This window comes from Amnibacterium flavum, assembly GCF_003097495.1.
Lineage (GTDB): Bacteria > Actinomycetota > Actinomycetes > Actinomycetales > Microbacteriaceae > Naasia > Naasia flava.
On sequence record NZ_QEOP01000002.1, the window covers coordinates 57,344 to 510,821 of the forward strand.

Below are 453,478 nucleotides of genomic sequence, written 5' to 3' on the forward strand. Positions count from 1 at the left end.
CTCGGCGATACGCTCCCGCTGATCGACCCGAGCGAGCACGACGGCGAGGTGGTCGTCAGCATCCGACCCGAGGACCTGCTGCTCGGGTCGGAGGGACTCGACGCCTCGATCGCGGCATCGAGCTTCCTCGGGTCGTCACGGCGGACGACTCTGCTCATCGCAGACGGCACCGAGCTGGTCGTGCAGCACGACATCGCCACCGCGCCCGTGGTCGGCGACACCGTCAGAGTCCGGCTGCGCGGCACCGCGGTGTCGGTCCGCCGGGCCTGACGGGGCCGGCCGACAGCGGCGGGTTCTGTCACGCGTCCCTTCGCAGCTCGGCGGGCCGGGTCGAGGCATGCGCGGCGCGCGTCGAGGCCCGCGACCTGGGGGTTCTCCGCAGCCTCCACCGGCGCGCCGCGCTCGTAGACTGAGCCGATGACAGGTCAGGAGCCGGGCCGCGACGAGTCCGCAGCCGCAGTGCCGGTGGACGCCGTGCCGGTCGATGGCGCGCCCGTCCCGACGGGACCTGCCGACGCGGAGCCCACGGGCGACGTCGTTCCGAACGGCGTGCGGATCGCAGGAGCCTGGTCGTGGCGGATCCTCGCCGTGGCCGGCGTCCTCGCGCTCGTCATCTTCCTCATCGTCCAGCTGCGGATCATCGTCATCCCGCTGCTCATCGCCATGCTCATTGCGGCGCTCCTCGTTCCGCTCGTCAACTTCCTCCGGCGGCACCACTGGCCGAAGTGGCTCGCCATCGCGGTCGCCGAGCTCGGCACGATCGCCGCGGTCGGCGCTCTCGTGTGGCTCGTCGTCACGCAGGTGATCCGCGGCTTCGACGACCTGCGGAAGCAGACCATCGCCTCCTACGACCAGCTGAAGCAGTACCTGCTCGACTCGCCCCTCCACCTCACCAGCGCTCAGATCAACGACTGGGTGGCGGGCATCGGGCAGGCGCTGCAGCAGGACAGCCAGGTCCTCGTCTCCGGCGCCCTGTCCGTGGGGTCGACTCTCGGGCACGTCGCCACGGGAGTTCTGCTCGTCCTCTTCAGCACCCTCTTCCTCCTCATCGACGGACGGGGCATCTGGGCGTGGGTCGTGCGGGTCTTCCCGAAACGCGCCCGGCAGGCCGTCGACGGGGCGGGGCAGGCCGGCTGGCTGACCCTCGGCAACTTCGTGCGCGTGCAGATCCTCGTCGCGTTCATCGACGCCGTCGGCATCGGGCTCGGCGCGTTCATCCTCCAGGTCCCGCTCGCGATCCCGATCGCCGTCCTCGTCTTCCTCGGCTCGTTCGTTCCCGTGCTCGGGGCCGTCGTGACGGGCACCCTCGCGGTCTTCATCGCCCTCGTCTACAACGGGGTCGGACCCGCGGTCATCATGCTCATCATCGTGCTCGCCGTTCAGCAGCTCGAGGGTCACGTGCTCCAGCCGCTCATCATGGGCACCGCCGTCAAGGTGCATCCGCTCGCGGTTGTGCTGGCCGTCGGCGCCGGTGCGATACTGGCGGGCATCCCCGGAACGCTGTTCGCCGTCCCGACCGTCGCGGTCGCGAACGTGATGATCAAATACGTCGCCTCCGGGCGATGGCGCACCAACCCGCATCCCACCCTCAAGGACGTTGTCTCGCATGACTGACACCGCTGCAGGACAGACCGCTCTCTCCTTCGCCGGACCCGCACTCGCCGACTTCGTCGCGGCGCGCGAGGTCGTGGCGAACGTCGCCGAGATCACTCCGCTCGAGAGCTCGCGTTTCCTCGCCGAGGTCGTGGGCACACCCGTCTACCTCAAGTGCGAGAACCTCCAGCGCACCGGCTCCTACAAGATCCGCGGCGCCTACAACCGACTGTCCCGCCTGACCCCCGAGGAGCGCGCCAAGGGCGTCGTCGCCGCATCCGCCGGCAACCACGCCCAGGGTGTCGCCTTCGCCGCGCGCGAGCTCGGCATCAAGGCCACGATCTTCATGCCGGTCGGCGTCCCGCTCCCCAAGCTGCAGGCGACCCGCAACTACGGTGCCGAGGTTCGCCTGCAAGGCCTGACCGTCGACGAGCCCCTGCGCGCGGCGGCCGAGTTCGCGGCCGAGACCGGTGCGATCCTCATCCCGCCGTTCGACCACGTCGACGTGATCACCGGGCAGGGCACGCTCGGCCTCGAGATCTTCGACCAGCTGCCCACCGTCGACACCGTTGTGGTGCCGATCGGCGGCGGCGGACTCATCTCCGGGCTCTCGAGCGCGATCCGTCAGCAGGCGGCGACCATCGGCCGTGCGGTCCGCATCATCGGGGTGCAGGCGGAGAACGCCGCCGCCTACCCGCTGTCGCTCAGCATGGGCGAGCCGACCTATGTCGAGATCCGCGCCACCATCGCCGACGGCATCGCCGTCTCCAAGCCGGGCATCCTCAACTTCGACATCATCCGCGACACCGTCGACGAGGTCGTCACCGTGACCGACGACGAGACGGCCCAAGCCCTCGTGGTGCTGCTCGAGCGGGCGAAACTCGTCGTCGAGCCCGCGGGAGCCGTCGGCGTCGCCGCCCTGCTCGCCGGCAAGCTGCCCGCCGATCTCGGCGAGACGGTCGTCGTGCTCTCCGGAGGCAACATCGATCCGCTCATGATGGAGCGCGTCATCAGCCGCGGTCTCGCCGCCGGCGACCGCTACCTCAGCCTCCGCATCGGTCTGCCCGACCGACCGGGGCAGCTCGCGGTCATCTCGACCCTCATCGCCGATGCCGGCGCGAACGTCGTCGAGGTCCTGCACACCCGACACGGTCGCGGTCTGCAGATCAGCGAGGTCGAGATCGAGATCAGCGTCGAGACCCGCGGGCACGAGCACGCCCAGTACGTCATCGAGCGCCTCCGGGCCGAGGGCTACGACCCCCGCGCCGTCGCCGAATAGGCGACCCTGCCCGGAAGGTTCTGGGAGTTCGCGTTGCGATCGCCGCGAGGCGACTGATCGTCCGCGGACTGTCAGCTGCGCCCTCGTAGCCTGACACCGTCGAGCCGACGCACCACCCGGGTGCGGGCTCACGAGTGAAGCGAGGTCGACATCATGCTCAACCAATCTCCCGTCGGAGTGGTTCTCCTCTCCCAGGATCTGACCGCGTCGAAGGCCTTCTACGCCGGCCAGCTCGGTCTCGAGGTGCTCGAGGAGAGCGAGGAGGCCATTGCCTACGCATCCGGGCAGACGCGCCTGACCGTCACCGCCAGCACCACCGGCTCGAAGGACGAGCAGACCAAGGCGGCCTGGCGGGTCTCCGATCTCCGAGCCGAACTCGACGAACTCGCGAAGGCGGGCGTGACGCCCGAGGAGTACGACACCGACGACATCACCACCGTCGACGGCATCGCCGATCGCGGCACGGTCTGGGCGTCGTGGATCCTCGACCCCGACGGCAACGCACTCGGCATCGAGCAGCCCAAATGATCTGCGCCATCGCGAATCTCACCTCCCTCACTGAGGAGATGGAACACCGTGCCCGCTGATCAGTACGCCTACGGAGACCCGACAACCCGGTACCCCGTCATCTCCCCGCCCGTCCAGCAGCAGCCCGAGCCGGGAATCCAGTCGGATATGACGCCGGTCCCCGACCTCGGCGAGGACTCCTACCGGGGGACCGGCCGGCTGACCGGACGCAAGGCGCTCATCACGGGCGCGGACTCGGGCATCGGTGCCGCGGTCGCCATCGCGTTCGCGCGCGAGGGCGCCGACGTCGCCCTGTCCTACCTGCCCGAGGAGCAGTCCGATGCCGACCACGTGATCGAGCAGATCGAAGCCGCGGGTCGCACCGCGGTGGCGGTGCCCGGCGACATCACCGATGCCGAGCACTGCCGTGCGCTGGTGGATGCGGCGGTGGAGGGCCTCGGCGGTCTCGACGCCATCGTGAACGTGGCAGGCAAGCAGGTCTGGCAGCAGAGTATCGAGGACATCTCCGACGAGCAGTTCGAGGCCACGTTCAAGACGAATGTGTTCGCGCCGTTCTGGATCATCAAGGCGGCGCTGCCGCATCTGAAGCCCGGCTCGACCATCGTCAACACCGCGTCGCTCGAGGCTTACGTCCCGGCTCCCGATCGACTCGACTACGCCTCCACGAAGGGGGCGATCAACAACTTCTCGAAGGGTCTCGCGCAGCAGCTGATCTCGAAGGGCATCCGCGTCAACATCGTCGCCCCGGGCCCGACCTGGTCGGTGCTGCAGGTGACAGCGGGCGTCGATCCCGAGACCCTCCCCGAGTTCGGCAAGAGCGAGTCGCCCATCGGACGGGCCGGCCAGCCCGCCGAGCTGGCGCCCGCCTACGTGTTCCTCACCTCGGCGGAGTCGAGCTTCGTCGCCGGTGAGACGCTCAACGTGAACGGCGGCATGCTCACGCCCTGACCGCGGAGACGCGAACTGCCCGCTTCGGGCAGTGTTGAGAGCTCAACACTGCCCGAAACGGGCAGTTCGTCGCACTGACTACTGGGTGATGGCGCCCGCGGAGCCGCCCTTGAGCAGAGCGAGGCGCGCCTCGACCTCGGTCGTCTCACCGATGTCCTCGAGGCTCTCGAACTGGGCGTCGAGGCTCGATGCTGCAAGCTCCTGCTGGCCCAGGACCTTGGCCTCCTCGCGACGGATCTTGTCCTCGAAGCGGCTCACCTCGCTCGTCGGGTCCATCAGATCGATGCTCTTGAGCGCGTCGTGCACCTGTGACTGAGCCTGCGCCGTCTTCTGCCGCGCCACCAGCTCATTGCGCTTTGCCGTCAGCTCGTTGAGCTTCTCGCGCATCTTCTCGAGCCCTGACTTCAGCTTGTCGACGACCTCGGTCTGCGCGGCGATCGTCGGCTCCGCGCCCTTCGCCTCGTTCTCGGACTGCAGCTGACGGGTCAGGGCCACGCGGGCGAGTGCGTCGAACTTGTCGGCGTCGGCAGCGTTGCCGCCCGCACGCAGCTCGTCGGCCTTCCTGCTCGCGGCGAGCGCCTTCTGGCCCCACTCCTGCGCGTTCTGGACGTCCTCGCGGTGGTCCTCCTCGATGAGCCGGAGGTTGCCGATCGTCTGCGCGATGGCGTTCTCGGCATCGGCGATGCTGTTCGAGTAGTCGCGGACCAGCTGGTCGAGCATGAGCTGGGGGTCCTCGGCCTGATCGATGAGCGAGTTGATGTTCGCGCGCGCGAGCTGGGCGATGCGGCCGAAGATCGATTGCTTGGTCATGATTCCTGCGCCTTCTGTGTCGGATGGGTGTTCTGCGGGTGGTTCGGGAGGTGATCGTCGTCTCGGGGCGGGGGAGTCGTCAGCGTGGACGGCGTCGCGGGAGAGAGGCAGGGTGAGAGGTCAGAATCTGCCCCCTCCGCCGCGTCGGCCGCCGCCCGATCCGCCGAAGCCGCGGCTTCCGCCGCCGAACGAGCCGCCGCCTCCTCGACGTCCGCCACCGACGCCGAAACCACCGCCGCCGAAACCACCGCCGAATCCGCCGGAGGAGCGTCCGCCGCCGCCGAAGCCGCCGAATCCGCCGGAGGAGCGTCCGCCGCCGAGCATGCCGCCGATGATGCCGCCGAGGATCGCACCGGTGAGGTCGGAGCCGCCCGAGCCGCCGGAGGTGCCTCCGCCCCGGTAACCGCCGCCGCCCCTGCTGTCGTCGTCCCAGAAGCCCCCGACGTCGCTTCGCGCGAAGTTGAGCGCGCTCACCGCGAGCGAACTCGCGGCGTTCGCGTCGGCCAGTGCGGCCTCGGGATCGCGCTCGGCGAGAGCCTGCGCCTGATCGAGGTGCCGTCGCGCCTCGGACAGACGGGATCGCGCCCCGTCGCCGACCCCGCCTCGCCGCGTGGTGATGTAGGCGTCGGCGGAGTCGATCTGGCTGCGGGCACCTGCGATCGAGCGTTCGAGAGTCGCCCTCGCACGCCGCACCCGCTCCTCCCGCTCCCGGGCGGGCGCGAGGGCGGTGTCGAGTCGCTGTTCGGTGCTCGCGAGAGTGGTCAGCGCGGCGATCGGGTCCTTGCTGCGGGGACCTCCGGGCTCCACCTCGGTGAGCAGGCGTTCGGCCTCCGAGGTCATCGTCGCCAGATCGGCGGTCGCCACGGCGCGCAGTTCGGCGGGGAGAGCTCTCGCCTCCTCGACATCGGAGCGCAGTTCCGTCGCCGCCTGACCGATGCGGGCCGCCGCATCGTCGAGGGCGGGACCGGCAGCATCGATGGCGTCGAGGAGGGTGCCCGCCTGGCCGACCGCCTGCTGAGCGCCGCGGACGGCGACGGCGGCGTCGGCTCCGCGCCCGGCATCGATCGCCGCACGCGCCGTCGTGCCCTGCTCCCGCGCGAAGCCGAGCAGCTTGCGCGCCTGATCGAGGTTTCCCGTGACGCTCGCCAGGGCGTCGTCCGAGTACCGCGCACGCAGGCTTTCGAGGGTGTGCGCACCCTGCTCGAGTCGGGCGTCGAGAGCCTCCTTCTGAGGCGTGAGCGCCTGGAGTGCGGCGGGGGCTGTTCGGCTCAGTTCACGGAGTTCGTCGAAGGCGTCGGCCTGGGCGTCGAGTTCGGCATCGGCCGCCTCGCACAGCTCGATGATGCGTCTCGTCCACTCGTCGCGCTGCTCGGGGGAGTCGGGCACCGTGTCGTCCAGTTGCTGCCGCAGGCGGAACGCGTCCCGGATCTTGGCCTGCGCCGAGTCGAGGGTGGTGCGGAAGGAGCCGACCTGAGCCTCCCCGAACTCGGCCAGGGCGAAGCCCAGTTCCTGCTCGCTGGTCTTCAGAGCATCGTCGAGCTCGACGAGCAGCGATCCGGCTCGCAGCTCGAGAGCCTTGCGCTGCTCCTCGCTGGTGCGACGGCGAGCGCGGATGTTGCGCCCGCGGACGATGACGATCACCAGCACGATGACGACGATGAGTCCGCCGAAGATCAGCAGGGTCGGCACGAAGTTGAATCCGCCCGCCGCCGAGCCGGACGAATCCGACCCGGAGCCCGATCCCTCGATGGGGGAGCCCAGCGCGTCGGCGAGCCCGCCGGCGGCACCGACGGCAGCAGCGGCCCAGTCATCTCGGCCCAGAGCCGGCACGATGTCCTCGCTCTGGATGTCGTCGAGCTGGCTGTCGGTGACATCGACCGAACCATCGACGTCGAAGCGGTACTCGCGGTCGTCGACGGCGACGATCATCAGGGCGTTGCCGGTTCCGAGACCGTTCTGCTCGACGACCTCTCCCGCCCAGTCGCTGAGCGAGGCGGGGTCGGTCGGGGTGTCGATGAACGCGACGAGGAGGGTCACCCCGGTGCTCTGCTGCAGCTCGTCGATCGCCGACTGCACTTCGGCCCGGTCGCTGCCGAGCGCTCCGACCGTGTCGACGATGTCGGTGCCCGCGAAGTCGACCGGGGCCTCCGCCCATGCCGGCGAGGCCGTGCCGCCGAGGAGTGCGCCGGCCAACAGAGCGAGTGCACCCGCGCCGACGGCGACGAGTCGGGAAACCCTTCGATGGGCGCGCTGAGGAACCTGCACACAGCCACCGTATCGAGGGTGGCCATGAGTCGCATGAGCGTCAGCAGGGAGCGACGCCTATCACGCCGTCAACTCCCGGTGTAGGGGGCGACCTTCACGACCTCGACGGTGATCTCGCGGCCGTTGGGTGCGGTGTAGCTCGTGGTCGAGCCGACGGCCGCGCCGAGGATGGCCTGCCCGAGCGGGCTCTGCTCGCTGTAGACGTCGAGGTCGCTGTCGCCGGCGATCTCGCGGTTGCCGACGAGGAACACGCTCTCGTCGCCGGCGATGACCGCGGTGACGACGGTTCCGAGCGCAACCACGTCGCTCGCGGTGGGCTGTCCCACCTCGGCGTTGCGGAGCAGGACGGTCAGCTGGCGGATGCGGGCCTCGATCTTGCCCTGCTCCTCCTTGGCGGCGTGGTAGCCGCCGTTCTCCTTGAGGTCGCCCTCTTCGCGAGCGGTCTCGATTTTCTTCGCGATGTCGAGACGGCCCTCGCCGGACAGGTGCTCGAGTTCGGCCGTCAGGCGGTCGAAGGCCTCCTGGGTCAACCAGGTGCTCTGCATCTCCTGAGACATGGGCTGCTCCTTAGCTAGCTGGACGGGCGCGAACGGAGCCTGCCCGTGACGTACGACTTCCGGACGACGCTCTCGGCGGGGGAACGCCGAGGAAGGGTCATCGTGGCGATGAACGGCGTGCTCCGTCGAGCGGGACGCCTGGCGAATATCCCAGGTTACGGGAGCCAGCAGCGGTAGATCAACCCGGTGTCGGGCTGCATGGTGGTGCGGACCGTCTCGGCGAACGCCCTCGTCCGTTCGTCGGACGGGGGGATGTCGACGACCTTCCAGCCGATGATCTCGTACTCCGCATTGAGAGCCTGGACCGCGCATCGGACCGGGGTGCCGGGATCGACGGTCAGCTCGAACCGCGCCGTCGCCGTGTCCTGTCCGGTGTAGTAGCCGGTATCGCGCACCTCCAGGGAGGGACCTGTGCCGTCGAGCCCGGCCCAGACGACCCAGGCGGCGAACACGACGGCCACCGCCACCGCGGCGATCCAGGCGATGGTCCGGTTGCGGAGGCGCGACCTTCGGGTACGGCCGTAGCGGGCGTCGAGGTCGGACGGCGCTCCGGGGTGTCTCACGGTCGTCCCGCTCATATCCCTCGCACCTCCCTCTGCAGTCGCGGCTCTATCCTGGACCCAACGCTACCGATCTGCGCTGTGCGCGGAGACAAGGACCCTGCGACCGGTGCTTCATGCCGCGCTCTACCTCGCCGCTCTGGCGCCGACCCCGTCGCCGACGCCCGAACTCGACGAGAACCTCATCACCCCGGGCCCGATCGGGTTCCTCTTCATCTTCCTCATCGCGGTCGCCGCGGTGCTCCTCATCGTCGACATGACCCGCCGGGTCCGCCGAGTCCGCTACCGTGCCGAGGTGCGCGAGGAGATCGAGCGCGAGCAGGCCGCGAAGTCAGGCGACGACACCCCGCGCTGACCCGCGATCAGGCGTTGTACGCCGGGGCAAGCACGATGATGAGCGTCGCCGTCCAGTGGCAGGCGAAGGCGAGCACCGTGCAGGTGTGGAAGATCTCGTGGAAGCCGAACCGCCCGGGGAACGGGTTGGGCCGCTTCAACGCGTAGACGATCGCGCCGCCCGTGTAGAGCAGCCCGCCGACGACGATGAGGACCATCATCGTCACGCTCACGGCGAGGAGGTCGCCGAGGTACATGACGGCCGCCCAGCCGAGGGCCACGTAGATGGGCGTGTAGAGCCACCGCGGTGCGTCGACCCAGAAGACTCGGAAGCCGATCCCGAGGAGGGCGCCTCCCCAGACCAGCCAGAGCAGCAGGATGCCCTTGTCGGGCGGCAGCGCGAGGAGGGCGAGCGGGGTGTACGTCCCCGCGATGAGCAGGAAGATGTTGGCGTGGTCGATCCGCTTGAGGATCCGCTTCATGCGCGGCTTCCAGTCGAACCGGTGGTACAGAGCCGAGTTGCCGAACAGCAGGAGCGACGTGGCGAGGAAGATGCCGCTCGCCGTCTTGGCGACAGCACCGTGGGCGACGGTGATGAGCACGATTCCGGACACCAGCGCGAGCGGGAAGGTTCCCGCGTGGATCCAGCCCCGCCAGGTCGGTCGCACCTCCGCGGGGTGCTCGATCGCGTCGTCGAGCAGCGGGATGTTGGGCAGATCGGGGCCCGGATCGGCGTGGTCCTCGTGCGCCGGATCCGCGATCTCAGCACGTTCGATCGCGTCGGCGGAACGCCGTGATCCATCGTCGGGAGTGCTCACGTCGGCCACATTACGGCAGGCCGCGCGAGGGCGGTCTGACAGTTCCGGTCGAGTTGAAGGACTAACGTGTGAGCGTGCTCTCCGGCGGCAAGCGCGTTCGGCGCAACCCGATCTACGCGTTCTACCAACGCGGTCTTCGGCGCAGCCTCACCGCCGAATCGCTGCCGAAGCACGTCGGCATGATCTTCGACGGCAACCGTCGCTGGGCACGTCAGCTCGGCCTCGAGACCGCCGCGCACGGACACCGGGCCGGAGCGGCGAAGATCCGGGAGTTCCTGATCTGGTGCGACGAGCTCGGCATCGAGGTCGTCACCCTCTACCTGCTGTCGACCGACAACCTGTCCGGCAGGGAATCCTCCGAGCTGTCGGCGCTGATCGAGATCATCGCCGAGCTCGCCGACGACCTGTCGCGCTTCCGCAACTGGCGGATCATGCACGTCGGATCGAACGACGGGCTCCCCGAGGGGCTCGTGCAGGCGCTCGACGCGGCGCAGACCCGCACCGCGGGCAACACCGGTCTGCACGTGAACCTCGCGGTCGGGTACGGCGGTCGGCACGAGATCGCGGACGCCATGCGCAGCATCGTCGCGTCCCACCATCTGCAGGGCGGAACCATCGAGGATCTCGCCGCGGTGCTCACTCCCGAGCTGATCTCCGAGCATCTCTACACGGTGGGTCAGCCCGACCCCGACCTCGTCATCCGCACATCGGGGGAGCAGCGGATGTCCGACTTCCTGCTCTGGCAGAGCGCGCACAGCGAGCTCTACTTCGTCGAGGCGCTCGGGCCCGATCTCCGAGAGGTCGACTTCCTCCGCGCCCTCCGCGACTACAGCAATCGCAACCGCCGCTACGGCACCTGACCGACGCGGCCGAGCGCGCTCGGGCGGCAGACCCTAGTGTTGGTCCTGCTATGGAACCGCTCGACTCTTTCATCTCCGGCTTCGTCGAGGAACCCGGGTTCCTGAACTACGCCTCGTTCGGCCCGATCTCCGAGGGTGTGGCCGCCGAGAGCGACGCCTGGACGGGCAGCGTCTCGCGCGCCCGCTTCGGCTCGATCGACGCTCTTCTGCAGCAGGAGACCCGCGCGCGTGAGGCGGTCGGCGAACTCCTCGGCTTCGACGCCGGGAACGTCGTCCTGCAGCCCAACACGAGCATGGGACTTATGCACGCGCTGTTCGGGCTCACCGGTCCGGTGCTCGTGTCGCCCGCCGACTTCCCGAGTCTCCCGTTCGCCGCGGTCCGCGCGGAGCAGGCCCTCGGCGCGACCGGACCCATCTGGCTCGAGACCGAGCACGGCACCGTGACGCCCGGCCAGATCCGCGACCAGATCACCTCGACCACCGCGGCCGTGGCCGTCAGCCTCGTCGACCCTCGCACCGGATACCTCGCCGACATCGAGGGCATCCGCCAGGTGATCGGCGACCGTCTCCTCATCGTCGACGCGATCCAGGGGGCCGGCGTGGTCGACGCTCCCTTCGAGGTCGCCGACGTCGTCGCGGGCGGCGGCCAGAAGTGGCTCCGCGCGGGCTGGGGTACCGGCTATCTCGCCCTGAGCGACCGTGCGGTCGAGCAGCTCACCCCGGTCGTGTCCGGATTCCCCGGCGCCACCGGTTACGACGACGAGATGGTCTGGGACGAGGTGCCCCTGCCGATCCGCGGAGCCGGCGCCTTCCGGGTGTCCAACCCCGACTGGATCGCCGCGGCCCGCCTCGCGACCGCCGCCGAGGACGTCGCGGAAGCGGGCGTCGCCGGGATCAGCGCTCAGGTCGCCGTGCAGGTCAGCCGCATCATCGACATCGCCGACGAATTCGCCGTCCCCGTCATCTCGCCGCGCAACGAGACCGAGCGGGCGGGCATCGTGGTCGTCGAACCGCCGACCGAGCAGCTGTCGGCTCTCACGGCATCGCTGTACAACCACGGCGTCTCGACCACGACCCGGCAGGGGCGGGTGCGCATCGCGGCCCACGCGGGCACGACAGTCGAGACTCTCGAGATGCTGCGCGCCGCATTCACCAGCTACGCGAGCACCGTCCGCATCTTCTGATCGGCTTCTCGTCGAGCCGAGCCCGCGCAGGCGGGTCCCGCGGCGCGCCGTGACGAAACTGTTAACCTCCCCGTAACCGGCGGACGTGTGTCCGGTCGTCTGGTGTCGCACGGGGGACGTAGCGTGTGCGCATCAGGTAGAGAACCTGATCGAGACGGCCACATAAGTACGTTTCGTTGACGTCCCACCGTGGCCGATTCGCTGATTCGAGCGAGAGCTTCTCTTGCTCGGGTGGGAGACACTCGTGGCTGCAGCTGCCCGTCCGACGTCCGGTACTCACACCTCGGCCCCCGCGCCGACGAGTCAGCAGACAGGGGAGAGGACCTACGTCCTCGATACCTCGGTCCTGCTCTCGGATCCCGGTGCCATCCATCGTTTCGCCGAACACGCCGTGGTGCTCCCGGTCATCGTGGTGACCGAGCTCGAGTCGAAGCGCAACGACCCCGAGATCGGCTACTTCGCGCGTCAAGCGCTGCGCAAACTCGACGACCTGCGGGTGGAGCACGAACGGCTCGACTTCCCCATCGCCATCGGCGACGGCGGCAGCATCCGTGTCGAGCTGAACCACTCCAACATGTCGGTGCTGCCGTCGGGCCTGCAGTTGGGCGACAACGACTCGCGCATCCTCGCCGTCGCGATGAACCTCAAGAACGACGGGCTCGACGTCGTCGTCGTCTCGAAAGACCTTCCGATGCGCGTCAAGGCCGCGTCCATCGGCCTCGCCGCCGAGGAGTACCGCGCGGAGCTCGCCGTCGACTCCGGGTACACGGGCATCGCCGAGGTCTCGCTGAGCGGCGCCGCGGTCAACGACCTGTACGACAACGAGCGCATCCGGGCGTCCGAAGTCGAGGGTCTGCCGGTCAACACCGGCCTTGTCATCTCGTCGGAGCGCGGCTCGGCGCTCGGGCGCGTGACCGGCAAGGGGCAGCTGCGCCTGGTGCGCGGTGACCGCGAGCTGTTCGGGCTGCACGGTCGCTCGGCCGAGCAGCGGCTCGCGATCGACATGCTGCTCGATCAGGAGATCGGGATCGTCTCGCTCGGCGGGCGCGCCGGCACCGGCAAGTCGGCGCTCGCCCTGTGCGCGGCCCTCGAGTCGGTGCTCGAGAAGCAGCAGCACCGCAAGATCATGGTGTTCCGGCCGTTGTACGCGGTCGGCGGTCAGGAGCTCGGCTTCCTCCCCGGCGACGCGAACGAGAAGATGACCCCCTGGGGTCAGGCGGTGTTCGACACGCTCGGCGCACTCGTCTCGCAGAACGTGCTCGACGAGGTGGTGGAGCGGGGGATCCTCGAGGTGCTGCCGCTCACTCACATCCGCGGTCGTTCGCTGCACGACGCCTTCGTGATCGTGGATGAGGCTCAGTCCCTGGAGCGCAACGTGCTCCTCACGGTCCTGTCGCGCATCGGCCAGAACTCGCGGGTGGTGCTGACCCACGATGTGGCGCAGCGCGACAACCTCCGGGTCGGTCGCCATGACGGTGTCGCGAGTGTCATCGAGACGCTCAAGGGTCACCCGCTGTTCGGTCACATCACGCTGACCCGCTCCGAGCGCTCCGCGATCGCCGCCCTGGTCACCGAGATGCTGGAGTCGAACGAACTGATGTAGCGGAGCGAGGGGCGGCCACAGGGCCGCCCCTCACTCGGCGGGAATGCGGCGCGAGTTCATGGCCGCGACTCATCCCGCGTTCAGTCCGATCGCGCATCCTGAGTGGATGCGTAGTCGCCATCCCCAGCCCGATCCCGTGCGCCCTGGACAGGAGTCCGTCTGGGACTACCCACGTCCGCCCCGGGTCGAGGCGTCGTCCGAGGGGATCGAGATCACCTTGGGTGGTCAGGTCGTCGCCCGGACGAACCGGGCGCTTCGGGTGCTCGAGACCAGCCACCCGCCGGTGTACTACGTGCCGGCCGACGACTTCGTGCCGGGCTCGCTGCGCCCGGCCCCCGGCGCATCCTGGTGCGAGTACAAAGGCGAGGCCGGATACCTCGACGTGGTCGCGGGTGACACCGTCGCCGCGGGCGCCGGATGGACGTATCCCGACCCGAGCCGCGGCTTCGAGCAGCTGCGGGGAATGATCGCCGTCTACCCCGGCCGCATGGGCCGCGTCACGGTAGCCGGCGAAACCGTCAGGCCCCAGGCGGGCGGTTTCTATGGCGGTTGGATCACCGATCGGGTCGTCGGACCCTTCAAGGGCGAACCGGGCACGATGGGCTGGTAGCCGCTGGCGTGCGACCTGGCGCGCAGCCGAGATCGCGGGTGCGGCTCAGCCGGGGCGGGTCATGGAGAGGACGTCGAGGGTCTTGTCCAGCTGCTCCTCGGTGACCTCACCGCGCTCCACGTAGCCCAGGGCGATGACGGCCTCGCGGACGGTCTGCTTGTTCGCCACGGCGTGCTTCGCGACCTTGGCGGCGGCTTCGTAGCCGATGACCTTGTTGAGCGGCGTCACGATCGACGGGGACGATTCGGCGAGTGCGCGAGCGTGCTCGGCGTTGAGGACCAGTCCGTCGACGGTCTTGTCGGCCAGGAGGCGCGACGCGCTCGACAGCAGACGGATCGACTCGAGCAGCGCCGTGCCCATGACGGGGATCGCGACGTTCAGCTCGAAGAGACCCGAAGCACCCGACCACGCGATCGTCGCGTCGTTGCCGATGACCCGGGCCCCGACCATGAGGACGGCCTCGGGGATGACGGGGTTGACCTTGCCGGGCATGATCGACGACCCCGGCTGGAGGTCGGGGATGTGCAGCTCACCCAGGCCGGTGTTCGGACCGGAGCCCATCCAGCGGATGTCGTTGCAGATCTTGGTGAGGCTCACGGCGAGTACGCGCAGCGCACCGGATGCCTCGACGAGACCGTCGCGGGCGCCTTGAGCTTCGAAGTGGTCGGCCGCCTCCGTGATGGGCAGGCCGGTCTCGTCGGCGAGTAGGGCGATCACGCGCTCCGAGAACCCGGCGGGTGTGTTGATTCCGGTGCCCGTGGCGGTGCCGCCCAGCGGTACCTCGGCCACCCGCGGGATGGTCGACTGGATGCGCTCGATACCGAGGCGGATCTGCCGCGCGTAGCCGCCGAACTCCTGCCCGAAGGTGACGGGAGTGGCGTCCATGAGGTGGGTGCGACCCGACTTCACCGCGGTCGACCACTCGGCTGACTTCTTCTCGAGGGACTCGGCGAGGTGCTCGAGCGACGGGACGAGGTCGCGCAGCAGGGCATCGGTCACGGCGATGTGGACCGATGTGGGGAACACGTCGTTCGACGACTGCGACGCGTTGACGTGGTCGTTCGGGTGGACCGTCGACCCGAGCCCGGAGGTGGCGAGAGTTCCGAGCACCTCGTTCATGTTCATGTTCGACGACGTGCCGCTGCCGGTCTGGTAGACGTCGATGGGGAACTCGTCGAAGTACTCGCCGGCGATCACCTTGTCGGCCGCCGCGACGATCGCCTGGGCCTTGTCGGCCGGGAGGACGCCGAGCTCGGCGTTCGCCATGGCCGCGGCACGCTTGATGCGAGCGAGCGCCACGATCTGCGCGTCCTCGAGGCGGTCGCCCGAGATGGGGAAGTTCTCGACCGCCCGTTGAGTCTGCGCGGCGTAGAGCGCACGCGCGGGAACGCGGACCTCGCCCATCGTGTCGTGCTCGATGCGGTACTCGCTGTCCACCACGGCGTGGCCTTTCTTTGTGAGACTGACTTCTGGAGTCGGGGCTATTCGATGTCGCCGAGCGCGACGTCGGGCGTGACCCGGCCGTCGGCCAGGTGATAGTCGGCGCCGACGATGGCAAGGCTACCGGCCGCGACCGCGTCGGAGATCAGCTCGGACTGCGTCAGGAGCGCCGCGACGGTGTCGCGGAGATGGGCTCGCCCGACGGCGTCGGCATCGATCGTGTGCAGGTCGACGGTGCCGTCGTCGGAAGTCGCGCCGACGGCCCGGACGGCGGGAACGATGTGGGAGACGAGCCTGCCGATGTGGGCGGGCAGCTCGGGCGCGTCGGGGCCCTGCGAGTCGATGGCGGCGCGCACGGCGCCGCAGGCGTCGTGCCGCAGGACGACGATCAGCGGCACCTCGAGCACCGCGACCGCGTATTCGAGCGAGCCGATGACGGAGTCGGAGATGACCTGACCCGCGTTGCGGACGACGAAGAGGTCGCCGAGGCCCTTGTCGAAGATGATCTCGGCGGCGAGGCGCGAGTCGCTGCAGCCGAACAGGGCGGCCATCGGGGTCTGCTGATTCGCGATCTCGGCCCGGCGCTCGACGTCCTGCCGGGGATGGGCCGGGACGCCGCGGACGAAACGCTCGTTGCCTCGCGCCATCTGGGTCCAGGCGTCGGCGGGAGTGGGATGTGCGCTCATTCTGTCGCTCCGATCTGGGTGGTGATCGCCGCGGCGAGCGTCTCTGCATCGGTCTGGTCGGCGGTGCCGTAGACCAGGAAGAACGTGTCGTCGACCGTCGTCGCGAGCGAGTACTCGAGGTTTCCGCGATCGTTCGCCTCGCGGTAGTCGTACACGGTCCATTCGAGGCCGTCGATGTCGGTCGTGCCCGTTGCGTTCGAGCCCTTGAGCTCGGTGGACAGCCAGCTGGGGTTGGCCTTCAGGCCCTGCTTCATGCCGACGAAGTCGTTCGACGGCGTGACGAAGCCGATGTACCAGGTGATCACGCCATCGGTGGCTCCTGTTCGGAGCTCGGCGGCGTTGGACACCCAGTCGGCGGGGACGTCGGGGACGATGATCGTCGCCTCGAGGCTCGGCTGGGCGTCGGCGGCGATGGCCCGGTAGTCGACGGGCGGCACGATCGACGTGTCGCTGCGCGGCACGATCAGCACGATGAGGGCGACGAGGCCGAGACACGCGATGAGCGCGTAGAGCAGGTTGCGCGTGGTCTGCCGATCGCGGTGATTGCGGCTGTTCTGCGCCTTGCGCGCGGCGGTTTCCTCGGGGGTCTCGGGTCTTCCGAGCTCGGCGACGACCGCGGGCGGCTTCTCCCGGCTCATGGGCGGTCGCCCCCGTCGGCGGCGGCACGAGCTGCGTCGAGGCGTGCGCGAGCACCGATGAGCCACTCCTCGCAGCGCCGCGCGAGTGCCTCGCCGCGTTCCCAGAGTTCGAGCGAGCGCTCGAGGGTCTCGGCGCCCTGCTCGAGTTCGCCGACGACGTGGACGAGCTCGTCGCGGGCCTGCTCGTAGCTCAGTTCGCTGATGGGAACCGGGGGAGTGGCGGGCATGGCCTCCATCTTATTTGCCGCTGCTGACAGCGGCGTCGGGCGCCGGCGCGACGGGCAGGGGTCCCTCGCTCGTCGCGCCGATGGAGCCGTCGGCCACGCGGATGTGCAGGGCGCCGCCCGCGGGCGCCTCCGTGGTGCTGCGGACGACAGATCCGTCGGCGCTCTGCACGACGGCGTATCCACGGGCGAGCGTGCTCTGCGGCGAGAGAGCGGTGAGGCGGCCGTGCAGTTCGCGGGTGCGGTCCCTCGCGCGTTCGATGACCCGGTCGGCGAGCTCGGTGCCCCGCGCCACCCACCGGGTGAGCTCGTCGGCGCGGACATCGACGATCCAGGTCGACCGGGCGAGCGCCGGTCGGGATCGGAGCCCGGCGATGCGGTCGACCTCGATCGACACGGTGTGGGTCACCCGGCTGCGGATGCGCGCCCGCGCCTGCTCGACGCGGGCGAGCTCCTCGGACACGTCCGGGATCACCCGCTTGGCCGCGTCGGTAGGCGTCGATGCGCGCAGGTCGGCGACGTCGTCGAGCAGCGGGCGGTCGGCCTCGTGCCCGATCGCGCTGACGATCGGTGTGGTCGCGGCCGCCGCAGCGCGCACGACGACCTCGTCGCTGAACGGAAGCAGGTTCTGGAAGTCGCCCCCGCCGCGCGCGACGATGATGACATCGACCTGCGGGTCGGCGTCGAGCACCCCGATCGCCCGCGCGATGTCGCGGGCCGCCCGGTCGCCCTGCACCATCGCGTGGACAACGCGGAACTCGACCGCGGGCCAGCGCAGGTGGGCGTTGCGGAGCACGTCCTTCTCCGCGTCGGAGTCCTTGCCCGTGATCAGCCCGACGACCGAGGGGAGGAACGGGAGTCGGCGTTTGCGCTCGAGCGCGAACAGCCCCTCAGCCGCGAGGGACGCCCGGAGCCGCTCGAGCCGTTCGAGCAGGTCGCCGAGGCCCACATGCCGCATCTCGAACACCTGCATCGTCAGCGACCCGGCCTTCAGCCAGTAGTTCGGCTTGACGAGGGCGATGACGCGGTCGCCCTGCTTGAGGTCGGAGGGGATGCGCGCCTTCACCGACGACCAGATGGTGAAGCCGATCGTGATGTCGGCGTCGGGGTCCTTGAGCTTGCCGTAGACGTTGCCGCCCGACACTCCCCATTGGGTGATCTCGCCCTCGACCCACGCGGTGCCGAGACGATCGAGGTAGCCCTTGATCTTGTTCGACAGCACGCCGACGGGCCACGGCGCCTCGGCGGTGGAGGGGGCGTCGGTCATGGCACTGCTCTCCGAACTCTTCATCGATCGCGGTCGGCGGATGCGCACGGCGCGACGCGTCCAGGCTCGCGCGCTGCCCAGCGCCTACAATCGTCGGGTGAGCAGCGTCAATATCGGACTCGGGATGCCGCGCGTCACCGCGCCCCGTCCGTCGAGTCCTGGCGTGCGGAACAGGCTAGTCGACACCCCCGTCAACGGGACGAAGCGGGTGCTCCTCGCTGCACCGCGCGGATACTGCGCCGGTGTCGACCGCGCCGTCATCGCCGTCGAGAAGGCACTCGAGCACTACGGCTCGCCCGTTTACGTCCGCAAGCAGATCGTCCACAACATCCACGTGGTGACCGAGCTCGAGAAGAAGGGCGCCATCTTCGTCGACGAGGTCGACGAAGTGCCCGAGGGCGCGCACATCGTGTTCAGCGCCCACGGGGTTTCGCCCGCCGTCGTCCAGGGGGCCGCCGATCGCGGTCTCCTCGCCATCGACGCGACCTGCCCGCTCGTCACCAAGGTCCACCGCGAGGCCGTCCGGTTCGCCAAGGGCGACTACGAGATCCTCCTCGTCGGCCACGAGGGCCACGAAGAGGTGGAAGGCACCGCGGGCGAGGCGCCCGACCACGTCACCCTCGTCGGCTCGCCCGATGCCGTCGACACGATCACGGTCAAGAATCCCGACAAGGTCGTCTGGCTCTCGCAGACCACGCTGTCGGTCGACGAGACCATGGAGACCGTCCGTCGACTCCGCGAGCGGTTCCCGAACCTTCAGGATCCGCCGAGCGACGACATCTGCTACGCCACCCAGAACCGTCAGGTGGCCATCAAGAAGGTGGCGCGCGACGCCGATCTCGTGATCGTCGTCGGCTCCGCGAACTCCTCGAACTCGGTCCGGCTCGTCGAGGTCGCCCTCGAGTACGGCGCCAAGGCCGCCTACCGTGTCGACTACGCGAGCGAGGTCCGCCAGGAGTGGCTCGACGGCGTCGAGACCGTCGGCGTCACCAGCGGGGCCTCGGTTCCCGAGGAGCTCGTGCAGGAGCTGCTCGACGAGCTCGCCCACGCCGGCTACGGCGATGTCGAGCAGGTCAAGACGGCCGAGGAGGACCTGATCTTCTCGCTTCCCAAGGAGCTGCGGAAGGACATCAGCGGCAAGCAGGACGAGCGCGCTCTCGGCGGTCGCCGCACGGAGACCGCATGAGCGACCGCCCGACGTCCGGTCCCGCCCCTCGATGGGGCGAGTACGCGCCGGTGCCCGAGCAGCCGCCCGTTCCCCCTATCGCCGAGAAGCAGGCCGCCCCGGCCGAACGCGACTTCACGCAGTTCGCACCGCCGCCAGCCGATGCGAAGCCCGGTGCGCCCGCCGAGACTGACGCCGCCAAGGGCCCCAAGCCTGTGCGGTTGTGGGATCGCTCGCTGACGTTCGGTCTGATCGCGCTCGCCGTGCTGAACGTGCTGTTCTCGATCCCGTCGAACCTCGATCTCGCCAGCACCCTCGACGCGTTCATCCGAACGGCCGGTTTCGGTGCCTACACATCCGATTCGCTGGCGACGGGAATTGGCATCGCCAACAACGTCATCAACGTGTCGCTGCTCATTCTCGCTGTGCTGCTCTCGACCGCGAGCCTGCGCGCCGGTCGACTCACGTTCTGGATCCCGCTCACCATCGGCGCGGTCGCCACGATCGCCGTCGGCGTCCTCGTCGCTGTGGCGATGCTGAGCGATCCCGCCTTCGTGGCCTATCTCGATCAGCAGCGCTCCGCGGGAGCGACGCCCGCACCCTGATCGCCGGCGTTCGCGCTGAGACGGCGGGGCTGACGACCGAGGCCGACCACCCTCGCGGGCGGCCGGCCTCGGTTCCGTCGGATGGGACTCAGCTCTGCGAGTGACCGAAGGAGCCGAGCTCCTTGGTCGCCTCGGTGACGCGTGCGGCCATCGCCGTCTCGGCGAGCTTGCCCCAGCTGCGGGGGTCGTACACCTTCTTGTTGCCGACCTCGCCGTCGACCTTGAGCACGCCGTCGTAGTTGCGGAACATGGTGTCGGCGATCGAGCGGGTGAACGCGTACTGGGTGTCGGTGTCGATGTTCATCTTCACCACTCCGTTGGCGACGGCGGTCGCGATCTCCTCCTGAGTGGAGCCCGATCCGCCGTGGAAGACCAGGTCGAGCGGCTTGGGTCCGTTGCCGTACTTCTCGGCCAGTCCCGCCTGGATCTCGCCGAGCAGCTCGGGACGGAGGCGCACGTTGCCGGGCTTGTAGACGCCGTGCACGTTGCCGAAGGTGAGGGCGGCCATGTAGCGGCCCTTCTCGCCCCAGCCCAGCGCCTCGACGGTCTTGATCGCGTCGTCGAGGGTCGTGTAGAGGTGCTCGTTGATCTCGTGGCTGACGCCGTCCTCCTCGCCGCCGACGACGCCGATCTCGACCTCGAGGATCGCTCCGATCGCCTTGGTACGAGCGATCATGTCCTGCGCGATGTCGAGGTTCTCATCGAGTGGCACCGCCGAGCCGTCCCACATGTGGGACTGGAAGATGGGGTTGCGGCCGGCCTTGACCTCGTCCGCCGATGCGGCAATGAGGGGGAGCACGAAGCCCTCCAGCGCGTCCTTGGGGCAGTGGTCGGTGTGCAGAGCGACGGTGACGGGGTAGTTCTTGGCGACCTCGGTCGCGAACTTCGCGAATGCGAGCGCACCAGCGGCACGGTTCTTGACCGTCTGGCCGGCGAAGTAGTCGGCGCCGCCGGTGGTGACCTGGATGATGCCGTCGGAGCCGGCCTCGGTGAGCCCCTGCAGCACGGCGTTGATGGTCTGCGAGGACGACACGTTGATGGCGGGGTAGGCGAAGCCGCCGCTCTTGGCGCGGTCGAGCATCTCGGCGTACTGATCGGGTGTGGCGATGGGCATTGCAGATCTCCTGAGCGCTTCGTTGGCCGTTTCAGGCCGAGTCTACTGAGCGTGTCTCGGCGACACGGAGCAGGGTGTCGAGCACGTGCCGAACCTGCCGTCGAGGCGTCCAGGGCGTGGCGATAGGCTCGGAGTCACGGCGACCGACGATGGTTGCACCCGGCTGGAGGACGCAGATGGCCCACCACGACACGCTCGTCTACTCGCAGCCCGACCGGAACCTGGCCATGGAGCTGGTCCGGGCCACCGAGGCGGCGGCCATCCGCGCGGTGCCGTTCATCGGCCGCGGCGACAAGAACGCGGCCGACAAAGCCGCGGTCGACGCGATGCGCAAGTTCCTCGGAACCGTCAACTTCGACGGGGTCATCGTCATCGGCGAAGGCGAGAAGGACAAGGCGCCGATGCTCTACAACGGCGAGCATGTCGGCAACGGGCGAGGCCCCTCGTGCGACATCGCCGTGGATCCGATCGACGGAACGTCCCTCACCGCCGCCGGCCGGCAGAACGCCATCTCGATGATCGCCGTCTCCGACCGTGGGTCGATGCTCGACGCCTCCACCGTCTTCTACATGGACAAGATCGTCTGCGGCGCCGAGGGCATCGGGGTCGTCGACATCCGCAAGCCCATCGGCGAGAACATCCGGGCGCTCGCCAAGGCGAAGGGCAAAGACGTGCACGACATCGTCGTCGCCGTTCTCGACCGCCCCCGGCACGCACAGCTCATCGAGGACATCCGCGCCGCGGGCGCCGGCACGAGGCTGCTCCTCGACGGCGATGTCGCCGGCGGCATCAACGCCGCCCGCTACGAGACCCGCCTCGACCTCTGCGTCGGCATCGGCGGCAGCCCCGAGGGTGTGGCAACCGCCTGCGCCATCAAGGCCATGGGCGGGCTCATCCAAGGGGTGCTCGCCCCGAAGGACGACGCCGAGCGCCAGCGCGGCATCGACGCCGGGCTCAAGATGGATTACGTCTACAGCAACGACGAACTCGTCAAAGGCGAGAACACCTTCTTCGTCGCCACCGGTGTCACCGACGGCCAGCTCGTCGACGGAGTCCGCCGCAAAGGCCCCATCATCCGTACCGAGTCGATCGTGCTGCGCTCACGCTCCGGCACCGTCCGGCGTGTGATCGCCGACCATCTCGCCGAGAAGTGGCTCGGCGATATCGACGACGTCGAGGCCTGACACCCGCGTCTGCACGGATCAGGTTGCGTTGCACCGATCAGGACGGATCGTCGATCCGGTCCTGATCCGTGCCGAAATCGTCCTGATCCGCGCCGATGTCCTGATCCGTGCAGGTCAGGCGGTCTTGCTGTCGCGCGCGACGCCCGGGAGCACAGCGCCGAGGTCGATGAGCTCGGGCTGGTGCGGCGCGACGGCGTCGAGCTCGTGCTCGACGGTCGTCAACTCGAACGCGGTGAGCTCGCGCGGCGCCTCCTCGATGCCGTCAAGCGTCGGAAGGACCTTCGACTCGTCGAGCGCGTTGAGCTTGCGTGCCGAGGGCAGCACCTGGCGCTCGAGCGAGCCGACGAACGAGTTGTAGGCCTTGACGCTGCTCTCGATGGAGCGGCCCATCTTCGCGACGTGGTTGCCCATGGTCGCCAGGCGCGAGTACAGCTCGCGGCTGAGGTCGAACAACTGCTTGGCCTCCTGCGTGACGACGTCCTGCTGCCAGCTGAACGCAACGGTCTTGAGCACCGACCAGAGGGTGACCGGCGAGGAGAGCGCGACGCGGCGGCTGAACGCGAACTCCATGATCGACGGGTCGGCCTCAAGTGCCGAGGAGACGAGCGACTCGCTGGGGATGAAGGCGATGACCATCTCGGGGCTGGCGTCGAGGCCGTCCCAGTAGGTCTTGCTGCCGAGGGCCGTGATGTGGTCGCGGACCGCCTTCACATGCGCCTTCATCAGCACGGCCTTGCGGGCGAGCTCGGCCTCGGAGGCGTCGGCGCCGATGGCGGCGGCCTCGAGGTAGGAGTTGAACGGCACCTTCGCATCGACGGCGATGTTCTTGCCGCCGGGCAGGTGGACGACCATGTCGGGGCGGCCGTGGCCGGAGTCGGAGGTGATGCTCGCCTGCACGTCGAAGTCGACGCGGTGGAGGAGGCCGGCGGACTCGACGACGCTGCGGAGCTGCGTCTCGCCCCAGACCCCGCGCGTGCTGTTCGAGCGGAGGGCGGAGGCGAGGGACTCGGCCGTGCTGCGCAGACGCTCCTCGGACTCGGCGGCGGTGCGCAGCTGCTGCGCGAGCTCGCCGTGCTGCAGGGAGCGCTGGGTCTCGATCTCGTGGACCTTGGCCTGCATCGTGCGCAGGGATTCCTGGACGGGGGTGAGCGCCTGAAGCACCTGGCTCTCGGCCAGGTCGCGCTGCTTCTGGGCGTTGGCCTCGGCCTGATGGCGTGCGACGAGTTCGCGGTAGCGCTGCTCGCGGCTGACCACCTCGCCCTGCAGGCCCTCGAGACGCGCGGTGAGACCGGAGATCTCGGACTGGAGTCGGCTGTGCACGCCGGCGGCTTCCATCGCCTCCGTGCTGCGCCGCTCGAGGTGGCTCGCCTCGAGCGCGGCCCTGGCCGCGGCCTCGTCAGCACGGAGCGCCATGATCTCGGCCTGGTGACGGGCCTCGACCAGCTGCGGGTCTTCGCCGGCTTCGACGATAGGCGTCGCACGCTTCGCGAGCAGCCAGCCGACCAGACCGCCGAGGGCGATTCCGACGAGCAGGCTGATGATGAGAGTGACGACGATCTCCATGCAGGAAGTGTCTCCCGACCCTCCGACATCGGCGGGCGGGGCACGCCACCGCCCGCGAACCCCGCGCGAATAGAGTGTCGGCATGACTCTCATCGAGCATTGGATCGACGGTCGGGCCCACGCGAGCGCCAGCGGGCGTACGGGACGGGTGTTCGACCCGGCGAAGGGGGTCGTGCAGCACGAGGTCGTGCTCGCCGACCCGGCCGAGATCGAGGCGGCCGTCGCTGCCGCGTCGCGGGCCTATCCGGCCTGGCGCGACACCTCCATCGCCAAGCGTTCGCAGATCCTGTTCGCCTTCCGCGAGCTGCTCAACGCCCGCAAGGGCGAGCTCGCCGAGATCCTCACCTCGGAGCACGGAAAGGTCCTCTCCGACGCCGCCGGCGAGATCGCCCGAGGCCTCGAAGTCGTCGAGTTCGCCCTGTCGTTCCCGCACCTTCTGAAGGGCGAGTACTCCGAGAACGTGTCGACGGGGGTGGATGTCTACTCGCTGCGTCAGCCGCTCGGGGTGGTCGGCATCATCTCCCCGTTCAACTTCCCGGCCATGGTGCCGATGTGGTTCTTCCCGATCGCGCTCGCCGCGGGCAACACGGTCGTGCTGAAGCCGAGTGAGAAGGACCCGTCCGCGGCGAACTGGATGGCGTCCCTCCTCACCGAGGCGGGCCTGCCCGACGGCGTCTTCAATGTTCTGCACGGCGACAAGCTCGCGGTCGACGGCCTGCTCGAGCATCCCGACGTGAAGTCGATCTCCTTCGTCGGGTCGACTCCGATCGCGAAGTACATCTACGAGACCGCAGCCAGGAACGGCAAGCGGGTGCAGGCGCTGGGCGGTGCGAAGAACCACATGCTCGTCCTGCCCGACGCCGACCTCGACCTCGCGGCCGACGCTGCGATCAACGCCGGTTTCGGCTCTGCGGGGGAGCGCTGCATGGCGATCTCGGTCCTCGTGATCGTCGATGGGCCCCTGCCCGCCGGTTCCCGGGCGTCTCGCAGCGACGGGGCGGCCGAGCCGGTAGGGACCGTGGGGGATGCGCTGATCGCGAAGATCACCGAGCGGATGGCCACCCTGAAGGTCGGCGACGGCCGCCGCTCCTGCGACATGGGTCCGCTCATCACGGGCGAGCACCGCGACAAGGTCGCGTCCTACCTCGACCTCGCGGTCGAGGACGGAGCCGACCTCGTCGTGGACGGTCGCGGTGTGCAGCCCGATGGCGAGGCCGACGGATTCTGGCTTGGACCCACCCTCGTCGACAAGGTGCCGACCACGTCGCGCGTCTACACGGACGAGATCTTCGGTCCCGTCCTCTTGATCGTGCGCGTCGCCACCTACGCCGACGGGGTCGAGCTGATCAACTCGTCCGAGTTCGGCAACGGAACCGCGATCTTCACCAACGACGGGGGAGCCGCGCGCCGATTCCAGAACGAGGTCGAGGTGGGCATGATCGGCATCAACGTGCCCATCCCCGTCCCGGTCTCCTACTACTCGTTCGGCGGCTGGAAGAACTCGCTCTTCGGCGACACGAAGGCGTACGGCCCCGATGCGTTCCACTTCTTCACCCGCCAGAAGGCCGTCACCTCGCGCTGGCTCGACCCCAGCCACGGCGGCATCAACTTGGGCTTCCCCCAGAACTCCTGACGCTCGGTCCTCTCGCTCAGCAGGCGGAAGCGCCGTCAGCAGGCGGAATCCGTCCGATTCGACCTGCTGAGCGCATTTCCGCCTGCTGAGCGACAGGGCGGGACCTGACGTGGTCGGGCGAGCCGGCCGTTCAGGCGCCGGTGGTGGCCAGGGTGTGCTCGCGGCTGCGGCCGGGCATGAATGCGGCGGCCAGCGCCGCCGCCGCGGCGATCGCCGTGATGGTGATGAACACGACGTGCATGCCCGAAACCAGTTCGGTGGGCGTCGGCGTTCCCGCTCCGGAATCGGTGGAGGCGTTGATGATCGCCCCGAAGACGGCGACCCCGACCGCGCTGCCGATCGACCGGGCGAACAGGTTCGCTCCGGTGACCACCCCGCGCTCGCCCCAGTCGACGCTCGTCTGGGCCGCGATCAGAGACGGCGCGACGAGCAGACCCATCCCGAGCCCGATGACGAGGCAGCAGAGGGCGACGAACCAGATCTCGGAGGCTCCACCCAGCGTGAGGGTCAGAGCGGTGCCGCCGAGCACGAACCCGGCGCCGATCAGACAGGTCGCCCGGAACCCGAGCGGGAGGTACAGCCGACCCGCGAGGGACGCGGCGATCGGCCAGCCGATCGTCAGCAGCGCGAGGGTGAAACCGGCGATCAGGGCGGTCGCCCCGAGCACCTCCTGCGCGTAGGTGGGGATGTAGGACGACAGCCCGAGAACGATGGCGCCGGTCGCGACCGAGACGAGGCTGCTCGCGAGCAGAACCCGTCGCCGGAATACCCACAGCGGCAGGATCGGGTGCTCCGTCCGGCGCTCGACGAGGACGAAGACGACGAGGAGGGCCACCGCCCCGGCGAAGATCGCGATGCTCCAGAACGAGTTCCAGGCCCATGCCTCGCCGCCTTCGAGGAGGCCGAGGATCAGCAGGGTCGTGCCGGAGGCGAGGAGCGCCGCGCCGAGGTAGTCGATGCGCTGCGTGCCGCGTTCGACCTTCTCCTTGTAGTTGCGGGCGATGATGAACGCCGCGATCAAGGCGAGTGGGACGTTGACGAAGAAGATCCACCTCCACGACAGGAAGTCGGAGAAGATGCCGCCGATGGCGGGGCCGATCACCGAGGAGATGCCCCACACACTGGCGAGGTAGCCCTGGGCCACGGCCCGTTCGCGGAGTGTGTAGATGTCGCCGGCGATGGTGATGGCGGTCGGCTGGATGGCGCCGGCACCGAGCCCCTGCACGACGCGGAAGAGGATGAGGGCGGGCATGCTCCACGCGAATCCGCAGAGGATCGAGCCGACGAGGAACAGTCCGATGCCGATGAGGATCACGGGCTTGCGGCCCAGAACATCGGAGAGGCGTCCGTAGATCGGCGTCGACACCGCCTGGGCGAGCAGGTACACGGAGAACAGCCACGGGAACTGGCTGAAGCCGCCGAGGTCGTCGACGATCGAGGGAACCGCGGTGGCGAGGATGGTCGCGTCGAGAGCGACGAGCCCGGTGCTGAGCATGAGGGAGAGCAGGATGGGCCCGCGCTCGGAGCGCAGGCCGACGCTCGCCCTCGTGGGGGCTGCGGTGGTGTCGGTAGGCGACTCGCCGCCGCTCACCGTCGGTGATTCATGGCGGGGGAGCACGGGCGGTCGACAGTCACCCCAGGTGCAGCGTCGTCTGCGAGCGGCCTATTCCCGGTTCGGCGGTGTCGAGGCATGCTCAGGTCGAGAGGATCCGCGTCTCGATATCCCACGGCTCGATCGGGCCTCCGCCGGGGTCAGGCGACAGCCACCTCGACCGGCGCGAGAGCCATGCCGATGCGGCCGACGCGGCTGCGGGTGATCTCGGCGAGGTCGAGGATCGACTCCACGCCGTGTCGCCGTCCGGCGTGCACCATGATCGCGGCGCAGGCCTCGGCGTCTGCGAGAGCGTCGTGGTGACGGAACCCCTCGAATCCGGCCGCCATCGCGGCGACCGGCAGTTTGTACGAGTCGAGGCTGTAGGTGCGGCGGGCGACGCTGAGGCTGCAGACGTAGGAGTGCTCGGGCACGACGAGGTCGGAGGCGGAGCAGGCGGACGTGATGACGCCCATGTCGAAGCCCGCGTTGTGGGCGACGAAGACATCGCCGTCGACGAAGTCGATCAGGTCGTCGAACTGCTCGGCCCAGCCGAGCGCACCCTCGACGTGGTGCGCTTCGATGCCGTGGATGCGGGTGTTCCACTCCGAGAACCAGTCGTGCGGCGAAGGGGGGACGATGAGCCAGGATGCCGTGTCGACGACCCGCCCGTCGCGCACTTTGACCATGCCGACCGAGCACGCGGAGGCGCTGGAGCGGTTGGCGGTTTCGAAATCGATCGCGGTGAAATCCATCGGCACGTCGGCGAGCCTGGCACGCGCCTCCGACTTCGCCGGACCGCCCCGCCGGGCGCCGGGAAGCGCCCGGGCGTGTCGGGCGCGGGTGACAGGATGGACCGGTGACCGTGTTTGACGTGACCTCGCGATGACCACCGATCCGCACGAATGGGACGCGCTGTCGGCTGATGAACTGCGCGGACGGGGCAGCGTCAAGTGGGACCCATCCGCCCATCCCGAGGTGCTCGGTGCGTGGGTCGCCGAGATGGATTTCGGCACCGCACCGGCGGTCCTCGAGGCGTGGCAGGAATCCGCCCGCCTGCTCGAGTTCGGCTATCCGGCCCCCTCGCTGGTCTCCGCGATGAGCGAGGCCACGGCGCTCTGGCACGCCGAGCAGTACGGCTGGAGTGTCGATCCCGCCGACGTCGCGCCCCTCGCCGACGTGATCAAGGGGCTCGAGCTCGCCATCACGGAGTTCTCGGCCCCGGGCGCACCCGTCATCGTTCCGACTCCGGCGTACATGCCGTTCCTCTTCGTGCCCGAGGGTCTCGGTCGCGAGGTGATCCAGGTTCCGATGCTCCGCGACGACCACGGAGGGTTCGCGCTCGACCTCCAACGCATCGACGCAGAGCTGTCGGCGGGGGCGGGCCTGGTGATCCTCGCCAATCCCGGCAACCCCACCGGCAAGGTCTACCGCCGCGACGAACTCGTGGCGCTCGCCGACCTCGTCGATTCGCATGGCGCCCGGGTGTTCTCGGACGAGATCCATGCCCCGCTGACGCTGTTCGGCAACCGTCATGTTCCGCTCGCGAGCGTGTCCGCTGCGGGGGCGCGGGTCGCGATCACGGCCACGTCGGCGTCGAAGGCGTGGAACCTGCCGGGTCTGAAGTGCGCGCAGCTGATCCTGAGCGCCGACCGCGATCGGGTCATCTGGCAGAGCATCGGACCCATGGCGAGCCACGGCGCGAGCACACCGGGAATCCGCGCGAACACCGCGGCCTACTCGGCTGGTGGCGACTGGCTCCGGCAGGTGCGCGATTACCTCGAGAACAATTACGCCGTCCTCCTCGAGGAGCTCGCCGAGGCGCTTCCGATGGCCCGCGTCGCACCCCTCGAAGCCACCTATCTGTGCTGGATCGACCTCTCCGCCTACCGCGGCGACGGCCCCGCCGATGTGGACTTCGCCGACCTCCTGCTCGAAGAGGCGGGGGTCCGCGTCAACTCGGGCGCGGCTTTCGGCGAGGTGGGTGTCGGGCATATCCGGCTGAACATCGCGACGTCGAGGCCGATCCTTCGCGAGATCGTGCAGCGCATGGCAGGGGTTCTGGTGCCGACCGGTGCAGCCCGAGGCGGCGAGTGATCACGGTCTGGGTGGATCGCGATTCCGTCGCGATGGGCGACGACGTCGAGTCGCACGAGGTCGCGTGGGAATTCGAGGATCACGCCTGCGCGGGAGACGTGCTCGACCGGGTGCTCAGCTCGCACTACCTGGCCTCGGTCTCGGGCGATGTGTCGTGGTCGCTGAACCTCGGCCGGTTCGATGTGATGCCGCGCGAGGACTACACCTCGATCCGCGCGGTGGAGACTCGGGTCGCGGCCGTCGTGCACGTGCCGCTGCACGGCTCCTCCGATGTGATCACGCTGTCCTCCCGGCTGCTCTTCCAGCCGTTGGTCCGGATGCCCCAGTGGGCGGTGTCCGAGGGGGTCTACGCCGTCGACTTCACCTATTCGTCCGAGGGTGCGCTCCTGTCGGAGTCCCGTTTCCGCTCCTGGTTGCGCAACGACGAACCCCGCCGCAGAGCAATCGCCTCCCCCTGACCACCTCCCTCGCGCTCAGCAGGAAACTCCCCGCCTCAGCAGGAGGATTTCCGGCATCCGCACCTGCTGAGGCGTCGTCCTGCCTGCTGAGCGCGAGGGCGGGAGCGGCGGGCGGGTAACCTTGACCCCCGTGGCTCTTACCATCGGCATCGTCGGCCTGCCCAACGTCGGCAAGTCCACCCTTTTCAACGCACTGACGAAGAACCAGGTTCTCGCGGCGAACTACCCGTTCGCGACGATCGAGCCCAACGTCGGAGTCGTGAACCTGCCCGATCCCCGCCTCGAGGTGCTGGCGGGCATCTTCTCGAGCGAGCGGATCCTTCCGGCCGCCGTGTCGTTCGTCGACATCGCCGGCATCGTGCGCGGCGCGAGCGTGGGTGAGGGGCTCGGCAACCAGTTCCTCGCGAACATCCGCGAGGCCGACGCCATCGCCGAGGTCGTGCGCGGATTCGCGGACCCCGACATCGTGCACGTTGAGGACGCCGTCAACCCCGCGAGCGATCTCGAGACGATCAATACCGAGCTGATCCTCGCCGACCTGCAGACCATCGAGAAGGCTCTGCCCCGGTACGAGAAGGAGGTCAAGGGCAAGCGCCTCGACCCCGAAGTGCTCGAGGCGGCGCTCGCCGCCCAGAAGCTGCTCAATGACGGCAAGGTTCTCTCGACGGTCGGGTTCGATGTGACACCGATCCGCGAGCTGGGCCTGCTGACGGCCAAGCCGTTCATCTACGTCTTCAACGTCGACGAGGCGATCCTCACCGACGACGCCCGAAAGGCCGAGCTGGCGGCGCTCGTCGCACCGGCCGAGGCGGTGTTCCTCGACGCGAAGATCGAGTCCGAACTGATCGACCTCGACCCCGAGGATGCCGCCGAGCTGCTCGCGAGCACCGGCCAGGACGAGAGCGGTCTCGACCAGCTCGCCCGCATCGGTTTCGAGACGCTCGGCCTGCAGACCTACCTGACCGCGGGTCCGAAGGAGTCGCGCGCGTGGACGATCGGCAAGGGATGGACCGCCCCGCAGGCGGCGGGCGTCATCCACACCGACTTCCAGAAGGGCTTCATCAAGGCGGAGGTCATCTCGTTCGACGACCTCGTCGAGACCGGCTCGGTCGCCGAGGCCCGCGCCAAGGGCAAGGCCCGTATGGAGGGCAAGGACTACGTCATGCACGACGGCGACGTCGTCGAGTTCCGCTTCAACGTCTGACGGCGAAGCCTCTTCGACCCGGCAGGTCAATCCTCCTGTAGAGGCCACACCTCGACCACGCCGTCGGCGACAGCACAGGGCGTCTTCGACACCATCGCCACGGCGTCTTCGAGTGATTCCGCCTCGATGAGCGAGAATCCGGCCACTGGCAGGTCCGCCCGCATGAATGGTCCCGGGGTGGTCGTAACTCCTCGGTCATGCTTGTTCGTGACAGAAACGGGCGCGCCGAGCACGGAGGTGATCGCGCCCTCCCGCGTGAGTCGAGCGTCGTGTGCGTGTGCGGCGTCCCGCACCGCTGCAGGAGTGGCGTTATATCCGGCTTCATCGCCGTAGCCGATAGTGAGAAAGCGGGGCATGTTCGAATCCTCTCCTTGCCAGACCATCCAGCAGAGCCCAGGATTACGCACGACGGAGTACCGCGGAAGGGGTCGACACATGACGACAACCGGGTCGAGTCCCGCTTCACCGTCTGACCCTCGCTCCAGAGCCTTGGTGCACGCATGACCGGACCGCAGGTCTTCGTCCTGATCTGGGGTGTGCTGGCGGTTGCGCTCGGCTTTGTCTTCGCGCGCTACCCCGAGATGATGCTCGACGCGGCGCGGCGGCAGATCGGGATGGCTCGTTCCGGCAGCGCCTCGCGGGCGCCGCTCCTGTTTCGGGTTGCCGGAGTGCTGTTCATGCTGCTGGGCGTCGCGGCCGTGATCGTGGCATCTCTCGGGGTCGTCCAGTAGTCAGCCCAGGTGGTGTGGGGCGCGGGAGTTTGCAGGGAGCCCGAGCTGAGGCGAGGGGGACGAACTACGATCGGAGCGTGCCTACCGCCGGAGATGGAACACCGACCTGGCGCAGCATCGGGCGCGAGACTCGGGGAGAGGTGCTCCGCCTCGCGAAAGCGGGAAAGATCCATCCGGATCCCGCCATTGCAGCTCTGGCGTACCACTGGTCGCACCGCCCGTCGGAGGATCGCTTCGCGAATCAGATCTCCGGCGCGATCCTGCTGGTCGGCACGGTTCTCGCTCTTCTCGGATTCGTCGCTTCGAGCAACGCCGTCGTTCTCGTCGTCGGTGTCGGGGTCACACTCATCGTCGTCGTCGCGATGCGGCGACAGGAAGCCGGCGTCGCGGCGTCCATCCGGTCGGCCTATCCCGACACCTACCTTCTGCAGGGCGGGCGCGACGAATTCGACGGCGGCCAGCTTCCCCCGCCCGTCGGGGCCGAGCTGGCTGAGCGGCAACGACTCGTCCTCGACTTGGCGGAAGCCGCCTGGCAGCAGGTGCGCGAGCACGCATCGGTCGACTTCCTGACCGACGACGGGCGACCGGTCGTATCGGTGGAGCCGCACAAAGCCGACGCAGCAGGGTTCTGGATGGTCGCGGATCACGCTTTGAACATCCAGATCGGACAATCCCGGGCGCGCTGGTCGCTTCGCGTCTCTCCCGAGTCCGAAGCACTGTCGGCTGCGATGCTCCAGGCCGTGATCGCCGGCCGCGTCGACGAGACCCGCGCACTGGGCCGGGTCGCGGTCACCGTGCACCTCGCCGACGGCCGAGAACTGTCGGCGCTCGCCGACGAATCGACGGTCGGGTTCCTCAAGGTGCCGGGATGGCGTCGCTGGGGTCGAACGCGCGAGTTCGCGCCCTACTCGTGAGCTGACTGCCGATGAAACCCGCCACCTGGGATTGCGCGTGGAACGGGGATGTCGGATGAGCGCAGAGGCGCTAGCTGTACGCACGTTGCAGGCGCCGGAACGTGCGTATGTGCTCGGAATATCCGAGTGGGATTGGGTGTCCGACGTGGGCAGCGGTGAATTCTTGACGACTGGATCGGGGGTCCCCAGAGGTTTCTCGGGTGGGGGATGCCAAGATCCTGGTCGTGTCTTTCGTGTTGCCCGCTGAATCCGTCTCGGCCACTCTCGCGTACGTGCGGATGTTGATCATGGGCCTCGAGCGCAGAGACCCTCGCCGGGCGGCGCGTCTTCTGCTGGACTTCCTCGACGTCCGTACCGACCATCAGGCCGGACGCCTCAACGACGAGGAGTTGCGCACCGAGCTTCAGCGGATCGGTGCCGAGACCGAGGTAGTGGGCTGACGGGTTTGCCGCTTCTCTGACACCGAGTCTCGCTTCGACGGGCTCAGCGGGCGGGGTGCGGAGATCGCTTCGCTCAGCGGGCGGGCGCTTCGACGGGCTCAGCGGGCGGGGACGCGGGATCGCTTCGCTTCGCTCAGCGGGCGGGCGCTTCGGCGGGATCAGCGGGCAGGGTGTCCGCTGTAGTGAGGTGCTGGCAGGTCCCATCCATCGCTCAAGGTGAGGTGCCAGGGTAGTGGGGTGTCCGCTTTCCCCATGTTTCCGCTCGGCACCGTGCTGTTCCCCTCGATGCCGGCAGTACTCCGCATCTTCGAGGAGCGCTACCTCGTGATGCTCGCCCGGGTGCTCGAAGATGAGACCTCCGAGTTCGGCATCGTCCTCATCGAACGCGGTACCGAGGTCGGAGGCGGCGAGCATCGATTCGACGTCGGCTCCGTCGCCAAGATCACGCAACTCCTCGAAGGCGAAGGGTTCGTCGGTGTCGTCGCGGAAGGCACCCGACGCTTCGAGGTCGAGGAATGGCTCGACGACGACCCCTACCCCCGCGCCCGCGTCCGATTCCTCCCCGAACTCGTTTGGGATGACGCCTACCAGCCGCTTTTCGACGAGACCGAGAAGGTGGTCCGCCGCTCACTCGCCCAGGCCAGCGAGTTCGAGGAACAGCGCTGGAGCTCCGACGTCGAACTCGTCGACGACCCCGTCTCCGCCGCATGGCAGCTCGCGGGAGTCGCACCGATCGGCGAGCTCGACCAGATCTCGCTGCTCCGCGCCGAAACCCTCGACGTGCTCCTCACCGAGGTGCAGCGCCTCACCCTCGGAGCGCTCGAAGCGATCACCAGTTCCCTCGGCGACGATGACGACGACCTCGACGACGAACTGCGCGAACTCTGATGCTGCCCAAGACGCGGTACCGGCCGCTCAACCCCACCGAACGCGCGCTCATCGAGCACATGCTGCGGGCCGACCTGCCCGGATACGCGACCTTGCGCGCGCAGCTGCCCTCCGCACTTCACGTCGCCCATTGGTTCCCCGGATCGCCGAGCTTCGACATCCAGGTCGCCGACGACGCCCCGCTCTACCACGACGAGAGCACGAAGTCGGGCGACATCGGCAACATCGTCGGCGCCCACGGCGTCTACCGCGACGGCAGCCACCCCGTCGACTCCGAGCAGATCGGAGACATCTTCCTCTGGGTCAAGGGAGGGCGGCTCGCGGCACTCGAGTACGCCTGGGCCTCCGAACGGATGCCGTTGACTCTGCCCGCCATCAGTCAGCTGTCGGCGGACTGAGGCTTCGTTCTCGGTGGGTCTGCGCTTCGCTGCGCTCAGCGGGCGGGGTGCCAGTGGGGTCTCGCTTCGACGGGCTCAGCGGGCGGAGGTTCCTGCCGGGTGGGTCTGCGCTTCGCTGCGCTCAGCGGGCGGGTGCCTGTGGGGTCTCGCTTCGACGGGCTCAGCGGGCGGAGGTTCCTGCGGGGTGGGTCTGCGCTCAGCGGGCGGGGTGCCGGTGGGGTTCGCTTCGACGGGCTCAGCGGGCGGGGTGCAGTGGCGGGGGTGCGGTGATGGGTCAGGGGGTGGTGAGGCGGGCGGCCAGGGCTGCGCGGTCGGGGACGAACCAGACCTGCGTGCCGCGGTTCGACTCCCAGATCCAGTCGCGCAGGGCCGAACTCCTCGCTTCGTAGACCGAGGTGTCGCCGACCACCACCAGCCGCAGCCGGTAGTTGACGACCTTCTGCGCGATCTCGCCCGCGAGCCCCGACCGCAGCTCGAAGAACGCCGGATCCAGGCGCTCCACCGGAACGGCGATGACGGTCGCCTCCGAACCCCAGGCATCTCCGATCAGGTCGTTCGCCTGCCCGCCCGTCGAGATGAGCGGTCCGTCCGGGTCGACGAAGACGACTCTCAGATCGCCGTAGTCCTCGGTATGCATGCCACAACTCTAGGAACAGCGCCGCCGGAGTGAGCAGGCCGCACCTCCGGATGGCAGCGCCCCGGGCGATAAACTCGATCCCCGGAGTCGGAGGGAGACCGCTCATGAGGGTCGCCGACCTGCTCGCGCGTGAGTCGCTCGGGCTCTCCGAAGTCTGGGCGACGCCGTCCATGCTCGAACGCGACGTGCACGGCTCGTACATCATCGACCTGCCGAACCCCGGCAAGTTCCTCTCACCCGGCGACCTCGTTCTCAGCGGCGCCCTCTGGCACACCGGGGTCGACAGCACCCGCACCTTCGTCTCCGCCCTCGCCGACAAAGGCGTCGCCGTCCTGGTCATCGGACGCATCGTCCTCGGAGCGATCCCCGACTACTTCGCCGACATCTGCCGCGAGTACGGGATCGTCCTCCTCACCCTCCGGGAGGACGTCTCGTTCAAGTCGGTCACCCAGTACATCGACTCGACGCTCGCCGACCCCGAAGGACAGGCGTCGTCGCGGAGCCTCGTCGTCGGGCGTCGCCTCCTCGACTCACTCGGATCAGGTGCCGGGGTGCAGGCCGCGCTCCGCCTCATGTTCGACGAGTTCGGCGTCGAGAGCTGCGTCCTCGAGTCGAGTGGAGTCGTCACCGCGCTCGCCGGCACGTCGCCGTCCTCCGAACGCGTCGCGCGCGTGTGGAACCGCATGCTCCCCGAACGCGGCAGCGTCGCCGTCGTCGAGGACGCCGGCTCGGGTGCCTCGACCGCGTGGCCGATCCTCACCGACGGGGCCCAGCCCATCGGCTATCTCGTCTGCGCCGGCGACCACCGGTCCTGGTCGGCCGACCTGTCCCGCGTCGTCGGCACCCTGCTCGTCGTCGTCCGGGTCGAACTCGAACTCGCCTCCAGTCGGCGTCGCGCCGAGGACGCGCAGGCGGCCGACCTGGTGGACCTCCTCGTCGCCGACTCGCTCTCGCCCGGCGAAGCATCCGCCCGTCTGCGCCTCCTCGGATCGGATCCGCTCGAGCCGGTCACCGTCGTCGCCGCAGCCGTCGACGACGACCTGTACCCGCCGCGCGCCGTCCTCGAGGCGGTCAGCTCGATGCTCGCCGGTATCGGCACCAGCGTCGTCGGATCCGAGTACGGCAACGAGGCGGTGCTGTTCGTCAGCGGCTCCGAGGTCACCCCTGAAGCCCTCATCGAGACGGCCGGCCGATCAGCCGGCCGGCATGAGGCGATGCTGGGCTCCCGGCAGATGCGCATCGGCGTGAGCGAGCGGACCCTCAGCATCAGTCAGCTCGGGGGAGCGGTCGCCTCGGCGCGCACCCGCATGCGTGCCGCATCCGGCGATGGACCCATGGTGTGGGCGATGCGGTCCACCCCGGTGTCGTACGACGCGCTGCTCGACCTGCTCCCCGAGCAGGTGCGAACCCGGTTCGCGACCGGGCTGCTCGCCCCGCTCATCGACTACGACGCGCGGCACGGATCCGACCTCGTCGAGACGCTGCGCGTGTTCCTGGATGCCGGGGCCTCCTGGCAGAACGCCGCCGCGACCCTGCATGTGCACGTCAACACGCTGCGCTACCGGGTCGGCCGGATCGAGGCGCTCACCGCTCGGGACCTCGGCCGGATGGCGGACCGGGTCGACCTGTTCCTCGCGGTCGCCAGCCTCCCGCAATAGCGCCCGCGCTCGGTCATTGAGCCCGTCGAAATGAAGGGCATCGCTTCGACGGGCTCAGCGGGCGGGGGCTTGCTCATGGAGTTCGTCGAAATGGAGAGTGGCGTCGGCGAGGGGGCCCTTCGCTTCGCTTCGCTGCGCTCAGCGGGCGGGGTGGGGTGGCCGATCGCTTCGACGGGCTCAGCGGGCGGGGGGTGCTCATTGAGCTCGTCGAAATGGAGAAACCTTGGTGGATGGGCCTTCGCTTCGCTGCGCTCAGCGGGCGGGGTGGGGGAGCGTTCGCTTCGACGGGCTCAGCGGGCGGGGCTCGCTCATTGAGCTCGTCGAAATGGAGAGCGGCGTCGGCGAGGGGGCCCTTCGCTTCGCTGCGCTCAGCGGGCGGGGTGGGGGAGCGTGCGCTTCGACGGGCTCAGCGGGCGGGGCGGGCTCGGCCGCTCGCGGTGGATGTGCGGGTGGTGGCGCTTGCCCGCCCGCTGAGCGGAGCGATGCGAAGGGCCGCGGGGTCAGTCGGCGATGGCGATGTTCGCCAGGCCGCGGGCTGCGGGGTCGGCACGCTTCGTGAGCCGCGGGCTCAGGACCTCTTCGACGACGATCTCCGTCACGTACTGCACCGTCGCGGCCAGCAGATGACCGGCGTACGCGGCCGCCCGATCGCCCTTCTCGCCCAGCGCGACATGGATGTGCGGCACGGGGAGATCGTCGACGGTCACGATCGTGCCCGAGCCGACCCCTTCGAGGTTCCGGAACGTCACACTCTTCGGCAGCGGAGCGTCCTCGTCCTCGATCGGGTCGGCAGTTCCGATGAGTGTGGCCGTCGTATACGCGCCGAGGAATGAAGAGAGGTAGGCCTGCCCGACCTGGTGCTGACGGCAGAACTCGCGGACGCCCTCGAGCACCTCGTCCCCGGGCTGGAGCACCACCAGGAAGCGGCGGCCGATGGAGAGCTCAGCTGCGAACATCGGCGGTCTCCGCGATCTCGGCGATGAACGCCGCCTTCTCCGCGTCGGTCAGGAACGCGGACTCGAACGAGTTGCGGGCCAGCTCGGCGAGCTGGCCGGAGTCGAATGACAGCGACCGGCGGATCGCGTCGAAGTTGTCGTCGACGTACCCGCCGAAATACGCGGGGTCATCGCTGTTGATCGACACGAGCAGTCCCTCCGCCAGCATCGCGGGCAGGATGTGATCGGCCAGGTCGGCCGGTCCGGTCTTGAGGGCGACATTCGACAGAGGGCAGACCGTGATGGGCACCTGCGCGTCGCGTAGCCGTGAGACGAGGGCCGGGTCCTCCATGGCGCGGTTGCCGTGATCGATCCGTTCGACGCCGAGCACATCGAGCGCCTCCCAGACGTAGTCGGGCCCGCCCTCCTCGCCGGCGTGCGCGACCCGGTGCAACCCCTCCGCGGCGGCGCGGCGGTAGACGGCCTCGAACAGCGAGGGCGGGTAGCCGACCTCCGCCGAGTCGAGTCCGACGCCGATGAACGAGTCGCGGAACGGCAGCGCGGCCGACAGCGTGCTCGCCGCGGCCTCGGGGCCGAGGTCGCGGAGGAAGCTGAGGATCAGCGCCGATGAGATCCCCGTGTCCGCGCGGGAATCCCGGATCGCGGCGCCCAGCCCCTCGAACACGGCGGCCGGAGCGATCCCTCGCGCGGTGTGCGACTGCAGGTCGACGAACATCTCCGCGTGACGCACACCCGCGGCCGAGGCGCGGGTGAGGTAGGCGCGGCCCAGGTCGTAGAAGTCCTCAGCCGTGCGCACGACGGCGATGTGCTCGTAGTAGATGTCGAGGAACGACTGCAGGTCGTCGAAGACGTACCGGGCCCGGAGCACGTCGGGGTCGTAGCTCGGCAGCGCGATCCCGTTGCGCCGGGCGAGCGTGACGAGGGTCTCCGCTTCGAGGGATCCCTCGATGTGCATGTGCAGTTCTGCGACGGGGAGCACGGCGTCCTTTCGAGCTCGCGCGAGGCGGTTGGACGCCCTGGCGGAATCGACTTAACCACACGCGGATGGCGGGGTATTCGTCGGATCCGCCAAGGTCTACCGGGTCACCGCGGTCTTCGTTCGGTGCGGATCGACGAACGGAAACCTCGCCGGAACATGACGTAACCACAGTGAAACGTGATTGGTCGATCAGCCAAGGTGGACGGGTGCACGAGGCCTCCTTTTTTGGAGGCGTCGTCATGGCGTCCGGCTTCGACCGCTTGATTGACTGGCGGTGCGCTCCTGCCGCGACCGAGGCTTACGGATCGCCGCATCGGCAGCACAGCGCGACGACGGAGGAGAACCACCGTGATCACCACGCAGGATTCGGTCCGCATCGGCGGCATCGCGATCTGGGACGGGCGCACCGCGCTCGGCACCCGGACGCTGGCCTGGGAGGGCGACCGGATCACCGCGGTCGATGATTCCGCCGGCGACACCTCGCTGAGCGAGTACAGCATCATCCCGGGCCTCGTCGACACCCACGTGCACCTCGGCGCCTACGCGGGCAGCGCCCGCGCCGACTTCGCCTCCTGGCCGCTCATCACGCCTCCCGAGGAGCGTTCCCTGCACGTCGCGGCCAACGCCCGCCGTGCCGCCGCCGCCGGCATCACGACCCTCCGCGACCTCGCGGGCGACGAGATCCAGCTCGCCGCGGCTCGCGCGTTCGACGCCGGGCTGCTCCCCGGACCCCGCCTGCTCGTGCACGGACAGGTCGGCATGACGGCAGGGCACGGCGACCTCTTCATCCCGCCGCACTACAAGATTCGCGGACCCGTCGCCGACAGCCCCGACGAGTGCCGCAAGCTCGTCCGGCACTGGGCGCGCGAGGGCGCCACCGGAGTCAAGATCTACACCAGCGGGGGAGTCCTCTCCATCGGAGACAAGGTCGGCTGGCGCAACCAGACACTCGACGAGATCCGCACCACGATCGACGAGGCCCACGCGCTCGGCATGCTCGTCGCCGCGCACACCCACTCCACCGAGGGTGTGCAGATCGCCCTCGACGAGGGCGTCGACTCCATCGAGCACGGCACCGGCATCGTGCCCTCGCAGTGGGAGGCGCTCCTCGCGCGCAACATCTCGATCGCCCCGACGCTCCTGATCAACGACCTCATCGCAGAAGGCAAACTGCCCGTCTCGGTCGAGGCGCAGGAGAAGGCGAAGACGGTCGTCGCCGAACGCGACGCCGAGTTCACCGAGGCAGGCCGCGCGGGCGTGCGCTTCGTGCTCGGAACCGACGCGAACGGATCGATGGTGCGCTTCGGCGATCAGCACCAGGAGATCCGGATGATGGCCGAGAAGTTCGACTGGACTCCCGAACGCGCGCTCATCGCCGCGACCTCCGACGCGGCCGCCGCTGTCGGGATGGAGAAGAAGGTCGGAACCCTTGCCGAGGGGTTCGGAGCCGACTTCATCGTCATCAAGGGCCGTCCCTGGGAGGACATCGAGTCGCTCCGCGTGGAGAACCTCGTCGCCGTCGTCTCCCGTGGTGTGCTCGCCGCCGGGTCGCTGCCCGACTGATCCGGCGCCCCCTCGCTCACGTCCCCTCGTCCCACCTCCGCACCAACAGCATCCATTCCGCATTCCTGAAAGGAACCCCCTGCACATGACGAACTCCCCACGTCGCTTCCGACGGGCGCTCGCGCCCCTCGGAGCTGTGGCTGTCATCAGCCTGCTCGCCGCGTGCTCTTCCGGCGGCGACACCACCGAGCCCGCGGCCGAGGACCTCACCTCGGCGCGCGACACCCTGATCTTCGCGATCAAGGAGGACCCCACCTGCATCGACCCGCAGCAGACGACCCTCACGACGTCGCTCAACATCGGCCGCCAGGTCGTCGACTCGCTGGTCGATCAGGACCCCGAGACCGGCGAGATCGTTCCGTGGCTCGCCACCGAGTTCGAGGCGAACGACGACCTCACGAGCTTCGACTTCACGCTGCGTGACGACGTCACCTTCAGCGACGACACCGCGCTCACCTCCGACGTCGTCAAGGCCAACTTCGACGCCCTCTTCGCGCTGGGCCGCACCGCCTCGCTGGCATCGCAGTACCTCGCCGGCTACACCGACACCACGGTGACCGACGACACGCACTTCACCGTCAACTTCAGCGCCCCGAATGTCGTGTTCCTCCAGGGCGCGTCGACCATGACGCTCGGCCTGGTCGCCGAGGCGAGCACCGCCGCCACCGCCGAGGAGCGCTGCACCACCGGCGTCATCGGGTCCGGTCCGTTCGTCTTCGACTCGTACACGCCGAACGACTCGGTCGTCATCACCGCGCGTTCGGGCTACGACTGGCCGTCGGGTCTGCGCGAGCACACGGGTGACGCGCTCGTCTCGACGATCGAGTTCCCGATCATCACAGAGAACGGCAACCGCACCGGCGGACTCGAGTCGGGTGAGTACGACATCATCCAGGACGTCCCCTACATCGACGCGGCCCGCTTCGACAGCGACGACTACGAGCTGTTCTCGAAGGCCAACACGGGTGTCCCGAACGGTCTGATCCCGAACATCAACCACAGCGCCGTCGTCGCCGACTCGGCCGTGCGTCACGCGATCCTGCTCGGCACCGACCGCGATGAGATCAACGACCTCACCGGTGCGCCCGGTGCCGCGGCGGCATCCAGCTCGCTGACCAGCTCCACGACCGGCTTCGTCAGCCAGGGCGACGCCCTCGCCTACGACCCCGACGCGGCCGAAGAGCTCCTCGACGACGCGGGCTGGGAGGTCGGCTCCGACGGCATCCGCGAGAAGGACGGCCAGAAGCTGAGCTTCGTCGTCACCGCCTTCTACGCTCAGGATGTGCTCGAGGTCGCGCAGATGCAGCTGAAGAAGATCGGCATCGACATGCAGATCAACATCACGGACGCCGGCGGCTTCTTCGGTGCGATCGCATCCGGCGACTACGACTTCCTCGCCGCCGGCCTGACCCGCACCGACCCGGATGCCCTCCGCACGGTGTTCTCGCAGGCCGCCGCGTCGAAGTGGGCCATCATCGACGACGCCGACCTCGAGAGCGTGCTCACCGAGCAGGCGACCCTGAACGACGTCGACGCCCGCATGGACCTCATCGCTCAGGCTCAGGAGCTCATCACCGAGAACGCCGACTTCATCCCGCTGCTCGAGACCGTGCAGCTGCACGGCGCGAGCTCGACGATCGAAGGCTTCGAGTTCGACTCGGCGTCGCGCATCCAGCTCTACGACGTGCGCGCCACGTCCTAGCAGCGACATCGGGTTCGCGGGTCGGACACCTCTCGGGGTGCCGACCCGCGGACCTGTTCCACGTCCCCGGTTCGCACGGGAGACGCCACCGGCACACAGAGAGAACGAGAGTGAAGCAGACAGGCGACAGCAGAGCGAGACGGGCGCTGCGCTTCATCGCGCCGCGGCTCTTCCAGTTCGTCTTCGTCGTCTGGGCGGCGTACACGGTGACGTTCCTCCTCCTCCACCTCCTTCCCGGGGACCCGCTGATCGCGGCGCTCTCGGTGAAGGGCGGCGACGCCACCCCGACCGACCCAGCCGAGCTAAGTGAGCTGCGAGCTCGGTACGGTCTGGACGGGTCCGTCTGGGACCAGTACGTGACCAATGGGCTCGCGGCCCTGCGCGGCGACCTCGGGGTCTCGATCGCGACGGGGCAGAACGTGGGCGACATGATCGCCCGGGCGCTGCCCAACACGGCGATCGTCGCGGTGCTGGCGCTGCTCATCGGAGTGGTCGTCTCGCTGCTGATCACCTACTGGGCATTCGTCACCCGGGCCGGCTGGCTGCGCAACACCCTCCTGCAGATCCCGCCCCTCGGGGTCGCGATCCCCGCGTTCTTCAGCGGGCTCGTGCTGGTCAGCATCTTCGCCTACGGTCTCGGCATCCTGCCCTCATCCGGCACCCGCAACCCGCTGAGCCCGATCCTCCCCGCCATCACCCTCGCGATGCCGGTCGGCGCCATCTTCTTCCAGGTGTTCTCCGCCGCCGTGCTCGAGGCACGCGCCAGCTCCTACGTCTTCACCGCGATCGCCAAGGGCGTCTCGCTCCCCACCCTCTTCTTCCGCCATGTGCTCCGCAACGCGCTGCTCCCGTCGATCACGATCCTCGGTCTGCTGATCGGGTACCTGGCAGGCGGAACGGCGGTCGTCGAGAGCGTCTTCTCCCGCGACGGCATCGGCCGGCTCACCGTCGACGCGGTGCTCGCCCGCGACAGCAACGTCGTCCAGGGAGTCGTCATCGTGGTCGCGGTCGTCTACTCGGTGGTCAACCTGCTCGTCGACTTCTCCTACGGCCTGACCGACCCGCGCACCCGGCCCGCCGCACTGCGCCGCCGCGTGCAGGACGCGCGCAACCAGGCGGTGGTCGAGCGATGAAGACCCTGCTCACCCGTCCCGGCATGATCGTGTCGGCGCTCATCGTCATCGCGGCGCTCGCGCTCACGTTCGCGCCCCAGCTGTTCGCAACGCACGATCCGTACGAGGGCATCCCCGCCGACCAGTTGCAGCCGCCGAGCGCCGCGCACTGGTTCGGCACCGATGCGCTCGGCCGCGACCTCTACTCGCGCGTCGTCTACGGCGCGTTCCTCTCCCTCGCCACCGCCGGGCTCGCGGTCGTCGTCGGCGTCGCGATCGGGGCGGTCGTCGGACTGGTCTCCGGCTTCATCGGCGGCCGTGTCGACTTCGTGCTGATGCGCATCGTCGACGTCGTGATCGCCGTGCCGAGCATCCTGCTCTCGCTCATCGTCGTCGCGGGACTCGGCTTCGGAGCCGTTCCCGTGGCCATCGGCGTCGGTATCGGCGCCGCCGGTTCGTTCGCTCGTGTCACCCGGTCCCAGGTGGTCCGGGTGCGCACAGCCGAGTACGTGGAGGCCGCGCGCAGCATGGGGGTCCGCTGGCCCGCCATCCTCGTCCGGCACGTGTTCCCCAACTCGGCCCGACCGGTGATCGCGCTCGCGGCACTCGAGGTCGGAACCGCGATCCTGGCTGTCTCGGCCCTGAGCTTCCTCGGCTTCGGCGCCGCACCACCTGCGCCCGAGTGGGGTGCGCTGGTCTCCTACGGCCGCGACTTCCTCGCCACCGCCTGGTGGCTGAGTGTCCTGCCCGGCGCCGTCATCCTCGTCGTCGTCCTCGCCGTCAACCGACTGGCCCGCGCGATCGGAGGAGAGCGATGACTGAACTGCTTCAGGTGCGCGGACTCGAGGTCGAATACACGACCCGGTCCGGAACGACTCCGGCGGTGCGCGGCGTCGACTTCGACGTCGAACGCGGCGCGGTGGTCGCGATCGTCGGCGAATCGGGATCCGGCAAGAGCACGATCTCGCAGGCGCTCATCCGCCAGGTCGCCGAGGGTGGTCGCATCACCGGCGGCAGCGTCGTCTTCGACGGTCGCGACCTGCTGCAGCTGCCCGAGAAATCGCTCCGGTCCCTTCGCGGCGCACGGATCGGCTTCGTGCCGCAGGACCCGAGCAGTTCGCTCAACCCGCTGATCAAGGTGGGGGAGCAGATCGCGGAGTCGCTCCGGCTGCACACGGGGCTGAGCCGCAAGGATGCCGCGAAGCGGGCGGTCGAGATCCTCGCCGAGGTGGGCATCTCCGAGCCGGCCGCGCGGGCGGACCAGTACCCGCACGAGCTGTCGGGCGGCATGCGCCAGCGCGTCCTCATCGGCATCGCCTGGGCGTGCGAGCCGGCCCTCGTGATCGCCGACGAGCCGACGAGTGCGCTCGACGTGACCGTCCAGCGGCATGTGCTCGACCGCATGGAGCTGCTCGCGGCCCAGCACGACACCGCCGTTCTCCTCGTCACTCACGATCTCGCCGTCGCGGCGGACCGCGCCAGCCGGATGCTGGTCATGAACCAGGGGCGGATCGTCGAACAGGGCACCGCGGCCGATGTGCTCGGCGATCCGCAGCACGAGTACACGCGGCGGCTCGTCGCCGCCGCTCCCGGCCTGTCCAGCGGACGGATGCATCCCCGACCGGTGGAGGTGCACGGAGAGGACACCCGGCGGGCACTCACGCTGGGGTTCGCCGAACGGCGCGACGCGGATCGGGTGCCGAACATCCTCGAAGTCGAGGACCTCGTGAAGACCTACTCGCTGCGCGGCGGGCTCGGCGACAAGAGCACTCTCGTCGCCGTCGACCACGTCTCGTTCTCGGTCCCGCGGGGCACGACGTACTCGTTGGTCGGCGAGTCGGGGTCGGGCAAGACGACGACGGCCCGCATCGCCGCCCGCCTCGTGCAGGCCGACTCGGGGGTCGTCCGTTTCGACGGGCAGGACATCGGCGAGCTGCGCGGGGAGAGCCTGCGGCAACTGCGTCGGCGAGTGCAGGTCGTGTATCAAAACCCGTTCGGGTCGCTCGACCCGACGATGACGGTCGAGGCGATCGTCTCCGAACCCCTGACGGCGTTCCGGATCGGGTCGCGTGCAGAGCGTCGTGAGACGGCCCGCGCCCTGCTCGACGCGGTCCGACTCGATCCCGAGTTCGCCTCGCGCAAGCCGGCCCAGCTCTCCGGCGGTCAGCGGCAGAGGGTCGCGATCGCGCGTGCTCTCGCGCTCGGTCCCGAGCTGCTAGTGCTCGATGAGCCCGTCTCGGCCCTCGACGTGTCGGTGCAGGAGCAGATCCTTCAGCTGCTCGTCGACCTGCAGCGCGAGTTCGCCCTCAGCTACCTGTTCATCTCGCACGACCTCGGTGTGATCCGACAGATCTCCGACTCCGTCGCGGTGATGCAGCACGGCAGAGTCGTGGAGTCGGGCTCAGCGGAGACCGTCATGTCGACCCCGCAGGACGCGTACACCCGCGAACTCCTAGCCGCGATCCCCGGCGCGCACTCCGGCCCCTGACCCCGTCCCGCCCACCTGGTGTGGGCGTTCCGGGCGAGCGCGCACGTTCCGGCCGGCCCCACCTGCCGCAATGTGCGCGCAGCGCCCCGCGCAGGTCGCAGAGTCGGGTGTTCCGGGCACGAACGCACGTTCCGGACCGCGGATCCGTCCGGAACGGACGTATCAGCACGCCGGAGAGGCTAGGAGGTGGGCGTCAGGCGCAGAACAGGGATGAGTCGGTCGACGGCCTTCTCCTGATACTTCGCGAATGCGGGTCCCGAAGCAGTGAACTTCGACCAGGCGGAGTCGCGGTCCGCCCCCTTCAAGTCGGTCACCCGCACCGGGACGGAGACCACTTCGCCGTCCTGGCCGACCTCGACCACCGTCTCGGGGGAGGCGACGAGGTTGTGGTACCACCCCGGGTGCTTGGGCTGCCCGGCGGCCGAGGCGGCGATCAGCCAGTCCCCGCCGTCACGGAGAGCCATCAGCGGATGGATCCTCCGAGTCCCCGACTTGGCGCCGACACTGTGGACCAGCAGAAGACTGTCGCCGAATCCGTAGGTCTGGACCCGTCCGCCGTTCGAGCGGAACTCGTCGATGATCGCGTCGTTGAAGTCGGCCATGATCTCCAAGCTAGCGGGCGGAGTCCAGGTCGGGAGGAATAGCGTCGGAGTCATGGAATTCCGCTATCTCGGCAACTCAGGCTTCAAGATCTCAGAGATCACCTACGGCAATTGGCTCACCCACGGCTCGCAGGTCGAGAACGACACCGCGACCGCGTGCGTCCGGGCTGCACTCGATGCAGGCATCACCACATTCGACACCGCCGACGTCTACGCCAACACGGCGGCCGAGACGGTCCTCGGCGAGGCGCTCAAGGGGGAACGCCGCCAGTCCCTCGAGATCTTCACCAAGGTGTTCGGGCCGACGGGGCCCAAGGGGCACAACGACGTCGGCCTGTCGCGCAAGCACATCATGGAGTCGGTCGACGGCTCGCTCGAGCGCCTTCAGACCGACTACATCGACCTCTACCAGGCCCACCGCTTCGACTACTTCACGCCGCTCGAGGAGACGATGCAGGCGTTCGCCGACCTCGTCCGTCAAGGCAAGGTGCTCTATGTGGGAGTCAGTGAGTGGACGGCCGACCAGCTGCGTGCCGGATCCGCCCTCGCGAAAGAGCTCGGCTTCCAGCTGATCTCGAACCAGCCCCAGTACTCCGCTCTGTGGCGGGTCATCGAGGAGGAGGTCGTCCCCACCTCGAAGGAGCTCGGCATCTCGCAGATCGTCTGGTCGCCCATCGCGCAGGGCGTGCTGACCGGCAAGTACAAGCCGGGTGCAGAACTCCCCGCCGGCAGCCGCGCGACCGATGAGAAGGGCGGTGCGAACATGATCAAGCGATTCATGAACGATGACGTCCTCACCCGGGTGCAGAACCTCCAGCCCGTCGCCGACGAGCTCGGACTGTCGCTCGCGCAGCTCGCCGTCGCCTGGGTCCTCCAGAACGACAACGTCGCTGCCGCCATCATCGGTGCATCCCGCCCCGAGCAGGTCGCCGAGAACGTCGCCGCATCCGGTGTCGTGATCCCGCCCGAGCTGCTCGGCCGTATCGATGAGGCGCTCGGCGACATCGTCGAGCGCGACCCCGCCAAGACGCACGAGAGCTCTCCGAAGGAGCGCCAGGCCTGACCCGGTTTGGATGCCGGTCGCCGAGGTCCTACCGCTTCGCCGCCCATTGAGCCCGTCGAAATGAGCGGCGGAGGGTTCGGCAGTGCGGGTGGCCCGCCCATTGAGCGCAGCGAAGTGAGCGCCCGCAGTCGAGGGTCCCTGCGCTTCGACGGGCTCAGCGGGCGGTGCGGGTCGTCGGAGGTTCCTGCGCTTCGCTGTGCTCAGCGGGCGGGCGCTTCGCCGCCCATTGAGCTCGTCGAAATGAGCGGCGGAGGGTTCGGCAGTGCGGGTGGCCTCGCCCATCGAGCGCAGCGAAATGAGCGTCCGGAACCGAGGCCGGTGCGCTTCGACGGGCTCGGCGAGCGGTGCTGGTCGTCGAGGTTGCTGCGCTTCGCTGTGCTCAGCGGGCGGGCACCGCGCCGCCCATTGAGCTCGTCGAAATGAGCGGCGGGAGGTTCGGCAGTGCGGGTGGCCCGCCCGTTGAGCGCAGCGAAATGAGCGCCCGGAGCCGAGGCCGGTGCGCTTCGACGGGCTCAGCGGGCGGTGCGGGTCGCCGCGGTGGCTGCGCGCGCTTCGCGGCTCATTGAGCCCGTCGAAATAAGCGCACGGAGCTGGGGCCCCTGCGCTTCGACGGGCTCGGCGGGCGGTGCTGGTCGCCGCAGCCCGCTGCGCTTCGCTGTGCTCAGCGGGCGGCACCGCGCCGCCCATTGAGCTCGTCGAAATGAGCGGCGGGAGGTTCGGCAGTGCGGGTGGCCCGCCCATTGAGCGCAGCGAAATGAGCGTCCGGAGCCGTGGCCGGTGCGCTTCGACGGGCTCAGCGGGCGGTGCGGGTCGCCGGAGGTTCCTGCGCTTCGCTGCGCTCAGCGGGCGGGCGCTTCGCCGCCCATTGAGCTCGTCGAAATGAGCGGCGGGAGGTTCGGCAGTGCGGGTGGCCCGCCCATTGAGCGCAGCGAAATGAGCGTCCGGAGCCGAGGCCGGTGCGCTTCGACGGGCTCAGCGGACGGTGCGGGTCGCCGCAGCCCCCTGCGCTTCGCTGCGCTTCGCTGCGCTTCGCTGCGCTCAGCGGGCGGGGGCGACGCATCCTCACATCCGGGTCGCCATAGGCTGGCGGGGACCCGGAAGGATGGCGATGTCACTGCGTTCCCGCCTCGCACCCGCACTCGTCGTGCTCGGATTCGGCACGTTGCTCGCGCTCGGTGCGCCGCTCGCCGCCAGCGCCCACGACCAGCTCGAGTCGACCGATCCCGCCGAGGGCGCGACCGTCGAGAGTCTCGACGCCATCACCCTCACCTTCAGCGGCACCCTGCTGAGCATCGGCGAGGATCAGCGATCCGCCGCCATCCAGGTGACCAGCGGCGACAGGTTCTACGAGGCGGGCTGTCCGGTCCTCGTCGACAACACGGCCACGACCGATGTCGCGCTCGGCGGCGCCGGCACCTACGACGTGCTGTGGCAGGTGGTGTCCTCCGACGGGCACACGATCTCGGGCGAGTACTCCTTCGACTACGCCCCGGCCGACGGCACGGAGCAGAGCGAGGGCAGCGCCACACCGCTCTGCGGAGATTCGACCGCAGCGGCCGACCAACCGAGTGACGACGCGGTCCTCATCGGGGCGGCGTTCACGATCGGCGCGCTCGCGATCATCGGCGTCGTCGTGGCCATCATCTTCGGGCGTCGGCGCAACGCCGGTGGATTCGGTCCGCCCGGGCAGGACTGACCGGGCCGCAGGCGGCAAGAACAGGTCGATCCGCCACCCATCGGGCGGCGGATCGACCGGTGGTCACCGGGGCGGACGCCCTCGGATCACGCGTTCGGTTCGACGATGACCTTCAGAGCCTGCGGATCGGTCGCGGCGGCCAGCGCCTCCTCGACGTCGTCGAGACCGAAGCGCGCGGTGACCAGCGCGTCGAGGTCGACCTTCCCGGATGCGACGAGCTCGATCGCGAGCGGCCAGGTGTTCGCGTAACGGAACACCCCCGTCACCTCGAGCTCGCGCGCCTGGATGCGCGAGACGGGAAGCGGGTACTCGTCGGCTCCCATCCCGACCAGCACCGCACGTCCTCCGGGCTTCAGGGCGAGGATGCCGGCACGCACCGCCGGCTGCGCGCCCGACGCGTCGATGAAGACGTCGACGTCGAGCTCGAGCGAGGCGATGTCCTCCGCGCGCGGATCGATCACACGCGTCGCGCCGAAGCGCGTGGCGACCTCGAGCCGGTTGGCGGCGATGTCGCTGATGATGACCTCGCTCGCGCCGAAGGCCAGCGCGACCTGCAGGATCACGATGCCGATGGGTCCGGCACCCGAGATCAGGACGCGGCTCCCCGGACGGGTCCCCGCCTTCTGATTGCTCCAGATGCCGACCGACAGCGGCTCGCAGAGGGCCGCGGCGTCGAGGCTCATCGAGTCGGGGATCGCGTAGGCGTAGTCCGACTGGATCACCGCGTACTGGGCGAAGGCGCCGTCGATCGGCGGGGTCGCGTAGAACTCCATGAACGGGCAGAGGTTGTAGGCGCCGCGCTTGCACTGCTCGCACACCCGGCAGGCCCGCTGCGGTTCGATCGAGACCCGCTCGCCGACACGGTCGGGGGAGACCCCCGAGCCGACTGCGACGATCGTCCCCGACGCCTCGTGGCCGAGGATCATCGGCTCCTCGACGATGAAGTCGCCGATCCGTCCCTCGTGGAAGTAGTGCACGTCCGACCCGCAGACGCCGACGGCGGCGATCTGGATCAGGACCTGATCGGCGTCGAGGGGCGGGGTGGGAACGTCCTCGAGACGCACGACACCCTTCTCGATGAGCACGCTGGCACGCATTTGTTCGGTGGTCATGTCTGGTTCTCCATGGTCCTGTCGGGTTTGCCGTTCGACACGGCGGATCAGCCCTGCTCGAGCTGGGTGACGAGTGATTCGCGGACGTCGCAGTTCTCGAACGCGAACGAATCGGCGAGGGCGTCGAGTTCGCTGTCGTCGAGGCCGCGCAGCAGGTTCGCGTACTCCTCGGCGAGCGGCTCGGCGACGATGACGTTGAGCAGCAGGCGGCGCACGAAGTGGTAGCGACCGAACGGGTACGGCTCGAAGTCGGGGAACTCGCGCTCGATGAGCTCCTGCACCGGCACGGTGACGTCGGCGGGGCCGACCTCGTCGCTGCCCCACGCGTCGGCGGCCAGACGGTTCTTCTTGGCGACGAACGGGTCGAAGCGCTGCCGGTAGGGCGTGTCCGGGCGGACGCCGACCATGCCCTGCCGCCCGAGGTCCTTGTACATCCAGGACGCCCAGCTCACGTTGTGGCGCTTGTAGATCTCGAGCTGGTCGGCGAGGATCTGCCGCCGCTGCACGTCGACCGATTCGTCGTTGAAGTAGATGGGCGAGAACTCGCTGACCATGATCGGGGTGCCGGTGCGGCGGACGTACTCGGTGCGCTTGAGGAAGGTCTCCTCGACGACATCGCGGTCGATGTACTTGCCGTCGGTGATGCCCGGGTAGGGGCCGCCTCGTCCGAAGCCCGACGGCACGTAATCGTGCAGCGCGTAGACGACCCCGTCCTGCGGTTCGCCGAAGATGCCCCACTCGGTCGAGTAGGTGTTGCCGTCGAGGAAGATCAGGTGGTCGGGGTCGACGGCCTTGACCGCGGCGACGGCCCGGTCGTAGAACGGTCCGACCCTCTTGCTGGTCGAATCGGCCGGCTCGTTCATGATGTTGTAGCCGCTGACCCAGGGGTTGCCCTTGTACCGGTCGGCGATGACCTCCCACAGGTGGATCACGCGATCCTGGAAGTGCGGGTGGTCCCAGAACGTGTCGACGTGCGTCGGGTTGTCCGCGTGCCAGTCCTGGTTGTGGTAGCCGGGCAGGGCGTGCAGATCGATCATCGTGTAGACGCCGTGGCGTCCCGCCTGCTCGACGGCGCGGTCGAGGTGACGGAAACCGCCGTCGATGATCTCGAAGGGACGCGCGTCGCTCTCGAGGTGACGGTAGTTGACGTTGACGCGGATCGAGTTGAACCCGCGTGAGCCGAGGAATTCGGCGTCCTTCTCGTTGAAGAAGGCCGTGAGGAGCCTCTCGAAGAATCGCTCGTACTTGTCGTCGCCGATCGCTTTGCGCACCTGCTGCCGCATGAAGGATTCGTTCGCCGCGTACCCCGTGATGAAGTTCTCCATGAGGAGCCACCCGCCGATGTTGGGACCGCGCAGACGGATGGCGTCTCCCGCCGCATCGATGAATTCATCACCTTTGATGGCAATGTTGCGGGTGGGGGTTCCAGGCGCCACGTGTCCTTCTCTCAACCTCGTCGTCGGGGAGTATGTCGCGGGAGGGACACACGTGGCGAGCCTACGGCCGCCCCGGGCAGGTGGTCAAGATTGAGCGCGAATGCGGTCTACAAGAGAGACTTAATGCGGCGCGGGTCCGTCGAGAACCGCGAGAGCGAGGCTCCGGTCGAGGATCAGAGTCTGGAAGAGACCCGCCGCGGCGGCGGCACGGGTCGCCGAGGCCCGCTGCGCTCCGTAGCTGCTCGCGATCACATGGGGCACGCGCGCCAGCTGGGGGAGGGTGATGGCGATCACCCGTTCGTCGAGGACCTGCGGGACGAGGGTGCCGGTGGCGTCGAAGAGGCGCCCGCTGATCTCGCCGACGACGCCGGCGGCGACTCCCCGGGCGCGCTCCTGCTCACTCGCCGCATCGTAGATCGACGACATCCCCTCGCCCCACGAGCCGATCGAGATCACGGCGAGCGTCAGACGGTCGTAGAAGTCGAATGCCATCGCGACGTCCGGCTGCTGGGAGAGCGCATGGGCGACGTAGCCGTCGGGGGCGAGCAGCGGTGCGTAGATCGGATAGGCGGTTCCGCCGCTGATCTCCGCGGCCCGACGGATCGCCTCGACGCTTCCGGGAGAGGTGACCTCGTCGGTGAGATGCCCGGCCAGCTGCACGAGGGTGCAGGGTTCGAGGTGCTTCAGGTTGCGGGTGGTCTCGACGAGCGTGCGGCTCCAGGTGAGCCCGACGATGTCGCCGGACTGCACGGCCCCCGACACCACATCGGCCAGGGCCATGCCGACCTCGTGACGGGGTGCGGCGCTCGCTCCCGAGAGCACGATCGCCTTCGTGAGGCCGAGCTCGCTGCGGACGGCGGCGCTCAGTTCCTCGTCGACCACACCGGGGCGATGGATCTCGATCGTCACGATCCCGCTCTGCCGCGCGAGCTGGAGGAGGCGCGCCACCTGGAAACGGGTGATGCTGTGCCGCTCGGCGATCTGGACCATCGGGCTGTGGTCGAGGTAGTAGGCCTCCGCGACGCGGGCGGCCAGGGTCAGCTCCTGCTCCTCGGTGAGCCGCGTCGCGGCCTGACCGTCGATGGCGGGGCCGAGCGGGGGGCGTCCGCGACGTGCCATGGTGTCCTCGATCCGTTGTCCCGCGCCCCTCGGCGCGCACATCCACCGGGCCGGCAAGTGCGCCCGTAGCTGGTTATTATCCACAACTGGAAGCAATTCGGCACTCGTCTGTGGTCGTTTGTCGCGAGCGCCTGAGCTGGCGGGTTCTCTGCGATGCCTCCGGCGCCTGGGAAAAGGGGCCGATGTCATCCGCAGGAAACACGTGCGCGGCTAGGCTGATCGCACAATCGAATATCGGCCGCAACACGATGCGGGAGAGTCGGTCAGAGCCTTCACGAGGGCGAGCCGGCACCGAAGGAGCAAGCTCCCCGCCAATCTCTCAGGTCATCAGTACCGCATCGACTGGCCACTCTGAAAAGTCAGGTCGACCCCGGGTTCACGCCCTCGGCTGCGATCTCGCCCACGGTGAAAGCCCGAGCCACGGCTCGAGCGAAACTCTCAGGCACCATGACAGAGGGGGAGTTTCACCACCGCCATCACCTGCGCCCTGGAGAACTCCGAGATGACCGATACCGATGCCTCCGCACCCGCCGACGCGGGCGAGGAACTGCTGAGCCCGCTGCACGAGGCGCACGTCGCCCTCGGGGCGAGCTTCACCGATTTCGCCGGCTGGCAGATGCCGGTCCGCTACTCGAGCGACCTGGCCGAGCATCATGCGGTGCGAACGGCGGCCGGACTCTTCGACCTCTCGCACATGGGGGAGATCCTCGTGCTCGGCCCCGATGCCGCCGCGGCACTCGACTACGCGCTCGCGGGTCGGATGTCGGCGCTCGATGAGGGACGCGCGAAGTACACGCTGATCCTCACCGAGGCGGGAGGGGTCATCGACGACCTCATCGTCTACCGCACGGGTCCCGACCGGTTCCTGGTCGTCGCGAACGCGTCCAACCGCGAGGTCGTCGCCGAGACGCTCCGCGCACGCGCGGACGGTTTCGACGCGCTCGTCGAGGACGAGAGCGGGGATATCGCGCTCATCGCGATCCAGGGCCCGAAGTCCGCCGAGATCCTGGCGAACGTCGAGGACCTCCTCGCCGACGACGGCGCGATCGGCGATGCGCTCGACTCGCTCGGGTACTACCGGGTGCTCCGCGGCTCCTACCTCGCCCTGCCCGTGCTCATCGCGCGCACCGGCTACACCGGTGAGGACGGCTTCGAGATCTACATCGCGCCCGATCGGGTCCGCTCGCTCTGGGATGCGATCCTCGAGACCGGAGCGGGTGCCGGCATCGTGCCCGCCGGCCTCGCGAGCCGCGACACCCTCCGCCTCGAAGCGGGCATGCCGCTCTACGGACACGAACTGGGCGTCGACGTGCTTCCCGCTCAGGCGGGCCTCGGCCGCGCCGTGGCCCTCGGCGACGACCGCGACTTCGTCGGTCGCGCGGCCGTCGAGTCCGGTGCCGCGCCCGAACCCGACTCGCTCCTCGCGGGCCGTGTGCTCGTCGGACTCGCGTCCGAGGGGCGTCGAGCGGGCCGGGCCGGTTACCGCGTCTTCCGCGACGACGGGAGCGATGCCGTCGGCCTCGTCACGAGCGGTGCGCTGTCGCCCACCCTCGGCTATCCGATCGCGATGGCCTATGTCGACCCTTCCGAGAGCGTGGCCGGCACCGTCCTGTCCATCGACGTCCGCGGCAGCCGGATCGCCGCCACCGTCGTCACCCTTCCCTTCTACAAGCGAGAAAGCTGAGCCGATGTCCCGCGAGAACGAACTGAAGTACACCTCCGAGCACGAGTGGGTCGATGCCGGTGACGGCGTCGCGACGGTCGGTGTGACCGCCTACGCGGCGGGCCAGCTGGGCGACGTCGTCTACGTCGACCTGCCCGCCGTCGGCACCGAGGTCGAGGCCGGGAGCTCGATCGGCGAGATCGAGTCGACCAAATCGGTCGGCGAGCTCTACTCCCCGGTCACCGGAACCGTCGTCGAGGTGAACGACGCGGTCGCAGCGACCCCCGAGCTCGTCAACAGCGACCCTCTCGGCGAGGGGTGGCTCGTGAAGGTCTCGTTCGAGGCGCTCCCCGATCTGCTCGACCTCGACGAGTACACCTCGCTCACCACGGAGGCCTGACGATGACGGACACCCTTCCCGCGGTCCCGGTCACGACGCTCGCGGGCGGGTCCTTCGTGCGCCGTCACATCGGCACCGACGCGTCCGCGCAGCAGCGCATGCTCGACGCTGTCGGCTACGGCTCCGTCGACGAGCTGATGGACGCCGCCGTCCCGCGCGGCATCCGGCTCGACGAGACGCTGCCGAGCAGCATCCCCGTCGCGGCCACCGAGGCCGAGACGATCGCCGAGCTCCGCAGCCTCGCCGCCCGCAACACCGTGCGCCGATCGATGATCGGTCTCGGGTACTACGACACCCTCACGCCCGCGGTCATCACCCGCAACGTGCTCGAGAATCCGAGCTGGTACACGGCGTACACGCCCTACCAGCCCGAGATCTCCCAGGGCCGGCTCGAGGCGCTCATCAACTTCCAGACCATGGTCGCCGAGCTGACCGGGCTCGCGACCGCCAACTCGTCGATGCTCGACGAGGCGACCGCCGTCGTCGAGGGCATGCTGCTCGCGCGCCGCGCATCCAAGTCGAAGTCGGTGCGGTTCCTCGTCGACACGGACGCCCTCCCGCAGTCCATCGCGCTGCTCGAGCACCGCGCTCAGGCCGTCGGGATCGAGCTCGTCCTGGTCGACTTCGCTGCGGGGGAGACCCCCGAGGGCGACTACTTCGGTCTGCTCGTGCAGTACCCGGGCGCATCCGGCCGGGTGTGGGATCCGTCTGCCGTTTTCGCCGCAGGCTCCGCCGCCGGTGCGATCGGCGTGGTCGCCGCCGACCTGCTGGCCCTGACCCTGATCACGTCGCCCGGCGAGCTCGGTGCGGACGTCGCCGTCGGAACCAGCCAGCGATTCGGTGTCCCGATGGGCTTCGGCGGGCCGCACGCCGGCTACATGGCGGTGCGCGCGGGGCTCGAGCGCCAGCTCCCGGGTCGCCTGGTCGGCGTGAGCCAGGATGCCGCGGGCCAGCCGGCCTACCGGCTCAGCCTGCAGGCGCGCGAGCAGCACATCCGTCGTGAGAAGGCCACGAGCAACATCTGCACCGCCCAGGTCCTGCTCGCCGTGATGGCGAGCATGTACGCGGTCTACCACGGCCCCGACGGACTGCGGCACATCGCCCGTTCGGTGCATGCCGCTGCCGCGGCGACGGCGCGCGAGCTCCGCGCAGCCGGTCTCGACGTCCGCTCCGACGGGTTCTTCGATACCATCCAGGTCGCGGTCGCCGATGCCGACGCGACCCTGGCGAGAGGCCGCGATCGCGGCGTGCTCCTGCGCCGGGTGGACGAGAAGACCGTCGCGCTGAGCTTCGACGAGGTCTCCGCCGGCGAGGTCTCCGCCGGTGCACTCGATCTGCTGTCGATCTTCGACGGCGACGCCGACTCGGCTCCCGCCCTCGACGGCGGTCTCTTCGCCGAACGCGACGCGTTCGCGCTCGGGGCTCTGCCCGAGTCGCTGCGCCGCACGAGCGACTTCCTCACGCACTCGGTGTTCCGCACGCACCACTCCGAGACGTCGATGATGCGGTACCTGCACTACCTCGCGAGCCTCGACTACGCGCTCGACCGCGGCATGATCCCACTCGGGTCCTGCACGATGAAGCTCAACGCGGCGACCGAGATGCAGGCGGTCACCTGGCCCGAGTTCGCCGGGATCCACCCGTTCGCCCCCGCCGAGGATGTCGCAGGCTACCTGCAGCTCATCGGCGAGCTCGAGGGGTGGCTGGCCGAGGTCACGGGGTACGACGAGGTCTCGCTGCAGCCCAACGCGGGCAGTCAGGGCGAGCTCGCCGGACTGCTCGCGATCCGCGGGTACCACCTCTCCCGTGGCGATGCCACCCGCACGGTCTGCCTCATCCCGTCGAGCGCGCACGGCACCAACGCCGCCTCCGCCGTTCTCGCGGGCATGAAGGTCGTCGTCGTGGCCTGCGACAGCCTCGGCAACGTCGACCTCGACGACCTGCGGGCCAAGATCGCCGCGCACGCCGACGATCTCGCCGCGCTGATGATCACCTACCCGTCGACGCACGGCGTGTACGAGCACGAGGTCCGCGCGATCACGGATGCGGTGCACGAGGCGGGCGGCCAGGTCTACGTCGACGGCGCCAACCTCAACGCGCTGCTCGGCTACTCGCGCTTCGGCGACTTCGGCGGAGACGTCTCGCACCTGAACCTGCACAAGACGTTCTGCATCCCGCACGGCGGTGGAGGACCCGGCGTCGGACCGGTCGCTGCGAAGGTGCATCTCGCCCCGTTCCTGCCCGGTCATCCGTTCTCCCAGCGCGGCGCCGCCGAGTTCCGCGGGGGACCGGTCTCGGCGGCACCGTTCGGCTCGCCGTCGATCCTGCCGATCAGCTGGGCCTACGTCAGGATGATGGGCGCCGACGGCCTGCGGGACGCGACCGGTGCCGCCGTGCTGTCGGCGAACTACATCGCCTCGCGCCTGGCCGAGCACTACCCGGTGCTCTACAAGGGCGACAACGGCCTCGTCGCGCACGAGTGCATCCTCGACCTCCGCCCGCTGACCGCGGCCACCGGGGTCACCGTCGACGACGTGGCCAAGCGCCTCATCGACTACGGCTTCCACGCCCCGACGATGTCGTTCCCGGTCCCGGGCACGCTCATGGTCGAGCCCACCGAGAGCGAGGACCTCGCCGAGCTCGATCGCTTCGTCGACGCGATGATCGCGATCAAGGGCGAGGCCGAGCGCGTCGGCGCAGGGGACTGGCCCGTCGACGACAACCCGCTCCGCGGCGCCCCGCACACGGCTCAGTCGATCGCGGTCGCCGACTGGTCGCACCCGTACTCGCGGGAGGATGCGGTGTATCCATTCGTGGGCGCATCCGATGTCGACGCGGCGACCGAGACGGCACGGGTGCGCGGGAAGTACTGGCCTCCCGTCCGCCGCATCGACCAGGCCTACGGCGACCGCAACCTGGTCTGCGCCTGCCCGCCCCCGGAAGCCTTCGCCTGATCCGCTGACTTGCCCGGTTCAGGCAGTGTTCTCGCGCGAACACTGCCTGAACTGGGCAACTCGGTCAGTGGGAGGTCGCCTTCTCCGCGCCGTGTCCCGTCAGGGAGCGGACCTCCATCTCGGCGGCGACCCGCGGATCCTCGGGGCGCGAGGTGAGCGTCCCGATCCAGCCGAGCAGGAAGCCGACGGGGATCGACACGATGCCGGGGTTGCTGAGTGGGAACCAGGCGAAGTCCGCGCCCGGGAACATCGAGGTCTCCGCGCCCGAAACGACCGGCGAGAACACGATGAGCACGAGCGCCGTGCCGAGCCCGCCGTACATCGACAGCACCGCGCCCCGGGTCGTGAACCGGCGCCAGTAGAGCGAGTAGAGGATCGTCGGAAGGTTCGCGCTCGCGGCGACGGCGAAGGCGAGAGCGACCAGGAACGCGACGTTCTGCCCGTTCGCGCCGATGCCCGCCGCGATCGAGATGATCCCGATGACCACCACCGTGATCCGGGCGACCCTGACCTCGCCGTTCGGCGACACCTTCCCCTTCTTGATGACGCTCGCGTAGACGTCGTGCGCGAAGGATGCCGCGGCGGTGATGGTGAGGCCCGCGACGACGGCGAGGATCGTCGCGAACGCCACGGCGGCGATGATGCCGAGCAGCACCGGCCCGCCGAGCTCGAACGCGAGCAGGGGGGCCGCCGAGTTCACCGCCCCCGGAGCGGCGAGGATACGGTCGGCTCCGACGAGGGCGGCGGCGCCGTAGCCGAGGACGAGCGTGAACAGGTAGAAGATGCCGATCAGCCAGATCGCCCACACCACGCTCTTGCGGGCCTCGCGCGCGGTCGGCACCGTGTAGAACCGCATCAGCACGTGTGGCAGGCCCGCCGTGCCGAGCACGAGGGCCAGTGCGAGCGACACGAAGTCGAGTCGTGATACCCCGGTCGCCCCGTACTGGTTGCCGGGCTCCAGCACGGGCTTCGCCGAGGCGTCCGCGGCCGCACCGAGCAGGGCGGAGAAGTCGAAGCCGTTGATCGCGAGCACCCACACCGTCATCACCGCTGCGCCCACGATCAGGAGGGCCGCCTTGATGATCTGCACCCAGGTGGTGCCCTTCATGCCGCCAACGAGCACGTAGACGATCATCAGCGCGCCGACCACGGCGATCACGAGCGACTGGCCGAGCTTGTCGCTGATCCCGAGGAGCAGCGACACGAGTCCGCCCGCGCCCGCCATCTGCGCCAGGAGGTAGAAGAAGCAGACGGCCAGCGTGGTCGTCGCGGCCGCCAGCCGCACCGGACGCTGCTTCAGCCGGAAGGAGAGAACATCGGCCATCGTGAACTTGCCGGTGTTGCGCATGAGTTCGGCGACGAGGAGCAGAGCGACGAGCCAGGCGACGAGGAATCCGATCGAGTACAGGAATCCGTCGTAGCCGTTCACCGCGATGGCGCCGCAGATGCCGAGGAACGACGCGGCCGAGAGGTAGTCCCCGGCGATCGCGAGGCCGTTCTGTCCTCCGGTGAAGGACCGGCCGGCCGCGTAGTAGTCGGATGCCGTCTTGTTGTTGCGGCTCGCCCGCAGCACGATCACCAGCGTGATGACGACGAAGCCGCCGAAGATGCTGATGTTCAGCCAGGGGTTGCCGAAGTCGTCGCTCACGAGCGTCCTCCTCGTGCCGCGGCATCCCGGCCGATCGCGTCCTCGGCCTCGAGTTGGGCCCTGAGGTCGGCGGCGAGGGGGTCGAAGCGTTTGTTCGCGTGGCTCACGTACCAGGTGGTGATCGCGAACGTCGTGACGAACTGGGCGAGGCCGAGGATGATGCCGACGTTCACGTTGCCCCAGACCGGCGTCGCCATGAACTCGTGCGCGTAGTCGGCGAGGAGCACGTAGGCGAAGTACCAGACGAGGAATGCGACGGCCAACGGGAACACGAAGCTCCGATGCCGGTGTCTCAGCTCGACGAACTCGGGGGAGTGCTCGATGGCGACGTAATCGATCGGATCGTCGCCGCCGTGGGCGGCGGGCCCCGGGTCGGGCTCGCGGTGGGTGCCCGCCTGGGGCTCTCCGGGTGTTCGAGCGTCGTTGCTCACGGTTGCTGCCTCCCTGTCGGGGTGCGCCGTGCGACCAGATGCACGACGTCGTGCATCAATCAGCCTCGTTCACCCGAATCGGGGGCGCAAGGCCCTCCTTTCCGTGAATCAGGCGTGAGTCGGCGATCCGCGGATCAGCCGCCGGAGATGAAGACCGTCGGGAACCAGAGCACCGCCAGCGGATAGCCGACGAACGACACGATGTCGAGTATGAAATGGCAGACGATCAGCGGGGCCGTGCGCCCCCAGCGGTTGTAGGCCCACCCGAACAGGATCCCCATCGCGAGGTTGCCGACGAAGCCGCCCCAGCCCTGGTACAGGTGATAGCTGCCGCGCAGGATCGCGCTGCCGATGATGATCGACCAGGGGCGCCAGCCGAGCTCGCGCAGCCGGGTGAAGAGATAGCCGACCACGATGATCTCCTCCGTGAGCGCCGCGCGCAGCGCCGACAGGATCAGGATCGGGATCGTCCACCAGTAGTCGTCGAGGCCCGAGGTGCGCACGTCGACGGAGAAGCCCAGGGTGCGGCTGAGCAGGTAGAGGCCGAGGCCCGGGATGCCGACGACGGCGGCCAGGAGGAATCCCGAACCGATGTCGCGCCCGGGGCGGGTGGCGTCGAAGCCGATCCTGCGGAACGCGGACTGCGCGGGGCGCCAGAGGAGCCAGAGCACGAGGGCGACGGGCGCGAGATCGAAGGCGATGCCGAGGAGCTGGTAGACGAGGTCGAAGAGCGGGCGGTCGCTCGCGCTCTGGTTGATCGTGGCGCTCTGCTGCGCGAGGGGGATGTCGCGGGTGGAGCGATCGATGATCCGCACGATCGAGTAGACGGCCGACGCACCCAGCGAGAGGCTGAGCACGATACCGATCTCCCACCAGGTGCGGGAGCGGGAGTTCTGGGCGACGTAGCCGTTGGCCCTGGGTGCGCTCATCGGCGGCAGGCGGGAGTCCCGCCGGGGAGGATGTGGCGAAGTGGGGAGACGACGGCGTACCCCGCATCGGCGAGCCAGGAGAGCGGCGGTGTCTGGAGCAGCCAGCCGACGAAGCGCAGCGCGGGCTCGGGCTGGTGGCGCAGGAGCGCGGATACGGCGCCCGCGCCGCTGTAGTGGCGGTCGGGGGTGACGAGCCAGACGCGGGCTTCGGCTTCGGCCTCGCTGATGCCGTACCCCGAAAGATCCGCTCGCTGGTACGGCACCGCCGCCGGCATGGCCGGGAGGTTGTCGGCGAGGAAGTCGACGCAGGAGGTGCAGAAGCTGCAGTCGCCGTCGAAAATCAGGACGATCGGCTGATGGACAGCGATATCCGTCACTTGAGCACGCTCCTCAGCAAGATTCTTGCGCCGACGCAAGCATCGTGAAAACAGGTTTCCAAGAGGTAACGATATTCCCAGTCGATTTGGGTCTGCCCTGTACCCCACTTAGGGTACTGGGTATCCGACGCCGGCCGGTCCAACAGGATCGGTCCTGGCGTCTTCTCTCTGCACACAGGAGGCATTCTCAGTGAAACTCAGCAAGCTCGGCCTGGGGGCCATCGCCCTCGTGTCGGCCACCGCGCTCACCCTCGCCGGGTGCGCCAGCGACAGCGGCGGCGACACATCGACAGGCGACTCGGCATCGATCATCACCGCGAACGGTTCGGAGCCTGAGAACCCGCTCATCCCGACGAACACCACCGAGGTCGGCGGCGGCAAGCTGCTCGACGCGATGTTCGCCGGCCTCGTCTCGTACCAGGCCGACGGTTCGCCGGTCAACGAGATGGCCGAGTCCATCGAGACCGACGACAACCAGACCTTCACGGTCACGGTCGCCGAGGGACACGAGTTCACCAACGGAGAGCCCGTCAACGCGGAGTCCTTCGTGAATGCGTGGCAGTACGGCGCCCTGCTGAGCAACGAGCAGCAGAACAGCTACTTCTTCGAGGACATCGAGGGCTTCAGCTACGAGGAGGACAGCGAGCTGACCGGTCTCGAGGTGACCGGTGACTACACCTTCACCATCACCCTGACCGCCCCGCGCGCGGACTTCCCGCTGCGACTCGGCTACTCCGCCTTCTACCCGCTGCCCGCTGCCGCGTTCGAGGACATGGACGCGTTCGGCGAGGCACCCATCGGAAACGGCCCGTACATGCTGGCCGGCGACGACGCGTGGCAGCACGACGTGCAGATCGAGCTCGTCACGAACCCCGACTACTCGGGCCCGCGCGAGCCGAAGAACGGTGGCCTGACGGTCATCTTCTACGCGACGCAGGACGCCGCGTACGCCGACCTGCTCGGTGGCAACCTCGACGTGCTCGACGCCATCCCGGACAGCAACTTCGCGACCTTCGAGGACGACCTCGGCGACCGGGCCATCAACCAGCCCGCCGCCGTCTTCCAGTCCTTCACGATCCCCTCCGACCTGACGAACTTCACCAACCCGGCGAACTTCGAGCACTTCCAGGGCGAAGAGGGCGCGCTGCGCCGCGCGGCGATCTCCAAGGCGATCGACCGCCAGCAGATCACCGACGTGATCTTCGAGGGCACCCGCACCCCGGCCAGCGACTTCACCTCGCCGACCATCGACGGCTTCAGCGACTCGCTCGAAGGCGCCGACGTGCTCGAGTTCGACGCCGACGCCGCCAAGGACCTGTGGGCTCAGGCCGACGCCATCTCGCCGTGGTCCGGCACCTTCCAGATCGCGTACAACGCGGATGGCGGGCACCAGGGATGGGTCGACGCCGTCGCCAACCAGCTGAAGAACAACCTGGGGATCGACGCATCGGGCAACCCTTACCCGACCTTCGCCGAGCAGCGCACGCTGATCTCGCCGAACGACTCGGGCAAGCGCGACATCGCCACTCCCTTCCGCTCCGGATGGCAGGCCGACTACCCGGGTCTGTTCAACTTCCTCGGGCCGCTGTACGCGACCGGTGCGTCGTCGAACGACGGTGACTACTCGAACCCCGAGGTCGACGACCTCCTCGACCAGGGTTCCTCGGCCGGCTCAGTGGATGAGGCGAACGAGTACTTCCAGCAGGCTCAGGAGATCCTCCTCAAGGACCTCCCCGCCATCCCGCTGTGGTACTCGAACGTGACCGGTGGCTTCGGCGAGAGCGTGCAGAACGTCCAGTTCGACTGGCACTCCGTCCCGCTGTACTACGAGATCACCAAGGGCTGATCCGGCCTAACCCGGTTCCACCTGAGATGTGGGGCGGCAGCGACGCTGTCGCCCCACATCCATGGGCGGACAACCATGCGAACAGGGGTACTTTTCATTCATGTCGCGTAACGGTTCGAGACGAAGCTGACGATGGCCTACTACGTAATCCGACGCCTACTGCAGGCGATCCCCGTGCTCCTCGGCACGACCTTCCTCATCTACTTCATGGTCTTCGCCATGCCGGGCAACCCGATCCTCGCCCTCTTCGGCGACCGGTCCCCGAACCCCGCGCTGCTCGAGAGACTCGAGGCGCAGTACAAGTTCAACGAGCCGTTCATCGTCCAGTACCTGAACTATCTCGGCAACATCGTCCGCGGTGACTTCGGCATCTCGTTCTCGGGCCAGTCGGTCAACGACATCCTCGCCCGCACGTTCCCCGTCACCCTCAAGCTCGCGGTCATCGCGATCGTCATCGAGATGATCATCGCCCTGTCCGTCGGCCTGGTGAGCGGCCTGCGCAAGGGCGGCATCTTCGACGCCAGCGCGCTCATCGTGAGCCTGCTGCTCATCTCGGTGCCGATCTTCGTGCTCTGCTTCGTGGCCCAGTTCTTCGTCGCGGTCCAACTCGGCTGGGCGAGTCCGACCGTCGGGGCCGACACCTCGCTGCCGAGGCTGTTCCTCCCCGCCATCGTGCTCGCCCTGTTCGTCGTTGCGACGGCCATCCGCCTCACGCGGTCGTCGGTCATCGAGACGGCCAGTGCCGACTTCGTGCGCACCGCGTTCAGCAAGGGACTCTCGCGTCGCCGCGTCATCCCCGTGCACATCCTGCGCAACTCGCTGATCCCCGTGACGACGCAGCTCGGAGCAGACTTCGGTCTGCTCATCGTCGGCGCGACCGTCACGGAGGGCATCTTCAACGTTCCCGGTGTCGGCAACACGCTGTATCAGGCCATCATCCGCGGCGAGCGGCCGACCGTGGTCTCGTTCGTCACGGTCATGGTGCTCTTCTACCTCGTGGTGAACATCCTGATCGACCTGCTCTACGCCGTACTCGACCCGAGGATCCGCTATGTCAAGTGAGACTCCCGGAGCCGGCACGACCCGCTCCGCCAACCATTACGTCGCCGACGTCGAGGAGACCCCGATCGCGTCGATCGATGCGGTCGACCTCGACGAGAAGCCGAGCAACCTCTGGATCGACGCCTGGCGCGACCTGCGTCACCGCCCCATGTTCTGGATCTCGAGCATCCTGATCCTGTTCATCGTCTTCGTGGCGATCTTCCCGACCGTGTTCACCCAGGTGGACCCTCGGGCCTGCGATCTGGCGTTCAGCAACGCGGGTCCGGCCGCCGGTCACCCCCTCGGGTACACGAAGCAGGGCTGCGACATCTACTCCCGCATCGTCCACGGGGCATCGACGTCGCTCTCCGTCGGCATCATCGTCATCCTCCTCACGACGATCGCCGGTGTGGTCTTCGGGGCTCTCGCCGGCTTCTTCGGCGGATTCGTCGACACGGTGCTCTCCCGCGCCGGCGACATCTTCTTCTCGATCCCCTACATCCTCGCGGCCGTCGTCATCATGTCGGTCTTCTCCGAGAACCGGAACATCCTGGTGATCGCCCTCGCGATCGGTGCGTTCGCATGGCCGTCCACGGCGCGAGTGCTGAGGTCCGAGGTCCTCCGCGTCAAGAACGCGGACTTCGTGATGGCCGCTCAGGCGACCGGGCTTTCACGGATGGGCATCCTGTTCAAGCACGTGCTCCCCAACTCGATCGCTCCCGTCATCGTCGTCACGACCCTGTCGCTCGGTGCGGCGATCACCGCGGAGGCGACCCTGTCGTTCCTCGGCGTCGGTCTGCCCGGGCAGACGATGTCCTGGGGCAACGACATCAGCCAGGCGCAGCGCGACCTGCGGACCGATCCGCAGGTGCTGATCTACCCGTCGATCGCCCTGACGACGACGGTGCTCAGCTTCATCCTCCTCGGCGAATCGCTCCGCGACGCGCTCGACCCGAAGGCGAGGGCCCTGCGATGAGCGCGGCGAATCCGGCGAACACCAGCGGGCACCTGCTCGAGATCAAGGACCTCGAGGTCGGCTTCCGCACCTCCCGCGGCGAGGTCAAAGCGCTGAACGGCATCAACTTCACGATGGACGCGGGCGAGACCGTCGCTATCGTGGGCGAGTCCGGTTCGGGCAAGTCGACGACGGCCGCGGCGATCATCAACCTGCTCCCCGGTACGGGACGCATCTCGGGCGGCAGCGTCCTCTTCGAGGGGCGCGACCTCGCGAAGGCGACCCGCAGCGAGATGGAGGAGATCCGCGGCAAGCACATCGGCTACGTCCCGCAGGATCCGATGTCGAACCTCAACCCTGTGTGGAGCATCGGCTTCCAGGTGGAGGAGACCATCAAGGCCAACGGCCTGGCCAGCGGCCGCAAGGAGGTGCGGGCGAAGGCGATCGAGGTGCTCCAGCAGGCCGGTCTCGCCGATGCCGAGAAGCGCCTCCGTCAGTTCCCGCACCAGTTCTCCGGCGGGATGCGGCAGCGCGTGCTCATCGGAATCGGTCTGGCCGCGAAACCCCGGCTGCTCATCGCCGACGAGCCGACCTCGGCCCTCGACGTGACGGTCCAGCGCCGCATCCTCGACCACCTGGCCTCGCTCACCGAGACCGACCGCACGGCGCTTCTCTTCATCACGCACGACCTCGGCCTCGCCGCGGAGCGCGCGGAGAAGCTCATCGTCATGTACAAGGGGAAGATCGTCGAGGCGGGCCCCTCGCTCGAGATCCTGCAGAACCCCGCGCATCCCTACACTCAGCGGCTCATCGCAGCGGCCCCGAGCCTGGCCTCGCGCCGCATCCAGAGCGCCGGTGTGAGCCTCGGCGGGATCGAGCACGATGTCGCCTCGTCCGCTGAGGGCGTCGACCTGATCGCCGCGGCCGAGACCCGGGTCGAGCAGCTCGGCGCTGCGGCCGGTGCGCGCCCGGCCATCGAGGTCGACAATCTGACGAAGGTCTTCAAGATCCGCACCGGCGGCCTCCGCAGCGAGAACTTCACCGCCGTCGACGACGTGTCGTTCGCCATCCCCAAGGGCACGACCATGGCGCTCGTGGGGGAGTCGGGCTCGGGCAAGTCCACGGTCGCGAAGCTGCTCCTCGGCCTCGAGCAGGCGACGTCGGGCACGATCACGATCGAGGGCCGCCGCACCGAGAAGCTCAAGGGGCGCGAACTCCTCGCCCTTCGCCGGGCGATGCAGCCGGTGTTCCAGGACCCGTACGGTTCCCTCGACCCGCTGCACAACATCGGCAACACGATCGCCGAGCCGCTGCGCATCCACGGCGTGGGCGACCGGGCGTCGAGGCGCGACCGCGTGACCGAGCTGCTCGACCAGGTCTCGCTGCCGCGCGTCATCGCCGGCCGGTACCCGAACGAGCTGTCCGGTGGTCAGCGGCAGCGCGTCGCGATCGCGCGCGCTCTCGCGCTCAAGCCCGACATCGTCGTTCTGGACGAGGCGGTCTCGGCCCTCGACGTTCTCGTGCAGGCCCAGATCCTGCGTCTCCTCGCCGACCTGCAGGCCGAGCTCAAGCTCACCTACCTGTTCATCACCCACGACCTCGCGGTCGTGCGGGTGATCGCCGACAACGTGGCGGTCATGCAGCGGGGCAAGATCGTCGAGGCGGCGACGACCGACGAGGTCTTCGACAACCCGCGGGAGAAGTACACCCGCGATCTGCTCGACGCGATCCCCGGCTCCGGCATCAAGATGGGCATCTGAGCCGCCGTTCCCACCTGGCCGCCGAGCGCAGCGGAGCGAAGGTCCCGCCCGGGACGCTCCGCTCCGCTCGGCGTCCGGACCTTCGCTTCGCTACCGGAGTAACCCCCTTATCACCCGAATCACGGGTGCGCCTGTAAGATGGGGGGAGGTTGCGGCATCGCCGCGCCGTTCTCCGGCCGTGACGTTGCAGCTCCGGCCCCCTCTCTTCCCAAGGATGTTTTCTCATGGCACTTGCCGCGCGCTCAGATCTGCGCAACGTCGCGATCGTCGCCCACGTCGACCACGGCAAGACCACGCTGGTCGACGCCATGCTCAAGCAGACGAACTCGTTCGACGCCCACTTCGAGGGCGAGGACCGGATGATGGACTCGAACGACCTGGAGCGTGAGAAGGGCATCACGATCCTCGCCAAGAACACGGCGATCCTGTACAACGGCAAGCACGCGGTCGAGCACGGCGCGGGCGGACCGATCACCATCAACGTCATCGACACCCCCGGTCACGCCGACTTCGGCGGCGAGGTCGAGCGCGGTCTGTCGATGGTCGACGGCGTCGTCCTCCTCGTCGACGCATCCGAGGGGCCCCTGCCCCAGACGCGCTTCGTGCTGCGCAAGGCTCTCGAGTCCAAGCTGCCCGTCATCCTGCTGGTGAACAAGACCGACCGCCCCGACGCGCGCATCGACGAGGTCGTCGCCGAGAGCCAGGACCTGCTCCTCGGCCTCGCCAGCGACATGGCCGACGAGCACCCCGACCTCGACCTCGACGCCATCCTCGACGTGCCCGTCGTCTACGCATCGGGCCGCAACGGTGCCGCGAGCGACAACAAGCCCGAGAACGGCAGCCTTCCCGACAACGACGACCTCGAGCCGCTGTTCGACGCGATCCTCAAGCACGTCCCCGCACCGACCTACGACGACGAGCACCCCCTCCAGGCGCACGTCACGAACCTCGACTCCTCGCCGTTCCTCGGTCGCCTCGCGCTGCTGCGCGTCTTCCAGGGCAACATCAAGAAGGGCCAGCAGGTCGCGTGGGTCAAGCACGACGGCTCCGTCCAGAACGTCAAGCTCACCGAGCTGCTGATGACGCGCGCTCTCACCCGCTTCCCGGTCGAGACCGCCGGCCCCGGTGACATCGTCGCCATCGCGGGCATCCCCGAGATCACCATCGGTGAGACCATCGCCGACCCCGAGGACGTGCGCCCGCTGCCGACCATCACGGTCGACGACCCGGCCATCTCGATGACGATCGGCACGAACACCTCGCCGCTCATCGGCAAGGTCAAGGGCCACAAGCTGACCGCTCGCATGGTCCGCGACCGTCTCGACCGCGAACTCGTCGGAAACGTGTCGATCAAGCTCGTCGACATCGGACGCCCCGACGCGTGGGAGATCCAGGGTCGCGGCGAGCTCGCGCTCGCCATCCTCGTCGAGCAGATGCGCCGCGAGGGCTACGAGCTCACCGTCGGCAAGCCGCAGGTCGTCACCAAGCGCATCGACGGCAAGCTGTACGAGCCGTACGAGCACCTCACGATCGACGCCCCCGAGGAATTCCTCGGCGCCATCACGCAGCTGCTCGCCGCCCGCAAGGGCCGCATGGACGGCATGAGCAACCACGGCACCGGCTGGGTGCGCATGGAATTCGTCGTTCCCTCGCGCGGCCTCATCGGCTTCCGCACCGAGTTCCTCACCATCACGCGCGGCACCGGTATCGCGAACGCCATCTCGCACGGCTACGAGCCCTGGGCGGGCGAGATCACGACCCGCATCAACGGCTCGATCGTCGCCGACCGCTCCGGTGTCGTCACGCCGTTCGCGATCGTCAACCTGCAGGAGCGCATGTCGTTCTTCGTGGAGCCGACGCAGGAGGTCTACGAGGGCATGGTCGTCGGCGAGAACTCGCGTGCCGACGACATGGACGTCAACATCACGAAGGAGAAGCAGCTGACCAACATGCGTCAGTCCACTGCCGACAACTTCGAGCGCATGACGCCCTCGCGCAAGCTGACGCTGGAAGAGGCCCTCGAGTTCGCCCGCGACGACGAGTGCGTCGAGGTCACTCCCGAGTTCGTCCGCATCCGCAAGGTCGAGCTCGACCAGAACGCCCGCGCTCGCGCCACCTCGCGTCTGAAGAAGCAGAACGCCTGACGCGTCGCCGTCGCAGTACCCCGATCGAGCGGGGAGCCTCACCTATCCTGGGTGGCATGGCTCCCCGCTCGTTCCGTTTCCTGGCCGCCGCGGCCCTGTCCATCGCGCTGCTGACGAGCGTGTCGGCGTGCAGCGGCAACCCGCTCGAGAACATCGTGGGCGGTGCCGTCGACAAGGCGATCGAGGAAGCCGTCGGCGGAGACGTCGACATCTCGACCGACGGGCAGATCTCGGAGGGGTTCCCCGACTCGATTCCGCTCGTCGAGGGCACCGTCGTCGGCGGCGCCGCCGGGGGAGGAGCCGGGTGGACCGTCATCATCCAGCCGGGCTCGGCCGACGCCTACAACGACGCGAAGGCCGCGCTAGAGGGCGCGGGATTCACCGCCGACGTCAGCAACGCTGACGGCAACAGCGCTTTCGGCTCGTTCAGCGGCACGGAGTACAACGTGCAGCTGACCTTCGCGACGGACACGGACGGCGTCGTGACCGCCGTCTACGTCGTCACCAGCGTCTGAGGCCGGCCGGTCTCGGTACGGCCCACGGCCTACTCGACCGGTCTCGGTACGCGCTTCGCGCCGTCCGCCTACGGCGGACCAGGACGCGGTATCGAGACCGGCGGCGTCAGGCGAAGAGGCCCTCGCCGATCCAGCCGCCGTTCTCGATGCCGGGCGGGATCGCGAAGATGCCCGAGCCGACGTGCTTGATGTACTCGTTCAGGGCATCCCGCGACAGACTGCGTTGAACGGTGATGAACTGCTCGGGGTCGCGCTGGTAGCTCATGAAGAACAAGCCCGCGTCCAGGCGGCCGAGGGAGTCGTTGCCGTTGACGTAGTTGTAGCCGCGGCGCAGCAGTTGGGCGCCGCCGTTGGCGCTCGGATGCGCGAGACGCACGTGCGCGGCCTCGTCGATGAGCGGCTGGCCGGCAGCACCGGTGGCGTCGAAGTCCATCTCGGTGAACTCGGTGCCGCCGGACAGCGGAGCGCCTTCGCGTTTGCTGCGGCCGATGACCCGCTCCTGCTCGAGCAGCTGCTGACGGTCCCAGCTCTCGATGATCATGCGGATCTTGCGGGCGACGAGATAGCTGCCGCCCGTCATCCAATCGACGTCGTCGCCGCGCTGGACCCAGACCTGGGTGTCGACGGTCTCGGTCTGCTCGGCCTTCACGTTCGCCGTGCCGTCCTTGAAGCCGAACAGGTTGCGTGCGGTCACCTGGCTCGTCGACGTCGACGAGGTGCGGCCGAAGCCGAGCTGCGACCACCGGATCGACGCCCGGCCGAAGGCGATCCGGCTGAGGTTGCGGATCGCGTGCACCGCCACCTGGGGGTCGTCGGCGCAGGCCTGGATGCACAGATCGCCGCCGGTGGCTCCGGGTTCGAGCGCGTCGCCGGCGAATCGGGGGAGCGGTTGAAGCGATGACGGCTGCTTCGCGGCGAGTCCGAAGCGGTCTGTGCCGTCCGACGTCGTGAACAGGCTCGGGCCGAAGCCGAAGGTGATGGTGAGTCCGCTGGCGGGCAGGTCGAGCGCCTCGCCGGTGTCGTCGGGCGGCGCGTAATCCGATCCGCCCGTCGCGCCGGACTCGGAGACCTCGAGACCGCGAGTCATGCGCGCTGCGGCATACGACCAGTCCTTGAAGAGCTCGATCAGATCGTCGCGGGTGACGGAGGCGTCGAGGTCGTAGACCGCGAAGTGCAGGCGGTCCTGGGCGGGCGTGACGATTCCGGCCTGATGCAGGCCCTCGAAAGGGTAGACGCGGGCCGTATCGACGCCATTGCTGGTCGCGACGGCGGCGGTGATGCCGACCCCGCCGGCCCCGCCGACGGCGACCCCGGCAGCTCCGACGCCGATGAGTCCGAACAGGCCGCGGCGCGAGATGCCGGTCGGCCGCTCAGCCGAGTCGGTGACCTGCTCCGACGGCAGCTCCGAGACGCGTTCCGAGGGTGTCCCGGGTGCGGAGAACGACTCGGCCGCGGGGTTCGCGGCCGAGTCGTCTCGGCGATCCTGTTCGGCCATCCTGCGAATGCTAGCCCGTGATCCGGACCCTCTAGCCTGCGGCTCCCAGCACGGTCGCGGTGAGCTGCGACAGCGGTTCGGCGAGCGCGTTGACGCGGTCCGAGAGTTCGGCTCGCTGCTCGTCGGTCACGGTGTCGTAGGAGACGAAGCCCCCGTCGAGCGAACCGTATTCGGCGAGGAGCGCTTCGAGCGCGGCGAACTCGTCGGAGATCTGGGCCACGAGCGCGGTGCCGTCGTCGCCTGTCCCGGCGGCGATGTCCTCGACGTTGCCGAAGGCCACCTCGGCGCCCTGCACGTTCGCGGCGAAGTCGTAGAGGTCGGTGTGCGACCACCAGTCCTCCTCGCCGCTGATCTTGCCGACGGCCACCTCGTCGAGCAGGCCGATGGCTCCGTTGCTGATGTCGTCGAGCGAGACCTGGAAGTCGTCGGCGTAGACGAGGTCGTAGAGGCTCTGGACGTCGTCCACGAGCTTCTGGCCGAATTCGGCGCGCTGCTCGGGAGTCGAGGGCGTCCAGTCGAGGAGTGCGCTCGTCCCGTCGGAGTTGAGCGCGTCGGCGGCCGGGGGCCAGAGGTCCTTCTCGATCCGGTGGAAGCCGGTCCAGTCGAGGCCCTCCGCCACGGCGTCGACCTCGCGGTAGTCGATCATCGGGTCGAGATCCCCGAAGGCCTCGGCGGTCGGCTCGATGCGCTCGTACGGCACGCGCGCGGTCGCGAAGAGCCCACGCGCCTTCTCGTCGTCGCCCGCGACGTAGGCGTCGACGAACTCCTGGACAGCGGGCACAAGTTCGCCGGTCTGCGACTTGATGTAGGAGATGTAGTTGGCCGTCGCCTCGTCGATCAGCTGCTGCTCGTCCTCCGATGCGGCGATGCTCTCGCCGGTGACGGTGAACTCGGCGAGCCCGACCGGTGCCCCGATGAGCTGGAACTTGCAGGCCGTGTAGTAGGTGCCCGGGCCCAGCTGAGCCGTATAGGTCACGGTCTGGCCGGGGGTCACGTTCTCCTTCTCGCCGACGATGCGGAGCTTGTCCTCGGCGAGGATCTCGAACTCGTTGACGTCGCTGCCGCTGTTGGTCAGCGAGAAGGTGACCGCGCCGGCCGCCGTCTCGGCGGCGGACACATCGCACGCGTCATCGGCGATCGCGACATCGATCGACGTCGCGGACCCGGCGTTGTTCGGCACGCAGCCGGCGAGGGTCAGGGCCAGCGCAGTCGCTGCGGCAGCGCTGAGGAGGAGGCGGCGGGACATGGGGCTCCTGTCGTAGGGATAGTGCTGTGTGCTGTGTGAGGGGAGTCGGTTCGCACTGCGGCCGCCACGCTGCGGCCGGGGCGGCTCAGACGCTGCGCGGTTGCGGCACGCCGGATGCGGTGGCGCGCTCGGCCGGGCGTCGGCGCAGGCGGTGGATGAAGATCGGCAGCACCACCACGACGTAGAGCAGCCAGGCGACGACCTGCGCCCAGGTCGGCTCGGGCGTGAAGTTGAAGACTCCGCCGAGGACCGTGCCGTACCAGCTCGACGGCGGGATCAGTGCCGCGAGGCTGAAGGCGGGCTGGCCCCAGCCGGGGATGAGGCCCGCCTCCTGCAGGTCGCCGACCCCGTAGAGCAGCACCCCTGCCGCGACGACGATCAGGAATCCGCCGGTCCAGGTGAAGAAGCTGCCGAGATTGATGCGGACGAAGCCGCGGTAGATGAGCCACGAGATGACGACGGCGGTGAGGATTCCGAGCACGGCGCCGAGCGTGCTGGCGAGAGTCGACCCGCCGGGGCCGACGGTCGCCCAGACGAAGAGAGCGGTCTCGATGCCTTCGCGTCCGACGCTCACGATGCCGAGGATCACCAGGCCGACGCCCGATCCCGCCAGAGCGGCATCCAGCTTGGTCTGCAGCTCGCCCTTGAGGCCGCGGGCGTGCTCGCTCATCCAGAAGGTCATCCACGTGACGAGGCCGACAGCGAGGATCGACAGGGCGCCGCCGAGGATCTCCTGCGCTTGGAAGCTCAGGCCGTAGGGACCGAAGGTCAGGATGGCTCCGGTCGCGAGCGAGGCGGCGACCGCGAGGCCGATGCCGACCCAGAGTCGGGGGAGGAGATCGGTGCGCGACAGCTTGTGCAGATAGGCCACGAGGATGCCGACCACGAGGCCGGCCTCGAGGCCTTCGCGCAGGCCGATCAGATAAGTCGAGAACACAGGAACTAAGGATCCGCTCGGTCAGGATTGGTTAGGATTGCCTACCCTTGGATGACTGTAGGACCACGGTCGGTCGGTTGTCCAGCCGATCACGGGGTATGGCGACGGGGCGCCGGATACAATCCAGCGTGCCCAGACCTGCGAGTGATCTCGGACCCGGCAGCCAGCTCCACGGCGGTCAGGCGGGGGTTTCCCGCGAAACCGGCGACGCTCCGGTGGCGGGCATCGGTTCGAAGATCGCAGAGGCTGTCGCCGCGCTGGTGCTCGGCGGGGTGGTGGGGGGAATCGGGACTTTTGCGCACCAGCTGAGCTGGACGGAGCTCGGCCTGCCGCTTCCCGTGGGACTCGTCGCAGGACTCGCGGCGGTGGCGCTGCTCCTGGCCGGCATCCGGATCGCGCTCGAATCGCGGTGGCTCGCGGGACTCGCCGCGTTCGGGGTCGTCCTCGTCGTCGGACTGCTCTCGCTGCCCGGGGCCAACGGCTCCGTGCTCATCCAGGACGACCTCGGCGGCCTCGTCTGGGCGCTCGGTCCGACCATCGTGGCCGTCATCATCCTCGCCTGGCCGGGAGCCCGCGCGCTCGCGGTTCGCGGCTCCTCGTCAGGTAACTCCTCCGGACAGTGAAATACTGGCTGACTGGAAAGGATCTCCACTCGTGACCTATGTGATCGCTCTGCCCTGTGTCGATGTTAAAGACCGGGCCTGCATCGACGAATGCCCCGTCGACTGCATCTACGAGGGCGACCGCATGCTCTACATCCACCCCGACGAGTGCGTCGACTGCGGTGCGTGCGAGCCGGTCTGCCCGGTCGAGGCGATCTACTACGAGGACGACCTTCCCGACAAGTGGGCCGACTACTACAAGGCCAACGTGGAGTTCTTCGACGACCTCGGCTCCCCAGGCGGCGCCGCGAAGGTGGGTGTGATCCACAAGGACCACGCCGTCATCACCGCCCTGCCGCCGCAGGTCGAGGCCTGATCGAGCACAGATCGGTCCGCTGTGGATTCCACTAACGGATCCGCCCGAGTGTTGCTCGATGTCACGATTGCCCTGGCGACGTTCTAGGCTGTAGTCACCTCGCCCGCGTGCCACCAGCCCGCAGCGAGACCACTCGAGCAGATCCCCGAGGAGGCACCCGTGGGCGATGTCGGCCACACGACAGGTGAGACCGAGAGCGTCAAGCTGATCCACCCAGGTGGCACAGCCGAGTTCGCCATCGCGCGAAGCGTCGACGGCCCGTCGAGCATCGACATGTCGTCGCTCACGAAGCAGACGGGTCTGACCTCGCTCGACCCGGGCTTCGTCAACACGGCGTCGACCCGCTCCGCGATCACCTACATCGACGGCGAGAACGGCATCCTGCGCTACCGCGGGTATCCGATCGAGGAGCTGGCGAAGCAGTCCACCTATCTCGAGGTCGCCTGGCTCCTGATCTACGGCGAGCTGCCCAGCGAGAGCGAACTGCTCGAGTTCGACGAGAAGATCCGCCGCCACACGCTCCTCCACGAAGACCTGAAGCGGTTCTTCACCGCCCTGCCGCACAACGCGCACCCCATGTCGGTGCTGTCGTCGGCGGTGTCGGCGCTGTCGACCTACTACGAGGACTCGCTCAGCCCGCACGATCCCGAGCAGGTCGAGATCTCGACCATCCGTCTCCTCGCGAAGCTGCCGGTCATCGCCGCGTACGCGCACAAGAAGGCGCTCGGCCAGGCGTTCCTCTACCCCGACAACTCGCTGAGCTTCGTCGACAACTTCCTGCGGCTCAACTTCGGCAACATGGCCGAGCCGTACGAGGTGAACCCCGTGCTTTCCAAGGCTCTCGACCGTCTGCTGATCCTCCACGAGGACCACGAGCAGAACGCGTCGACGTCGACCGTTCGACTGGTCGGGTCCACGGAGGCGAACATCTTCTCCTCGATCTCCGCGGGCATCAACGCCCTCTACGGCCCGCTGCACGGCGGTGCCAACGAGGCCGTCCTCAAGATGCTGGCCCAGATCCGCGACTCCGGCGAAGGCGTCGGCAAGTTCGTGGAACGGGTCAAGAAGAAGGAGGAGGGCGTCCGCCTGATGGGCTTCGGCCACCGGGTGTACAAGAGCTACGACCCCCGCGCCAAGCTCGTCAAGGAGAGCGCCGACGAGGTGCTCGACGCCCTCGGCGTGAGCGACGAACTGCTCGACCTGGCTCGTGAGCTCGAGCAGATCGCGCTCGCCGACGACTACTTCATCGAGCGCAAGCTCTACCCGAACGTCGACTTCTACACCGGGGTCATCTACAAGGCGATGGGCTTCCCGCCGCGTATGTTCACCGTGCTGTTCGCCATCGGGCGTCTCCCGGGGTGGATCGCGCACTGGCGCGAGATGAACAGCGACCCCGCAACGAAGATCGGCCGCCCCCAGCAGCTCTACGTGGGCCCCCCGGAACGCCACCTGAACCGCTGACCTCGGATGGGCCCTACGGCGCACGCTTGCGCCGGGGGATTGCGGACTTGCACGCGCGTTCCAGCGTGCGCGCATGTCCGGATCGTGCGTGTCCGGAGGGTTGGTCGCGTGCCCGCTACGAGTGGGCTGTGAGCTGCGACAAGCCGAGGGGCTCAGCCCGCAGCGATGCCTTGCCGCGAATCCGGTCGTAGCCGGCGCCGACGAGTCCGAGCAGCAGCCGCAGCGATAGCCCACGCCGCAACGTGCGGATGCACCCGGAATATCCGGTCTAGGCGTGGAGGGCGGAGTTGAGTTCGATGCCCACGCCCTTGCGGGCCACGGCTTCGACGGCTCCGGTGAGGGAGTTGCGGCGGAAGAGCAGCCCGGGGCGTCCCGACAGCTCACCCGCCTTGACGACCTGCGGGCCGCCATCCGGGCGGGGAGCGGCGCCCACGAGGGCGACCTTCGTCCCGGCCGTGATGTAGAGCCCCGCTTCGACGACCGAATCGTCGCCCAGCGAGATCCCGATGCCGGCGTTCGCGCCGAGCAGGGCGCGCTCGCCGATCGTCACGCGCTCCTTGCCGCCGCCCGACAGCGTGCCCATGATCGAGGCGCCGCCGCCGATGTCGGACCCGTCGCCCACGACGACGCCCTGCGAGATGCGACCCTCGACCATCGAGGCGCCCAGGGTGCCCGCGTTGAAGTTGACGAAGCCCTCGTGCATGACGACGGTGCCCGGCGCGAGATGCGCGCCGAGGCGCACGCGGGAGGCGTCGGCGATGCGCACACGCGGGGGAGTGACGTAGTCGGTCAGGCGCGGGAATTTGTCGATGCCCTGCACCTGGATTCCGTGTCGGCGCAGCGACGGAACCGAGACCGCCGCGACGTCGGGATGCATCGGGCCGGCCGTCGTCCACGCGACATTGGGCAGCTGAGCGAAGATGCCGTCGAGATTGATCTCGTTCGGCCTCACGAGCGTGTGCGAGAGGAGGTGCAGACGCAGGTAGGCGTCGGAGGTCGACGTCGGCGGCTTGTCGATGTCGATCTCGACCGTGACGGCGTCGACGCGCACGTCACGGCGGGGATCGGACCCGGCGTGCAGCGAGATCTCGGCGGGCACGATCCACGGCTCACGGCCCGCGGGGAGCTCGCCGAGCTGCGGGTCGGGGTACCAGGTGTCGAGGACGGTGCCGTCGGAGGCGACCGTGGCGAGGCCGTAGCCCCACGCCGCGCGAGCTGTCTTGGTCATGCCCCAAGGGTAGTAGGGCGGGACCTTCCGAACGGGTGTGCGGACCTGCGGTAGCCCCCGGGTGACCGTAGGGTTGAGAGGTGAGCTCCGACGTCCTCGACCTGTCCGCATCCTCGATCGAGCTGACGCGGGTCATCTGCGACATCGACTCCGTCAGCGACAACGAGGGCCCCCTCGCCGACCTGATCGAGAACACGGTCCGCGCCCTGCCGCACCTGCGGGTCGACCGCTTCGGCGACACCATCGTGGCGCGAACCTCCCTCGGCCGCGACCAGCGGGTCGTCATCGCCGGACACATCGACACGGTGCCGCTGAACAAGAACCTGCCGACCCGTTTCGAGACCATCGACGGCGTCGACTACCTGTGGGGTCGCGGAACGGTCGACATGAAGGCGGGCGTCGCCGTCCAGCTCAAGCTCGCCGCCGAACTGACCGACCCCGTCGTCGACATCACCTGGATCTGGTACGACCACGAAGAGGTCTCCGAGTCGAAGAACGGCCTCAACCGGCTCTCCCAGACGAACCCCGAACTGCTCCAGGGCGACTTCGCGATCCTGTCCGAGCCGACTCGGTCCGAGATCGAGGGCGGCTGCAACGGCAACCTCCGCGCCGAGATCCGCACCCGCGGACTCCGTTCGCACTCCGCCCGGTCGTGGGTCGGCGACAACGCGATCCACAAGGCGGCTCCGATCCTCGACATCCTCGCCGCCTACACGGCCCGGCAGGTCGAGGTCGACGGTCTCGTCTACCGCGAAGGTCTCAATGCGGTCGGTATCAGCGGGGGGATCGCCGGCAACGTCATCCCCGACGAGTGCATGGTGCACATCAACTACCGCTTCGCTCCGAGCCGTTCGGGTGAAGAGGCGATCGCGCACATCGAGGAGCTCTTCGGCGAGTGGGAGGTCGAGATCGTCGACCTGGCCGTCGGAGCACGTCCCGGCCTGGACGCCCCGATCGCGCAGCAGTTCGTGGCGGCTGTGGGTGGCGTACCGATGCCCAAGTACGGCTGGACCGACGTCGCCCGCTTCTCGGGTCTCGGCATCCCCGCCGTCAACTACGGCCCGGGCGACCCTCTCAAGGCCCACGCCGACGACGAGCGGGTGCCGCTCCAGCAGATCACCGACTGCGAGCGAGGATTGCGGGCGTGGCTGACCGGCGCGACCCGCTGACCGAAACGCGCAGCACGGCCGTCCCGCAACCCGGGCCGGCCGGTCCGGCAGCTCGCATCGTCGGTGCGCTGCGGGCGCGCCCCTGGCTCCAGGTAGTACTGATCTACGCTGCGGCGCGGATCCTGACTAGCATCATGATCGTGCTGGTCGGCTCTCAGACCGGGTCGGGTTCGCGTGCCGGCGGGTATGCGGGATTCTTCGACTACTCGGCGATCTGGGACGGCCAGTGGTACTGGCGGATCTCGCTGCTCGGCTACCCGAACGAGCTGCCGGTCGATGCGTCCGGCTACGTCGGCGAGAACGAGTGGGCGTTCATGCCGCTCTATCCGGCCGTCGTCCGCGTCGTGACGCTGGTCACCGGCCTGGGCTGGCCGCCCGCCGCGTTCATCGTCTCCATGGGATTCGGTTTCGGCGCGGCGATCATGGTCTACCGGTTGCTGCGTGATCGGCTGGACCACTCCGCGGCGCTCTTCTCGGTCGTCCTGTTCTCGGTCTCGCCCCTCTCGTTCATGCTGCAGATGGCCTACGCCGAGTCGATGCAGCTGTTCTTCCTCGCGCTCGCTCTGCATCTGCTCCTCCGCCGCCGGTGGGTGCCGCTGCTGCCGGTCATCGCCGCCGTCGCGCTGACCCGACCGACAGGTCTCGCCTTCGCGCTCACTCTCGGCCTGTACTGGCTGGTCCGCTTCTTCACGAGGTCGCGTGAGCCGTTCCCTCCGCGGGACCGCATCTGGGTCGCTGTCCTGACCGCCTTCAGCGGCTTCATGGGCTTCGCCTGGGTCCTCATCGCCTGGCTCGTCACCGGGTCGCCCGCGGCGTACACGGACACCGAGCTGGCCTGGCGGTCGTCGTGGATCGGGCACCAGCATCTCCTGCCGTTCGCCCCCTGGTTCCAGGCGGCGCCCTTCTGGTTCGGCAGCACGATCGGCCCGATCATGGTCGTGCTCATCGTGGTCGGGTTCGCCGCTCTGCTGTTCCTCCCCGCGGTCCGTCGACTGGGCGTCGAGATCCGACTCTGGGCGGCCTCGTACGGGCTTTACCTGTTCGCCGTCTTCTTCCCCCAGTCGAGCCTGCTCAGGCTGCTGATGCCGATGTTCCCGCTGCTCGGTGCAGTGGGCGTCGTGCGATCGATTCCGCTCCGGGTCGGGCTCGTCGTGGTCAGTCTCATCGCCCAGGCGCTCTGGCTGTGGGCGACCTGGGGGCCGACGGTCAATTGGTGGTCGATTCCCTGATCCGCCCCGGATACCGGCTCGAAAAGGACTTTCGAGCGTGGTTTTGGTGGATGTCGGCGGGGTACGGGATAATAGAGCGATTCCTGAGAAAGGGGAACTCAATGGCCGCAATGAAGCCGAGGACAGGCGACGGGCCGATGGAGGCTGTCAAAGAAGGTCGCCTCATCATCGTGCGCGTACCGCTCGAAGGTGGCGGTCGTCTCGTCGTGTCGGTGAACGACGCCGAGGCCAAGGAGCTGCACGACGCTCTCGGTGCTGTCGTAGGCGCTTAGTGCTGTCCTAGGCGCTCAGCGCCGAGTACCGCAGTGAGCGCCGGGTGCTGTAGCAAGCGCCTCGCCGCCGACTGGCTCTACCCGATGAACGCCCCGGGCACCGATGTGCTCGGGGCGTTCGGCGTCCCCGGACGATGACCGCCCGGCCCGGCGAGCCAGGGGCACCGGGCCACGAGCGGAGGAGTCAGCGACGGACGAGCTGGAGCAGACCGTCGCCGGCGGGGGACAAAGCGCTGAAGACCGCGCTCGAATCGGACACCTCGTCGAGAAGGGTGCGCAGGCCGGTGGCGACCGCTCCGCGCTTCGCGGGATTGGCGACATCGCCGCCCGCCAGTGCGCCGGCGACCAGGACGAGTCCTCCGCGACGCACGAGCCGGAGGCCGTGCTCGAGGTACTCGATCGCGTTCTCGGGGTCGGCGTCGAGCAGGACGAGGTCGTAAGACTCCTCGTTCATGCGCGGGAGCACGTCGAGCGCGCGACCGGCGATGAGTCGGATGCGACCCATGCCGTATCCCGCCTCGGCGAACGCGGCGCGTGCGGCGAGGTGATGATCGGGTTCGCTGTCGATCGAGGTGAGCGTCGCCTTGGGCGCCCCCCTGAGCATCCAGAGACCGGAGACGCCTGCACCCGTGCCGATCTCGATGATCGAGGTCGCCTTCGCCGTCGCAGCGAGCAGCGCGAGCTGTGCGCCCACGGCCGGGGAGACCGGGTCGATGCCGAGTTCGAGCGAGTGCTGACGCGCGACCGCGATCGATTCGGGCTCGACGACGATGTCGTCGGCGTACTTCCAGTTGACTTCCTTCTCTGACATAGCCAGGCCAGCCTATTGGTCGGTACCTGCGCTGACGGTGAGGATACGGGGTTACTCTTGTCGCATGTTCGGCCTGACGTTCGAGAAGCTCCTGCTGATCGCCGTGCTCGCTGTGCTGATCGTCGGACCTGACCGTCTGCCGCAATTCGCTGCCACGCTCGGACGCGCCGTCCGCTGGGTGAAGGACTTCGCCGACGGGGCGAAGACGCGGGTGCGCGAGGAGATGGGTCCCGAGTTCGACGAGGTCGACTGGAAGAAGCTCGACCCGCGGCAGTACGACCCGCGCCGCATCATCCGTGAGGCACTCGCCGACGAGCCCGCTGTGAAACCGGTGTCGACATCGATGCGCCCGGTGCCCAAGTCCTCCAGCGCGCCCAAGAGTCCCGCGGCGCCGTCCTCCGGGCCGGTCTTCGACTCCGAGGCCACCTGACCCGTCGTTGCCCGGCCCGCCTTCGGGCTGTCAGTACACTGCGGCAATGACCGCGGATGTTCAGCCCGTCGCCTCGACCCGTCTTCGGACCGGGACGGTGGCGCGATACGCCATCGGCTCGCTCGCCACCGGAGGCTTCAGCACCCTTCCGGGTCTCGTCCTCGTCTACTACCTGACCGACACGCTCGGAGTCGCGGCTCTCGTCGCAGGTATCGTCGTCGCGGCCGCGAAAGTGTGGGACGTGGTCATCGATCCGGTGATCGGGGGCGCGAGCGACGCGGATCTGGCCCGCACCGGGTCGCGTCGTCGTTTCATGCTGCTCGGGGCCGCAACGATCCCGCTGCTGTTCATCGCGACCTTCGCCGTGCCGGCGGGGCTCCCTATCGCGGGCGCCGCCGTCTGGGTGCTGATCGCGTTCGTCCTCACCGCGACGGCGTTCAGCGTCTTCCAGGTGCCCTACATCGCGCTTCCCGCCGAGCTGTCGAGCGACTACGACGAGCGCACCCGCCTCCTCACCTGGCGGGTCGTCGTCCTCACCTTCGCCATCCTGCTGTTCGGGGCGGGAGGCCCGCTGCTCCGCGGCGCCGCGTCCGACGACAGGCTCGGCTATCTGATCATGGCCGTCGTCGCGGGGCTCGTCCTCTGCGTGGGGATGCTCGTCGCCGCAGGGGTGGCCCCGAGATCGGCTCCCGCCCGTGCCGCGACCCGCGGACGGGTCGCCGACGGGTACCGGCGCAGTCTCGCGGTTCTCCGTCGGAGTCAGCCGTTCCGCGCGCTGCTCGCGACTTTCGGTCTCCAGGCGCTCGCGACGGGGATGATGCTCGCGGGTGCGCAGTACGTCGCGACCTGGGTGCTCCGCAGCGAGGACGCTGTCACGCTGCTCTTCCTCGCCCTCATCGCCCCCGCGCTGGTCTTCGCACCCGTCTGGGGACGTATCGCACGCCGCATCGGCAAGGAGCGGGGATTCGCGATCGCCAGCGTCGTCTTCGGCCTCGCCGCGCTGTCCCTCCTCGGTCTGCTCTGGGCACCGGGACCGTGGGTGTACCTGCCCGTCGCCGTCGCGGGGGCCGCCTACGCGGGGATGCAGTCACTGCCGATGGCGATGCTGCCCGACGTCATCGGCGACGACGCCCGGCGTGCCGGCCCGGGATCCGCGGGCACCTTCGGCGGTGTCTGGACCGCCGGCGAGACCACGGGCATGGCGCTCGGCTCCACAGCCCTCACGGTCGTGCTCACCCTCACCGGGTATGTCGAGCGCGTCGCCGGTGAGACCGTCAGCCAGGCACCGGAGGCGATCGCCGGAATCGCCATCAGCTTCAGCGTGGTGCCCGCGCTGCTCATCGCCCTCAGTTTCCTTCCCCTGCGTCGCTACCGGTTGCGCCGCGAATCGTTCACGGAGGTGGGTGCATGATCGCCCGACGCGCGACCAGCGAGAGCATCCTCGCCCGACTCGACGAGCTTCGCGCCGGTGATGCCCCGACTCATGGCGGGCACGTCCTCAGCTACGTGTACGACCCCGGTATCGCAGAGCTCGACGAGCTCGCGGCCCGGGCGGTCCGCGCCATGCAGCCGGTCAACGGCCTCGACCCGACCACGTTCACGTCGGTCGCCGTCCTCGAAGGGGAGGTCGTCGGCTTCGTCCGCGACCTTCTCGGAGGCGACGACGAGGTCGCCGGATCGGTGACGAGCGGCGGTACCGAGAGCTGCCTCCTCGCCGTCAAGACGGCCCGCGACGAGTGGCGAGCACGGGGCGGGCAGGGTGTGCCGCGCATCCTCGCCCCTACGACCGTCCATGCCGCGTTCCACAAGGCCGCCCACTACTTCGGACTCGATCTCGACCTCGTTCCCGTGTCACCCGAGACCGGAACGATCGACGTCGCCGATCTCGTCGGACGGCTCGGCCCCGACGTGGCGCTCGCCGTCGTGTCCGCCCCGTCGTACCCGTATGCGGCCCTCGACCCCGTGGCCGAGGTCGCTTCCGCCTGCGCCGACGCCGGGATCTCCTGCCATGTGGACGCGTGCATCGGCGGCCTGGTCCTGCCGTTCGAATCCGATCTCCCGCCCTGGGATCTGCGGGTTCCCGGCGTCACGAGCATCTCCGCCGACCTGCACAAGTACGGTTTCGCGCCGAAGGGGGTGAGCGTGTTGCTGCACCGGGACTCCGCCCGTCACCGCAGGCAGTTCTTCGCGACGACGCGCTGGCCCGGATACCCCGTCGTCAATCCGACGATGCTCGGATCCAAGTCGGCGGGCGCCCTCGCGGCGGCATGGGCGATCATCAGCGCCCTCGGCGAAGACGGTTTCGCCGACCTCGCGCTGCGCTCGCGGCGAGCGACCCACTCGCTCCTCGCCACGATCGGCGGCATCGAGGGCCTCCGGGTGGTGGGCGACCCGGTCGGGCCCCTTTTCGCCGTGGCCGTCGACGAGTCGGTTCCGACCGACCGTCGTGTCGATCCGCACCACTGGGCCGACGCGGCTCGCCAGCTCGGCTGGCTGCTGCAGCTGCAGCCGGGTTTCGCCCAGCCGGGGGCAGCGACGCTCCCGCACACGACGCACCTCACGGTGACCCCGGTCACCGAGGATGTCCTGCCCGAGCTGACGAGCGCGCTCATCGAGGCGGCCGACACCGTCCGCGGAGTTCCGCGGGTCGCGCCCGAGGAGGTGCTGGCGTCCCTCGGCGGCGATGTCGCCTCCATCGTCAGCGGCCCGCTGCCCGACCGGATGGCGCCACTGCTGTCTCTCGTCGAGGGACTCCCGCCCGAGGCCGTCGAAGGGCTGCTCATCCAACTGCTCGCGGGGGTCTCCCGAGCGCGATGACAGCGGCTCCGGAGTCCTTGCGGCCGCGATCGTCGCGCGGTCAGGCGGTGTTGGCGCCCATGATGGCCTCGGCTTCTGCGCGCAGAGCGTCGAGGATGAGCCTGACGGAGGGCCGTTCCGCCCGGTCGGGCCTCGACAGGGCGGAGATGTGCCGTTCGGCGCTGACCCCCTCGAGCGGCCGCAGGGTGATCTCGGACGCGGTCGAACCCGCCGTGAAGCGGGGGAGGATCGCCACTCCGTGCCCGGTCTGCACGAGCGACTCGACGATGCGGGTGTCGCTGAAACGCTGCCGCACGTTGGGGGCCTCGCCCGTGACTTTCTCGATCTCGAGCAGCACCTGCTGGAACGGGAAATCGAGCGGAACCCCGATCCACGGCTCTCCGGCGAGGTCCGATGGCCGCAGAACGGTCTTCGACGCCAGTCGGTGGTCCGGTGGCAGCGCCACGTCGAGCGGTTCGGTCATGAGGTCCACGATGTGCAGCTCACTCGTGCGCCAGGCTCGCGGACCGTCGGGGGAGTGCGCCAGGACGATGTCGTGATCGTGGGCCAGCTCGGCGAAGCCGTCGAGGCTCGGGTCGTGGTCGGTCGCGATGAGGCGGATGCCGGGGTGCTCCTCCAACCGGGTGAGCAATCCCGGCAGGAACATCTGGCCGGCGGTCGGGAACGTCGCCAGGGTCACCTCGCCGCTCGGGGTCCCGAGGTACTCGGTCCAGAGGGCTTCGGCCCGCTCCATGGCGACGGCGATGTCGGTGGCGGTGCGCGCGAGGGCTTTGCCCGCGTCGGTCAGGATGACCCCGCGACCGTGCCGTTCGGTCAGCGCGGTACCGATCTCCCGCTCGAGCACCTTGAGCTGCTGCGACACCGCGGACGGCGTGCGGTGGGTCGCCTGCGCGACTGCGCTCACACTGCCGCGTTCCGCTAGTTCGCGCAGAAGTTCGAGTCGACGGACGTCCATCGTCCTAGCGTACAATAATGAAGCGCGGCTTACGTTATATGGCTAAACCATTCGCTTGTGCTAACAGGTCGGGAGCGGTCTACTGGGTACAGACGGGCAGACCCGTCTGTACAGTCATCTGAAAGGCACATCCAGTGTTCGCGTCAATTGCTCTCGTCGTCCTCATCGTCGCAGGGTCGCTCGGTCTCGTCTCGAGCTCGATCGTCGTGGCCCGAGACGGATACCGCCGCATCCCCACCCGCCGCGCCTGACCCGACCCCCACGCGGAACAGGTGGCCCTGCGCAGCAGGCAGGCCTACCGCGTGCGGTCCCTCCGACCGCGCGAGCCAGGATCTCGCGGGACCCCGCTCCCGTCGGACTCCGCGCTCAGCGGGGGACGACGGGAAGGCCGCGGCCCACGAGGCTCCGCGCCCGGATGGACAGCCGGTCGGCGATCCGACCGATCTCGATCGCTGCCGGGTCCTGCGGGTCGCTGAGCACGATCGGCACGCCGATGTCGCCGCCCTCCCGCAAAGCGGGGCTGAGCGGGACCGAGCCCAGCAGCGGCACCTCCTCCGTCTCGGACGACAGTCGGCGCGCAGCCTCGGCGCCTCCGCCCGAGCCGAAGATGTCGAGCACGGATCCATCGGGCTGAACGAAGCCCGCCATGTTCTCGATCACGCCCACCACGTGCTGTCCGGTCTGGCGAGCCAGGATCCCGGACCTCTCGGCGACCTCGGCCGCGGCGGATTGAGGGGTCGTCACGACGATGACCTCGGCGCCCGGAAGTAGCTGGCCGACGGAGATCGCGACATCTCCCGTGCCCGGCGGCAGATCGAGCAGGAGAACGTCGAGATCGCCGAAGAAGACGTCGGTCACGAACTGCGCGACCGTCCGGTGCAGCATGGGGCCGCGCCAGGCGACGGCCTGACCGCGCTGCTCCGCCGTCAGGAACATGCCGATCGAGATCGCCTTCACGCCGTACGCGACCGGCGGCAGCATGAGCTCACCGACCTTCGTGGGCGTCACGTCGTGATCGATGCCGAGGATCCCGGGGATCGAGAAGCCGTGGACGTCGGCGTCGATCAGGCCGACCGAGAGCCCGCGCGACGCGAGCGCGACGGCCAGGTTGGCGGTCAAACTCGACTTGCCGACGCCGCCCTTACCACTCGTCACCGCGATGACCCGGGTCAGGGACTCGGGTCCGAAGCGCGATCCGCGGGGTCGTGTGCCGCGCAGCCTGCCGGTCATCTCCGTCCGCTGCTGAGGCGACATGACCGAGACATCGATCGTGGTCGACGTCACTCCGGGCACGACGCTGACGGCATCGCGGACATCCCGCTCGATCCGGTCGGCGGCCGGGCAGCCGACGATGGTGAGCTTGACCTCGACCCGGGCGGCTCCGTTCTCGTCGACGGTGATGTCGCCGACCATGCCGAGGTCGACGATGGGTTTGCGGATCTCGGGGTCGATCACGGTTGCCAGGCCCGCGCGAATGGCCTCGGCGAGCTCATCGGGCCGATCCATGGTCTCGGTGCTGGGGTCAGTCACGACGCGATGCCCTCTCCGCGAGAGGGGCGCCCGACTCGGCGTCCGCCGGGTCGTCGGCGAGTCCCAGCTGGGCGGCGTCGCGCTTGTCGAGCTCCTCGAGCAGCGAGCGCAGCTCGGCGCGGATGAAGTCCTTCGACGCCATGTCCTTCACCAGCAGTCTCAGGGCGACCACCTCGCGCGCCAGGTACTCGGTGTCGGCGAGGTTGCGCTCGGCGCGCTGTCGATCCTGCTCGATCTGCACGCGGTCGCGGTCGTCCTGTCGGTTCTGCGCGAGCAGGATCAGGGGGGCGGCGTACGACGCCTGAAGCGACAGGATGAGCGTGAGCGCGGTGAAGCCGATGGCGGCGTCGTCGAAACGCAGAGGCGTGGGCGCGGTGACGTTGTAGATCATCCAGGCGATCACGAAGACGCTCAGTGCGAAGAGGAACCACGGGGTTCCCATCGCGCGGGCGATGAACTCGGTGAAGCGGCCGAAGCGGTCGCGGCTCGGCCGGTTGCTGCGCAGCACGGACGTGCGCAGGCCCTTAGGGGCGTCGAGGCGGTCGCCACGCGACGAGCGCGCGGAAGAATCAAGGCGTGCCACTGCTGTCCCTCCTCGCTGCGATGGTCGGTACTCTACGGGCGCCCGCACTGCGGGACCGGGTCTGGCGCGACGATCTGCCGCCGCGCCAGTCGTCGGGCAGCAGATGGTCGAGGACGTCGTCGATGGTGACCACGCCGAGCAGACGGTTGTTCGCGTCGACGACGGGCACGCTGACGAGGTTGTAGCTCGCCAGGATCCGAGTCACCTCGGATGCCGGGGTGTCGGGTGTCACGGGGTCGAGAGTCTGGTCGACGAGTGTGCCGAGACGCTCGTGCGGCGGGTAGCGCAGCATCCGCTGGAAGTGCACCATGCCGAGGAACCGCCCGGTCGGCGGCTCGTACGGGGGCAGCGTCACGCAGACGGCCGCGCCGAGAGCAGGGGCCAGCTCGTGCCGGCGGATCATCGCGAGTCCCTCCGCGACCGTCGCGTCGGCACTGAGGATGATCGGCTCGGGGGTCATCAGACCACCGGCTGTGTCGGGCTCGTACTCGAGGAGGCGTCGGACGTCGTCGGCCTCCTCGGGCTGCATCAGCTCGAGCAGGGTCTCGCCGCGGCCCTCGGGCAGCTGGGCGATGAGGTCCGCGGCGTCGTCGGGCTGCATCGCATCGAGCACGTCGGCGGCGCGTTCGTCGCCGAGCCGAGCGAGGATGCGGACCTGATCGGACTCGGGCATCTCCTCGAGGACGTCGGCGAGACGCTCGTCGGGGAGCTCATGTGCGACCTCGAGCATGCGCTTGTCGGGCAGGTCGAGCAGGGTGCTCGCGAGGTCGGCGGGCTTCAGGTCCGAGTAGCTGGCGATGAGCTGCGCCGCCGACTGGTTCTCACCCTTCGCAGGACGCTCGCGCACTTCGCTCCAGGACACGAAGGCCGTCGCACCCTTGCCGAATGGGCTCGGGGTGGTCCTCGGGCGGCGCACGAAGAGCTGCGCGACCTCCCACTCGGACGGTGCCACCTCCTCGATGGCGACATCCTCGATCGTGGCCTCGCCGCCGCCGTCGGTCAGCAGGACGCGCCGCCCCAGCATCTCGGCGATGATCCGCGTCTCGCTCGTTCGCTGCTCGAAGCGGCGCACATTGATGAGGCCCGTGGAGATGATCTGGCCGGAACTGATGCTCGTGACCCGACCGATCGACAGGAAGACGCGGCGGCGACCCGGGATCTCGACGACGAGGCCGACCACCTGAGGCGGATCGGTGCGCCGATAGACGACCACGATGTCCCGGACCTTGCCGAGCCGATCGCCCTGAGGGTCGAAGACGGTGCGGCCGACCAGCCGGGCGACGAAGATCCTGACCGCACTCATATTCCAAATCTACTCCGGCAACCGGTCGGGCCCCTCCGAACAGCCCAGCCCGTCCATAGAGTTCACCAAGCAGGTTCGGCCAGAATGAGGGCATGTCGACTTCGCGTTCGCCTCTCGGATCCCGCCCGCTGCTCCAGCCGACCCTCCCCAAGGGAGAGGTAGTGGCGAGTTACGAGACCTACGTCGAGGCGCAGCAGGCCGTCGACCAGCTCGTGAAGGTCGACTTCGCGGTGCAGGACGTCTCGATCGTCGGCAACGACCTCAAGAGCGTCGAGCGGGTGACGGGCAAGCTGACCTGGGGCCGCGCCGCAGGTGCCGGTGCACTCTCCGGGCTGTGGCTGGGCGTGTTCATCGGCCTCGTGCTTCTGCTGTTCTCGCCCGAGGCGGCGAACATCTTCTCCGTCGCCCTCGGCGCGGCGCTGCTCGGGGCGGCGTTCGGCATGTTCTTCAGCCTCGCGAGCTACGCGCTCACGCGCCGCATCCGCGATTACACGTCGACGCAGGCGGTCATCGCGACGAGCTACACGCTCGTCGTGAAGCCCGAGAGCGCGGCGAAGGCCCGCAACCTGCTGGGCACGGCCCCGCAGCTCTGAGCCTGCGGAGGTCAGACGACTGACCCTCCGGCGATCCACCTCTCCACGTCGTCCGCGGTGCGCGGGATGCCGGCCGACAGGTTCTCGGCGCCGTTTTCGGTGACGACGATGTCGTCCTCGATGCGCACTCCGATGCCGCGGTACTCCTCGGGCACGGTGAGATCGTCGGGCTGGAAGTACAGTCCCGGCTCGATCGTGAAGACCATGCCCGGTTCGAGGATGCCCTCCCGGTAGAGCTCGCGCCGCGCCTTGGCGCAGTCGTGGACATCGATGCCGAGGTGGTGGCTGGTGCCGTGCACCATGTAGCGGCGGTGGCGCTGGTCGTCGGATGCGAGCAGCGTCTCGGCGTCGGCGTCGACGAACCCCCACTCGGCGATCTTCGCGGCGATGACCTTCATGGCCTCGTCGTGCACGTCGGCGAATCGGATCCCGGGGCGCACGATCGCGAACGCCGCATCGGCCGCCTCCCGGACCGCCTCGTAGACCCGGCGCTGAACCTCGGTGAAGCGACCGTCGACGGGGATGGTGCGGGTGATGTCGGCCGTGTACAGGCTGTCGAGCTCGACGCCGGCGTCGATCAGGATCAGGTCGCCCGCGAGTACGGGACCGTCGTTGCGGGTCCAGTGCAGGATGCAGGCATGCGCCCCGGAGGCCGCGATGGTGTCGTAGCCGACCGCGTTGCCGTCCACACGGGCGCGGGTGTTGAAGACGCCCTCGACGACCCGCTCGCCGCGTGCCTCGCGCTGGACGGTGGGCAGTTCGGCGACGACATCGTCGAAACCGCGGGCCGTCGCCGCGACCGCGAGTCGCATCTGCTCGATCTCGTACTCGTCCTTGACGAGGCGGAACTCGTCGAGTGTGCGATCGAGACCGCTGTCGGCGCCGGCGACGAGGTCGTCATCGGTGCGGTCGAGCGTCGCGAGGTCCGCGGTCGCAAGACCGAGATCGGTGGCGACCTCCTCGAGCGTCGGGCGGGGGCCGATCCAGAACTCGCCGATGGCGGGGTTGGCGTAGAACTCGTCGGTGTCGCGGCCCGCCGACGGGGCGAAGTACAGCGTGGCGATGTGACCGTCGCCCGCGGGATCGAGCACGAGAACCGCGCCCGGCTCGCTGTCGGACGCCCAGCCGGTCAGCCAGGAGAAAGCGGAAGCCGCGCGGAACGGGTAGTCGGTGTCGTTCGAGCGGACCTTCAGCTCCCCGGCCGCGACGACGATGCGCTTTCCCGGGTAGGTCTCGGACAGGCGGCGACGACGGGCCGCGGCGAACGCCGACTGGTGCCGCTCCGGCGGGAAGGCGGCGGCGCGCTCTGCCCATCCGCTGCCGATGTACTGCGCGAACGACGCGGGCCACGGGGCCGCCCGGTTCGCGTTCGCCGGCACCGTCGACGCGGGACCGGTGGTCTCGGGAGTCTCGGCGTCCGCCGTCGGGGCGGTGATCTCGGTGCTGACGCTGACGGCCGTGTCGCTGGTGTCCTGGCTCATGCCGTCTATTCTCGCCCCGGAACCGGGGCGAGCGACCGCGTTGTCAGACCGCGGGCGTGAGCTGGGCGAGAACGGGTCGGTGGTCGCTGCCGGCGCCGTCGCGGTCGCCGACGACCCTGAACCCGCTGACCCGCCAGTTCGTCGACGCGAGCACGTGGTCGATCGGAGTGCCCAGGATGGCGGGAATCGCGGTGGGCCATGTGCCGACCGCCGCGGACCCGGTCTGTTCCGCCGCGTCCCTGCACGAGCCCAGATCGGTGCTCACGATCCGGCCGTCGGGCAGGGTGACGGTGCCGCCGAGTCCGGCGAACGCATCGAGGGTCGAGTTGAAGTCGCCCGCGAGGATGACGTTCGGGTTCTGGCAGAGGGACTGGAGGGTGAAGAGGTCGGAGCGCCAGTTCATGATCTCCGACGGGATGGGGGCGACCGCGTGCACGGCGACGAGGGTGGGACCGCCGGTCGTCGACGTCGCGACGACGCTGGGCAGAACGGAGGTCGTGGCGTCGCCGGTGAATACGTACGGTCCGAGATCCTCGCTGATGAGGATCGAGGTCGACCTGGCTTTCGCGACCTGGTCGTATGCGACCGTGTGCGCGCTGAGGGGGAGGCCCTGACGCCTCGCAGCGGCCGCCACGTCGTCGGCGAGCTGCTCCGTCGTCTCGGGGAGGGCGACGACATCGGCTCCCGTCTCGACCGCGAGCTGGGCGATCGCATCGGTGCTCACTGCGTCACCGAGCGTGTTCCAGGACAGGACGGTGATGTCGGCGTCGGTGGCCGTCTCGAATCCGGGACTGCCGAACCCGCGGTCGGTCAGCACGGCGACGTTCGCGACGGTGAAGGCGAGCAGCAGCAGCGCCAGCGAACCGAGGAAGCGCCGGGCCGGCGCCGCCAGCAGTGCGACCACCGTGAGGATCAGGGCGGTCACGAGCGCGACGGCGGCACCGGCGCCGCGCAGGGAGACGGCCTGCGCGAACACGGGGGCGCGCTGGAGCCCGAGGAGCTGCGGCCAGAAGACCGCGAGGAGGAGCGCGCCCGTGGCCAGCACGATGAGCGCTGCGAAGAACCTGGCCACGCGATCACAGTACGACTCCGCATGCCGGCGGGCGGCGGCGGGGTGCGCGCGTCGCGCGTCTAGCATGAGGGGATGCGCGCGCTCGGACCTGCCGATCTGCACGCGCACTCCGCGATCTCCGACGGCACCGAGACTCCCGCCGAGCTCGTCGCCGCAGCCTCCGGGGCCGGCCTCGCCACGGTGGCGCTGACCGATCACGACTCCACCGCCGGTTGGGCCGAGGCGGCGCATGCGGCGCGCGCCAACGACATCGTCCTGATCCCGGGCATGGAGCTGAGCACCCGCCGCGCCTGGTCGAGTGTCCACCTCCTCGCCTACCTGTTCGACCCCGACGACGAGGGTCTGCGGGCCGAGACGGACCGGATCCGCGTCGACCGGTTGAGTCGGGCCGAGCGGATGGTCGAGCGGATCGGTCACGACTACGCGCTCACCTGGGATGACGTGCTCGCGCAGACCTCGCCCGGCTCGACGATCGGGCGGCCTCACATCGCCGACGCACTCGTCGCCCGTGGTCACGTCCGCGACAGGGGCGAGGCGTTCCAGAGCATCCTGCACTGGCGTGCGGGGTACTTCCAGCCGCACTACGCGCCCGACCCGCTCGAGGGCGTCCGTCTCGTGCGGGCGGCCGGGGGAGTGCCAGTGCTCGCTCATCCGGCGGTGTCATCGGAGCGGGTGATGCCCGACGGTGAGATGCGGGAGCTGGTCGACGCGGGGCTGTTCGGTCTCGAAGTCCGGCATCGCGACAACAGCGAGGCGGGCAAGCGCCTGCTCCTGGCCTATGCGGACCGCTACGGACTCGAGATCACGGGCTCGAGCGACTACCACGGCACCGGCAAGCCGAACCGCCTGGGCGAGAACACGACCTCGGCCGAGGTGGTCGAGCGCCTGATCGGGTCGGCGACGGGCAGCGCCCCGATCATCCCCTGAGCGGGGCCGCACCAACCGCGGACGCCACGCCTCGCTCGGATATTCCGGGCGCATACGTCCGTTGCGGCGTAGGCGGATGTCCGGAACGAACGTTCTCCACCGAGTGCGGGCGTTCCGCGTGAACACGCACGGGGTCTCTCCGGGCACGCATGTCGAGGCGACGCGGCCGGCTCCCGTTGTCCGGAACGTGCGCAGCGGTCGCGGCTAGAGGAGGTGGGAGAGTCCGGCTCCGGCGAAGGCGGCGGCGAACTCGTCGCGCCCTTCGGTGAAATGCGCCCAACTGTCGACGTGCGCCGGCACGACGCGGCGGGCATCCAGGATGCGAGCTGCGAGCGCGGCACCTGTCCCGTCGAGCGTGAGCAGCGCGCCGTCGAGTACTCGACGGCGGACGGCGCCCGCGAACAGGATGGCGGTGTCGACGGATCCGACCCGGTCGGAGATCTCGCGGACGACGTCGAGGGACGCGTTGTCGCCGCTGACGTAGACCGTCGGCAGTCCGTCGCTGCTCAACAGGAAGCCGATGACGTCGCCGACCACGGCATCCGCGCCGATCGGACCGTGCAGCGCCGGGGTCGCCGTCACCGTCACGATGCGACCGGTGGGATCGGTGAAGGCGACCGACTGCCACGGCGCGAGACCCTGGGCGTTGCCGCCGAGCCTGCCCGCCCCCGAGACGGTGGTGAGTGCCACGGGCACCGACGGCAGCAGCGCGCGTCCCGACAGGTCGAGGTTGTCGACGTGCTCGTCGTGCGACAGCAGGACGGCGTCGATCATCCCGAGGTCGCCCGGCTCGCGGACAGGAGGAGCGGTCTTGCTGAATTCGCCGGGGTAGTCCTGCGGCTGGTCGAATGTCGGGTCCGTCAGGAACCGAAGACCGCCGTACTCGATGAGAACGGTCGGACCGCCGATGACCTGGATCTGAACCGGACCATCCACGTGATCGATGACCTCGGACACGGTTCGCGCGGCGGCTAGGCGGACGGAGTTGTGGTGCCCGGACCGCGGCGACGGCGGCGACGCGGGCGGGGTGCTCCGGCGCCATCGTGCGCGCCCGAACCCGGGGCGTGCTCGGCGTGCGCCTGCTGCGCCTGAGGGGCGGGTGCGTGACCCGTCTCAGCGCCTGTCGAGACGGGGCTTCCCCCGGTGCGACGACGGTTGCGGTTGCGGTCGCCGCCGGAGCGCGAACCGGATGCCGACGAGGACGAACCCGAACCTTCGCCCTCACGACGGGGAGGCCGAGCGGCCGGGGCGCCCGCCGAGGCGAGTCGACCCTTCGCGCCTGCCGGGATGTTGAGGTCCTCGTAGAGGTGCGGCGACGACGAGTAGGTCTCCGTCGGCTCGGGCTGACCGAAATCGAGCCCCCGGTTGATGAGCGCCCACTTGTGCAGGTCGTCCCAGTCCACGAAGGTGACCGCGATGCCGGTCTTTCCCGCGCGACCCGTGCGACCGGCACGGTGCAGGTAGGTGTCGGGGTCGTCGGGGATCGTGTGGTTGATCACGTGCGTGACGTCGTCGACGTCGATGCCGCGAGCGGCGACATCGGTGGCGATGAGCACGTCCTTCTTGCCCGCCTTGAACGCCGCCATGGCGCGCTCGCGCTGCTCCTGGCTCAGATCGCCGTGAACGGCCGCGGTGTTGAAGCCGCGGTCGGTGAGCTCCTCGACGAGCTTGGCGGCGGCGCGCTTCGTCCGCGTGAAGATGACGGTCTTGCCGCGCCCCTCGGCCTGCAGGATGCGGGCGACGACCTCGTCCTTGTCGAGCGAGTGGGCGCGGTAGATGAGGTGCTTGATGTTCGCCTGCGTCAGCCCCTCGTCGGGGTCCGTCGCGCGGATGTGCACGGGACGGTTCATGAACCGGCGTGCGAGGGCCACGATCGGGCCCGGCATGGTCGCCGAGAAGAGCATCGTGTGACGGGTGGCGGGAGTCTGCGCGAACAGCTTCTCGATGTCGGACAGGAAGCCGAGGTCGAGCATCTTGTCGGCCTCGTCGAGAACCATCTCGCGCACGTTGGAGAGGTTCAGGAGCCGCTGGCCCGCGAGGTCGAGCAGACGACCGGGGGTTCCGACGGCGATCTGCGCTCCGGCCTTGATCTGCTCGATCTGGCCCTCGTACGCCTTGCCGCCGTAGATCGAGACGATCTTCGTCGCGCGGTTCGAGGTCGCGATCTCGAGGTCTTCGGAGACCTGCACGGCGAGCTCGCGGGTCGGCACGACGACGAGCGCCTGCACTCCGGGGCCCGGCTCGAGGCCGAGACGCTGGATCAGCGGCAGGCCGAACCCGAAGGTCTTGCCGGTTCCGGTCTTGGCCTGGCCGATGATGTCCTGGCCGGCGAGGGCCATGGGGATGGTCTGGGTCTGGATGGGGAAGGGTTCGAGGATGCCCTTGCTTGCGAGAGCGTCGGCCATGTCGGCCTCGACTCCGAGATCACGGAAAGTCACGTAGGAAATGCGCCTGTCTTGATGCGCGCGTATGCGCGGGATGAGTTCGCTGCGCCAGTTCTTATCCAGGCGCGGACACCTCCCGCTGAATCCGGGAGTCGTCCGACAGTCTACCGGGCGGTCCCGTTTACCGGCGGATTCCTCGTCCAGCGCAAAATCGCTGCGTCAGCAGGACAAACGCGGCCGCGGTTCCCGACGGGTCGGTGGCCTGCGCCTGGACGGTCGGACAGGGGCGGCCTCGTAAGCTAAGCGACGTGAAATGGTTCGGCAGGTACGGCAGCGGCGCCGAGTCCCCGCGATCACGTTCGCGCAGTCGCGAACTCCGCATCGACCGGGTGGCGCTCACCGATGTCGCACTCGACCCCGTGCGGGTAATCGCCCAAGCGGCTTATCTGCAGCTCGGCGAGTTCGCCGCTCTGTCCCGGGCCGCCGCGGAAGCGCCCGATCTCGAGAGCAAGAGTGCACTCGCGACGGCGGCGGGACGCCTGCTCGCCAAGCACCGCTCGCTCGTCGGTGCGCTCGAGCGTCGCGGCGTCGATGCATCGGCCGCGATGGAGCCCTTCGCCGCCCCGACCGACCGGTTCTTCGCCATGGCCGCCGGTGCCAACTGGTACGAGTCGCTGACCGCCAGCTATCTCGTCGGCGGGTTGCTCGACGACTTCTTCGCCCGCCTGGTCGGAGGTCTCGAACCCGACGGTCCCGAGCTGGCCCGCCTCCTGCTCGGTCCGAGCGGGGCGGAGGAGATCGTGTCGATCCTCTCGGCCGCGACGGCCGGGGACCCGCGACTCGGATCCCGTCTCGCGGTCTGGGGACGTCGCCTCGTGGGCGACACGCTGCTCATCGCCCGTTCGGCGCTGCCCGAAACGGTGCGGACACCGACAGGCGAGGCCCGCGTCGAGCCGATCCTGACCGAGCTCATGGCCGATCACACGCGTCGAATGGACCGCCTGGGCCTTACCGCCTGACCGGCCCGTCTGCCGTCATGCCGCTGCGATGCGGCCCAGTCGACGCGATCAAACGCGAGCGAGTCAGACGGCGACGCGACCGCGCGAGAGCTCGCTCAGTCGTGCCGCGTCGTGGCGTTCGCGCGCGCGGCCGATGAGCAGAGCGGCAGCCGCGACCGTCGCGGCCGCCAGTGCGAGCGTGATCCACCAGATGAGGCCCTGATCCCAGGCGAGCCCCAGCCAGGTGAGGGCGACCCAGATCACGCCCGCCGCCGCGGCGCCGATGGCCGGGACCAGGACGACGCCGTTGGTCTGCCGTCGCGGGAGCGTGTAGCGAGCGAGCAGACCGAGCAGCGCACCGCCCAGGGACACGAAGAGCAGTTCCATCAGCAGAGCCGTTCTGTCAGCGGAAGTGGGATCAGGCGACGAAGCCGACGCGTCGGGTCTTCTCGGTGCCGATCTCGATGTAGGCGAGACCCGCGGTGGGGACGATGTAGAGCTTGCCCGCGTCGTCGACGAGCTTGATGTACTTCTCATCGTTCGCGAGAGCCGAAGCGACGGCCGCCTCGATCTCGGCGGACGGCTGCGACGACTCGAAGCTCAGTTCCCGCGGGCTGTTGACGATGCCGATACGAATGTCCAACGGCCGACCTTCCCAAGTTCTGCGATGCGCGATCCGGAGGGATCGCGCGTTCGTCGTCAACACTATGGCAGGCCCGGGACCTGCTTCCGCGAGTTCACTCAGGGCGCACGCGGACGTGTCCGTGTCGTCCCCTTCCGTGTCGGGGGGTCCGGTTAACGTTGCCGGGTGCACGCTTCCGCCGATCCCACGACGACGGCGCTCCAGGTCGAGCTCGACCCCTCGCAGCGCGCTGTTCTGGCTCTGCGCGATGACGAGAGCGCCGTGGTGATCGGTGCCCCGGGCACCGGCAAGACCGCCACCCTGCTCGAGCTGCTCGCCGAGAGAGTGCTGTCCGGCAGGGTCGCGCCGTCCGATGCGCTGGTCCTCGCCTCGAGCCGTGTGTCGGCGACACGTCTGCGCGACACCATCGCGCTCCGACTCGGGATCGCCCTTCCCGGCCCTCTGGCCCGCACCGCCGCGTCCGTCGCATCCGAGATCGCCAGGGCCGACGCCGTCGCGCGAGGACTCGAGGCGCCCCGGCTGCTGACCGGTGCGGAACAGGACCTCATCTTCGCCGACCTGCTCTCGGGCTACGACGAAGAAGGCGGCGGTCCCGCGTGGCCCGCCACCCTCCCGGCAGAGGTGCGACGGCTCGGCCCGTTCCGCACCGAGCTGCGCGAGCTGCTGGCCCGCGTCGAGGAGGCCAATCTCGGCACCGACGGTCTCCGCGACCTTGGGGCCGAGACGGGGCACCCCGAGTGGCTCGCGGCCGCCGACTTCTTCGACGACTACCACGCGGTGCTCGACTCCTACCGCAGCGGATCCCGCGACTCGACCGAGCTGCTCGCCGAGGCGGCGGCCATCGTCAACTCGGGCACGGCCTCGCGCATGCCGCGTCTCGTCCTGGTCGACGACGCGCAGGAGCTGACCCTCGGCGCCATCGAGCTGCTGTCGGCCTGGGCGAGAGCGGGGGCGACCGTCATCGCGTTCGGCGACCCCGACATCGGGGTCGCCGGGTTCCGCGGCGGTCGCGCAGACCTGCTGGGCTCGCTCGACCAGCACCTGGGCGTGCCGATGCGGATGCTGTTGCTCGACCAGGGTTACCGCTCGGCGGGGCCGATCGCGGCACTCGTCGCCGAGGTCACCAGCCGAGTGGGAGCCGCCCGGACCGTGCTGCACCGTTCACCGCCGGCGGCGATCGATGCGCCGATCGGCGAAGTCGTGCGCATCGAGGCCCCGACGAGAGCCGAGGAGATCGCCCGACTGGCGCGACGACTGCGCGAGCTGCACGTGCTCGGCGGGGTCGCATGGAACTCGATGGCCGTCGTGCTCCGGTCGGGCAGGCACGTGCCCTCGTTCGCCCGTGGCCTCTCGGCCGCGGGAGTCGCGACCCGGATGAACGCGGCAGCGCGCTCGCTCCGCGAGGAGTGGGCCGCCGACCATCTGGTGCGCGCGGTCGCGGTCGCGATCGAGGCCGACATCGAAGCGGACACGGTCGCCGATCTTCTGCTCGGCCCCTTCGGCGGGCTCGACCCCCTGGCGCTGAGGCGACTGCGGCTGGCGCTCCGGCACGAGGAGGTCGCGGGAGGCGGCAACCGTCCGGGCGACGCGTTGCTGGTCGAGGCGATGGCGCAGCCCGGTCGTTTCGCGACCATCGACTCGCCGCCCGCCCGACGTGCCGGTCGGCTGGCCGAGACCCTCGCGACCGTGCGTGCCCTCCACGAGTCGGGCGCGACCATCGAGGAGATGCTCTGGGCGGTCTGGGAGCGGAGCGGTCTCGCCGCGCAATGGGCAGGCCAGGCCGATGGTGTCGGCGTCCTCGCCGACGAGGCGAATCGGCACCTCGACTCCGTCGTGTCGCTGTTCGCCTCCGCGCAGCGCTACGTCGAGCGCACCCCCGATCGACCCCCGATCGAGTTCATCGCCGAGTTCCGGGCCGCCGAACTGCCCGAGGACTCGCTCGTCGCCCTGTCCCGGCCCGATGCCGTGCTCGTCTGCGCCCCCTCCGCCGTGGTCGGAGCCGAGTTCGACGTGGTCGCCGTCTCCGCACTGCAGGACGGCATCTGGCCCAACCTTCGTCTGCGCAGCTCGCTGCTGCACGCCGACCGGCTCGGCCCCGCCGTCGAGGGGGTGCCGCTGGCGGTGCTCGACGATCGCCGTCAGGTGCTTCACGACGAGCTGCGCATGTTCGCACTCTCGGCCTCGCGCGCGCGTCGGACGCTCATCATCAGCAACGTCTCGAGCGCCGACGAGCAGCCGTCACCCCTCGTGCGCCTGGTGCCCGACGACGCCCCGCAGGCGACGATCTCCGATCCGCTCACCCTCCGTGGCATGGTTGGCGCCTTGCGGCGCGAGCTGGCCGGACGCGCGGGGGAGTCGGCCTCGCCCGCGGCCTCCGCGCTGTCTCGACTCGCGCACGAGTCCGTCCCCGGCGCCGATCCCGCGTCCTGGTACGGCCTCGCCGCTCCCAGCACCGACGCCCCTCTCGTCGACCTCGACGACGCCGAGGCGCGCGTCAGCGTGTCTCCGTCGCGGCTCGGTGCTGTCGAGAAGTCTCCGCTGGGCTGGTTCATCGACACGATGTCCGCGGCGCCGTCCGGGTTCCACGCCGACCTCGGCACCCTCCTGCACTCGGCGATGGAGACCCTCTCGACGACGCCCGGGGCCGCTCTCGATACCGATGCGGTCATGGAAGTCGTCGACGCGCGCTGGCACGAGTTCCGGTTCGACTCCGAATGGGAGAGCGAGTACCAGCGGTCGCGGGCTCGGATCCGTGCCGCGGGGCTGGCGGACTACCTGAGCTCCTTCGAGAGGGACGGGCACCGCCTCGCCGGCGCGGAGACGGCGTTCACCTTCGAGCTGGGGCAGGCGGTCGTCGTGGGCAAGATCGACAGGATCGAGCACACCGCCGCAGGGTCCGTGGTCATCGTCGATCTGAAGACGGGAACGACCTTTCCGCGCGACGACGAGCTGCCGACCCACGCCCAGCTGGGGCTCTATCAGCTGGCTGCGGTCCACGGCGGCATCGAGGGAATGCCCGAGGGTGCGGAGTTCGGCGGCGCGAAGCTCCTCTTCGTGTCGTCCGGGGTGCGCGGCAAGCTCTATCGGGAGAAGGAGCAGCCCGCTCTCGGTCCCGAGCAACTCGAGGAGTTCCGCGCTCGTGTCCGCTCCGCGGCGGAGACGATGGCGGGAACCCTGTTCCCGGGCGTCGACGGATTGGCCGAGCGCGATCCTCTCGCCGGGTACCCGTATCGGGTGCATCTCATCCCGGCGGTGTCGTCGTGACCGAGCGCATCGACGCGGCCACGATCGCCCGAACGCTCGGGCTGCCGACCCCCACCCCGCAGCAGACCGCCGTCATCGAGGCACCGCTCGCTCCCAGCCTCGTCGTCGCGGGTGCGGGCAGCGGAAAGACCGAGACGATGGCGGCCCGGGTGGTCTGGCTTCTCGCCAACGGGCTCGCGAACCCCGCCGACGTCCTCGGGCTCACCTTCACCCGCAAGGCGGCGGGCGAACTGTCCGAGCGGGTCAACAGACGAGTTCGGGCGCTGTCGGCCAGCGGACTGATCGAGCAGCCGTTCGACGCCTTCGAAGCTCCCACGATCGCAACCTACAACTCGTTCGCGAGCACCATCTTCCGCGAGCACGCCACCGGCATCGGGCGTGAACCCGACGCGTCGGTCCTGGGCGAGGCCGCCGCCTGGCAGCTCGCGCGCCGGGTCGTGTCCGCCAGCGAGGATCCCGCTCTCGTCGGCATGGAGAAGTCCGTCGACCGGGTCACCGAGGGCGTGCTCGCGCTGAGCGGCGCGATGGCCGAGAACGTCGTCGACGCCGACGAGCTGCTCCGCATGGTCGCGCGCTTCACCACGCTCGACAACCTGCCCATCGGCAATGCGCGCAAGAAGACCGCCTACGCGTCGGTCACCGAGGCCATCGACGCCGTCGGATCCCTCCCGGTGCTCGTCCGCCTCGTCCTCGCGTATTCCGAGGAGAAGGTGCGCCGCGGGGTGCTGGAGTTCTCCGACCAGGTGGCGCTCGCGCTCGAGGTGTCGAGGCGCATGCCGCACGTGCGCGCCGACTACCGCACCCGCTTCCCGATCGTGCTGCTCGACGAATACCAGGACACCAGCGTCGTCCAGACCCGCCTCCTGTCCGAGCTGTTCGGCGAGGGAGCCGTCATGGCGGTGGGCGACCCGCATCAGTCGATCTACGGCTGGCGCGGCGCGAGCGCGAGCAACCTCGGCCGGTTCGCGCGCGACTTCGGACTCCGCTCACCCGACCCCGACGTCCGGGAGCGGTCGGCGCTGTCGTTCGCGCTGTCCACGAGCTGGCGCAACCCGCCACGCGTCCTCGCCGCGGCCAACACCATCGTGTCGCCGCTCACCGGGGCATCGGCTGTGCCGGTCGCGGCCCTCGATCCGCGCCCGGGAGCGGGGGAGGGCGAGCTCGAGGTGGCGTTCCTCGAAACGGTCGTCGACGAAGCGGCTCAGGTCGCCGACTGGCTGGGGCGCCGGATCGAGAGCAACCCCACCGAACCGCCGTCCGCGGCGATCCTGTGCCGCTCGTTGAAGAAGGTGGCCGTCTTCACCAAGGCGCTGGCGGCGCGCGGCGTCCGGTTCACGGTGCTCGGCATCGGCGGCCTGCTCGAGGAGCCCGCGGTCGCCGACCTCGTCAGCGTGCTGCACACCCTCTCCGACCCGACATCGGGCAAGTACCTGATCCGCCTGCTCGCCGGGGCGCGCAACCGGATCGGCGTGCGCGACATCAAGGCGCTGCGCGAACTCGCCGGTTGGCTCGCGCGACGCGACGCCGCCCAGCAGCCTCTCTCCGACGAGGTCCGCGATGCGCTGCGCGCGTCGCTCGGAGGCGAGGAGGGAGCCTCGCTCGTCGATGCGCTCGACTTCGTCGCGATCGCGCGTCCCGATCACGGCGCGCTTCGGGATTTCAGCGAGGACGGCCTGCACCGGATGCGGGTGCTCGGCACCGAGCTCGCGGATCTCCGACGTCGGTCAGGGCTGGGGCTCGTCGACCTCGTCGCCCTCGTGATCGAGCAGACCGGGCTCGACATCGAGTCCAGCGCGAACGAGTCGTCCGCGCTGGGACGCGGGGCGCTCGACTCGTTCATCGAGGTCGTCGACGACTTCGTCAGCACGGATCCCGGAGCGGGTCTCCGGTCGTTCCTCGCCTGGCTCGAGCTCGCCGAGCAGCGCGAGAACCTGGGAGCGCGGCCCACCGATCCTCAGCCGGGCACCGTCCAGCTGCTGACCATCCACGGTGCGAAGGGCCTCGAATGGGATCTCGTCGTCGTGCCCCGCATGGTCGAGGGCGAGCTACCCGGCACCATGCGCAGCAAAAGGGGATGGCTGGCCTTCGCCGAGCTGCCCTACGACTTCCGCGGTGACAGATTCGACCTTCCGCAGCTCGGCTGGGCGGGCTGCGAGACGCAGAAGGACTTCGATGACGCCTACAAGAGCTACTGCGAGAGCATCGAGGCACGCGATGCCGAGGAGCAGCGCCGCCTCGCCTACGTGGCGGTCACGCGCGCGAAGCACGCGTTGCTGCTGACGGGTTCGTTCTGGAACACGCAGCGCAAACCACGAGGGCCGAGCAGCTACCTGCTCGAGCTCGCCCAGGCAGGCGCGATCGATCCCGGCCTGCTTCCCGAATCGCCGGTCAATGAGGAGAACCCGCTCGACGCGCTCGTCAGCCACATTCCGTGGCCGTCCGACCCGCTCGGCACGAGACGCGACCGCGTCGAGGCCGCCGCCCGCGCCGTCGCGGCTGCGGATCCGACCGCGCGCACCCCGTGGGATCGCGAGCTCGACCTGCTCCTCGCCGAACGGGCCGAAGCGGCGGCCGGCGGCGGCCTCGACGTGTCGGTGCGCGTCTCGGCGTCGGCGTTCAAGGACCACATCTCCGACCCGGTCGCCATCGCCCGGTCGCTTCGCAGGCCGCTTCCACAGCGCCCGTACCGGCAGACCCGCCTCGGCACCCTCTTCCACAGCTGGGTCGAGCACCGCTCGGGTGTTCCATCGACGGCCGACCTCGTCGACGCCCTGCCCGGGGAGAGCGACCTCGACCTCGTCGAAGGCGAGCCCGATGCCGAGGAGCTGGCCCGCCTCCAGTCGATCTTCGAGCGCTCGCCCTGGGCTACGCGGCTGCCCGAGGCCGTCGAACTCGAGATCCACGTGCCGTTCGACGATCGCGTGATCGTGTGCAAGCTCGACGCCGTCTACCGGGTCGGCGACCGCTGGGAGGTCGTGGACTGGAAGACCGGTGCGCCGCCGAAGTCCGACGCCTCGCTCGCCGAGCGCACCTATCAGCTCGCGCTCTACCGGCTCGCGTTCGCGCGCTGGAAGGGCGTCGACCTCGACCAGGTCGACGCGGCCTTCTACTACGTCGGCGACGACCTGATCATCCGGCCCGCGGTCTTCCCCGACGAAGACGAGCTGAGGGCGCTCTGGCGTGCCTCCCGAGAGGTGCTCGCCGGCGCGAGGTGACGAGTCGCTCCGGGTCTCCGCTCAGCGCGCGGTCATCGGGCGGGCGCCGGGTCTACTCGGTGAGAGCGCCCCGGCCGCCGCCCTGTGCGACGTGAGGGCGCTCCGACAGCATCTGGCGCACTTCGTCGACGTCGAGGATGGGTCCGGTCTCGTGGGCGAGGGAGCCCTGCTGGTCGCCGCGAACGCTCTCGACGAGCACGTCGAGCATCTGCACGGCGTCATCGACGATCGACTGGTCGCGGGCCTCGAGCCCGAACAGCAGCCAGCGCGCGAGTTCCAGCTCGGCGTACAGCATCGCGCGGCGGCGGATCTCGCGATCGGCGGCACCGTGGCGGCCCGCGGAGTAGGAGCCGAAGATCTGCTCGACGGAGTCGGGGCTGGGCGCCGACAGGGCCCAGGACAGGTCGCGGGCCGGGTCGCCGACCCGCAGATCCGACCATCCGATGATCCCCGCGATCTGACCGTCGGCATCGTAGAGGAGCACATCGGCGCTCATGGCGCCGTGCACGACTGTGGTCTGGAACTGCCACAGCGAGGTGTCGTCCGTTGCGCTCTCCCAGCGCGAGAGGAGGCTCGCCGGCACCATCGAGGTCGCGGCGGCGCGATCCATGATCCCGACGACGGAGCGCAGGTTGTCGATGGCCGAGACAACCGGAAGGCCTGCGTCGACGACGACGCTGGTCGGAAGCGAGTGCATGGCGGCCAGAGCACGGCCGACCGATTCGGGCAGCGGGCTGTCGGGCGTCAGCAGATCGAGGGTCAGGCGACGGCCGTAGACGAACTCGGAGACGACGGCCCGTCCGCCGCGCTCACCCGGCTTCGGCTTGATGACCGTCTGGCCGACGAAGGTCGACAGTGCGAAGGGCAGGCGGGTGCGCACTCCCGAGCTGAGCGCTCCCAGGGCGCTGAGCTCCGCCGTCTGCGCCTTCGCGGCGCTCTCGGAGTTCGCCACGCGCACCAGATAGTGCTTGCCGTCGCGCGCGGTGAGGAGCGCGCTGTCGAACTCGCCCTGGCGGTGCGAGGTGAACGGCTGAGCCGCGGCGACGTCGAGTCCCGGCACGGCCGACGTCGCGAGCGCGGCTAGAGTGAGATGGGATCTGGCCATACGGTCCAGGGTAGGCGGGGCATTCCGCTGGGACACGGCCGCCACGCGGGTATGGGCCCGCGAATTGCTCGGCCTCTATCCCCAGATGAGGCCGCACAATCGGGGTTCCTCCGGTTGTTCCTCGTCGGTGCGCAAGATGTTCGGGAGGCATGCGTGTCAGGTTCAGGTGGCTCCGACTTCTCCGATCGGCTCCCGCTCTCGCGGTCGATGATCGACAGGGACTACCTGACTCGCGCCCGCCCCGGCGTGCTCGCCGAACTCCGAGCCGATCCGTCGGCCCTCACGATGTTCCTGGCCCGCGGACGCGCACTTCTGGCCGAAGGCGGCGACGGGCCCCGCCTCGAGCTGCGGCCGGCGGCCACCGTCGCCGAGTCGGCCACCCTCATCTACCTCGGACGAGTCACCGAAGGCGACCTGGAAGGCCGCCCTGTCCTGGTGGCCATCCTCGACGCCGACGAGGCCGACGCCGTCTCCACCGACGCCGATCGATGGGGTGACCTGCGCGCCATCGCCACCGAGCTCGAGCCGCTCGACTCGGGCCTGTTCACCCAGGCCCTCGCCATCGCGAACTGGCACTCGACTCACGGTTTCTCCCCGCGCACGGGCGAACCGACGGAGCCGGGCCTCGGCGGCTGGGTGCGACACCCCTCCGGCCAGCACGACGAGGAGTCGGGCACGCACATCTTCCCGCGCACCGACCCGGCCGTCATCGTCGGCATCATCGACGACGAGGACCGGCTGCTGCTCGGCGCCAATGCGCGCTGGGGCGGCGACCGATACTCGGTGCTCGCCGGATTCGTCGAACCCGGGGAATCGTTCGAGGCGGCCGTCGTGCGCGAGATGTACGAGGAGGCGGGGCTGCGCGTCGCGAACCCCACCTACCTCGGTTCCCAGCCGTGGCCGTTCCCCGCGTCGATCATGATCGGCTTCGAAGCGCGACTCGCCCCCGACTCGGTCCGCGTGCCCGTCCCCGACGGGGTCGAGATCATCGACCTGCGCTGGTTCACGCGCGAGGAGCTGAGCGACGGCGTCCGCACGATCGGCATCCCACCCCGCGCCTCGATCGCCCGCGCCATCATCGAGAGGTGGTTCGGCGCGCCCCTGGACGCTCCGTGAATCCGGACGGGCTGCTCGAGGGGCTCGACGACGACCAGCGGCAGGCGGCGCAGGCGCTGCTGGGTCCCGTCTGCCTGCTCGCCGGGGCCGGGACGGGCAAGACTCGCGCGATCACCCACCGCATCGCTTACGGGGTCGCATCCGGCGTCTACCCGCCGGGCCGGGTGATGGCGCTCACCTTCACCACCCGTGCCGCCGGGGAGCTGCGCAGCCGACTCCGCTCGCTGGGGGCATCGGGCGTCAGCGCGCGGACCTTCCACTCGGCCGCTCTGGCGCAGCTGAGCTTCTTCTGGCCGCAGACGATCGGGGGCACGCTGCCGCGGGTTCTCGACAGCAAGGCCCGCCTTCTGGCTCAGGCCGCCGAGGCGGTGCGCGTCCCCGTCGACACCGCCGTGCTGCGCGACCTCGCCGCCGAGATCGAATGGCGCAAGGTCGCCGGGCTCTCGATCGACGCGTACGAGGCCGCCGCCGAGACCCGGATGCTCCCCGGCAATCTCGACGCCCACAGCGTCACCGCCGTCCACCGGTCGTACGAGGAGATCAAGGACTCGCGTCGTCAGCTCGACTTCGAGGATGTGCTGCTTGCCACGATCGGGATGATCGAGGAGGAGGAGCGGGTCGCTCAGCAGGTGCGGGAGCAGTACCGCTTCTTCGTGGTCGACGAGTACCAGGACGTCTCGCCCCTGCAGCAGCAGCTGCTCGACTCCTGGCTGGGGGACCGGCAGGACGTGTGCGTCGTCGGTGACGCCAGCCAGACCATCTACACGTTCGCCGGTGCGAAATCCGATTACCTCCTCGACTTCGGCGCGACCTACACCGACGCCCAGGTCATCAGACTCGAACGCAACTACCGTTCGGATCCCGGAGTCCTCGCGGTCGCGAACAAGCTCATGCGCGACCGCCCAGGCGCCCTGACCCTGGCACCGACCCGGCCGACCGATGCCGCCGAGCGGGTCGTCGAGCTGCACACCTACCCCGACGAGCTGGCCGAGGCCCGGTCCGTGGCCGATGACATCGCCGCCCGTGTCGGCTCGGGCGTGGCCCCGAGCGAGATCGCGGTGCTCTTCCGGATCAACTCGCAATCCGCGGCACTCGAGACGGCCCTCGACGAGCGCGGCATCTCGGCCACCGTCCGCGGCACCGGGCGCTTCTTCGACCAGCGCGAGGTCAAGGAAGCCATGATGATGCTGCGCGCCGCCGCCCTCACCATGTCGGACGAGCCCCTCTTCAAGACCGTCAGCGACATCCTCCGCTCGCTGGGCTGGACCCAGCAGGCCCCTGAGACCCGTGGGGCACTGCGCGACAGGTGGGAGTCGCTCGACACGATCATGACGATGGCCGAGCAGTGCCCTCCGGGCACCACGACGGGGCAGTTTGTCGAGGATCTGGGGGAGCGGCAGGCCGCCCAGAACGAGCCCACCCGTGACGCGGTGACTCTCGCGACCCTGCATTCGGCGAAGGGTCTCGAATGGGATCACGTGTACCTCGTCGGCCTGTCCGAGGGGTACCTGCCCATCAGCTACGCGAAGACCCCGCAGGCCGTCGAGGAGGAGCGCCGTCTCCTCTACGTCGGCATCACCCGCGCACGGTCGACGCTGCGACTCTCCTGGGCGAAGGTCGGCCCTCACCGGGCGGCAGAGCGGCCACGCTCGCGTTTCCTGGAAGAGCTCGGCACGAGCATCGAGGATGCAGCCGCCACTCGCGTCGGCTGATCGTCCCGTCCGTCCCGTTCATCGTCAGGCTCGCACCGTCGAGGGCGGTGGCCCTGCCGAGCGTGAGATCGGACACGGCACGGGTGACGACGGCGGTCGCCTCGGCGGCGGCCGCCGGGTGCACCCGGAGCGGGGCGATGAGGGCGGGAGCCAGCAGCTGCGCGGCGATGACGGGCCAGTCGGGATCGTCGTCGGTCCGGCTGACGGCGACGCAGTGCAGGCAGGCGCTGCGTCCCGGGTCAACGAGAGGGCCGACGGTCACGCCTTCGTCGCCGAGCAGCACGGGGATGACGGGGATGTCACGGCTGAGCCAGTAGGCGGCGACCGCGGGCGCCACGAGGTGCGCCGTCATGACGACGGCGAGGTCGACGGGGTCGTCGCGGCCGACCAGGCGGACGCCGAGCCCGAGGAGCGATGCGGCGACCGCGGCGTCGATACGGGCCGACCGCTCGGGCCACGGCAGGACGCGTTCCAGCACGATGCGGACCGGGGTGGTCTCGGGCTCGTCGAGCAGCACAGGGGCGAGCTGTTCCAGCAGGACGTCGATGCGCGCCTCCGATGAGGGCAGGCCGGACGTGAACGCAGCGAGCGCGTCGCGGTGCGCACCGATCCGGAGGGCATGGATGACGAGTTCGTCCTCACGGGTGAGGTCGCGGAGCACGAGCCGCGGCCGGTCCGCCCCGAACCGGAGGGTGTCGGTGCCGATCCACACCGGGATGACGGACGGATCGATGCGCAACACCACGCGCCCATGCTCCGCCGCCCCCGAACCGCCCCGCAGAACTTATGCACATGAGAAAGGAAGCACAGAGCACCGCACCGCCCGCTGAGCTCGTCGAAGCGAAGGACTTCGGCAGGCGGCGACCCACTCATTTCGACGGGCTCAATGGGCGGGCGGGTGTCCCGCCCGCTGAGCGGAGCGATGCGTAGGGACCTTCGGGCCGTGGTGCGCTCATTTCGCTGCGCTCAATGGGCGGGGGTGTCCCGCTCGCTGAGCGCGGCGATGCGTAGGGACCTACGGGCCTTGCTGCGCTCATTTCGCTTCGCTCAATGGGCGGTTCGCCCGCTGAGCTCGTCGAGGCGTTGGGGGTCCGCTACCTCCGGCGGGCTCGATCGTGCGGGTTAGGACTCGTGGGGGCGGTCCTGGTCGTCGCGGAGGAGATCCTCGATGGCCTGATCGATGTCGTCGTGGGCGACATCGGGGGAGGACAGGCGGGCGACGAGGGCCTGCGGGTCGTCGATGTCGGCCGCGCTCGGCAGCAGATCGGGGTGGGACCAGAGAGCGTCGCGTTGTCCGCCGCCGAGGCTGTCGCCGACGATCTGCCACATCGTGGCCGCTTCGCGGAGGCGTCGTGGCCGCAGCTCGAGGCCGATGAGCGAGGCGAAGGCGGATTCGGCGGGCCCGCCGGAGGCGCGACGGCGTCGGACCGTCTCGGCGATCGCGTCGCTCTTCGGCAGTCGGGCGGTGGCGGCGGCGGTCACGACGTCGACCCAGCCCTCGACGAGGGCGAGAAGCGTCTCGATGCGTGCGAGCGCCGCCTTCTGGGCGTCCGACTGCGGCGGGATGAACTTGCCGGAGGTGAGCGCGTCGCGCAGCTGCTCGGGATCGCTCGGATCGAGGTCGGTGAGGATGTCCTCGAAATTGCTCATGTCGATCGAGATGCCGTGCGCGAAGTCGGTGACGGCACTGATGAGGCCCTGACGGAGCCAGCGTGCGTGCCGGAACAGACGCGCGTGGGCGATCTCGCGGACCGCGAGGTAGAGCGCGATCTGATCCTCGGGGATGTCGAGTCCCTCGGAGAAGGCCTTGATGTTCTGAGGGAGGAGTGCGGCGCGCTCCTCCAGCAGCGGGATGCCGATGTCTCCGCCGGAGACCACCTCGCTCGAGAGGGCGGCGACCACCTGGCCGAGCTGGACGGCGAACAGGGTGCCGCCGATGCCGCGGAGCAGTCCGCTCGCCCCGCCGAGCATGCCGGCCAGCTCCTCGGGCAGCTGCTGCTTCGTGACCTCGGTGAGGGCGTCGGTGATGCTGGTCGCGACCGGTTCGGCGAGCTGGCTCCAGAACGGCATGGTCTGCTCGACCCATTCGCTGCGTGTCATCAGGCGTGCGGTGGTGGTCAGTTCCGAGATCTCGGTGACCTCGTCGAGCCAGAGGGCTGCGACACCGAGCGCGGCGTCGAAATCGGACCGCTCACGGTCGGTCGGGGTGAGGCTCGTGGTGCGGGTCAGCTGCAGCGCCTGGTCGGTCGCAAGCTGCCAGTTGATCCCATCGGTCGAACTCGACACGGCGGCCTGCAGCTGCGACATGAGGTTGGCCATGCTCGCCGGGTCGGAGGGCAGACCTGCGGCACTGGCCAGGGCGGCCGGATCGATCTCGCCGCCTCCGGAGAGGAGCTTGCGGATCATCTCGCGCATCTCGTCGTCGGGACCGAGGCCGGATCCGTCGGAGGGCTCTGCCATGCGGGATTCCTCTCACGCTGTTCGGGTGAGGGATCGCTCCCGCCCTCACCGCACGATCTACGCTAGTGCGCGACTATGCGGCCCAGGCTGGATAGGGGCCCGCCGGGCTTCTGCCCGCCGCGAACACCGATCGGCGGTTCGGCCCACCGATCCGCCGGCATCCCCGGCGCAGGAAGAGCTCCCGTGACTTTCTTCAGAGCACAGCGCGACGACGACTCGTTCGACGACGTCGATCTCGGCCGATCGGCTCGCAGCCCGATGACCGACCGTGAACGTCGCACCTGGCTGGGCTGGCTGCTGATCGGCGTCGCCCTCGTGATCGTGATCGCACTGGCGTTCGCGCCGTCGCCGTACGTGATCGAGACCCCGGGTCCCGTCTACAACACCCTGGGCACGGTGGGGGAGGATGACGCCCCGCTCATCTCGATCCCCGATGAGGAGACGTACGAAACCGACGGCAGTCTCGATCTGCTCACAGTCTCGGTGCTCGGTTCGCCGTCGGGCCCTGCGAACTTCTTCGAGGTCGCGATGTCGTGGTTCGACCCGAGCCGGTCGGTCCAACCGCTCGAGTCGGTCTTCCCGGCGGGCACGACCACCGACGATCAGCGCGAGCAGAGCGCGATCCAGATGACGAACTCGCAGCAGGAGGCGATCGCCGCGGCGCTGACCGAGCTCGGCTACGAGTTCAGCACCACCGTCTCGATCGGGGCGCTCCTCGACGACTCGCCCGCCCAGGGGATCCTCGAGGAGGGCGACGTGATCACGAGCGTCGACGGCGTCGCCGTCACCGGTCTCACGGATCTGCGCGAGAAGCTCGCCGCCCACGGTGCGGACTCGCCGGCCCAGCTCGGCATCGAGCGTGACGGCTCGCCGCTCGAGGTAGAGGTGACCCCGACGGAACGCGACGGTGCGGTCGTCCTGGGCGTGGGTGTCGAGGTCTCCTACGACTTCCCATTCGACGTCTCGATCGAGCTCCCGAATGTCGGCGGACCGAGCGCGGGCATGATGTTCGCCCTCGGCATCTACGACAAGCTCACACCCGATGCGCTGACCGGGGGGCTGACCGTCGCCGGCACCGGCACGATCGACGCGGCGGGCACCGTCGGCCCCATTGGCGGGATCCGCCAGAAGCTCTACGGCGCGCAGCAGGCGGGCGCCACCCTGTTCCTCGCCCCCGCGTCGAACTGCGACGAGGTCGTCGGCCACGTCCCCGGTGATCTGCAGGTGGTGGCGGTCGAGACGCTCGAGGATGCGATCACCGCCATCGAGACCGTCTCGGCGGGGGATGACACCTCCGACCTGCCGACCTGCGAGGCGGCTGCGGCGGCCTCCGCCCGGTAATCCGGTCGGGTGGGGCGACAGAAGGTGCCGAGGCCCGCTCAGCTTCGTGTCTCGGGCCGAAGGTAGGATTCACCCCGTGACGACCACAGCCGCCGCACCGCGCCGCAGAAACAGATCCACCCTCGCCATCACTGCAGCGATCGTTGCTGCCCTCCTCATCGGATTCTTCATCTTCGCCGGCCTCTACGCCGACGTGTTGTGGTTCGATCAGCTCGGCTTCCAGCAGGTCCTGTTCACCCAGTGGGGTGCCGGAGTCGCGCTGTTCGCCGCCGGCTTCTTCGGCATGGCGATCCCCGTCTTCGTCAGCATCTACCTCGCCTACCGGTTCCGGCCGGTCTACGCGCGCCCCGCCGCCCAGCTCGACCGCTACCAGCAGGTCATCGAGCCCCTCCGCCGCCTCGCGGCCATCGGCATCCCGATCGTGGTCGGCCTGTTCGCGGGCGTCTCGGCAGCGACCCGATGGCAGACCGCCCTTCTCTACTTCAACAGCACCCCCACGGGTGAGACGGACCCGCAGTTCGGTCTCGACATCTCCTTCTACCTGTTCGATCTGCCCTTCATCCACGGCGTCGTCGGTTTCGCGTCGGCGATCGTCCTGCTGGCGGGCCTCATCGGACTCGCCACCACCTACCTCTACGGGGCCATCCGGGTCGCGGGCCGCGAGGTGCGGTTCGCGAAGGCCGCCCGCGTGCAGCTCGGCATCACCGCCGCGGTCTACGTCGCGCTGCAGGCCGTCAGCATCTGGCTCGACCAGTACGTGACTCTTTCCACCGCCGGCACCCTGATCACGGGTGCGAGCTACACCGATGTCTTCGCCGTCATCCCGGGCCGGCAGATCGTGGCCGGGGTCGCCGTGATCGTCGCGCTGCTCTTCCTCTTCGCCGCGATCACGGGCCGCTGGCGCTTCCCGGTCATCGGCACCGCGCTCCTCATCGTCGTGAGTCTCCTCATCGGCTCGGTCGCTCCCTGGGTCGTCCAGCGCTTCACCGTCGCCCCGAGCGAGCTGAGCGTCGAGCGGCCGTACATCCAGCGCAACATCGACATGACGCGCGAGGCGTACGGCGTCGCGGACATCGAAGAGGTCCCGTACGAGGCGACGAGCGAGACAACCCCGGGAGCGCTCCGTCAGGACGCCGAGACGACCGCCAACATCCGCATTCTCGACCCCGCGGTCGTCTCGCCGACGTTCGGCCAACTGCAGCGGTTCAAGCAGTACTACACGTTCAACGACACGCTCGACGTCGACCGGTACGAGGTCGACGGCCAGACGACCGACACGGTGGTCGCGGTTCGCGAGCTGAACCAGGCAGGCCTCGGAGACTCGCAGACCTGGTACAACCGCACGGTTGTCTACACGCACGGTTACGGTCTGGTCGCGGCCTACGGAAATCAACGGTCCGCTGACGGACAGCCGAAGTTCGTCGAGTCGGATATCCCGACCACCGGTGCCCTCGGCGAATTCGAGCCCCGCGTCTACTTCGGCGAGAACTCGCCCGGGTATTCGATCGTCGGTGCTCCCGCCGGAACGGACCCCATCGAACTCGACTATCCGTCGAACGGCGGCGAGGGGGACTCCGGCATCTACACGACTTTCTCCGGAGATGCCGGTCCGTCGCTCGGCAACTGGTTCAACAAGCTGATCTACGCCTTGAAGTTCCAGTCCGAGCAGATCTTCCTCTCGGACGCCGTCAACTCCGAGTCTCAGATCCTCTACGACCGCGATCCTCGTGAGCGGGTTCAGAAGGTCGCTCCCTACCTGACCCTCGACTCCGACGCCTATCCGACCGTGGTGGACGGGCGGCTCAAATGGGTGGTCGACGGGTTCACCACATCGTCGTCGTACCCGTACTCCAAGGTTCAGAGCCTCGGTGACGCGATCGCGGACAGCTATACGCCGTCGCCGAATTTCGCGATCGACGATGTGAACTACATCCGCAACTCGGTCAAGGCTACGGTCGATGCCTACGACGGCTCGGTCGAGCTGTACGTCTGGGATGAGAACGACCCGGTCATCCTGTCGTGGGAGAAGGTGTTCCCGACGAGCCTCAAGCCGATGAGCGAGATGTCGGGTGAGCTGATGAGCCACGTCCGGTACCCGCAGGACCTGTTCAAGGTGCAGCGTGCGATCCTCGGCACGTACCACGTGACCGATGCCGGCTCCTGGTACCAGGCGGACGACGCGTGGCGCACACCCGCCGACCCGACGGCCCCGGCGACGTCCGACGTGCTGCAGCCGCCGTACTACCTGACCATGCAGGTCCCGGGTTCGGATGCGCCGACCTATTCGCTGTACTCGACGTACATTCCGCGACAGAACAATGCGGGCGGCCAGTCGGTGCTCACGGGGTATCTCGCCGTCGATTCGGATGCGGGGGCCACGGCGGGCGAACGGGCTGAGGGGTACGGCAAGCTGCGGTTGCTGGAACTGCCGAAGGACGACACCGTCCCGGGCCCAGGTCAGGTCCAGAACACGTTCAACTCGAATGCGCAGGTCGCGACCGAGCTGAACATCCTGGAGCGCGGTGGATCCGAGGTCGTCCGAGGCAACCTGCTGACCCTGCCGGTCGGTGGCGGTCTGCTCTACGTCCAGCCGGTGTACGTTCAGTCGAGCGGTGAGACGAAGCTTCCGCTGCTGCGCCGTGTACTCGTGTCGTTCGGTGATCGGGTGGCGTTCGAGGACACCCTCGACTCGGCTCTCGATGAGCTGTTCGGCGGCGACTCCGGTGCGGACGCTGGTGATACCGCCGTTCCGAACGAGGGTGCGGAACCCGGTACGGGCACCGATACGGGCACGGATACAGGCACCGACGGTGGCACGGAAACAGGTGGTGACGGAACGGCTGTCTCGGCAGATCTGCGTCAGGCACTCGCGGATGCGAACCAGGCTCTGCAGGATCGCGCCGCCGCATACGCGGAGAACGATCTGGTGGCGGCGGCTGAGGCCGATGCGCGCCTGCAGGCAGCGCTCGAGAAGGCGATCGCAGCGGGCGGTTGATCGGAGGGCGGACTTCGAAGCCTCAGCGGCGTGGTAAAGTTATCTACGTAGCGCGGGGTGGAGCAGTTCGGTAGCTCGCTGGGCTCATAACCCAGAGGTCGCAGGTTCAAATCCTGTCCCCGCAACTAAATGCAGAAGGCCCCCGCCGTCAGGCGGGGGCCTTCTGCATTTCCGTGAGGAGTCGGGTGGGCCCACGTCCGCGAGGGGCCCCAAGTGCCGCGGAGCGGTAGTTGGGGTAGCGGATGGGGTGCCCCGCAACTAAATGCAGAGGGCCCCCGCCGCCAGGCGGGGGCCTTCTGTCTTTCCGTGAGGAGTCGGGTGGGCCCACGTCCGCGAGGGGCCCCAAGTGCCGCGGAGCGGTAGTTGGGGTAGCGGATGGGGTGCCCCGCAACTAGATGCAGAAGGCCCCCGCCGTCAGGCGGGGGCCTTCTGCATCTCCGTGAGGAGTCAGGCGGGCCCACTTCCGCGAGGCCCGCTGAGCTCAGCTGAGAGTAGAGAGCGCCTGCTCCAGGTCGGCGATCAGGTCCTCGACGTTCTCGATTCCGACCGAGAGTCGCAGCAGGTCGGTGGGCACGGGGCTGCCGGCCCCTTCGACACTCGACCGGTGCTCGATGAGGCTCTCGACGCCGCCGAGCGAGGTGGCCCGCTTCCACAGCTTCACGTTCGCGGCGACGGCGATCGCAGCGGCCTCGCCGCCGGCGACCCGGATCGACAGCATGCCGCCGAACCCGCCGCTCATCTGCGCCTTCGCGATCTCGTGACCCGCGCTGCCGGGCAGCCCGGGGTAGAGCACCTCGACGACGCTGCCGTGCCCGTCGAAGTGCTCCGCGATGCGCTGCGCCGACGAACTCGCCGCACGCACCCGGAGGTAGAGCGTGCGCATGCCGCGGAGCAGCAGCCACGACTCCACCGAGCCGAGAGTGCCGCCGATCTGTGCGCGTACGCTCCGCAGGCGCCGCCAGTGCTCGTTGTCCGACCGTGTGGTGACGCTCCCCGCGGTGAGGTCGGAGTGGCCGTTCAGGTACTTCGTCGCGGAATGCATCACCAGGTCGGCGCCGAGATCGATCGGCTGGGTCAGGACCGGGGTCGCCGAGGTCGAGTCGACGGCGAGGAGCGCGCCGGCCCGGTGCGCGATGTCGGCCGTGGCCGCGATGTCGGTGATGGTCCACAGCGGGTTCGCGGGCGTCTCGATCCAGACGAGCTTCGTCGAGCCCGGGCGCATCGCCGCCTCGACGGCCGCCGGGTCGGTCATGTCGATCAGCTCGACGTCGAGCCCCCACGAGGTGGCGAAGTTCATCAGCCAGTTGCGCAGGCTCCAGTACATGACCTGAGGAGCCAGGACATGGTCGCCGGGGTGAAGCGCCTGGAACACAGCGGTGGCCGCCGCCATCCCGCTCGCGAACAGCAGGGTCTGATGGCCGTGCTCGAGCTCGGTGATGAGCGTCTCGGGCTGGTCGAACGCCGGGTTCTGATCGCGCATGTAGACACGGCCCGAACGGTAGGCGTTGTCCGCGTCGCGCACGTACGTGCTCGACATGGGGATCGACGGGTTGATGGCCCGGGTGGTCTCATCCACCCACCCCAGTCCTTGTGCGGTCAGGCTCTCGGGATGGATGTTGTCGGCGACCATGTGGCAATGCTAACGGGGGTGGATCGGGCGGACAGCTCGCGGATCCGTGGCCGCCGCCCAGGCTGGGAGGGCTCCGAGACGGCCCCGGCTAGGGTGACCGCAGCGCCCGCCGCATCGGCGGTGCGCGCCGCAGAACTGATTGGACTCCCCAGCATGAAGGTCGTCGTCACCGGATCACGCGGCAAGGTCGGTCGTGCCGCCACGCAGGCGCTCGTCGACGCGGGGCACGACGTGCTCGGCGTCGACCGTGTGAGCCCCGTCTTCGATGCGGGCGTCGTCGTTCCGGGGCGCTACCAGATGGCCGACCTGACCGACGCCGGCGCCGCCTTCGCCGTCACGGCCGGCGCGGACGCTGTCGTGCACGTCGCCGCCATCCCGCAGCCCACCGGCAACCCCGCGCACGTCGTGCTGCAGACGAACGTGATGTCCACGTTCAACATGGTCGAGGCGGCCGTCCGCTTCGGGGTGAGGCGCTTCGTCAACATCTCGAGCGAGAGCATCGTGGGCAATTTCTTCCCCGAGCGCCCCTTCCTGCCCGACTACGCTCCCGTCGACGAGCAGCACCCTCTGCACCCTCAGGACCCGTACGCGCTGTCGAAGCTGTTCGGCGAGCAGATGATGGACGCGGCGGTGCGCAGGTCGGATATCAAGGCGATCTCGATCCGGCCCAGCACCGTGCACAACGAGGACAACTACGAAGTGAATCTCGGCCCGCAGGTGCGCGACCCCTCGAACCTCAGCGCGAACCTGTGGAGCTACATCGACGTCTACGACCTGGCTGACGCCATCGTGCTCGCGACCGAGTCGGATCTGCCCGGCCATGAGGTGTTCTACATCGCCTCCCCGGACAACGCCGGCGGACACGACTTCGCGGAGATCCTGAAGCGCTACTACGGCGATCGGATCGAGCTCCGCGATCTCGCGCGGGTCGATGCGTCGGGAATCTCCATCGAGAAGGCCCGCCGCCTGCTGGGCTTCAACCCCACGCGCTCCTGGTCCGACTACCTCGACCCGTCAGGCCGCTCACTGGTCGTCTGATCACCACCCCAGCAGGCTGGTCACCCCGAGCGCCGCTGCGGCGACGAGGCCGGTCCACAGCACGATCGCGATGACCTGCCAGAGGATGACCCAGTGCTTCGGGGTGCCGGATGCCACGAGGAACGCGGCGGTCAGATGGGTCGGGAGAGCGAGAGGGGCGAGGATGCTCGCCCCGGGGACGCCGAACCGGACCAGCCAGCGACTGAGCCGCTCCCGGCCCTTGCTCCGCTTGGCGGGTTTGGTGCCGGTTTCCTGGCCGGCGCCGACCGCTGCCTCGTCGACGAGAGTCGACCCGCCGGCGGTCGACGTCGCACCGACCGACACGGTGGTCGGGGCTGTGCGGCGCGCGCGGCGTGCGACTACCGATTCGCGGACCCGTGAGCTGAGCAGCACGACCGCGATCACCGCGAGGATGTTGCCGGCCGCTCCGGCGAGAGCGGCGACGATCGGGTTGATACCGACGAGGATGCCGAGAGCCGCGGAGCCCTCGCCTTCGACGTACGGGATCATCCCCATACCTGCGACCACCAGCGGCTGCACGAATTCGGGCAGCTGGTCGACCAGGTTCTGAAGTCCTTCGTAGGGACTGGACATGTGCGTTCTCCTTCTTGGGGCCACGGTCGGACGACCGTGCGGGAAGGAGTAAAGACCGTGTTCCCGGAACAGGGTCAAGCGGTCGGATCCGCCGTCGGCGAACCCGTCGCCTCCACCATCTCCCGGGCGATCGCACTGGCCCGGACGATCACGTCGAGTTGCGCGGGGGTGTACAGCGCGGCGACGGATTCGAGGAAGGTGTTCTGCGTGACGCCGGGCGCTTTGATGAGGTGCGCCGTCGGGTCGCTCAACCACGGGTAGGCGCTGAGATGGCGGGCCAGCAGTGGTGCGTATCGCTCTGCGAGCTGCTGGCGCTCGGTGTCGTCGGCATCGGGTCGGAGATCCTCGAACGCGGTGGTCACCTCAACCGGGTCATCCGCGATCATCTGCCGCAGATCGCCCATCGCTTCGTCGTCGTAGAGCTGGGCGTAGATGAGCATGAGCGACTGCTCGGGTTTCGAGAGACGGGCGGCGACGTTCTCGAACCCTGCGGGTACGCCGGCGACGGAGGAGCCCTCGAGGATGGCGCGGATCTCGGCCCGAGCGCGTTGCAGTCTCTCGATGCTCGCGCCGAGGTCGGCGTCGATGGCTCGAAGCGCATCTGCCGAGGCGTCGCCGCTGGCGCCGACCTGTTCGATCTGCTCGAGAGGCACGCCCAGCTCCCTCAGGCGGCGGATCTGCAGGAGTCGGACGAGGTGTCGGACCTGGTACTGCTTGTAGCCGTTCGACATGCGGTCCGGCTCGGCGAGGAGACCGGTCCGGTGGTAGTGGCGCACCGTGTTCACCGTCGTACCCGCCAGATCCGCGAGCTCGCGTGTGCTCCAAGGCATTCGTGCCGCCTTTCCTGTCTCGGCACGGCTATTCAAGACCGTGTTCCCGCAACACGGTCAAGCATCACGTCCGTCAGCCGAGTGCGGCGCGAACGTGCTCCGTCAGGAGCGGCACCGTCGTGTCCTGGAACCAGGGGTTGCGGGTCCGCCAGCCGCGAGCCAGGGGAGAGGGGTGCACGATGGGGAAGAACGGGAGGTAGGTCTCGGCCACGCGGACGGTCTCGGTGAGAGTCTTCGGGGCGCCGGACCCGAGGTAGTGGCGCTGCGCGTACGACCCGATGAGGACCGTCAGCCGGACCCCGGTGAGCTGCTCGAGGACGGGTGGGTGCCATCTGTCGGCGAAATCGCGGCGTGGTGGCACGTCTCCGCTCGCCGCCTTGCCGGGGTAGTAGAAGTCCATCGGGACGATCGCGACGTTGCGCGGATCGTAGAACTCGGTGCGGGTGACGCCGAGCCAGGATCGGAGCAGATCGCCGCTGCGATCGTTCCAGGGGATGCCGCTGTCCTGAGCGACCCGACCGGGCGCCTGGCTGATGATCAGTACGCGCGCTTCGGGGTGCGCCACGAAGAGCGGCTCGTATCCGCGTTCTCGCGCCCAGGCGTTGCTGGGGTGATCGGTGATCTCGGCGCGCAGGCGGTCGAGTTCATCCACCCGTCCAGTGTCGCCGATCGGCCAGGGCACCCGCCGGGAGGGGGATCGTCACCCGTCGACCGAGCGTTCCGCGGGGTGATCGGTCGATTCGCGCGCGACGATGGTGAAGTCGGTCGTGAACCGCTGGGGCGGCTGCCGGTCGTTCTTCTCCTCGATCCGGTGGAGGAGTCGCTCGACGGCGAGCCGAGCGATCTGCGATCGGCCCGGGTCGACGCTCGAGAGGGAGGGGATGGAGAATCGGGTCGCCTCGATATCGTCGAATCCGATGATCGCGATGTCCTCCGGCACCCGGAACCGCGCCTCGGCCAGGGCCCTCAGCGCCCCGACCGCAAGGGTGTCGTTCATCGCGAACACGGCGTCGAACGGTGCGCCCGAGCGGATGAGAGCTCGCGTCGCCTCGGCCGCGTCGTCGTGATCCCAGTGCGCGGGCCCGACGACCAGGGCGGGGTCGTAAGCGATGCCCGCCTGCTGCAGAGCCAACTGATAGCCGGCCGCGCGCAGGTTCGCCGACCCCGCCTCGTCGAGTCGCTCGGCATCGACTCCGAGAAGGGCGATCCGGCGGCGTCCGCGCGAGATCAGGTGCTCGACCGCCGCGGTCGCCGCCTCGATGTTGAGCATGGTCACATGGTCGGTGGGTCCGTCGAACATGCGCTCGCCGAGCAGCACGAGGGGGAACCGGACGTTCAGGAGATCCCGATCGTCCTGTCCGAGGCTGGCCGGGCTGAACAGCAGGCCGTCGGTCAGTCGGAGCCGGCGCCCCGAGAGCACGTCGAGTTCCGCCTCGCGCAGCCCGTTGGTCTGGCTGACGAGCACGCTGACACCGTGAAGATCCGCCGCCTCGATCACCGCGTCCGCGAGCTCTGCGAAGTAGTTCTCCCGAATGGACGGGATCGCCAAGCCGATGGCGCCGGTCCTGCCCGAACGGAGTCCGCGTGCGGACATGTTCGGCTGGTAGTCGAGCTCCTCGATGGCGCTCTGCACTCGGGCTCGGGTCTCGTCCCGCACGTTCGGATGATCGTGGATGACGTTCGAGACGGTCTTGATCGACACCTCGGCGAGCCGGGCGACATCGCGAAGGGTCGCGGCCAAGGGTCCTCCGTCTCGCAGGGGCGTATCGTCGGCACACTGTATCGGCAGGTAGCGGTCATTGGGCTTCGAGGGCTCGTGCCGAACACGCTTCCCCAAGGCGCTGGCTGACCGGATCAGAGGTGCGGTATCGTCACCTCGATCGCGTATACAACGTTGTAATCATCGCCCGTGCGTGGGGCGCTGGGGGTCGCGCCCGAACGCCGTCGCACACTCGAACGTCAGGAGAGCCTCGCCCCATGATCCGCGCACGCATGACCGTCGACCCGCATTTCGTCGTGGGCCCCATCGACCGACGCCTCTTCGGCTCGTTCGTGGAGCACCTCGGACGGTGCGTCTACGACGGGATCTACGAGCCCGGCCATCCCGAGGCCGACGAGAACGGGTTCCGGCGCGATGTCAGCGACCTCGTCCGCGAGCTGGGCGTCTCGACGATCCGATACCCCGGCGGCAATTTCGTCTCGGGGTACCGCTGGGAGGACGGCGTCGGACCCCGCGACCGGCGCCCGCGCCGACTCGATCTCGCATGGCACTCGACCGAGAGCAACGAGGTGGGGCTCGACGAGTTCGCCGGCTGGCTGCGCGGCATCGGCAGCGAGCTGATGTACGCCGTCAACCTCGGCACGCGAGGGGTCCAGGAGGCACTCGACGTGCTCGAGTACTCCAACATCCGCTCCGGCACGACTCTCTCCGACCAGCGGGTCGACAACGGCACGCTCGAGCCGCACGGTATCCGGATGTGGTGCCTCGGCAACGAGATGGACGGCCCGTGGCAGCTGGGCCACAGCTCGGCGCACGAGTACGGGCGCGCCGCCGCGAAGGTCGCGAGCGCGATGCGACAGGTCGATCCCGGACTCGAACTGGTCGTCTGCGGCAGCTCAGGCGCTCAGATGCCCACCTTCGGCGCCTGGGAGCGGGAGGTGCTCGAGCTCACCTACGACGAGGTCGACTTCATCTCCTGCCACGCCTACTACGAGCCGGTCGACGGCGACCTCGGCAGCTTCCTCGCCTCGGCCGTCGACATGGATCGCTTCATCGACACCGTCACCGCGACCGCCGACCACGTCAAGGCGCTGCGACGCAGCGAGAAGACGATGCAGATCTCGTTCGACGAGTGGAACGTCTGGTACCAGTCGCGGTACAACGAGGTCGACAAGATCACCGATGCCGAGTCCTGGCCGTCGGCCCCGCGACTGCTCGAGGACGCCTACTCCGTGACCGACGCCGTGGTGGTCGGAAGCCTGCTCATCTCCCTGCTGCGTCACGCCGACCGGGTGACCTCGGCCAGCCTGGCTCAGCTGGTCAACGTCATCGCCCCGATCATGACCGAGCCCGGTGGACCGGCATGGCGGCAGACCACGTTCTTCCCGTTCGCCGTGACATCACGACTCGCCCGAGGGCGGAGCCTGCAGCTCAAGCTCGACGCCCCCACCTACCGCACGGAGAGGTACGGGGAGGTGCCGCTGGTCGATGCCGTCGCCACCTTCGAGCAGGATGCGGGGGAGGCCGCCGTCTTCCTGGTGAACCGCAGTCTCGACCAGTCGATCACCGTCGAGGTCGAGATCGGGCAGCTGGGCCGGATGACGGTCGTCTCCGCCCAGACCATGCACGACGAGGACCTCGACGCGGTCAACACGCTCGCGGATCAGACGCGAGTGGGTCTCGCCGACAATGCGAGCGCGGCGATCAGCGGAACCACTCTCACCGTCGAACTGCCGCCTGTGTCCTGGACCGCCATCGAGCTGTCGGGTGACGGAGCCGAAGAGGACTGACCCGAGTGGAGCGCGATGCGCTCACGCTTCCGGCGGCTCGGGAGGAAGCTGCCGGAAGCGCGCTCACGCAGCGCCGACCAGTCCGACCGGCGGCGCCTCCTCGGTCTGCCCCGGCCCGCGGTTGAAGTAGGACCGCGCATCCGTCGGTCGGATGTTCGCGACCGCATCCTGGAAGATCCGCATCGGATGGGGGGAGTAGGGGTGCTCGGCGATCGCCTCGAAATCGAGCTCGATCCCCAAGCCCACACCTTCGGGGATCATCACGTCGCCCTCGGCGGTGAGCTGCAGGTTCTCGTTCGACACGTCCGAGCGCCACGGCACGTCCACCGCCATGATCTCGAGGTAGCGGAAGTTCGGCAGGGTCGCACCGAGCTGCAGGGTGGCCGCAGTGCTCAAGGGACCACTCGGGTTGTGCGGGGCGAACGGCACGTAGTGGTGGTCGGCGAGGGTGGAGATGAACGACAGTTCGAGCAGACCGCCCGCGTGCGTGACATCGGGCTGGACGAAGTCGACGGCTCCGCGCTCGAGCGCCGAAACGAAGCCCTGGCGCCCGTACCAGCGCTCACCCGCGGCGATCGCCACCGGCGACTTGCTGCGGATCTCGATCATCGCGTCGAGCCCTTCGGGTGGGCACGGCTCCTCGAAGAAGACCGGGTTGAACTTCTCGAGCCGCCGGGCGATCCGGATCGCGGAGGGGACGTCGAAGCGGCCGTGCCCCTCGATGAAGAGCTCGATGTCGCTCCCGACCGCATCGCGGACCGCCGCGACCACCTCGAGCATGCGGTCGAGGTCGCGATCGGTGGTGTTCCGGTCGGCCGCCTCGAACGGATCCCACTTGAGTCCGCGGAAGCCGTACGCGACCGTCGCGACGGCGGCCTCGGCGAAGTCCTCGGGCTTCTCGGCGCCGGAGAACCATCCGTTGGCGTAGGCGCGCACGCGATCGCGGATCGCGCCGCCGAGCATCCGGTGGACAGGCACCCCGAGCGCCTTGGCCGAGATGTCCCACATCGCCATCTCCAAGGCGCTGAACGCTGTGCCCGTGACCGGTCCGCCGCGCCAGTAGCCGTTGCGGGCGACCTCGTAGATCGTCTGCGAGATCCGGGTCGGATCGAGACCGAGGACGGCCTGCTCCAGCACCCGCACCGCCCCTTGGACGGCGAACTCCTGGCCTTCGAGGGTCGCTTCGGCGACCCCCGTGATGCCCTCGTCGGTGTCGACGACGAGGAAGACGAGGTTCGTCCGGTAGAAGTCGACCGTGACCGTGCGGAGACTCGTGATCTTCATCTGATGTGTTCCTATCCTTTGACGGCGCCGGCCGTCATTCCGGAGACGACGTACTTCTGGGCGAAGAGGTAGAAGGCCACGGCGGGCAGCGTGAACATGAACGCGACGGCCATGATCGTCTGGATCGCCGTCCCCTGCTCACCGATGAACCCCGCCAGACCGACCGATGCGGGCTGGAGCGATTTGTTGAAGATGAACGTGACCGCGAATACGTACTCGTTCCAGGCGTGGAAGAACGCGATGACCGCCGCCGCCGCGATCGACGGCAGGATGATCGGCACGTTGATCCGGAGGAGCACCGCGAGCGGTCGTGCCCCGTCGACGCGTCCCGCCTCCTCGAGCTCCTTCGGGATGCCGTCGATCGCGCCCTTGAGCACAAGCGCGACGATCGGGAGCACGAACGCGGTGTTCGCGAGGATCAGTCCTGCGAGCGAGTCGAGGAGTTCGAATCGCCGGTAGAGGGAGAACAGCGGAACGACCATCAGGGCTTCGGGGAGCATCTGCGTCATGAGCAGTAGGAGCCCGACCGCGACCTTGCCTTTGAAGGAGAACCGCGACAGCGCGTACGCCAACGGGATGCCGAGACCGATGGAGAACACCGTCGTGCCGATCGCGACGATCGTGCTGTTCGCCAACCAGGTGAGCGTCGGACCTTCCGCGAGAGCGTCGACGAAGACGTAGAACTGACCGAAGTCGGGGAACCACCGGGGTTCCGGCGCGAACAGGTCCGCGTCGCTCGTCAGCGCCGTTGTGAACATCCAGTAGATGGGGAAGACGGCGATGCCGAGCACGATCAGGACCCCGATCATGCGGCCTACCACGCCGATTCTGACGCGCTTCATGCGGTGTCCTTCTCTGCTGCGCGTGTGACGAGGCGGCTGCCGACGACCACGATCATGGCGATCACGACGCCGACCATTCCGATCGCGGCGGCGGCGCCCAACTGCTTCGAGTCGAACGCCTGGGAGTAGAGGTCGATGACGAGGGTGCGGGTCGTCCCGAGGGGACCGCCGCGGGTCATCAGCCAGATGAGCTCGAACCGACGCAGCGACCAGATCGTCATGAGCAGGGCGATGAGTCCCACCGTCGGCCTGATCACGGGCCAGGTGACCACGCGGAACACCCAGAGCCGGTTGGCGCCGTCCATCTCGGCCGCTTCCACCAGCTCGGTCGGAACCGACTGGAGCGCGGAGAGCAGGACGACGGCGACGAAGGGGAACAGCTGCCAGATGGTCGTGAGCAGGATCGCCGGGAGGGCGAGGTCGGGGTTGTCGAGGATCCCGCTCTCGCCCACGTCGACGCCGATGGCCCGGAGTGCGCGGGTGATGATGCCGTACTGCGCGTTCAGCATCCAGGTCGCGATGAGTGCCGTCGCGATCCCGGGGGCGGCCCACGGGACGGTGACCAGCGCTCGGGCGATGCCGCGTCCGGGGAAGCTCCCGTTCAGCAGCAGCGCGACGACGAGTCCGGATCCAACCGCTCCGACGACGCACGCGATCACGTAGACGGCGGTCGTCCCCAGCGTCTGCTGGAAGTCGGAGCTCGCGAACACCCGCGTGTAGTTGTCGAATCCGATCCACTCGCTCCGGGTGGGATTCAGCAGGTTGGTGCGGGTGAAGCTGAGGTACACCTCCTGCAGGAGGGGGATCGCCTGGAAGACGAAGATGTAGGCCGCCGCGGGCAGCAGGAAGACGTAGGGCGTCCACCTGCTGCCCAGCGGGCTGCGCCGTCGCCGGCTCGCCCTGGCGTTGAGAGTCGTCACTGTCAGCCGACGATCTGCTCTGCTTCGTCCTGAGCGTTGTCCAGGGCCTCTTCCATCGTCTGCTGTCCCTGGAGCGCGGAGATCACCTGAGTGACGACGATCTTCCGGATGTCGGCCGTCTGCGGTCCGAAGCCGACGACGATCTGCGGCGAGCTGCTGTTGGTCAGCTCGTCGTAGACAGGGAGGAAGGGGGTTTCGGCCAGCTGCTCATCGCTGCGCGTCGTCTTCGTCGCGACGCTGGACGCGCCGAGCGCCTCCTGCAGTGACGTCTGGTTCTCGGCTTCGAGGACCCAGTTGATGAAGTCCATCGCCGCGTCCTTGTGCTCGCTGTTCGCGTTGATCACGATCGGCGCCATGATCGCGCCCTGGGCGCGGACGGGGAACGGGATGGGGGCGACGCTGAAGTTCAGGTCGGGGTTGGTGCCGCGGGTCGCGACCAGGTAGCCGCCGTTGTTCAGCTCCATGCCGACCTTGTTCTGCGCGAACATCTTGCGGAACGTCGCCGCGTCGGCGCCCTTCGGGATGACGTTCGCGTCGTAGAGCGACTGGTACGCCTCGAGGCCCTCGACGTTCTTCGGGTTGTTGAGCGTGAGCTCCTCGCCGTCGGACCATTCGCCGCCGAAGCCGTAGACGTAGTTGAAGATGTCCTGCCAGACGCCGTTCTCCTCGGCCTGGGTCTGACGGAAGGCCAGCCCGTACACATCGCCCTGGGTCGTCGCCTTCGCCACGTCCATGAACTCGTCGAACGTTGTCGGCGGCTCGGGGATGAGATCGGTGTTGTAGTACATGACGTAGTTCGAGGTGTCGAAGATGACGCCGTACCGCTCGTCGTTGACGAACATGTACTGGTCGGGTCCCTCCTGGAGCCCGAGCTCGTCGGCGTCGATCTTGTCGTCGAGGGGTTCGAGCAGTCCCGCATCGGCCGCCGAGGTGAATTCCGGCATGTCGAAGCGGACGAGATCGGGTCCCTCTCCGCCGCCCATCTGGGTGAGCACGGTCTGCCCGAAGGTGGGGAAGGGGACGGCGGCAGGCTCGATCGTGACGATGTCCTGGCTCGCGTTGTACTCGTCGACGAGCTCCTGCAGGCGAGGGCCGAGGCCCGGGTCGCCGAAGGTGGAGGCGGCGAAGGTGATCGTGGCCGGCTCGATCTCGCCGCCCTCGGCGGAGTCCGAGCTGCCGCCGGTCGAGCAGGCGGAGAGCGTGAGGCCGGCGACCGCGAGCAGGGCGATCCCGCCGAGTCGGGACCGACGGAAGGTGTGCGTTGCCATCATTACTCCTTTGTAAGTGGGGGGCGAACCAAGCCCACTTCATAAATTACTAAGAAATGCAGAAATAGCAAGTAAGCCTCCTCTAACGGGGGCGCCTGCGCTATGGTCGTGTCCCATGGCGGTGTATCCGGGGCGCGGCCTCCACGGCGAGGTCGTCGGAATCCTGGGTCTCCGGATCATCCGCGGTGACTACCCGCCTCACTCGACCATCGACATCGATGGTCTCGAACCCGAGCTGGGAGTGAGCAAGACCGTCATCCGCGAAGCGCTCAAAGTGCTGGGTGCCAAAGGTCTCGTCGACTCCCGTCCGAAGCGCGGAACCTTCGTCCGCGGCCGCGACGCGTGGAGCCTCCTCGACACCGACATCATGATGTGGCGGCGCGAGGCGCAGCGCGACGATGACCGGCTGCTCGCCGACCTGTCGGAACTGCGCGACGCGATCGAACCGGCGGCGGCGCGACTCGCGGCCACCCGTCGAACGGACGCGGACATCGAGCGGCTCGAGTCGGCCTTCGAGGCTTTCGCCGCAGCGGGACAGAATGTCGAGATGCTCGGCGCGGCCGATCTGGAGTTCCATCTGACCCTCCTCCAGGCCACCCACAACGAGCTCTACGCGCAGCTCGATGTCGTCATCACCCACGCTCTGGAGGCGCGCAACCGCATCCAGCACCATCCCGATGCGGAGTGGATGGACCCCGTCCCCGATCACCAGGCAGTCCTCGACGCCGTGCGCGCCGGCGATCCGGCAGCGGCGGAACGGGCGATCCGTCATGCCCTCCGCGATTCGGACGAAGACCTTCGCGCCGGAGAGCCGCCCTTCGACCTGTAGGCGTCCTCCGGGGCTGTTCCCCTCGCAAGCCTCTGCCTAGGGTGGAGGAGCGCCCCCGCGTGGGGGCACCTGGGGAGGTAATGCAAATGGGGAAGACCAAGATGCGCAGAGCAGCCGTCGGGCTCATCGCAGCGACGGCGGTGATCGTGTCGACGATGGTCGCCGTTCAGCCGGCGAGTGCGTACGGGCTGTTCTCGTACGAGAAGAATGCGGGTTTCGAGGGCTTCGGGTTCGACCCGAAGAACATCGACGTCTGCTACGACAGCACGCTCGCGCAGGGCGCCGATCCCGGCTTCTGGCCCGAGGTCCTGCGTCGCAGCGTGTCGGTCTGGAACGACGCCACCGACAGGATCCGCTTCCGGTCGCTGAAGCCCACCGAGGGCCACGCCTACAGCAGCGTCTGCGACGTGCAGATCTGGGGTTCCGTGTCCTATTACGACAGCAACGGCGACGGCACGATCACCGGAGGCGAGAGCTCGGTGCTCGCGACGGGCGGCCGGACGGGCTACATCAACCAGCCGGGCAACCGGTACAGCACCGGCCGCGGATACGTCCTCATCAACGACTCGATCTATCGCCGCAGCATGAGCGAGGCGACCCTGTTCCGGTCGCAGTCGGTGATCGCCCACGAGATCGGTCATGTGCTCGGACTCGCTCACCCGGCAGCCGACCCCGACTCGGCGCAGTCGCTGATGTCGAACTCGACCTGGCCGGGCAAGCCGATGCAGGACGACATCGACGGCATCGAGGCGATCTACTCGAAGATCACGAAGCCCATCAAGCCGGAGGCGCCGTACCCCGGCAACGAGCCGGGACTCATCCGGTTCGACTGACGACGGCGCCTCGGGGGCCGACTGTTCGATGCGCGGTGACCGCGTTAACGAGATGGGGGGAAGAACGCCCCCGCGTTCTTCCCCCAGGTCCGAGATCAGATACTCGGAAGGTTCTTAGCTCCTACCCCTAGAAGCTGTCCCGGTCGCTACCCGAAGCGGCCGGTAAGAAGAGAATGGCGCGGATGGGAATGTCATGCAATCGGGGTGCCCGTCGTGTGTTCGCTGGGCGAACATCGGCAGCGATCACCGCTGCGCTCACGGAACGAAGAACGACGTCCGCGTACTCCAGTCGCGGTCGACGTAGGCGGTCCAGATGTCCTCTTTGAGCGCGTTGATCCTGAGCCGACGCTCCCTGGCGTAGGTGGGGTCGTCGGCCGGGTCGAAGGACGGTTTGAGTCGGGAACCGAGCATCTCGTCGAGGGCGGCCTCGCGGGCTGCGGCGATGATCGCGTCGGTGAAGGTCCGGTCGTCGGCGAGCTCGGCCATCCTCATCGTGAGGACACGCGTGATCTGCTCGCGCATCGCGAGCGCATGCACGTCCATGCGCCGGTAGTCGGCCGGGTCGCCCGGGCGGCCCCTGCGGGACTGCGCCCGTGCCCGAGTGTTCTCGAGCCGGTCGGCATCGGATGTCTTCTCCGCGATGAGGTCGTCGATCTCGCCGCGCAGCGCACCCGTCATCCAGGTGTCGTCGTACAGCTCGCCGTCGCGGAGCGCGCGGACGATGAGCCGGTTCTTCATCGACAGTCGCAGAGATGCGGCGACGATGAGCACGCCCTCCTCGACCTGGCGTTCGACGGACGGCTCCTCCGCGGGAGTGATGATCGCGAGGTCGGCGGCGGAATCGCTCCGTCGTCCCCGCACACGCATCCCGTGCCCTCTCCACGCCGGGGCCCGACCTTCCTGGCCCCACCCCGAGCGTACTTCGCCGAGGCGGACGACTCACCAGCCGGCTGTCTCCCGCATCGTGCGGATACGACTAGCCGTTAACGAGATGGGGGGAAGAACGCCCCCGCGTTCTTCCCCCAGTCCGAGATCAGAACTCGGAAGGTTCGCGCTCCTACCCAGGGAGCGGACGTCCCGGTCACAACCCGAAGTGGCCGGTAACAAGAGAATGGCGGGTAACGCCGGCACCTGCAATCCGGGCGATCCGGCGATGTTCGCTCCGCGAACATCGACCCCGGAAGGACATATCCGCGTCACGACGACGTCGTCTGCGGGTCACGCACGAGCCGCCGCGTTCTGCGATATTCCGACGATGGCGGGGGAGACGCGCCTGGGGGTGCCAGGCGATCCGGACGGCGTGAGGCGGTTCGTCGCGATCGGCGACTCGTTCACGGAGGGAGTGGGGGACCCCCACCGACACCTTCCGAACGGCGTGCGCGGATGGGCCGACCGGGTCGCCGAGCGGCTCGCGAAGAACGAGCCCGGGTGGGAGTACGCCAACCTCGCGGTGCGCAGCAAGCGGCTGCGGGAGATCGTCGCCGACCAGGTCGACCTCGCGATCGAGCTGCGTCCGACGCTCGTCACCGTGTACGCCGGCGGGAACGACATCCTCGATGTCGGCACCGACATCGGGGCCCTCCTCGATCAGTACGAGGCGATGGTCGTGAGGCTCGTCCGGTCGGGCGCGACCGTCCTGCTGTTCACCGGGTACGAGGTGCAGGTGCATCCGATACTGGCACCGTTCAAACGACGCAACCGCGTCTACAACGAAGGTGTCCGCCGGATCGCGCGTGAGCACGGAGCGGTGCTCGTCGACTACCAGCGGTTCGAGGCCTTCGCGGATCGGCGCATGTGGGCGGAGGACCGTCTCCACATGTCCAAGGCCGGCCACAGGTACCTCGCCTCGCGTGTCCTCGAGATCCTCGACGTGCCGCACCGGGTCCGGCCCGCACCCGCGGAGCCGCGCGTGCGTCGCACCCTCCGCGAACGTGAGCGAGAGCACCGGAGGTGGATCCTCGACTGGGTGCTGCCCCTGGTTCAGCGGAAGCTGCGCGGGGTCACGCTGGGAGACGACCTCTCGCCCCGCTGGCCCGAACCGGTTCGTGTTCCGGTGAAGGGCGGCCTGCGTCGACTCGCGAAGGAGCGTCGGCTGGGATCGGGATAGCGCCCCGATCGATCCATCGTCGTGACGCGAGCGCGTGCACGCTCCGCCCGTCGCGACCTCGGCCCTCGACTCGCACGGCGCGAACCGAGGGGCGACCGCTCGAGGCCTTCGCGTCGAACGACAGCTTCACGGCGAGCACCGCGAACAGGGCCCAGTTGCCCTCAAGGAGGAGACGGCTCTCGGTGAGCGACTGACCGAGCAGCGCGGCCAGCAGCAGCAGGGCGACGACCGCCGGGCTCCGGAGCGCCGGACCGGTGGTCGAGAGTGCGCGGCGCCACGCGGTCGTGACCGCAGCGACCGCGGCGATCGCTCCCGCGAGTGCGCCGACGACCCCGACCTGGAGCAGCAGGTCGAGCAGGGCGTTGTGCGCCTGCAGGTACTCGACTCCCTGGATGACGACGAGCCCGTTGAACGGGTACACCCACGGCGCCCAATAGCTGACCCAGCCCCAGCCGAGGATCGGACGCTGCTCGGCGAGCGACAGCACGGTCCGCCAGATCTCGCCTCGCCCCGACGCGTCGGTCCTGCCGAGCAGACCGAGCGCGGTCTCGGGGAATGCGAGTGCCAGCACGATGGCGATGGCCGCGAGAGCACCGACGGCGATCAGCAGCTGCCGACGTCGATGCCGGGGGAGCCGGCGCAGGAGCGCGACGACCGTGAGCAGGGCGCCCAGCGCGAGCGCGAGACCTACGACGGTGGCCGAGCGTGTCAGCAGGATCGTGACCACGGGAAGGGCGAGTGCGACCTGCCAGCGCAGTCGCCGGCTCGATCTCGCCGCCATCGCAGCGAACAGGACGAGCGCAAGGAGGGCGATGAAGCCCAGGAGATTGCGGTTGCCCACGATGCCCTGGATCGGACCGCCCTCGAAGAGATGGTTCTCGCTCCAGTACATGGGCCCCGGTGCGTCGGCACCGATCCCCGACCAGAGGGGCGCGAGACGATCCCGGATGACGACGCTCACGACGAGCTCGAAGACCAGGCTGAGCCCGAGGATCCACAGCATCGCTGTCGCGAGCGCGCGGATCAGCTGATCCCAGCCGAGCAGAAGGGCGAGCAGCAGAGCCGCGAGCGTCGTCGCCCATTGCGCGAGGAGGCCCAGGCTCGTCGCCCATTGGTAGTTCGACCAGATGATGGATGCCCCGCAGACCGCGAGGAAGAGCACGAGGGCGATGGGGGCTCGCAGAAGGCGCGGGTCGCGGCGGAACGACCACAGTCGGATGCACACGTAGACCAGCGCGATCGCCGCGAGAGCCAGGTAACCCACCCAGCCCAGGAGGTCCCGGAAGCCCTGTCCCGCGAACAGCAGGAAGATCAACGAGGTCGCGATCAGCTGGTCGCGGGAGTCGGCGTGGGTGCGCGGGTTCCCGGGGTCGACCGACCCGGGAAGAGGGAACCGTTCGGCGAGCACAGGGTGACGATAATGAGCGGGTCTTGTGGACTCACTGGGCGACACTTGAGAGTTCGTGATGTATTCGCCCGCCCGTCGACGGGTGTTCCGGCGGCGTCATCGAGCGTTAACCGGACCTCGGCGCGCACCGCTCGTCGCAGGATCGTCTCTGCAAGCTCATAGACGATCGTGACCGGTCCGTGTCCCAATCCGACACCTGTCTGAGGTTGGATTATCGGGTGCCCGGACCACAGCGAGTCGTGACGGCGATGCTCGGCATCGCCGCGCTCGTCGGGGCGCTCGCCGGGTGCGTCGCGACGACCGAGCCGGCCGCGCCCGACCGGTCGGCCGAGACGGTCGCCAGCGCCGACTGCCTCAGCTCGGGTCTCCGCTACTTCAGCGACCTCGGCTTGACCGAGTCGGCGGACGGCGGGCAGCATCCCGTCGCGCCGGCTGCGGGCGCTGTGCCCGACGGCTTCCCGGCGACGCAGGCGATCCTGTGCACGGGCGAGATGGGTACCGAGATCGACGGCGAGATGTGGTCGGCGGTGCGGGAGACCCGTTACGACGGCGACCTGGAACCGCTCATCTCCGCACTTGCCGTGGCGAGCGACGCTCCCACCGACGGACCGTGCACCGCCGACTACGAGATCGTCCCCGAGCTGTGGCTCGTCACGGAGGAGGGCGAGGCCCTGCGTGCTGCCTGGCCGGTCGACGCGTGCGGCAAGACCAAGCCGGGGGTTCGCGCCGCGCTCGACGGTCTCGACGTGATCGCAGAGAACATCCTCCCCATCGCGCGGGTGAGCACCGACCCGCCTCTGGTGGTCTGCTCGGAACTCCCCGGTGTCCAGGTCGGTGCCGACGGGACCGTCACCGACGTGGCGCCGACCGCGGAACCGGTCCCCGGCACGACGTCGTCCGAGGGTTCGTCCGTCGACGGCTCCGAGGGAGCGACCTGCGACGAGACCATTCCGCGCTGAGCGCCCGGATCCGACGTCAGAAGTCGGCGAGGTTGGTCTTCAGCCCACCGTCGCCGAACTCGGTGCGGAGGATTCCGCGGCGCCGCAGGATCGGCACGAGCTCATCGAGAGTCCGGTGGATCGTCACGGGGTGCAGGTCGCCCGAGAAGATGAAGCCGTCGTTCTCGGCGTCGTCACCGAGCAGTTCGATGAAGTCGGCGACCTCCTCCGCCGTGCCGACGAAGCCGGTCCCGTCCGTGATGCGTCCCTTGCGCGCCTTCGCTACCGCGAGTTCGCGAAGGGTGGCATCGGCGAACGACGCATGAGCACCGAGCAGGCCCTTGATGGTGCCCTGCGAGACGTGCTGACCGAAGATCCCGGGGTCGAGCGGCCTGTCGAGGTCCAGCACCGTGAGATCGGTCTCCAGATCGCTGGACTGACCTTCGAGGATCGCGCGCACGACGGCATCGGACGGAGTCAGCGAGGCGGCGACGATACGGTCCGCCTCCTCGGCGCTGGAGACGATCTCGGGCTGGAAGACGAAGAGCACCTTGATGTCGGATGCGCTGCGCCCTTGCGCGATCGCGGCGTCGTGGATCTTCGCCCGGTACTTAAGGACCTCGGGCACCGTCAGCCGGGCCAGCGCGAGCTGCACATCGGAGTTGCGCCCAGCGAAGGCGAGACCCGGGCCCGAGCCGCCGGGGGAGACGATGGTGGGCTCGCCCAGCCCGTCGAACGGAACCGAGTTGAGCGGGCCGGCGACCTTGAAGTGGGTGCCCTCGTGGCGGAATCGGTCGAGTCGCGAGGCGTCCGCGAAGTGGTCCGTCGCCCGATCCTCGACCAGGGCGCCCTCGCCCCAGCTGCGCCAGAGCTTGCGGGCGACGTCGATCCATTCCTCGGCGCGCTCGTAGGCGGCGTCGTGGGCGAGCTCCTCGAGGCCGAAGTGCCGTGCGCTCTTCACATCGGTGACGAGGTTGATCCCGACCCGTCCCGAGCTGAGGTGCTGCAGGGTCGCGAACTGGCGGGCGCCCAGGTACGGAGGCGTGGCTCCCGCATTGACGGTCGGCGCGAAGCCGATGTGCTCCGTCGCGTCGAAGAGGTAGGGCACGAGCATCAGCGGGTCGTGCTTGGGGCCGCCGTAGGCCGACCGGACCCGCAGGTCGAGCGTCTCATCGGTGCCGAGCGAGATGGCGTCCTCGATGATCACCAGGTCGAGACCGGCCTGCTCGAGCTCGCGAGCCGACTGCTGGTAGATGCGCGGGGTGCGCCACTCGTACCCCCACTCCCAGTACGGCTTCGACCAGCCCTGGGGGCCGAAGCCGCGGGCGAAGAACCAACCGAAATGCTGCTGACGTGGCACGCTGCTGCTCCTCAGGCGATCGAGACCGCGGCGCGGCGCAGGATGTGTTCGTGGATCCGGTGGGCATCGCGAGGGCTGTCCTCGGGGGAGGACGGAGGCGCGATCCGCCCGGACGCGGGTCGCGTCTCCACCGGGATGCGGGCCAGCGCCTGGTCGAGGTCGGCGAGCAGGTCGGGTACGTCTTCGAGGCCGATCGAGACGCGCAGCAGGCCGGGCAGGATTCCGGCGGCCTCCTTCTCGGCGGCCGTCGCGTGAGCATGGCTCGTCGTGCCCGGATGCAGGACGAGGGAGCGGACGTCGCCGAGGTGGGTCATCCGGGTGAACAGTCCCACGCTGTCGTGCACCGCCCGCGCCGCGGCCTCGCCGCCGCGGAGGGTGAAGGAGAAGACGGAGCCCGCGCCGCGCGGCAGGTACCGCTCACTGAGTGCGCGGTACGGACTGGAGGCGAGCCCCGAATAGTCCACCGACTCGACCTCGGGCCGCTGCTCGAGCCACTCGGCGATCTCGAGGGCGCTCTCGGAGTGCCGGGCGATCCGCAGCGACAGGGTCTCGAGACCCTGCTGGAGCAGGAAGGCGTTGAACGGCGAGACGGTGGGCCCGAGCCGTGAGGCGATCACATCGCGGGTGAACCGCGAGTAGGCGGCGGGACCGAACCGGTCGACGAAGCTGGCGTCCCCACCCGATGCCGGCTGGGTCAGATGCGGGTGCAGCTCGGCATACCGCGCCCACGGGAATCGACCGCTGTCGATGATCACGCCGCCGAGGGAGTTGCCGTGCCCGGCGAGGAACTTGCTGGTGGAATGCACCACGACGTCGGCGCCGTGCTCGATCGGGCGGACCAGGTAGGGGGTCGCGAACGTGTTGTCGACCAGCAGAGGCACGCCGTGCTCGTGTGCGACGTCGGCGACGAGCCGCAGATCGACTAGGTCGTTGCGGGGGTTCGGGATCGATTCGACGAAGTACGCGCGGGTGGTCGGAAGGGTCAGGCGACGCCAGGCATCGGGGTCGTTGTGCTCGTCGACGAAGTCCACGGCGATCCCCATCCGCGAGAGCACGTCGCGGAACAGGCCGCGCGATCCCTCGTAGATGTTGCGGGCGGAGAGCAGGTGGTCGCCGGCTTTCAGCACACCGAGGAGGGCCACGCTCACGGCCGCCTGCCCGCTGCTCACCGCGATGGCGTCGATTCCGCCCTCGAGGGCCGCGAGTTTGCGCTCGACCGCCGCGGTCGTCGGGTTGCCGAGTCGCGTGTAGCTGAAGCCGGCGCCGCCGTTGAAACGGTCGGCGGCTTCGTCGAAGTCGTCGAAGGCGAAGCCGGCCGACAGGTAGAGGGGCGTGATCCGGGCCCCGTGCGCCGGATCGATCTCCTGACCGGCATGCACCTGCCGGGTGGCGAAACCCTGCTCGGGTCCCGAAGCCTGGATGCCATCACCTGCGCTCGTCATCCCGGTACTGTCGCACCGCGTCGGCCGCGGACCTATTCCATGAGGCGTTCTGTTACGACGCGTTGCGCACGCCCGAGTCGGCACGGCCCACAATCGTTGCGTGAGCACACCCGCAGCCCTCCGCATCGTCGCCGTGAGCGGCAGCCCCACCGATCCGTCCCGCACCACCGCGCTCGTGACCGAGATCGCCGCGGCGCTCGCCGAGGCGCTCGGGGGCACGGCGGAGACGATCGAGCTGGCCGGACTGCGCGAGGAGCTGGCGGCCGGTGTCTGGCGGCCCCAGCTCGGTCCGTCCGCGAGGGAGGCGCTCGAACGCGTCGAATCCGCCGATGTGCTGGTGGTGGGTTCGCCCGCCTATCGAGCCACCTACACGGGGCTGTTCAAGCTGTTCTTCGACCATGTCGGACAGCTCGCACTCGTCGACCGACCCGTTCTGCTCTCGGCCACCGCCGGCGCCGCGGGGGACGCGGCCCTGGTCGAGCACCACCTCCGTGCCCTGTTCGCGTTCTTCCAGTCGCGGGTGCTGCCGATCGGGGTTCCCACCGACGACTCCGGGTTCGACGAGGACAAGCGGGTCACAGACGCTCTCCGCCTCCGGATCGCGGCAGCGGTCGAGCGCGCGACCCCGCTCATCTGAGTCCGGGTCTCGCCTGGACCCTTCGCTTCGGCGGGCTCAGCGGGCGGGCCGGGCACCGCCCCGAGGTCGAGCAGCGGGGATCGCGAGACCGACCGCCGCCAGGTCACCGACAGCACTGGTCGATCCGAGGCGGCGGCGGGACTCCGGTGACGCCGTGTGACACCCCCGTTGGACGGGAGCCGGCCCGGCGGGGATGCTGTTGACAGGCGCTTCGGACGGAGGGCCCGGAGGAGGGACGAACCGATGACAGAACCCCGCGGCGCACTTCTCGTCGGCAGCGTGAACCTTCCCGATGCGGAATCGACGATGCGTGCAGCGGCCGAGATCCTCGGCGACCGGCTCAAGCGCATCCCCGACGGCGAGGTCGGCGACCGCTTCCACTGGATCGCCTTCCAGCCCGACGTCCTCGCCGTGACCGAGGGGCTCGAGCGCGTCGGTGACACTCCTTTCCTCGTGAAGCACCTCGATGTCCGCCCGCTCCGCATCGCCGACGGTGTCGCCGCGGCAGACCTCGAGCTGCCGTCGCTCGGGTACGCCGACTCGGCACTCGAGTCGTGGGAGGTCTTCACGGCTCTTCAAGCCGCCGGCGTGATCGCCGCCGGAACGCGCTTCCAGGTGTCGCTGCCGACACCCGCCGCGGTCGTCGGCGCCTTCATCATCGATGCCGACCGCGCCGCATTCGAGCCCGTCTACGCCGCCGCGATCTACCGCGAGCTCGACACGATCGTCGACGCGATCCCGCACGAGCAGCTTGCGATCCAGTGGGACACCGCCGTCGAGTTCGCCTTCATCGAGGGGTCGGGTTACGAGGACCGCTTCGGCGGCGCCTACCGGCCCTGGTTCGACGACGTCTGGGACGGCGTCATCGCGCGTGCGGTCGAGCAGGCTGGTCGGGTGCCCGAGCCCGTCGAGGTCGGCTTCCACCTCTGTTACGGCGACGCCGGTGAGAAGCACTTCTTCGAGCCCGCGGACACCGGCAACCTGGCCCGGTTCGCCCAGGAGCTGGTCGACGCGGCGCCCCGCCCGATCGACTGGATCCACCTGCCGGTGCCGATCGCGCGTGACGACGACGCCTACTACCTGCCGCTCGAATCGCTCGTCCTGCCCGAGGGCACGGATCTCTTTCTCGGTCTCATCCACCGCGAGGACGGCGTCGAGGGCGCCACCCGCCGGATCTCGACGGCACGCCGTCACGTCGGCGAGTTCGGTGTCGCCACCGAATGCGGCTGCGGCCGAGCCCCCGAGGATCAGACCATCCCGCTCCTCGAAACCCATCGCGAAGTCAGCGCCGCGATCTGACGACACGGGAAGGGAACAGGTCCGATGGCGAGCTCAGAGCTCGATGCAGAGGTGTTCGACCGACTCGCGGTCGACGGGCGACTCATCGAACGGGTCCGCAGGCCACCCCTCGCTGCGCGACTCGAACTGCTCCCGCACCCCGAGGGCGGCTGGTACCGCCGCACCTGGACGTCGGGCGACACCGTCACGGTGGAGGACCCCGACGGCTCGCTGCGGATCCGACCGGCGGCGACGCTCATCTTGTTCCTGCTGCCCGTCGGCGAGGTGTCGGCCTGGCATCGGGTGACCTCGACCGAGGTCTGGATCTGGAACGGCCCGGGGCCCGTCAGTCTCCAGCACGGCGGCTACGGCGATGAGCCCGTGGAGGGCGAGGTCGTCGTGCTGGGCGACTCGTCGCACGGCCTTCCGGCGCAGGAGATCATCCCGGCGGGGGAGTGGCAGCGCACGCTCGTCTCGACCGAGGACGCGCTCGTCAGCTGCATGGTGTCGCCCGGCTTCGACTTCGCCGACTTCACCATGCCCGGCGACGCCTGAAGCGATCAGTCGGTCGGTGTGCGCCCCACCGCGTACCGGAACCGGTTGACGAGTCGGTACCCGTCACCGACCCGGAACGGTTCCGCCGCCTCGAGCACGACCGGGCGCAGGATGGCGACCGTCTCGTCGTCCTCGCCGAAAAGGATCGCTGCGGTGAGTGCGTCCTCGTTGTCGAGGAACCACGGCAGGTCGACGATCCCCGAGTCGACGACTGCGATGCCTGCCCCGGCGAACAGCTGGTCCAGGCCCCCCGCGTGACGGAGCGGGTCGTCGGGTGTCGGCTCGTCGTCCATCGCGCGCTGCACAGCGGACTCGAGCACGGCGAGATCGTTCTGCGACTCCTCGGCCCAGTTGGCGACCGCGATGTGCCCGCCAGGAGCGGTGACGCGGACCGCCTCGCGAAGGGCATCGAGCTGGTCTTCGGCGAACTGCAGCGAGTTGATGCCGATCGTCAGGTCGAAGTGCGCGGCCGGCCAGGGGAGGTCCTCCCAGTCGCCGGGGCGCAGGTGATCGGTGCTTCTCTCGCCCAGAGGCCCCAGCATGCCGGGCACCTGAGCCGCCGCGAGCTGGAGCATTCCGATGGCGGGATCGACGCCTGCTACGGAGGCCCCGCGTTCCGCGAACCAGCGCAACGCCTGACCGCTGCCGCAGCCGATGTCGAGCACGCGCGTTCCCGGGCCGACTCCGGCGGTCGCAGCGATCTGCGACCAGACGGGCTCGGGGAATCCGGCCCAGTATCGCGACCACGCGTCGGCGACCTCGGACCAGGGGTCGAGCTCTTCGTCCATCGGGCACCCCTGTCTCGAATCGAGCGGATCGCGGTCGATGCTATCCGCCCCGATTCGGTTCCATCGGTGCCGGGACTGCCGAACTAGGCTGTGCCCATGGTCAACGATGCGCAACTGGGGGTCGCCGTCGCGCAGTTCGCGCCCGGCCGCGACGCCGTCGAGAACCTCGATCGGATCACCGGGCTCGCGACTCTCGCCGCGGATCGCGGGGCCCAGCTGATCGTGTTCCCCGAGTACTCCTCGTACTTCGCCGACCCGATGGACGGCAGCTTCGCGCGCAACGCTCAGCAGCTCGACGGTCGATTCGTCGAGTCGCTCCGCACTCTCGCGGCGCGTCTCACCGTGACGCTGGTCGCGGGAGTCGTGGAGAAGGTCGACGCGAGCGGCAAGTTCTCCAACACCCTCGTCGCCGTCGACGGCACCGGGGTCATCGCCCGCTACAGCAAGCTGCACCTCTACGACGCGTTCGGGCAGAAGGAGAGCGACTGGGTCATCCCGGGCGATCCCGCTGCCGAGCCCGAGATCTTCGAGGTCCGCGGCGTGAAGGTCGGTATGCAGACCTGCTACGACGTGCGGTTCCCCGAGGTGACCCGTCGTCTCGTCGATGCCGGCGCCGACCTCGTGCTCGTGCCCGCCGAATGGGTGCGCGGTCCGTTGAAGGAGCATCACTGGCGCACGCTGGTCACCGCACGCGCCATTGAGAACACCATCTACGTGGCCGCAGCCGACCACGCGCCTCCCGTGGGCGTCGGCAACAGCCTGATCGTCGGGCCGATGGGTGTTCACATGGTCGAGATCGGCGAAGCGGTCGACGTGGCTGTCGCGTGGATCTCGACGGAGCGGCTCGCCCAGGTGCGCGCGAAGAACCCGGCCCTGTCGCTGCGCCGCTTCAAGGTCGAACCCATCTGATCCCTCCACGAGCGGCCAGTACCTCATCGAGGTCGGCGCCGCTCGTTTCGCGGGCTCAACGGGCGGCCACTCGTCGGAGGTCGAGTAGCGCGCAGCGCCTACCGAGACCCGCACCCCGCTTCAGGGACCGCCCCGAACCTCAGACGCTGAGTCGAGCGAGCTGCTCCGAAGCCTGCTCGAGCACCTCGAGCCGTTTGCAGAACGCGAAGCGCACGAGTGAGCCGTATTGGCCGGCACTGCCGGGCAGGCAGAACGCGGAGATCGGCACGGCCACGACACCTGCGAGCTCGGGCAGCGCGCGGCAGAACGCCCCGCCGTCGTCGTAGCCGAGGGGGGCCGCGTCGGCGACGATGAAGTAGCCCGCGCGGGGAAGGGTGATGTCGAAGCCGGCAGCGCGGAGTCCGCCGGCCAGGAGGTCGCGCTTGCCTGCCAGGTCGCTGGCGAGGTCGCGGTAGAACGCGTCGGGGAGCTGCAGTCCTGCGGCGATGGCGGGTTGGAACGGAGCCCCGTTCACGTAGGTGAGGAACTGCTTGACGGCGACGATCGCGGAGATGAGCGGAGCTGTCGCGATGACCCAGCCGATCTTCCAGCCCGTGGTGTTGAAGGTCTTGCCGCCCGACGAGATCGTGATGGTGCGCTCGGCGGCCCCGGGCAGGGTCGCGATGGGGGTGTGGGTCGAGCCGTCGTAGTGGAGGTGCTCGTAGACCTCGTCGGTGACGATGAGCGCGTCGTGGCGTTCGGCGAGCTCGACGATGAGCTGCAGCGTCTCTCGGTCGAAGACAGCCCCGGTGGGGTTGTGGGGAGTGTTCACGATGATGAGCCGTGTGCGGTCGGTCACGGCGGCGCGGAGGTCGTCGTGGTCGGGCGCGAAGTCGGGGGATCGCAACCGGACGGTGGTGTGGATTCCGTCGGCGAGACCGATGACGGCCCCGTACTCGTCGTAGAAGGGCTCGAAGGTGAGCACCTCATCGCCCGGTTCGACGAGAGCGAGGATCGCTGCGCTGAGGGCCTCGGTCGCGCCGGCGGTGACGAGCACCTCGGTGTCGGGGTCGACGACGAGTCCGTAGAAGCGCTTCTGATGCTCGGCGATCGCCTCGCGGAGCACCGCCATTCCACGGCCGGGCGGGTACTGATTGTTGCCGTTCGCGATCTCCCGCTGCGCCGCGTCGGTCACCTCGACCGGACCCGGGTAGTCGGGGAATCCCTGGCCGAGGTTGATCGAGCCTGTCGAGGCGGCGAGCGCACTCATCTCGGCGAAGATCGTGGTCCGCGCCGTCCCGTCGTCATCGAGGAGGAGCGCGCCACGGGCTGCTCGCTGCCATGCACCCTGCACCGTCACGAACGTCAACGGTACCCGCCCGGCGCTGTGGATACTTTCCCCGCCGACACGGGGCGCCGTTCTACGGTCGGAGCCATGTCCGCACGAAGGATCGTCGCCGCAGCGGGGGTGCTCGTCGCGCTCGCCTCGCTGACAGCCTGCACGACGACCACGATCGGCGAGCCCGAGCCGGTCGCCACAACCTCGGCTCCCGTGTTCGCGTCCGACGAGGAAGCCCTCGCCGCCGCGGAGAAGGCCTATGCGGCCTACACCGAGATGAGCGATCTGATAGCGAGCGAGGGCGGAGTCGATCCCGAGCGGATCGAGCATCTCGCGTCCGGCGATGTGCTGGAAGGGGTGTTGGCGACGTTTGAGCGTTTCCGGGATGAAAGCCTGACGCTCAAGGGGGAGACCACCTTCGATTCCCTGGTCTTGCAACGCCAAGACTCTCTCGAGGTAGTCGCCTACCTGTGTCTAGACGTCACAAACGTTGATGTGGTCAACGAGGCGGGAGAGACAACTGTAAGTCCGGATCGGCGCGACAGGCTGCCATTTGAGGTCACGTTCGAGGTCGCCGGTGGCCAACTGATTCCGGCTAATCGGCAACTATGGCAATCGGGCTCGAAGTGTTGACTAAGTTGGCAGGCACGATCGTCGCTACAGCGATTTTTGTCTGCGCGGCTTCGTTTCAAAGTGCGTGGGCAGCTGGTGGTCAATGTGCTGAGGACGACATCTGGTCAGGAGAATGCACCCCTTCGACGTCGGCTGACTCCGACGGGCGTGAGGTGAACGTCCGAGCCGAGGCGACGTTGCCCGGCGGTCAGGGGGAACCGGGAACCGAAGACTCGGACGGCGACGAGCCGTTCGTCTATCGCGACGCGAACGACTGCTCGAGCGGTGCCGATGCCATCCCGGGAGTCATCTGCCGCAACGATCTCCTCGTCAACTTCGCCGGCACCGATATCCCGTCGCGGCCCATCACCCTCGCCGACATCGCGACGTTCCGACCATCCGCGACGGAATTCACGAGCGAGCCCGCGGGGTGGGCGGTCCGCGGTCTACCGGCGAACTTCGTCGCCCCCGCATCACAGCACACAGTTGCCGGAACGCTGCTCGGCGCACCTGCCGAAGTGCGCTTCACCCCGACATCCTGGCGATGGGACTACGGCGACGGAACCACCCGGACCACCACGACCGGAGGAGCGACCTGGCAGGCGCTCGGCGTCCCGAGATTCACTCCCACGGCAACCGCCCACAGCTACACCTCGAAGGGGTCGTTCACCGTCACCGGCGCAGTGGTCTACCGCGCGGAGTATCGTTTCGGAGGATCGGCGTGGGGCCCGGTCGTGGGGGAGCTGGTGATCGACCTGCCCTCCCGTGACCTCATCGTCTCCGCCGCCTCGACCGTCCTCGTCGCAGAACGCTGCGGAACGGTTGCGGCCTCCCTCTGCTAGGCGATTCATAAGAAAGCACCAGGTCGTGCTTATGCGTTCCAAACGGCGCCCACAGTCTGGCGGGGGAAGCTTCATTCACCGGAAGGAGCAAGACCATGACTGAGAACCCCCAGATTCCCGAGGGCGACGCCGTCCCCAGCACCACCCCCGCAGGCGAGGCCGTCCCCGCGGAGGGCACGCCGACCACGGCCAGCGCCCACACTGCACCCAGCGCCGAGACGACGCCGAGCAACGACGCGACGCCCGTCACCCCGGCCGCCCCCGCTGCACCCGCCGCCGAGAGCCCCGCTGCACCCGCCGCCGCGACCACTCCCGTCGCCGCCCATTCCGCAGCCCCGGCCCAGCCCGGCGCCTACGCGGCCGCGCCTGCCCAGCCGGCCGCCTCGATCTACGACATCCCGCCCGCAGCGCAGGCCGGCGACGGTTCCGCATTCGGACCCGCGGCGACCAAGACCAAGGCGCCCCGCACCGCTCGCCGCGGGATCGCCGTCCCCGTGATCGCCGCGCTCGCCGTCGGTGCCATCCTCGGTGGCGCATCCGGCGCAGGCATCGCCTCCCTCATCGGATCGGGCAACACCCGCGTCGTCACGCAGACCGGCACGGGCACGAACGTCACCGTCAACCGCACCGACGACGCAACCACCGTCACCGCGGTCGCCGCCAAGGCATCCGCCTCGGTCGTGACCATCTCCGTCAGCGGCGGACAGTCCGCGGGCACCGGATCGGGCATCGTCCTCACCGACGACGGCTACATCCTCACCAACACGCACGTCGTCACCCTCGACGGATCCGTCGCCGACGCTGCCGTGACCGTCCAGACCGCCGACGGCAAGATCTACGACGCGACCATCGTGGGCACCGACCCCGTCGTCGACCTCGCCGTGATCAAGCTCACCGACGCCAGCGGCCTCACGCCGATGGACTTCGCCGACTCCGACAACCTCAACGTCGGCGACACGGCAGTCGCGATCGGCGCGCCCCTCGGCCTGAGCGGGACCGTCACCGACGGCATCGTCAGCGCCCTCGGTCGCTCCATCACCGTCGCCTCGTCGGCCGTGCCCGACACCCAGGACGGCGAAGACGGCACCGACCAGGGCGACGGAAGCAACCCGTACGACTTCTGGAACTTCGACATCCCGGGTCAGGACGAGTCCCAGCAGCAGCAGACCCAGTCGACCGGTTCGATCTCGGTCCCCGTCATCCAGACCGACGCAGCAATCAACCCCGGCAACTCGGGTGGTGCTCTCCTCAACTCGAGCGGTGAGCTCATCGGTGTGAACGTCGCCATCGCGAGCGCCGGCAGCTCGTCCTCCTCGCAGTCCGGCAGCATCGGCGTCGGATTCGCCATCCCGTCGAACCTCGCCAAGCGCGTGGCCGACGAGATCATCGCCGACGGCGTCGCGACCCATGGTCTGCTCGGCGCATCCGTCGCCGACTCGACGTCGGCCGACGAGACCGCCAAGGTGGCTGGTGCCTACATCGACGAGGTCGTCAGCGGAGGGGCCGCCGAACAGGCCGGCCTCAAGTCGGGCGACATCATCACCCAGTTCAACGGTGTCACCGTCGGCAGCTCCACCGACCTCACCGCGCAGGTCCGCTACCTCGCGGCCGGTGCGAAGGCCGACCTGCAGTACGTCCGCGGCGGCAAGACTTACGAGGCCACCGTCACGCTCGGAACGCTCAGCCTCTGATCCTCCGGTAGTGAAACGAAGGGCCGGCAGTCATCGACTGCCGGCCCTTCGGCTCGTCCGCGCAACCTCCGCGACACCCATCCGGCTTTTCCGCCCCGCCAGACTCGCCCGGTACACTCCGAAAACGATGGCAGAGCACCTGGGAGACCCGACCCCGGCCAGCCTCCCGGCGGTCTCCTATGTCATGCCCGTGCTCAACGAGGTCGAGCACGTCGAGGCCGCCGTCGCCAGCCTCGTCGACCAGGACTACGCCGGCGAGTTCGACGTCATGCTGGCCCTCGGCCCCAGCACGGACGGCACCGACGAACTCGTCGCCCGGCTGAGCGCCGCCGACCCCCGCATCCGCAGCGTCGTCAACGAACTCGGCACCACACCCGAGGGGCTCAACGTGGCCATCCGGGCGACCTCTAACCCCATCGTGGTCCGCGTCGACGCCCACTCGGTGCTGCCGCGCGACTACACGCGCATCGCGGTCGACACGATCCTCCGCACCGGGGCCGCCAATGTGGGCGGCATCATGGACGCCCAGGGCAAGACGCCCTTCGAACAGGCCGTCGCCCTGGCCTACAGCTCGCCGGTCGGGCTCGGCGGCACACGACTGCACGTCGGCGGCGATGAGGGCCCGGCCGAGACGGTCTACCTGGGAGTGTTCCAGCGCGACCGCCTCGAGGCCGCGGGCCTTTTCGACGAGGGCGTGCGACGAGGCCAGGACTGGGAACTCAACCGGCGCCTGCGCAAGAGCGGTGAGACCGTCTGGTTCAACCCCGCCCTCCGAGTCGTCTACCGACCCCGTTCGAGCGTGCGTCGACTCGCTCGCCAGTTCCTCAGCACGGGCCTGTGGCGCGGCGAACTCGCCCGCCGGGACCCTTCGGCCAACGGCATCCGCTACTTCGTTCCGCCCGTCATGGTGCTCGGGGTCATCGTCGGGCTCCTGCTCGGACTCGTCGGCGTCGTCCAGGCGATCGTCGGAGCCGTGCCCTGGGCTCTCATCGGATTCGTCATCCCCGCCGTGTACGCGCTCTTCGTGGTCGCGGCGACCATCGTCATCGGGCGTCGTCTGCCGCTTCGCGCGCGTCTCTGGTTTCTCCTAGTCTTGCCCTGCATCCATTTCTGCTGGGGCATCGGATTCTTCTTCGGCATCGCGAAGCTCACCCGCAACATCCAGGCCTACACCGGAAGGTGACGCGTGTCCGACGCCAAGACCGCAGGCGCGCCCTCGGCTCCTCACCGAAGAGTGCCGACGTCGATCGCTGAACAGCGCGCCGTCACCCAGCCGCCCGAGGTCCGCCTCCGTGCGAACGCAGAGCACTGGACGGCCTCGCTGTATCTGCGTCGCATCTCGCCGTACCTGACCTGGCCGCTCCTGCACACCGCGATCTCGGCCAACGGGGTGACCGGGCTGATGATCCTCGCCGGCTGGTCCACGGCCGCCGCGCTGCTCATCCCCGGCATCGGAGGGGCGCTGCTCGCGCTCGTGCTCGGCCAGGTGCAGATGCTCCTCGACTGCAGCGACGGGGAGGTGGCCCGCTGGCGCGGCACCTCGTCTCCGGCAGGAGTGTTCCTCGACAAGGTCGGTCACTACACGACCGAGGCGCTCATCGCCGTCGCCCTCGGCATCCGCGCCGCCGGCTACCCGTTCGAGGTGCCGGGCGACTTCGCCTGGACCACGCTCGGCTTCGCTCTCGCCCTCATCATCGTGCTCAACAAGGCCCTCAACGACATGGTCCACGTCGCGCGTGCCAACGCCGGCCTCACCAAGCTCGCCGACCGGAAAGAGGAGTCGGTTCCCACGCAGAGCCTGGTCGCTACTCTCCGCCGCGCGGCGCGGTTCGTGCCCTTCCACCGGCTGTACCACTCCGTCGAGCTGACGATCATCGTCTTCGCGGCCGCCGTGCTCGGACTCGTCGTCTCGGCCGCGGGTGTGGCCGACGGCGAGCTCGTCGTCGACCGCTGGCTGGTCGGCATCCTCGTCCCGCTCTCGCTGCTCGCCCTCGCCGGTCACTTCGTCGCGATCATGGCGTCGAGGCGTGTCAGGGGCTGACCGGGTGCCGCAACCGCCCAGGGTCGGGGTCGTTCTCCTGACCCAGGGCACCCGACCGGTCGACCTCGATCGCGCGCTCGCCAGCGTGCTCGCACAGCGCGCCGTCGAGATCGATGTCGTCATCGTCGGAAACGGCTGTGATCCGGCGTCCGGCCCCGTCCCCGAGGGCGTGCGCACGCTCGCCCTTCCGACGAACGTCGGCATTCCGGCCGGCCGCAACGCGGGTGCGCCCGTCGTGTCGGGCGAGTGGATCTTCTTCCTCGACGATGACGCGAGCCTCCCATCGCCCGAGTTCCTCGTCGACGCGATCGCCCTCGTGGGCGCCGACCCGCGCATCGGAATGATTCAACCGCGAGTCGTGGATCCCACCGGCGCGACGACGCCGCGGCGGTGGATCCCGCGCATCCGCAAGGGCGACCCGTCGCGCTCCAGCCCGATGATGACGGCGTGGGAGGGAGCCGTTCTCCTGCCGAGAACGGTATTCGACGTCACAGGCGGGTGGGGCGATCCGTACTTCTACGCGCACGAGGGCATCGAGCTCGCCTGGCGGGTCTGGGACACCGGCCGCATCGCCTGGTACGCGGGAGAGCTCGAAGCCGCGCATCCGGTGATCGAGCCGACCCGCCACGACGACTTCTACCGGCTCACCGCCCGCAACAGGGTCTGGCTTGCCCGACGCAACCTGCCCGCGGTTCTGACGCCGCTGTACACGGGGGCCTGGCTGGCCATCCAGGTGCTGCGCTTCGCACGCGACAGTCGCGGGCGGGCCGCCTGGTTCGCGGGCTGGCGGGAGGGGTGGCGCACCGACCCGGGCGGGCGGCACCGCATGCGGTGGCGCACCGTGCTGCGGATGGCGCGGGCAGGGCGCCCGCCCATCGTCTGAACCGTCCGTCGTTTCCGTCGCCGAGCGGACCTCACGACTAGCCTGGGGGAGTGACGTTCCTCTCCGACGCCCGCTTGGCCGCGAAGGTCGCGCGCCGGCTGGTCCGCCAGCGGATCCATCGACGTCAGCTCCGCAGGACTCTCGCCGCCCGTCCGCCTCTGAAGCCCGGCCACTACGAGATCGCCGTCTACTTCGCCGACGCCGCCGTGAACATGTACCAGATCCGCCAGTGGTACAAGCCGCTGGCCGAGCTGAGCGCCCGTCACCCCGTCCTCGTGCTCAGCCGCTCGGCCTCTGCAGCGAACGGGATCCTCGCCGAATCGGATCTCCCGGTCGCGTTCGTGCGCAGCGTCGCCGACCTCGAGCGGACCGTCGCGGAGCAGCCCCTCCGCATCGTCCTCTACGTCAACCAGAACGCTCGCAACTTCCAGATGATGCGGTACGGCCGTCGCTGGCACGTCTTCATCAATCATGGTGAGAGCGACAAGATGTACATGACGACCAACCAGTTCAAGGCCTACGACTACAGCCTCATCGCCGGGCAGGCGGCCCGCGAACGGCTGGGACGGGTGCTCTGGGACTACGACTTCGACAAGCGCGCGATCGAGATCGGCCGGCCGCAAGCCGATCATTACTCGGGCGAACTGCCGTTCACGCCCGACGAGCGGACGGTCGTTCTCTACGCCCCGACCTGGGAGGGCGATCGGCCGTCAGCGGCCTACGGATCCGTTGCGAGCCACGGCGTCGACCTCGTCCGCTCACTGCTGGCCACCGGACGGCACCGCGTCATCTACCGCCCGCATCCGCGGAGCGGCGTCGTCGACCACGCCTACGGTGCGGCGAACCGCGAGATCGTCCAGATGATCGCTCGGGCGAATCAGGCGGATCCGTCGGTGAAGCACGTGCACGACACGGGATCCGACATCGGCTGGCAGCTCGCGATCGCCGACGTCGCCGTGGTCGATATCTCGGCCATGGTCTACGACCGCCTCGCAACAGGCAAGCCGCTGCTCGTCACACGACCGGTGAACCCGCTCGCCGAGATCGACGCCGGCGGATACCTGTCCGACGCCGAATGGCTCACCGCGGAGGAGGCGGCGCACGCGCCCGAACGGCTCGCGCTCGTCGCGGATGACGACGTCGCGCGCGAGAGACTCTCTCGCTGGGTCACGCACTACTTCGGCGACACGACGCCGGGCGTTGCGACCGAACGCTTCCACGCGGCCATCGAGCACCTGTTCGCCGTCTGGGAGGAGAACGCCGCACTGCACGACGGCGACTCGCCCTCCGACGACTCCTGGGACCCCGACGCGAGCGACGAGGACGACTGACCGGTCCTCGGCGCAGAGATGCGGTACCCGGTCAGAGGTCCGCGTCCTCCGTGGGCTGGGGAGCCTCTATGGCGCGCTGCTTGCGGCCGAGTCCGAACGGCCCGCGGCGCTTCCCATCGCTCGTCTCATCGATCGACTTGTCAGCCTTGGGTGGCTTCGGTGCTTTCGCGGGAACGTCGAGCTCGGGACGGAAGTACATAGGTGCGGGTGGGAACGCCTCGCGGGCACTGCGGACGACGCGGCGACCGAGCAGGTGATTGCCGGCGCCGCCGATCGCGGCGCCCACTCCGAATGGGACCATGCGTCCGATGACGGACGCGCCCTGCCGGGTGGCGAAGCTCTTCACGAAGTGCCGCTTGAGGGTATCGGTCAGCGGGCCCATCAGCGTCTGCGGAAGACTGCTCGTGACCAGCTCGCCCCAGAACAGATTGCGCGAGGGTCCCTTCCTCCCGACCTGACCGGCGAACTGGCGGACGAGCGACTTCCCGCCGTCGCCCAGCATCAGGGCCATGACGAGTGCGCGGGCGCGCTCGGGGTCCTCGACCGCGATGCCGTGGACCTCGGCGACCGACTGAGCGAACAGCGCGCTGGCCTCGAGGAAGGCAGCGGTCTCGACACCGCTCAGAGCGAGCGAGACGCCCATGCCGACGCCGGGGATGACGGCACTGGCGCCGACGGCGGCGCCGCCGGTGGTCACGGCGGCGAGGTACTGACGCTCCAGCGTCTTCAGCACCTGCTCGGGCGTCGCATCGGGTCGGAGACGTCGCACCGCGCGGATGTCGGCGATCACAGCGGGACGATGCACTGCCATCAGGCGGTCGAAGCCCTTCACGAGCGGCGTCGGCAGCTGCGAGTCGCCCGGCGCTCCGGTGGTCATGCTGTCCCCGTGGTCATGCTCCGGAGTCTAGATAACCGTTCCGGCACGTCTGCCGTGAACGAGCCAGACGCTCAGCGTGCGGTCGCCGCCTTGTAGGCATCGAGCACCTCGTCGATCGGAGCGTCGAGGATGACCTCGCCCTTCTCGAGATACAGGCCCCGGGTGCAGAACCGCCGGAGGTCGCCTTCGTTATGCGAGACGAAGAAGAGGGTGCGTCCGTCGCGGAGGAGCTCCTCGATGCGCTCGTAGCACTTCTCCCGGAACGCGCGGTCGCCGACCGCGAGCACCTCGTCGACGAGGATGATCGGCTCCTCGAGCCGGGAGATGACGGCGAACGCGATGCGCACCTTCATTCCGCTCGACAGGTGCTTGTAGGGGGTGTCGAGGAAGTCGCCGATCTCCGCGAACTCGATGATCTCGTCGAAGCTCGCGTCGATCTCGCGCTTGGACATGCCGTGCAGGCCCGCGGTGAGGTAGACGTTGTCGCGCACCGAGAGGTCAGCGACGAAGCCGCCGGTGATCTCGATGAGGGGGGCGACTCCGCCCCGCACCGAGACCGTTCCGCGATCGGGGAGGACCACCTCGGCGACGATCTTCAGGAGCGTCGACTTGCCCTGACCGTTGCGCCCGACCACGCCGATGGCCTCACCGGGTCGAACCGAGAACGAGACATCGCGCAGGGCCCAGAACTCGCCGGGTCGGGTGCGCCGTGCTGCCCGGGAGAACAGGTCCTTGAAGTTGCGCCGAGCGAGACGGTTGCGCCGGTAGAGCAGGCCCACTCCGTCGACGACGATGACGGGCTCGTCGGTGGTCGGCATGTCAGATCGCCTTCAGGACGGAGCGGATGGAACGACGGAACACGAGCAGGCCGAGGCCCAGGATGGCGAACGACATGACCGCTGAGACGCCGATCAGGTACCAGTCGAGCTGGTCCTCGAAGAACGTGGCCCGGTAGGCGCTGAAGATGCCGCTCAGAGGGTTGAAGGCGGCCAGTCCGTGCAGCGACTCGGGCAGATCGGTCGTGCTGTAGATGATGGGGGAGGCGTAGAAGAGGAATCGCAGTGCCAGCTTGGTGGCCCGTTCGAGGTCGCGGAAGAAGACCACGAGGGGCGCGACGATGAGTCCGATCCCCGCCGTGAGGATCGCCTGCAGGGCGATCGCGACCGGGAACAGCAGGATCCCCGGCGTCACCTGGGCGCCGCCGAGGATCGCGAAGACGGCGAGCACGGGGATGCTGAAGACGAACTCGATGCCCTTCGAGAGCACGAGTCGGTAGACCCAGATGGTGCGCGGGATCTTCGTCGAGCGCACGAGCTTCGCCTCGCGGAGGAACGCCTTCGTCGAATCGCTGACCGCGCCGTTGAACCACATCCACGGCAGCAGTGCGCTGAGCAGGAAGACGATGTAGGGCTCTTCGCCCGCCGAGCGCTGGAACACCTGGGTGAAGACGAACCAGTAGATGCCCGCCATGACGAGCGGATCGAGGATCGACCAGAGATAGCCGAGCGCCGACGTCGAGTAGCGGACGCGGAGGTCGCGCGTGGTGAGCAGCCAGAGGACCTGGCGGTAGCGACGCGCTCCGCCCGGATGGGAGCGAACAGCGCTCGTCCTGGCAGCCGATGTCACGGGACGACTCTAACCGTCAGAGGGATGCGACCACGTCCGCACGAGTGTGTTGCGGCGCACGGGGCCGGCCGCAACGTGCGCGCCGCGCCGGAACGCCCAGGTCGGGAGGGTGCGGGGATGATGTTCCGGACCTGCGCGCACGCCGGAACGTGCGGACAGGTCCGGAATGTCCGAGGTCAGACGTGGAGGTTGGCTCGCTCGAGGTCTTCGGCGAAGTCGATCTCGACGGCGTAGAGGTCGCTGATGTCGAGAGGCTCGACGAGCATGCCGTTGCGCTCGATCGCGAGCTCGATGCCGCGCTCGAAGTAGTCCTGTGCGCCGACCTTCTGCAGCTGGCGGATCAGCACCGCCTTGTCGCGCGAGGACACGTAGTTGATGCCGACGGCTTCGCCGAGGCCGCCCTTGACGGTCTTGGAGAGCTGATCGATGTACCCCTCGGCGCTGGTCGTGTACTTGACCTCCTCGTCGGAGACCGACGCGGTGTTGACCGTCACGAAGGACTGGTCGCGGACGATCAGCGGGCGAACCCGGTCGAGCACCTCGGGGTCGAAGACGACGTCGCCGTTCATCCACAGCACGCCGCCGTTTCCGGATGCCTGGAGGGCGCGGAGGAGGCTCTTGGAGGTGTTGGTCTGGTCGTACTGCTCGTTGTAGACGAAGCTCGCAGCCGGGAAGGCTTCCATGATGTGCTCGAGCTTGTAGCCGACCACCACGGTGACGTCGGCGTCGCGGCCGAAAGCGTGGTGGATGTTGTCGAACTGCTGACCCATGATGGTGCGGCCGTCGCTCAGCTCAGTGAGCGGCTTGGGCAGCGAGCGTCCGAGACGCGAGCCCATTCCGGCGGCGAGGATCACGATTTGCGTGGTCACGTTTGTTCTCCTGATGTTCACGGGTTGCCTCCGAAAGAGACACCCGGTGCATGTAGACGCCATTTTACGGGGTACAAGCAGGCCGTGAATAGGGGGACGAACCGCCTGTAGCGGGATCGTGATGTCGAACTCGGTGAATTCACAGCTTGCGCAAAGGCGAGCCCAAGTCGGCGGATGACGATTGCTCCGAACCGCGCCTGCTTCGGTTGATAGCGTTGGACCCGTGACAGAAGCGCCGGAGAGTACGAACGACAACTCGCCGACGCTGGACGAGAAGGCCGGCACCGCTGTGCCCGCCAAGCCTTCACGGCCTTCGGTGCCGAGTCCGGCGGAAACCGAGTCGACGACCGCGACATCGACGAGCCGGTCGACGCCGCGCTCCCCGCGCACGCGCACCCGGACGAAATCGACGGGCTCGAGCACAGCGAAGACCCCGCCCGCCGCGAGCGGACGCACGCCGTCGAGTACCTCGCCCTCGGCAGGCAGCGACACGACGACGTCGTCGAGGTCCGGATCCGGTTCTCGACGGGTCACCACCGGTGTCACTTCGGCGTCCACGGCGGCGAGCGCATCGGCCGCAGCCGTCGCGCCCGGACAGGATGCCCCGGAGCAGACGCCCGTCGACTCGGCTCCCGCGCAGTCGGCCTCCGCTGTGCCGAGCGCCGCCGATTCCCGCCCCGCCCAGGCGGGCTCGAAGAAGTCGGGCTCGGAGAAGTCGGGCACCGGGAAGTCGGGCTCCGCGAAGTCGGGGGCCGCGAAGTCCGGCAGTGCGAAAACCGGCAGTGCGACGGCCGGCGCTGCGAAAGGCCGCACCGTCAGCGCCAAGGCTGCGACCGCGACATCGGTTGAGCCGAAGGACGACGCGACGACGACGACCGACGCATCCGCGACAGCCGAGTCGGAGACCGCGACGACGGGGGCGGCGAACTCCTCCGGATCCGAAGGGTCGAAGGCCGGCTCCCAGCGGCAGCCGGCACCCAAGCCGCCGACCGCCATCACCTTCTCCGCTGCCGAGAAGGCGGTGACGAGGCCGCCGAGGCCGAACGCGAGGCCGGTCGCCGCGAAGCCGCCCGCCGCGAAAGAGTCGGCCGCGAAGGCCCCTGCTGCGAACGCCCAAGCCTCGAATACCGCTGCCTCGAATGGCGCCGTCGACAAGACTCCCGTCGAGACGGCCCTGCCGGTCGCTGAGACGACTCAGGTGGCACCGTCGCCCGCGGTCGAGTCTCCGACGACTCAGTCGGCGACCGCGAAGGCGCCGGTGAAGGCCGAGCCCACCGCCGAACCGCCGGCCAAGCCCGAGAAAGCCGAGCCGGTCGAGCAGTCGCCGCGTGCCGAGAAGGCACCTGCGGCGAAGTCCTCACCGCAGTTCTCCCAGATCGTGCTGTCGATGACAGGTCTGAGCAAGCGATTCGGTGACAAGGTCGCCGTCGACGCGATCGACCTGTCCGTCCCGACGGGATCGTTCTACGGCATCGTCGGGCCGAACGGAGCCGGGAAGACGACGACCCTGTCCATGGTCACCGGTCTCCTGCGTCCCGACTCGGGCACCGTGACGGTTCACGGCATCGACGTCTGGAAGGAACCGGAGCGCGCGAAGCGCAGCATCGGCGTCCTGCCCGACGCGCTCAAGCTGTTCGACCGGCTCACCGGCGCCCAGCTGCTCTACTACTCCGGCGTCCTCCGCGGTCTCGACCGCGACACCGTGGTCAAACGTTCCGCCGACCTCGTCACCGCGTTCGGCATCGACGATGCGGTCAACCGCCTCGTCACCGACTACTCGGCCGGCATGACGAAGAAGATCGCCCTCGCCGCTGCGATGATCCATTCGCCCCGCCTCCTGGTGCTGGACGAGCCGTTCGAGTCCGTCGATCCCGTCTCCGCGGCGAACCTGATCGAGATCCTGCAGCGTTACGTCGAGAGCGGCGGCACCGTCGTGCTCTCGAGCCATGGGATGGACTTCATCCAGCGCGTCTGCGATCACGTCGCCGTCATCGTGGGCGGGCACGTCCTCGCCTCGGGGACCATGGACGAGGTCCGCGGGGAGCAGACGCTTGAAGACCGTTTCGTCGAGCTCGCGGGCGGACGCAAAGCTGCAGAGGGCATGGAGTGGTTGCACAGTTTCTCCGACTGAAACTGCGGCTGCTCGGCAACGCGTTCAAACGCAGCCCCTGGCAGATCTTCGGTCTCATCGTCGGAATCGTCTACGGCGTCGGCATCGCGTTCTTCGCTGTCGTCGCACTCATCGGGCTGCGCTTCGCCGACCCTGACATCGCACGCAACTCGCTGATCATCGCCGGCTCGGTCGTGGTGCTGGGGTTCACCCTCGTGCCGCTCGTGCTCGGCATCGACGACACTCTCGACCCTCGGCGCTTCGCCCTGTTCGGGATTGACAACCGTCGCCTCGCCGTCGGCCTCATCGTGGCGGCGATGATCAGCATCCCGTCGCTCGCGATCACCGCGATCGCGCTCGCCTCGGTCATCACCTGGACCCGCGACGTCGGCACCACGCTGATCGCCCTGGTCAGCGCTCTCGCCATCGTCGCCACGTGCGTGCTCGCGTCCCGGGTCACCACTTCGGTCGCCGCCTACGTCCTGTCCACACGGCGGGCGCGGGAGTTCACCGCGCTCGTGGGCATCCTCGTCATCGTCATGATCTCGCCCGTCGTCATCATCCTCAGCGAGGTCGACTGGGGCCGCGACGGCGCGAGAATGCTCGGCAGCATCGCCGACGGTCTCGCCTGGACGCCGCTCGGCGCGGTGTGGGCTGCCCCCGGCGACGCGGCGACGGGGGAGTGGGGCCTCGCCTTCCTGCACCTGCTCATCGCGCTCGCCACGGTCGGACTGCTGTGGCTCGCCTGGCAGGGGCTGCTCGCCCGCATGCTCGTCACTCCCGAGCGGGAGGGACGGGCGAAGAAGTACGAGGGGCTCGGCTGGTTCGATCGGCTGCCCGCCAACCCGGGCGGTGCGATCGCCGCCCGCACCGCCACCTACTGGCTGCGCGATCCGCGCTACCGCAACTCGCTCTTCATCATCCCGATCTCCGCGATCGCCCTCACGATCCCGTTCGTCGTGGTCGGGGTGCCGCACCACGTCGTCGCACTCGTGCCCGTACCGGTCTTCGCCCTGCTGCTCGGCTGGTCCGTGCACAACGACGTCGCCTACGACAACACCGCGGTGTGGCTGCACGTCGCGTCCGGCACGCGCGGGCGCGCCGACCGCCTCGGGCGCCTCTTCCCGGCCCTGGTCATCGGCATCCCCGTCATCGTCGCCGGATCCTTCTTCGCAGCCTGGTACGCGGACGACTGGTCGCTGGCCGGCGCCCTCATCGGGGTGGGCATCGCGTTGCTGTTCAGCGGCTTCGGGCTCTCGAGCGTGTCGTCGGCCCGCTTCCCGTATCCGGTCGTCCGCCCCGGGGACGGCGCGTTCAGTCAGCCGCAGAACACCGGGGCGACCATGGCCCTGGCCCAGTCGATCATCTTCGTCTCGTCGGTCATCCTGTCGCTCCCGACGATCGGGCTGGCCGCGCTCGGCTTCTTCTACGGAGGCGACTGGTACATGTGGGCCCTGCTGGCCGGAGTCGGCACCGGTCTCCTCGTGCTGATCGGCGGGGTGGCCCTCGGTTCCCGCATCTTCAGTCGTCGGGGTCCCGAGATGCTCGCCTCCGCCCTGCTCAACAGTTGAGGCCCGCGCGTAGAATCGACTCCGTGGGCTACTCAGACTCGACGACAGAACCCGGCGGGGGCACCGATGTGCTCGACCGCGAACTCCAAGAGCTGATCGAGAAGGAACAGCTCGACGACGGCGATCACGACAAGTTCGCGCACTACGTCAAGAAGGACAAGATCGTCGAGTCCGCGGTGACCGGCAAGCCGGTCCGGGCGCTCTGCGGCAAGAAGTGGGTTCCCGGGCGCGACCCGTCGAAGTTCGCGGTCTGCCCCACCTGCAAGGAGATCTACGAGTCCCTCCGCGAATAGCGGAGTTCGAAGCGCCGGTCAGGCGTAAGTGGTCGGGATGATCGGATCACCCTGACTGAGCCGCATCCCATCGCGGGGGAGTTCGGCCATGACCGCGGTGTGGTGTTCGCGGGCTGCCGCGGTGCCCTCGGGGCCGCGCCACTCGGGTCGCACCACTCCCGCTTCGATGAGCGGGACCTGCAGCGCGCGCTCGTCGGGCGTCGCGGTGGGGACGCCGTCGGTGTCGAGTCTGACCACCTCGGCGCGGGCGACCCCCGAGGTGTCCCGCCGTCGGAAGGCGTGCTTGCTGCCCCCGACGCTCGCCTTGGCGGTCGACTTCTTGGCCACGGACAGCCAGTCGCCCCCGCGGTCGCGGTGCGCGACGAGCTTGTAGACCATGCCCGCTGCGGGGTGCCCGGAACCGGTGACGAGCGAGGTGCCCACACCGTAGGAGTTGACGGGGGAGGCGGCGAGTGCGGCGATCGCGAACTCGTCGAGGTCGTTCGTCACCGTGATCCGCGTCGAGGTGGCGCCGAGGGAGTCGAGCTGGGCACGGACCTCGGCGACCACGATGTGCAGATCGCCCGAGTCGATCCGGACTGCGCCGAGCCCGGTGCCGGCGACCTCGACCGCTGTGCGGACCGCGGTCGGCACAGCGAAGGTGTCGACGAGGAGGGTCGTCCCGGTCCCGAGCGAGTCGATCTGGGCCTGGAAGGCCTGACGCTCGTCGTCGAAGAGCAGGGTGAACGCGTGCGCGGCGGTGCCCATCGTCGGGATGCGCCACTCCCGTCCCGCCTCGAGATTGGAGGTCGCCGCGAAGCCGGCGATCCAGGCCGCGCGCGCCGCCGCGACCGCGGACCGCTCGCCCGTGCGCCGCGAACCCATCTCGGACAGCGGTCGACCCCGGGCGGCGGACACCATGCGCGCCGCGGCGGTCGCGACCGCGCTGTCGTAGTTGAGAACGCTGAGGATCAGGGTCTCGAGCAGCACCGACTCGGCGAACGAGCCCTCGACGACGAGGAGCGGCGAACCGGGGAAGTACAGCTCGCCCTCGCGGTAGCCGCGGATGTCGCCGGTGAACCGGTAGTCGGCGAGGTAGTCGAGCGCGTCGCCGCTGACGACCTCGTTGTCGCGCAGCCAGGTCAGCTCCTCGTCGCCGAAGCGGAACCGCTCGATCGCGTCGAGCAGGCGCCCGGTGCCGGCGAAAACGCCGTACCGGCGTCCTCCGGGGAGGGACCGGGCGAACACCTCGAAGACGCACTCCCGGTCGTGCAGGCCCGCCTTCAGCGCGGCGTCGAGCATCGTCAACTCGTAGCGGTCGGTCAGCAGCGCGGTGCTCTCGGTCACGATGGTCAGCCTAATCCGGGCGGGGGAGGCGCTTCGCCCGTGTCCCCCTTAACGGGGATTACCTGATGAGGGGCGGGGTCTTTACGATGGCGGTACCCACCGCTGCGGTCACCCCCTGCAGCATGACGGATCACCCCCTCCGTCGTCTCCTACCCGAGAGCCCCCTATGTCCCTGCCCTTGCTCGGCTCGACCGCGCCTGCCGCGATGCTCGCGTCCGGTGTCGACCTCATGCCCGCCGCCGTCGTCACGCTCGTCGTGGTCGGCCTCGCGGTGGCGCTCATCGTGGCGTCTCTCAAGCGCGGGGAGTCGGACGAATAGACTCGGCTACCGTGACTGACGCGCCGATCGGAGTATTCGACTCGGGCGTCGGCGGTCTCACGGTCGCCCGGGCGATCATCGATCAGCTCCCCGGCGAATCAATCCTGTACGTCGGTGACACGGCGAACGGCCCCTACGGCCCGTTGCCCATCGCGGATGTCCGCCGGCACGCCCTCGCCGTCATGGACGATCTCGTCGAGCAGGGAGTCAAGCTCCTTGTCATCGCCTGCAACTCGGCATCGGCCGCCGTTCTCCGCGATGCCCGCGAACGGTACACGGAAGGTCACGGGATCCCCGTCGTCGAGGTCATCCAGCCTGCCGCCCGCGCCGCAGTCCGGCAGACCCGTAACAAGAGGGTCGGCGTCATCGGCACTGTCGCGACGATCACCTCGGGCGCCTACGAGGACGCCTTCGCCGCGGCTCCCGAGCTGACTCTCGTCAGCGCGGCGTGCCCGCGTTTCGTCGAGTTCGTCGAGGCCGGCGTCACGTCGGGAGACGAGCTCTTCGACGTCGCCCGCGAATACCTGCGCCCGCTCACCGAGGCCGACATCGACACCCTCGTGCTCGGCTGCACCCACTATCCGCTCATGTCCTCGGCCATCCAGCTCGTGGTCGGCCCCGACGTGACCCTCGTCTCGAGTGCCGCCGAGACCGCAAACGACGTCTACCGCAACCTCGTTCAGCGCGGGCTGATGCGTGCATCCAGCACCCCGCCGAGCCGCGTCTACGAGGCGACCGGCGAGAGCGCCGATGAGTTCACCCGGCTGGCCCGGCGCTTCCTCGGCCTCGAGGCTCCCAGCGCCTCGTCGGTTCTCACGGGCGCGATCCAGCTGCCGCAGCTCGACTGAGCCCCGTCGACCCGCGCCTCCGCCCCATTCCATCTCCGATTCCGCACTTCCACGAAGGGACGCGACCATGACAACACGTGTCGACGGACGCAATGCCGACGACCTCCGCCCGGTCACCATCGAACGCGGATGGAGCGCGCAGGCCGAAGGGTCGGCCCTCATCTCGTTCGGGGGCACGCGGGTCCTCTGCACGGCCTCGTTCACGAACGGCGTCCCCCGCTGGCTGAGCGGTAAGGGCTCCGGCTGGGTCACGGCGGAGTACGCGATGCTCCCGCGCGCCACGAACTCGCGCAACGATCGCGAGTCGGTCAAGGGCAAGATCGGCGGACGCACCCACGAGATCTCGCGGCTCATCGGCCGCTCGCTACGAGCCATCATCGACCTCAAGGCGCTGGGTGAGAACACCATCGTGATCGACTGCGACGTCCTCCAAGCCGATGGCGGAACCCGCACCGCAGCGATCACGGGCGCTTACGTCGCACTGGCCGACTCGATCGAATGGGCGCGCGAGCGCAAGTTCATCGGCCAGAAGGCGGTGCCGCTCATCGACACGGTCGCGGCCGTCTCCGTCGGCATCATCGACGGCGAGCCGATGCTCGACCTGGCATACACCGAGGACGTTCGCGCCGAGACCGACATGAACGTCGTCGCCACCGGTCGTGGACTGTTCGTCGAGGTGCAGGGCACCGCCGAGCGCGCACCGTTCGACCGCCGCGAGCTGAACGAACTGCTCGACCTCGCCGTCGCGGGAACCGACACCCTGGCCGAGTTCCAGCGCACGGCCCTCGGCATCGATCTTCCCGGCGCGACGCGATGAGCGGGGGATCCGACAGCGCTAGCGCGGTTCGCGTGGTCCTCGCGACGCACAATGCGCACAAGGTCGAGGAGCTCCGCCGCATCCTGGGCGACCGGCTCGTGGGCATCGAGCTTCTCGGCTACGACGGCCCCGAGCCCGTCGAGGACGCGGACAGCTTCGCGGGCAACGCGCTGATCAAGGCCCGGGCCGCCGCCGAGCACACCGGGCTGCCCGCGATCGCCGATGACTCCGGCATCAGCGTCGACGCCCTCGACGGCGCGCCCGGCATCCACTCGGCCCGGTACGCGGGCACCCGCGACTCGGGCGACAACCTGCGGCTCCTGCTCGCCAACCTCGTCGGCGTCCCCGCCGACCAGCGCGGCGCTCAGTTCAACTGTGCCGCCGCCGCGGTGATCCCCGTCGACGGCGGCGACGCCATCGAGCACGTCGAGGTGGCCGAATGGCCCGGCGTCGTGCTCGAGCAGCCGGCCGGCGAGGGCGGGTTCGGGTACGACCCGATATTCCAGCCCGAAGGGGAGACCCGGTCGGCCGGACAGCTCACCGCAGCCGAGAAGGATGCCGTCAGTCACCGCACGCAGGCCTTCACGGCACTGCTGCCCTGGCTGCGCGAACGCATCGGCTGAGCTGCTCCACCTGCGGAGGCGCCGCATACGGGCGGGGTGTGCTGGCGTCCGGGGCCTCGTGGACCTACCGTTGAGCCGATGCATTCCCACGATCACGGCAGCGAGCACGGCGGGTCCTCGAGAACCCGTCTCATCATCGCGCTCGCGATCACCGCCAGCGTCGCCCTCATCGAGGTCGGGGGAGCCTGGCTCACCGGTTCGCTGACCCTGCTCGCCGATGCCGGTCACATGCTGTCCGACTCGATCGGGCTCGTCGTTGCACTCTTCGCCACCGTGGTCGCCGCGCGACCGGCGACCGATCGATCGACGTTCGGCTACCGCCGGGCCGAGGTGCTCGGTGCACTGCTCAATTCGCTTCTGCTGCTCGGCATCGCGCTGTTCGTGGGCATCGAGGCCGTGATCCGACTGACGAGCGCCGACGCCGGCGACGTGCTCGGCTTCCCGATGCTCATCGTCGCGGCCATCGGTCTGATCGCGAATCTGTCGTCGCTCGCCGTGCTGCGCGGCGGTCGCGAGGCATCCATCAATATGCGCGGCGCCTACCTCGAGGTGCTCGGCGATCTGCTCGGGTCCCTCGCCGCCGTCATCGCGGCCGTCGTCATCATCACGACAGGTTTCGCCCGTGCCGACTCCATCGCCTCGCTCCTCGTCGCGCTGCTGATCATCCCGCGCGCGCTCCTGTTGCTTCGCGATGTCGTATCGGTTCTCACCGAGTCGGTTCCGACCGGGACGAGTGTCGCCGAGATCCGCCAGCACATCCTCGAGGCGCCCGGAGTGGTCGACGTGCATGACGTGCACGTCTGGGCCATCACCACCGGCGCGCCCGTTTTCACCGCACACGTCGTCGTCGAGACCGAGATCTTCGAGGAGGGGCGCACCGACGCCGTCCTCGACTCGCTCGGCGGGTGCCTGTCCGACCACTTCGATGTCGCGCACTCGACCTTCCAGCTCGAGCCCGCCTCGCACGCCGGCCATGAAGAGGCGCAGCACCGCCACGCCTAGCCGCCCGCGTCGTTGCGAGCGCTCCGCGTAGAGTCGCAGCATGGCCGTCAGCCCCTCCGCCACGGTGATCGAGGACTACCTCAAGGTCATCTACGCGCACACCGAGTGGCAGCCCGAGCCGATCACCTCATCGCAGCTCGCCACCCGGCTCGCGCTCGCCCCGTCGACGGTGACCGAGATGGTCAAGAAGCTCGTCGCGAAGGGCCTCGTCGAGCACCGGCCCTATGCCGCGATCACGCTCACCGAGATCGGTCGGGCGCAGGCCCTGCGCATCGTGCGCCGGCATCGGCTCATCGAGACCTGGCTCGTGGGACAGTTCGGCTACTCGTGGGACGAGGTCCACGACGAGGCCGAGGTGCTCGAGCACGCCATCAGCGATCGCCTCCTCGATGCGATCGATGCAGCGCTCGGGCATCCCCGTCACGACCCCCACGGCGACCCGATCCCCGACGGACGGGGAGCCGTCGTGATACCCGATGCGGTTCGGGCGGATGCGCTCCGCGAGGGCGATCGCGGGGTCATCGTGCGCATCAGCGATCGGGATCCCGCGGTGCTCCGGCACGTGGCCCAGTGCGGACTCGAGGTGGGCGGCGAAGTCGGCGCCGAGGACTTCGACGAGCAATCGGCGTCCGATGTCTGGGTGTCATTGATCTGACACCCGCGAACCCCTAAAGTTTCGGAGTACCGAAACATGAGGGGTGCCGTGTCGATCAAGACCCAGCCGCTTCCGACGGCGGTCCGCGTACTGCCGCTCCTCGGGCCCGCCTTCGTCGCCGGCGTCGCCTACCTCGACCCCGGCAACGTCGCCAGCAACATGACAGCGGGGGCGGCCTACGGCTACCTGCTCGTCTGGGTCGTCGTCGCGGGCAACGCCATGGCATGGCTGATCCAGTACCTCTCCGCCAAGCTCGGCATCGTCACCGGGGCGAGCCTGCCCGAGAACCTCGGCCGCCGGATCACCCGCAAGTCGAGTCGGTACGCGTTCTGGGTGCAGGCCGAGCTGGTGGCGATGGCCACCGATGTCGCCGAGATCCTCGGAGGAGCGATCGCACTGAACCTGCTCTTCGGTCTGCCGCTCCTGCTCGGCGGGCTCATCACCGGCGTCATCTCCCTTCTGCTGCTCGTCGTGCAGAGCCGGCGTGGCCCGCGCGTATTCGAGACGGTCATCGTCGGCCTCGTTCTCGTGATCGTCGTCGGCTTCTGCGCGGGCATCGTCGTCGGACCTCCCGACCCGGCCGACGCCATCGCGGGGCTCGTTCCGCGATTCGAGGACTCGGGCTCGGTGCTGCTGGCCGCCTCAATCCTCGGCGCCACGGTGATGCCGCACGCCATCTACGCGCACTCCGCCCTGAGCCGGGACCGCTTCGTGGGGCTCGAGCCCGTGGCGAGCCGCCGAGTGCTGCTACGCGCCACCCGGGTCGACGTGACGATCGCGCTCGCCATCGCGGGCGGTGTGAACGTCGTCATCCTGCTGGTCGCGGCGGCATCGCTTCAGGGGGTGCCGGGCACCGACACACTGGAGGGCGCCTATGCCGCCATCTCGGCAGGTCTCGGTCCGCTCGTGGCGACGCTGTTCGCTCTCGGGCTCCTCGCGTCGGGGCTCGCGTCCTCGTCGGTCGGCGCCTATGCGGGCTCCGAGATCATGCGGGGGCTGCTGCACATCCGGATCCCGCTCCTGCTTCGCCGGGCCGTCACGCTCATCCCCGCGCTGATCGTGCTCGCGATCGGCGTCGAGCCGACGCTCGCCCTGCTGCTGAGTCAGGTGGTGCTGTCGTTCGGGATCCCGTTCGCGCTGATCCCGCTCGTCTGGCTGACGGCGAGGCGTTCCGTGATCGGCGATTCGGTCAACAGGTGGTGGACCACGGCTCTCGCCTGCATCGCCGCCGCTCTGCTGATCTCACTCAACCTGACGCTGCTCTGGCTGATCGCGACGGGCGGCTGACGCGGCCCTCGGCTGAGACGGGATGGCGCAGGGCTCAGTCGGGCTTCTGGTCGAAGTACTTCTCGTCGACGACGAGGTCCTCTGCGGCGACCTCAGGCTCGGCTGCTGCGGCGGCGCGTGCCTTCTTGGCCTTCCGCATGCTCTGCACGTAGTGGTAGATCGTCGGGACCAGTGTCACGACGACCGCGGCGAGCAGGATGATGTCGATGTAGTTCACGACGAAGTCGCGCAGGATCGGGATGTAGCCGAGCACGAAGCCCAGGGCGGTCAGCCCGGAGCCCCAGATGATCGCGCCGATCGCGTTGTAGAGCGAGTACTTCTTGTAGTTCATGTGGCCGACGCCGGCGGCGACGGGCGCGAAGGTGCGGACGACCGGGACGAAGCGGGCGAGGATCACGGCGAGTCCGCCGAAGCGCTCGAAGAACTTGTTGGTGCGCTGCACGTTCTCGGTGCTGAACAGCCCCGAGTCCTTGCGTTCGAAGATGCGCGGACCCGCCTTATGGCCGATCAGGTAGCCGACCTCGCCGCCGAGGAACGCCGCGAACGAGATGGCGAGGCAGACGAGCCAGATCGGGTAGCCGAGCACCCCCGAGAAGGTGAGCACGCCGGAGATGATCAGGAGCGTGTCGCCCGGGAGGAGGAATCCGACGAGCAGGCCGGTCTCGGCGAACACGATGAAGCAGATGCCGAGCAGAGCCCACGCACCGAAGCCGTCGATGAGAGTGGCCGGGTCGAGCCAGGGGATGAGGGCGGTCGGCGATACGTGCACGGGGCTCCAGTCGTCGGGCGGCCGATGCCGCGAGCAGATCTCGGCGGGGGCCGGAACAAGACGTCCGCCCAGGGTAGCCGACCCACCCCCGGTGGACGGGGATGCCTCGGGCGTTTACGAGCACCCGCCTCCCCGCCCCCGCTCGGGTACTCCGGGCGCAGACGCACGTTGCGGCAGGCGTGTCGCGCCGGAACGTGCGTATCCACTGACAACACGGGCGCCGACGGAATACCCGATCGGCCGCCGAGGTCTGACCCTGTATCCCTTCGGAAGGACACAACATGACAGACAAGGTCTGGTTCATCACCGGTACCTCGCGCGGTTTCGGCCGCGAGTGGACGGAGGCCGCTCTGGAGCGCGGCGACAAGGTCGCGGCGACCGCACGCGACACGGGCACGCTCGACGATCTGGTCGAGAAGTACGGGGACTCGATCCTGCCCATCCCGCTCGATGTCACCGACCGTGAGGCCGATTTCGCCGCCGTCGCGCAGGCGAACGAGCACTTCGGACGGCTCGACATCGTCATCAACAACGCCGGCTACGGCCAGTTCGGTCTGATCGAGGAGATCACCGAGGAGGAGGCGCGAGCTCAACTGGAGACCAACGTCTTCGGAGCGCTCTGGATCACCCAGGCCGCCCTCCCGATTCTCCGCGCCCAGGGCGGCGGGCGGATCATCCAGGTGTCGTCGATCGGCGGCATCAGCGCCTTCCCGAACATCGGGATCTACAACGCATCCAAGTGGGCGCTCGAGGGCTTCTCGCAGGCGCTCGCCCAGGAGGTCGAAGGCTTCGGCATCCATGTGACCCTCGTCGAGCCGGGCGGGTTCGCGACCGACTGGGGCGGGGCCAGTGCCAAGCACTCGGACCCGATCTCCGCGTACGACTCCCTGCGGGAGACGATGCAGGAGCAGCGTCGCAAGCGGCTCGGCACCCCCGGGGATCCGTCGGCGTCGGCCGCCGCCATCCTCAAGATCGTGGATGCGGACGAGCCGCCCCTGCGTGTCTTCTTCGGAACCAGCCCGCTCGGGACGGCGAAGGCCGACTACGAGGGTCGGATCGCGACGTGGGAGAAGTGGAACGACGTGTCGACGCTCGCCCAGGGCGGCGAGTAGAGGACCGCACCCGTCGAGAACGCGCGGTCGAGCAGCGACCGCACACCAGGCTCCGCCCGCCGAGCAGCGACGGGCGGAGCCGGGGTCAGAGTGCGGCCCTGAGCCACGAGTCGATGCCTTCGACGTGGCTCCTCACGGCGGCGCCGGCTCGTTCGGGGTCGCCGGAGGCCAGGGCGGCCACGATGGCCTCGTGTTCCGACAGGGTGCGGGCCGTCGCGCCGTCCTGGGTGATGCCGCGCCAGATGCGGGCCCGCACCGTGGCACTCGACATGCCCTCGATGAGACTCGACAGGTAGGCGTTGCCGCCCGCTTCGGAGATGAGGCGGTGGAATTCGAGGTCGTGCTCGACGAGAGACTCGATGGGGGCCGCCGCATCGACCGATGCGATCGACTGCGAAAGTGCCCGGAGCTGATCTTCGGTGATGACGAGGGCCGCGCGGGCCGCCGCGAAGGGTTCGAGCACCCCGCGCACCTCGAAGATCTCGAGAACCGATGAGTCGTCGTGCAGGTCGACAACGAAGGCGAGCGCCTCGAGCAGAAGTCGGGGTTCGAGACTCGTGACGTAGGTCCCGTCGCCGCGCCGGACGTCGAGCACTCGGATGATCTCGAGCGACTTCACGGCCTCGCGCAGCGAGTTGCGTGAGAGCCCCAACCGCTCGCTGAGCTCCTTCTCGGGCGGCAGTCGATCACCGGGCTTGAGCTCGCCCGACACGATCATCGCCTTGATGGTGGCGATCGCCTCACCTGTCACTGCCATCTGGAGATCCTAGTTATCGGCGGAGAAGGTGTACTCCTCGATCGAGGCGGCCCGCATCTCGGCACCCGAACCGGGTCTCCGAGGGGCTGCGTAGCGGCCTCCGTGCACGACGACAGGGTCGACGAAATGCTCATGCAGATGATCGACGAATTCGATCAAGCGACCTTCGGTGGTGCCCGAGACCGCGACCGCGTCGAACATGGCCAGGTGCTGCACTATCTCGCACAGTCCGACGCCTCCCGCGTGAGGGCAGACGGGCACTCCGAACTTCGCGGCGAGGAGGATGATGGCGATGTTCTCGTTGACACCGGCCACCCGGGTCGCGTCGATCTGCAGCACCTGGAGTGCGTCGGCCTGCAGGAACTGCTTGAACATCACCCGGTTGGCGCCGTGCTCGCCCGTCGCCACCGGCGTCGGCGCGATGGCCCGTGCGATGGCCGCGTGCGAGAGCACGTCATCGGGATTGGTGGGCTCCTCGACCCAGGCGAGGTCGAATCGGGTGAGGTCGCCGATCCAGTCGATCGCCTCGTCGCGATCCCACCGCTGATTGGCGTCGATCGCGATGCGGATGTCGGGGCCGACGGTTTCGCGCGCGATCTGCAGGCGCCGGATGTCGTCGGCGCGGTCCGCGCCCGACCTTGAGCTTGATCTGACTGAATCCGTCGGCGACGGCCTCGCGACTGAGGCGGACGAGCTTCTCGTCCGAGTATCCGAGCCAGCCGGGGGTGGTCGTGTACGCCGGGAACCCCTCGGTCAGGAGCGTCCGCTCGCGCTCGGCGCGCCCGCGACGGGAGCGGTTCAGGATCTCGAGGGCCTCGTCGCGGGTCAGTGCGTCGGAGAGGTAGCGGAAGTCGACGAGGTCGACGATCTGCTCGGGGGAGAGGCGCGCCAGCAGCTGCCAGAGCGGCAGCCCCTCGCGCTTGGCCTTCAGGTCCCACAGGGCGTTCACCGCCGCCCCGATCGCCATGTGCATGACACCCTTCTCAGGACCCAGCCAGCGCAGTTGCGAGTCGTAGACGAGTTCCCGCCACAGTCCGCCGAGATCGTCGAGTGTGGTCTCGACCTCGCGGCCGACGAGCCAGGGCTCGAGTGCCTGGATGGCGCGCGCCTGCACGTCGTTGCCGCGTCCGATGGTGAAGACGAACCCGTGTCCGGCCAGGCCATCCGTCGCATCGGTTGTGATGCGCAGATACGCGGCCGAGTAGTCGGGGTCGGGGTTCATGGCGTCGGAGCCGTCGAGTGAGAGCGAGGTGGGGAAACGGACGTCTGTGGTCTCGAATGCGATGAACTTGCTCACTGATGAACCTCCCGGCTACGGTGATGCCGAGCTAAACATCGGATGTCTGCCATGTCAACGGCGCATCCACTGAATGCGTGAGGGAGCGGCAATGAAGCTAGCGCGGCTGGGCGAGATCGGGCACGAGGTGCCGGTGCTCGTCGATGGTGATCGGTATCTCGACCTCCGGGGGGTCGTCACGGATATCGACGCCCACGCGCTTTCGGTCGAGGGGCTGAGGAGGATCTCTGAGGCGGCCGGGTCGCTGCCTGAGCTCGAGGATGCCGCCGGGCGCCGCATCGGTGCCCCGCTCACGCGTCCGGGAGCTGTCATCTGCATCGGCATGAACTACGCCGCGCACGCCGCCGAGTCCGGTTCCGAGCCGCCCACCATTCCGATCATGTTCCTCAAGGCGCCCAACACCGTCGGCGGCCCCGACGACGAGGTCGCCATCCCGCGCCGGAGTGAGAAGACCGACTGGGAGGTCGAACTGGCCGTCGTCATCGGGGAGCGCGCCCTCTATCTCGACTCACCCGCCGATGCGCGGAGGCACATCGCCGGATATCTCGTCGCCAACGATCTCTCGGAGCGCGAGTTCCAGATCGAGCTCTCGGGTGGTCAGTGGAGCAAGGGCAAGGTCAGCCCGGGGTTCAGTCCTCTCGGCCCCTGGCTCGTCACGAGCGACGAGATCGACCCGTCGGATCTGCGCCTCCGCAGCTGGGTCAACGGCGAACCGCGACAGGACTCCTCGACGGCCGACCTGATCTTCGATGTCGACCACATCGTGTGGCATCTCAGCCAGTTCATGGCGCTCGACCCCGGAGATGTCATCATGACCGGCACGCCCGAAGGCGTCGCGCTCTCGGGACGATTCCCCTACCTCAAGGCCGGTGACGTCGTCGAGATCGAGATCGAGGGTCTCGGCCGCCAGCGCCAGGTCTTCGCACAGGCATGAACGGACAGGTGCACAGCATGGAATTCTCGGGTCTCGTCGCAGTCGTCACAGGTGGCGCCTCCGGCATCGGGGCATCGGTCGTGCAACGACTTCTGGACGGCGGGGCACGTGTCGCCGTGCTCGACCTGCGCATCGACACAGCGCATCCCGACACCTTCGCGGTCGAGGCCGATGTCTCCGACCTCGCGTCGGTGCAGAAGGCGATCGACGCCGTGGCCGCCGAGCTCGGCGGCATCGACATCGTGGTCAACAACGCGGGCATCGGGGCTCAGGGATCGGTCGAGACCGTCGATGAGGCGGAGTGGGCGAGAGTTCTCAGCATCAACGTCACCGGCATGGCTCGCGTCGCCAGCGCGGCGCTGCCGTATCTGCGCCGATCGGGTGCGGCCGCCATCGTGAACACCTCATCGGTCGCCGCGACCGCGGGGCTGCCGGCGAGGGCGCTCTACAGTGCATCGAAGGGTGCCGTGCTCGCCCTGACCCGCGCCATGGCGGCCGATCACATCAGGGAGGGCATCCGCGTCAACGCCGTCAACCCGGGCACCGCCGACACCCCGTGGGTGAGCCGACTGCTCGACTCGGCCGACGACCCGGGAGCAGAGCGCGCAGCGCTCAACGCCCGCCAGCCCCACGGGCGCCTCGTCGACCCGAACGAGGTCGCCGAAGCAATCGCCTACCTTGCGAGCCCGCGCAATCGCTCGACGACCGGCACCAGCATCGCGGTCGACGGCGGCATGCAGGAGCTCCGACTGCGTCCGGTCCACGACTGATATCGAGTCCGTGCGCAGCTCGACCGCCGCCCCGAGGATCAGCTGATCGGTGGGCCTGGCGGCCCAGTGCGGAAGGCGGGACTTGATCCCCATCGCTCGGCCGTCACGCCGCTACGCGTCGCGCCGGAACCGGCGACGTGGGCCCACCGCACCACCTGGCTTGACCGGCCGGCGGGGACCCCGGCGCGATCTCGCGGGCGCCTTCCGCCCAGGGCCTGGCGGCCCAGTGCGGAAGGCGGGACTTGAACCCGCACGCTCGAAAGCACAGGAACCTAAATCCTGCGTGTCTGCCAATTTCACCACTCCCGCGTGACAGCAAGTTTAGAAGCCGCCCGGCCCCAGCCGGTTACTCGCGCAAAAGGGCCCGCGCGGGGTGCCGGAAGCGGTGAGCGGCCGCCGGAAGGCGAGCCCCGAAGGTGGTGGGACTCGCGTTCCGGCGACCCGGGTTATCGTCGCGCCATCGCGGGTCGACGACGGAACGCGACGAGCATGAGGCCGAGGGCGAGCAGGGCTGCCCCGCCGGCGGTGAGTCCCGACGTGTCGACGCCGGTGCTGGCGAGCTCACCAGCAGGAGTCGTGCCGGCCGGTGCCGTTTCGACGGTGTAGCTCGCCGACGCGTCGGGAGCGGTGCCGTTGCTGACCGTGACCGTGAAGGTCGACGATCCCGGTGTGGTCGGCGTGCCGGTGATGGCACCGGTGGTCGAATCGAGGGAGAGTCCGGGGGGAAGCGATCCGCTCGTCACCGTGTAGGTGAAGCCGGGCGTTCCGTCGGCCGTGATCGTGAAGACGTAATCGACGCCCGCGATGGCAGCGACCGGCGTGCCCGAGGTGATCGTCGGGGCGATCGTTGTCACCGGTTCGACTCCCTGGGCGCATCCTGTCGGCACCGTGATGTCGGTATTGATCAGGGTCACCGCGTCTTTGGCGAGCAGCCGGCCGGCGACAGTGCTGTCCGATTCGGTGCTGATCGAAACCCCGGCCAGGATCGTGCCGACGAAGTCGGCGCTCGTGTCGAGGGAGGCGGAGCTGCCGACCTGCCAGAAGACGTTGCAGGCACTGGCTCCGTTGATGAGGAGCACTTGGGTATCCGACCCGATTGTCAACGAGCTGGAGGCCTGGAACACCCACACCGACTCTGCAGACCCGTCGAGGGTCACCGTTCCGTTGTTGGGAAGGAGGAGCGCTCCTCCGGAGTAGACGCCAGGTGTCAGGACTCGACCCACGATGTTGGCCAGGCCGGATTCGGTGGGAGAGAGGCTGGCAGCGACCAACGAGGCGTTGGTCAGATCCAGCTGCGCCTGCGCGGCCACCGAGTCGGTGTAGTGAGTAGTGCCGGACGTCTGGGTCCCGGTGAACCCGGTTGCGGCAGTGGCCGGGGCGGGGCTCAGCCCGAGGTCTCCGGCGATGGTCGACGCGCCCGTGTTCGTGATAGCGCTGCCACCGAGCACCGCGAAGGTCTCGGCGTCGCCGAGGTTCACCGGCCCGCTGATAGCCGTGTCGGCCTGTGCAGCGCCCGCTGAGGAGAGCGACAGCCCTGCCACAGCAAGAGCAGCGACGGCGCTGAGAGCAGCGCGGCGATGAAGAATCGAATTGGTCATAGTCAGTTCCCCCGAACTGGCTGAGAGGGGCTTAGGGAACCAGTGCGTTCAGAACCATCGACCTCTGTGTGTTCCCGGTCTATCAGGCCTTTTGTCGTTCGCCTAAGTTTCCGGGCCTACTGGGGGTTAAGCCTCGGTGGGAGATTCGGCCTGATCGGCCCTCAGCTCAGCGACTCGATCAACGACTTCAGGTCGCCGAGCAGGCGCCCCCGATCGCTCTCGGAGAGGGAGGAGATCATCCGCTGCTCGACCCGAGCCACCGCTCGGCTGGCCTCGACGACGAGGCTCTGGCCGGCCGGGGTGAGCTCCGCCGGTCGGGCGCGCCCCTGCGCGACGGTGTCGGCGCGCGCGACCAGCCCGCGCTCCTGGAGGCCGCGGAGCACCTCGTTCATCGACTGCCGGGTGACGAAGGCGCCCCGGGCGAGCTCGGCGTTGGAGGTTCCCGGATTCTGTCGCAGCAGTTCGAGACACGAGTACTGGGACACGGTCAGACCCAGTGGGCGCAGTTCGGAGTCCATGGCGACGTTCTCCGCCGTTGCCGCCTGCTTCAGCGTGTACCCGATCGACCGGTCCAGCGGTCCGACCATCCGTTCTTGACTCATGTCAGTATCCTGACACATAATGCATGTAAGGAACCTGACATATTTGGTTCACAATTGGATGGAGCACCTCATGACCGTCACCGGACTCGACTTCCTTGCCCTGCAGGTCACCGACCTCGAGCGCGCAGCCGCCTTCTACGAGGACAGGCTGGGGCTGCGCCGTGCCGCGTTCAGCCCGCCCCACGCCGTCGTCTTCGACACCACGCCCGCCTTCGCCGTGCGGGAGCCAATGCCCGGATTCGATCCCGCCGCCGTCGGTCCGTGGGCGGGAGCGGGTGTCGTTCTCTGGTTGCAGAGCGACGCGACCCAGGAGCTGCACGACTCCCTCGCCGATGGGGGAGTGGAGATCGTCACCGCTCCGACGCCGGGCCCGTTCGGCCTGATGTTCGCCTTCCGCGACCCCGACGGCTACGTCATCACGATCCACGACCAGGTCTGACCATGCGCCGCCACACGACTGTCATCGAGACGCGCGGGCCCTGGTCGCTCACGACGAGCCGGACCTTCTGGGAGGGATTCACCCCAGCTGCCCTGGCATCTCGGGCCGACGAGGCGCTCCGCACCGTCTTCGTCGCCGAGGCGGACTGGCGCGCAGTCGAGGCCGTCGTCACGCAGGACGGTGACTCGACGCGCATCGAGGTCGATGGCGAAGGGGATCTCGATGCCGCGGCCGAGCAGGTCGCGCGGTTCCTCGCACTCGATATCGACGCCACCGGATGGCCGGAGGTGGGGGAGCGCGACCCGGTCATCGCCGCCGCACAGGCCGAGCTGCCCGGCTTGCGTCCGTGCGGTTTCCACTCGCCCTACGAGGCAGCGGCGTGGGCGGTGCTGTCTCAGCGCATCCGGATCGTCCAGGCGGCGAAACTGCGGTCCGAGCTGACCGCCGGGTTCGGCGAGAACGGAGCGTTCCCCGGGCCCGAGGCGCTGCTCGCCGCGACTCCTGAGCTTCCGGGGCGCAAGACGGAGTACCTGCACGCCGTCGCCGAGGCGGCGCTCGACGGCCTGCTCGATGCGACGGCGTTGCGGTCCGTTCCGCCGGAGGAGGCCATCGAACGCGTGCAGCAGGTAAAGGGTCTCGGACCGTTCGCCGCTGAGCTGGTCGTCATCCGCGGCGCGAACGCTCCCGATGCTCTGCCGACCCACGAGGGTCGACTCGACGCGGAGGTGGTCGAGCAGTACGGCGAGGGTCGCAGCCTCGCCGACATCTCGGAGGCGTGGCGGCCCTTCCGATCGTGGGCCGCCGTGCATCTGCGCGCGTTGCGCGAGGCGCGCACTCACGAGATCGAAGGGCATCAGCGGTCGAGCCGGTCCTGATCTCGGCCGGGTCGTAGTGTCTGTGGACAATTCGGGCGAGGCGGCTCGTCCGCGCTCGACACTGACGGGATGTCGAGTCCTGTTCAGACGATCACCGACCTGGTCCGGCAGCGCGTTCTGCGCGACGGTGTGGACCTCTCCGCCGATGCCGAACTGGCGAACCAGTACGTCCGCGACGAGGTGCGCCGGTACGGCGAACGCGCACTGACCGGGAGCGATCCGCTGCTCGCCGACGACCTGGCCGCGCATCGCCAGGTGCTCGCCGCGGTCAACGGATTCGGTCCGCTGCAGCCGCTGCTCGACGACCCGACCGTCGAAGAGTTGTGGATCAACGGTCCGAGCCGCATCTTCGCGGCGCGCGGCGGCATCCCCGAACTCACCTCGATCGTGCTCAGCGACGACGAGATCCGAGCGCTCGTGGAGCGGATGCTCGCGGGAACCGGGCGCCGCGTGGATCATTCCTCCCCGTTCGTCGACGCGTCGCTGCCCGACGGGTCGCGACTGCACGTGGTGATCCCCGACGTCACCCGCAAGCACTGGGCGGTGAACATCCGCAAGTTCGGACGCGGCATCCGGGACCTCGGTCAGCTCGTCGAGGCGGGCTCGCTCGGGCGGGATGCCGCCGAGTTCCTGCGGATGGGCGTCCTCGCCGGCTGCAACATCCTCGTCTCGGGAGCGACCCAAGCCGGCAAGACCACGATGCTCGGGGCCCTGCTCGCGGCCGCACGTCCGGGCGAGCGCGTAGTGACCGTCGAGGAGACGTTCGAGCTCGACCTCCGCTCCCGCGATGTCGTCGCGATGCAGTGCCGTCAGCCCAGCCTCGAAGGCACCGGCGAGGTGACGCTGCGGCGGCTGGTGAAGGAGGCGCTGCGCATGCGGCCCGACCGTCTCGTCGTCGGCGAAGTGCGCGAGGCGGAATCGCTGGACCTCCTCATCGCGCTCAGCAGCGGGATCCCGGGGGCCTGCAGCATCCATGCCGGCACAGCCCGCGAGGCCCTCGTCAAGCTGTGCACGCTTCCGCTGCTCGCCGGCCGCAACATCGATGGCGCGTTCGTCGTGCCGACGGTCGCCGCGAGCATCGACATCGTCGTCCACTGCGCGATGACCCGTGGCGGCGAGCGTCGGGTGATGGAGATCATCGCTCCCACCGGTCGGATCGACGGGTCGGTGATCGAGGCGAGCGTGCTGTTCGCACGGGACTCGACCGGGCTGAGGGCGACGGGCAGTCACCCGGAGAAGCTGGGCAAGTTCGAAGCGGCAGGCCTCGACCCCGCTCATGTGCTGGGTCGTGCCGCGTGATCTTCCTGCTCGGTATCGCCCTCGCCGCAGGGCTCCTGCTCACGGCATCGCCGTGGCTGTGGCCGCGCACGGGGGCGACGATGGAGAGACCCATCGCGCGCCCGGGTCGGATCCGCCTGCTGCTCGATGCCGCCGGCTTGCCCCGCCTCCCGACCTCGATGTTCGTCGCCGCGTCGGTCGTCGTCGGCGCACTCGCGGGGGCGGTCCTGCTCGTGGTCACCGCCATCCCGGCGGCAGCGGCGCTCGCCGCGGTCGGTGCGGGCTTCGTTCCGGCGTTGGTCCTCCAGTCCCGCCGCTCCAGAGCGGTGAAGGCCGGTCGTCTTGCCTGGCCCGACGTTCTCGACCACCTCGTCGGGTCGGTGCGGTCGGGGGTCGCGATGCCGGAGGCGGTCGCCCAGCTCGCAACGGTCGGGCCGCCCGCGCTTCGTCCGGCGTTCTCGGCATTCGCACGGAGCTACGCCGTGACGGGCAGCTTCGGCATCAGCGTCGACGAGTTGAAGCATCTGCTCGCCGACCCGGTCGCCGACCGCATCATCGAGACGCTGCGCATGGCCCGCGAGGTCGGCGGCACCGAACTGACCACGGTGCTGCGGGGACTCGCCGCCAACCTCCGCGCCGAGGGGGCGATGCGGGCCGAACTCGAGGCGCGCCAGTCCTGGGTCTCCAACGCGGCGAAACTGGGTGTCGCCGCACCGTGGATCGTGCTCGTTCTTCTCTCCACGCGCCCCGAGGCCTCGACTGCCTACTCGTCCCCGACGGGTGTCGCGTTGATCGTGGTCGGCGCCGTCGTCACCGTTGTCGCCTATCGGGTGATGCGGGCGTTGGGTCGTCTGCCCGATGAGCAGCGGTGGTTCGCGTGAGCAGCGTGCACCTCGGCTGGGCGATCCTGCTCGGCACCTCTCTCGGAATCGGCATCTGGATACTGGTCGGTCGCCTTCCCGCATTCGCCCGTCCGCGGCTCGCGGCCCGTCTGGCACCCCAGCTCGTCGACCTGTCCGATGAGGCGCGGCGCATCGTCGATCGCAGCACCGCGGATCCGGGAGCGCTGATCGGCTTCCTGGCTCCGCTTGCCCACAGGGGCAGGGCGGCTATCGAGTCGGTTCTCGGCGGACGCGACACGATTGCGCTGAGGCTGCGGTGTGCCCGCTCGTTGTCGAGTGTCGAGCACTATCGAGGCCAGCAGTTGCTGGCGATCGTGATCGGGGCGGCGATCGGCGCCGCGGCGTCGGTCATGGTGCTCGCGGCCGGAGCGACCTCACCGGTTGTGCTGGTGATGCCGGTGACCGGGGCGGTCGGCGGCCTCGTGCTCCGAGACCAGCTGCTCGCGAGATCGGCGAACCGCAGGAGCCTGCGGATCTCGCAGGAGCTTCCGACGGTGCTCGAGTTCATGACGTTGAGCCTCGCCGCGGGCGAGGGAATCCACGACGCACTGCGCCGCGTCGGTTCGATCGGGACGGGGGAGTTGGCGAGCGAGTTCCGCGGCGTCACGGCCGAGGTGGCGACGGGCGTTCCCCTAGCCGCGTCGCTGGACAGGTTGTCGCGGGAGCTCCGGATCCCTCCGCTCAGCCGCGCGCTGGATCAGCTCGTCGCCGCACTCGACCGGGGCGCGCCGCTGGCCGAGGTGCTCAGGGCTCAGGCTCAGGACTGCCGGGAGCAGTCACGACGCGATCTTCTCGAGCTCGCGGGTCGCAAGGAGGTCGTCATGCTCGTACCGCTGGTGTTCCTCATCCTTCCGTTCACGGTTGCATTGGCTGTGTTCCCCGGATTAGTCGTCCTCCAGACCGGGTTCTAGCTCAGCCGACGGTGGTGATCGCCACCCGGCTGCGTCTTCGGGCGGCTCTTCGGCGCGCCCAGCGCACCACGAAGAAGGCCGCCACCAGCAATCCGACGAGCACGACGATGACGAGCGCCGGCAGCAGGATCGCAGACGCGACGAGCCCCACGCTGGCGACGTCCTCCGAGACGCTGAGCGCTGGGGCTCCGATCCCGGCGAGTGCCGTGTTCGCCGCGACCCGAAGGGCAGCTTTGGCAAGGTGGACGACGAGCGCGATGACGACGCCGACGACGATGGGCACCCAGCTCCCCGACTCGAAGAACGCACCCGGATCGCTGATCGCCGCGGTCTGAGCGGCCGTTCCCGACCCGAACACGATCCCACCCGACGCCGGCCGGACCACGGTCTGCACGATGTCGTTGACACTGTCGAGCGCGGGCACCTTGTCGGCGACGAACTCGATGACGAGAAGGACTCCGATGATCCCGAGAACCCATTCGTTCTCGAGCCACGCCCAACCGGATGGGAGCACGACGAGGTCGGTGAACCTGCCGAGCAGCCCGAGCGCGATCAGCGGGATGTAGGCGTTGAGGCCCGCCGCGGCCGCAAGACCGGTTCCCGCGAGCGCTTCGAGCATGCCTGCCATCCTCCCCGATGAACCTCCGATCCGCGAGGGAGAGCGGACCTGTGGATAGATCCGGCGACGCTGTTCGGTCGATGGCGAAGATGCAGGAATGACAAGGCGACTCTGGGAAACGATCCGCGCGAAGGTGGCATCGGATCGAGGCGACGTGCCCGGCTGGGTTCTCATCACGCTGATGACCGCCGGGCCCGACTTTACTCGGTAAGCCTCTCGACGTACTCCTCGAGGTCCGTCCGGCGCACCCGGCGCGACTGCCCGATCTTGACGGAGCGGATCTCGCCGGCGGTGAGGAGCTCGTAGAACTTTGAGCGGCTGATCCGGAGGAGCGATGCGGCCTCGGCCGGGGTGTAGAGGAGCGGCCTCTCGCTAGTCACCGCTCGGTCGCTGGTTGAGCGGCGCCGAGCGCAGCTTCGCGAATCCATCTAGCGACGGGGAGCGCGGCACGATCCGCCGCTTCGATGACGAGGGCATCCTCGGCCGCGGAGAACCGGACGTTTCGGACGCGGTCGCGAGGTTCGTCGGTTGGCGGCCTACCTCTGCCTCTTGCATCGGACACGCGCTCAGCATATCGACCCTTGACAGTATTTAAAAGGTATTGTTTTATTCAGAAGGGATCGCACGGGGCGGCCAACGGGAGGAACGGCAATGGACATCAAGGGAATCAAGCGGACGGCCCAGCTGACGGGGGTTGGAGTCGACGAAGTGCTCGCCGCCGCGGGGCGCCTCATCGCTGCGGGATCGGGGCGTGGACGCTGGGTCCGCGTCGGCGGCTGGAGCCTCTACGCCGACGGGTCACTCGGGCGTTGGATCCCGAAGACCGGCGAGGTCATCTGACCCCGAAACGACGAAAGGCCCCCACTCTCGCGAAGCGGCGAGGGCGGGGGCCTTTGCGTTTGAGTCACCGAGGCGATGCTCTGCCGTCCGCTATCGGCCGCTGGATGTCGGTGCGGGCGGGTAGGGCGACCAATTATGGGGTCCGGGCGCCGCGAAAGTCAGGTTTGGGGCTCGGCGTGTCGCGGGTCGATCCGTGAGGCCCCACGGCTACCGTTAACGGCGTCTGACCCCGATACGACAAATCCCGTTCCACAGAGGAACGGGATAGCCGGGGGTTGCGAGTCGTGGTTTCTCAGGACGGCGGCTCGCTCCCTTGGTCACCGAGTACACCTAGCGATGGATATAAACGATGACAGGTAGACACTCTAGTTACGACACGCCGAGAATCAATCCCGGATCGGTCAAGACCAATTTAGCGGGCGTTGCGGCGCCGCAACGGGATTGCGACACGTCGGCGTGTCCGAATCGACACAAACGTCGAGTCGAGTGGTATGCGACGTCGACCAAAGTCCTCGTCCTTCTCGGGAGGGCAAGCGGCGTAGCTTACGTGCTCATTCGCCTGATTCAGGACCTTCAGTAGGCGGCGTGTCGTTTTCGAGGAGGTTCTCGTTGGATGGTCCGGCGAGAGCCTCCTCGACTCGCGCGAGGCGCGCCTCGTGATTTTGCATGACCGGCAGGAGGGCGACTGCGAGGCGCTCGAAGCGGACGCCCACCGGGATTCTGTCGGCGTCGTACGAGACGAGCCAGTGCAAGCCGAGGTCATGGACCTCCTCCGCGATGAGGCCCCACTCGATGTCCGCGTCCTCTCCCAGTTCCTCAACGGCCTGGATGTAGCGGAACGTCACGAGGCGCAGCGCGAGCACGGCGTCGAGAGGGGCGGTCGCTGACGCTATGTCCTGTTTGAAGCGCCGCGAGCTCGCGACGTGACCGAGGCGCCCGTCGACTGTCGTGGCGTATGTGGCGTAATAGGAACTCGTCAGGAGGGTCGTCGGGACCGTCGGCGCACGCAGTGCGCCGACGACGGATAGGTCGCCGCTCGCGCTGACGTTGCCGGGTGCGATGTTGCCCGGGCTCGAGACCTTCGAGTCGATCTCCGTCTTCGTGTATGAGTTCGCGGAGATTGCCTCTGAGACGGTGGCCGTGATGTTCGCAAGGGCCCGCTGAACCTGATCGACGAGTCCTGCGATGGACGTGCCGGTCGGCTTCTCGAGGTCTCGAAGCCGCCGGTTGACCTCCCTGAACATATCGATAATCGGCGCCATGCCATCGCCGCGAGGTGTGGGATTTCCCATGATTTGAGACTCCTTCGGTGTCACTACGTCGGGGACGCGGGCTTATGTGGTCATGCCAGCAGCGGCGCGAGCGAACTCGCGCCCGAACTTCCGGCCGACGACCCGGGGGTCCTCGTCGCGAAGTTCGATGTTGTTGATCACCTGAGGCGCGCGGTCGCCAGCGTGGAACGCCGCGGCCAGGCGGTCCATGCTGGCGTCGGAGAGGGCGCCCACGCCGCCGGGAGTGATTTCCGGCGAGCGAGGGGCGGCCGGCATCGTCGGGATGAGAGCGGCCGACGCCCGCTCGACGAGCGGTGCGCCGTCCTCGAGGCCGAGGGCCATTCCCTTGGCGCTGTTGAGACCCATGCCAAACATCAGGCGTGAGGGAGAGTGAATCCCTAGAAAAGTCGTCACGCCCTTCACGGCGTCCCTGATGGGGTCAAGAACTGCGCGGGCCACCGCGGATGCCATGCTCCGGGCGCCGTCGATGAAGCCCTGAATCGTGTTCCGACCGATGTCGTAAAGCTGCTGACCGAATGCCGTCACAGTGCGGACGGCGTTGCCGACGCCGGATCCGAGGCTGAGGAAAAACCCAACGGTTGCGGAGATGGCTTCGCCGAGGCTTCCCGTCAAGTTGGAGATCTTCCCAACGAACTGCTCGGCTGACGTGTCGCCAGCCAGGAACGACATAAGCGCTCCGACTTCCGTAAAGAAGCTCCCGGTGCTGGCGGCGGCATCGATCATGAGCGGCGCGAGGGTAATCAATGCGGTCGTGATCGGCGGGATCGCTTCAATGGCGAGACGGATCAGTTCGGGGATTAGCGGAACGACAGCGTCGATTAGTTCGAGGAACGCCGGAACAGACGCGGCGATACCGCTGGCGAGTTGAGGGCCTGCCGTGGCCACAATCTGATTCAGGACGGGGACAAGCTTGTCGTTCGCCAGCGTTGCCAACTGGGTCATCACGGGAAGAAGGGCGGTCCCCAACGTGGTCTGCGCTTCCGTGAACGACGCGGCGAGGATCCGTTGCTGGTTTGCCAGCCCACCGGACGTGCGCTCAAAGTCGCCTTGGACATCCGTCGTCTGAGCGAAGATTGCGGCCTGGGCGGCTAGAACGCGTTGCTGTTGAGTGAGGGCGTCGGTGCCGTCGTAGATGCCGAGCTCCATCGCCTGCGCTCGTAGGGTCGCGTCGTCGAGGAGGATGCCGAACTGCCGCAGCGGTTCGGCCTCTCCGCGGAGGCCGGCGGCGAGCGCTTCGGTGGCGGTCGCCGTGTCGACGTTGAAGAACGACGAAATATCGGTCGCGAGCCCCGAAAGATGTGTCGAGAAGTTGAAGAGGTCGGATCCGGCGAGACCCGCCGCCTTGCCGTAAACCCCGAAGGTCTGAGCACCCGCCAAGGCGGCCTGTTGCGTTTGACCGAGCTCGGTGGCCCCGCGGCTGGCCCACTGCTCTAGAAGAGATGCGCTCTCAGCGCCGAAAACCTGGCCGATTGCGGCTTTAGTCTCCGCGAGGTTGCCAGCTAGGTCGACGCCAACCCTGGCGTAGTCAAAACCTGTGCTCACGGCGTCGCCGATGAGGTTTCCGATGCCGAGTGCAGCGATCGCCCCGGCTAGGGGCGCGGCAAACTTGCCGATTCCGGCGACAAGGCTCCCGCCCAGCCTCTTGCTGCCGTCGTCGCCGGCGCCGTCAAAGGCGGGGCTTGTTTCTTTTCCGAGGGCACTGGCGAATCCCTTCGCCGAGGGAATGATCGTCAGGGTCGCGTAACCGACATTCGACATATGGGGCCTTTCGGGAGGCCCCGCCAGGCGCGCGAGTGCACGCCAAAGAGCCCGGCCTCGGGTGAGGACGGGCTCTGCGCGGGTGGGGGCGGGGGGTTAGGAGTGGGAGATGAGGTCGCGGAACGCGGCGTCGACGGCCTCGCGTTCAGCACGGGGGAGCCGCTCGGGAGGAATCGTGCGAGCGATGTACTCGCCCGCAGCTACCCCCATCGATGTCGCAAACTCGGCGATCGCGTCGTTCGCGGGCTGGATCGTAAGGAACCGCCTTAGCGAAGCAGGCGCGAGAATCCGTGCGTAAAGCTGATCCGGCCGCCGGAACGCCGCCGCCTGGAAGGTGGGGATGTCGGCTGCCGTTTCAGGTAGCTCGAGGCCCGGAACCCAGTCGGCGGGCTCGCGGACGTGGAAGGTCTCGCCCCAGGCTTCGAACTCGACGGGGTAGCCGTTGATCGGCGGGGGATTCGATTCCCCCAAGTGGCGTGCGGCTAGGGAGACAAGCAGCACGAAGGAAATTTCGAACACGGAGGCGCTCCTCAGAGATGGCTCTGACAAATGCCAGACGGATTGTTCAGGCGCTTTGCGCGACGTGCTTTGCGGCTACCCATCACGGATATGAGGGCGGGCGTGGGCCGTTTGGCCGAGATTGGGGCGAAATAGCCCCCTTGCCGTCGGTAATCTCAGGCGGTCGCGGCAGGAGAATAGCCTGATCAGCCGGTCGAAAGGCTTCAGCGGAGCATGCGAAAAACAGATAGTCATGCGCATCGACCGGGAGACGCTATGCCCAACCGGACTTCTAGGAGAGGGGGGAGGGGAGGGGGGTGCCAGGGAGTCCTTCCCCCGCGGGGTGATCGCTAGGCTCCGTGCATGGCCGACAAGCGCGGCCGCACCAGACGCGGGCGGCTCATTCGACGACTTATCATCGCGGTGGCGATTGTGGTTGCGATCGTGATTGCCGTGATCGTCGTAGCTCCCGAAGTTCCGGGCTACCGGATGACTCTCGACGGAGCCGCGCTACTCGCCACGCTCTATCCGATCGGCGTACTCGCCGCGATCGTCGACGTCCGTGCGATCACTCGAGAGCCCCGGGTGCGAGTTCGCAAGTCCATAAAGAAGGTCGGCTTCGCCCTATACAGCAGGCCCTCTGCGGGAATGATCGCCGTCCTGTCGCTGCCCGCATTTATGTCTGTATGGCCTCTTGCGAACGCTGTTGCGACGGGCGTGGCACCGAAGGGGTGGCTGGTGGCTTTCGTCGGTCTCTCTGGAACGCTCCTGCTTGGCAGTCTCTCCGCCTTCGTGATTGAGCTCGTGTGGCTCGCCTTCAAGGCGGACGTGTCCGCAGATGGTGCGACGACGCCACCGCCCAAACGGCCGCCTAACCCTCCGAACGGTGGGCGACGAGGGAGGAAGAAGCGCTAGGCCGACTCTCTGGTCGGCGAGTAAGCCGTCCTATGCTGGCGATCGTGTTCGATCCCATCTCTACAGTCATCGCTGTCGCCGCTGTACTCATCTCCTGGCGGGCGTACGTACTGACCAAGCGTGCCCCCCGAGAGGCGCGGCAGGCCACGCTGCGGGATCAGCTACGGGCGGTACTGGAGCCAGCGCTCGAGGAACTGAATGAGCACCTCTCGGAAATCGAGAGAGGACACGATGTAGGCGAAAGCTGGGCTGCTGTCACCGCCGCGGACAAACTCCTGGGAAGCATAGGATCCCGTCAGACTGACCCATTGCCGATGCAGGCTTTCCATTCGCAAACGCAGTCAGGTCTGGGGCTCGCGGAGGCCCAGTGGTCGAGCGCGCGTCACTCGCAATGGGCGTTCTCGGTAATGGCGGCGGACCTGGCCGACTGGGAGCGAAAGGATGCGAGCGGCCCCGCATTGAAAGAGGGAATCGCGCAAGGGCGCACGGAACTCGAGCGGTTGCGACGTGAGAGGGACGCTGCAATCTCTCGACTGTCGTCGGCATTGAAAACGGCTATAGCCAGAGTGGAGAAAGAGATCCAAGTGCTGGACAAGGCTGACGTGCGCGGACGCTAGTCCCTTTTCCGGTCACGTATTCGCCAGAGAATACGGATCGGGCGGCGCCTGGGTGCTCCTCGGCAGGGCGGTTCCGCGTTGCCCGTGCGCTGCGAGCGGCGTGTCCCTCTGCGCTTGACTTACGAGCGTGGCAAAAGGCGCAAAGGGCCTGGAGGTTGGCGAGTCGGTGATCGTCGCCCGCGACGATGTGATCGACCTGATTCGCCGGGGCGCCGCATCGCCCGCCCGTGGAGAAGACAGCCTGGCAGCGATAGCCGTCTCGGCGGAGGACGACGAGACGAAGACCTTGCCAGTTCGGGGGCAGGCGGTCGCGCCGATCTGAGTTCGCCCAGCCCACTAGCTCGCCGCGGAGGACATGAACGATGTCGTCGATCTGCCCTCGCCGACGTTGGCGCACCTGACGGGCTGACGACGCCGGGGCCGTGGCGTCGCGCGGCCGTCAATCAGGGCGTCCGCCTCGCGGCGGCGAGTGTGTCGGGAACGCGTAGGATCGCCCTCACGGCGACACATCTTGACGACGGGCCGATTCGGGCGGGCGGGTAACCAGGCGCCGCAACCTCCGGCACACGCAACGACATAGCCACTCTGCGGAGCCGTCGGCGGGCCTTGAACGGCAGAGTGCTGGGCCCGCTCGAGGATCTGCTCGGTGACTCGCTCCCGAATGTGCAGGCGGCGAGCCAGCGGCGACAGCTCCCTCCAATCAGCCGAACTGTGTGGCGCGCGGATACCCGCCGGGGTCAGGGCTGCGGAGCGGGCAGAGGAGAACTGAATCGTGGTCGATAACGCCCGCTCGATGCGGCGAGCGAGGGCGGGGCTGATGTCGTTGGTCACTGGTGTCCTTTTGGGGGTGTGCCCCGCCCGGGCGCGGACCGAGCGGGGCAAGCTGGAGTGTTTAGCGCGAGAGCGCGCGCTCGAGTCCGCGACGCACGTAAGCGAGGTAGTCCGCCGTCTTCGTCAGGGCGTCCTCACCGGCCATGACGGACGCGCGCAGCGCGAGCCGGCGGCTGTCGATGACGGTGGACCCGGTCGGGTCGGAATGCTCGCCCTTCGAGCGCTCGGTCGTGTCCTCGCGTGGCTTCGGCGAGTGCGAGGGCATCCACTGGGCGTCCTCAGCGGTGGCGAGCGAGGCGGCGAGCCGGAAGGCCTCTTCCGCAGCGAGCCGAAGAGACGGGGGAAGTTCTGTCGACATGGTGTTCCTCTCAGAATCCCGCGGAGCGCGCCGAACGTCGGGCGATGCGTTGAGTTGCTTCGGGAAGGTTTTCGATGGCGAGCATCGGGATCGGATCGGACTGTTCGTCGGCGCCGAAGCCTTCCGCTCGGAGGTGGACGACGTTCTCGCCGCCCATCTCCGCCGGCCGGACGATCGGGGCGTCAGGTTCCGCGGTCACGGGATCGACACCGCCTCGGACTCGCGACGCTGCCGTTCGGCTTCGATGTACTGCTCAACGGTCATCCCGCGCCTCTCGGCTGCGCGCTCGACGATCAGGCGAGCGGCGGGCCGAAGGTGGACTTGGTCGGTCATCGCCGGGCCTCCCTAACGATGCGGTCCAGGAAGGCGTCCTCGGCCTGGCGCGCCTCGTAGCTGGCTCGGAGCTCGTTGGCGGTCAGGGGAGCGGTACCGCGCTCGGCGGCGTCGTCCCGGGCACTGCCCCCCGTGCCTTTCGCGAGTTCCTCGGCGGTCATGGCGGCCACCTCCGAAACCGCTTTCGCTACGCGGTCGTCGGTCACAGGATCACCTCTGAGCCGTTGATCGCAAGCTGAGGCTCGGACCGAGAGCGCTGCCCCATCTCTTGCCGGATGCGTTCTTCCTTCGAGACGATCTCGACCCGGTCGCCGTACGCGTCGACTCGGTAGACCTTCACAGGGCCACCGGCGGCCGCGGAGGCCTCCTCCTGTGATGCGCCCTCGGCCAGCGCGCGCAGGTATGAGGTGTGCCGGTCGAGGCTGGCGAGGTGTGAGCGGGCGCCAGTTACGGATGTGTCCGCGGCGTTCAGGACCGTTGTCCAATTGCCGCCCTGGGGCCGGATGGTGCGGAACTCGACGTCTCGAGTCTCGAGAACGTCGACGAGCTCGACGATCAGTCGAGCCGCTTTCTCGTGAGACGCGAGGACATGACTGGCGACCGCTGCGCGACGGGTGTCGGCGTTGATTCCGGTCAGGAAAGCCTGGATGTATGCGTCGCGTGAAGCGAGAGCCTCATGGACGGCGCCGTCGAGGTCGAACTCCGCCGCCCGGATGCGATCCCGGGCGAGCTCTACGATCGCGAGCGGAACGTCGGGCCGCGGTACGTGCTGCCGTGTGTGGGACCACTCGCCCTCACCGCCGGCCCACATCATGAGTGGCTCCAGATCTCGCCGCGCACGGGCGACTGCCTCACGGAACGGGGCCGTGTCTTCGACCTTCTGCTGCCAGGCCGTGTGCGCCTCGCGTGCGCCTGGGATTCGATCGATCAGCCACGGGCTGGCGGTCATAGCGAGCTGGGCGTCTTTGGTGCCCTGGTCGTGTGTGAGCAAGGGTGGGGCTCCTTCTGGGTCAGCGGCGGAACCGGGCGTCCCGGTCCGCGAAGGGGGTGGTGTGGGGCGAGGGCCTAGACGGCGCGACGAACGGGTAGCGGGGTGACGCGGGCGCCGACCTCGGTTGCGGTCGAAGCGAGCCGCTCGCGCTGCGAGAGGAGCCTCGAGGCGATCGATCCGCGGGTCTCCGAGACGAGCTTGTCGACGACGGCCTCGAAGACGAGCTCGGAGAAGTCGGCTTGGTTCTGAGGTACGGGCATTGCTTCCTCCTGCTGAATGGCATCGGTTTGGATCTGTCGATTGAGGTCGTGGGGCTCGGTGACTTCGTCGAACGCCGAGCCCAGCTCGAAGGCGGCCTCGGAGTACGGTCCCGGCGAGTAAAAGTCGACGCCGTTAGAGCGTCGTCGCGCGCCGAGGACGGCGTCGGCCGCGGCGTAGAAGATGCGGGGCCCGGGAACAAAGAAGGGCGGGCCGTCGTCGACGATTAGCTCGCCGGCGGCGGCGAGTTCGCCGATCCCTCGCCGTGCGGCGTCATAGAGCACGCCAGCGAGGACGCGCCTACCGGGATCTGGCCAGTCGTCCCAGTCATCGCGGAGCCAAGCCACGGCGCTCGCGTAACCGTGTGCCCGTTCCCGCTTCCGCTGAGCTCGCTTGTAGTCGGCCCACGTCACCGTAGGGCGCGCGGCCGGCGCAGTGCGGGGCGCTCGGTAGGCGGGGAGCATTCGTTCGCGCGGGTGCGCGGCGCGCGCCGTTGCTTCGGCGAGGCGCTGCGCAAGACGCCCCGGTTGCTCCCGCGCGATTCGGGCGACGGAAGTGAGCGCGCCGGTCGAGTCCTCGGAGATGGGGATGGAGAGCGTGCGAATCTCGCCGGCTAGCCGGGCAACGAATTCGTCGACGTCTACTCCGATAGGCGGTTCGCCTCGAGACCCGAGGAGGGCGGGGCTGCCGTCGGGCATCCGGACGGCGTCGCCGAGGGATGCGAGCGCGGGGACGATCAGGTGCTGGGCGAGCGGTCGAGGGCCGGGAAGCCAGAGGGTAGAGGTGTCGTCGCCGCCGAACTGGTCGTCGACGAAGATACGGTCAGGGCGCTCGAGGGGCGAGTCCGAGAGGAGGCCCCGACGGAGGTGTATCGCGGCGTGGGAAAGGTGAGGGGGAAGCAATGGCTGTGTGGCTCCAGCGTTTGGGAGTGCGGGAAGCCGTCCAAAGTGACGAAGTCATTCCGTACTCTGTTTCCTTGCTAGAGCGAGCCACCACTAGAGCAAGTAATAGAGAAGAGAGTGACTTCGTCACTTTGGACGGTTTCCCGCACTGTCGGGAAGGGGCTACGCGACGCTCATCGTCGGCGCGCGGAGGATCTCGGCGGCGTCCGCCTCCACCTCGGCGAGTAGACGGGCGTCTCGCTGACGGAGGAGCGCAGCCACAACCTCGGCGTGACGAGCCCTAGCGGCGACTCTCTCCCGGGTAGCGGCGGCGCGGTGCGCGTCGGTGCAGTAGAGAGCGTCGGCGCGGCGCGCAGAGAAGGGAGTGACGCAGTACGCGCAGTATGAGGTGGATGCAGACATGCAGTCCCTTCGGTCAAGGCGAACGTTCGGATCGAAGGAAAAAGGGGGAAGGCGCCGCCCCTCGCGATGAAGGGGAAGCGCCTTCCAGAGCCCCACACCTGGAGCGACCCGCATAGCGAGAACGTCCCGAAAAGGCGTTCTCTTTCCTCTGAGATAGGAGAGGGCCAGGTTTACGCTGAATGGGGTACGAATTCGCCTGTTTAGGGGTACATGGTTCGCGTTCGTTACGCGATCGAAATTCGAGCTTCTTCCTACTCAGGAGAGGGCCGGGGATGCCCCGGATGCTCAGCGCTCCCAATGAATCCGCAATCGTTCTGGGTGGTATCCCGTGTGGCCTTTGGTGTCCGTCACGGTCAGGGTGACGTGGGAGATCGCACGCGCGAGCATGCCTTGGCGCTCCGTCATCGAGGCGAGCTCCCATGCCTCTGAGTGCGTCAGGCCGGTTTCAATGAGTCGGATGGATCGCTCCACAGGGGCCGCACGCAGGTCGGTACGGCGCCCTTTCAGAATTGCGACACGGCGGAGGATGGCGGGCTCGTCGGCGCTGTCCGACGCCAGTTCCGCCAAGGTCTCGCGGAGCGCTGTCTCGATCTCTCGCAGCGCCGAGGCGGACTCAGGGGAAGTGGTCTCCTCGACCTCGCGGACCTCTGGGTAGTGGCCCACGACCGAGAGGTACTCCTCAGTTATCGCGCGGTCGGCGTTCTCAACGGTCATGTTTGGCCCGGGACAGCGCCCGCTCTTGCGCCCGCACGTATAGACGATTCGCCCGCCGTGGCTCGAGACCCAGAGACGCGCGTTGCACAGCGCGCAATAGATCAAGCCAGAAAGGAGACGTGCCCTTCGCGGGCGACGGGCGCGGGGAGAGGCGGGACGTTTCGGGTCGCGCAGCGCTAGTCGTAGCCGCTCCACAGTGGAGCGATCGAGGAGAGGTGGATAGGCGACAAGGGGAAGACCGTCGGCGTCTCGGACGAGTTCCCAGACTTTCCGTTGCCGCCCGCCCTCGTCGACAACCTTCCGGCTGCGAGAGATCCTCCCGAGGAGCGACTCCCCGGTCCAGACGGCTGCCAGGCCGGCGTACGACCAGGAGCCACGATCCAGACCGACAGGGTCCAGGCCCTTCATTTCAGCGAAGCGATAGGGGCTTCGCGTAGTCGGGATCTTCCGAGCGGTGAGGTCGTCGATGATTGACGCCTGTGACTCGCCGGCGAGAATGCGGGCCGCGACTTCCTGAATGACGGCCAGCTCGGGCGGATGCGTGACAAGCGTCCGGCCGCCCTCGGCCCTGGGGGCCGAACGATAGCCGAAGGGCACGGTCCCGCCCACGAAGCGACCGGCCGAGCGGTTGGCCCACACTGCGGAGCTAACCCTCATAGCGGTCGATTCGGCCTCTGATCGCGCGACCTCCGAAAGCACGGCCGCCAAGAGGCGCCAGCCCGCCTGATCGGACCTAAGGCTGTCCTGAAAGGCGACGAAGAGCGCCCCCGGGCGGGTATCGAGCGTGGTCACAAGATCGCCGATTGCGGAGAGGCCTTGGCGGGTCCATCGATCGAGCTTCCAGACAGCGAGGACGTCCGCTTCCCCGTCCCGCAGCATGCGTAGCGCCTCGGTCGCGTTCGCCCGCGCCTTTCGGCCCGAGAGGCCGTCATCGGCGAGAACTTGCACGACTTCCCAGCCCTCGCGACTGGCGAGATCTCGAAGATCGGACTCTTGGCGGCGGATCGAGTCGGAGATGACATCGTCTTGGGCAACGGACAGGCGGAGGTAGAGGACGGCGCGCATGATGGTTCCCTTCTGGCTACGCAAGGGGAGAGGGCCAGGAGGGCCCGCTCTGCTCACTTCTGGGCGGCCGAGTGAGTCATGACCGCCGGACTCGTGCTCGCGATCTGGGCCGTCGCAGCGCCCGCGCTGACCGACGTGTTCGATCAGGCCATCCGGCGCGTCACCGCGTTCTGAACCGCACCCCGATGTGGCAGCGGGTCAGCGCTCGACTAGCGGACGAACGCGGCAGCGCCCCCGCGGAGTTCGTCATGGTCGGTGTGCTGCTCACCTTCCTCTTCCTCGGCGTCCTCCAGCTCGCGCTCGCGCTGCATGTGCGCAACACCGTCACCGATGCGGCGTCCGAAGGCGCTCGGTTCGCGGCCCTCGCCGACAGCACCCTTCCCGCAGGCGCGGAGCGCACCCGGTACCTGATCTCGGTGGCGGTGGGCGACGGGTTCGCCGCCGACGTCTCGGCCCGAACCACGGAGTGGCTGGGAGCTCCCGTCGCCGAGGTCTCGGTCACCGCGCCACTGCCGCTCATCGGCCTGTGGGGTCTCGACGGTGCATTGGAGGTGACGGGTCATGCGCCCCTCGAACAGCTTGCGGACTGAACTCGCACGGCGCGTCTCCGACGACAGGGGATCGGCGGCGCTCGAGTTCATCACCGCCGGGGTGCTCCTGCTCGTGCCGATCGTGTACCTGGTGATCGCCATGTCGGCCATCCAGGCCGCGACCTTCGCGACCGAGGGGGCGGCCCGCAACGCGGCACGCATCTTCGCGACGTCCGACACGCAGGCCTCCGCCGAGAGCGCCGCCGAGCGTTCCGTCGCCTTCGCGCTCGCCGACTTCGGGATCGATTCCGGGGCAGCGAGGGTCGATGTGAGCTGCACCCCGTCGGCGGCCGACTGTCTCGCACGCGAGTCGCTCGTCACCGTGACGGTGCGGGTGGATGTCCCGCTGCCGTTCATCCCGTCGATGGTCGCGAACGTCATCCCGACGAGCGTGCCCGTCGAAGCGAGGGCGATCCAGCGCGTGTCGACATTCGCCGTGCTGGGCCCATGACCATCATGCGCAACCGTCTGGGTGGTGATCGACTTCGGAGATGGAGCCGTGACGACGGATCCACACTCCCTCTCGTCACGGGATTCACCGCCCTGGCACTCGCCGTCGTGCTCGTGGTGGTCGCGGCCAGCTCCCTGTACCTCGCGCACAAGAGGCTGCTGACCATCGCCGACGGCGCGGCGCTCGCCGCTGCCGAGGGATTCGAGCTCGACGATGTGACGCTCGAGGACGGTCGTGTGACCCCGCACCTGACCGATGCGGGCGTCACCGCAGCGGCGGCGGCCTATCTCGCCGAGGGAGAGACGGACCGGCGGGACCCGGTGGCCCTCATCACCGCGTCGAGTCCCGACGGCCGCAGCGCGGTGATCACGCTCGCATCCGCCTGGGCGCCACCGTTGATCAGGGTCTTCGTTCCCGACGGGCTTCCGCTCGAGGTCACGACGACGGCCCGCAGCATCTTCCGCTGAACGCTAGGACGCGAGGATGTCCTTAACCATCGGGATGACCTTCGTCCCGTACAGCTCGATGGCCCTCATCGCCTTGGCGTGAGGCAGCGGGCCGGCGCTGTACTTGAGGTCGAACCGGTCGACGCCGAGTCCCTTCACGGTCGCGGCGATCTTCTTCGCAACGGTCTCGGGCGAGCCTACGTAGAGCGATCCGTGGTGGGCCTCCTGGTCGAACTCCGCCTTGCGCATGGGAGGCCATCCGCGGGTCGCGCCGATTCGGTCGCGGTTCTCCTTGAACGGAGGGAAGAACTCCGCCATCGCCTGCTCATCGGTGTCGGCGATGTAGCCGGGGGAGTGGACGCCGATCGGCAGTCCCGGGGTGCCGAGCTGGTCGAGGGCGCGGTGGTACAGGTCGACGTACGGGGCGAAACGCAGCGGGTCGCCACCGATGATCGCGAGCATCAGCGGCAGACCGTACCGGGCGGCACGGACGACCGACTCGGGGCTCCCGCCCACACCGATCCAGGTCTTGAGCTGGCCGGACTCGACGGGAGGGAACACCTTCTGGTCGGTGAGCGGTGCGCGGAACCCGCCTTCCCACGTGACCGGCTCCTGCTTCAGCAGCGCGGAGAACAGGTCGAGCTTCTCGGTGAAGAGCTCCTCGTACTGCGACAGCTCGAAGCCGAACAGCGGGAACGACTCGGTGAACGATCCGCGACCCAGGATGACCTCGGCGCGACCGTTCGAGATGGCGTCGAGAGTCGAGAAGCGCTGAAAGACGCGGATGGGGTCGTCGGAACTGAGCACGGTGACAGCGGACCCGAGGTGGATCCGCTCGGTGCGACCCGCGATCCCGGCGAGCACGACATCGGGTGCGGAGACGGCGAAGTCCTCACGGTGGTGCTCACCCACCCCGATGAAGTCGACGCCCGCCTGATCGGCGAGAACGCCCTCCTCGACGACGTCGCGGATGACCTGCGCCAGCGGCTTCGGCGATCCGTCGTCGTTGTTCGTCGCGTCGCCGAACGTGTCGAGTCCGAACTCGTGAGCAGTCATTTCGATCCCATCTCAATGCATACGCATAAAACAGCGCTGGCGTGTGCAACCGGTCTAGCACGCGCTTCATTCCACGCGCAGCGGCACGGAGTCGAAACCCCTTCGTTGTCGAGTTGGCTGCGTGCTCAGGCCGTAGCGGCCGGGGGAGCAGGGCGACCGCGGCGGCGGCGCAGGAGGATCGGAACCACGATCGCGGCGATCAGGAGCAGAACCACGACGACGAGGCCGACGATCGACAGTGTCATCGGTACGGGAACCGGCGCGGTGGCGATGTCGGTGAACGTGGATCCGGGCGTCGTGAACGTCTGCTGCGGCATCTCGGCGACGGTGACTCCGCCGGCGATCGATGGGTCGGGCGTGAACGTCGCCGCGACCGAGTAGTCGGCGCCGGGATCGAGCTCGACATCGACGGGGACGGTCAGCATTTCGGGTTCGCCAGTCGGCTGGGCTACCTCGGAGCTGAACACCGAGGTGCCGCCGGCGTCGGTGACGTCGACGTTCCACATTCCCGGAGGCGCCGACTGGCGGGCGTCGACGTAGGCGCCGCCGACGCTGAGCTCGACGCTGGTGACCAGCTCGTCGGCTCCGCTCTCGACCGTGAAGGATGGCTCGATGGCGAGCGGGCCCACGTTGATGGTGATCGAACTCCTCGACTGGCTCGGATCCAGGTTCGAGCCGGGCGCCGGTGTGAAGACCGCCGTCAGCTCGTGCGCACCGGCTCCCAGCAGGGTCTGCGAGTCGGGCTGCGAGATGTAGGCGCGACCGCCCGCCTGCAGCGGCACGTCATCGGCGAACGGCTCGGCCATGCCGACGATGAACGCATCGATCGTGCCGCCGGTCGTGTCCACGGGGCCGGTCGACTTCTCGTCGTAGAAGCCGTTGCCGCTGACGACGACCTCGACGACCCAATCGGCGCCGAAAGCGATGTCGATGGGACCCTGGCTGGTGATCGTCGTGCTCGTGGATTCGGCCGCAGCCGCGGGGCTGCCGGTCAGGACAATGGTGGCGAGGACGCCGGCTGCGGTGAGCAGGCCGGCGGAGGCCCGTGTCCGGGTACGGGATCGATCAGACACGCTCGGCCTCCGACTGCGATATGAGTTCGGTCTCGGGCGCGCTGGCAGCGGGCTCGGTTGGCTCGTCCGGATCGGTGGTCGGGCCGTCTCCGCCGTTGTCCCTCTGCCCGCGCTCGGCGGTCCGGCGACGCAGCAGCGCCACGAGGAGGACGACGATGCTCGCGAGAGCGACGAGTGCCGACACGATGATCGCCCAGAGCGGCACCGTGTCGACGGCGGTCACGGTGACGGGCTGTTCGACCTCGGGTTCGCCGTTCGTCGGCACGGTGGCGGCGGCGGGAAAGGGAATGCGTTTCGCTGTCGTGTCGATCACATTGTGATATCGGCGTTTCCGGTGATGAGCCCGGACTCTGCAGCTCATTCGGCGGCACTCAGCGGTGCGGGGAGTACCGGGGCAGGTAGCGCAGGAGAGCGCCGACCCCGACGAACGCCAGACCGCCGATGGCAGCGGCGGCGATCGGAAGCGAGAACGCCGCGGTGAGCCCGGCGATCAGGAGCGGCGCCGCGGCGCCTCCCGCGTCGTTGCAGAACCGCCACGCGCCGAGGAAAGGTGCCGGTCTGCCCGGTGGGGCGAGATCAGCTCCCAGGGTCATCAGAACTCCCGCGCCGATGCCGTTGGAGAGGGAGAGGAACACGGCAACGACGACGAACCACACCTCACGGGACGCCAGATCGTGCGTGAATGCGAGACCGATGTGCCCGACGCCCAGCCCGATGAGCGAGGGTACGGCGGTGAACAGCCTGCCGAAGCGATCCATGATCTGGCCGCCCGTGTAGAAGAGCGCGAAGTCGATCCCGCCTGCGATGCCGATGATCGTCGCCGTGTGCGCCTCATCGAGTCCGATGCTGACGCCCCAAAGAGGGAGGATCACCTGGCGGCTCGCGCGGAGCGCCGCGACTATCGACGAACCGGTGCCGAGACGCAGCAGGACCGACCTGTAGGCCACCAGGGTCGCGAACAGGCCGACGGCCTCATCGCGGACCAGCTTCTCTCCCTCGCGCAGCGGTTCGGAGGCCGCGCGAGCGCGCGACGCCGCCGTCACCCCGAACGTCGACTCGGGGTCGGGCAGCGTCAGGAGCACGATGCCGGTCGCCACGCAGCAGACGACGCCGATCCACAGCGGTGCGCCGGTGTCTCCGGTGAGATTCAGCACCAGCGCGGCGATGAACGGGCCGACGAGCAACCCGAACCGGAACGTGCCACCGAGGGTGGAGAGGGCCCTCGCCCGGTGGCTGATCGGCACGAAGCTCGTCATGAACGCGTGCCGGGCCAGCGCGAACACCGCGGTCGCCAAGCCGAGAAGCAGGATCCCGACGGCGAGAACGAGCGGGTGCGGAGCCAGGACGCTCGTGACGAGACCGGCGATCGCGACGAGCGTCGCATAGAGCATCGCGGTGCGCTCGCCGATGCGGGAGACGATCCACCCGCTCGGGATGTCGCCGAACAGTTCACCGAGCGTCAACATGGCGGCGATGAACCCGGCGACGGCGAGCGTCGCGCCGAGGTCGGTCGCAAGGGCGGGGATGACCGGGAGGATGGCTCCCTCGCCGATCGAGAACAGAGCCGTCGGGAGCAGGGCGGGGAGTGCGATCGAGCGCCAGCGGAAGTCGCTCATCGCATCGGTCATGTCGAATCCACCCTACGCGCGCCCGACGGGCGGTCCCGCAGCACGGCCGCGACCGCTGCCCGTCGCCCGATCCGGCCAGCGGGTAGGCTTGGTGCGCCATGGCTGAACTGGATATACCGCAGGAGATCGCCGAGTTGCGCTCCACTTTCGGCGCGATTCTCGCGGTCGTCGATGTCGACGAACTCCGCGCGAAGGTCGCGGATCTCTCCGAGAAGGCGGGTGCGCCCGACCTCTGGGACGACCCGGCCGCCGCGCAGAAGGTGACCAGCGAGCTCAGTCACGCGCAGGCGCAGCTCGCCAAGCTCGGCAGCATCGAGCAGCGTCTCGACGACCTCGAGGTCCTGGTCGAGATGGTGGCCGAGGAGAGCGACCCCGCCATCGTCGACGAGAGCGCCGCCGAGATCGGCTCCGAGCTCAAGGGTCTCCAGGCTCTGATGAGCGAGCTCGAGGTGCAGACGCTCCTCAACGGCGAGTACGACGCGCTTCCCGCTGTCATCACCATCCGTGCCGGTGCGGGCGGTGTCGACGCCGCCGACTTCGCCGAGATGCTCCTGCGCATGTACCTGCGCTGGGCGGAGCAGCACAAGTTCCCGGTCAACGTGATGGACACCTCCTACGCCGAGGAGGCCGGCATCAAGTCGGCGACCATCGAGGTCGACGCGCCCTACGCCTTCGGCACGCTGAGCATCGAGGCCGGCACCCACCGGCTGGTGCGCATGAGCCCCTTCAACTCCGCGGGAAAGCGCCAGACGAGCTTCGCCGCCGTCGAGGTCATCCCGCTGATGGAGGAGGCCGGCGAAATCGAGATCCCCGAGAACGACATCCGCGTCGACGTGTTCCGTTCGTCGGGGCCCGGCGGTCAGTCCGTCAACACGACCGACTCCGCGGTGCGTCTCACCCACATCCCGACCGGCACGGTCGTCTCGATGCAGAACGAGAAGAGCCAGATCCAGAACCGTGCCGCCGCCATGCGCGTGCTCCAGTCGCGGCTCATGATCCTCCAGCGCGAGGAGGAGAACGCCAAGAAGAAGGAGCTCGCCGGCAACATCACGGCGAGCTGGGGCGACCAGATCCGCTCGTACGTCCTCGCGCCGTACCAGATGGTCAAGGACCTCCGCAGCGAGTACGAGGTCAACAACCCGTCGAACGTGTTCGACGGCGACCTCGACGGCTTCATCAACGCGGGCATCCGGTGGCGCAAACAGGGGGACAAAGACGCGTAAGCGTCGACTCGGAGAAGATCGGTGACGTCCGGCACGCACGGCGCTGTCCCGGCTCCTCAACCTTCAACTCCATTCGAGTAACGTTCGACTCCGGGTGTCGCGCGCCGGTCCTCGCGAACTCGTGCATAACCTCGAGTCGCCATGATTCGTTTCGATCGCGTGACCAAGCTGTACTCCGGCAACTCCAAGCCCGCGCTCAACGGGGTGGATGTCGAGATCAAAGCCGGCGAGTTCGTGTTCCTCGTCGGCGCCTCCGGCAGCGGCAAGTCGAGCTTCCTCCGCCTCGTGCTGAAGGAGGAGAAGCCCACCTCGGGCGAGATCCACGTGCTGGGGCAGCGCCTCAGCAGCATCTCGAGTCGCAAGATCCCGTATTTCCGGCGCTCGCTCGGTGTCGTCTTCCAGGACTTCCGTCTGCTCCCCGGTCGCACCGTCTACCAGAACGTGGCGTTCACGCTCCAGGTCATCGGCAAGTCCCGCGGCTTCATCCAGGAGGCCGTGCCCGACGTGCTGAAGATGGTCGGGCTCGACGGCAAGGCCGAACGGCTCCCGCATGAGCTGTCGGGCGGCGAGCAGCAGCGTGTCGCGATCGCGCGCGCCGTGGTCAACAAGCCGGCCATCCTGCTGGCCGACGAGCCGACCGGAAACCTCGACCCGACGACGAGCGCCGGGATCATGCAGGTCCTCGAGCTGATCAACGCCGGTGGCACCACGGTCGTCATGGCGACCCACGACGTCGGCATCGTCGACACGATGAAGCGCCGCGTCATCGAGCTCACCGGCGGCAACATCATCCGCGACGAGGTCGAGGGCGGGTACACGACCTCCATCTCGCTGCCCACCATCCCCGGCGCGACTCCTGCGCCGGCTGTGACGGGCGCGGCGGCCTTCGCTGCGGCCGTAGCCGAAGAGGTCGGCCAGATCGAGCTGCCCACCAGTCCGCGAACCGTGGTCGAGACCTCCGCTCCCGAGCCTCTGCACCCCGTCACCGCCTCGGTCCCCATCGCCTATCCGGGCGCCGTGCCGACCATGACGGGCGTGATCCCCGTGCAGGGCGATTACGAGCAGTACCTCCCCACCGGGCCGGTCCAGCCGGTCAGGCCGGCCGCCGCTCCGGCCGCGTCCGCGCCTGCGGCCCAGCCCGCCGAGCGGACGGCTCCGGCTGAGGCTCCCGCGCAGACCGCAGCCCACCCGGTGCAGACGGCCCAGGCAGCCCCCGCCGAGCCCGAGGTCCGTACGGCGGCGGAGCCGACGACCACCTCGGCGCCCTTCGGCGTGACCCTGCCCATGGCCGCGCCGTCGCCCGAGCCGGCCCCCGCTCCGATCGCGGCGGCTTCGACTCCTGCTCCGGCCGCTGCTCCGTCGACGCCGTCGAACGCCGACGACGACCCTCTGGCCTTCTTGAGGCGCCGCCCCGCAGCCGCGGCGCCGACGGCTCCCGCGCGCGCAGGCGAGACCGCGCCCTCCACCACCGGTCGCACGGGCGCGCACGCCGCGGTGCCCCCGGCCTCCCGGCCCGCAGCCGATCCCGGCGTACGCGACGACGACCCTCTCGCTCTCGCCGTCCGGCTCGGACTGCGCAACCACGGTGCCGCCCCCGAATCCACGGGATCACAGGAAGTTGGACCCACCGAATGAGATTCGCACTCATCTGGGGCGAGGTCGGTCAGGGCCTCCGTCGCAACCTGTCGATGGTCGTCTCGGTGATCCTCGTCACCTTCATCTCACTCACCTTCGTCGGCGCGGCGGGTCTCCTCCAGTTGCAGATCACTCAGATGAAGAGCTTCTGGTACGACAAGGCGCAGGTCGCCGTCTACCTCTGCAACGGCACGGTCGGCAGCGAGACCTGTGCGGCCGGCGCGGCGACGCCCGAGCAGGTGCAGGCGGTCAAGGATCAGCTCGACTCGTCGACCCTCGCCCCGCTGATCGACAAGTACTACTTCGAGTCGCAGGACGACGCCTTCGCGAACTTCAAGGAGCAGTTCGCGGGCAACGCGGTCGTCGACTACGTCACGCCCGACCTGCTCAATGAGGCGTACTGGATCAACCTCAAGGACCCGTCGCAGGCCGACGTGATCCAGGAGAGTCTCACGACCCTGCCCGGTGTCGAGAGCGTGGCCGATCAGCGGCGGCTCCTCGACCAGATCTTCGCGGTGCTCAACACCGCGAGCATCACCGCGATCAGTGTGGCGGCGATCATGCTGGTGGCCGCGAGCCTGCTGATCTCGACCACCATCCGGTTGTCGGCCTACTCGCGTCGTCGCGAACTCGGCATCATGCGGCTCGTCGGGGCGTCGAACCGGTTCATCCAGACACCGTTCGTGATCGAGGGGGCCCTGGCGTCCTTGATCGGATCGCTGCTCGCGAGCGCCGTGGTCGTCGCGATCGTGCAGTTCTTCGTGCAGGGCTATCTCGCTCAGGGGCAGGCTCTGAGCTTCTCCTATGTGACGCTCTCCGACGCGCTGCTCGTGGTGCCCTGCCTGATCCTCCTCGGCGTCCTCCTCGCCGCCGTGTCGGCGCAGCTGTCGATCCGGCGACATCTCCGAGTCTGATCGCCCGGCGCAGGTCGGAACTCGGGCGGGCCGGAACTTCGGCTCGCGTTCGGCACCGCGTGAGGTGAGGACGCGGTAGACTCGACGGCTGCCCATCGAGGCGGTATCAGCACGGCGCGAGATGCGCGCCGGTCGAGGAGGAGGTGTTGTCATGCCCAAGGAGACGGGACGCAAGGTCGTCGCCACCAACCGCAAGGCGCGCCACGATTACTCGATCGAGGACACCTACGAGGCGGGTCTCGTGCTGTCCGGCACCGAGGTCAAGTCGCTCCGCGAGGGGCGCGCTTCACTCGTCGACGGTTACGCCTTCATCGACGGAGGCGAAGCCTGGCTCGACGCCGTCTACATCCCCGAGTGGGGTTCCGGGTCGTGGACGAACCACGCGACAAGGCGCAAGCGCAAGCTGCTGCTCCACAAGGAGCAGATCCTGAAGATCAGCCACCGCATCAAAGACGGCGGCTATACGCTCGTGCCCCTTCAGATCTACTTCAACGAGGGCAAGGCCAAGGTCGAGATCGCGGTCGCGAAGGGCAAGCGCGAATACGACAAGCGTCAGGCTCTGCGAGAGCGCCAGGACACCCGCGAGGCACAGCGCGCCATCTCGACTCGGCGCAATCTCGGCGACTAGGCCACCTGCCCTCAGTGCGCGGTGCCGGTGCTGCGGTAGGCGACTTCCGGACGGCCGGGGGAGCCGTAACGTGGCTGCCTCTCGACGACGCCGTTATCAGCGAGATGCTCGAGGTAGCGGCGCGCGGTGACGCGCGACATGAGAAGGGCGTCCCCCACCTCGGCTGCCGAGGCGGGCGCGGACGCGGCGCGGATGTGCGCGGACACCGCATCAAGAGTGGGCGCGGACAGGCCCTTCGGTAGAGCGGACCGTGCCGCGGGGCTGCGGAAGGCGGCGAGTAGTTCGTCGACCTCGCTCTGCGTCGCGACACTTCCTGCCGCGCCGCGCTGAGCCCGGTACGCGGCGTACTGCGTGAGCTTGTCGCGGAACGAGGCGAAGGCGAACGGTTTGATCAGGTAGTGCATCGCCCCGAACGACATCGCCGTCTGCACCGTGTCGATCTGCCGGACGGCCGTAACGGCGATGATGTCGACGTCGATCCCCGAGGCCCGGATGTAGCGCGCAAGATCGAGTCCGCTCGCGTCGGGCAGGGTCAGGTCGAGCAGTACCAGTTCCACCGGCGTCGGTCTCTGGTCGAGCAGGGCGCGGGCCTCTCGCGCCGTGCGGGCCACACCGCCCACCTCGAATCCGTCCAGCCTCTCGACGTACGCAGCGTGCGCCTGCGCGGTGAGCTGATCATCCTCGACGACCAGTACGCGGATCATCGGATGCCCCCTGCGCCCGCCGGGAACGTGACCGTGACCGTCGTCGGGCCGGTGTCGTCGAGCGCCACTGTCGCGCCGCGGTCGGACAAGAGGGTGGCCACCACCGCCAGCCCGATCCCATGAGCCCCCGGTTCTCCGGCTTTGGTCGTCGCGCCCCGCTCGAACCAGTCGGCCTGGTCGCTGACGCCACGTCCCGGACCACTATCCGAGACCGTGAGCGCCACCCGGCCGCCATCATCGCGCAGGCCGAAATGCACTGATCGGTCGGCCTCGCCGCGCAGTGCTGCTTCGATCGCGTTATCGAGAAGGTTGCCGACGACGGACACCACCGCCTGAGCGGTCAGAGGAAGAGCGACCCCCGGTTCCGCCGCGACCGACATGGCGACGCCGCGCTCGCTGGCCTGAGCGGACTTGCCCACCAGCAGTGCTGCCAAGACCGGGTCCGACACCTGCCCCAGTACCGCATCGGTCAGGACCTGGCTGCTCTGCGACGCCTCGGTGACGAGTGCGATCGCCTCATCCACCCGACCGAGTTCGAGCAGCGAGACGATCGTGTGCAGGGTGTTCGAGTACTCGTGGGCCTGCGACCGGAGCGCGCCGGTCATCGTGCGCACCGACTGCAGCTCGCCGGAGAGCTGCTCGAGCATGCTCTGGTCGCGCAACGTCATGATCGCCGCTGTCCGGTCGCCCGCCGAGGCCCGTCCGATCGTCGTGGTGGGCTCTTGATTGACCAGCAGCACGCGGTCGCCCGCGACGAAGCTCTCCTCGACCACTCGGCGACCGCTTCCGAGCACTTCGGCGAGCCGCGCATCGATGCCGAGCGCGGTCGGCTCGCGCGGTTCGAGGGAGTCCGGCGCCGGCGGCAGGCCGAGCAGATCAGCGGCCTCATCGTTGTAGAGCACCACCCGACGGTCTCGATCGGTGAGCACGACGCCCTCGCGGATCGATTGCAGCACCGACTCGTAGAAGTCGACCATGCGCCGCATCTGCTGCGGTCCGAGGGAACCCGCCGACCGGCGGAGCGAGCGGAGGAGAAGGAGGGCGACGGCGCCGTTGACCGCAACCGTCAGAGCGGTGAGGGCGATGAGGAACGGCACCCGCGGGGCCAGGATCTCCGCGACGTTCTCCGTCGTCACCCCGGCCGACACGATGCCGACCAGACGACCGTCGACGTCGATCGGAACGACCGCCCGCAGTGATGGACCAAGGCTTCCGGTGAACGTCTCGGTGATCGTCTCGCCCCGTTGGGCGGCCGTGATCGTGCCCAGGAACCGTTTGCCGATGAGCGACCGATCGGGGTGGGTGAAGCGGACGCCGTCGGGCGACATGATGGTCACGAAGTCCACCCGGGTGGTCGCCACCAGATCGAGCGCATACGGCTCGAGCGCTGCCGTCGGGTCATCCCCGAGCAACGCCTCCTGCACTGCCGGATCGGCCGCGACGGTTCTGCTCACCGCCAGGCTGCGCTCGGCTGCCGAATCCTCGGCACGCTGTCGCCCGTCGACGATGAGAGCGGCGAGCAGGGCCGCGCCGATGATCAGCGTCGCCGCGAGCTGCAGACCGAAGACGCGGGCCGCGAGGCTCCACGGGCGTCGTCGAGCTGGCATGCGCACCTCCTCGTGCCTGGCGTCTGTGGCGGGTAATCGGCCCGAGGCCAGTAAAACAGCTGGCGTGCGGCGGGGTGCCGACCAATATGAACACAACCCCCGGCCGTGCGGAGCCCGCGAGCAGGCTGTACCGATCTTCTCCCACTTGTGATCGGCCACAACGCTGTGCCGGTCGGATCGGATGTTCTGATGGCAACGAAGCTGACGACCAGGCGGCGCATCGACCGCAACCATTTCCTCTACCTGTCTGTGATCGTCGCGGTAATCGCCGGAGCGATAGTGGGCCTCGCCGCACCCGAGACGGGCGTCGCGCTCAAACCGCTCGGTGACGGTTTCGTCGCTCTCATCCGCATGATGATCGCGCCGGTGATCTTCTGCACCATCGTGATCGGGGTCGGCTCGATCGCCAAGGCGGCCACCGTCGGCAAGATCGGCGGCCTCGCGCTCGGCTACTTCATCGTCATGTCGACCTTCGCCCTCGGCATCGGGCTCGTCGTCGGCAACATCCTGCACCCCGGGGCCGGACTGGACATCTCGGGCTCGACGTACGAGATCGAAGGCGAGCCGAAGACCACCACCGACTTCCTGCTCGGCATCATCCCGACGACCCTGCTCTCGCCGTTGACCGGGGAGAGCGTTCTCCAGGTCCTGTTCGTGGCGCTTCTCGTCGGCTTCGCGCTGCAGTCGATGGGTGCTCGCGGGACGAAGGCGATCGATGCCATCAAGCTGTTCCAGACCATCGTCTTCCGTGTCCTCTCGATGGTGCTCTGGATCGCACCCGTCGGGGCGTTCGGCGCCATCGCCGCGGTCGTGGGCAAGACGGGCGCCGGCGCCCTCGTCAGCCTCGCGACGCTGATGATCGGCTTCTACATCACCTGCGCGCTGTTCATCATCGTCGTGCTCGGCAGCCTGCTCTGGGCCGTCACCCGGGTGAGCATCTTCTCGATGATGAAGTACCTCGGTCGCGAGTACCTCCTCATCGTCGGAACCTCCTCGAGCGAGGCAGCCCTGCCCCGCCTGATCGCGAAGATGGAGCACGCCGGGGTCTCGAAACCGGTCGTCGGCATCACGGTGCCGACCGGTTACTCGTTCAACCTCGACGGCACCGCCATCTACCTGACGATGGCGTCGCTGTTCATCGCGAGCGCCATGGGCACTCCGCTTTCGATCGGCGAGCAGATCGGTCTACTGCTGTTCATGATGATCGCCTCGAAGGGTGCCGCCGGTGTGGCTGGTGCGGGCCTGGCCACGCTGGCCGCCGGTCTGCAGACCTACCGTCCCGATCTCGTCGACGGCGTCGGCGTCATCGTGGGAATCGACCGCTTCATGTCCGAGGCGCGGGCCGTGACCAACTTCACCGGCAACGCCGTCGCCACACTGCTCATCGGCACCTGGACGAAGCAGATCGATCGGGAGCAGGTGCGTTCGGTTCTCAGCGGCGACAATCCGTTCGACGAGGCGGCTTTCGCGAAGGGCGACCCGCACGCGACGGATTCTCTCTCCGAGTCACCGTCCGCAGACGGTCAGATCGACACGGCGGCCATCCGTCAGATCGTCGAGGGTGAGAAGGTCGGACGGGGAACCGCGCGATGATCGTCCGCCCCGGCGCCGCAACGCTCGGTGCAGCCCAGGCCGAGCCGTCCGGCCCGGGGCGTCCGCCGGCCGACCTCTGCCGCTCCTGGCTGCTGTTCCCCGCGACCCGCATCACCGAGCTGTCGGAGAAGCATCACGTGGCCGATGCGCTCGTCCTCGACCTCGAGGACGGCGTCGCCGAGGGCCGGAAGACGACAGCGCGGGACGCGGTGGCCGAGTTCCTCGCCGACCGGGAGGCGTGGGTGCGCATCAACGACGCCGCCACAGCGCACTGGTTCGACGACCTCACGGCGATCGCAGGTCTGCCGGGTCTGCAGGGCGTCGTGCTGGCGAAGGCCGAATCGCCCGACGATGTGCGGCGAACGGCCGAGCTCCTTCCGCCCGGCACCCTGATCGTTCCCATGATCGAAACCGCGGCATCGCTGCTGCGAGTGGATGGCATCGCGGCGGAGCCGAGCACCTTCCGTCTCGCGTTCGGGGTGGGCGACTTCCGCAGCGACACCGGCATCGGCGAGGATCCCCTCGCTCTGGCGTATGCGCGTTCGCGCCTGGTCATCGCCAGCGCGGCGGCCGGGATCCCCGCACCGATCGACGGCCCGTCCCGCTGCGGTGTCGCGGAGGTTGCGGCTCGTGTCGGGCACGGGCGCGCGATGGGCATGCGAGCGGCTCTCGTCCTCGATCCGACGAACCTGGACGAGGTGCACCGCGCACTGTCGCCCACCGACGACGAGATCGTGGTGGCCCGTGCGCTGCTCGAGCTGCCCGTGCGGGGAGACGCCGACGGGAGCTATCTCCCCGCGGTGAAGCGGGCTCGCCGGGTGCTCGCCCTAGCCGAGGCGTACGGGCGCTGACACATTCGCGTTTCGCTTCGCTCAACGGGCGGGGCGGGCGGGCGTTTCGCTTCGCTCAACGGGCGGGCGGGGCGGCGGCGCGTTCGCGGAGGAGCGCGGCCACCAGGGTCTCGGAGTCTCGCGGACCGAAGTGCTCCAGGGCCTGTTCGTGCAGTCGTGTCACGAGACGGCTGAGTTCGAACGGGGTCGAGGTCGAGTCGGCGATGCGGCTCACCGTCTGCAACTCCTCGACCACCCGGTCGAATCCGAAGTCGGCCGAGTAGTCCCCGGCGAGCAGCGGCGCCAGGTGCAGGTCGAGGAATCGGCTGCCGCCCGCGCTGCCGACGAGGGCATCGCCGAGTGCGTCAGGGGCCATGCCGAGTCGTTCGCCGAGCATGAGGGCCTCTGAAACGGCGACCACCTGCCCGAACCAGAGCAGGTTGGCGAGCAGTTTCACCGTCTGGGCGTCAGACGGAACCGGTCCGACCAGGCGCACGCCGCCGGGCGACGCGAGCGGGCCGAGGAGGACTCGGGCATCGGCGACGGCGTCGTCGGCCCCGGCGAGGTGGAAGACGAGTGTGCCGTCCTCGGCGTTCGCCGGCCCGCCCCCCATCGTGGCGGTCGCCGTGCGCACGCCGTATTCGGCGGCGATCGCGCTGAGCTCATTCGTGAGAACGGGGTCGCCGCTGGTCAGGTCGAGCCAGAGCGCGCCCTCGGGCAGGTGTCGCAGCAGGCCCGCGTCACCGACGAACGCCGCGCGGATCTCGGCGACCCCGGGAAGCACGGAGACGAGGATGTCGCTCCGGGCGGCGAGCGATTCCGCATCGGAGACGACAGCTGCGCCGATCGCCGCGGCACCGGCTCGGGCTTCCGTATCGACGTCGTGCACCGACACGGCGAAGCCCGATGCGAGCAACCGACGACAGATCGGTAGCCCCATCCGCCCGACGCCGAGGACGCCTACCCGAGGCGGTGTCGGATCATCCATGGGCTACCTGCCGATCTGCCGGGGCGCAACCGCTCGATCTGCAGCCGAGGGGGCCGTGAGTGTGGTGGCAGGAATGGTATCGACCGCCGCGCGGTTGTAGTCTGTGGTGCTGCACTCCGGTGCGGTTTGACAACTCAACAGCGCGATGGTGGCCCCTTCGCAGCAACCGTGCACCGCACGGTCGCGGAGGCCAGTACGGGGATGATCGGTTTCGACATTGCCTGAATGACCGTGAGAAGCGGGCCGAGGATGCAGGGTTATCTCGTAAACGATCTCTGCAAACCATAGGTGCCAATTCCAAGCGCACCGACTTCGCTCTCGCTGTCTAAGCCAGAGCCATGAAGTCCGTCAGCCCGGGCGTGTTCCCGTCCCGGTGTCTGGCGTCGATTAGGGAACTTGCTGCGGTGTTGTGTTTCAGGGCACCGCGGGACTTGAACTGAGACTGGGCTCGTCGATTCAGGCGCTTGCGACAAGTTTCGGAGCCGAGTAGAACGCTTTCCGCAAGATACGCCCGTAGAAGGCACGGGATTACAGCAATGGACGGGGGTTCAATTCCCCCCATCTCCACTCCAGGCCACCATCGCGTTGACTGAGTCGCCCACCTCCGCTGTTCACCCCGCCGCCGAGGAGCGTTTCATGCCCGACCCCATCGCCTACTTCGAGTCGACGGACACCGTTCACATCGCGACCGCGCTGAAGTCCGGCGCAGAGGTCGTGACGCCGATCTGGTCGGTCGTCGTCGACGGTGTGCCCTACATCCGCAACGGTTTCGGCGCCTCCTCGAAATGGCATCGCAGAGCGCAACGGGCCGGCGGCGCGGCCGTGTTCGTCGACGGCTCCGATCGGTACCCGGTCAGACTCGTCGAGGAGACGGACGCTTCCGTGCTCGACGCCGTCGACCGCGCCTACGAGGCGAAGTACGCGAGCTACGGCAGTTCGTTGCAATCGGTCCTCACCCCGAGCGTGCGGGCGAGTACGATCCGGCTCATCGTCGAGTAGCGCTCGCGACACAGCGGCGGCAGGCAGAGAGGACTCCGATGGCTGAGCAGTTCGAAGTCGTTCAGGAAGGCGAGTACCCGGCCTCGCCCGACCGCGTCTGGCAGGCCGTCACCGCAGATACGGCCGCGTGGCTCTTCCCCGCAGGAGGGGGAGAGGAGATCGTCTGGGAGCCTCCCACGCACCGCGTGAACCGCATGGACGGGCCGGATGGCTGGTTCAATCACCTCGAGCAGGTCATCGAGGCGAGCGCCGACGGTCGCTCATCCCTGCGCTGGGTCCACCGGGGCGTCCTTCCCCCGGGCACGACCGACGCGACCGGGATCGAACTCCACACCGCCTTCTACCTGCACACCCTCGCCGAGTATCTCGAGCATTTCGATGGACGTCAGGCCGTTTTCGTCGACGTGCAGGGTCCCTCCGAGTCGATGACGCAGGACGCGTTCGAGGTCGTGCGCGCCGCGATCGGCGTCGACCCCGACGCGGTGGTCGGCACGATAGCGGAAGGCGAGCTCCCGCTCGTATCGAGCGACGCGATCCTCGATTACTCGAATGCCCACTTCATCGGACTCCGCACCGACGATGCGCTCTACCGGTTCTTCGGCCGCAACGCGTTCGGCGGCCCGGTCGGACTCACCGTCCACCACTTCGGTGACGCGGATGCCGACGAGCTTCAGGTCGAGTGGCAGCAGTGGCTCGACGGACTGTTCGGATCCGACGCTCCGGAGTGAGCGGCGGTCGTCGCGAGCTTCGCGTCGGCTAGGCGAGGTTCTTCGCGATAGCGGCGAGCACCTGCTCGGACGTCGGCACACCGGTCGCGCGCATGACCTCGGTGCCATCTCCGCCCGTCATGACGACGGTGGGTGTCGACGTGATCCTGTGCTGCTCGCTCTCGTCGGGCCGGTCGGCGACGTTGACCTCGCGCCAGGTGATCCGGTCGTCGAGCGGCGAGGTGCTGAGGACTGACGCGACGAGGTCGAGCGTGTGCCGGGTCGACGTGCACGCCCCGCAGAAGCTCGACGAGTAGAGGGTGACCGTCAGTTCCGGCATCGCCCGTGTCCTCTCATCGTGCTCACCCAGTGCTCAACCGCATTCGAGGAGCAGTTCTTCCCACCTTTGGGGGTGCGGGAGTGCCCGCGAAGACAGGCGCAGCGCGGATTGCCTCGGTACCGTTGACCATATGCCAGGAGCAAGCATCGAGTCGCGCGTCAGCGCCGTCGTCGATGCGTGGCTCGCCTGGTTGCCGCGCTGGTCGCCGAGCCTCGCTCGAGCCCGCGCTCGAGTGTGCCGCAAATGCCTCGGATCGCCGGTGATCGCCGCCGCAGGGCTCGGGGATGCTCCGCACCAGGTGCAGCACGCGCTCGTCAGTCGGATCCACGCCATCGTCGACGCCGATGTCGCCGCGTTCACCGCATCCGAGCTGCCGCTGCTCGACGCCGAACTCGACCGCAACGAGGCCGAGCGCCGGGCGTCGCGCCCGTACCGCCCCGAGGAAGGGCTCGATCACGAGTTCGAGGGGCTCGGCATCGACCCCGAACCGGTTCCGGGCGAACCGTATCTCTTCACCCTCGCCGGACTCGCGGAAGCCGAAGCGGCGCCCGTTCCCAGCGCCCAGAAGCCGCCGCTCGACGAGGAGTCCAAGGCCCGGCTGCGACACGAGATCTCGCTCGCCGACGATCGTGCTGCTCAGGTCGGGCAGGCCGCCTGTCTCGCCCTCGTCGACCATCGGGGTCGCATCGCTGCGGCGGTCCACGAGGTCGTCGCCCCGCAGATCGAAGCGCTCATGAGCGACCTCGGCATGGGCCTCGACGCCCCCGACGCGGGATCAGGCGACCGCCTCCACTGACTCGGATATCCCGGGCGCATACGCACGTTCCGGCACGCGCGTCTGTCCGGAGCGTCCGGTCTCGTGGGTGGGCGTGTCTCCGATGCAGGGATTCGGGCGCGGCAGTTCCGCCGGGTGGTCTGCCGGATTTCACTGATGCCGGGGTGTGGTCGGCGGTTCCGGTGGGTGGGTTTGTGCCGGTTCCCGGGGTCGGTGGTGGGGGCGTTCCGGGCGGGCGCGCACGTTCCGGCCGGCCCCGGTGCCCGGAACGTGCGCGCGATCGGGGCTGAGTTCGGGTGCTCGTATTGCGTTCGAAAAATTGGTTCAAGTAGTGGTCTAATGAACAGTTGATCAGGGCTTATTTGGTCCGGTCAGTGTCGGTGGTTGGCGGCAGAATCAGGGGTATGAGCAGCCCCGTCGACCTCCTCAACGAGCGCGTGGGTGCGCTCGCGGGGCTCGTCGAGGGGATGCCGTGGGCTGACACCGCCGAGCTGGGGGAGCTGTTGGCGGGGGCGAAGGATGCCACCGTCCTCGATCTCGCCGCCCGGGTGGGGGAGGTCGTCCGGTTGGCCGACGCGGTCGCCGCCCACATTGCGGGGGAGATCGAACGCCGCTCCGACCGCACCCTCGAGGCCCCGCTCGCGACCCGATTGGGGGAGCGGAACGCTCCCGCGATGATCGCGTCGATCACCAGGGTGCACGCGACCCGGGCGAGGGACTGGTGCGAGGTCGGGACCCGCCTCAGCCGTCGGACCGCCCTCACCGGGGAACCGCTCCCGTCGTTGCATCCGGTCGTCGCTGAGTCTGTTGATGACGGGTCGCTCGGGATTGACGCCTCCCGCGTCATTCTCGCAACGCTCCGGCAGGTCGAACCCTTCACCACTGTCGAGGACCTCGCCGGGTTGGAACGGTTCCTGGTTGACCAGGCGGCCGAGCTGCCGCTCACCGATCTGACGAAACTGTGCCGTGCATTGCCGGACCGGTTCAACCCCGATGGGATCGAACCCCGCGAAGAAGCCGCCCGAGCACGCGCCGACTTCAGTCATCGCCCACCGGGACGGGACCTACAGCAGCGTCATCCACTGGGACACGGAGTCCTACGGTGTCGCCGAAGCGGCCCTCAACGCCCGAATGCGTCCCCGCAAGGTCACCTTCACCGACCCCGACACCCCTGGGGGTGATGAGGCGACCCGCGACACCCGGACCATCGGGCAGCGGCGTCTGGACGCGCTGACCTCGATCATGCGGGACTCTTTGCGCGCCGATACCGGGGATACCAGCGGGGTCGACACCACCGTCCTCGTCACCATCCCCCTCGAGGCCCTGCTCTCCGGGGTCGGGACCGCGACCTTGTTCGGTGTTGATGCTCCGATCAGTGCCCGGACGGCACGGCGGATGGCGTGCGATGCGAAGATCATCCCCGTCGTCCTCGACGGGAACTCCCAACCCCTCGACCTCGGCACCGCCCGCCGCCTCTTCAGCCCCACCCAACGCCAGGCGATGGCTGTTCGGGATGGTGGGTGCGTCTGGCCCGGCTGTGATGAACCGCCCTCACGGTGTCAGTCCGCGCACGTCACACCCTGGGCCAGTGGGGGACCCACCGATATCCGTAACGGGGTCCTGTTGTGTCCGTTCCATCATCGAAGGTTCGACCTCGACGGATGGGACCTCGACACCGACCCTGCTACTGGGACCCGATACTTGATCCCACCCGCCTGGGTCGACGCCCGACGGACACCACGACGCATCAGCCCGAACTCGCTCGCTGCCTGAGTTCCCTGCGTTTCGCTGCGCTCAACGGGCGGGGCGGGGCGGCATTCCTCGGGGTCTGCGTTTCGCTGCGCTCAACGGGCGGGCTGCACCGTCCGCTTTGAGGCCTGCGTTTCGACGGGCTCAACGGGCGGGCGGGGTGGCATTCCTCGGGGTCTGCGTTTCGCTGCGCTCAACGGGCGGGCTGCACCATTCGCCCTGGGGCCATCGAGTCCTCGGGTCCTGCATTTCGACGAGCTCAACGGGCGGGGGTAGAGCAGTATGTCTCCGGGTCTGCGTTTCGGCGCGCTCAACGAGCGGGCGAGGTGGAGCGCGTCTCGCGGGCTGCGTTTCGACGAGCTCAACGGGCGGGCGGGGAGGCCCTGCCTCCGGATTGCGTTTAGACGGCTCGATGGTGGGCCGCTTTGGGCGCGGGGCCTTCGGTTCGACGGGTTCGGCGGGAGGGCGGGGTGGCGTAATCTCGGAGATCTGCTTCTGGGAGGTGCAGTGTGACGGACGTGCTGGTCATCGGTGAGGCGCTGGTCGACATCGTCGTCAGCGCTCGGGGCATCGAAGAGCACCCTGGCGGTAGTCCCGCGAACGTCGCACTCGGCCTCGGCCGATTCGGCGCAGAAGTCACCCTGCTCACCGCCATCGCCCCCGACGAGCGCGGCCGCGCGATCGCCGTCCACCTCGAGCAGTCGGGCGTCGTCATCCTTCCCGAGTCGTACTCCGCAGACCGAACCTCCAGCGCGATCGCCACGATCTCCGCCGACGACGGCTCCGCCGACTACACGTTCGACGTCCTCTGGGATCCCTCCCGTACCGTCCTCGACATCGCACCCCGCATCGTCCACACCGGCTCCATCGCCGCCTTCCTCCAACCCGGCGCCGACACGGTCCGCGCCCACGTCCGCGAACTCGACGCAGACGAGGTGACCTTCGACCCCAACATCCGCCCCGCGCTCATCGGAGACCGGATCGGCGCCGTCGCCACCTTCGAGGAGACCGCGGCCCTCGCAACCGCCGTGAAGCTCAGCGACGAGGACGCCGCCTGGCTCTACCCCGACGCATCCGCCGACGAAGTGCTCGACCGCATCCTCGCCATCGGCCCCCGGCTCGCCGTCATCACCCGAGGCGCCGACGGTGCCGTCCTCGCCATCCCCGACGGCCGAGTGGAGGTCGCCGCCGTCTCCGTCGACGTCGTCGACACCATCGGAGCAGGCGACACCTACATGGCGTCGCTCATCGACTCGCTGCTGCGGTGGCCGTCAGCCGAGCTGACCCTCCCGGTCGTCGAGCTCATCGGAGGCCGCGCCGCCCGCGCCGCCGCCATCACCGTCTCCCGCGCCGGGGCCGACCTCCCGTGGCGCGACGCGCTGGGAGGCGACGAGTAGCTTTCGGCCGGCTCGCAACATGCGAGGTATACCGTCGGAGGAATGACGGCCGAGCCCCCTGACAGCGCGAAACTCTCCGACCGAGTCCGCTGGCAGGCATTCGGTGTCAGCGTCGCCGTCGCAGCTCTGACCATCCTCGACCTCTCGAAGGTCAACGTCGGACTCCCGTCGATCGAGAACTCCCTCAATGCGGGCCCCACCGAGCTTCAGACCATCGTCGCCGGCTACGCCCTCGCGTTCGGACTGACCCTCGTCCCCGCCGGGCGGCTGGGCGACATCCACTCCCGTCGCACCCTGTTCCTCGTCGGCCTCAGCGCCTTCACGATCACCAGCCTGCTGTGCGCCCTCGCCCCAACAGCTCCTCTCCTCATCGTCGGCCGCTTCCTCCAGGGAGTCGCGGCCGGAATCCAGATGCCCCAGGTTTTGGGGCTCATCCAACAGCTGTTCCAAGGCGCGGAACGCGGTCGCGCATTCGGGCTGTTCGGCGCCATCATCGGCCTCTCGACGGCCTTCGGCCCCACCATCGGCGGGCTCCTCATCGCGGTCGGCGGAGATCAGGACGGCTGGCGCCTGCTGTTCTGGATGAACGTGCCCCTCGGCATCGCGCTCCTCTACTTCGCCGCCCGCCTGCTGCCCAGGAAGCAGGTGAAATCGAAGTCGACCGACCTCGACCCGGTCGGCATCCTGCTCCTGGGCGTGGTCGTCCTCACCCTGATGCTGCCGTTCCTCCTCACAACCGGCGGTCCCGAGGACGATCCGCGCCGCTGGTTCTTCCTCGTCGGCACGGCCGTCTTCGCGACCGGGTTCATCCTGTGGGAGCGCTCGTACACCGCACGCGGCAAGACTCCGGTCGTCCGATTCGCCCTGTTCCGCCTGAGCTCCTACCGCAACGGGCTCCTCATCGCGACGGTCTACTTCGCGGCGATTCCCGGAACCTTCCTGCTCACGACCCTCTACCTGCAGCAGGGCCTCGAACTCGCGCCGGTGTTCGCCGGAATGGTCACCATCCCCTTCGCCCTCGCCTCCGCGGTGACGGCCTGGATCGGCGGCCGGCTCGTCGAGACCCGCGGCCGATCGCTCGTCGTCGTCGGCCTCGCCGTGGTGATCGTCGGCTTCGCCCTGTCCATCCTCGCGGCGACCCTTCCGCCGCCCGAACTCTCGCCATGGCTGATGTCCGCTGCACTGGCGGTCGCGGGCCTCGGCGGCGGGTTCGTGATCTCGCCCAACCAGACCCTCACCCTGGCCGAGATCCCCATCACCGACGGCGGTGTCGCCGGATCGATGGCGCAGGTCGGTCAGCGCGTGGGCACTGCGGTCGGTGTGGCGGCGGTGTCATCGACCTTCTTCGCGACGATCTACGCGGAAGGCTCGGCGACGGACAAGATCACGGTCTACCACGACGCGTTCCGGAGCGGCTCGCTGGTCGCGCTCGGCCTCATCGTCATCGCCCTGCTGCTCGGATTCTTCGACCTCCGTCAGCGGGCCAAGGGATCAGCGAAGCAGGACGCCTGACCTCGGTTCGGCAGCACGGAGCAGTTCAGGCGAGGCTGAGCAGTCCAGCCGCGACGATCGCCAGAGCGACGCCGGCGATCTGGGTGGGCGCCAGTCTCTCGCGCAGCACCAGGGCGGCGAGCACGACCGTGACGACCGGGTAGAGATTCACGAGCACGGAGACGACCGCGAGCTGTCCGCTCTGGAGCGCGAGCACGATGAGCACGTTGCTCGCACCCAACAGGACGCCCGCCGCCAGGGTGAGACCGGAAAAGGCTCGGCTCCCGAGGGTCTCCGATGATTCGGCCGCATCCATTCGCTTCAGCCAGGCCGGTGAGTGCCCGCCCCGCAGGACGAGGGCGACAGGGCCGATCACGATCAGTCCGACGAGCGTGTCGAGCGAGGCGGGAAGTGCACCGGAGCCCTCGGGTGCCGCGTCGAGCGAGACGATGGAACCGCCGAGCAGAAGACCGGATGCGACGGCGAGAAGAAGGCCGCGCGGCAGCACCCGCTGTCCGTTCCGCGGCTCGGCGGCGACCAGCAGACCCGCGATGACGGCGGCGGCCACCCCCACCCACCCCTGCAGATTGAGCGAGTCGCCGAGGACGACTGCCGCGACGATGGGGACGAGCGTGTTGATGAGCGCGATCGACGGTGAGAGCACGCTCATCGGGCCGATGGCGAGCGACCCGTAGAAGGTGACGAACCCCGCGATTCCGAATAGGCCGGCCAGCACACCCGCCACCACCGTGCCGGGGCTCATCGACCAGGGAAGGAAGAGGAGCGCACTCACGGCGACAACGGTCGCCGAGCAGTAGATGACAGCGGTCGCAGTGATGCTGCCTCTACGTCGAGCCGCCACAGCCCCGAAGAAATCGGACGAGCCGTAGGCGACGCTCGCGATGAGGGCGAGCAGGATCCCCGTCACGGCCCCGGGTCAGGGAGCGACGGCAGCGACCGCGGCGTCGTGCAGCAGCCCGTTGCTGGCGAGGGCATCGCCGGCGGAGAAGTCCCGCACCCCCGAGATGGAGGTGATTCGACCGCCCGCCTCCTCGATGATCGGAGCGAGCGCGGCCAGGTCGTAGACCGCGGGACCGAATTCGCCGACGAGGTCGATCGTGCCCTCCGCGACCATCATGTATGCCCAGAAATCGCCGTACGCGCGAGTGCGCCAGACCGTGTCGGCGAGAGCGAGCAGCTGGTCGGTGCGCCCGGCCTTGCGCCAGTACTGCAGGTCGTTGTAGCTCAGCGATGCGTCGGTCAGGTCGCGCACGCCGGAGACGGAGATGCGGCGCGGCGCGGAGCCCTGTTCGACCACCCAGGCCCCCTGACCGCGGGCGGCCCACCAGCGGAGACCGAGCGCAGGGGCACTGACGACGCCGACGACCGGATCTCCATCGACGGCCAGGGCGATGAGGGTTCCCCACACCGGAACCCCGCGCAGGAAGTTCGCGGTGCCGTCGATCGGGTCGATGATCCACTGCCGCCCCGACTGCAGCTCGCCGCCGAACTCCTCGCCGTACACGGTGTCGTCAGGTCGCTCCTCGCGGAGGGCGGCGCGCAACGCGTTCTCGACCGCCCGGTCGGCGTCGGTGACAGGGGTGCGGTCGGGCTTCGTCTCGATGGTCAGGTCGAGGGCGCGGAACCGTGCGAGAGACACCACGTGCGCCATGTCGGCCAGATCGCGAGCGAATCGGAGGTCTTCGGCGAGCTGATCGGGCGTCGGCTGGGTCACCCGTCCACAGTATCGAAGCGCCGCCACGGCGCGCGGGCGCGCGCGGGGGAGCCGGACCGCGATACTGACCGCGTGGACTTTCATGAAGTGATGGAGAACGTCGGTCGAGTCATCGATGCGGCGGGTGTCGCAGCGATCGTGATCGGCGCGCTGCTTGCCGCGTTCTTCGCGGTGGGTCGCATCGTGCAGCGCAAACGCGGCGTCTACGGCCCGTTCCGGCGGTTCCTCGGCAGGTCGATCCTGCTCGGGCTCGAACTGCTCGTCGCCGCCGACATCATCCGGACGGTCGCCGTCACTCCGACGCTCGAGAGCGTGGGGGTTCTGGGCCTGATCGTCGTGATCCGGACGTTCCTGAGCTTCTCGCTCGAACTCGAGATCACCGGGCGCTGGCCGTGGCAGAAGCAGCCGGATCCCGACGCCGATCCTGCCGCGGCGGACGCGCCTGCGGACTCCGCCGGGCCGGCGAAGACCGCTTAGTCGGCGGTCGGCTCGGTCTGCTTCTCCCAATCGCGCTCGGCCTTCGGGTCGAGCGTGGTCAGGATGCGCTGAAGCGAGTCGAGTCGACGCCGTCCGACCTCGCCGAGCTCGCCGTCGCGGACTCGGTCGACGATCTCCCAGTCGTGCGCCTCGGCGAGCGGCACCTCACCCTCGGGCGGCCCGTCGGTGATCGCGCGGCGGGCGAAGGACTGCATGACGCTCGCCGGATCGACGTGCCCGAGGCCGAATGAACGGACCCCGGGGGTGTCGATGATCCAGCCCGAGCCGCCCTGGCCGTCACGGACGCGCAGCGAGATCGTCGAGGACGAGGTGTGACGCCCGCGACCGGTGTGCTCGTTGACGACACCGACGGCCCGGAGCGCCCCGGGAACCAGTGCGTTCACGAGGGTCGACTTGCCCACTCCCGAATGCCCGACGGCCACCGTGGTGTGCCCGATGAGCCGCTCGTAGAGCGCCTCGAACGGGACCTCGTCGCGGTCCACCTTGACCACGTCGATGTCGAGGACGGAGAACTCGCCGAGGAATTCGGTGGGGTCGGCGAGGTCGGTCTTGGTCACGACGAGGATGGGTTCGATGCCGGCATCGAACGCGGCGATCAGGTACCGGTCGACGAGCCCGGTGCGCGGTTCGGGGTTGGCGGCCGCGACGACGATCATCAGCTGGTCGGCGTTGGCCACGACGACCCGCTCGACCTCGTCGCTGTCGTCGGCGCTGCGCCGCAGGAGGGTGCTGCGCTCCGCGATCCGGACGACCCGCGACAGGGTGCCCTCGTCGCCGGTGAGATCGCCGACGACGTCAACGAAATCGCCGGTGACGATGGCGGTCCGGCCGAGTTCGCGCGCACGCTTCGCGGTGATCTCCCGTTCCTCGGGAGTGTTCTCGTCGAGAAGGACGGTGAGGCGCCCTCGGTCGACGGTGAGGACCCGCCCGCGGACCGCGTCCTCATGCTCGGGGCGCTGCTTCGACCGCGGACGGTTCCCCTTGGGATTGGGGCGGACCCGCGCCGCCGACTCGTCGTAGTCGCCGTACGGCTCATCCTCGTCGTCGGTCAGCCAGCTCATGCGATGGCGTCGTTCATGCGTGCGAAGCTGCGGTTACGTCGGTCGGCGAACTGAGTCCCTGCCAGAGCTGGGGGAACTGGGGGAGCGTCTTCGCGGTGGTCGCGATGTCGTCGATCTCGAGATTCGGGACGGCCAGTCCGACGATGGCCCCGGCGGTCGCCATCCGGTGGTCGTCATAGCTCTGCCACGGTCGACTGCCGAGCGCGATGAGGGCGCGCGGCTCGATGGCGAGCCCGTCGTCCAGCTCGGTGACGGATCCGCCGAGTTCGTTCAGCTCGGTCGCGAGGGCTGCGAGGCGGTCCGTCTCATGTCCGCGGAGGTGCCCGATACCGGTGATCCGGCTGGGGGTGGACCCGAACGCGGCGATCGCGGCGATCGCGGGGGCGAGCTCGCCACCGGTTGACAGGTCGATGTCGGCACCGTCGAACGTCGCGCCGCCGATGACTCCGCGGCCCCCGTCGACGGTGAGGGCGCCATGGTCGTAGGAGATCTCGGCACCGAACCGGGGGAGGAGCGATCGCAGGTCGTCACCGACCTGCGTGGTCGAGGAGGGCCAGCCGTCGATGGTGACGGTGCCGCCCGCGATGACCGCGGCGGCCAGGAACGGCGCCGCGTTGGAGAGGTCGGGTTCGATGTCGAGCTCGCGGCCCTCGATGGTGCTGGGCGGCACGACCCAGACTCCCGTCTCGGGGCTGGTGACCGTGACACCGCGTTCGGCGAGGACGGCGATCGTCATCTCGATGTGCGGCATGCTCGGGAGGCGCTCGCCCGTGTGTCGCAGGGTCAGCCCCTTCTCGAAGCGAGGCGCCGCGAGGAGCAGACCGGAGACGAACTGGCTCGACGCCGATGCGTCGATCTCGAGCTCCCCGCCTTCGACGCGTCCCATGCCGTGGACGGTGAACGGGAGGGACCCGCGGCGGTCGTCGACCACATCGACCCCGAGCGAGCGGAGCGATTCGATGGTGGTGCGCATGGGTCGGCGTCGAGCGCCGGCGTCGCCGTCGAAGGTGACGGGACCGAACGCGAGGGCTGCGAGCGGCGGCAGGAAGCGCATCAGCGTTCCGGCCAGACCGCAGTCGATGGAGACCCCGCCTCCGAGCTCGGCGGGTGTGATCCTCAGGTCGGGACCGTAGCCGTGGTCGGTGCCGTCGATCTCCTCGATCGTGGTCCCGAGCTCGCGAAGCGCATCGATCATGAGGCTCGTGTCCCGCGAGTGGAGCGGGGCGTGCAGCACCGATTCGCTCACCGCGAGTGCGGAGAGGACGAGCTCGCGGTTGGTGAGGCTCTTGGAGCCGGGCAGCGTGAGCCGCGCCCGCAGGGGTGCGGTCGCCGTCGGGGCGGGCCACGCGGGAGCAGGCCCATCGCCCGAGCCGCGGACCTCGAAATCGTCGCCGGGCAGGCGGAACTGCGGCCCGGGTGTTCCCAGAATTCCCATGGCCACCCAGAGTACCCGGAGCGCCGGTGCCGCTCAGGAGGGCGGTTCGGGATCGGTCTCGTCCTAGAGTCTCCCCATGACAGGCAGACTCCCTGGTCGCGTCCTCCTCATCTGCGCGATCGTTCTGGTCGTCGTGGGTGCCGGGGTCCTCATCGCCGTGGCCACCGAGCCCGTCTCGTTCGGCTGGACGGCGTACGCGCCGCTGTCGGAGACCACCTTCACCCCGGTGGTTCGAGGGCTGGAGTCGAGGAACGGCATTCTCGGTGCCGTCCTCCTCGTGATCGGCCTGATGGGACTCGCGTTCTGGGCAGGACTGCGGGTCGGAGCACGGCGCCGGTCCGGCTGATCCCGGGCTCTCGTGGGAACCCATGGGCGTGAATCGACGTTTCGTATCCCCGGCCTCGGAATAGGCCGCGCCCGTGACAGGTTCCATTACCTGTGCCGTGCGAACGGCATCACCGAGATGGACATCCACGGGACGAAGGAGGGCTCATGACGCTGACGATCGATGCGCCGCCCTCGCGAGTACGCTGGGGTGCGATGAGCACCGCACCGGAACGCCCTGTCGACGTGCACGAGACCGACGCTGAAGCCGAGGTCGAAGAGACGATCGTCGAAGCAATCGAGGAGACGGCAACCCCGACCTCCGACGAGCTGCGCGCCCTCTTCGAGGAGCAGGCGCTTCCTTTCATCGACCAGCTCTACGCCGCCGGTCTGCGGATGACGCGCAACCCCGCCGATGCGCAGGACCTCGTTCAGGAGACCTTCGTCAAGGCGTTCGCCGCCTTCGCGGGGTTCACGCAGGGCACGAACCTCAAGGCGTGGCTCTACCGCATCCTGACGAACACGTTCATCAACAACTACCGCAAGAAGCAGCGCGACCCCTACCAGCACACCATCGACGACCTCGAGGACTGGCAGCTGGGCGGCGCCCAATCGACCACGGCGGGGTCGAGCGTCGGACGCTCGGCCGAGGCAGAGGCTATCGACCACCTGCCCGACTCGGCGGTGAAGGACGCGCTCCAGGCCGTCCCCGAGGACTTCCGACTGGCGGTGTACTTCGCCGATGTCGAGGGCTTCTCCTACCAGGAGATCGCCGACATCATGAAGACCCCCGTCGGCACCGTGATGAGTCGTCTGCACCGCGGTCGCCGCATGCTGCGCGACCTGCTGAGCGATTACGCCGCCGAACGCGGCCTGAGCGTCGGAGCGACGTCGCGACGTCGCTCTCCCAAGAAGAATGATGACAACACCGACTCTGGCGATGGAGTGGAGCGATGAGCGATTGCGGTTGCGATAAGGCCAAGGCCGAACTCGAGGAGTATCTGCACAACGAGCTGCGCGGCGATGAAGCCGCCGACATCCGTGAGCACATGCAGAATTGCGTCGACTGCTCGGGCGAGCACAAGGTCGGCCTCGTCCTCACCGAAGCGGTGAAGAGGGCCTGCCGCGACACCGCGCCCGAAGAGCTGCGCGTCGTCGTCATGGAGCGCATCCGGGCGATCCAGATCACCCACTGAACGCGGCTGGCTCCCGGGCGATCGCTCGGACCTGCGGCTCCGAAGCACTGCGGTGAAAAGATCCGTCGCTCTCCTGATCGCCTCGTTCGTGGTCGCCGCTCTTGCGGCGTGCTCGACTCCGGCAGCGGCGCCCACCGATGATGTGGCGGCCGGCGACGGCCCTGTCGTCGCCTTCTACGGCGACTCCTACACACTCGGCACGGGTGCGAGCGATCCCGACCTCCGTTGGTCGACCGTCATCAGCGAGGAGCGCGGCTGGCGCGAGTACAACCCGAGCGTCAACGGGCTCGGCTTCATCAACAACCGTTCGGCCTTCGGCGACGGCAGCGGCGACCTTCCCTCGCTCATCATCGACCAGGACCCCGACATCGTCTTCGTGACGATGGGCCTCAACGACAACTTCAGCTACGACTTCGCAGCCGACGAGATCCACGCGCAGATCGATGAGGACCTTCAGCGCCTGCACGACGCGCTCCCCGACGCGCGCTTCATCGTCGTCGAACCGTTCTGGTACACGGACGAGCGCCCGGAATCGCTCGGCATCATCAGCGGGTGGGTCGAGGACGCCGCCGCCGACATCGGAGCCGACTACATTCCGGGTGCATCGCACTGGATCGAGGGGCACCCCGAGTGGATGGCCTCCGACGGACTCCACCCCAACGACGAGGGCTACGCCGCGATGACGAAGCAGATGGACGCGGCGCTCGACGAGCTGGGGTTGTAGGCGACTGTCGCGTTGCTCAGGGGGCGGCGTTTGGGCCGCCCCCTGAGCGCTCCGAAGCGGAGGCCTCTGAGGCCGAAATATCAGGCGAGGGCGCGCGAGACCAGCTCCGCCTGCTCCTTCGCGTGACGCTTCGCCGATCCTGCCGCGGGCGAGGCCGCTGCGGGACGGGACACGACGCGGAGAGTGCGTCCGTGCAGGTGCTTCGACATCTCGAGGCACATGAACGGCCAGCCGCCCTGATTCTCGGGCTCGTCCTGCGCCCACACCAGCTCGGCGTTCGGGTAGCTGTCGAGCACCGCGTTGAGCTGCTCCGTCGGCAGCGGGTAGAACTGCTCGAGGCGCACGAGCGCGATGTCGAGGTTCTGATCGCGCTTGCCCAGCTCGGCGGCGAGGTCGTAGTGGATCTTGCCGGAGTGCAGCACCACACGGCGCACGGCGGCGCGGTCGGAGATGCGCGCATCGTCGATGACCGGCTCGAAGCGACCGTGGGTGAAGGCGTCGATGTCGCTGGTGGCACCGCGCAGGCGCAGCATCGACTTCGGCGTGAAGACGACGAGCGGGCGGCGGGGCCGGGCATAGGCCTGACGGCGCAGCAGGTGGAAGTACGACGCGGGCGTCGACGGCTGGGCGACGGTCATGTTGTCCTCGGCGCACATCTGCAGGTAGCGCTCGATGCGGGCCGACGAGTGGTCAGGGCCCTGACCCTCGTAGCCGTGGGGGAGCAGCAGCACGACGGACGAGCGCTGTCCCCACTTCTGCTCGGCGGAGGAGATGAACTCGTCGATGATCGTCTGGGCGCCGTTCGCGAAGTCGCCGAACTGCGCCTCCCACAGCACGAGCGCGTCGGGGCGCTCGACCGAGTAGCCGTACTCGAAGCCCATGGCGGCGTACTCGCTGAGGAGCGAGTCGTAGATCCAGAACTTGGCCTGGTTCTCGCTGAGGTTCGACAGCGGCAGCCACTCCTGGCCGTTGAACCGGTCATGGAGGACCGCGTGCCGCGACACGAAGGTGCCGCGACGGCTGTCCTGTCCGGCGAGGCGGACCGGCGTGCCCTCGACGAGCAGCGATCCGATGGCGAGGAGTTCGCCGAAGCCCCAGTCGATGTTGCCGCTGCGGCTCATCTCGAGCCGCTTCTTGAGCAGCGCCTGCAGCTTCGGGTGCACGGTGAAGCCGGCGGGCGGGTTGTCGTGCGCCTCGCCGATCGCGGTGATGACGGATTCGGCGACGGCGGTGCTCTCGGGCTCGCCCTCGGCATCGGTGCCGCGCTGGGACTCGGGGAGCTCGATATCGGCGACGCTGTCGGACCCGCCCGTGGTGTCGATGATGGGCATCGACGCGGTCTGAGCGGCGTGCGTTTCAGCGAACGCGCGCTCGAGGCGGTCCTGGAAGTCGCGGTGCGCCTCGTCGTACTCGTCTTGCGTGATGTCCCCGCGGCCGACGAGAGCCTCGGTATAGAGCTTGCGGACGCTGCGCTTGGCCTCGATGAGGTTGTACATCAGCGGCTGGGTCATCGACGGGTCGTCGCCCTCGTTGTGACCGCGGCGGCGGTAGCAGACGAGGTCGATGATGACGTCCCGGTGGAACTCCTGGCGGTACTCGTAGGCGAGCTGCGCGACACGGGCGACGGCCTCGGGGTCGTCTCCGTTGACGTGGAAGATGGGCGCCTGGATGGTCTTGCCCACGTCGGTCGAGTAGATCGAGCTGCGGCTCTCGCTCGGCGGAGTGGTGAAGCCGACCTGGTTGTTGACGACCAGGTGGATCGTCCCACCGGTGCGGTACGCACGCAGCTGGGACATCTGAAGGGTCTCGACGACGACACCCTGACCGGCCATCGCCGCGTCGCCGTGGATGAGGACGGGCAGCACGTTGAAGGTGCCGGGCGCGAAACGGTCCTGCTTAGCGCGCACGATGCCCTCGAGCACGCCGTCGACGGCTTCGAGGTGCGACGGGTTGGCCGCGAGGTAGACGGGGATCGATGCTCCGCCGGCGCCCTCATAGGTGCCCTCGGTGCCGAGGTGGTACTTCACGTCACCGGAGCCCTGGACGGTGCGCGGGTCCTGCGTTCCCTCGAACTCGCGGAAGATCTGACCGTAGGTCTTGCCCGCGATGTTGGTGAGCACGTTGAGACGGCCGCGATGCGCCATGCCGATGGCGACCTCGGCGAGCTGGTCCTCCGCGGCCTCCTGGATGACGGTGTCGAGCAGGGAGATCAGCGACTCGCTGCCCTCGAGGCTGAACCGCTTCTGCCCCACGTACTTCGTCTGCAGGAACGTCTCGAACGCCTCGGCCTCGTTGAGCTTGCTGAGGATCCGCATCTGCTCGTCGTGCCGCGGCTTCTCGTAGGGGCGCTCGACCTTGTCCTGGATCCACTGCCGCTGCTCGGGCACCTGGATGTGCATGTACTCGAGTCCGACGGTGCGGCAGTAGGAGTCGCGGAGGACGCCGAGCACCTCGCGCAGCTTGGCGGAGCGGCGGTCGGCGAAGCCGGCGACCACGAACTCGCGGTCGAGGTCCCAGAAAGTGAGCCCGTGCGTCTCGATCTCGAGGTCGGGGTGGGTGCGCTGGCGGTATTCGAGCGGGTCGATGTCGGCCATGAGGTGGCCGCGGACCCGGTAGGCGTTGATGAGCTCGTGCACACGTGCCGTCTTGGAGACGTCATCGGCGAGGTCGACGCTGATGTCGGGGTTCCAGTGGATGGGCGCGTAGGGGATGCGCAGCGCGGCGAAGATGTCGTCGTAGAAGCCGCGCTGGCCGATGAGTAGCTCGTGCACGCGCTTGAGGAACTCGCCCGAACCGGCGCCCTGGATGACGCGGTGGTCGTAGGTCGAGGTGAGCGTGATGGTCTTGCCGATTCCGAGGTCGACGAGCGTCTTCTCGCTGGACCCCTGGAACTCGGCCGGGTACTCGAGCGCGCCGGCGCCGATGATCGCGCCCTGGCCCTTCATGAGGCGGGGGACCGAGTGCACGGTGCCGATGCCGCCGGGGTTCGTGAGTGACAGGGTCGTGCCCTGGAAGTCGGACGCCTCGAGCTTGTTGGCGCGGGCCTTGCGCACGAGCGCCTCGTAGGCCGCCACGAATTCGCCGAAGTCCATGGTGTCGGCGCGGTTGATGCTGGGGACCAGCAGCGCGCGCGAGCCGTCGGGCTTAGGGATGTCGATCGCGATGCCGAGCCCGATGTGCGCGGGCTGCACGATCGACGGCTTGCCGTCGACCTCGGTGTAGTGGACGTTCTGGCTCGGGAACTCCTTGAGCACCTGGATGAGCGCCCAGCCGATGAGGTGGGTGAACGAGATCTTGCCGCCGCGCGACCGCTTGAGGTGGTTGTTGATGACGATCCGGTTGTCGATCATCAGCTTGGCGGGGATCGTGCGAACGCTGGTCGCCGTGGGGATCGAGAGGCTCTGATCCATGTTCGTGGCGAGGGTTTTCGCCATTCCGCGGAGGGGCGATACGGCGTCGTCCTCGACGGGCGTGGCCGGGCCGCTCTTGGACGCGGCGGGCGCCTGGGCCGGGATCGGCTGCTGGCGGGGTGCGACGGACGTGGTGCGGGCGGCGACCTTCTCGGAAGGAGCGGAGGCGGCCGACGGGGCGTCGGTCGGTGCCGATGCGCTGGGCGCCGAGGTGGTGGGAGCGGCTGCGGCCGGAGTCTCCGACGAGGTCTGCGCGGGCGTGGCGGTCGCGGCATCGCTCGTCGTCGGAGCGGAGAAGCCGGGAGCACTGGGCGCACCGGGAGCCGACGGGGCTGATGGCGCCGAGGGTGCACCGGGCGTGTAGCCGGGAGCGGGCGTCTCGGGTGCGCTCGGGTAGGACGGCTCGGTCGGGGCCGCCGGGTTAGGCTCGGACGGTGTCGGAGCGGTCGGCTCGTCGGGCGTCGCCGGGTTGGGCTCGGAGGGCGTCGCCGGGTTCGGCTCGGAGGGCTCCGCCGGGTTCGGCTCGCCCGGCTCGGGCGGGTTCGGCTCGAAGCCGGCCGCGGAGGGGAGCGTGATCGCCCCCGTCTCGGTGTCGACGGGGTGGTAGGCCTCGAGGACCGGCCACCACGACTTGTCGACGGAGTTCTTGTCATCCAGGAAGCGTTCGTACAGCTCGTCTACGAGCCATTCGTTCGCCCCGAATTCACCGGCTGCACCCTCTTCGGTTCCGGTCACTTGATTCGACACGGCAACTCGCCCACTCTCGTCTTCGCTCGCGAATCAGACGGGCACTAAGCCTATCCCAGTTCGGGACCTCGGTGGCCCGTTCCAGGGTGCCCCACGGGGTTGTCGAACAGCTGAACTGACACGCCTGCCCACGGCGGATCCGATGCCGGATCGATCGCGTCAGGACGTGCACAGGGCGCGCTCTCGTATACTGGGCGCACTCATGGACGACCCTCCGCACGCCCAGTCCCCGACTCGATTTCCCGCCGACTCGCACCCGGCGCGGCACCGTATGAGCGGGGACTGCTGAAATGGACTGGCTCCTCCTCGGCGTCGGCATCATCCTCACCGTAGGGACGGGATTCTTCGTCGCGTCCGAGTTCGCTCTCGTCAACCTCGACCGCGGTGATCTCGAAGCGCGTGAGGCGAAGGGCGAACGCCGCCTCGGCAGCACGATCGCCGCGCTCAAGATCACCTCGACTCACCTGTCGAGCGCGCAGCTGGGCATCACGCTCACCACGCTGCTCACGGGTTACACGATGGAGCCCGCGATCGGGCGGCTGATCGACGTTCCGCTGAACAGCATCGGCATCCCCGACGCGATCGTGGCGCCGATCGGCGTGGTCATCGGGATCCTCATCGCCACCTTGTTCTCGATGATCATCGGCGAGCTCGTCCCCAAGAACATCGCGCTGGCGCTCCCGCGTGCGACCGCGAAGGTCGTCATCCCCTTCCAGACGGTGTTCACGATGGTCTTCCGGCCGGCGGTCGCCCTGCTCAACGGAACCGCCAACGGCATCCTCCGCCTGGTCGGCATCGAGCCCAAGGAGGAGCTGTCCGGCGCGCGCACCGCGGAGGAGCTCAGCTCGCTCGTGCGGCGGTCGGCGACGGCCGGGGTGCTCGACAGCGACACGGCCACGCTGCTCACCCGGACCCTGGAGTTCACCGACCTGAGCGCGGCCGACGTCATGACGCCGCGACCCCGCCTGGCCGCCCTCGACCGTGGCGACTCGGCCGAGGACGTCATCACTCTGGCCCGCCGCACCGGCTACTCGCGCTTCCCGGTCACCGACGGCGGTCTCGACGACATCGTCGGACTCGTGCACGTCAAGCAGGCCGTGGCCGTGCCGCGGGAGAAGCGCGCGAGCGTGCCGGTCGGCGCCCTGCAGACGCAGGCGCTGCGGGTCCCCGAGACGATGCAGGTCGACACCCTCCTCGGCGAGCTGCGCGGCACCGGCTACCAGATGGCCGTCGTGGTCGACGAGTACGGCGGAACGGCGGGCGTCGCGACCCTCGAGGACCTCGTCGAGGAACTCGTCGGCGACCTCGTGGACGAGCACGACCGCACACGGGCGGGAGTCGTCCGGGGCAAGACCTCGACGACCATCCCCGGAAGCCTTCGCCCCGACGAGGTGCTCGAGCAGTCCGACATCGAGATCCCCGAGGACGGCGCTTACGAGACCATCGCGGGCTACGTGCTGGCCCAGCTCGGGCGCATGGCCAAGGTCGGCGACGAGGTGGAGCTGCCGACGGGGATCCTGCGCGTGCTGCGCCTCGACGGCCGCCGGATCGACAGACTCCGCTTCACCCCCAAGCCTCCCGAGGACGCGAGCCCTGAACCGGGCGTAGAACGCGCACCGCGGGGTCGGGCCGGCGGCAACGACAACGGGATCGAAAGAATATGAGCGGCGACTGGGCCGGAATCGCATGGCTGGTCGTGCTGCTCATCGGCAACGGCTTCTTCGTCGCGGCGGAGTTCGCGGTCATCTCGGCGCGGCGCTCGCAGATCGAGCCGCTCGCGGAGAAGGGCAAACGCAGTGCTCGGACGGCTCTGTGGGCCATGGAGCACGCGACGCTCATGCTGGCGACGTGTCAGCTCGGCATCACCGTGTGCTCGCTGCTGATCCTCAACGTGTCCGAGCCGGCCATCCACCACCTCCTCGAGGTGCCGCTCGAACTGCTCTCGCTGCCCGAGGCGGCGGTGTCGACGATCTCGTTCATCATCGCGCTGCTCGTCGTCTCGTACCTGCACGTCGTCATCGGCGAGATGGTGCCGAAGAACATCTCGTTCTCGGTCCCCGACCGTGCGGTCCTGCTGCTCGCGACCCCGCTCGTCTGGATCGCGACGGTGCTGCGACCGATCATCGCCGCCCTCAACGGAATCGCGAACGGGGTGCTGCGGCTCGCCCGGATCCAGCCCGTCGACGAGGCGGCCAGCACGTTCACGCTCGAAGAGGTGCAGACGATCGTCGACCGATCGACCCGCGAAGGCGTGCTGAGCGACACGAGCGGCGCCCTCACCATGGCGTTCGAGTTCACCGAGAAGAAGGTGTCCGACGTCGCGCTCCCCGTGTCGACCCTCGTCACCCTTCCCGAGGACGCGACTCCCGCCGATCTCGAGCGTGCGGTCAGCCAGCACGGGTTCTCGCGCTACGTGCTCGTCGATGCGCAGAAGGAGCCGGTCGGCTACCTGCATCTGAAGGACGTGCTCGAGCTCGACGACGACGAGTACGACCTGCCCGTGCCGTCGAAGTTCGTACGGCAGCTCGTGTCGATCTACCAGGGCACCGAGCTGGAGGATGCGCTGGCCACGATGCGCCGTGCGGGTGTTCACCTGGCCCGTGCGTTCGACGAGACCGGCGCGACGACGGGGGTGCTCTTCCTCGAGGACATCATCGAGGAGCTCGTCGGCGAGGTGCGCGACGCGACCCGTCGCATCTGACCCGAACCGGGATCAGGTCGGGACCTGATTGCGGCCCGGCCGTCGAGAGCCGCGGATCAGCGCCAGCGGGCGCGCTCGTACTGGGCGGGCCAGTAGTCGATGTCGACGCCGAGCTCGTGCGCCGCACGGAGCACGAAGTGCGGGTCGCGCATCATCTCGCGACCGAGCGTGACGACATCGGCCTGGCCGGAGAGCAGCACGTCCTCGGCCTGGCGCACCTCGGTGATGAGACCGACGGCGCTGACGGGCATGCCGGTCGCCTCGCGCACGCGCTGGGCGAACGGCACCTGGTAGCCCGGCCCTGCGGTGATCTTGGCGGGCACGAGCCCGCCGCTCGAGACGTCGACGAGGTCGACGCCGGCGTCGCGGACCCAGCCCGCGACGGTCGCGGTCTGCTCGACGTCCCAGCCGCCGTCGGTCCAGTCGGTGCCGCTGAAGCGGACCAGGACGGGGACGGTCTCACCGACCCGCTCGCGCACCGCGCGGACGATCCGCAGCAGGAGGCGGGCCCGGTTCTCCAACGACCCGCCGTACTCGTCGTCGCGCAGGTTGCTGAGAGGGGACAGGAACTGGTGCACGAGGTAGCCGTGCGCGGCGTGGATCTCGACCGCGTCGAATCCGGCGTCGACCGAGCGTTCGGCGGCGGCGGCGAAGTCCTCGACGACGGCGTCGATGCCGGGGAGGTCGAGGGCGATGGGCTCGTCGTATCCCGGGAAGGCGATGGCCGACGCGGAGACGGTCCGCCAGCCGCCCTGATCCGCGGGGAGTGTTCCGGATCCGGCGAGGGGACCCCACTCGGGATGCACCGACGCCTTGCGCCCGGCGTGAGCGAGCTGGACCGCGGTCGCGGCCCCCTGCGCGTGCAGGAAGTCGGTGATCCGGCGCCAGGCGGCGACCTGCTCGTCGTTCCAGATGCCGGTGTCGTGCGGTGAGATGCGGGCGTCGGGTGAGACGCCGGTCGCCTCGGCCATCACCAGACCGGCTCCGCCGGAGGCCATGGAGCCGAGGTGGACCAGATGCCAGTCGGTGGGGACGCCGTCGCGCTTGTCGACCGTGTACTGGCAGAGAGGAGCGACCCAGATCCGGTTGCGGACGGTCATTCCGCGGAGCGTGATGGGGTCGAACAGGGGAGAGGTCACGGTGTCGGTCACCTGTAGGTCAAGTTGCGAGTGCCCCGCTCTCTTCCCGACGACGCCACATGGTCAGGAGTCGAGCGGGTCGGACGGCGGGGGAGCGACACGAGAGAGGGGGCCGGGCGATGCGCCCGACCCCCTCTCGTCCTGCCCGTTTCGTCAGGGGGCGAGGTAGCCGCCGTCGACGACGAGCGAGGTGCCGGTCACGTAGCTCGACTCATCGCTGGCGAGGAACAGGGCGGCGTAGGCGGTCTCGATCGGCTGACCGGGGCGGCCGAGAACCGTGCCGGCGATCAGGGCATCGTTGATGTCCTGGGCCTGATCGGCGTTCATCGGCGACAGGATGTAGCCCGGGTGCAGGGAGTTGCAGCGGACGCCGTCGGCGCCGTAGGTCGCCGCGACGTTCTTGCTGACGTTGAGGATCGCACCCTTCGCGGCCTGGTAGGCGTACGAGCTGGGCACGCCGGCCAGGCCCCAGATGGACGAGACGTTGATGATCGAACCCGACTTCTTCTCGATCATGTGGGGCAGTACCTCGCGCATGCCGAGGAAGATGCTCTTCAGGTCGATGTCGAGCACCTTGTCGTAGAGCTCGTTCGAGGTCTCGAGGATGGTCTCGTACTTCACGATCGCGGCGTTGTTGATCAGGATGTCGATCTGGCCGTGCTCGGCGACGATCGCATCGATGGTCGACTTCCACTCGGTGTCCTGCGTGACGTCCATCTTGACGAAGGTGACGGGGCTGCTCTCGGCGTCCTCGGCATCGAGCACATCCGCCGAGATGACGGCCTTCGCGCCTTCGCGCATGAACAGTTCGGCCATCTCGCGGCCCTGGCCGCGAGCGGCTCCGGTGATGAGGGCGACTTTTCCGGTGAGGCGGTCCATTTACTTCTCTTCTCTCTGTTTGTTGCTGGCTTGGGTGGGTGACGGGATCGCCGAGCCCGGCGGATCCGAACACGTATGATCGTCATACAATCTGCGGCGCGAGCCAGGACTGCGGGGACCTCGACGAGAGCCCCCGTCCGCGCGTTCGTCCCGCACATCACTCAATGAGGAGGATCCATGGGAAAGCTCACGGGCAAGGTGGCGCTGGTATCGGGCGCGGCGCAGGGCATGGGGCGAGCCACCGCCGAACTGCTCGCCGACGAGGGGGCGATCGTCTACGGCGGTGACGTCGTCCAGCCGACCGACGCGGAGGGGAGCCCTGTGCGCTTCGTCCACCTCGACGTCGCCGACGAGGCCTCGTGGGCGCAGGTCGTGAGTGGCATCGAGTCCGACAGCGGCCGACTCGACGTCCTGGTCAACAACGCGGGCGTGATCGCCTACGAGCCGATCCTCGAGACCACCCTCGAGTCGTGGAACCGCGTCATGTCCGTCGACCTCACCGGCATCTTCCTCGGCATGCGCGAGAGCATCCCGCTGATGCGCGATTCCGGTGGCGGCTCGATCATCAACTTCTCGTCGATCTGGGGACTCGCGGCCGTGTCGGGCGCGCACGCCTACCACGTGGCCAAGGGCGCGATCGGCAACATGAGCAAGAACGTCGCGGTCACCCATGCGGCCGACGGGATCCGGGTGAACTCCATCCACCCCGGCCACATCAACACCCCGCTCACCGAACGTCAGGACGAAGCCGTGAGCGCCGTCGTGATCGGTAAGACCGCGCTCAAGCGCGCCGGAGAGGCGTCCGAGGTCGCGAAGGCCGTGCTCTTCCTCGCCACCGACGATTCGAGCTACGTCACCGGCACCGAGGTCATCGTCGACGGCGGCTACCTCGCCCAGTGACGCCAGGCCGGCGCGGCTGATCATGCGCCGGCCACTCGACGCGAGCCGGCGCTCGGAGCACGTCCGCCGGCTCGCGCGAGCCGCCTCGTGTTGAAGGCGTCGAGCAGCACGGCGACGAAGATCAACACACCCTGCATGAACTGGACGAGGAACGGGCTCACGTTGAGCAGGGTCAGCCCGTTGTTGATGACGCCGATGAGCAGCACGCCGACCAGGGTCCCGAGCATGCTGCCCTTGCCGCCGAAGAGGCTCGTGCCGCCGATGACGATGGCGGCGATCACCTGGAGTTCGACGCCGTTGCCGCCCGTCGGGGTCGCGGAGCCGAGTCGGCCGACGAGCACGATCGAGGCGAGACCCACGCAGACGCCCGCGATGACGTAGACGAGGAACGTGACGCGGCTGACGTTGATGCCCGCGAGGCGGGCCGCCTCTCGATTGCCTCCGACCGCGAACACCTTGTGCCCGAACACCGTCTTGGTGAGCAGCAGGTGGCCGAGGATGAATACGCCGAGGGTCAGGAGAGCCGAGATCGGGATACCGGCGACGGTTCCGCCACCCAGCACGGTGAAATCGGTGGGCAGGTTGTACACGCTCTGGCCCTGGCTCACCTGCAGGGTCAGTCCCCGGGCCATTCCGAGGACGGCGAGCGTCACGATGAAGGGTGCGAGCCGCAGCCACGTGATGGACGCCCCGTTGAACGCTCCGACGCCGATCGCGACGACGACGGCGACGAGCATGCCGACGAAGCCGCTCTGGCCCGACTGCATCGCGAGTCCGGCGAGGATTCCCGAGAGCCCGAGCGCCGAGCCGACCGACAGGTCGATGCCGCCGGTGATGATGATGAGCGTCCCGCCGACGGCGGCGATGCCGACGACCGCCGACTGGGCGACGATGTTGTAGATGTTGCTGGTCGTCAGGAACCGGTCGGAGACGATGCTCATGATGATGATGCAGATCAGCAGCGCGATCGTGATCGCGCTCGTCGAGCTCCCGAACAGGCGGGCGAGCACGGCGTTGGTCCTCGTGCCGTTCTGACCCGGGCCTCCGCCGGGATCGGAGCGGGAAGTGGACTGGGGGAGCGGAGTAGTGGCGGTCATCGCTATTCCTTAGACGAGAGGGCGGTCATCCGACCGAGGCTGAGGTGAGGATTGCTTCGCGATCGAAGTCGCGTCGAGGGACTTCGCGGACGATGCGTCCGCCGCGCAGCACGTAGATGCGGTCGGACATGGCGAGCACCTCGTCGGTGTCGGAGCTGGTCAACAGGACGCAGGCGCCCTCTCCGGCCAGGGTGAGGACCTCGTCGTAGATGCTCGACTTCGCTCCGATGTCCACGCCGCGCGTGGGGTCGTCGAGCAGAATCACCCGAGGGGCACCATCGGCGACGCGAGCGAGGATCAGCTTCTGCTGGTTCCCGCCCGACAGTGTTCCGACGATCTGCGCCCCGCTGTCCGCCTTGACCCCGTAACGGGCGATGTTCGCCCCGCTGAAGCGAGAGAGCCGTCGAGAGCTGAGGACCCCGAGGCGTGAGACCCGGTTGTACAGGCCCAGGATGAGGTTGTCCCGGATGGCTGCCGCGAGCAGCAATCCCTCCCGCTTCCTGTCCTCCGGGGCGTACCGGATGCCGAGAGCGCGTGCCGAGGCGATGTGTCCCGGCCGCGTCGCCGCACCGTCGACGGACACCCTGCCGCTGTGCGCCCGGGTCGCGCCGGCGATCGCCTTCATCAGCTCGGTCCGGCCGGCGCCGTCGAGTCCGACGAGGCCGACGATCTCGCTCGCACCCGCGTGCAGCGTCGCCGAGCGGACGCCCGGAGCGTCGAGGTCATCGACCTGGAGGAGAGCGGGACCGATCGTCCGCTCCGTCCAGGGGTAGGCACTCTCGAGGTCCTTCGCGAGCATGGCCTTCACGAGCTCCGGTTCCGTCCACTCCCCGATCGGACGCTGCGCGACGACGGCACCGTCCCTCATGACCACGATGTCGTCGGCGATCTCGAACATCTCGGCGAGGTGGTGGCTGATGTAGAGGATGGCGAGCCCCTGCGCGCGCAGGTCCTGGATGGTCTTCAGGAGGTTGATCACGTCGGCCTCCGGCAGCGACGAGGTCGGCTCGTCGAAGATCAGGACTCGAGCGTCCCGGGCCAGACAGCGGGCGATCTCGACGAGCTGCCGCTGCGCGATGGTGAGGGTGCGCACCGGACGGGTCACGTCGAGGTGGCCGAGCCCGACCCGGGCGAGTGCCGCGCGTGCGGCGGCCCGCCCGGCTCGAGCACGGGTCACCCCGAGAGTCGAGGAGACCCGGCCGAGCAGCAGGTTGTCCGCGATGCTCATGTCCGGGATGTCGGTGAGTTCCTGGTAGATCGCGCTCACCCCCGCCTTGATGACTCCGCCCGGGTCGGAGGGCAGTGGCTGCCCTCCGACCCGGACCTCGCCGCTGTCGGCGATCACGGCGCCCGAGAGCACCTTGATCAGCGTCGACTTGCCCGCGCCGTTCTCGCCGGCCAGCCCCGTGATGGTTCCCGCCCGGAGATCGAACGACACGCGGTCGAGGGCGGTCACCCCCGGATAGTGCTTGGACACGTCGAGGAACTCGACGACGACGGGCTCGGTCATTACTTGACTTCGTCCGCCCAGATGCCGTACTCGGCGACCTCGTCGGAGTCGATGTTGTCGGTGCGGATGACCTGCAGCGGCCATTCGATCGACTCGATCGAGTCGGTTTTGCCGTTCTCCTTGTCGACGATGCGCTGAACCATCAGCTGGCCCATCTTCACGAAGTTCTGGCTGATGGTCGCGTCCTGGGATCCGTCGCGGATTCCGTCGATCGCGGGCTTGGCCCCGTCGACTCCGATGACGTAGATGTGGTCGGGGTCGCCGACCGGCGCGAACCGGCCCGCCGCCTTGATGGCGGTGATGGCACCGTATGCCTCGGCGTCGTTGGCGCCGTACACCGCGTCGATCTCGGGGTTCGCCTGCAGGATGCCGGTCATCACCTGGTTGGACTTGTCGGTGTCCCAGCCGCCGTCCTGGCTGGCCACGATCTTGATGTCGGGGTACTCGGCGAGCACGTCGACGAAACCCTTCTCACGTCCGGTTGCGGCGAGGGTGCCGGCGAGGCCCTGGATATCGACGACGTTGCCCTTGGGGGATCCGTACTTCTCGGTGAGGAACTCGACGATCTGCTCGGCGGCGAGCTTCCCGCCCTCCTCGTGACTCATGCTGAACGTCGCGGTGACGGGGACGCCGATGGTGTCGGCGATGGCGATGACGGGAACCCCGGCCGCCTCGGCCGCTTCGACCGCCGGGGCGATGGCGGTGCCGTCGGCGGGGGTGATCACGATATAGGTGGCGCCCTGGGTCAGCAGTCACTGGACGTCGGAGATCTGCTGGTTCGGGTCGAGGTTCGCGTTGGTCGAGATGAACTTGTACCCGTTCTTCTCGGCCTCCTCCTTCTGGCCCTGGATGATGCCGGCGAAGGCGGGATTCGCGACCGTGTAGGTGGAGTAGCCGATGACCACCTCGCCGCTGTCGGAGCCTCCCGAGCCGCCCGCCGCGCCCTCCGTCGCCCCCGTGGCGGAGCACGAGGCGAGAAGCGCCGCTGCTGTCAGCGCGAGTGCGGAGAGTGCACCCCTGCGGGCGAGTCGCCCGCCTCTGCCGTTGTTGGAACCGTTCTGCGTCATTGCATTCGTCCTGTTCTCGGTTGTGTGACCGGCCGTCGGGCGTGCACCACCGCGAAGTGGAGGCCCGACGGCCGGGTGAAGCGGTTCCGCTCTCGCCCGCGCTCTGGAGGCGGGGTCGCCCGACGGTGATCGGGTCAATGACCGGATATTGGTGGACTCGGCCGGTGGATGCGCGGCCAGCAGGATCGCTGCTAGGCCTTCGCATACCTCCGGGCGAGTGTCGACAGTCCGACCGCGAGCACGAGGATCGCGCCCTTGAAGATCGGCTGGAAGAAGGTGGGGGCTCCGAAGATCGACAGACCGTTGAAGCCGACCGCGATGATGAGCACGCCGACGAGCGTTCCGACGATGTGGAACTCGCCGTCGCGCAGGGTCGCCGAACCGAGGAACACGGCCGCGAACGCGTCGAGCAGGTAGCCGTCGGCCGCGGCGAGGGTGCCGGATCCGAGCAGCGACGACAGCAGGATGCCGGTCAGTGCGGCGCAGACACCGGCGGTCGCGAAGGCGAAGATCTTCACCCGGTCGACCCGGATGCCGGAGAGTCGCGCGGCTTCGATGTTGCCGCCCACCGCCTGCATCTTCTGACCGAGATCGGTCCTGTTGAGGATGATCCAGAGGATCGCGAGCACGACGATCATGATGATGATCGGATTCGGGATCCCGACCAGCAGCTTGCCGAGGGAGATCTGGATGAACTCGGCGGGCACGCCCGCGGCGATCGGGAACGCGCTGTACGCGAAGCCGACACCCGTGAGTATGGTGCCGACGCCCAATGTCGCGATCACCGCGTTGATCCGCACTTTCGTGACGAGGAAACCGCTGGTGGTGCCGATCGCGGCACCGATGAGCAGCACGAGCGGCACGCCGATGAGCACGGGCAGGCTGTCCCGGGCGATGAAGCCGACGACGAGGAGACCCGCGAAGCTCGCGACGTAGCCGATGCTCAGGTCGAACTCGCCGACGACCAGGGTCATCGTCAGTCCGGCCGCGATGATGGCGGTCAGCGACGACTGGTTGAGGATGTTGAGGAAGTTCGGCAGCGTCAGGAACGTCGTGGGGGAGCGGATGCTGAACACCACGATCATCGCCGCGAGTCCGACCAGCGTGCCGTAGCGCGAGAGCAGGACCAGGAAGAGGCGACGGCGTCGGTGTCGATCGGTGATCTCCGGTCCGGTCACCGCCTTCTCCTTGGTGAGTGTGGCGTTCATTCGTCTCCTCCTTGGTCGGTGTGCGCGTAGCTGAGTTCGATGATCTTGTTCTCGGTGATCTCGTCGCCGACGAGTTCGCCGCTGACGTTGCCCTCGCTGAGGACGACGACCCGGTCGCACAGCGACGCGAGCTCTTCGACGTCCGACGAGATGACGACTGTTCCGACGCCGTCGTCCGCCAGTCGGCGGATGGCGTCGTGGATCTCCTGCCGGGCGCCGATGTCGACTCCGCGGGACGGCTCGTCGAGGAACAGCACCTTCATCTCGGGGCGGAGCCAGCGGGCGATAAGAGCCTTCTGCTGATTTCCGCCGGAGAGTCCGCCGATCACCTGGTTCGGGCCGGGGGTCTTGATCCGGAGTTGGTCGATGAGGCCCAGCGCGCGGGTGCGCGACTTGGCTCCGCTCATGAAGGGGAGGCCGGGGACGGAGCGCAACGACTTGAGCACGCCGACGTTGATGTTCCAGCCGACCGACTTGTCGAGCATGAGGCCCTGGGAGCGTCGCTCCTCCGGGACGAGCCCGATGCCGGCGTTGACGGCGGCGGGAACGGAGCGCGGGGGCACGGGCTTGCCCTCGAGTTCGAACGACCCGCTGTCGAGCTTGTCGGCCCCGAACGCCAGGCGGGCGACCTCGGTACGGCCTGCTCCGACGAGACCGCCGAGGCCGAGCACCTCGCCGCGGTAGACGTCGAACGAGACGTCCTTCACCATGCGCCCCGCGGCGACGTTGCGGGCGGAGAAGAGGGGAGTGTCGCGCACGATGGGGCCGCGATCGACCCGCGCGGCCGCGGTGACCTCGCGGCCGGCGATGGCGCGCACGAGTCCGCGCTTGTCCAGGCCGCCGCGCACCTCGCGGTCGGTGACCTTGCCGTCGCGGAAGACGGTGATCCGGTCGGAGAGGTCGAGGACCTCGTCGAGCCGGTGCGAGACGTAGAGGATCGCGACGCCGTCGGAGGCGAGGTCGCGGATGATGTCGAAGAGCTGACTGCTCTCGTTGTCGGAGAGCGACGCGGTCGGCTCGTCCATGGCGATCATGTTGGCGTCGCGCACGAGGGCCTTCGCGATCATGACGAGCCAGCGCTCGGCGACCGACAGTTCGTCGACGCGACGGTCCAGTGAGAAGTTCACGCCGACGCGCTCGGCGGCCTCCGCGGCTTTGCGGCGTGACTTGCGCCAGTCGATGAGTCCGAGACGGGTGGCCTTCTTGGTGCCCAGCAGCATGTTCTGCACCGCGTTGAAGTGCGGGACGAGGTTGAGCTCCTGGTGGATGAACGCGAGTCCGGCGTCCTCCGCGTCGCGGGGTGCGGCGATCTTCACCTCCTCGCCGTCGATGGTGACGACGCCCTCGTCAGGGGTGGTGACCCCGGCGAGGCAGCGGATGAGCGTGGACTTGCCGGCGCCGTTGGCGCCGACGAGTCCGTGCACCTCACCGCGGTGGATGTCGAGATCCACCGCGGTGAGGGCCTGCGCTCCTCCGAACTGCTTGCTCAGGCCGCGGACGGTGAGCCACGCGGCGCTTTCGCTCTGCATTCGGTGTTGCTCCTTGGATGTGTCAGGTGATGACGGGCCTGTCAGGTGGTGACGGGCTTATCAGGTGAGGGCGTCGGGGTGCTCTTCCAGGAAGCCGTCGATCGTCTCGGAGTCCACGAGGACACCGGGGACGTCGATGGTCTTCGGCTCCCACGAGTCGGGAGCGTCGGTGTAGTCGAGGATCGCCTGCATCAGCTCGACACCCTCGGTGTTGCCGTCCTGCCAGATGATCTGCGTCATCGAGCCGTCCTTGACCGCCTGCAGGGCGTTGGGCGCTCCGTTGATCGAGTAGACCTTCACATCGGTGCGGCCGGCCTGCTTGAGTGCGGCGACGGCGCCCATGCCGGGCTCATCCCATGCTCCCCAGATGGCGTAGTTGCCCTGTCCTTCGGGGTGGCTGGCGAGCCATGCCGAGGTGAACGCGGTGCCGTCCTCGACCTGGCCGGGGATCGCGACCTCGTTGGCGGTCACGGTGATGCCCTTGTCCTTGGCGATGGCCTCATCGAAGGCCATGCCGCGGTAGAGGCAGAGAACACCCGTGTGGTACGTGAGGGCCAGGATGTCGCCCTCGTCGCCGAAGTCGTCGAGGAGCGCGTTGACCGAGTCCTCGCCCACCTTGAGCGCGCTCGTCGTGGCGATGATGCCGTCGACGAGCTCGCCGCCCCAGCTGACGACGGGGATGCCCGCCGACGTGGCGGAGGCGAGGCCCGCGCCGATGGAGCTGCTCGCGAACGCCGAGACGAGGATCGCGTCGACCTTCTGAGTCGTCGAGAAGGTGGTCATCGCGGCGTTGGCCTTGTCGGGGCTGCCCTGGGTGTCGGTGACGACGACCTTCCAGCCGGCGTCCTCCGCCGTCTTGGTCGCGCCGTCGATGACCGCCGCGTTGAGCGCGTCGGTGGCGACGAGTGCCACGATGCCGAGCGTCTTCTGCCCGCTATCGCCGCCGTCGGTCGAGCCGCCGGTGCCGGCGTCGGCGCTGCACCCCGCGAGGGCGAGCGCTGCGACGGCGACGAGCGCCGTCAGGAACTTCTTCTGCTTCATTACAGTCCGTTTCCGTTAGTGGGTCTGGATCGACCCGGGTCTTCGCTGACCTGCGCGATTGAGCCCGCGCGAGCGGAGGAGGGTGCCTGTGTCGGGTGCCTCCTCCGCAGGGCTGTCACTTCACCGCGTTGGGGTGCTCCTCGATGAACTGGTCGACGTTCGTCGCGTCCACGACGACGCCGTCGATCTTGATCGTCTGCCCCTCGGCGGACGGGTCGGGGTTCTCCGTGTAGTCGAGGAGGGCCTGCATGAGTGCCGCGCCCTCGTCCTCGGACGGCTGCCAGACGACCGACGTCACGACGCCTTCCTTGACGTCGAGGATGCCGGGTGCGCTGCCGTTGGTCGAGAAGGTCTTGACGTCGGTGCGGCCCGCCTGGGCGAGTGCGGAGACGATGCCCTCCATGGGCTCGTCCCAGCAGGTCCAGATGCCGTAGTTGCCCTCGCCTGCCGGGTGGCTGGCGAGCCATGAGGTGGTGAAGTTGGCGGCCGACTGCTGCTGGCCCGGCACGACGACCTCGTTATAGGTGACCTCGAGGCCGGGCACCTTCGCGACGGCGGCGTCGAACTCATTCTGGTGATCGAGGCACAGCTTGCCGGGGTGGAAGGTGAGCGCGAGCAGGTCGCCCTCTGTTCCCATCGCGTCGACGAGGGCCTTGGCCGAGGCGGCGCCAACCGCCTCGTTGCTGGTCGTGGCGATGATGCCGGGGGCGAGTCCACCGCCCCAGCTGATGACGGGGACATCGGCCGCCTGCGCTGCGGCGAGCCCCGCGTTGATGGCGCTGGAGGCGAAGACGAGAACGAAGATCCCGCCGACGCCCTGCGTCGCGTAGGAGCTCATCGCCGCGTTCGCCTGATCGGCGTTGCCCTGGGTGTCAGTGACCTTGACCTCCCAGCCGGCATCCTCCGCGACCTGGGTCGCTCCGCGGATCGCCTGCTGGTTGATCGCGTTGTTGCCGATGTAGGCGACGATCCCGAGGACCTTCGATCCGCCGGCTGTGTCGGTTCCCGCGTCGCCGCCGCCTGCGTCGGTCGAGCAGGCTGCGAGGACTATCGCCGCCGCGGCGGCGATGACAGCGAGTGCTGTGCGCTTCATTGCAAGTACACCTCTTCGTGTAGGGGGGATGCCTCTCGGCAGATTATTGGACCGTATGATTGTCCGACAATCAGGCCTATTGTGGGAGCCGGTGATCGGGATGTCAAGGAGGCTTCCGGATCGTGTCCGGACTCCGACAGAGTTGGTCGTCGGTGCTCCGATTGCCACTCTTGCAGGTTTTGTATGACGATCATATAGTCATGCAACTAGCGGGTATCGGAGCCCACCACCGGACGGCGATGTCGCCGTCCGAACCACGAAACGAAGGAGTTAACGTGTCGGAATCCGTGTCATCAGACCTGTCGGTCTGGGAGGTCAAGTACGGCGAGCGGGTTGTGCGCAAGAGCGATGTGCTCAATGACTACGCGCAGTACGGCCTGCCTGATGGCGACCTCGACATGAACTACAACTTCTGGGTGATCCGTTCGGGGGACAGCATCGTTCTGCTCGACACCGGCTACGACATCCCCAAGTTCGACTGGCTCGGCGAGATCAGCGTCACTCCCACCCCCGAGGCGCTCGAGATCCTCGGCATCGACCCGCTCGATGTCGACATGGTGATCACGAGCCACTACCACTACGACCACATCGGCTACCTCGGCCTGTTCGAGAACGCCAAGGTCGTGTCGGGTCAGGCCGAGTACGACTACTGGATCGGCAAGCTCGAAGCCGGCGCTCTCGAGGGCGAGTTCTCGACTCCCGACGACCTCGCACCCGTCGTCAAGGCGCGCGACGAGGGGCGTCTGGTCCTCGTGAGCGAGCCGACCGAGGTGTTCCCCGGTATCACGGTGTACCCGATCGGCGGGCACTGCCCGGGCGAGCTGCTCACTCACATCGAGACCAAGGACGGCGGCCTCATCATGAGCGTCGACGCGGCTCACTTCTACGAGCAGATCGAGAACGAGTGGCCCTTCTTCGCCTTCACCGACCTGCAGGAGATGAAGGACGGCCTGCACTTCATCAACGAGCTCGCAGCCAAGACCGGAGCGACCGTCGTGCCGGGTCACGACGCCCGCGTCCGCGACCGCTTCCCGGCGGCTCCCGGCGCAGCCGGCGCCATCGCGACAGTCCTGGCCTGAGGAAGAGAACCATGAAGACCCCAGTTGCCCCTCGGACACCGAGGTGACCGCGCCCTACGTCGTCACCATCGCCAAGTACGGCACGAGGAGCACCCTCCGCAGCGACGTCTACCTGAACCATCACCTCTACCACGAGGCCGATGGACCCATCGACATGGACTACTTCTTCTGGGTGATCCGGAACGACGAGACCACGATCGTCGTCGACACCGGGTATTCGCGTCAGGGCGGCGAAGCGCGGAAGCGCACGACGCTGATGAGCCCGCCCGAGCTGTTCGCTGCGCTCGGAGTCGACCCGGCCACGTCTCCCGACATCATCCTGACCCACGCCCACTACGACCACATGGGCAACCTGGACCACTTCCCGAGCTCGACCATCTACATGTCCCGCGTCGAGTACGAGTTCTGGACCGGGGCGAACGCCAAGCAGGTGCTCTTCCATCACTCCATCGAGGACTCCGAGATGGATGGGTTGGCGGCTGCGTTCGCCGAGGGACGAGTGCGATTCCTCGACGAGTCCCCGGAGATCGCGCCCGGCATCGAGGTCATCGAGATCGGCGGTCACACGCCCGGTCAGGCGATCGTGAAGGTCGACACGGCCGTCGGAGTCGTGCTGCTCGCCAGTGACTCCGCCCATTACTACGAGGAGTACGAGGCCGACATGCCTTTCATGGCGGTCGCCGATCTGGTGCGCATGTACGACGGATTCGCGCTCGTTCGCGAGATGGTCGCCAGCGGCGAGGTGCAGCACGTCGTCTCGGGTCACGATCCGTCGACCCTCGATCGCTTCACGCGCGTCGACGGCGAGCTGCACGCTCTCGTCGCGACGGTCGGCGAGGTGCGCTGATGGCCGGCAGATTCGACGGGCTCGTCGCGATCGTGACCGGTGCCGCGGGCGGACTGGGTCGTGCATCGGCCGAGCGGCTCTCCGCCGACGGCGCGAACGTCGTCGTCGTCGACATCGACGCGGCGGGTGCCGAAGCGGTCGCGGCGTCGCTGCCGACCGAGTCCATCGCCGTGCGTGCCGACATCTCCTCCGAGGCGGACGTCGAGGCCTACATGGCGGCAGCGGTCGAACGCTTCGGCCGCGTCGACCTCTACCACCTCAACGCCGGCATCTTCGGCAGCTTCGCGAGCCTGCCCGACCTCGAGCTCGCCGACTTCGAACGCGTCATGTCGGTCAACGTGCTGGGCCAGTTCCTCGGTCTGCGCGCCGCATTCCGGCAGTACCGGATCCAGGGGGGCGCCGGAAACATCGTGCTCACCGCCTCGATCGCAGGACTCACCGGAAGTGCGGATCTTCTGCCGTACCAGACGTCGAAGCACGCCGTGAACGGCCTCGTGCACGGTGCCGCCGTCTACGGAGGCCCGCTCGGGATCCGCGTCAACGCGGTCGCTCCCGGCATCGTGCCGACCGATCTCTTCGCGGCCGCCGCGACCACCAAGGGCGGCAAGAACGACATGGAGCGCAGGGCGTCGACGACACCACTGCGCCGGGCGGGAACCGCCGCGGAGATCGCGGGGGTCGCCGCATTCCTGCTGAGCGACGACTCCGCCTACGTGACGGGGCAGATCGTCTCGGCCGACGGCGGCGCGACCGTCGTCAACACGGTGCGGCCCGCGGGCGGCGCGGGTGCATGGGACACCGATCCCGTCGACCGCGCGATGTACGGGGACGACTGGAACGGAAGAGCGCTATGAGTGGAGAGACAGACGTGACGGACAAACGGATCGGATTCATCGGGCTCGGCAACATGGGCGGCCGGATGACGGGCTCCATCGTCCGAACCGGACACGAGGTGATCGGCTACGACGCCAAGACCGACAACATCGCCGCGGCGGGTGCGGTCGCCGCGGACTCCGTCGCCGATCTGGCGGCGCGCACCGACGTGGTGCTCCTGTCGCTTCCCGACAGCAAGGTCGTCGAAGCCGTCGTGTACGGAGACACCGGACTGCTCGCCAGCTCGCGCTCGGGCCAGGTCGTCGTCGACCTCAGCACCTCGTCGCCCGAGTCGACCCGGCGCATCGCCGAGGACTTCGCAGCACGCGGGGTGAGCTACCTCGACGCCGGGATCTCGGGGGGTGCCGCGCTCGCCGAGAAGGGGCAGCTCACGCTGATGGTCGGCGGAGACAGCGACGTCCTCGACAGCGTGCGCGACGTGCTCGACCTGTTCTCCCGCGACGTGTTCTACACGGGCGAGAGCGGAGCGGGCCACACCACCAAACTGCTCAACAACTTCCTCAACGCCGTCGCCCTCTCGGCGACCGCGGAGGTGATGGTCGCCGCGAAGAAGGCGGGCCTCGACCTCGCGACCGTGCTCGAGGTGTTCAACAAGAGCTCGGGCGTCAACTTCGCCACCCTCAACCGGTTCCCGAAGATCATCACGGGCGACTACCTCAAGGGCGGCCTCACCAACACGCTGATGCTGAAGGACGTGACCCTGTACGCCGACCTCCTCGGCCGGCTGGGCGTCGCGAGCCTCAATTCGGCGGGTCCCATGGCCAGCTTCGGTCTCGCTCGAGCCCTCGGCTACGCCGATGAGATCAGCAACACGGTCGTCGACGCGATCGGCGACATCTCGGGCGGCGTCCGCCTGCACGAGGCGGGGGAGTCGAAGTCATGATCATCGTGCACCCCGAGGGTCAGGCGGGCACCGCCGGCAAGCAGGGCTCGCAGTTCACCGGTCAGGCCTTCCCGTACCTCACTCTGCCGAGCACGGACGGGATCGTCATCAACACGGTCAACTTCACCCCGGGTGCCCGCACCTTCTGGCACACGCACGAGCGGGGCCAGATCCTGCAGATCGTCGCGGGCCGCGGGCTCACCCAGGTCGAGGGCGGCCCGGTCGAGATCCTCCGTGCCGGTGACACCGTCTGGATCCCCGCCGGTGAGAAGCACTGGCACGGCGCCGCTCCCGACTCCTTCATGACCCACACGGCAATCTCGCTCGGCACGACCGACTGGGCAGACCCCGTCGACGACGCCGACTACCTCACCTCAGAGAATCAGGACAGGTCATGACCGACGACACCACCCACCGCGCGACCTACGACGACGGCCTCAGGGTCCGCAAAGAGGTGCTCGGCGCCGACCACGTCGAGCGCTCCCTCGCTCAGGCCTCGGAGTTCTCCCGTCCCATCCAGGAGCTCGTGACGGAGTACTGCTGGGGTGTCGTCTGGACCGACGACGCACTGGACCGCAAGTCCCGCAGCCTGATCAACCTCGCCATGCTGACCGCGCTCAACCGTTCGCACGAGCTGTCGGTGCACGTGAAGGGCGCCCTGAACAACGGGGTCACCCCGGCCGAGATCCAGGCGGTGCTCATGCAGACCGCGATCTACGTCGGCGTCCCCGCCGCGCTCGAGTCGTTCCGGATCGCCGAGAAGGTCCTCAAGGAGCAGGGGCACGATGTCTGATCCGGCACAGATCCGCCGGGTCGGCTTCGTCGGCCTCGGCAACATGGGCGGCCCGATGGTCGCGCGTCTTCTGGGCGACGGCTTCGAAGTGGTCGCCTACGACACCGCGCCCGCGGCGATCGAGCGTGCGGTCGAGGGCGGCGCGGTCGGCGCAAACGCTCTCGAGGACGCCGCGCGCGGCACCGACGCGATCGTGCTCATGCTGCCGAACTCGGCGATCGTGACCGCCGTCGTCGAGCAGCTGCGGAGTGCCGGGGCACTCGCCGAGGGGCTGGTCGTCATCGACATGAGCTCGTCGGAGCCGCAGCGCACCCGCGAGCTGGCCGCCGAGCTCGCGCAGTCGGGAGTCGCGCTCGTGGACGCACCGGTGTCCGGGGGAGTGCGCGGTGCCGTCGGCGGCAAGCTGACCATCATGGTCGGAGCCGACGACGAGCAGCTCGCGCGAGTCCGACCCGTTCTCGAGAGTCTCGGAACGGTCCGCCACGCCGGTGCCGTCGGTGCCGGCCACGCGATCAAAGCGCTCAACAACCTCCTCTCGGCGAGCCATCTGCTCGCCACCGCCGAAGCCATGGCGGCCGGCACACGCTTCGGACTCGACCCCGACGTCATGCTCGCCGTCTTCAACGGCTCCAGCGGCAAGAGCGGATCGACCGAGAACAAGTACCCCAACTTCATCCGAACCGGTCGCTACGACTCGGGCTTCGGGCTGCGCCTGATGCTCAAGGACATGCGGATCGCCACCTCCCTCGCCGAGCAGGAGGGCGTACCCGCCCGGCTCGGGGTCGAGGCGGTCGAACTCTGGAGCGAGGCCGCCGAGAGTCTCGAGCCGACCGCCGACCACACCGAGATCGCGCGGTGGATCGACCAGCTCGTGCCCCCGTCGGACGGGATAACGGCGCCCCCGCCTCCCGGGACGGGGCCTATGACCAGCTGACCCTGCCGAGGACCAGGAAAATCCGAACCACCTACCTATAGTGATGCCATGACCCAGACCAACTCCCTCTCAGAAGCGTGGGTAGCCGAACCCATGGGCCGCGTCGCCGCGCCCATCCGGGAACAGGTGATCGCCGCTCTGCGACAGGCGATCCTCGACTTCCAGCTGAAGCCGGGGCAGCGCTTGGTCGAGCGAGAGCTCATCGAGCAACTCGGTGTCTCCCGCACGACGATCCGCGAGGCTCTTCGCGAGCTCGCCTCCGAGGGGCTCGTCACGGTCGTGCCGCAGCGCGGCGCCATGGTGAGCGCGCCCTCGCTCGACGAGGCGATGGATCTCTACGAGATCCGGGCCGCACTCGAGTCCCTCGTGGTCAAGCACTTCGTCGAGCGGGCCTCCGACGACGAGGTGCGCGCACTCGCGGCGACCGTCGAGGAGCTCGCCCAGGTCTCGGAGACGACGGACGACGTCCGGGCGATCCTCGCGGCGAAGGACAAGTTCTACGGTGTCCTGATCCCCGGGGCTCGAAGCGCTGCACTCCAGCAGCTCATCGACGGCATCCGGGCGCGCGTTCAGATGCTGCGCGCCACGTCGCTGTCGAACCCGGGCCGGCCCGTCGAGGTCGTCGCCGAGCTCCGTGCGGTCGCCGAGGCGATCGCTCGCCGCGACGCCGACAGTGCATCGGAGCTGTGCGCAGCTCACGTGCGCAAGGCCGCGATGACCGCGCTGCACGCACTGCAGGAGACCGACGCCGACGAATAGTCCGGCCGGTCGGGTTCGCAATTCCCGAGTCCTTCTGTTTCCCGACCCCATGAACAGGAGAACACAATGACATTGACCCCGCGCCAACAAGAGATCAAAGACGAATTCATCCGGGTGCGCGGCACCTGGGGCGACAGCTGGCAGAGCATCCTCGAACTCGACGCCGAGTTCCTCGAGACCTACCTGAACTTCTCGGCCGTGCCGTGGCGCAAGAACCACCTGGACACGAAGACCAAGGAGTTCATCTACATCGTCGTCGACTCCGCGGCCACCCACATGTACGCGCCCGGCGTCCGTCAGCACATCAAGGCGGCCCTGGCCGCAGGGGCCACCCCTGCCGAGATCATGGAGGTGCTCGAATGCACCGCCACGCTCGGCATCCACGCGATGAACCTCGGCGTCCCGGTCCTCACCGAGATCCTCGCGGAGAAGGGTATCCGCACCGAGCCGGCCGAGCTCGACGAGTACCAGGAACGACTCAAGGCCGACTTCACCGAGAAGCGCGGCTACTGGAACCCGACGTGGGACGAGATGCTCGAGCTCGACCCGCAGCTGTTCGAGGCGTACACCGCGTTCTCCTCGCACCCGTGGGTCGCGGGCACGCTCAGCCCGAAGGTGCGCGAGTTCATCTACATGGCATTCGACACCTCCTCGACGCACCTCTACCGAGTCGGTCTCAAACTGCACATCGAGAACGCGCTCGGCTACGGGGCGACGGTGGGCGAGATCCTCGAGGTGATGGAGATCGCCAGCGTCATCGGAATCCACACGGTCACGATGTCGGCGCCGATCCTCCAGGAGGAGATCGCCGCCCTCGCCGCCCAGAACGCCGAGAGCGCGCAGAACGCCGAGGCCGGCGAATGAGCGCCGATCGCGCGTCGGCCATCGCCGCCGCCCCGACCGGGCTGCTGCGCGGGGGATCCTGGGTCGCCTCGAGCACGGGAGCCGAGTTCGACGTTCTCGACCCGGCCACGGAGGAGCCGATCGTGGGGGTCGCCGACGCGTCCGTCGAGGATGCGCTCGCCGCCCTGGACGTCGCGACAGCCACTCAGCGGAGCTGGGCTGCGACCCCGCCCCGTGAGCGCGGCGAGATCCTGCGCCGGACCTACGAGATCATGACCGAGCGCAACGAGGTCCTCGCGACGCTCATGACCATGGAGATGGGCAAGCCGCTCGCGGAGTCGCGGGCCGAGGTGGCCTATGCGGCCGACTTCTTCCGCTGGTTCTCCGAGGAGGCGGTGCGGCTCGACGGCACCTGGTCGACGGCGCCCGACGGCAAGTCCCGCATCGTCACCATGAAGCAGCCGGTCGGTCCGTGCCTGTTCGTGACGCCGTGGAACTTCCCGCTCGCGATGGGGGCGCGCAAGATCGGGCCCGCTATCGCGGCGGGCTGCACCGTGCTGGTCAAGCCGGCCAAGCAGACGCCACTGTCGATGCTCGCGCTCGCCGCGATCATGCGAGAGGCAGGGCTGCCCGACGGGGTTCTGGCGACGCTGACGACCTCGGCATCGCAGGCGGTGGTGAGCGCGCTCATCGCCGACCCGCGTCTGCGCAAGCTCTCCTTCACCGGGTCGACCGAGGTGGGGCGCTCGCTCGCGGAGCAGTCGGCCGGCACGCTGCTGCGCGTCTCGCTCGAACTGGGCGGCAACGCCCCGTTCATCGTGTTCGACGATGCCGACATCGATGCCGCGATCGACGGTGCCATGCTGGCGAAGCTCCGCAATAACGGCGAGGCCTGCACGGCGGCGAACCGCTTCTACGTGCAGGAGGGCATCGCCGACGAGTTCACCCGCCGCCTGGCCGAGCGCTTCGGCGAGCTCGTCGTCGGCGCCGGTCTGGACGACGGCGTCACCCTCGGCCCGCTCATCGACCGCGGCGCCGTCGACAAGGTCGCCGAGCTGGTCTCCGACGCCGTCGAGTCGGGCGCCCGCGTCGTGACGAGCGTCGGGCGCGACGGCGGTGCCGGCTACTTCTCGCCGGCGTCGGTCATCGATCGCGTCGATCCAGGGGCCAGGATCGTGACGGAGGAGATCTTCGGACCGGTCGCGCCGATCGTGCGCTTCACCGACGAGGAGCAGGTGCTCCGCTGGGCGAACTCCTCCGAGTACGGGCTCGCCGGCTACCTCTTCACACGCGACCTGTCGCGCGCGATCCGTGTCGGCGAGGCGCTCGAGGTCGGGATGATCGGCATCAACCGCGGGGTGCTGTCCAACCCGGCGGCACCGTTCGGTGGGGTCAAGGCGAGCGGCTACGGCCGCGAGGGCGGCCATGTCGGCATCGACGAGTACGTCGAGATCAAGTACCTGTCGCTTCAGATCTGACCTCGTGCCGGCCCGCGCCGCCCCGGATCCACCGGGTGGCGCGGGCCGGGATGGCGGGCTCGGTCAGAGCTCGATACCGCGGCGGTCCAGCTCTTCGGACAGGATCGGCACCGCGGTCGTGACCGCGTGGATGCCGATGACCGAGGCGATCTCCATCACCTCGAGGATCTCGCCGACGGTCGCGCCGTGCTTCAGCGCATTGCGGATGTGCAGCTTCGTGCCGGGCACGTAGAGGTGAGTCGCGGCGATGTCGTAGCTGATGTAGATCAGCTCCTTCTCGGCCGGCGTGAGAGTGCCGGTTCGCCAGGGGACCGTCGAGAACTCCGTGTAGGCCCCGAACATCTCGGGGTCGAGCTCGAGCATCTCATTCCAGAAGTCGTGCCAGTAGCCGCGGACGTCGGTGAACTCCTGCTTGAGCTCCTCCTGGTACTCGGTCAGGGGAGCGGGACCCGTGCGACCGTTCTCCTCGAGCACCTCGACGAGCAGTGGGACGCCGATGTTCATGGCGTGGATGCCGAGTGTCGCCGCCAGCTCGAGCACCTCGAGGATCTCGGCAGGGGTCGCCCCGAAGTCGAGCGCCGCCTTGATGTGGGGGAGGATCCCCGGGACGTGCAGGTGGGTCGCCGCGGCGTTGATCGAGATGTAGCAGAGCTCCTTGAATTTGGGGCTCAGATGGTTCTTCCGCCACGGGACCATGTACATGCGGTGGTATGCCGCGACGAAGTCGGGATCGATCTTCAGCACCGATTCCCAGGGCTCGCCCCAGAATCCGCGCTCGGCGACGAACTGCGCCTTGATCTGCTCCTGATGTTCGGTCAGTGCCACGTGCCAACTCCTTCGTCGGGTTCTCTCCCTGGACTATATGACCGTCATACAATCGCGCGCAAACGAGGTTCGTTCTCCTTGCTGACGGTGCCGAAGCCTAGGGTGAATGCATGGCGAACTCGTGGCGCGACTGGACCGAAGCGGAGACCGCGGAGTGGCTGCGGGTCCCGATCGCCGGCGACGACAAGTACTCCCGCGGCGTCGTCGGCGTCGTCACAGGATCCGCGCGATATCCGGGTGCCGCCGTCCTCGGCGTCGAGGCCGCGGCGCGATCGGGCGCGGGGATGATCCGCTACCTCGGCGACGCCGCAGCGGCGCGCCTCGTCCTGCAGCGCCGTCCCGAGGTCGTCACGGTCCCCGGTCGCGTGCAGTCCTGGCTCATCGGCTCGGGCACCGACCGCGCCGACCGGAGCGAGGCGGAGGACCTCGCCTTCGGAGAATGGCTCGATCAGGGGCTGCCGACCGTACTCGACGCCGGGGCGCTCGACCTGGTCAGCAGGTCGACGGGCCCGACGGTCGTCACGCCTCACGCCGGCGAGCTGGTGGGGATGCTCAGCGAACTCGGCTTCGACGTCGAACGCGACGCGATCGAGCGGGATCCCGAGACGTGGGCGCGGCGGGCTGCCGACGGCGCACAGGTGGTCGTCCTCCTCAAAGGGAACGTGACCCACGTCGTCGCGCCCGATTCGGTCGGCGTGCGCGTGCAGGCGGGTTCGCCGTGGCTCGCGACGGCCGGTTCGGGCGATGTGCTGGGCGGCATCCTCGGTGCGCTCCTCGCCGCCCATTCCGAGCGGATCCAGGCTGAGCCCGAGCATCTCACCGCGGTGGCGGCAGCGGCGGCTCGGCTCCACGGGCGGGCGGGCGATCTCGCCTCGGGCGGTGGGCCGATCGTCGCGCTCGACATCGCGGAGCGCATCCGCGCCGCATTCGTGGATCTGGCTTCATAGGAAGCTCTTCGATACCCGCCAGTTTCGCCCGGACATCGCTGGTTAGGTTGGTTGACAGGACAACCAGTCCGTGCCGAATCGCACTCTGACGCAATCACGAGGAGCCCGCCATGACCACGACCCGCCCCCGTCCGCTCGCCCGAGCGGGATTCGCCACCATTGCCGGCCTCGGACTGCTCGGCACGCTCGCCGCGTGCACCCCGACCCAGGCGGAGGCGGAGCCGACGACCGGCACCGACGACAGCAGGACGAGCACGGAGGCGACGACCGCGCCGAGTGCGAGCGCCGAGAGCACCGACGGTGCGACGGGCTCGGGCAGCTACACCGACGGCACCTACGACGCCGAGGGCAGCTACCTCTCGCCGGGCGGCAACGAGTCCATCTCCGTCTCGATCACCCTCGAGGGCGACGTCGTGACCGCGGTCACCGTCACCCCCGAGGCCACGAGCGGGAACGCGGTGCAGTACCAGAAGGCGTTCGCCTCCGGCATCGCCGCCGAGGTCGTCGGCAAGAACATCGACGACCTGTCCGTCGACAAGGTCTCGGGATCGTCGCTGACCAGCGGCGGCTTCAACGAGGCCGTCAAGACGATCAAGGCTGATGCCGGCAGCTGACCGGAGGCACCACACGCTCCGCTTCGACGCGATCGGCACCGCGTGGCAGATCGACAGCGATGTGCTCCTCGCGCCGCATCAGACGCGCGAGGTGCACGACCTCGTCGAACGGTTCGATCTGGCCTACTCGCGGTTTCGCGCCGACTCGCTCGTCACACGGCTCGCCGAGCACGGCGGAAGCGTGACCTTCCCCGCTGACCTGCCGCCGCTGGTCGAGGTGTACGACGCGCTGTTCGACGCGACCGACGGCGCGATGACCCCGCTCGTCGGCCTGTCCCTCGAGCGGCTCGGCTACGACGCGGGCTACAGTCTCACGCCGAGCGGCGACCCGATCGCGAGTCTCGACTGGCGCAGCGGTGTCGCGGTCGACGGCAGCACCGTCACCGCGACGGCCCCGGTGCTGATCGACTTCGGCGCTGCAGGCAAGGGATACCTGGTCGACCTCGTCGCCGGCCTCCTCGCGCGGCTCGGCCTGCCGCGGGTCACCATCGACGCCAGCGGCGACCTCCTGCACCGCGCCGAGGGACCGCTGCGAGTCGCACTCGAGCATCCGTACGATCCGAGCACGGCGATCGGGGTCCTCGAGATCGGCGGGGGAGCGATCTGCGGCTCTGCGACCAACCGCCGCGCCTGGGGCTCCGGCCTCCACCACGTCCTCGACGGCCTGACCGGCCTGCCCGTCGACGAGGTCGCCGCCACCTGGGCTGTCGCCGACGACGCGCTGCACGCCGACGCGCTGGCCACCGCTCTCTTCTTCGCCGATGCCGATACGCTCGCGGGGCGCACCGGCTGGCGGTTCGAGGCGGTCCGCATGTTCACCGATGGCCGCGTCGAGACGACGCCCGGCCTGCCAGGAGAGGTCTTCACCCGATGACAGCCGTCGCCACCCTCCTCGACCGGATCACCGGCCGGTTCACCATGTACCGGCTCATGACGATCGTGCTCGGCGCCCTGCTCGTGCTCGCGCTCATCCTGTCGGCGTCCGGTCAGCTCTTCTACTCCCCGGTGGCCCTGCTCGCCTCGGCCGCCGTCGCGATCGCCGTCACCTGGGGCGCCTCGCGTCTGCTCGGCCTGCTGTTCCGGGTTCCCGTGCACGGCGAGTCGTCGATCATCACCGGCCTCCTCGTCTTCTTCCTGCTGCTGCCCACCGCCGAGCCGGTCGGGTTGGCCATCATCGGGCTCGCGGCGCTGCTCGCCGCCGCCTCGAAGTTCGCCATCGCCGTGGGCGGTCGGCACCTGCTGAACCCCGCCGCCGCCGGCGTCTTCCTCGTCACACTCACCGGTGCGGGAGCCGAGGGGTGGTGGGTGGCCACACCGCAGATGCTCCCGCTCGTCGTCATCGGCGCGATCCTCGTGCTGTGGCGCACCCGCACCCATCTCGTCGGGCTCACCTTCATGGCGCTCGCCACGGTGTTCATCGTGCTGGGCCTCGTCCGGTTCGGCACCGACCCCCTCGTCGCCCTCGGCCAGGCGCTCGGTTCGTACCCGATCGTGTTCCTCGGCGCGTTCATGCTGTCCGAGCCGCTGACGCTCCCACCCCGCCGTCGTCAGCAACTCGTCGTGGCCGCGGTCGTCGCCGTGCTCTTCGCGCTCCCGCTGTTCGTCACCATCAGCTTCGGCACCTTCAATCTCAGTCAGGCCTTCGCACTGCTCGTCGGCAACCTCGTCGCCGCCGCGCTCGCGATCCCCGTGGGTCTGACCCTGCGCTACCGCGGCTCGCGTCCCGTCGGCTCCGACGCGGTCGAGTACCGGTTCGGTGTCTCGCGCCCACCACGACGGGCTCACCGGCCCGGTCAGTACCTCGAGCTGCAGCTTCCCGGGGTGCGCGGAGACGTCCGCGGCTCACGACGGCATCTCTCGATCGTGTCGGGACCCGAGGACCCGGGCGAGGTCCGGGTGGCGGTGCGCGTACCGGAGCGGCCGAGCGCCTTCAAACGCGCTCTCTCCTCGATGGAGCCCGGGGCGATCGCCCGGGCCACCTGGGTCGGCGGCGACTTCGTGCTGCCGGACGACCGTGACGCACCTGTCGTCCTCATCGCCGGCGGCATCGGCGTCACCCCGTTCGTCGCCGAGCTCGGTGCGGGGCGCGACGCCGTGCTCGTCGTGCGGGCGCGCTCCTACGACGAGCTGATCTACCGTGATGAGATCGAGAGGTCGGGTGCGCGGGTGGTGCTCGTCTCACCGGACACGGGCGAGAGCCTGCCCGCCGGCTGGACCCGTGTCGACGAGCTCGAGGGCGCCTTGGCCGCGGTGCCCGACATCGCGAGCCGTGAGGCCTACGTGTCGGGTGCGCCGCTCTTCGTCGACCGCTCGCGGGGAGCGCTCCGTGCCGCAGGCGTGAAGCGGATCCGCACGGACCGCTTCTCCGGCTACTGATCCGACCCGCGGGCCGCGGGGCGGGCGCAGCGCGGTGGCCGGACCCGCGGTCCCCGCTGGGGTAGCGTGCTCTGGTGCGACCGGTTCGGAGGCGGGCATGACGAAGCCTCAGAGGTCGTTGCGATCGACCGCCGCGGGGCCGATCGGACTATGGGCGACGTTCCTCGTCGTGCACGGGGTGCTGGCCTACATCAACCTCAACGACACCGTCCACCTCCCATTCGGCGACGTCGTCAACGTCTACCGGTTCTGGATGGACTACGCGGTCGACAACGGTGTGCTCGTGGGCATCGACACCTCGTGGGTGTACCCGATCGGCGCCCTGCTGCCGATGGGGGCGGCGATGCTGTTCGGCTCGGCGCACTACGGCGAGACCTGGCTCGTGCTGGTCACGATCCTCGACGCGATCGCGGTGGCGGTCCTGCTCAGCCGCAGTCGCGCGGCGGCCTGGTGGTGGATCGTCTTCCTCGCGGCGCTCGGACCGGTCGCGGTCGCACGCATCGACGGCGTGACCGCGCCGATCGCCCTGGTCGCCGTCGTCTGGCTGCTCGATCGGCCGGTGGTCGCCGGCGTGCTCCTCGGGCTGGCGACGTGGATCAAGATCTGGCCCGCCGCTCTCATCGGGGCCGCGATCCTGGCCGTCCGACAACGGGCACGGATCCTGATCGGATCCCTCGCCGCGACCGCGGTCATCCTCGCGGCGGCGATCGCCATCGGCGGGTCCCGCGGCCTGTTCAGCTTCATCCTCGAGCAGACGGGGCGCGGACTGCAGGTCGAGGCGCCGATCAGCAGCTGGTGGCTCTGGGGGGCCGCTCTGCACCTCGACGGCTACGCCGTCTACTACGACACCGACATCCTCACCTACCAGGTCGCGGGCCCCGGCACCCAGTCCCTTGCCGCGGTGATGACACCCGTGCTGGTTCTCGTGGTCGCGGCCATCGCCGCCCTCGTCCTCATCGCGCTGCGGCGGGGTGCCGACCCGGTCGAGCTTCTCATCGAGGCGTCGTTCGCACTCGTGCTCGCCCTCATCGTGGTCAACAAGGTCGGGTCGCCGCAGTTCGTCGGCTGGCTCGCCGCGCCGGTCGTGCTCGGAATCCTGCACGGGCGGGCGGTGTCCGGTCGGCGTGCGGTCGCGGTGCTCGTCGTCGCCGTTCTCACCCAGATCGTCTATCCCTGGGCTTACAACGGGATCGTGCTCGCCGAGCCGGCGGCCGTGCTCGTGCTGGGGGCGAGGAATCTCCTGTTCCTCGTGCTGCTCGCGCAGGCGGTCGGTGCACTCGTGCGGCTGGCCGCAGCGGGGCGGAGAGTCGTGATCGAGCCCACCCGCGAGGACGTCGCCCAGTCCGACCCGGTGTGACGAGCGCGGGTTCGTGTCAGAGTGGATCGCATTGGTCGGCGACCGCCGCAGACCGGTGAGGAGACGGACATGCTCGTAGCGTTCTCGGTCGCACCCAGCGGCGGCGAGGGTCCCGACGCGTCGGTGCACGATGCGGTGGCGGATGCGGTCCGCATCGTCCGCGAATCGGGCCTGCCGAACCACACCGATTCGATGTTCACGACCATCGAGGGGGACTGGGACGAGGTCTTCGATGTCATCCGCCGCGCCACCGACGCGGTCGGCCGGCACGGGTCCCGCGTCTCGCTGGTCCTCAAGGCGGACATCCGGCCCGGCTACTCCGGCGAGCTCGAAGGCAAGGTCGAACGCCTGGAGAAGGCGCTCGAGGGCGGGCGCGAGAGCTACTCGGTCGTATAGCCGAGGCGGGCCGACATGCCCCGCGCCGCATCGCGGATCGCGCCGCCGATCTCATCGATCGACATCCCGACGAGGCTGTCGGCGGGCGGGGACGGTGTGGGCGCTCCGGCGCACCGCCCGGTCGCATCGAATGATGGTCCGGCGATGCCCGTGTTGTTCTGCACCCGGCGCCCGGGGCTGTAGGTGCAGCCGAGCTCGCGGTCGTGGGCGAGCTGGGACGGGCGATACCGTGGCCGTCGTCGATGGCGTGGTCGAATTCCTCGGCTGATCGACCGGCGTGCAGCCCGGTCGGCGAGCCGTCGTGGGGCGAGGGTTATCGTTGAGTCGTACCTGCGGCATCGGAGCCGTCCGACTCTCGACTCCGCAAAGGCCGCCCCCGTTGCTCTCGCCCGCCCGCACCCGCTTCGCCCTCCTGGCACTCGCTCTCGGCGGCTTCGGCATCGGCTGCACCGAGTTCGTGGCGATCGGCCTGCTGCCCGATCTGGCGCGCGATCTGCTGCCCGGCGTCTACGCGGTCAACCCCGAGGACGCCAACGCCCAGGCGGGCGCCCTCATCGCCGCCTACGCGGCGGGCGTCGTCGTCGGAGCGCCGACGATCGCGGCGTTCGCGGCCCGGTTCTCCCGCAAGAAGCTCCTGATCGGGCTCACGATCTGGTTCGCGCTCGCGACCTTCGCCTCAGCGCTGCTGCCGAGCTTCGGTCTCGTGCTGGTCGCCCGGTTCGTGGCTGCCCTCCCGCATGGTGCCTACTTCGGTGTCGCCTCGCTCGTCGCGACCTCGCTGATGGGGCCCGGCAACCGCGGCCGGGGAGTCGCGTTCGTCATCGGCGGTCTCACGATCGCGAACGTCATCGGGGTCCCGTCGATCACCTGGCTGGGACAGCAGACCAGCTGGCGGGTGGCCTATGTGGCCGTCGGCGTCGTGTTCGCCCTCACCTCGCTCGCGGTGATCCTCGCCGTTCCGCGGATGGCGGCCAACCCGGGTGCGACGGTCCGCAACGAGCTGCGCGCGTTCACGGTGCCGCAGGTGTGGTTCGCCCTCGCGATCGGGGCGATCGGGTTCGGTGGACTCTTCTCCGCGTACACCTACGTGTCGCCGATCGCGACCGATGTGGCGCGTTTGCCCGTCGAGGTGGTCCCTCTGCTGCTCATCGCGTTCGGCGTCGGCATGACCATCGGCAACTTCGTCGGCGGCCACTACGTCGACAGGGGAGTCAAGCGCGCCATCATCGTCTTCTTCGTGGGTGTGATCGCCTCGCTCGCCGGCCTGCTGCTGACCGCCTCGGTGCCCATCCTGCTGTTCGTCTTCATCTTCCTGATCGGTGCGACCTCGTCGGCGCTGTCTCCGGCGATCCAGGTCCGCCTGATGGACGTCGCCGGTGACAGTCAGACGATCGCCGCCGCGATCAACCACTCGTCGCTCAACATCGGCAACGCGCTGGGCGCGTACCTCGGCGGGCTCACCATCGCCGCGGGTCTCGGCTACCTGTCGCCGATCGTGGTCGGGCTCCTGCTGAGCATCGCCGGCGTGGTGCTCGCACTGGTCGCGTTCGTCTTCGACCGCCGCGCCACCGCCCGCGAGGTCCCGGCCGCCCAGGCCGTCCCCATCGACGCCCTCTGACCCGCCCGCCGAGTTCGCACCCCCGCCGCCCCCGCCCTCGGGCTCTCCTCCCTCGGTCCTCGCGCTCAGCAGGAATGTCGACGCTTCAGCAGGTGCGGATCCGGGATTCATTCCTGCTGAGCCGCCGGGGTTCCTGCTGAGCGCGAGGGGGCCGGAGGCCGCGGCCAGGGGAGGGTGGCCCTGTCGCTCAGCAGGCGGAATCCCGGCTTTTCCCTCGCTCAGCAGGCGGAAGTTCGTTCAGCAGGTGGAATGAGGCGGATTTCACCTGCTGGCGGGTCTTTCACCTGCTGAGCGAGAGTGACGGGTGCGTTCGGCAGGAATGTCGACGCTTCAGCAGGTGCCGATCCGGGAATTGTTCCTGCTGGGGTGTCGGGGCTCCTGCTGAGCGCGAGGGACCCGGAGGTCGCGGCCGGGGTGTGGGTGGCCCTGTCGCTCAGCAGGCGGAAACGCGTTCAGCAGGGCTAATGAGCGGATTTCACCTGCTGGCGGGTTTTTCACCTGCTGAGCGAGAGTGACCGATGCGTTCGGCAGGAATGTCGGCGCTTCAGCAGGGGCGGATCCGGGATTCGTTCCTGCTGGGGCGTCGGGGTTCCTGCTGAGCGCGAGGGCGGGTGTTCGGTCGCGCGCGAGAGCGGCCAGGCCCCGCACGGGTGCGATGGGCCTGGCCGCTCTCCGAAGTCGGGTGTCGACTCAGTCGGTCTGGAGGAGGATGCCGTCCTGGATGGCGCGCTTGCGCAGCGCCACCTTCGTTCCCACATCGAAGCCCGCGACCCGGTACTTCTCGCGAATGCGCTTGAGGTACGACTTCGCCGTCTCCTCCGAGATGCCGAGCTCGTACGCGACCGTCTTCACGGGCTCGCCGCCGCCGTAGAGGGCCATCACCCGGCGCTCCTGGGCGCTGAGCTTCGGGGCACCGCCGATGTCGCCGGCGTTCAGGGCCAGGTCGAGCTCAGCCGAGATGAACGACTCGCCCCGCGACGCGTTGCGGATGGCCTGAACGATCATCGACGCCTCCTCGCTCTTCACGAGGTAGCCGAGCGCGCCGGCGGCGAGTGCCTCGCGCACCACGTTCGGCTCGGAGTAGGTGCTCATCAGCACCGTGGCGACACCCGTCGTCTTCAACGTCGACAGCTTGAGCGAGATCGGGATGTTGTCCTTGAGGTCGAGGTCGAGGAGCACGACGTCGACGGGGAACTGAGGGTGCGTGAGCAGCTCGGGCCACGTCGTCACGGCGGCGACCATGTCGATGTCGCCCGCGGCGTTGCGGATCCACTCGGTGAGAGCACCGAGAAGCATCTTGTGGTCGTCGACGACGGCGAGAGAGATGCGGGATGGGTCGGTCACTGTGTCCTCCTGAGCGAGCGATGGGCCGGATTGGTCATGAGTCCGCCGGGTTGTCGGCGACGCACTCGATTTCGACACGGAGACTTCCTGCACGCATCGAGTCGACGTGCTTGCCCACTCGACGGATAGCATCCCATGTCGCCGGGTCGACGCGACCGCGCGCCACACCCGTGGTTTCAATGGTTATCGGAACCAGAACCTTGTGCAGCGGGCCCATGTCGCGGTCCGCGGCGACGGGTCCGAGCGTGAGCTTCAGGGTGCGACCCTGCTTCGCCGCCTTCGTGCCCGCCTCGCCCGCGAGCAGCCACACGGCGGAGAACAGCCCGTCGCGCTGACGCGGGTCGAGCAGACCGGCGAGCGTGCCCGGATCGCTGAGGGTGACACGGCGGCCGAGCATCTCGGACTCGGTGATCGCGTGATGCAGCCAGGTCTCCCGCCGACCCTCGATGAGGTGCAGACGGAGCTCGGTCGCGAGCGACGCCGACCGCTGGGCGAGCTTGGGCTCGAGGGGGAGCGGCGTCGCCCCGCTGGCGATGCCCTCGAGCAGCTGCTCCGCCGCGAGGTCGAGGCGGGCGAGCTCCTCCGACGCGAGCATTCCGACCGCGTATCGGGGCGCCGAGACGGTGCTCTGGACGAGCACCCGGTCGAGTTCGAGGGTGACCATGCGCCGGAAGCCGCGGACGATGAGCGAGCCGAGGAGCGCGGGCAGCACCGCGAGGCACAGCATCGAGACGGTCGGTACGAGGTTGTCGAACTCGATCGTGCCGTCGAGGAGATCCGCGGCGAACAGGGTCACCCCGACGACGGCCGCCGCGACCCACAGCTCCCGCGCAGCCCGCACGGCGACGACCGCGACGAGACCCACACCGGCTGCGATGGCAGCCGAGGCCGTGCCGGCGACATCGTGCAGCGGCCAGATCGCGACCAGGTCCAGGGCGATGACGCCGGCCAGGCCGACGAGGAAGCCGATGAACATGCCGTCGGGCAGGCGGTCGTCGTTCTGCCGGATGACGATCCCGACCGCGACGAGCAGGCCCGCGAACAGCAGCCAGGCGGCGATCGCGGCGAGCGGGACCGGGTACACGGCCCACAGCTCGACGAACCGGCCGAGGCTGAAGACCGCGAGGGTTACGCAGACGAACATGGCGCCGATGCCGAGCAAGCCGGTGCCGAGGCTGCCCGCGTGCTCGTCGAGGATCCGGGAACCGGCGGAACGGGTGATGCGGACCGAGCGGGCGCGGCCCTTGCCCCGGCCCTTGCCGGGCTTCTGGGCGACGGTGCCGAGCGTGTTCTCCTCGACGCCGTCGTCGGACGGTTCCGACGGCCCACTGGCGAGATCGGCGATCGAGGTCATTTCGGCACCTCCAGAACGACGGTGGTGCCAGATCCGGGAGCGGAGAAGACCCTCACGTTGCCGCCGACCTCTCGCAGCCGCGCGACGACCGACTCCTTGAAGCCGAGCCGGCCCTCGCTGATCGTCGACTGGTCGAATCCGACGCCGTTGTCGGTGACCATCGCCCGGATGGTGGTGTCGTCATCGGTGATGGTCACATGAGCCTCCTCGACGCCCGCGTGCCGACGGACGTTCTCGAGGCACTCGGCCAGTGAGCCGAGGAAGGCGTCGAGGATGTGGCCGGGCAGCAGCACCTGACCGGTGCCGTGCCAGCTGACCGAGAGGCCCATCCGGCCGAAGCGCTGCTTGACCGCCTCGAGCGTGTTGCCGAGCGTCGACTCCTCGACGGGCGTTTTGAGGTTGTACTCCGCCGCCGCCGCGGGCAGGGGAGCGGTGCCGAGGCGCAGCTGACGCAGCAGCCGGGCATCGTCGCCGGCCTGCTGGACCATCGCATCGGTGGAGACCCCGAGGCCTTGATGCGCGAGCAGTGTGAGGCTGGCGAGGACCGTGTCGTGCAGGAGGCGGGCGCCCTGGCGGCGCTGCGCCTCGGTCTCGCTCGCCTGCCGTTCCGCGCGGTGCGCGCGTCCGATGTTGGAGATGCGCCGGGCCGCCCGGACCACGCCGACCCCGAGCAGCGACCCGAGTGTGCTGGCGACGGCCCAACCGGCGACGACGGCGCCGAGAGTCACCAGGCCGTCAGGCGCGGCGAGTGCGGAGAACAGCGTCGCGGCGAGTGTCGCCGCGAAGGCGGCGGCGAGCAGCAGCATGCGTCCGAGCGAGGTGACGAGCACGATCGCGACGCTGGCGGTCGTCCACGATGCGAGGAACCGGATCGCGGTCTCGGCTCCGTCGGTGAGACCCGTGGGACTCGCGCCCACCCCGGTGATCGGGGCGAGGAGGCCCGTGCTCGCGAAGTGGACGAGCAGGATGATCGCGTCACCCGAGAGGACGGCGACGCCCATCCAGACGAGCGAGCCCGAGACTCCGACGCGGTAGAGGCCGGCGAAGAGCAGGGCGAAGAACGGCAGCAGGACCGCGAGGGAACCGAGCTCGATGGTCCCCGGGAGGACGAGGCAGAGAAGCGCGGCGGCAGCGCCGACGATCCCCAGCAGCCGCGCACTGCGGCGGAGGAGTCTGTCGCGTTCCTTGACTATTCGTTCCATCGGGGTTTCCGGGTCGGTTCGCGCCGCAGGCTTCGCGGCGACCACATGCTGACACCCTTGTGCCCTGAAATGGGGGTGCCACTCCGATACGACACGCCCCCGTCACCCTCCAGGTCCCTACTCGGGAGTGATCCAGCCTTCGCGGATGGCATGCCTGCGGAGCAGGTTCTTGGTGCCGAGGTCGATGCCGATCGCCCGGTATTTCCGCCGCGCGCGCTTGATGTAGGACTTGATCGTCTCCTCGGTGGTGTCCATGTCGCTGGCCACCTCCTTGATGGAGCGGCCGGCCGCGTAGAGCACGAGCGCGCGGTGCTCCTGACGGCCGAGGCCCGGATCCTCGGCGTTCTGGAAGTCGGCGAGGGCACGGCGGACGGCGTCGCTGAACTCGGTCGTGCCCTCCGCGGCCGCGAGGACGGTGGCGATGAGGGTCTCGGTCGACTCCGACTTCGCGATGAACGCGGCGGCGCCGGCCTGGATCGCCCCGTGGATGGACGCCGAATCGGTGTGCCGGCTGATGATGACCGTGCGGGCCCCGGCGGAGTTGAGCGCGCGGAGCTTGGTGGAGACCGGGATGTTGTCCTCGAGGTTGAGATCGAGGATGACGACATCGACGGGGAACTCGGCGTGCGAGAGGAGGGCGCCCCACGACGACACGGTTGCGACGACGTCGATCGGCGTGCGCGACGAACCGAGCCGAGCCGAGATGCCTTCCGCGACCATCCGATGGTCGTCGAGTACAGCCACTCTGACCCGGGCTGGGGTGGGCGTGCTCTTAGTGGTTAGTTCCATACGACCGTCGTCCGAGGCGTGATGCCAACCGATATTAGTGGAATTCTCACTTTCGGCACCCGGCGAATCCGATGAGCCGTGGAATGGTCAGACGGCGAGGAGGCGGGAGATCTCGCGACCGACGAGTTCGTTCTCGATCAGGAAGCCGTCGTGGCCGAAGTCGGAGGAGATCACGACGGGCTCGTCGCCGTCGATGTTGCCGGGGACGTGCTCGGCGATGAAACGCTGATCCTCGACGGGGAAGAGGCGGTCGCTGTCGATCCCGAGGATCAGCGACGGGATGTCGATGCGGGAGAGGGCGGCCTGGGCGCTCTCCCTCCCTCGGGCGATGTCGTGGGAGCTCATCGCCCCGACGAGACGCAGGTAGCTGTTCGCGTCGAAGCGCCGGGTGAACTTGTTGCCGTGGAAGTCGAGGTAGGACTCCACCGCGAACCGCCCGCCGGTCCCGGCCAGCGGGTCGAGTCCGCTCTGCCAGCTGCGCCTGAACCGTTCGTTGAGTTCAGTGGGGCTGCGGTAGTTGAGGAGAGCCATCCGACGGGCGAGCGCCAATCCCCGGTGGGGGCCCTCGCCGTCGGGGACGCCGTAGTACTCGCCGCCGCGGAACCGGGGGTCCATGCCGATGGCCTCGACCTGCACGGAGTTGAGGGCGATCTGGTCGGCGCTCGCGATGGCGGGCGCGGCGAGGACGGCCAGCCGCTCGACCCGGTCGGTGTGCTCGACACCCCACTCGAGCACGTGCATGCCGCCCATCGATCCGCCGATGACGGCTGCCCATCTGGCGATGCCGATGCGGTCGGTGAAGGCGAGCTGGGCCGCCACCTGATCGCGGATGGTGAGGAGCGGGAAGCGCGACGCCCATTCGCGACGATCGGGAGCGAGCGAGGCCGGACCGGTGCTGCCCTGGCAGCCGCCGAGGATGTTCGGGGCCACGACGAACCAGCGGTCGGTGTCGATCGCGAGTCCCGGGCCGACCATGCCGCCCCACCATCCGCCCGTGGGCTGGCCGGGGCCCGGTGAGCCGACGAGGTGCGCGTCGCCCGTGAGCGCGTGCAGGACGAGCACGGCGTTGTCGCCGCTGGGGGAGAGCGTGCCGAAGGTCTCGTACGCGATGCGGACGCCGGGCAGTTCGTCGCCGCGTTCGAGGGCGATCGTGCCGACGTCGACGAAGAGGCGGTCGGCTGCGGGATCGCCCTCGCGCCACGCGCCGGTGGCCGGCGGTTTGCCGAGCAGGGCTCTCTGGTCGGCCTCCGTCACGAAGGTCGACGGCACCGCGTCTTCAGGGGTCTGCCAGTCCATGCGGACTTCAGTATCGCGGACCCCGCCTGCGCGTCCGCGATTGTTACGTCGCCGAACCGGCCGGACATGCGGGAAGGCGCCGTCCCGAACGGAACGGCGCCTTCCTGTGCGCGGGTCAGACGGACTGCGAGCTGAGCTCCCGTGCCGCCTTCAGACCGATCTCGAGGTCGGCCTTGAGGTCCTCGACGTTCTCGAGACCGACCGACAGGCGCACGAGGCCCGGCGTGACACCGGCCGTGAGCTGCTGCTCGGGCGTGAGCTGCGAGTGCGTCGTCGACGCGGGGTGGATGACGAGCGAGCGGACGTCGCCGATGTTCGCCAGGTGGCTGAACAGCTCGAGGCTCTCCACGAACTTCGAACCGGCGTCGACGCCGCCCTTGAGCTCGAACGAGATGATCGCGCCGACGCCCTTGGGCGCGTACTTCTGGCCGGCCTGGTACCAGGGGCTCGACTGCAGGCCCGCGTAGTTGACGCTGGCGATGTCGGGGTGGTTCTCGAGCCAGAGCGCGATGTCCTCGGCATTCTGCACGTGCCGCTCGATCCTCAGGCTCAGCGTCTCGATGCCCTGGATGAGGCTGAACGCGCTGTCGGGCGAGATCGATGCGCCCAGGTCGCGGAGCAGCTGCACACGCGCCTTGATGATGTACGCGATGCCGTCACCCACCGCGTCGGTGAAGACCGCACCGTGGTACGACGGGTCGGGCGTGGTGAGCCCCGGGAACTTCTCCGCGTTCTCGCTCCACTTGAACTTGCCGCCGTCGACGATGATGCCCGCGACGACGATGCCGTGACCGCCGAGGAACTTCGTCGCGGAGTGCACGACGATGTCGGCTCCGTGCTCGAGGGGGCGGATCAGGTACGGCGTCGCGATCGTGTTGTCGACGATCAGGGGTACCCCGGCCTCGTGGGCGACATCCGCCACGAGCGAGATGTCGAGGATGTTGATGCGCGGGTTGCCGATGGTCTCGGCGAAGAACAGCTTCGTGTTCGGGCGGACCGCACGGCGCCACTCCTCGGCGTCGTCCTGGTTCTCGACGAACGTCGTCTCGATGCCGAGCTTGGCGAGGGTGTACTTGAAGAGGTTGTAGGTGCCGCCGTAGATCGAGCTCGACGACACGATGTGGTCGCCGGCCTGTGCGATGTTGAGCACCGCGTAGGTCTCGGCCGCCTGGCCCGATGCGAGCAGCAGCGCCGCTGTTCCGCCTTCGAGGGTTGCGACGCGGTCCTCGACGACGGCCTGGGTCGGGTTCTGGATGCGGTTGTAGATGTTGCCGAACTCGGCCAGCGCGAAGAGGTTCTTGGCGTGCTCTGCGCTGTTGAAGACGTACGAGGTCGTCTTGTAGATGGGGGTGGCCCGGGCGTTGGTCGTCGGGTCGGGCGAGGCTCCGGCGTGGATCTGCTGGGTCTCGAATCTCCACTGTGAATCAGTCATGGGGCCGAGCCTACGAACGGGTGAGGCGACCGGCAACGCGGTCGACACATGGCGTAACTCTCAGGACGTTCGCTTCGAGGCGGGGTCGCTGGCGAGCAGCCACGCCGCGCGCGGTTCGATGAGAGGACGGAAGACCGTGCGGACCGGCTTCGAGGCGAGGAGGAGGACGAGGAGGAACGAACCGATCAGAACGAGGATCAGAGTCGGGGTGTTCGCGTTCGCGGCCAGGAAGCCGGTCTCCCGCAGCGGATAGAGGAACGCGGTGTGCAGCAGGTAGACGTACATGGTCGCCGCCCCGAGCGGGGTGAACCAGGTCGCCGTGCGCGGCAGGAGCGCCAGGAACGCGATGCTGAACACGGCCGCGACCACGATGACGGCCAGCCGGATGCCTCCCGCCCACCACTGGTCGTAGCCGATCTCGGGGTAGGACTCGTCGAAGAGGAGGAAGCGCCGCACCCGTGCCTCGCGCAGCGGGATCACCGATGTCGATGCGACGACGATCAACGCGGCGAACAGTGCACCGGCCCCGATGCGCACCCACACGACGACGCGGCGCGATGCCTGCTCCCAGTAGTCCGTGACGGCCCGGTCGCGCAGACGCCACTGCCGGAGCCGCCAGCCGAGCACGAAGAACGGGAGGAGCCCCAGCGTCCGCGACAGGGCGAAGGTCTCGTCGATGTCGCCGAGGTAGCCGGCGAGCACCGACACCACCACCGACACCGCGAGCGGGTAGCGGGTCACGGCCAGGAGGGGGAGCAGCAGTCGCCACCCGATCAGCGCGAGCAGGAACCACAGGGTCCACGACGGGTTGGCGTAGTTGACGACGTCGTTGCGCTCGACGAGCCACTGCACCACCGTCCAGATCGTCTCGAAGATCAGGTAGGGGAGCGCGAGATCGGTGACGATCCGGGTCAGCCCTCGCCGGTCGAGCGACGTCTTCGCGAAGTACCCGCTCACCAGGACGAAGAGCGGGATGTGGAACGTGTAGATGATCAGATAGAGCGCCGATGCCGGATACGACTCGGGTGTCAGGCGCAGGATCGCATGGCCGATGACGACGAGGACGATCGCCGCGAATCGCGCGTTGTCCCACAGCGGCACCCGGCGCTTCTTGCCGGTTGCGGCATCGGTCGGCGGCACCGGCTCAGTTTAAGGCGGCTCTCCCGCGATAACGTGGATGCCGGGCAGCGGCGCCCGGCATCTGATCTCTCGGGAACTAGGCGAAGGACGGCGACAGTGGCGCGGCATGCAGTGGTGACGGGAGCGAGCTCGGGTATCGGACGGGCCACGGTCGCTCTGCTGCGCCGGAACGGCTGGGACGTGACGGGAGTCGCCCGCCGAGAGGACCGGTTGAAGGAGTTGGCCGAGGAGACCGGAGCGGCCTACTTCGTCGCCGATCTCACGTCCGAGGCGGATGTCGCGGCACTCGCCGCCCATCTCGCGGACGGTCCCGCGGTGGACGCCCTCGTCAACAACGCCGGCGGCGCACGCGGCCTCGACCCCGTCGAGAGCACGTCGGTCGACGACTGGCGCTGGATGTTCGAGGTCAACGTCATCGCCGTGCAGCGCGTGACCGCCGCGCTCCTTCCCTCGCTGCGCGAGGCCGCTGAGGTCTCCGGGGTGGCGAGCATCGTCAACATCACCTCGATCGCCGCCCACGAGGTGTACGAGGGAGGCGCGGGGTACAACGCCGCGAAGGCCGCCCTACTGAGCGTCAACGAGGTGCTCCGCCTCGAGCTCGCGGGCGAGCCGCTCCGCGTCATCGAGATCGCCCCCGGCATGGTCAAGACAGAGGAGTTCGCCCTGGCGCGTTTCGGCGGCGATCAGGAGCGGGCGGACAAGGTCTACGCCGGCGTCGTCGACCCGCTGACCGCCGACGACATCGCCGACGTCATCGTCTACAGCCTCCAGGCTCCCGCGCACGTCAACCTCGACCACATCACGGTGCGTCCGGTCGCGCAGCCGGCGCAGTTCAAGGTCATCCGCGGTCCGCTCGAGGTCAAACGCGGCTAAGCCCTAACCTGGCGGCGTGACGACCACCGCTGACGCGCTCGACGACGTGTCGAGGCAGAACACGAGCCCCGCCTACGAGAAGTGGGTGCAGCGCACCAGCTGGCCCCTGCTGGGTGCCGCCCTCGTCTTTTTCGCCGCGTACGCCCTGCCGATCCTGCATCTCGGCCTCGACGACTGGGTTGCGACGCTGTGCCGCGCCGTCGTGTGGATCACCTGGGCCGCGTTCGCGGTCGACTACACCGTCCGCCTCGTTCTGGTGCCCAAGAAGTGGATGTTCGTCCGCCGGCACTGGCTCGACCTCGTGTTCATCATCATCCCCGTGCTGCGTCCGCTCGCACTGCTGCGTCTCGTGACCGTGTTCCTCGTCATCGACCGGCACGCGGGGGCGCGACTTCGGGAGAGGATCGGCATCTACATCGCCGGCGGAACCGTTCTGCTGGTCTTCGCCGCGGCCGTCGCCGTGCTCGATGTCGAGCGGACGGCGCCCGGCGCCAACATCACGAGCTTCGGCGACGCGATCTGGTGGGCCTGCGCGACGATCACGACCGTGGGATACGGCGATGTCTATCCGGTCACCGTGCTCGGCCGGGTGATCGCGGTCGGCCTGATGATCGGCGGGATCTCGCTGCTAGGCATCGTCACCGCGAGCTTCGCCTCCTGGTTCGTCGAGATCGTCTCCAAGCCGGCGAAGGCGCCGCGTGCGAGCCGTTCGGAGCTCGAGGAGCTGCGCGCCGAGGTCGCCCGCCTCCGCTCCGAGCTCGGGGAGCGCCGCCCCACCTCCTGACGCCGGCCTCATGTCGTCGGTGTTACCCGACCGTGACAAAAGGCTGTGTATCTCTTCTCGATCCGATAAGCGCGCTTACCGTCGAAGTGCGTCCTGCGCCAACCGGTGTGGGTACGGGATCGCGTCCGCATCGTTGCCGGCGCGCTACGAGAGGACGCCAATGCACAAACGAACCACGCTCGCCGTCGCACTGGGAACGGGGGTCGCACTGCTCGTCGTAGCTCCCGCGGCTCCGGCGACAGCAGCCGAGATCGACCCATCGGCTTTCGCCGACACGGTCACGGTCGAGGGCATCACGCAGCACCTCGACGCGTTCCAGTCCATCGCCGACCAGAACGACGGCAACCGTGCCGCCGGGACGTCGGGATATGAGGCGAGCGCCCAGTACGTCGAGAGCGTGCTCGCCGGCGCCGGCTACACCTCGGAGCGGCAGTACTTCTCGACCGCCTCTCAGACGGTGAACTCGGCGTCGCTGACCGTGCCGGGTGTCGACCTGGCTGACGCCGTGCCGATGGAGTTCACTCCGTCCACCGACCCGGTGACGGGCATCACCGGACCGGTCGTGGCACCCGCGGATCCTCTCGGCTGCACCACCGACGCCTGGGCCGGGGTCGACGCCACCGGCGCTGTCGCCGTCATCAGCCGCGGTGAGTGCGCCTTCTCCGAGAAGGTCGCCGCCGCCAAGCAGGTCGGTGCGATCGGCGCGATCATCTACAACAACGAGGCGGGGCCGCTCAACGGCACACTCGGCGGCGCGGACGACGCGGCGTACGTGCCCGCGTTCGGGGTGACTCCCGAGCAGGGCGCCGCGATCCTGGCCACCGTCGGCACGGGCACCGCGACTCTCGCCATCGACCAGTTCATCACCACGATCGAGACCTTCAACATCCTGGCCGAGACGCCGACCGGACGTGACGACAACACCGTCATGCTGGGCGCGCACCTCGACAGTGTTCCCGAGGGGCCCGGTATCAACGACAACGGCAGCGGGTCGGCTGCGATCCTCGAGACCGCGGTGCAGCTCGCGAAGGCGGGCGACCTCAACAACCAGGTGCGCTTCGCCTGGTGGGGCGCCGAGGAGATCGGGCTCGTCGGTTCGTACTACTACACCGACGACCTGGCGGCGAACAACCCTGACGAGCTCGACGAGATCGCGACCTACCTCAACTTCGACATGGTCGGTTCGCCGAACTACGTGATCAGCATCTACGACGCCGACGAGTCGACGTTCCCGGCTCCCGTCGAGGTCCCGGCGGGTGCGCCCGAGACGGAGGACGTCTTCACCGACTACTTCGACTCAATCGGTCAGCCCTACATCGACACCGCGTTCGATGGGCGCAGCGACTACGACGGGTTCATCTCCTACGGGGTTCCCGCGTCGGGTCTGTTCACCGGAGCCGACGACGTGAAGACCGAGGAGGAGGTCGCACTGTTCGGTGGGACGGCGGGGATCACGCACGACCCCAACTACCACCAGCCGGGTGACGACATCGACAACATCAACGACGAAGCTCTCGGGATCAGTGCGGGGGCGATCGCCTACGCGACCGCGTTCCTGGCGAACGATACCTCGTCGATCAACGGAGTGGGTGGCCCCACGGGCCCGTCCGCCGAGGCGTGCGAGGCCATCGGCGACGTCGTCCAGGCGGTCAAGTCGCCGTCGTTCCGGATGAAGGCGCTCAAGGCGATCGGCGAGGCCGAGACCCTCGACGAGCTGATGGCCGGACTCGGCATCACCGGTGACGATGTCCGCGGCGTCCTCGCCTACGGTGACGAGCTGTCGAGCTGCCCCGGTCTGACGCCGAGCGAAGCGGCGGCGGTCGACGGCATCTGGCAGAAGATCAAGTCGCTGCAGACCGATGACGAGTCCCTCTCGGAGGCGTACAGCGCCCTGCGGGACAAGCTGGTCGGCTGATCGGCAGCATCGTCTGACGAAATGAGCGCCGGGGTTCCGGCGGGTGATGAGCCCGCCGGAGCCCCGGCGCTTCCGTCTGCGCCGGACGGCGGCCCGAGCGCCCGGATCCTGCTGCGCCGGCGGGCGTGCCGGGCGGTACCGTAGACGGATGGCCACCGAATTGACCGCTGCCCCCGCTGAAGCCTCGACCGACGGGGCGCCTCCCAAGGAGGTCCTCGGCTGGCTCGAGTTCGGCGAGGCGGCCCGGTCGCTCGCCCACTCGGTCGCCGAGAGCGGATTCGCTCCCGAGATCGTCATCGCGATCGCACGCGGTGGTCTGATCGTGGGCGGCGCGGTCGCTTACGCCCTCGGCGTGAAGTCCTGCGGCAGCATCAACGTCGAGCTCTACACCGGCATCGACGAAACCCTGCCCGAACCCCTGGTGCTGCCGCCGTTCCTCGACGGCGCGGCCCTCGACGGCAAGCGGGTGCTGCTCGTCGACGACGTCTCCCAGTCGGGCCAGACCCTCGCCCTCGCTGTCGACATCATCACCGGGATGGGTGCCGAGGTGCGGAGCGTGACGCTCTACACCAAGCCGCAGACCACGTTCGTCCCCGACTTCGCCTGGAAGGACACCGACCGGTGGATCGTCTTCCCCTGGTCCGCTCAGCCTCCCGTCACCGTCGCTCCCTGAGCCGGCCGGAGCGCCGACCAGCCGATCGGGATCGACGATCCCGGCAGGGTTCCGAGGGGGCGTCCGGTCGAGCCCCCTAGGATCGGCCCCGTGAGTGTGCACCTGGTCGGCGGCGGTTGGAGCGAAGGGGCCCCTTCGGTCGCTTACGCGGAGTTCCTGACGGAGTGCGCGGCTCGCGCCGAGCAGGTCGAGCACGCCGGAGCGCCGCGAATCGCGGTAGTGGTCGTGCGCGACGGAGACGGGCTCGAGCATGCCGCACGACTCGTCGGCGAGCTGACCCAGATCTCCGAGATCGACGAGCACGTCACGGTGCTCGTCGAGGGGTTCCCCGCATCGGTCGACATCCTCGACGAGGTCGACGGGGTGCTCATCGGGGGCGGTCTGACCCCGGCCTATCACCAGAGCGTCGGGCCTCTCTTCGACCGCCTGCGCGAGGTCGTCAGTGACGGCGTCCCCTATCTCGGCTTCTCGGCCGGGGCGATGATCGCGGCGGAACGGGCACTGCTCGGTGGTTGGCGGATCGGAGGGGTGGCCGTCGCCCCCGAGGAGGCGAGCGAGGAGCTCGACGAGATCACGATCGTCCCCGGAATCGGGCTGGTCGACCTCACCGTCGACGTGCACACCGCCCAGTGGGGAACCCTGTCCCGGCTCGTCGCCTCCACCGCGGCGGGCGTCGTCGACGGGGGAGTCGCGATCGACGAGGGCACCTCGCTCATCGTCGGCGCATCAGGGGCGAGAGTCGTGGGATCCGGCAGTGTCTGGCGGGTGGCCCCCGCCGAGGCCGGTGCCGTCGTGTCCGTGCTGTCGGCCGTCGACTGAGGCCCCCGTGCCGCGTACGCTCGCCGAGCTCGCCTCCGACGGAGAACTCGACCCCGGTTGGGCCGACGCGCTCGCCGAGGTCCAGCCCGTCGTGACCCGGATGGGCGAGTTCCTCCGTGCCGAGCACGAGGCCGGGCGAGGATCGCTGCCCGAGGGGCGCAACGTGCTGCGCGCCTTCCGTCAGCCGCTCGACGGGGTGAGGGTCCTCATCGTGGGCCAGGATCCCTATCCGACCCCCGGCCACCCCATCGGTCTGTCCTTCGCGGTGGAACGTCACGTGCGACCGATTCCGCGCAGTCTCGCGAACATCTACCGCGAGCTCAACGACGATCTCGGGATCCCGCCCGCCGAGCACGGCGATCTGACGTCCTGGAGCGAGAACGGCGTGCTCCTGCTGAACAGGGTCCTCACCGTCGAGCCGGGCAAGTCGGGATCGCACCGGGGCAAGGGGTGGGAGGACGTCACCGACGCCGCGATCCGCGCGCTCGTCGACCGGGGCGGTCCCCTCGTCGCGATTCTGTGGGGCAACGACGCCCAGAAGCTGCGGCCTGCGCTCGGCGAGGTCCCCGTCATCGCATCGGTGCACCCGAGTCCGCTGTCGGCCTCGCGGGGCTTCTTCGGGTCGCGTCCGTTCAGTCGCGCCAACGCACTGCTCGAGGAGCAGGGCGGCGAGCCGATCGACTGGCGGGTCCGCTGAACACGAGGGCGCCGCTCGGTCGCTAGGTTTGAGGCAGGCAGGCGCGGAAGGGGCGGCAGTGCTCGAAGAGGAATACCAACCGCGCCGACAGCTGCCCCCGCACCTGCGCAAGGCTCCGCCGACCGAGTCGCCGTTCGCCTTCACCATCCGCCCCGCCACCGCTCGCGACCTGCCCGACGTGCGGGAGATCTACAACTACTACGTCGTCAACAGCACCGTCACCTTCGACGAGGACCAGATGTCGCTTCGCGCCTGGCGTGCCCGGTTCGCCTTCCTCACGAAGCTCGGCATGCCGTTCCTCGTCGCCGTCTCGCCGTCGGGCGACGTGCTCGGCTACGCGCTGGTGTCGCCGTGGAAGCCGAAGCGCGCGTACCGCTACACGGTCGAGAACTCGATCTATCTGCGGCCCGCGGCGACGGGTAAGGGGCTCGGCCGTGCCCTGCTCGCCGCGCTGATCGACGCGTCGAAGCAGGCGGGGCTCAAGGAGATCATCGCCATCATCGCCGACAAGAACGCCGACGGATCCATCAAGCTGCACGAGTCGTTCGGCTTCAAGGAGACCGGCCGCATGGGCCGCGTCGGCTACAAGTTCGACCGCTGGCTGGGTACCGTCATGCTGCAGAAGAGCCTGAAGTAGCGCCCCTCTCCTCATGATCGATCAGGGGTGACGGCCGCCGAGCTCGACGAGTGTCACTCCCACGATGATGAGCAGGATGCCGCCGACCTGGATCCAGGTGAGGGTCTCACCGAACGCCAGCCAGCTCACCAGGGCGACGAGCGCGACGCCGACGGCCGCCCAGATGGCGTAGGCGATGCCGAGGGGGATGCCCCGCGACAGGCTGAGCGACAGGCAGGTGAACGCCACCGCGTAGCCGACGCCGACGATGCCGTACGCCCACCACTTCGCCCCGTCACCCGAGGTCAGACGCAGGAACGACGTCGCGATCACCTCTGCGACGATCGCGATCGCGAGGAACAGATAACCCATGGCTCAACAGTGCCAGTTCGGGATGAACAACCGAGTGCGGTCAATAGGCTCGAGGCATGTTCGAACTGCATCACCTGAGCGCGCAGGAGCAATGGGACTGGCTCCAACGGGGCGACATCACACCCGTCGAGCTCGTCGAGCACTACCTGTCCCGCATCGAGCGGTTGAATCCCGAACTCGGTGCGTTCTCGCGCATCGACGCCGACCATGCACTCGACCGGGCGCGCGAGCTGCACGGGTCGGTCCCGAAGACCGCGGAGCTGTGGGGTCTCCCGATCGCCGAGAAGGAGCTCGCCCGGCGTGAGGGGCACTCCTGGACCGGCGGATCCCGCGCGTTCGCCGATCAGATCGCCGATCGCACCGATGCGATCGTCTCGGTGCTCGACGAGGCGGGATCGGTGAGCCTCGGAGCGACGACCGCTCCCGAGTTCGGCTTCCCCTCGTACACCGAGCCAATCGGCCGGCCGCCCGTCCGCAATCCGTACGACGGTGCTCTCGGCGCCGGCGGTTCGAGCGGGGGAGCGGCGGCGGCCGTCGCGGCCGGCCTGCTGCCATTCGCGCCCGGCTCGGACGGCGGCGGTTCCGTGCGCATTCCAGCCGCCGCAACGGGACTCGTGGGCCTCAAACCGACCCGCGGGTTGGTCCCGGCGACCGCGCCGAGTCTCGCCGAGCTGGTCGCGAACGGCGCGCTCGCCCGAACCGTCGAAGACGCCGCGATGCTGGTCGACGCGATGACCGCGCGGCGTGCGGGCGAGATCGGCTTCGAGTCCGCGCTGCGGCCGCCCGACCCCGGCCGCCTGCTCGGACCGGCTGTCTACGGTGAGGGACGGTTCCAGATCGGTGTGAGCACGGCCTCACCGTGGGACGACTCCCACGGGATCACCCTCGATGCAGCCGCGCGGACCGCACTCGACGAGGCGCTCGCGCTCATCGGCTCCCGCGGCCACGGCGTCGAGGAGGTCGGCTTTCCCGACGCATCCCGCTATCCGGCGGCGTTCCGCACGATATGGCAGGCGGGAGCGGCCGCGCTGCCGCTCGATGACACGCAACTGGGCCTCGTGGAGCCGCTGACGGCGTGGCTGGTCCGAGAGGGCAGAGCCCTTCCCGTCGTCCGACTGGTCGAGGCGCTCTCGGCTCTCGCGCAGTTCGAGCGCGACCTGATCCGGACCTGGTTCGGGACGGAAGGTGCGCGCGTCGACGCGGTCATCACGCCCGCGCTCGCGATGACGCCGCGTCCGATCGGCTGGTACGACGCGGAGGACGGCGACCGCAACTTCGCTCAGCAGGTCGAGTACACCCCGTTCACGTCGTTCGTGAACGTCTCGGGATTGCCGGCCGTGACGCTTCCCGTCTCGGTCACTGCCGAGGGGCTGCCGATGGGGGTGCAGCTGATCGGCCCGCCCGGGGGAGAGGCGACGATCCTGTCGATCGGCCGCCAGCTCGAGCGGGTGCTGCAGTGGCAGAGGCGGCACCCGCCGCAGTGGTGAGCGCCGAATTGCCGGGTTCGGGCGGTGTTCTCGCGAGAGAACTGCCTGAACCGGGCAACTCGGGGCGGTCGGCCGTTTCACGTCGGCCCGAGATTAAGTAAGGTTAGGGTGTGCTAACTTCGCAGCGAACCCGACCTTCGTACCGCCCTTACCGGGTCAGGGTCGCGCGGATCCAACGCCTCAGCAGCACGTTCCTGCGGGTGACGTTCAGCGGTCCCGACCTCGATGTGTTCGGCACCGACGGCCTCGATCAGCGCATCAAGCTCGTCCTCCCGATCCCGGGGATCGGCTTCTCCGACTTCGGCGTCGACGACGAGGAGGTCCTCGCGGAGGGCTCGTGGTACCTGCGCTGGCGTCAGCTGCCCGACCATGCGCGCAATCCGATCCGCACCTACACGGTGCGCAGCATCCGCCCCGACGACAACGAGATCGACGTCGACTTCGTCTGCCACGGGGACTCCGGCCCCGCCTCGTCCTGGGTCACGCGGGCCAGAGTCGGGGATCCGCTCGTCATCGTGGGTCCCGACGCGCGCAGCGAGAACGCGAAAGAGGGCATCGAGTTCAAGCCGGGGGCGGCTCGGCGGATCCTGCTCGCGGGAGACGAGACCGCGCTGCCCGCGATCTCCGCGATCCTCGGCTCGCTGCCCGCGGGAACGCGAGCGCACGCGGTCATCGAGGTGCCGCACGTCGACGACTGGACGCCTCTCGCCGATTCCCCTGACGTCACCGTGTCCTGGCTCGTGCGCGATCGCTCGGCCGGCCGATCGCAGCTCGCCGAGACGGTCCGCGCCTGGTACGCACGCGAGTGCGAGGCCAGTTCCGACTCGCCCGACGAACTCGATGATGTCGACATCGACCAGACGATCCTGTGGGAGACGCCCGCCGAGGCGCCGATCGATTCGCTCTACGCCTGGATCGCCGGAGAGGCGAGCATGGTCAAGGAGATCCGCCGCTATCTCGTGCGCGACTGCGGCATCCACCGCCGCCAGGTCGCGTTCATGGGCTACTGGCGCGAAGGCCGGTCAGAGGACAGCTGATCGCGGGTCGGGCCCGCTCAGGATCGGGCGGTGTCCACGCGCTCCTGGCTGGCGCGCCACAGCTTCTTCGCGAACACCGCGTCGTCGGCTTGGGCTGACGTCGAGCCGTCGGGAAGGAGGCGGTCGAAGTAGGTGCCGCTGGGGGAGTCGATCTCGGCTGCCGCGATCAAGCGGATGAGGGGTTCGGCGCCCTGCTCGGGACTGATGCCGTAGTTCCCGTGGGTCAGGAAGTCGATCGCCGACATCATCCAGCCGCCCGCGCCGAAGCTCGTGCGGACGAAGCCGGGGTGGAACGAGTACGCCTCCACCCCCGTGCCGGCGATCCGGCGCGCGAGTTCCTTGATGAAGAGGATGTTCGCGAGCTTCACGTTCGAGTAGGCCCGCCAGCCGCCGAGCCACGGCCCGCGCTGCGAGTCGAGGTCGTCGAGCGAGATGCGGCCCCCGCGCGCGGCGACGCTCGCGGTCTGGATGATCCGCACACTGCCCTTCGGTGCGGTCTTGGCGGTCTCGACGATGCGCGGGAGGATCAGATCGGTGAGCAGGAACCCGGCCAGGTGCGATTCCTGGAAGGTGCGCTCGTTGCGGTCGGCGGTGAAGGTGCGGGTGTTCTGCATGCCGCCCGCGTTGTTGGCCAGCACGTGGATTCGGGGGTAGCGCGCGAGCAGGTCGGAGGCGAGGGAACGGACTTCGGCGAGCCGACCGTAATCGGCGACGAAGGCGTCGGCTCCGAGTTCCTTCGCCGTCTTGGCCGTGCGTTCGGGGTTGCGTCCGACGATCGCGATCTCGGCTCCGAGCGCGGAGAGGGCCCGCGCTGCGGCCCCGCCGATGCCCGAGCTGGCGCCCGTGAGCACGACGGTGCGCCCGACCATGCTCGTGGGCGGGGGAAGTTCGCGACGGTCAGAGCTCATCGGAAGGGCCTGTCTTCTCGGGGCCCGAGTCGGCGGGGGCGACCGGCGACGCCGCTCGCGTACGCGGCTTGCGGGCCGCGGGGCGGGAGCGCGGCACGTAGCCGCCGTCTTCGAGGCCCGCTTCGATCTCGAATCGGTTGGTGAGCGGGTTCTGCCCGTGCAGTGCGTAGAGGACCGGCAGCCACAACCCGTACTTGCGCCACTGCTCGACGTGGACCTGCTCGTGCTTCAGCACAGCCTCGCTGTCGTTGTCCCGCGTGAGGTACACGCGGCCGACGGTGGTGCCACCGCGTTTGAACGCCCACTTGGGGAGGCCGGTGAGCACGATCAGCTCTCCTTCACGCCGCACCCGTCCCGTGCTGAGCGGGAGGCCGATGGTGAGCCCGACGAGTGTCGCGTATTCGAATCCGACCGCGCGCGCCCAACCGGGAGGGAAGGTCTCGCGCATGAAGCGCGTGTTGCGGAACTCGGTGAAGCGATCGCCGAGTTCGCTGATCCGGTCGCCGAGCCTGCTCATGATTCGGGCCTTCCGTAGGTCTCGAGGAGGCGGAGCCAGACCTCGCTGATGGTCGGATACGACGGCACCGCGTGCCACAGGCGACGGACCGGGACCTGGCCGACCACGGCGATCGTCGCCGAGTGGACCAGATCGGCCACATCCTGTCCGACGAAGGTCGCGCCGAGGACGATGTCGCGTTCGGTGTCGATCACCAGACGGGCGGTGCCCTTGTACCCGTCGGCCTGCAGCGCGGCGCCGGAGACCGAGCCGATCTCGTAATCGACGCTGCGCACCGGGTAGCCCGCGTCCGTCGCGGCCTTCTCGGTGAGCCCGACGGAGGCGACCTCGGGGTCGGTGAAGGTGACCTGGGGGACCGCCTCCGCGTCGGCGGTGGCGACGTGGAGACCCCACGGCGCGTCGTCGACCGTGCGGTCCTGCGCGCGGGCCGCGATGACCTCGCCCGCCGCCCGAGCCTGGTACTTGCCCTGATGCGTGAGGAGGGCGCGGTGGTTGACGTCTCCCACGGCGTACAGCCACTTCTCGTCGGCGTTCGTCGGGGCGTCCACGAGGAGGGTGTCGTCGACCCCCAGCCAGTCGCCGTCGTCGAGGCCGACCGTGCTGAGACCGAGATCCTCGGTGCGCGGGGTGCGTCCCGTCGCGAGGAGCACCTCGGCCGCGGTCACGACCGTACCGTCGTCGAGGGTGATGACCGCGTCGCCTGCGTCGTCGCGGCGCACCGAGACCGGCGATCGCCCGAGGTGGAGCGTTGCGCCCGCCTCGGTGAGGGCATCGGCGACGAGCTGGCCCGCGAAGGGCTCCATGCTGGCGAGCAGCCCTCCGCGCGCGATGACGGTGACGGTGCTGCCGAGACCGGCGAACGCGGTCGCCATCTCGGCGGCGACGACTCCGCCGCCGATGATCGCGATCGAGTCGGGGATGTCGGTCACCCCGGTGGCTTCGCGGCTGGTCCAGGGCTGTGCGTCGGCGAGACCGTCGATGTCGGGCAGCAGCGCTGCCGACCCGGTCGAGACGGCGACCGCGTAGGTCGCCTCGAGCTCGACGATCTCGTTCTCGGGGGTCGTGACCGACACCTTCCGCACACCGCTGAGACGCGCATGGCCGCGGACGAGGTCGATGCCCGCCGATTCGAGCCAGCCGACCTGCCCGCCGTCGTCGTAGTCGCTGACGAACGAGTCGCGCCGGCGCAGCACCGCGGCGACGTCGAGGTCGCCGGTGACGGCCTGCTTGGCTCCGTCGACCCTGAGCGCGGCGGAGCGGGCGTGGACGGATCGGAGGAGCGCCTTCGACGGCATGCACGCCCAGTAGGAGCATTCGCCGCCGACGAGTTCGCTCTCGACGATGACCGTTCTCAGGCCGCGTTTGGTGGCGTAATCGGCGACGTTCTCGCCGACGGGGCCGGCTCCGATCACGATGAGGTCGTAGGTCGTTGTCACGAAGGGTCTCCTGTCGCGGAAGCTCCGGCCGGTCAGCGGCCGACGTAGTGGGGCGCGGTCCGGGTCAGGAACGCACGCATTCCGATAGCGGCATCCTCGCTTGCCGAGAGCGTCTGAAGCTGTGAGTTCAGTTCGGCTGCCGCTGCTTCGTCGCCGTCGGCGATCGCGAGGCGGGCGTTGGCGAGGGTCGCCTGGACGGCGAGTGGCGCCTGTTCGGCGATCCGGGCGGCGATCTCGATGGCGCGGGTGAGCTGCTCGCCGTGCGGGACGACCTCTTGGACGAGGCCGATGCGGAGCGCCTCGGTCGCGTCGAACAGGTCGCCGGTGAGCATCCAGCGCATGGCGTTGCCCCAGCCCACGGCTCGTGGGAAGCGGATCGTCGCGCCGCCGAAGGGGAGGATGGCCCGTGACACCTCGATCTGGCCGAAGCGGGTCGAGTCGGCGGCGACGGTGACCTCGCTGGCGAGGATGAGTTCGACGCCGAGCGTGAGGCAGGTGCCCTGCACCGCCATGACGACGGGTTTGGTGCGCGCGGCGCCGATGAGCCCCCACGGATCGATGCCGCCGTCGGGGATCAGCTCCAGTCCGCCGGGCTCCGAGAGGCGGGGGCCGATGTCGCCGAGGTCGAGCCCACCGGTGAAGTGGTCGCCGACCCCGTGGATGACGGCGACCCGCGAGTCGGGGTCGCGTTCGAAGTCGCCGTAGGCCTGGGCGAGCTCGCGGAGCATGCGCACATCGGCGGCGTTGCGCTTGTCGGGTCGGTCGAGTCCGATGACCCGGACGGCCCCGTGCTGCCTCACGTCGATGCGGGCGGGAACGTCGGTTTCGCTCATGCCCCGAGGCTACTCCGGCCCCACCACCCCACCCCGAGAGCCGCGCCCGCCCACCGCCCGCCGAGCCCGTCGAAGCGAAGGGCCCCGCCCGCAGAGCGCAGCGACGTGAAAGGGGACAAGCCCCGCCCGCAGAGCGCAGCGACGCGAAGGGGATCGAGGCCCGCCCGCTGAGCCCGTCGAAGCGAAGGGGGCGTCCTACCCGCTCACCGCTGCGACGTGATGGCGGAAAGGATCCGGAGGATGCTCGGCAGGTCCTCGACGGCCGCGACGGGCGATTCGGGTGCGAATCCGACGATCGCCCCGCCGGTGACGGGGAACCGGGTGCGCACCCCGCTGATGAGTCCGAGCAGGGAGTCGAGAGGGAGGCCGAACGGTTCAGCGGAGGCGACTCCGGCGATGTCGGCGGGGTCGAGGACGTCGAGGTCGACGTGCACGTAGACGGAGGTCGCACCGGTCGCCTCGACGGCGGCGATGAGCGTCTCGGGTGTTGCCGCATCCACCCCGAGGGAGGCGATGGGTGTCGCGGCGATGTACTCGGCCTCGGCATCGTCGGTGGCGCGGACGCCGACGAGCACGACGCGGTCGGTCCGCAGCGGAGCCTCGGGGACGAGGACGCCCTCGCCATCGCCGAGGGCGGTGCGCAGGACCATGCCGCTGAAGGCGGAGCTGGGGGAGCTGCCGGGCGTGTTCAGGTCTGCGTGGGCGTCGAACCAGAGGACGCAGGTGTCGGGCGAGTTCGTGACCGCCCAGTCCAGCGCGGCCGCTTCGACCCCGCAGTCACCACCGATGAGAAGGGGTGCGTCCTCGGCGGGAACCGCGGCGAGCTCGGCGGCGAGACGGTCGCGGACAGCCACGATGGCGGACAGGCGCCCGACCTCGGTGCCGAGGGAGTCGCCCGCCTCGGGCGGCGTCTCGATCTCGGTCGTCCTGCTCGAGGGGAGGTCGCCTCGGATCGCCTCCGCACCGTCGATGAGGCGCATCGCGCGACTCGATCCGGACCCTTGCCACTGCGGTGCCACGATGAATCGCCATCCCATAGCCCCAGTATCCTCCGCCGATAGGTGCACCGCCGGTCGAGGTCGGGGAGTGGAGGCGAGGAGTTGGCAGCCGGTCGCCTGTTCCCGCGCCGTCGAGGCCTGACAGGCGCGCAAATCCTGGCCCCCCCGCAGCCGGATTGCAGGTGGGGCGGGCGGCGGGTCAGCCTCAACTACCGGGGACGGCCAGCCCGTCCACCCAAATCCGCCGGGTCCTCTCCCTCAGCAGGTGAAATCCAGCCGATCCTGTCGCTCAGCAGGTGAAAGTGCGCTCAGCAGGTCAAAACAGGCCGATTCCGCCTGCTGAGCACGTTTTCACCTGCTGAGCGAGGGGGCCGGCCGGGCGACAGGTGGCCCGGAGGGGACGGGGAAGGCGAGGGCTAGAGCCAGCCCTTGCGTTTGAAGACCAGGTAGAGGCCTCCGCTCAGGGCGAGCATCAGGCCGATCGCGATCGGGTAGCCGAAGTACCAGTGCAGTTCGGGCATGTTGTCGAAGTTCATGCCGTACACGCTGCCGATCAGGCTCGGCGCGAACAGGATCGCCGCGTACGAGGAGATCCTCTTCACCTGCTCGCCCTGCGCCAGGCTGGCCTCGGTCATCCGGCGCATCTCGTTGTTCTGTGCCTCCGCTGCCAGCGTCGAGTTCGTCACGAGCGCGTTCTGCAGCAGCACCCGGAAGGAATCGGCCCGCTCAGCCACCCGGATGGCGTGGTCGTGAACGTCCCCCAGGTTGCGGCGCAACTCGATGTCGACATCGTGGGCCGCGTAGGCGCGCTCGATGTCGTCGAGGATTCCGATGATCGGGGTGACGGCACGCTGGAAGGCCATGACCTCGCGCGACAGCTCGTAGATGCGGCGGGACACCGCACTGCCCTCGCCGAACAGCTGATCCTCGATCTCGTCGATGTCGTTCTCGAGACCCGACGTGACGGGGCCGTACTCGTCGACGACCTGATCGAGCACCCCGTAGAGGACGGCGCGCGGACCCAGCGCGAGCAGCTCGGGGTTCTCCTCCATGCGGCGCCGCACCGCGCCGAGATCCGGCGACTCCGCATGCCGCACCGTGACGACGAACGTCGGCCCGACGAACACGTGCACCTCTCCGAACTCGACCTTCTCCTCGGCGTCGAGGTACCGGGCGGGACGGAGGACCACGAAGCTCACATCGCCGTACTTCTCCGCCTTCGCACGCTGATGGCCGGCGAGTGCGTCCTCCACCGAGAGCGGATGCAGACCGAACTCGTCGGCGACGGCGCGCAGCTCCTCCTCGCTCGGCCGGTACAGCCCGATCCAGGCCATCCCGCCGAGACGCTGCGCGGTCTCGAAGGTCTCCTCGAGGGTCTGCGGCTCGGCGGCGCGGTGGCCGTCGACGTACACGGCATTGTCGATGAGAGGCATCGAGGCTCAGGCTATTGCCGCGAGCGCCGCGTCGATCGCGTCTTCGATCGTGTCCGGCCCGGAGATCGCCTCCCAGGTCCGGCCGATGGTGCGGTCGTCGTCGATAGCTGCGAGCACGATCGCGGCGACATCGGCGCGCGGGATGCTTCCCCGCTCGACCTTGTCCGCCAGGCGCACCTTTCCGGTTCCCTCGTCGTTCGTCAGCCCGCCCGGCCGGATGATGGTCCAGTCGAGTCCGCTGGCCTTGAGATAGAGGTCGGCGTCGCGCTTCGCCTCGACGTAGGCGGCCCACACCTCGTCGGTGTCCGCGGGCAGGGGCTCGTCCACTCCCATCGCGGAGACCTGGACGACCCGGTTCACGCCGGCGATCTTCGCGGCGTCAGCTGTCAGGACGGCGCCGCCGAAGTCGACGGTGCGCTTGCGTGCGACCCCGGAGTTCGGACCGGCGCCCGCGCTGAAAACGACCGCGTCCGCCCCGCGGAGGTGCTCGGCGAGTTCCTCGGCGCTCGCCGACTCGATGTCGACCAGCGTCACCTCGCCGCCGAGACGAACGATGTCCTCACCGTGGTCGGCGTTGCGGATCACCCCCGTCACGTCAGCGCCACGGCTGTAGGCGAGGTTGATGATGTTCTGTCCGACCAGGCCGTGAGCCCCGATCACCGCGATGCGTGTCATACCCCCATTGTCCTCTCGGAGTCCGGCTCCGACCTGTGCGGACGGAGCCCCGCCGGGAGCCGTTCCGGACCCCGTTCCCGGGTCGGGACAACGCCCGGTCGACTCCCCGACGGGCGGTGGTACCTTTCGCTCGTGAGCCGAATCGCCGCGGTGGCAACCGCCCTGCCCCCGTACCGATACCCGCAGGCTGAGATCACCGAGATGCTCGCTCCGATGATCACGAGCGACCCCGCCAAACAGGCCGTCATGCGCCGCCTGCACGAGGGCAGCAAGGTGGCGACCCGGCACCTGGTCATGCCGCTCGAGAGGTACCGCGAGGCACTGACCTTCACCCAGTCGAACGACAGCTTCGTCGAGCACGCGACCGACCTCGCCGAGACGGCGACCCGCCGTGCCCTCGAGCGGGCGGGCATCACGGCCGACGAGGTCGACCTCGTCATCTTCACCTCGGTGACGGGCGTCTCCGCACCGTCGATCGACGCCCTGCTCGTGCCTCGGCTCGGTCTCCGCCCGGATGTGAAGCGGGTCCCCATGTTCGGGCTCGGCTGCGTCGGAGGTGCCGCCGGCCTCGGTCGACTGCACGACTACCTCCTCGGGCACCCCGACGACGTCGCCGTTCTCGTCTCCGTCGAACTGTGCTCCCTCACCGTCCAGCGCGACGACGACTCCATGGCGAACCTCGTCGCCAGCGGCCTGTTCGGCGACGGAGCCGCGGCGGTCATCGCCGTCGGCGCTCGACGTGCCGAGCGGCTCACCACCATGGGACCCGACATCATCGACGCGCGCAGCCACCTCTATCCCGACAGCGGTCATGTGCTCGGCTTCACACCCGGCTCCACCGGGTTCCGGATCGTGCTCACCGGCGGCATCTCGGACGCGGTCGACGAGCACTTCTCGCACGACGTGGTCGAGTTCCTCGGCGACAACGGACTCGACCTCGCCGGGGTCTCCGAGTACTTCGCCCACCCCGGCGGACCCCGGGTGCTGGAGGCGTTCGCGCGCGCCCTCGACGTCGCCGACTCGGCGCTCGACGCGAGCTGGAAGTCGATGGCCGCAGTCGGCAACCTGTCCTCGTCGTCGGTGCTGCACGTCCTCGCGGACTCGCTCGACACCGGTGACCGGCGATCGGGCGACAGCGGGCTGCTCTTCGCGCTCGGCCCCGGCCTCAGCGCTGAACTGATCCTGCTGCGCTGGCCCGAGACGGCGGCGGCCGCATGAGCGTCATCCTCTACGCGGTGCTGCTGCTGCTCGTCGGCTTCGAGCGGATCGCCGAGGTCGTCATCTCGACCCGCAACGCCAGATGGGCGTTCGCGCGCGGGGGAGTGGAGTACGGCAGAGCGCACTTCCCGTGGATGGTGGCGCTGCACACCGGCTTCATCATCGCCTGCTTCGTCGAGGTCGTCGTGGCGGACCGCCCCTTCATCCCCTGGCTCGGCTGGACGATGTTCGGGCTCGCGATCCTGTCGCAGGTGCTGCGCTACTGGTGCATCGCCACGCTCGGCCCGCAGTGGAACACCCGCGTCATCGTGGTCCCGGGCATGTCCCTCGTCGACCGCGGACCCTACCGGTTCCTCAGTCACCCGAACTACGTCGTCGTCGTGCTCGAGGGCATCGCGCTCCCGCTCGTGCACACCGCATGGGTCACCGCGATCGCGTTCACCGTGCTCAACGCGATCCTCCTGCTCGGCTTCCGCATCCCCGTCGAGAACCGCGCGCTCGCCGGTTCCGCCGACCGCACAACGGTCTGATGACCCGCACCGACGTGATCGTCGCGGGCGGTGGTCCCGTCGGCCTCGTCGCTGCCATCCGCGCGCGCCTCGCCGGGTTCGAGGCGACCGTTCTCGAACCCCACGACGGCGACCTCGACAAGGCGTGCGGCGAGGGCCTCATGCCGGTCGCGCTCGAGTCGCTCGCCGAGATCGGCGTCGCCCCCGCCGGCATGGACATCGCCGGATTCCGCTACACCGACGGCCGCCGATCCGTCGAGCACCGACTCTCCGGTTCCCCGGGGCGCGGCGTCCGCCGCACCACCCTTCACTCCGCGCTGCGGGCGCGCGCCGCCGAGGTCGGCGTGGTCGTCGAGTCGGCGCGGGTCGACGCGATCGTGCAGGATGACGCGAGCGTCTCGGCCGGCGGAGTCACCGGGTCGTGGCTGCTCGCCTGCGACGGACTCCACTCGAGCGTGAGCCGTCTGCTCGGTCTCGACCTGCCGATCCCGCGTCGAGGACGCCGATTCGGATTGCGCCGGCACTTCCGCGTCGCACCCTGGAGCGACCTCGTCGAGGTGCACTGGAGTCCCGACGCCGAGGCCTACATCACCCCCGTCGCGTCCGACACCGTCGGCGTCGCCGTCATGGGCCCCCGCGGAACCGACTTCCGGTCGGCGCTCGCCGCGATGCCCGAACTGGCGGATCGGATCGGCACCGCCGAGCCCGCGAGCACCCTGCGGGGCGCAGGGCCGTTCGGGTATCGGACGCGGCACCGGACGGCAGGTCGGGTCATGCTCGTCGGCGATTCGTCGGGCTACGTCGACTCGCTCACCGGTGAGGGGCTGCGCGTCGGCTTCGCCCAGGCGGACGCCGCCGTGCGAGCCGCACTGCAGGGGAGCCCGGCGCTGTACGAACGGGAATGGCATCGGGTGACGCGGGATGTGCGTCGGCTGACGACCGGGCTGGTGACCGCGGCGACCTCGCCCGTACGCCCCGCGATCGTCCCCGCGGCCGCGGCGCTGCCCGGTGTCTTCGGGTTCGTGGTGGAACGTCTGGCGCGCTGAGGTCCGAGGGCCTTCGTTTCGCTTCGCTCAACGGGCGGTGGGGGCGGGGTCCTTCGTTTCGCTTCGCTCAACGGGCGGCGGGCGGCGGGCGGGGGGTGGGGGCAGGCCGCCCGTTGAGCCCGTCGAGACGAAGGCCCGATGTCGGGGGCGGGGCGGAGAATGGGGGAGTGAGTGTCAAGGGCGGTCAGGGCGAGCGGCAGGTCTCGGGCCAGCTCGACAGCGACAGCGCGACCATCCTGCACATCGACATGGACGCGTTCTTCGCGAGCGTCGAACTGCTCGAGCGCCCCGAGCTGATCGGCAAGCCCGTCATCATCGCGGGGGAGTCCGGCCGGTCCGTCGTCACGAGTGCCACCTACGAGGCGCGCGCCTACGGTGTCCGATCCGCGATGCCGCTCAGTCAGGCCATGCGGCTCTGCCCGCGCGCGATCGTCATCCCCCCGCACGGCGTCAAGTACCGCCACTACTCGGCCCGCGTGATGAAGATCTTCGCCGACGTCACGCCACTGGTCGAGCCGCTCAGCATCGACGAGGCGTTCCTCGATGTCGCGGGCGCCCGCAAACTGCTCGGTTCCCCCCTCGAGATCGCCACCGCCATCCGCGCCACGGTCAAGGCCGACACCGGTCTCACCTGCTCGATCGGCGCCGCGTCGACCAAGTTCATCGCCAAGCTCGCCTCGACGAGGTCGAAGCCCGACGGCCTGCTCGTCGTCCCCGCCGAGGACACCCTCGCGTTCCTGCATCCGCTGCCGGTCGGAGCGCTCTGGGGTGTCGGCAAGGCGACCGCGGAGTCGCTGACGAACCGGGGCATCGTCACCGTCGCCGACCTCGCCGCGACACCTCTCGAGACTCTCAAGCGCTGGGTCGGCGAGGCGGGCGGATCCAAACTGCACGCACTCGCCTGGGGTCGCGACTCCCGCAGCGTCGATCCGCGTGGAGTCGAGAAGAGCATCGGCCATGAGAACACCTTCTCGGTCGACACCTCCGACCTCGTCGTGCTGCGCCGGGAGCTGCTCGACCAGTCCGAGCGGGTGGCGGTGCGACTGCGCCGAGCAGGCCTCAAAGGGCGCACGATCGCGCTCAAGCTGCGCTTCGCCGACTTCACGACCATCACCCGCAGCCGCACGCTCGGCGAAGCGACCGACACCGGTCGCCGCGTCTACGAGCAGGCCATCGAACTGCTCGACGAGGTCGAGATGCGCGGCCGCCGCATCCGCCTCATCGGCGTCCGCGCCGAACAGCTCACCGATGGCGATGAGCCCGCCCAATTCACGCTGTGGGACGACGAGCCCGCCGACGGCTGGCGGGACGCCGAGGGTGTGATGGATCGCGCAACGGAACGCTTCGGTGCCGGCATGATCCGGCCGGCCGCCCTGATCGCCAAGAAGGCTCGACCCGACGTTCCCCGAAACGCAGGTGAGGGAGGCTAGGCGAGAACGCCTCTGCTGTCACCTGTTCGCGGGGTATGAGTCGGTCACGTGAACTCGACCTGGCAATAACCTCAGTGCCCCAAACCCATCCGGGGGTGCCGCCGAATCGAGTGCATGCCCCCAGTCAGTCGACACCTGTCGCGCACCCCCTCCGAGGCCGTCATCTCCCGCCTTCTGGGCTTCATGACGCGCAGCGGGTCGTTCGCCGCGATCGGCCTCCTCGCCTTCGTGGTCGACATCGGCGTGTACAACGCGCTGCGGTTCACGGTGCTCGACGACAAACCCATCGGGGCCAAGGTGATCTCGGTCGCCGTCGCGATGGTCGTCGCCTGGATCGGCAACCGGTACCTGACCTTCCGCGATGCCCGCAACCGGCCCCTCTGGCAGGAGGCCGGTCTGTTCACCCTCGCCAACCTCCTCGGCCTGGGCGCCTCGGCCGCCTGCCTGTTCACCTCGCACTACCTCCTCGGACTGACCAGCCCGCTCGCCGACAACATCTCCGGCAACGTCATCGGCCTCGCCATCGGCACGGTGGTCCGTTTCGTCGCCTACCGCTACGTGGTCTTCCCCGACCGCGGACGTGACACGGCGGCCGCGACGGCCGTCATGGTCGCCCTCGAGACCGCAGCCCCCCACGACCCCCGGGAATCCCTCACCGATCCGGATTCCACCGCCCACGAACGCATCACCCACCCGGAAACATCCCCCGCATTCCCGAGCAAGATCCGATCGGAGCAGACCCTGTGATCACCGACAGCCCCACAGTGACCGCCGTCGCCCCCGCACCCGACGGCGCCCCCATCCCCGGCCCCCTGCTGACGCCCCAGCCCGATTCGTCGGGCGGCGGGGGGTCGGTTCCCGACCTGCCGACCCTGTCGTTCCAGGACGACGTGACGAGCATCTTCGCGTCCTGGACGCCGGGCGAGTGGATCGGCTACAGCAGCCTCGTCCTCCTCTCGCTCGCGCTGACCGTGATCGCACTCACCACCCTCTGGTGGATGCTGCACGCCTGGCGCAGCGACGGCCACCTCTCGCGAACCGCGTTCGCCGCCGAGGCGAAGCCCGCCCACCTGTCCTTCTCGCTGCTCGTCCCCGGACGGCACGAGGAGGAGGTCATGGGCGAGACGCTCGACGTTCTGGCCCGTCAGGACCACCCCGACTTCGAGATCATCGCGATCGTCGGCCATGACGACCCCGGCACCGAGGCCGTCTGCCGTGCTGCGGCGGCCCGTCATCCCGGCCTGATCAAGGTCATCGTCGACGACAGCGTGCCGAAGAACAAGCCCAAGGCGCTCAACCTCGCGCTGACCGTCGCGCGCGGCCAGGTCATCGGCGTGTTCGACGCCGAGGACGAGGTGCACCCTCACCTGCTCTCCCTCGTCGACACCAAGTTCAAGGACACGGGAGCCGACGTCGTGCAGGGCGGCGTCCAGCTGATGAACTTCCGCTCCAGCTGGTGGTCGCTGCGCAACGTGCTCGAGTATTACTTCTGGTTCCGCTCCCGCCTGCACTTCCAGGCCGAGGCGAAGTTCATCCCGCTCGGCGGCAACACCGTGTTCGCCCGCCGTGAATGGCTCGACTGGTCCGACGGCTGGGACGACCAGTGCCTCGCCGAGGACTGCGAGCTCGGCGTCCGCCTCTCGAGCGCCGGCGCCAACATCGTCGTCGCCTACAGCCCCGAGGTCGCGACACGTGAGGAGACCCCCGGCACACTGAAGTCGCTTTACAAGCAGCGCACCCGCTGGAACCAGGGCTTCCTCCAGGTTCTGCGCAAGGGGGAGTGGCGCAAGCTGCCCACCTTCCGCCAGCGCATGTTCGCCCGGTACCTGCTGTCGATGCCGTTCCTGCAGGCCGCGACAGGACTGCTCATCCCGCTTTCGCTCGTCCTCATCCTGTTCGTCAAGGTGCCGACGCCGATCGCCCTGCTCAGCTTCCTGCCGATCGCGCCCACCCTGGTCACCATCGCCGTCGAGGCGGCGGGCCTCGGGGAGTTCGGCCGGGTCTACGGCATCAAGCCGCGCGTCCGCGACTACGTGCGGCTCGTGCTCGGCACGTTCCCGTACCAGGTGTTCCTCGCCCTCGCTTCCGTGCGCAGCGTGATCCGTCAGCTGCGCGGCATCAACTCATGGGAGAAGACGGAGCACTCCGGTGCCCACCGCGACGCCGCCGAAGAGCGCCGTCAGCCCGAGCTGGTTCTGGGCGGTGTCCGATGAGCCGCGTACTCGAGCGTCCGACGACGGCGCCTCCCGTTCTTCACGGACCCGAGCCCATTCCCGCTCCCCGCCGCCACCGCGGTGGCAGCCGGGCCGGCCGCTGGTTCTCCGTCCACGCCCGCTCGATCAGCTGGCTCGCGCCCGTCCTCCTCATCGCCGGTCTCGTCCAGGCGATCGGAATGGCCGGCTCGCCGCAGCGGATCGACGATGAGGGCACCTACACGGCGCAGGCCTGGTCGATCGCCAAGCTCGGCGAGATCGCCCACTACACCTACTGGTACGACCACCCGCCGCTGGGCTGGTTGCAGCTCGCGCTGTACGGGCAGGCCACCTTCGCGTTCGACCGCTACGACGTCGCGGTCATCGCGATGCGCGAGGCGATGCTCGTCGCGATGGTCGTCTCGGCCGCACTGCTCTGGCTTCTCGCCCGCAAGGTCGGCCTCTCGCGTGCCGCGGCCTCCGCTGCAGCGCTCCTGTTCGCGGTGTCGCCGCTCGCCGTGCAGTTCCACCGCACGGTGTACCTGGACAACGTGGCGCTGCCCTGGCTCCTCGCCGCCTTCCTGCTCGCGATGACGAAGCGCAATCAGCTCGCCGGATTCGCGGGCGCAGCGCTCGCCTTCGGTATCGCGGTGCTCTCGAAGGAAACCTTCCTCCTCGCCCTGCCGGTGCTCGCCTGGGTGATGTGGCGCTCGTCCAACAAGGCGACGCGTCGTTACACCCTCTCGGTGGCGGGCAGCGTCCTCGTGCTCGTCGGCGGAACCTATCTGCTGCTCGCCGGGGTCAAGGGCGAGATCTTCCCGGGCCCCGATCGGGTCAGCCTGACCTCCGGGATCGCGTTCCAGCTCGCCAATCGCGAGTCCAGCGGATCCGCGTTCGACCCCGACAGCCTGCTCTCGGCGACCCTCGGCCAGTGGCTCCAGCTCGACCCGGTGATCCTCGTCGGCGGAGCGGTCGCGGCGCTCGCCGGGCTGTTCGCCCGTCAGCTGCGCCCGTTCGCGGTCCTGTACCTCGGCTTCCTCGCGGTGATCTTCCGGCCCGGGGGATACACCCCGGTTCCGTTCGTGATCGGAATGCTCCCGTTCGCAGCTCTCCTCATCGCATGGGGTGCCGAGACCGCCATCCGTGCCGCCCGTCGGCGCGGAGTCCGGACCCGCGCCGTCGGCATCGCCGGGATCGCGATCGCGCTGACCGGCGCGATCGTCGCTGCGCCCGTGTGGGCCACGCAGCTTCGCGGTCTCTGGCTGGCCGACCTCGACCGCCCCCTGCGGGACGCCCAGTCGTGGGTATCCGAGAACGTGTCGCGCGGCGACCGGGTGGTCGTCGACGACGCCATGTGGGTCGACCTCGTCGAGTCCGGATTCCCGCGCGACAACGTGATCTGGTACTACAAGGTCGACACCGACTCCGACGTGCAGGACATGCTGCCCAACGGCTGGCAGGACTTCGACTACGTCGTCACGACCGGGTCGATGCGCACCTTCCCGGACAACTTCCCTCAGGTGGCCCAGGCTCTCGACAACTCCCGCGTCGTCGCCGAATTCGGCACCGGCACCCAGGCCGTCGAGATCCGCAAGGTCTACCCCGAGGGCATCGAGGCGGCTGACGAAGCAGAGGGCTTCGCCGGAGAGCGTCGGCAGGCGTTCGGCGGCGAGCTGGCGAGCAACCCGCGGCTCACCATCGATCCCGAGTCCGAGGCGCTCCTCACGGGAGGCGGGGTCAACGAGTCGCTGACCCTGGCGCTCGGTCAGCTGCTCTCGACGCACGAACTGACGATCGCGGGATTCCCTGCGATCGCCGGCGAGGACGGCGTCGTGCGCCGTCAGGTGCTCATCACCTCCGTCGACGGCGAGGCCGTCACGCCGGGAAGCGGCGCGGGGTCCGACCTCGCGGGCTGGTTCGCCGCGCTCGGCGGCAGCTACGACGCCGACGAGACCGCGATCGGGACAGACGGGCTCACCGCCCGCTACTCGATCGACTGACCCCGCTCGCCCAGCACAGATCAACCCCCGTACCAATCGACCCGTTACGACCATCTCCGAAAGGCAGAAACGTCATGAACAGCACCCCCCGATCCCGCCCCGCCCAGGGGTTCCGCACCGCACTGGCGGTGGGAGCCGCCGCTCTCCTCGCCGCGGGAGCAGCTCTCCTCCCCGCGACATCGGCCACGGCCGCCCCCGACGACACCGGCTGGATCCGCGTCGCCCACCTGTCGCCCGACACCAAATCCGTCGACGTGAAGCTCTCCGCCCTCGCCGGCGGCGACTCGCTGTACGACCTGTCCGACGTCGGCTACGGCGTCGTCTCCGACTACATGCCGCTCCCGGCGGGCACCTACACGGTCGCCATGGTCGGATCCGACGCACCGGCGGACAGTGAGCCCGCCATCTCGGCGTCGGTCACCATCAACGCCGGAACCGCCTCGACGCTGGCCGCGATCGGCACGAACAGCGAGCTCGAGACCAAGGTCTTCACCGACGACCTCAGCGCCCCCAGCGAGGGTGCCGCCCGCGTCCGCCTCGTTCAGGCATCGACCACCTCCGACAAGGTGGACGTCGCCACCACAACCGGTCTCTCCATCGCGAAGGGTGCACCCTCCGGGACCGCCACCGGCTACGCCGAGGTCCCCGCCGGTCCGTGGAACCTGACCGTCCGCGCCACCAGCGCACGCGGCGCCGCGTCCGTCGACCTCCCCGTCGGCAGCGTCTCCACCTTGTTCGTGCTCGACACCCCCGCCGGCGGTCTGACGATCACCCCGATCCTCGACTCCGCATCGGCGGGCACCATGCCCGTCGGCGGCGTCGAGACCGGGGGAGGAGCGCTGGCGCACCGCGATGACAGCGCCGCCATGCTGCTGCCCGCCGGCATCATCGCGACGCTGATCGCCGGAGCCGGCGCGCTCCTCGTCGTGCGTGCCCGGAGGAGCGCCGAGCGGTGAACCGGAAGCGCGCGGGCGTCGTCGCGGGAATCGCGGCGGTGGCGGTCCTCGCCACCGCCGGGATCGCCGTCGCAGCCACCGGCGCCCTCTCCCCGACGGAGGATCCCGACCGGGCGGCCTCCGCTCCGTCGACACCCCTCGACCCGGCGACCGCAGCACCGAGGGACACCGCCGACGCCGAGCGCGAGTTCCTCGACGACTGGGTCGAGGACGGACGCGTCGTCCGCCGCGACCAGGGCGGCGACACCGTGAGCGAGGGGCAGGCCTACGGGCTCCTCGTCGCTCTGGCTGCCGACGACGAGGAGTCGTTCGATCGGATCTGGGACTGGACCACCACCAACCTGCAGCGGACCGACGGCCTGCTCGCGTGGCGCTGGTCCGATGGAGCAGTCGTCGACGACGAGCCCGCATCGGATGCCGACCTCGACACGGCTCGTGCACTCGCGCTGGCCGGCGACCGGTGGTCGCGCGACGATCTCACCACCGACGCCACGGCACTGGCCGGGGTCATCGCGGACCGGCTGACCGTCGAGACGGCAGCGGGCAGGATCCTGCTGCCCGGCATGTGGGCCGCGGCGACCCAGCCGTACGCCTACAACCCGTCCTACCCCTCGCCCGTCGCCTTCGCCGTCCTGTTCGACCTGACCGGCGACGAACGCTGGAACGAGGTCGCCGCCGGTTCGCGTGCGGTCACATCGAGCCTGCTCGACACCGCACCTCTCCCGTCCGACTGGGCACGGGTCAACGCCGACGGGACCGTCGCGGTCGCCGCGGGCCCCGCCGAGTCCGCCGAGCCCGTCCGCTACGGCTACGACGCCGCCCGGATGCCCATCCGCTTCGCGGAGTCCTGCGACCCCGAGGACGTCGCACTGTCGGCGCGACTCCTGCCGGCCCTCACCTTCGGCGAGGACCTCACCGCGCAACTCGACCTCGGCGGCTCATCGCTCACGACGGACCGGCACCCCCTCGCGTTCGGAGCCCGCGCCGCGGTCCTCGCCGCGGACGGCGACACCGCAGGAGCCGAAGCCGACCTCTCCGCGGGGGACACCCTCGCCCAGGAGCAGCAGACCTACTACGGGAGCGCCTGGGCGGCCCTCGCGCCCGCCCTCCTCACCGCCACCGATCTCGGCGGCTGCCCGCCCATCACCGCCTAGGAGCGACGACCATGGTTCCCCCCACCACCCCGAACGTCCGACGCACGGCGCGCGTCCGTTCGCGCCTCGTCGCGTTCGGCGGAGCGCTCGCCGTGATCGGGATCGCCCTCACCGGCTGCACCCCCGCACCGGCACCTGCGGCGGCCCCGACGCCGGTCGCCTCGTCGGCCGCGTCGGCCCTCGCAGCGGATGCCCCGCAGGAGCCCGCGGCCGCCGCTCAGAAGGTGGCGAGCGCGCCCCCGATCCGCGTCCGCATCCCGGACATCGGAGTCGACGCACCCCTCGAGGATCTCCACCGCGATTCCTCGGGAGTTCTGCTGCCGCCGGAGGAGTGGATGTCGGCCGGCTGGTATGTCGACGGCGTCGCCCCCGGAGAGATCGGCCCCTCGGTGATCGCCGGACACGTCGACACCGTCAGCCAGGTCGCCGTCTTCGTCGATCTCGAGAAACTCCAGCCCGGTGCCCGTGTCGAGGTCGACCTCGCCGACGGCACAACGACCGCGTTCCAGGTCGACCGCACCATCGACGTCAGCAAGAAGGAGTTCCCGACGGCAGAGGTCTACGGGCCGACGCCGGACGCCCAGCTGCGGCTCATCACCTGCAACGGACCCTTCGACGACGCCGAGCACCGATACGCCAACAACATCGTCGTCTTCGCCACTCGCGTCGCCTGAGCTCATCCCAGCACCCCCACCCCCGATTCCTGCACCACCCAGGAGAGGAGCACCACCGTGAACACCATCGTCGTCATCCCGACGTACAACGAGAAAGACAACCTCCACCCGATCCTCGATCGGCTGTTCGACGCAGTTCCCGACGCGCACGCGCTCATCGTCGATGACAGCTCTCCCGACGGCACGGGCGAGCTCGCCGACCAGCGCGCCGTCACCGACGGACGCATCCACGTCCTGCACCGGGCGGGCAAGGAGGGGCTCGGCAAGGCCTACCTCGCCGGCTTCGCCTGGGCGCTCGAACACGGCTACGACGTCATCGTCGAGATGGACGCCGACGGCTCGCACCACCCCGAGCAGCTTCCCCAGCTTCTCGCGCTGGCCCACGACGACGACCTGATCCTCGGCTCCCGCTGGGTCCCGGGCGGGAAGGTCGAGAACTGGCCGCTCAGTCGCCGCGTCCTCAGTCAGGGCGGCAACCTCTACGCACGTATGGCGCTCGGCGTGAGCGTCCGCGACGCGACCGGCGGCTACCGCGTCTTCACCCGCCGAGCCCTCGAGAAGCTCGATCTCGACGGGGTCGCCTCGCACGGCTACTGCTTCCAGATCGACCTCGTCTGGCGGGCGCTGCAAGCGGGGCTCCGCGTCGTCGAACACCCCATCACCTTCACCGAGCGGGTGCGCGGCGAGTCGAAGATGGACTCGTCCATCGTGTCCGAGTCGCTGCTGCGCGTGACCTTCTGGGGTCTGCGCCGCCGCGCCCGCGGAGCCGTGGAGCTGGTGGCCCATCACCGCCGTCTGCCGTCGGTGCGCGCCACGAGCCGGGTCGCCTTCGCTCCCCGCAGCTGGGGTATCAGCGGACGATGAGCTGGAATGCCTAGGGTCGACCCATGGATCTGAGCAAGGGCGATCGAGTCAGCTGGGGCACTTCGCAGGGGCGCACCCGCGGGAAGGTCGTCGAGAAGAAGACGTCGGATTTCACCTTCGACGGCCAACACTTCACCGCAAGCGCCGACGCGCCGGCCTTCATCGTCGAGAGCGAGAAGACCGGAGCGCAGGCGGCGCACAAGGCGGGTGCGCTCAGGAAGCTGAAGTCCTGACGCGCGGTCCGCGGCCGGCCGCACGATTCGAGGCCAGTGTGCGACGGGGCTTGATCGCGTCGTCGACGGCGGCCCACACGTTGACGAAGACGGCCTCCGGCCTACTCGACCTCCGTCGAATCGGAGGTCGAGGAGCGCATCGCTGACCGAGCTCCGCCGCCGCCCCGCCCGCTGAGCGCAGCGATGCGAAGGTCCGGGGTAGCCCACTCCGCCCGCTGAGCGCAGCGATGCAAAGAGCCGGGTCGTGTCCGAGCTCCGGGGGGAAGACCCGCCCGCTGAGCCCGTCGAAGCGAAGGTCGATGAGGTTGCACGTAGTGTGAAGGAGACCCCCGCCCGCCCCCGAGCATCCCGGAGCACCAGTGTCCATCGAAGTGCTCGTGTTCCTCGCGCTGGCCGCGATCCTGCTCACGGTCCTGGCCCGGGTGAGCCGGGACCGGCGCGTCAAGCAGGTGCTCTCGATCGCCGCCGGAACCCTCGGGCTCATCGCCCTCGTCGTCGCGGTGGTCGTCCTGCTCCCGAGCTGACCCGACGCCGTCCGCGTCGGGCATCGCCCGGGAAGCCGGGCGCCGTTCAGGAACGGGTGTCGATCACCGCGCCACTCGCAGCGGGCAGTTCGAGGCCTTCGGCCGTGTCGGCGCCGGGATCGGTGGCGAGCAGGACCCGGCCCTGCAGGTCGAGTCTCACGACGTCGTCGCTCAAGTTCACCGCGACCGCGATCGGACCCCGACGGACGATGAGCCAGCGGGCATCCTCGTCGAACTCGGTGACGACCGTGGTGAAGCGCGGGTCGGTGAGTTCCGGAGTCTCGCGGCGCAGGGCGATGAGGCGCTGGTACAGCCGCAGCATGCGCGAATGCGCCTCGTCGTCGAGTTCGGACCAGTCGAGCTTCGAACGCTGGAACGTCTCGGGGTCCTGGGGGTCGGGCACGACGTCGGGATCCCAGCCCATGCGCTCGAATTCCGCGATCCGGCCCTTCGCGGTGGCCTCGCCGAGCTCCTCCTCGGGGTGCGAGGTGAAGAACTGCCAGGGCGTGGACGCCGCCCACTCCTCACCCATGAACAGCATCGGGGTCGAGGGCGCGGTGAGCAGGATCAGCGCGGCGAGGGCGAGGTGGTTCTCGTCGAGGGTCGCGGTCAGCCGGTCGCCGATCGCGCGATTGCCGATCTGGTCGTGGTCCTGCGCGAACGTCACCAGACGCCAGGTCGGGGTGCGCTCGCGGTCGATCGCACGCCCATGGGTGCGGCCGCGGAACGTGGAGAGTTCGCGAGCGTGGAAGAAGCCCTGCTCGATCACGGTCGCGAGGGCCTTGACCGAATCGAAGTCCTCGTAGTAGCCGGTCGTCTCACCCGTGAGGTTCACGTGCAGGGCGTGGTGGAAGTCGTCGCTCCACTGAGCGTCGATGCCGAAGCCGTTCGCCTCGATGGGGCGGATCATGCGCGGGTCGTTGAGGTCGCTCTCCGCGATGAGGGTGAGGGGTCGGCGGACGTGAGCGCTCAGCACCGCGACCTCCTCGGCGAGCTCCTCGAGCAGATTCACGGCGCGACTGTCGACGAGGGCGTGCACCGCATCGAGCCGCAGGCCGTCGACGTGGTAGTCGCGCAGCCACATCAGGGCGTTGTCGAGGATGTACTTGCGGACGGTGTCGGAGTGCTCGCCGTCGAGGTTGAGCGACGAGCCCCAGGTGTTGGCGCTCGCCTCGTGCAGGTACGGGCCGTACTCGGGGAGGTAGTTCCCGCTCGGGCCGAGGTGGTTGTAGACCACGTCCTGGATGACGGCGAGCCCTCGGGCGTGGCACGCGTCGACGAAGCGCTGATACGCCTCGGGGCCGCCGTAGGTCTCCTGCACGGTGTACCAGAGCACGCCGTCGTAACCCCAGTTGTGCGTGCCGTTGAATCCGTTGACCGGCAGCACCTCGACATGCGTGATGCCGAGGTCGGCGAGGTGGTCGAGTCGCTCGATCGCCGAATCGAGCGTGCCCTCGGGTGTGAAGGTGCCGATGTGCAGCTCGTAGATGACGCCGCCGGCGATCTGACGCCCCGTCCACGCGATGTCGGCCCAGTCGTAGCTCGCGGGATCGTAGACCCGGCTGAGACCGTGGACCCCGTCGGGCTGGCGGCGCGAACGCGGGTCGGGTCGGGGGTCGGTGGCGTCGTCGATGAGGTAGCCGTAGTCGGTTCCCTCTGCATCGCCGATCCACCATCCATCGGGCGCGGAGGTCATCTCGACCTTGCTGCCGTCGAGCAGCAGGGTCATCCGCTTCGCCGCGGGTGCCCAGACGTGGAACTCGGTCACGGTTTTCCTCCGTCTTCGACGAGAAGTGCTGTGGGGTAGTCGGCGAGAACCTCGGCGAGGCTCAGCTCGCCGCCCTGGTAGCGGCGCCCGGTGATGACGTCGACGACGGGGGCGGATCCGATGTCGACGGTCGCGTCAGCCCAGCCTCCGCGGGCGGCGAGGCCGACGGGGAGCCGGGTGGCGAGGGTGATCGCCCCGCCCCGGTCGAAGGCGATCAGGTGCTCCGCAGCCACCCCCGACGTGGTGATGGGGGAGTAGTCCTCGAACAGCTCGGGGCGATCGCGACGCAAACGGAGAGCGGCACTCGTGACGAGCAGCTTCGCGGCGCCGGTCTCGTCGATGGCCGGCTTGGCGCCCCCGTCGATGTCGGCCAGAAGACGACGACGCAGGACGAAGTCGACGGCACGGCGGTTGTCGGGGTCGACGAGCGACGTCTCCCACAGCTCGCTGCCCTGGTAGACGTCGGGGACGCCGGGCGCGGTGAGCTGCACGAGCTTGGCGGACAGGGAGTTCGACCAGCCGGGGGTGGACAGGCGCTCGACGAGACCCGTGACGATGCTGCCGACCCTCGGGTCGTCGAATGCCGAGTCGACGAGCGCATGCATGCGCTTCTCGAACTCCTCGTCGGGTGCCGTCCAGGCGGTCGAATCGCCGGCCTCGCGTGACGCCTTCTCGACGTAGGCGTGCAGGCGCTCGCGGCTCGCGGGCCAGGACCCGACAATGGCCTGCCAGATCAGGTTCTCGAGCGGGCCGTCGCCGAGCGGCGCGAGTGCGCGGAGCTCGGTGACCGCCGCGTCCCACTCGCCGGGTATCTCGGCGATCGCGTCGATCCGGGCCCTGACGTCCTCGCCGCGCTTGGTGTCGTGCGTCGAGAGGGTCGTCATCGAGTGCGGGTAGTTCTCCTGCCGGCGGGCGGCACGGACGTGGAACTCGTCGACCGGGATCGCGAACTCCGACGGGTCCGCACCGACCTCGGTCAGGCTGGTCAGCTTCGTGTACCGGTAGAACGCGGTGTCCTCGACGCCCTTGGCCATGACCATTCCCGAGGTCTGCTGGAACCGCTGGGCGGCCGCGTTCTCGGGGTCGCTGAGCAGCGGGATGAGCTCATCGATCGTCGTCGCCAGGTCGGGACGGTGCTTCTTCGCCAGCTCTGCGGCCTCGTGCAGGTGGTCGACGCCGAACGGCAGGTAGGAGCGGTAGACGGGGAAGCAGGCGAGCAGCTCGCCGATGGCGTCGGCCACGGCGTCGCCGCGCTCGCTCGACTCATGAGCTGCGACTCGGTCGAGTCGGAGGACCTCGGAGTGCAGGATCCCGTCGGCGATCGACCGCTTCGTGTCGTGGATCAGCTCGTGCCAGTCGACGGCCTCTCCGTCGCGCAGGCGGGTGTCGAGCGCGGTGAGCGGGGCCTCCCCGGCGGGATCGATGAGGACGCGGTCGATGTCGGCGAGGGCGTCGTACCCGGTCGTGCCGTCGGTCTTCCACTCGGTGGGCATGACTTCGTCGCCCTCGAGGATCTTCTCGATGAGGACGTAGCGCCCCCCGGTCACCCGGGCGAGATCGTCGAGGTAACCGCCCGGGTCGAGCAGACCGTCGGGGTGATCGACGCGGAGTCCGTCGGCGATGCCGTCCTCGAACCAGCCGCGGATGGCGGCGTGCGATTCATCGAACACCGCGGGCAGCTCGACCCGGATGGCCGCGAGCGTGTTGACCGCGAAGAACCGGCGGTAGTTGAGGTCGTAGTCGGCGCGGCGCCAGTCGATCAGCTCGTAGTTCTGACGGGAGTGCACCTCGACCGGGTCGTCACCCGCCTCGGCCGTACCGGCAGCGACGGGCAGCCGGTGGTCGTAGTAGTGCAGCTCGAACCCCGAGTCGCCCACTTCGGGCAGTATCGAGGCGTCAGCACTGCCCGAAATGGGCAGTTCGACGAGCTTCAGCGCGCTGATGTCGTCGTCGCTACCCAGGATCGGGATTCGCAGCTTGCCGCCTCCGAAGTCCCAGTCGATGTCGAACGCCTCGGCGTACCGAGACTCCCGACCCTTCTCGAGCACGTCCCACCACCACTTCATCACGGAGGGAGTGGCGACGCCGACGTGGTTGGGGACGATGTCGATCAGCACCCCGAGTCCCGCCTCGTGCGCCGCGCGGGCGGCGCGCTCGAGGCCGGCGTCGCCGCCACGCGTCGGGTCGACCCGCGCGTGGTCGACGACGTCGTAGCCGTGATCCGATCCGGGCTCGGCCTCGAGAAGCGGCGACAGGTAGATCCAGTCGGCGCCGAGGTCGCGCACGTAGTCCACGAGTGCGGTGACCTGGTCGAGGTCGAACGACTCGCGGACCTGCACGCGATAGGTCGAGATGGGCTTCTTCACGGGTGTCACTGCATTCCCTCGCGTGTGGATGACGGTCAGCGGAGCTTGTGCGTGACCGACTCCGCAGCGGTGACCGCCGCGGTGTCCGCCTGGGCGCTGCTCAGCACGGCGAGCGACGCGGCGACCGAGTGGTCGGGCTCGACCTCGGGCTCGCGGTGCTCGCGCATGACGAGGAGCGACTTCGCCGCGACCGTCTGCTTCTCGCCGGTGTCGACGGGGCCGCTGTCGGCGGCCTGACCGGCCGTGTCGATCATGATGTCCCAGCTGCGGTCGAGACCGTCGGTGGGCAACGTGAACTCCACGTCCTCGTCATGAGCGTTGAAGAACAGCAGGAAGTCGACGTCGGTGAGCTGCTCGCCTCGGGCGTTGCGCTGACGGAGGCTCTCACCGTTCAGATACACGCCGACGGAACGGCCGAATGCGGTGTCCCAGTCGTCGGGGTGCATCTGCGTACCGTCGGTCTTGAACCACACGATGTCGGGCAGCGGTGCGCCTTCGTCGCGTTCCGCCGGGCGTCCATCGAAGAAGTTGCTGCGACGGAACGTCGGGTGGTCCTTGCGGAGCCGGACGAGCGCCGAGGTGAACTCGATGAGCGGCTGGTCGGCCTTGTCCCAGTGGACCCAGCTGATCTCGCTGTCCTGGGCGTAGCTGTTGTTGTTGCCGCCCTGGCTGCGACCGAGTTCGTCGCCGTGCAGGATCATCGGCACGCCCTGCGAGAGCAGGAGCGTGGCGAGGAAGTTGCGCTGCTGGCGGGCGCGCAGGGTCAGCACGTCGGGGTCGTCCGTCGGACCCTCGACCCCCATGTTCCAGGAGCGGTTGTGCGATTCGCCGTCGTTGTTGTCCTCGCCGTTGGCCTCGTTGTGCTTCTCGTTGTAGGAGACGAGGTCGGCGATGGTGAAGCCGTCGTGCGCGGTGACGAAGTTGATGGAGGCGACCGGGCGGCGGCCGTTGCGCTCGTAGAGGTCGGCCGAACCGGTGAGACGCGAGGCGAACTCGCCGAGGGTCGAGGGCTCTCCGCGCCAGAAGTCGCGGACGGTGTCGCGGTACTTCCCATTCCATTCCGTCCACTGGGGCGGGAAGTTGCCGACCTGGTAGCCGCCGGGACCGACGTCCCACGGCTCGGCGATGAGCTTGACCTGCGACACCACCGGGTCCTGCTGCACGAGCTCGAAGAAGGTCGACAGGCGGTCGACGTCATAGAACTCGCGGGCGAGTGCCGAGGCGAGGTCGAAGCGGAAACCGTCGACGCGCATCTCGGTCACCCAGTAGCGGAGGCTGTCCATGATGAGCTGCAGCGAATGCGGGTGGCGCACGTTGAGCGTGTTGCCGGTGCCCGTGTAATCCATGTAGTACCGCTTGTCGTCATCGACGAGGCGGTAGTACGCCTCGTTGTCGATGCCCTTGAAGCTCAGGGTGGGGCCCAGGTGGTTGCCCTCGGCGGTGTGGTTGTAGACCACGTCGAGGATGACCTCGATGCCGGCGGCGTGCATGGTGCGGACCATGCCCTTGAACTCCTGCACCTGCTGGCCGAGCTCGCCGGTCGAGGAGTACTCGTTGTGCGGGGCGAAGAAGCCGATGGTGTTGTAGCCCCAGTAGTTGCGCAGGCCCTTGTCGACGAGGGTCGAGTCCTGCACGAACTGGTGCACCGGCATCAGCTCGAGGGTGGTGATGCCGAGCTTCTGCAGGTGCTCGATGATCGCCGGGTGGGAGAGGCCGGCGTAGGTTCCGCGCTGCTCCTCGGGCACGTCGGGGTGGAGCTCGGTGAGGCCCTTGACGTGAGCCTCGTAGATGACCGACTCGGAGTAGGGGATGCTGGGGGCGCGATCGCCGGCCCAGTCGAAGAACGGGTTGACGACGACGCCGAGCATGACGTGCCCTGCCGAGTCCTCGTCGTTGCGCGAGTCGGGGTCGCCGAAGTTGTAGGAGAACAGCGACTGATCCCAGTCGTAGCTGCCGCAGGTCGCCTTGGCGTAGGGGTCGAGCAGGACCTTGTTGGCGTTGAAGCGCTTGCCGTTCTCGGGGTCGTAGTCGCCGTGGACCCGGTACCCGTAGCGCTGGCCGGGCTGGACCTGCGGGAGGTAGGCGTGCCAGACGAAGGCATCGACATCCTGCAGCTCGACGCGCGTCTCCTCACCGTCGTGGCTGAAGAGGCACAGCTCGACACGCTCCGCCGCCTCGCTGAACAGGGCGAAGTTGGTGCCGCTGCCATCGAAGGTGGCGCCCAACGGGTAGGGCGTTCCGGGCCAAGCTTCCAATGGGTCCTCCGTCTGTCGGGCGATTTGCCGCCACTCAACCTACTAGCGGCGCCTACTCTCTCAGGGTGATCTGAGTTGCCGCCCAGAGCACTCCCAGTAAGCCCCCGCCCGGGGGCGATTGTCGGCCTCGCGCAGCCGTTTCCCGGACTCGAATCGGACGGCTTCGCGCGCTATAGTCGTCGCAGTTACACGGGAGTCCGGTGAGCCGGGCTGAGAGGAAGCTTCTCCAAGCTTCGACCGTCGAACCTGATCTGGGTAATGCCAGCGCAGGGAGGCATCTTTCTATCCCGTGCCCTTCATGTCATTCGACTCACGAAAGGGGCACGATCTTCGTGACCACCACCGCACCCGTTTCCCGTCAGACCCGGCCAGGCCACTACCGCTGGAGGGTCGTCGACATCGTCGTGGCCGCCGTGCTCGGTGTCGCCTCGGGCCTCGTCTTCGTCGCCTGGAACGTCGCCTACACACCGCTCAGCGCACCGTTCGAGGCGCTGCTCCCCGGACTGCAGGCGCTGTTCGGCGGCGGCTGGCTGTTCGCCGGGGTGCTCGTCGGCCTCGTCATCCGCAAGCCCGGCGCGGCGCTCTTCGGCGAGCTCGTGGCCGCGACCGTCTCGGCCCTCGTCGGCAATCAATGGGGCGCCTCGACCCTGCTGTCCGGTCTGGTGCAGGGGCTCGGCGCCGAACTGGTGTTCCTGATCTTCCTGTACTCGAGCTGGCGGCTCTACGTCGCACTGTTCGCGGGTGCCGCGTCGGGAGTCGCGCTGGCGATCAACGACCTCATCAACTGGTATCCCGGGTCCGACCTGCCGTTCATCGTCATCTACACCGTCTCGTCCGTCATCTCGGGTGCGGTCATCGCCGGCCTGCTGTCCTGGCTCGCCGTCCGCGGCCTCGCTCGAACCGGCGCGCTGAACAGATTCGCCTCGGGGCGCGAGACGACGGCGGACGTCTGACCGGGTCGCAGGGCGCCCCGACGCAGCCCGCCGCTCTGGTCGCCCGCGACTGGGGCTGGCGGCATTCGGGGCGGCGGAACTGGGCGCTGCGCTCCCTCGACCTGGTCGTCGAACCGGGCGAGCGGGTGCTGCTCCTCGGTGCTTCCGGCGCGGGCAAGTCGACCTTCCTGCAGGCGGCGGCCGGGATACTCGGCGGCGCCGACGAGGGCGAGGAGCAGGGGGAGATGCTCCTCGACGGGCGTCCCGCTGCCGAGCAGCGCGGCCGGGCGGGCCTGGTGATGCAGGACCCGGATGCCCAGGTCGTGCTCGCGCGCGTCGGCGACGACGTCGCGTTCGGCTGCGAGAACCTCGGTGTGCCGCGCGACGAGATCTGGTCGCGCGTCGCCGAGGCCCTCGACGCGGTCGGGCTCGATCTTCCCCTCGACCGGGCGACCTCGGAGCTCTCGGGAGGGCAGAAGCAGCGGCTCGCTCTCGCCGGGATCCTCGCCATGCGCCCCGGGCTCGTACTGCTCGACGAGCCGACGGCGAATCTCGATCCCGATGGTGTGCGCGAGGTGCGCGACGCCGTGGCGCGGATGATCGAGCGGACGGGCGCGACGCTCATCGTGATCGAGCACCGCGTCGGGACCTGGGTCGATCTCGTCGACCGCGTTGTCGTGCTCGAGCCCGGCGGGGGAGTCCGGGCGGATGGGTCGCCCGCGGGGGTGCTGGGTGAGCGTGGAGATGAGCTCGCGGCGGGTGGCGTCTGGGTACCGGGGCACGAGCCCGCGCATCCGTCGCGCCGTCGCGCTTATGGAGAGGTCCTGCTCTCGGGAACCGACCTCGGAGTCGGACGCCGGAGCACGGTCTCGAGCGGCATCGATTTCGAGGTGCGGCGGGGGAGGGTGCTCGCGGTGACGGGACCGAACGGTGCCGGCAAGTCGACGCTCGCTCTGACCGTCGGTGGACTGCTGCCGCCGCGGGAGGGCCGCGTCATCGCGTCGCCCGCCCTTGCCGGGGGCATCGGAGCCGACCCGCAGCGCTGGCGTTCGCGGGACCTGGTCTCCCGGATCGGGAGCGTCTTCCAGGATCCGGAGCATCAGCTGCTCGCCGCGACGCTGGCCGAGGAACTCGCTGTCGGGCCTCGCGTGGTCGGTGCCGACGCGGCGACGATCTCGCGTGTGACCGACGAGCTGCTCGTCCGCCTGCGCCTCGACCACCTCGCCCTCGCGAACCCGTTCACCCTGTCCGGTGGCGAGAAGCGCCGCCTGTCCGTCGCGACCGCGCTGGCGACCGCCCCACCCGTGCTCGTCCTCGACGAGCCCACCTTCGGCCAGGACGCCCGCACCTGGGCGGAACTCGTCGCCCTGCTGGCCGAACTGCTCGACGAGGGCACCGCGGTCGTGGCCGTCACCCATGACGCGCTGTTCGTCGATGCGCTCGCCGACGATCGGCTGGTCCTCGCCGGCAGCGTCCTCGGGTCGCAGGAGAGGGGGATGTCGCAATGACCTCGCTCCTCGTCGTGGAACGGACGACCGCGATGCACCGGGTCAACCCGGTGGCCAAGCTCCTCGCGGCCCTCACCATCGCCATCGTGCTCGTGCTCACCATCGACGTGGTGTCGGCCGGTGTCGCGCTCGCCGTCGAGGCGCTCCTGCTTCCGTTCGCCGGCGTCCGGCCGCGCACCTTCTGGATCCGGACCGCGCCGGTGTGGATCGCCGCGCCGCTCGCAGCACTGACCATCGCGTTGTACGGACAGCCCGGCGGCACCGTCCACTTCTCCTGGTTCCTCATCCACGTCAGCGACGGTTCGTTGCATCTGGCGCTCGCCACTTCGCTGCGCGTTCTCGCCATCGGCCTGCCGTCCGTTGTGCTCTTCATCACGATCGACCCGACCGATCTCGCCGACGGACTCGCGCAGGTGCTCCATCTGCCCTCCCGGTTCGTCCTCGGCGCGCTCGCCGGCATGCGACTCGTCGGGCTGTTCGCTCAGGACTGGCAGGCGCTCGAGGCCGCGCGTCGGGCCCGCGGCGTCGCCGACCGAGGGCGCATCCGGCGGTTCCTCGGAATGGCGTTCGCCCTGCTCGTGCTCTCCGTGCGGAGGGGCAGCAAGCTCGCGACGGCCATGGAGGGCCGCGCGTTCGGCGCACCGGTGCGACGGACCTGGGCCCGCGAATCGCGCTTCGGTGCGGCCGAGTGGACGGTCGTCGCAGCCGGGTTGCTGATCGCCGCCCTCGCGGTCGTCGTCTCGGTCGCGACCGGCAGCTGGAACTTCATCGGTGCCCGCTGAGTCGGTGCCCGCGCCCGGCGGGACGGAGGACCTGGTGACGCGTGTCGCTCGACGCGTCCGCTCGCTCGCGGGCGGCGGCCGGGCCGTCACGCTCATCGACGGCGGTTCGGGCGCAGGCAAGAGCACGTTCGCGACCTCGCTCGCCGCCGAGCTCGGCTCGCAGCTGGTCCGGCTCGACGACGTGTACCCGGGATGGGACGGTCTCGAGGCGGGCAGTCGTGCCGTCTACGAGGAGATCGTGCCGCTGGCGCACTGGCATCGGTGGGACTGGGACGAGAGCAGGGCGGGTGACATCCACCGGATCGATCCGGTCCGTGACGTGGTCATCGAGGGCTGCGGTGCGCTGAGCCACCCGGGCCGGGCGGTCGCGACAGCGGGCATCTGGATCGAGCTCGACGAGCGCGAACGGCACCGGCGGGCCATCGCCCGCGACGGCGCGGTCTACGAAGCGGAGTGGGATCGTTGGGCCGCGCAGGAGGCCGTCTTCTTCACCCGCGAGCGCCCCGACCTGCTGGCCGACATCCGCCTCGACGGCCGTGTGCTGCCGATTCCTGGCCTGCGGGAACTCAGCGGTCCGACAGCATCCCGATGAAGCCCGGGACCACGACGCCGGGGTTGAAGAGCCGCCAGATCAGGCCGGGATCTCCGATGGCTCTGTCGTTCGTCAGGATCGTGGTCTGCTCGAGAGTGCCGATCGTGACCGTGATCCGCCCGACGTTCCGACCGGTGCGGATGAAGCCGACCTCGTCGAGCTCGACCTCGCCGGCGGGCAGCGGCTGGCCGTTCCAGGCGAGCGCGTAGAGCGACTCGCTGGCGACCGCCGCGGACGACGCCCCCCAAGCGGTCGAATAGGTCCCGTACGCCGTGCCCGCGGCGACGACCTCGGCGAGCTGCATCGCGCTCGGGAGACTGCCGATGAACGAGTTGACGTCGATCGCCAGCTGGTCGTAGCTCGGTTCTCCGAGGAACGCGCCGTAGATCGTGACCGGCTGGTCGCTGATCGTCGTGGGATACGCGAACAGGAGGCAGACGCCCGCTTCATCGGTATAGCTGCGGGAGATGCCGAGCACACCCTGCGCTCCGCTGTAGGCGATCGTGTTGTCGAACGTCACTCCTCGGAGCGTCGTCGCCCGCGGAGTCGCGACGATCTCGGCGATCAGCGGATCGGCCATCGCGATCGCGGCGAGCCGCGCGAGATCCGCGCCGGTGCCGACGCTGTCGGGGGAGAGGCCGGTCGAGTCGGCGACCCGCGTGGAGTCCAGCCCGTTCGCGGTGAGCCACGCTGCCGCCGCGGACAGGTACTCCTCCTCCGAACCGAACGCCCACCGTGCGAGCATCTCGGCGTGGTTGTTGCTCGAGGCGATCAGCATGGCCTGCAGCGCCTCGCGCTCGCTCCACTGGTCGCCCGTCACGACGCGCACCGAACGGGTGCCCTCCGCCTGGTAGCGGGAGTACGCGGCGTAGTCGTCGGCGGTCACGGGGATCGCCGGGCCGGGGCGTCCCTCGGTGAGCGGGTAGCGCTCGAGGACGAGGAGCGCGGTGATGAGCTTCGCCGTCGCGGCCATCGGAACCGGATCGGTGCTGCCCGCCGCGATCGCGGGAGATGACGCGTCGAGGGTGACCCCGGTCGAGCCCGCAGCGGGGAGGACAGGGCCGGTGCCCTCGACCACGGCGTCCGCGGGGGCGGGAATCGCGGTGCCCGGAGTGTCCGGCAGGGGGGCGAGCAGGGCGATCGGGCCGTACACGCCCGCCGCGAGAATGAGGACGGCCACCGCCGCGACGACGACCCTGTTCCGCTCGCGCCGTGCCATCCCGTCAGGGTAACGGGCGGACGCGGGTGGATCCCCAGCATTCGGTCTGGCGTGGCGCTAGCGTGGACCCATGAGTGACACCCAGCCCCCTTCGAACGTCAAGTACCTCGCCGAGTTCATCGACGGACCCCTCGCCGGCACGACCGAGACTCGAGTCCTCGTCGACGGCGAGTACGACGAGGAGGTCAGCTCGCTGGCCTCGATGGACGGCGCCGAGTCGCTGTTCTGGTACCTCGCCGGTGAGACACGCGATGTCAACGGCGAGCTGCACGTCGAGTACCGCTTCGACCGTCGCGACAGCGACCAGGTCGTCGGAGACGACCCCAACGATCAGGAATCGCTCAACCTCTGACCTTCGGGCACTGCGGAGCCGTGCGGGCCGGCGCTGTCAGCGCCGATGCTCGCGCGGCTCTTCTTCGTCCGCTGTGCTTCCATCCTCTGCGGTTCGCGGGTTCCCGTCCTTCTTCCGTGCACGAAAGAGCAGGTAGACGCCGAGGCCCGCGAGCAGTCCCCAGAAGGCGCTGCCGATCCCGGCGACCGCGATCCCGGACGCGACGACGACGAACGTGACCGCGGCGGCCAGGCGATGCTCGGGGTCCGCGAAGGCCGAGACGACACCTGTCGTGAAGGCGCCGATCAGTGCGAGCCCCGCCACGGCCACGATGAGCACCGGCGACGCGTGATCGATGAACGCACCAGCTGCCCCCGCGACGAGTCCGAGGGCGAGGTAGCTCACTCCGCCGGAGAGGGTCGCTATCCAGCGGCGTCCCGGGTCGGGATGAGCGTCGGGGCCGCCGGTGATCGCCGCCGAGAGTGCGGCGAGATTCACGGAATGGCCGCCGAATGGCGCCGCGAGCGTGGTGGCGATGCCCGAGCCGACGAGCATGGACCGGGTCGGCAGATTCGTGTATCCGAGCGTGCCCAGCACGGCGAAACCGGGAACGTTCTGGCCGACCATCGTCACGATGTAGAGCGGGATTCCGAGACTCACGATGGTGAGCGGGTCGAGAACGGGCAGGACGAAGTGCAGTCCGGGAGCCCAGTTCGACGACCCGAGCGGTGAGCCGCCCGACATCACCGCCACACCGACGATGGCGATGACGATCGCGGCGGGCACCGCCCAGCGCGGGGCGAGTCTCTGCAGGATCAACCAGACGAGGACGATCGGGATCGCGAAGAGCGGTGCCTCGATCGTCGCCGTGACGGGGGCGATGCAGAGCGGGAAGAGGATTCCGGCCAGCATTGCGCCGGAGACCGGGGCCGGGATGCTCGTCATGGCCCGACCGAGCGCCGGCCACAATCCGGTGAGGATCACCAGGATGCCGCAGACGAGGAACGCGCCGACCGCCGCGCCGAAGGACGAGGTTGAGCCCTGCGCGGCGACGAGCAGCGCGGCTCCGGGAGTCGACCACGCGAACGCCAGAGGCAGACGGCTGGTCCACGACAGCACGATCGCGAGCAGGCCCTGCAGGACGCAGAGTGCCAACAGCCCCGATGCGGCCTCGGCAGGCGTCGCCCCGACACCGAGCAGACCGGCGATGACGATCGCGAACGAACTGGCGAAGCCGGTCAGGGCGGCGACGATCCCGGCGACGATGGGCTGGACGATGATGTTCTCCTCGGGCGCGGCGACTCAGGCCCAGCCGAGCTCGTGGAGACGCTCGTCGTCGATGCCGTAGTAGTGGGCGATCTCGTGGACGAGCGTGACATGCACTTCGTCGCGGAGTGCCTCTTCGTCGTCGCAGATCGCGAGCAGAGGCTCGCGGAAGAGGACGATCCGGTCGGGCATCTCGCCGAACCCGTATCTGTCACGTTCCGTCAGCGCGACCCCGTCGTAGATGCCGAGGAGATCGAGGGAGCCGTCCTCGGGGCGGTCCTCGACGACGAACACGACGTTCTCGAGGCCCTCCACCATGTCATCGGGGAGGGCATCGAGTTCGTCGACCACGAGGCGTTCGAAAGCCTCGGTGGTCATCTCATAAGTCATGGGGTGAACGACGGGACTCGAACCCGCGACATCCGGCACCACAAGCCAGCGCTCTACCAACTGAGCTACGCCCACCATGCTCGCGCGAGGGTCACCCCGCGCGTTCGCCTGACGATTCTATTACAGACGAGAGGCGAACTCTTCGACAACCGCCGCCGAGACCGCCTGGACCTGCTCCGTCGACGGCCCGGGAGGGGCGACGAAGGCGGCCTTGCGGTAGTAGTCGAGCTCGCGGATGGACTCGAGGATGTCGGCGAGGGCGCGGTGACCGCCCGCCTTGGCGGGGGCGTTGAAGTAGATGCGGGGGAACCAGCGGCGTGCCAGCTCCTTGATCGACGACACGTCGACGCTGCGGTAGTGCAGGTAGCCGTCGACACGGGGCATGTACTTCGACAGGAACGCCCGGTCGGTGCCGATCGTGTTGCCGGCGAGCGGCGCCTGCCCGCCGTTGGGGACGAACCGCTGGATGTACTCCAGCACCTTGAACTCGGCGTCGGCGAGGCTCACACCATGAGGGATCTCATCGATCAATCCGGAATCGGTGTGCATGTTCGTGACGACCTCGTTCATGTTCGCGAGAGCCGAGTCGTCGGGCTTGATCACGATGTCGAAACCCGGGTCGACGGGGATGAGGTCGTAGTCGGTGATGACCACCGCGACCTCGACGATCTCGTCGACACCGAGGTCGAGGCCCGTCATCTCGCAGTCGATCCAGACGAGTCTCTCAGCACCGGTAGCCACCCGATCAGTCTACCGGCGACCACGGACCCGGCCCTGCGAGCACGGCGCCCTGTGGACAGACAGGCGACCGAGAAGGTCAGCTGCGCCGGACTACGCTCGCCCTGTGACGACTTTCGCCGCCGTGATCCTTCTCGTCTCCGCCGTGTGGAGCTTCATCGTCTGGCCGCCGTTCCTGCGTCGCGTGACCAAGGATCCGCGCTCCCGCGGCGCCGACGGGCGCGGCACCCGATTCCTCGCCGTGCACGTCGTGCTCGTCAGCGTGTCGCTCCTCATCGCGGCCGCCTGCGCCGCGACCGGGATCGTGCTGCTCGTCACCTGAGCCGTCAGGGCCCGCTGTGCCCCGAGCAGGACTCGATCCCTGGCGCAAGCGTGCGCCAGGGGCCCACTGCGCGAACAGCGTCACGATCTGCTCGGCGCCCACCGGGCTGAAGCCCGCTGTGCCCCGAGCAGGACTCGAACCTGCAACCTACGGATTAGAAGGCCGTTGCTCTATCCATTGAGCTATCGGGGCGCGTTGTGGATTCTACCGATTTGCTCGGGTCGGCTTTCGTAATCCGCCTTCGGAGGAGGCCCGCCGGGCTGCGCCCGTCGACCCTCGAGCAGGACTCGATCCCCGGCGCAAGCGTGCGCCGGGGGCCCACTGCAACCTACGGATTAGAAGGCCGTTGCTCTATCCATTGAGCTATCGGGGCGCGTTGTGGATTCTACCGATTCCGCTGAGTTGCGCAGTTCGGGCAGTGCGGGGGCTTCAGCACTGCCCGAACTGGGCAACTCGGGGTCAGGCCTCGCGGAGGGCGACCGCCGGGGCGATGCCGCTCGCGCGACGACCCGGTGCCAGGGAGGCGAGCGCCCCGAAGGCGAGAGCGCCGACCACCAGCACGATCAGGAACACGGGCGGCAGAAGGGGAGGTCCGAAGTACTGCGAACCGAGGATCGAGTTGGCTCCCACGAATCCGTACAGGGTCCCCAGCACGAGTCCGACGATCACGCCGACGACGGTGACGAGCAGGCTCTCGGCGAGCAGCATCCGGCGCGTCTGCCGGGTGGTCAGACCGAGCGCACGGAGGACGCCGATCTGCCGGCGACGTTGGAGGACCGACATCGACAGCGTGCTTCCCAGCCCGATCGCCGCGACGATCACCGAGAACGAGGTCAGCGCGTAGACGGCCTGGAGCAGCCCGTCGATCACCGACGCGACATCGTCGCCCTGACCGAGGTAGTCCCGGGTTGCGGCGATGAACATCTCCCCGGCCACCGTGAACATCGTCAGCAGAGTGACCCCGATGACGACCGAGATGACCGTCCGGGCGGTCCTGACCGGGTCGTGCAGCAGGTTCGCCGCAGCGAGACGGTTCGCAGCGGAGCGCGGCAGGAGGCGGGCGACCAGCGCGACCACGGGAGGGATCAGCACCGGGGAGCCGATGATCACCCCGGCGATCGAGAGCACCCCGCCCGGGAACGCGATCAGCAGTCCGACAGGTGCGGCGATTCCGACGACGGTCCCGAGCCCCAGCAGGCCGAGGCCGGCCATGAAGAGCACGACACCCGTGATGCTGCGTCCGCGGGCCGCGCGCTCGGGCAGGCGCTGCCCCTCCGCACTGGATCGGGTCGCCTCGATGGGGGCCACGCGGGACACCTCACGCGAGCCGGCGTACGACGCGGCGACGGTCGCCACGAGCGAGCCGATGAGGGGGACGAGGATCAGCTGCGGCACGAAGATGAACGACAGCTCGGCGCCGGTCGAGGCGGAGATCCCGGCGATCGCGGCCAGGCTGATCAGCACCCCCGCGACGATGCCGAGAACCGCGCCTGTCAGGCCGACGGCGACACCGTCGATCAGGGAGGTGCGGCGCACCTGCTTGCCGGTGGCGCCGATGAGGCGCAGCAGGGCGATGTCGCGGACACGTCCCGCATAGACCATCGAGAACGTGTTGGAGATCACGAGGACGGCGACGACCACGGCGATCCCGAGGAAGACGACCGTGACCGTCCCGAGTCCCATCCGCACGGCGTCGACAGCATCGAGCCCGGCGCTCGCGACGGCGGCGCTGAAGACCTCCGTCGTCTCGAGCAGCAGCACCGCGAACGCGGACACGATCGCGACGACGGCCGCGCTCGCCGCATACTGACCGGCCGATTCCTTCAGTTGTCGCAGCGCCCAGGACCTCATCGGGCACCCGCTTCGAGCATGCGCTCCGCGATCGACTCGGCTGAGCCGCCCGCCCAGTCATCGACGATGACGCCGTCGGACATGCGCACGACGCGGTCCGCGGCGCTCGCCGCGACGGGGTCGTGGGTGACGAGCACGATGGTCTGCCCCCACTCGCCGGAGGCGGCCCGGAGCAGCTCGAGCACGTCGCGGCTCGACGCGCTGTCGAGGCTCCCGGTCGGCTCATCCGCGAAGAGTACATCGGGCCTCGTGACGAGGGCCCGCGCGATGGCGACGCGCTGCTGCTGACCGCCGGACAGCTGCTGCGGCCGGTGGTGTGCGCGATCGGCCAGTCCGAGCCGGGTGAGCAGGATCTCGATCCACGCCTCCGTGTCGGCGCTGACGCCGGTTCCGGCGAGCAGGAAGGGGAGCCGGATGTTCTCGAGCGCGTCGAGCGCGGGCAGCAGGTTGAAGGACTGGAACACGAAGCCCATCCGGGTGCGACGCAGCCGGGTGAGCGTCTCGTCGTTCATGCCGGTGATCTCCTGGTCGCCGAGCAGCACGCGGCCCGACGTCGGCGGCTCGAGGCCGGCCATCGTCTGCAGGAGCGTCGACTTCCCTGAGCCGGACTGGCCCATCACGGCGGTGATCCTCGCCCGCTGGATGGCGAGGTCGACTCCGCGGAGCGCATGGACGGCGCTGTCGCCATCGCCGAAGGTCTTCGTCAGGGCGACGACCTGCGCGGCAGGGGAGGAGGCGGCGGGAGTCGCGGAGCGGGGAGGGAGCGGTTCTGACAGTGGATTCGGCATGTCTCCGACGCTACGGAAGCCCCCGACGTCGCCGAATCGGTCCCGGGGACGAGATCAGCGGCTCATCGCCGGCACCGGCTCATCCTTTCGGATGACCAGGTCCTACGACCCCGGCCTCGTAGGCCATCACGACGGCCTGCACCCGGTCCCGCGCGCCGAGCTTGGTGAGGATGTGCGCGACGTGCGTCTTGACGGTGGCCTCGGAGAGGAAGAGGTCGGCGGCGATCTCGGCGTTCGAACGGGCGGCGGCGATGAGGAGGAACACCTGGTGCTCCCGCTCGGTGAGCGCGGAGAGACGCGCGGCGGCAGCCGAGTCGACCTCCGCCGGAGCCTCGAGCAGCGGCATCACGTGGTCGAGCAGGCGCCGGGTGAGACCGGGCGCGATGACGGCGTCGCCGCGGTGAACGGTTCGCACCGCGTCGAGCAGCTGCTCCGGCCGTGAGTCCTTCAGCAGGAACCCGCTCGCACCCGCCCGGATCGCGGCGACCACGTACTCGTCGAGATCGAATGTCGTCAGCATGATCACCCGGGGGATGGTCGGGTCGCCCGCGAGCAGGCGCCTGGTCGCCTCGAGTCCATCGACCACGGGCATTCGCACATCCATGAGGACCACGTCGACCTCGGATCGGGCGAGGCGATCGAGCGCCTCCCGTCCATCGGCTGCCTGGACGGTCACCGTCATGTCGGGCTGCGACTCGAGCAGCATCACCAGGCCGCCGCGTACGAGCGCCTGGTCGTCGACCACCGCGACCCGGATGGGTGCTGCTGATTCGAGCTGCTCAGGCACCGGTCACCGCCGAGGCGTAGGGAAGGCGCGCATGCAGGGTCACCCCTCCATCCTGCGGGGAATCGACCGTCAGCGCCCCGTCGTACAGGGCGAGGCGTTCACGCATCCCGTGCAGACCGTTTCCGGATCCGTTCTCCTGACCGCCCGCCAGTCCGCGACCGGTGTCCCGGACCGTGATCTCGACGGCGTCGTCGCCCCAGTCGATGTCCACCTCGGCGTGCGCGTCGGATCCGGCGTGTTTGAGCACGTTCGTGAGCGACTCCTGGACCATCCGGAAGACGACGAGCTCGGCGCCCTGCGCGATCGCCGGGCGGCTGTCATCGCCGTCGGAGCGGTAGCGCACGGGGAGGCCGGACGCCCGCACGGATGCGATGAGCTGCTCGATGTCAGCGATCCCCGGCGACGGGGCGGTCGGCGTCGGTTCGTCGCTGTGCAGCACCCCCAGCAGTCGTCGCATGTCCGACAGCGAGGTGCGGGCCGTCTCGGCGATCGCCTCCAGCGCCGGGATCACCGGTCCGGCGTTCGGGGGAGCCGCGTACCTGGCTCCGTCGGCCTGCGTCACGATGATGGACAGCGAATGGGCGACGATGTCGTGCATCTCGCGGGCGATGTGGGCCCGCTCGTCCGCAGCTGCCAGTTCCCGATCGCGCTGCCGCTCACGGATGAGACGCTCCGCCCGGTCGGCGAGCGCATCCCGTTCGGAGCGGCGGGACCGGGTGACATCGCCGAGCAGCCAGGCGACGCCGACTACAGCCCATCCGCCGATCAGCGTGATGACCGCCGGGGCGAAACTCGTCGCCACATCGGGCACGACGGTGTAGCGGAACGCGACGAGGGCGATCCCGACGACCCCCAGGGCGAGACCGGCTCGGGACGCCCAGACCGGCCCGTATGCGGCGAGGGCGGAGATGATCACGAGGACGGCGAACTGTCCAGCCAGCAGCTCGATGCCGAAGGTCACCTGCACGAGGCAGGGCAGGAGAATGGCCGCCGCTGCCCCGACGGGGTGAGAGCGCCTCCATGCGAGGGGGACCACGAGCGCGAGACACAACGCGACCAGCAGAGCGGCCTGGGGCGTGTCCGATCCGGCGGAGAAGGCGGCGTGGAGCGCGTACGGCGTGACGGTCACCAGCAGGACGGCCAGCATGATCGCGATGTCGACGCCGCGCGGGTGCGCGTTCAGCCAGAAGTACAGGCGTTGGCTGATCGGCAGGGGAGCACTCACGATCGGACTCTAACCGGAGCCGACCGGCACTCGGATCGCCCGGAGGGATGAGAACGGACGACGCCACCGGGGCGCCCCCGCGGTGGAGTGCCAAGATGGACACGTGACCTACGCGCCTGCCGATGACCGCTACGAGAAGCTCGCCTACCGACGCACGGGGAGGAGCGGGCTCGTGCTGCCAGCGGTCTCGCTCGGGCTCTGGCAGAACTTCGGCGACGATGTCGCGTTCGAGACTCAGCGGTCGATCCTCCGCCGGGCCTTCGACCTCGGGGTGACCCACTTCGACCTCGCCAACAACTACGGGCCGCCCTACGGCAGCGCCGAGACCGGATTCGGCGAGCACCTCCGTCGCGACTTCCGTCCGTTCCGCGACGAGCTGGTCATCTCGACCAAGGCGGGCTACGACATGTGGCCCGGTCCCTACGGCAACTTCGGATCCCGCAAGTACCTGCTCGCGAGCCTCGACCAGTCGCTCGAACGCATGGGCCTCGACTACGTCGACATCTTCTACTCCCACCGGGCCGACCCCGACACCCCGCTCGAGGAGACGATGGGGGCGCTCCACACGGCCGTGCAGTCGGGCCGTGCGCTCTACGCCGGCATCTCGTCCTACGGCCCCGAGCGCACCCGCCGCGCGGCCGAGATCCTCGCCGATCTTGGCACGCCGCTCCTCATCCACCAGCCCTCGTACTCGATGTTCAACCGCTGGGTCGAGGACGGCCTCCTCGACACCCTCGGCGAACTGGGGGTCGGGGCGATCGCCTTCTCCCCGCTCGCGCAGGGGCTGCTGACGGACCGGTACCTGAACGGCATCCCCGAGGGATCCCGCGCCGCGCGCGACGGGTCGATGAAGCAGGGCATGGTGAACGACGACACGATCGCCGCGATCCGCGCGCTGACCGACATCGCCGAGAGCCGAGGCCAGAGCCTCGCCCAGCTGGCCATCTCCTGGGTCCTCCGCGACGAGCGGGTCACCTCGGCGCTCATCGGCGCCTCGTCGGTGCGGCAGCTCGAGACCAACCTCGCCGCCGCTTCGAAGCTCGAGTTCTCGGCCGACGAGCTGGCGGCGATCGACGAGCACGCCACCGATATGGACATCAACCTCTGGGCCGGCTCGAGCGCGGTGGTCTGATCTCCGACCGCGCGACGACGGCAGGGCGGACGAGGCGGCGATGAGGGCGACGGCCTCGCGCCGCTCGCGCCTCGACACGGAGGCATCCGGCTCCGAGTCGAACGTCACGGTGCTGATCGCGCTGGCGGCGAACGCGCTCGTGGCGATCGCGAAGACTTTCGCGGCCGCCATCAGCGGGTCGGCGTCGATGGTGGCCGAGTCCGCGCACTCATGGGCCGACACCGGCAACGAGATCTTCCTCTTCATCGCCAACCGGCGCTCGAACCGGGCGGCGGACATGCGCCACCCGTTGGGGTACGGGCGCGACGTCTACGTCTGGTCGCTGTTCGCGGCGTTCGGCCTGTTCACCGTGGGCGCCGTGGTGTCGATCATGCACGGGGTGCAGGAGCTCTTCGCCGCCGAGCCCGCGGAGGACTTCACCCTCAACTACGTCGTCCTCGGCATCGCGTTCGTACTGGAGGGGATCTCCTTCCTGCAGGCGCTGAGACAGGTCCGGTCGGCGGCCGACACCTCCGACACCGACCTGTTCGACTACGTGCTCAACACCTCGGACCCGACGGTCCGCGCCGTCTTCTTCGAGGACGCCGCAGCGCTGATCGGGCTGCTCATCGCGTTCGGCGGGATCCTCGCGCATCAGCTGACCGGCTCGCCGATCCCCGACGCGGTCGGCTCGATCCTCGTCGGCCTCCTGCTCGGCGTCGTCGCGATCGTGCTCATCCAGCGGAACCGCCGCTTCCTCGTCGGCGAGGCTGTCGACCACAGGGTCAGGACGGCGGCGCTCGAGCGGCTGCTCGACAGCCCCGCGGTCGCGAGCGTCAGCTATCTGCACATCGAGTACGTCGGCCCGGGGCGGGTGTACCTCGTGGCCGCGGTCGATCTGGTCGGAGACGAGCGCGAGCGCGAGCTCGCCGTCGACCTCGCGGAGCTCGAGGGGCTGATCGAGTCCAGCCCGCGCGTGGTGCGAGCTGTTCTCACCCTGTCGACGCCGGGAGCGGAACCGCTCAGTCCGTGAGTGCGGCTTTCGCGCGCTTCCGGGCGGCCCGACGATCCTCGACGATCTGTCGCAGCGCGGGCTCGATCTCCGGGTAGGCGAACCGGTACCCGGCCTCCTGCAGCCGTGTCGGCACAACCCATCGACTCTTGAGGATCAGCTCCGTCTCGGTGCGGATGGCGAAGGCGCCGATCTCGAGGACCCAGCGCGGTGTGGGGATGCCGATCGGCATGCCGAGCACGCGGCGGAGGGCCGCCATGAGGGTCCGGCTGTCGACCGGGTTCGGCGACGAGGCGTTGATGGTGCCGTCGAGATCGGGGCGGTCGCGCAGGAATCGGATGACGCCCAGCACATCGGCGATGTGGATCCAGCTGAACCGCTGGCGTCCGCCGCGGGCACGGAAGGCGTGGCCCGTGCCGGCCCGCCGACGTGCGGCACTGATCGGCCAGTGCCCGTCGAGCTGGGCGCCGCCGAGCCCGAACTGCGCCAGACGGATCAGGGGTGCGAGCGCGCTGCCGTCTCCGAGGACGATCGCCATCCGCAGGGCGACGCGGCGGGTAGCGGGCAGCGGCTCGGCGAACAGTGCCGCCTCCCAGGCCTTGGCCACCTCGACGGAGAAGCCGGTGCCGATCTCGCCTGTCTCGTCCGTCATGGGGCGGTCCTCGGCGTGACGGTAGATCGTCGCCGTCGACGCGTTGACCCAGAGCGGGGGAGGCGCGGCGCAATCGCGCAGGGCCCGGGCGAGCTCGGTGGTGGTCGCAGTCCTCGAGCGGATGATCTCGGCTCGGTTGGCCTCGGTGTACCGGCAGTCGACGCTCTTGCCCGCCATGTTGATGAGCAGGGCGCTGCCGTCGAGGAGCTCGGTGATCCGGGCGGTGTCGCCCCAGGACGCATCAGCGCCGGATCGGCCGATGAAGACGACCTCGGCTCCCTCGGCTCGGAACGCGTCGGCGAGGTAACTCCCGATGAATCCGGAAGCCCCGGCCAGGACGATCCTCTCGGCCATTTCGTCCTCCACAGACCCAGTGCTCGGAAGCGGGCGCGGATCCGCGACCACTCCCGAGCCTATGGGTGGGATGCCCTCTCAGCTCACGCGTCGCCCAAAGCGATCGCCTGCGCCTCGACCTGCGGCGTTTCGACACCCCCGTTGACCCGGGCCAGGGCGCCTCGGGCCAGGACGACGACGAGAGCGGCAGCGAGCACGGCGACCGCGGCCACGAAGTACGGCGTCGACGGGGCGATCGTGTCGGCGAGCACGGTTGCGAGCGGGGGAGCGACAGCACCTCCGATGAAGCGCACGGCGGAGTACGACGACGACGCCACGGCACGCGGAAGGTCGGTCGCCTCCATGACGCTCTCGGTCAGGACCGTGTTGAGGACCCCCAGGACCAGCCCGCCGATCACGACGGCCACCACGAGTGCGGCAGGTGTCGAGATCGCGAACCCGGCGAAGGCGAGATCGAGCGCGAGCAGCGGGAGTGCCAGAGCGATGACCGTCGTGCGCGGGAGACGACGCGTCAGCAGCGGAGCCACCCACACCGAGGTCACGGCCAGGCCGAGGCCCCAACCGAAGAAGGTGAGGCCGATGCCGATCGCATCGAACCCGAGCGGGAACGGCGTGTAGGCGAGGAGGATGAAGAAGCCCACGTTGTAGAGGAACGCCGCGCCGGCCAGGGCCGCGAGTGCCGGCTGCCTCAGCGCCGTGAAGGGTGCCGAGAACGGGATCTTGACCCGGGGCGCGGAGCCTTCCCCGCGCAGCAGGGTCAGGATTGCGACGAAGCCGACCGCCATCAGGACGGCCGTGCCGAAGAACGGTCCTCGCCAGCTGATGCTTCCGAGCAGGCCTCCGAGCAGCGGGCCGATCGCGATGCCGAGCCCGAGCGCCGCCTCGTAAAGGATGATCGCCGAGCTCGTTCCGCCCGAGGCGGCGCCGACGATCGTCGCGAGGGCAGTGGAGATGAAGAGGGCGTTGCCGAGTCCCCATCCCGCGCGGAAGCCGATCACGAGTTCGACGTTGCCGCTCAGCGCCGCTAGCAGCGCGAAGACGACGATCAGGGCGAGACCGATCAGAAGGGTGCGCTTGGCGCCGATGCGAGAGGAGATCCAGCTGGTCACGAGCATGGCGAGCCCGGTGATCAGCAGGTAGCTCGTGAAGAGCAGCTCTGCCTCGGTCGGTGTGGCGTCGAGGTCCGCGGCGATGCTCGGGAGGATGGGGTCGACGAGGCCGATGCCCATGAAGGCCACGACGCAGGCGAACGCGACCGCCCACACCTGGCGCGGTTGGTGCAGCAGGCTGCGAGTCTCGGACGTGCCGTTGCTTCCGCCGGCGCTCATGCGGCGACCCGGTTGCCGACCAGGCGCTCGCGCAGGATCGCGGCGGCGGACGCGAGGGTCGCCCACTCGGATGCGTCGAGTCCGTCGAACAGGGGAGCAGCTGCCGTCGCGACGGTTTCGCGCCAGGCCGCGAGGGCCCGCTGGCCTTTCGGCGATGGTGCGATGAGCCAGGATCGCGAGTCGTCGACGTCGGCGATGCGGCGCACCCACTCGTCGGCGACGAGGTTCTGAACCATCTTGCTCATGGTGGGCTGGGCGACCCGGCTCGCGAGCGCCAGCTCGCCGAGCCGCATGGGGCCGTCGTTCTCGAGGATGGCGAGGGTTCGCCATACAGCGGGGGAGGTCTGGTCGCCGGTGCTCTGCGCTGCGACACGCGTGAGCCGGTGGGCCGAGACGATCAGGGATTCAAGGGTTGCTCGTGTCTCGTTCACGGGAGACAAGTATAGCCGAGCTATATAGCTCGGCTATACGTCGGACGTCCGCTCTCGCTCTCAGCGGAATCCGAGCTACTCGACGGGCGCCTCCGTGCGCTGACGCACGGTGGTGGCGGAGACCGGCGGGGCGTAGTTCTCGTCGGTGGGCGCCTCGACGGAGCCGGGCTCGTCGAGATCCGCTCGGGAGTCGGCGGTGAGCGGAACGGACGGGCGTGCGAGGGGGGTAGCCGGAGCTGCAGCCGGCGAGGGAGTCGTCACCGGAGCCGGGGGAGCGGCCTGTGCTGCCGCCGGCGCCGGCGCCGGTGTCGCGGGTGCTGCGACCGGGGCTGCGACGGGTGCGGATGAGGCCTGGGTCGAGACGGTGCTGACGGCCTCGGTGCCCGTGGAGAACTTCTGCGCATGCTGCTGGGCGACCCAGGCGTCCTGCTGCTCCTGAAGCTCGCGCTCCTCGCGGCTGGTCTCGGTCCTCCAGCGGTCGAGGTCGCTCTCGAAGATACGGCGGGACTTGCGCGGGTGCATCTGCCAGTCGATCAGACGGTCGCGGAACTCGGCGAGGGGGCCGTCGAACTGGACCGAGTAGGTGGCGGAGGCACGCTTGAACTGTCGGATCTCGTGACCGGCCCAGTTGGCGGCGACGGGTGCGCCGGGCACGGGCAGGAGCCGCAGCTGGACGTCGGCGGCCGAGGCTGCGCGGTCGGCGAGCGCCTGCTCGTGAGGGGTCAGGGAGTTCCAGTTGGAGGCCTGGCGAGCGGCGTCGACGAGGCCGGCGACGGCCGCCGCCTTCAATTCGCGGTCGCGGCTGCGGAGGAGGCGCTTGATGCCGCCGCGGGCGATGAGGGCCGCGACGATGCCGGCGACGACGATGGCGACGAACGGCAGGATCACGCCCAACGTGATGCGCTCACCGGCGCTCGAATAGAACCAGTCCACGAAATCGTTCCACCACAACATGGCTCGGACTATACCCGCGGCTTCCGCGCCTGGTCAGGAGAATCGCAGGCACTCGAGAGCTTCGTCGAAACTGCGGAAATCGCCCATCATGAAGAAGGAGCGACGGTCGGAGCGGAGCCTCTTCGCCGAGAACCGGGCCCCGGCGACGTCGACGGGGGCGTCGATGTAGCCGAGCACGGAGCCGTCGGCCCGGGTGATGCGCCAGAGTCCGTTGTTGAGCTGGACGAACGAGAGGCCCGCGGCGAGGCGGCCGGACACGGCGGGGCCGCTGGTGGGCTTGAGGGGGGTTGCGAGCGACATCGGGGTCTCCTTCTCGGGTCTCCGGGGTTCCGGTGACGCCGACGCTACGGACACCCTCCGACATCGCTTCGAACGCATGTTCGAAGCCGACAGGAATGCGTGTCCGTCAGTCGCGGGGCGCGCTCACGATGACGAGGTCGGGATCGACCACCGCCCCACGACGTGCCGTTTGCGCGAGGACGATGCCCACGACGACGATCAGGGCGCCCAGGATCTGGGTGAGGTCGAGGGACTCCCCGAGGAACAGCCAGGCGGCGGCGAACGCGAAGACCACCTCCGACGAGGCGAGCACCCCGCCCCGAGTGGCCCCGAGGTGCTTCAGGGCCAGATAGCCGATGACGAACGGGAGGAAGGTGCCGAAGATCAGGGCGAAGGCGAGCAGCCCGAGGAAGGGGACCTCGAGTGCGCCGGCTCCCACCTCCGATGTCGAGGTGAACACCGCCGGGTCGATCTGCCACCACCCGCCGAAGATCGTCCAGAAGACGGTGGCGGTGGCCATCGACCAGAACCCCACGGCCATCGGGGTCGCCGTCCGCACACCGCGCTCGCCGATGAGGAAGTACGCGGCGAGACCGAGCGCGGCCAGTCCGGCCAGCACGACCCCGAGGGGCTCGAGGGTGGAGTCCCATACCTGCGCGACGACGGCGAGGCCGCCGAGCATCAACGCGATCCCCACCCACAGTCGTGCCTTGATCGGCTCCCGGAACACGACGAGCGCGATGACCGCGACGAGTGGAACGCCGAGGTACTCGATGAGGAGTGCGATCCCCACCGGGAGTCTGCCGATCGCCTGGGCGTAGAAGAACTGCACGCCCGCCACCCCGACGAGACCGAGTGCCGCGAGCACCGCCAGGGTACGCAAGCCGGGCCGGAACGAGCGGCGGTCGGTGAAGAGCAGTACGAGCCCGCAGAGGACCGCGCCGCCGAGCGAGCGGAAGAAGGTCACCTGGGCGGGGGAGAGGCCCGCCTCGATGATGAGCTTGACGACGCTGCCGTTCGCGCCGAACATCGCTGCCGAGATGAGGGCGTAGAGGTAGCCCACGCGTCAGCGCCGGCCGGCGGCGGGGAACGCGTCGATCACCCGTCGATGCTATCCATCGCGAAGGAATGCGGTCGTCGCACCATGCGTTCGAATAGATGTCGACGGAAATCGTGCCCGCTCGACTCCCTCGCCCCTTCGGGGCCATGTCAACAACTCGCCCCTTCGGGGCCATGTCAACAAGGAGATCTCGCATGGAGACATTCGTTCTCGCCGGTGGCTGCTTCTGGTGTCTCGACGCCGTGTACCGCGACCTCGACGGCGTGGCCGATGTCGTCTCGGGCTACACCGGCGGCGCCGTCCCCGACCCGTCCTACGAACTGGTCTGCACCGGCAGCACCGGACACGCCGAGGCGGTCGCGGTGACGTTCGACCCCGACGTGATCCCCCGCGAGGTCATCCTCGACGTGTTCTTCACCCTGCACGACCCGCGTCAGCTCAACCGTCAGGGAGCCGACGTCGGCACCCAGTACCGGTCGGCCATGTTCTACACCGACGACGAGCAGAAGGTTCTGTTCGAGGCGGCGGCGGCGAGAGCGGCGGACATGTGGGACGGAACCGTCGTCACCCAGATCGCGCCCCTCGGCGAGTACTTCGCGGCCGAGGAGTACCACCAGGACTTCTTCGCCAAGAATCCGAACCAGGGGTACTGCCTCGCGGTTGCTGTGCCGAAGGTGAACAAGGTCCGAAAGAGCTACGCGGAGTACATCAAGGCGGCGTAGTCTCCTGCCGAGGACGGCGTCGTCCCCGTGTGTCAGCGCCGCCCGTCGTACTCGATTGGAGCTGGACATGACGCAGACAGAGACCTCGATCCGCAAGACATGGGTCGCCTTCGGACCGAACGGCGCAACCGCCTCGATCCACGAGACCGACGCGGGCTTCAGTGTGAACTCGCTGGGTCGCGAGACCTATCACGGCGTCTACGAGAGTCTCGAGGTCGCCAAGCGGGCGATCTCGACGCGTAGCGACGGTGATGTCACGTTCGAGGCGCACTAGGCGGCACGGCAGGAGGTTCGTCTCCTCCACAGACCCGGCCCGGGCTCGTGCTCTGCACGACCCGGGCTTCTCGCCGTCTGCGGCCGCCAGCGTGATCGGAGACTGGGCGAGCTGGTCCGGAGCCGCGACAGCACCCGGCACGTGACACCCGGCTCCGGACCTGCACCCATCGCCCGACCAGCCGAGGAGCAGACATGTCCGATCACATCACCGTCGTTGGCCGAGTGGCCACGGTCCCCAAGCGGATCGAGCGGGGGGAAGCTCCCGCGCTCGTCACCTTCCGTCTGGCCTCCAGGGACAGCCGCTTCGATGAGGAGACCAAGACCTGGATCGAGTCCGACCCCAACTGGTACACCGTCAACGCGTGGCGGGCGCTCGCGGACAATGTCGAGCGCTCGGTCCGGAAAGGGCAGCCGGTCATCGTCACCGGCCGGCTCGACCTCCGCACCTGGAAGGACGACAGCGGAGCGAACCGCGTCGATCCGACCCTGCAGGCCGACGGCATCGGTCACGATCTGCGGCGGGGATCGTCGACCTTCACCGGGACCGCATCGAGATCGGCCGCGGCGTCCGTCTCCCTCGATGCGTCGCCCAGCAGCGGCGCTGAGGCCGAATGGCACGTCCCCCTCGACGAGTCCGCCGACCTTCCGTTCTGACCCGCCGGCACTGCGGCAGGCCGAGACGCCGGTACGGCTCTGCTTAGAATGCAGTGGCCGCAGCGGGTGGCCTTCGGGGGAGTTCAGCATGGTTGTCGGGCGCACTGCGGACGAGTCGGTCGACGCACCGGGGCGCGCACCTCGAGCGGGTCGATCACGGCGCCTCCGCCGGCTCGGCGGGATCACTCTGCTCGCGTCCGCGGCGCTCGTTCTCGCGGGGTGCACGTCGGCGCCCACGCCCGAGCCGACGGCCTCGACGCAGGCGCCCGTCCCGACTCCCTCGGCGACTCCCACCCCCGATCCGGTGCTCGACCCCGCCGCGGGCGCGCTGGCCAACCTCGCCTACTTCGATTTCGTCAACAACCGTCTGATCGCGCAGAACGCCGCGGCAGGCGGGCGGGACTTCATCGATTCGCTCGTCGCGGCCGGTTTCGACAAGGCCCGCATGGAGGTCACCCCCGACCGCACCGCCGTCGACCTCGAGGCCGACAGCATCCAGTTCTCGGTGCGGTTCGACGACGGCTGCCTCATCGGTCAGCACGGCGCGGTGACCGGTTACGTATCGACGGCGCGCGGACTGCTCAGCACCGGCCGCTGCCTGATCGGCGACACACGCCCCATCGACTGGTGACCTCGCGCGGTCGGCCGGCGCAGAACGTCGGCTGCACCCAGCCGCGCTGAATAGGATTGCCGAATGGCCGAATACATTTACTCGATGGTGCGCGCCCGCAAGGCGGTCGGCGACAAGCTCATCCTCGACGACGTGACCATGTCCTTCCTCCCCGGCGCGAAGATCGGGGTGGTCGGCCCCAATGGCGCCGGCAAGTCCACGATCCTGCGCATCATGGCGGGCCTCGACACCCCCAGCAACGGCGAGGCGCGGCTCAGCCCCGGCTACACGGTCGGAATCCTGATGCAGGAGCCGCAGCTCGACGAGTCGAAGACCGTGCTCGAGAACGTCCAAGAGGGCGTCGGCGAGATCAAGGGCAAGATCGACCGGTTCAACGAGATCTCCGCCGCGATGGCAGACCCCGACGCCGACTTCGACGCGCTGCTCGCCGAGATGGGTGTCCTGCAGGAGGCCATCGATGCGGCCGACGCCTGGGACCTCGATTCCCAGCTCGAGCAGGCCATGGACGCCCTTCGCACACCTCCTGGCGATTCGCCGGTCACCAACCTGTCCGGCGGTGAGAAGCGCCGTGTCGCGCTGACCAAGCTTCTCCTGCAGAAGCCCGACCTCCTGCTCCTCGACGAGCCCACGAACCACCTCGACGCCGAGAGCGTGCTGTGGCTCGAGCAGTTCCTCTCGAAGTACCCCGGTGCTGTGCTCGCCGTGACCCACGACCGGTACTTCCTCGACAACGTGGCCGAGTGGATCGCCGAGGTCGATCGCGGACACCTCTACCCGTACGAGGGCAACTACTCCACCTACCTCGAGAAGAAGCGCGCCCGACTCGAGGTGCAGGGCAAGAAGGACGCCAAGCTCGCCAAGCGTCTCAGCACCGAACTCGAGTGGGTTCGCAGCAACGCGAAGGGTCGTCAGGCCAAGTCGAAGGCGCGCCTGTCCCGCTACGAGGAGATGGCATCCGAGGCCGAGAAGACGAGGGTGCTCGACTTCGACGAGATCATCATCCCCGTCGGCCCGCGCCTCGGCGCCCAGGTCATCGACGCGAAGAAGCTGCACAAGGGCTTCGGCGAGCGGGTGCTGATCGAGAACCTCAGCTTCACGCTGCCGCGCAACGGCATCGTCGGCGTCATCGGCCCCAACGGCGTCGGAAAGACCACGCTGTTCAAGACGATCGTCGGCCTCGAGCCTCTCGACTCGGGCGACCTGAAGATCGGCGAGACGGTCGACATCTCCTACGTCGACCAGAGCCGCGGCGGCATCGATCCCAACAAGAACCTGTGGGAGGTCGTCTCCGACGGGCTGGACTACATCCAGGTCGGCAAGACCGAGATCCCGTCCCGCGCCTACGTCTCGCAGTTCGGGTTCAAGGGCCCCGACCAGCAGAAGAAGGCCGGCGTGCTCTCGGGTGGTGAGCGGAACCGTCTCAACCTGGCGCTCACACTCAAGCAGGGCGGCAACCTCCTGCTCCTCGACGAGCCCACCAACGACCTCGACGTCGAGACCCTCGGAAGCCTCGAGAACGCGCTTCTCGAGTACCCCGGCTGCGCTGTGGTCATCACCCACGACCGATGGTTCCTCGACCGGATCGCGACGCACATCCTCGCCTACGAGGGCACGCCAGAGGACCCGGCCAACTGGTACTGGTTCGAGGGCAACTTCGCCTCCTACGAGGAGAACAAGATCGAGCGACTCGGCCCCGACGCGGCCAAGCCGAGCCGCATGACCTACCGCAAACTCACCCGCGACTAGGCCTGATTTGGGCGTTCCGGCGCCGCGCGCACGTTGCGGCCGGCCCCGTCAGCCGGAACGTGCGCGCACGACGAGAAACGAGCAACCGTCATGAGACTTCACGTCCCCATCAAGCTGCGCTGGTCCGACTTCGACGCCTACCAGCACGTCAACAACGCCGAGCTGCTGCGCATCCTCGAAGAGGCTCGCATCGAGGCCTTCTGGACGAGCGACGACGGTTCGGGTGAGACGACGGCGGTTCTCGACGGTCGCCCGGGCGCGAGGTACATGACCCTCATCGCCCGGCAGGAGGTCGAGTACCTCCTCCCGATCCCGTACACGAGGTCGCCGCTCGTGGTCGAGCTGTGGATCGGACACCTCGGGGGAGCGAGCCTCAAGCTCTGCTACGAGATCTATTCGCCCGACGGGGTCGAGCCGCGGGTGCTGTACAGCAGGGCGGCGACGACGCTCGTCATGGTCGACACCACGACGGGGCGCCCCGAGCGGATCAGCGACGCCCAGCGCGCAGCCTGGGAGCCCTACGTCGAGGCGCCGATCGAGTTCACCCGCCGCTGACCCGCGTCCGTCTCGTCCGACGGGAACGGAAGAGGAGGGCCCGCGCCTTCCGGTGCGGAGCCCTCCTCGCGAGTCTGTCTCAGGTCAACCCTGGCGTGCCTTCACACGGGGGTCGCGCTTGTTGATCACGAACACGCGTCCGCGACGGCGCACCACCTGGGAACCGGGGATGTTCTTGAGCGAGCTGATCGAATTGCGTACCTTCATGGCTTGTTCCTCCACCCGATACAACCGTTGAGACTCGTTCTCAATTCCCGCGCCTCGACGACAGGAGTCGGGTTTCAGGGTGCGGGGACCCGCACCATTCCCTCCTGTGCCACGCTCGCGATGAGGCGGCCTTCGCGGTCGTAGATGCGCCCCATCGACAGCCCTCGGCCGCCGCTGGCGCTGGGCGATTCCTGCACGTACAGCAACCAGTCGTCGACGCGCGCGAACCGGTGCCACCACATGGCGTGATCGAGGGAGGCCATCTTCAGTCCCGGGGTCACCCACGCGACGCCGTGGCGGCGCAGGATCGATTCGAGGATCGTGTAATCGCTCGCGTAGGCGAGGGCGGCGCGGTGCAGGTTGGGGTCGTCGGGCATCGGCTGCAGCGCCTTGAACCAGACGGCCTGGTGGGCGACCTGCTCGCCCTCAACCTGCAGGTACACCGGTGACGGAGCGTGGCGCATGTCGAAAGCGCGGCGGGTGGCCCAGAACTGCGCGACTGGATGATCGATGCCGCCGAGCACGTCCGCTGCGCTGGGCAGGTCCTCGGGCTGCGGGACCGAAGGCATCTCGATCTGGTGATCGAGCCCGTCGTCGGACACCTGGAACGACGCGATCATCGACAGGATGGGCTGGCCGTCCTGGTACGCCTGGGTGCGACGCGTGGAGAACGATCGGCCGTCGTGGATGCGGTCGACCGCGAAGGTGATCGGCACGTCGATGGCACCGGGGCGGAGGAAGTACCCGTGCATCGAATGGACGATGCGGTCGTCGTCGACGGTGCGCATCGCGGCCGTGATCGACTGGGCCAGCACCTGGCCGCCGAACAGCCGGCCGCGCGGACTCCACTCCGTGGTGCCGGTGAAGATGTCCTCGTTGGTGCGAGCACCGGTGTCGGTCAGGTCGACGGCGGCGAGCAGCGATGAGACGGGATCGAGCACGAGACATCCTTCCCCGCCGAGCGCCCATCGGTCACGGAACAGCGTCGGCTCTCAAGTAGTTTAGGGATGCAGATGAATCGCTCATTCTCTCTTCTCGATTCCCAGTCGCTGGGCGACCTCGCCACCTATCTCGGTCGGGCGGGTCGCGTGGAGGACGGTTCCGTCCGTCTGATCGCCGGCTCCGGTGTGCTCGCCGCCTACACGGCGATCCTGTATCCGTCGGGCCTGCTCGACGAGAGCCCGACGGTGCTCGGCCTCCGTACGATCGCGCTCGCCGGCCGCGACGAGTCGTTCGACGCGGTCGTTCCGGTGCGGTCTCTGATCGAGCGTCTGAAGCGGCTGGAGTCGACGGCGAGCCAGGCCGGCGAAGAGCCGGGCGGCCCTGTCACGGTTTCGCTGCCCATCGAGGTCAGCACGGTCACCTGGGCGGGCATCTCGCCCCCTCGGGGCGGCTGGAAGAAGGTCGACGAGACCTCCGGAGCCGTGCTGGATCGTGCGGCGCGAGCGGGCATCGACGAGGTCGCCGCGACGATCCCGTCCGGCACGGGCGAGCAGATCGTGCACCGCGTCCGCTCCGAAGTGTGGGGTCGGCCGATCGAGACGGTCGAGCACCTGCCGGCCGGCGCCGCGTTCGCCGCCCTCAGCCTCGGTTTCGTCGGCGAACCCGATGAGGTGATCCCGGTCTACGAGTCCGGCCCGTGGTCGCGCGTGTCATCGAGGCGCGGGCACGTCCTCGTCCGACGCCGGTCCTGGTCCCTGCTCGGTTAGACCCGCGCCGCCGCGCGACCCGCGACCCGGCCGCTGAAGAGGCACCCGCCGAGGAATGTGCCCTCGAGCGAGCGGTAGCCGTGAATGCCGCCACCGCCGAAACCGGCCACCTCGCCGGCTGCGAAGAGGCCGGGTACCACCTGCCCGTCGGCGGCCAACGCCCGACCCGAGAGGTCGGTCTGGATGCCGCCGAGGCTCTTCCGCGTGAGGATGTGCAGCTTCACCGCGATGAGCGGCCCCGCGGCGGGATCGAGCAGGCGGTGCGGAGCCGCGACCCGGATCAGCTTGTCGCCGCGGTACTTGCGAGCGCCGCGGAGAGCCGTGATCTGCGCGTCCTTCGTGAACGGGTTGGCCATCTCGCGGTCGCGGGCGAGCACTTCGAGCGTGACCTGCTCCCGATCGATGATGTGGTCGGGGGAGAGGCCCTGCATGCGGTCGAGGAGTTCGTCGAGCGTCGTGGCGGTGACGAAGTCCTCGCCGCGGTCGATGAACGCCTGGACGGGAGCGGGGGCGCCCTTGCCGATGCGTTTGGCGAGCAGTCGCAGATCCTTGCCGGTGAGGTCGGGGTTCTGCTCACTGCCGGAGAGTGCGAACTCCTTCTCCGCGATGCGCTGGGTGAGGACGAACCAGCTGTGGCTGTGTCCGGCGCGGGTCAGGTGCTCGAGGGTTGCGAGGGTGTCGAACCCGGGGAACAGCGGCGCCGGAAGGCGGTGGCCGGTCGGGTCCAGCCAGAGCGATGACGGGCCGGGCAGGATGCGGATGCCGTGCATCGGCCACACGGGGGAGTGGTTGCGGATGCCCTCGACGTAGTGCCACATCCGGTCGCCGTTGATGAGGTGGGCACCGGCCCTCTCGGCGATCGCGAGACCGCGCCCGTCGACCGATGCGGGAACGCCGGAGAGCAGTTCGTGCGGCGGGGAGCCCAACCGGTGCGGCCAGGATCCGCGGACGAGATCGTGGTCGCCGCCGATACCGCCGGTGGTGACGATCACGGCTCCCGCGCTCAATTCGAACTCGCCGGAGGTCTCCCGCTCGCTGGATGCTCCGCGTTCGACGCTGCTGGGCACGAGGAGTGCTCCGCGGACGCCGACGACACGACCGTCCGTCACGACCAGGTCGTCGACACGGTGGCGGAACAGGAGGGTCGCCCGCCCGGTGGCCACCCCCGTCATGACCCGGCGCGCGAATGGTTCGACGATCCCGGGGCCCGTGCCCCAGGTGATGTGGAAGCGCGGAACCGAGTTGCCGTGCGCCGTGGCGGTCTGGCCGCCGCGTTCCGCCCAGCCGACGACAGGGAACCACCGCACCCCCATGGCGTGCAGCCAGGCGCGCTTCTCGCCGGCGGCGAAGTCGAGGTAGGCGTCGGCCCACAGCTTCGCCCAGTGATCCTCGGGACGGTCGAAGGCGGCGGAGGCGAACCAGTCCTGCCGGGCGAGCTCCAGCGAGTCCTTAACGCCCATCCGACGCTGCTCGGGGGAGTCGATGAGGAACAGTCCGCCGAACGACCACCAGGCTTGTCCGCCGAGAGCCCCCTCGGGCTCCTGATCGACGATCGCGACGCGTCTGCCGGCCTCGATCAGCTCCGCCGCGGCGACCAGTCCCGCAAGACCTGCGCCGACCACGATCGCATCGAACTCCGAACCGTGCGCGACCATCCGACCTCCTCGTCACGCACACCCTATTGCCCGGACTCTGGCACTGCCATTCGCAGGCGACGGCGAAGGGACGCGCCGGAGGAGTTCGACTCTTGCTGAGAATCCCTCGCATACGCCAGGATTTCAGCGCGCGCCCTCCTCATCCGACCCCGATCATCGGAGCCGACTTGCCAGGACACATCCCCGCCGTCCTCGTCTCGCTTCTCGTCGCTGCAGGACTCGCCTCGGGTCCGGCGCTCGCTGCGTCGGCCGCCGAAGTCCCGGCAGCGCCGACAGCCGAGACACTGGGCCTCACCTGCGACTCCATGTTCACGGCGGAGCAGGCCGCCTCCTTCACGGAGGCCGGCTACCAGCGGTTCGGTCCGTCCGAGGACGCGGAACCGTCGGTGTTCACCGAGCCGGGAGGAGTCTTCTGCCGCTGGGCGGTACCGCAATCGGATGTGCTCTACGACTACGGGTACGCGCCGGTCACGCCAGCGGCCTCCGAGGCCCTCGTGCTGAAGGTCACCGATCCCAGCAACCTCTTCCCGATGCAGCGGTTCGACGTAGCGGAGGGCGCGCTGTACACCTCATCTCTCGAGTTCGGTGAGACCGCTTTCCTGTTCGCCGACGGAGCCGTCTACCTCGCGCCCGGTTACCAGGGCGCCGTCGAGTTGAGGGACCTCGTACTGCGTCTCGCGGCAGCCGCGGTTCCGTCTCCCACCCCGCAACCCGAGGAGGAGACAGCCCTCGATACCGAGCCCTCGGAGACGGTCCTCGATGAGGAGATCGAGATCGCACGGCCCCCGCGCACGATCGACACCCCCTCGGTTCTCAGCACTCTGCCGGCGATCGGCGACAAGGATCTGCGGCTCGAGCGGGTGGTCGCGGTCGTGCTGCTCACCCTGGTCCTCATCCTGGTGGTCGCACTTCCCAGCGCGCTGCTCTCGTCCGCCGTCGAGGAGCATTACGACAGGCTGGCCGCCGTGGTCGCGCCCCTCCGGCGACCCTTCGTCGCCCTCCGCGCTCGGCAGGGGGCGCCGACGGGCGCTCCGGTGCCCGGCTGGATCCCGATCGCGGTGGGCGTCGTCTCGGCTGCTCTCATCGCGTGCTTCCTCGATCCCGCCCTGAGTTTCGATGAGTCGTCTGCGCGGCAGTTCGTCTCGACCCTCGGGGGGATCGTGGTCGAGAGCGTTCTCGGCCTCACTCTCGTCGCCGTGGTCCTGCGGTCACGGCGACCGGACCTCGAGCCGCGCCTCCAGTTTCAAGCGGGGTCGCTCGTGGTGGTGCTGATCGCCGTCGTGCTGTCGCGACTTCTCGGATTCGAGCCCGGCGTGCTCTTCGGACTAGTGCTCGGCCTGGCATTCGCTGTGCCGCCGGCCACCGCGGACACCGTGCTCGTCACCTGGCTCCGCACCGGGTGGATCTTCCTCGCAGGCCTGATCGGCTGGGCGGGCTACAGCATCGTCGGACTGGTGTGGGCGGGCGATCCGAATTGGCCGTCCCTGCTGCTCGGCGAGGCGTTCGGGGCGCTCGCTATCGGAGGCATCGCCGCCCTTCCGCTCATGCTGCTGCCCGTCCCGGGTCTCGACGGTTCTGTGCTGTTCCGTTCGAGCAAGGTCGGCTGGGCTGCCGCTTGGGGTGTGTCGGTCCTGGTCTTCTTCTTCGTGCTGCTCCCGCTCCCGGCGAGCTGGGACAAGGTCGGCGCACCGCTTGTCGGCTGGGTGAGTCTGCTCATCGCGTACGCCGTCGCGGCGGTCGCCGTTTGGGCAATCCTGCGTTTCACGGCTCGAGAACGGAACGACGCGGGTTCGGGTCCGAGCGACCCGGAGGCCGTCAGTCGAACGTATTGACCATGGCGTGGGCCGCCCGCTCGAGATAGCCCCACAGGGTGGCCTCGTAGAGCGGCGGGAGGTCGATCGCGTCGACCGCGGCGCGCATGTGCAGCAACCAGCGGTCGCGCTGCGCCGGGTTGATGTGGAAGACGTTGTGGCGCATCCGCAGCCTCGGATGCCCGCGGCGCTGGCTGTACGTGGTCGGGCCACCCCAGTACTGCTCCAGGAAGCCGGTGAGCCGTTCGATCGCCGGCTCGAGGTCCTCCTCGGGGTAGATGGCCAGCAGTTCCGGGTCGCTCGCCACCCCCTTGTAGAACTCGCGCACGAGCTTCTCGAACGTGGCGCGACCGCCGACGAGTTCGTAGAAGTTGCCGCCCACCGCTTCGCCACCCGGCTGCGAACGCAGGGTGAGCGGGCTCGCTCCGGCTGCCGTCGGCTGCGCCACCGCAGTGGGTTCGGCGTCGTCGCGGCGAGGGACGGGCGTGCTCTGGTCGGTCATCGGGTCCCATCTGCAGGGTTCGTGGGACCCGCGGTTCCCGGGTCGTCGGCGGGCCCGGTCGCCGGGGCGTCCGAGATCGCGATACCAGGATCGGCGGCGCGAGCCTTGCGAGCGGTCCGCGGCTTCTTCGGGGCGGGCGCGGCGGTCTTGATCGGCTTGGTCTGCGGGGGACGGGCGCCGCGGACACTGCCCGCGCCGTCCATTCCAGCCAGCACGACGGTGTTGAGCGACGGCAGTTTGACCCCCATCTCGTCGAGCGCCGTCTTGAGTCTCAGTCTCAGCTCGCGTGCGACGTCATCGCGCGCGCTGGCGCGCGTCTTGACGACGATGCGGATGACCAGGGCTTCGGACGAGATCGACTCGAGGCCCCAGATCTCGGGCTTCTCGGTGATCAGCGGCCGCCACTTCGGCGAGCTCGCGAGCTTCTCCGCTGTCGACAGCATGCGCTCCTGCACCGCTTCGATGTCGGAGTCGTACGGAACGGCGAGGTCGATGATGACGCGTGCCCAGCCCTGGGACATGTTCCCGACCCGCACGATCTCGCCGTTGCGGACGTACCAGAGTGTTCCGTTGACGTCGCGGATCTGGGTGATCCGGATGGCGACGCTCTCGACGACCCCGGTCGCCTGACCGGTGTCGACGACGTCACCCACGCCGAGCTGGTCCTCGATCACCATGAACAGGCCGTTGAGCACGTCCTTCACGATGTTCTGCGCACCGAAGCCGAGACCGGCGCCGAGTGCGGCGGTGATCAGGGCGAACGAGCCCGTGATGTTCGGATTGATCGTCGTGACGATCGAGAGCAGAGCCACGACGGTGATGACGACGCTCACGATGTTGCCGAGCACGTCGCCGAGGGTGCGGGCGCGTTGCACCGTGCGCACCGCCGCGACCGGTGAGGTCACGAGTGCCTGGGTGTCATCGACCCGCTGACGCCTCTTGACCCCGCTCACCACACGCTCGACCACCCGTTTGATCACGAAGTGGAGGGCGATGCGGGTGATGATCGCAACGACGATGATGATCGCCACATTGACCGCGACACCCCACGGTGACTCGAAGAAGCTGTCCCAATCCATAGGCCGAAGAGTCTACGGACGGAGCTTGGACGTCACCTCCCCGCGGCGCTCTAGTGGGCCCGCCCGCTGAGCCTGTCGAAGCGAAGGGTGGGGCAGGCGTGTTCACCGGTGGACCCGCCCGCTGAGCCGTCGAAGCGAAGGGTGGCTAAGCCGTGGGGTGCCTTCATTTCGACGGGCTCAATGGGCGGCGGGTGTCCGCAGTCCGGCGTGTCGGAGTAGACGCGGCTAGGACCGGTCTCTGGCCTGCACACGCAGGGCGCGCTCGACGCCCGACAGATTCTCGATCACCAGGCGGCGAAGCGCGGGGGCGCCCGGGTGGGTCTCCAGCCATTCGCGCGTGGCGGTCACCAGGGCTTCGTCGGCGAGCACCGCCGGGTAGAAGCCGTTGATGATGCCCGCCGCGATCGCGTAACTGCGCGACTCCCACAGCGGCTCGAGCGCCGCGAAGTACTTCGCAACGAACGGTGCCAGCAGCGCCGGATCGCTTGCGCGCAGGAAGCCGAGCCCGGTTGCGCGGACGATCAGGTTCGACGCGCCCTCGGTCGTGACGATCGAGTCCCACGCCGCGAGCTTCGCCTCGGGAGTCGGCAGTGCGGCCCGTGCGTGCGCGGCGGACTGCTGCCCCGTCGCGGTGTTGTCGCTCGCGAGTGCAGCGTCGATCTCCTCCGGGCCGACCCGGCCACCCGCCGCCAGTGCGATCAGCAGATCCCAGCCGAGGTCGGTGTCGATGTCGAGACCCTCGAGAGCGACCTTCTCGTCGAGCACCGCCTGGACGGTGTCGAGCTGGGCGTCGGTGTGCGCGATCGCGGCGAACGCCTTGAGGAATTGGAACTGCGCATCCGAACCCGCGGCAGCCCCCTGTGCGAGCTTCCAGAGACCGTCGCCGACCTCGGCGAGCACCTCTGCGCGGTTCTCCGGGGCCACGTAGATCGTGGCGGCGAGCTGCAGCTGGCCGAGGGTCGTGCGCAGGGTGGTCGACTCGGTCTCGGCGCTCAGGTTGCCGAGGGCGAGCCGCACGTAGTCGCGCGGACTGGTCTCCGCGTCACGGGTGGCGTCCCACGCCGATCCCCAGACGAGCGAGCGGGCGAGCGGCGACTCGATGGCCGACAGGTGATCGATCGCGACGAGCAGCGAGCCGTCGTCGAGACGGATCTTCGCGTAGGTCAGGTCATCGTCGTTGACGAGGAGCAGGTCGGGCCGCTGGACGCCGACGAGCTCGGCCAGCTCGGTGCGCTCGCCGTCGATGTCGACCTCGAACCGCTCGTCGCGGACGAGTCGTCCATCCCGCAGGTTGTACAGCCCCACCGCCAGGCGGTGCGGGCGATGCGTCGGCCACTCGGGCGGGGTGGTCTGCGTGATCGCGAACGAGGTGAACGCGCCCGACTCGTCGGTCTCGAACTCGGGGCGGAGAGTGTTGACGCCGGCGGTCTCGAGCCAGAGCTCTGACCAGCTGCTCAGGTCGCGCCCGCTCGTGACCTCGAGCTCGGCGAGCAGGTCGGTGAGTTCGGTGTTCGAGAACTCGTGCTTGCGGAAGTAGGCGCCCACGCCCTTGAGGAACTCGTCCTGGCCGACCCAGGCGACGAGCTGGCGGAGTACCGATGCGCCCTTCGCGTAGGTGATGCCGTCGAAGTTGACCTGGACATCCTCGAGATCGTTGATGGTCGCCACGATCGGATGGGTGGAGGGCAGCTGGTCCTGGCGGTAGGCCCACGACTTCTCGAGAGCGCCGAACGTGGTCCAGCTCTCCTTCCACTCGGTCGCCTCGGCGCCCGCAAGAGTCGAGATGTAGGTCGCGAACGACTCGTTGAGCCACAGGTCGTTCCACCACTTCATGGTGACCAGGTCGCCGAACCACATGTGGGCGAGCTCGTGAAGGATGGTCGTCACCCGGCGCTCGCGGACCGCGTCGGTCACCTTCGAGCGGAAGACGTAGGTCTCGGTGAAGGTGACGGCTCCGGCGTTCTCCATGGCCCCCGCGTTGAACTCGGGCACGAAGAGCTGGTCGTACTTCTCGAACGGGTACGGGTAGTCGAAGATCGCCTCGTAGAACTCGAAGCCCTCGCGGGTCTTCTCGACGATGTAGTCGGTGTCGAGGTACTGGGCGAGGGAAGCGCGGGCGAAGACGCCGAGAGGGATTACCCGGCCGTCCGACGAGGTGAGTTCGCGGCGCTCGACCGAGTACGGCCCCGCGATGAGAGCGGTGATGTAGCTCGAGATGACCTGGGTGGGCGCGAAGTCGTAGCGGACGTTACTACCTCCGACGTCGACGGGCTCGGGAGTGGGGGAGTTGGAGACGACCTCCCAGTAGTCGGGCGCAGTGACCGTGAACTGGAAGGTGGCCTTGAGGTCGGGCTGCTCGAACACCGCGAACATGCGGCGCGAGTCGGGCACCTCGAACTGGGTGTACAGGTAGACCTCGCCGTCGGCCGGGTCGACGAACCGGTGCAGACCCTCACCGGTGTTCGTATAGAGGGCGTCGGCGACGACTCGCAGCTCGTTCTCGGCGGCGAGGTCGTCGAGCTGGATGCGCACACCGTCGGAGACGGCGGCGGGATCGAGCTCGCGCCCGTTGAGGGTGACCGAGTGGACCGTCTTCGTGATCGCGTCGATGAAGGTCGAGGTGCCCGCTTCGGCCGAGAAGCGAACAGTCGTCGTGCTCGCGAAGGTCTCGTCTCCGGTCGTCAGATCGAGTTCGACAGAGTAGGACTGCACATCGAGGAGGGCTTTGCGCTCCTGTGCTTCGAGTCGGGTGAGGTTCTCTCCGGGCATGGCTCGTCCGTTCTTCCGTGGCGTTTCCCGGGTCCAACCCTAGGCCGACTTGCACGGGCGCTTCCTGCACAGTTTGATGTGACGGTGACGATCGAGAAGATCAACGAATCGTTGACCGCGGAGGCCTATCGCGTGTTCTCGCAGGTCGATGCGCTCGACCTGTCTCCCGCGTATTCCGACATCTCCGTCGCCATCTCGGAGGACGCCGAGCTGCTCGCCCGCATCGACGAGCTGCCGCGGTCGAAGCGTCAGGCAGGATTCCTGTACGCGGCGGCCCGGTACGTCGGTGCACCGCTGCAGTCGTACGCCGAGTTCCGCGAGCATCTCCTCCAGCACTGGGACGTGGTCGAGCGTCTCGCGACCGAGCGGACGATGCAGACGAACGATCCCGCGCGTCTGCTCGCGATCCTGCCCATCCTGGCGAGCATCGACGGCCCGATCGCGCTCGTCGAGGTGGGAACCTCCGCGGGACTGCACCTCAATCTCGACCGGTACAGCTACCGCTACGACGACGGCCCGTGGCTCGACCCCGACGACGGGCCGAGCACGGTCCGACTCGAGTGCTCGACCCGCGGATCGGTGCCCGTTCCCACGCGGATCCCCGAGATCGCCTGGCGGGCCGGAATCGAGCTCAGCCCGCTCGACCTGTCATCGGATGCCGACGTCGCGTGGCTGCGCGCCCTCCTCTGGCCCGACCACCCCGGCCGCCAGGGCAATCTCGACGCCGCCATCGCGATCATGCGTCAGCACCCCGTGCCGATCGTGAAGGGCGACCTCAACGACCGGATCCTCGAGGTGGTCGCGGGCGCTCCCTCCGACGCGACCCTCGTCGTGGTCCACACCGCGATGCTCTCCTACGTGCGCCAGCCCGAGGCCGAACGCTTCGTCGAGACCGTCCGTGGACTCGACGCCGTGTGGATCGCCAACGAGCTCGCCGACGTCGTCCCGGGTGTCGAGCACACCGGCCCGACCCGTGAGTCGTTCTCCTTCGTCGTCGCGCGCGACGGGGTGCCCGTCGCGATCAGTCATCCGCACGCCGCCTGGTTGCGCTGGCTCGACGCCGACGAGACCTCGAGCACGGCCGACGGCGTCGACGTGGCTGCCTAGAATCGGAACCATGCGCATCCACCTCGCGACCGACCACGCGGGCCTCGATTTCAGCAAGCACCTCGTCGAGCACCTCAGTGCGGCGGGGCACGAGGTCGTCGACCACGGTCCGGCCGACTACGACCCGCTCGACGACTACCCGGCGTTCATCATCCGCGCCGCGATCGCGGTCGCCCAGGACCAGCGCGACGGCATCGAGACGCTCGGTGTCGTGTTCGGCGGATCCGGAAACGGCGAGCAGATCGCCGCCAACAAGGTGGAGGGCATCCGCGCCGCGCTCGTCTGGAACCTGTCGACCGCCCAGCTCGCCCGACAGCACAACGACGCCAACGTGATCTCGATCGGCGCCCGCCAGCACACCCTCGAGGAGGCGACCGACCTGATCGACGCGTTCGTCGCCGAGCCCTTCTCCTTCGATCCGCGTCACGAGCGCCGCATCGCCCAGCTCGCCGAGTTCGAGAGCACCGGGTCGATCGCCGCGGGCGAGCACACCCCGGGCATCACCGTCGCCGATGCCTGAAGGCCACTCGATCCACCGGATCGCCCGCCAGTTCCGCGCCAACTTCGTCGGGCACCGGGTCTCGGCGAGCAGCCCGCAGGGTCGGTTCGCGGCGGGGGCCGCCGAGCTCGATGGCCGTACCGTCGTGGCCGCGACGGCGGTGGGCAAGCAGCTCTTCGTCGAGTTCGGTCCGAAGGACGGCGATGTCGGCGACCGCATCCTGCGCGTGCACCTGGGCCTCTACGGGGCATGGGACTTCGCGGGAGAGGTGACGGTCGATCCGACCCTGCTCGCCGCCGGCGGTCGGATCGGTCAGACGAACCAGCGGGGCACCTTCCTGGAGGAGGTGTCCAGCGAGCTCCCCTCGGACTTCGTGCCCGACGCCCTGCCGGAGGAGAGCCTGGGCTCGATCGGCGCCCCGCGTCGAGCTCGGCTGCGGATGGCGGAATCCGAGCGCGAGACCGACCTCGAGGACTTCCCGCCGCCGCCCATCGGCGCCGTGCGGCTGCGTCTGCTGACCGAGACGACGGTCGCCGACCTGCGAGGGCCCACCGCATGCGAGGTCCTCGATCCCGAGCAGGTGAAGCAGGTGCTCGCCAAACTCGGCCCCGATCCTCTGGTCGACCCCGGCAAGAAGGCCGAGGACGCATTCGTCGCCAAGGTGCGCAAGAAGCCGACCCCGATCGGGCTGCTCCTGATGGATCAGAGCGTGGTCAGCGGCATCGGCAACGTCTACCGCGCCGAACTGCTCTTCCGCGCCCGTCTCGACCCGTACACTCCGGGGCGCGACATCCCCGAGCGCCAGCTCAGGGCGCTCTGGCGCGACTGGGCGAAACTGCTCACCATCGGCGTCGAGACCGGCCAGATGATGACCAAGGACGACCTCACCCCCGATGAGTATGTGCGGGCGATGGCGAGTCGCGACGAGCGTCACTACGTCTACAAGCAGACCGGCAAGAAGTCGCCGCGAGGGCGCGGCGAGGTCGTCATGGAGGACATGGGCGGCCGCAACCTCTACTGGGCGCCGGGCTGGCAGAAGCGCCCGCCCGCGAAAGGCTGACGATGAGGCAGAACCCGAGCTTCGTGCTCGAGAGTCCCGACGAGATCAAGCGTCTGGTGCGCGAGAACCCGTGGGCGACGCTCGTAGCCGACACCGAGAACGGCATCGTGGCCAGCCACTATCCGATCGTGCTCGACGAGACGAGCGACCAGCTGTCGATCCTCACTCACGTCGGACGCCCCGACGAGCAGCTGCTCGAGCTGGGCACCCGGGAGATCCTCATGATCGTCCAGGGCCCGCACGGCTACATCTCGCCCGGCTGGTACGACGCGAAGCCCGCCGTGCCGACCTGGAACTTCGTCGTCGCCCACCTCTACGCGGTGCCCGAGATCCTGTCCGACGAGGAGAACCTGCGCGTACTGGGCGATCTCGTCGACTTCTTCGAGCAGCACATGCCCGAGCCGCGGCGCATGAACGGCACGATCGAGAACGCCGCCTACGCGAGCCGAATCAGTGCCGGCACCGTCGGTCTGCGCTTCACGCCGACGCGCGTCGTCGCGAAGTCGAAGCTCAGCCAGAACCGGCCGGACGAGACGGTCGACGTCATCATCCGCGAGCTCGAGGGCGACGGGCCCTACGCCCAGCCCGCGCTCGCCGCGGAGATGAGGCGAGTCCACGACATCCGCCGCGCCGCCCGTGACTGAGCGGCTCCTCCTCAGGGAGGCTCGCCTCCTCGGCGTGGACGCTCCGTTCGATGTGCTCGTCGAGCGCGGCGCGATCACGCGCATCGACCCTGTCGGTCAGGCGTCGGCGGATGAGCTCGTCGGCGACGGCGAGGTCGTCGTCCTCGACGGCCGTTGGGTCATCCCGGGTCTCTGGGACGAGCACGTGCACGTCGCGCAGTGGGCTCTCGCCTCTCGACGACTTGACGTGTCGGCGGCCTCTTCAGCGGGGGAGACCGCGCAGATCGTCCGTGCGTCCGCCGCGGCCGGTGGCGGGGCCCTCATCATCGGCTACGGCTTCCGTGACGGACTGTGGCCCGACCTGCCGACCACGCGTCTTCTCGACGACAGCGCTCCGGGCACCCCTGTCGTGCTGGTGAGCGGAGATCTCCACTGCATCTGGCTGAACACCCTCGCCGCGGAGAGGTTCGGTGCGGCCATCGACGGGTCGGGTCTGCTGCGCGAGAACGCCGCCTTCGCCGTCACCCGCATGCTCGACGACCTCCCCGTCGACCTCGTCGACCAATGGGTGAACGAGGCCGGCGGAGCCGCCGCGGCGCGGGGGGTGACCGGCATCGTCGACCTCGAGATGGACTGGAACGCGACGTCGTGGGCTCGCCGTCGCGCGTCCGGTTTCGACACCCAGCGGATCGAGTTCGGCGTCTACCCCCAGCATCTCGAACGCGCCGTGGCGGACCGGCTCTCGACCGGCACGCGGATCGACGAGCTGGTCTCCGTGGGCCGTCTCAAGGTGCTGATCGACGGATCGCTCAACACCCGCACCGCTTTCTGCCTCGACCCGTATCCGGGCTCGAACGACACGGGCATGCTCACCATCCCGACCGACCGCCTCGACCAGCTCATCCACGACGGCGCTGCCGCCGGATTCGAGCCCGCGATCCACGCCATCGGCGACCGGGCCGTCGGCATCGCTCTCGACGCGTTCGAGCGCGCCGGCATCCGGGGCCGGATGGAGCACGCCCAGCTGATCTCGGACGCCGACCTCGCGCGGTTCGCCGAGCTGGGCGTCGTCGCGAGCGTGCAGCCCGCGCACCTGCTCGACGACCGCGATGTCGCCGAGCATCACTGGGAAGGGCGCACGCAGCGTGCGTTCCCGCTGCGCGGACTGCTCGATTCCGGTGCGACGGTGGTGCTCGGCTCCGACGCCCCCGTCTCGCCTCTCGATCCCTGGGTGACCATCGCCGCGGCGGTCCATCGGACGGGTGACGAGCGCGAGTCGTGGCACGCCGAACAGCGGATCACGACGGCCGAGGCGATCGCGGCATCGACCCGCGCGGGTGCAGCGCCGACGGTCGGAAGCCCGGCCGATCTGGCGATCCTCGACGCCGACCCACTGACCGCGACACGCGAGGGACTGAGCGCGATGCCCGTCTCGGCGACCCTGCTCGGCGGAGGCTTCACCCACCGTGCGATCTGACCGCCGCCGATCCGACCGCTGCTGATCGGACTGCCTCGGGGGCCAACGACGAATGGGGCCGCCCGAAGGCGACCCCATCCGATCGGTGAAGCGAGTGCGCTCTAGTCCTGCGCGATATGAGCGAACAGGAACCAGCGGTCCTTGACGAGACCCCGCTCGATCTCGACGAGCACGTCCTGGCTGGACACGTCGATGTCCTCCAGGTCGGTGATGCCCTTGTGCAGGACCTCGAGAGTGGCGTCGATCTGCGAGACGACCTGAGCGATCGTGTCGGGGATGCTCTGGAACCCGTCGTTCAGGGCGGGTGTGGTGGTGCTGGATGCGACGGTGCCGGTGCGGCCGTCGACGGGCAGGCCGAGGGCGACGACGCGCTCCGCGACGAGGTCGGCCCACTCGCGCACGTGGTCGACGTAGACGTCGAGCAGCTCGTGGATTCCGATGAAGTTGGGACCGCGGACGTGCCAGTGAGCCTGCTTGCCATCGACGCTCATGGCGGTGAGGTTGACGACGAGGGGCTGGAGGAACTGGGCAACTCCAGCGGCCACGTCAGCTCCCCAGATGGACTCGGTCTTGTGGGCGACTGTGGTGGTGTCGGTCATGTGTGTCCCTTTCCTTGTACTGACAAACCCAACGCTACGCGCCTGGGAATTGTTCGCAAGCAAGCTGAGCCTGGGCTTACCCGCGACCGCCGTGCCTGCACTCGGTTCACGGCAGGGCGGGGGCTAACCCCCGGCGTGGTTCGGGAGGCGGCTCCCTGCCGACGGCGCCACCGGATCGTCAAGCTCGAGGTGCAGCGAATCTGACGGGAAACACCTGGTCGGCTGCCAGACTGAAGAGGAACCCATGAGCACCGAATCCGCAGCCCTAGCCGGGGACGCCGCGACTCCCGCCGTCGCCGTGGAGCCAACGCGACCGCGCGCGTTCTACTGGAGGCTCTGGTCGACGGTGCCGCGCGAGCTCGGCTATCTGGTGCCGGCGTTCCCGATCGCTCTGGCGGTCAGCATGATCCTCATCACCGCGTTCTCCGGTGCTGCCAGCCTGATCGCGGTCTTCGTCGGCGTCATCCTCGTGCCGTTCGTTCTCCTCGGGGCGCGCTTCGCCGGCCGATTCGACGTCGCGCGGCTCCGTTACACGGGTCTGCCCCGCTTCGACGAACCGCGTCTCGACCCGCCCTTCCGCGGTAAGCCGTTCACCCGCGCGCTCGTCGACGTGACCGCGAATCCCCACAACTGGCTGGCTTACGTTCACGGCGCCCTCATCGCTCCGACCATCGCGCTCGTGTCGTTCACCATCTGGTTCACCTGGGTCGCAACCACGCTGGCGCTGGTGCTCACGCCGATCTGGCTGCTCATCCCCTTCTCCCGAGGAAGCGGGGGGTTGGGCGGCTATCCCAGCGTCCAGGCCGGTGAGTGGAACATCGCCCAGGCCCTCAACTACGCGATGGGCAGGGGAGACAGCCCGGGCCTGGCGGTGGGTCTCGTGATTCTGACCGCCGTCGTCGGCCTGATGCTTCTCGCCCTGTTCCCGTTCGTCAGCCGTGGCCTCACCTGGGCTCACTGGGGTGCGGCTCGCCTCCTGCTCTCGCGCTTCCGGTCGGAGGAGATGGGCGAGGAGGTCGCGGCCCTCAGCGAATCACGTCGAGCCGCCGTCGTCGCCGAGGATCAGGCGCTGCGCCGCCTGGAGCGCGACATCCACGACGGCCCTCAGCAGCGTCTGCTGCGGCTCCAGCTCGACCTGGCCAGTGCGGAACGCCGGCTCGAGGAGGATCCCGAGAAGACGCGCGAGCTCCTCGCCTCCGCGCGGGTGATGACGCAGGACGCGCTCAACGAGCTTCGGGCGCTGACGCAGGGATTCGCGCCGCCCATCCTCCAGGACCGCGGGCTCGCGGCGGCCCTCGAGTCGCTCGGCAGTCGGAGCGCGGTGCCCGTCGATGTCCGGGTCGATCTCGGGTCGGCGGACCTGCCCAGCGAGGTCGAGCGCGGCGCCTACTTCGTCGCGGCCGAACTGGTCAGCAACGCCGTCAAGCATTCGTCGGCGTCCCGGATCGGGCTGCTCGCCCGAGTGCAGGACGGATCCGACGGTGAACCGGTCGGGCGCACGCTCCGGATCACGGTCGACGACGACGGAACGGGCGGCGCCCGGCCTGTCGCGGGCCACGGCCTCGCCGGCCTGACCGAACGCGTGACCGGAATGCGCGGCACGCTCTCGATCGACAGTCCGGTGGGTGGGCCCACGCGGGTGACCGCGATCCTGCCGCTGCAGGCGTCGCCCGACACGTCGATAGCCTGATTTCCGTGAGCGATACCACGAGGCCCCTGCGCGTGCTGCTGGCCGAGGATTCGGTGCTGCTGCGCGAGGGCCTCGTGCGCGTTCTCGCCGAAGCCGGTTTCGAGACGGTCGCCGCAGTCGGTGACGCGACGGAGCTCGATGCGCTGATCGCCTCGAAGCAGCCCGATGTGGCGGTGCTCGATGTGCGGATGCCTCCCACCTTCCGTGACGAGGGGGTCAAGGCGGCGCTGCGGCTGAGGCGCACGCATCCCCGACTCGGCATCCTGCTGCTCAGTCAGTACGTCGAGGGCGCCTACGCCCGCGAACTGCTCGAATCGGGGACCGGGGGAGTCGGCTACCTGCTCAAAGACCGCGTCGCCTCGCTCGACGAACTGCGTGACGCGATCGAGCGCGTGGCGGCGGGCGGCACCGCGCTCGACCCTCTCGTCGTCAGCGAGATGATCGCCCGGCGTCACGACCCCATCGCGAACCTGACCCCTCGCGAAGCCGATGTGCTCGCGCTGATGGCCGAGGGACGCACGAACCAGGCCATCGCGTCGGCGTTGGTGATCGGGACCGGCGCGGTCGAGAAGAACGTGACGAGCATCTTCCAGAAACTCGGGCTCGAGGATTCCGGATCCGAGCACCGACGCGTGCTCGCGGTGCTGGCCTTCCTGCAGCGCTGAGGCGGCCTTCCCGGATGCGTCGGGGATACTGACGGGATGGCATCGGCGGCAGAGGTGACGACGAGGTGGTTCGACCACCGCCTCATCCGGGCCGCGCGGATCGTGGTCGGAGTCGGCGTCTTCGGCACGGTGATCGCGAACATGTTCATCGTCGCCGGGCACCCGGGCGGCCTCGATCTCGGCAACTACCTGAGCTTCTTCACCAACCTCAGCAATCTGATCGCCGGGGTTGTTTTCGTGGTCTCGGGTGCGTTCGTCCGCGACCGTCTGCCCGCGTGGTGGGACGGCGTCCGCGGTGCGATGGCCCTGTACCTCGGGCTCGCCGGCGTGGTATTCGCCCTGCTCCTGCAGTGGCTCCCGAGCGCGGGGACGATCACACCGTGGGTCAATGCGATCGTGCACCTCGGCATGCCGATCCTCGCGGTGCTCGACTGGCTTCTCATCCCCTCAATCAGGGCGGCGCCCTGGTGGCGGCCCCTCGCCTGGCTGGCCTTCCCGCTCGCCTACCTCGTCTACACGCTGATCCGGGGGCCCATCGTCGACTGGTACCCGTACGACTTCGTCGACCCGCGGCTGTGGGGCGGGTACGAGCGACTGGTCAGGACGACCGGGGTCGTCGTCCTCGGCTTCCTCGCCGGGGCGATCGTGCTCGATATGCTCGGTCGCGTGCGATTCCGTCTCGCGATCCGCGCTGAACGGCGTTCCGTTGCGGCCGGAGGCTCGACCGTGTCGGTGGAGAGGGATAGCGTTCGGCGCTGACGGGCCAGGATGCCCGCCTCGGTCGCATCGCGATCCGATGGCCGCGAATCAGATGGAGCGAGAATGCCTCTCGAGCACATCAATCCCGACACCATGCACTCGAATCCCGCGTTCTCGCAGGCCACCCTGGTGTCCGGCGGCCGCACCCTCTACATCGGCGAGCAGAACGGGGTGGATGAGCACGGGGCCATCGTCGAGGGCGGAGCGCGGGCCCAGGCGCTTCAGGCTCTCGACCAGGTGAAGCGCCTCCTCGCCGCGGTCGGGGCCACACAGGCCGACGTCGCGGTGCTCCGGGTGTTCTACGGGCGCGACGTCGAGCTTCAGGACATCATGTCGGCGTCGATGGAGGCGTGGGGACCGCACCCCACCGCACTCACCGTCGTCCAGGTGCACGCGCTGGCTCGCGCCGGCGCGCTCGTCGGCATCGAGGCCATCGCTCACCTGGCGTAACCGGGGGTCGCCCGGTACCGCCCCGAGGTCGAACGGAAGGGCGGAACCGGGCGATTCTCTGCCGGTGCTACTCGGCGGTGTCGGTGGTCGGCTTGCGACGAGAGCGGGGCGACGACTCGCTGATGGCTTCGCCGATCGCCGTGCCGGTCGCGCGTCCCGTGATCAGGTCGGCGATGTCGATCCCGACGAGGTCCTTGATGATCTGGGTGCTCGTCGCGAGCTGGCCGCTCACGCTCTGGTTCAGTGCCGACGTGGGGTTGCCCTCGGACGAGATGATCGTCATCTGACCGACACCGGCGAGAGGCTCGCCCGCGGCGCGCACGATCTCGGGCAGCTGGGCGATGATCTGCTGACGGAGGAGGTCGAGCGACTGCTCGGCGAGAGCCTCCGCCTTCGCACGGGTCGCCTCGGCCTCGGCGGTACCCGTTGCACGGATCGACGCGGCCTCGGCTTCACCTTCGGCCCGGAGGGCCTCGGCTGCGGCGAATCGGCGGTTCTTGTCTGCGAGACCTTCGGCCTCGATCGCCTCGGCGGCGGCACGACGGCGGTTGCGGTCGGCGACACCTTCGGTCTCGATGGCCTCGGCGGCCGACTTGCGGGCGTCACGCAGGGCGTTGGCGTTGGCGATCGCCGCGGCGGCATCCGCCTCGGCCTTCTTCTGGATCGAGTACGCCTCGGCGTCGGCGACCGCGCGGATCTCGGCGTCGAGCTCCTGCTTGCGGAGTCCGACGCGCTTTCCCGCGGTGACCTCCTGCTGCGCCACGACCTCCTGCTGGGCGATCGCCTCGGCGAGAGGAGCCGCCGCGGCGGCTTCGGCGCGAGCCTTATCGGTCTCCTTCTGGATCTCGGCGCGGCGCAGGTCGAGGCGGCGCTGCGACTCGGCGACGGCCTGGTCGGCGCCGATACGAGCCTCTTCCGATGCCTGGCGGGACACGGACTCGGCGATCTCGGCGACCTGCTTCACGCGGGCGGCCTCGCCACGACCGAGGTCGCGGATGTATCCGTTGTCGTCGTCGATCTCCTTGATCTGCAGGGTGTCGATCTGGAGACCCTGGACATCGAGCGACTCGCGCACGGCCTCGAGGACCTGGCCCTGCAGGGCGGACCGGTTGGTGATGATCTCGGTGACGGTCAGCTGACCGACGATGGAGCGGACCGAACCGCTGAGGACCTCTTCGGTCGAGGACTCGATCTGGTCCTGCTGGTTGAGGAACCGCTGTGCGGCCGCGCGGACCATGCTCTCGGAACCGCCGACCTTCACGACGGCGACGGCGTTCACGCGGATGGTGATGGCGTCGCGCGTCTGCGCGGTGGCCTGCACGTTGAGCTGCCGGCTGCGGAGGCTGAGCTTGAAGTACGCCTCGACGACGGGCTTGACGAAGACACGCGATCCGAAGACCACCCGCTGCCCGGCGTTCTCGTCGAGCTCGGAACCGGTCTTCGCCCCCTTCTGCCGTGAGGTGACGATGATGGCCTCGTCGGGCTTCGCCACTTTGATGCCGCGGAGGACGACGACGAGCACGATGAGGGCGACGACGACGATGACGCCGATGAGAATTGCGGGTCCGATCAGGTCGGAATTTGCTTCGATCACGAAACCAGTATGTCGTGACGGAGTATGCGTCCGAAAGTATGGAGAGCGAAAAGATGCCCCGGATCAGGCGGCGAGGTGATCGCGGATCCAGTTTCCGGCGTCATCGGGCGAGAGGCGGCCCTCGCGGAGGAGGCGGGAGAACTCGAGCGCGGCATCGCTGAGGCGCCCGTCGGCGGAGCCGGCCGGATCCCTCAGCACGTGTCGGGAGCTCCATGCGGCGAGTCTCTCGCCGAGCAGCACGGGCGCGACGGCGACACCGGCGAAGTGTCGAACCTGGCCGCGGGTGCCGTCATCGAATTCGGCACGGAACCCCGACCCGGTGAACCGGTTGCGACCGCCGGTCGCCAGGTCCCTGTATCCGAGCAGGCCAGGGCGGATGCGTGCGCAGTTCCAGGCGAAGGCCCGCAGGAAGGGGCGAGGGGCGAGCTCGCGCGCCGCGAGCCGATCGGCGACCCGCGCCATCCGCTCGACGGCGGTCACCTCGTCCACAGCTCCAGTCTGCCCGGCGCTGTCTGCGAGACGGGTGTCCGGGGCGCGGCGGCACCGTCGAGCGCCGTCCGATCCGACCGGTCGGTGCGATGAGCCGCGCGACGGACCAGCTCTCAGCGCAGAAGGTAGGTTGCGGTTCCCTGGGCATCGACTCGGATCTGGCCACCCTGGAATTCCTGGGTCGTCACTCCACCGGACGTGACCGCGTCGGCCTTCGGGTAAGCGAGCGGGCCGCTCTCCCAGCCCGTGGTGCCCCATAGAGTGCGCACCGCGCCCGATGTGGCATGGGCGCCGGTGGTGGGCGACCAGTGCACGGATCCGCCGGCGAAGTCCTGATAGCACCCGTTGCCGCGCAACCCGCAGCTCTGGGCGGAGATCGGCCAGCCGAGTACACCCGTCTGCGCACCGACGCGGCTGTAGGCGGCTCCGGTCTCGCCGCGGTCGACCAGCTGGACCGCACCCGCCGAGGTGGCGAAGACCGTCTGGCCCTGGAACTGCTGGACGATTCCCGTCGACGACACCACCGCGTCGGCCGAGGGGTATCCGAGGAAGCCGGACTCCCAGCCCGTCGACGCCCAGTAGGAGCGGATGGTCGACCAGGTGGCGTGAGCACCCGTCGCGGGGGACCAGTGGATCGAGCCGTTCGTGAAGTCCTAGTAGCAGCCGTTCCTGAGCAGACCGCAGCGCTGCTGGTTCGCGGGCCAACCCAGCACGCCTGTCTGCGAACCCGCACGGCCGTAGGCGGCACCGGTCTCGCCGCGGTCGACGGTGCGCACGGCGCCGCTCGCCAGCGCGTAGACGGTCTGTCCCTGGAACTGCTGCTGCGTGCCGTCGGCAATGGTCACGGCATCACCGGTCGGATAGCCGAGCGAGCTGTTCTCCCAGCCCTGTGCGGCCCAGTAGCTGCGGATTGCTCCGGAGGTCGCGTGGGCTCCGCCGGCCGGTGACCAGTGGATCGATCCGCCCTCGAAGTCCTGATAGCAGCCGTTTCTCGGCAGCCCGCAGCGCTGCTGATTCGTCGGCCAGCCGAGCGCGCCCGTTTCCGAGCCGTTCCTCGCGTACGCGGCACCCGTCTCTCCACGGTGGACCAGCAGGATCGAGCCCGTGCAGCGCCTCCGCCGATCGCCGCTCTCGGCGAGCGTCGGCCGAGCGCGCGGAGACCCTTTCGAAGCCCGCGAATCTGTACCCCCATACAGCACCCCCGCAGCGATCGTAGACATCGGGCGCCTCGCTGGGGTGGGTTCGGCCCGAATTGGGGGCGACGTCGGCCCGGCCCATTTCGTCCGCCGCGAGCGGTGTCGGGTTCCGATCAGGCCCCCCCCGCATATCGTGAGCGGACGTTCACGACGAAGGAGCACCACCATGAACACGTCCTCACTCATCAACCAGGTCAACGAGTCGCTTGCCGCGCTCGGCGAGGGCCCGTTCACCACGGTGGACAGCACGGAGTCGGGTGAGGGTGCAGTAGTGACGGGGCACCTCGACGGGCGCCTGCTCCGCATCGAGTTCGTCGAAGAGGGAAGCGGCGACGGTCCGGAGAAGGGCCACACCGTCGAGGTCATCGACGACGCGACCGGCGAGAGCCTCGGCAAGGGCCGCGGCGACTCGACATTCGCCGACGCCATCTCCTCGCACAGCTGGGCGGGAACCGTCGAGGCCCTCAAGAAGCTGAGCTGACAACTCGGCTGAACGAAGGCCGCGCAGCGCGTACCGAGACCCTGCCCGCGATGCTGCAGCTACCCGCACCTCCAGACGCCCCGGCAAGATGGCCGCGTGGACGGTGAGCCCTTAGAACGACGAGTCTCTCGCTGGGACGGCGAGGCCGACGTCGCCGACCACCTCCGATCGACGATTCGCATCTCCTGCGGTTACGCAGGAACAGTCCTCTGGTTCGTGGGCGGCCCTGTCGACTATCCGGACTCCGGTCTCAGCGATCAGCTGTGCGACGACTTGGCGGAGTGGGAGCGCGTCTACGACGAGGCGATGGTCCCAGACTTCGCGTGGGGTTCCATCGACAAGGAGCGAGCGCACTCCGAGGAGGGGCTTCGTCTGGCACGCGTGGTGGCGGAGGAGGTCGGCGATGCATTCGAGGTAGAGGTCGATGACCCCGACAGTTCCGATTCCGGGCGGATCAAGGGAGTCGGGCAGGGCGCTAATCCGGCGGCAGCCGCAGCGTTCCGTGAACTCGTGAGGCAGGACCTCGAGGTGGCAGGACGAATCCAGCGAGCCAGAGAGAATGGGGCCCAGCTCTACTTCACGCACCTTCCGCCGGATGAGGGCGGACTCCAGCCGGACTAGTGAAAGGGAACGGACGCGTCCCCTTACTACTTTCGCGGGGTCCGTTCGTAGCCGCGCGGCGTCCGCATCCCGTCGCGAAATGAGAACGCGAACTGGATCACCACCAGCGGAAACGTGGTGAAGGTGAACCAGAACGCGGGGTAGCCGAATACGAGTCCGCCGATCCCGACAAGGGCCGCGGCGACCCACAGCGGGGCAAGGACCTTCTGCCATGTGGCCATTCGCTTCCACCAACGGGGCCGTAGTGACGACTCCGTCATTGCTTGGCTCTCCGACGCCGCACGACGAACAGCCGGATGGCATCCAGCATCAGAGCCAGCGCGCCTCCGCCGATCAGGACCCATCCGACGACGTCCGACCCGTCAAGATCCGTTGGGAAGAGGTAGACAAGTCCGAGCAGGATCAGCAGGCCGGAGCTCACGTATTCGATGGCAGGATGCATGAGCCATCGCGTGCCGCGAGGCATTCTGGAGACGAAGTCGTCCTTGTCCTCCATAGGAGGAGCTTGGCACCCGGTACGACCACGAGCAAACCGCTTGATGGAGGGGATGACGGGAATCGAACCCGCGTGATCAGTTTGGAAGACTGAGGCTCTACCATTGAGCTACATCCCCGGATGCCCGGCTTTCCAGCCGAACAAGCGGTGAAAGCCTAACGCATCCGCTGGCCCGTTTTCGGACGCACGTCGCGGGGAGTCGCGTCAGCCGTGACCTCGCCGCCCTCGTCGCGGGCTACTTGCCGGACAGGATGCTGGCCCTCGCCGCCTCATGCTCCGCGTCGGTGATCGTGCCCTGCTCGTGCAGGCGGTCGACCTCCGAAAGGCGAGCTTCGAGCGGGCGGTCAGCGGCGAGAAGCCGCGAATCCATCGCCTTCGTCGCGAGATCGGCCTGAAGAGTCAGCGGGTTGTGGCCAGACCGCCTCACTCGCACGACGCCCCGCACAACCATCACGATGATCGCGACGAAGACGATCGCGATCACGATCGGGATCGCCGTGAACAGGAAGTCGACGTTGCCGAGATTGTCGTTGGGGAGCATTGGTTCTCCTCTTTTCGTTCGTCGGACATCTTCAACACTTCGCCGCCGCGGCTGGTGCGTCAAGCGCACTCAGGGGACGCGGAGCGTTCCTGAGGTCGCTCGACCGGCTATGCCAACCGCGCCCAACGCAGATCGAGGAGTCCGGCGACGACACCGGGCTCGAGAGCGCGACATCCAACGAGAGAAGAGCCTCATCTCGTTGATTCGTGTTCGGGGGACGGTCTGGTAGGAGGCGTCCAGCACCGGGCACGGCGACTCGGCTAGACTTCCTGCGGCCTTATCAGCGAGCCCGCTTCTTCAGGCCGGGTCGCGTGCGACCGGGGCGTAGCTCAGCTTGGTAGAGCGCCCGCTTTGGGAGCGGGAGGCCGCAGGTTCAAATCCTGTCGCCCCGACTGTTCGCAGCGCGAGCCACTCAGATGTCATCTTCGAACAAGGAATTCACATGGTCACGTCCACCGTTGAGAAGCTGAGCCCCACGCGGGTCAAGGTCGCCATCTCGGTGACGCCCGAGGAGTTCAAGCCCAGCATCGATCACGCCTACAAGCACATCGCCGAGCAGGTCTCGATCCCGGGCTTCCGCAAGGGCAAGGTGCCGCCGCCCATCATCGACCAGCGCGTCGGCAAGGCCGCCGTCATCGAGCACGCCGTCAACGAGGGCCTCGACCGCTACTACCGCGAGGCGATGGCCGACAACGACCTCAAGCCGCTCGGCCGCCCGAACGCCGACGTCACCAAGCTCCCCGAAATCTCCGACTACTCGGGCGACCTCGAGATCACCGTCGAGGTCGACGTGCGCCCCGAATTCGACCTCCCCGACTACGAGAACCTCACCCTCACCGTTGCGGCCGCCGAGGTCAGCGACGACGAGATCAACGAGGAGCTCGAGCGTCTCCGCGCCCGCTTCGGCACGCTGATCACCGTCGACCGCCCCGCCAAGACCGGTGACTTCGCCCAGCTCGACCTGGTCGCCACCATCGACGGCAACGAGGTCGACTCGGCCAACGCGATCTCCTACGAGATCGGATCCGGCGAGCTGCTCGAGGGCATGGACGAGGCGCTCGACACCCTCACCGCCGGCGAGGAGACGACCTTCAACTCGAACCTCCTCGGTGGCGAGCACGAGGGCGAGACCGCCGAGATCACCGTCAAGCTGATCGCCGTCAAGGAGCGCGAGCTCCCCGAGGCCGACGACGACTTCGCTCAGATGGCCAGCGAGTTCGACACGCTCGACGAGCTGAAGGAGCAGCTGCGCGAGCAGGTCGCCCGCTCCAAGTCGTTCAGCCAGGCGACCGAGGCCCGCAACCAGCTCGTCGAGAAGCTCCTCGAGCAGGTCGAGATCCCCGTCCCCGCATCGCTCATCGAGGACGAGGTGCACCGTCACCTCGAGCAGGAGAACCGCCTCGAGGACGACGCGCACCGCGCCGAGGTCACCGAGTCCAGCGAGGCCACCTTCCGTCAGCAGATCCTCCTCGACGCGATCGCCGAGAAGGAGCAGGTCCGCGTCGGTCAGGGCGAGCTCACCAACTACGTCATCCAGGCCGCGTCGCAGTACGGCATGCAGCCGCAGGAGTTCGCCGACGTGCTGCAGCAGAACGGGCAGCTCCCCGGCGTCATCGCCGAGGTCACCCGCTCCAAGGCTCTGGCGGTCATGCTCGGCAAGGCGAAGGTCGTCGACACCGAGGGTGCCGACGTCGACCTCTCCGACTTCGCCGCGACCGAGGACGAGGGCGAGGAGTTCGACGTCTCCGCTGCAACCGCCGCTCTGCAGGACGCCAACAGTCACGATCACGACGGTCACGACCACGATGGTCACAACCACTGATCAACCGTTGCACCGGAGATGCCGTCGCGAAAGCGGCGGCATCTCCGCGTTAAACCGCTTCGGTCATGTGATGGATCGGCTCGTCGCCGTCAATGCGCCGCCCACGAGCGGGGCACCCGGTCGCGTGACGTCCCCATTCGCCGTCCCGTCGGCAACCTCGACGACATCTCCCTCACGGATGGTCAACCCACCGGGGATGGTGAACACCCCGGATTCGCCATCGAGGCGGCCGAGGCTCACACGGGTGGCGCCGTCGCGTGAGACGAGCCAGACCTCTCGGTAGCCCTCCGAGACGGGCGCCCCCTCGATGGTCACGCGCATCTGATATCCGCCGGCCAGCGAATGCTCGAGCACAGCTCGTCCTGAGGCGTCGCCCCGGCCCTGCGCGGGATCGAGGGTCGCGCTGGCGACAGCCGGCGGCGTGTTCTGGCCGAAGGTCAGAGCCGAGATCCCGCCGATCGACAACGCGACGATCAGTGTCGCCGCGAGCACCCCGGCGACGATGCGCACGCCGATGCGGCGGCCCCGCCGTGGACCTTCTCCCTCGTCCTCGTAGTCGTCCAGCTCGGGGATCGGGTCGTGGCCGGCGGGAGACAGGTCGGCGTCGAGGTCGCGCAGCACCAGCTCCGCGTCGGCCGCCTGTGATCGCTCATCCCGCATTTCGCTCAACTCCCGCACTCGAAGATCCGACATCGTCCAGTGTGGGGCCTCGCGGCGGGGGAACGACTGAGTCAGTCGCGGGAAAGCGGGGAGAATGGGCGGTGGACGGACCCGGATCGCCTCTCGAGCCGAATGTCCGCCACGTCGTCAGTGCTGACGGCGGACGATCCCGACAGAGAGAGTGCGACCAGTGCCCACCGTGCCCCTGGCCCTCGTGACGCAGTTCCTGCGACTGACCCGCGCCAATCGCACCTACGTCACCGCGGAGGGTGCGCGACGTCGAGTTCACGCAAGCGAGCTGCGGCCGGAGAAGTACGGCCCGCCGGCTCGCCTGAGATCCGACGTCGCCGTGACGGTGCGACATGACCACCCGTGGCCCGTCTACACGGTCACCCCGACGACACGGACCGCCCGCGGCAGCGTCGTGTACCTGCACGGCGGGGGATGGGTCGGCGAGATCGTCGTCCAGCACTGGCAGCTCGCGGCCCAGATCGCGGCAGAGGCGGGCACGACCGTGACGGTGCCCATCTACCCTCTCGTCCCCTTCGGCAACGCGCGCGAGGCGGCGGAGGGGGTGACGGCGCTGGTGCTGTCGAACGAGGACCGGTACGGCGACACGTGTCTGGCCGGCGACTCGGCGGGCGGTCAGATCGCCCTGTCCGCGGCGCTGGAGCTGCTGCACCGGCACGGGATGGTCGTGCCGCGCACCGAGCTGATCGCACCCGCTCTGGACCTCACCTGGAGCAACCCGCGCATCCCGGTCGTGCAGCCGACCGACCCGTGGCTCGGAACGCCGGGCGGCAGAGTACTGGCCGAGTACTGGCGCGGGGACCTCGACATCCTCGACCCGCTGGTCAGCCCGCTCATGGGAGACCCGACCGGACTCGGACCGATCTCCGTCTTCACGGGCACGCGGGACGTCCTGAATCCTGACGCGCACCTGCTCGCCGCGAAGGCCGCCGAAGCGGGCGTCTCACTCGACTTCCATGAGCAGGTCGGACAGCTCCACAACTACCCGCTTCTGCCGACGAAGGTCGGCGCGTCCGCCCGGAAGGTCATCGTGGCCGACCTCCATCACGCCATCTGGAAGGTCGGCTGACCCGGCGGTTGTTCGTCGATCGCGAGTGGCCTCGGTCAGGTCAGTGCTCCACGGACGATCGAGGTGCCCGAGTGGGTCGGGTCGCCGTCGAGCACCTCCTGCGACACGTCGACGATGTCGTAGGCGGACAGGTCGACGCCCTCGGGGACGGTGAAGCGGCCTTCCTTTCCGTCGAGCACGCCGAGACTGACGAGCGCGCTCGCGTCACGGGTCAGCAGCCACACCTCCCGGTAGCCGTCGCTCGGAACGGTGGCGTCGAGGGTCACGTGCACGTCGAGGCTCCCGTCGGGCTTCTCCTCGAGCACTGCCTCACCGCTCGCATCGCCCCAGTCGGGAAGCGGTTCCAGAACGGCGGAGGCGAGGACCCGGGCCGAGTTCGACGTGACCGTCCAGACGATGGATCCGCCGAGCACTGCGAGTCCGGCGATGGCAGCGGCGAGCCCGAAGGCGATCAGGCGCCGTTTCGCGCGGCTCCGACGAACGGGCGTGCCCGGGTGGTGAGCGTGATCCGGGGCATCGGCGTCGATCCCGACGTCGACAGCATCGACAGCGTCGACCGCGGCCGCGCTCAACCCCAGTTCGTCGCGGATCGACTGCCAGACCTGCGGGCCCGGTTGGACCAGCCGTTCGTCGCCCATCGAGCTTCGCCCCACCTGAACCGCTGCGAGCAACTCCGCGAACGTCGACTGGCAGTCCGGGCAGTTCGCGAGATGGTCGACGAGATCGCTGCCGACATCTTCGCCGAGGGCATGGAGGGCGAGGAGCTCGGCGTCCGAGTGCTCCTGGCGTTCAGCGCCTGACATAGCTCGCCTCCAAGCGCCGGCGCAGCCTCTCGAGGCTCCGCCTGATCGAGCTCTTGACGCTACCGAGGGGGAGCCCCAGTCGCTCCGCGATCTGCACGTGTGTCAGATCATCGAAGAATGCGAGCCGGATGACCTGCTGCGATTGAGGATCGAGCCGGGCGATCTCGTCGGCGACGAGCAGGCGGTCGGCGAGGTCGATGTCGTGGATCGGCTCGTCGAATAGGCCGGCCGCGATGGCTCTGTCCTGCAGTTCACGCACCCGAGCCCGGGCGGCGTGGGAATCCGCGATCTTCTTCCTCGCGATGCCGACGATCCAGGCCGGGAGCGGCGCCTTGGCGCGGTCGTACCCGGTTCGGCCGGTCCATGCGGCGACGAAGGTCTTCTGCGTCACGTCCTCTGCCTCTCCGACATCCGCGAGCGAGCGGAGCGCGAGGGTGTGGACCAGTGCCGCCCACCGTCGGTAGGCCTCCTCCAGTGCCCGTTCGTCGCCCGCGAGGAACGACGACTCGAGGTCCTCATCCTCGAAGTCACCCTGCGCATCCGCACTCATCGGGCGCACCCGTTCCTCGTCGTCGGGGGCTGCATCACAGCACCGGGCTCGCGGTCACGACCACGTTGTCCGAGTAGGTGAGAGCCGTCTCGTCGAAGGTACCCCCACAGGTGATCAGGACGAGACGACTGGGACCCGACCTCTCGAAGAGTTCCGCGGCGGGCAGGGCGTCCTTGGCGAAGGCGGAGAGACCGTCGACGCGATACAGATGCGAGCCGCCATCCGACCCGATCACGGTGATCTCGGACCCGGGAACGAGATCCCTCAGCCGTGCGAACGGTCCGAGACCGTAGCGGAGCGAGTCGACATGAGCGGCGATCACCGTGCTGCCTGCGCCGCTCCGCGGATCCGAACCCCATCGATACCACCCGGCGACCGAAGGATCGTCGGGGACCTCCATCTCCCCGTCGGTCTTCACGCCGACCGGCAAAACGCCCATGTCGATCCCGATCTCCGGGATCTGCACGCGGGCGGGGGGAGTGCTGACGGGAAGGCTGAGGGTCGAAAGCGAGGCACTCGCGACGGGGACGTCGACCACCGCGGTCGGCCGAGGAGTCGGCGCCGCCGAGGCGGTCGCGGCGGGTGTCAGCCTGAACGAGCGGACGGGTTCGTCGTCCGAGACCGATCCTGAGAAGGTCACCGCCCAGGCGACGAGCGCGACCAGTGAGCCGGAGACGAGCAGCAGCCCGAGTCCCCGTCTCACCGGTCGCGCCGCCATCGTCAGCGCCCGGTGCTCGGCGCGCGGCGCAGTGCGAGTGCCGCGCCTGTCGCGCCTACCGCGAGGATCCCGACGAGAGCCGCGAGCGCGAGGAGCGGCGAGGAGCCGCCCGTCGCCGCCAGGCCGGCCTCACCGGTGTTCACGCCGTCCGGAGAGGAGTGCAGACCGCTGATCGTCTGGACAGCCAGCGCGAGGTTCCCGTCCTCAGCGCTGCCCCATGCGTAGACGATGGTGTTGGTGCCTTCCGTGATCGGCACGTCGGCGGGGCCGATCACCGGCTGAGTGGTGCCCGCGAGCGCGACCGCCGCCGAGACCGTGCTGACCGGCAGGTCGAGTGACGCCTCCTTCGGGTTGACGAGCCCGCTCACGACCGCCGTGCCGCCGGCGAGGATGTCGACGGCCGGGGCCGCTGCCGTGTGCCGGACGGTTAGACGTCCCTCACCCGGTGCCGTGGTCGACAGATCGTTGGTGAACAGCGTCGCCGACGGCTCCCCGGCCTCGGTCAGGTGCGCGACCGCCGTGTAGCTCGTGTTCGCCGCCAGGGTCACATCGACCGGACCGATGACGGGTGAGCTGATGTCGGTGGCGTCCGGTGCGGTGATGACGATCGAGTAGGCGCCGGCAGGCAGGTCGAGAGGTCCGGCGAGGTCCCCCGGGGCGAAGTCGTCGAGAGTGAGCTCGCCGTTGACCCACACGTCGACGGGTGTGTCGGGGATGGCATGCAGGACGGAGAGGTCCGCCGAAGTGCCCGAGATGGCGAATGCGGGGGAGCCGGCGAGGGCCAGGGACGCGGCAGCGCCCACCACCGCTCCCCGCAGGATTGTCTTCTTCACGTTGGTTCCTCCTCGATGAAGGGGGCGCTCTGCCCTCTCGACACCTCTTCCCGGGATGAGGGCATCGCGGATGCACGCGTGCTTCAGTGCTCAGCGTTTTCACAGCTTGAGATGGCGGACCGGCCTCAACCGCGGAGCGGCGGGCGACCCGAGCGATCGGGAGATCAGCCTGCTCAGAGAACCGGCGAGGCCGTCCCGGCGAATCTCTGCCGAGGGCGAACAGCGGCTTTCGGCGGTGTTCACTTCGATAGATTCGTCAGGACTTAACAACGTACAAGGAGTGCACCAATGGCCGATCCCGTCATGCAGCCCAACGTCTTCGACCGCCTTCTCCGCGACCGCATCATCTGGCTCGGATCAGAGGTGCGCGACGACAACGCCAATGAGATCGCGGCCAAGCTCCTGCTCCTCGCGGCGGAGGACCCCGAGAAGGACATCTTCCTCTACATCAACTCGCCCGGTGGGTCGATCACCGCCGGCATGGCCATCTACGACACGATGCAGTTCGTGCCCAACGACATCGTCACCGTCGGAATCGGCATGGCCGCGTCGATGGGGCAGCTCCTGCTGACCGCGGGCACCAAGGGCAAGCGCTACATCACCCCCAACGCCCGCGTCCTGCTCCACCAGCCCCACGGCGGATTCGGTGGAACCGCGAGCGACATCCAGACCCAGGCCCAGCTGATCCTCGACATGAAGAAGCGCCTGGCCGAGATCACCGCCTCCCAGACCGGCAAGAGCGTCGAGCAGGTCAACGCCGATGGTGACCGCGACCGCTGGTTCAGTGCCCAGGAGGCGCTCGAATACGGCTTCGTGGACCACATCCGCGAGTCCGCGAGCGACGTCATCGGCGGCGGCGGAACCCTCGACGCGCCCAGCAAGGGCCAGCTGTAGCAGTCACCGAGACAGAAACGGAAACGACCACGAACATGAGCAACTACGACTTCGGTGGCACGGCGTTCCAGAACGGCCAGGAACCCGGCTCCCGCTACATCCTCCCCACCTTCGAGGAGCGCACCGCCTACGGGTACAAGCGCCAGGACCCCTACGCCAAGCTCTTCGAGGACCGCATCATCTTCCTCGGCGTGCAGGTCGATGACGCGTCGGCCGACGACATCATGGCCCAGCTCCTCGTCCTCGAGAGCCAGGACCCCGACCGCGACATCGTGATGTACATCAACTCGCCCGGTGGATCCTTCACCGCCATGACGGCGATCTACGACACGATGCAGTACATCCGCCCGCACATCCAGACGGTCGTGCTCGGCCAGGCCGCATCGGCCGCCGCCGTGCTGACCGCGGCGGGCACACCCGGCAAGCGTCTCGCCCTGCCCAACGCCCGCATCCTGATCCACCAGCCCGCAACGGGTGACGCGGGTCGTGGCCAGGCGTCCGACATCGAGATCCAGGCGCGAGAGATCATGCGCATGCGCGAATGGCTCGAGGAGACGCTCTCGAAGCACTCGAACCGCACGGTCGAGCAGGTCAACAAGGACATCGATCGCGACAAGATCCTCGGCGCGTCCGAGGCTCTCGAGTACGGCCTGATCGACCAGGTCCTGACCAGCCGCAAGAGCCTGCCGGCTCTCGCCAAGTAGCCTCCGGGCTCCGTCAGAACAGCACAACGGAAGGGCCGTCGGGAAACCGGCGGCCCTTCCGGCGTTTGCGCGCGGTTCCCCGGTCCATCCGTGAGAAGGCTCGATGACCGGTGCGGGAACTCGACGCGCTGACTCGCAGCATTGACCCCTGATGTCCGAAGCAGAGGTTAGGCTCTTTCCACGGCTACAGCTCTGGACACAGAGCACCGGGAGGGATACAGCACATGGCGCGGATCGGGGAAAGCGCAGACCTGCTCAAGTGCTCCTTCTGTGGCAAGAGCCAGAAGCAGGTGCAGCAACTGATCGCCGGTCCCGGCGTGTACATCTGCGACGAGTGCGTCGAGCTGTGCAACGAGATCATCGAGGAGCGTCTCGCCGAGGTCGGCGAAGAGGCCACCAGCGAGTTCGACCTCCCGAAGCCCAAGGAGATCTACGGCTTCCTCGAGGAGTACGTGATCGGTCAGGAACAGGCCAAGCGGGCCCTGTCGGTGGCGGTGTACAACCACTACAAGCGCATCCGTTCGCGCCAGACCCTCACCGCGGCCGAGGCGCTGAACGACGACATCGAGATCGCCAAGAGCAACATCCTGCTCATCGGTCCCACGGGCTGCGGCAAGACCTACCTCGCGCAGACTCTCGCCAAGCGTCTCAACGTCCCGTTCGCGGTCGCCGACGCGACGGCGCTGACCGAGGCGGGCTACGTCGGTGAAGACGTCGAGAACATCCTCCTCAAGCTCATCCAGGCCGCCGACTACGACGTCAAGCGCGCCGAGACGGGCATCATCTACATCGACGAGGTCGACAAGATCGCCCGCAAGGCCGAGAACCCGTCGATCACACGTGATGTGTCGGGCGAGGGCGTCCAGCAGGCGCTGCTGAAGATCCTCGAGGGCACGGTCGCCTCGGTTCCGCCGCAGGGCGGCCGCAAGCACCCGCACCAGGAGTTCATCCAGGTCGACACCACCAACGTGCTCTTCATCGTCGCCGGTGCGTTCTCGGGTCTCGAGGAGATCATCTCCAACCGTGCCGGCAAGAAGGGCATCGGCTTCGGAGCGCCCCTTCACAGCAAGGGCGATGACCTCAACCTCTTCAGCGAGGTCCTCCCCGAGGACCTGCACAAGTTCGGTCTGATCCCCGAGTTCATCGGGCGCCTTCCCGTCGTCACGACGGTCACCCCGCTCGACCAGCACGCCCTCATGGAGATCCTCACCGTCCCGAAGAACGCCCTGGTCAAGCAGTACCAGCGCATGTTCGAGATCGACGGCGTCGAGCTCGAATTCGATCGGGGTGCTCTCGAAGCGATCGCCGATCTGGCAGTGCTTCGTCAGACAGGGGCACGAGGTCTGCGCGCAATCCTCGAAGAGGTCCTCGGCCCGATCATGTTCGAGGTCCCCTCGAGTGACGAGGTCGGTCGTGTGGTCATCACGCGAGCCTCCGTCGCCGAGAATGCGGCACCCACGATCGTTCCGCGCACCCCGATGCGCACCGAGAAGAGCGCCTGACCCGAGGGTCCCTCCAGTACCGTCCCCGGGTCGAGCGGCGCCCCGCGGCGGTGGGCGCTGAGTCGCGGTCGAGCGCGACGCCTCAGATAGTGAAGCTGAGGAAGTCGTATCCGGTTGCGCCGTCGGGCAGCACGCCCTGTCGGGTCGCGATCTGCACCATTCCCTCGGCATCCGTCGCCCGGACCGTTGCGGTGTGAGTGCCGGTCACGCCGGTCAGATCGATGCGCCACTGCCGCCAGGTGTCGACCGTCAGCTCACCGGCGAGCTGAGCGAGCTGCCATTCGCCGTCGTCGATCTGGACCTCGACGGCTGAGATCCCGACATGCGGCGACCACGCCACACCGGCGAGGGTGACGCTCGACGCGTCGGGATCGGTGCGTGCGACATCGATGCGGCTCGAGAGCTTGACGGGGCCCTTCGCCCCCCAGCCCCGCTGCGTCCAGTACGCGTCGACCTCGTCGAACCGGGTCACCTTCAGTTCGACGACCCACTTGGTCGCGGAGACGTAGCCGTACAGTCCCGGCACCACGAGACGGGCGGGGAACCCGTGCTCGGGCGGAAGAGGTTCGCCGTTCATCGCCACGGCGACGATCGCGTTCCTGTCGTCGGTGAGAGCCTCGATGGGCGTGCCCGCGGTGAAGGAGTCGGAGCTGATCGAGAGCACCATGTCGGCATCCGGCAGCGGCCGTGCGCGCTGTAGCAGCAGGCGCACCGGGTAGCCGAGCCACTTGGCCGTCGAGATCAGGTCGCCGCCGACCTCATTGGAGACGCAGCTGAGCGTCGCATAGCTCTCTTCCAATGGAAGGGCGAGCAACTCGTCCCAGGAGATCTCGATCTCCTCCTCGACCATGCCCGTGATCCGCAGCGACCATTCCGCGGGGTCGATCTCGGGGACGACGAGGGCGGTGTCGATCCGGTAGAACGCGTCGTTCGAAGTGATGAGCGGCGAGATGCCGGGGATGTCGAAGGAGGCGTCGGCCGGGACCGCGGACACCGCGGTCGACGGCTTCGGGAGCGTGATCGATCCGATGAGCTCTCGGGCACGCCGTGCCGATGCGCCCGCCCACTGCCCGACGGCGACCGCGGCGATACCGGCGATGGAGAGGACGCCCGCTGTCCGGAGGAACGCACGCCGCTCGATCCGACCGTTCTGCGCAGCTTCCGCGGCGGCTCGTTCGGGGGAGATGTAGACGGTCCGGCGGGGCCCGCGCAGGATCCTCCGGAGCACGAGGGCGGCGACGACCGTGCCGGCCGCGGCGGGCACCGTGGCGAGGAGACCGGCATCGGGACGGCTGGCGGTGGCGAAGACGCCCAGCACGCCGAAGGCGGCGATGAGCAGCGTGCCGAAAGGGGGACGGCGGCGCTCGAGCATGCCGATCGGGAATGCGAGAGATGCGATGACGATAACGAGGAGAGTGATGAGCGCGGGTTTGTCGGCGGTGCCGAACAGCCCGATCATCGTCTCCTTCGCCCACGGGGGAGCGAGATCGATGACGATCGCGCCAACCGAGGCGAGCGGGCTCGAGGTCGGTGCGAAGATCCCGGCGAGCAGCTCGGCCGTACCCACTCCGACGAGTGCTGCGGCGACGCCGGCCGGCCCCGCCGCGACTGACCGCGCAACGCTCATTTCGTGAGGGTAGCGCGGCAGTTCGAGTGCCTCTCTCAGCGACGGGGCCCGATTTCGCGGGGCGCCCCGCTGTCTCGCAGGCTTCCGCGACCTAGGCTGGACCTGTGGAGAACGCGGGTTACGTGCATGGACACCATGAGTCCGTCCTGCGCTCGCACAGCTGGCGCACCGTCGAGAACTCCGCGCACTACCTGATCCACCACCTGCACGGCGGATTCGACATCCTCGACGTCGGCAGCGGACCCGGCACGATCTCGGTCGACCTCGCCGATCGGGTGGCTCCCGGCAGGGTCGTCGGTGTCGACGCGGCGGAATCGGTGGTGCGGGGGGCACGTGAGCTCGCCGAGTCGCGTGGACTGCGCAACGTGCGCTTCGTCACGGGCGATGCCTACGACCTCCCCTTCCAGGACGACACGTTCGACATCGCTCACGCGCATCAGGTGCTGCAGCACCTGGAGGACCCGATCGCAGTGCTCCGCGAGATGGCCCGCGTCGTCAAGCCGGGCGGTATCGTCGCCGCGCGCGACGTCGACTACGGCGGGTCGATCTGGTACCCGGCCAGCGACGGCCTCGCTGAGTGGAAAGACCTGTACGACCGCGTCGCCCGTGCCGGCGGCGGCGAGCCCGACGCAGGGCGTCGGCTGCTGGCCTGGGCGCACGAGGCGGGCTTCGCCGAAGTCGTCGCCACCGGTTCGATCTGGGCGTTCTCCTCTGACGAGGACCGCGCCTGGTGGGGCGGGCTGTGGGCCGACCGGGTGATCGAGTCCGACTTCGCGGCACGAGCGATCGCCATCGGCGCCACTCAGGCCGACCTTCAGCGCATCGCCGACGCCTGGCGCGCCTGGTCGGCGAACCCGGACGGCTGGTTCTCCTTCCCGCACGGCGAGATCATCGCAACGGTCCGCTGACCCGCTCAGCGAATTCATCGGCGCCGTTCTGGCGAGTCCGAGGGCGGCGAACGTAGCCTTCAGGAAGAAGCGTCGCGGTAACCGAGGCCGCATCCGGCCCCCGCTGGCGCGGGATGGACGACACCATGACTCGCACGATGGACATGATGATGGCGATGCCGATGAGCGGCAGCACCATGAGTGAGATGGACATGATGGCGATGCAGGAGTGCATCGAAGCCTGTTCGGCCTGCTCGCAGGCGTGCACCATCTCGGCCGACGCGATGGCCGGGTCCGACATGGACGGCGCAGGCCGCTGCTCGAGCATGTGCTCGAACTGCGCCGACGTGACCATGACCATGATGCGCATGATGATGCGTCCCATGGGAATGGACGCGATGAGCATGACCGCCATGCTGGAGGCGTGCATCGCCATGTGCCGCGCCTGCATGGAGGAATGCATGAGCCACGCCTCGATGAGCGAGACCTGCCGTCTCTGCGCCCAGGCCTGCGAGGCCTGCATCGCCGCATGCGAGAAGCTCATGGGGTCGATGGCGACCGCCTGACGCGAACCCGACCCGGCGTGGGATCGGGTCGTCGGCGTCGCCCCGGCTAGACGTCGGCGACGCTGATGCGGCGACTGCCGGAGGCGAGCACCGAGTAGTCGGCGTGCACGGCAACCGGAGTCCCGACTCCGACGAGTGCCGCCGGCCCGTGATGCCACAGCCGGCGGACGTCGCCCGTCTGCCATTCCACGAGCTCGATCCAGCCGTCGTCGCCCGAACTGCGCACGATCGCATCCACCCATCGCGACGGCGTCGCGAGCGCGAGCCGGAGCCGGATGAGGGTCAGTGCGTGGCCGGGACGGTCGTCGACGCACATGCCGCCGTGCTCGCAGGTGGTCGAGAGCGTCCGCGGCGTGCTGTGCTGCGTCATGGCTGTCCCTATCCCTTCGTGCATTCGAGCGGGCTGCGTGCGACCGATTGCCGTGCGATCAAGGTAGGCCGAGCGTGACGAAGCCGCATCCGCACGTGTCACATGACGAAACACAGGCGGTCGAATCCCCGAGCGGATGGTGCTCGGCTCATTCGTCGAGGCCCCGCCTCGCGAGTAGAGGACCGATCTCGGCGTCGCGGCCCCGGAACTCCCGGTATGCCGCCAACGGGTCGCGGGAACCGCCGATGCCGAGCACGTATCGGCGGAATCGGTCGCCGTTCGGGCGGGACAGGCCGCCGTTGTCGCGGAACCACTCCACGGTGTCGGCGTCGAGGACCTCGCTCCAGATGTACGAGTAGTAACCGGCGTCGTATCCGCCCGCGAAGATGTGGGCGAAGTACGCGCTCGAGTAGCGCGGCGGGACGCCCGGAACGTCGAGGCCGGCGTCGGCGAGTGCCTGCCGCTCGAAGGCCTCGACGTCGGTAACGGCATCCGCCTGCTCGCGCGAGAGCGAATGCCAGGCCTGATCGAGCAGCGCGGCGGCGAGGTACTCGGTCGTCGCGAATCCTTCGCCATGGCTCTGGGCGGCCTTCACCCGGTCGACGACCTCGGAGGGCATGGGTTCGCCGGTATCGAAACGACGGGCGTACGAGGTCGCGACCTCGGGCCAGAGCGCCCACATCTCGTTGACCTGACTGGGGAACTCGACGAAGTCGCGGAACACGCGCGTTCCCGCGAAGTGGGGGAACCGGACCGTCGCGAGCAGCCCGTGCAGTGCGTGCCCGAACTCGTGGAAGAAGGTCTCGACCTCGTCGAGGGTGAGCAGTGTCGGCTCGCCCTCGGCCGGCCGCGACACGTTGAGGTTGTTCATGACGATCGTGCGCGTGCCGAGGAGTTCCGACTGCTCGACGAGCGAGTTCATCCACGCGCCGCCGCGTTTGGAGTCGCGGGTGTAGAGGTCGAGCAGGTAGAGACCGCGAGGGCCGTCGTCGTCGCCGACCTCGAAGACCCGGACCCCCGGCGCATAGCCGACGAGGTCGGGTCGCTCCGTGAAGGTGAGCCCGTACAGTGCGTTCGCCGCGAAGAAGACGCCGTCGCGGAGGACGCGCTCGGCATTGAAGTACGGGCGCATCGCGGCAGTGTCGACGGAGTGCAGTTCTCGGCGCTCCTGCTCCGCGTAGAAGGCGTGATCCCAGCTCTCGAGCGGCCCGTCGACGCCGTCGGCCCTCAGGCGGACGGCGAGGGCATCGGCTTCGCGCCGAGCGTTGCGGGCCGCGATCGGGGCGAGGCTGTTCAACATCCCGGCGACGGCCTCAGCGGTGCCGGCGGTGTTGTCGGCGGCGACGGCGGCGGCGTGCGAGGCGAAGCCGAGCAGCTCGGCTCGTTCTGCCCGGAGCCGGACGATCTCGAGGAGAACGGGGCGGTTGTCGAATGCGTTGTCCCGGGATCCGCGAGCGAGGGAGGCGCGCATGATCCGCTCGCGGAGCCCGCGATCACGGAGAGACGCGAGCGCGGGGTGACCGCTGGGGAGGACGAGGGTGATCAGATGCTTGCCCTCCAGCCCCCGCCCGGCCGCCGCTTCGGCGGCGCCGGAGATCTCGGACGCGTCGAGGCCGGCGAGCTCCGCCGGGTCGTCGACGACGAGAGCGAGGTCGTTGGTGTCGTCGAGGAGGTTCTTGTCGAAGCGCGCGCTGAGCACCGAGAGCCGCTGGTTGATCTCGCGGAGCCGAACCTTGGCCGCCTCGTCGAGGCCGGCTCCGGCGAGTCGCATCTCGGTCTCGTAGCGCTCGGCGAGGTAGCGCTCCTCGGCAGTGAGGGACTGGCCATCGGCTGCGATCGTCGCGATGCGCGCGTAGAGGGACGGGTCGAGGCGGATGGCGTCCGCGTGCTCGGCGAGACGCGGTGCGATGCTCTGCTCGAGCTCGGCGAGCGCGTCGGTGCTGTCCGAGGAGAGCAGTGAGAAGAACACGGCAGCGACCCGGTCGAGAACCCGGCCGCTCCGCTCGAGCGGTTCCAGGGTGTTCGCGAACGTCGGCGCCTCTTCATCCGCGACGATGGCGGCGACCTCGGCCCGCTGCTGGGACATGCCCTCGACGAACGCGGGCTCGAAATGCTCGAAGCGGATCTCGGCGAACGGCGGCAGGCCGTGGGGGAGCGGACTCGGGTCGAGGAAGGGGTTCGCGGTCACGGTTTGAGACTATTCGCGCTCGAGGTCCGCTCCGCCTCTTGTCGTCGACGGTGGGGCGGGCTAGCGTGTGAGCAGTCAGTCACGACCGAGAGGAGACTGAAATGGCAAAGCCAGCGTTCATCCAGTGCTCCGTCGGCGTCTTCACCGCGTAGCAGACCGACGCCCCTGCGGCTGCGGTCGCTGCGCCTGAGTCGCCAGACGGTACCGTCGTCGCTTCCTGCGACCAGCCTGTCCGCACGCCCCTTCCGGGCCTGCTGCTGACGGGCTCCCGCCACGTCTCCTTCGACGTCTGCGGGCTTCCCGCCGCCTCCGCGGCACCTGCCCGAGCCAGCCGGCCGGGCATCCCTCGATCGAGGACATCGACATGAATACGACCCTCGGCGCCGGCGAACACACCGGTGCCGGAACCGAACAGCACACCATCGTCGTGGTGCCCGCCGGGCGCCTCGGCCTGATCGACCGGACCGCGATGCGGCTCGGTCTCGCTCTCATCCTGTGGGGGCAGCGTCCCACCCGGCGTCGCCCCGCCGGCGGTCCGCTCACCAGCGAACGCGTCGACGAACTGCTGCGGATGCGCCGCGCGGGCGCCGACGCTGCGCGCGAACGGCACGCGGGAGGACGTGCCCTCCCGCCCATCCTGTGAACGGCTCCGCTCCGACCGTCGCACCGCTTCGACCTCGCATGACGAGGCGAGCGGTGTGGTGGTCGAAGCGACACGATCGTGTGACCAGGACGAGGTATGCCGCGCGCGGTGGCCTCGGTGCCAGACTGGGCGCGACCCGCGGCCAGTGTCGCGGCATTATCAAGGGGGAACGAGCGCTGTGAGCAGCTTTCAGAACAATCCGCTGGCCATCGACCTGAGCGGACTCGCTCGGGTGCACCGCGGGCAGATCATCGCCATCGCCGTCATCGGGCTGGTGCTCGGTGTCGTCGGTCTGCTCTTCCCGGGCGTCACCGAGCTGACCGTCGCCGTGCTGTTCGGCAGCTTCCTCGTCGCCACCGGGATCTTCCGCATCCTGTCCGCCGTCATCGCGGCCAACATGACGGCCTCGCTCCGCTGGATCAGCGGCATCCTCGGATTCTTCGTCGTGATCGCGGGCATCATCTGCCTCGCCGACCCGTTCGAGTCGCTGATCGTGCTCGCATTCGTGATCGGCTTCGGCTGGATCCTCGACGGCGTCGTCGACTTCATGCTCGGCCTGCGCGACGCGATCCGTCCCCGCTGGTTCGGCTTCGTCAGCGGCATCATCTCGATCGCCGCCGGTGTCGCCATGTTCGTGCTGCCCGCCACCGGTATCCGGACCCTCGTCCTCATCGGCTCGGTTCTGCTCATCGTCGTCAGCCTGACGACCCTGCTGACCCTGCCCCGCCAGGCCAAGACCGCGGCACCCGACCCCGCCATCTGACCCCGACCTCCCGCAAACCGCGGTAGCGGGTGGGCGGGTGGTACGCGATCGGTGGAGTCACCAGGCGTCGTCGTCGTCGGCCTGGGTCGGGTTCGTTCGGAGGACCGTCACCGTTCCGCGGGTGTCCGCTGTGACGGCGTACGTGTCCTCCGTGACCGTCTCGACATCGAGGGATGCCGTGGGGCGACGCTCGAGCCAGGTCAAGGTCCAGGTGCCGTCATCCGGTGCGCCTGCAGCCACTCCGACGGTGCGGACCTCGGCCTCGACCTCGCGCACGGCATCCGCGAAGGCGATCCCGAGATTCTCAGGCGGTTCGCCTCCGAACGGCCAGCGGGTGCCGAGCTGGATCACCGATTCACCCGGCCGCGTCAGTCGACGGTCAGGTCGTAGGTGACGTAGGCCGTCTTCTTGGCGACCTGGTCGTACAGGGCGCGCGCCGTGGCGTTGTCCTCGGCGGTGATCCAGCGGACGGTCTTCTGCCCGTTCTTCTTCGCCTCCGCGGCGACCGCATCGATCAGAGTCCGGCCGACGCCCGTGCCGCGCTTGTCCTCGCGGACGAACAGGTCGTCGAGGTAGAGGCCGATCTCGCCCGCGAGGGGGCGTTCGAACGAACGGATGTGCGCGAGACCGACGAGCTCGCCGTCGCCGTCGACCGCGACCAGTCCGTGCGTGGCGAAGTCGTCGCTGAAGAGCCAGGCCCAGACGCGCATGGCGCGGTCGTCGGTCAGCGGCTCCTCGTAGAAGTCCGCGTACCCGGCGTAGAGGCCGTACCAGGCGAAGAAGTCGCCCTGCTCGACGGGTCGGATTGTCACGGTCATGCTGCTTCCCCCGGTGCTCGTCGTACCGACGGCCGTGCTGTCGGCCTCGGCGGTCGCTTCGATCTCGTCACCACCGGTGGTCGCGGCCTCGGGATCGGCGCCCGTCACCATGGTGGCGTCCTCGGCCCCCGACTCGCCAGAGGCGAGGTCGGCATCGCTCGATCGACGGGCGCTGATCGGTCCGGTGATCGGCGCGTCGGTGTCGTCGTGTCCCACGATGCTCTCGTCGAGATTCTCATCGAGGGGAGTGCTGAGGTCAGTGCTGCTGTCGTGAATGATCATGCCGTTTCTGCTGGTCGGAACTGTGTTCACAGCTCCTCGTTCGGAATAAGTTCGATGTGGGTCACGGCCAACGCATCACCCGGACCGAAGCCCAGTTCCTCTATGCGTCCCACCGCGCGAAGATCTGCTTCAGCGAGTTGTAGCAGTTCGACCTGAGCAAGAGGCCCGACTATGGTCGCCTGGGCGACCCGGGTCTTCTGCGATGCCTTCGCGTCGGTCTTCGCGCGACGGATCGTGATGAGCGCCTCGCTCGCCAGGGTCAGGAGCTGCGCATCCGCGCTCTCCGGGACGTCTCCGGGAACCGGCCACGGGACCGTGTGCACGGATCCGTCGGCGAACCAGGACCACGCCTCCTCCGTCGCGAACGGCACGAAGGGGGCGAACAGTCGCAGCAGCGTCGACAGCGCATCGCGGAGAGCGGCGATGGCGGATGCCTGCCCGCCGTCCTCGCCGCCTGCTGTGCCGTAGGCGCGCTCCTTGACCAGCTCGAGGTAGTCGTCGCAGAAGTTCCAGAAGAACTGCTCCGTCGTCTCGAGCGCGCGCGCGTGGTCGTACTCGGTGAGCGCGGTCGTCGCGGTCGCCACCACGGCGTCGAGGGTGGTCAGCATGCTCCAGTCGAGCGGATGCGTGACCGCTGCGCGACCTGCCGGGATGGCGGCCGCGGTCTCAGCGTCGAACCCGAGGATGAACTTCGCCGCGTTGAGGATCTTGATCGCGAGGCGTCGCCCGATGCGGATCTGGGTCGGGTTCTGCGGATCGAACGCGGCGTCGGTGCCGAGCCTGCTCGAGGCGGCCCAGTAGCGGACGGCGTCGGAGCCGTGCTGCTCGAGCATCGCGGCCGGCGTGACGACGTTGCCCTTCGACTTCGACATCTTCTTGCGGTCGGGATCGACGATGAAGCCCGAGATCGATGCGTGCGACCACGGCTTGACGCCCTCTTCGAGCAGCGAGCGGAGTGCGGTCGAGAACAGCCAGGTGCGGATGATGTCCTGACCCTGCGGGCGCAGGTCGTAGGGGAACACCAGGTTCCACAGCTCGTCGTCGCGGTCCCAGCCGCCCGCGAGCTGCGGGGTGAGCGACGAGGTCGCCCAGGTGTCCATCACGTCGAGTTCGCCGATGAACCCGCCGGCGGCGCCGCGCTGGTCCTCGGTGTAGCCCGGGGGCACGTCGCTCGACGGATCGATCGGCAGCGTCGACTCGTCGGGGACGATGAACTCCTCGAAGAGAGGGTTGCCGTCGGCGTCGACGCGGTACCAGACGGGCAGCGGCACACCGAAGAAGCGCTGACGGGAGACCAGCCAGTCGCCGGCGAGACCGCGCACCCAGTTCTCGTACCGGACGCGCATGAAGTCGGGCAGGAAGTCGATCTCTGTGCCGAGCTCGATGAGGCGCTCGCGGAGCTGCGGATCGCGTCCGCCGTTGGTGATGTACCACTGGCGGGTCGACACGATCTCGAGGGGGCGGTCGCCCTTCTCGAAGAACTTGACCGGGTGCTGGACGGGCTTGGGGTCCTCGAGCAGTTCACCGGTTGAGCGGAGGAGCTCGACCACGGTCTGCTTGGCGGAGAAGACGGTCTTTCCGGCGAGCTGGGCGTAGGCGTCGCGGCCGAAGTCGCTCGTGATCGCGGCGGGCGCCTCACCCGAGAACCGGCCGTCGAATCCGATCACGGCACGGTTGGGCAGGTCGAGCTCACGCCACCAGACGACGTCGGTGACGTCGCCGAAGGTGCAGATCATGGCGATGCCGGTGCCCTTGTCGGCCTGGGCGAGGTGGTGGGCGAGCACGGGCACCTCGACGCCGAAGACGGGCGAGGTGACGGTCGTGCCGAACAGCGGCTTGTAGCGCTCGTCGTCGGGGTGCGCGACCAGGGCGACGCAGGACGGGAGCAGCTCGGGGCGGCTGGTCTCGATCTCGATCTGGCCGCCATCGGGTCGGGTGAAGGCGATGCGGTGGTAGAAGCCGGGCTGGACGCGGTCCTCGAGCTCGGCCTGCGCGACGGCGGTGCGGAAGGTGACGTCCCACAGGGTGGGCGCGTCGGCCTGGTAGGCCTCGCCGCGGGCGAGGTTGCGCAGGAACGCCTTCTGCGATGCGGCACGGGCGTCGTCGCCGATGGTGCGGTAGGTCTGGGTCCAGTCGACCGAGAGACCGAGGATGCGCCAGACGGCCTCGAACTGCTTCTCGTCCTCGACGGTCAGCCTCTCGCACAGCTCGATGAAGTTGCGGCGCGAGATGGGCTGCTGATCGGCGGCCTTGCTGCTCTTGTTGTCGCCGCCCTCGAACGGCGGGACGAAACCCGGCTCGTAGGGGAGCGTCGGGTCGCAGCGGACGCCGTAGTAGTTCTGGACGCGGCGCTCGGTGGGCAGACCGTTGTCGTCCCAGCCCATCGGGTAGAAGACGGTCTTGCCGAGCATGCGCTGGAACCGCGCGATGACGTCGGTGTGGGTGTAGCTGAACACGTGCCCGATGTGCAGCGAACCGGAGGCGGTCGGCGGGGGAGTGTCGATCGAGTAGATGTCACCGCGGGTGCGGCCGGTGCGATCGAACCGATAGACCCCGGCGGACTCCCAGGTCTCGCCCCATTTGGCTTCGAGGCCTTCGAGTGCTGGCTTGTCGGGAATGCTGGCGGGCGACGACATCGAGGGAGCTCCGGTTCGATATGTGCGGCACCGCGTGAGGGTGCCTGAATGTGGTCGCGGAATGCGACAGGACGAGTTTATCGCCATCGACGTCGTCGACGTCATCGCGTCCGATCAGCGCGGATCACGCAGATCGGGCCGGTCGGCGAGCCAGAACGGCCGGAATGGGCCGGATTCGGGGCCGAACTCCTTGCATTCGTGAAGGGAGGCGGGCCTCAGCTGCGGTCGAGCGACTCGACGAGGGGGCGGAGCCGGCGCACGGATTCGGCGACCGTCGCGTCGAGGATCGCGCGGCCCTTGTCGGCCGTGGCGTGACTCGGGTCGCCGAACACGCCGCTGGCCGAGAAGCGGTGCACCTGCATCGGGCGCAGACCGAAGTCGGCGGGGAACTCGGGATACTCGGACCGGTACCGGTCGGGATGCACGGCATCGGGATCGAGCGCGAGGATGATCGAGGTCTCGGCCTCCTCGGCGTGGTTCAACCCGGGGGCCGCGGGCAGGGCCACGCGCACCGACTCGATCGCGTCGTCCATGCCCGGGTAGTCGATCGTGAGGGCGGTGAATCCCTCGATCGTGGCGAGAGTGCGAGTCGCGAGCGCGAGGGGGATGCGGTTGCCGAAGTCGCCGTTGACGATCACGAACAGTCGCGCCCCCGCGGCGGACGCGGCCCGGCCGAGGTCGACGGCGATCGCCGCGACCGTCTCCGTCGAGAGCGACATCGTGCCCGGGTATCCGGCGGTGCCCCAGGTGTCGCCGTAGTGGACAGGAGGCAGGAGCACGGCGTCGAACTCCTCCGCGATGCGCCGGGCCACCTCGTCGGCGACCATCGTGTCGGTTCCGAGAGGCAGGTGCGGCCCGTGCGCCTCGGTCGCGCCGAACGGCAGGATCGCTACCGACGAGACGGTCGCGAGATGGTCGGACACGTCGGTCCAGGATGAACGGTGGGCCTCGATCATCGGCTCAGGATAGTGGCCCGAGAAGCCGTGATCCGCTTCGTGCCGGCGGTGCACGAGCGCGAACAGCGCGCGAAGCGCGAGTGTCGAATCGGCCTTGGATCAGGTGCATCTCGCAAGTCGAGGCCCGGAACCGATAGCTTCGATCGCAGAGCGAAAGGGTCACCGATGAGCGAACCCGGGCAGGCGAGCGCCGAGTGGAGTGAGCAGACGGCGCGTCATGTGACCGACATGCACCGCTGTCCGCGCTGCGGGGCGACGCTTCAGGGTGCCCCCTCCTGCAGCGTGTGCCACGCGGTCCTCGACGGTGCTGAGGGTGCCGCGGTATGGCAGGCGTCGGTCGCCGTGGCCGATGCTCTGCGGGCGCGCGCAGCCCTCATCGCGAAGCTCCCCATCCGCCAGGCCGTTCCGGCAGCCGGCCCACCGACCGAGGCCGCCCGGCCGGTCTCCTCCCTTCAGCCCGGCGCGATCGTCCTCGCACCCGCCGATCGGGGCGGATACAGCGTTCAATCCCTGCTCGCGGTCGCGGGAGCGGGCCTGTTCGCCGTCGCCGCGGTGGTCTTCGTCTTCTTCAACCCCGATCTCACAGATCTCGGAACTCGCACCGTCATCGTCGGCGCCATCGCCGCGCTGTTCCTCGCCGGCGCGTGGCTGCTGGCCCGTCGCGGTCTCACGTTCTCGGCCGAGGCGATCGGCGCTCTGGGGGCGATCTTCGTCGGGTTGACCGCATCGGGTGCGGCATCGGGTGCCGCGGCCACGGCGTTCTGGACCAGTCTCGGCATCGCGACCCTCGTCGCGACCATCGTGCTGTTCGGCCTCGCGCAGCTCATCCGTCTGCGCTCGCTCCAGTGGTTCGCCTCGGTGGGCCTCACCATCACGCCCGCATTCTTCGGATTCGGCGGAGCCGGCGTGCTCGGAACGGTAGCAGGGGCCCTCGGCTCAGTGGCCGCAGCGCTCGTCGGGCACGCCCTCCTGGGCCGGTCGCGGGTCACCGACCACCCTGCGACCGAACGGACGACGATCACCGTGCTCCAGGTGGTCGCTGCTGTCATCGCAGTGGTCGCCGTGCCGTTCGTCGACATCGACGGTCCCGGCCGGGTGCTGATCATCGCCCTCGTCTTCGCCGTGCTGGCGGCGCTCGCCGTGTTCGCCGCCCGCATCCAGATCCGACGGTTCTGGAGCCTCACCGTCGGCGCCTCCGCGGCTGCCGCGATCGCCGTCCTCCCGTTCGCAGCCGAGGCCCTCGACGAGCGGTGGCTGCTCTCGACGGTCCCGCTGTTCGCGGCGCTCGCATTGATCGCGGCGGCGGCGCTGCCCCGCCTCGGGCCGGTCCGGCGCACCGCGTTCACGGTCGGCGTTGCGGGTGTTCTCGTGATGTCGACACTGCCGGCCACGCTGATCGCGCTGGGTCAGCTGTCATCGCCCCTGCTCGACCTGCTGCTCGCACGCCGCTTCGACGGCTCGTCGACCGCCGACCCCGCCGATGCGCTGACCACGTCGCCCGGCGGCGAGCTGACCGCCTCGTTCGCCGGGGATGCCGCGGTGCTCGGGCTGTTCGCCGTCGCCGCGGGTCTCGCGATCGCGGCCCGCATCGCCCGCTCACGTCCGGCGACATCCCGCGCGGCCATCACCGCGGCCGTCTGGATGGGTGTCCTCGCAGCCCTCGCCGCGACGCCCCTTCCCCTCCTCGTGCAGGCCGCGCAGATCGCGCTCGCGTTGGCACTCGCCGTCGGCCTCGGGTTTGTGATCCTCCGCTTCCGCGCTCTCGAGCGTCGCCTGGTGGTCCCGATCGCCGTCGGCGCTCACCTCGCCGTCGTGCTCGCCGCCTTCATCTCGTGGGAGGGCAGCCCGATCATCGCGGTGATCGCGGGGGCGCCCGTTCTCGGCGCACTCGCGGTAGCGACCCGGACGGTGCCCGAGCCCGTGAGGTTCGTGCACGTCGGTGCGGGATACGCCTACGCGCTCGGCATCGTCGCGACCGCGTTCGACCAGACCGAACTCGAGCCGATCGCGGTTCTCAGCCTCACCGTGTCGGTCGGCGCGGTCGCCGCCCTCGTCACGACGGCGTGGGAGCGGATCCCGGTGCGCGCCTGGTACGCGGTCCTCGTCGTGACGGCGTTGCCGTTCCTCGCCGGCGTCGCCTCCGTCCTCGTCGAACGGACCGGGTGGACGGCGCTGTCCACCGCGCTGATCGCCGCTCTGGCGGTTTCGCTCGTGCTCACGAGACGCCCGCGGCTGAGCCCCGTCGTGCGCATCGCCGCCGCGGCGATCATCGTGCCCGCGGTCGCCGTCGTGCTGGTGACGCTCGGCGCCTGGTCGCTCCCGTCGAGCGGATCACCCGTCGTGCTCCCGGTGATCGCCGTCGTCGTCGGGGTCGTGCTCGCTGCTCTGCGGTCGGTCGAACGGCTGCTGGCCGCCCGCGGTCACGGTTCGGTGGGGGCGCTCGAGGTCGCGGTCATCCAGCTGTCCACGCTTCTGACCGCCGCGATCACGGTGCTGCTGTCACTTCTGCGCGAAGCGGCGGGGCTCGGCACGACGGTGATCGTCCTCCTCGTGCTCGGTGCGGGTGCGGCGGCGGCTCGCGTCTACTCGGGCCGGCGGTGGGGATGGTGGCTCGCCGCCGCCTGCTGGACGGGCGCGCTCTGGAGTGTGTGGGCCCTCGTCGGAGTCGGTCTCGTTGAGGCCTACATCCTGCCTCCGGCGCTCGCAGCCGTCGTCGTCGGGCTCGTGGCCCTCGCCCGTCACCGGTCCGGTGCGCCACTCGTCGCCAGCGGCCTCGCGATCGCGCTGCTGCCCACCCTGGTCCTGCTCCTCGTCATCGGCGACGGCGAGACAGACGGGGTGCACGTCCCATGGCGCGCGTCGGCGCTGCTCATCGCCTCGGCTCTGTTCCTCGTCGCGGCCTATCTCATCGGCGAGGCGAACCGGTTCCGGCCCATCCGCGGAGCCCTCCTCCTGCTCGCGGTCGTCGCCGCGGCCGCCGGGCCCGTCCAAGCCGTGCGTTACGGCCTCGAGGTCGACGTCAGATTCGATTCGGTCGGGAACCTGCTGCTCGTCGTCCTCCTGTTGAGTGTGATCGCGGTGACACTCGCGGTCGCCGCGGCGCGCCGAGCAGCCGTCGCGCCCGTTGCCGTCTCGTCGACGGACCCGTCGAGCGACGGCTCCGGGTCAGCGCGCTGGCGCTCCGTCGGCCGGGGCCTGTCGGGCAGGTGGGGATCCGTCCCGGCCGTCCTCTACCTCGTCGCCGGCCCGATCAGCACGATCCGGGACGACTGGGCGGTCATCTGGACCCTCTGGACGCTCATGATGATCCTGCTGGTGGTGCTGCTCATCTCGGTGTCACGGGCTCAGCGCGGCCCGACCCTCTTCCCGCCGGTGATCGTGACCTACCTCGTCGCCTGGATCACCGCGGTCGTCGCCTGGTCTCCGCGCGATCTGCGGGTCGAATGGTTCTCGCTGCCGCTCGGGCTCGCGGTGCTCGCGGCGGGGGTGCTGACCTGGGCGCACGAGGCGAGGAGCGGCGGAGATCCCGGTATCCGCAGGAGCGGACGGCTCTCGGACTGGCCGCGGGGGTGGGGTGGATCCTGGCGGCTGCTGGGGCCCGGTATCTTTCTGACGATCCTGCCGTCCGTGCTCGCGACCGGAACCGACCCTGCGACTCCGCGGGCCATCCTCGTCATCGCTCTCGCACTCGCGGCGATCCTGGTGGGATCCGCACGTCGCCTGGCCGCCCCGTTCGTGCTCGGCCTCGTCGCACTGCCGATCGAGAACATCGTCGTCTTCGTCGTCCAGATCGGGCGGGAGATCAGCGCGCTGCCGTGGTGGATCACACTCGCGACCGCAGGCGCGGTGCTGCTCGCGCTGGCCGTGACGTCGGAACGCAAGACCGCGCAGGGCGGAGGAGTCGCGGCCCGCATCCGCGAACTGCGCTGACCCGGTTGGCGCCCGTCGAGCCCGCCGGAACGAGGCGCCGTCCGCCCGTAGAGCTCGTCGAAACGAGAGGCCGCTGCCCGTTGAGCTCGTCGAAACGAGAGGCCGTCCGCCCGTTGAGCTCGTCGAAACGAAGAGCCGTCAGTTCGTTGAGCTAGTCGAAACGAGAGGCCGCGGGCTTCAACAGTGCTTAACTGCTCGCTTCGACGGGCTCAGCGGGCGGGGTGGGCGGAACTGCTCGCTTCGACGGGCTCAGCGGGCGGGCGGAGCGGGCGCTCGCTTCGCTTCGCTCAGCGGGCGGGGTGGGCGGAAGTGCTCGCTTCGTTTCGCTCAGCGGGCGGGCGGTGGTCAGAGGCGCGAGGCGAGGTCCCAGCGCAGAAGGGACAGGTGCGAGAGCAGCTGGCGCGGCACGCGGTCTCCAAAGCGCGCGAAGTGCTCGGTGGTCAGATCCGACTCGTGCAGCCACGAGATCGGGTCGACCTCGAACAGTTGCTGCCAGTCGCGCGGGCCCAGGTCGATGCCCTCGAGTGAGAAGTCCTTCTCGAAGGGGATCCGCCCCGCAGGGGTCTGCAGGGCCGCGACCTCGTCCTCGAGTCGCCGAGCGATCCACTCGACAACGCGGCTGTTCTCGCCGAAGCCCGGCCAGAGGTAGCTGCCGTCGGCACCCTTGCGGAACCAGTTCACCTGGAAGATCCGCGGCGCGCGGTCGCCGAGCTGTTCGCCGACCTCGAGCCAGTGCGCCCAGTAGTCGGCCATGTTGTAGCCGCAGAACGGCAGCATCGCGAACGGGTCGTGCCGCAGCTCGCCGACCGTGCCCTCCGCCGCCGCGGTCTGCTCGCTCGACATGGTGGCTCCCATGTAGACGCCGTGCGCCCAGTCGATCGACTCGGCCACGAGGGGGATGTTGGTCGATCGGCGCCCTCCGAAGACGATGGCGTCGATGACGACGCCTTCGGGGGAGTCCCACTCGTCGGCGATGGTCGCGCACTGGTCGGCGGGTGCGGTGAAACGCGAGTTCGGGTGCGCCGCGGGCGTCGCCGAGTCGGGTGTCCAGGAATCGCCGCGCCAGTCAGTCAGGTGCTCGGGAGCCTCGTCGGTGAGTCCCTCCCACCAGACGTCGCCGTCGTCGGTGAGGGCGACGTTCGTGAACACGGTGTTGCCCCAGATGGTGGCGACGGCGACCGGGTTCGTCGAGTCGCCGGTGCCGGGCGCGACACCGAAGAACCCGCGCTCGGGGTTGATCGCCCGCAGTCGGCCCTCGGCGTCAGGGCGCAGCCAGGCGATGTCGTCGCCGATGGTCTCGACCTTCCAGCCGGGGATCGTGGGCCGCATCATGGCGAAGTTGGTCTTTCCGCAGGCCGACGGGAACGCGGCGGCCAGGTTGTGGCTGACGCCTTCCGGCGAGGTGACCTTGACGAGGAGCATGTGCTCGGCCAGCCAGCCCTCGTCGCGAGCCAGGACCGAGGCGATGCGGAGCGCGAAGCACTTCTTGCCGAGCAGGGAGTTGCCCCCGTAGCCCGAGCCGTACGACCAGATCTCCCGTGTCTCCGGGAAGTGGCTGATGAACTTCGTCGCGTTGCTCGGCCACGGCACGTCGGCACGTGCGATGCCCGAGGCGTCGACGAGCGGGTATCCGACGCTGTGCAGCGCGGGAACCCATTCGGTGTCGGGCCCGATCTCGTCGAGGGCGGCGGTGCCCATCCGGGTCATGATCTGCATGGAGATGACCGCGTAGGGGGAATCCGTGATCTGGACGCCCAGCTTGGCGAGAGGGCTGCCGATCGGGCCCATCGAGAACGGGACGACGTACATGGTGCGTCCCCGCATCGCGCCGTCGAACAGGTCAGTGAGCTCGGCCTTCATGGCCGACGGCTCGCGCCAGTTGTTGGTCGGGCCCGCGTCGTCGGGGTCGACGGAGCAGATGAAGGTGCGCTCCTCGACGCGGGCGACGTCGCGGGGGTCGCTGCGGGCGAGGAAGCTGTTCGGTCGGAGTCCGGGGTCGAGGCGGACCAGGGAGCCGTCGGCGACCAGCTGCCCGGTGAGCAGATCCCACTCGGACGCGTCCCCCGTGCACCAGTGGATGCGATCGGGCTTCGTCAGCGCGGCCACCTCCGTGACCCAGGCGGCGACGCCCGCCCGGCCGGGGTGAACGGTGCGAGCTGGTCGCGTCGTGTCGTCAGCGGTGAGAGGTGAAGGACTGAGGATCGCCATTGGTCGCCTGTTCGAGAGAGTCCGCCTGGGAAATTTCAGTCTGAGTCTTCTCAGACGGCAGGATTCGGGATATCGTCCGTAAAATTCGGGGATTCTTAACATTGGAGTAAAGAGTGGACGCGCTTACGGTCGGCCGACGCATCCGGCACTTCCGCCGGGAGCGGTCGTTGACGCTCGAACAGCTGGGGGAGCGGGCGGGGCTCGCGGGCAGTCAGCTGTCGCTCATCGAGAACGGCCGACGCGAGGCGCGGTTGTCGCAGATCAGCGCGATCGCGGCCGGCCTCGACGTCGAACCCGCGGAGCTCCTCCGCGGTGACGCGCCCGACGCGCGCTCCGCTCTCGAGATCGAGCTGGAGCGCGCCCAGACGACACCCGCCTACGCATCGCTGGGCCTGCCGCGCGTGACCTCCGCGAAGTCGCTCTCACCCGACGTGCTCGAGGCGCTCGTCGGCCTGCATCGCGAGCTCAGGCGCCGGGCCACCGAGGCGATCGCGACTCCCGAGGAAGCGCGACGCGCGAACACCGAGCTGCGTCTCGTGATGAGGGGCCACGACAACTACCAGCCCGACCTCGAGCGCGAGGCGTTGGATCTGCTGTCCGTGGTCGGCCACGAGCGCGGGGCGCTGACCCACCACAACGTCGCGCGGATGGCGCGGCACCTCGGCTTCGAGATCATCCATGTGGGCGACCTGCCGCACTCGACGCGGTCCGTCACCGACCTGGAGAACGGCCGGATCTACCTCCCGCCCGCCTCGATCCCCGGCGGTCACGGTCTCCGCGCGCTCGCGCTCCAGGCGATGGCGCACCGGGTGCTCGGCCACCGCGAGCCGCCGAGCTACGCCGAGTTCCTGCGGCAGCGGCTCGAGATCAACTACTTCGCGGCCGCGTGCCTCATGCCCGAGACGGCGAGCGTCGACTTCCTCGCTGCCGCGAAGGGTCGACGAGACCTCGCCATCGAGGACTTCCGTGATGCGTTCGGGGTGACCCACGAGGCGGCAGCCCTGCGCTTCACGAACCTCGCGACGAAGCACCTCGACCTGCAGGTCCACTTCCTGCGGGTCGGAGATGACGGGGCGATCTACAAGGCGTACGAGAACGACGGGCTCCCTCTGCCGACCGATGTCAGCGGATCGGTGGAAGGTCAGCTCGTTCCCCGCGGTTGGGCGGCCCGGACCGCGTTCGAGCGAACGAATCGCACGAGCGAGTTCCACCAGATCACCGACACGCCCGTCGGCTCGTTCTGGTGCGCGGTGCAGACCGGCACGACACCGACCGAGGAGTTCTCCATCGCCGTCGGCGTCCGTTTCCAGGACTCCAAGTGGTTCCGCGGACGGGACACCCGGCTGCGCTCGGATGCAACAGGGCCAGTCGGCGTCGCCGCGGACGCCCAGCTCGTGGAGCAGTGGAAGGGGAAGGCCTGGCCGAGCGCCAAGCTGCACGCCCACATCCTGTCGCCGCTGCCCTCCGGCACATTCCCCGGGGTGGACGACCGCGAGGTCTACGAGTTCCTGCAGGAGCACTCGGAGCGCTGAGGTCCTGCCGCGCCGGATCAGACCGGGAGCCGCGGTGCCGAATCCAGGAGACGCCGGGTGTACGGGTGCCGCGGCTCGCGGAAGAGCTGCTCCGTCGGGCCCGTCTCGACGATCCGCCCCGCCTCCATCACCGCGACGGTGTCGCTCACGTGCTGGATGACACCGAGGTCGTGGGAGATGAACAGGTAGCTGAGCCCGAGTTCCCGCTGCAGCTCGTCCAGCAGGTCGAGAACCGTGGCCTGCACCGATACGTCGAGCGCGGACACGGGCTCGTCGCAGATCAGGATGCGCGGGCGCGGTGCGAGCGCTCGGGCGATGGAGACGCGCTGGCGCTGGCCGCCCGACAGGTGCAGCGGTCGCCGGTCGAGCAGCCCGTCGTCGAGGCCGACCGTCCCCAGCAGTCGTCGCGCCTCGGCCAGTCGGGCGGTCCGGCCGTCGGCGATGTCGCGGGGGATCGCGTCGCCGAGGATGTCGCGCACGGAGAGCCTCGGATCGAACGAGCTGAGCGGGTCCTGATAGATCGCACCCATGAGCCGGCGGTGGGGGCCGCGCGCGGATTCGCCGAGCGCGCTCCACGGTCGTCCCTCGACCTGCACCTCACCGGCGTCCGGTGTCGTGAGGGCGAGCACGAGGCGCGCGGTGGTCGACTTGCCCGATCCGGATTCCCCGACGAGCCCGAGCGTCGTGCCGGCCGGCAGCTCGAACGAGACATCGGCGACGGCCGTCAGCGGATCGCGACCGGGGAGCCGGAACGTCTTCGTCAGCCCGGTCGCGCGGAGTGCGGGAGTCGGCGAAGAGGCGGGTGCCGTGAGGGGACCCGCCGAGGCGGCCGGCCCGCCCGCGCTGAGCCGGCTGCCCCGCGGCCGTCCGAACGGCACCGCTGCGATGAGCGCCCGCGTCTGCTCGGCGACGGGCGAGGTGAGGACCCGCGAGGTCGGGCCCTCCTCGACGATGACCCCATCGCTCATGACGGCGATCCGGTCGGCGATGGCGGACACCACGGCCAGGTCGTGACTGATGAGCACGAGGCCAGCACCCTCGCGGGTCAGGCTGCGGAGCAGGTCGAGGATCTGCGCCTGGACCGTCACGTCCAGCGCGGTCGTCGGCTCGTCGGCCACGATCAGCGGTGGGCGGGAGACGACCGCCGAGGCGATGAGCGCGCGCTGGCGTTGTCCGCCCGACAGGTCGCCTGACCGCTGGCCGAACCGCAGAGCAGGATCGGGCAAGCCGACCTCGGCGAGGGTCTCGAGCACCCGTCCACGCCGCGCCGAAGCGCTCATTCGCGTGTGCAGCCGGAGCGCGTCCCCGATCTCCCGGCCGATCGGTCGGAACGGATCGAGCGAGACGAGCGCGTCCTGCGAGATGAGCCCGATCTCGCGTCCGCGGATCTCGCGCCACTTCCGCTCCGAGAGTCCGAGCAGCGACCGGCCGTTCAGTGCGAGCGCGTCGGCGTCCACGCGCCCGCCCGTCAGACCCAGCAGCGCGCGCGCCGTGACGCTCTTGCCCGATCCCGACTCGCCGACGATGGCGAGGCACTCACCGGCACCCACCCGCAGGTCGACTCCGCGCACGACGTCGCGCTCGCCGAATGCGACGCGCAGGCCCTCGACTCTCAGCAGGTCCGTCATCGCTGCCTCGTCCTGCGCTGCACTCCGCGCCCGAGCACCGTCGCGCAGACCGCGGTGAGCACGATGAAGAGCCCCGGGAAGACGCTCATCCACCACGCGCTCGACAGGTAGGTGCGCCCGGCCGCCAGCATCGCGCCCCACTCGGGCGACGGCGGTACCGCGCCGAGTCCGAGGAAGCTGAGCGCGGACGCCCAGACGATCGCCTGACCGACCCCCAGCGTTCCGAGCGCGAGCAGGGGTGCGAGGGTGTTCGGCAGCAGGTGGCGGCGGAGGATCCACCAGCGCCCGCGCCCCTGAACGGTCGCCGCCTCGACGTACGCCGAGGATCGCACCGCGATGAGCTGGGCGCGGATGATGCGCGCGTATCCCGGCGCCGTCGAGATGCCGACGGCGAGTGTGGTCGTGACGACGCCGGGGCCGATGACGACGATGAGGAACAGGGCGAGCAGCAGCCCGGGGAGCGCGAAGAGGACCTCGAGTAGGCGGTTGACGCCGAAGTCGACGACTCGGCCGCCGAGACCCGCGACGACTCCGAGCAGCACGCCGAGTCCGAGTCCGATGACCGTCGCCGAGACGCCGATGACGAGCGAGCTGGCCGCGCCGTGGACCACGCGGCTGTAGATGTTCCGCCCCGACTCGTCCGTCCCGAAGATCTGCGCGAGCGACGGCGGGGAGAACGCGTCGCCGGGGTCGATGGCGAGGGGATCGGTCGGGGAGAGCAGCGCGGGTGCGATGGCCGCGACGAGCACGAACAGCAGGAAGAGGGCGGCGAGGATCTCGCCGAACCCGAAACGATGCCGCGGACCGGCCGAGCGGTGGGTCGCCAGGCGATCGGCGACCGCTTCGACCTCGAGAGCGCTCATGCGCGGGCCGTCGGATCGACGATTCGGCCGAGCAGGTCGGTGAGCACGGTGACGAGGATGTAGGTCAGCGCGACGATCATGACGACCCCGATGACGACGGGGACGTCCCGGAGGGTGACGGCGTTCAGCAGCGTCCGCCCGAGTCCCGGCCGCGCGAATATCGTCTCGACGACGACGGCGCCGCTGATCAGGTAGCCGAATGCCCAGCCCGACAGCGAGATGCCGGGCAGCGCCGCGTGCCGCAGCGCGTGCACGAGTCGCACTCCGGTCTCGCTCTCGCCCCTCGCGCGAGCCGAAAGGGCGTACGGCGAGTCGAGAGCATCGAGCAGCGATTCGCGCATGACCTGCCCGAGGAATCCGGCGAGCGGCACCGCCAGGGTCAGTACCGGGAGCACCAGCCCGAGCGGGCCGGGGGTGCTGATCGGGGGCAGCCAGCCGAGACCGACGCTGAAGACGAGGATGACGAGCGTCGCCAACCAGAAGTGCGGCAGGCCGGCGCCCACGATCTCGAGTCCGGATCCCACCCACTCGGCGGCACGCGTGCCGCGTGTGGTCCAGGTCGCGACGAGCAGAGCGAGCAGCCACGCGATGGCGAGGGAGAGGCCGGCGAGCAGCAGGGTCCCGCTGAGCTGCGAGAGCAGCAGGGGGGCGACCTCGGTCCGGAGCGAGTACGAGCTGCCGAAGTCACCCGTCGCCAATCGGCCGAGCTGCAGCAGGTACTGGACGAGGATCGGCTGATCGAGTCCGTACTCGGCGCGTGCGGCGGCAAGCGCCTCCTCCGAGGCCTGGGAGCCGGGACCGCCGAGCACGGCTTGGGCGGGGTCGCCCGGGATCAACCGGATGGCGAAAAAGGTCAGGGTGGCGACGGCCCACAGCACGAACACCCCGCCGGCGAGGCGTCCGGTCAGCCGAAGGGCGAGGGCGCCCGCGCGCGATCTCCGCGCGGGCGCCCTCGTCTCACTCGTCGAGCCAGGCGTCATAGAACGTCGGCGTCGACACCGTCGGCATGGCTCGCAGCCCGACCACGCTGTCTCGCAGCAGGTAGTGGTTCTGCTGGTCGTAGAGCGGGAGGATGTAGAACCCCTCGAGGACGATCGCCTGGGCCTGCGCGTAGAGATCAGTGCGCTCGGCCTCATCGGTCGTCGCGTTCGCCTGGTCGAGCAGAGCGTCGAGCTCGGGGATGCTCACCTGGGAGTGGTTCGCGAAGTAACCGCTCGGTGCGGGCGTGATGCCGGCCGAGTCGTAGAGGATCCGCAGCACGTCGGGTCCGACCTTCGTGTAGGGGGCGCTGACGGCGTCGTACTCGTTCGCCGCGAGCGCTCCGTACCAGCTCGACAGGTCGAGCGGGCTCAGCTCGACGGCGAAGCCGGCCTCCTTCGTGGTGGCCTGGATCTGCTCGAACAGCGACTGCTCGGCCGGGATCGACTGGTTCGTGCTGACCGGGAAGGCGACCGTCAGCCGCTCGCCGTCCTTGACGCGGTACCCGTCGCTGTCGCGCTCAGTCCAGCCGGCGTCGTCGAGAAGTTCGTTCGCCGCGTCGAGGTCGTACTCGAACAGGCTCGGGTCGGAGTAGGCGGCGGATTCGACGCTCGCGAGCGGCGAGTAGGAACGATCCGCCGTGCCGAAGAAGAGGCTCTCGATTCCCTCGTCGACCTGGGCCGATCGGATGAACGCCTCGCGCACGGCCACGTCGTCGAACGGCGCCTTGCCCGAGTTGAGTTCGATCCGGTTCGACGATCCCGGGCGCGGTGCGTCGAGCTCGCTGAGGCCGTCCTCGCCTTCCGCGGCGACGAGGGTGTCGGGCTGTGCGTTGTCGATCACGTCGACCTCGCCCGCCTGCAGTGCGGCGTAGCGGGAGGCGGAGTCGGGGATGAAGCGCCAGGTGATGGCGTCGAGGTAGGCGGCGCCGTCATGCCCTGCGTCGGCGGGCGGGGAGACGTAGTCGTCGTTGCGTTCGAGGGTGACGGAGTCCTGCTTGACCCAGTCGGTGATGACGAACGGACCGGTGCCGATCGGGGCCTCGCAGTTCGCGTCGGTGCCCCGTTCGAGACCGGCGGGGGATTCGATCGCGACCCACGTCTGGGAGAGCGACTCGAGGAGTGCGCTGTCCGGCGCCGAGAGGTTGAACTTGGCGGTCGTGGCGTCGACCGCTTCGACGGAATCGACCTTGCCCATGGCGAGGTATCCGGTCGAGGATCCCGTCGCGGGATCCTTCACGTGCTCGATGTTGGCCTTCACGGCTTCCGCATCGAACGGGGTCCCGTCGGTGAACGTCACGTCGTCCCGCAGTGTGAAAGTCACGCTGAGGCCGTCGTCGGCGACCTCCCATCCGGTCGCGAGCCAGGGGATGATCGTGCCCTCGCTGTCGCGGGAGACGAGCGACTCGAGCACCTGCGTGGCCAGGAGGGCCTGCGGGTAGTTGCCGCCGACGTGCGGGTCGAGGCAGGTGGGCTCGGCATCTCCCGACGCGTAGACGAGGGTTCCGCCCGTCTTCGGTTCGTCGTTCGTCGCCGTCTCGGCGGGGGAGCTGGTGCACCCGGCGAGCACGAGGGCGCTGATCGCCGCTGTCGCGCGGAGGAGTGCAGGACGGAGATGCTGTTGCTGCATGGGGGTTGCTGTGCCCGTCTTCTTGTGGCTAGCCCGCGATCCTTGGCTAGATTCTCTTCAGGTGTGATTGTTAGACGCAGTCCAATATTCGGACCCGTACCAATATAGATCCATTCGAGGGGGTGATGGCCGCGATGAGTACGACGGAGCGGCGCGTGGGGCGACCGCGCAGGTCATCCCGCGCGAGTATCGAGGACGCCGCCGCCGAGCTGTTCCTCGAGCAGGGATACGCGGGTACGACCGTCGAGCAGATCACCCAGAGGGCCGGGGTCTCCCGCGCGACCTTCTTCAACTACTTCGCCGCCAAGAGCGACGTGCTCTGGAGCTCGTTCGACGAGAGCGCGGGACGGCTCCGCGACGAACTCCGGGCTGTCGGGACGGACCGCCCGCCGATCGACGGGGTTCGGCAGGCCCTGCTGGTGATCGCTCAGGACTTCCCCGGCGAGAGCGCGCCGTGGGCGGTCGCCGAGGCCGAGACGATGGGGACCGCCGAGGAGCTCGGCGCATCGGGGCTCCCGCGTTTCGCAGCTCAGGCGGCCGTCATCGCCGAGTTCCTCCGCACCAGGCTGTCGCTCAGTCGGGACGATGTGCGCCCTCCCGCCGCGGCGGCCGCGATCGTCGCGGCCACCGCGGCGGCCGCAGGGGTCTGGGTCAACGCCGGCGCATCGCGAGGCTCGCTGGCGTCCTACGTGGAAGCGGCGATCACTCCGGTGTGCGCGGGCTTCGCAGCCGCCTTGGACGGTGCCTAGCTCATTCGTATTGTTCTATGTGAAATAGAACAATAGACTGGCGGCATGTTCCTGACCGTCGACCCGTCGTCGCCGACGCCGCTGTTCCAGCAGCTCGCTGACGGGGTGCGCGCCGAGGTCATCCGCGGCGCGCTGCGTCCCGGGTCCCGGCTGCCGTCGGCGAAAGAACTCGCGGAGTCCCTCGAGATCAACGTGCACACGGTCCTCAAGGCGTATGCGGTCCTCCGAGATGAGGGCCTGGTCGACCTCCGACGAGGTCGTGGAGCGGTGCTGACCGCTCAGGCGTCGTCGCTCGGTGACCTGTCGCTCGACCTTCCGCGACTCGTCGCCCGTGCCAGAGCGGCGGGCGTCGGCCCGGCCGCCCTCGTCGCCCTGATCAAAGAGGAGTACTCCCGATGAACGCTCGAATCGCTGTCGCATCCCCAGCTGGTGTTCGTCGCTATCGGAGTCGACTCGTCGTTCTGGGGGCGCTCCCGCCGGTGCTCCTCGTCCTCGGGGCGCTGGCGGTCGTCATCGCCTGGACTCCGTCGCTTCCGGCGGAGGTGGCGCAGCACTGGAATGCAGCGGGACGAGCTGACGGGTACGGTCCCGCATGGGCACCCGCCCTGGTGGGCGCCGCGGTGGTCCTGATCGTCGCGGCCGGTGCCGTCGCCTCCGGATGGAGTCCGATCGATGCGGCCAGAAGCCGGGGCGCCCGCGTGCTCCTCGCGTCCGCCTGGGGAGTCTCGGGACTGCTGTCGATACTTCAGCTCGGCACTCTCGCACCGCAACTGGGCGGCGGGGTCGACGCCGTCCAGACGCTCCCCGTCGGAGCCCTGATCGGCGGATTCGTCGGAGGTCTGCTCCTCGCGGTCATCGGGTGGTTCGCGGCGCCCCGCGGCCTCGAACAGGTACAGGCCGGTGCGGACGGCGACACGGTGCCGGCCGTGTCGCTCGCTCCCGGTCAGCGCGCGGTCTGGGCCGGCTCGACCCACGCCCCCCTCTGGTTGATCGTGGCGCTGACCGCTGCCGTCGTCGGGATGCTCGTGTTCGCTCTCGCCGTCGCCGCATCGGGAGACGCGACGGCCTTCGCCCTCCTCCTCCCCGGCGTCGTTCTGGCTGCCGCGCTGTCCACCCTGTTCTGGCGGGTGCGGATCGACTCGCGCGGTGTGCTGGTGCGCTCGTTCCTCGGCGCCCCTCGCTATTGGATCCCGCTGTCCGAGCTCGACGATGTGAAGGTTCTCCCGGTGTCGCCCGTCGGCGATTTCGGAGGTTGGGGCCTCCGCTTCGGTCCGCGACGCACGGGTGTCGTCCTGCACACCGGTCCGGGGCTGCAGTTCGAGCGGACCACCGGACGCGCGCTCGTGGTCACCATCGACGACGCCGAGCGGGCGGCCGGCGTCGGTCGGGCCCTCCTCGCGCAGGCGCAAACCGCGAAGTGACGCGGTAGGCTGACGGCTAACGACATCGATCCGGCCATCACCGGGGAGTCCTCGGAAGAACGGTCGGCAACGGCCCAGTAGAACCGAGCGGGCGAGCCCGTCACAGCGCATCGAGAGGGCCGCACGACTGCTCGGGCAACCGAGTCGATCCGCAGGCGGCCAAACGAGGTGGTACCGCGTCGCAAGGCGTCCTCGTGCTGAGGCAGGACTGCAAGCACAGGAGAAGCTCATGTACCCCAAGAACCCCGATGCGGCCACGCGCACCCCGGGTGCCGCGTTCGGCGTCGTCCCCTCTCCCCGGTTCCCCGAGGTCGAAGAGCAGGTCCTCGGCTACTGGAAGCGCGACGGCACGTTCCAGGCCTCCATCGACCAGCGCGAGGGGGCACCCGAGTGGGTGTTCTACGACGGTCCGCCGTTCGCCAACGGGCTCCCGCATTACGGCCACCTGCTCACCGGCTACGCCAAGGATGTCTTCCCGCGCTTCCAGACCATGCGCGGCAAGCAGGTCCACCGCCGCTTCGGCTGGGACACCCACGGCCTCCCCGCCGAGCTCGAGGCGATGCGCCAGCTCGGCATCACGACCAAGGCCGAGATCGAGTCGATGGGCATCGGCGCGTTCAATGCCGAGGCGCGCGCCTCGGTGCTCCGCTACACCGCGGAATGGGAGGAGTACGTCACCCGCTCCGCCCGCTGGGTCGACTTCGAGAACGACTACAAGACGCTCGACACGAGCTTCATGGAGAGCGTCATCTGGGCGTTCAAGCAGCTGCACGACAAGGGGCTCGCCTACGAGGGCTTCCGGGTGCTGCCGTACTGCTGGAACGACGAGACGCCGCTCAGCAACCACGAGCTGCGCATGGATGACGACGTCTACCAGATGCGTCAGGACCAGACGGTCACCGTCACCTTCCCGCTCGTCGGCTCGCGCGCCGAGGCGCTCGGTCTCACCGCGGTGCGCGCGCTCGCCTGGACGACCACGCCGTGGACCCTTCCGACGAACCTCGCGCTCGCGGTCGGTCCCGACATCGACTACGCCGTCGTCCGCTCCGGCCCGAACGGCACGCCCGACTCGGAGGCGCCCGACAGTCTCGCCGGCGACCGGATCGGCGAGGGCCCGGTTCTCGACGTCGAGGTCATGGGGGCCGAGTACCTGCTCGCCGCCGACCTCGTCGGCGCCTACGCGAAGGACCTCGGCTACGACAGCGCCGAGGAGGCGACCGCCGCGATCTCGCGCACCCTCAAGGGAAGCGAACTCGAGGGTGTCCGCTACGACCGGCTCTGGGACTACTACGCCGACACCGAGGTGTGGGGCACCGAGAAGGCCTGGCAGATCCTCGTCGCCGACTACGTCGCGACCGGTGAGGGCACCGGGATCGTTCACCAGGCTCCCGCGTACGGTGAGGACGACCAGCTGGTCTGCTCGGCGGCCGGCATCCCGACGATCATCTCCGTCGACGACGGCGGCAAGTTCCTCTCCAACATCTCCGAGGTCGCGGGCCTGCAGGTCTTCGAGGCGAACAAGCCGCTGACACGTCTGCTGAAGGAGAAGGGCCGCCTGCTGCGTCAGGCGAGCTACGAGCACTCCTACCCGCACTGCTGGCGCTGCCGCCGCCCCCTCATCTACAAGGCCGTCTCGAGCTGGTTCGTGCGGGTCACCGAGTTCCGAGACCGCATGGAGGAGCTCAACCAGCAGATCAACTGGGTGCCCGAGAACGTGAAGGACGGCCAGTTCGGCAAGTGGCTGGCCGGCGCTCGCGACTGGTCCATCTCGCGCAACCGCTACTGGGGCAGCCCCATCCCGGTCTGGAAGAGCGACGACCCCGAGCACCCGCGCGTCGACGTGTACGGCTCGCTCGCCGAGCTCGAACGCGACTTCGGCGCCCTCCCGCTGAACGACGCCGGCGAGCCCGACCTGCACCGGCCGTTCATCGACCAGCTGACCCGGCCGAACCCCGACGACCCGACCGGTCGCAGCACCATGCGCCGCATCGAGGACGTGCTCGACGTCTGGTTCGACTCCGGATCGATGCCGTTCGCGCAGGTGCACTACCCGTTCGAGAATGCGGACTGGTTCGACTCGCACAGCCCGGCCGACTTCATCGTCGAGTACATCGGGCAGACCCGCGGCTGGTTCTACACACTGCACATCCTGTCGAGCGCCCTGTTCGACCGTCCTGCCTTCTCGAACGTGGTGAGCCACGGCATCGTGCTCGGCAACGACGGGCAGAAGATGTCGAAGTCGCTGCGCAACTACCCCGACGTGGGCGAGGTGTTCGACCGCGACGGTTCCGACGCGATGCGCTGGTTCCTGCTGTCCAGCCCGGTGCTGCGCGGCGGCAACCTGGTCGTCACAGAAGAAGGCATCCGCGAGGGCGTCCGTCAGCTTCTGCTGCCGCTGTGGAGCACGTACTACTTCTTCACGCTCTACGCCAACGCATCCGGCGGCGGGTACGACGCCAGGCGGCGCACCGACTCGACCGACGTGCTCGACCGCTATCTGGTCGCCAAGCTGCACGCGCTCATCGAGGGCGTCACCGCGGACTTCGACGCGCTCGACGCGTCGGGCGCCGCGCTGCGCCTGCGCGAGTTCGGCGATGTGCTGACCAACTGGTACGTCCGCCGCAGCCGCGACAGGTTCTGGGTCGGTGCCGGCGACGACGAGGGGGCCTCGACCGAGGCGTTCGACACCCTGTACACGGTGCTCGAGACGCTCGCTCGGCTCGCCGCGCCGCTGCTTCCGCTGGTCGGCGAGGAGATGTGGCGGGGCCTCACGGGCGGGCGCAGCGTGCACCTCACCGACTGGCCCGATGCCGACGAGTTCCCGCTCGATCACGATCTCGTCGCCACCATGGACGCGGTCCGCGGTGTGACCTCCGCAGCGCTCGCCCTGCGCAAGCAGGCGGGCCTGCGGGTCCGTCTGCCGCTCGCCGGGCTGACGGTCGTCGCGCCGGGCGCCTCCTCGCTCGGTCAGTTCGATGGCATCCTGCGCGACGAGCTGAACCTGAAGACGGTGAGGCTGGTCGACCTCGAGTCGACGAGCGCCGCCGATTACGGCATCAGCACACGCCTCACCGTCAATGCCCGCGCGCTGGGCCCCCGCATCGGCAAAGAGGTTCAGCGCGTCATCCAGGCCGCGAAGTCCGGTGACTGGAGCGCCGACGGCGACGTCGTCAGCGCGGGCGGCATCGAGCTCGTCGCGGGGGAGTACGAACTCGTGCTCAGCGCCGACACCGCCGGCGACGAGGCAGGGCCCGCGCTCAGCCTCCTCCCCGGCGGCGGATTCCTGCTGCTCGACACCGCGCTCACCCCCGAGCTCGAGGCGGAGGGGCGCGCCCGCGACCTGGTCCGCGACATCCAGCAGGCCCGACGCGCGGCGGCTCTCGACATCTCGGACCGCATCGACATCCGGTTCGAGGGCGACGCCGATCTGGCTGCCGTGCTCGATGCGCACCGCGAACTCATCGCGTCCGAGACGCTCGCGGTCAGCGTGGAGTTCTCTCCTGCGACCGCGGACTCCACCGGTAACCTGACGGCGTGGCCCGACGGCCACCTGACCTTGCAGAAGCCCGGCACCTGGGGAGCCGCCGACGGCGGACGATTCGAACTGCGCAAGACGGGACCGGTGAGACTCGATGTCTGATTCCTACGACGATGTCGAGGATTTCCACGACGAGGCCGAGCAGGTCGTCTTCGAACTGCAGGAGCGGCTCGGCGAGGGGTCGCCGCAGCCGCGGCTCGAACCCGTCCGCCGCGCCGTGGAACTGCTCGGCGACCCGCACCGCGCGTATCCCGTCATCCAGATCGCGGGTACCAACGGCAAGACGTCCACGAGCCGCATCATCGACAGTCTGCTGCGCGCCCACGGCCTGCGTCCCGGGCTGCTGACCAGCCCGCATCTCGTCGAGTTCAACGAGCGCATCGTCATCGACGGCACGCCGATCTCGGATGAGCGGCTCGTCGCCAACTGGCGCGACATCGAGCCGTATCTCGGCATCGTCGACCGCGATCTCGAACTCGAGGGCGAACCGCCGCTCACCTACTTCGAGGCGCTCGTCGTGCTCGCCTTCGCCGCGTTCGCCGACGCTCCCGTCGACGTCGCCGTGATCGAGGTCGGCATGGGCGGCGAGTGGGATGCGACCAACGTCGCCGACGCGCAGGTCGCCGTCTTCACGCCCATCGCACTCGACCACCAGGCTCGGCTCGGTTCGACCATCGCCGAGATCGCCCGCACCAAGTCGGGCATCGTCAAGCCCGTCGCCTCGGTCGTGTCCGCCATCCAGGTGCCCGAGGCGCTGGCCGAGATCGAGCGCGCCGCCCTGCTGAGCGAGGCGACCCTGAAGGTCGAGGGAGTCGACTTCTCCGAGACCACCCACGTCGGCGTCGGCGGTCAGCTGGTCGACGTGAAGGGCCTCGCCGGGCAGTACACCGAGCTGTTCCTGCCGCTCTACGGCGACCACCAGGCGCACAACGCGGCCCTTGCAGTCGCGGCCGTCGAGTCCTTCCTCGGCGGCGGGGGAGCGGCTCTCGACCCCGACGTCGTCGCCGAGGGATTCGGTGCCGCCACTTCTCCCGGACGCCTCCAGCTCATCGGCACCGACCCGACCGTGTTCGTCGACGCCGCCCACAACCCGCACGGGGCCGCCTCGCTCGCGTCGGCGCTCCAGACCTATTTCAACTTCGGTCGGGTCGTCGCGGTCGTCGCGATCCTCGAGGACAAGGATGCCGAGGGCATCCTGCGCGCGCTCGAGCCGGTCGTGGACGAGTTCGTCGTGACCTTCGCGCCGTCCGACCGCACGCTCGACGTCGAGGAGCTCGCCGGCCTCGCGGTGCAGGTGGCGGGTGCCGACAGGGTGCGGATCGAGCCGACGATCGCTAAGGCGTTCGAGTCGGCCCGAGATGACGTGCGCGACGCCGACAACGGCGCCGTCGTCGTCACAGGATCGATCACCCTCGTCGGCCGGGCCATCGAGGTCGCCGCCGAAGAGGGCTGGAAGGCCACCGCGTGACGACAGCAGGCCGCGCCCCGCGGGGGCGCCGCAAGCGGAGCGTCACCGAGAGCCTCGGCTCGATCGTCCTCGGTTTCGAGGTGATCATCGTGTTCCTCGCCTCGCTCGCCATCGGCGGACTCGGACGCCTTCCGTGGGGCCTCGCCCTCGGGCTCGGGATCGGGCTCTGCGTGCTGATGATCATCGCGATCGGGCTGCTTCGCTACCCCGTCGGAGTGTGGCTCGGCTGGGCCTCCCAAGCGCTGTTCGTCGCGGGCGGACTGCTGGTCGGCGAGATCTTCATCGCGGGCGCGCTTTTCGCGGGAATCTGGACGTACTGCATGATTGTTGGCGGACGCCTCGACGGTCAGCCGCCGCGCGCATCCACCACCTGACACGAAACTATTGCGAGGAGCTCACAACATGGCAGTCGAAGAGACGCTGGTGCTGGTCAAGCCCGACGGAGTCGCACGCGGACTGACCGGGGAAATCCTGCGTCGCATCGAGGCGAAGGGCTACTCCCTCGTCGACATCAAACTCCTCGAACCGAGCCGCGAGCTTCTCGCCGCGCACTACGAGGAGCACTTCGGCAAGCCGTTCTACGAGCCGCTCGTCGAGTTCATGGAGTCCGGTCCCGTCGTCGCAATCCGCATCGCGGGCAACCGGGTGATCGAGGGGTTCCGCGCGCTGGCCGGCACCACGGATCCGACGACCGCCGCCCCCGGCACGATCCGCGGGGACCTCGGCCGTGACTGGGGCCTCAAAGTGCAGCAGAACCTCGTGCACGGCAGCGACTCGCCCGAGTCGGCCGCCCGCGAACTGGCCCTCTGGTTCTAGGTCTTCGCACCGCCCGCTGAGCGCAGCGAAGCGGAGGCCCGTTCCGGCGCCTCTCGTTTCGCTCTCCTCGGTGCGCGCACCTGACGCCCGCTGAGCGCAGCGAAGCGCAGTCCTCTCTCGAGCGACCTGCGTATCGCCCCGCTCAGCGGGCGGAGTGCTCTCAGCTGAACAGCACCGTCAGCAGCAGCGGGAAGTTGTTCAGGATGATCCCGATGATGACCGCGTAGTCGATCGCGACGATCACCCAGGTCCACGGCAGCAGTCGCTGGAAGAAGTGCTGAGCGGACCCGCTGAGGCCGAAGTTGCGCGCGAGGTTGTTCACCGTCCCGTACCAGAACAGCGGGATCGTGACGAGCCAGACCAGCATGCAGTAGGGGCACAGGGTGCCGATGACGAAGACCGTCTGCGTCATCAGCCAGTGGATGAAGACGATGGCGCCGAGCAGCCCGACGTTGTAGAGCGCCCAGAACCAGCGCGGGAATCGTGCCCCCGCCAGTATCGCGACACCGACGAACACCGGCGCGGTGAAGGTCATCAACCCGATCAGGGGGTTGGGGAACCCGAACAGCGATCCCTGCCAGCTCTGGATGACCGGTCCGCACGACACGAACGGGTTGATGTCGCAGGACAGGGGCACCTCGGGGTTCGCGATGAGTGCGAAGCGCTCGATGGTGAGCTGGAACGCTCCGAACAGGCCAACGAGTCCCGTGATGATGAAGAGGATCGCGATGGCGACCGGCTGCCTGGCCGGAGCCGTGCTGGTCGCCGCGTTCGTGCTGGTCATAGCGCAATCCTCCCATTTCTATCTGACGTAGAAGAAGTGGCGTGCCGGTCGATCCGAAAGACGACGTGGCGACGGTCGTCGGACGGGTTGTCCGGCTCGAGCTCGCCTTCGGCGACGAGCCGGAATCCGGCCCGTTCCAGCACGCGGCGCGACGCGAGATTGTCGGCGTGCACGGGCACCACGACGTGTTCGGCCTCCGGTTGCTCGCGCCACAGATCCGCCACGGCGAGCATCACAGCGCCCGATGCCACGCCCCGGCGGAGGGCATCCGGCTCGCCCACGAAGTAGTCGAGGCTGTGGTCGGTCGCCGAGACGTGAACGACCGGCTCGAGCTCGGCGCGGTAGTCGGGTTCGTCGCCGAAGGCGTAGCGCTGCAGGAATCCGACCGGTCGCCCGCCGTGCAGGATGAGGAACACCTCCGTGGGGTCGCTGCCGTCGATCGACGGCCCGTACCGTGCCTCGACCGCGGCCGGTGCCGCGTCCTCGTTCCACCAGCGCGCGACGTGCGGGAGGCGGAGCCAGCCCGACAGGAGCGGGAGGTCGGAACGCGTCAGACGTCTCAGTGCGATCGCCGTCACAGCACGGACCTTACGCCCGAGTCAGCGGGTCGAGGTGCTGTGGAGGCTCGACGTGCGATAATCGGTTTAACACCGCTCGCGCCGCGCGCGGGCGACAGACTTCTCCCGGACCCGCTGCGGCAGGACCGGACCCGCGGATCACCAGCGGTCCGCACACGGCGACAGCGAACCCGCTGACCGCCAAGGCCCAGAACCACACGGGAACGGGCTCACAGAGTTAGGTGGAGGATTCCACCGTCAGTTTCGGATGCGGCGGCGCGGACGCCGCTCCGCGAGGAGTGCACCAGCGATGGTGGAGAACAACGACAACAATCCCGATGGCACGAATCCTGCTGACGCAGGAGCAGGCGACAAGCCCAAGCGGCGCCGTTCCTTCCGGCCTCGAGCATCGGTGCTCGGTCGAGGACGCGCGGCGGCTGCGGCGGCCCAGCCCGAGGAGCGTCCGGTCGCGGGGGAGTCTCCCGCGGTCGAGCAGCTGACCGACGAGGCTCCCGCCGAGGCTGTGACCGAGGCTGTCGCCCCGATCCAGCCCGAGGCGTCCGTCGACGGCGCCACCGACGCTAAGACCGATGCGCCGGACGAGGTCGAGGCGGACACCGCCGACGAAACCGTCGCCGCGGAATCCCAGCCCGCCGAATCCCAGCCTCCCGCAGCCGAGGCTGCGGAAGCCGAGCCCGCCGCCGCGGAGCAGCCGGTCGAGCCCGCCGCACCCAGCGCCCCCAGTCTCTTCCCGCTGTTCCAGGCTCCTCCCGTGCTCGCGCCGGCACCCGGCGACGATGACGACGATGACGACGATGACGCTCTCGGGCAGCGTTCCGGCACGACCACCCGCCGTCGTTCGCGCCGCCGCACCGGTGAGGGCGAGGGAGAGGCGCAGCCTCAGCAGCAGCAGCGTCAGCCTCGCGAGCGCGTCGAACGGGTCGCGGTCCAGATCACCGAACCGCAGAAGATCAAGGGCTCCACCCGTCTCGAGGCGAAGAAGCAGCGCCGCCGCGACGGTCGCGACGCCGGCCGACGCCGCACCGTCGTCACCGAGGCGGAGTTCCTCGCCCGCCGCGAGTCCGTCGACCGCGTCATGGTCGTGCGCAGCACGGACAGTCGTATCGAGATCGGCGTCCTCGAGGACGGCGTCCTCGCGGAGCACTACGTCGCGAAGGCGCAGAACGCCTCGCTCATCGGCAACGTCTACCTCGGTCGGGTGCAGAACGTTCTGCCCAGCATGGAGGCCGCCTTCGTCGACATCGGGCGCGGGCGCAACGCCGTCCTGTACTCCGGTGAGGTCGACTGGGATGCCGCCGCGGTCGAGGGGGAGAAGAACCAGCCCCGTCGGATCGAGCTGGCGCTGAAGCCCGGCGATCGTGTGCTCGTCCAGGTCACGAAGGACCCGGTCGGTCACAAGGGCGCACGCCTCACCAGCCAGATCTCACTGCCCGGCCGCTACCTCGTGTACGTGCCCGGCGGCTCGATGAACGGGATCTCCCGCAAGCTGCCCGACACCGAGCGGGCCCGTCTCAAGCGCATCCTCAAGGAGGTGCTGCCCGACGGCGTCGGCGTCATCGTTCGGACCGCGGCCGAAGGCGCGACCGAGGAGCAGCTTACGCTCGACGTCAACCGCCTCACCGCGCAGTGGCAGCACATCAGCGAGCAGGTCGAGAAGGCCAACGCGCCCGCACTGCTGCACAGCGAGCCCGACCTCCTGGTCAAGATCATCCGCGACGTGTTCAACGAGGACTTCGCACGTCTCGTCATCGCGGGCAACGACGCGCAGCAGACCATCGCCTCGTACCTCGGATCGGTCGCACCCGACCTGCTCGACCGCGTCGAGACGTGGCAGGGCGGCGGCGACGTGTTCGCCGGCTTCCGTGTCCAGGAGCAGATCGACAAGGCGCTCGACCGCAAGGTGTGGCTGCCGTCCGGCGGTTCCCTCGTGATCGACCGCACCGAGGCGATGACGGTCATCGACGTCAACACGGGCAAGTTCGTCGGGTCCGGCGGAAACCTCGAGGAGACCGTCACCAAGAACAACCTCGAGGCAGCCGAGGAGATCGTCCGCCAGCTCCGCCTCCGCGATGTCGGCGGCATCATCGTGATCGACTTCATCGACATGGTGCTCGAGAACAACCGCGATCTCGTTCTGCGTCGTCTCGTCGAATGCCTGAGCCGTGACCGCACGAAGCATCAGGTCGCCGAGGTCACCTCACTGGGTCTCGTGCAGATGACCCGCAAGAAGCTGGGTCTGGGCCTGGCCGAGTCGATGACCGACGCGCCGCGTCAACCGCTCGACTCGAAGCCCGAGCCTCGTCGTGGTCGCAAGCAGCAGTCGCAGTCCGCGCCGCAGCGTCCCGCACAGGGCAGCACCCACGCGATCACCGACGACGCGAAGAACGCGCTCGCGCTGATCGCGAAGAGCACGATCCACCGCGACGCGGTCGCCGAGGAGGCTCACAACGAGCCGGCCGAGGTCGCCGTCGCAGCGGCTGCCGCCATCGTCGTCGAGCTGCCCGCCGAGGCCGACGAGCCGTCGTCGGCTCCCGTTTTCGAGCCGGTCATCGACCTTCCCGTCGTCGCCGCGGCCCCGTCCCGCACGATCGCGCCCGACGCGGAGACCCTCCTGTCGACGGTGCTCGACGCTCTTCCCGAGCCGAAGAAGCCGGGTCAGGGCCGTTCGCGCAGCCGCCGCGTCTCGACGGGCGCGCTGACGGCGGGCGACGCGAGCCGCGTCACCTCCGACCCCACCTCCTGACCCGCGCGCGGGGCGCCTGCGCGCCCCGCGGCGCGAGGGCCCCCTCTCCAGGACGGGCGTTCCGGGCGAACGCGCACGTTGCGGCCGGCCCCGCTGCCCGGAACGTGCGCGCGCCCAATCCCTGACTCGGATATCCCGGGCACATACGCGCGCTCCGGCGTACGCACTTTGTCCGAAACGCACGAACTCGGATCGACGTGCGCCCGGAAAGGCCAGGGTCTCAGACGCACTGCTCAGCCGGGTCGGCGGTGAGACCGCACGTTCCTGACACGGGTGCACGCCGGAACGTGCGTTGGTGCCCCGAATATCCGATCTCGCGGACCGGAGCTTTGCGAGCTCCGGGAACTGCGGGCCGGCGCGCACGTTGCGGCGGGTGGGGCCGGCCGGAACGTGCCAGCTCGCGTCGAACGCCCGTCCTCAGTGGCTCCGTGACGCCGCTACCCAACCTCTAGCGGTCGCGGGCCGGGATTCGCAGGCCGCTGGCGATCAAGCGGCGGACCAGGTCCTTGCCCGACACCTTCTCGGCTCCCGCCGCTACGAGGGCGTCGACTCTGGCCGCCGGGACGTCGTAGTGGTCGAGATCGAAGCTGCGGCGCGGGAGCGAATTCGCCGCCGCGAACGCGTGCAGCTCCTCGAGCGACGAATCGCTCACGAGGTGCGCCCACAGAGTGTCGTGCGCCGGCCACATCGCATCGTCGATGAGGACCGTCATGCATCCATCCTGCACCCGCGGAGGCCTGCTCCCGGCAGCGCGGGCCGAACCGTTTCAGTGCAGCTTCAGCGGGCGTTCGCCACAATGAACCGACGGAGGCTGCTCATGCGCGTGTTGGTGGTGGAGGACGAGACCCGCCTCGCCGAAGGGCTCCGGCGCGGACTCGAGGCGGAGAGTTTCGCCGTCGACGTCGCCGCAACCGGCACCGACGGGCTCTGGATGGCACGCGAGCAGGACTACTCCGTGATCCTCCTCGACATCATGCTCCCCGGCATCAGCGGGTACCGCGTGTGCGAGACGCTCCGCAAAGAGGGCAACTGGACGCCCATCCTGATGCTGACCGCCAAGGACGGCGAGTGGGACCAGGTCGAGGCGCTCGACACCGGAGCCGACGACTACCTCACGAAGCCCTTCTCGTTCGCGATCCTCCTCGCCCGGCTGCGCGCTCTCATACGCCGCGGGGCCGCCGAGCGCCCGACCGTGCTCGAGGCCGGCGATGTGAAGGTCGATCCGGCGTCACGACGTGTGTGGCGGGGCGACACCCCCGTCGACCTGACCGCGCGCGAGTTCGCGGTGCTCGAGTTCCTCATCCGACACGTCGGCGACGTCGTGACGAAACGCGAGGTGCTCGACGCGGTCTGGGATTTCGACTTCGAAGGCGACGCGAACATCGTCGAGGTCTACGTGCGGCACCTGCGCAACAAACTCGACAGGCCCTTCGGTCGTGCCGCGATCGAGACGCTTCGCGGCGCCGGGTATCGGCTGGCGTCGAACGGTGGCTGAGCGTCGGCCGGTCCGGGGCCGGCGGGTCTCGCTCCGGACGCGCATCACCCTGATCTCCGCCGCGGCGGTCGCCGTCACCCTGGTCGTCGGGGCCGTCCTCTTCGGCGCGCTCCTCCGCTTCTCCCTCATCGAACAGCTCGATTCCGCGATCTCCGCGCAGGCCGCGACCGTAGCGAACCAGCTGGACGCCTCGGGCAGCTCCACCACGAGCGGATCGGACTCGGAGGGCTCGGGCTCGGATGGATCGGGCTCGGACGGCGCCGACCCCTCCGGATCCGGCAGCGGATCGAACAGCGGTTCGGTGGATGACGACGATTCCGGCGACGACGATTCCGGCGGGTCGAGCGACGACTCGGGGGACGGCGATTCCGGCGGGTCGAGCGACGACTCGGGGGACTCGTCCGACGACTCGGGTGGAAGCGGGTCGGGAAGCGACGATTCGGGAAGCGACGACGACCTGCCCCGGGTCGAGGGCGATGTGGTTCTCGGCGACCTCGACGGCACATTCGTCCAGGTGCAGAACGAGGCGGGGGAGGTCGTCGCGTCGACGGATGACATCGCGGGGCTCGCCGCGCTCGGCAGACCGGACGGTGCCGAGCACTGGACGGTCCGCCTGCCGGGGGAGGACGGGCTCTTCGAGGCGACCGCCGCCGAGAACAACGGGTTCGTGGTTGTCGCGGGCCAGAGCCTCGACACGGTCGACGAGGCGGTCGCTACGGTGTCACGCCTGCTGCTCGTGACGGTTCCGCTCCTCATCGTGCTGCTGGCCGTCGCGACCTGGATCGTGGTCGGCCGCGCCTTGAGGCCCGTCGAACGGATGCGTCGCGAGGTCGACGCCGTCGGCGGTACGACACTCCATCGACGCGTCGATGACCACGGCGCCCGCGACGAGATCGGACGCCTGGCGACCACCATGAACTCGATGCTCGATCGACTCGAGGCGTCGCAACGCTCGCAGCGCCGATTCGTCTCCGACGCCTCGCACGAACTCAAGTCGCCGCTGGCGTCCCTCCGGCAGTACGCCGAGGTCGCCCAGGCGCACCCGGATCGCATCTCGTCGCAGGAGCTCACCGACGCGATCCTCGACGAGGGGGCCCGCCTCGAGAGACTCGTCCAGGGCATGCTCGTGCTCGCCCGGGCGGACGAGACCACGCTGGGCCCGACCGGCCGAGCTGTCGACCTCGACGACATCGTGCTGGCGGAAGCCCGCCGGATCCGCGATTTGACCTCCATCGCGGTCGGCACCGCCGACGTCGCTCCCGCCCGAGTCGGCGGCGATGAGGGGACCCTCGGCCAGGTCGTCCGGAATCTCGTCGACAACGCCGCGCGGCACGCCCGTTCGCGGATCGAGCTCACCCTCACCGACGGTGTTCTGCTCGCCGTCGACGACGACGGCGACGGCATCCCTCCCGAGGAGCGCGAGCGGATCTTCGAGCGCTTCGTGCGCCTCGACGACGCGCGTTCCCGCGACGCGGGCGGCAGCGGTCTGGGGCTCGCGATCGTGCGCGAGATCGTCGCCGCCCACGGCGGATCCGTCGCGGTGAGCACCGGTCGTCTCGGCGGAGCGCGCTTCGAGGTGCGCCTGCCCGCTCCTGCCCAGTCCGCCGGCTGAAAAGGCCTTCAGTTCGCTTCAGTCCCGCTTCAGCGCCGGCTCACGAGACTGACTCCCGTCCGCACGAACAAGGGAGTGGAACCATGAAGAAGAAGACCATCTGGATCGGCGCCGGAGCACTCGCCGCAGTCCTCGTCATCGGCGGAGTCGGCGTCGCCGTCGCCCAGCCGTTCGGCGACGACGACGATCACCTCACCGGTTCGGCGCTCGATGACGCCACTGCTGCCGCCCTGGCCGAAGTCGGCGGCGGCCAGGTCACGAAAGCCGAGCGCAGCGACGACGGCGACCACCTCTACGAGGTCGACGTGACGCTTCCCGACGGCCGCCAGGTCGACGTCGACCTCGACTCCGACTTCCGAGTCGTTCGCGTCGACGACGACAGCGACGACGATCGCAGCAACAGCAACAGCAACAGCAACAGCAACAGCAACAGCAACAGCAACCTCGACGACGACTCGACAGGCCTGGACGACCGCGGCGGTCGCGGCGGCGACGACGCTGCTGACGACACCGGCCGCGACGACAGGGGCGGCGACGATGATGGTGTGAACAGCTCGGATGTCGGCGCCTCGGCCGGCACGGACAGCGCTGCCGCGGCCGCAGCCGCGTTGACCGAGGTCGGCGGCGGCACCGTCGTCGAGGTCGATCGCGACGACGATGCGGACCACGCCTGGGAGGTCGAGATCGTCCGCACCGACGGGTCCCGCGTCGAGGTTGAGCTCGATGCGGCGTTCCAGGTGACGCGCGTTCACGAATGAGCTGGAGCGGGCCCGCGGATCGGTCGCCGGGCGGCCGTCGGCCGCCTGGGGGCACCGCATTCGGCGGTCCCGACCGACCCGCCGTCCTCCGCCCGCCCGGTGACGGAGGACGGTATGCTCAGGGGGACGGTCAGCCCGGCGGCTTGGTTGCCGGTCGTCCACTCATCGGGTACGCTTGACCGTCGGTGTGCGCGGCATAGCCCGCACCGATTCTTCGCCGCCGGAACTCCTGAGACCGCGCGGACATACCAACAGATTGGCTAGAAACGTGGTTTACGCGATTGTGCGCGCCGGCGGGCGGCAGGAGAAGGTCGAGGTCGGCACGGTTGTCGTCCTCGATCGCATCAAGGCCGACGACAACGGCAACATCCAGCTCGCCCCGGTGCTCCTCGTCGACGGTGAGAACATCACCCACGACGCGTCGGCCCTCGCCAAGGTCGTCGTGACCGCTGAGGTCCTCGGCGACGAGCGCGGCAAGAAGATCGTCATCCAGAAGTTCAAGAACAAGACCGGTTACAAGAAGCGCCAGGGCCACCGTCAGGAGCTCACGCGCGTCAAGATCACCGGCATCAAGTAAGCGCGAAGGGTTCGAGCAGATGGCACACAAAAAGGGCGCAAGCTCTACCCGTAACGGTCGCGACTCCAACGCGCAGCGCCTCGGCGTCAAGCGCTTCGGCGGTCAGGTCGTCAACGCCGGCGAGATCATCGTCCGCCAGCGCGGCACTCACTTCCACCCCGGCGTGAACGTCGGCCGTGGCGGCGACGACACCCTGTTCGCCCTCGCCGCAGGCGCCGTCGAGTTCGGCGCCAAGGGCGGTCGCAAGGTCGTCAACATCGTGGTGGCGGCTGGCGAGTAACAACAGCTGTGGTGAATGGGCGGGCCTGATCGGCTCGCCCATTCGCATTTGTCCAGGCGGATGCCGGACGACGGCACGTCACAACATCCATAGAGCGAACACAGGGCCTGCGGGCCCGCACAGGAAGGAGCCGACATGGTCGCGACATTCATCGACCAGGTGACGCTTCATCTCCGGGCGGGGAACGGCGGCAACGGTTGCGTCTCGGTCCGTCGCGAGAAGTTCAAGCCCCTCGCGGGCCCCGACGGCGGCAACGGCGGTCACGGCGGCGACATCGTCATCGTCGCCGACCCGCAGACCACGACGCTCCTCGGCTACCACCGCGGCCCGCATCGCTCGTCCTCGAACGGCGGGCCCGGAATGGGCGACCACCGTGCGGGAACCAGCGGCGAGGTCCTCGAACTCCCGGTGCCGGTCGGCACCGTCGTCAAGGACGCCGACGGCACCGAGCTCGTCGACCTCACCGAGCCCGGCATGCGCCTCGTCGTCGCGCCCGGCGGGCGCGGCGGTCTCGGCAACGCCGCCCTCGCCACGACCAAGCGCAAGGCGCCCGGATTCGCTCTGCTCGGAACGCCCGGCTGGGAAGGCGATGTCGAGCTCGAGCTGAAGACCGTCGCCGACGTCGCGCTCGTCGGCTACCCGTCGGCCGGCAAGTCCAGCCTCATCGCGGCCATGTCCGCAGCGCGGCCCAAGATCGCCGATTACCCCTTCACGACCCTGCAGCCCAACCTCGGCGTCGTCGAGGCGGGCACCGTCCGCTACACGATCGCCGACGTCCCCGGTCTGATCGAGGGCGCGAGCGAGGGCAAGGGTCTCGGCCTCGAGTTCCTCCGCCATGTCGAACGCTGCAGCGCCCTGCTCCATGTGCTCGACTGCGCGACGCTCGATCCGGGCCGCGACCCGATCAGCGACCTCGACGTGATCCTCGGCGAACTCGGCGCCTACCCGGTGCCCGAAGGCCAGGTCCCGCTGCTCGAGCGTCCCCAGCTCATCGCCCTGAACAAGGTCGACGTGCCCGAAGCCCGCGATCTCGCCGACATGGTGCGTCCCGAGCTCGAGAGCCGCGGCTACCGGGTCTTCGAGATCTCCACGGTCAGTCGCGAGGGGCTCCGCGAGCTGTCGTTCGCGCTGTCCTCCGTCGTCCAGGACGCCCGCACCGCCGTCCCCGCGGCGAAGCCCCGCATCGTTCTGCGCCCGAAGCCGGTCAACGCCACCGAGTACACGGTGCAGGTCGAGGGCGGCAGCTACGGCAACATCTACCGCATCCTCGGCGACAAGCCCGAGCGGTGGGTTCAGCAGACCGACTTCGCCAACGATGAGGCCGTCGGCTTCCTCGCCGACCGGCTCGCGGCGCTCGGCGTCGAGGACGCCCTCTTCAAGGCCGGTGCAGTCCCCGGCTCCACCGTGATGATCGGACCCGGCGGCGGTGTCGTCTTCGACTGGGAGCCCACGCTGAGCTCGGCCGCCGAGCTGATCACGAGCCCTCGCGGATCCGACCCGCGCGTCGACCGCAACCCGCGCCCCACCCGCGCGGCGCGGCGCGACAACTACTTCGACCGCATGGATGCCAAGGCGGAGGCGCGCGCCGAGATGGAGCGCGAGCGCGACGCCGGCATGTGGCGCGAGGAGCACAACCGGCCCGCCGACGATGCCGCACGCGCGGAGTCCGAGCGCATCGCCCCCGAGCAGGTCGACGCGGATCAGATCGAGGAGGGTCGGTGACCGTAGCGAGTCGCGAGCAGATCGGCGAAGCGCGGCGCATCGTCGTGAAAGTCGGTTCCTCCTCGATCAGCGGTGCCAACGCCGGCCAGATCGCGCCTCTCGTCGCCGCTCTTGCCGAGGCGCACGGACGCGGCGTCGAGGTCCTCCTCGTCTCGTCCGGCGCCATCGCGACGGGCATGCCGTACCTCAAGCTCGACTCCCGGCCCACTGACCTCGCGACCCAGCAGGCAGCCGCGGCCGTGGGTCAGAACGTGCTCATCTACCGCTACCAGGACAGCCTCGACGCGTTCGGGATCGTCGCCGGCCAGGTGCTCCTCACCGCCGGCGACCTCGAGAACCCGACGCATCGCAAGAACGCCGAGCGTGCCATCGAGAAGCTGCTCGAGCTGCGGATCCTGCCGATCGTCAACGAGAACGACACCGTCGCGACCCACGAGATCCGGTTCGGCGACAACGATCGACTCGCCGCGCTCGTCTCGGTCCTCGTCAAGGCCGACCTCCTCGTCCTGCTCAGCGACGTGGATGCGCTCTACACCCGTCCGCCGCTCGAGCCGGGCGCGGTCCGGATCGATCACGTGCCGTTCGGCGACGACCTCGCGGGCGTCGTCATCGGATCGGTGGGAACGGGGATCGGCACCGGCGGAGCGACGACGAAGGTCGCCGCGGCCCGTCTCGCCGCCGACGCCGGGGCTGCGGTCCTGCTGGCCTCCACCGCGCAGGTGGCGCAGGCGCTCACCGGTGCCACGGTCGGTACCTGGTTCGACCCGGCGCCCTCAGCGGACGCGGTACCCGCGGTCCGCTAGCTGCCATCCGTCCGGCTCTTCCCGCCATCTCGGCCGGCGGCGGAACGGCGGACAATAGGATCGTCGGCATGGCTGTCACGACCGCTCCCGCCACATTCGCCGACCAGATCGGGTTCGACGAGAAGCTGAAAGCCGCCCGCGCCGCTTCGCGTGTGCTGGCGACCCTGCCATCCGAGCGGAAGGATGCCGCCCTTCGAGCGATCGCGGACCGCATCGTCGAGGACTCCGCCCGGATCATCGAGGCGAACGCGCTCGACCTCGAGGCGGCGAGGGACAACGGTCTGTCCACCGGGCTGCAGGATCGGCTTCGTCTCGACGAGGCGCGGCTGAGTGCGCTGGCTGCCGCCGTGATCGACATCACGGCCCTCGTCGACCCGGTGGGGGAGAGCATCCGGGGTCGCACGCTGCCCAACGGCCTCAAGATCAACCAGGTCCGCGTCCCGTTCGGCGTCGTCGGCGCGATCTACGAAGCCCGGCCCAACGTCACGATCGACATCGCGTCGTTGGCGCTGAAGAGCGGCAACGCCGTCATCCTGCGCGGCGGCAGTGCTGCGGAGAACTCGAATCGAGTGCTCGTCGAATCGATCCAGGCGGCGCTCGTCTCCGCCGGCGTCCCCGCCGAGGCGGTGCAGACCATCGACGAGTTCGGTCGCGAGGGCGCACGGCGGCTCATGCAGGCCCGCGGCTACGTCGACGTCCTCATCCCGCGCGGAAGCGCGGAACTGATCAACACCGTCGTCGCCGAGTCCAAGGTGCCGGTCATCGAGACGGGGGCTGGCGTGGTGCACATCTTCATCGACGAGACCGCGGATGCGGATCTCGCCGCCGAGGTCGTCCACAACGCGAAGGTGCAGCGCGTCAGCGTGTGCAATGCGCTCGAGACGCTGCTCATCCATCGCGGCGCTGCCGACCGGGTGCTGGGGCCGGTGCTCGACGCTCTCCGCGCATCCGGTGTCACGATGCACGCGGACTCGGCGACGCGGCTCCTCTATGCCGACTCGGTCGACGCCACCGAGGACGACTGGCGTGCCGAGTACTACTCCCTCGACCTCGCGGTGAAGATCGTCGACTCCCTCGACGAGGCGCTGGAGCACATCCAGACCTACTCGACCCACCACACCGAGTCGATCCTCACCCAGGACTTCACGAACGCGGAGCGGTTCCTGGCGGAGGTCGATTCCGCCGTCGTCATGGTCAACGCGTCGACGCGGTTCACCGACGGGGGAGAGTTCGGCTTCGGTGCGGAGGTGGGCATCTCGACGCAGAAGCTGCATGCCCGCGGTCCGATGGGGCTGCAGGAGCTGACGAGCACCAAGTGGCTCGTCCGCGGCACCGGGCAGACACGGGGCTGAGCCTCTCTCCGAAACCGGCGGCGGCAGTCCGCCCGCTGGCGAACCCTTGGCTAGACTTGCGCGAGTCCCGATCCGGGGCGAAAACAGAAACGGAGCCAGCATGTCGCTGTCGCTGACCGCACTGGTCACCGCCGCCGCAGAAGAGGCGAACCACGTCGAACTCCCGATGCCGACGTTCGTCTACGGCCTCATCGCGCTCGTCGCCTTCGCGGCCCTCGCGATCGTCGTCTGGAGCTACCGCAACGTCGCCAACCGGCACAGCCAGGTGTCGGGCGCCCAGGGCGGAGACGGCTCCGGCCACGGCAGCGCTCACGGCGGCTGACGCGAACGTGGAGAACTCGATCGAGCGCACCCGGCCGCGCATCGGCGTCATGGGTGGAACGTTCGATCCGATCCATCACGGCCACCTCGTCGCTGCGAGCGAGGTCGCCCAGTCGATGGACCTCGACGAGGTCATCTTCGTTCCGACCGGCCAGCCGTGGCAGAAGCGCGGCGTGTCGGAAGCGGAACATCGCTACCTCATGACGGTCATCGCAACCGCCTCGAACCCCCGGTTCACGGTGTCCCGCGTCGACGTCGATCGGAAGGGCCCGACCTACACGATCGACACCCTCAAAGACATCCAGGAACAGCGTCCTGATGCGGATCTCTTCTTCATCACGGGTGCCGACGCGATCAAGCAGATCATCTCCTGGAAGGACGTCGACGCCCTCTGGGAGCTGGCGCATTTCGTCGCGGTCAGTCGTCCCGGACACGTTGTGTCCGTTTCGGATTTACCCAAGCGCAACGTAAGCTGGCTAGAAGTTCCGGCGCTGGCGATATCGTCAACCGACTGCCGAAGTCGGGTGAACAGGGGGTTTCCTGTTTGGTATCTCGTTCCCGATGGCGTCGTACAGTACATCTCCAAGCATGACCTGTATCGGAGTAATCCATGACTTTGTCGCAGGAACAGCAGCCTCAAGAGCGCCGGGGAGCGGGCTCCGGGGCTCCCGCGAACCAGCAGCCGCGTAGCCGCCGTGAGGCGCGCGACGCCGAGCGTCGAGCCCAGTCGGTTGAGACCGCCGAGACGGGCGAGCTGTCGAACGTTCACCCCTCGGGTGCGTACGACCTCAATGCCTCGGGCAACATCTGGGACACGGTGTCCCGCACCGCCGCGTCGCAGCTGACCGACGCCGCCACCGAGGCCGAGCGTCGAACCGGGCGCCGCGTCGCCGACCGGGATCGCGAGCACACGCCTGCTCCCGAGCCGCTCAGCTATGTGACGCAGGCCCGGCCGAACATCCCGACCTACGACGCTCCGTCGTTCCGCGACCGCCTCCAGCAGGTCGCCGAGTCGGCTGGTGCCACCTCCGCGGCGTTCCGTGAGCGCGATTTCGCGCCGACGCCGACGGCTCCCGCCGCCCCGGCTGCTCCTCAGCCGGTCGTCGAGCTCGACTACCACACCCAGACGCGCACGCCTCCGCTGCGCCCGATGCCCGCTGCGTCGACTCCTGCTGCTCCGGCGCCGGTCGCCCCGACGCGGGTCGCATCGGCTCCCGTCGAAGCTCCCGAGCCGGCGTCGACCCTTGATCACACCCTGACGCGGCGTGAACTGCGCGTGCTGCGTGAGACGGGGGCGATCCCGCCCTTCACTCCCGCCGACCTCGCTCCTCGCGAGGGTGGCTGGCAGGCCACCCCCGACCCGGCGCCTGCATCCGTGTCGCCGCCCGTCGGTTTCCGCGAGCCCGCGCCTCTGACTCCGGTCGCCGGCATCCCGCTCGGATCGGCGTTCACCTCCTACGAGGACACCGCCACAGCTCCCATGTCGGCCATCGACCGCGCGGCACTCCTCGCGGACGAGCCGGTGCAGAAGAAGTCTCGTGCCGTGAAGCCGGCGAGTGACGCGTGGGAGGGTGACATCCCGCTCGGCGGTCCGACCTCTGCTCCTGTCGATGCGCCGATTGCGGAGCCGGTCTCCGCTGCTCCCGCACCTCGTTCCGCCGTCCCGACACCCCCCGCGGCCGAGGCCGTCGAGACGGTCGTCGAGGTCGAAGACGAGCCCGACTTCACCGATGCGCCCATCACGGGTCTGCTCGGATTCGAGGCGCTTATCGCGCAGGCGAGCACCGGTGTCGAATCTCCTACCGGACCCGTCGCGGATGCGCGACCGCTGTCGGCTCGCCAGCCCGATGGAGGGTCGGACTTCGACCGTGCCTACACTCCGCCAGCCGGACACTGGTCGGTGCAGGCCGAGCGCGAGGACGACAGCCCGCAGCCTTTCGACGGTCTGCTCTCGCGCAATGTGGGCAGCTCGAGCGGTTCCACGAATGCTCTGATCATGCCGAGCGACCCTCAGCCCGATCTGATGCACGCGCTGAACAGCACGGGAGAGATCCTGGTCACGGGTTCTCTCGACCTGCCGCGCAGCCTCTCCTCGACCGGGGCGACGTCGGATCATTACGACTCGTCCGAGATCGATCGACTCTTCGAGGCCAGCCAGGAAGACCACCACAACGCGGATGTCGCTCCGGTGCGAGCCGCTCGTGCGGTGAGCACCCACACGTCGACCCGCAGCGTAGTCAGCCCGCGCAAGTCGCGCGGAGGTAACCTGCCCTTTGTTCTGGCGATCACCGCGGCGGTCATGGCTGCCGGCGTCATCGCCGTACTGATCACTTCTATCGTTACGGGGACTCTCTAATTCCTTCCGAAGTTTCTACGCCCGCCGGGGCGACGCAGCATGCCATCGATCTCGTCCAGTTGGCTGCAGCGGCAGCTGACGACAAGGGCGGACAGGATCTGGTCGCTCTCGACGTCACCGGTCCTCTGCCGCTTACCGACGCATTCCTGTTGATCTCCGGCCGGACGGAGCGCAATGTCCTGGCGATCGCGGAGGCGATCGAGGAGAGTCTCGCCGAGCACGGTTCGAAGGCTCTGCGCCGTGAGGGCCGTTCCGAGGGGCGCTGGGTGCTCATCGACTTCGGTGATCTCGTCGTCCACGTGTTCCACGAGTCTGATCGTGCCTACTACTCGCTCGAGCGTCTGTGGAAGGACTGCCCGGTCATCCCGATCACCCTGCCTGCGCGGCAGAGCGCCGAGTAATCGGCGTCAGGTTCCACCCGGAGGTCAGCTCGTCGAGCTGGCCTTTCGTGGTTTCTGGAGCCAGGGGCGCAGCAGTCGGGTGGCTGCGGGGAGCAGCAGGTAGGTCATCAGGGGTGTCATCACGAGCACGGTCGCGAGGACTCGGAGCGGCAGCGGCCATGCGCCGAGCAGCGGTGTGAGCGTGGCGTGGGCGAGCACGCTGAGTGGGTAGAAGACGACGAAGATGCTGACCATCTGCTTCCATCGTGGGGGGACGACGGGGGTGGGGCGGGCTTCCTCGTCGACGGTGACGCTGCTGGGCTGGTCGAACCAGCCTTCGATGCCGGTGCGCCGTTCTGTGCGGTCGTGCTCGACGATCCCGACGGCCGAGTCGACCCACCAGCGGCGTTCGCTCGATCGTTCCCAGTCGGCGAGCGAGTCGCCGTCGGCGAATCGGTAGAGCATGTGCCAGGTGGGGGAGCCGGCTTCGGGTCGCACCCAGCCGGAGCCGAGATAGCCGGGTTGTGCGCTCATGAGCTCCCGACCGGCGCGAGCCCAGGCGGCGGCTTCTTTCGCTCGCTCGGGTGCGACCCGGCGCACGATGGAGACGGTGATGGGGTCGGGGATGCTCGTCGTGCTCACGGGCCTATTCAACCCGGCATTTGTTTCGGGTCGGGGTCGCGCGTCCGTGTCGGTGGACTGGCGGGGGGCTCGGGATGTAGTAACCTTGACGAGGCCTCCACGGGGGTCGATGGGCCTGTGGCGCAGCTGGTAGCGCACCTGCATGGCATGCAGGGGGTCAGGGGTTCGAGTCCCCTCAGGTCCACCAACGAAAAACGCCGCCCCACGCCGGGCGGCGTTTGTCGTTGGTGCGCTCGAGTGATCGAGAAGACCGGGAGAGGTGGGCCCACGCCCGCGAGGGGCCCCGAGCGGCGCGAAGCGGCGTTCGGGGTAGCGGGTGGGGAGTCGAGTCCCCTCAGGGCCGCCATCGAAGAACGCCTCCCCACGCTGGGCGGCGTTTGTCGGTGGTGCCTAGCGCCGCGCCGCGGCTTTCGTGCAGACGTAGCAACGAGAGTCGGCAGGAGTCGAAACGATCCGTGGCGACCCGAAGTTAGGTTCGAACCGCTCCTCACCTCACCGGGGAGCTCGACAGTCGTCCCGAGCGCGGCCCGGTTCGACCTGAGCACGGAGGTTCGATCATGCCGTTTGTGACCACAGACGATGGCGTGGACATCTACTACAAGGACTGGGGCAGCCCCGACGCGCAGCCCATCATGTTCCATCACGGCTGGCCGCTGTCGGCGGATGACTGGGACGCCCAGATGCTCTTCTTCCTGGAACACGGCTACCGGGTGATCGCCAGCGACCGGCGTGGCCATGGCAGGTCGTCGCAGGTCGGCACCGGCCACGACATGGACCACTACGCGAGCGACGCCAGCGCGGTCGTCGAGCATCTCGACCTGCGAGGCGCCATCCACATCGGTCACTCCACCGGTGGCGGTCAGGTCGCGCGCTACGTCGCGAACTTCGGGGAGCCGCAGAGGCGGGTGGCGAAGGCGATCCTCGTGTCGTCGGTGCCGCCGCTGATGGTGCAGACCGACGCCAATCCCGAGGGCACGCCGATCTCGGTGTTCGACGGCTTCCGCAGCGCGTTGGCCGCCAACCGTGCCGAGTTCTATCAGGCCGTCGCGGCAGGACCGTTCTACGGGTTCAACCGGCCGGGCGTCACCCTGTCGGAGCCGGTGGTGGCCAACTGGTGGCGCCAGGGCATGATGGGCAGCGCTCTCGCCCACTACCTCGGCATCGCCGCGTTCTCCGAGACGGACCAGACCGAAGATCTGAAGGCCATCTCGGTTCCCGTGCTCGTCACCCAGGGCGACGACGACCAGGTCGTGCCGTACAAGGACGCGTCGCTGAAGCAGCACGAGCTGCTGAGCAACTCGACCCTCAAGATCTACGAGGGATACCCGCACGGCATGCTGACCACCCATGCCGACGTCATCAACCCCGACCTGCTCGCCTTCATCCGGCAGTAGATCGCCTTCGTATCAAGCAGAAGGGGCACCCCGGCTCGCCAGGGTGCCCCTTCGCCGTCCGCGCTGGGGCTGCGCTTCACTCCTCGGCTGCGCGGTCGGCGAAGATCCTCGCGGACGCGCGTTCGTGGGCGAGACGCCGCATGGCCAGGAGCACCGGCTCGACGAGGACCGTACCGAGCAGCACGTACTCAACGGCTGCCTGAAGCGAGTCGGTGGGGATGCGCCGGACCTCATCGTCGGCCACCGTCGTCATGGCGGCCGCGTACAGATCGAAAGTCTCGTCCTTCAAGGTGAAGTCGGCCGCGCGCAGTCCCGCGAGCGCCGACGCGAGGGCATCGCGATTCTCACCGCTGCAGTTCGTCCAGCCCGCCCGTTCGATGATGCCGATGGCCTCCGCCTCGGTGGCCTCGTCGACATCGCCCATCACCCGCGGCGAGGCGGAGTGGGCTGCTCCGAGGAGGTCGTGGAACTCCGGAGGAGGCGCCTCGAGAGACCCGATCAGGGTCTTCGCCGCCGAGATCGACAGTCCCGCAGGCCCGATGAGGGCTCTGATCAGGGCTATCCGGCGCACGTGGGTCTCGTCGTAATCGGCCTGAGTCGCCGACGTCCTCGCGCCCGAATGGAGGATTCCTTCGCGCAGATAGAACTTGATGGTGGCGACCGGTACGCCGCTCAGCTCGGCGAGTGCGGAGATCCGCATGTTCCTCCTTGCTTGGATAGTCTCACTGTCTAATAATGGAGAGCAACGCTATCCAATTAGGAGACAATCATGTCACGAGTCATTCCCGGCCGGATGTCCCACCAGTACTCGGGCGAGCTCGTCGTCTTCCTCATCGGTATGCGGGTGTCGAAACCGTGGCGTCCCGACCTGTGGCTGCCGGCCTTCATGGCCATGCCTCGGATGCTCCGCGAACTCTTCACCGACAGGGAATCCGGTCTCATCGGGGCACGCTTCACCGTCGGAGCCGGGGGACCCGTGGTCATCCAGTACTGGAGCTCCCTCGAGAAGCTCTACGCCTACGCCAGCAACCGCGATGCCGAGCATCGACCGGCGTGGACGGCGTTCAACAAGCGGGCGCGCAAAGCACCGGGGGCGGTGGGCATCTGGCACGAGACCTACTCGGTGGCGGGCGCCGAGAGCATGTACGTCGGCATGCCCGTCTCGGGTCTGGCCCTCGCGACGGAGTCGGTCGAGGTGAACGGACGCAACGACGCTGCCCGCGACCGGATGCGCGATGGCGCCGCTCGGTCGGCGGTGCCCTCACCGACGGACTGACGCGCCTCCCACTCCAGGATGAGGGCCACTCGGGCTCATCTCACGATCTCCGCCTCACGGCGGAGGCGGTCGGCCCGAGGGCCTCTCTAGGGTTGGACCATGACCGAGGAAGCTGCAACCCCAGTCGTTCCCGCGCCGGCGACGAGTTCACCAGCGGGAGTTCCCGCCCTCCGCATCCGGGGCCTGAGGAAATCGTTCGGCCAGAAGGTCGCCGTCGACGATCTCGACCTCGAGGTACCCGCCGGCTCGTTCTACGGGCTCGTCGGCCCGAACGGTGCCGGCAAGACGACGACCCTGTCCATGGCGACCGGGCTGCTGCGTCCCGATGCCGGCACCATCGAGGTCCTCGGCACCGACGTCTGGCGCGACACGGTGAAGGCCAAGTCGCTCGTCGGGGTGCTGAGCGACGGCGTCGCCCTGTTCGACCGGCTGACCGGCGAGCAGCTGGTGACCTACCACGGCCTGCTCAACGGCATGGATCGCGAGACCGTCGCGCAGCGGACCAACGACCTGCTCGAACTGCTCGACCTGAAGTCCGCCGGGGGGACCCTGGTCGTCGACTACTCGGCCGGCATGACGAAGAAGATCGCCCTCGCCTGCGCCCTCGTCCACGCTCCGCGCCTGCTCGTCCTCGACGAACCGTTCGAATCGGTCGACCCCGTCTCCGCCGCCAACATCCGCGACATCCTCGCGGGCTACGTGCGCGGCGGCGGCACGGTCATCGTCTCGAGCCACTCGATGGACCTCGTGCAGCGGATGTGCGACCACGTCGCCGTGATCGGAGCAGGGCGCCTTCTCGCCGCCGGCACCACCGACGAGGTCCGCGCCGGCTCGACCCTCGAGGACCGGTTCGTCGAGCTCGTCGGCGGACGCCAGCACAACGAGGGGCCCGCATGGTTGCGCACCTCCTGAGCCTCCGGTTCCGTCTGATGCTCAACGGCATCCGGCGGAGCCCGATGGTCTTGGTCTCCACGATCCTCGGCGCGCTGTGGGGTCTGTTCATCCTCGTCGGCCTGATCATCGGCATGGTCGCGCTGGCCTTCGCCGAGCCGCAGTGGGCGTGGATCACCGCCGTGCTGGGCGGTGCGCTCGCGGTCCTCGGCTGGGTGATCGTCCCGGTGCTCTTCCGCGGAATGGATCAGTCGCTCAGCGTGGAGAAGCTGCGCACCTTCCCGATCCCGCCCCAACGTCTCCTCGTCGCGCTCCTCGTCGTCGGCTTGCTCGGCGTACCGGGCATCGTCACGGCGATCGTGGGACTGGCGACGACCCTCAGCTGGCTGCGCGAGCCGGTCGCGCTCATCGCCGCGCCGTTCGCCGCCGCGCTCGGAGTGCTCATCTGCATCGCCGCATCGCGCGCCTTCGAGTCGATCGGCGCCGCGCTGGCAGCCGGGCGACGCTACCGGGAGGTGATGGGGGTGATCGTCTTCATCCCGCTCATCCTGCTCGGCCCGATCATCGCGCTCGCGGGGTCGTCCTTGTCGTCGATCTCCGGTGATCTGCCGAGGATCGCGGCGATCGTGTCGTGGACCCCGCTCGGCGCCGCGTGGTCGATCCCGGGCGATCTCGCTCTCGGTCGTCCGCTCGAGGCTCTGGCCAAAGCGGGCATCGCTCTCGCGACGCTCGCACTGCTGATCCTGCTGTGGCGCCGCAGCCTCGCGACACTGCTGGTGTCGCCGCCCACCGCCGGCTCGGGGGCGAAGAGGTCGAAGGGGCTCGGCCCGTTCAACTGGTACCCGGCCACTCCCACGGGCGCCGTCGCCGCCAGGACGACCGTGTACTGGCTGCGCGACCCCCGTTACGGCGGCTCACTCGTCGTCCTGCCCGCACTCGCGATCCTCGCCGTCTTCGTCGCGGTGACCGGGTCGGAGTGGTTCCTCCTACTGCTCGGCCCCATCTTCGCCGCGACTCTGGCGATCACCCTGTGCGCCGAGGTCTCCTACGACGGCACCGCGTTCGCGTCCCACCTCTCGACAGGAGTCAGCGGAGTCGCCGATAGGGCGGGGCGGGTCATCACGCTCGGAATCATCTCCGTTCCGCTCGTCACCATCGCGACTGTCGTTCCGCAGATCGTGCTGGGCAGGAGCGCGGACATTCCGGCGCTGCTCGGAATCGGCTACGGCCTGCTGCTCACGGGATTCGGGGTGTCGAGCGTCGCGTCGGCGCGGTTCCTCCTGCCGGTTCCGGCGGCGGGGGAGAGCCCGTTCAAGACGCCGCCGGGCAGCTCGTTCACGTCGCAGATCAGCATGCTCGCGACCTGGGCCGTCGTCTTCGCACTCTCGATCCCCGAGCTCGTCCTGGGCGCCATCTCGCTCATCGGCGGCCAGATGATCTTCGGCGTGGCCGCTCTCGTCGTGGGCGTGGTGCTGGGCAGCGTGCTGATGGTCGTGGGCATCCGCGCCGGCGGTGCGCTCCTGGATCGACGCGGACCGGAGCTGCTGACGAGCCTGAGGCGCGCGCGGGGCGCGTGAGCCGATGGCCGATCGGTAGCCTCGGGGGATGACCCTCGCCGATCAGTCCACGCTCCGCCACACCGTCTCCTTCCGTCTGCGTCACGAGCCCGGATCCGCCGAGGAGGCGGACTTCCTCGCCGCCGCAGCGGAACTCGTCGCCATCCCGGGCGTGCAGGAGTTCGAGGTGCTGCGCCAGGTCGGCCGCAAGAACAGCTACTCGTTCGGTCTGTCGATGGAGTTCGCCGATGCGGCTGCGTACGCCGCTTACGACGCGCACCCCGATCACCAGGCCTTCGTGGCCGAGAGATGGATCCCCGAGGTCGAGGAGTTCGTGGAGATCGACTACCAGGCCTACCGCGTCGCCTGAGCCTCGGCCCCGCGGGGCCGTGACGGGCGCTGGATGAGTCGAGTACCTCGACCCGTCCAGCGCCCGCTCCTCACGCCGAGACGGCCTCGGAAGAGGCTGACACGAGATCGTCAGCCAGCGCACGTGCTGCCCGGATGGCCAGCGCGACGGTCGTCAAGGTCGGGTTGGCCGCGGTCGAGGTCGGGATCACCCCGTTGCCTCCGACCTGGAGGTTCTCGACCCCCCATACCCGCAGCAGAGGATCGCAGACGGAGCTGCCGTCGTCGCTCGGACCCATCCGAACGGTGCCCTGGTAGTGCAGTGACGAGCCGCCCGCGGCGAGCTGCGGTTCCTCCATCAACGTCCCCACTCGTGCCGCGGCTCTGATGCTGTTCTCTCGCAGACCCTCGATGGTCTCGAGGTCCCGCGCGGTGTGCGAGTACCGGATGTCCATGGCGGGCATGCCGTAGAAGTCCTTCTCGGTCTCGCTGAACTCGACGGCGTCCTCGAACCGGATGTCCTTCGCGCCGTACCAGGCCATAACGCCCAGGTTGGACTGAGCGAGATCGTCCGCGAACGGCAGGCGGTACGGGCTGCCCGCGAGGGAGATGACGCCGCCCTGCATCGGTCGCGTATCGGAGAAGGGCACGATGACGGAGGCGAGGGTGCTGGTCTCCTCGAAGCGGGCCGGGTCGAACTCCTCGTTCAGAAGGAAGAACGATCCGACCTGGAAGTGCTCGTTGAGGTGGTGGCCCAGAGCGCGGGGTCGGATGCCGGACGCGAACAGCAGCTGCGGGGTGCGCAGACCGTCGGCGCAGACGATGACATGCGAGGCGCTCACCCGGTAGACCTCGCTCGTGCGGCGATCCTCGAGCTCGACACCGACCGCGCGGCCGTCCTCGACGAGGACCCGCCGAGCGAGCGTCTCCGACCTCAGCTCGAAGCCGGGGACGCGGTCCTCGAGCGTGCCGAGGATCCGCCCCGTGCCCGAGAACGTCACTCCGTTCTCGGTGACCTGGGTCGCGGTCGGCATGAACATGGTCGGAGTCAGACCGGGACCGTCGAAGACCTCGGCGACGGCATCCCGCAGCGCACCCGTGACTCCGCCGGCCTCGGTGAGCTTGGTGACCCCGAGCAGCTCCTCGGCGGCGTCAAGCGCGGCGTCGAGCTCCTCGGACGGGATGAACGGGATCCGCTCCGACTGGTTCGGGCGCGGGCACGAGGTTCCCCAGTGGATGCCCATTCCGCCGACGCCGCTCGACATGCTGGCCGCGGGGAGACCCACCTCTCCCTCGCGGACCACTCGCCGACCGGCGAAGAAGAGTCCCGGGAGGATCGTCTGACGGAACTCGACACTGGGGTCGATCCCGTCGGCCACATCGGACATCGCGGCGGCCCGTTCGATTCCCGCGTCCGGACCCTGGGTGAGGAGCTGGGCGGCGACCCGCTCCTCATCCGGCATGTTCTGCGTGTGGTTGCCGCGCACGCCGGGCAACTCTGGGCCCACCTCGACCATGAGCATGCGGACGGATGGGACGGCGTCACCGATCGTGCGGGCGTAGGTGGACCCGGCGGGACCGCTGCCGACGATCAGGACGTCGACGTGCGACACGGGGCGGCTGGTGCTGTTGTTCATCGGAGATTCCTTGCGCAAAGAGGAGATGGATCGGGTCAGGCCGCGACGGAGGCGGCACGGGTGACGTCGAGCACACGTGCGCTCTTCGCCCACGGGTCCCCGCCGTTGCCCTCGTACTCGACCGTGAGGGGGCCGGCGTAACCGTGCTCCGCGAGGATCGCGAGCGCGCGAGGCAGGTCGACGTGGCCGATCGAGCCGTCCTCGCCGACCTCGTGGGCTTTCACGTGGACGAGCTCCGCCCGGTCGGCGAGCGACTCGATGCCCGCGTAGAGCGAGGACAGATCGACCGTCGCCGGGTCGGTCGCCTCGCCGCCGAAGAACGCGGCGGCGACGACGCCGAGGAGCGCATCGAAATTGCCGAGGTCGAGCAGCAGACCGAGGTGTTCGCGTCCGACGGCGTCGAGGAGTCGGTTCATCCACACCGGGTCGCTGCTGGGGCCGCCGTGGTTCTCGACGAGGAGACGCGTTCCGTGCGCGTTCGCGAAGTCGCCGAGTTCGACGAGTGCCGCTACCAGATGAGCGGGTGGTTCCTCCCCGTGGTGGGGGCTGAACGGAGAACCCGGGTTGACCCGCACGAACCGCGACCCCATCTCCGCGAACCGGGCGATCCAGCGCTTCAGCTCCGCGATGTGCTCGGCCCGCAGCTCGGGGTCGCTCTCGAGCAGGTCTCCGCTGTCGAGGGCGATGTTGAGCAGCTGGACGTCGGAATCGGCGAGGGCCTCCGCGAAGGCATCGATCTCGGGGTCGTCGAACCCGTCGAACTGGAACTGCACGAGCTCGATCCCGTCCACTCCGAATTCGGCTCGGGCGCGAGCGGGGAACTCGTGGAGGTCGAGCAGCTTCTGGTAGTCGAAGCGGATGCTGACGGGCTTTCCCTCCTGGTCGACGAAGTCGAATCCGGTCGGGCCGAGGTGCTCGCGCACGCTGTACGCGGACATGGAGAGGGTGTTCATGGGGATCGTCCGATCTATGGCTGGTGGGTGGTGTCAGTTGGCGGCGGGTGCGGTCGGCTTGGTGATGAGCGCCCAGCGCGGGTCGCCCTCCCGTCCGATCTCGGGGATGCGGAGCACCGCAGCCGCGCCGAGGATCGCGAGGACGGCGAGCGTCACGTAGAGCGCGGTGTAGCCGCCGAGCGCGAGGAGGAGCGGGGCGATGAAGGGCACGAACGACTGCGGCAGCGTGTTCGCCATGTTGATCACCGCGAAGTCCTTCCCCGCGTTCTCGCTGCTCGGCAGAACCCGGACGCAGAGGGCGCTGTCGATGGAGAAAAACAGTCCCGTGCCGATTCCGAGTGCTGCGGTGGCGATGTAGACGACGTCCAAGGTGGGGGCGACGGACATCCCGACGAGACCGGCGGCTGCGAGTGCGCCGGCGGCGATCACGAAGGGCTTCTGCCGGCGGAGCCTGTCCGAGATGAGTCCCGCGACGACGCTCGTGACGGCGAGGAGGCCGACGGACAGCAACGACAGGGTCAGCACGTAGCCGCCGACCGCTTCCGGTGCGATACCGAACCTGTTGATCAGGAAGAGGGCGTTGTAGGTCCCCGCCGCGTAGGCGCAGGTGATGAGGAATCGGACCAGCCACGCCCAGCCGAAGGCGGGGTGCCGAGCGGGATTCAGCCAGAACGACTTGGCCAGTTCTGTGATGCCGAGGCGAGCCTGGTCGGGGCGGCGCGCATGCTGGGGATCGCGCAGGAGCAGCACGGCCACGACGGCCAGAACTGCGGCGAGGACGGCGATGACCGCCCACTGGACGATCGGGTCCGGGATGGCGCTGACCGCAGCGATCCCGAGGAGGGGGCCGATGGCGGCGGCGAGTCCGATCGTGCCCGAGACGGTTCCCCTCTTGGTGTCGGGGACCTGATCGGCGAGCAGTGCGCTCGTCGCCGCCTGCTGGAAGTTGAACAGGGTCTGCGTGAGTGCCCAGACGACGGCGACCTGCCAGACCTCCGTCGTGAACCCGAGCGCGAACACGGCCAGCGCGCCACTGAGTCCGCCGGTCAGGATCCACGTTCGGCGACGTCCGAACCGTGCCGCCGTGCGGTCGCTGATCCTGCCGCCCAGCGGGTTGGCGATGAGAGCGAACAGGGCTCCGAGGCCGGTCACGACTCCGAACGCCGCGGCGGCGCCGTTCCCCGCGATCGTCGTCAGGTGCAGGGTCAGCAGGAGCTGCAGCGGCGTGAGCAGAGCGGCCAGCGCGCCGATGTTGGACGAGAGCATGGCCGGGATGAGCCGGCCGAGGGGGGTGGCCGGTTTGCGGCCTTCGAGTTCGACGGCGACGGGCACATCTGTCTCAGTCATCAACACTCCCTTGTGTTTGATAGTGCATCCCAAGTGGAAGCGAGCCCCAGTATGTCCACCTCAGAAAATGGAAGTCAACCCCGTTTTTTCGAATATTCGGCTAGCATGATCCGCATGGGCCTCAGGGAGACGAAGGCGGCGCGCACCCGTCAGCAGATCGTGGACGTCGCCCTGGGTCTCTTCCTGGATCGCGGCTTCGACCAGGTCACGATGGAGGAGATCGCCGAAGGTGCCGAGATCGGCACATCCACGCTCTACCGCTACTTCCCCAGCAAGGATCTGCTGATCCTCGACCCGCTTCTGAGCTTCACCGAGCTGGGGGACAGGCTCCGCGAACGACCTCGGGACGAACCCCTTGAGGTCGCATTGGGCGCTGCGATCCGCGGCTCCCTGGTGGACTTCACTCGTGCGCCCGTGACGGCGGAGGTGCGCCGCATCGTCGACACGACACCGAGTCCCCGGGCGAAACTCTGGGATATCATGGCCACCTCGCGAGTGGACCTCGAGAGCGCCGTCGCCGATCGGATGGGTGCGCCCATCGACGATGTCGGGGTCGCCCTCACCTCGCGCATGATGATGGTCGTGTTCGAGATGGTGGCAGAAGCCTGGTGGGCCGGCGATCACACGCGCCCCATCGATGAGGCCGTCGACGAGACGCTCGGCCGCATCCAGTCGGCCGACATCGTCCTCCCCGGGGCGTACGCGGTCACACCTCTTCGGGCAGCCGCCTCGTAGCGGTTCCCTCGGACCGGCGCCCGCCGTGTTCGCACAGCGAACCCCGTGGTGCCCGCGCCCGCGCGCAGTCGTCCCCGCCCTGATTCACTTGGGGGTCGTCGTGGGGGCGTCGGGGATTCGAACGGGGGGATGAATCGTGCACGGGCCGGTTTCCTTCCGCGCGCTCCTGCCGCGGCGCGCACTCGCTCTCGTCGGAGTGCTGCTCGCGCTGTCGGCAGCGCTCGTACCGACCGGCGTTGCGAACGCGGCCTCCGGCGCATCGCTGCAGTTCGAGTGGGACTCCGCATCGCCGTACCTGGGCGAACTCGTCGTCTCATCGGGCGATGCGGGCACCGTGGCGACGGTCTCACTCGCCGGAGCCGTCTTCGTCGATGACGGCGGAGTCACCCGGGCCGATGTGCAGGACGGAACCCGGCTCGCTATCGCGGTCGATCAGGGTGACGGGGTCTCACCGACCGTCGACGTCGAGGCGACGGCGACGTTCGGCTCGAGCGCGACGTCCTCGGGTTCGACCACGATCTCCCAGACCGCGACCGTGACGAGGCCCGCGACGTTCGCTCCGATCATCTCCTCGGTCAGTGCCCACGCGGTGCTCACCGGCGAACCGCTGCAGGGCGCCGTGACGGTCGCGTCGGCTGCTCCCTGGCCGAGACGCGCGAACGGCCTTCCGGCTCGGATCACCCTCCGCGGAGTTCTCTACGGACCGTTCGCCACGGGCTCGAGTCCGGCCTCGCCCTCGAGTGCCTCGCCGGTCGCCGCGCAGACCTCGATCGTGACGACCACCGGGTCGGGCAGCTATCCGTTCACCGTGCCGACCGTCGCCGCGGGGGAGTACGTCTGGGTCTGGAGCATCAGCCGATCCGGTCAGGCGGCGGGCGCCTGCGGCTGCGTCCTGCCCGCCGGGTACCATTCCGTCGCGGTGCCCGTCGTCTTCACAGTGGAGACCCCGGTCCCGGTTCCGGTCTCGGCCGATCCGGAGTCCGACGCTGTGACGCCGGCAGGGTCCACTGCGACCGGGCCGGTCGAGATCACGCCGACGATATCCGCGGGCCTGCCGGAGACCGGACCCCGCCTCATCCCGGAGTCGACGGCGCTCGCACTGATCCTGGTCGCCCTGGGCTTCCTCGCTCTCTCCGGCCGCGGACGCGTGTCCCGCGGGACCAGGAGGAACGCGCGCCAGGGAGGACCCGAAAGTCTGACGCGCGCCTGATCAGTGCGCGACGAAGTCGGCCGTGATGGCCGCGCTCACCTCGATGTCGGCCGGCTTGAGGTCGATCGACGCGGAGGCGGTGGCACTGAACGCCTTGCGCAGCAACGGGGCGCCGGAATCTCCGCCCGGCCGAAGGCCCGCCTCCCAGACCCGCTCGAGAACGACCTCCTGCAATCCGAGAGCGTCCGAGTACGCACGTGCACGGTCCTGCGCATCGCGCACCGCCGCGACCCTGACGCGGCTGCGCGCCTCGGCCAGCGTCGCGTCGGTCAACGACCATTCGACGCCGCCCAGCTGAATCCCCTCGCGGGCCGCCGTGTGCTCGACCCACTCGGACATCGCCCCGAAGTCGCGGAACCGGACGGTCAGGTCGACGGTGGCGACCTCGGTGCGGACCGGGGTGTCGGAGTCCTTGATGTAGCGGTCCTCGGAGCGCACCCAGATGCTGTCGGCCGTCCAGCGGGTCGCGGCGCCCGACCCGACCTGCTGCCGGGCCTGCTCGCTCAGGTCGTGATGCAACTCGGACGCGCGGGCGAGCACCGCCGCGCGGTCCGGGCCCTCGATGCTGACGGTGAGCCGGGGGGTGCCGCGCTCGGCCGGTACGTGGGTCGTTGCCTCACCGGCCACCGAGATGTCGACCATGGATCCGCCTTTCCCCTGCCTGCGAGGCGCGGACGCGCACTCGTGCACGACAGTACGCCCGACGCGGCGCCGACATCGATCCCGCTCAGCGGGTCCGTCAAGCGACTCGGCGCTCGGGGGTCGGGGGCGGTCACAGCCGACACCGAGTGAGTATGGTTCACGATGTGCAAGAGAGTCGCTCGACTCGGGCGAGCCGGACCACGTGGGAGACGACATGAACATCGACGACATTCCGCTGACCACGATCAAGGGTGACGAGACGACCCTCGGCGCGTACCGCCAGGGTGTGAAGCTCATCGTCAACGTGGCCTCGCGCTGCGGCCTCGCCCCACAGTACGAGAAGCTCGAGCAGCTGCAGAAGACGTACGGCGATCGGGGTTTCACCGTCCTGGGCTTCCCGAGCAACCAGTTCCTGCAGGAGCTCGGTACCGAAGAGGCCATCGAGGAGTACTGCTCGACCACCTGGGGCGTCACCTTCCCGATGTTCGAGAAGGTCAAGGTGAACGGCCGATCGCAGCACCCCCTCTACGCCGAGCTGACCAAGACCCCCGACGCCGCGGGCAAGGCGGGCCGGGTGAAGTGGAACTTCGAGAAGTTCGTCATCACCCCCGATGGTGTCGTGCACCGTTTCCGCCCGACCGTCGAACCCGACGCGCCCGAGATCGTCGGGCTGATCGAGTCGGCTCTTCCCGCTTCCTGAGCGTTCCGACGTCGACTCCCGCGTCGTGAGCGCACACAGGTCGCGGGCCGTTAGCGTTGGCGGATGCTCCGAGAGTTCTGGCGTGGTGTCGGCACGTTCTTCCGCGGATTCGGCACCTGGGTCACCTCGCCGCGGCTGATGCTGCTCGGTGCGATCCCGGCACTCATCGTCGGTGCTGTGGTGCTGACCGTGTTCATCCTGATCGTGTCGAACATCGAGCCGATCGCCGTGGCCATCACCCCGTTCGCCGACGACTGGTCCGAGCCCGGCCTCAGCCTGACCCGGCTCGCCGCCGGATTCGCCGTCGTCCTCGCGCTGCTCCTGCTCTCGGTCGCCACATTCACCGCTCTGACCCTGGCGATCGGCGACCCGTTCTACGAGCGCATCTGGCTCGCCGTCGAGGCGCGCGAGGGCGGATTCGAACCCGCCGAAGACCTCGGGTTCTGGGCATCGATCCGTCGCGGGATCGGAGCCGGTCTGCGTCTGCTGATCCCGTCGATCGGCGTGAGTCTCATCCTCTTCGCCGTGGGTCTCATCCCGGTCGTCGGAGGTGTGCTCGCTGTCATCGGAGGCGGGTTGCTGGGTGGTCGCCTGCTGGTCCGCGAGCTGCTGGGGCGTCCCTTCGATGGGCGGGGTCTGAGCCCGGCGCAGCAGAAGGCCCTGCGCCGCGGGTCGCGTGCCAGAACCGTGGGCTTCGGCGCGATCGCCTACGTCCTCTTCCTGCTTCCGCTCGGCGCGGTCGTCGCGATGCCGGCAGCCGTCGCGGGGTCGACGCTGCTGGCCCGCGAGATCCTCCCGCCGCGCCAGGCGACGCCCCCGCAAGAAGGGACGAACAAGCCCGCCCCTTGAACCCGCCGCAACGACGGCGACGCCGCCCGTTGCGCCGGTCGAAACGAGGGCGAGCCCGCCCGCTGAGCCCGTCGAAACGAAGGGAACGCGGCTGCCCCGCCCGCTGAGCGCAGCGAAGCGAAGGGTACGGCGGGTTTCGGTACACGCTGCGCGCTACTCAACCCCCCGAGGGGCCGGGCCCGCCCGTTGAGCCCGTCGAAACGATCCCCTCACACCCACGCCAGATTGTGTAACAATCTCACCGTGCGTCCTGTCGTCTTCGTCCTCCTGGCTGCTCTGCTGTTCGGCACGACGGGCACGGCGCAGGCCTTCGGACCGGACGGGGTCGACCCGCTGTCGGTGGGGGCGGCGCGCGTGCTCATCGGCGGAGCGGGACTCGCGATCGTCGCCGTGATCCTCGCCCGACGCGCGAATCGATCACCCCGTGCTCCGCTGGCGGCCGTCGCCCCGCTGACCTCGGCGCGCGCCGGTCTGGTCGTCGTCATCGGCGGACTCGGTGTCATCGCCTACCAGCCCGCGTTCTTCCTCGGCACCGGGCGGAACGGCGTCGCGATCGGAACCCTCGTCGCGCTCGGTTCCGCCCCGGTCCTCACGGGGGCCCTCGGCTGGCTTCTGCAGCGACGGTTCCCGGGTGCACGCTGGCTGGTGGCGACCCTCGTCGCGACCGGGGGAGTCGCGCTCCTCGCAGGGGTCGGCGGGGGGTCGGTGGACTCCGTCGCCGGCGTCGTCGATCCGGTCGGCGTTCTCGCGTCGCTCGGCGCAGGGCTGTCGTATGCGGTCTACGCGCTCGCGTCCAAGCGTCTGCTCGACGCGGGATGGTCGCCGTCGAAGTCGATGGGCGCCGTCTTCGGCCTCTCGGGGCTGTTCGGTGCCGTCATCCTCCTGTTCACCGACAACGCGTGGCTCGCCACTGCGCCCGGCCTGGCCATGGCGCTCTGGCTCGGCCTCGCCACGGTCACCGTGGCCTACCTGCTGTTCGCGCGGGGGCTCCGCGAGCTTTCGGCACCCACCGTCTCGACCCTGACCCTGGGGGAGCCGCTCACGGCCAGCATCCTCGGCATCCTCGTGCTGGGTGAGCGTCTCTCCGTGCCGTCCTGGTTCGGTCTCGGGCTGATCGCGATCGGCATCCTGATCCTCGTCGTCGCACCCCGACGCCAGCTCGGGATCGTGGAGGCATCATGAGCGACGAACGGGTTCGCGCGGTCGAGCGCGTCGCCGACCGACTCCGCACCGAGATTCTGAGCGGTATCCGGCCCGCCGGCTCCGCCCTGCGGGAGGAGCAGATCGCGGCCGAGCTCGACGTCTCCCGGCACACGGTCCGAACGGCGCTCTCCGCCCTCGTCGCCGAGCGGCTCGCCGTCTCCTCGCCGTACCGCGGCGTGCGCGTCACCACGTTCGGCGAGGCGGAGGTGCGCGAGCTCCAGCAGCTGCGGCTCGCGCTCGAGAGCGAGGCGGTCCGCCTGCTCGAGGAGCGCGGCGACTGGACGGTCGAGGTGACAGCACCGATCGATGCGGCGATCGACGAGATGGAGCGCGTGGGTCGTGACGGCGGCGACTGGGTCGAGGTGGAGCGCGCACATGCGCATGTCCATCTGGCGCTCGTCTCGGCGGCCCGAAGCGGACGGATCACCGCGAGCTACGAGGCGCTCATGACAGAGCTGTCGCTGCTGCTCCTGCACATGCGGCCGGTATTCGAGAGCCGGGACCTCGCATCCGAGCATCGTCAGCTCCTGCGCGACGTGCGCGAGCGGGGCGCAGAGGCGGTGCGAGAGCACATCTCCGCATCGACCGTCCAGCTGCTCGGGCTGCGCGACGAGGAGCGGCCGCGCGTCGAACCGCGCTGAACCGGTCGGCTACGCGCCGAGCGTGAGCAGGGCGGGCAGCAGGAGGAGCGCGGTGGGCACCACGAGGAGCGCGGCGGCGGTGGAGACGACGGCGACCCGTGCGATCGGAGGGAGCGGCTCGATCTCACCGCCGAGACGGGTGACACGGGCGATCGCCTGGGGCTGCAGCTCATCGGTCCGCGTCGCGACGGCGAGCCCGCTCTGCTCGCCCGCGTTGCCGACGAGGGCGATCGCGCGGGCGAGCGTCCTGTCCTCGACGTGGGTGCGCGCCCGATCGTCGGCGAGCATCTCGATGAGCATTCCCACCTCGCGCTGCGCACGATAGGCGACCGGGAACCAGGGGAGCGACGCGTACCAGGCGCGGAACGCGACGAGTACGAGATCGTGGCGCTGCGTCAGGTGGGCGCGCTCGTGCTCGGTGACAGCTCGCAGCTCCTCGTCGTCGAGCAACGAGATGAGCCCGGCCGAGAAGACCGTGATCGATCCGGACGAGCTGGGCAGGCAGTAGGCGACGGGGAGCTCGGAGTCGAGGATCCGCGTGCGCGGCTGGCTGGGGTCGGTGCTCCCGAGTAGATCGAGGAGTGCGCGGTGGCGGCGCCGATCCCGGTCGGTGCGCAGGACGACGATGGCCAGGTTGAGCAGCAGGTGGATGCCGAGAAGTGCTGCGCCGAACAGGGCCGCGAGATGCGCGAGCCCCGCCCGGTCCGCGGCCGAACCGTCGGCGACGGCCTGAGCGAAGCCGGTCAGGCCGTGCAGCAGGTCGGTGCCGAACGGGAGCAGTCCGTAGGTGAGCAGGGCGCCGATCATCGAGAGGCCACCCGCGAGGGCGATGGACTGCCAGAGCAGCAGCGCGAGCGCGGGGGATCGGCGGGGCCACCGAGCCGAGGCGAGCCAGAGCGGGACCGGCCAGGCGAGCGCGACCGCGAGCAGCGCGAGGAGTAGAGGAGCGGTCAGCACTCCAGAAGTCTCCCTCATTCGCCCGCCCGACCCGGATTCGCGCCCCTCCCGGGATCGTGGCGAGACCGCACGTTCCGGGCTCATACGCACGCCGCAACGTGCGTATGTGCCCGGAATATCCGATTTCGCGCACTGCTCAGGCGGGCTCGGGGGTGCCGACCCGGATGTCTTGCGCCTCGGCGCCCGTCAGAGGTGGCGGGAGGCGTAGTGGTGGAGGGCGTCGCGGACGAAGGCCGCACCCGCTGCGCCACCGTAGTTCGCGGCGAAGCGCTCATCGGCGACGTACATCTCACCGAGCCCCGTGAAGTACTCCACGACGAGGGCGCCCGACTCGCCGCGAGGCGTCCCCGGGATCGTCAGCAGCCACTCGTACTGCCGGCGGGCCAGAGCCTGAGTCTGTTCGCTGTCGGGTGCGGCGCCCGACTCCGCGGCCGCAGCCCAGTCGCCCGTGAGTGACGCGACGCCGGCCTGGAACCGCGCCTTCTGATCGTCGGTCATGCCGCGCCACCAGGCGTCCCCCGACGCATACGCGTCCTGGCCCCAGTGCTGCTCGACCTCGTCCTTGTACTGCGTGTGATCGAACCCGTCGAAGAGCTTCTCCGCCATGATCCGTCCACCCCCTTCCTCCGTCTCGATAGTGTGCTCGACCGACGCGATCTGCCGCGTCAGCCGTTCCTGCTCCCGCCGCAGCAGCGCGAGGTGCGTGCGCAGAGCGGGCACGGTGTCGGGCTCGCTGTCGAGCACGCCTCGAATGGCGTCGACACCGAGTCCGAGCTCGCGGAGCAGCAGGATGCGTTGAAGGCGCAGCAGAGCACGGTCGTCGTAGAACCGGTAGCCGTTCGCGGCCACCCGGGTCGGGGCGAGCAGGCCCTCAGCCTGGTAGTGCCGGAGGGTGCGACTCGTCGTGCCCGCGAGCCGTGCGACCTCGGCGATCGGCCATTCGTCGGGCCCGTCTCCCTGCGCTCTCAACGTCATGGCTCGACGGTAGGCCTTGACGCAGCGTCAAGGTCAAGAGCAGAGGTCGGCCCGGGTCAGGAGAGCAGCTTGCGGAGCGCCTCGGCCTCGGCGGGTGTGACCTGCCCGACGAACCGCGCGAGGACGGCGGTGCGGTCCTCGGCGCCGCCGAGCACCTCGTGCATGAGCTCGGCCATGTGGTCGGCGCGAGAGGCGACGGCCGTGTAGCGGTGCGGGCGCTCGTCGCGCTCACGACGCACGAAGCCCTTCTTCTCCAGACGGGAGAGGACGGTCAGAACCGTCGTCGCGGCGAGGGGCTTGCTCGCATCGCTCGCGAGCTGTGCCTGGATGTCATAAGCGGACAGGGCGATGCCGGAGTCCCAGAGGGTGTCCATGACTGCTCTTTCGAGCTCTCCGAGCGTTGGCATGGATGTCCGTTCTCTCGTCCCAGCCGGTGCGACGCTCACGATTCTAACCGAACAACCACCGGCTTTCTACGCTCAGTAGAAGATCGCGCGCCGAGCGCCGCGGCGACATGGGGCGAAGGTCCTCGCCTCGTCGAATTCGGGCCTCCTAGCGAGGTTGAAAGTGTTCTACACTTCGAAACGAACACATTTCTACAAGACGTAGAAATATCTCGACATCGAGAAAGTTGCGATGTCCGGACACGCAGAGGCAGGCTGAAGTGGATCCAGTCGAGATCGCACGCTGGCAGTTCGGGATCACCACCGTCTACCACTTCTGGATGGTGCCGCTCACGCTCGGCCTCGGGCCGCTCGTCGCGTACTTTCAGACCAGATGGGTGCGCACCGGGGATGAGAAGTTCCTCCGACTGACGAAGTTCTGGGGCAAGCTCTACCTGATCAACTTCATCATGGGCGTCGCAACGGGCCTCGTGCAGGAGTTCCAGTTCGGCATGGCCTGGAGCGAGTACTCGCGCTTCGTGGGCGATGTCTTCGGTGCTCCGCTCGCCATGGAGGGGCTGCTCGCCTTCTTCTTCGAGTCCACGTTCCTCGGGGTGTGGATCTTCGGCTGGAACAGGCTGCCGAAGAAGGTGCACCTCGCAAGCCTGTGGATCGCCGTGGCCGGCTCCGTCGTCTCGGCGTACTTCATCATCGTCGCCAACTCGTGGATGCAGCATCCCGTCGGGGTCGAGCTCGTCGACGGTCGCCCCGTCATGACCGACATCTGGGCGGTCCTGTTCAACAACACGGCCCTCACCGCCTTCCCGCACGTCATCGCCGGCTCCTTCGGCGTGGCCGCCGCCTTCCTCATCGGCATCGCCTGGTACCAGCTGTGGCAGCGCCGGAAGGACGGGGTGGACACCGTGGACGCCACCGGTCGCGTCGTCGTCGGGGAGAACACCGTGATCCCCGGGCGCGACCGCGCGGACCACAAGGTGTGGATCACCGCTCTGCGGGTCGGTGGAGTGGTGGCGATCGTCGCCTTCGGGGCCGTCGCGATCACGGGCGACCTGCAGGGCAAGCTCATGTACGAGCAGCAGCCGATGAAGATGGCGGCAGCCGAGGCGGCCTGCCACACGGGAACCAGCTTCTCCGTTCTCTCGGTCGGCAACCTCGGATCGAACGACTGCGATGAGGTCGTCCCGATCATCGAGATCCCGGGAGTGCTGTCCTTCCTCGCCCACGGCGACTTCGACACCCCGCTCAAGGGTGTGACCGAGCTGGTGCCGGAGTATCAGGCCGAGTACGGCACCAACCTGCCCGACGACCCGATGTACGGCGATCGCGCCGGCGCCGAGATCAACTACGTGCCGCTCATGGAGGTCACCTACTGGGGCTTCCGGATCATGATCGGCTTCGGCGCGCTGGCCGCCTTCGCCGCAGCGGTCGCCCTGTGGCTGACCCGCAAGGGAACCGTTCCCCGCTCGAAGTGGATCATGCGCCTCGCCGTCCTCGGAATCCTCGCCCCGTTCGTCGCGAACTCGGCCGGGTGGGTCTTCACCGAGATGGGTCGGCAGCCGTTCGTCGTCGCACCCAACCCGACACCAGGGGGCATCGACGGGGTGTTCATGTTCACGGCGGCGGCTGTCTCGCCCGGTGTGTCCTGGGGTGAGCTGCTGTTCTCGCTCATCGCGCTCACCCTCGTCTACGGCGTGCTCATGGTCGTCGAGGTCCGACTTCTCGTGAAGTACACCCGCGGTGGCGTCGTCTCGGCGATGCCCGAGCTCGCGCACCGGCGGGATGACGACGGGTCCGACGGCGGTGGCGTCGACGGCCGCGACCACGACGACAAGCGCGACGTGCTCGCGTTCGCCTACTGATCCGCACTGACGAGAGAGGGAAAAACGCATGGACGTCCTGCCCACGATCTGGTTCGTCGCGATCGCGCTGCTCTGGACCGGCTACCTCGTGCTCGAGGGGTTCGACCTCGGCGTGGGGATGCACCTGCTGTTCAGCTCGAAGTCCGAGTCGGAGCGCCGGCTCATGCTGAACACCATCGGCCCGCTCTGGGACGGCAACCAGGTGTGGCTGATCACCGCCGGCGCCGCGACCTTCGCCGCGTTCCCGCTCTGGTACGCCTCGCTGTTCTCCTCGCTCTATCTACCGCTCGTCTTCGTGCTCCTCGGGCTCATCTTCCGAGCCGTGTCGATCGAGTACCGCGGCAAGGGGCATACCGACCGCTGGCGCCGCTGGTGGGACCGCGCCCTCGGGCTCGGCTCGCTGGTCGCCGCGTTCGGCGTCGGGGCGGCACTCGCGCTGAGCACACTCGGCCTGCCGATCAACGCGAACGGCGATCGCGAGGGGGGCGCGTTCGCCTGGCTGACCTGGCCGGCCGTCCTCGGTGGCCTGGCCGTCGTCGGATTCTGCCTCGTCCAGGGCGCCGCCTTCCTGTCGCTCAAGACCGAGGGTGATGTGCGGGTCCGGATGCGCGGGTTCGTCGTGAAAGCCGGTCCGTTCGCGCTCCTGCCCATCGTCGCCTGGGTTCTCGCGGTCCAGTTTCAGTCCGGAGTCCTCTTCTCCTGGGCTCTCGTCGTCGTCGCAGTGGTGGCGGTGCTCATCTCGTGGATGAGTATGAGGGCGGGACGCGAGGGGCGCGGCTTCGCCGCCCTGTCCGTCTTCCTGGCGGCGGGCGCCGGGGCGATCTTCGCCGCCGCCTACCCGGTCGTCCTGCCCTCGACTCTCGATCCGGCCTGGAACCTCACGATCTCGAACGCCTCGAGCGGCGACTACACGCTGACGGTGATGACGATCGTCGCGGCGATCGGTCTGCCCCTGGTTCTGGCCTACCAGGCGTGGAGCATCTGGGTGTTCCGGAAGCGGCTCAGCGAACGGCACATCCCCGAGGCCCACGCCATCGCTCCTGCCGTCCTTCCGAACCGGCTGGTCTGACAGGGCCATGCGGTCACCCTTCGCGGCAGGACTCGGACCGGGCGGAACCCGCACGCTCTACCTGCTCGGCCTCATCTCGGCGGTCAAGGCTCTGGGCCTGCTCGGCATCGCCGAGGCGCTCGCCGTCGGCATCTCGTCGCTGTTCGACGGGTCGGACGCCTGGCGCGGAGCGGTTGCGCTCGGGCTCGGTTCGGCGCTCGTCCGAGCGGGTGCGTCGTGGCTGGCGCAGTGGTTCGCGACGCGAGCCGCCATCGGAGCCAAGGAGACGCTGCGCGCGGAACTCGCCGAGAGCCTCATCGGTCAGCCCGGGGTCCCCGTGGGGGAGGCGACCGCACTCGCGACCCGCGGTCTCGACGACCTCGATCCGTACTACCGCACGGTGCTGCCATCGGCGGTGGGTGCGGCCGTCATCCCGCTCGCGGTGGGCGCTCGGATCCTGCTCGCCGATCCGCTGAGCGCGCTCATCGTCGCGTTGACCGTTCCGCTCATCCCGGTGTTCATGATCCTCATCGGCCAGTACACGCGCGACCGGGTCGACGAGGCCGCCGGGGCCCTGTCCCGTCTCTCCGATCACCTCGTCGAACTGGCCCGCGGGCTTCCGGTGCTCGTCGGTCTCGGCCGCGTCGAGGAGCAGACCGTCGCCCTCGAGCGCATCTCGGACCAGTACCGGGTCCGCACGCTCGCAACGCTGCGCATCGCGTTCCTGTCGGCGCTCGCGCTCGAACTCATCGCCACCCTGTCGGTGGCCATCGTCGCGGTGACCGTCGGCATCCGCCTCATCGGCGGTGACATGACGCTCTACACCGGCCTGCTCGTGCTCATCCTGGCGCCCGAGTGCTACACGCCGTTGCGCGAGGTGGGGGTCGCCTTCCACGCGTCGCAGGACGGAGTGGCCGCACTCGAGCGGGTGCGGGCGGCCATCGGCCGAGTCCGGCCGTCGATCCCGGCTTCGGGTGACTCGGATGCGGCAGCGAACGGCGCGCTCGTGGTGACCGACCTGACGGTGCGATACCTCGGGCGCGACGCGGCGGCGGTGCAGGATCTGTCGTTCGCGGTGCTGCCGGGGGAGACCGTCGCGCTCACCGGCCGCAGCGGAAGCGGCAAGTCGACCGTCGTCCGGGCCCTCGTCGGACGGCTCGACGAAACCGACGGCGCGAGCGGAACGATCGCGGGCACCGACCGCGTCGCCTGGGCGCCGCAGCATCCCCGTACCCTCGCGCGGACCGTGCGAGCCGAACTGCGCAGCTACGGCCCCGGAGTTCCCGAGTCGCGGATCGGGGACCTGCTCGACCGGTTCGGTCTCGGCGCTCTGGCCGACGCGGATCCCGTGGCCCTGAGCCCGGGCGAGCTGCGCCGGGTCGCCGTCATCCGCGCCCTGCTCCGCGTGGACGAGGGCGCGGACCTGGTCGTGCTCGACGAGCCGACCGCGCACCTGGATGCACAATCCGCGCGACGGGTCGAGACGGCGATCGGCGAGCTCCACGGACGCGTCCGTGTCGTGCTCGTCTCGCACGACCCCCGCGTCATCGGTCTCGCCGACCGGGCGATCGACGTCTCCGACGGCGCCGAGGCGCGGGAGATGAGCTCACCGGCCATGACCGACATGGATCACGAGCTCCTGTCGACGAAGACGGCGCGATCGGAAGATGCGGCGGCCGCTCCGCTGTCCGTCGCGGCGACCGGCGTCCTGCTCGCCGGGCTCCTGCGCCCGGTCGCCGGACGACTCGTCGCAGCGCTCCTGCTGGGAGCTCTCGCCGCGCTCAGCGCCGCCGCTCTGACCGCGGTCTCCGGGTGGCTCATCGTCCGGGCCGCGCAGGAGCCGGCGATCATGTACCTGCTGGTCGCCATCGTCGGGGTGCGGTTCTTCGGCATCGCACGTTCGGTTCTTCGCTACGCGGAGCGTCTCGTGACCCACGACGCCGTATTCGGATCGATCACGACTCTTCGGACGCGGCTCTGGCGCGCGATCTCCCGTCGCGGCACCGCCTCGCCGGCGCTCCTGCGCGCCGGGAGCGCGTACGACGTGCTCGTCGTCACCGCCGACGAGGTGCGTGACCTGGCCCCGCGCGTGATCATCCCGCCCCTCGTCGGAGCCGCGACCGCGGTGGCAGCGCTGATGACCGCCGCTCTGCTCCATGCGCCCGCCCTGGGGCTCTACGCCGCGGCGATCCTCATCGCCCTCTTCGTCGCTCCGGCAGTCGCCGTGCTGGCCGACCGCCGTGCCAGCTCCGGGCAGGTCGAACTGCGCGGCCGGATCGCCCGCCGGCTGGCCTCGGCATTGGGAGCCGCCGACGACCTGCGCGCCAACGGCGTCGACGGTCCTGTGCTCGCCGACCTGCGCGACCTCGACCGGCGGGCCGGACTCGATGCTCGGCGCAGCTCCTGGGCCCTCGGGTTGGGCGGGGCTATCACGGTCGCCGCTCTCACGGGTGCCGCGATCGGGGTGCTCGCCGTCTGCGCGCCCGCGGTCGCCGGCGGGCAGGTGGGGGTCGAGATCGTCGCCGTGCTCGCCCTCCTGCCGCTCGGGCTCATCGATCCGATGCTGGCGCTCGTCGAAGCGGTCCAGCAGGCTCCCGCACTGGTCACCGCGCTGCGCCGACTCGCCCCGGTTCTCGAGGATGCCGCCGCCGAGGACGCGCGGGCCGGTGACGCTGTCGGGAATGTCGAGTCGGTACGGGTCGAGAATCTCTCGGCTCGGTGGAGTCCGACGGGTCCGATCGTGTTCGAGGGGCTCGACGCCTCGGTGCAACGCGGGCAGTGGCTGGCCGTCACCGGTCCGTCGGGAAGCGGGAAGACGACGCTGCTCTCCGTTCTACTGCGATACCTCGATCCGGCCGCCGGCCGTTACCTCGTCGACGGACGCGACGCGCTCGCCCTCGACAGGGCTGCGCTCCGAGGACGCATCGCCTGGTGCCCGCAGGAGGCGCATCTGTTCGCGTCGACGATCCGCGGCAACCTCCTGCTCGCGCGCGGACGCGACGACCGGCCCGGCGACGACGAGATGCGCGATGCGCTCGGCCGCGTCGGCCTCACCCACCTCGTCGAGGGCATGACCGACGGGCTGGACACCATGGTCGGCGGCGGAGGATCGAGCCTGTCGGGCGGCGAACGGCAGCGGCTCGCGGTGGCTCGTACGCTCCTCAGTCGTGCCGACGTGGTGCTGCTCGACGAGCCGACCGCGCACCTCGATGCCGAGACGGCCGACGCCATGATGGCCGACCTGCGCTCCGCCCTCGAAGATCGAGCCGTCGTGCTGGTGAGCCACCGAGCCGACGACCTCCGCCCGGACGATCGACGGGTGCGCATCGGCCAGCAGGCCGCGATCCTCGCGGTCGGGTAGGTCCTCGTTCCGGCAGCCCTTCGCTTCGCTGCGCTCAGCGGGCGGGCGGACGGGGTGTCGCGCGTGCGTGGAGGGCGGGTCCCTTCGCTTCGCTGCGCTCAGCGGGCGGGCGGGGCTCAGTGGGCGGGCGGGGTGTCGCGTGTGTGCGGAGGGCGGGTCCCTCGCTTCGCTGCGCTCAGCGGGCGGGGGCGGGCGGTGCGGGATGTGCGACCTCAGTTCAGGAGGGTGACCGTTCGTGTGGTCGGGTCCCAGAGGCGCACCGCTGTCGCCGTGGCGACGATCGGGGAGAGGTCCAGAACGGTGAGCGCCGCCTGCAGAGATTCCAGCGGCAGGTTCCGCGACAGGGTCACATGCGGGGTCCAGCCGTCGGGTCGCGTGTTCACGTCAGTCTCGAGATCGACCGGCAGACCCTCGTGCAGCGACGCGTGCCAGTCGAGCAACGCGCGCGTGACGACGACCATCCGGGCGAGAACCACTCCGCGCCTGCGCCGGAACAGCACGGGAGCCCCCAGTGCGAGCGGTCCGGCGGGGATCCTCACCGACAGCGCCGGCGGCACCCCGGTCGAGTACGCGGCGGTGACGTGCGGCGCGTTCGACTCTCCGGCGTGAGTGTGCTGGCTGGGCAGCCCGGCAACGGCGAGGAGTCGCCACTCCTCGCGGACGGCAGCATCGCTCGTCGCGTCGAGGAGGATCTCGATGCTCGCCATCGGTCAGGCGATCGGGCCGAGCCAGGCGTTCGCGACCGTGTTGTGGGCCGACTCGTCGTCGGAGGGATGGAACATTCCGGCGAGCACATCGCGGTAGAGGCGCCCCAGCTCGCTCGACGCCGTGTAGCTCGATCCGCCGGACACCCGGATGGCGGCGTCGACCACGACCCTCGCCGTCTCGGTTGCCCGCACCTTGACCCCGACGAGTCTCGGGAACCACTGGCCGCCGTGGTCGACGAGCTCATCGATATCACGTGCGATCGAGTCGATCTGCGGGGCCAGCGCATCCTGGGCGATCGCCGCGTCGGCGATGCGCCAGCGGATGTCGGGATCGCTCGAATAGGGCTTGCCGTCGTTCTTCATCGAGGTGCGGCGGTGCGCGGCCTCGACGCCGAGCTCGAGGGCCCGCGCGCCGATGCCCGTGTAGACAGCGGCGAGCAGCAGCTCGAAGTTGGCGAAGATGCCGAACACCAGGGGGTCGGGATTGGGCCCGGGAGGCAGACGACGGAACACCCGCTCCGCTGGGGCATGCGCACCCTCGAGGACCGTCGTGTTGCTCTGCGTCGCCCGCATGCCGACGGTGTCCCAGTCATCCAGGATGCGGAACCCGGGCTCGTCGCGCCGGATGAACGCGTGGATGAGCTTCGGCGCGTCCTCGGACACGGTGTCCAGGCCGAAGACCGACAGGCGGGTCCAGGCGGGGGAGAGCGAGGTGAAGACCTTCGTGCCCGTGAAGCGGTACCCGCCGTCCTGGTCTGGCTCGGCGGTCGTGCGCGACCCGAACAGGACGAGATCGTTGCCGGCCTCGCTGATCGCGAAGCCGAACACCTCACCGGCGCCGGCCTCCTCGAGAACGAAGTCCAGGAAGTCGAGGCCGCGGTCGTGCATCGCCTTCGCGACGCCGGTCCACACGAGGTGCATGTTGATGCCGAGCGCCGTCGCGGGAGCCGCGGCGGCCAGACGCTGCTGCTCCCGGGCGACCTCGCGCAGGCTCAGGCCGAGGCCCCCGAACTCGGTGGGCACGAGGGCGCGAAGGTACCCGGCGGCCTGCAGCTCCTCGAGGTCCTCGGCGAAGAACGCGTTGTCGCGGTCGTAACCCGGCGCCCGTGAGTGGATCCGCTCGAGCAGCTCGTCGCTCAGCACCTGGCGGCTCATGCGGGACGGCCTCCCAACAGCACGCGCTCGACGTAGGCATCGACGAAGACCCCTTCGGGGTCGTACTTCTCACGCAGCCGGAGGAAGTCGTCGAAACGCGGGTAGAGGTCGCGGATGTCCGTCGCCTCGAGGGTGAAGACCTTGCCCCAGTGCGGACGCGCGCGGAACGGCGCCAGCGCCTGCTCGATGAGGGCGACGACGGCACGGACCTCGGGCTCGCGCCGCTGCCAGGTGAAATGGAAGGCGACCGTCTCGGTCTCGTTCATGCCGCTGAGCCACAGGTCGTCGGCGGCGATCGCGCGGATCTCGCAGACGAGGAGGAGCGGTGCGATCCGTTCGGCCAGCCCCCGGATCGCCTTGAGCGCGTCGGTGGCGCGAGCAACGGGTACGAAGAACTCGGACTGCAGCTCCTCGCCGGCGCTGGGGGTGAACTCCAGCTTGAAGTGGGGGAGCCGGTCGAGCCAGGCACCGGGGACGCCGAGCTGGGCGGTCGCGCTCGTCGCATCGACGCCGGCGATGGGATGCATCGCGACGGATGCCGGAGTGCCCCCGAATGTCTCGGATGGGGCGCCGTCGCCGCGGCTCTTGACCCACATCTGATCGACCGTGTCTCCGGTCCATCGCGTGAAGAGGCTGGTGCTGTAACCCTGGGCGAGGATGTCGGCGAGGTGCTCCTCGACCGTGGAGAACGGCAGGTCGAGGAACACGCGCTGATTGACGGTGAAGCTCGGCTGGATGTCGAGGGCGATGCGGGCGACGACGCCCAGCGCGCCGAGCGAGACGACCGCTCCGGCGAAATCGGGGTCGCCCCGATGCAGGGTCCGGACCTCGCCCGAGGCGGTGACGATCTCGAGGCCCGCGACCGCGGTCGCGAGGCTGCCGTTGCGGGAGCCCGAGCCGTGCGTGCCGGTCGCGACGGAGCCGGCGAGAGAGATGTGGGGCAGGGAGGCCAGATTGTGGAGCGCGAGGCCGCGGGCCTCGAGCGTGCGGGCCAGATCGCCGTAGCGCATTCCACCCGACGCCCAGACGACCCCGCGGGCCTCGTCGACGGTCACGTCCGTTGGCATCGCCTCGAGGCTGACGAGAGAGCCGGGGGAGTCGGCGATGTCGTTGAACGAATGCCGGGTGCCGAGAGGACGAAGCCGCGAGGCGCCCGCGACGACATCGACGAGTTCGTCGAGCGAGCCGGGGCGGTGGACGGTCGTCGCCTGGAAACGGTAGTTGCCCGCCCAGTTCGTGCCCACCGGGCTCGTGCCGGTGGAAGGGGTCGTGTGCGTTGTCACCGCATAACGTTAAACCCCACGAGGTCGGCCCCGGCGACAACCAGTGAGACGACTGTGAGCAGCGCGCTGACGAGGATCAGCAGGAACAGCGAGCGGCTGAGTCGGCGCCGCAGCACCAGGCTCATCCCGTACGCCGCGACCACCACGATGATCGCGAAGCACACGATGCCCGCAACGCTCTGGGCGTTCCACGCGATCACGAGCGATGAGGCCACCAGCGCCAGGAAGGCGAGGACGCCCGAGGGTCGCGCGCCCAACCGGTGCGGGAACCCGCGCACCCCGGTCCGGGCGTCGTCGTCGAGATCGGGGAGCACGTTGGCGAGGTGCGCCGACAGACCGAGACCCGCGCCCGCCGCGGTCGCCCACCAGGCGGGCCAGGCGGGCGGATCGAGGCTCAACGTGACGATCGCGGGGAGCAGGCCGAAGCTGACCATGTACGGAACGAACGACAGCGCAGTGCGTTTGAGGCCGAGGTTGTACCCCCAGGCGGACAGCACGAACACCGTGTGCGCGAGTCCGGCGGCGGGGCTCACGAGGAAGCCGCCTGCGATGGAGAGGACGAGGGCGACGATCGCCGCGATCCCGACGGTCCGGCGCGAGACCTGACCCAGCGCGACCGGCTTGTCCCGCCGTCCCGCGATCCGGTCGCGTTCGGCGTCGATCCAGTCGTTGGACCAGCCGACCGACAGCTGGTCGAGCGCCATGGTCGCGGTCACGAGGATCACGAGGCCGGGGGAGAGCCCGACGGCGACGGCCAGGGCGAGGACGACGAGGGTGACTGCCGCCCCGGGCGCCGGATGAGATGCGCGGAGCAGAGCGGACACGCGCGTCATGCTAGCCGTGCCGATCGTGCCGAGGCCGTGGCCGCGGGTGCACCATGAGGGATGACGAAGAACTGGACGCCCCTCGCGGTGATCTACCTCGTGCTCGCGCTGATCGGATTCGCCGGCACCTGGTACTACAACATCCGCACCGTTCTCGACGGGCGGGACTTCCTCGGCGAGATCCTCTCCGCCGGGCCCGCGGTCGGTTCGTTCTCGGTCGATCTGCTCGTCGTCGCCATCGCCGCCGGTGCCTTCATGGTCATCGAGGGGCGACGCATCGGCATGAGGCTGCCGTGGGTCTACCTCATCCTGGCGGCGGTCGTCGCGCTCGCCTTCGCGCTGCCGCTGTTTCTCAGCCAGCGCGAACGGCGGCTCGACCGCTCCGCCCTTCGGTCTTCGTACACCTGAGCGCAACATACCGACAACCCGACCGTTACACCCCGGAAACACCGGCTCCAACCCCCGGATATATTATAAACCTATCGCTCGATAGGTATTCCGTCAGCGGTCTCCGCCCCCGAGGCACCCCTCCAGCGCACCGTTGATCAAGGAGCCCCCCATGCATCGAAAGACCCTTGCCGCGCTCGCGGCGATCACCGTCGTCGGCCTGGCCCTGGCCGGATGCTCGGCGGGAGGCGGCGGTCCCGCCGAGCCGTCGGACCCGTCGGTCCTGCGCATCGCGCTGTCCGATGACATGACGACGTTCGACCCGAGCACCGTCTACCAGTACGAGGGCAACCAAGTCCTCACCTCTGTCTACGAGGGGCTCCTCGAGTACGCCGGGGACTCCTCGGACGAGATCGTCCCCCTGCTCGCCGAGGCGTACACGGTGTCGGATGACGGCCTCGTCTACACGTTCGACCTGCGCGACGACGTGGTCTTCTCGGACGGGACCCCGATGACGGCGGCAGGCGTGCAGCAGAGCTTCGAGCGGCTCGCCGACCCGGCCGTGGAGTCGCAGATGGGCTACATCCTCGCCGACGTCGCGTCCTACGACTCGTCGGATGACGGCACGCTCGTCATCACCCTGAACAACGCCAACAGCTCGTTCCTCTCGCTGCTCGCGAGCCCCTTCGGTCCCAAGGTCATCAACCCGACCGTGCTCGATGAGAACAGCGACGACTCCGCCCTGGCGTTCCTGCAGGACAACACCGCGGGCACCGGTCCCTACGCGATCACGAAGGTCAGCAAGGGCCAGGAGTACCTGCTCGAGCGCAACGACGACTACTGGGGCGACGAGCCCTACTTCGCCAGCGTGAGCGTCCGGATCATCCCCGATGCGGCCACCCAGGTGCTGCAGTTCGAGCAGGGCGATCTCGACATCATCTCGGGGCAGCCCGCCACCACGGTGCAGGGCCTCGAGGCGTCCGGTGACTACCAGGTCGTCTCCCTGCCCACCCTGCAGAAGGCGCAGCTGCACCTCAAGACGACCGGCCCGCTCGCCGACCCCGAGCTGCGCGACGCGCTGCGGTCGGCGATCGATCGCGACACGCTCGTGACCCAGGTCTGGGGCGACTACGCGTCGACCTCGACCCAGATGTACCCGCTCGAGGTCGTGCCGGACGGAGAGGCAGCCGACGAATGGGAGACGGATCCGGCCCCTCTCGAGGCCCTCGCCGACGGCACGACGCTCACCCTCGGCTACCTGGCGAGCGGAACCCAGGAGAAGCAGGTCGCCGAGACCTTGCAGACCCAATGGCAGACGGCGGGAGTGTCCGTCGAGCTCGTTCCGGCGCAGTCGAACGACATCTACTCCTACAGCTCCGACATCGACGCGGCACCCGACATGTTCTTCGAATCGTCTTTCCCCGACTCGGCCCACCCCGACGCGTGGTCGCGGCTGTTCTGGTACAGCGACACCGCGAACGGCAGCGGCGTGCTGAACTACCTGCTCGGGGGGACGCCCGAGGGCGACGCCCTCATCGACCAGGGCATCTCCTCGCTCGACGAGACCGCCTCGGACGCGGCCTACGTCGAAGCAGGCGACCTGATCCACGATCAGGCGAGCTACGTCACGATCGCCGACCTCCAGGACACCTTCGTGGCCAGCAGCCGGCTGTCCGGTTTCGAGCACTGGCTGCCCTGCCCGCGCACGCTCGTGCTGAAGTCGCTCGAAGCAAACGGCTGATCGATGAGTCGCCTCGCCTCGCCGTCCGGTGCGGTCGATGCGGTCCTCACCCCGCCGGGCCGCGGGATCAGAGGGTTCGCGTCGTCGTTCCGGCGGCGGCGGGTGGGCATCCCCGAGAGGGTCGCCCTCGTCGCCATCGTGATCATCACCGTGGCGCTCCCGTTCGCGCCGCTGCTCGCTCCGTACGGTTCGACAGCGGTGGCGGGCGCGCCCTTCACGCCGCCCGGAATCGATCATCTGCTCGGCACCGACAGTCAGGGGCGCGACGTGTTCAGCAGGGTGCTGGTCGGACTCGGGGCCAGCTGGTTCGGGGCCATCGCCGTGATCGCGTTCGGTGTCGTGCTCGGCTCCATCATCGGACTCATCGCCGGGTTCGCGGGCGGGATCGTGGACACGGTCCTGATGCGGCTCACCGACGCGGCCCTCGCGCTGCCCGCGACCCTCGTCGCCCTGGTCGTCGTCGCGGCTCTCGGCCCGAGCCTGCAGAACACCCTCATCGCCGTCGCCGTCACCTGGTGGCCCTGGTACGCGCGGATCGTACGAGGCCAGACCCGGGCGATCATGACGATGCCGCACGTCGACGCCGCCCGGCTCGGAGGTTTCTCGCGGACCAGGATCGCGCTCGTGCACGTGCTTCCCGGAAGCATCGGCACGGTCCTCATCGCCGCGTCGCTCGATGTGGGAGCCGTGCTGCTGGTGCTGGCCACCCTGTCCTTCATCGGTCTCGGATCGCCGTCGCCCGCAGCCGAGATCGGGAGTATGACGGCCGACGGACTGACCTATCTCCTCACCGCGCCGTGGGTGGCGCTGGCTCCCGCCACCGCTCTCTTCGTGCTCGCGCTGCTCGCCAATTTCGCGGGCGACGGCCTGCGGGAACTGGCCGAGTGACATGGTGAGAGCCGTCGCGGTCCGGCTGGCGTCCCTCGTGGGCGTTCTGCTCCTCCTCGCCATCGCCGTCTTCCTCATCCAGCGACTCCTGCCCGCCGATCCGGTGCGAGCCGTCCTCGGTCGGAACGCGAGCCCCGACGAGATCGCGGCACGACGCAGCGAGCTCGGATTCGACGACCCCCTGCCGGTGCAGCTCGTGCGGTTCCTCGGCGATCTCCTCAGCGGAGACCTCGGCACCTCGCTGCGGACCCGTTCCCCGGTGTCGGCGGATATCGCGGCCTACCTGCCCGCGACCCTCGAGCTGGTGTTCGTCGCAACTGTCATCGCGCTTCTCGGGGGACTGATCGTCGGGGTCCTCAGCGCGCGCGGCGGATGGCTCTCCGGTGTCATCCGCGTCGTCACCGCCGCGGGTGCGTCGGCTCCGAGCTTCCTTCTCGCCATCCTCGGGATCCTGCTGCTCTACCGCCAGCTCGGGCTGTTCCCCGCCGGCGGCCGCAGCTCCGATCTCCTCGCCACCTCGACGCCGACGGGGTTCCTGCTCGTCGACCGGCTCCTCGCCGGCGACCCGGCCGGCTGGCTCGACGCCCTGCATCACGTGCTCCTGCCCGCGTTCGTGCTGGCCGTGGGGTCGACCGTCGCGATCGCCCGGGTGCTCCGCGGATCCCTCCGCTCGGTGGACAGCCTCGATTTCGTGCGGTCAGCGCGAGCCAAGGGGTTCACCGCCCTCCAGGTCACGACCCGGCACACTCTGCGCAACTCGCTGAACCCCGCCCTCTCGATGACGGGCCTGCAGGTCGGCATGCTGCTCTCCGGGGCGGTGGTGGTCGAGACCGTGTTCTCCTGGCCGGGGATCGGCGCCTACCTGAGCGCATCGATCGGCTTCTCCGACCTGCCCGCCATCGTGGGTGTCGTCCTCGTGCTGGGCGTCGCCTACGTGGTCATCAACTTCGTCGTCGACATGCTGCAGCTCGTCGTCGACCCTCGACTGAGGAGCGCATGATGCCCGACCCGTCGACCGACCGGATCGCCACGGCACCCTCCCGGGGCATCGATGAACCGGTCTGCCGGGTCGAGGACCTCACGGTCGACTTCGAGACCGCCGACGGCCTCGTGCGCGCACTCCGCGGCGTCAGCCTCGAGATCGGACGTGGCGAGATCCTCGCCCTCGTCGGCGAATCGGGATCCGGGAAGACTGTCCTCAGCAGCTGCCTGCTCGGACTGCCTCCCGCCAGCCTCAAGACGACGGTCGGAGGCTCGGTCGTCGTCGCGGGCGTCGACATGGTGAACGGCTCCGACGCCGACCGCAGGGTCGCCCGACGGCAGACGATCGGCGCGGTGTTCCAGGACCCCCTGACCTCCCTCGACCCGATGATGCGGATCGGCGATCAGGTCGCCGAGCGCGGAGCGACCCGCGCCCGAGCGACCGCGGCGCTCGAGGACTGCGGAGTCCCCGAGCCCGGAATGCGCCTCCGGCAGTGGCCCCACCAGCTCTCCGGCGGGCTCAGGCAGAGAGTCAGCATCGCCGCCGCGATCACAGCTGGCAGCAGCACCCCACGGCGAGGACCGGGGGTGGACACCGCTCAGGCAAGCGCAGGCGACGGCGTGCCCGCTCTGCTCATCGCCGACGAACCGACCACGGCGCTCGACGTGCGGGTGCAGGCCCAGATCATCGCCCTGTTCGCCCGGCTGCGCGACGAGCACGGCTGCTCCATCGTCCTCGTCACCCACGATCTCGGTGTCGCCGCGCAGATCGCCGACCGGATCGCGGTCATGAGCGCGGGCGAGCTGTGCGAGGTCGGCAGCACCGAGCAGATCCTCCGGGACCCGCAGCACGAGTACACGAAGTCGCTTCTCGCCGCCCGGATCGACATCAACCGCATGCCCGTCTCGATCACCGAGCGCAGTCGCGTGGTCGCGGAGCGGAGGGACGACGACGCTCTGCGACTGGAGGGCATCTCGAAGCACTACCCGAAGGCGGGCGGACGACGCGGGGAGATCTTCACCGCCGTCGACGACGTCTCGCTCACCGTTCCGGCGGGCGGCTCCGTCGCACTGGTGGGGGAGAGCGGGTGCGGCAAGTCGACCCTGCTGCGGATCGCGGCAGGCCTGACCAAAGCGGACAGCGGGGGAGTCCACGTCGCCCCGGGGAGCGGCCGACCGCAGCTGGTCTTCCAGGACGCCGGATCCTCGCTCACCCCGTGGTTCTCCATCGGCCAGGGCATCGAGGAGAGGCTGCGCGTGCAGGGCGTGTCGCGCCGTGAAGCACCGGACCGTGCGCGGGAGCTGCTCGCGCAGGTCGGGCTCGACGCGCGCGCCGCCGGCGCTCGCCCCCGCGCGCTCTCGGGCGGCCAACGGCAACGCGCCGCGATCGCACGGGCTCTCGCCTCCGATCCCCGGATCCTCCTCTGCGACGAGCCGGTCAGCGCGCTCGACGCGTCGCATGCCTCCCGGGTGCTCGACCTGCTCGACGAGCTGCGCGCCTCGCTCGGCATCGCCCTCCTGATGGTCACCCACGACCTCGCCGTCGCCCGTCGGATCAGCGACGAGACCGCGGTGATGTACGGCGGCCGCATCATCGAACGCAGTGCGAGTGAGCAGCTCTTCGCCGAGCCGCGCGAGGACTACACCCGTCAGCTCATCGCCGCGTCGCCGAGCGTGTACTGACCCGCGTCCAGCGGGGGAGAAGGAGAACGAGGCCGATGAGCATCAGCGAGACGGACATGCCCGGCGTCCGGGACTGGAACGACGTCGGGACCCTCGGCATCGAGGGACGCCCCGCCCGGCTCATCCGGTTCGTGCTCGGGTACGAGCCCATCCCGGAATCGCTGTCGTTGGAGGGTGGCGATCCGGCCCGATTCCTCCTGGAGCCGGTGACCGCGGTCGCCGTCGTCTACGACGAGGGGGCCTGGGTACTGCTCGACAGCGGATTCAACGTCGACACCGTCCGCGACGAGAAGGCCCGCGGCGAGCACTTTAACTTCGACGGGTACGCACCGGTCGTCCCGCCCGGCGATCCGCTGGCCGACCAGGTCATCGCCGCGGGGCTCGACTGGGCGGACCTCGCGGCCTGCGCGATCTCGCACGTCCACTTCGACCACACCGGCGGGCTCCGTTTCGTCGCCGGCCGCGCCCCGGCCGTCTTCCAGAGGGCCGAATGGGACTACGCGGTCACCGACGCCACGATCCGTGACGCGGTCTCCGTCGATGACTTCCTGAGGCCCGACCTCGACGTCGTGCTCCTCGACGGCGACACCGAGTTCGCCCCGGGTATCACGGCGCTCGACACCCGGGGCCACACTCCCGGTCACCAGTCCTTCGCGATCGAACTGCAGGGTCGCACCGTCGTCCTCGCCTGCGACGCCGCAGACCTGCGCCGCAACATCACGGAGAGCATCGCCTGCGGCAGCACCATCCGCCCCGGCGATGCCGTCGACGCACGGATCGCCGCGAGGAGACTGCACGAACTCGACCTCCTCGACGGCGTCGAGGTGTGGCCGGGACACGATCCCGACTGGTGGGCCTGGCGGGACACCGGCGCCCTCTGACCTGTTCGTCCTCGGCGCAGGTCGCACGGCGCTCTCCACCCGTCCGCCGCTTAGAGTGGGCCGGTGCATCGCAGACAACGGCGCCCGCGGGGCCCTCGCGCCCTCGCGCCCCGACTCATCGGCGGCCTGCTGGCGGTCGCCCTGAGCTCGGCGCTCGCTGCCTGCGCCGCACCGACGGCGGAGGCGCCGCGCCCGACGACGACACCCTCGGTCACCGCCAGTCCCGAACTCGCCGTCGACCCGGTCGAGGCCGAGATCGAGGAGCGTCTGGCGGCCATGAGCACCCGCGACAAGATCGCGAGCCTGCTCATGCTGCACCAGCCCGGCACCGACGGGACGGCGCTCGCCGAGTTCATGCGCTCGACCGGGGCAGGCGGGTTCATCGTGATGGGCGACAACGTGGGAGGTTCCGTCGACGTGCTCGCCGGGACGACGGCCGCCCTCGCCGTGGACCCCGCGCTGCCCCCTCTGATCGGGATCGACGAGGAGGGCGGCATCGTCGCCCGGCTCGACGAGGACACCCTGCCCGCTGCGGAGCAGCTGAAGACCGAGGCGCCCGATGCCACGAAGGCGGCGTTCGCGGCTCGTGCCGACCTCGTCCACCGCGGTGGCGCGAACCTCAACTTCGGCATCGTCGCCGACATGACGGGGGATCCCGACTCCTTCATCTTCGACCGCGTCTACGGTTCGACTCCGGAGGACACCGCCGCCCGCGTCGAGCAGGCCGTGGCGGGGGAGCGCGGGCTGGTCGCCTCGACGCTCAAGCACTTCCCGGGCCACGGGCGTTCCGAGGCCGACTCCCACTCGGAGATCCCGGTCACCGACGTCGGCTACGACGAATGGCGCGTCACCGACGCGGTCCCCTTCGAGCGCGGAGTCGCGGCAGGAGCGGAGGCCGTGATGTTCGGGCACCTCGCCTACACCTCGGTCGACGGGCAGCCGGCTTCGCTGTCGCCCCGCTGGCACGAGATCCTCCGCACCGAACTCCACTTCGACGGTCTCGCGGTGACCGACGACATGCTCATGCTCCAGCACACCGATCTGCCCGAGTTCCAGGATCCCGTCGAGAACGGCATCCGCGCGATCAGCGCCGGTAACGACGTTCTCGTCTACGTGCTGGCCGCCGACCCCTCCGTCTCCGGCGTCGATCCCTACGCGCTGATCGACGGGCTCACCGCAGCCGCGGACTCCGGGCGCATCCTCCCCGAGGTGCTCGACGAGGCCGCCCGCCGGGTGCTCGCGGCCCGTATCGCGCTCCGCTGATAGCGGGGCTCGGTCGCGGCTGCTATTCGCCGACGATCTCCTCGCGGATCCGGCGGAGGTCCTCGAGCAGTGCGCCGAGGAGGACCCAGTGCTCGGGATGCGGCTGGAGGATGGCGATGGGCCGGGTCAGCGCCGGAAGATCCGTGTCGATATCGGGGCGTTCGTCGTCGAGCCGGCCCGGCGAGCCGTCCTCGTAGCGGACGAGCCTGCGCAGATCATGCGCCGCCCGGCGCAGCTCCTCGGCCACGCCCGCGATGAGCGGATCGCCGACGAGGTCGTCGTCCCACTGGTCGTGGACCGTGCGGGCCATGCCGACGATGCGCGTGACAAGAGGATCGAGCCGTGCGAGCAGATCGGCGTCGCGCTGGAGCTGCTCGCGGTGACGTGACCGGCGCGGATTGAAGGTCAGGCTCTCGCGTCCCTGCTGAACCGCATCGATGGCCGTCACCCGGAGTGCCCGGAGTTCGCGTGCGGAGGTGAGCGTCGACTGCAGTCGCGCCTCGTCGGGGTCGGAGTCGATCGTCGTCGCGAGCTCGTCGAGCCGGTCCGCCTCGGCGCGCGCCAGGCGGGCGACCGCGAGTCGGGCAGGAGCGGTGAGCAGGGGAGGGGCGATGGCGGCGTTGACGATGAGGGCGATGACGGCGCCGATCACGGTCTCCACGACTCGGGTGGCAGCGTACGCGGGCGTCGCAGCTCCGATCGAGAGCACCAGCATGGCGCTGATCGCGATCTGGTTCGCGGATCCCGCCGTCAGCCGCAGCCCCCACCCGGCGAAGATCGCGACGACGGTCGCGACGAGCACAAGCCAGCTGTGCTCGCCGAAGACGAGGACAGCACCGAGCGCGATGAGCACACCGAGCAGGACGCCGAGGCTGCGCTCGAAAGCCTTCGCGTAGGTCTGATTGACGCTCGGCTGGATGACGATGAGGGCCGCGACGACGGCGAAGACGGGAAGCTCGCCCGGCAGCAGCAGGAGAGGGATGAACCAGGCCAGCACCGCGGCGACCGCGGTCTTGGCGACCTGCACGAACGGTACGCGGGTCGCGGCCCGGACGTTCGGGGTCAGTGGCACGCAGTCAGGCTATCGACAGCCCCTGCGCGCGGGCAGTGTCCGCGCCGTGCCCGCCCGGAGGTCGGAGCGTCAGTAGAGGAAGGGGTGCAGGCCCGAGTCGTTCGTCGACCGACTGCGGGTGCCGCGAGTGGCCGCTGCGCGCGGCATCTCCTCCTCGGCCGGAGCGCCTCGCATACCGCGAGTGCTGAGTCGCAGCAGCAGCCGCCTCAGCAGATTCCGCTCGTCCGCGTCGAGAGGCGCGAAATACTCCTCCTCGATCTCCTGCCCCGTCTTCTGGAGGAAGCCGACGATGGAGCGGCCGAGGGGCGTCAACTGGATGACCTGACGCCGACGGTCCTCCGTTGAATCGGCCCGGGTGATCAGGTCACGCCCGTCGAGCAGATCGAGCAGCGGCGGAGCGTTGCGCGGATCGATTCCGACCGCGGACGACAACTCCTTCTGACTCGCCTCGCCGATGTGCTCGAGCACCTGCAGCAGGGCGAAATGGTGCGGTGTCAGACCGTGATCGGCGAGCATCCGGGCCCACCGTTTGCGCACCTCCGCTCCGCACGCCGTGAGCAGGAAACTGGTGCCGCCCTCGAAGGGCATTCGGATATCCCCATCCGCCATGAGTAAACGCTAGTCCATACCATCGTCCGGATGTGAGACGTCTCAGACCATTCGCGGCGTGGAATCCTCCGGCCGCGGGCCTGACGCGGCCGCGCAGGATGGGGTTCTAGGCTCGCACCATGACCGACGTCGGCACCCTCATCATCCTCGGCGCGAGCGGCGACCTCACGAAGAGGCTCCTCCTCCCCGGGCTCGGCAGCCTGCTCGCCTCGTCGCGCGATAAGGACTCGCAGCTCGCCGGAGACCTCACCATCATCGGCACCTCGCGGTCGGAGCACGACAGCGACTGGTGGAAGCAGGTCGTGCGCGACGGAATCGCCGAAGGCGGCGCGACCGCGAAGGACGCCGACCGGCTAGCCGGAAAAGCGGAGTACATCCGCGGCGACCCGTCGAAGAGCGACGACCTCGCGAACGTGCTGAAGAGCGTCGTGGGCGTCCCCGTGCTCTACTTCGCGCTGCCGCCGGCCGTGGTCGAGAAGGCGATCGATGCGCTTAAGGACGTCGAGCTGCCGGAGGGCACGATCCTCGCCCTCGAGAAGCCGTTCGGCTCCGACGCGCGCTCCGCCGCGGCATTGAACCGACGGATCGCGAAGCTGGTGCCCGAACGGCAGGTGCACCGCATCGACCACTTCCTCGGCGAGCCGACCGTGCTGGGTCTGCTGGGCATCCGCTTCGCCGGGCGCACGTTCGAGCCCGTCTGGAACTCCGACGACATCGAGCGCGTCGAGATCACCTACGACGAGCAGCTCGGGCTCGAGGGTCGCGCCGCCTACTACGACGAGGCCGGCGCCCTCATCGACATGCTGCAGTCGCATCTGCTCCAGGTGCTCTCGATCGTCGCCATGGAGGCGCCCGCCTCGATCGACGAGGAGGACTTCCGTTCGGCGACCGCCCAGGTGCTGAACGCCACCTCGATCTGGTCGGGTGAACCGGTGCTGCCGGGAACTGATCAGCCGTCCCGTCGCGCCCGTTACACGGCCGGCAAGATCGACGGACGCTCGCTTCCCTCCTACGTGGACGAGGAGGGGGTGGACCCGGCGCGGGAGACCGAGACGCTGGCGGAGATCGCCGTCGAGGTCAAGACGCGTCGTTGGGCGGGTACTCCGTTCATCCTGCGTTCGGGCAAGGCGATCGGCGAGCCGCGACGCCAGGTCGAGATCGTGTTCCGCAAGCCGCGCTTCGTGCCGCGCGGGCTCACCGGCACCCGGGCTCCCGAGCGGTTCATCGTCGGCCTCAAGCCGCAGTCGTTCGAACTCCACCTCGCCGTCAACGGGGAGAGCGACCCGTTCCGCCTCGCACCGGGTGCGTTGGAGACCGAGATGCCTGCGCAGGAGCTCACCGAGTACGGCGAGGTGCTGCGCGGCCTGCTGTCGAGCGACCCGACGCTGTCGGTGCGCGGCGACATCGCCGAGCAGTGCTGGCGCATCATCGCCCCGGTCATCAAGGCGTGGCGTGCGGGCGAGGTTCCCCTGGACGACTACCGGGCGGGCTCGAAGGGCCCGTCGTCCTGGAGCTGAGCCCCTCCGCACCCCTTCATTTCGCTGCGCTCAATGGGCGGGCCGCCGCCACCGCCCATTGAGCTCGTCGAAACGCGCGCGTACCTCGCCCGTTGAGTGAGGCGAAACGAGCGCTTACCTCGCCCGTTGAGCGGAGCGAAACGAGCCCCTTCATTTCGCTGCGCTCAATGGGCGGGCCTTTCATTTCGCTGCGCTCAATGGGCGGGTCGTTCTTTCCGCTCGTTGAGCTCGTCGAAACGAGCGCTTACCTTGCCCGTTGAGCGGAGCGAAACGAGCGCCTTCATTTCGACAGGCTCAATGGGCGGGTCCCTTCATTTCGCTGCGCTCACTTCGTGGGGCGGGGGGTGAGGAGTGCTCTGAAGATGTCTCGCAAGGCGTCCGTCAGCTCGTCGATGTCGGCGGACGCGACGGGCTGCACCGCCGCCGAGGTGCGGAGCATGACGACACCGAGCGAGGTGGCGATCGCGAGCTGAGCCCGCAGCAGGACGGGGGCGGTGCCGGGGTCGTCGGCGTTCCAACCGGCGGCGGCCGCGAGCTTGCGGGTGAAGTGCTCCAGCGTGTTCCGGCGGATGAGGTCGGCGTTCTCGTCGCCGGATGAGCGCAGCAGCAGGAGCAGCTGCAGCGGATCATCGCTGTCAGGGGCGAGCACCACGTGAGCGACGAGCCGATCGATCACGCCGTCGAGATCCGAGGGGCGATCCGGCGTCCGGATGTCCAGTTCGTCGGACGTGCGGATCATGCACGCCGCGAACAGCCCCTCTTTCGAGGTGAAGTACCGGTTGATCAGCGCGACGTTCACGCCGGCGTCCGCCGCGATCTCGCGCACCGTCGTCGCCCGGTACCCCTCCGTCGCGAAGCGGCGTCGTGCGGCTCGGACCAGGGCTCGCCGCGTGAGCGCGGCGTCCCGCCCCGACCGCACCAGTTCGTCGTCGGGGGAGTCCTCGAGGTCGTCGTGCTGCACTGTCGACGACGGTGTCGGTTCGCTCATGTCTCACCCTCCGCGGGCCACTGTAGCGGCGGCGACGCGCCAAGTAAACGAATGTTGACATAGGGCAACGAGTGGGGAACACTCGTCAAGTCAGCGTTTGTTTACATCGAGGAGAGCCATGTCAGCGACCCGTCAGAGCCCCGCTACGGGTTCGGTTCCGGCCCAGGCCGGTCCGGCTGCGAAGGCGGCGGGATCGCGCGGAGTCGCGATCGTGCTGTTCCTCTCGCTCGGCGGTCTCTCCTTCGCCGTGCTGCAGTCGCTGGTCGCACCGGCCCTCGGAACGATCGGTTCGGATCTCGGGGTCGAGACCACCGACGCGAGCTGGGTGCTGACGGCGTATCTGCTGTCCGCCTCGGTGCTGACCCCCATCCTCGGTCGCCTCGGCGACATGGTCGGCAAGCGCAGGGTCATCATCGTCGTGCTGGCGCTGCTGCTCGCCGGCACGGTCCTCGCGGCGCTCGCTCCGAACCTCGGCGTGCTGATCGTGGGTCGCGTCCTCCAGGGGGCCGCGGGCGCGGTGATGCCGCTCTCGATCGGCATCGTGCGCGATGAACTGCCGAAGGAGCGCGTCAGCGTCACCATCGGTCTGCTGTCGGCGATCTTCGGCATCGGCGCGGGTGTCGGCATCGTGACCGCCGGCCCGATCGTCGAGGCGCTGTCCTGGCACTGGCTGTTCTGGCTGCCCGCCGTTCTCGTGGCGATCGCCCTTCTGGGGGCGATCTTCGGGATCCCCGAATCGCCCGTGCGCACGCCCGGCCGCCTCGACCTGGTCGGCACCGCGATCCTTTCCCTCGGGCTCGTGGCGCTCCTCCTCGCCATCGGCGAGGGGCAGAAGTGGGGCTGGGGCGACGTGAAGACCGTTGGGCTCCTCGTGTTCGGCGGCATCGCCCTCATCGTCTTCGTCTTCGTCGAACTCCGCGTCAAGGAACCCCTCATCGACATGAGCCTGTTCCGACACCGCGGGGTGTGGACGGCTCACATCGTCGCGCTGGCGTTCGGGTTCGCGATGTTCGGCACCTTCATCCTCGTGCCCACCCTGCTGCAGCTGCCGAGCGTGCTCGGCTACGGGTTCGGCAAGAGCGTGAGCGAGGCCGGCCTCTACCTGCTGCCGACGGTCGTCGCCATGGTGATCTCGGGCGTCGTCGCCGGAATCCTGATCCGCCGGATCGGGCCGAAGATCCCGATGATCGCCGGAGGCGTCGCCGTGACCGCCGCCTTCCTGATCCCGGCCCTCGGCCACGCGGAGGAGTGGCAGATCCTGCTCAGCGGCGTCCTCACCGGAATCGGTATCGGCATGGCGCTGGCCGCGACCTCGAACGCGATCGTCGAGAGCGTCCCGGCCGCGCAGACAGGCGAGGCGATCAGCGCCAACACCGTCATCCGCACCATCGGCAGCAGCATCGGAACGGCTGTCATCGCCGCGCTCATCTCGTCCAACGTGACCGCTCAGGGAGCTCCGACGGACGATGCGTTCACCATCGGGTTCTGGGCCTCGGCCGGTGTCGGCGTGCTGGCGATCCTTGCCGCGCTCATCGCACCGTCGTTGCGCGCCCGTCGCCGTGAGGCGGCTGCTGCCGGTGTCGACGACTTCGACGAGCTCGGGGCTCCTGCTCAGTAGTCGGGGCGCCGCGACAGCCAGTACCGCCCGGTGTCGGGCTCAGAGGACGCCGATGCGCTCCAGCTCGGAGGCGATCGCCGCGCCGTCGGGACCGTAGATCCACGGCACCTCGGTGCGTGAACTGTAGTCCTCGGCTTTCGTGCGACCACCGGCGAGGACCGCCTCACCGGAGGACAGCTGCCGGATCGCGACCGCACGCACCTTGTCGGGATGCGCGAGCGCGAACTCGCCGTAGATCTCCTCGTCGTGCTGCCCGTCGTCGCCGATCAGCAGCCATTTGACGTCGGGGAACTCGGTCGCGAGCCGTGCGAGGCTTTCGACCTTGTGCTGGCGGCCGCTCCGGAAGATGCGGTCGTGGGTGGGGCCCCAATCGGTCAGCAGCAGCGGGCCGCGCGGGTAGAGGTTGCGGCCGAGGAAGCGCGACAGCGTAGGGGCCACATTCCACGCCCCGGTGGAGAGGTAGATGGTCGTCGTGCCGGGGTTCGCCTTGGTCAGCCGGTCGTACAGCACCGCCATGCCCGGTGTCGGGGTGCGGGCGTGCTCGTCGAGGACGAACGTGTTCCAGGCCGCCAGGAACGGCCGCGGCAGGGCCGTGACCATGACGGTGTCGTCGATGTCGGACACAATGCCGAAGTGCGCGTCGCCGTCGACGATGTAGACCGGAGCCTCGACCGCGGGCCCGTCGGCGCTCTCGGGGTCATCGCTGCGGATCGTGACCGTGCGCCAGCCGGGGGAGAGGCGCGACTTGAGTCGCACATCGATCACCCCGCCGCGATCGGCGTGCACCCGATGCTCGGTCTTGCCGATGGTGACGATGACGTTGACGTCATTGACGGCGACACTCGTGAAGCTGCGCCATCCGCGCACACTGGGCCGGGAGGAGCGGGGTTCGCGGGTGAGCATCACGCGGCCGAGGACGCGGACCCAGCCGGGGGCGCCGTACCCGGCGTAGGGGATGACCGTCGGGAGCAGCCCGCGCTTGCGCGCCCGCTGCTCCCGGAACTCCTGGATCCGATCCTCGATCCGAGCGGCCCGATGCAGGATGGGCATCACCGCTCCGGTGGCTTCGCTTCGCTGCTTGCGGGATGCCGTCACGCGTCCACCCTATGGGCTGGGCAGTTCTCGGGTCGGGGTGGCACGGCGCGGCGGCACGGAGCGTGTTGCGCCGGTCAGGCGAGCGGTTCGATGAGAGCCGGTGAGTCGTTGCGCACGTTGCCGACCTCGCGGCCCACGGGCCTCAGCTCGAAGGTCTCGATCATGTCGACGCTCGCTCCTGCGATGTCGTCGAGGAGGTCGGCGTCGCCCTCGACGTGCGGGTCGAGCCAGTGGTCGAGTGCGTCGGGCTCGAGGACGACGGGCATGCGGTCGTGGATCTCGGCGAGCGGACCGACGGAGTCCTGGGTGAGGATCGTCGCCGAGAGGACCCAGCGGTCGGGGGCGTCGTCGGCCGCCGCGGGATTGCGCCACCACTCGTAGAGGCCGGCGAATGCGAAGAGCGAATCGTCGCCGTCGGGAGAGATGAAGAACGGGGCCTTCGAGCCGTCGGCCAGCTTCTGCCACTCGTAGTACCCCGACGCGGGGATCGCGGCCCGACGCTTCTTGACGGCAGTGCGGAACGCGGATTTGTCCGCCGCCTCCTCGATCCGGGCGTTGAACATGCGCGCGCCGACGGCGATGTCCTTCGCCCACGGCGGTACGAGGCCCCAGCGGGCCGCCTCGAGCCTCCGGACGGTCGACGCGTCGCCTTCGGCGGCCCTGTCCTTGGGAATCGAGTCGAGGACGATGTTGATGGGCACGGTGGGTGCGACGTTCCACGAGGGCGAGGCCAGCTCTTCGCCGACGCGCTCGACGTCGAAGAACGTCACGATATCGCCGACGGCTTTGGAGGAAACATATCGTCCGCACATGGAGCCGATTCTGCACGTCACCTCTGACATTGCGCCGGGTGGACCGATGAGTTTGCCCCCGGCTGGGGGCGCCGGATAAGGTCACCCAGGATAGAAGAGGAGACAGCGTGCTGATCGGCGACGCCAGGAGTTCGAGTGCGGAGTCCCGGCTGCGGAACGAGCCGGTCCAGGCGCGGAGCGCGGCTCGTCTCTCGACCCTCCTCGACTCCGCCGCGGCAGTCGTCGACGAGGTGGGCCCCGAGCGCCTGACCACGGCGATGGTGGCCGACCGCGCCGGTGCGTCCATCGGCACCGTGTACCGCTACTTCCCCGACCGCGTCGCGGTAATCGAGGGGCTGGCCAACAGGGCTCTCTCCCGCTTCCTCATCAAGCTGGAGCAGGAGTTCGACGACCGCGGCGACCTCACGCTGGGCCAGCTCGTCGACATCATCGTGGCGACCCTCGTCGACTTCTCCCGCAACGAGCCCGGATACCGGGTGCTCCGCTTCGGCGACACCGTCGAGGCGAGGGTCACCGGCGGTGTAGAGACGACCGAGTCGGCTCTCGCCCGCCAGCTCGGCGAGCTCCTGCGTCGGCACGAGCCCGACCTCGCATTCGACGACCTCGCCTTCCAGCTGCAGGTCGCGCTTGCGATGTGCGAGGTCCTCGTCCACCGCGCCTTCGTCTCGGACCCGGATGGAGACCCACGGTTCATCGAGGAGGCGAGGACTGTTGCGGCAGGTTACCTCGCAGGGCACTCCAGCAGATCCGTTTGATACTGTTCCGCGACGCGCGGCAAACCGTCGGGCGATGAGCTCCGAACAGTGATTGAGTCGCAGGCGGTCCACCCGCTGACGACCTCGTCGCCGGGGCACCACAAGGAGAGAGCGGCCGAATGTCGATCGAGTTCCGCTCGGTGTCGAAGAGGTTCGACGACGGCACCCTCGCGGTCGAGAACTTCGAACTGACGATCCCCTCGCGCAGCATCACCGTGCTGGTCGGATCCTCCGGCTGCGGCAAGACCACCCTGCTGCGCATGGTGAACCGCATGGTCGACCCGACGTCCGGCTCGATCCTGATCGACGGGGACGACATCGCGAACCGTCCGCCGGTGGCGCTCCGCCGCAGCATCGGGTACGTCATGCAGAATTCGGGCCTGCTCCCGCACCGCAAGGTCGTCGACAACGTCGCGACGGTGCCCCGCCTCAACGGGGTGTCGAAGTCGGAGTCCCGCGCCCGCGCGCTCGAGCTGCTCGACACCGTGGGCCTCGACCGATCCCTCGCCGATCGCTACCCCAACCAGCTCTCGGGCGGTCAGCAGCAGCGCGTCGGGGTCGCCCGCGGTCTCGCAGCCGACCCCAACATCCTCCTCATGGACGAGCCCTTCGGCGCCGTCGACCCGATCGTGCGCACCGAGCTGCAGCGCGAGACGCTGAGGCTGCAGCGCGACCTCGACAAGACCGTCGTCTTCGTCACTCACGACATCGACGAGGCGTTCCTCCTCGGCGACCAGGTCGTCATCCTCCAGAAGGGCGGCATCATCGCCCAGAAGGGCACTCCGGCCGAGATCCTCGCCGCGCCCGCGAACGATTTCGTGGCCGAGTTCGTGGGAGCGGACCGCGGCAAGCGCGCCCTCCACGTCGTCTCCGTCGACGGACGCGACGTCCTCGTCGACTCCGACGGGCGGCCCGCCGGCCGGCTCGTCCCCGCCCCCGACAAGGCCGAGGCTCTCACCGCCTCGGGTGCCCCCGCGGCGCAGGGTGAACGAGCGTCGTGAACTGGCTGTCGAACAACCTCGACCTGGTTCTCGAACTGACCGTTCAGCATCTGCGGCTCGCGGTCATCCCGATCGTTCTCGGCTTCGTCATCTCCGTGCCGCTGGGCTTCGTCGCCTACCGTTATCGCGTCACCCGCGGCATCCTGCTCACCGTGGCGGGGCTGCTGTACACGATCCCGTCGCTGGCGCTCTTCGTCGTCCTCCCGGCCATCACCGGCATCTCGGTTCTGAGCGAGACGAACCTCATCATCGCCTTGACGATCTACGCCGTCGCCATCATGGCGCGATCGGTCGCGGATGCCTTCGCGTCGGTCGATCCCGGCGTCAGGCAGGCCGCGACCGCGGTCGGCTACTCGAGCTGGAGACGCTTCTGGGCCGTGGAGTTCCCGCTCGCCGGTCCCGTCATGCTGGCCGGTCTCCGCGTCGTCGCGGTGAGCACCATCGCGCTCGTCACCGTCGGGATCCTGGTCGGCGTGCAGAGCCTCGGCTACCTCTTCACCAACGGGTTCCAGCGCCGTATCACCGAGGAGATCCTCACCGGTGTCGTGATGACGATGGTCATCGCGTTGCTCGTCGACCTGCTGCTCGCGCTGCTCGGCCGAGCCCTGATGCCGTGGGCGCGGGCCACCCGGTCGGTCTCTCGCAGAGCCCGTCCCCGTGACGCAGCGGTCGGGGGTGCATCCGCATGAACCTCTTCCTCGACGCATTCGGCTGGCTGTTCGCACCCGAGCAGTGGACCGGGGCCGACTCGATCCCGGAGCGCATCGGACAGCACCTCTTCTTCACGGTCATCGCGTTCGTGATCGCCTCGATCATCGCGATCCCGCTCGGCTATCTGATCGGACACACCGGCAAGGGGCGCGAGGTCGCAGTGGCGATCTCGGGCGCTGCTCGGGCGCTGCCGTCGTTCGGCCTCATCCTGCTCCTCGTCATCCTCGTCGGCGTGCTGCAGATCGGCCCGTCGGTGACGGCGGCGCTGGTGATCCTCGCGATCCCGTCGATCCTCGCGGGCGCCTACGCGGGGCTCGAGAGCGTGGACCGGCGCACGATCGACGCGGCGCGATCGGTCGGCATGACCGAATGGCAGATCCTCACCAAGGTCGAGATCCCGCTCGGCCTGCCGCTGCTGATCTCGGGGCTGCGCAGCGGTCTGCTGCAGATCGTGGCGACGGCGACGCTCGCGGCCTACGTCGGTCTCGGCGGGCTCGGCTTCGACATCCTCCAGGGCATCCAGACCCGGAACTACCCGCAGACCCTCGGCGGCGCGATCGTCGTCGTTGTGCTGGCGCTGCTGCTCGACGCGCTGTTCGGCCTGCTCGAGCACTTCGCGGTCCCCAAGGGCGTGAGAGGCGCCCGGGGAGGTCGGATCGCGTCGGAGGCAAAGGCTCCCATCGAGGCCCAGAAGGCGGGCGGAGTAGCTCAGGGCGTGTCGGCGGCTGGGCGTTGACTGGCGCCACCCCAGATTTCCCGGGCACCGGGAACCACCAAGAAGAGAGAAGAACATGTTCACAGCAAGGAACAAGGGCCGGCTCGCCATCACGGCAGTCGCGGTCGGGGCGGCATTGGCCCTCACAGGGTGCGCCTCGGGTGATCCCCTCGACAGCGGATCGGGTGGCAGCGACTCCGACAGCGACACCATCGTCGTCGGCTCGCAGGCCTACTACTCGAACGAGATCATCGCCGAGATCTACGCACAGGCTCTGGAGAACGCCGGTTACACGGTCGACCGCCAGTTCCAGATCGGCCAGCGCGACGCCTACCTGCCCGCGCTCGAGGACGGCGAGGTGGACCTCATCCCCGAGTACACAGGAAACCTCCTCCAGTTCTACGACGACACCGCCACGGCGACCCAGTCCGACGAGGTCTACGCGGCCCTCCAGGACGCGCTGCCCGACGGCCTCGCCGTCCTCGACCAGTCGCCCGCGACCGACCAGGACTCGTACAACGTGACCGCGGCGTTCGCCGAGGCCAACTCGCTGACGTCGATCGCGGACCTCGCGAACGTCCCCGACCTCATCCTCGGCGGCAACGCCGAGCTCGAGGAGCGCCCCTACGGACCCACCGGTCTGAAGGACGTGTACGGCGTGACGGTCTCGTTCAACGCCACCGGTGACACGACCGTCGACGCCCTCGTCGCCGGCACGATCAACATCGCGAACGTCTACAGCGCCGACCCGCGGATCGCGTCCAACGACCTCGTCACCCTCGAGGACCCCGAGGGCCTGTTCCTCGCCTCGAACGTCGTCCCCCTCGTGAACGCCGATCTGGCCGACGAGCTGGCCGAGGTGCTCAACCCGATCGACGCCGCTCTCACGCCCGAGGGACTCGTCGCCCTCAACGTGCTGAGCGTCGACGACCAGGAGTCCTCCGATGTCATCGCCACGAAGTGGCTGACCGACAACGGGTTCCTCAGCTGAGTCGTCCCCGCTGAATCGAACTGCCCGGTTCAGGCACTCCCGCTCGTCGGGAACTGCCCGAATCGGGCAGTTCGTCGTTTCGGCGGAGTCGTCAGTGCTCCCCGGGGTCGTCGGCGCGGTTCATGTGCCGCAGTTCGCGCCGGTGCAGAAGCCAGCGGATGAGCGCCGCGACGAGCAGGAACAGGACGATGGCGCCGACGAACAGGTAGCCGGCGTAGTGCAGCCGGTCGGCGAGTGAGCGGTAGCCCTCGGCGGCGGCAGCCGCGACCGAGATGTAGGCGAACGCCCACACCGTGCACGCGGGGGCGGTCCAGGAGATGAACCGGCGGTAGCTCATCGGACTCATGCCGACCGTCAGGGGGATGAGCGCGTGCAGGACGGGGAGGAACCGGCTGATGAACACCGCGGGCCCGCCGCGCCGCGCGAGATAGTGCTCCGCGCGTTCCCAGTTGCGGTGGCCGATGCGCGCCCCCAGACGACTCGCGCGGAGGCGGGGGCCGAAGTAGCGGCCGAGCAGGAATCCGACGCTCTCGCCCGCGAGCGAGCCGATGATGACCACGACGATCAGCGACCAGTACTCGAACGGGTTGGCCACCCCGGTCGCGGAGACGATCACGATCGTGTCGCCTGGAACGATCAGTCCGATCAGGATCGACGTCTCGAGGAACATCGCCAGCCCGGAGAGAAGGGTGCGGAGCACCGGATCGACATCGTCGACCGTCTGCAGCACCGCGTCGAGAACGTCGTTCACAGCATCCACATTAGGGGCCGGGCCCCTACGTGAACCGTGAGCTTCGGCATGCCTCCTCCGCCGGCTCGTCCGGCCGTCGCACGGTTGGGGTGCTCGCGTCCGCCTCCGGTTCACCGCGCTCCGCTAGAGTCCGCGCCGTGACCGGCTCCACCCCACTCGCCCGCCGACTCGGCACGGCCGATGCCGTGTGGATCGGTCTGGCGTCGATGATCGGTGCCGGCATCTTCTCGGCATTCGCCCCTGCCGCGGCGTCAGCGGGCGGTGCGCTCCTCATCGCGCTGGCGATCGCGGCAGTGGTCGCGACGACGAACGCGATCTCGTCCGCGAGCCTCGCGGCGCAGTACCCGACCTCTGGCGGGACCTACGTCTACGGCCGCGAGCGTCTCGGACCGTGGTGGGGCCACCTCGCGGGGTGGAGCTTCGTGATCGGCAAGACCGCCAGCTGCGCGGCGATGGCGCTGACGTTCGCCGCCTACGCGGTGCCGCAGGAATGGCAGAGACCTGCGGCAGCTGTCGCCATGCTGGTCATCGGCGGGGTGAGCGTGCTCGGGGTCACCCGGACCGCGCGGGTCGCGCGGATCCTCGTGCTCGCCGTGCTCGCCGTCCTCGTCTTCGTGGTGGCGAGCGGCCTCGGCTGGGCGGGAAGACCCTCCGAAGCGGGCGACCTGGTCTCGGGCGGGTCGTCGGTCTACGGAGTGCTGCAGGCGGCGGGCCTGCTGTTCTTCGCCTTCGCCGGATACGCGCGCATCGCGACTCTCGGGGAGGAGGTGCGCGACCCGCGGCGCACGATCCCGCGCGCGATACTCATCGCGCTGGGGGCCGTCCTCGTCATCTACGCCGTGGTGGGCGCCACCCTGGTGACGGTCCTCGGAGAGGGCGGCCTCGCCGGGTCCTCAGCGCCCCTCGCCGCGGTCGTCGCGCTCACCCCGTGGCCGGACGCGGTCGTCGTCGTGCGGATCGGCGCCGCCATCGCGTGTCTCGGTGCGCTCCTCGCGCTGACGGCGGGTGTGTCGCGCACCGCGCTGGCGATGGGACGCGAGGGTGACCTGCCGCGATTCCTCGCGGGCGTATCGAACCGGCACGGCACGCCTCGGAATGCCGAGCTCGTCGTGACCGCGGTGGTCGTCGTGCTGGTCCTGACCGTCGACCTCCGTTCGGCGATCGGCTTCTCCTCATTCGGGGTCCTGCTCTACTACCTCGTCGCGAACCTCTCCGCGTTCACCCAGGACCGAGGCGACCGCCTTGCACCCCGCGCTGTGGCCGTGCTCGGTGCCGTCGGCTGCGTCGTCCTCGCGGCCGCTCTTCCCGTGGCCTCCGTCGTCGGAGGGCTGATCGTCGTCGCGCTGGGCCTGCTGGTGCGATTGGTCGCCGTGAGAGTCAGGGCGCGGTCAGGGGAGCGGTCGTCGTAGCGCGTCGAGGCGACGTGCCCACAGCGAGCGACGGCCGGGCTGCTCAGCGACGCTCGGTCCGTCCACCCACGCGGTGACGATGCGGATGCCGTGCAGGGCGTTGAGGATCCACACCTCATGCCCCTCGAGTTCGCTGGCCGTCGTGTGCTCGCGCACCGTGTCGACGCCGAGCGCGACGGCGAGGGTCTCGAGACTGCGGGCCGTCACCGAATCGACGCGTTCGAGGTCGTCCGCCGGGAAGGCCAGGATGTCTCCGCGCCACCAGGCCACCGCGCTGTACGCGCCCTCGACGACGTAGCCCTCGGGGGAGGTGATGATGACCTCATCGGCGCCCCGCCGCTGCCCCTCGCTGCGCACGCGCAGCATCGTCTCGAGGTCGGGACCTTTGATCGTCGGCGAACGGCGGGGGTCGGCCCCGTGATGGGACACCACCCGTGCGGCGCTGCGGATCGCGGGTGCGGGGCGCATCAGCAGCCGCAGTTCGGCGCGACCCGAGGCGGTTCTGGCCTCGACCCGAGGGAACCAGTCGCCGGTGCGGGGGAGGGTCGCGATCGCCGCATCCCAGAACGGAGCTGCGTCGCCGCGCAGCTCCGCCGGCAGCGCCCGCTCGAAGCGCTGACGATGCAGCTCGAGACCGCGGGCGCGCCCCTCGGTCACGAACCAGGAGTCGGCGGCGGCCACGCGCGACACCGTGTTCTCGCACCCGTCGACCGGCTCCAGTGCGCCGGCACGCCAGCGGAGAGGCGCCAGTGGCACCTCGTCGTGGTCGGCATCGCTCATAGGGTTAGCGTATGCGGCGACCCGGTGCGACGAGCTCCGCCCCGACGGGAGGCGAGCCGAGGTGGCTCGACCCGCTCACCGCCGTCGAACTGCTTGCGGATCCGCCCGATCAGGTCGTCCTCCTGCACTCCAGCGACGGCTCGGGCATGAGTCACCTCGGCTTCGGCCACGAGGTCGTCGACCACGTCCCGGCTGTCCCGCTCGACCCCACCCGCCCGGGGGAGCCCGCCTGGATGGGATGGCTCGACTACGAGGGCGGAGCCCGGTTCCTCGGAGTGACGCGGTCGATCGGCTTCGACCACCGCACGCGATCCGTCGTCGTCCGCGGGGATGAGCTGTGGCGTGCCCAGGTGACCGCGGCGATCGATGACGGGGCGGCCGGCACGACACGCGACCCGGCACCGTCCATCCCTCCGACCCTCGCGCGGTGGCGTCACGACGACCACCACTACCTCGATCTGATCGCCCGCTGCCAGGCCGCCATCCGACGCGGCGACGCCTACCAGCTGTGCCTCACCAACACCGCCACCGTCGACCGCTCGCCCGACGCGTGGCAGGTCTACCGTCGGCTCGCCGCGCTGAGCCCGACCCACCACGCCGGATTCCTCCGACTCGGCGACACCACCCTCGCCAGTGCGTCGCCCGAGAGCTTCCTCACCCTCGACGCCGACGGGGTGATCACGAGCAGCCCGATCAAGGGCACCCGGGCGCGATCGGCCGACCCGGTGCACGACGCCGCGCTCGCCGTCGAGCTGGCCGCCGACGAGAAGGAGCGGGCCGAGAACCTGATGATCGTCGACCTCGTGCGCAACGACCTCAGTCGCATCGCCGAGCTCGGCACCGTCCGGGTCGCACGCTTGCTCGAGGTCGAGAGCTACCCGCAGGTCCACCAACTGGTCAGCACCGTCGAGGCGTCGCTCCGGGCCGGCATGACGGGAGCGGACGCCATCGACTCGCTGTTCCCGGCCGGATCGATGACGGGAGCGCCGAAGCGGAGCGCGATGGACCTGCTGCGGGCATTCGAGGAGGGGCCTCGCGGCCTCTACTCGGGCGCTTTCGGCCTCATCGGCGCCGACGGTTCGATCGACCTCGCGATGACCATCCGCAGCATCGTCTTCCGAGGGGGAGGCGCCACGGTCGGTGCGGGAGGCGGCATCACGGCGCTCTCCGTCCCCGAACGGGAACTCGCCGAGGTCCGGATCAAGGCCGCACCCCTGCTGGCCGCTCTCGGAGCCGTCTCCGCGTCCGAGTGAGGCCGCCCTTCCGTCCGCGCGGCACTCTTGGGCTGGGATTCGGGGAAGCCGGGCGGTTTGCCAGGTTCGCCCTCTTGTGACGGGCCGTGCCCGCGTGGTTGGCTCACGGCAGGCCGAGCGGTCGCGAACTGGGACTCGAACCACTCTCACCTGTTTCATCACCTACCCCCGATGACTGGAGTCCCATGTTCGATCAGCAATTCATCGTCGACGCCGCGCGCCGCAGCGGCGAGACCAAGCTCGACCGCCGCAAGCTGCTCACGATGGCGGGTATCGCCGGCGCCGGTGCCGCGACCGCCATGCTCGCCACTTCCGCTCCCGCCATGGCGGCTCCGGGTGACGCGCCGACGGGCGGCCCCAGCGATGCCTCGGTGCTCAACTTCGCGCTCAACCTCGAGTACCTCGAGGCGGAGTTCTACCTCCGGGCCGTCACCGGTTCCGGCCTGTCCGACGACCTCACCACCGGAGCGGGGACCCGCGGCGAGGTGACGGGCGGCCGCGCCGTCCCGTTCAAGACGGCGGGCGTCCGTCGCGTCGCCGAGGAGATCGCCGCCGATGAGAAGGCGCACGTCGCCTTCCTGCGCGGTCAGCTCGGAGTCGCAGCGGTGTCGCGCCCCGCCATCTCGCTCGACGCCAGCTTCACGGCAGCGGCGACGGCGGCGGGCATCATCAAGCCCGGCC

At 69.0% G+C, this 453,478-nt stretch carries 439 protein-coding genes, 7 tRNA genes, 1 other RNA gene, 6 pseudogenes and 2 riboswitches (2 of these 455 cut by a window edge); of the genes and pseudogenes, 253 read left to right on the plus strand and 200 right to left on the minus strand.

Features of this window, described 5'->3' with window-relative positions:
* From DDQ50_RS07850 to DDQ50_RS07870, 5 genes are all read left to right on the plus strand, one after another.
* Positions 1–270: the end of an ABC transporter ATP-binding protein gene (locus tag DDQ50_RS07850; RefSeq protein WP_116756221.1), read on the plus strand. 801 nt of this gene lie to the left of the window's left edge; the window shows 270 of its 1,071 coding nt (coding positions 802–1,071); its start codon lies off the left edge, out of view; its stop codon occupies positions 268–270.
* Between the two features lie 147 nt (positions 271–417).
* The gene (locus tag DDQ50_RS07855; protein WP_116756222.1) at positions 418–1,614 is read left to right on the plus strand and encodes an AI-2E family transporter; all 1,197 of its coding nucleotides are present in this window, start codon (positions 418–420) and stop codon (positions 1,612–1,614) included.
* Positions 1,607–2,872: a threonine ammonia-lyase gene (gene ilvA / locus DDQ50_RS07860; RefSeq protein ID WP_116756223.1), complete on the plus strand. Its 1,266-nt coding sequence runs from the start codon at positions 1,607–1,609 to the stop codon at positions 2,870–2,872. The genes DDQ50_RS07855 and ilvA overlap by 8 nt, the downstream gene beginning before the upstream one ends.
* Positions 2,873–3,025: 153 nt before the next feature.
* Entirely contained in the window at positions 3,026–3,400 is a 375-nt protein-coding gene (locus DDQ50_RS07865) for a VOC family protein (RefSeq protein ID WP_116756224.1), read from the plus strand.
* A gap of 48 nt (positions 3,401–3,448) precedes the next feature.
* Positions 3,449–4,348: an SDR family oxidoreductase gene (locus DDQ50_RS07870; RefSeq protein ID WP_116756225.1), complete on the plus strand. Its 900-nt coding sequence runs from the start codon at positions 3,449–3,451 to the stop codon at positions 4,346–4,348.
* Positions 4,349–4,426: 78 nt separating this feature from the next.
* Here the strand turns inward: DDQ50_RS07870 and DDQ50_RS07875 are convergent, their stop codons facing one another.
* The 4 genes from DDQ50_RS07875 to DDQ50_RS07890 form a co-directional block, all read right to left on the minus strand.
* Entirely contained in the window at positions 4,427–5,158 is a 732-nt protein-coding gene (locus DDQ50_RS07875) for a PspA/IM30 family protein (RefSeq protein WP_116756226.1), read from the minus strand.
* Positions 5,159–5,278: 120 nt separating this feature from the next.
* Positions 5,279–7,423 carry a TPM domain-containing protein gene (locus DDQ50_RS17600; protein WP_116756227.1) on the minus strand — a complete coding sequence of 715 codons (2,145 nt, stop codon included), beginning with the start codon at positions 7,421–7,423 and terminating at the stop codon, positions 5,279–5,281.
* A gap of 68 nt (positions 7,424–7,491) precedes the next feature.
* Positions 7,492–7,980, minus strand: coding sequence for a transcription elongation factor GreA (greA, locus tag DDQ50_RS07885; RefSeq protein WP_116756228.1), 489 nt, complete (start codon positions 7,978–7,980; stop codon positions 7,492–7,494).
* Positions 7,981–8,135: 155 nt separating this feature from the next.
* The gene (locus DDQ50_RS07890; protein WP_116756229.1) at positions 8,136–8,558 is read right to left on the minus strand and encodes a DUF4307 domain-containing protein; all 423 of its coding nucleotides are present in this window, start codon (positions 8,556–8,558) and stop codon (positions 8,136–8,138) included.
* Between the two features lie 91 nt (positions 8,559–8,649).
* Between DDQ50_RS07890 and DDQ50_RS07895 the strand changes: the two genes are divergently transcribed.
* On the plus strand, positions 8,650–8,895 hold the full coding sequence (locus tag DDQ50_RS07895) for a hypothetical protein (protein ID WP_240614301.1): 246 nt from the start codon (positions 8,650–8,652) through the stop codon (positions 8,893–8,895).
* Positions 8,896–8,902: 7 nt separating this feature from the next.
* Here the strand turns inward: DDQ50_RS07895 and trhA are convergent, their stop codons facing one another.
* On the minus strand, positions 8,903–9,589 hold the full coding sequence (gene trhA / locus DDQ50_RS07900) for a PAQR family membrane homeostasis protein TrhA (protein ID WP_116757348.1): 687 nt from the start codon (positions 9,587–9,589) through the stop codon (positions 8,903–8,905).
* 176 nt (positions 9,590–9,765) lie between these two features.
* Here trhA and DDQ50_RS07905 point away from each other — a divergent pair, with 176 nt between their 5' ends.
* From DDQ50_RS07905 to DDQ50_RS07920, 4 genes are all read left to right on the plus strand, one after another.
* Positions 9,766–10,551, plus strand: coding sequence for an isoprenyl transferase (locus DDQ50_RS07905; protein WP_116757349.1), 786 nt, complete (start codon positions 9,766–9,768; stop codon positions 10,549–10,551).
* Between the two features lie 50 nt (positions 10,552–10,601).
* Positions 10,602–11,735 carry an aminotransferase class V-fold PLP-dependent enzyme gene (locus DDQ50_RS07910; protein ID WP_116756231.1) on the plus strand — a complete coding sequence of 378 codons (1,134 nt, stop codon included), beginning with the start codon at positions 10,602–10,604 and terminating at the stop codon, positions 11,733–11,735.
* Between the two features lie 244 nt (positions 11,736–11,979).
* On the plus strand, positions 11,980–13,338 hold the full coding sequence (locus DDQ50_RS07915) for a PhoH family protein (protein ID WP_116757350.1): 1,359 nt from the start codon (positions 11,980–11,982) through the stop codon (positions 13,336–13,338).
* Positions 13,339–13,444: 106 nt separating this feature from the next.
* The gene (locus tag DDQ50_RS07920; protein WP_240614302.1) at positions 13,445–13,948 is read left to right on the plus strand and encodes a DUF427 domain-containing protein; all 504 of its coding nucleotides are present in this window, start codon (positions 13,445–13,447) and stop codon (positions 13,946–13,948) included.
* 45 nt (positions 13,949–13,993) lie between these two features.
* Here DDQ50_RS07920 and DDQ50_RS07925 read toward each other — a convergent pair whose 3' ends face one another.
* From DDQ50_RS07925 to xseA, 5 genes are read right to left on the minus strand one after another with little or no spacing between them, the layout of a single operon-like run.
* Complete coding sequence (locus DDQ50_RS07925; protein WP_116756233.1) at positions 13,994–15,388, minus strand: class II fumarate hydratase; 1,395 nt, start codon at positions 15,386–15,388, stop codon at positions 13,994–13,996.
* A gap of 41 nt (positions 15,389–15,429) precedes the next feature.
* Positions 15,430–16,074: a carbonic anhydrase gene (locus DDQ50_RS07930; protein WP_116756234.1), complete on the minus strand. Its 645-nt coding sequence runs from the start codon at positions 16,072–16,074 to the stop codon at positions 15,430–15,432.
* Complete coding sequence (locus tag DDQ50_RS07935) at positions 16,071–16,712, minus strand: DUF4245 domain-containing protein (protein WP_116756235.1); 642 nt, start codon at positions 16,710–16,712, stop codon at positions 16,071–16,073. Before DDQ50_RS07935 ends, DDQ50_RS07930 begins: the two co-directional genes overlap by 4 nt.
* On the minus strand, positions 16,709–16,939 hold the full coding sequence (locus DDQ50_RS07940; RefSeq protein ID WP_240614303.1) for an exodeoxyribonuclease VII small subunit: 231 nt from the start codon (positions 16,937–16,939) through the stop codon (positions 16,709–16,711). Before DDQ50_RS07940 ends, DDQ50_RS07935 begins: the two co-directional genes overlap by 4 nt.
* 10 nt (positions 16,940–16,949) lie before the next feature.
* A complete protein-coding gene (gene xseA / locus DDQ50_RS07945) occupies positions 16,950–18,227 on the minus strand; it encodes an exodeoxyribonuclease VII large subunit (protein WP_116756237.1) in 1,278 nt (425 codons plus the stop codon).
* A 100-nt stretch (positions 18,228–18,327) separates the two neighbouring features.
* Here xseA and DDQ50_RS07950 point away from each other — a divergent pair, with 100 nt between their 5' ends.
* Positions 18,328–19,389, plus strand: coding sequence for a 4-hydroxy-3-methylbut-2-enyl diphosphate reductase (locus DDQ50_RS07950; RefSeq protein ID WP_116757351.1), 1,062 nt, complete (start codon positions 18,328–18,330; stop codon positions 19,387–19,389).
* Positions 19,386–19,973 carry a DUF6264 family protein gene (locus DDQ50_RS07955; RefSeq protein WP_116756238.1) on the plus strand — a complete coding sequence of 196 codons (588 nt, stop codon included), beginning with the start codon at positions 19,386–19,388 and terminating at the stop codon, positions 19,971–19,973. Before DDQ50_RS07950 ends, DDQ50_RS07955 begins: the two co-directional genes overlap by 4 nt.
* Positions 19,974–20,061: 88 nt before the next feature.
* On the opposite strand, the gene fbaA is transcribed toward DDQ50_RS07955, so the two are convergent.
* Positions 20,062–21,087: a class II fructose-bisphosphate aldolase gene (gene fbaA, locus DDQ50_RS07960; RefSeq protein WP_116756239.1), complete on the minus strand. Its 1,026-nt coding sequence runs from the start codon at positions 21,085–21,087 to the stop codon at positions 20,062–20,064.
* A gap of 176 nt (positions 21,088–21,263) precedes the next feature.
* Here fbaA and glpX point away from each other — a divergent pair, with 176 nt between their 5' ends.
* Positions 21,264–22,271 carry a class II fructose-bisphosphatase gene (gene glpX / locus DDQ50_RS07965; protein WP_116756240.1) on the plus strand — a complete coding sequence of 336 codons (1,008 nt, stop codon included), beginning with the start codon at positions 21,264–21,266 and terminating at the stop codon, positions 22,269–22,271.
* Positions 22,272–22,385: 114 nt separating this feature from the next.
* On the opposite strand, the gene DDQ50_RS07970 is transcribed toward glpX, so the two are convergent.
* A complete protein-coding gene (locus tag DDQ50_RS07970; RefSeq protein WP_116756241.1) occupies positions 22,386–23,834 on the minus strand; it encodes a DNA recombination protein RmuC in 1,449 nt (482 codons plus the stop codon).
* A gap of 82 nt (positions 23,835–23,916) precedes the next feature.
* On the opposite strand from DDQ50_RS07970, the gene DDQ50_RS07975 reads away from it, so the two are divergent.
* Complete coding sequence (locus DDQ50_RS07975) at positions 23,917–25,467, plus strand: CoA-acylating methylmalonate-semialdehyde dehydrogenase (protein ID WP_116756242.1); 1,551 nt, start codon at positions 23,917–23,919, stop codon at positions 25,465–25,467.
* Between the two features lie 130 nt (positions 25,468–25,597).
* Here the strand turns inward: DDQ50_RS07975 and DDQ50_RS07980 are convergent, their stop codons facing one another.
* Entirely contained in the window at positions 25,598–26,962 is a 1,365-nt protein-coding gene (locus DDQ50_RS07980; protein WP_116757352.1) for an MDR family MFS transporter, read from the minus strand.
* A 257-nt stretch (positions 26,963–27,219) separates the two neighbouring features.
* Positions 27,220–27,819 carry an exonuclease domain-containing protein gene (locus DDQ50_RS07985; protein WP_116756243.1) on the minus strand — a complete coding sequence of 200 codons (600 nt, stop codon included), beginning with the start codon at positions 27,817–27,819 and terminating at the stop codon, positions 27,220–27,222.
* A 124-nt stretch (positions 27,820–27,943) separates the two neighbouring features.
* Between DDQ50_RS07985 and DDQ50_RS07990 the strand changes: the two genes are divergently transcribed.
* From DDQ50_RS07990 to ychF, 3 genes are all read left to right on the plus strand, one after another.
* Positions 27,944–29,155, plus strand: coding sequence for a MalY/PatB family protein (locus tag DDQ50_RS07990; protein ID WP_116756244.1), 1,212 nt, complete (start codon positions 27,944–27,946; stop codon positions 29,153–29,155).
* Positions 29,152–29,613, plus strand: coding sequence for a hypothetical protein (locus DDQ50_RS07995; protein WP_116756245.1), 462 nt, complete (start codon positions 29,152–29,154; stop codon positions 29,611–29,613). The genes DDQ50_RS07990 and DDQ50_RS07995 overlap by 4 nt, the downstream gene beginning before the upstream one ends.
* Before the next feature lie 130 nt (positions 29,614–29,743).
* Positions 29,744–30,817: a redox-regulated ATPase YchF gene (gene ychF, locus DDQ50_RS08000; RefSeq protein WP_116756246.1), complete on the plus strand. Its 1,074-nt coding sequence runs from the start codon at positions 29,744–29,746 to the stop codon at positions 30,815–30,817.
* 26 nt (positions 30,818–30,843) lie between these two features.
* On the opposite strand, the gene DDQ50_RS08005 is transcribed toward ychF, so the two are convergent.
* On the minus strand, positions 30,844–31,173 hold the full coding sequence (locus tag DDQ50_RS08005) for a YciI family protein (RefSeq protein ID WP_116756247.1): 330 nt from the start codon (positions 31,171–31,173) through the stop codon (positions 30,844–30,846).
* Positions 31,174–31,317: 144 nt separating this feature from the next.
* On the opposite strand from DDQ50_RS08005, the gene DDQ50_RS08010 reads away from it, so the two are divergent.
* From DDQ50_RS08010 to DDQ50_RS08030, 5 genes are all read left to right on the plus strand, one after another.
* Positions 31,318–31,548 (plus strand): hypothetical protein, encoded by a 231-nt coding sequence (locus DDQ50_RS08010; protein WP_116756248.1) that lies wholly within the window; start codon positions 31,318–31,320, stop codon positions 31,546–31,548.
* Between the two features lie 77 nt (positions 31,549–31,625).
* Positions 31,626–32,462: a hypothetical protein gene (locus DDQ50_RS08015; protein ID WP_116756249.1), complete on the plus strand. Its 837-nt coding sequence runs from the start codon at positions 31,626–31,628 to the stop codon at positions 32,460–32,462.
* 224 nt (positions 32,463–32,686) lie between these two features.
* The gene (locus DDQ50_RS08020; RefSeq protein ID WP_133245939.1) at positions 32,687–32,902 is read left to right on the plus strand and encodes a hypothetical protein; all 216 of its coding nucleotides are present in this window, start codon (positions 32,687–32,689) and stop codon (positions 32,900–32,902) included.
* Between the two features lie 237 nt (positions 32,903–33,139).
* Positions 33,140–33,790, plus strand: a complete 651-nt coding sequence (locus DDQ50_RS08025) for an LON peptidase substrate-binding domain-containing protein (protein WP_240614305.1) — start codon at positions 33,140–33,142, stop codon at positions 33,788–33,790.
* Entirely contained in the window at positions 33,790–34,188 is a 399-nt protein-coding gene (locus DDQ50_RS08030; protein WP_116756252.1) for a hypothetical protein, read from the plus strand. Before DDQ50_RS08025 ends, DDQ50_RS08030 begins: the two co-directional genes overlap by 1 nt.
* A 274-nt stretch (positions 34,189–34,462) precedes the next feature.
* Here the strand turns inward: DDQ50_RS08030 and DDQ50_RS08035 are convergent, their stop codons facing one another.
* Positions 34,463–34,825, minus strand: a complete 363-nt coding sequence (locus DDQ50_RS08035) for a DUF4180 domain-containing protein (RefSeq protein WP_116756253.1) — start codon at positions 34,823–34,825, stop codon at positions 34,463–34,465.
* Positions 34,826–34,929: 104 nt separating this feature from the next.
* On the opposite strand from DDQ50_RS08035, the gene DDQ50_RS08040 reads away from it, so the two are divergent.
* Positions 34,930–36,483, plus strand: a complete 1,554-nt coding sequence (locus tag DDQ50_RS08040) for a PucR family transcriptional regulator (protein ID WP_165829746.1) — start codon at positions 34,930–34,932, stop codon at positions 36,481–36,483.
* A 500-nt stretch (positions 36,484–36,983) separates the two neighbouring features.
* On the opposite strand, the gene DDQ50_RS08045 is transcribed toward DDQ50_RS08040, so the two are convergent.
* A complete protein-coding gene (locus tag DDQ50_RS08045; protein WP_116756255.1) occupies positions 36,984–37,439 on the minus strand; it encodes a PPC domain-containing DNA-binding protein in 456 nt (151 codons plus the stop codon).
* Positions 37,426–38,418, minus strand: coding sequence for an adenosine deaminase (locus tag DDQ50_RS08050; protein ID WP_240614306.1), 993 nt, complete (start codon positions 38,416–38,418; stop codon positions 37,426–37,428). Before DDQ50_RS08050 ends, DDQ50_RS08045 begins: the two co-directional genes overlap by 14 nt.
* 348 nt (positions 38,419–38,766) lie before the next feature.
* Here DDQ50_RS08050 and DDQ50_RS08055 point away from each other — a divergent pair, with 348 nt between their 5' ends.
* From DDQ50_RS08055 to DDQ50_RS08075, 5 genes are all read left to right on the plus strand, one after another.
* A complete protein-coding gene (locus tag DDQ50_RS08055; protein ID WP_165829747.1) occupies positions 38,767–39,981 on the plus strand; it encodes an amidohydrolase family protein in 1,215 nt (404 codons plus the stop codon).
* An 85-nt stretch (positions 39,982–40,066) separates the two neighbouring features.
* Positions 40,067–41,683 (plus strand): ABC transporter substrate-binding protein, encoded by a 1,617-nt coding sequence (locus tag DDQ50_RS08060; RefSeq protein WP_116756257.1) that lies wholly within the window; start codon positions 40,067–40,069, stop codon positions 41,681–41,683.
* 110 nt (positions 41,684–41,793) lie between these two features.
* Entirely contained in the window at positions 41,794–42,816 is a 1,023-nt protein-coding gene (locus DDQ50_RS08065) for an ABC transporter permease (RefSeq protein WP_116756258.1), read from the plus strand.
* Positions 42,813–43,613, plus strand: a complete 801-nt coding sequence (locus tag DDQ50_RS08070) for an ABC transporter permease (RefSeq protein ID WP_116756259.1) — start codon at positions 42,813–42,815, stop codon at positions 43,611–43,613. Before DDQ50_RS08065 ends, DDQ50_RS08070 begins: the two co-directional genes overlap by 4 nt.
* A complete protein-coding gene (locus DDQ50_RS08075) occupies positions 43,610–45,283 on the plus strand; it encodes a dipeptide ABC transporter ATP-binding protein (RefSeq protein ID WP_116756260.1) in 1,674 nt (557 codons plus the stop codon). Before DDQ50_RS08070 ends, DDQ50_RS08075 begins: the two co-directional genes overlap by 4 nt.
* Before the next feature lie 179 nt (positions 45,284–45,462).
* Here the strand turns inward: DDQ50_RS08075 and DDQ50_RS08080 are convergent, their stop codons facing one another.
* Complete coding sequence (locus tag DDQ50_RS08080; protein ID WP_116756261.1) at positions 45,463–45,885, minus strand: nitroreductase/quinone reductase family protein; 423 nt, start codon at positions 45,883–45,885, stop codon at positions 45,463–45,465.
* 52 nt (positions 45,886–45,937) lie between these two features.
* Between DDQ50_RS08080 and DDQ50_RS08085 the strand changes: the two genes are divergently transcribed.
* Complete coding sequence (locus tag DDQ50_RS08085) at positions 45,938–46,948, plus strand: aldo/keto reductase family protein (RefSeq protein WP_116756262.1); 1,011 nt, start codon at positions 45,938–45,940, stop codon at positions 46,946–46,948.
* Between the two features lie 1,108 nt (positions 46,949–48,056).
* Complete coding sequence (locus DDQ50_RS08090; protein ID WP_165829748.1) at positions 48,057–48,644, plus strand: copper resistance CopC family protein; 588 nt, start codon at positions 48,057–48,059, stop codon at positions 48,642–48,644.
* A gap of 86 nt (positions 48,645–48,730) precedes the next feature.
* On the opposite strand, the gene DDQ50_RS08095 is transcribed toward DDQ50_RS08090, so the two are convergent.
* The 3 genes from DDQ50_RS08095 to DDQ50_RS08105 form a co-directional block, all read right to left on the minus strand.
* Positions 48,731–49,756, minus strand: coding sequence for an NAD(P)-dependent alcohol dehydrogenase (locus tag DDQ50_RS08095; RefSeq protein ID WP_116756264.1), 1,026 nt, complete (start codon positions 49,754–49,756; stop codon positions 48,731–48,733).
* A 47-nt stretch (positions 49,757–49,803) separates the two neighbouring features.
* Positions 49,804–51,192, minus strand: coding sequence for a glycoside hydrolase family 5 protein (locus DDQ50_RS08100; RefSeq protein ID WP_205663610.1), 1,389 nt, complete (start codon positions 51,190–51,192; stop codon positions 49,804–49,806).
* Between the two features lie 120 nt (positions 51,193–51,312).
* On the minus strand, positions 51,313–52,311 hold the full coding sequence (locus DDQ50_RS08105) for a sugar-binding transcriptional regulator (RefSeq protein WP_165829749.1): 999 nt from the start codon (positions 52,309–52,311) through the stop codon (positions 51,313–51,315).
* Between the two features lie 241 nt (positions 52,312–52,552).
* A riboswitch (glycine riboswitch) is annotated at positions 52,553–52,657 on the plus strand.
* 156 nt (positions 52,658–52,813) lie between these two features.
* On the opposite strand from DDQ50_RS08105, the gene gcvT reads away from it, so the two are divergent.
* Genes gcvT through gcvP form a run of 3 tightly spaced genes read left to right on the plus strand, consistent with a single transcriptional unit; the run spans position 52,814 to position 57,328 of the window.
* The gene (gene gcvT / locus DDQ50_RS08110) at positions 52,814–53,995 is read left to right on the plus strand and encodes a glycine cleavage system aminomethyltransferase GcvT (protein ID WP_116756266.1); all 1,182 of its coding nucleotides are present in this window, start codon (positions 52,814–52,816) and stop codon (positions 53,993–53,995) included.
* A 4-nt stretch (positions 53,996–53,999) separates the two neighbouring features.
* The gene (gene gcvH, locus DDQ50_RS08115) at positions 54,000–54,374 is read left to right on the plus strand and encodes a glycine cleavage system protein GcvH (RefSeq protein ID WP_116756267.1); all 375 of its coding nucleotides are present in this window, start codon (positions 54,000–54,002) and stop codon (positions 54,372–54,374) included.
* Positions 54,375–54,376: 2 nt separating this feature from the next.
* Positions 54,377–57,328, plus strand: coding sequence for an aminomethyl-transferring glycine dehydrogenase (gene gcvP / locus DDQ50_RS08120; protein WP_116756268.1), 2,952 nt, complete (start codon positions 54,377–54,379; stop codon positions 57,326–57,328).
* A gap of 64 nt (positions 57,329–57,392) precedes the next feature.
* Here gcvP and DDQ50_RS08125 read toward each other — a convergent pair whose 3' ends face one another.
* The 4 genes from DDQ50_RS08125 to DDQ50_RS08140 all read right to left on the minus strand — a co-directional run bounded on the left by DDQ50_RS08125 (position 57,393) and on the right by DDQ50_RS08140 (position 60,713).
* Positions 57,393–58,976, minus strand: a complete 1,584-nt coding sequence (locus DDQ50_RS08125) for a solute symporter family protein (RefSeq protein ID WP_116756269.1) — start codon at positions 58,974–58,976, stop codon at positions 57,393–57,395.
* On the minus strand, positions 58,973–59,314 hold the full coding sequence (locus tag DDQ50_RS08130; protein WP_116757355.1) for a DUF485 domain-containing protein: 342 nt from the start codon (positions 59,312–59,314) through the stop codon (positions 58,973–58,975). Before DDQ50_RS08130 ends, DDQ50_RS08125 begins: the two co-directional genes overlap by 4 nt.
* Positions 59,315–59,541: 227 nt before the next feature.
* On the minus strand, positions 59,542–60,336 hold the full coding sequence (locus tag DDQ50_RS08135) for a CPBP family intramembrane glutamic endopeptidase (protein ID WP_116756270.1): 795 nt from the start codon (positions 60,334–60,336) through the stop codon (positions 59,542–59,544).
* Entirely contained in the window at positions 60,333–60,713 is a 381-nt protein-coding gene (locus DDQ50_RS08140) for a thiol-disulfide oxidoreductase DCC family protein (RefSeq protein WP_116756271.1), read from the minus strand. Before DDQ50_RS08140 ends, DDQ50_RS08135 begins: the two co-directional genes overlap by 4 nt.
* A 190-nt stretch (positions 60,714–60,903) precedes the next feature.
* On the opposite strand from DDQ50_RS08140, the gene DDQ50_RS08145 reads away from it, so the two are divergent.
* The 6 genes from DDQ50_RS08145 (at position 60,904) to DDQ50_RS08170 (ending at position 68,974) form a co-directional block, all read left to right on the plus strand.
* Positions 60,904–62,559: a peptide ABC transporter substrate-binding protein gene (locus DDQ50_RS08145; RefSeq protein WP_116756272.1), complete on the plus strand. Its 1,656-nt coding sequence runs from the start codon at positions 60,904–60,906 to the stop codon at positions 62,557–62,559.
* A 132-nt stretch (positions 62,560–62,691) separates the two neighbouring features.
* Positions 62,692–63,621: an ABC transporter permease gene (locus DDQ50_RS08150; RefSeq protein ID WP_116756273.1), complete on the plus strand. Its 930-nt coding sequence runs from the start codon at positions 62,692–62,694 to the stop codon at positions 63,619–63,621.
* Positions 63,611–64,576: an ABC transporter permease gene (locus DDQ50_RS08155; protein ID WP_116756274.1), complete on the plus strand. Its 966-nt coding sequence runs from the start codon at positions 63,611–63,613 to the stop codon at positions 64,574–64,576. The genes DDQ50_RS08150 and DDQ50_RS08155 overlap by 11 nt, the downstream gene beginning before the upstream one ends.
* Positions 64,573–66,315 carry a dipeptide ABC transporter ATP-binding protein gene (locus DDQ50_RS08160; RefSeq protein ID WP_116756275.1) on the plus strand — a complete coding sequence of 581 codons (1,743 nt, stop codon included), beginning with the start codon at positions 64,573–64,575 and terminating at the stop codon, positions 66,313–66,315. Before DDQ50_RS08155 ends, DDQ50_RS08160 begins: the two co-directional genes overlap by 4 nt.
* Positions 66,316–66,539: 224 nt before the next feature.
* Positions 66,540–68,459, plus strand: coding sequence for a translational GTPase TypA (gene typA, locus DDQ50_RS08165; protein WP_116756276.1), 1,920 nt, complete (start codon positions 66,540–66,542; stop codon positions 68,457–68,459).
* 56 nt (positions 68,460–68,515) lie between these two features.
* Positions 68,516–68,974 carry a hypothetical protein gene (locus tag DDQ50_RS08170; RefSeq protein WP_116756277.1) on the plus strand — a complete coding sequence of 153 codons (459 nt, stop codon included), beginning with the start codon at positions 68,516–68,518 and terminating at the stop codon, positions 68,972–68,974.
* Positions 68,975–69,080: 106 nt separating this feature from the next.
* Here the strand turns inward: DDQ50_RS08170 and efeB are convergent, their stop codons facing one another.
* The 3 genes from efeB to efeU form a co-directional block, all read right to left on the minus strand.
* A complete protein-coding gene (gene efeB, locus DDQ50_RS08175) occupies positions 69,081–70,469 on the minus strand; it encodes an iron uptake transporter deferrochelatase/peroxidase subunit (RefSeq protein ID WP_116756278.1) in 1,389 nt (462 codons plus the stop codon).
* Between the two features lie 31 nt (positions 70,470–70,500).
* Positions 70,501–71,715: an iron uptake system protein EfeO gene (efeO, locus tag DDQ50_RS08180; RefSeq protein ID WP_116756279.1), complete on the minus strand. Its 1,215-nt coding sequence runs from the start codon at positions 71,713–71,715 to the stop codon at positions 70,501–70,503.
* A gap of 85 nt (positions 71,716–71,800) precedes the next feature.
* Complete coding sequence (gene efeU, locus DDQ50_RS08185) at positions 71,801–72,652, minus strand: iron uptake transporter permease EfeU (protein ID WP_116756280.1); 852 nt, start codon at positions 72,650–72,652, stop codon at positions 71,801–71,803.
* Between the two features lie 128 nt (positions 72,653–72,780).
* Between efeU and DDQ50_RS08190 the strand changes: the two genes are divergently transcribed.
* From DDQ50_RS08190 to DDQ50_RS08200, 3 genes are all read left to right on the plus strand, one after another.
* Positions 72,781–73,275 (plus strand): hypothetical protein, encoded by a 495-nt coding sequence (locus DDQ50_RS08190; protein ID WP_133245940.1) that lies wholly within the window; start codon positions 72,781–72,783, stop codon positions 73,273–73,275.
* 31 nt (positions 73,276–73,306) lie between these two features.
* Positions 73,307–73,630: a ferredoxin gene (gene fdxA, locus DDQ50_RS08195; RefSeq protein WP_116756282.1), complete on the plus strand. Its 324-nt coding sequence runs from the start codon at positions 73,307–73,309 to the stop codon at positions 73,628–73,630.
* A 159-nt stretch (positions 73,631–73,789) separates the two neighbouring features.
* Positions 73,790–75,091 carry a citrate synthase gene (locus DDQ50_RS08200; RefSeq protein ID WP_165829750.1) on the plus strand — a complete coding sequence of 434 codons (1,302 nt, stop codon included), beginning with the start codon at positions 73,790–73,792 and terminating at the stop codon, positions 75,089–75,091.
* 268 nt (positions 75,092–75,359) lie between these two features.
* On the opposite strand, the gene dapD is transcribed toward DDQ50_RS08200, so the two are convergent.
* A complete protein-coding gene (gene dapD, locus DDQ50_RS08205; RefSeq protein ID WP_116756283.1) occupies positions 75,360–76,319 on the minus strand; it encodes a 2,3,4,5-tetrahydropyridine-2,6-dicarboxylate N-succinyltransferase in 960 nt (319 codons plus the stop codon).
* An 80-nt stretch (positions 76,320–76,399) separates the two neighbouring features.
* On the opposite strand from dapD, the gene dapE reads away from it, so the two are divergent.
* From dapE to DDQ50_RS08220, 3 genes are all read left to right on the plus strand, one after another.
* A complete protein-coding gene (dapE, locus tag DDQ50_RS08210) occupies positions 76,400–77,488 on the plus strand; it encodes a succinyl-diaminopimelate desuccinylase (RefSeq protein ID WP_116756284.1) in 1,089 nt (362 codons plus the stop codon).
* Positions 77,464–78,717 (plus strand): glycosyltransferase family 39 protein, encoded by a 1,254-nt coding sequence (locus DDQ50_RS08215; protein WP_133245941.1) that lies wholly within the window; start codon positions 77,464–77,466, stop codon positions 78,715–78,717. Before dapE ends, DDQ50_RS08215 begins: the two co-directional genes overlap by 25 nt.
* Positions 78,718–78,818: 101 nt before the next feature.
* The gene (locus DDQ50_RS08220; protein ID WP_116756286.1) at positions 78,819–78,989 is read left to right on the plus strand and encodes a DUF3117 domain-containing protein; all 171 of its coding nucleotides are present in this window, start codon (positions 78,819–78,821) and stop codon (positions 78,987–78,989) included.
* A gap of 184 nt (positions 78,990–79,173) precedes the next feature.
* On the opposite strand, the gene DDQ50_RS08225 is transcribed toward DDQ50_RS08220, so the two are convergent.
* A complete protein-coding gene (locus DDQ50_RS08225) occupies positions 79,174–79,800 on the minus strand; it encodes an O-methyltransferase (RefSeq protein WP_116756287.1) in 627 nt (208 codons plus the stop codon).
* Between the two features lie 64 nt (positions 79,801–79,864).
* Between DDQ50_RS08225 and DDQ50_RS08230 the strand changes: the two genes are divergently transcribed.
* From DDQ50_RS08230 to DDQ50_RS08240, 3 genes are read left to right on the plus strand one after another with little or no spacing between them, the layout of a single operon-like run.
* Positions 79,865–80,230 (plus strand): twin-arginine translocase TatA/TatE family subunit, encoded by a 366-nt coding sequence (locus tag DDQ50_RS08230; protein WP_116756288.1) that lies wholly within the window; start codon positions 79,865–79,867, stop codon positions 80,228–80,230.
* A 46-nt stretch (positions 80,231–80,276) separates the two neighbouring features.
* Positions 80,277–81,641 (plus strand): MFS transporter, encoded by a 1,365-nt coding sequence (locus DDQ50_RS08235; RefSeq protein WP_116756289.1) that lies wholly within the window; start codon positions 80,277–80,279, stop codon positions 81,639–81,641.
* Positions 81,638–83,047, plus strand: a complete 1,410-nt coding sequence (locus DDQ50_RS08240; protein WP_116756290.1) for a pyridoxal phosphate-dependent decarboxylase family protein — start codon at positions 81,638–81,640, stop codon at positions 83,045–83,047. The genes DDQ50_RS08235 and DDQ50_RS08240 overlap by 4 nt, the downstream gene beginning before the upstream one ends.
* 40 nt (positions 83,048–83,087) lie before the next feature.
* Here DDQ50_RS08240 and DDQ50_RS08245 read toward each other — a convergent pair whose 3' ends face one another.
* The 4 genes from DDQ50_RS08245 to DDQ50_RS08260 form a co-directional block, all read right to left on the minus strand.
* Entirely contained in the window at positions 83,088–84,002 is a 915-nt protein-coding gene (locus tag DDQ50_RS08245) for a LysR family transcriptional regulator (protein WP_116756291.1), read from the minus strand.
* 366 nt (positions 84,003–84,368) lie between these two features.
* The gene (locus tag DDQ50_RS08250; RefSeq protein ID WP_116756292.1) at positions 84,369–85,508 is read right to left on the minus strand and encodes an Mrp/NBP35 family ATP-binding protein; all 1,140 of its coding nucleotides are present in this window, start codon (positions 85,506–85,508) and stop codon (positions 84,369–84,371) included.
* 16 nt (positions 85,509–85,524) lie between these two features.
* Entirely contained in the window at positions 85,525–86,115 is a 591-nt protein-coding gene (locus tag DDQ50_RS08255) for a DUF1003 domain-containing protein (protein ID WP_116756293.1), read from the minus strand.
* A complete protein-coding gene (locus DDQ50_RS08260) occupies positions 86,102–87,418 on the minus strand; it encodes a magnesium transporter MgtE N-terminal domain-containing protein (RefSeq protein WP_116756294.1) in 1,317 nt (438 codons plus the stop codon). Before DDQ50_RS08260 ends, DDQ50_RS08255 begins: the two co-directional genes overlap by 14 nt.
* Before the next feature lie 92 nt (positions 87,419–87,510).
* On the opposite strand from DDQ50_RS08260, the gene DDQ50_RS08265 reads away from it, so the two are divergent.
* Entirely contained in the window at positions 87,511–88,011 is a 501-nt protein-coding gene (locus tag DDQ50_RS08265; protein ID WP_116756295.1) for a YflT domain-containing protein, read from the plus strand.
* Between the two features lie 11 nt (positions 88,012–88,022).
* On the opposite strand, the gene DDQ50_RS08270 is transcribed toward DDQ50_RS08265, so the two are convergent.
* Together DDQ50_RS08270 and DDQ50_RS08275 are read right to left on the minus strand one after the other, a co-directional pair.
* Positions 88,023–89,492 carry an aminopeptidase P family protein gene (locus tag DDQ50_RS08270; protein ID WP_116756296.1) on the minus strand — a complete coding sequence of 490 codons (1,470 nt, stop codon included), beginning with the start codon at positions 89,490–89,492 and terminating at the stop codon, positions 88,023–88,025.
* Between the two features lie 43 nt (positions 89,493–89,535).
* Complete coding sequence (locus DDQ50_RS08275; protein WP_240614307.1) at positions 89,536–90,564, minus strand: endonuclease/exonuclease/phosphatase family protein; 1,029 nt, start codon at positions 90,562–90,564, stop codon at positions 89,536–89,538.
* 72 nt (positions 90,565–90,636) lie between these two features.
* Here DDQ50_RS08275 and DDQ50_RS08280 point away from each other — a divergent pair, with 72 nt between their 5' ends.
* Complete coding sequence (locus tag DDQ50_RS08280) at positions 90,637–91,491, plus strand: PHP domain-containing protein (RefSeq protein ID WP_116756298.1); 855 nt, start codon at positions 90,637–90,639, stop codon at positions 91,489–91,491.
* 204 nt (positions 91,492–91,695) lie between these two features.
* Here DDQ50_RS08280 and DDQ50_RS08285 read toward each other — a convergent pair whose 3' ends face one another.
* Positions 91,696–92,448 carry an MBL fold metallo-hydrolase gene (locus tag DDQ50_RS08285; RefSeq protein WP_240614308.1) on the minus strand — a complete coding sequence of 251 codons (753 nt, stop codon included), beginning with the start codon at positions 92,446–92,448 and terminating at the stop codon, positions 91,696–91,698.
* A 14-nt stretch (positions 92,449–92,462) separates the two neighbouring features.
* Entirely contained in the window at positions 92,463–93,896 is a 1,434-nt protein-coding gene (locus DDQ50_RS08290) for a DEAD/DEAH box helicase (RefSeq protein ID WP_377940307.1), read from the minus strand.
* A gap of 287 nt (positions 93,897–94,183) precedes the next feature.
* Between DDQ50_RS08290 and DDQ50_RS08295 the strand changes: the two genes are divergently transcribed.
* Positions 94,184–94,894 carry a ferritin-like fold-containing protein gene (locus DDQ50_RS08295; RefSeq protein WP_116756300.1) on the plus strand — a complete coding sequence of 237 codons (711 nt, stop codon included), beginning with the start codon at positions 94,184–94,186 and terminating at the stop codon, positions 94,892–94,894.
* A 63-nt stretch (positions 94,895–94,957) separates the two neighbouring features.
* On the opposite strand, the gene DDQ50_RS08300 is transcribed toward DDQ50_RS08295, so the two are convergent.
* Complete coding sequence (locus DDQ50_RS08300) at positions 94,958–95,260, minus strand: hypothetical protein (protein ID WP_116756301.1); 303 nt, start codon at positions 95,258–95,260, stop codon at positions 94,958–94,960.
* A 31-nt stretch (positions 95,261–95,291) separates the two neighbouring features.
* Complete coding sequence (locus DDQ50_RS08305) at positions 95,292–95,516, minus strand: DUF3107 domain-containing protein (protein ID WP_116756302.1); 225 nt, start codon at positions 95,514–95,516, stop codon at positions 95,292–95,294.
* A gap of 165 nt (positions 95,517–95,681) precedes the next feature.
* On the opposite strand from DDQ50_RS08305, the gene DDQ50_RS08310 reads away from it, so the two are divergent.
* Together DDQ50_RS08310 and DDQ50_RS08315 are read left to right on the plus strand one after the other, a co-directional pair.
* Positions 95,682–98,780: an ATP-dependent DNA helicase gene (locus DDQ50_RS08310; RefSeq protein ID WP_116756303.1), complete on the plus strand. Its 3,099-nt coding sequence runs from the start codon at positions 95,682–95,684 to the stop codon at positions 98,778–98,780.
* Positions 98,777–101,995 (plus strand): ATP-dependent helicase, encoded by a 3,219-nt coding sequence (locus DDQ50_RS08315; RefSeq protein WP_116756304.1) that lies wholly within the window; start codon positions 98,777–98,779, stop codon positions 101,993–101,995. The genes DDQ50_RS08310 and DDQ50_RS08315 overlap by 4 nt, the downstream gene beginning before the upstream one ends.
* 52 nt (positions 101,996–102,047) lie before the next feature.
* Here the strand turns inward: DDQ50_RS08315 and DDQ50_RS08320 are convergent, their stop codons facing one another.
* A complete protein-coding gene (locus DDQ50_RS08320) occupies positions 102,048–103,100 on the minus strand; it encodes a phosphotransferase (protein WP_116756305.1) in 1,053 nt (350 codons plus the stop codon).
* Between the two features lie 153 nt (positions 103,101–103,253).
* Between DDQ50_RS08320 and nudC the strand changes: the two genes are divergently transcribed.
* Entirely contained in the window at positions 103,254–104,216 is a 963-nt protein-coding gene (nudC, locus tag DDQ50_RS08325; RefSeq protein WP_240614309.1) for an NAD(+) diphosphatase, read from the plus strand.
* The gene (locus DDQ50_RS08330; protein WP_116756307.1) at positions 104,213–105,928 is read left to right on the plus strand and encodes an ATP-dependent helicase; all 1,716 of its coding nucleotides are present in this window, start codon (positions 104,213–104,215) and stop codon (positions 105,926–105,928) included. Before nudC ends, DDQ50_RS08330 begins: the two co-directional genes overlap by 4 nt.
* Here the strand turns inward: DDQ50_RS08330 and DDQ50_RS17480 are convergent.
* A pseudogene (locus tag DDQ50_RS17480) lies at positions 105,927–106,280 on the minus strand (TOMM precursor leader peptide-binding protein); the annotation flags it as partial. The gene DDQ50_RS08330 and the pseudogene DDQ50_RS17480 overlap by 2 nt on opposite strands.
* Before the next feature lie 770 nt (positions 106,281–107,050).
* Positions 107,051–108,388, minus strand: coding sequence for a zinc-dependent metalloprotease (locus DDQ50_RS08340; protein ID WP_116756308.1), 1,338 nt, complete (start codon positions 108,386–108,388; stop codon positions 107,051–107,053).
* Between the two features lie 183 nt (positions 108,389–108,571).
* Between DDQ50_RS08340 and DDQ50_RS08345 the strand changes: the two genes are divergently transcribed.
* From DDQ50_RS08345 to DDQ50_RS08355, 3 genes are all read left to right on the plus strand, one after another.
* On the plus strand, positions 108,572–109,729 hold the full coding sequence (locus DDQ50_RS08345) for a YlbL family protein (protein ID WP_240614310.1): 1,158 nt from the start codon (positions 108,572–108,574) through the stop codon (positions 109,727–109,729).
* A 76-nt stretch (positions 109,730–109,805) separates the two neighbouring features.
* A complete protein-coding gene (locus tag DDQ50_RS08350) occupies positions 109,806–112,724 on the plus strand; it encodes a UPF0182 family membrane protein (RefSeq protein ID WP_240614311.1) in 2,919 nt (972 codons plus the stop codon).
* 51 nt (positions 112,725–112,775) lie between these two features.
* Positions 112,776–112,849: transfer RNA gene (locus DDQ50_RS08355), tRNA-Met, on the plus strand.
* 356 nt (positions 112,850–113,205) lie between these two features.
* Here the strand turns inward: DDQ50_RS08355 and DDQ50_RS08360 are convergent.
* Positions 113,206–114,354: a trans-sulfuration enzyme family protein gene (locus DDQ50_RS08360; RefSeq protein WP_116756309.1), complete on the minus strand. Its 1,149-nt coding sequence runs from the start codon at positions 114,352–114,354 to the stop codon at positions 113,206–113,208.
* Between the two features lie 93 nt (positions 114,355–114,447).
* Here DDQ50_RS08360 and DDQ50_RS08365 point away from each other — a divergent pair, with 93 nt between their 5' ends.
* Positions 114,448–115,392, plus strand: coding sequence for an NAD-dependent epimerase/dehydratase family protein (locus DDQ50_RS08365; protein WP_240614312.1), 945 nt, complete (start codon positions 114,448–114,450; stop codon positions 115,390–115,392).
* Here DDQ50_RS08365 and DDQ50_RS08370 read toward each other — a convergent pair whose 3' ends face one another.
* The 4 genes from DDQ50_RS08370 to DDQ50_RS08385 form a co-directional block, all read right to left on the minus strand.
* Positions 115,393–115,986 (minus strand): small multidrug efflux protein, encoded by a 594-nt coding sequence (locus DDQ50_RS08370; RefSeq protein WP_116756311.1) that lies wholly within the window; start codon positions 115,984–115,986, stop codon positions 115,393–115,395.
* Positions 115,987–116,060: 74 nt separating this feature from the next.
* Positions 116,061–116,816 (minus strand): helix-turn-helix domain-containing protein, encoded by a 756-nt coding sequence (locus tag DDQ50_RS08375; RefSeq protein ID WP_116756312.1) that lies wholly within the window; start codon positions 116,814–116,816, stop codon positions 116,061–116,063.
* Between the two features lie 73 nt (positions 116,817–116,889).
* Positions 116,890–117,468: a uracil-DNA glycosylase family protein gene (locus tag DDQ50_RS08380; RefSeq protein ID WP_116757360.1), complete on the minus strand. Its 579-nt coding sequence runs from the start codon at positions 117,466–117,468 to the stop codon at positions 116,890–116,892.
* Positions 117,469–117,516: 48 nt separating this feature from the next.
* On the minus strand, positions 117,517–118,557 hold the full coding sequence (locus tag DDQ50_RS08385) for a LacI family DNA-binding transcriptional regulator (protein ID WP_116756313.1): 1,041 nt from the start codon (positions 118,555–118,557) through the stop codon (positions 117,517–117,519).
* Positions 118,558–118,793: 236 nt separating this feature from the next.
* Between DDQ50_RS08385 and arfA the strand changes: the two genes are divergently transcribed.
* Positions 118,794–120,326 carry an arabinosylfuranosidase ArfA gene (gene arfA / locus DDQ50_RS08390; RefSeq protein ID WP_116756314.1) on the plus strand — a complete coding sequence of 511 codons (1,533 nt, stop codon included), beginning with the start codon at positions 118,794–118,796 and terminating at the stop codon, positions 120,324–120,326.
* A 63-nt stretch (positions 120,327–120,389) separates the two neighbouring features.
* Here arfA and DDQ50_RS08395 read toward each other — a convergent pair whose 3' ends face one another.
* From DDQ50_RS08395 to DDQ50_RS08410, 4 genes are read right to left on the minus strand one after another with little or no spacing between them, the layout of a single operon-like run.
* Entirely contained in the window at positions 120,390–121,610 is a 1,221-nt protein-coding gene (locus DDQ50_RS08395; protein WP_116756315.1) for a mandelate racemase/muconate lactonizing enzyme family protein, read from the minus strand.
* Between the two features lie 11 nt (positions 121,611–121,621).
* Positions 121,622–122,452: a carbohydrate ABC transporter permease gene (locus tag DDQ50_RS08400; protein ID WP_116756316.1), complete on the minus strand. Its 831-nt coding sequence runs from the start codon at positions 122,450–122,452 to the stop codon at positions 121,622–121,624.
* Positions 122,449–123,372 (minus strand): carbohydrate ABC transporter permease, encoded by a 924-nt coding sequence (locus tag DDQ50_RS08405; RefSeq protein WP_205663613.1) that lies wholly within the window; start codon positions 123,370–123,372, stop codon positions 122,449–122,451. The genes DDQ50_RS08400 and DDQ50_RS08405 overlap by 4 nt, the downstream gene beginning before the upstream one ends.
* Positions 123,373–123,374: 2 nt before the next feature.
* Positions 123,375–124,640 (minus strand): ABC transporter substrate-binding protein, encoded by a 1,266-nt coding sequence (locus DDQ50_RS08410; RefSeq protein WP_165829751.1) that lies wholly within the window; start codon positions 124,638–124,640, stop codon positions 123,375–123,377.
* Between the two features lie 115 nt (positions 124,641–124,755).
* Between DDQ50_RS08410 and DDQ50_RS08415 the strand changes: the two genes are divergently transcribed.
* Together DDQ50_RS08415 and DDQ50_RS08420 are read left to right on the plus strand one after the other, a co-directional pair.
* Complete coding sequence (locus DDQ50_RS08415) at positions 124,756–125,469, plus strand: FadR/GntR family transcriptional regulator (protein WP_116756318.1); 714 nt, start codon at positions 124,756–124,758, stop codon at positions 125,467–125,469.
* A gap of 86 nt (positions 125,470–125,555) precedes the next feature.
* A complete protein-coding gene (locus DDQ50_RS08420) occupies positions 125,556–126,302 on the plus strand; it encodes a matrixin family metalloprotease (protein WP_165829752.1) in 747 nt (248 codons plus the stop codon).
* Positions 126,303–126,557: 255 nt separating this feature from the next.
* Here DDQ50_RS08420 and DDQ50_RS08425 read toward each other — a convergent pair whose 3' ends face one another.
* Positions 126,558–127,169, minus strand: coding sequence for a hypothetical protein (locus tag DDQ50_RS08425; RefSeq protein ID WP_116756320.1), 612 nt, complete (start codon positions 127,167–127,169; stop codon positions 126,558–126,560).
* Between the two features lie 412 nt (positions 127,170–127,581).
* Between DDQ50_RS08425 and DDQ50_RS08430 the strand changes: the two genes are divergently transcribed.
* Positions 127,582–128,409 (plus strand): SGNH/GDSL hydrolase family protein, encoded by an 828-nt coding sequence (locus DDQ50_RS08430; protein ID WP_240614313.1) that lies wholly within the window; start codon positions 127,582–127,584, stop codon positions 128,407–128,409.
* Here DDQ50_RS08430 and DDQ50_RS08435 read toward each other — a convergent pair.
* Positions 128,303–129,817: an O-antigen ligase family protein gene (locus DDQ50_RS08435; RefSeq protein ID WP_116756322.1), complete on the minus strand. Its 1,515-nt coding sequence runs from the start codon at positions 129,815–129,817 to the stop codon at positions 128,303–128,305. The two genes, DDQ50_RS08430 and DDQ50_RS08435, sit on opposite strands and share 107 nt — an antisense overlap.
* Before the next feature lie 218 nt (positions 129,818–130,035).
* On the opposite strand from DDQ50_RS08435, the gene DDQ50_RS08440 reads away from it, so the two are divergent.
* The gene (locus DDQ50_RS08440) at positions 130,036–130,776 is read left to right on the plus strand and encodes a hypothetical protein (RefSeq protein WP_133245942.1); all 741 of its coding nucleotides are present in this window, start codon (positions 130,036–130,038) and stop codon (positions 130,774–130,776) included.
* A gap of 16 nt (positions 130,777–130,792) precedes the next feature.
* Here the strand turns inward: DDQ50_RS08440 and DDQ50_RS08445 are convergent, their stop codons facing one another.
* Positions 130,793–132,115: an LLM class flavin-dependent oxidoreductase gene (locus DDQ50_RS08445; RefSeq protein WP_116756324.1), complete on the minus strand. Its 1,323-nt coding sequence runs from the start codon at positions 132,113–132,115 to the stop codon at positions 130,793–130,795.
* Positions 132,116–132,126: 11 nt separating this feature from the next.
* The gene (locus DDQ50_RS08450) at positions 132,127–133,557 is read right to left on the minus strand and encodes an O-acetylhomoserine aminocarboxypropyltransferase/cysteine synthase family protein (RefSeq protein ID WP_116756325.1); all 1,431 of its coding nucleotides are present in this window, start codon (positions 133,555–133,557) and stop codon (positions 132,127–132,129) included.
* A gap of 100 nt (positions 133,558–133,657) precedes the next feature.
* Here DDQ50_RS08450 and DDQ50_RS08455 point away from each other — a divergent pair, with 100 nt between their 5' ends.
* The 3 genes from DDQ50_RS08455 (at position 133,658) to DDQ50_RS08465 (ending at position 136,027) form a co-directional block, all read left to right on the plus strand.
* The gene (locus tag DDQ50_RS08455; RefSeq protein WP_116756326.1) at positions 133,658–134,194 is read left to right on the plus strand and encodes an NADPH-dependent FMN reductase; all 537 of its coding nucleotides are present in this window, start codon (positions 133,658–133,660) and stop codon (positions 134,192–134,194) included.
* A gap of 243 nt (positions 134,195–134,437) precedes the next feature.
* A complete protein-coding gene (locus DDQ50_RS08460; protein ID WP_116756327.1) occupies positions 134,438–135,493 on the plus strand; it encodes a hypothetical protein in 1,056 nt (351 codons plus the stop codon).
* Positions 135,494–135,517: 24 nt separating this feature from the next.
* On the plus strand, positions 135,518–136,027 hold the full coding sequence (locus tag DDQ50_RS08465; protein WP_116756328.1) for a cupin domain-containing protein: 510 nt from the start codon (positions 135,518–135,520) through the stop codon (positions 136,025–136,027).
* 5 nt (positions 136,028–136,032) lie between these two features.
* Here DDQ50_RS08465 and DDQ50_RS08470 read toward each other — a convergent pair whose 3' ends face one another.
* Positions 136,033–136,815, minus strand: coding sequence for a class I SAM-dependent methyltransferase (locus tag DDQ50_RS08470; RefSeq protein ID WP_116756329.1), 783 nt, complete (start codon positions 136,813–136,815; stop codon positions 136,033–136,035).
* Between the two features lie 96 nt (positions 136,816–136,911).
* On the opposite strand from DDQ50_RS08470, the gene DDQ50_RS08475 reads away from it, so the two are divergent.
* A complete protein-coding gene (locus tag DDQ50_RS08475; RefSeq protein WP_116756330.1) occupies positions 136,912–137,724 on the plus strand; it encodes a carbon-nitrogen hydrolase family protein in 813 nt (270 codons plus the stop codon).
* 139 nt (positions 137,725–137,863) lie between these two features.
* Here the strand turns inward: DDQ50_RS08475 and DDQ50_RS08480 are convergent, their stop codons facing one another.
* Positions 137,864–139,063: an aminotransferase class I/II-fold pyridoxal phosphate-dependent enzyme gene (locus DDQ50_RS08480; RefSeq protein WP_116757362.1), complete on the minus strand. Its 1,200-nt coding sequence runs from the start codon at positions 139,061–139,063 to the stop codon at positions 137,864–137,866.
* A gap of 75 nt (positions 139,064–139,138) precedes the next feature.
* On the opposite strand from DDQ50_RS08480, the gene DDQ50_RS08485 reads away from it, so the two are divergent.
* The 7 genes from DDQ50_RS08485 to DDQ50_RS08515 all read left to right on the plus strand — a co-directional run bounded on the left by DDQ50_RS08485 (position 139,139) and on the right by DDQ50_RS08515 (position 146,442).
* Entirely contained in the window at positions 139,139–139,675 is a 537-nt protein-coding gene (locus tag DDQ50_RS08485; RefSeq protein ID WP_133245943.1) for a hypothetical protein, read from the plus strand.
* Positions 139,676–139,827: 152 nt separating this feature from the next.
* Positions 139,828–140,496, plus strand: coding sequence for a PKD domain-containing protein (locus tag DDQ50_RS08490; RefSeq protein ID WP_116756332.1), 669 nt, complete (start codon positions 139,828–139,830; stop codon positions 140,494–140,496).
* A 95-nt stretch (positions 140,497–140,591) separates the two neighbouring features.
* Positions 140,592–142,187, plus strand: a complete 1,596-nt coding sequence (locus DDQ50_RS08495) for a S1C family serine protease (RefSeq protein WP_116756333.1) — start codon at positions 140,592–140,594, stop codon at positions 142,185–142,187.
* A 127-nt stretch (positions 142,188–142,314) separates the two neighbouring features.
* Positions 142,315–143,370 carry a glycosyltransferase family 2 protein gene (locus DDQ50_RS08500; RefSeq protein WP_116756334.1) on the plus strand — a complete coding sequence of 352 codons (1,056 nt, stop codon included), beginning with the start codon at positions 142,315–142,317 and terminating at the stop codon, positions 143,368–143,370.
* A 3-nt stretch (positions 143,371–143,373) separates the two neighbouring features.
* Entirely contained in the window at positions 143,374–144,228 is an 855-nt protein-coding gene (locus DDQ50_RS08505) for a CDP-alcohol phosphatidyltransferase family protein (RefSeq protein WP_116756335.1), read from the plus strand.
* Between the two features lie 4 nt (positions 144,229–144,232).
* Positions 144,233–145,111, plus strand: a complete 879-nt coding sequence (locus DDQ50_RS08510) for a glycosyltransferase family 2 protein (RefSeq protein WP_116756336.1) — start codon at positions 144,233–144,235, stop codon at positions 145,109–145,111.
* A gap of 50 nt (positions 145,112–145,161) precedes the next feature.
* Complete coding sequence (locus DDQ50_RS08515) at positions 145,162–146,442, plus strand: CDP-glycerol glycerophosphotransferase family protein (RefSeq protein WP_116756337.1); 1,281 nt, start codon at positions 145,162–145,164, stop codon at positions 146,440–146,442.
* A gap of 31 nt (positions 146,443–146,473) precedes the next feature.
* On the opposite strand, the gene DDQ50_RS08520 is transcribed toward DDQ50_RS08515, so the two are convergent.
* The 4 genes from DDQ50_RS08520 to DDQ50_RS08535 all read right to left on the minus strand — a co-directional run bounded on the left by DDQ50_RS08520 (position 146,474) and on the right by DDQ50_RS08535 (position 149,814).
* A complete protein-coding gene (locus DDQ50_RS08520; protein WP_205663614.1) occupies positions 146,474–147,319 on the minus strand; it encodes a hypothetical protein in 846 nt (281 codons plus the stop codon).
* A gap of 71 nt (positions 147,320–147,390) precedes the next feature.
* Positions 147,391–148,137 carry an ABC transporter ATP-binding protein gene (locus tag DDQ50_RS08525; protein ID WP_116756338.1) on the minus strand — a complete coding sequence of 249 codons (747 nt, stop codon included), beginning with the start codon at positions 148,135–148,137 and terminating at the stop codon, positions 147,391–147,393.
* A 1-nt stretch (position 148,138) separates the two neighbouring features.
* Positions 148,139–148,945, minus strand: coding sequence for an ABC transporter permease (locus tag DDQ50_RS08530; RefSeq protein WP_116756339.1), 807 nt, complete (start codon positions 148,943–148,945; stop codon positions 148,139–148,141).
* A 176-nt stretch (positions 148,946–149,121) separates the two neighbouring features.
* A complete protein-coding gene (locus DDQ50_RS08535; RefSeq protein ID WP_116756340.1) occupies positions 149,122–149,814 on the minus strand; it encodes a phosphocholine cytidylyltransferase family protein in 693 nt (230 codons plus the stop codon).
* Between the two features lie 1,198 nt (positions 149,815–151,012).
* Here DDQ50_RS08535 and DDQ50_RS08540 point away from each other — a divergent pair.
* Genes DDQ50_RS08540 through DDQ50_RS08550 form a run of 3 tightly spaced genes read left to right on the plus strand, consistent with a single transcriptional unit; the run spans position 151,013 to position 153,788 of the window.
* Entirely contained in the window at positions 151,013–151,945 is a 933-nt protein-coding gene (locus DDQ50_RS08540; RefSeq protein ID WP_240614314.1) for an ABC transporter ATP-binding protein, read from the plus strand.
* On the plus strand, positions 151,921–153,495 hold the full coding sequence (locus DDQ50_RS08545; protein ID WP_205663615.1) for a hypothetical protein: 1,575 nt from the start codon (positions 151,921–151,923) through the stop codon (positions 153,493–153,495). Before DDQ50_RS08540 ends, DDQ50_RS08545 begins: the two co-directional genes overlap by 25 nt.
* 23 nt (positions 153,496–153,518) lie before the next feature.
* Positions 153,519–153,788 carry a DUF3039 domain-containing protein gene (locus DDQ50_RS08550; protein ID WP_116756341.1) on the plus strand — a complete coding sequence of 90 codons (270 nt, stop codon included), beginning with the start codon at positions 153,519–153,521 and terminating at the stop codon, positions 153,786–153,788.
* An 18-nt stretch (positions 153,789–153,806) separates the two neighbouring features.
* On the opposite strand, the gene DDQ50_RS08555 is transcribed toward DDQ50_RS08550, so the two are convergent.
* Positions 153,807–155,114: a nicotinate phosphoribosyltransferase gene (locus DDQ50_RS08555; protein WP_116756342.1), complete on the minus strand. Its 1,308-nt coding sequence runs from the start codon at positions 155,112–155,114 to the stop codon at positions 153,807–153,809.
* Between the two features lie 166 nt (positions 155,115–155,280).
* Here DDQ50_RS08555 and DDQ50_RS17245 point away from each other — a divergent pair, with 166 nt between their 5' ends.
* The 7 genes from DDQ50_RS17245 (at position 155,281) to DDQ50_RS08585 (ending at position 160,665) form a co-directional block, all read left to right on the plus strand.
* Complete coding sequence (locus tag DDQ50_RS17245; RefSeq protein WP_165829753.1) at positions 155,281–155,433, plus strand: hypothetical protein; 153 nt, start codon at positions 155,281–155,283, stop codon at positions 155,431–155,433.
* An 11-nt stretch (positions 155,434–155,444) separates the two neighbouring features.
* Positions 155,445–156,281 carry a glutamate racemase gene (gene murI / locus DDQ50_RS08560; protein WP_116756343.1) on the plus strand — a complete coding sequence of 279 codons (837 nt, stop codon included), beginning with the start codon at positions 155,445–155,447 and terminating at the stop codon, positions 156,279–156,281.
* A 67-nt stretch (positions 156,282–156,348) separates the two neighbouring features.
* The gene (rph, locus tag DDQ50_RS08565; protein ID WP_116756344.1) at positions 156,349–157,098 is read left to right on the plus strand and encodes a ribonuclease PH; all 750 of its coding nucleotides are present in this window, start codon (positions 156,349–156,351) and stop codon (positions 157,096–157,098) included.
* Entirely contained in the window at positions 157,095–157,721 is a 627-nt protein-coding gene (gene rdgB, locus DDQ50_RS08570; protein WP_116756345.1) for an RdgB/HAM1 family non-canonical purine NTP pyrophosphatase, read from the plus strand. The genes rph and rdgB overlap by 4 nt, the downstream gene beginning before the upstream one ends.
* A gap of 78 nt (positions 157,722–157,799) precedes the next feature.
* The gene (locus DDQ50_RS08575; protein WP_116756346.1) at positions 157,800–158,723 is read left to right on the plus strand and encodes a cation diffusion facilitator family transporter; all 924 of its coding nucleotides are present in this window, start codon (positions 157,800–157,802) and stop codon (positions 158,721–158,723) included.
* Positions 158,724–158,763: 40 nt separating this feature from the next.
* Positions 158,764–159,378 (plus strand): metal-dependent transcriptional regulator, encoded by a 615-nt coding sequence (locus DDQ50_RS08580; RefSeq protein ID WP_116756347.1) that lies wholly within the window; start codon positions 158,764–158,766, stop codon positions 159,376–159,378.
* Between the two features lie 36 nt (positions 159,379–159,414).
* On the plus strand, positions 159,415–160,665 hold the full coding sequence (locus DDQ50_RS08585; RefSeq protein WP_116756348.1) for an Nramp family divalent metal transporter: 1,251 nt from the start codon (positions 159,415–159,417) through the stop codon (positions 160,663–160,665).
* A gap of 34 nt (positions 160,666–160,699) precedes the next feature.
* Here DDQ50_RS08585 and DDQ50_RS08590 read toward each other — a convergent pair whose 3' ends face one another.
* Positions 160,700–161,434, minus strand: a complete 735-nt coding sequence (locus tag DDQ50_RS08590) for a DedA family protein (RefSeq protein ID WP_116756349.1) — start codon at positions 161,432–161,434, stop codon at positions 160,700–160,702.
* 281 nt (positions 161,435–161,715) lie between these two features.
* Between DDQ50_RS08590 and DDQ50_RS08595 the strand changes: the two genes are divergently transcribed.
* Positions 161,716–162,546, plus strand: a complete 831-nt coding sequence (locus tag DDQ50_RS08595; protein WP_116756350.1) for an SDR family oxidoreductase — start codon at positions 161,716–161,718, stop codon at positions 162,544–162,546.
* 85 nt (positions 162,547–162,631) lie between these two features.
* On the opposite strand, the gene DDQ50_RS08600 is transcribed toward DDQ50_RS08595, so the two are convergent.
* Positions 162,632–163,303 carry a FadR/GntR family transcriptional regulator gene (locus DDQ50_RS08600; protein WP_116756351.1) on the minus strand — a complete coding sequence of 224 codons (672 nt, stop codon included), beginning with the start codon at positions 163,301–163,303 and terminating at the stop codon, positions 162,632–162,634.
* 9 nt (positions 163,304–163,312) lie between these two features.
* Positions 163,313–164,600 (minus strand): annotated as a pseudogene (locus DDQ50_RS17605) (enolase C-terminal domain-like protein).
* A 91-nt stretch (positions 164,601–164,691) separates the two neighbouring features.
* Here DDQ50_RS17605 and DDQ50_RS08610 point away from each other — a divergent pair.
* Both DDQ50_RS08610 and DDQ50_RS08615 read left to right on the plus strand, forming a co-directional pair.
* Complete coding sequence (locus DDQ50_RS08610; RefSeq protein ID WP_116756352.1) at positions 164,692–165,534, plus strand: fumarylacetoacetate hydrolase family protein; 843 nt, start codon at positions 164,692–164,694, stop codon at positions 165,532–165,534.
* A gap of 17 nt (positions 165,535–165,551) precedes the next feature.
* On the plus strand, positions 165,552–166,304 hold the full coding sequence (locus tag DDQ50_RS08615) for an SDR family NAD(P)-dependent oxidoreductase (RefSeq protein WP_205663616.1): 753 nt from the start codon (positions 165,552–165,554) through the stop codon (positions 166,302–166,304).
* Positions 166,305–166,531: 227 nt separating this feature from the next.
* Here the strand turns inward: DDQ50_RS08615 and DDQ50_RS08620 are convergent.
* The 3 genes from DDQ50_RS08620 to DDQ50_RS08630 all read right to left on the minus strand — a co-directional run bounded on the left by DDQ50_RS08620 (position 166,532) and on the right by DDQ50_RS08630 (position 168,504).
* A tRNA-Leu gene (locus tag DDQ50_RS08620) sits at positions 166,532–166,613 on the minus strand.
* A 137-nt stretch (positions 166,614–166,750) separates the two neighbouring features.
* Entirely contained in the window at positions 166,751–167,902 is a 1,152-nt protein-coding gene (locus DDQ50_RS08625; protein WP_116756354.1) for an ice-binding family protein, read from the minus strand.
* 161 nt (positions 167,903–168,063) lie between these two features.
* Positions 168,064–168,504, minus strand: a complete 441-nt coding sequence (locus tag DDQ50_RS08630; RefSeq protein WP_116756355.1) for a MarR family winged helix-turn-helix transcriptional regulator — start codon at positions 168,502–168,504, stop codon at positions 168,064–168,066.
* Positions 168,505–168,574: 70 nt separating this feature from the next.
* On the opposite strand from DDQ50_RS08630, the gene DDQ50_RS08635 reads away from it, so the two are divergent.
* The 5 genes from DDQ50_RS08635 (at position 168,575) to DDQ50_RS08655 (ending at position 172,909) form a co-directional block, all read left to right on the plus strand.
* Complete coding sequence (locus tag DDQ50_RS08635) at positions 168,575–168,943, plus strand: VOC family protein (protein ID WP_116757365.1); 369 nt, start codon at positions 168,575–168,577, stop codon at positions 168,941–168,943.
* A 2-nt stretch (positions 168,944–168,945) separates the two neighbouring features.
* Entirely contained in the window at positions 168,946–169,818 is an 873-nt protein-coding gene (locus tag DDQ50_RS08640) for a DNA-3-methyladenine glycosylase family protein (RefSeq protein WP_116756356.1), read from the plus strand.
* A 69-nt stretch (positions 169,819–169,887) separates the two neighbouring features.
* A complete protein-coding gene (locus DDQ50_RS08645; protein WP_116756357.1) occupies positions 169,888–171,117 on the plus strand; it encodes a TadA family conjugal transfer-associated ATPase in 1,230 nt (409 codons plus the stop codon).
* Positions 171,114–171,977, plus strand: coding sequence for a type II secretion system F family protein (locus DDQ50_RS08650; RefSeq protein ID WP_116756358.1), 864 nt, complete (start codon positions 171,114–171,116; stop codon positions 171,975–171,977). The genes DDQ50_RS08645 and DDQ50_RS08650 overlap by 4 nt, the downstream gene beginning before the upstream one ends.
* A complete protein-coding gene (locus DDQ50_RS08655) occupies positions 171,974–172,909 on the plus strand; it encodes a type II secretion system F family protein (RefSeq protein WP_116757366.1) in 936 nt (311 codons plus the stop codon). The genes DDQ50_RS08650 and DDQ50_RS08655 overlap by 4 nt, the downstream gene beginning before the upstream one ends.
* A gap of 1 nt (position 172,910) precedes the next feature.
* On the opposite strand, the gene DDQ50_RS08660 is transcribed toward DDQ50_RS08655, so the two are convergent.
* The 3 genes from DDQ50_RS08660 to DDQ50_RS17670 form a co-directional block, all read right to left on the minus strand.
* Positions 172,911–173,528 (minus strand): DUF4126 domain-containing protein, encoded by a 618-nt coding sequence (locus DDQ50_RS08660; protein WP_116756359.1) that lies wholly within the window; start codon positions 173,526–173,528, stop codon positions 172,911–172,913.
* A gap of 200 nt (positions 173,529–173,728) precedes the next feature.
* Complete coding sequence (locus DDQ50_RS08665; RefSeq protein ID WP_240614315.1) at positions 173,729–173,908, minus strand: helix-turn-helix domain-containing protein; 180 nt, start codon at positions 173,906–173,908, stop codon at positions 173,729–173,731.
* On the minus strand, positions 173,905–174,090 hold the full coding sequence (locus DDQ50_RS17670) for a plasmid mobilization protein (protein WP_377940269.1): 186 nt from the start codon (positions 174,088–174,090) through the stop codon (positions 173,905–173,907). Before DDQ50_RS17670 ends, DDQ50_RS08665 begins: the two co-directional genes overlap by 4 nt.
* A gap of 89 nt (positions 174,091–174,179) precedes the next feature.
* Here DDQ50_RS17670 and DDQ50_RS08670 point away from each other — a divergent pair, with 89 nt between their 5' ends.
* Complete coding sequence (locus tag DDQ50_RS08670) at positions 174,180–174,368, plus strand: hypothetical protein (protein WP_116756361.1); 189 nt, start codon at positions 174,180–174,182, stop codon at positions 174,366–174,368.
* A gap of 551 nt (positions 174,369–174,919) precedes the next feature.
* Here DDQ50_RS08670 and DDQ50_RS08675 read toward each other — a convergent pair.
* The 3 genes from DDQ50_RS08675 to DDQ50_RS08685 all read right to left on the minus strand — a co-directional run bounded on the left by DDQ50_RS08675 (position 174,920) and on the right by DDQ50_RS08685 (position 177,919).
* On the minus strand, positions 174,920–175,660 hold the full coding sequence (locus DDQ50_RS08675) for a tail fiber domain-containing protein (protein ID WP_116756362.1): 741 nt from the start codon (positions 175,658–175,660) through the stop codon (positions 174,920–174,922).
* Positions 175,661–175,702: 42 nt separating this feature from the next.
* Complete coding sequence (locus DDQ50_RS08680) at positions 175,703–177,418, minus strand: phage tail protein (RefSeq protein WP_116756363.1); 1,716 nt, start codon at positions 177,416–177,418, stop codon at positions 175,703–175,705.
* Positions 177,419–177,514: 96 nt separating this feature from the next.
* Positions 177,515–177,919, minus strand: a complete 405-nt coding sequence (locus DDQ50_RS08685; RefSeq protein WP_133245944.1) for a hypothetical protein — start codon at positions 177,917–177,919, stop codon at positions 177,515–177,517.
* Between the two features lie 360 nt (positions 177,920–178,279).
* On the opposite strand from DDQ50_RS08685, the gene DDQ50_RS08690 reads away from it, so the two are divergent.
* A complete protein-coding gene (locus tag DDQ50_RS08690; protein ID WP_133245945.1) occupies positions 178,280–178,831 on the plus strand; it encodes a hypothetical protein in 552 nt (183 codons plus the stop codon).
* A 44-nt stretch (positions 178,832–178,875) separates the two neighbouring features.
* Positions 178,876–179,448, plus strand: coding sequence for a hypothetical protein (locus DDQ50_RS17050; RefSeq protein ID WP_133245946.1), 573 nt, complete (start codon positions 178,876–178,878; stop codon positions 179,446–179,448).
* Here DDQ50_RS17050 and DDQ50_RS17675 read toward each other — a convergent pair.
* On the minus strand, positions 179,387–179,635 hold the full coding sequence (locus DDQ50_RS17675) for a hypothetical protein (RefSeq protein WP_377940306.1): 249 nt from the start codon (positions 179,633–179,635) through the stop codon (positions 179,387–179,389). The genes DDQ50_RS17050 and DDQ50_RS17675 overlap by 62 nt on opposite strands.
* On the opposite strand from DDQ50_RS17675, the gene DDQ50_RS17490 reads away from it, so the two are divergent.
* Complete coding sequence (locus tag DDQ50_RS17490) at positions 179,576–179,770, plus strand: hypothetical protein (RefSeq protein ID WP_240614316.1); 195 nt, start codon at positions 179,576–179,578, stop codon at positions 179,768–179,770. The two genes, DDQ50_RS17675 and DDQ50_RS17490, sit on opposite strands and share 60 nt — an antisense overlap.
* A 570-nt stretch (positions 179,771–180,340) precedes the next feature.
* Here the strand turns inward: DDQ50_RS17490 and DDQ50_RS08700 are convergent.
* The 8 genes from DDQ50_RS08700 to DDQ50_RS08730 form a co-directional block, all read right to left on the minus strand.
* A complete protein-coding gene (locus tag DDQ50_RS08700; protein WP_116756367.1) occupies positions 180,341–180,637 on the minus strand; it encodes a DUF7169 domain-containing protein in 297 nt (98 codons plus the stop codon).
* A gap of 10 nt (positions 180,638–180,647) precedes the next feature.
* Positions 180,648–180,836 carry a hypothetical protein gene (locus DDQ50_RS08705; RefSeq protein ID WP_116756368.1) on the minus strand — a complete coding sequence of 63 codons (189 nt, stop codon included), beginning with the start codon at positions 180,834–180,836 and terminating at the stop codon, positions 180,648–180,650.
* A complete protein-coding gene (locus DDQ50_RS17250; protein ID WP_165829754.1) occupies positions 180,833–180,970 on the minus strand; it encodes a hypothetical protein in 138 nt (45 codons plus the stop codon). The genes DDQ50_RS08705 and DDQ50_RS17250 overlap by 4 nt, the downstream gene beginning before the upstream one ends.
* Positions 180,967–181,176 (minus strand): hypothetical protein, encoded by a 210-nt coding sequence (locus DDQ50_RS08710; RefSeq protein ID WP_116756369.1) that lies wholly within the window; start codon positions 181,174–181,176, stop codon positions 180,967–180,969. The genes DDQ50_RS17250 and DDQ50_RS08710 overlap by 4 nt, the downstream gene beginning before the upstream one ends.
* Complete coding sequence (locus DDQ50_RS08715; RefSeq protein ID WP_116756370.1) at positions 181,173–181,961, minus strand: hypothetical protein; 789 nt, start codon at positions 181,959–181,961, stop codon at positions 181,173–181,175. Before DDQ50_RS08715 ends, DDQ50_RS08710 begins: the two co-directional genes overlap by 4 nt.
* Before the next feature lie 74 nt (positions 181,962–182,035).
* Positions 182,036–182,566 (minus strand): hypothetical protein, encoded by a 531-nt coding sequence (locus DDQ50_RS17255; protein ID WP_165829755.1) that lies wholly within the window; start codon positions 182,564–182,566, stop codon positions 182,036–182,038.
* A gap of 717 nt (positions 182,567–183,283) precedes the next feature.
* On the minus strand, positions 183,284–183,523 hold the full coding sequence (locus DDQ50_RS08725) for a hypothetical protein (protein WP_116756371.1): 240 nt from the start codon (positions 183,521–183,523) through the stop codon (positions 183,284–183,286).
* Positions 183,524–183,808: 285 nt separating this feature from the next.
* Positions 183,809–185,302 (minus strand): recombinase family protein, encoded by a 1,494-nt coding sequence (locus DDQ50_RS08730; protein WP_116756372.1) that lies wholly within the window; start codon positions 185,300–185,302, stop codon positions 183,809–183,811.
* A 248-nt stretch (positions 185,303–185,550) separates the two neighbouring features.
* On the opposite strand from DDQ50_RS08730, the gene DDQ50_RS08735 reads away from it, so the two are divergent.
* From DDQ50_RS08735 to DDQ50_RS08745, 3 genes are read left to right on the plus strand one after another with little or no spacing between them, the layout of a single operon-like run.
* Positions 185,551–185,892, plus strand: a complete 342-nt coding sequence (locus DDQ50_RS08735) for a TadE family protein (protein ID WP_377940262.1) — start codon at positions 185,551–185,553, stop codon at positions 185,890–185,892.
* A complete protein-coding gene (locus tag DDQ50_RS08740; RefSeq protein WP_116756374.1) occupies positions 185,864–186,343 on the plus strand; it encodes a hypothetical protein in 480 nt (159 codons plus the stop codon). Before DDQ50_RS08735 ends, DDQ50_RS08740 begins: the two co-directional genes overlap by 29 nt.
* Complete coding sequence (locus DDQ50_RS08745; RefSeq protein ID WP_240614317.1) at positions 186,340–186,810, plus strand: pilus assembly protein TadG-related protein; 471 nt, start codon at positions 186,340–186,342, stop codon at positions 186,808–186,810. The genes DDQ50_RS08740 and DDQ50_RS08745 overlap by 4 nt, the downstream gene beginning before the upstream one ends.
* Before the next feature lie 3 nt (positions 186,811–186,813).
* Here the strand turns inward: DDQ50_RS08745 and DDQ50_RS08750 are convergent, their stop codons facing one another.
* The 4 genes from DDQ50_RS08750 to DDQ50_RS08765 form a co-directional block, all read right to left on the minus strand.
* Entirely contained in the window at positions 186,814–187,845 is a 1,032-nt protein-coding gene (locus tag DDQ50_RS08750; protein WP_116756375.1) for an LLM class flavin-dependent oxidoreductase, read from the minus strand.
* Between the two features lie 125 nt (positions 187,846–187,970).
* Positions 187,971–188,918 carry a hypothetical protein gene (locus DDQ50_RS08755; protein WP_133245947.1) on the minus strand — a complete coding sequence of 316 codons (948 nt, stop codon included), beginning with the start codon at positions 188,916–188,918 and terminating at the stop codon, positions 187,971–187,973.
* Positions 188,911–189,231: a hypothetical protein gene (locus DDQ50_RS08760; RefSeq protein WP_116756377.1), complete on the minus strand. Its 321-nt coding sequence runs from the start codon at positions 189,229–189,231 to the stop codon at positions 188,911–188,913. The genes DDQ50_RS08755 and DDQ50_RS08760 overlap by 8 nt, the downstream gene beginning before the upstream one ends.
* A 58-nt stretch (positions 189,232–189,289) precedes the next feature.
* Positions 189,290–190,546 (minus strand): MFS transporter, encoded by a 1,257-nt coding sequence (locus DDQ50_RS08765; RefSeq protein WP_116756378.1) that lies wholly within the window; start codon positions 190,544–190,546, stop codon positions 189,290–189,292.
* A gap of 98 nt (positions 190,547–190,644) precedes the next feature.
* On the opposite strand from DDQ50_RS08765, the gene prfB reads away from it, so the two are divergent.
* The 4 genes from prfB to smpB all read left to right on the plus strand — a co-directional run bounded on the left by prfB (position 190,645) and on the right by smpB (position 194,946).
* Positions 190,645–191,769 carry a peptide chain release factor 2 gene (prfB, locus tag DDQ50_RS08770; RefSeq protein WP_116756379.1) on the plus strand — a complete coding sequence of 375 codons (1,125 nt, stop codon included), beginning with the start codon at positions 190,645–190,647 and terminating at the stop codon, positions 191,767–191,769.
* 141 nt (positions 191,770–191,910) lie between these two features.
* Positions 191,911–193,404, plus strand: a complete 1,494-nt coding sequence (gene ftsE, locus DDQ50_RS08775; protein ID WP_116756380.1) for a cell division ATP-binding protein FtsE — start codon at positions 191,911–191,913, stop codon at positions 193,402–193,404.
* On the plus strand, positions 193,401–194,318 hold the full coding sequence (ftsX, locus tag DDQ50_RS08780) for a permease-like cell division protein FtsX (protein ID WP_116756381.1): 918 nt from the start codon (positions 193,401–193,403) through the stop codon (positions 194,316–194,318). The genes ftsE and ftsX overlap by 4 nt, the downstream gene beginning before the upstream one ends.
* A gap of 151 nt (positions 194,319–194,469) precedes the next feature.
* Positions 194,470–194,946, plus strand: a complete 477-nt coding sequence (gene smpB, locus DDQ50_RS08785; RefSeq protein ID WP_116756382.1) for an SsrA-binding protein SmpB — start codon at positions 194,470–194,472, stop codon at positions 194,944–194,946.
* 11 nt (positions 194,947–194,957) lie between these two features.
* On the opposite strand, the gene DDQ50_RS08790 is transcribed toward smpB, so the two are convergent.
* Both DDQ50_RS08790 and DDQ50_RS17055 read right to left on the minus strand, forming a co-directional pair.
* Positions 194,958–195,650: a response regulator gene (locus DDQ50_RS08790; RefSeq protein ID WP_116756383.1), complete on the minus strand. Its 693-nt coding sequence runs from the start codon at positions 195,648–195,650 to the stop codon at positions 194,958–194,960.
* Positions 195,647–197,257 carry a sensor histidine kinase gene (locus DDQ50_RS17055; RefSeq protein WP_165829756.1) on the minus strand — a complete coding sequence of 537 codons (1,611 nt, stop codon included), beginning with the start codon at positions 197,255–197,257 and terminating at the stop codon, positions 195,647–195,649. The genes DDQ50_RS08790 and DDQ50_RS17055 overlap by 4 nt, the downstream gene beginning before the upstream one ends.
* A 189-nt stretch (positions 197,258–197,446) precedes the next feature.
* Between DDQ50_RS17055 and DDQ50_RS08815 the strand changes: the two genes are divergently transcribed.
* Both DDQ50_RS08815 and DDQ50_RS08820 read left to right on the plus strand, forming a co-directional pair.
* Positions 197,447–198,850, plus strand: coding sequence for a cation:dicarboxylate symporter family transporter (locus DDQ50_RS08815; protein WP_116757369.1), 1,404 nt, complete (start codon positions 197,447–197,449; stop codon positions 198,848–198,850).
* Complete coding sequence (locus tag DDQ50_RS08820) at positions 198,847–199,701, plus strand: HpcH/HpaI aldolase/citrate lyase family protein (protein ID WP_116756384.1); 855 nt, start codon at positions 198,847–198,849, stop codon at positions 199,699–199,701. Before DDQ50_RS08815 ends, DDQ50_RS08820 begins: the two co-directional genes overlap by 4 nt.
* 55 nt (positions 199,702–199,756) lie before the next feature.
* Here the strand turns inward: DDQ50_RS08820 and DDQ50_RS08825 are convergent, their stop codons facing one another.
* Positions 199,757–200,668, minus strand: a complete 912-nt coding sequence (locus DDQ50_RS08825; protein WP_116756385.1) for an NAD(P)-dependent oxidoreductase — start codon at positions 200,666–200,668, stop codon at positions 199,757–199,759.
* 197 nt (positions 200,669–200,865) lie between these two features.
* On the opposite strand from DDQ50_RS08825, the gene ssrA reads away from it, so the two are divergent.
* The 3 genes from ssrA to DDQ50_RS08840 all read left to right on the plus strand — a co-directional run bounded on the left by ssrA (position 200,866) and on the right by DDQ50_RS08840 (position 202,395).
* Positions 200,866–201,238: a transfer-messenger RNA gene (ssrA, locus tag DDQ50_RS08830) on the plus strand.
* A gap of 66 nt (positions 201,239–201,304) precedes the next feature.
* Entirely contained in the window at positions 201,305–201,667 is a 363-nt protein-coding gene (locus DDQ50_RS08835; protein WP_116757370.1) for a DUF2255 family protein, read from the plus strand.
* 38 nt (positions 201,668–201,705) lie between these two features.
* On the plus strand, positions 201,706–202,395 hold the full coding sequence (locus DDQ50_RS08840; RefSeq protein ID WP_116756386.1) for an SRPBCC family protein: 690 nt from the start codon (positions 201,706–201,708) through the stop codon (positions 202,393–202,395).
* A gap of 28 nt (positions 202,396–202,423) precedes the next feature.
* On the opposite strand, the gene DDQ50_RS08845 is transcribed toward DDQ50_RS08840, so the two are convergent.
* Positions 202,424–202,714: a thioredoxin domain-containing protein gene (locus tag DDQ50_RS08845; protein ID WP_116756387.1), complete on the minus strand. Its 291-nt coding sequence runs from the start codon at positions 202,712–202,714 to the stop codon at positions 202,424–202,426.
* Positions 202,715–202,844: 130 nt separating this feature from the next.
* On the opposite strand from DDQ50_RS08845, the gene DDQ50_RS08850 reads away from it, so the two are divergent.
* The 5 genes and pseudogenes from DDQ50_RS08850 to DDQ50_RS08870 all read left to right on the plus strand — a co-directional run bounded on the left by DDQ50_RS08850 (position 202,845) and on the right by DDQ50_RS08870 (position 208,147).
* Positions 202,845–203,510, plus strand: coding sequence for a spermidine/putrescine ABC transporter substrate-binding protein (locus DDQ50_RS08850; RefSeq protein WP_116756388.1), 666 nt, complete (start codon positions 202,845–202,847; stop codon positions 203,508–203,510).
* A 446-nt stretch (positions 203,511–203,956) separates the two neighbouring features.
* Positions 203,957–204,460 (plus strand): annotated as a pseudogene (locus tag DDQ50_RS17680) (hypothetical protein); the annotation flags it as partial.
* A gap of 22 nt (positions 204,461–204,482) precedes the next feature.
* Positions 204,483–205,262 (plus strand): HNH endonuclease signature motif containing protein, encoded by a 780-nt coding sequence (locus tag DDQ50_RS08860; RefSeq protein WP_116756390.1) that lies wholly within the window; start codon positions 204,483–204,485, stop codon positions 205,260–205,262.
* Between the two features lie 485 nt (positions 205,263–205,747).
* Entirely contained in the window at positions 205,748–206,635 is an 888-nt protein-coding gene (locus DDQ50_RS08865) for a PfkB family carbohydrate kinase (protein ID WP_116756391.1), read from the plus strand.
* Positions 206,636–206,677: 42 nt separating this feature from the next.
* A complete protein-coding gene (locus DDQ50_RS08870) occupies positions 206,678–208,147 on the plus strand; it encodes an MFS transporter (protein WP_116756392.1) in 1,470 nt (489 codons plus the stop codon).
* Between the two features lie 25 nt (positions 208,148–208,172).
* Here the strand turns inward: DDQ50_RS08870 and DDQ50_RS08875 are convergent, their stop codons facing one another.
* Both DDQ50_RS08875 and hisN read right to left on the minus strand, forming a co-directional pair.
* A complete protein-coding gene (locus DDQ50_RS08875) occupies positions 208,173–209,054 on the minus strand; it encodes a DMT family transporter (RefSeq protein ID WP_116756393.1) in 882 nt (293 codons plus the stop codon).
* Between the two features lie 9 nt (positions 209,055–209,063).
* Positions 209,064–209,861 carry a histidinol-phosphatase gene (gene hisN, locus DDQ50_RS08880; protein ID WP_276308386.1) on the minus strand — a complete coding sequence of 266 codons (798 nt, stop codon included), beginning with the start codon at positions 209,859–209,861 and terminating at the stop codon, positions 209,064–209,066.
* A 72-nt stretch (positions 209,862–209,933) separates the two neighbouring features.
* Here hisN and DDQ50_RS08885 point away from each other — a divergent pair, with 72 nt between their 5' ends.
* Entirely contained in the window at positions 209,934–210,338 is a 405-nt protein-coding gene (locus DDQ50_RS08885) for a DUF1622 domain-containing protein (protein WP_116756395.1), read from the plus strand.
* Here the strand turns inward: DDQ50_RS08885 and rsgA are convergent.
* Both rsgA and aroA read right to left on the minus strand, forming a co-directional pair.
* Entirely contained in the window at positions 210,335–211,420 is a 1,086-nt protein-coding gene (gene rsgA / locus DDQ50_RS08890; protein ID WP_116756396.1) for a ribosome small subunit-dependent GTPase A, read from the minus strand. The two genes, DDQ50_RS08885 and rsgA, sit on opposite strands and share 4 nt — an antisense overlap.
* Positions 211,421–211,433: 13 nt before the next feature.
* Entirely contained in the window at positions 211,434–212,855 is a 1,422-nt protein-coding gene (gene aroA, locus DDQ50_RS08895) for a 3-phosphoshikimate 1-carboxyvinyltransferase (RefSeq protein ID WP_116756397.1), read from the minus strand.
* 76 nt (positions 212,856–212,931) lie between these two features.
* Here aroA and DDQ50_RS08900 point away from each other — a divergent pair, with 76 nt between their 5' ends.
* From DDQ50_RS08900 to DDQ50_RS08915, 4 genes are all read left to right on the plus strand, one after another.
* Positions 212,932–213,201, plus strand: a complete 270-nt coding sequence (locus tag DDQ50_RS08900) for a hypothetical protein (RefSeq protein WP_116756398.1) — start codon at positions 212,932–212,934, stop codon at positions 213,199–213,201.
* Between the two features lie 146 nt (positions 213,202–213,347).
* Positions 213,348–214,136, plus strand: a complete 789-nt coding sequence (locus DDQ50_RS08905; RefSeq protein WP_165829758.1) for a sigma-70 family RNA polymerase sigma factor — start codon at positions 213,348–213,350, stop codon at positions 214,134–214,136.
* Positions 214,133–214,375, plus strand: a complete 243-nt coding sequence (locus DDQ50_RS08910; protein WP_116756399.1) for a zf-HC2 domain-containing protein — start codon at positions 214,133–214,135, stop codon at positions 214,373–214,375. The genes DDQ50_RS08905 and DDQ50_RS08910 overlap by 4 nt, the downstream gene beginning before the upstream one ends.
* A gap of 52 nt (positions 214,376–214,427) precedes the next feature.
* Complete coding sequence (locus tag DDQ50_RS08915; RefSeq protein WP_116756400.1) at positions 214,428–215,099, plus strand: SGNH/GDSL hydrolase family protein; 672 nt, start codon at positions 214,428–214,430, stop codon at positions 215,097–215,099.
* An 80-nt stretch (positions 215,100–215,179) separates the two neighbouring features.
* On the opposite strand, the gene DDQ50_RS08920 is transcribed toward DDQ50_RS08915, so the two are convergent.
* The gene (locus tag DDQ50_RS08920; protein WP_240614318.1) at positions 215,180–219,244 is read right to left on the minus strand and encodes a multifunctional oxoglutarate decarboxylase/oxoglutarate dehydrogenase thiamine pyrophosphate-binding subunit/dihydrolipoyllysine-residue succinyltransferase subunit; all 4,065 of its coding nucleotides are present in this window, start codon (positions 219,242–219,244) and stop codon (positions 215,180–215,182) included.
* 302 nt (positions 219,245–219,546) lie between these two features.
* Between DDQ50_RS08920 and DDQ50_RS08925 the strand changes: the two genes are divergently transcribed.
* On the plus strand, positions 219,547–220,920 hold the full coding sequence (locus DDQ50_RS08925) for a hemolysin family protein (protein WP_116756402.1): 1,374 nt from the start codon (positions 219,547–219,549) through the stop codon (positions 220,918–220,920).
* The gene (locus DDQ50_RS08930) at positions 220,917–221,957 is read left to right on the plus strand and encodes a hemolysin family protein (RefSeq protein WP_116756403.1); all 1,041 of its coding nucleotides are present in this window, start codon (positions 220,917–220,919) and stop codon (positions 221,955–221,957) included. The genes DDQ50_RS08925 and DDQ50_RS08930 overlap by 4 nt, the downstream gene beginning before the upstream one ends.
* 56 nt (positions 221,958–222,013) lie before the next feature.
* On the opposite strand, the gene DDQ50_RS08935 is transcribed toward DDQ50_RS08930, so the two are convergent.
* Positions 222,014–223,108, minus strand: coding sequence for an NADH:flavin oxidoreductase/NADH oxidase (locus DDQ50_RS08935; protein WP_276308387.1), 1,095 nt, complete (start codon positions 223,106–223,108; stop codon positions 222,014–222,016).
* A 141-nt stretch (positions 223,109–223,249) separates the two neighbouring features.
* Entirely contained in the window at positions 223,250–223,975 is a 726-nt protein-coding gene (locus tag DDQ50_RS08940) for an SDR family NAD(P)-dependent oxidoreductase (RefSeq protein ID WP_116756404.1), read from the minus strand.
* A 177-nt stretch (positions 223,976–224,152) separates the two neighbouring features.
* Between DDQ50_RS08940 and DDQ50_RS08945 the strand changes: the two genes are divergently transcribed.
* Positions 224,153–224,875, plus strand: coding sequence for an SDR family NAD(P)-dependent oxidoreductase (locus DDQ50_RS08945; protein ID WP_116756405.1), 723 nt, complete (start codon positions 224,153–224,155; stop codon positions 224,873–224,875).
* A 20-nt stretch (positions 224,876–224,895) separates the two neighbouring features.
* Here DDQ50_RS08945 and DDQ50_RS08950 read toward each other — a convergent pair whose 3' ends face one another.
* The 8 genes from DDQ50_RS08950 to DDQ50_RS08985 form a co-directional block, all read right to left on the minus strand.
* A complete protein-coding gene (locus DDQ50_RS08950; protein ID WP_116756406.1) occupies positions 224,896–225,972 on the minus strand; it encodes an ABC transporter permease in 1,077 nt (358 codons plus the stop codon).
* A gap of 25 nt (positions 225,973–225,997) precedes the next feature.
* Positions 225,998–227,482 (minus strand): sugar ABC transporter ATP-binding protein, encoded by a 1,485-nt coding sequence (locus DDQ50_RS08955; RefSeq protein ID WP_165829759.1) that lies wholly within the window; start codon positions 227,480–227,482, stop codon positions 225,998–226,000.
* Entirely contained in the window at positions 227,482–228,234 is a 753-nt protein-coding gene (locus DDQ50_RS08960) for a sugar ABC transporter substrate-binding protein (RefSeq protein ID WP_116756408.1), read from the minus strand. Before DDQ50_RS08960 ends, DDQ50_RS08955 begins: the two co-directional genes overlap by 1 nt.
* On the minus strand, positions 228,235–228,549 hold the full coding sequence (locus tag DDQ50_RS08965; RefSeq protein ID WP_116756409.1) for a hypothetical protein: 315 nt from the start codon (positions 228,547–228,549) through the stop codon (positions 228,235–228,237).
* A gap of 191 nt (positions 228,550–228,740) precedes the next feature.
* On the minus strand, positions 228,741–229,757 hold the full coding sequence (locus DDQ50_RS08970) for an ABC transporter permease (RefSeq protein WP_116756410.1): 1,017 nt from the start codon (positions 229,755–229,757) through the stop codon (positions 228,741–228,743).
* Positions 229,754–231,286 carry a sugar ABC transporter ATP-binding protein gene (locus tag DDQ50_RS08975; RefSeq protein ID WP_116756411.1) on the minus strand — a complete coding sequence of 511 codons (1,533 nt, stop codon included), beginning with the start codon at positions 231,284–231,286 and terminating at the stop codon, positions 229,754–229,756. Before DDQ50_RS08975 ends, DDQ50_RS08970 begins: the two co-directional genes overlap by 4 nt.
* 60 nt (positions 231,287–231,346) lie before the next feature.
* Complete coding sequence (locus DDQ50_RS08980) at positions 231,347–232,327, minus strand: sugar ABC transporter substrate-binding protein (RefSeq protein ID WP_116756412.1); 981 nt, start codon at positions 232,325–232,327, stop codon at positions 231,347–231,349.
* Positions 232,328–232,442: 115 nt separating this feature from the next.
* A complete protein-coding gene (locus DDQ50_RS08985) occupies positions 232,443–233,420 on the minus strand; it encodes a sugar ABC transporter substrate-binding protein (RefSeq protein ID WP_116756413.1) in 978 nt (325 codons plus the stop codon).
* Between the two features lie 287 nt (positions 233,421–233,707).
* Here DDQ50_RS08985 and DDQ50_RS08990 point away from each other — a divergent pair, with 287 nt between their 5' ends.
* From DDQ50_RS08990 to DDQ50_RS09035, 10 genes are all read left to right on the plus strand, one after another.
* The gene (locus DDQ50_RS08990; protein ID WP_165829761.1) at positions 233,708–234,499 is read left to right on the plus strand and encodes an N-acyl homoserine lactonase family protein; all 792 of its coding nucleotides are present in this window, start codon (positions 233,708–233,710) and stop codon (positions 234,497–234,499) included.
* A gap of 43 nt (positions 234,500–234,542) precedes the next feature.
* On the plus strand, positions 234,543–235,346 hold the full coding sequence (locus tag DDQ50_RS08995) for an N-acyl homoserine lactonase family protein (protein WP_116756415.1): 804 nt from the start codon (positions 234,543–234,545) through the stop codon (positions 235,344–235,346).
* Positions 235,346–236,200, plus strand: coding sequence for an SDR family NAD(P)-dependent oxidoreductase (locus tag DDQ50_RS09000; RefSeq protein ID WP_116756416.1), 855 nt, complete (start codon positions 235,346–235,348; stop codon positions 236,198–236,200). The genes DDQ50_RS08995 and DDQ50_RS09000 overlap by 1 nt, the downstream gene beginning before the upstream one ends.
* A 14-nt stretch (positions 236,201–236,214) precedes the next feature.
* Positions 236,215–237,123 (plus strand): NAD(P)-dependent oxidoreductase, encoded by a 909-nt coding sequence (locus DDQ50_RS09005; RefSeq protein WP_205663617.1) that lies wholly within the window; start codon positions 236,215–236,217, stop codon positions 237,121–237,123.
* Complete coding sequence (locus DDQ50_RS09010; RefSeq protein WP_116756418.1) at positions 237,120–237,521, plus strand: cupin domain-containing protein; 402 nt, start codon at positions 237,120–237,122, stop codon at positions 237,519–237,521. The genes DDQ50_RS09005 and DDQ50_RS09010 overlap by 4 nt, the downstream gene beginning before the upstream one ends.
* Positions 237,518–237,916 (plus strand): carboxymuconolactone decarboxylase family protein, encoded by a 399-nt coding sequence (locus DDQ50_RS09015; protein ID WP_116756419.1) that lies wholly within the window; start codon positions 237,518–237,520, stop codon positions 237,914–237,916. The genes DDQ50_RS09010 and DDQ50_RS09015 overlap by 4 nt, the downstream gene beginning before the upstream one ends.
* Positions 237,909–238,850: an NAD(P)-dependent oxidoreductase gene (locus tag DDQ50_RS09020; protein ID WP_116756420.1), complete on the plus strand. Its 942-nt coding sequence runs from the start codon at positions 237,909–237,911 to the stop codon at positions 238,848–238,850. The genes DDQ50_RS09015 and DDQ50_RS09020 overlap by 8 nt, the downstream gene beginning before the upstream one ends.
* A gap of 48 nt (positions 238,851–238,898) precedes the next feature.
* Positions 238,899–239,609, plus strand: coding sequence for a GntR family transcriptional regulator (locus DDQ50_RS09025; protein WP_116756421.1), 711 nt, complete (start codon positions 238,899–238,901; stop codon positions 239,607–239,609).
* Between the two features lie 66 nt (positions 239,610–239,675).
* Positions 239,676–240,473, plus strand: coding sequence for a carboxymuconolactone decarboxylase family protein (locus tag DDQ50_RS09030; RefSeq protein WP_116756422.1), 798 nt, complete (start codon positions 239,676–239,678; stop codon positions 240,471–240,473).
* Positions 240,470–241,930 (plus strand): NAD-dependent succinate-semialdehyde dehydrogenase, encoded by a 1,461-nt coding sequence (locus DDQ50_RS09035; RefSeq protein ID WP_116756423.1) that lies wholly within the window; start codon positions 240,470–240,472, stop codon positions 241,928–241,930. Before DDQ50_RS09030 ends, DDQ50_RS09035 begins: the two co-directional genes overlap by 4 nt.
* A 63-nt stretch (positions 241,931–241,993) precedes the next feature.
* Here the strand turns inward: DDQ50_RS09035 and DDQ50_RS09040 are convergent, their stop codons facing one another.
* Positions 241,994–242,755, minus strand: a complete 762-nt coding sequence (locus tag DDQ50_RS09040; protein WP_116756424.1) for a carboxymuconolactone decarboxylase family protein — start codon at positions 242,753–242,755, stop codon at positions 241,994–241,996.
* A 110-nt stretch (positions 242,756–242,865) separates the two neighbouring features.
* On the opposite strand from DDQ50_RS09040, the gene DDQ50_RS09045 reads away from it, so the two are divergent.
* The 6 genes from DDQ50_RS09045 to DDQ50_RS09070 all read left to right on the plus strand — a co-directional run bounded on the left by DDQ50_RS09045 (position 242,866) and on the right by DDQ50_RS09070 (position 248,445).
* Positions 242,866–243,702 carry an ADP-dependent NAD(P)H-hydrate dehydratase gene (locus tag DDQ50_RS09045; protein ID WP_116756425.1) on the plus strand — a complete coding sequence of 279 codons (837 nt, stop codon included), beginning with the start codon at positions 242,866–242,868 and terminating at the stop codon, positions 243,700–243,702.
* Positions 243,703–243,812: 110 nt separating this feature from the next.
* Entirely contained in the window at positions 243,813–244,316 is a 504-nt protein-coding gene (locus DDQ50_RS09050) for an FMN-binding protein (protein ID WP_116756426.1), read from the plus strand.
* Positions 244,303–245,190, plus strand: a complete 888-nt coding sequence (locus DDQ50_RS09055) for an FAD:protein FMN transferase (RefSeq protein WP_116756427.1) — start codon at positions 244,303–244,305, stop codon at positions 245,188–245,190. The genes DDQ50_RS09050 and DDQ50_RS09055 overlap by 14 nt, the downstream gene beginning before the upstream one ends.
* Positions 245,187–246,692: an FAD-dependent oxidoreductase gene (locus tag DDQ50_RS09060; protein ID WP_116756428.1), complete on the plus strand. Its 1,506-nt coding sequence runs from the start codon at positions 245,187–245,189 to the stop codon at positions 246,690–246,692. The genes DDQ50_RS09055 and DDQ50_RS09060 overlap by 4 nt, the downstream gene beginning before the upstream one ends.
* Positions 246,693–246,789: 97 nt before the next feature.
* On the plus strand, positions 246,790–248,049 hold the full coding sequence (locus DDQ50_RS09065) for a glycosyltransferase 87 family protein (RefSeq protein ID WP_116756429.1): 1,260 nt from the start codon (positions 246,790–246,792) through the stop codon (positions 248,047–248,049).
* Positions 248,050–248,118: 69 nt separating this feature from the next.
* Complete coding sequence (locus DDQ50_RS09070) at positions 248,119–248,445, plus strand: thiamine-binding protein (protein WP_116756430.1); 327 nt, start codon at positions 248,119–248,121, stop codon at positions 248,443–248,445.
* Here the strand turns inward: DDQ50_RS09070 and DDQ50_RS09075 are convergent.
* Positions 248,430–248,609 carry an IclR family transcriptional regulator gene (locus tag DDQ50_RS09075; RefSeq protein ID WP_116756431.1) on the minus strand — a complete coding sequence of 60 codons (180 nt, stop codon included), beginning with the start codon at positions 248,607–248,609 and terminating at the stop codon, positions 248,430–248,432. The two genes, DDQ50_RS09070 and DDQ50_RS09075, sit on opposite strands and share 16 nt — an antisense overlap.
* Before the next feature lie 215 nt (positions 248,610–248,824).
* Here DDQ50_RS09075 and DDQ50_RS09080 point away from each other — a divergent pair, with 215 nt between their 5' ends.
* Complete coding sequence (locus DDQ50_RS09080; protein WP_116756432.1) at positions 248,825–250,063, plus strand: MFS transporter; 1,239 nt, start codon at positions 248,825–248,827, stop codon at positions 250,061–250,063.
* Between the two features lie 690 nt (positions 250,064–250,753).
* On the opposite strand, the gene DDQ50_RS09085 is transcribed toward DDQ50_RS09080, so the two are convergent.
* The 7 genes from DDQ50_RS09085 to DDQ50_RS09115 all read right to left on the minus strand — a co-directional run bounded on the left by DDQ50_RS09085 (position 250,754) and on the right by DDQ50_RS09115 (position 258,620).
* Positions 250,754–251,407: a response regulator transcription factor gene (locus DDQ50_RS09085; protein WP_116756433.1), complete on the minus strand. Its 654-nt coding sequence runs from the start codon at positions 251,405–251,407 to the stop codon at positions 250,754–250,756.
* A gap of 34 nt (positions 251,408–251,441) precedes the next feature.
* On the minus strand, positions 251,442–252,761 hold the full coding sequence (locus DDQ50_RS09090) for a hypothetical protein (RefSeq protein WP_165829740.1): 1,320 nt from the start codon (positions 252,759–252,761) through the stop codon (positions 251,442–251,444).
* On the minus strand, positions 252,758–253,963 hold the full coding sequence (locus tag DDQ50_RS09095) for a sensor histidine kinase (RefSeq protein ID WP_116756435.1): 1,206 nt from the start codon (positions 253,961–253,963) through the stop codon (positions 252,758–252,760). The genes DDQ50_RS09090 and DDQ50_RS09095 overlap by 4 nt, the downstream gene beginning before the upstream one ends.
* A gap of 117 nt (positions 253,964–254,080) precedes the next feature.
* On the minus strand, positions 254,081–254,707 hold the full coding sequence (locus DDQ50_RS09100; protein WP_240614319.1) for a response regulator transcription factor: 627 nt from the start codon (positions 254,705–254,707) through the stop codon (positions 254,081–254,083).
* A gap of 132 nt (positions 254,708–254,839) precedes the next feature.
* Positions 254,840–256,048, minus strand: coding sequence for a homoserine O-acetyltransferase MetX (metX, locus tag DDQ50_RS09105; protein WP_116756437.1), 1,209 nt, complete (start codon positions 256,046–256,048; stop codon positions 254,840–254,842).
* A gap of 115 nt (positions 256,049–256,163) precedes the next feature.
* On the minus strand, positions 256,164–257,480 hold the full coding sequence (locus DDQ50_RS09110; protein WP_116756438.1) for a bifunctional o-acetylhomoserine/o-acetylserine sulfhydrylase: 1,317 nt from the start codon (positions 257,478–257,480) through the stop codon (positions 256,164–256,166).
* Between the two features lie 60 nt (positions 257,481–257,540).
* Entirely contained in the window at positions 257,541–258,620 is a 1,080-nt protein-coding gene (locus DDQ50_RS09115; protein WP_116756439.1) for an acyltransferase family protein, read from the minus strand.
* Positions 258,621–258,716: 96 nt separating this feature from the next.
* Between DDQ50_RS09115 and DDQ50_RS09120 the strand changes: the two genes are divergently transcribed.
* The 7 genes from DDQ50_RS09120 to DDQ50_RS09150 all read left to right on the plus strand — a co-directional run bounded on the left by DDQ50_RS09120 (position 258,717) and on the right by DDQ50_RS09150 (position 265,018).
* Complete coding sequence (locus DDQ50_RS09120) at positions 258,717–259,493, plus strand: SDR family NAD(P)-dependent oxidoreductase (protein WP_240614320.1); 777 nt, start codon at positions 258,717–258,719, stop codon at positions 259,491–259,493.
* A 16-nt stretch (positions 259,494–259,509) separates the two neighbouring features.
* The gene (locus DDQ50_RS09125; RefSeq protein ID WP_240614321.1) at positions 259,510–260,277 is read left to right on the plus strand and encodes a potassium channel family protein; all 768 of its coding nucleotides are present in this window, start codon (positions 259,510–259,512) and stop codon (positions 260,275–260,277) included.
* A 160-nt stretch (positions 260,278–260,437) separates the two neighbouring features.
* Positions 260,438–262,192, plus strand: a complete 1,755-nt coding sequence (locus DDQ50_RS09130) for a M20/M25/M40 family metallo-hydrolase (RefSeq protein ID WP_116756441.1) — start codon at positions 260,438–260,440, stop codon at positions 262,190–262,192.
* A gap of 148 nt (positions 262,193–262,340) precedes the next feature.
* Positions 262,341–262,865: a phosphoribosyltransferase gene (locus DDQ50_RS09135; protein ID WP_116756442.1), complete on the plus strand. Its 525-nt coding sequence runs from the start codon at positions 262,341–262,343 to the stop codon at positions 262,863–262,865.
* 90 nt (positions 262,866–262,955) lie between these two features.
* On the plus strand, positions 262,956–263,684 hold the full coding sequence (locus tag DDQ50_RS09140) for a Type 1 glutamine amidotransferase-like domain-containing protein (RefSeq protein WP_116756443.1): 729 nt from the start codon (positions 262,956–262,958) through the stop codon (positions 263,682–263,684).
* Between the two features lie 7 nt (positions 263,685–263,691).
* Positions 263,692–264,381 carry a uracil-DNA glycosylase gene (locus DDQ50_RS09145; RefSeq protein ID WP_116756444.1) on the plus strand — a complete coding sequence of 230 codons (690 nt, stop codon included), beginning with the start codon at positions 263,692–263,694 and terminating at the stop codon, positions 264,379–264,381.
* Positions 264,382–264,439: 58 nt separating this feature from the next.
* Positions 264,440–265,018 (plus strand): GNAT family N-acetyltransferase, encoded by a 579-nt coding sequence (locus DDQ50_RS09150; RefSeq protein WP_116756445.1) that lies wholly within the window; start codon positions 264,440–264,442, stop codon positions 265,016–265,018.
* A 21-nt stretch (positions 265,019–265,039) separates the two neighbouring features.
* On the opposite strand, the gene DDQ50_RS09155 is transcribed toward DDQ50_RS09150, so the two are convergent.
* Positions 265,040–265,369 carry a DMT family transporter gene (locus DDQ50_RS09155; protein WP_116756446.1) on the minus strand — a complete coding sequence of 110 codons (330 nt, stop codon included), beginning with the start codon at positions 265,367–265,369 and terminating at the stop codon, positions 265,040–265,042.
* A 56-nt stretch (positions 265,370–265,425) separates the two neighbouring features.
* On the opposite strand from DDQ50_RS09155, the gene DDQ50_RS09160 reads away from it, so the two are divergent.
* Together DDQ50_RS09160 and DDQ50_RS09165 are read left to right on the plus strand one after the other, a co-directional pair.
* Complete coding sequence (locus tag DDQ50_RS09160) at positions 265,426–266,856, plus strand: amidase (protein WP_116756447.1); 1,431 nt, start codon at positions 265,426–265,428, stop codon at positions 266,854–266,856.
* A gap of 110 nt (positions 266,857–266,966) precedes the next feature.
* The gene (locus DDQ50_RS09165) at positions 266,967–267,893 is read left to right on the plus strand and encodes a siderophore-interacting protein (RefSeq protein WP_116756448.1); all 927 of its coding nucleotides are present in this window, start codon (positions 266,967–266,969) and stop codon (positions 267,891–267,893) included.
* A gap of 17 nt (positions 267,894–267,910) precedes the next feature.
* Here the strand turns inward: DDQ50_RS09165 and DDQ50_RS09170 are convergent, their stop codons facing one another.
* The 7 genes from DDQ50_RS09170 to DDQ50_RS09200 form a co-directional block, all read right to left on the minus strand.
* Positions 267,911–268,801, minus strand: coding sequence for an SDR family NAD(P)-dependent oxidoreductase (locus DDQ50_RS09170; RefSeq protein WP_240614323.1), 891 nt, complete (start codon positions 268,799–268,801; stop codon positions 267,911–267,913).
* Positions 268,791–269,318, minus strand: a complete 528-nt coding sequence (locus DDQ50_RS09175) for a Fe-S oxidoreductase (RefSeq protein WP_377940210.1) — start codon at positions 269,316–269,318, stop codon at positions 268,791–268,793. The genes DDQ50_RS09170 and DDQ50_RS09175 overlap by 11 nt, the downstream gene beginning before the upstream one ends.
* The gene (locus DDQ50_RS09180; RefSeq protein WP_116756450.1) at positions 269,315–270,754 is read right to left on the minus strand and encodes a dihydrolipoyl dehydrogenase family protein; all 1,440 of its coding nucleotides are present in this window, start codon (positions 270,752–270,754) and stop codon (positions 269,315–269,317) included. Before DDQ50_RS09180 ends, DDQ50_RS09175 begins: the two co-directional genes overlap by 4 nt.
* Positions 270,755–270,786: 32 nt before the next feature.
* Positions 270,787–271,587 (minus strand): crotonase/enoyl-CoA hydratase family protein, encoded by an 801-nt coding sequence (locus DDQ50_RS09185; RefSeq protein ID WP_116756451.1) that lies wholly within the window; start codon positions 271,585–271,587, stop codon positions 270,787–270,789.
* A 203-nt stretch (positions 271,588–271,790) separates the two neighbouring features.
* Entirely contained in the window at positions 271,791–272,624 is an 834-nt protein-coding gene (locus tag DDQ50_RS09190; protein ID WP_116756452.1) for an arginase family protein, read from the minus strand.
* Positions 272,625–273,001: 377 nt separating this feature from the next.
* Positions 273,002–274,018, minus strand: coding sequence for a magnesium and cobalt transport protein CorA (locus DDQ50_RS09195; protein ID WP_116756453.1), 1,017 nt, complete (start codon positions 274,016–274,018; stop codon positions 273,002–273,004).
* A gap of 6 nt (positions 274,019–274,024) precedes the next feature.
* Positions 274,025–274,693 (minus strand): SDR family oxidoreductase, encoded by a 669-nt coding sequence (locus DDQ50_RS09200; protein WP_116756454.1) that lies wholly within the window; start codon positions 274,691–274,693, stop codon positions 274,025–274,027.
* Between the two features lie 132 nt (positions 274,694–274,825).
* On the opposite strand from DDQ50_RS09200, the gene DDQ50_RS09205 reads away from it, so the two are divergent.
* The 13 genes from DDQ50_RS09205 to DDQ50_RS17260 all read left to right on the plus strand — a co-directional run bounded on the left by DDQ50_RS09205 (position 274,826) and on the right by DDQ50_RS17260 (position 287,493).
* The gene (locus DDQ50_RS09205; RefSeq protein WP_116756455.1) at positions 274,826–275,911 is read left to right on the plus strand and encodes a type III polyketide synthase; all 1,086 of its coding nucleotides are present in this window, start codon (positions 274,826–274,828) and stop codon (positions 275,909–275,911) included.
* Positions 275,908–276,441, plus strand: a complete 534-nt coding sequence (locus tag DDQ50_RS09210; RefSeq protein WP_116756456.1) for an isoprenylcysteine carboxyl methyltransferase family protein — start codon at positions 275,908–275,910, stop codon at positions 276,439–276,441. Before DDQ50_RS09205 ends, DDQ50_RS09210 begins: the two co-directional genes overlap by 4 nt.
* The gene (locus DDQ50_RS09215; protein WP_116756457.1) at positions 276,441–277,466 is read left to right on the plus strand and encodes an NAD(P)/FAD-dependent oxidoreductase; all 1,026 of its coding nucleotides are present in this window, start codon (positions 276,441–276,443) and stop codon (positions 277,464–277,466) included. The genes DDQ50_RS09210 and DDQ50_RS09215 overlap by 1 nt, the downstream gene beginning before the upstream one ends.
* Positions 277,467–277,633: 167 nt before the next feature.
* A complete protein-coding gene (gene dinB, locus DDQ50_RS09220; RefSeq protein WP_276308390.1) occupies positions 277,634–278,896 on the plus strand; it encodes a DNA polymerase IV in 1,263 nt (420 codons plus the stop codon).
* Positions 278,897–279,010: 114 nt separating this feature from the next.
* Positions 279,011–279,643, plus strand: coding sequence for a GtrA family protein (locus DDQ50_RS09225; protein WP_240614324.1), 633 nt, complete (start codon positions 279,011–279,013; stop codon positions 279,641–279,643).
* The gene (locus tag DDQ50_RS09230; protein WP_240614325.1) at positions 279,640–281,109 is read left to right on the plus strand and encodes a glycosyltransferase family 2 protein; all 1,470 of its coding nucleotides are present in this window, start codon (positions 279,640–279,642) and stop codon (positions 281,107–281,109) included. The genes DDQ50_RS09225 and DDQ50_RS09230 overlap by 4 nt, the downstream gene beginning before the upstream one ends.
* The gene (locus DDQ50_RS09235) at positions 281,106–283,088 is read left to right on the plus strand and encodes a glycosyltransferase family 39 protein (RefSeq protein ID WP_165829762.1); all 1,983 of its coding nucleotides are present in this window, start codon (positions 281,106–281,108) and stop codon (positions 283,086–283,088) included. The genes DDQ50_RS09230 and DDQ50_RS09235 overlap by 4 nt, the downstream gene beginning before the upstream one ends.
* Positions 283,089–283,162: 74 nt before the next feature.
* Entirely contained in the window at positions 283,163–284,044 is an 882-nt protein-coding gene (locus DDQ50_RS09240; RefSeq protein WP_116756459.1) for a DUF4397 domain-containing protein, read from the plus strand.
* Positions 284,041–285,198: a family 8 glycosyl hydrolase gene (locus DDQ50_RS09245; protein WP_116756460.1), complete on the plus strand. Its 1,158-nt coding sequence runs from the start codon at positions 284,041–284,043 to the stop codon at positions 285,196–285,198. The genes DDQ50_RS09240 and DDQ50_RS09245 overlap by 4 nt, the downstream gene beginning before the upstream one ends.
* An 11-nt stretch (positions 285,199–285,209) precedes the next feature.
* A complete protein-coding gene (locus DDQ50_RS09250; RefSeq protein WP_116756461.1) occupies positions 285,210–285,872 on the plus strand; it encodes a class F sortase in 663 nt (220 codons plus the stop codon).
* A 57-nt stretch (positions 285,873–285,929) separates the two neighbouring features.
* Entirely contained in the window at positions 285,930–286,736 is an 807-nt protein-coding gene (locus tag DDQ50_RS09255; protein WP_116756462.1) for a polyprenol monophosphomannose synthase, read from the plus strand.
* 23 nt (positions 286,737–286,759) lie between these two features.
* Positions 286,760–286,969, plus strand: coding sequence for a hypervirulence associated TUDOR domain-containing protein (locus tag DDQ50_RS09260; protein WP_116756463.1), 210 nt, complete (start codon positions 286,760–286,762; stop codon positions 286,967–286,969).
* 359 nt (positions 286,970–287,328) lie between these two features.
* Positions 287,329–287,493 carry a hypothetical protein gene (locus DDQ50_RS17260; RefSeq protein ID WP_165829763.1) on the plus strand — a complete coding sequence of 55 codons (165 nt, stop codon included), beginning with the start codon at positions 287,329–287,331 and terminating at the stop codon, positions 287,491–287,493.
* 46 nt (positions 287,494–287,539) lie between these two features.
* Here the strand turns inward: DDQ50_RS17260 and treZ are convergent, their stop codons facing one another.
* The 3 genes from treZ to glgX are packed head-to-tail and all read right to left on the minus strand — an operon-like array spanning position 287,540 to position 293,882.
* Positions 287,540–289,261, minus strand: a complete 1,722-nt coding sequence (gene treZ, locus DDQ50_RS09265; RefSeq protein ID WP_276308391.1) for a malto-oligosyltrehalose trehalohydrolase — start codon at positions 289,259–289,261, stop codon at positions 287,540–287,542.
* Complete coding sequence (gene treY, locus DDQ50_RS09270; RefSeq protein WP_116756464.1) at positions 289,258–291,627, minus strand: malto-oligosyltrehalose synthase; 2,370 nt, start codon at positions 291,625–291,627, stop codon at positions 289,258–289,260. Before treY ends, treZ begins: the two co-directional genes overlap by 4 nt.
* Before the next feature lie 35 nt (positions 291,628–291,662).
* Complete coding sequence (gene glgX, locus DDQ50_RS09275; RefSeq protein ID WP_116756465.1) at positions 291,663–293,882, minus strand: glycogen debranching protein GlgX; 2,220 nt, start codon at positions 293,880–293,882, stop codon at positions 291,663–291,665.
* Between the two features lie 179 nt (positions 293,883–294,061).
* Positions 294,062–294,173, plus strand: a riboswitch (TPP riboswitch).
* A gap of 41 nt (positions 294,174–294,214) precedes the next feature.
* On the opposite strand from glgX, the gene DDQ50_RS17495 reads away from it, so the two are divergent.
* From DDQ50_RS17495 to DDQ50_RS09295, 4 genes are read left to right on the plus strand one after another with little or no spacing between them, the layout of a single operon-like run.
* Positions 294,215–294,835 carry an ECF transporter S component gene (locus DDQ50_RS17495; RefSeq protein WP_133245950.1) on the plus strand — a complete coding sequence of 207 codons (621 nt, stop codon included), beginning with the start codon at positions 294,215–294,217 and terminating at the stop codon, positions 294,833–294,835.
* Positions 294,836–294,870: 35 nt separating this feature from the next.
* Positions 294,871–296,322 carry an ABC transporter ATP-binding protein gene (locus DDQ50_RS09285; RefSeq protein ID WP_240614411.1) on the plus strand — a complete coding sequence of 484 codons (1,452 nt, stop codon included), beginning with the start codon at positions 294,871–294,873 and terminating at the stop codon, positions 296,320–296,322.
* On the plus strand, positions 296,319–297,104 hold the full coding sequence (locus tag DDQ50_RS09290; RefSeq protein WP_116756466.1) for an energy-coupling factor transporter transmembrane component T family protein: 786 nt from the start codon (positions 296,319–296,321) through the stop codon (positions 297,102–297,104). Before DDQ50_RS09285 ends, DDQ50_RS09290 begins: the two co-directional genes overlap by 4 nt.
* 34 nt (positions 297,105–297,138) lie before the next feature.
* On the plus strand, positions 297,139–297,696 hold the full coding sequence (locus tag DDQ50_RS09295) for a nucleoside/nucleotide kinase family protein (protein ID WP_133245951.1): 558 nt from the start codon (positions 297,139–297,141) through the stop codon (positions 297,694–297,696).
* On the opposite strand, the gene DDQ50_RS09300 is transcribed toward DDQ50_RS09295, so the two are convergent.
* Positions 297,671–298,915: a D-alanyl-D-alanine carboxypeptidase family protein gene (locus DDQ50_RS09300; protein WP_116756468.1), complete on the minus strand. Its 1,245-nt coding sequence runs from the start codon at positions 298,913–298,915 to the stop codon at positions 297,671–297,673. The genes DDQ50_RS09295 and DDQ50_RS09300 overlap by 26 nt on opposite strands.
* A gap of 70 nt (positions 298,916–298,985) precedes the next feature.
* On the opposite strand from DDQ50_RS09300, the gene DDQ50_RS09305 reads away from it, so the two are divergent.
* Positions 298,986–299,267, plus strand: coding sequence for a hypothetical protein (locus DDQ50_RS09305; protein ID WP_116756469.1), 282 nt, complete (start codon positions 298,986–298,988; stop codon positions 299,265–299,267).
* A gap of 36 nt (positions 299,268–299,303) precedes the next feature.
* Here DDQ50_RS09305 and DDQ50_RS09310 read toward each other — a convergent pair whose 3' ends face one another.
* The 4 genes from DDQ50_RS09310 to orn form a co-directional block, all read right to left on the minus strand.
* A complete protein-coding gene (locus DDQ50_RS09310) occupies positions 299,304–300,527 on the minus strand; it encodes a benzoate/H(+) symporter BenE family transporter (RefSeq protein ID WP_116756470.1) in 1,224 nt (407 codons plus the stop codon).
* A 21-nt stretch (positions 300,528–300,548) separates the two neighbouring features.
* Complete coding sequence (locus DDQ50_RS09315) at positions 300,549–300,890, minus strand: metallopeptidase family protein (RefSeq protein WP_165829764.1); 342 nt, start codon at positions 300,888–300,890, stop codon at positions 300,549–300,551.
* A gap of 11 nt (positions 300,891–300,901) precedes the next feature.
* Positions 300,902–300,977, minus strand: a tRNA-His gene (locus DDQ50_RS09320).
* A 45-nt stretch (positions 300,978–301,022) separates the two neighbouring features.
* Positions 301,023–301,643: an oligoribonuclease gene (gene orn / locus DDQ50_RS09325; RefSeq protein WP_116756472.1), complete on the minus strand. Its 621-nt coding sequence runs from the start codon at positions 301,641–301,643 to the stop codon at positions 301,023–301,025.
* A 103-nt stretch (positions 301,644–301,746) separates the two neighbouring features.
* On the opposite strand from orn, the gene DDQ50_RS17660 reads away from it, so the two are divergent.
* Positions 301,747–301,962, plus strand: coding sequence for an SCO4848 family membrane protein (locus tag DDQ50_RS17660; protein ID WP_240614326.1), 216 nt, complete (start codon positions 301,747–301,749; stop codon positions 301,960–301,962).
* A gap of 119 nt (positions 301,963–302,081) precedes the next feature.
* Here DDQ50_RS17660 and DDQ50_RS09335 read toward each other — a convergent pair.
* The 5 genes from DDQ50_RS09335 to DDQ50_RS09355 all read right to left on the minus strand — a co-directional run bounded on the left by DDQ50_RS09335 (position 302,082) and on the right by DDQ50_RS09355 (position 306,613).
* Positions 302,082–302,154, minus strand: a tRNA-Arg gene (locus DDQ50_RS09335).
* 267 nt (positions 302,155–302,421) lie between these two features.
* On the minus strand, positions 302,422–303,813 hold the full coding sequence (locus DDQ50_RS09340) for an ABC transporter permease (RefSeq protein WP_116756473.1): 1,392 nt from the start codon (positions 303,811–303,813) through the stop codon (positions 302,422–302,424).
* Positions 303,810–304,601: an ABC transporter ATP-binding protein gene (locus DDQ50_RS09345; RefSeq protein ID WP_116756474.1), complete on the minus strand. Its 792-nt coding sequence runs from the start codon at positions 304,599–304,601 to the stop codon at positions 303,810–303,812. The genes DDQ50_RS09340 and DDQ50_RS09345 overlap by 4 nt, the downstream gene beginning before the upstream one ends.
* A gap of 79 nt (positions 304,602–304,680) precedes the next feature.
* The gene (locus DDQ50_RS09350) at positions 304,681–305,388 is read right to left on the minus strand and encodes a response regulator transcription factor (RefSeq protein ID WP_276308392.1); all 708 of its coding nucleotides are present in this window, start codon (positions 305,386–305,388) and stop codon (positions 304,681–304,683) included.
* Positions 305,381–306,613 carry a sensor histidine kinase gene (locus DDQ50_RS09355; RefSeq protein WP_116756475.1) on the minus strand — a complete coding sequence of 411 codons (1,233 nt, stop codon included), beginning with the start codon at positions 306,611–306,613 and terminating at the stop codon, positions 305,381–305,383. Before DDQ50_RS09355 ends, DDQ50_RS09350 begins: the two co-directional genes overlap by 8 nt.
* A gap of 103 nt (positions 306,614–306,716) precedes the next feature.
* On the opposite strand from DDQ50_RS09355, the gene mgrA reads away from it, so the two are divergent.
* The gene (mgrA, locus tag DDQ50_RS09360; RefSeq protein ID WP_116756476.1) at positions 306,717–307,745 is read left to right on the plus strand and encodes an L-glyceraldehyde 3-phosphate reductase; all 1,029 of its coding nucleotides are present in this window, start codon (positions 306,717–306,719) and stop codon (positions 307,743–307,745) included.
* Positions 307,746–307,785: 40 nt separating this feature from the next.
* Positions 307,786–308,757 carry a cation diffusion facilitator family transporter gene (locus tag DDQ50_RS09365; RefSeq protein ID WP_116756477.1) on the plus strand — a complete coding sequence of 324 codons (972 nt, stop codon included), beginning with the start codon at positions 307,786–307,788 and terminating at the stop codon, positions 308,755–308,757.
* Here DDQ50_RS09365 and DDQ50_RS09370 read toward each other — a convergent pair.
* From DDQ50_RS09370 to DDQ50_RS09395, 6 genes are all read right to left on the minus strand, one after another.
* Positions 308,747–309,742 (minus strand): epimerase, encoded by a 996-nt coding sequence (locus DDQ50_RS09370; RefSeq protein ID WP_116756478.1) that lies wholly within the window; start codon positions 309,740–309,742, stop codon positions 308,747–308,749. The two genes, DDQ50_RS09365 and DDQ50_RS09370, sit on opposite strands and share 11 nt — an antisense overlap.
* A gap of 83 nt (positions 309,743–309,825) precedes the next feature.
* A complete protein-coding gene (locus DDQ50_RS09375) occupies positions 309,826–311,070 on the minus strand; it encodes an MFS transporter (protein ID WP_116756479.1) in 1,245 nt (414 codons plus the stop codon).
* The gene (locus DDQ50_RS09380; RefSeq protein WP_165829765.1) at positions 311,067–311,501 is read right to left on the minus strand and encodes a MarR family winged helix-turn-helix transcriptional regulator; all 435 of its coding nucleotides are present in this window, start codon (positions 311,499–311,501) and stop codon (positions 311,067–311,069) included. The genes DDQ50_RS09375 and DDQ50_RS09380 overlap by 4 nt, the downstream gene beginning before the upstream one ends.
* Before the next feature lie 75 nt (positions 311,502–311,576).
* Complete coding sequence (locus tag DDQ50_RS09385) at positions 311,577–312,455, minus strand: hypothetical protein (protein WP_133245952.1); 879 nt, start codon at positions 312,453–312,455, stop codon at positions 311,577–311,579.
* A 33-nt stretch (positions 312,456–312,488) separates the two neighbouring features.
* Positions 312,489–312,755, minus strand: a complete 267-nt coding sequence (locus DDQ50_RS09390; RefSeq protein WP_240614327.1) for a hypothetical protein — start codon at positions 312,753–312,755, stop codon at positions 312,489–312,491.
* A gap of 106 nt (positions 312,756–312,861) precedes the next feature.
* Positions 312,862–313,797: an EamA family transporter gene (locus DDQ50_RS09395; protein ID WP_116756482.1), complete on the minus strand. Its 936-nt coding sequence runs from the start codon at positions 313,795–313,797 to the stop codon at positions 312,862–312,864.
* A 191-nt stretch (positions 313,798–313,988) separates the two neighbouring features.
* Between DDQ50_RS09395 and msrA the strand changes: the two genes are divergently transcribed.
* The 6 genes from msrA (at position 313,989) to DDQ50_RS09425 (ending at position 318,378) form a co-directional block, all read left to right on the plus strand.
* Positions 313,989–314,516 carry a peptide-methionine (S)-S-oxide reductase MsrA gene (gene msrA / locus DDQ50_RS09400; protein ID WP_116756483.1) on the plus strand — a complete coding sequence of 176 codons (528 nt, stop codon included), beginning with the start codon at positions 313,989–313,991 and terminating at the stop codon, positions 314,514–314,516.
* Between the two features lie 67 nt (positions 314,517–314,583).
* Positions 314,584–314,790 carry a hypothetical protein gene (locus DDQ50_RS09405; RefSeq protein WP_116756484.1) on the plus strand — a complete coding sequence of 69 codons (207 nt, stop codon included), beginning with the start codon at positions 314,584–314,586 and terminating at the stop codon, positions 314,788–314,790.
* Between the two features lie 194 nt (positions 314,791–314,984).
* Positions 314,985–315,446, plus strand: a complete 462-nt coding sequence (locus DDQ50_RS09410; RefSeq protein ID WP_116756485.1) for a single-stranded DNA-binding protein — start codon at positions 314,985–314,987, stop codon at positions 315,444–315,446.
* 88 nt (positions 315,447–315,534) lie between these two features.
* Complete coding sequence (locus DDQ50_RS09415) at positions 315,535–316,077, plus strand: DUF6993 domain-containing protein (protein WP_240614328.1); 543 nt, start codon at positions 315,535–315,537, stop codon at positions 316,075–316,077.
* A gap of 63 nt (positions 316,078–316,140) precedes the next feature.
* On the plus strand, positions 316,141–317,823 hold the full coding sequence (ettA, locus tag DDQ50_RS09420) for an energy-dependent translational throttle protein EttA (RefSeq protein ID WP_116756486.1): 1,683 nt from the start codon (positions 316,141–316,143) through the stop codon (positions 317,821–317,823).
* Between the two features lie 90 nt (positions 317,824–317,913).
* Positions 317,914–318,378 (plus strand): acyl-CoA thioesterase, encoded by a 465-nt coding sequence (locus DDQ50_RS09425; protein ID WP_116756487.1) that lies wholly within the window; start codon positions 317,914–317,916, stop codon positions 318,376–318,378.
* An 84-nt stretch (positions 318,379–318,462) separates the two neighbouring features.
* On the opposite strand, the gene DDQ50_RS09430 is transcribed toward DDQ50_RS09425, so the two are convergent.
* Together DDQ50_RS09430 and DDQ50_RS09435 are read right to left on the minus strand one after the other, a co-directional pair.
* On the minus strand, positions 318,463–318,585 hold the full coding sequence (locus DDQ50_RS09430) for a 50S ribosomal protein L36 (protein WP_116756488.1): 123 nt from the start codon (positions 318,583–318,585) through the stop codon (positions 318,463–318,465).
* Between the two features lie 74 nt (positions 318,586–318,659).
* On the minus strand, positions 318,660–319,526 hold the full coding sequence (locus DDQ50_RS09435; RefSeq protein ID WP_116756489.1) for an acyl-CoA thioesterase: 867 nt from the start codon (positions 319,524–319,526) through the stop codon (positions 318,660–318,662).
* Positions 319,527–319,598: 72 nt separating this feature from the next.
* On the opposite strand from DDQ50_RS09435, the gene DDQ50_RS09440 reads away from it, so the two are divergent.
* Positions 319,599–320,294: a DUF8185 domain-containing protein gene (locus DDQ50_RS09440; RefSeq protein ID WP_116757383.1), complete on the plus strand. Its 696-nt coding sequence runs from the start codon at positions 319,599–319,601 to the stop codon at positions 320,292–320,294.
* On the opposite strand, the gene DDQ50_RS09445 is transcribed toward DDQ50_RS09440, so the two are convergent.
* Positions 320,291–321,949: an FAD-binding dehydrogenase gene (locus DDQ50_RS09445; protein ID WP_116756490.1), complete on the minus strand. Its 1,659-nt coding sequence runs from the start codon at positions 321,947–321,949 to the stop codon at positions 320,291–320,293. The genes DDQ50_RS09440 and DDQ50_RS09445 overlap by 4 nt on opposite strands.
* A 167-nt stretch (positions 321,950–322,116) precedes the next feature.
* Between DDQ50_RS09445 and DDQ50_RS09450 the strand changes: the two genes are divergently transcribed.
* Entirely contained in the window at positions 322,117–323,781 is a 1,665-nt protein-coding gene (locus tag DDQ50_RS09450; protein WP_116756491.1) for a hypothetical protein, read from the plus strand.
* Here the strand turns inward: DDQ50_RS09450 and DDQ50_RS09455 are convergent.
* The 3 genes from DDQ50_RS09455 to pepN all read right to left on the minus strand — a co-directional run bounded on the left by DDQ50_RS09455 (position 323,765) and on the right by pepN (position 328,110).
* Positions 323,765–324,262, minus strand: a complete 498-nt coding sequence (locus DDQ50_RS09455) for a globin (RefSeq protein ID WP_116756492.1) — start codon at positions 324,260–324,262, stop codon at positions 323,765–323,767. The two genes, DDQ50_RS09450 and DDQ50_RS09455, sit on opposite strands and share 17 nt — an antisense overlap.
* Positions 324,259–325,341 (minus strand): mechanosensitive ion channel family protein, encoded by a 1,083-nt coding sequence (locus tag DDQ50_RS09460; protein ID WP_116756493.1) that lies wholly within the window; start codon positions 325,339–325,341, stop codon positions 324,259–324,261. The genes DDQ50_RS09455 and DDQ50_RS09460 overlap by 4 nt, the downstream gene beginning before the upstream one ends.
* 225 nt (positions 325,342–325,566) lie before the next feature.
* The gene (gene pepN / locus DDQ50_RS09465; RefSeq protein WP_116756494.1) at positions 325,567–328,110 is read right to left on the minus strand and encodes an aminopeptidase N; all 2,544 of its coding nucleotides are present in this window, start codon (positions 328,108–328,110) and stop codon (positions 325,567–325,569) included.
* A gap of 84 nt (positions 328,111–328,194) precedes the next feature.
* Between pepN and DDQ50_RS09470 the strand changes: the two genes are divergently transcribed.
* From DDQ50_RS09470 to DDQ50_RS09490, 5 genes are read left to right on the plus strand one after another with little or no spacing between them, the layout of a single operon-like run.
* On the plus strand, positions 328,195–329,217 hold the full coding sequence (locus tag DDQ50_RS09470) for a DUF2332 domain-containing protein (RefSeq protein ID WP_165829766.1): 1,023 nt from the start codon (positions 328,195–328,197) through the stop codon (positions 329,215–329,217).
* Between the two features lie 10 nt (positions 329,218–329,227).
* Entirely contained in the window at positions 329,228–329,737 is a 510-nt protein-coding gene (locus DDQ50_RS09475) for a ribose-5-phosphate isomerase (RefSeq protein ID WP_116756495.1), read from the plus strand.
* Positions 329,730–330,776: an Fpg/Nei family DNA glycosylase gene (locus tag DDQ50_RS09480; RefSeq protein WP_116756496.1), complete on the plus strand. Its 1,047-nt coding sequence runs from the start codon at positions 329,730–329,732 to the stop codon at positions 330,774–330,776. The genes DDQ50_RS09475 and DDQ50_RS09480 overlap by 8 nt, the downstream gene beginning before the upstream one ends.
* Before the next feature lie 2 nt (positions 330,777–330,778).
* Complete coding sequence (locus DDQ50_RS09485; protein ID WP_116756497.1) at positions 330,779–331,420, plus strand: FMN-binding negative transcriptional regulator; 642 nt, start codon at positions 330,779–330,781, stop codon at positions 331,418–331,420.
* A 34-nt stretch (positions 331,421–331,454) separates the two neighbouring features.
* Positions 331,455–332,876 carry an amidohydrolase gene (locus DDQ50_RS09490; protein WP_240614329.1) on the plus strand — a complete coding sequence of 474 codons (1,422 nt, stop codon included), beginning with the start codon at positions 331,455–331,457 and terminating at the stop codon, positions 332,874–332,876.
* 101 nt (positions 332,877–332,977) lie between these two features.
* Here the strand turns inward: DDQ50_RS09490 and DDQ50_RS09495 are convergent, their stop codons facing one another.
* Positions 332,978–333,475 carry a Dps family protein gene (locus DDQ50_RS09495; protein ID WP_116756499.1) on the minus strand — a complete coding sequence of 166 codons (498 nt, stop codon included), beginning with the start codon at positions 333,473–333,475 and terminating at the stop codon, positions 332,978–332,980.
* Between the two features lie 244 nt (positions 333,476–333,719).
* Between DDQ50_RS09495 and DDQ50_RS09500 the strand changes: the two genes are divergently transcribed.
* The 4 genes from DDQ50_RS09500 (at position 333,720) to DDQ50_RS09515 (ending at position 337,039) form a co-directional block, all read left to right on the plus strand.
* Positions 333,720–335,165, plus strand: coding sequence for a sensor histidine kinase (locus DDQ50_RS09500; protein ID WP_116756500.1), 1,446 nt, complete (start codon positions 333,720–333,722; stop codon positions 335,163–335,165).
* Positions 335,165–335,830 (plus strand): response regulator, encoded by a 666-nt coding sequence (locus tag DDQ50_RS09505; protein WP_377940305.1) that lies wholly within the window; start codon positions 335,165–335,167, stop codon positions 335,828–335,830. The genes DDQ50_RS09500 and DDQ50_RS09505 overlap by 1 nt, the downstream gene beginning before the upstream one ends.
* A 36-nt stretch (positions 335,831–335,866) precedes the next feature.
* On the plus strand, positions 335,867–336,589 hold the full coding sequence (locus DDQ50_RS09510) for a Pr6Pr family membrane protein (RefSeq protein ID WP_116756502.1): 723 nt from the start codon (positions 335,867–335,869) through the stop codon (positions 336,587–336,589).
* A 63-nt stretch (positions 336,590–336,652) separates the two neighbouring features.
* Positions 336,653–337,039, plus strand: coding sequence for a RidA family protein (locus tag DDQ50_RS09515; protein ID WP_116756503.1), 387 nt, complete (start codon positions 336,653–336,655; stop codon positions 337,037–337,039).
* A gap of 67 nt (positions 337,040–337,106) precedes the next feature.
* Here the strand turns inward: DDQ50_RS09515 and DDQ50_RS09520 are convergent, their stop codons facing one another.
* The 5 genes and pseudogenes from DDQ50_RS09520 to DDQ50_RS17265 form a co-directional block, all read right to left on the minus strand.
* Positions 337,107–338,633: an SPFH domain-containing protein gene (locus tag DDQ50_RS09520; RefSeq protein WP_116756504.1), complete on the minus strand. Its 1,527-nt coding sequence runs from the start codon at positions 338,631–338,633 to the stop codon at positions 337,107–337,109.
* A gap of 63 nt (positions 338,634–338,696) precedes the next feature.
* Positions 338,697–339,122 (minus strand): hypothetical protein, encoded by a 426-nt coding sequence (locus DDQ50_RS09525; RefSeq protein WP_116756505.1) that lies wholly within the window; start codon positions 339,120–339,122, stop codon positions 338,697–338,699.
* A gap of 113 nt (positions 339,123–339,235) precedes the next feature.
* Complete coding sequence (locus DDQ50_RS09530) at positions 339,236–339,712, minus strand: LGFP repeat-containing protein (RefSeq protein ID WP_377940304.1); 477 nt, start codon at positions 339,710–339,712, stop codon at positions 339,236–339,238.
* Positions 339,686–339,763, minus strand: a pseudogene (locus tag DDQ50_RS17685) (hypothetical protein); the annotation flags it as partial. The pseudogene DDQ50_RS17685 and the gene DDQ50_RS09530, both read right to left, overlap by 27 nt.
* A gap of 12 nt (positions 339,764–339,775) precedes the next feature.
* Complete coding sequence (locus DDQ50_RS17265) at positions 339,776–340,342, minus strand: LGFP repeat-containing protein (RefSeq protein WP_165829767.1); 567 nt, start codon at positions 340,340–340,342, stop codon at positions 339,776–339,778.
* 142 nt (positions 340,343–340,484) lie between these two features.
* Here DDQ50_RS17265 and DDQ50_RS17270 point away from each other — a divergent pair, with 142 nt between their 5' ends.
* Positions 340,485–340,799, plus strand: coding sequence for a hypothetical protein (locus DDQ50_RS17270; RefSeq protein ID WP_165829768.1), 315 nt, complete (start codon positions 340,485–340,487; stop codon positions 340,797–340,799).
* Positions 340,800–340,895: 96 nt separating this feature from the next.
* The gene (locus DDQ50_RS09545; RefSeq protein WP_116756508.1) at positions 340,896–341,420 is read left to right on the plus strand and encodes a hypothetical protein; all 525 of its coding nucleotides are present in this window, start codon (positions 340,896–340,898) and stop codon (positions 341,418–341,420) included.
* Between the two features lie 26 nt (positions 341,421–341,446).
* Here the strand turns inward: DDQ50_RS09545 and DDQ50_RS09550 are convergent, their stop codons facing one another.
* The 4 genes from DDQ50_RS09550 to DDQ50_RS09565 all read right to left on the minus strand — a co-directional run bounded on the left by DDQ50_RS09550 (position 341,447) and on the right by DDQ50_RS09565 (position 342,457).
* Positions 341,447–341,641: a hypothetical protein gene (locus tag DDQ50_RS09550; RefSeq protein ID WP_116756509.1), complete on the minus strand. Its 195-nt coding sequence runs from the start codon at positions 341,639–341,641 to the stop codon at positions 341,447–341,449.
* Between the two features lie 35 nt (positions 341,642–341,676).
* Positions 341,677–341,916: a hypothetical protein gene (locus DDQ50_RS09555; protein ID WP_116756510.1), complete on the minus strand. Its 240-nt coding sequence runs from the start codon at positions 341,914–341,916 to the stop codon at positions 341,677–341,679.
* A 44-nt stretch (positions 341,917–341,960) separates the two neighbouring features.
* Positions 341,961–342,034 (minus strand) — tRNA-Gly (locus DDQ50_RS09560).
* A gap of 117 nt (positions 342,035–342,151) precedes the next feature.
* Positions 342,152–342,457 carry a hypothetical protein gene (locus DDQ50_RS09565; RefSeq protein ID WP_116756511.1) on the minus strand — a complete coding sequence of 102 codons (306 nt, stop codon included), beginning with the start codon at positions 342,455–342,457 and terminating at the stop codon, positions 342,152–342,154.
* A 318-nt stretch (positions 342,458–342,775) separates the two neighbouring features.
* Here DDQ50_RS09565 and DDQ50_RS09570 point away from each other — a divergent pair.
* Together DDQ50_RS09570 and tig are read left to right on the plus strand one after the other, a co-directional pair.
* Positions 342,776–342,849, plus strand: a tRNA-Pro gene (locus tag DDQ50_RS09570).
* A gap of 50 nt (positions 342,850–342,899) precedes the next feature.
* Positions 342,900–344,279, plus strand: coding sequence for a trigger factor (tig, locus tag DDQ50_RS09575; protein WP_116756512.1), 1,380 nt, complete (start codon positions 342,900–342,902; stop codon positions 344,277–344,279).
* A gap of 63 nt (positions 344,280–344,342) precedes the next feature.
* On the opposite strand, the gene DDQ50_RS09580 is transcribed toward tig, so the two are convergent.
* Positions 344,343–344,972, minus strand: coding sequence for an anti-sigma factor (locus DDQ50_RS09580; RefSeq protein ID WP_116756513.1), 630 nt, complete (start codon positions 344,970–344,972; stop codon positions 344,343–344,345).
* Between the two features lie 157 nt (positions 344,973–345,129).
* Here DDQ50_RS09580 and DDQ50_RS09585 point away from each other — a divergent pair, with 157 nt between their 5' ends.
* Positions 345,130–346,038 carry an alpha/beta hydrolase fold domain-containing protein gene (locus tag DDQ50_RS09585; protein WP_240614330.1) on the plus strand — a complete coding sequence of 303 codons (909 nt, stop codon included), beginning with the start codon at positions 345,130–345,132 and terminating at the stop codon, positions 346,036–346,038.
* A gap of 35 nt (positions 346,039–346,073) precedes the next feature.
* Here DDQ50_RS09585 and DDQ50_RS09590 read toward each other — a convergent pair whose 3' ends face one another.
* Genes DDQ50_RS09590 through DDQ50_RS09605 form a run of 4 tightly spaced genes read right to left on the minus strand, consistent with a single transcriptional unit; the run spans position 346,074 to position 348,942 of the window.
* Complete coding sequence (locus DDQ50_RS09590) at positions 346,074–346,841, minus strand: anti-sigma factor (protein WP_116756515.1); 768 nt, start codon at positions 346,839–346,841, stop codon at positions 346,074–346,076.
* Positions 346,828–347,391 carry an RNA polymerase sigma factor gene (locus DDQ50_RS09595; protein WP_116756516.1) on the minus strand — a complete coding sequence of 188 codons (564 nt, stop codon included), beginning with the start codon at positions 347,389–347,391 and terminating at the stop codon, positions 346,828–346,830. The genes DDQ50_RS09590 and DDQ50_RS09595 overlap by 14 nt, the downstream gene beginning before the upstream one ends.
* Positions 347,392–347,425: 34 nt before the next feature.
* Complete coding sequence (locus tag DDQ50_RS09600; protein ID WP_240614331.1) at positions 347,426–348,094, minus strand: class F sortase; 669 nt, start codon at positions 348,092–348,094, stop codon at positions 347,426–347,428.
* 17 nt (positions 348,095–348,111) lie between these two features.
* Positions 348,112–348,942 (minus strand): DUF4397 domain-containing protein, encoded by an 831-nt coding sequence (locus tag DDQ50_RS09605; RefSeq protein WP_116756518.1) that lies wholly within the window; start codon positions 348,940–348,942, stop codon positions 348,112–348,114.
* Between the two features lie 288 nt (positions 348,943–349,230).
* Here DDQ50_RS09605 and DDQ50_RS09610 point away from each other — a divergent pair, with 288 nt between their 5' ends.
* From DDQ50_RS09610 to clpX, 3 genes are all read left to right on the plus strand, one after another.
* Positions 349,231–349,836, plus strand: coding sequence for an ATP-dependent Clp protease proteolytic subunit (locus DDQ50_RS09610; protein ID WP_116756519.1), 606 nt, complete (start codon positions 349,231–349,233; stop codon positions 349,834–349,836).
* A gap of 35 nt (positions 349,837–349,871) precedes the next feature.
* The gene (locus DDQ50_RS09615; RefSeq protein ID WP_116756520.1) at positions 349,872–350,540 is read left to right on the plus strand and encodes an ATP-dependent Clp protease proteolytic subunit; all 669 of its coding nucleotides are present in this window, start codon (positions 349,872–349,874) and stop codon (positions 350,538–350,540) included.
* Positions 350,541–350,764: 224 nt separating this feature from the next.
* Entirely contained in the window at positions 350,765–352,042 is a 1,278-nt protein-coding gene (gene clpX / locus DDQ50_RS09620; protein WP_116756521.1) for an ATP-dependent Clp protease ATP-binding subunit ClpX, read from the plus strand.
* Between the two features lie 82 nt (positions 352,043–352,124).
* Here clpX and DDQ50_RS09625 read toward each other — a convergent pair whose 3' ends face one another.
* Entirely contained in the window at positions 352,125–353,669 is a 1,545-nt protein-coding gene (locus DDQ50_RS09625; protein ID WP_116756522.1) for a molybdopterin-dependent oxidoreductase, read from the minus strand.
* Between the two features lie 104 nt (positions 353,670–353,773).
* On the opposite strand from DDQ50_RS09625, the gene DDQ50_RS09630 reads away from it, so the two are divergent.
* Positions 353,774–354,577, plus strand: coding sequence for a methyltransferase domain-containing protein (locus tag DDQ50_RS09630; RefSeq protein WP_116756523.1), 804 nt, complete (start codon positions 353,774–353,776; stop codon positions 354,575–354,577).
* A 200-nt stretch (positions 354,578–354,777) separates the two neighbouring features.
* Entirely contained in the window at positions 354,778–355,122 is a 345-nt protein-coding gene (locus tag DDQ50_RS17705) for a four-helix bundle copper-binding protein (protein ID WP_476692337.1), read from the plus strand.
* A gap of 46 nt (positions 355,123–355,168) precedes the next feature.
* Here the strand turns inward: DDQ50_RS17705 and DDQ50_RS09640 are convergent, their stop codons facing one another.
* A complete protein-coding gene (locus DDQ50_RS09640; protein ID WP_116756525.1) occupies positions 355,169–355,492 on the minus strand; it encodes a hypothetical protein in 324 nt (107 codons plus the stop codon).
* A 148-nt stretch (positions 355,493–355,640) separates the two neighbouring features.
* The gene (locus DDQ50_RS09645) at positions 355,641–357,680 is read right to left on the minus strand and encodes a M3 family metallopeptidase (RefSeq protein ID WP_116756526.1); all 2,040 of its coding nucleotides are present in this window, start codon (positions 357,678–357,680) and stop codon (positions 355,641–355,643) included.
* A gap of 364 nt (positions 357,681–358,044) precedes the next feature.
* Between DDQ50_RS09645 and DDQ50_RS09650 the strand changes: the two genes are divergently transcribed.
* Together DDQ50_RS09650 and DDQ50_RS09655 are read left to right on the plus strand one after the other, a co-directional pair.
* Entirely contained in the window at positions 358,045–358,323 is a 279-nt protein-coding gene (locus DDQ50_RS09650; protein WP_116756527.1) for a hypothetical protein, read from the plus strand.
* A 178-nt stretch (positions 358,324–358,501) separates the two neighbouring features.
* On the plus strand, positions 358,502–359,086 hold the full coding sequence (locus tag DDQ50_RS09655; RefSeq protein ID WP_116756528.1) for an HdeD family acid-resistance protein: 585 nt from the start codon (positions 358,502–358,504) through the stop codon (positions 359,084–359,086).
* 57 nt (positions 359,087–359,143) lie between these two features.
* On the opposite strand, the gene DDQ50_RS09660 is transcribed toward DDQ50_RS09655, so the two are convergent.
* The 4 genes from DDQ50_RS09660 to DDQ50_RS09675 all read right to left on the minus strand — a co-directional run bounded on the left by DDQ50_RS09660 (position 359,144) and on the right by DDQ50_RS09675 (position 363,778).
* The gene (locus DDQ50_RS09660) at positions 359,144–359,437 is read right to left on the minus strand and encodes a hypothetical protein (protein WP_116756529.1); all 294 of its coding nucleotides are present in this window, start codon (positions 359,435–359,437) and stop codon (positions 359,144–359,146) included.
* Positions 359,438–359,454: 17 nt separating this feature from the next.
* Complete coding sequence (locus tag DDQ50_RS17665; protein WP_338065148.1) at positions 359,455–360,186, minus strand: GNAT family N-acetyltransferase; 732 nt, start codon at positions 360,184–360,186, stop codon at positions 359,455–359,457.
* A 26-nt stretch (positions 360,187–360,212) separates the two neighbouring features.
* Positions 360,213–362,822: a valine--tRNA ligase gene (gene valS, locus DDQ50_RS09670; RefSeq protein ID WP_116756530.1), complete on the minus strand. Its 2,610-nt coding sequence runs from the start codon at positions 362,820–362,822 to the stop codon at positions 360,213–360,215.
* Positions 362,823–363,037: 215 nt separating this feature from the next.
* On the minus strand, positions 363,038–363,778 hold the full coding sequence (locus tag DDQ50_RS09675) for a creatininase family protein (protein ID WP_116756531.1): 741 nt from the start codon (positions 363,776–363,778) through the stop codon (positions 363,038–363,040).
* Positions 363,779–363,943: 165 nt separating this feature from the next.
* On the opposite strand from DDQ50_RS09675, the gene DDQ50_RS09680 reads away from it, so the two are divergent.
* The gene (locus tag DDQ50_RS09680) at positions 363,944–367,708 is read left to right on the plus strand and encodes an SCO7613 C-terminal domain-containing membrane protein (protein ID WP_116756532.1); all 3,765 of its coding nucleotides are present in this window, start codon (positions 363,944–363,946) and stop codon (positions 367,706–367,708) included.
* A gap of 345 nt (positions 367,709–368,053) precedes the next feature.
* Here the strand turns inward: DDQ50_RS09680 and DDQ50_RS09685 are convergent, their stop codons facing one another.
* Entirely contained in the window at positions 368,054–369,916 is a 1,863-nt protein-coding gene (locus DDQ50_RS09685; protein WP_116756533.1) for a phosphoenolpyruvate carboxykinase (GTP), read from the minus strand.
* Positions 369,917–370,029: 113 nt separating this feature from the next.
* Between DDQ50_RS09685 and DDQ50_RS09690 the strand changes: the two genes are divergently transcribed.
* Complete coding sequence (locus DDQ50_RS09690) at positions 370,030–371,448, plus strand: XRE family transcriptional regulator (protein ID WP_116756534.1); 1,419 nt, start codon at positions 370,030–370,032, stop codon at positions 371,446–371,448.
* A 17-nt stretch (positions 371,449–371,465) separates the two neighbouring features.
* Here DDQ50_RS09690 and DDQ50_RS09695 read toward each other — a convergent pair whose 3' ends face one another.
* From DDQ50_RS09695 to DDQ50_RS09710, 4 genes are read right to left on the minus strand one after another with little or no spacing between them, the layout of a single operon-like run.
* The gene (locus DDQ50_RS09695; protein ID WP_116756535.1) at positions 371,466–373,076 is read right to left on the minus strand and encodes a dipeptide ABC transporter ATP-binding protein; all 1,611 of its coding nucleotides are present in this window, start codon (positions 373,074–373,076) and stop codon (positions 371,466–371,468) included.
* Positions 373,073–373,939, minus strand: coding sequence for an ABC transporter permease (locus DDQ50_RS09700; RefSeq protein ID WP_116756536.1), 867 nt, complete (start codon positions 373,937–373,939; stop codon positions 373,073–373,075). The genes DDQ50_RS09695 and DDQ50_RS09700 overlap by 4 nt, the downstream gene beginning before the upstream one ends.
* On the minus strand, positions 373,936–374,919 hold the full coding sequence (locus DDQ50_RS09705; RefSeq protein ID WP_116756537.1) for an ABC transporter permease: 984 nt from the start codon (positions 374,917–374,919) through the stop codon (positions 373,936–373,938). The genes DDQ50_RS09700 and DDQ50_RS09705 overlap by 4 nt, the downstream gene beginning before the upstream one ends.
* Positions 374,897–376,546, minus strand: coding sequence for an ABC transporter substrate-binding protein (locus DDQ50_RS09710; protein WP_116756538.1), 1,650 nt, complete (start codon positions 376,544–376,546; stop codon positions 374,897–374,899). Before DDQ50_RS09710 ends, DDQ50_RS09705 begins: the two co-directional genes overlap by 23 nt.
* A gap of 155 nt (positions 376,547–376,701) precedes the next feature.
* On the opposite strand from DDQ50_RS09710, the gene DDQ50_RS09715 reads away from it, so the two are divergent.
* The 7 genes from DDQ50_RS09715 to ndk all read left to right on the plus strand — a co-directional run bounded on the left by DDQ50_RS09715 (position 376,702) and on the right by ndk (position 384,538).
* Positions 376,702–377,295 (plus strand): TetR/AcrR family transcriptional regulator, encoded by a 594-nt coding sequence (locus DDQ50_RS09715; protein ID WP_165829769.1) that lies wholly within the window; start codon positions 376,702–376,704, stop codon positions 377,293–377,295.
* Positions 377,296–377,340: 45 nt separating this feature from the next.
* Positions 377,341–377,694: a GntR family transcriptional regulator gene (locus DDQ50_RS09720; protein ID WP_116756539.1), complete on the plus strand. Its 354-nt coding sequence runs from the start codon at positions 377,341–377,343 to the stop codon at positions 377,692–377,694.
* Entirely contained in the window at positions 377,691–378,716 is a 1,026-nt protein-coding gene (locus DDQ50_RS09725) for a DUF1648 domain-containing protein (RefSeq protein ID WP_116756540.1), read from the plus strand. The genes DDQ50_RS09720 and DDQ50_RS09725 overlap by 4 nt, the downstream gene beginning before the upstream one ends.
* 229 nt (positions 378,717–378,945) lie before the next feature.
* Complete coding sequence (ileS, locus tag DDQ50_RS09730) at positions 378,946–382,356, plus strand: isoleucine--tRNA ligase (protein ID WP_116756541.1); 3,411 nt, start codon at positions 378,946–378,948, stop codon at positions 382,354–382,356.
* Positions 382,349–383,722 carry a bifunctional folylpolyglutamate synthase/dihydrofolate synthase gene (locus tag DDQ50_RS09735; RefSeq protein WP_116756542.1) on the plus strand — a complete coding sequence of 458 codons (1,374 nt, stop codon included), beginning with the start codon at positions 382,349–382,351 and terminating at the stop codon, positions 383,720–383,722. The genes ileS and DDQ50_RS09735 overlap by 8 nt, the downstream gene beginning before the upstream one ends.
* Positions 383,719–384,096, plus strand: a complete 378-nt coding sequence (locus DDQ50_RS09740) for a DUF4233 domain-containing protein (RefSeq protein ID WP_240614332.1) — start codon at positions 383,719–383,721, stop codon at positions 384,094–384,096. The genes DDQ50_RS09735 and DDQ50_RS09740 overlap by 4 nt, the downstream gene beginning before the upstream one ends.
* Positions 384,097–384,124: 28 nt before the next feature.
* On the plus strand, positions 384,125–384,538 hold the full coding sequence (ndk, locus tag DDQ50_RS09745; RefSeq protein WP_116756544.1) for a nucleoside-diphosphate kinase: 414 nt from the start codon (positions 384,125–384,127) through the stop codon (positions 384,536–384,538).
* Between the two features lie 160 nt (positions 384,539–384,698).
* Here ndk and DDQ50_RS09750 read toward each other — a convergent pair whose 3' ends face one another.
* The gene (locus DDQ50_RS09750; RefSeq protein WP_116756545.1) at positions 384,699–385,322 is read right to left on the minus strand and encodes a vitamin K epoxide reductase family protein; all 624 of its coding nucleotides are present in this window, start codon (positions 385,320–385,322) and stop codon (positions 384,699–384,701) included.
* Positions 385,319–385,900: a GNAT family N-acetyltransferase gene (locus tag DDQ50_RS09755; protein WP_116756546.1), complete on the minus strand. Its 582-nt coding sequence runs from the start codon at positions 385,898–385,900 to the stop codon at positions 385,319–385,321. The genes DDQ50_RS09750 and DDQ50_RS09755 overlap by 4 nt, the downstream gene beginning before the upstream one ends.
* Before the next feature lie 289 nt (positions 385,901–386,189).
* Between DDQ50_RS09755 and DDQ50_RS09760 the strand changes: the two genes are divergently transcribed.
* Positions 386,190–388,643, plus strand: a complete 2,454-nt coding sequence (locus DDQ50_RS09760; protein WP_116756547.1) for an Rne/Rng family ribonuclease — start codon at positions 386,190–386,192, stop codon at positions 388,641–388,643.
* A 448-nt stretch (positions 388,644–389,091) separates the two neighbouring features.
* Here DDQ50_RS09760 and DDQ50_RS09765 read toward each other — a convergent pair whose 3' ends face one another.
* A complete protein-coding gene (locus tag DDQ50_RS09765; RefSeq protein ID WP_116756548.1) occupies positions 389,092–389,355 on the minus strand; it encodes a DUF4031 domain-containing protein in 264 nt (87 codons plus the stop codon).
* A gap of 105 nt (positions 389,356–389,460) precedes the next feature.
* Here DDQ50_RS09765 and DDQ50_RS09770 point away from each other — a divergent pair, with 105 nt between their 5' ends.
* The 13 genes and pseudogenes from DDQ50_RS09770 to rsfS all read left to right on the plus strand — a co-directional run bounded on the left by DDQ50_RS09770 (position 389,461) and on the right by rsfS (position 400,320).
* Positions 389,461–390,138 (plus strand): response regulator transcription factor, encoded by a 678-nt coding sequence (locus tag DDQ50_RS09770; protein ID WP_116756549.1) that lies wholly within the window; start codon positions 389,461–389,463, stop codon positions 390,136–390,138.
* Positions 390,139–390,922: 784 nt separating this feature from the next.
* Positions 390,923–391,273: pseudogene (locus tag DDQ50_RS17690) on the plus strand (histidine kinase dimerization/phospho-acceptor domain-containing protein); the annotation flags it as partial.
* A 150-nt stretch (positions 391,274–391,423) separates the two neighbouring features.
* A pseudogene (locus DDQ50_RS17695) lies at positions 391,424–391,750 on the plus strand (ATP-binding protein); the annotation flags it as partial.
* Between the two features lie 83 nt (positions 391,751–391,833).
* A complete protein-coding gene (locus DDQ50_RS09780; protein ID WP_116756551.1) occupies positions 391,834–392,508 on the plus strand; it encodes a PepSY domain-containing protein in 675 nt (224 codons plus the stop codon).
* Positions 392,509–392,776: 268 nt separating this feature from the next.
* The gene (gene rplU / locus DDQ50_RS09785; RefSeq protein WP_116756552.1) at positions 392,777–393,085 is read left to right on the plus strand and encodes a 50S ribosomal protein L21; all 309 of its coding nucleotides are present in this window, start codon (positions 392,777–392,779) and stop codon (positions 393,083–393,085) included.
* 19 nt (positions 393,086–393,104) lie between these two features.
* A complete protein-coding gene (rpmA, locus tag DDQ50_RS09790) occupies positions 393,105–393,365 on the plus strand; it encodes a 50S ribosomal protein L27 (RefSeq protein ID WP_116756553.1) in 261 nt (86 codons plus the stop codon).
* Between the two features lie 135 nt (positions 393,366–393,500).
* A complete protein-coding gene (gene obgE / locus DDQ50_RS09795) occupies positions 393,501–395,087 on the plus strand; it encodes a GTPase ObgE (protein ID WP_116756554.1) in 1,587 nt (528 codons plus the stop codon).
* Positions 395,084–395,890: a glutamate 5-kinase gene (gene proB / locus DDQ50_RS09800; protein ID WP_116756555.1), complete on the plus strand. Its 807-nt coding sequence runs from the start codon at positions 395,084–395,086 to the stop codon at positions 395,888–395,890. Before obgE ends, proB begins: the two co-directional genes overlap by 4 nt.
* A 68-nt stretch (positions 395,891–395,958) precedes the next feature.
* The gene (locus DDQ50_RS09805; RefSeq protein WP_116756556.1) at positions 395,959–397,242 is read left to right on the plus strand and encodes a glutamate-5-semialdehyde dehydrogenase; all 1,284 of its coding nucleotides are present in this window, start codon (positions 395,959–395,961) and stop codon (positions 397,240–397,242) included.
* Positions 397,243–397,342: 100 nt separating this feature from the next.
* On the plus strand, positions 397,343–397,564 hold the full coding sequence (locus DDQ50_RS09810; RefSeq protein WP_116756557.1) for a hypothetical protein: 222 nt from the start codon (positions 397,343–397,345) through the stop codon (positions 397,562–397,564).
* 19 nt (positions 397,565–397,583) lie between these two features.
* A complete protein-coding gene (gene nadD, locus DDQ50_RS09815; protein WP_276308411.1) occupies positions 397,584–398,177 on the plus strand; it encodes a nicotinate-nucleotide adenylyltransferase in 594 nt (197 codons plus the stop codon).
* Positions 398,174–399,919 (plus strand): hypothetical protein, encoded by a 1,746-nt coding sequence (locus DDQ50_RS09820; protein ID WP_133245954.1) that lies wholly within the window; start codon positions 398,174–398,176, stop codon positions 399,917–399,919. The genes nadD and DDQ50_RS09820 overlap by 4 nt, the downstream gene beginning before the upstream one ends.
* 59 nt (positions 399,920–399,978) lie before the next feature.
* Positions 399,979–400,320: a ribosome silencing factor gene (rsfS, locus tag DDQ50_RS09825; RefSeq protein ID WP_240614333.1), complete on the plus strand. Its 342-nt coding sequence runs from the start codon at positions 399,979–399,981 to the stop codon at positions 400,318–400,320.
* A 24-nt stretch (positions 400,321–400,344) separates the two neighbouring features.
* Here the strand turns inward: rsfS and DDQ50_RS09830 are convergent, their stop codons facing one another.
* Positions 400,345–400,941, minus strand: coding sequence for an antibiotic biosynthesis monooxygenase (locus tag DDQ50_RS09830; protein ID WP_165829770.1), 597 nt, complete (start codon positions 400,939–400,941; stop codon positions 400,345–400,347).
* A 111-nt stretch (positions 400,942–401,052) separates the two neighbouring features.
* On the opposite strand from DDQ50_RS09830, the gene DDQ50_RS09835 reads away from it, so the two are divergent.
* Positions 401,053–401,128 (plus strand) — tRNA-Ala (locus DDQ50_RS09835).
* Between the two features lie 370 nt (positions 401,129–401,498).
* Positions 401,499–402,335, plus strand: coding sequence for an alpha/beta fold hydrolase (locus tag DDQ50_RS09840; protein ID WP_116756562.1), 837 nt, complete (start codon positions 401,499–401,501; stop codon positions 402,333–402,335).
* Positions 402,336–402,411: 76 nt separating this feature from the next.
* On the opposite strand, the gene DDQ50_RS09845 is transcribed toward DDQ50_RS09840, so the two are convergent.
* A complete protein-coding gene (locus tag DDQ50_RS09845) occupies positions 402,412–403,035 on the minus strand; it encodes a MerR family transcriptional regulator (protein ID WP_116756563.1) in 624 nt (207 codons plus the stop codon).
* A 69-nt stretch (positions 403,036–403,104) separates the two neighbouring features.
* On the opposite strand from DDQ50_RS09845, the gene DDQ50_RS09850 reads away from it, so the two are divergent.
* The 4 genes from DDQ50_RS09850 (at position 403,105) to DDQ50_RS09865 (ending at position 406,428) form a co-directional block, all read left to right on the plus strand.
* On the plus strand, positions 403,105–403,611 hold the full coding sequence (locus tag DDQ50_RS09850; protein WP_116756564.1) for a DUF4188 domain-containing protein: 507 nt from the start codon (positions 403,105–403,107) through the stop codon (positions 403,609–403,611).
* 99 nt (positions 403,612–403,710) lie between these two features.
* Positions 403,711–404,523, plus strand: coding sequence for an ABC transporter ATP-binding protein (locus DDQ50_RS09855; RefSeq protein WP_116756565.1), 813 nt, complete (start codon positions 403,711–403,713; stop codon positions 404,521–404,523).
* Positions 404,505–406,079 carry a transporter gene (locus tag DDQ50_RS09860; protein WP_116756566.1) on the plus strand — a complete coding sequence of 525 codons (1,575 nt, stop codon included), beginning with the start codon at positions 404,505–404,507 and terminating at the stop codon, positions 406,077–406,079. The genes DDQ50_RS09855 and DDQ50_RS09860 overlap by 19 nt, the downstream gene beginning before the upstream one ends.
* A gap of 28 nt (positions 406,080–406,107) precedes the next feature.
* The gene (locus DDQ50_RS09865) at positions 406,108–406,428 is read left to right on the plus strand and encodes a Dabb family protein (RefSeq protein ID WP_116756567.1); all 321 of its coding nucleotides are present in this window, start codon (positions 406,108–406,110) and stop codon (positions 406,426–406,428) included.
* Between the two features lie 70 nt (positions 406,429–406,498).
* On the opposite strand, the gene DDQ50_RS09870 is transcribed toward DDQ50_RS09865, so the two are convergent.
* Genes DDQ50_RS09870 through DDQ50_RS09880 form a run of 3 tightly spaced genes read right to left on the minus strand, consistent with a single transcriptional unit; the run spans position 406,499 to position 410,343 of the window.
* The gene (locus DDQ50_RS09870; protein WP_116756568.1) at positions 406,499–408,043 is read right to left on the minus strand and encodes a GMC oxidoreductase; all 1,545 of its coding nucleotides are present in this window, start codon (positions 408,041–408,043) and stop codon (positions 406,499–406,501) included.
* A gap of 35 nt (positions 408,044–408,078) precedes the next feature.
* Complete coding sequence (locus DDQ50_RS09875) at positions 408,079–408,996, minus strand: sugar phosphate isomerase/epimerase family protein (RefSeq protein ID WP_116756569.1); 918 nt, start codon at positions 408,994–408,996, stop codon at positions 408,079–408,081.
* A 33-nt stretch (positions 408,997–409,029) separates the two neighbouring features.
* A complete protein-coding gene (locus tag DDQ50_RS09880) occupies positions 409,030–410,343 on the minus strand; it encodes an MFS transporter (protein WP_116756570.1) in 1,314 nt (437 codons plus the stop codon).
* A gap of 114 nt (positions 410,344–410,457) precedes the next feature.
* On the opposite strand from DDQ50_RS09880, the gene DDQ50_RS09885 reads away from it, so the two are divergent.
* Together DDQ50_RS09885 and DDQ50_RS09890 are read left to right on the plus strand one after the other, a co-directional pair.
* The gene (locus tag DDQ50_RS09885) at positions 410,458–411,078 is read left to right on the plus strand and encodes a TetR/AcrR family transcriptional regulator (protein ID WP_165829771.1); all 621 of its coding nucleotides are present in this window, start codon (positions 410,458–410,460) and stop codon (positions 411,076–411,078) included.
* A 136-nt stretch (positions 411,079–411,214) separates the two neighbouring features.
* The gene (locus tag DDQ50_RS09890; protein ID WP_116756572.1) at positions 411,215–412,288 is read left to right on the plus strand and encodes a hypothetical protein; all 1,074 of its coding nucleotides are present in this window, start codon (positions 411,215–411,217) and stop codon (positions 412,286–412,288) included.
* Here the strand turns inward: DDQ50_RS09890 and DDQ50_RS09895 are convergent, their stop codons facing one another.
* The gene (locus tag DDQ50_RS09895) at positions 412,289–412,930 is read right to left on the minus strand and encodes an SIMPL domain-containing protein (RefSeq protein WP_165829772.1); all 642 of its coding nucleotides are present in this window, start codon (positions 412,928–412,930) and stop codon (positions 412,289–412,291) included.
* Between the two features lie 214 nt (positions 412,931–413,144).
* Between DDQ50_RS09895 and DDQ50_RS09900 the strand changes: the two genes are divergently transcribed.
* The 4 genes from DDQ50_RS09900 (at position 413,145) to DDQ50_RS09915 (ending at position 416,323) form a co-directional block, all read left to right on the plus strand.
* A complete protein-coding gene (locus tag DDQ50_RS09900; RefSeq protein ID WP_116757388.1) occupies positions 413,145–413,630 on the plus strand; it encodes a glutathione peroxidase in 486 nt (161 codons plus the stop codon).
* A gap of 63 nt (positions 413,631–413,693) precedes the next feature.
* On the plus strand, positions 413,694–414,479 hold the full coding sequence (locus DDQ50_RS09905) for an EI24 domain-containing protein (protein ID WP_116756573.1): 786 nt from the start codon (positions 413,694–413,696) through the stop codon (positions 414,477–414,479).
* A 243-nt stretch (positions 414,480–414,722) separates the two neighbouring features.
* Positions 414,723–415,661, plus strand: a complete 939-nt coding sequence (locus DDQ50_RS09910) for a DMT family transporter (RefSeq protein WP_116756574.1) — start codon at positions 414,723–414,725, stop codon at positions 415,659–415,661.
* Positions 415,658–416,323 (plus strand): GntR family transcriptional regulator, encoded by a 666-nt coding sequence (locus DDQ50_RS09915; protein ID WP_116756575.1) that lies wholly within the window; start codon positions 415,658–415,660, stop codon positions 416,321–416,323. Before DDQ50_RS09910 ends, DDQ50_RS09915 begins: the two co-directional genes overlap by 4 nt.
* Before the next feature lie 9 nt (positions 416,324–416,332).
* Here DDQ50_RS09915 and DDQ50_RS09920 read toward each other — a convergent pair whose 3' ends face one another.
* The 3 genes from DDQ50_RS09920 to DDQ50_RS09930 form a co-directional block, all read right to left on the minus strand.
* Positions 416,333–417,280 carry a M56 family metallopeptidase gene (locus DDQ50_RS09920; protein ID WP_240614334.1) on the minus strand — a complete coding sequence of 316 codons (948 nt, stop codon included), beginning with the start codon at positions 417,278–417,280 and terminating at the stop codon, positions 416,333–416,335.
* A gap of 186 nt (positions 417,281–417,466) precedes the next feature.
* Positions 417,467–418,255 (minus strand): MerR family transcriptional regulator, encoded by a 789-nt coding sequence (locus DDQ50_RS09925; RefSeq protein WP_116756577.1) that lies wholly within the window; start codon positions 418,253–418,255, stop codon positions 417,467–417,469.
* 56 nt (positions 418,256–418,311) lie between these two features.
* A complete protein-coding gene (locus tag DDQ50_RS09930; RefSeq protein ID WP_116756578.1) occupies positions 418,312–418,662 on the minus strand; it encodes a BlaI/MecI/CopY family transcriptional regulator in 351 nt (116 codons plus the stop codon).
* Between the two features lie 257 nt (positions 418,663–418,919).
* Between DDQ50_RS09930 and DDQ50_RS09935 the strand changes: the two genes are divergently transcribed.
* The 3 genes from DDQ50_RS09935 to cydC are packed head-to-tail and all read left to right on the plus strand — an operon-like array spanning position 418,920 to position 424,927.
* Positions 418,920–420,518 carry a cytochrome ubiquinol oxidase subunit I gene (locus tag DDQ50_RS09935; RefSeq protein ID WP_116756579.1) on the plus strand — a complete coding sequence of 533 codons (1,599 nt, stop codon included), beginning with the start codon at positions 418,920–418,922 and terminating at the stop codon, positions 420,516–420,518.
* 28 nt (positions 420,519–420,546) lie between these two features.
* Entirely contained in the window at positions 420,547–421,587 is a 1,041-nt protein-coding gene (gene cydB, locus DDQ50_RS09940) for a cytochrome d ubiquinol oxidase subunit II (RefSeq protein WP_116756580.1), read from the plus strand.
* 7 nt (positions 421,588–421,594) lie between these two features.
* Positions 421,595–424,927 carry a thiol reductant ABC exporter subunit CydC gene (cydC, locus tag DDQ50_RS09945; protein ID WP_116756581.1) on the plus strand — a complete coding sequence of 1,111 codons (3,333 nt, stop codon included), beginning with the start codon at positions 421,595–421,597 and terminating at the stop codon, positions 424,925–424,927.
* A 212-nt stretch (positions 424,928–425,139) separates the two neighbouring features.
* Here cydC and DDQ50_RS09950 read toward each other — a convergent pair whose 3' ends face one another.
* Genes DDQ50_RS09950 through DDQ50_RS09965 form a run of 4 tightly spaced genes read right to left on the minus strand, consistent with a single transcriptional unit; the run spans position 425,140 to position 428,905 of the window.
* Positions 425,140–425,634: a 2'-5' RNA ligase family protein gene (locus tag DDQ50_RS09950; protein ID WP_116756582.1), complete on the minus strand. Its 495-nt coding sequence runs from the start codon at positions 425,632–425,634 to the stop codon at positions 425,140–425,142.
* 3 nt (positions 425,635–425,637) lie between these two features.
* A complete protein-coding gene (locus tag DDQ50_RS09955) occupies positions 425,638–426,789 on the minus strand; it encodes an acyl-CoA dehydrogenase family protein (protein ID WP_116756583.1) in 1,152 nt (383 codons plus the stop codon).
* Positions 426,786–428,072 (minus strand): D-arabinono-1,4-lactone oxidase, encoded by a 1,287-nt coding sequence (locus tag DDQ50_RS09960; RefSeq protein ID WP_240614335.1) that lies wholly within the window; start codon positions 428,070–428,072, stop codon positions 426,786–426,788. The genes DDQ50_RS09955 and DDQ50_RS09960 overlap by 4 nt, the downstream gene beginning before the upstream one ends.
* On the minus strand, positions 428,069–428,905 hold the full coding sequence (locus tag DDQ50_RS09965; RefSeq protein WP_116756585.1) for a UbiA family prenyltransferase: 837 nt from the start codon (positions 428,903–428,905) through the stop codon (positions 428,069–428,071). The genes DDQ50_RS09960 and DDQ50_RS09965 overlap by 4 nt, the downstream gene beginning before the upstream one ends.
* Positions 428,906–428,956: 51 nt before the next feature.
* On the opposite strand from DDQ50_RS09965, the gene DDQ50_RS09970 reads away from it, so the two are divergent.
* The 7 genes from DDQ50_RS09970 to DDQ50_RS10000 all read left to right on the plus strand — a co-directional run bounded on the left by DDQ50_RS09970 (position 428,957) and on the right by DDQ50_RS10000 (position 436,720).
* Positions 428,957–429,304 carry a DUF2834 domain-containing protein gene (locus tag DDQ50_RS09970; RefSeq protein ID WP_116756586.1) on the plus strand — a complete coding sequence of 116 codons (348 nt, stop codon included), beginning with the start codon at positions 428,957–428,959 and terminating at the stop codon, positions 429,302–429,304.
* A 151-nt stretch (positions 429,305–429,455) separates the two neighbouring features.
* Entirely contained in the window at positions 429,456–431,024 is a 1,569-nt protein-coding gene (locus DDQ50_RS09975; RefSeq protein ID WP_116756587.1) for an ABC transporter substrate-binding protein, read from the plus strand.
* 3 nt (positions 431,025–431,027) lie between these two features.
* Positions 431,028–431,912: an ABC transporter permease gene (locus DDQ50_RS09980; RefSeq protein WP_116756588.1), complete on the plus strand. Its 885-nt coding sequence runs from the start codon at positions 431,028–431,030 to the stop codon at positions 431,910–431,912.
* A 1-nt stretch (position 431,913) separates the two neighbouring features.
* Positions 431,914–432,912, plus strand: a complete 999-nt coding sequence (locus tag DDQ50_RS09985) for an ABC transporter permease (RefSeq protein ID WP_116756589.1) — start codon at positions 431,914–431,916, stop codon at positions 432,910–432,912.
* On the plus strand, positions 432,912–434,576 hold the full coding sequence (locus DDQ50_RS09990) for an ATP-binding cassette domain-containing protein (protein WP_116756590.1): 1,665 nt from the start codon (positions 432,912–432,914) through the stop codon (positions 434,574–434,576). The genes DDQ50_RS09985 and DDQ50_RS09990 overlap by 1 nt, the downstream gene beginning before the upstream one ends.
* Positions 434,577–434,611: 35 nt before the next feature.
* The gene (locus DDQ50_RS09995) at positions 434,612–435,457 is read left to right on the plus strand and encodes an N-acyl homoserine lactonase family protein (protein ID WP_116756591.1); all 846 of its coding nucleotides are present in this window, start codon (positions 434,612–434,614) and stop codon (positions 435,455–435,457) included.
* 63 nt (positions 435,458–435,520) lie between these two features.
* On the plus strand, positions 435,521–436,720 hold the full coding sequence (locus DDQ50_RS10000; RefSeq protein ID WP_240614336.1) for a glycoside hydrolase family 3 N-terminal domain-containing protein: 1,200 nt from the start codon (positions 435,521–435,523) through the stop codon (positions 436,718–436,720).
* Positions 436,721–436,742: 22 nt separating this feature from the next.
* Here the strand turns inward: DDQ50_RS10000 and DDQ50_RS10005 are convergent, their stop codons facing one another.
* Positions 436,743–437,792 carry an FUSC family protein gene (locus DDQ50_RS10005; RefSeq protein ID WP_116756592.1) on the minus strand — a complete coding sequence of 350 codons (1,050 nt, stop codon included), beginning with the start codon at positions 437,790–437,792 and terminating at the stop codon, positions 436,743–436,745.
* A gap of 69 nt (positions 437,793–437,861) precedes the next feature.
* Positions 437,862–438,401 (minus strand): MarR family winged helix-turn-helix transcriptional regulator, encoded by a 540-nt coding sequence (locus tag DDQ50_RS10010; RefSeq protein ID WP_116756593.1) that lies wholly within the window; start codon positions 438,399–438,401, stop codon positions 437,862–437,864.
* A 119-nt stretch (positions 438,402–438,520) separates the two neighbouring features.
* Here DDQ50_RS10010 and DDQ50_RS10015 point away from each other — a divergent pair, with 119 nt between their 5' ends.
* Positions 438,521–439,918, plus strand: a complete 1,398-nt coding sequence (locus tag DDQ50_RS10015) for a glucose-6-phosphate dehydrogenase (protein ID WP_116756594.1) — start codon at positions 438,521–438,523, stop codon at positions 439,916–439,918.
* A gap of 325 nt (positions 439,919–440,243) precedes the next feature.
* Here the strand turns inward: DDQ50_RS10015 and DDQ50_RS10020 are convergent, their stop codons facing one another.
* Positions 440,244–440,906: a TetR/AcrR family transcriptional regulator gene (locus DDQ50_RS10020; protein WP_116756595.1), complete on the minus strand. Its 663-nt coding sequence runs from the start codon at positions 440,904–440,906 to the stop codon at positions 440,244–440,246.
* A gap of 118 nt (positions 440,907–441,024) precedes the next feature.
* On the opposite strand from DDQ50_RS10020, the gene DDQ50_RS10025 reads away from it, so the two are divergent.
* Positions 441,025–442,524, plus strand: coding sequence for an MFS transporter (locus DDQ50_RS10025; protein ID WP_116756596.1), 1,500 nt, complete (start codon positions 441,025–441,027; stop codon positions 442,522–442,524).
* Positions 442,525–442,563: 39 nt separating this feature from the next.
* Here the strand turns inward: DDQ50_RS10025 and DDQ50_RS10030 are convergent, their stop codons facing one another.
* Both DDQ50_RS10030 and DDQ50_RS10035 read right to left on the minus strand, forming a co-directional pair.
* Entirely contained in the window at positions 442,564–443,574 is a 1,011-nt protein-coding gene (locus DDQ50_RS10030; protein ID WP_116757390.1) for an App1 family protein, read from the minus strand.
* A gap of 119 nt (positions 443,575–443,693) precedes the next feature.
* On the minus strand, positions 443,694–444,461 hold the full coding sequence (locus tag DDQ50_RS10035; RefSeq protein WP_338065150.1) for an SOS response-associated peptidase: 768 nt from the start codon (positions 444,459–444,461) through the stop codon (positions 443,694–443,696).
* A 77-nt stretch (positions 444,462–444,538) separates the two neighbouring features.
* Here DDQ50_RS10035 and DDQ50_RS10040 point away from each other — a divergent pair, with 77 nt between their 5' ends.
* From DDQ50_RS10040 to DDQ50_RS10060, 5 genes are all read left to right on the plus strand, one after another.
* The gene (locus DDQ50_RS10040) at positions 444,539–445,186 is read left to right on the plus strand and encodes a TetR/AcrR family transcriptional regulator (protein WP_165829773.1); all 648 of its coding nucleotides are present in this window, start codon (positions 444,539–444,541) and stop codon (positions 445,184–445,186) included.
* Positions 445,187–445,305: 119 nt separating this feature from the next.
* Complete coding sequence (locus DDQ50_RS10045) at positions 445,306–446,187, plus strand: ABC transporter ATP-binding protein (protein WP_116756599.1); 882 nt, start codon at positions 445,306–445,308, stop codon at positions 446,185–446,187.
* Positions 446,184–446,876, plus strand: coding sequence for an ABC transporter permease (locus DDQ50_RS10050; protein WP_116756600.1), 693 nt, complete (start codon positions 446,184–446,186; stop codon positions 446,874–446,876). Before DDQ50_RS10045 ends, DDQ50_RS10050 begins: the two co-directional genes overlap by 4 nt.
* On the plus strand, positions 446,873–447,634 hold the full coding sequence (locus DDQ50_RS10055) for an ABC transporter permease (protein ID WP_116756601.1): 762 nt from the start codon (positions 446,873–446,875) through the stop codon (positions 447,632–447,634). Before DDQ50_RS10050 ends, DDQ50_RS10055 begins: the two co-directional genes overlap by 4 nt.
* Before the next feature lie 55 nt (positions 447,635–447,689).
* Entirely contained in the window at positions 447,690–448,604 is a 915-nt protein-coding gene (locus tag DDQ50_RS10060) for an ABC transporter substrate-binding protein (RefSeq protein WP_116756602.1), read from the plus strand.
* Between the two features lie 91 nt (positions 448,605–448,695).
* On the opposite strand, the gene DDQ50_RS10065 is transcribed toward DDQ50_RS10060, so the two are convergent.
* Positions 448,696–449,355 (minus strand): DedA family protein, encoded by a 660-nt coding sequence (locus DDQ50_RS10065; RefSeq protein ID WP_165829774.1) that lies wholly within the window; start codon positions 449,353–449,355, stop codon positions 448,696–448,698.
* Between the two features lie 137 nt (positions 449,356–449,492).
* Here DDQ50_RS10065 and DDQ50_RS10070 point away from each other — a divergent pair, with 137 nt between their 5' ends.
* A complete protein-coding gene (locus DDQ50_RS10070) occupies positions 449,493–450,764 on the plus strand; it encodes an APC family permease (protein WP_116756603.1) in 1,272 nt (423 codons plus the stop codon).
* Here the strand turns inward: DDQ50_RS10070 and DDQ50_RS10075 are convergent.
* On the minus strand, positions 450,744–451,544 hold the full coding sequence (locus tag DDQ50_RS10075; protein ID WP_116756604.1) for an aminotransferase class IV: 801 nt from the start codon (positions 451,542–451,544) through the stop codon (positions 450,744–450,746). The two genes, DDQ50_RS10070 and DDQ50_RS10075, sit on opposite strands and share 21 nt — an antisense overlap.
* A gap of 11 nt (positions 451,545–451,555) precedes the next feature.
* Here DDQ50_RS10075 and DDQ50_RS10080 point away from each other — a divergent pair, with 11 nt between their 5' ends.
* Both DDQ50_RS10080 and DDQ50_RS10085 read left to right on the plus strand, forming a co-directional pair.
* On the plus strand, positions 451,556–452,797 hold the full coding sequence (locus tag DDQ50_RS10080) for an anthranilate synthase component I family protein (protein WP_116756605.1): 1,242 nt from the start codon (positions 451,556–451,558) through the stop codon (positions 452,795–452,797).
* Positions 452,798–452,982: 185 nt separating this feature from the next.
* Positions 452,983–453,478: the 5' portion of a ferritin-like domain-containing protein gene (locus DDQ50_RS10085; RefSeq protein ID WP_116756606.1), read on the plus strand. Its footprint extends 458 nt past the window's final position; the window shows 496 of its 954 coding nt (coding positions 1–496); its start codon is at positions 452,983–452,985; its stop codon lies off the right edge, out of view.

Coding starts and splice junctions, on each gene's coding strand:
- DDQ50_RS07855 (WP_116756222.1), top strand. CDS start 418: ATGACAGGTCAGGAGCCGGGCCGCGACGAGTCCGCAGCCGCAGTGCCG.
- ilvA (WP_116756223.1), top strand. CDS start 1,607: ATGACTGACACCGCTGCAGGACAGACCGCTCTCTCCTTCGCCGGACCC.
- DDQ50_RS07865 (WP_116756224.1), top strand. CDS start 3,026: ATGCTCAACCAATCTCCCGTCGGAGTGGTTCTCCTCTCCCAGGATCTG.
- DDQ50_RS07875 (WP_116756226.1), bottom strand. CDS start 5,158: ATGACCAAGCAATCGATCTTCGGCCGCATCGCCCAGCTCGCGCGCGCG.
- greA (WP_116756228.1), bottom strand. CDS start 7,980: ATGTCTCAGGAGATGCAGAGCACCTGGTTGACCCAGGAGGCCTTCGAC.
- DDQ50_RS07890 (WP_116756229.1), bottom strand. CDS start 8,558: ATGAGCGGGACGACCGTGAGACACCCCGGAGCGCCGTCCGACCTCGAC.
- DDQ50_RS07910 (WP_116756231.1), top strand. CDS start 10,602: ATGGAACCGCTCGACTCTTTCATCTCCGGCTTCGTCGAGGAACCCGGG.
- DDQ50_RS07920 (WP_240614302.1), top strand. CDS start 13,445: ATGCGTAGTCGCCATCCCCAGCCCGATCCCGTGCGCCCTGGACAGGAG.
- DDQ50_RS07930 (WP_116756234.1), bottom strand. CDS start 16,074: ATGAGCGCACATCCCACTCCCGCCGACGCCTGGACCCAGATGGCGCGA.
- DDQ50_RS07935 (WP_116756235.1), bottom strand. CDS start 16,712: ATGAGCCGGGAGAAGCCGCCCGCGGTCGTCGCCGAGCTCGGAAGACCC.
- DDQ50_RS07940 (WP_240614303.1), bottom strand. CDS start 16,939: ATGCCCGCCACTCCCCCGGTTCCCATCAGCGAACTGAGCTACGAGCAG.
- xseA (WP_116756237.1), bottom strand. CDS start 18,227: ATGAAGAGTTCGGAGAGCAGTGCCATGACCGACGCCCCCTCCACCGCC.
- DDQ50_RS07950 (WP_116757351.1), top strand. CDS start 18,328: ATGCCGCGCGTCACCGCGCCCCGTCCGTCGAGTCCTGGCGTGCGGAAC.
- DDQ50_RS07955 (WP_116756238.1), top strand. CDS start 19,386: ATGAGCGACCGCCCGACGTCCGGTCCCGCCCCTCGATGGGGCGAGTAC.
- fbaA (WP_116756239.1), bottom strand. CDS start 21,087: ATGCCCATCGCCACACCCGATCAGTACGCCGAGATGCTCGACCGCGCC.
- glpX (WP_116756240.1), top strand. CDS start 21,264: ATGGCCCACCACGACACGCTCGTCTACTCGCAGCCCGACCGGAACCTG.
- DDQ50_RS07970 (WP_116756241.1), bottom strand. CDS start 23,834: ATGGAGATCGTCGTCACTCTCATCATCAGCCTGCTCGTCGGAATCGCC.
- DDQ50_RS07975 (WP_116756242.1), top strand. CDS start 23,917: ATGACTCTCATCGAGCATTGGATCGACGGTCGGGCCCACGCGAGCGCC.
- DDQ50_RS07980 (WP_116757352.1), bottom strand. CDS start 26,962: ATGCTCAGCACCGGGCTCGTCGCTCTCGACGCGACCATCCTCGCCACC.
- DDQ50_RS07990 (WP_116756244.1), top strand. CDS start 27,944: ATGACCACCGATCCGCACGAATGGGACGCGCTGTCGGCTGATGAACTG.
- DDQ50_RS08005 (WP_116756247.1), bottom strand. CDS start 31,173: ATGCCCCGCTTTCTCACTATCGGCTACGGCGATGAAGCCGGATATAAC.
- DDQ50_RS08010 (WP_116756248.1), top strand. CDS start 31,318: ATGACCGGACCGCAGGTCTTCGTCCTGATCTGGGGTGTGCTGGCGGTT.
- DDQ50_RS08030 (WP_116756252.1), top strand. CDS start 33,790: ATGCTGCCCAAGACGCGGTACCGGCCGCTCAACCCCACCGAACGCGCG.
- DDQ50_RS08035 (WP_116756253.1), bottom strand. CDS start 34,825: ATGCATACCGAGGACTACGGCGATCTGAGAGTCGTCTTCGTCGACCCG.
- DDQ50_RS08040 (WP_165829746.1), top strand. CDS start 34,930: ATGAGGGTCGCCGACCTGCTCGCGCGTGAGTCGCTCGGGCTCTCCGAA.
- DDQ50_RS08045 (WP_116756255.1), bottom strand. CDS start 37,439: ATGTTCGCAGCTGAGCTCTCCATCGGCCGCCGCTTCCTGGTGGTGCTC.
- DDQ50_RS08060 (WP_116756257.1), top strand. CDS start 40,067: ATGACGAACTCCCCACGTCGCTTCCGACGGGCGCTCGCGCCCCTCGGA.
- DDQ50_RS08070 (WP_116756259.1), top strand. CDS start 42,813: ATGAAGACCCTGCTCACCCGTCCCGGCATGATCGTGTCGGCGCTCATC.
- DDQ50_RS08075 (WP_116756260.1), top strand. CDS start 43,610: ATGACTGAACTGCTTCAGGTGCGCGGACTCGAGGTCGAATACACGACC.
- DDQ50_RS08080 (WP_116756261.1), bottom strand. CDS start 45,885: ATGGCCGACTTCAACGACGCGATCATCGACGAGTTCCGCTCGAACGGC.
- DDQ50_RS08085 (WP_116756262.1), top strand. CDS start 45,938: ATGGAATTCCGCTATCTCGGCAACTCAGGCTTCAAGATCTCAGAGATC.
- DDQ50_RS08090 (WP_165829748.1), top strand. CDS start 48,057: ATGTCACTGCGTTCCCGCCTCGCACCCGCACTCGTCGTGCTCGGATTC.
- DDQ50_RS08095 (WP_116756264.1), bottom strand. CDS start 49,756: ATGACCACCGAACAAATGCGTGCCAGCGTGCTCATCGAGAAGGGTGTC.
- DDQ50_RS08105 (WP_165829749.1), bottom strand. CDS start 52,311: ATGGCACGTCGCGGACGCCCCCCGCTCGGCCCCGCCATCGACGGTCAG.
- gcvT (WP_116756266.1), top strand. CDS start 52,814: ATGACCGATACCGATGCCTCCGCACCCGCCGACGCGGGCGAGGAACTG.
- gcvH (WP_116756267.1), top strand. CDS start 54,000: ATGTCCCGCGAGAACGAACTGAAGTACACCTCCGAGCACGAGTGGGTC.
- gcvP (WP_116756268.1), top strand. CDS start 54,377: ATGACGGACACCCTTCCCGCGGTCCCGGTCACGACGCTCGCGGGCGGG.
- DDQ50_RS08135 (WP_116756270.1), bottom strand. CDS start 60,336: ATGAGCGCACCCAGGGCCAACGGCTACGTCGCCCAGAACTCCCGCTCC.
- DDQ50_RS08150 (WP_116756273.1), top strand. CDS start 62,692: ATGGCCTACTACGTAATCCGACGCCTACTGCAGGCGATCCCCGTGCTC.
- DDQ50_RS08155 (WP_116756274.1), top strand. CDS start 63,611: ATGTCAAGTGAGACTCCCGGAGCCGGCACGACCCGCTCCGCCAACCAT.
- DDQ50_RS08160 (WP_116756275.1), top strand. CDS start 64,573: ATGAGCGCGGCGAATCCGGCGAACACCAGCGGGCACCTGCTCGAGATC.
- typA (WP_116756276.1), top strand. CDS start 66,540: ATGGCACTTGCCGCGCGCTCAGATCTGCGCAACGTCGCGATCGTCGCC.
- DDQ50_RS08170 (WP_116756277.1), top strand. CDS start 68,516: ATGGCTCCCCGCTCGTTCCGTTTCCTGGCCGCCGCGGCCCTGTCCATC.
- efeB (WP_116756278.1), bottom strand. CDS start 70,469: ATGGCCGAACAGGATCGCCGAGACGACTCGGCCGCGAACCCCGCGGCC.
- efeO (WP_116756279.1), bottom strand. CDS start 71,715: ATGTCCCGCCGCCTCCTCCTCAGCGCTGCCGCAGCGACTGCGCTGGCC.
- dapD (WP_116756283.1), bottom strand. CDS start 76,319: ATGACCAAGACAGCTCGCGCGGCGTGGGGCTACGGCCTCGCCACGGTC.
- DDQ50_RS08220 (WP_116756286.1), top strand. CDS start 78,819: ATGGCCGCAATGAAGCCGAGGACAGGCGACGGGCCGATGGAGGCTGTC.
- DDQ50_RS08225 (WP_116756287.1), bottom strand. CDS start 79,800: ATGTCAGAGAAGGAAGTCAACTGGAAGTACGCCGACGACATCGTCGTC.
- DDQ50_RS08230 (WP_116756288.1), top strand. CDS start 79,865: ATGTTCGGCCTGACGTTCGAGAAGCTCCTGCTGATCGCCGTGCTCGCT.
- DDQ50_RS08235 (WP_116756289.1), top strand. CDS start 80,277: ATGACCGCGGATGTTCAGCCCGTCGCCTCGACCCGTCTTCGGACCGGG.
- DDQ50_RS08240 (WP_116756290.1), top strand. CDS start 81,638: ATGATCGCCCGACGCGCGACCAGCGAGAGCATCCTCGCCCGACTCGAC.
- DDQ50_RS08245 (WP_116756291.1), bottom strand. CDS start 84,002: ATGGACGTCCGTCGACTCGAACTTCTGCGCGAACTAGCGGAACGCGGC.
- DDQ50_RS08250 (WP_116756292.1), bottom strand. CDS start 85,508: ATGGATCGGCCCGATGAGCTCGCCGAGGCCATTCGCGCGGGCCTGGCA.
- DDQ50_RS08260 (WP_116756294.1), bottom strand. CDS start 87,418: ATGAGTGCGGTCAGGATCTTCGTCGCCCGGCTGGTCGGCCGCACCGTC.
- DDQ50_RS08265 (WP_116756295.1), top strand. CDS start 87,511: ATGTCGACTTCGCGTTCGCCTCTCGGATCCCGCCCGCTGCTCCAGCCG.
- DDQ50_RS08270 (WP_116756296.1), bottom strand. CDS start 89,492: ATGAGCCAGGACACCAGCGACACGGCCGTCAGCGTCAGCACCGAGATC.
- DDQ50_RS08280 (WP_116756298.1), top strand. CDS start 90,637: ATGCGCGCGCTCGGACCTGCCGATCTGCACGCGCACTCCGCGATCTCC.
- DDQ50_RS08290 (WP_377940307.1), bottom strand. CDS start 93,896: ATGGCCGACGCTCTCGCAAGCAAGGGCATCCTCGAACCCTTCCCCATC.
- DDQ50_RS08300 (WP_116756301.1), bottom strand. CDS start 95,260: ATGGAACTGCTCTTCGTGTCCCTGGGCGGTGCGCTGCTCGGTCTGCTC.
- DDQ50_RS08320 (WP_116756305.1), bottom strand. CDS start 103,100: ATGGCCAGATCCCATCTCACTCTAGCCGCGCTCGCGACGTCGGCCGTG.
- DDQ50_RS08340 (WP_116756308.1), bottom strand. CDS start 108,388: ATGGCAGAGCCCTCCGACGGATCCGGCCTCGGTCCCGACGACGAGATG.
- DDQ50_RS08360 (WP_116756309.1), bottom strand. CDS start 114,354: ATGGTCGCCGACAACATCCATCCCGAGAGCCTGACCGCACAAGGACTG.
- DDQ50_RS08370 (WP_116756311.1), bottom strand. CDS start 115,986: ATGTCCAGTCCCTACGAAGGACTTCAGAACCTGGTCGACCAGCTGCCC.
- DDQ50_RS08375 (WP_116756312.1), bottom strand. CDS start 116,816: ATGCCTTGGAGCACACGCGAGCTCGCGGATCTGGCGGGTACGACGGTG.
- arfA (WP_116756314.1), top strand. CDS start 118,794: ATGATCCGCGCACGCATGACCGTCGACCCGCATTTCGTCGTGGGCCCC.
- DDQ50_RS08395 (WP_116756315.1), bottom strand. CDS start 121,610: ATGAAGATCACGAGTCTCCGCACGGTCACGGTCGACTTCTACCGGACG.
- DDQ50_RS08400 (WP_116756316.1), bottom strand. CDS start 122,452: ATGAAGCGCGTCAGAATCGGCGTGGTAGGCCGCATGATCGGGGTCCTG.
- DDQ50_RS08410 (WP_165829751.1), bottom strand. CDS start 124,640: ATGGCAACGCACACCTTCCGTCGGTCCCGACTCGGCGGGATCGCCCTG.
- DDQ50_RS08415 (WP_116756318.1), top strand. CDS start 124,756: ATGGCGGTGTATCCGGGGCGCGGCCTCCACGGCGAGGTCGTCGGAATC.
- DDQ50_RS08420 (WP_165829752.1), top strand. CDS start 125,556: ATGGGGAAGACCAAGATGCGCAGAGCAGCCGTCGGGCTCATCGCAGCG.
- DDQ50_RS08425 (WP_116756320.1), bottom strand. CDS start 127,169: ATGCGTGTGCGGGGACGACGGAGCGATTCCGCCGCCGACCTCGCGATC.
- DDQ50_RS08450 (WP_116756325.1), bottom strand. CDS start 133,557: ATGACGAGCGCAGGTGATGGCATCCAGGCTTCGGGACCCGAGCAGGGT.
- DDQ50_RS08460 (WP_116756327.1), top strand. CDS start 134,438: ATGACAGAACCCCGCGGCGCACTTCTCGTCGGCAGCGTGAACCTTCCC.
- DDQ50_RS08465 (WP_116756328.1), top strand. CDS start 135,518: ATGGCGAGCTCAGAGCTCGATGCAGAGGTGTTCGACCGACTCGCGGTC.
- DDQ50_RS08470 (WP_116756329.1), bottom strand. CDS start 136,815: ATGGACGAAGAGCTCGACCCCTGGTCCGAGGTCGCCGACGCGTGGTCG.
- DDQ50_RS08475 (WP_116756330.1), top strand. CDS start 136,912: ATGGTCAACGATGCGCAACTGGGGGTCGCCGTCGCGCAGTTCGCGCCC.
- DDQ50_RS08485 (WP_133245943.1), top strand. CDS start 139,139: ATGTCCGCACGAAGGATCGTCGCCGCAGCGGGGGTGCTCGTCGCGCTC.
- DDQ50_RS08495 (WP_116756333.1), top strand. CDS start 140,592: ATGACTGAGAACCCCCAGATTCCCGAGGGCGACGCCGTCCCCAGCACC.
- DDQ50_RS08500 (WP_116756334.1), top strand. CDS start 142,315: ATGGCAGAGCACCTGGGAGACCCGACCCCGGCCAGCCTCCCGGCGGTC.
- DDQ50_RS08520 (WP_205663614.1), bottom strand. CDS start 147,319: ATGACCACCGGAGCGCCGGGCGACTCGCAGCTGCCGACGCCGCTCGTG.
- DDQ50_RS08525 (WP_116756338.1), bottom strand. CDS start 148,137: ATGCCGACCACCGACGAGCCCGTCATCGTCGTCGACGGAGTGGGCCTG.
- DDQ50_RS17245 (WP_165829753.1), top strand. CDS start 155,281: ATGTCCCTGCCCTTGCTCGGCTCGACCGCGCCTGCCGCGATGCTCGCG.
- rph (WP_116756344.1), top strand. CDS start 156,349: ATGACAACACGTGTCGACGGACGCAATGCCGACGACCTCCGCCCGGTC.
- rdgB (WP_116756345.1), top strand. CDS start 157,095: ATGAGCGGGGGATCCGACAGCGCTAGCGCGGTTCGCGTGGTCCTCGCG.
- DDQ50_RS08575 (WP_116756346.1), top strand. CDS start 157,800: ATGCATTCCCACGATCACGGCAGCGAGCACGGCGGGTCCTCGAGAACC.
- DDQ50_RS08580 (WP_116756347.1), top strand. CDS start 158,764: ATGGCCGTCAGCCCCTCCGCCACGGTGATCGAGGACTACCTCAAGGTC.
- DDQ50_RS08585 (WP_116756348.1), top strand. CDS start 159,415: ATGAGGGGTGCCGTGTCGATCAAGACCCAGCCGCTTCCGACGGCGGTC.
- DDQ50_RS08595 (WP_116756350.1), top strand. CDS start 161,716: ATGACAGACAAGGTCTGGTTCATCACCGGTACCTCGCGCGGTTTCGGC.
- DDQ50_RS08600 (WP_116756351.1), bottom strand. CDS start 163,303: ATGGCAGTGACAGGTGAGGCGATCGCCACCATCAAGGCGATGATCGTG.
- DDQ50_RS08610 (WP_116756352.1), top strand. CDS start 164,692: ATGAAGCTAGCGCGGCTGGGCGAGATCGGGCACGAGGTGCCGGTGCTC.
- DDQ50_RS08615 (WP_205663616.1), top strand. CDS start 165,552: ATGGAATTCTCGGGTCTCGTCGCAGTCGTCACAGGTGGCGCCTCCGGC.
- DDQ50_RS08625 (WP_116756354.1), bottom strand. CDS start 167,902: ATGACCAATTCGATTCTTCATCGCCGCGCTGCTCTCAGCGCCGTCGCT.
- DDQ50_RS08630 (WP_116756355.1), bottom strand. CDS start 168,504: ATGAGTCAAGAACGGATGGTCGGACCGCTGGACCGGTCGATCGGGTAC.
- DDQ50_RS08635 (WP_116757365.1), top strand. CDS start 168,575: ATGACCGTCACCGGACTCGACTTCCTTGCCCTGCAGGTCACCGACCTC.
- DDQ50_RS08640 (WP_116756356.1), top strand. CDS start 168,946: ATGCGCCGCCACACGACTGTCATCGAGACGCGCGGGCCCTGGTCGCTC.
- DDQ50_RS08645 (WP_116756357.1), top strand. CDS start 169,888: ATGTCGAGTCCTGTTCAGACGATCACCGACCTGGTCCGGCAGCGCGTT.
- DDQ50_RS08660 (WP_116756359.1), bottom strand. CDS start 173,528: ATGCTCGAAGCGCTCGCGGGAACCGGTCTTGCGGCCGCGGCGGGCCTC.
- DDQ50_RS08670 (WP_116756361.1), top strand. CDS start 174,180: ATGGACATCAAGGGAATCAAGCGGACGGCCCAGCTGACGGGGGTTGGA.
- DDQ50_RS08675 (WP_116756362.1), bottom strand. CDS start 175,660: ATGGGAAATCCCACACCTCGCGGCGATGGCATGGCGCCGATTATCGAT.
- DDQ50_RS08680 (WP_116756363.1), bottom strand. CDS start 177,418: ATGTCGAATGTCGGTTACGCGACCCTGACGATCATTCCCTCGGCGAAG.
- DDQ50_RS08690 (WP_133245945.1), top strand. CDS start 178,280: ATGGCCGACAAGCGCGGCCGCACCAGACGCGGGCGGCTCATTCGACGA.
- DDQ50_RS08700 (WP_116756367.1), bottom strand. CDS start 180,637: ATGTCGACAGAACTTCCCCCGTCTCTTCGGCTCGCTGCGGAAGAGGCC.
- DDQ50_RS17250 (WP_165829754.1), bottom strand. CDS start 180,970: ATGACCGACCAAGTCCACCTTCGGCCCGCCGCTCGCCTGATCGTCGAG.
- DDQ50_RS08725 (WP_116756371.1), bottom strand. CDS start 183,523: ATGTCTGCATCCACCTCATACTGCGCGTACTGCGTCACTCCCTTCTCT.
- DDQ50_RS08730 (WP_116756372.1), bottom strand. CDS start 185,302: ATGCGCGCCGTCCTCTACCTCCGCCTGTCCGTTGCCCAAGACGATGTC.
- DDQ50_RS08735 (WP_377940262.1), top strand. CDS start 185,551: ATGGTCGGTGTGCTGCTCACCTTCCTCTTCCTCGGCGTCCTCCAGCTC.
- DDQ50_RS08740 (WP_116756374.1), top strand. CDS start 185,864: ATGCGCCCCTCGAACAGCTTGCGGACTGAACTCGCACGGCGCGTCTCC.
- DDQ50_RS08745 (WP_240614317.1), top strand. CDS start 186,340: ATGACCATCATGCGCAACCGTCTGGGTGGTGATCGACTTCGGAGATGG.
- DDQ50_RS08750 (WP_116756375.1), bottom strand. CDS start 187,845: ATGACTGCTCACGAGTTCGGACTCGACACGTTCGGCGACGCGACGAAC.
- DDQ50_RS08765 (WP_116756378.1), bottom strand. CDS start 190,546: ATGACCGATGCGATGAGCGACTTCCGCTGGCGCTCGATCGCACTCCCC.
- prfB (WP_116756379.1), top strand. CDS start 190,645: ATGGCTGAACTGGATATACCGCAGGAGATCGCCGAGTTGCGCTCCACT.
- ftsE (WP_116756380.1), top strand. CDS start 191,911: ATGATTCGTTTCGATCGCGTGACCAAGCTGTACTCCGGCAACTCCAAG.
- ftsX (WP_116756381.1), top strand. CDS start 193,401: ATGAGATTCGCACTCATCTGGGGCGAGGTCGGTCAGGGCCTCCGTCGC.
- smpB (WP_116756382.1), top strand. CDS start 194,470: ATGCCCAAGGAGACGGGACGCAAGGTCGTCGCCACCAACCGCAAGGCG.
- DDQ50_RS08790 (WP_116756383.1), bottom strand. CDS start 195,650: ATGATCCGCGTACTGGTCGTCGAGGATGATCAGCTCACCGCGCAGGCG.
- DDQ50_RS17055 (WP_165829756.1), bottom strand. CDS start 197,257: ATGCCAGCTCGACGACGCCCGTGGAGCCTCGCGGCCCGCGTCTTCGGT.
- DDQ50_RS08815 (WP_116757369.1), top strand. CDS start 197,447: ATGGCAACGAAGCTGACGACCAGGCGGCGCATCGACCGCAACCATTTC.
- DDQ50_RS08820 (WP_116756384.1), top strand. CDS start 198,847: ATGATCGTCCGCCCCGGCGCCGCAACGCTCGGTGCAGCCCAGGCCGAG.
- DDQ50_RS08825 (WP_116756385.1), bottom strand. CDS start 200,668: ATGGATGATCCGACACCGCCTCGGGTAGGCGTCCTCGGCGTCGGGCGG.
- DDQ50_RS08835 (WP_116757370.1), top strand. CDS start 201,305: ATGCCCGACCCCATCGCCTACTTCGAGTCGACGGACACCGTTCACATC.
- DDQ50_RS08840 (WP_116756386.1), top strand. CDS start 201,706: ATGGCTGAGCAGTTCGAAGTCGTTCAGGAAGGCGAGTACCCGGCCTCG.
- DDQ50_RS08845 (WP_116756387.1), bottom strand. CDS start 202,714: ATGCCGGAACTGACGGTCACCCTCTACTCGTCGAGCTTCTGCGGGGCG.
- DDQ50_RS08850 (WP_116756388.1), top strand. CDS start 202,845: ATGCCAGGAGCAAGCATCGAGTCGCGCGTCAGCGCCGTCGTCGATGCG.
- DDQ50_RS08860 (WP_116756390.1), top strand. CDS start 204,483: ATGGGATCGAACCCCGCGAAGAAGCCGCCCGAGCACGCGCCGACTTCA.
- DDQ50_RS08870 (WP_116756392.1), top strand. CDS start 206,678: ATGACGGCCGAGCCCCCTGACAGCGCGAAACTCTCCGACCGAGTCCGC.
- rsgA (WP_116756396.1), bottom strand. CDS start 211,420: ATGAGCTGGCTGACCGACGACGAGGATGAGCCGTACGGCGACTACGAC.
- aroA (WP_116756397.1), bottom strand. CDS start 212,855: ATGGGAATTCTGGGAACACCCGGGCCGCAGTTCCGCCTGCCCGGCGAC.
- DDQ50_RS08900 (WP_116756398.1), top strand. CDS start 212,932: ATGACAGGCAGACTCCCTGGTCGCGTCCTCCTCATCTGCGCGATCGTT.
- DDQ50_RS08905 (WP_165829758.1), top strand. CDS start 213,348: ATGACGCTGACGATCGATGCGCCGCCCTCGCGAGTACGCTGGGGTGCG.
- DDQ50_RS08910 (WP_116756399.1), top strand. CDS start 214,133: ATGAGCGATTGCGGTTGCGATAAGGCCAAGGCCGAACTCGAGGAGTAT.
- DDQ50_RS08925 (WP_116756402.1), top strand. CDS start 219,547: ATGGACTGGCTCCTCCTCGGCGTCGGCATCATCCTCACCGTAGGGACG.
- DDQ50_RS08930 (WP_116756403.1), top strand. CDS start 220,917: ATGAGCGGCGACTGGGCCGGAATCGCATGGCTGGTCGTGCTGCTCATC.
- DDQ50_RS08940 (WP_116756404.1), bottom strand. CDS start 223,975: ATGGACCGCCTCACCGGAAAAGTCGCCCTCATCACCGGAGCCGCTCGC.
- DDQ50_RS08945 (WP_116756405.1), top strand. CDS start 224,153: ATGGGAAAGCTCACGGGCAAGGTGGCGCTGGTATCGGGCGCGGCGCAG.
- DDQ50_RS08950 (WP_116756406.1), bottom strand. CDS start 225,972: ATGACCGCCACTACTCCGCTCCCCCAGTCCACTTCCCGCTCCGATCCC.
- DDQ50_RS08955 (WP_165829759.1), bottom strand. CDS start 227,482: ATGACCGAGCCCGTCGTCGTCGAGTTCCTCGACGTGTCCAAGCACTAT.
- DDQ50_RS08965 (WP_116756409.1), bottom strand. CDS start 228,549: ATGACGCAGAACGGTTCCAACAACGGCAGAGGCGGGCGACTCGCCCGC.
- DDQ50_RS08970 (WP_116756410.1), bottom strand. CDS start 229,757: ATGAACGCCACACTCACCAAGGAGAAGGCGGTGACCGGACCGGAGATC.
- DDQ50_RS08975 (WP_116756411.1), bottom strand. CDS start 231,286: ATGCAGAGCGAAAGCGCCGCGTGGCTCACCGTCCGCGGCCTGAGCAAG.
- DDQ50_RS08980 (WP_116756412.1), bottom strand. CDS start 232,327: ATGAAGCAGAAGAAGTTCCTGACGGCGCTCGTCGCCGTCGCAGCGCTC.
- DDQ50_RS08985 (WP_116756413.1), bottom strand. CDS start 233,420: ATGAAGCGCACAGCACTCGCTGTCATCGCCGCCGCGGCGGCGATAGTC.
- DDQ50_RS09000 (WP_116756416.1), top strand. CDS start 235,346: ATGGCCGGCAGATTCGACGGGCTCGTCGCGATCGTGACCGGTGCCGCG.
- DDQ50_RS09010 (WP_116756418.1), top strand. CDS start 237,120: ATGATCATCGTGCACCCCGAGGGTCAGGCGGGCACCGCCGGCAAGCAG.
- DDQ50_RS09015 (WP_116756419.1), top strand. CDS start 237,518: ATGACCGACGACACCACCCACCGCGCGACCTACGACGACGGCCTCAGG.
- DDQ50_RS09020 (WP_116756420.1), top strand. CDS start 237,909: ATGTCTGATCCGGCACAGATCCGCCGGGTCGGCTTCGTCGGCCTCGGC.
- DDQ50_RS09025 (WP_116756421.1), top strand. CDS start 238,899: ATGACCCAGACCAACTCCCTCTCAGAAGCGTGGGTAGCCGAACCCATG.
- DDQ50_RS09030 (WP_116756422.1), top strand. CDS start 239,676: ATGACATTGACCCCGCGCCAACAAGAGATCAAAGACGAATTCATCCGG.
- DDQ50_RS09035 (WP_116756423.1), top strand. CDS start 240,470: ATGAGCGCCGATCGCGCGTCGGCCATCGCCGCCGCCCCGACCGGGCTG.
- DDQ50_RS09045 (WP_116756425.1), top strand. CDS start 242,866: ATGGCGAACTCGTGGCGCGACTGGACCGAAGCGGAGACCGCGGAGTGG.
- DDQ50_RS09050 (WP_116756426.1), top strand. CDS start 243,813: ATGACCACGACCCGCCCCCGTCCGCTCGCCCGAGCGGGATTCGCCACC.
- DDQ50_RS09055 (WP_116756427.1), top strand. CDS start 244,303: ATGCCGGCAGCTGACCGGAGGCACCACACGCTCCGCTTCGACGCGATC.
- DDQ50_RS09060 (WP_116756428.1), top strand. CDS start 245,187: ATGACAGCCGTCGCCACCCTCCTCGACCGGATCACCGGCCGGTTCACC.
- DDQ50_RS09065 (WP_116756429.1), top strand. CDS start 246,790: ATGACGAAGCCTCAGAGGTCGTTGCGATCGACCGCCGCGGGGCCGATC.
- DDQ50_RS09070 (WP_116756430.1), top strand. CDS start 248,119: ATGCTCGTAGCGTTCTCGGTCGCACCCAGCGGCGGCGAGGGTCCCGAC.
- DDQ50_RS09090 (WP_165829740.1), bottom strand. CDS start 252,761: ATGACCTCGATCGCCGATCTCGCCAGTGGGCCGTCGGAACCGTCCGAC.
- DDQ50_RS09095 (WP_116756435.1), bottom strand. CDS start 253,963: ATGGAACGAATAGTCAAGGAACGCGACAGACTCCTCCGCCGCAGTGCG.
- metX (WP_116756437.1), bottom strand. CDS start 256,048: ATGGACTGGCAGACCCCTGAAGACGCGGTGCCGTCGACCTTCGTGACG.
- DDQ50_RS09110 (WP_116756438.1), bottom strand. CDS start 257,480: ATGACTGATTCACAGTGGAGATTCGAGACCCAGCAGATCCACGCCGGA.
- DDQ50_RS09130 (WP_116756441.1), top strand. CDS start 260,438: ATGCACAAACGAACCACGCTCGCCGTCGCACTGGGAACGGGGGTCGCA.
- DDQ50_RS09135 (WP_116756442.1), top strand. CDS start 262,341: ATGGCCACCGAATTGACCGCTGCCCCCGCTGAAGCCTCGACCGACGGG.
- DDQ50_RS09155 (WP_116756446.1), bottom strand. CDS start 265,369: ATGGGTTATCTGTTCCTCGCGATCGCGATCGTCGCAGAGGTGATCGCG.
- DDQ50_RS09160 (WP_116756447.1), top strand. CDS start 265,426: ATGTTCGAACTGCATCACCTGAGCGCGCAGGAGCAATGGGACTGGCTC.
- DDQ50_RS09170 (WP_240614323.1), bottom strand. CDS start 268,801: ATGAGCTCTGACCGTCGCGAACTTCCCCCGCCCACGAGCATGGTCGGG.
- DDQ50_RS09175 (WP_377940210.1), bottom strand. CDS start 269,318: ATGAGCAGGCTCGGCGACCGGATCAGCGAACTCGGCGATCGCTTCACC.
- DDQ50_RS09185 (WP_116756451.1), bottom strand. CDS start 271,587: ATGAGCGAAACCGACGTTCCCGCCCGCATCGACGTGAGGCAGCACGGG.
- DDQ50_RS09190 (WP_116756452.1), bottom strand. CDS start 272,624: ATGGGATGGCGATTCATCGTGGCACCGCAGTGGCAAGGGTCCGGATCG.
- DDQ50_RS09195 (WP_116756453.1), bottom strand. CDS start 274,018: ATGCCTCTCATCGACAATGCCGTGTACGTCGACGGCCACCGCGCCGCC.
- DDQ50_RS09200 (WP_116756454.1), bottom strand. CDS start 274,693: ATGACACGCATCGCGGTGATCGGGGCTCACGGCCTGGTCGGACAGAAC.
- DDQ50_RS09210 (WP_116756456.1), top strand. CDS start 275,908: ATGAGCGTCATCCTCTACGCGGTGCTGCTGCTGCTCGTCGGCTTCGAG.
- DDQ50_RS09215 (WP_116756457.1), top strand. CDS start 276,441: ATGACCCGCACCGACGTGATCGTCGCGGGCGGTGGTCCCGTCGGCCTC.
- DDQ50_RS09225 (WP_240614324.1), top strand. CDS start 279,011: ATGCCCCCAGTCAGTCGACACCTGTCGCGCACCCCCTCCGAGGCCGTC.
- DDQ50_RS09235 (WP_165829762.1), top strand. CDS start 281,106: ATGAGCCGCGTACTCGAGCGTCCGACGACGGCGCCTCCCGTTCTTCAC.
- DDQ50_RS09240 (WP_116756459.1), top strand. CDS start 283,163: ATGAACAGCACCCCCCGATCCCGCCCCGCCCAGGGGTTCCGCACCGCA.
- DDQ50_RS09250 (WP_116756461.1), top strand. CDS start 285,210: ATGGTTCCCCCCACCACCCCGAACGTCCGACGCACGGCGCGCGTCCGT.
- DDQ50_RS09260 (WP_116756463.1), top strand. CDS start 286,760: ATGGATCTGAGCAAGGGCGATCGAGTCAGCTGGGGCACTTCGCAGGGG.
- DDQ50_RS09290 (WP_116756466.1), top strand. CDS start 296,319: ATGACCTCGCTCCTCGTCGTGGAACGGACGACCGCGATGCACCGGGTC.
- DDQ50_RS09300 (WP_116756468.1), bottom strand. CDS start 298,915: ATGGCACGGCGCGAGCGGAACAGGGTCGTCGTCGCGGCGGTGGCCGTC.
- DDQ50_RS09305 (WP_116756469.1), top strand. CDS start 298,986: ATGAGTGACACCCAGCCCCCTTCGAACGTCAAGTACCTCGCCGAGTTC.
- DDQ50_RS09315 (WP_165829764.1), bottom strand. CDS start 300,890: ATGACCACCGAGGCTTTCGAACGCCTCGTGGTCGACGAACTCGATGCC.
- DDQ50_RS09340 (WP_116756473.1), bottom strand. CDS start 303,813: ATGAGGTCCTGGGCGCTGCGACAACTGAAGGAATCGGCCGGTCAGTAT.
- DDQ50_RS09345 (WP_116756474.1), bottom strand. CDS start 304,601: ATGCCGAATCCACTGTCAGAACCGCTCCCTCCCCGCTCCGCGACTCCC.
- DDQ50_RS09365 (WP_116756477.1), top strand. CDS start 307,786: ATGAGGGCGACGGCCTCGCGCCGCTCGCGCCTCGACACGGAGGCATCC.
- DDQ50_RS09370 (WP_116756478.1), bottom strand. CDS start 309,742: ATGGCCGAGAGGATCGTCCTGGCCGGGGCTTCCGGATTCATCGGGAGT.
- DDQ50_RS09375 (WP_116756479.1), bottom strand. CDS start 311,070: ATGAGCGCCGGCGGAAGCAACGGCACGTCCGAGACTCGCAGCCTGCTG.
- DDQ50_RS09385 (WP_133245952.1), bottom strand. CDS start 312,455: ATGTTGTGGTGGAACGATTTCGTGGACTGGTTCTATTCGAGCGCCGGT.
- DDQ50_RS09390 (WP_240614327.1), bottom strand. CDS start 312,755: ATGTCGCTCGCAACCCCCCTCAAGCCCACCAGCGGCCCCGCCGTGTCC.
- msrA (WP_116756483.1), top strand. CDS start 313,989: ATGGAGACATTCGTTCTCGCCGGTGGCTGCTTCTGGTGTCTCGACGCC.
- DDQ50_RS09405 (WP_116756484.1), top strand. CDS start 314,584: ATGACGCAGACAGAGACCTCGATCCGCAAGACATGGGTCGCCTTCGGA.
- DDQ50_RS09410 (WP_116756485.1), top strand. CDS start 314,985: ATGTCCGATCACATCACCGTCGTTGGCCGAGTGGCCACGGTCCCCAAG.
- DDQ50_RS09415 (WP_240614328.1), top strand. CDS start 315,535: ATGGTTGTCGGGCGCACTGCGGACGAGTCGGTCGACGCACCGGGGCGC.
- ettA (WP_116756486.1), top strand. CDS start 316,141: ATGGCCGAATACATTTACTCGATGGTGCGCGCCCGCAAGGCGGTCGGC.
- DDQ50_RS09425 (WP_116756487.1), top strand. CDS start 317,914: ATGAGACTTCACGTCCCCATCAAGCTGCGCTGGTCCGACTTCGACGCC.
- DDQ50_RS09430 (WP_116756488.1), bottom strand. CDS start 318,585: ATGAAGGTACGCAATTCGATCAGCTCGCTCAAGAACATCCCCGGTTCC.
- DDQ50_RS09440 (WP_116757383.1), top strand. CDS start 319,599: ATGAATCGCTCATTCTCTCTTCTCGATTCCCAGTCGCTGGGCGACCTC.
- DDQ50_RS09445 (WP_116756490.1), bottom strand. CDS start 321,949: ATGGTCGCGCACGGTTCGGAGTTCGATGCGATCGTGGTCGGCGCAGGT.
- DDQ50_RS09455 (WP_116756492.1), bottom strand. CDS start 324,262: ATGACCGACCAGAGCACGCCCGTCCCTCGCCGCGACGACGCCGAACCC.
- DDQ50_RS09460 (WP_116756493.1), bottom strand. CDS start 325,341: ATGGATTGGGACAGCTTCTTCGAGTCACCGTGGGGTGTCGCGGTCAAT.
- pepN (WP_116756494.1), bottom strand. CDS start 328,110: ATGCCCGGAGAGAACCTCACCCGACTCGAAGCACAGGAGCGCAAAGCC.
- DDQ50_RS09475 (WP_116756495.1), top strand. CDS start 329,228: ATGCGCATCCACCTCGCGACCGACCACGCGGGCCTCGATTTCAGCAAG.
- DDQ50_RS09480 (WP_116756496.1), top strand. CDS start 329,730: ATGCCTGAAGGCCACTCGATCCACCGGATCGCCCGCCAGTTCCGCGCC.
- DDQ50_RS09485 (WP_116756497.1), top strand. CDS start 330,779: ATGAGGCAGAACCCGAGCTTCGTGCTCGAGAGTCCCGACGAGATCAAG.
- DDQ50_RS09495 (WP_116756499.1), bottom strand. CDS start 333,475: ATGACCGACACCACCACAGTCGCCCACAAGACCGAGTCCATCTGGGGA.
- DDQ50_RS09500 (WP_116756500.1), top strand. CDS start 333,720: ATGAGCACCGAATCCGCAGCCCTAGCCGGGGACGCCGCGACTCCCGCC.
- DDQ50_RS09510 (WP_116756502.1), top strand. CDS start 335,867: ATGGCATCGGCGGCAGAGGTGACGACGAGGTGGTTCGACCACCGCCTC.
- DDQ50_RS09515 (WP_116756503.1), top strand. CDS start 336,653: ATGCCTCTCGAGCACATCAATCCCGACACCATGCACTCGAATCCCGCG.
- DDQ50_RS17265 (WP_165829767.1), bottom strand. CDS start 340,342: ATGTCTACGATCGCTGCGGGGGTGCTGTATGGGGGTACAGATTCGCGG.
- DDQ50_RS17270 (WP_165829768.1), top strand. CDS start 340,485: ATGAACACGTCCTCACTCATCAACCAGGTCAACGAGTCGCTTGCCGCG.
- DDQ50_RS09550 (WP_116756509.1), bottom strand. CDS start 341,641: ATGGCCACATGGCAGAAGGTCCTTGCCCCGCTGTGGGTCGCCGCGGCC.
- DDQ50_RS09555 (WP_116756510.1), bottom strand. CDS start 341,916: ATGGAGGACAAGGACGACTTCGTCTCCAGAATGCCTCGCGGCACGCGA.
- DDQ50_RS09565 (WP_116756511.1), bottom strand. CDS start 342,457: ATGCTCCCCAACGACAATCTCGGCAACGTCGACTTCCTGTTCACGGCG.
- tig (WP_116756512.1), top strand. CDS start 342,900: ATGGTCACGTCCACCGTTGAGAAGCTGAGCCCCACGCGGGTCAAGGTC.
- DDQ50_RS09580 (WP_116756513.1), bottom strand. CDS start 344,972: ATGTCGGATCTTCGAGTGCGGGAGTTGAGCGAAATGCGGGATGAGCGA.
- DDQ50_RS09590 (WP_116756515.1), bottom strand. CDS start 346,841: ATGTCAGGCGCTGAACGCCAGGAGCACTCGGACGCCGAGCTCCTCGCC.
- DDQ50_RS09595 (WP_116756516.1), bottom strand. CDS start 347,391: ATGAGTGCGGATGCGCAGGGTGACTTCGAGGATGAGGACCTCGAGTCG.
- DDQ50_RS09610 (WP_116756519.1), top strand. CDS start 349,231: ATGGCCGATCCCGTCATGCAGCCCAACGTCTTCGACCGCCTTCTCCGC.
- DDQ50_RS09615 (WP_116756520.1), top strand. CDS start 349,872: ATGAGCAACTACGACTTCGGTGGCACGGCGTTCCAGAACGGCCAGGAA.
- clpX (WP_116756521.1), top strand. CDS start 350,765: ATGGCGCGGATCGGGGAAAGCGCAGACCTGCTCAAGTGCTCCTTCTGT.
- DDQ50_RS09625 (WP_116756522.1), bottom strand. CDS start 353,669: ATGAGCGTTGCGCGGTCAGTCGCGGCGGGGCCGGCCGGCGTCGCCGCA.
- DDQ50_RS17705 (WP_476692337.1), top strand. CDS start 354,778: ATGCAGGAGTGCATCGAAGCCTGTTCGGCCTGCTCGCAGGCGTGCACC.
- DDQ50_RS09640 (WP_116756525.1), bottom strand. CDS start 355,492: ATGACGCAGCACAGCACGCCGCGGACGCTCTCGACCACCTGCGAGCAC.
- DDQ50_RS09650 (WP_116756527.1), top strand. CDS start 358,045: ATGAATACGACCCTCGGCGCCGGCGAACACACCGGTGCCGGAACCGAA.
- DDQ50_RS17665 (WP_338065148.1), bottom strand. CDS start 360,186: ATGATCATTCACGACAGCAGCACTGACCTCAGCACTCCCCTCGATGAG.
- valS (WP_116756530.1), bottom strand. CDS start 362,822: ATGTCGTCGCCCGCCAGCATTCCCGACAAGCCAGCACTCGAAGGCCTC.
- DDQ50_RS09675 (WP_116756531.1), bottom strand. CDS start 363,778: ATGATCGAGGCCCACCGTTCATCCTGGACCGACGTGTCCGACCATCTC.
- DDQ50_RS09680 (WP_116756532.1), top strand. CDS start 363,944: ATGAGCGAACCCGGGCAGGCGAGCGCCGAGTGGAGTGAGCAGACGGCG.
- DDQ50_RS09685 (WP_116756533.1), bottom strand. CDS start 369,916: ATGGCGATCCTCAGTCCTTCACCTCTCACCGCTGACGACACGACGCGA.
- DDQ50_RS09695 (WP_116756535.1), bottom strand. CDS start 373,076: ATGACGGACCTGCTGAGAGTCGAGGGCCTGCGCGTCGCATTCGGCGAG.
- DDQ50_RS09700 (WP_116756536.1), bottom strand. CDS start 373,939: ATGAGCGCTCTCGAGGTCGAAGCGGTCGCCGATCGCCTGGCGACCCAC.
- DDQ50_RS09705 (WP_116756537.1), bottom strand. CDS start 374,919: ATGACGCCTGGCTCGACGAGTGAGACGAGGGCGCCCGCGCGGAGATCG.
- DDQ50_RS09710 (WP_116756538.1), bottom strand. CDS start 376,546: ATGCAGCAACAGCATCTCCGTCCTGCACTCCTCCGCGCGACAGCGGCG.
- DDQ50_RS09720 (WP_116756539.1), top strand. CDS start 377,341: ATGTTCCTGACCGTCGACCCGTCGTCGCCGACGCCGCTGTTCCAGCAG.
- DDQ50_RS09725 (WP_116756540.1), top strand. CDS start 377,691: ATGAACGCTCGAATCGCTGTCGCATCCCCAGCTGGTGTTCGTCGCTAT.
- ileS (WP_116756541.1), top strand. CDS start 378,946: ATGTACCCCAAGAACCCCGATGCGGCCACGCGCACCCCGGGTGCCGCG.
- DDQ50_RS09735 (WP_116756542.1), top strand. CDS start 382,349: ATGTCTGATTCCTACGACGATGTCGAGGATTTCCACGACGAGGCCGAG.
- ndk (WP_116756544.1), top strand. CDS start 384,125: ATGGCAGTCGAAGAGACGCTGGTGCTGGTCAAGCCCGACGGAGTCGCA.
- DDQ50_RS09750 (WP_116756545.1), bottom strand. CDS start 385,322: ATGACCAGCACGAACGCGGCGACCAGCACGGCTCCGGCCAGGCAGCCG.
- DDQ50_RS09760 (WP_116756547.1), top strand. CDS start 386,190: ATGGTGGAGAACAACGACAACAATCCCGATGGCACGAATCCTGCTGAC.
- DDQ50_RS09765 (WP_116756548.1), bottom strand. CDS start 389,355: ATGACGGTCCTCATCGACGATGCGATGTGGCCGGCGCACGACACTCTG.
- DDQ50_RS09770 (WP_116756549.1), top strand. CDS start 389,461: ATGCGCGTGTTGGTGGTGGAGGACGAGACCCGCCTCGCCGAAGGGCTC.
- DDQ50_RS09780 (WP_116756551.1), top strand. CDS start 391,834: ATGAAGAAGAAGACCATCTGGATCGGCGCCGGAGCACTCGCCGCAGTC.
- rpmA (WP_116756553.1), top strand. CDS start 393,105: ATGGCACACAAAAAGGGCGCAAGCTCTACCCGTAACGGTCGCGACTCC.
- obgE (WP_116756554.1), top strand. CDS start 393,501: ATGGTCGCGACATTCATCGACCAGGTGACGCTTCATCTCCGGGCGGGG.
- DDQ50_RS09805 (WP_116756556.1), top strand. CDS start 395,959: ATGGCTGTCACGACCGCTCCCGCCACATTCGCCGACCAGATCGGGTTC.
- DDQ50_RS09810 (WP_116756557.1), top strand. CDS start 397,343: ATGTCGCTGTCGCTGACCGCACTGGTCACCGCCGCCGCAGAAGAGGCG.
- DDQ50_RS09820 (WP_133245954.1), top strand. CDS start 398,174: ATGACTTTGTCGCAGGAACAGCAGCCTCAAGAGCGCCGGGGAGCGGGC.
- DDQ50_RS09840 (WP_116756562.1), top strand. CDS start 401,499: ATGCCGTTTGTGACCACAGACGATGGCGTGGACATCTACTACAAGGAC.
- DDQ50_RS09845 (WP_116756563.1), bottom strand. CDS start 403,035: ATGCGGATCTCCGCACTCGCCGAGCTGAGCGGCGTACCGGTCGCCACC.
- DDQ50_RS09850 (WP_116756564.1), top strand. CDS start 403,105: ATGTCACGAGTCATTCCCGGCCGGATGTCCCACCAGTACTCGGGCGAG.
- DDQ50_RS09855 (WP_116756565.1), top strand. CDS start 403,711: ATGACCGAGGAAGCTGCAACCCCAGTCGTTCCCGCGCCGGCGACGAGT.
- DDQ50_RS09860 (WP_116756566.1), top strand. CDS start 404,505: ATGGTTGCGCACCTCCTGAGCCTCCGGTTCCGTCTGATGCTCAACGGC.
- DDQ50_RS09865 (WP_116756567.1), top strand. CDS start 406,108: ATGACCCTCGCCGATCAGTCCACGCTCCGCCACACCGTCTCCTTCCGT.
- DDQ50_RS09870 (WP_116756568.1), bottom strand. CDS start 408,043: ATGAACAACAGCACCAGCCGCCCCGTGTCGCACGTCGACGTCCTGATC.
- DDQ50_RS09875 (WP_116756569.1), bottom strand. CDS start 408,996: ATGAACACCCTCTCCATGTCCGCGTACAGCGTGCGCGAGCACCTCGGC.
- DDQ50_RS09880 (WP_116756570.1), bottom strand. CDS start 410,343: ATGACTGAGACAGATGTGCCCGTCGCCGTCGAACTCGAAGGCCGCAAA.
- DDQ50_RS09885 (WP_165829771.1), top strand. CDS start 410,458: ATGGGCCTCAGGGAGACGAAGGCGGCGCGCACCCGTCAGCAGATCGTG.
- DDQ50_RS09895 (WP_165829772.1), bottom strand. CDS start 412,930: ATGGTCGACATCTCGGTGGCCGGTGAGGCAACGACCCACGTACCGGCC.
- DDQ50_RS09900 (WP_116757388.1), top strand. CDS start 413,145: ATGAACATCGACGACATTCCGCTGACCACGATCAAGGGTGACGAGACG.
- DDQ50_RS09905 (WP_116756573.1), top strand. CDS start 413,694: ATGCTCCGAGAGTTCTGGCGTGGTGTCGGCACGTTCTTCCGCGGATTC.
- DDQ50_RS09915 (WP_116756575.1), top strand. CDS start 415,658: ATGAGCGACGAACGGGTTCGCGCGGTCGAGCGCGTCGCCGACCGACTC.
- DDQ50_RS09925 (WP_116756577.1), bottom strand. CDS start 418,255: ATGACGTTGAGAGCGCAGGGAGACGGGCCCGACGAATGGCCGATCGCC.
- DDQ50_RS09930 (WP_116756578.1), bottom strand. CDS start 418,662: ATGCCAACGCTCGGAGAGCTCGAAAGAGCAGTCATGGACACCCTCTGG.
- cydB (WP_116756580.1), top strand. CDS start 420,547: ATGGACGTCCTGCCCACGATCTGGTTCGTCGCGATCGCGCTGCTCTGG.
- cydC (WP_116756581.1), top strand. CDS start 421,595: ATGCGGTCACCCTTCGCGGCAGGACTCGGACCGGGCGGAACCCGCACG.
- DDQ50_RS09950 (WP_116756582.1), bottom strand. CDS start 425,634: ATGGCGAGCATCGAGATCCTCCTCGACGCGACGAGCGATGCTGCCGTC.
- DDQ50_RS09955 (WP_116756583.1), bottom strand. CDS start 426,789: ATGAGCCGCCAGGTGCTGAGCGACGAGCTGCTCGAGCGGATCCACTCA.
- DDQ50_RS09965 (WP_116756585.1), bottom strand. CDS start 428,905: ATGACGCGCGTGTCCGCTCTGCTCCGCGCATCTCATCCGGCGCCCGGG.
- DDQ50_RS09970 (WP_116756586.1), top strand. CDS start 428,957: ATGACGAAGAACTGGACGCCCCTCGCGGTGATCTACCTCGTGCTCGCG.
- DDQ50_RS09975 (WP_116756587.1), top strand. CDS start 429,456: ATGCATCGAAAGACCCTTGCCGCGCTCGCGGCGATCACCGTCGTCGGC.
- DDQ50_RS09980 (WP_116756588.1), top strand. CDS start 431,028: ATGAGTCGCCTCGCCTCGCCGTCCGGTGCGGTCGATGCGGTCCTCACC.
- DDQ50_RS09985 (WP_116756589.1), top strand. CDS start 431,914: ATGGTGAGAGCCGTCGCGGTCCGGCTGGCGTCCCTCGTGGGCGTTCTG.
- DDQ50_RS09990 (WP_116756590.1), top strand. CDS start 432,912: ATGCCCGACCCGTCGACCGACCGGATCGCCACGGCACCCTCCCGGGGC.
- DDQ50_RS09995 (WP_116756591.1), top strand. CDS start 434,612: ATGAGCATCAGCGAGACGGACATGCCCGGCGTCCGGGACTGGAACGAC.
- DDQ50_RS10010 (WP_116756593.1), bottom strand. CDS start 438,401: ATGGCGGATGGGGATATCCGAATGCCCTTCGAGGGCGGCACCAGTTTC.
- DDQ50_RS10015 (WP_116756594.1), top strand. CDS start 438,521: ATGACCGACGTCGGCACCCTCATCATCCTCGGCGCGAGCGGCGACCTC.
- DDQ50_RS10020 (WP_116756595.1), bottom strand. CDS start 440,906: ATGAGCGAACCGACACCGTCGTCGACAGTGCAGCACGACGACCTCGAG.
- DDQ50_RS10025 (WP_116756596.1), top strand. CDS start 441,025: ATGTCAGCGACCCGTCAGAGCCCCGCTACGGGTTCGGTTCCGGCCCAG.
- DDQ50_RS10030 (WP_116757390.1), bottom strand. CDS start 443,574: ATGCCCATCCTGCATCGGGCCGCTCGGATCGAGGATCGGATCCAGGAG.
- DDQ50_RS10035 (WP_338065150.1), bottom strand. CDS start 444,461: ATGTCAGAGGTGACGTGCAGAATCGGCTCCATGTGCGGACGATATGTT.
- DDQ50_RS10045 (WP_116756599.1), top strand. CDS start 445,306: ATGTCGATCGAGTTCCGCTCGGTGTCGAAGAGGTTCGACGACGGCACC.
- DDQ50_RS10055 (WP_116756601.1), top strand. CDS start 446,873: ATGAACCTCTTCCTCGACGCATTCGGCTGGCTGTTCGCACCCGAGCAG.
- DDQ50_RS10060 (WP_116756602.1), top strand. CDS start 447,690: ATGTTCACAGCAAGGAACAAGGGCCGGCTCGCCATCACGGCAGTCGCG.
- DDQ50_RS10075 (WP_116756604.1), bottom strand. CDS start 451,544: ATGAGCGATGCCGACCACGACGAGGTGCCACTGGCGCCTCTCCGCTGG.
- DDQ50_RS10080 (WP_116756605.1), top strand. CDS start 451,556: ATGCGGCGACCCGGTGCGACGAGCTCCGCCCCGACGGGAGGCGAGCCG.